At 61.3% G+C, this 459,278-nt stretch carries 397 protein-coding genes, 1 tRNA gene, 4 rRNA genes, 2 pseudogenes and 1 riboswitch (2 of these 405 only partly in view); of the genes and pseudogenes, 184 read left to right on the forward strand and 220 right to left on the reverse strand.

Going from position 1 to position 459,278, the window contains the following annotated elements; translation table 11 throughout:
- The 10 genes from PSCI_RS09450 to PSCI_RS09495 form a co-directional block, all read right to left on the reverse strand.
- Nucleotides 1-586, reverse strand: partial view of a DUF7844 domain-containing protein gene (locus PSCI_RS09450; protein WP_045485592.1) — the 5' portion only. 1,376 nt of this gene lie to the left of the window's left edge; only the first 586 of its 1,962 coding nucleotides appear in the window; its start codon is at nt 584-586; the stop codon falls past the left edge of the window.
- Nucleotides 583-903, reverse strand: a complete 321-nt coding sequence (locus tag PSCI_RS09455) for a DUF2388 domain-containing protein (RefSeq protein WP_045485593.1) — start codon at nt 901-903, stop codon at nt 583-585. Before PSCI_RS09455 ends, PSCI_RS09450 begins: the two co-directional genes overlap by 4 nt.
- A gap of 33 nt (nt 904-936) precedes the next feature.
- Entirely contained in the window at nt 937-1,242 is a 306-nt protein-coding gene (locus tag PSCI_RS09460) for a DUF2388 domain-containing protein (protein ID WP_045485595.1), read from the reverse strand.
- A 134-nt stretch (nt 1,243-1,376) separates the two neighbouring features.
- Nucleotides 1,377-1,694, reverse strand: coding sequence for a DUF2388 domain-containing protein (locus PSCI_RS09465; RefSeq protein ID WP_045485597.1), 318 nt, complete (start codon nt 1,692-1,694; stop codon nt 1,377-1,379).
- A gap of 281 nt (nt 1,695-1,975) precedes the next feature.
- Nucleotides 1,976-2,191 carry a DUF1127 domain-containing protein gene (locus tag PSCI_RS09470; protein ID WP_045485600.1) on the reverse strand — a complete coding sequence of 72 codons (216 nt, stop codon included), beginning with the start codon at nt 2,189-2,191 and terminating at the stop codon, nt 1,976-1,978.
- A gap of 319 nt (nt 2,192-2,510) precedes the next feature.
- Nucleotides 2,511-4,004, reverse strand: a complete 1,494-nt coding sequence (locus PSCI_RS09475; protein ID WP_045485603.1) for an acetyl-CoA hydrolase/transferase family protein — start codon at nt 4,002-4,004, stop codon at nt 2,511-2,513.
- A 178-nt stretch (nt 4,005-4,182) separates the two neighbouring features.
- The gene (locus PSCI_RS09480; protein WP_045485606.1) at nt 4,183-5,637 is read right to left on the reverse strand and encodes an NAD(P)(+) transhydrogenase (Re/Si-specific) subunit beta; all 1,455 of its coding nucleotides are present in this window, start codon (nt 5,635-5,637) and stop codon (nt 4,183-4,185) included.
- Nucleotides 5,634-5,951: an NAD(P) transhydrogenase subunit alpha gene (locus PSCI_RS09485; RefSeq protein WP_045485609.1), complete on the reverse strand. Its 318-nt coding sequence runs from the start codon at nt 5,949-5,951 to the stop codon at nt 5,634-5,636. Before PSCI_RS09485 ends, PSCI_RS09480 begins: the two co-directional genes overlap by 4 nt.
- A gap of 11 nt (nt 5,952-5,962) precedes the next feature.
- The gene (locus PSCI_RS09490; protein ID WP_045485611.1) at nt 5,963-7,084 is read right to left on the reverse strand and encodes a Re/Si-specific NAD(P)(+) transhydrogenase subunit alpha; all 1,122 of its coding nucleotides are present in this window, start codon (nt 7,082-7,084) and stop codon (nt 5,963-5,965) included.
- Between the two features lie 433 nt (nt 7,085-7,517).
- Nucleotides 7,518-8,426: a LysR family transcriptional regulator gene (locus PSCI_RS09495; RefSeq protein WP_045485613.1), complete on the reverse strand. Its 909-nt coding sequence runs from the start codon at nt 8,424-8,426 to the stop codon at nt 7,518-7,520.
- 156 nt (nt 8,427-8,582) lie between these two features.
- Between PSCI_RS09495 and PSCI_RS09500 the strand changes: the two genes are divergently transcribed.
- The 6 genes from PSCI_RS09500 (at nt 8,583) to rrf (PSCI_RS09525) (ending at nt 16,755) form a co-directional block, all read left to right on the forward strand.
- On the forward strand, nt 8,583-9,764 hold the full coding sequence (locus PSCI_RS09500) for an acyl-CoA dehydrogenase (protein WP_045485616.1): 1,182 nt from the start codon (nt 8,583-8,585) through the stop codon (nt 9,762-9,764).
- 19 nt (nt 9,765-9,783) lie between these two features.
- Nucleotides 9,784-11,004 carry a CaiB/BaiF CoA transferase family protein gene (locus PSCI_RS09505; RefSeq protein ID WP_045485618.1) on the forward strand — a complete coding sequence of 407 codons (1,221 nt, stop codon included), beginning with the start codon at nt 9,784-9,786 and terminating at the stop codon, nt 11,002-11,004.
- A gap of 571 nt (nt 11,005-11,575) precedes the next feature.
- Nucleotides 11,576-13,112 (forward strand): 16S ribosomal RNA (locus PSCI_RS09510).
- Between the two features lie 282 nt (nt 13,113-13,394).
- A 23S ribosomal RNA gene (locus PSCI_RS09515) occupies nt 13,395-16,286 on the forward strand.
- A 133-nt stretch (nt 16,287-16,419) separates the two neighbouring features.
- Nucleotides 16,420-16,535: ribosomal RNA gene (gene rrf, locus PSCI_RS09520) — 5S ribosomal RNA — on the forward strand.
- Nucleotides 16,536-16,639: 104 nt separating this feature from the next.
- Nucleotides 16,640-16,755, forward strand: a 5S ribosomal RNA gene (gene rrf / locus PSCI_RS09525).
- Together the 16S, 23S and 5S rRNA genes form the textbook arrangement of a ribosomal RNA operon.
- Nucleotides 16,756-16,820: 65 nt before the next feature.
- Here rrf (PSCI_RS09525) and PSCI_RS09530 read toward each other — a convergent pair.
- From PSCI_RS09530 to PSCI_RS09555, 6 genes are all read right to left on the reverse strand, one after another.
- Nucleotides 16,821-19,319, reverse strand: a complete 2,499-nt coding sequence (locus PSCI_RS09530) for a TonB-dependent siderophore receptor (RefSeq protein ID WP_045485621.1) — start codon at nt 19,317-19,319, stop codon at nt 16,821-16,823.
- 82 nt (nt 19,320-19,401) lie between these two features.
- Entirely contained in the window at nt 19,402-20,343 is a 942-nt protein-coding gene (locus tag PSCI_RS09535; protein ID WP_173426682.1) for a DUF4880 domain-containing protein, read from the reverse strand.
- Complete coding sequence (locus PSCI_RS09540; protein WP_045485630.1) at nt 20,340-20,840, reverse strand: sigma-70 family RNA polymerase sigma factor; 501 nt, start codon at nt 20,838-20,840, stop codon at nt 20,340-20,342. The genes PSCI_RS09535 and PSCI_RS09540 overlap by 4 nt, the downstream gene beginning before the upstream one ends.
- Nucleotides 20,841-20,951: 111 nt before the next feature.
- On the reverse strand, nt 20,952-21,692 hold the full coding sequence (locus tag PSCI_RS09545) for a GntR family transcriptional regulator (protein ID WP_045485635.1): 741 nt from the start codon (nt 21,690-21,692) through the stop codon (nt 20,952-20,954).
- A 298-nt stretch (nt 21,693-21,990) separates the two neighbouring features.
- Nucleotides 21,991-22,998: an aldo/keto reductase gene (locus PSCI_RS09550; RefSeq protein ID WP_045485637.1), complete on the reverse strand. Its 1,008-nt coding sequence runs from the start codon at nt 22,996-22,998 to the stop codon at nt 21,991-21,993.
- A gap of 31 nt (nt 22,999-23,029) precedes the next feature.
- Complete coding sequence (locus tag PSCI_RS09555) at nt 23,030-23,722, reverse strand: HAD-IA family hydrolase (protein ID WP_045485638.1); 693 nt, start codon at nt 23,720-23,722, stop codon at nt 23,030-23,032.
- A 252-nt stretch (nt 23,723-23,974) separates the two neighbouring features.
- Here PSCI_RS09555 and PSCI_RS09560 point away from each other — a divergent pair, with 252 nt between their 5' ends.
- Nucleotides 23,975-25,459: a YdgA family protein gene (locus PSCI_RS09560; RefSeq protein ID WP_045485641.1), complete on the forward strand. Its 1,485-nt coding sequence runs from the start codon at nt 23,975-23,977 to the stop codon at nt 25,457-25,459.
- 159 nt (nt 25,460-25,618) lie between these two features.
- On the opposite strand, the gene PSCI_RS09565 is transcribed toward PSCI_RS09560, so the two are convergent.
- The 20 genes from PSCI_RS09565 to tssA form a co-directional block, all read right to left on the reverse strand.
- Nucleotides 25,619-26,446, reverse strand: coding sequence for a mechanosensitive ion channel family protein (locus tag PSCI_RS09565; protein ID WP_045485643.1), 828 nt, complete (start codon nt 26,444-26,446; stop codon nt 25,619-25,621).
- Between the two features lie 147 nt (nt 26,447-26,593).
- Entirely contained in the window at nt 26,594-27,166 is a 573-nt protein-coding gene (locus tag PSCI_RS09570; RefSeq protein WP_045485646.1) for an imm11 family protein, read from the reverse strand.
- A gap of 109 nt (nt 27,167-27,275) precedes the next feature.
- Nucleotides 27,276-27,404: a hypothetical protein gene (locus PSCI_RS30130; RefSeq protein ID WP_442965445.1), complete on the reverse strand. Its 129-nt coding sequence runs from the start codon at nt 27,402-27,404 to the stop codon at nt 27,276-27,278.
- A gap of 8 nt (nt 27,405-27,412) precedes the next feature.
- Nucleotides 27,413-27,715 (reverse strand): hypothetical protein, encoded by a 303-nt coding sequence (locus PSCI_RS09575; protein WP_045485649.1) that lies wholly within the window; start codon nt 27,713-27,715, stop codon nt 27,413-27,415.
- The gene (locus PSCI_RS09580; RefSeq protein WP_084709915.1) at nt 27,706-32,073 is read right to left on the reverse strand and encodes an RHS repeat-associated core domain-containing protein; all 4,368 of its coding nucleotides are present in this window, start codon (nt 32,071-32,073) and stop codon (nt 27,706-27,708) included. The genes PSCI_RS09575 and PSCI_RS09580 overlap by 10 nt, the downstream gene beginning before the upstream one ends.
- Before the next feature lie 31 nt (nt 32,074-32,104).
- Entirely contained in the window at nt 32,105-32,539 is a 435-nt protein-coding gene (locus PSCI_RS09585; protein WP_045485651.1) for a DcrB-related protein, read from the reverse strand.
- Between the two features lie 21 nt (nt 32,540-32,560).
- Nucleotides 32,561-34,501, reverse strand: coding sequence for a type VI secretion system Vgr family protein (locus PSCI_RS09590; protein WP_045485653.1), 1,941 nt, complete (start codon nt 34,499-34,501; stop codon nt 32,561-32,563).
- Between the two features lie 39 nt (nt 34,502-34,540).
- A complete protein-coding gene (locus tag PSCI_RS09595) occupies nt 34,541-34,732 on the reverse strand; it encodes a hypothetical protein (RefSeq protein ID WP_045485655.1) in 192 nt (63 codons plus the stop codon).
- Nucleotides 34,733-34,734: 2 nt separating this feature from the next.
- A complete protein-coding gene (locus PSCI_RS09600) occupies nt 34,735-38,673 on the reverse strand; it encodes an RHS repeat-associated core domain-containing protein (RefSeq protein WP_045485656.1) in 3,939 nt (1,312 codons plus the stop codon).
- Nucleotides 38,674-38,703: 30 nt separating this feature from the next.
- Nucleotides 38,704-40,770, reverse strand: a complete 2,067-nt coding sequence (gene tssI / locus PSCI_RS09605) for a type VI secretion system Vgr family protein (protein ID WP_045485659.1) — start codon at nt 40,768-40,770, stop codon at nt 38,704-38,706.
- Between the two features lie 90 nt (nt 40,771-40,860).
- On the reverse strand, nt 40,861-43,536 hold the full coding sequence (tssH, locus tag PSCI_RS09610) for a type VI secretion system ATPase TssH (protein ID WP_045485661.1): 2,676 nt from the start codon (nt 43,534-43,536) through the stop codon (nt 40,861-40,863).
- Nucleotide 43,537: 1 nt separating this feature from the next.
- On the reverse strand, nt 43,538-44,581 hold the full coding sequence (gene tssG, locus PSCI_RS09615) for a type VI secretion system baseplate subunit TssG (protein WP_084709917.1): 1,044 nt from the start codon (nt 44,579-44,581) through the stop codon (nt 43,538-43,540).
- The gene (tssF, locus tag PSCI_RS09620; protein ID WP_045485672.1) at nt 44,545-46,401 is read right to left on the reverse strand and encodes a type VI secretion system baseplate subunit TssF; all 1,857 of its coding nucleotides are present in this window, start codon (nt 46,399-46,401) and stop codon (nt 44,545-44,547) included. Before tssF ends, tssG begins: the two co-directional genes overlap by 37 nt.
- Complete coding sequence (tssE, locus tag PSCI_RS09625) at nt 46,398-46,901, reverse strand: type VI secretion system baseplate subunit TssE (RefSeq protein WP_144403224.1); 504 nt, start codon at nt 46,899-46,901, stop codon at nt 46,398-46,400. The genes tssF and tssE overlap by 4 nt, the downstream gene beginning before the upstream one ends.
- A 73-nt stretch (nt 46,902-46,974) precedes the next feature.
- The gene (locus PSCI_RS09630) at nt 46,975-47,418 is read right to left on the reverse strand and encodes a hypothetical protein (protein ID WP_045485675.1); all 444 of its coding nucleotides are present in this window, start codon (nt 47,416-47,418) and stop codon (nt 46,975-46,977) included.
- A complete protein-coding gene (locus PSCI_RS09635) occupies nt 47,415-47,870 on the reverse strand; it encodes a type VI secretion system amidase effector protein Tae4 (protein ID WP_045485677.1) in 456 nt (151 codons plus the stop codon). The genes PSCI_RS09630 and PSCI_RS09635 overlap by 4 nt, the downstream gene beginning before the upstream one ends.
- Nucleotides 47,871-47,950: 80 nt before the next feature.
- Nucleotides 47,951-48,439, reverse strand: a complete 489-nt coding sequence (locus PSCI_RS09640) for an Hcp family type VI secretion system effector (RefSeq protein ID WP_045485680.1) — start codon at nt 48,437-48,439, stop codon at nt 47,951-47,953.
- 107 nt (nt 48,440-48,546) lie between these two features.
- Nucleotides 48,547-50,040: a type VI secretion system contractile sheath large subunit gene (gene tssC / locus PSCI_RS09645; protein WP_045485683.1), complete on the reverse strand. Its 1,494-nt coding sequence runs from the start codon at nt 50,038-50,040 to the stop codon at nt 48,547-48,549.
- Nucleotides 50,041-50,054: 14 nt separating this feature from the next.
- Nucleotides 50,055-50,585, reverse strand: coding sequence for a type VI secretion system contractile sheath small subunit (gene tssB, locus PSCI_RS09650; protein WP_045485686.1), 531 nt, complete (start codon nt 50,583-50,585; stop codon nt 50,055-50,057).
- Nucleotides 50,586-50,671: 86 nt separating this feature from the next.
- Nucleotides 50,672-51,694 carry a type VI secretion system protein TssA gene (gene tssA, locus PSCI_RS09655; RefSeq protein WP_045494087.1) on the reverse strand — a complete coding sequence of 341 codons (1,023 nt, stop codon included), beginning with the start codon at nt 51,692-51,694 and terminating at the stop codon, nt 50,672-50,674.
- 424 nt (nt 51,695-52,118) lie between these two features.
- Between tssA and tagH the strand changes: the two genes are divergently transcribed.
- The 15 genes from tagH to PSCI_RS09730 all read left to right on the forward strand — a co-directional run bounded on the left by tagH (nt 52,119) and on the right by PSCI_RS09730 (nt 71,301).
- Nucleotides 52,119-53,621 (forward strand): type VI secretion system-associated FHA domain protein TagH, encoded by a 1,503-nt coding sequence (gene tagH, locus PSCI_RS09660; RefSeq protein ID WP_045485688.1) that lies wholly within the window; start codon nt 52,119-52,121, stop codon nt 53,619-53,621.
- Between the two features lie 29 nt (nt 53,622-53,650).
- The gene (gene tssJ / locus PSCI_RS09665) at nt 53,651-54,166 is read left to right on the forward strand and encodes a type VI secretion system lipoprotein TssJ (protein ID WP_045485689.1); all 516 of its coding nucleotides are present in this window, start codon (nt 53,651-53,653) and stop codon (nt 54,164-54,166) included.
- Between the two features lie 15 nt (nt 54,167-54,181).
- Entirely contained in the window at nt 54,182-55,516 is a 1,335-nt protein-coding gene (gene tssK / locus PSCI_RS09670; protein ID WP_045485691.1) for a type VI secretion system baseplate subunit TssK, read from the forward strand.
- Nucleotides 55,517-55,523: 7 nt separating this feature from the next.
- A complete protein-coding gene (locus PSCI_RS09675; protein ID WP_045485693.1) occupies nt 55,524-56,813 on the forward strand; it encodes a DotU family type VI secretion system protein in 1,290 nt (429 codons plus the stop codon).
- Nucleotides 56,810-60,313, forward strand: coding sequence for a type VI secretion system membrane subunit TssM (gene tssM / locus PSCI_RS09680; protein WP_045485695.1), 3,504 nt, complete (start codon nt 56,810-56,812; stop codon nt 60,311-60,313). Before PSCI_RS09675 ends, tssM begins: the two co-directional genes overlap by 4 nt.
- A complete protein-coding gene (gene tagF / locus PSCI_RS09685) occupies nt 60,310-60,981 on the forward strand; it encodes a type VI secretion system-associated protein TagF (RefSeq protein ID WP_045485698.1) in 672 nt (223 codons plus the stop codon). The genes tssM and tagF overlap by 4 nt, the downstream gene beginning before the upstream one ends.
- Nucleotides 60,981-61,697: a PP2C family protein-serine/threonine phosphatase gene (locus PSCI_RS09690; protein ID WP_045485701.1), complete on the forward strand. Its 717-nt coding sequence runs from the start codon at nt 60,981-60,983 to the stop codon at nt 61,695-61,697. Before tagF ends, PSCI_RS09690 begins: the two co-directional genes overlap by 1 nt.
- Nucleotides 61,698-61,705: 8 nt before the next feature.
- Complete coding sequence (locus tag PSCI_RS09695; protein WP_045485704.1) at nt 61,706-64,798, forward strand: serine/threonine-protein kinase; 3,093 nt, start codon at nt 61,706-61,708, stop codon at nt 64,796-64,798.
- The gene (locus PSCI_RS09700) at nt 64,798-65,517 is read left to right on the forward strand and encodes an ABC transporter ATP-binding protein (RefSeq protein ID WP_045485707.1); all 720 of its coding nucleotides are present in this window, start codon (nt 64,798-64,800) and stop codon (nt 65,515-65,517) included. Before PSCI_RS09695 ends, PSCI_RS09700 begins: the two co-directional genes overlap by 1 nt.
- A complete protein-coding gene (locus tag PSCI_RS09705) occupies nt 65,514-66,716 on the forward strand; it encodes an ABC transporter permease (protein ID WP_045485710.1) in 1,203 nt (400 codons plus the stop codon). The genes PSCI_RS09700 and PSCI_RS09705 overlap by 4 nt, the downstream gene beginning before the upstream one ends.
- Nucleotides 66,717-66,744: 28 nt before the next feature.
- Nucleotides 66,745-68,466, forward strand: coding sequence for a formylglycine-generating enzyme family protein (locus PSCI_RS09710; RefSeq protein ID WP_373568519.1), 1,722 nt, complete (start codon nt 66,745-66,747; stop codon nt 68,464-68,466).
- 80 nt (nt 68,467-68,546) lie between these two features.
- Nucleotides 68,547-69,557 (forward strand): type VI secretion system-associated lipoprotein TagQ, encoded by a 1,011-nt coding sequence (gene tagQ / locus PSCI_RS09715; protein WP_045494090.1) that lies wholly within the window; start codon nt 68,547-68,549, stop codon nt 69,555-69,557.
- 86 nt (nt 69,558-69,643) lie between these two features.
- Complete coding sequence (locus tag PSCI_RS09720) at nt 69,644-70,552, forward strand: hypothetical protein (protein WP_045485714.1); 909 nt, start codon at nt 69,644-69,646, stop codon at nt 70,550-70,552.
- On the forward strand, nt 70,549-70,992 hold the full coding sequence (locus PSCI_RS09725) for a hypothetical protein (protein WP_045485716.1): 444 nt from the start codon (nt 70,549-70,551) through the stop codon (nt 70,990-70,992). Before PSCI_RS09720 ends, PSCI_RS09725 begins: the two co-directional genes overlap by 4 nt.
- Nucleotides 70,993-71,301 (forward strand): hypothetical protein, encoded by a 309-nt coding sequence (locus PSCI_RS09730; protein WP_231906398.1) that lies wholly within the window; start codon nt 70,993-70,995, stop codon nt 71,299-71,301. It begins immediately after the preceding gene.
- Between the two features lie 541 nt (nt 71,302-71,842).
- Here the strand turns inward: PSCI_RS09730 and PSCI_RS09735 are convergent.
- Entirely contained in the window at nt 71,843-72,163 is a 321-nt protein-coding gene (locus PSCI_RS09735) for a hypothetical protein (protein WP_045485718.1), read from the reverse strand.
- Between the two features lie 109 nt (nt 72,164-72,272).
- Here PSCI_RS09735 and PSCI_RS09740 point away from each other — a divergent pair, with 109 nt between their 5' ends.
- Nucleotides 72,273-72,710 (forward strand): acyl-CoA thioesterase, encoded by a 438-nt coding sequence (locus tag PSCI_RS09740; protein WP_045485720.1) that lies wholly within the window; start codon nt 72,273-72,275, stop codon nt 72,708-72,710.
- Between the two features lie 185 nt (nt 72,711-72,895).
- Nucleotides 72,896-73,957 (forward strand): RNA-guided endonuclease InsQ/TnpB family protein, encoded by a 1,062-nt coding sequence (locus PSCI_RS09745; protein WP_045485722.1) that lies wholly within the window; start codon nt 72,896-72,898, stop codon nt 73,955-73,957.
- Between the two features lie 40 nt (nt 73,958-73,997).
- Here the strand turns inward: PSCI_RS09745 and PSCI_RS09750 are convergent, their stop codons facing one another.
- From PSCI_RS09750 to PSCI_RS09765, 4 genes are all read right to left on the reverse strand, one after another.
- The gene (locus PSCI_RS09750; RefSeq protein ID WP_045485724.1) at nt 73,998-74,474 is read right to left on the reverse strand and encodes a YMGG-like glycine zipper-containing protein; all 477 of its coding nucleotides are present in this window, start codon (nt 74,472-74,474) and stop codon (nt 73,998-74,000) included.
- Nucleotides 74,475-74,819: 345 nt separating this feature from the next.
- A complete protein-coding gene (locus tag PSCI_RS09755; RefSeq protein ID WP_045485726.1) occupies nt 74,820-77,153 on the reverse strand; it encodes an FdhF/YdeP family oxidoreductase in 2,334 nt (777 codons plus the stop codon).
- Nucleotides 77,150-77,989, reverse strand: coding sequence for a formate dehydrogenase accessory sulfurtransferase FdhD (gene fdhD, locus PSCI_RS09760; RefSeq protein WP_045485728.1), 840 nt, complete (start codon nt 77,987-77,989; stop codon nt 77,150-77,152). Before fdhD ends, PSCI_RS09755 begins: the two co-directional genes overlap by 4 nt.
- A 164-nt stretch (nt 77,990-78,153) precedes the next feature.
- Complete coding sequence (locus tag PSCI_RS09765; RefSeq protein ID WP_045485731.1) at nt 78,154-79,047, reverse strand: LysR family transcriptional regulator; 894 nt, start codon at nt 79,045-79,047, stop codon at nt 78,154-78,156.
- Between the two features lie 157 nt (nt 79,048-79,204).
- Between PSCI_RS09765 and lysM the strand changes: the two genes are divergently transcribed.
- Nucleotides 79,205-79,663: a peptidoglycan-binding protein LysM gene (lysM, locus tag PSCI_RS09770; RefSeq protein ID WP_045485734.1), complete on the forward strand. Its 459-nt coding sequence runs from the start codon at nt 79,205-79,207 to the stop codon at nt 79,661-79,663.
- 110 nt (nt 79,664-79,773) lie between these two features.
- Here lysM and yrfG read toward each other — a convergent pair whose 3' ends face one another.
- The gene (yrfG, locus tag PSCI_RS09775) at nt 79,774-80,445 is read right to left on the reverse strand and encodes a GMP/IMP nucleotidase (protein WP_045485738.1); all 672 of its coding nucleotides are present in this window, start codon (nt 80,443-80,445) and stop codon (nt 79,774-79,776) included.
- 91 nt (nt 80,446-80,536) lie between these two features.
- On the opposite strand from yrfG, the gene nudE reads away from it, so the two are divergent.
- Together nudE and cysQ are read left to right on the forward strand one after the other, a co-directional pair.
- Nucleotides 80,537-81,103 carry an ADP compounds hydrolase NudE gene (nudE, locus tag PSCI_RS09780; protein ID WP_045485741.1) on the forward strand — a complete coding sequence of 189 codons (567 nt, stop codon included), beginning with the start codon at nt 80,537-80,539 and terminating at the stop codon, nt 81,101-81,103.
- Entirely contained in the window at nt 81,100-81,942 is an 843-nt protein-coding gene (gene cysQ / locus PSCI_RS09785; protein WP_045485744.1) for a 3'(2'),5'-bisphosphate nucleotidase CysQ, read from the forward strand. Before nudE ends, cysQ begins: the two co-directional genes overlap by 4 nt.
- Before the next feature lie 101 nt (nt 81,943-82,043).
- Here cysQ and PSCI_RS09790 read toward each other — a convergent pair whose 3' ends face one another.
- The 7 genes from PSCI_RS09790 to rfbB all read right to left on the reverse strand — a co-directional run bounded on the left by PSCI_RS09790 (nt 82,044) and on the right by rfbB (nt 89,131).
- Complete coding sequence (locus tag PSCI_RS09790; protein ID WP_045485747.1) at nt 82,044-82,502, reverse strand: YiiD C-terminal domain-containing protein; 459 nt, start codon at nt 82,500-82,502, stop codon at nt 82,044-82,046.
- A complete protein-coding gene (locus PSCI_RS09795; protein ID WP_045485750.1) occupies nt 82,499-83,884 on the reverse strand; it encodes a sigma-54-dependent transcriptional regulator in 1,386 nt (461 codons plus the stop codon). The genes PSCI_RS09790 and PSCI_RS09795 overlap by 4 nt, the downstream gene beginning before the upstream one ends.
- On the reverse strand, nt 83,881-85,695 hold the full coding sequence (locus tag PSCI_RS09800) for a sensor histidine kinase (protein WP_045485753.1): 1,815 nt from the start codon (nt 85,693-85,695) through the stop codon (nt 83,881-83,883). The genes PSCI_RS09795 and PSCI_RS09800 overlap by 4 nt, the downstream gene beginning before the upstream one ends.
- A 64-nt stretch (nt 85,696-85,759) precedes the next feature.
- A complete protein-coding gene (gene rfbD / locus PSCI_RS09805) occupies nt 85,760-86,635 on the reverse strand; it encodes a dTDP-4-dehydrorhamnose reductase (RefSeq protein ID WP_045485756.1) in 876 nt (291 codons plus the stop codon).
- Nucleotides 86,632-87,180, reverse strand: coding sequence for a dTDP-4-dehydrorhamnose 3,5-epimerase (rfbC, locus tag PSCI_RS09810; RefSeq protein ID WP_045485760.1), 549 nt, complete (start codon nt 87,178-87,180; stop codon nt 86,632-86,634). Before rfbC ends, rfbD begins: the two co-directional genes overlap by 4 nt.
- Nucleotides 87,177-88,052 carry a glucose-1-phosphate thymidylyltransferase RfbA gene (gene rfbA, locus PSCI_RS09815; protein WP_045485762.1) on the reverse strand — a complete coding sequence of 292 codons (876 nt, stop codon included), beginning with the start codon at nt 88,050-88,052 and terminating at the stop codon, nt 87,177-87,179. The genes rfbC and rfbA overlap by 4 nt, the downstream gene beginning before the upstream one ends.
- Nucleotides 88,049-89,131, reverse strand: coding sequence for a dTDP-glucose 4,6-dehydratase (gene rfbB, locus PSCI_RS09820; protein ID WP_045485765.1), 1,083 nt, complete (start codon nt 89,129-89,131; stop codon nt 88,049-88,051). Before rfbB ends, rfbA begins: the two co-directional genes overlap by 4 nt.
- A gap of 259 nt (nt 89,132-89,390) precedes the next feature.
- Between rfbB and PSCI_RS09825 the strand changes: the two genes are divergently transcribed.
- The 5 genes from PSCI_RS09825 (at nt 89,391) to PSCI_RS09845 (ending at nt 97,601) form a co-directional block, all read left to right on the forward strand.
- Complete coding sequence (locus PSCI_RS09825) at nt 89,391-92,303, forward strand: aminotransferase (protein WP_045485767.1); 2,913 nt, start codon at nt 89,391-89,393, stop codon at nt 92,301-92,303.
- A gap of 512 nt (nt 92,304-92,815) precedes the next feature.
- Nucleotides 92,816-93,928: an agmatine deiminase gene (aguA, locus tag PSCI_RS09830; RefSeq protein ID WP_045485770.1), complete on the forward strand. Its 1,113-nt coding sequence runs from the start codon at nt 92,816-92,818 to the stop codon at nt 93,926-93,928.
- Between the two features lie 202 nt (nt 93,929-94,130).
- Nucleotides 94,131-94,334 carry a hypothetical protein gene (locus PSCI_RS09835; protein WP_045485773.1) on the forward strand — a complete coding sequence of 68 codons (204 nt, stop codon included), beginning with the start codon at nt 94,131-94,133 and terminating at the stop codon, nt 94,332-94,334.
- A 241-nt stretch (nt 94,335-94,575) separates the two neighbouring features.
- Nucleotides 94,576-95,859, forward strand: coding sequence for an OprD family porin (locus PSCI_RS09840; protein WP_045485776.1), 1,284 nt, complete (start codon nt 94,576-94,578; stop codon nt 95,857-95,859).
- Between the two features lie 245 nt (nt 95,860-96,104).
- A complete protein-coding gene (locus PSCI_RS09845; RefSeq protein ID WP_045485778.1) occupies nt 96,105-97,601 on the forward strand; it encodes a methyl-accepting chemotaxis protein in 1,497 nt (498 codons plus the stop codon).
- On the opposite strand, the gene PSCI_RS09850 is transcribed toward PSCI_RS09845, so the two are convergent.
- Complete coding sequence (locus tag PSCI_RS09850) at nt 97,592-98,005, reverse strand: DoxX family protein (RefSeq protein WP_045485781.1); 414 nt, start codon at nt 98,003-98,005, stop codon at nt 97,592-97,594. The two genes, PSCI_RS09845 and PSCI_RS09850, sit on opposite strands and share 10 nt — an antisense overlap.
- 183 nt (nt 98,006-98,188) lie before the next feature.
- Between PSCI_RS09850 and PSCI_RS09855 the strand changes: the two genes are divergently transcribed.
- A complete protein-coding gene (locus PSCI_RS09855; RefSeq protein WP_045485784.1) occupies nt 98,189-99,781 on the forward strand; it encodes an MFS transporter in 1,593 nt (530 codons plus the stop codon).
- A gap of 28 nt (nt 99,782-99,809) precedes the next feature.
- Here the strand turns inward: PSCI_RS09855 and PSCI_RS09860 are convergent, their stop codons facing one another.
- The gene (locus PSCI_RS09860) at nt 99,810-101,771 is read right to left on the reverse strand and encodes a methyl-accepting chemotaxis protein (protein ID WP_045485787.1); all 1,962 of its coding nucleotides are present in this window, start codon (nt 101,769-101,771) and stop codon (nt 99,810-99,812) included.
- 393 nt (nt 101,772-102,164) lie between these two features.
- On the opposite strand from PSCI_RS09860, the gene PSCI_RS09865 reads away from it, so the two are divergent.
- On the forward strand, nt 102,165-103,163 hold the full coding sequence (locus PSCI_RS09865; RefSeq protein WP_045485790.1) for a 2-hydroxyacid dehydrogenase: 999 nt from the start codon (nt 102,165-102,167) through the stop codon (nt 103,161-103,163).
- Nucleotides 103,164-103,256: 93 nt separating this feature from the next.
- Here the strand turns inward: PSCI_RS09865 and PSCI_RS09870 are convergent, their stop codons facing one another.
- Nucleotides 103,257-104,180, reverse strand: coding sequence for a LysR family transcriptional regulator (locus tag PSCI_RS09870; protein WP_045485793.1), 924 nt, complete (start codon nt 104,178-104,180; stop codon nt 103,257-103,259).
- Between the two features lie 63 nt (nt 104,181-104,243).
- Between PSCI_RS09870 and PSCI_RS09875 the strand changes: the two genes are divergently transcribed.
- Nucleotides 104,244-104,858 (forward strand): LysE family translocator, encoded by a 615-nt coding sequence (locus PSCI_RS09875; protein WP_045485796.1) that lies wholly within the window; start codon nt 104,244-104,246, stop codon nt 104,856-104,858.
- A 176-nt stretch (nt 104,859-105,034) separates the two neighbouring features.
- Here PSCI_RS09875 and PSCI_RS09880 read toward each other — a convergent pair.
- Nucleotides 105,035-105,111: transfer RNA gene (locus tag PSCI_RS09880), tRNA-Arg, on the reverse strand.
- Nucleotides 105,112-105,451: 340 nt separating this feature from the next.
- On the opposite strand from PSCI_RS09880, the gene gabD reads away from it, so the two are divergent.
- The 3 genes from gabD to PSCI_RS09895 all read left to right on the forward strand — a co-directional run bounded on the left by gabD (nt 105,452) and on the right by PSCI_RS09895 (nt 109,862).
- The gene (gabD, locus tag PSCI_RS09885; RefSeq protein WP_045485798.1) at nt 105,452-106,894 is read left to right on the forward strand and encodes an NADP-dependent succinate-semialdehyde dehydrogenase; all 1,443 of its coding nucleotides are present in this window, start codon (nt 105,452-105,454) and stop codon (nt 106,892-106,894) included.
- A 178-nt stretch (nt 106,895-107,072) separates the two neighbouring features.
- Nucleotides 107,073-108,353, forward strand: a complete 1,281-nt coding sequence (gene gabT / locus PSCI_RS09890) for a 4-aminobutyrate--2-oxoglutarate transaminase (protein ID WP_045485800.1) — start codon at nt 107,073-107,075, stop codon at nt 108,351-108,353.
- Nucleotides 108,354-108,476: 123 nt separating this feature from the next.
- Nucleotides 108,477-109,862 carry an HDOD domain-containing protein gene (locus tag PSCI_RS09895; protein WP_045485802.1) on the forward strand — a complete coding sequence of 462 codons (1,386 nt, stop codon included), beginning with the start codon at nt 108,477-108,479 and terminating at the stop codon, nt 109,860-109,862.
- 175 nt (nt 109,863-110,037) lie between these two features.
- Here the strand turns inward: PSCI_RS09895 and PSCI_RS09900 are convergent, their stop codons facing one another.
- Together PSCI_RS09900 and desA are read right to left on the reverse strand one after the other, a co-directional pair.
- Entirely contained in the window at nt 110,038-111,030 is a 993-nt protein-coding gene (locus PSCI_RS09900) for a GGDEF domain-containing protein (RefSeq protein WP_045494096.1), read from the reverse strand.
- Nucleotides 111,031-111,166: 136 nt separating this feature from the next.
- Nucleotides 111,167-112,351 carry a delta-9 fatty acid desaturase DesA gene (gene desA, locus PSCI_RS09905; RefSeq protein WP_045485804.1) on the reverse strand — a complete coding sequence of 395 codons (1,185 nt, stop codon included), beginning with the start codon at nt 112,349-112,351 and terminating at the stop codon, nt 111,167-111,169.
- 155 nt (nt 112,352-112,506) lie between these two features.
- Here desA and dibA point away from each other — a divergent pair, with 155 nt between their 5' ends.
- The 6 genes from dibA to PSCI_RS09935 all read left to right on the forward strand — a co-directional run bounded on the left by dibA (nt 112,507) and on the right by PSCI_RS09935 (nt 118,769).
- Entirely contained in the window at nt 112,507-114,438 is a 1,932-nt protein-coding gene (dibA, locus tag PSCI_RS09910) for a phosphodiesterase DibA (RefSeq protein ID WP_045485805.1), read from the forward strand.
- A 189-nt stretch (nt 114,439-114,627) separates the two neighbouring features.
- Nucleotides 114,628-114,810: a sulfur starvation response protein OscA gene (gene oscA / locus PSCI_RS09915; protein ID WP_045485807.1), complete on the forward strand. Its 183-nt coding sequence runs from the start codon at nt 114,628-114,630 to the stop codon at nt 114,808-114,810.
- Between the two features lie 156 nt (nt 114,811-114,966).
- The gene (locus PSCI_RS09920; protein WP_045485810.1) at nt 114,967-115,971 is read left to right on the forward strand and encodes a sulfate ABC transporter substrate-binding protein; all 1,005 of its coding nucleotides are present in this window, start codon (nt 114,967-114,969) and stop codon (nt 115,969-115,971) included.
- Nucleotides 115,972-116,068: 97 nt separating this feature from the next.
- Nucleotides 116,069-116,890, forward strand: a complete 822-nt coding sequence (cysT, locus tag PSCI_RS09925) for a sulfate ABC transporter permease subunit CysT (RefSeq protein ID WP_045485814.1) — start codon at nt 116,069-116,071, stop codon at nt 116,888-116,890.
- 13 nt (nt 116,891-116,903) lie between these two features.
- Nucleotides 116,904-117,776, forward strand: a complete 873-nt coding sequence (gene cysW / locus PSCI_RS09930) for a sulfate ABC transporter permease subunit CysW (RefSeq protein ID WP_045485817.1) — start codon at nt 116,904-116,906, stop codon at nt 117,774-117,776.
- Nucleotides 117,777-117,779: 3 nt separating this feature from the next.
- Nucleotides 117,780-118,769: a sulfate/molybdate ABC transporter ATP-binding protein gene (locus tag PSCI_RS09935; RefSeq protein ID WP_045485820.1), complete on the forward strand. Its 990-nt coding sequence runs from the start codon at nt 117,780-117,782 to the stop codon at nt 118,767-118,769.
- A gap of 108 nt (nt 118,770-118,877) precedes the next feature.
- Here the strand turns inward: PSCI_RS09935 and PSCI_RS09940 are convergent, their stop codons facing one another.
- Both PSCI_RS09940 and serA read right to left on the reverse strand, forming a co-directional pair.
- Nucleotides 118,878-119,387: a GNAT family N-acetyltransferase gene (locus PSCI_RS09940; protein ID WP_052483378.1), complete on the reverse strand. Its 510-nt coding sequence runs from the start codon at nt 119,385-119,387 to the stop codon at nt 118,878-118,880.
- Between the two features lie 135 nt (nt 119,388-119,522).
- The gene (gene serA / locus PSCI_RS09945; protein WP_045485823.1) at nt 119,523-120,752 is read right to left on the reverse strand and encodes a phosphoglycerate dehydrogenase; all 1,230 of its coding nucleotides are present in this window, start codon (nt 120,750-120,752) and stop codon (nt 119,523-119,525) included.
- A gap of 198 nt (nt 120,753-120,950) precedes the next feature.
- On the opposite strand from serA, the gene PSCI_RS09950 reads away from it, so the two are divergent.
- The 4 genes from PSCI_RS09950 (at nt 120,951) to PSCI_RS09965 (ending at nt 125,303) form a co-directional block, all read left to right on the forward strand.
- A complete protein-coding gene (locus PSCI_RS09950) occupies nt 120,951-122,345 on the forward strand; it encodes an FAD-binding oxidoreductase (protein ID WP_045485827.1) in 1,395 nt (464 codons plus the stop codon).
- A gap of 20 nt (nt 122,346-122,365) precedes the next feature.
- Entirely contained in the window at nt 122,366-123,031 is a 666-nt protein-coding gene (locus tag PSCI_RS09955) for a fumarylacetoacetate hydrolase family protein (RefSeq protein WP_045485830.1), read from the forward strand.
- Nucleotides 123,032-123,367: 336 nt separating this feature from the next.
- Nucleotides 123,368-124,300 (forward strand): SdiA-regulated domain-containing protein, encoded by a 933-nt coding sequence (locus PSCI_RS09960; RefSeq protein ID WP_045485833.1) that lies wholly within the window; start codon nt 123,368-123,370, stop codon nt 124,298-124,300.
- A 97-nt stretch (nt 124,301-124,397) separates the two neighbouring features.
- Nucleotides 124,398-125,303 carry an SdiA-regulated domain-containing protein gene (locus PSCI_RS09965; protein ID WP_045485835.1) on the forward strand — a complete coding sequence of 302 codons (906 nt, stop codon included), beginning with the start codon at nt 124,398-124,400 and terminating at the stop codon, nt 125,301-125,303.
- A 78-nt stretch (nt 125,304-125,381) separates the two neighbouring features.
- Here the strand turns inward: PSCI_RS09965 and rpiA are convergent, their stop codons facing one another.
- A complete protein-coding gene (gene rpiA / locus PSCI_RS09970) occupies nt 125,382-126,053 on the reverse strand; it encodes a ribose-5-phosphate isomerase RpiA (protein WP_045485837.1) in 672 nt (223 codons plus the stop codon).
- 154 nt (nt 126,054-126,207) lie between these two features.
- On the opposite strand from rpiA, the gene ilvA reads away from it, so the two are divergent.
- From ilvA to ptsP, 4 genes are all read left to right on the forward strand, one after another.
- Nucleotides 126,208-127,722 (forward strand): threonine ammonia-lyase, biosynthetic, encoded by a 1,515-nt coding sequence (ilvA, locus tag PSCI_RS09975; RefSeq protein WP_045485840.1) that lies wholly within the window; start codon nt 126,208-126,210, stop codon nt 127,720-127,722.
- Between the two features lie 109 nt (nt 127,723-127,831).
- Complete coding sequence (locus tag PSCI_RS09980; protein ID WP_045485844.1) at nt 127,832-128,245, forward strand: DUF2269 family protein; 414 nt, start codon at nt 127,832-127,834, stop codon at nt 128,243-128,245.
- Nucleotides 128,246-128,415: 170 nt separating this feature from the next.
- Nucleotides 128,416-128,895, forward strand: coding sequence for an RNA pyrophosphohydrolase (locus PSCI_RS09985; RefSeq protein ID WP_045485847.1), 480 nt, complete (start codon nt 128,416-128,418; stop codon nt 128,893-128,895).
- A gap of 21 nt (nt 128,896-128,916) precedes the next feature.
- A complete protein-coding gene (gene ptsP, locus PSCI_RS09990) occupies nt 128,917-131,196 on the forward strand; it encodes a phosphoenolpyruvate--protein phosphotransferase (protein WP_045485850.1) in 2,280 nt (759 codons plus the stop codon).
- Between the two features lie 13 nt (nt 131,197-131,209).
- Here the strand turns inward: ptsP and PSCI_RS09995 are convergent, their stop codons facing one another.
- Nucleotides 131,210-131,956: an NRDE family protein gene (locus PSCI_RS09995; protein ID WP_045485853.1), complete on the reverse strand. Its 747-nt coding sequence runs from the start codon at nt 131,954-131,956 to the stop codon at nt 131,210-131,212.
- 127 nt (nt 131,957-132,083) lie between these two features.
- Between PSCI_RS09995 and lgt the strand changes: the two genes are divergently transcribed.
- The gene (gene lgt / locus PSCI_RS10000; protein WP_045485856.1) at nt 132,084-132,896 is read left to right on the forward strand and encodes a prolipoprotein diacylglyceryl transferase; all 813 of its coding nucleotides are present in this window, start codon (nt 132,084-132,086) and stop codon (nt 132,894-132,896) included.
- A gap of 52 nt (nt 132,897-132,948) precedes the next feature.
- Complete coding sequence (locus PSCI_RS10005) at nt 132,949-133,920, forward strand: thymidylate synthase (protein WP_045485859.1); 972 nt, start codon at nt 132,949-132,951, stop codon at nt 133,918-133,920.
- Here PSCI_RS10005 and pdxR read toward each other — a convergent pair.
- Entirely contained in the window at nt 133,865-135,316 is a 1,452-nt protein-coding gene (gene pdxR / locus PSCI_RS10010) for a MocR-like pyridoxine biosynthesis transcription factor PdxR (protein ID WP_045485862.1), read from the reverse strand. The two genes, PSCI_RS10005 and pdxR, sit on opposite strands and share 56 nt — an antisense overlap.
- Nucleotides 135,317-135,406: 90 nt before the next feature.
- On the opposite strand from pdxR, the gene PSCI_RS10015 reads away from it, so the two are divergent.
- Genes PSCI_RS10015 through PSCI_RS10025 form a run of 3 tightly spaced genes read left to right on the forward strand, consistent with a single transcriptional unit; the run spans nt 135,407 to nt 136,918 of the window.
- The gene (locus PSCI_RS10015; RefSeq protein WP_045485865.1) at nt 135,407-135,853 is read left to right on the forward strand and encodes a GNAT family N-acetyltransferase; all 447 of its coding nucleotides are present in this window, start codon (nt 135,407-135,409) and stop codon (nt 135,851-135,853) included.
- The gene (locus PSCI_RS10020; protein WP_045485868.1) at nt 135,850-136,461 is read left to right on the forward strand and encodes an FMN-dependent NADH-azoreductase; all 612 of its coding nucleotides are present in this window, start codon (nt 135,850-135,852) and stop codon (nt 136,459-136,461) included. The genes PSCI_RS10015 and PSCI_RS10020 overlap by 4 nt, the downstream gene beginning before the upstream one ends.
- A 25-nt stretch (nt 136,462-136,486) precedes the next feature.
- On the forward strand, nt 136,487-136,918 hold the full coding sequence (locus PSCI_RS10025) for a carboxymuconolactone decarboxylase family protein (RefSeq protein ID WP_045485871.1): 432 nt from the start codon (nt 136,487-136,489) through the stop codon (nt 136,916-136,918).
- Nucleotides 136,919-136,997: 79 nt separating this feature from the next.
- Here the strand turns inward: PSCI_RS10025 and PSCI_RS10030 are convergent, their stop codons facing one another.
- The 4 genes from PSCI_RS10030 to cadR all read right to left on the reverse strand — a co-directional run bounded on the left by PSCI_RS10030 (nt 136,998) and on the right by cadR (nt 141,263).
- A complete protein-coding gene (locus PSCI_RS10030) occupies nt 136,998-138,158 on the reverse strand; it encodes an L-talarate/galactarate dehydratase (protein WP_045485873.1) in 1,161 nt (386 codons plus the stop codon).
- A gap of 29 nt (nt 138,159-138,187) precedes the next feature.
- On the reverse strand, nt 138,188-139,489 hold the full coding sequence (locus PSCI_RS10035; protein WP_045494102.1) for an MFS transporter: 1,302 nt from the start codon (nt 139,487-139,489) through the stop codon (nt 138,188-138,190).
- Between the two features lie 263 nt (nt 139,490-139,752).
- Nucleotides 139,753-140,769: a LacI family DNA-binding transcriptional regulator gene (locus tag PSCI_RS10040; RefSeq protein WP_045485876.1), complete on the reverse strand. Its 1,017-nt coding sequence runs from the start codon at nt 140,767-140,769 to the stop codon at nt 139,753-139,755.
- A 47-nt stretch (nt 140,770-140,816) separates the two neighbouring features.
- Complete coding sequence (gene cadR / locus PSCI_RS10045; RefSeq protein ID WP_045485879.1) at nt 140,817-141,263, reverse strand: Cd(II)/Pb(II)-responsive transcriptional regulator; 447 nt, start codon at nt 141,261-141,263, stop codon at nt 140,817-140,819.
- An 83-nt stretch (nt 141,264-141,346) separates the two neighbouring features.
- Between cadR and PSCI_RS10050 the strand changes: the two genes are divergently transcribed.
- On the forward strand, nt 141,347-143,569 hold the full coding sequence (locus PSCI_RS10050) for a heavy metal translocating P-type ATPase (RefSeq protein ID WP_045485882.1): 2,223 nt from the start codon (nt 141,347-141,349) through the stop codon (nt 143,567-143,569).
- A gap of 183 nt (nt 143,570-143,752) precedes the next feature.
- Here PSCI_RS10050 and PSCI_RS10055 read toward each other — a convergent pair whose 3' ends face one another.
- From PSCI_RS10055 to PSCI_RS10140, 18 genes are all read right to left on the reverse strand, one after another.
- Nucleotides 143,753-145,141, reverse strand: a complete 1,389-nt coding sequence (locus PSCI_RS10055; RefSeq protein ID WP_045485885.1) for an amino acid permease — start codon at nt 145,139-145,141, stop codon at nt 143,753-143,755.
- A 120-nt stretch (nt 145,142-145,261) separates the two neighbouring features.
- Nucleotides 145,262-145,960, reverse strand: coding sequence for an anti-sigma factor (locus PSCI_RS10060; protein WP_045485888.1), 699 nt, complete (start codon nt 145,958-145,960; stop codon nt 145,262-145,264).
- Nucleotides 145,957-146,499, reverse strand: a complete 543-nt coding sequence (locus PSCI_RS10065; protein ID WP_045485891.1) for a sigma-70 family RNA polymerase sigma factor — start codon at nt 146,497-146,499, stop codon at nt 145,957-145,959. Before PSCI_RS10065 ends, PSCI_RS10060 begins: the two co-directional genes overlap by 4 nt.
- A 79-nt stretch (nt 146,500-146,578) precedes the next feature.
- A complete protein-coding gene (locus tag PSCI_RS10070) occupies nt 146,579-147,112 on the reverse strand; it encodes a DUF3455 domain-containing protein (RefSeq protein WP_045485894.1) in 534 nt (177 codons plus the stop codon).
- A 111-nt stretch (nt 147,113-147,223) separates the two neighbouring features.
- Entirely contained in the window at nt 147,224-148,021 is a 798-nt protein-coding gene (locus PSCI_RS10075; protein ID WP_045485897.1) for a phosphatase PAP2 family protein, read from the reverse strand.
- A gap of 3 nt (nt 148,022-148,024) precedes the next feature.
- Nucleotides 148,025-148,705, reverse strand: a complete 681-nt coding sequence (locus tag PSCI_RS10080) for a histidine phosphatase family protein (protein WP_231906400.1) — start codon at nt 148,703-148,705, stop codon at nt 148,025-148,027.
- 110 nt (nt 148,706-148,815) lie between these two features.
- Nucleotides 148,816-149,487, reverse strand: a complete 672-nt coding sequence (locus PSCI_RS10085) for a class I SAM-dependent methyltransferase (RefSeq protein ID WP_052483379.1) — start codon at nt 149,485-149,487, stop codon at nt 148,816-148,818.
- Nucleotides 149,488-149,565: 78 nt separating this feature from the next.
- The gene (gene nhaA / locus PSCI_RS10090; protein ID WP_045485900.1) at nt 149,566-150,741 is read right to left on the reverse strand and encodes a Na+/H+ antiporter NhaA; all 1,176 of its coding nucleotides are present in this window, start codon (nt 150,739-150,741) and stop codon (nt 149,566-149,568) included.
- A 29-nt stretch (nt 150,742-150,770) separates the two neighbouring features.
- On the reverse strand, nt 150,771-151,370 hold the full coding sequence (locus PSCI_RS10095) for a HutD/Ves family protein (protein ID WP_045485903.1): 600 nt from the start codon (nt 151,368-151,370) through the stop codon (nt 150,771-150,773).
- Between the two features lie 68 nt (nt 151,371-151,438).
- Complete coding sequence (locus PSCI_RS10100; protein ID WP_045485905.1) at nt 151,439-151,762, reverse strand: DUF3392 domain-containing protein; 324 nt, start codon at nt 151,760-151,762, stop codon at nt 151,439-151,441.
- 9 nt (nt 151,763-151,771) lie between these two features.
- Nucleotides 151,772-152,983, reverse strand: a complete 1,212-nt coding sequence (gene hemW / locus PSCI_RS10105; RefSeq protein WP_045485908.1) for a radical SAM family heme chaperone HemW — start codon at nt 152,981-152,983, stop codon at nt 151,772-151,774.
- Complete coding sequence (gene rdgB, locus PSCI_RS10110; protein WP_045485911.1) at nt 152,983-153,576, reverse strand: RdgB/HAM1 family non-canonical purine NTP pyrophosphatase; 594 nt, start codon at nt 153,574-153,576, stop codon at nt 152,983-152,985. The genes hemW and rdgB overlap by 1 nt, the downstream gene beginning before the upstream one ends.
- A complete protein-coding gene (locus PSCI_RS10115) occupies nt 153,573-154,016 on the reverse strand; it encodes a DUF4426 domain-containing protein (RefSeq protein WP_045485914.1) in 444 nt (147 codons plus the stop codon). Before PSCI_RS10115 ends, rdgB begins: the two co-directional genes overlap by 4 nt.
- A 19-nt stretch (nt 154,017-154,035) precedes the next feature.
- Entirely contained in the window at nt 154,036-154,656 is a 621-nt protein-coding gene (gene metW, locus PSCI_RS10120; RefSeq protein WP_045485917.1) for a methionine biosynthesis protein MetW, read from the reverse strand.
- 7 nt (nt 154,657-154,663) lie between these two features.
- Nucleotides 154,664-155,803, reverse strand: coding sequence for a homoserine O-succinyltransferase MetX (gene metX / locus PSCI_RS10125; protein ID WP_045485920.1), 1,140 nt, complete (start codon nt 155,801-155,803; stop codon nt 154,664-154,666).
- Between the two features lie 183 nt (nt 155,804-155,986).
- Entirely contained in the window at nt 155,987-156,577 is a 591-nt protein-coding gene (locus PSCI_RS10130) for a YggT family protein (protein WP_045485923.1), read from the reverse strand.
- 28 nt (nt 156,578-156,605) lie between these two features.
- On the reverse strand, nt 156,606-157,427 hold the full coding sequence (gene proC, locus PSCI_RS10135) for a pyrroline-5-carboxylate reductase (protein ID WP_045485926.1): 822 nt from the start codon (nt 157,425-157,427) through the stop codon (nt 156,606-156,608).
- Nucleotides 157,428-157,451: 24 nt separating this feature from the next.
- Nucleotides 157,452-158,150, reverse strand: coding sequence for a YggS family pyridoxal phosphate-dependent enzyme (locus tag PSCI_RS10140; protein ID WP_045485929.1), 699 nt, complete (start codon nt 158,148-158,150; stop codon nt 157,452-157,454).
- Nucleotides 158,151-158,205: 55 nt separating this feature from the next.
- Between PSCI_RS10140 and PSCI_RS10145 the strand changes: the two genes are divergently transcribed.
- Nucleotides 158,206-159,240 (forward strand): type IV pilus twitching motility protein PilT, encoded by a 1,035-nt coding sequence (locus PSCI_RS10145; RefSeq protein ID WP_045485932.1) that lies wholly within the window; start codon nt 158,206-158,208, stop codon nt 159,238-159,240.
- Between the two features lie 113 nt (nt 159,241-159,353).
- Here PSCI_RS10145 and PSCI_RS10150 read toward each other — a convergent pair whose 3' ends face one another.
- A complete protein-coding gene (locus tag PSCI_RS10150; protein ID WP_045485935.1) occupies nt 159,354-160,034 on the reverse strand; it encodes a C40 family peptidase in 681 nt (226 codons plus the stop codon).
- Between the two features lie 248 nt (nt 160,035-160,282).
- On the opposite strand from PSCI_RS10150, the gene PSCI_RS10155 reads away from it, so the two are divergent.
- The gene (locus PSCI_RS10155) at nt 160,283-160,690 is read left to right on the forward strand and encodes an NINE protein (protein ID WP_045485937.1); all 408 of its coding nucleotides are present in this window, start codon (nt 160,283-160,285) and stop codon (nt 160,688-160,690) included.
- Nucleotides 160,691-160,914: 224 nt separating this feature from the next.
- On the opposite strand, the gene PSCI_RS10160 is transcribed toward PSCI_RS10155, so the two are convergent.
- From PSCI_RS10160 to gshB, 7 genes are all read right to left on the reverse strand, one after another.
- On the reverse strand, nt 160,915-162,186 hold the full coding sequence (locus PSCI_RS10160; protein ID WP_045485939.1) for a dihydroorotase: 1,272 nt from the start codon (nt 162,184-162,186) through the stop codon (nt 160,915-160,917).
- Nucleotides 162,183-163,187, reverse strand: coding sequence for an aspartate carbamoyltransferase catalytic subunit (locus PSCI_RS10165; RefSeq protein ID WP_045485942.1), 1,005 nt, complete (start codon nt 163,185-163,187; stop codon nt 162,183-162,185). The genes PSCI_RS10160 and PSCI_RS10165 overlap by 4 nt, the downstream gene beginning before the upstream one ends.
- A gap of 12 nt (nt 163,188-163,199) precedes the next feature.
- Nucleotides 163,200-163,718 carry a bifunctional pyr operon transcriptional regulator/uracil phosphoribosyltransferase PyrR gene (gene pyrR, locus PSCI_RS10170; protein ID WP_045485945.1) on the reverse strand — a complete coding sequence of 173 codons (519 nt, stop codon included), beginning with the start codon at nt 163,716-163,718 and terminating at the stop codon, nt 163,200-163,202.
- 111 nt (nt 163,719-163,829) lie between these two features.
- Nucleotides 163,830-164,270 carry a Holliday junction resolvase RuvX gene (ruvX, locus tag PSCI_RS10175; protein WP_045485948.1) on the reverse strand — a complete coding sequence of 147 codons (441 nt, stop codon included), beginning with the start codon at nt 164,268-164,270 and terminating at the stop codon, nt 163,830-163,832.
- Complete coding sequence (locus tag PSCI_RS10180) at nt 164,270-164,839, reverse strand: YqgE/AlgH family protein (protein WP_045485950.1); 570 nt, start codon at nt 164,837-164,839, stop codon at nt 164,270-164,272. The genes ruvX and PSCI_RS10180 overlap by 1 nt, the downstream gene beginning before the upstream one ends.
- Nucleotides 164,840-164,947: 108 nt before the next feature.
- On the reverse strand, nt 164,948-165,850 hold the full coding sequence (locus PSCI_RS10185) for an energy transducer TonB (RefSeq protein ID WP_045485952.1): 903 nt from the start codon (nt 165,848-165,850) through the stop codon (nt 164,948-164,950).
- Between the two features lie 123 nt (nt 165,851-165,973).
- Complete coding sequence (gene gshB, locus PSCI_RS10190; RefSeq protein ID WP_045485954.1) at nt 165,974-166,927, reverse strand: glutathione synthase; 954 nt, start codon at nt 166,925-166,927, stop codon at nt 165,974-165,976.
- A 214-nt stretch (nt 166,928-167,141) separates the two neighbouring features.
- Here gshB and pilG point away from each other — a divergent pair, with 214 nt between their 5' ends.
- The 15 genes from pilG to madM all read left to right on the forward strand — a co-directional run bounded on the left by pilG (nt 167,142) and on the right by madM (nt 184,506).
- Nucleotides 167,142-167,552, forward strand: a complete 411-nt coding sequence (gene pilG / locus PSCI_RS10195; RefSeq protein WP_045485956.1) for a twitching motility response regulator PilG — start codon at nt 167,142-167,144, stop codon at nt 167,550-167,552.
- Nucleotides 167,553-167,595: 43 nt separating this feature from the next.
- The gene (gene pilH, locus PSCI_RS10200) at nt 167,596-167,961 is read left to right on the forward strand and encodes a twitching motility response regulator PilH (protein WP_045494110.1); all 366 of its coding nucleotides are present in this window, start codon (nt 167,596-167,598) and stop codon (nt 167,959-167,961) included.
- A 15-nt stretch (nt 167,962-167,976) separates the two neighbouring features.
- Nucleotides 167,977-168,516 carry a chemotaxis protein CheW gene (locus PSCI_RS10205; RefSeq protein ID WP_045485959.1) on the forward strand — a complete coding sequence of 180 codons (540 nt, stop codon included), beginning with the start codon at nt 167,977-167,979 and terminating at the stop codon, nt 168,514-168,516.
- 32 nt (nt 168,517-168,548) lie between these two features.
- On the forward strand, nt 168,549-170,591 hold the full coding sequence (locus PSCI_RS10210; protein WP_045485963.1) for a methyl-accepting chemotaxis protein: 2,043 nt from the start codon (nt 168,549-168,551) through the stop codon (nt 170,589-170,591).
- Nucleotides 170,592-170,633: 42 nt separating this feature from the next.
- Nucleotides 170,634-176,468 carry an Hpt domain-containing protein gene (locus PSCI_RS10215; protein WP_045485966.1) on the forward strand — a complete coding sequence of 1,945 codons (5,835 nt, stop codon included), beginning with the start codon at nt 170,634-170,636 and terminating at the stop codon, nt 176,466-176,468.
- Nucleotides 176,461-176,949, forward strand: a complete 489-nt coding sequence (locus PSCI_RS10220; protein ID WP_045485969.1) for a chemotaxis protein CheW — start codon at nt 176,461-176,463, stop codon at nt 176,947-176,949. Before PSCI_RS10215 ends, PSCI_RS10220 begins: the two co-directional genes overlap by 8 nt.
- A 278-nt stretch (nt 176,950-177,227) precedes the next feature.
- Nucleotides 177,228-178,904 carry a malonate decarboxylase subunit alpha gene (mdcA, locus tag PSCI_RS10225; protein ID WP_045485972.1) on the forward strand — a complete coding sequence of 559 codons (1,677 nt, stop codon included), beginning with the start codon at nt 177,228-177,230 and terminating at the stop codon, nt 178,902-178,904.
- Entirely contained in the window at nt 178,904-179,779 is an 876-nt protein-coding gene (locus PSCI_RS10230) for a triphosphoribosyl-dephospho-CoA synthase (RefSeq protein WP_045485974.1), read from the forward strand. Before mdcA ends, PSCI_RS10230 begins: the two co-directional genes overlap by 1 nt.
- A 2-nt stretch (nt 179,780-179,781) precedes the next feature.
- Nucleotides 179,782-180,096, forward strand: coding sequence for a malonate decarboxylase subunit delta (locus PSCI_RS10235; protein ID WP_045485977.1), 315 nt, complete (start codon nt 179,782-179,784; stop codon nt 180,094-180,096).
- On the forward strand, nt 180,089-180,940 hold the full coding sequence (locus tag PSCI_RS10240; protein WP_045485980.1) for a biotin-independent malonate decarboxylase subunit beta: 852 nt from the start codon (nt 180,089-180,091) through the stop codon (nt 180,938-180,940). The genes PSCI_RS10235 and PSCI_RS10240 overlap by 8 nt, the downstream gene beginning before the upstream one ends.
- On the forward strand, nt 180,937-181,737 hold the full coding sequence (gene mdcE / locus PSCI_RS10245; protein WP_045485983.1) for a biotin-independent malonate decarboxylase subunit gamma: 801 nt from the start codon (nt 180,937-180,939) through the stop codon (nt 181,735-181,737). The genes PSCI_RS10240 and mdcE overlap by 4 nt, the downstream gene beginning before the upstream one ends.
- A complete protein-coding gene (locus PSCI_RS10250) occupies nt 181,731-182,342 on the forward strand; it encodes a malonate decarboxylase holo-ACP synthase (RefSeq protein ID WP_045485986.1) in 612 nt (203 codons plus the stop codon). Before mdcE ends, PSCI_RS10250 begins: the two co-directional genes overlap by 7 nt.
- Nucleotides 182,339-183,259: a malonate decarboxylase subunit epsilon gene (mdcH, locus tag PSCI_RS10255; RefSeq protein WP_045485988.1), complete on the forward strand. Its 921-nt coding sequence runs from the start codon at nt 182,339-182,341 to the stop codon at nt 183,257-183,259. The genes PSCI_RS10250 and mdcH overlap by 4 nt, the downstream gene beginning before the upstream one ends.
- A gap of 64 nt (nt 183,260-183,323) precedes the next feature.
- Nucleotides 183,324-183,740, forward strand: coding sequence for a malonate transporter subunit MadL (madL, locus tag PSCI_RS10260; RefSeq protein WP_045485991.1), 417 nt, complete (start codon nt 183,324-183,326; stop codon nt 183,738-183,740).
- A 1-nt stretch (nt 183,741) separates the two neighbouring features.
- The gene (gene madM, locus PSCI_RS10265; RefSeq protein ID WP_045486003.1) at nt 183,742-184,506 is read left to right on the forward strand and encodes a malonate transporter subunit MadM; all 765 of its coding nucleotides are present in this window, start codon (nt 183,742-183,744) and stop codon (nt 184,504-184,506) included.
- A gap of 39 nt (nt 184,507-184,545) precedes the next feature.
- Here madM and PSCI_RS10270 read toward each other — a convergent pair whose 3' ends face one another.
- Entirely contained in the window at nt 184,546-185,469 is a 924-nt protein-coding gene (locus tag PSCI_RS10270; RefSeq protein WP_045486005.1) for a LysR family transcriptional regulator, read from the reverse strand.
- A gap of 127 nt (nt 185,470-185,596) precedes the next feature.
- Between PSCI_RS10270 and trhA the strand changes: the two genes are divergently transcribed.
- The gene (gene trhA, locus PSCI_RS10275; protein ID WP_045486007.1) at nt 185,597-186,211 is read left to right on the forward strand and encodes a PAQR family membrane homeostasis protein TrhA; all 615 of its coding nucleotides are present in this window, start codon (nt 185,597-185,599) and stop codon (nt 186,209-186,211) included.
- A gap of 218 nt (nt 186,212-186,429) precedes the next feature.
- Here the strand turns inward: trhA and PSCI_RS10280 are convergent, their stop codons facing one another.
- Nucleotides 186,430-187,401: an aliphatic sulfonate ABC transporter substrate-binding protein gene (locus PSCI_RS10280; RefSeq protein ID WP_045486010.1), complete on the reverse strand. Its 972-nt coding sequence runs from the start codon at nt 187,399-187,401 to the stop codon at nt 186,430-186,432.
- A 383-nt stretch (nt 187,402-187,784) separates the two neighbouring features.
- Between PSCI_RS10280 and PSCI_RS10285 the strand changes: the two genes are divergently transcribed.
- From PSCI_RS10285 to PSCI_RS10310, 6 genes are all read left to right on the forward strand, one after another.
- Entirely contained in the window at nt 187,785-189,134 is a 1,350-nt protein-coding gene (locus tag PSCI_RS10285) for an OprD family porin (RefSeq protein ID WP_045486014.1), read from the forward strand.
- Nucleotides 189,135-189,317: 183 nt separating this feature from the next.
- Nucleotides 189,318-189,956 carry a peroxiredoxin gene (locus PSCI_RS10290; RefSeq protein ID WP_045486017.1) on the forward strand — a complete coding sequence of 213 codons (639 nt, stop codon included), beginning with the start codon at nt 189,318-189,320 and terminating at the stop codon, nt 189,954-189,956.
- A 263-nt stretch (nt 189,957-190,219) separates the two neighbouring features.
- Nucleotides 190,220-191,185: a sulfonate ABC transporter substrate-binding protein gene (locus PSCI_RS10295; RefSeq protein WP_045486020.1), complete on the forward strand. Its 966-nt coding sequence runs from the start codon at nt 190,220-190,222 to the stop codon at nt 191,183-191,185.
- A gap of 28 nt (nt 191,186-191,213) precedes the next feature.
- The gene (ssuC, locus tag PSCI_RS10300) at nt 191,214-192,011 is read left to right on the forward strand and encodes an aliphatic sulfonate ABC transporter permease SsuC (protein ID WP_045486023.1); all 798 of its coding nucleotides are present in this window, start codon (nt 191,214-191,216) and stop codon (nt 192,009-192,011) included.
- On the forward strand, nt 192,008-192,823 hold the full coding sequence (gene ssuB / locus PSCI_RS10305) for an aliphatic sulfonates ABC transporter ATP-binding protein (RefSeq protein ID WP_045486026.1): 816 nt from the start codon (nt 192,008-192,010) through the stop codon (nt 192,821-192,823). The genes ssuC and ssuB overlap by 4 nt, the downstream gene beginning before the upstream one ends.
- 32 nt (nt 192,824-192,855) lie before the next feature.
- A complete protein-coding gene (locus tag PSCI_RS10310; RefSeq protein WP_025262382.1) occupies nt 192,856-193,071 on the forward strand; it encodes a TOBE domain-containing protein in 216 nt (71 codons plus the stop codon).
- A gap of 103 nt (nt 193,072-193,174) precedes the next feature.
- Here the strand turns inward: PSCI_RS10310 and PSCI_RS28200 are convergent, their stop codons facing one another.
- The 3 genes from PSCI_RS28200 to PSCI_RS10325 form a co-directional block, all read right to left on the reverse strand.
- Nucleotides 193,175-194,422 (reverse strand): Bd3614 family nucleic acid deaminase, encoded by a 1,248-nt coding sequence (locus PSCI_RS28200; RefSeq protein WP_144403226.1) that lies wholly within the window; start codon nt 194,420-194,422, stop codon nt 193,175-193,177.
- Nucleotides 194,423-194,522: 100 nt separating this feature from the next.
- Nucleotides 194,523-195,161, reverse strand: a complete 639-nt coding sequence (locus PSCI_RS10320; protein ID WP_045486031.1) for a TetR/AcrR family transcriptional regulator — start codon at nt 195,159-195,161, stop codon at nt 194,523-194,525.
- A gap of 102 nt (nt 195,162-195,263) precedes the next feature.
- Nucleotides 195,264-195,473 carry a DUF6124 family protein gene (locus PSCI_RS10325; protein WP_045486034.1) on the reverse strand — a complete coding sequence of 70 codons (210 nt, stop codon included), beginning with the start codon at nt 195,471-195,473 and terminating at the stop codon, nt 195,264-195,266.
- A 501-nt stretch (nt 195,474-195,974) separates the two neighbouring features.
- On the opposite strand from PSCI_RS10325, the pseudogene PSCI_RS29045 reads away from it, so the two are divergent.
- Nucleotides 195,975-196,188 (forward strand): annotated as a pseudogene (locus PSCI_RS29045) (RHS repeat-associated core domain-containing protein); the annotation flags it as partial.
- Nucleotides 196,189-196,638: 450 nt separating this feature from the next.
- Here the strand turns inward: PSCI_RS29045 and PSCI_RS10335 are convergent.
- On the reverse strand, nt 196,639-198,015 hold the full coding sequence (locus tag PSCI_RS10335) for a glutamine synthetase family protein (protein ID WP_045486036.1): 1,377 nt from the start codon (nt 198,013-198,015) through the stop codon (nt 196,639-196,641).
- Nucleotides 198,016-198,625: 610 nt separating this feature from the next.
- Between PSCI_RS10335 and PSCI_RS10340 the strand changes: the two genes are divergently transcribed.
- The 7 genes from PSCI_RS10340 to PSCI_RS10370 all read left to right on the forward strand — a co-directional run bounded on the left by PSCI_RS10340 (nt 198,626) and on the right by PSCI_RS10370 (nt 206,945).
- Entirely contained in the window at nt 198,626-199,984 is a 1,359-nt protein-coding gene (locus PSCI_RS10340) for a glutamine synthetase family protein (protein WP_045486039.1), read from the forward strand.
- 59 nt (nt 199,985-200,043) lie between these two features.
- Nucleotides 200,044-201,408: an aspartate aminotransferase family protein gene (locus PSCI_RS10345; protein ID WP_045486043.1), complete on the forward strand. Its 1,365-nt coding sequence runs from the start codon at nt 200,044-200,046 to the stop codon at nt 201,406-201,408.
- A gap of 92 nt (nt 201,409-201,500) precedes the next feature.
- A complete protein-coding gene (locus tag PSCI_RS10350) occupies nt 201,501-202,598 on the forward strand; it encodes a polyamine ABC transporter substrate-binding protein (protein WP_045486046.1) in 1,098 nt (365 codons plus the stop codon).
- Nucleotides 202,599-202,872: 274 nt separating this feature from the next.
- Nucleotides 202,873-203,967, forward strand: a complete 1,095-nt coding sequence (locus tag PSCI_RS10355) for a polyamine ABC transporter substrate-binding protein (RefSeq protein WP_045486049.1) — start codon at nt 202,873-202,875, stop codon at nt 203,965-203,967.
- Between the two features lie 55 nt (nt 203,968-204,022).
- Nucleotides 204,023-205,165, forward strand: coding sequence for a polyamine ABC transporter ATP-binding protein (gene potA / locus PSCI_RS10360; protein WP_045486052.1), 1,143 nt, complete (start codon nt 204,023-204,025; stop codon nt 205,163-205,165).
- Between the two features lie 35 nt (nt 205,166-205,200).
- Nucleotides 205,201-206,082, forward strand: coding sequence for an ABC transporter permease subunit (locus PSCI_RS10365; protein WP_173426712.1), 882 nt, complete (start codon nt 205,201-205,203; stop codon nt 206,080-206,082).
- The gene (locus PSCI_RS10370; RefSeq protein ID WP_045486058.1) at nt 206,079-206,945 is read left to right on the forward strand and encodes an ABC transporter permease subunit; all 867 of its coding nucleotides are present in this window, start codon (nt 206,079-206,081) and stop codon (nt 206,943-206,945) included. Before PSCI_RS10365 ends, PSCI_RS10370 begins: the two co-directional genes overlap by 4 nt.
- Here the strand turns inward: PSCI_RS10370 and PSCI_RS10375 are convergent, their stop codons facing one another.
- Nucleotides 206,946-207,884 (reverse strand): LysR family transcriptional regulator, encoded by a 939-nt coding sequence (locus PSCI_RS10375; RefSeq protein WP_045486061.1) that lies wholly within the window; start codon nt 207,882-207,884, stop codon nt 206,946-206,948.
- Between the two features lie 105 nt (nt 207,885-207,989).
- Between PSCI_RS10375 and araD1 the strand changes: the two genes are divergently transcribed.
- Together araD1 and PSCI_RS10385 are read left to right on the forward strand one after the other, a co-directional pair.
- The gene (gene araD1, locus PSCI_RS10380) at nt 207,990-208,985 is read left to right on the forward strand and encodes an AraD1 family protein (RefSeq protein ID WP_045486064.1); all 996 of its coding nucleotides are present in this window, start codon (nt 207,990-207,992) and stop codon (nt 208,983-208,985) included.
- Between the two features lie 17 nt (nt 208,986-209,002).
- Nucleotides 209,003-210,583 (forward strand): aldehyde dehydrogenase (NADP(+)), encoded by a 1,581-nt coding sequence (locus tag PSCI_RS10385; protein ID WP_045486067.1) that lies wholly within the window; start codon nt 209,003-209,005, stop codon nt 210,581-210,583.
- Between the two features lie 35 nt (nt 210,584-210,618).
- Here the strand turns inward: PSCI_RS10385 and PSCI_RS10390 are convergent, their stop codons facing one another.
- The 3 genes from PSCI_RS10390 to PSCI_RS10400 all read right to left on the reverse strand — a co-directional run bounded on the left by PSCI_RS10390 (nt 210,619) and on the right by PSCI_RS10400 (nt 214,604).
- Nucleotides 210,619-212,010, reverse strand: coding sequence for an FAD-binding oxidoreductase (locus tag PSCI_RS10390; RefSeq protein WP_231906402.1), 1,392 nt, complete (start codon nt 212,008-212,010; stop codon nt 210,619-210,621).
- A 60-nt stretch (nt 212,011-212,070) separates the two neighbouring features.
- On the reverse strand, nt 212,071-212,793 hold the full coding sequence (locus PSCI_RS10395) for a FadR/GntR family transcriptional regulator (RefSeq protein ID WP_045486073.1): 723 nt from the start codon (nt 212,791-212,793) through the stop codon (nt 212,071-212,073).
- Nucleotides 212,794-212,864: 71 nt separating this feature from the next.
- A complete protein-coding gene (locus PSCI_RS10400) occupies nt 212,865-214,604 on the reverse strand; it encodes an IlvD/Edd family dehydratase (RefSeq protein WP_045486076.1) in 1,740 nt (579 codons plus the stop codon).
- A gap of 208 nt (nt 214,605-214,812) precedes the next feature.
- On the opposite strand from PSCI_RS10400, the gene PSCI_RS10405 reads away from it, so the two are divergent.
- The 7 genes from PSCI_RS10405 (at nt 214,813) to PSCI_RS10435 (ending at nt 221,252) form a co-directional block, all read left to right on the forward strand.
- Nucleotides 214,813-216,117 (forward strand): MFS transporter, encoded by a 1,305-nt coding sequence (locus PSCI_RS10405; protein ID WP_045486079.1) that lies wholly within the window; start codon nt 214,813-214,815, stop codon nt 216,115-216,117.
- Between the two features lie 60 nt (nt 216,118-216,177).
- Nucleotides 216,178-217,131: an acetaldehyde dehydrogenase (acetylating) gene (locus tag PSCI_RS10410; protein ID WP_045486082.1), complete on the forward strand. Its 954-nt coding sequence runs from the start codon at nt 216,178-216,180 to the stop codon at nt 217,129-217,131.
- Nucleotides 217,128-218,147 carry a 4-hydroxy-2-oxovalerate aldolase gene (gene dmpG / locus PSCI_RS10415; protein WP_045486085.1) on the forward strand — a complete coding sequence of 340 codons (1,020 nt, stop codon included), beginning with the start codon at nt 217,128-217,130 and terminating at the stop codon, nt 218,145-218,147. Before PSCI_RS10410 ends, dmpG begins: the two co-directional genes overlap by 4 nt.
- A 149-nt stretch (nt 218,148-218,296) precedes the next feature.
- Nucleotides 218,297-218,551: a hypothetical protein gene (locus PSCI_RS10420; protein WP_045486087.1), complete on the forward strand. Its 255-nt coding sequence runs from the start codon at nt 218,297-218,299 to the stop codon at nt 218,549-218,551.
- 47 nt (nt 218,552-218,598) lie between these two features.
- The gene (locus PSCI_RS10425; RefSeq protein WP_045486090.1) at nt 218,599-219,660 is read left to right on the forward strand and encodes an RNA-guided endonuclease InsQ/TnpB family protein; all 1,062 of its coding nucleotides are present in this window, start codon (nt 218,599-218,601) and stop codon (nt 219,658-219,660) included.
- Between the two features lie 69 nt (nt 219,661-219,729).
- The gene (locus PSCI_RS10430) at nt 219,730-220,380 is read left to right on the forward strand and encodes a hypothetical protein (protein WP_052483382.1); all 651 of its coding nucleotides are present in this window, start codon (nt 219,730-219,732) and stop codon (nt 220,378-220,380) included.
- Nucleotides 220,381-220,487: 107 nt separating this feature from the next.
- Complete coding sequence (locus tag PSCI_RS10435; RefSeq protein WP_144403227.1) at nt 220,488-221,252, forward strand: hypothetical protein; 765 nt, start codon at nt 220,488-220,490, stop codon at nt 221,250-221,252.
- 12 nt (nt 221,253-221,264) lie between these two features.
- Here the strand turns inward: PSCI_RS10435 and PSCI_RS10440 are convergent, their stop codons facing one another.
- Complete coding sequence (locus PSCI_RS10440) at nt 221,265-223,649, reverse strand: penicillin acylase family protein (protein ID WP_045486094.1); 2,385 nt, start codon at nt 223,647-223,649, stop codon at nt 221,265-221,267.
- A 151-nt stretch (nt 223,650-223,800) separates the two neighbouring features.
- On the opposite strand from PSCI_RS10440, the gene PSCI_RS10445 reads away from it, so the two are divergent.
- A complete protein-coding gene (locus tag PSCI_RS10445; RefSeq protein WP_045486097.1) occupies nt 223,801-224,745 on the forward strand; it encodes an alpha/beta hydrolase in 945 nt (314 codons plus the stop codon).
- A gap of 6 nt (nt 224,746-224,751) precedes the next feature.
- Here the strand turns inward: PSCI_RS10445 and PSCI_RS10450 are convergent, their stop codons facing one another.
- Nucleotides 224,752-225,498 carry a DUF2059 domain-containing protein gene (locus PSCI_RS10450; protein WP_045486100.1) on the reverse strand — a complete coding sequence of 249 codons (747 nt, stop codon included), beginning with the start codon at nt 225,496-225,498 and terminating at the stop codon, nt 224,752-224,754.
- Nucleotides 225,499-225,686: 188 nt separating this feature from the next.
- On the opposite strand from PSCI_RS10450, the gene PSCI_RS10455 reads away from it, so the two are divergent.
- Nucleotides 225,687-226,322: a 2OG-Fe(II) oxygenase gene (locus tag PSCI_RS10455; RefSeq protein WP_045486103.1), complete on the forward strand. Its 636-nt coding sequence runs from the start codon at nt 225,687-225,689 to the stop codon at nt 226,320-226,322.
- 9 nt (nt 226,323-226,331) lie between these two features.
- Here PSCI_RS10455 and PSCI_RS10460 read toward each other — a convergent pair whose 3' ends face one another.
- Nucleotides 226,332-226,853, reverse strand: a complete 522-nt coding sequence (locus tag PSCI_RS10460; RefSeq protein ID WP_045486106.1) for an Mpo1 family 2-hydroxy fatty acid dioxygenase — start codon at nt 226,851-226,853, stop codon at nt 226,332-226,334.
- A gap of 84 nt (nt 226,854-226,937) precedes the next feature.
- On the opposite strand from PSCI_RS10460, the gene PSCI_RS10465 reads away from it, so the two are divergent.
- Entirely contained in the window at nt 226,938-227,648 is a 711-nt protein-coding gene (locus tag PSCI_RS10465; RefSeq protein ID WP_045486109.1) for a Crp/Fnr family transcriptional regulator, read from the forward strand.
- On the opposite strand, the gene PSCI_RS10470 is transcribed toward PSCI_RS10465, so the two are convergent.
- Nucleotides 227,645-228,610 (reverse strand): AraC family transcriptional regulator, encoded by a 966-nt coding sequence (locus PSCI_RS10470; protein ID WP_045486112.1) that lies wholly within the window; start codon nt 228,608-228,610, stop codon nt 227,645-227,647. The genes PSCI_RS10465 and PSCI_RS10470 overlap by 4 nt on opposite strands.
- A 143-nt stretch (nt 228,611-228,753) precedes the next feature.
- Here PSCI_RS10470 and PSCI_RS10475 point away from each other — a divergent pair, with 143 nt between their 5' ends.
- The 12 genes from PSCI_RS10475 (at nt 228,754) to PSCI_RS10530 (ending at nt 243,219) form a co-directional block, all read left to right on the forward strand.
- Nucleotides 228,754-229,335 carry an alpha/beta hydrolase gene (locus tag PSCI_RS10475; protein ID WP_045486115.1) on the forward strand — a complete coding sequence of 194 codons (582 nt, stop codon included), beginning with the start codon at nt 228,754-228,756 and terminating at the stop codon, nt 229,333-229,335.
- 81 nt (nt 229,336-229,416) lie between these two features.
- Complete coding sequence (locus PSCI_RS10480) at nt 229,417-230,367, forward strand: sigma 54-interacting transcriptional regulator (RefSeq protein ID WP_045486118.1); 951 nt, start codon at nt 229,417-229,419, stop codon at nt 230,365-230,367.
- Nucleotides 230,368-230,599: 232 nt separating this feature from the next.
- On the forward strand, nt 230,600-231,382 hold the full coding sequence (locus tag PSCI_RS10485) for a MetQ/NlpA family ABC transporter substrate-binding protein (RefSeq protein ID WP_045486121.1): 783 nt from the start codon (nt 230,600-230,602) through the stop codon (nt 231,380-231,382).
- A gap of 191 nt (nt 231,383-231,573) precedes the next feature.
- Nucleotides 231,574-232,470, forward strand: a complete 897-nt coding sequence (locus PSCI_RS10490; RefSeq protein ID WP_045486123.1) for a TauD/TfdA dioxygenase family protein — start codon at nt 231,574-231,576, stop codon at nt 232,468-232,470.
- Nucleotides 232,471-232,500: 30 nt separating this feature from the next.
- Nucleotides 232,501-233,385 carry an ABC transporter ATP-binding protein gene (locus PSCI_RS10495; RefSeq protein ID WP_045486126.1) on the forward strand — a complete coding sequence of 295 codons (885 nt, stop codon included), beginning with the start codon at nt 232,501-232,503 and terminating at the stop codon, nt 233,383-233,385.
- Nucleotides 233,386-233,427: 42 nt separating this feature from the next.
- A complete protein-coding gene (locus tag PSCI_RS10500) occupies nt 233,428-234,306 on the forward strand; it encodes an ABC transporter permease (protein ID WP_045486128.1) in 879 nt (292 codons plus the stop codon).
- A 29-nt stretch (nt 234,307-234,335) separates the two neighbouring features.
- Nucleotides 234,336-235,352 carry an ABC transporter substrate-binding protein gene (locus tag PSCI_RS10505; protein ID WP_045486130.1) on the forward strand — a complete coding sequence of 339 codons (1,017 nt, stop codon included), beginning with the start codon at nt 234,336-234,338 and terminating at the stop codon, nt 235,350-235,352.
- Between the two features lie 423 nt (nt 235,353-235,775).
- On the forward strand, nt 235,776-236,576 hold the full coding sequence (locus PSCI_RS29765; protein ID WP_052483383.1) for an RHS repeat-associated core domain-containing protein: 801 nt from the start codon (nt 235,776-235,778) through the stop codon (nt 236,574-236,576).
- Between the two features lie 179 nt (nt 236,577-236,755).
- Entirely contained in the window at nt 236,756-237,868 is a 1,113-nt protein-coding gene (locus PSCI_RS10515; protein ID WP_045486132.1) for an efflux RND transporter periplasmic adaptor subunit, read from the forward strand.
- Nucleotides 237,865-238,935, forward strand: a complete 1,071-nt coding sequence (locus tag PSCI_RS10520; protein WP_045486134.1) for an efflux RND transporter periplasmic adaptor subunit — start codon at nt 237,865-237,867, stop codon at nt 238,933-238,935. Before PSCI_RS10515 ends, PSCI_RS10520 begins: the two co-directional genes overlap by 4 nt.
- Nucleotides 238,932-242,009, forward strand: coding sequence for an efflux RND transporter permease subunit (locus tag PSCI_RS10525; RefSeq protein ID WP_045486137.1), 3,078 nt, complete (start codon nt 238,932-238,934; stop codon nt 242,007-242,009). Before PSCI_RS10520 ends, PSCI_RS10525 begins: the two co-directional genes overlap by 4 nt.
- A gap of 148 nt (nt 242,010-242,157) precedes the next feature.
- Nucleotides 242,158-243,219: an RNA-guided endonuclease InsQ/TnpB family protein gene (locus PSCI_RS10530; RefSeq protein WP_045486140.1), complete on the forward strand. Its 1,062-nt coding sequence runs from the start codon at nt 242,158-242,160 to the stop codon at nt 243,217-243,219.
- A gap of 13 nt (nt 243,220-243,232) precedes the next feature.
- Here the strand turns inward: PSCI_RS10530 and PSCI_RS10535 are convergent, their stop codons facing one another.
- The 8 genes from PSCI_RS10535 to PSCI_RS10570 all read right to left on the reverse strand — a co-directional run bounded on the left by PSCI_RS10535 (nt 243,233) and on the right by PSCI_RS10570 (nt 249,698).
- Nucleotides 243,233-243,718, reverse strand: a complete 486-nt coding sequence (locus PSCI_RS10535; RefSeq protein WP_045486143.1) for a hypothetical protein — start codon at nt 243,716-243,718, stop codon at nt 243,233-243,235.
- A gap of 52 nt (nt 243,719-243,770) precedes the next feature.
- Nucleotides 243,771-244,259 carry a hypothetical protein gene (locus tag PSCI_RS10540; protein WP_045486145.1) on the reverse strand — a complete coding sequence of 163 codons (489 nt, stop codon included), beginning with the start codon at nt 244,257-244,259 and terminating at the stop codon, nt 243,771-243,773.
- 118 nt (nt 244,260-244,377) lie between these two features.
- The gene (locus tag PSCI_RS10545; RefSeq protein ID WP_045486147.1) at nt 244,378-245,004 is read right to left on the reverse strand and encodes a class I SAM-dependent DNA methyltransferase; all 627 of its coding nucleotides are present in this window, start codon (nt 245,002-245,004) and stop codon (nt 244,378-244,380) included.
- Nucleotides 245,005-245,050: 46 nt separating this feature from the next.
- Nucleotides 245,051-245,779, reverse strand: a complete 729-nt coding sequence (locus PSCI_RS10550; protein ID WP_045486149.1) for a hypothetical protein — start codon at nt 245,777-245,779, stop codon at nt 245,051-245,053.
- Nucleotides 245,780-246,271: 492 nt separating this feature from the next.
- On the reverse strand, nt 246,272-247,015 hold the full coding sequence (gene tcyN, locus PSCI_RS10555; RefSeq protein ID WP_045486151.1) for an L-cystine ABC transporter ATP-binding protein TcyN: 744 nt from the start codon (nt 247,013-247,015) through the stop codon (nt 246,272-246,274).
- Between the two features lie 3 nt (nt 247,016-247,018).
- The gene (gene tcyL, locus PSCI_RS10560) at nt 247,019-247,687 is read right to left on the reverse strand and encodes a cystine ABC transporter permease (protein WP_045486154.1); all 669 of its coding nucleotides are present in this window, start codon (nt 247,685-247,687) and stop codon (nt 247,019-247,021) included.
- A complete protein-coding gene (gene tcyJ, locus PSCI_RS10565) occupies nt 247,684-248,481 on the reverse strand; it encodes a cystine ABC transporter substrate-binding protein (protein ID WP_045486157.1) in 798 nt (265 codons plus the stop codon). Before tcyJ ends, tcyL begins: the two co-directional genes overlap by 4 nt.
- Before the next feature lie 218 nt (nt 248,482-248,699).
- The gene (locus PSCI_RS10570; RefSeq protein ID WP_045486160.1) at nt 248,700-249,698 is read right to left on the reverse strand and encodes a D-cysteine desulfhydrase; all 999 of its coding nucleotides are present in this window, start codon (nt 249,696-249,698) and stop codon (nt 248,700-248,702) included.
- A gap of 234 nt (nt 249,699-249,932) precedes the next feature.
- Between PSCI_RS10570 and epsC the strand changes: the two genes are divergently transcribed.
- The 4 genes from epsC (at nt 249,933) to PSCI_RS10590 (ending at nt 254,104) form a co-directional block, all read left to right on the forward strand.
- Nucleotides 249,933-250,886, forward strand: a complete 954-nt coding sequence (epsC, locus tag PSCI_RS10575; protein ID WP_045486163.1) for a serine O-acetyltransferase EpsC — start codon at nt 249,933-249,935, stop codon at nt 250,884-250,886.
- Between the two features lie 315 nt (nt 250,887-251,201).
- Complete coding sequence (gene betT / locus PSCI_RS10580; RefSeq protein WP_045486166.1) at nt 251,202-253,196, forward strand: choline transporter BetT; 1,995 nt, start codon at nt 251,202-251,204, stop codon at nt 253,194-253,196.
- A 378-nt stretch (nt 253,197-253,574) separates the two neighbouring features.
- On the forward strand, nt 253,575-253,808 hold the full coding sequence (locus PSCI_RS10585; protein WP_045486169.1) for a hypothetical protein: 234 nt from the start codon (nt 253,575-253,577) through the stop codon (nt 253,806-253,808).
- Nucleotides 253,805-254,104 carry a cell division protein ZapA gene (locus PSCI_RS10590; protein ID WP_045486171.1) on the forward strand — a complete coding sequence of 100 codons (300 nt, stop codon included), beginning with the start codon at nt 253,805-253,807 and terminating at the stop codon, nt 254,102-254,104. Before PSCI_RS10585 ends, PSCI_RS10590 begins: the two co-directional genes overlap by 4 nt.
- A 21-nt stretch (nt 254,105-254,125) precedes the next feature.
- Here PSCI_RS10590 and PSCI_RS10595 read toward each other — a convergent pair whose 3' ends face one another.
- Nucleotides 254,126-255,169 (reverse strand): threonine aldolase family protein, encoded by a 1,044-nt coding sequence (locus PSCI_RS10595; RefSeq protein WP_045486173.1) that lies wholly within the window; start codon nt 255,167-255,169, stop codon nt 254,126-254,128.
- A 94-nt stretch (nt 255,170-255,263) separates the two neighbouring features.
- On the opposite strand from PSCI_RS10595, the gene PSCI_RS10600 reads away from it, so the two are divergent.
- The gene (locus tag PSCI_RS10600; protein ID WP_045486175.1) at nt 255,264-256,004 is read left to right on the forward strand and encodes a TraX family protein; all 741 of its coding nucleotides are present in this window, start codon (nt 255,264-255,266) and stop codon (nt 256,002-256,004) included.
- Nucleotides 256,005-256,176: 172 nt separating this feature from the next.
- Here PSCI_RS10600 and eutC read toward each other — a convergent pair whose 3' ends face one another.
- The 4 genes from eutC to exaC all read right to left on the reverse strand — a co-directional run bounded on the left by eutC (nt 256,177) and on the right by exaC (nt 261,485).
- Nucleotides 256,177-256,998, reverse strand: coding sequence for an ethanolamine ammonia-lyase subunit EutC (gene eutC / locus PSCI_RS10605; RefSeq protein WP_045486177.1), 822 nt, complete (start codon nt 256,996-256,998; stop codon nt 256,177-256,179).
- Nucleotides 256,999-257,007: 9 nt separating this feature from the next.
- Nucleotides 257,008-258,402 carry an ethanolamine ammonia-lyase subunit EutB gene (locus PSCI_RS10610; RefSeq protein WP_045486179.1) on the reverse strand — a complete coding sequence of 465 codons (1,395 nt, stop codon included), beginning with the start codon at nt 258,400-258,402 and terminating at the stop codon, nt 257,008-257,010.
- A gap of 48 nt (nt 258,403-258,450) precedes the next feature.
- Nucleotides 258,451-259,899, reverse strand: coding sequence for an ethanolamine permease (gene eat / locus PSCI_RS10615; protein WP_045486181.1), 1,449 nt, complete (start codon nt 259,897-259,899; stop codon nt 258,451-258,453).
- A gap of 65 nt (nt 259,900-259,964) precedes the next feature.
- Entirely contained in the window at nt 259,965-261,485 is a 1,521-nt protein-coding gene (gene exaC / locus PSCI_RS10620; RefSeq protein ID WP_045486183.1) for an acetaldehyde dehydrogenase ExaC, read from the reverse strand.
- A 338-nt stretch (nt 261,486-261,823) separates the two neighbouring features.
- Between exaC and qhpR the strand changes: the two genes are divergently transcribed.
- The 3 genes from qhpR (at nt 261,824) to PSCI_RS10635 (ending at nt 264,418) form a co-directional block, all read left to right on the forward strand.
- Nucleotides 261,824-262,894, forward strand: coding sequence for an AraC-like transcriptional regulator QhpR (gene qhpR / locus PSCI_RS10625; RefSeq protein WP_045486185.1), 1,071 nt, complete (start codon nt 261,824-261,826; stop codon nt 262,892-262,894).
- 370 nt (nt 262,895-263,264) lie between these two features.
- A complete protein-coding gene (locus PSCI_RS10630) occupies nt 263,265-263,813 on the forward strand; it encodes a cytochrome b (RefSeq protein ID WP_045486187.1) in 549 nt (182 codons plus the stop codon).
- A gap of 26 nt (nt 263,814-263,839) precedes the next feature.
- Complete coding sequence (locus PSCI_RS10635; protein WP_045486189.1) at nt 263,840-264,418, forward strand: YceI family protein; 579 nt, start codon at nt 263,840-263,842, stop codon at nt 264,416-264,418.
- Nucleotides 264,419-264,513: 95 nt separating this feature from the next.
- Here the strand turns inward: PSCI_RS10635 and PSCI_RS10640 are convergent, their stop codons facing one another.
- The 3 genes from PSCI_RS10640 to ahcY form a co-directional block, all read right to left on the reverse strand.
- Nucleotides 264,514-266,409: a DEAD/DEAH box helicase gene (locus PSCI_RS10640; protein WP_045486191.1), complete on the reverse strand. Its 1,896-nt coding sequence runs from the start codon at nt 266,407-266,409 to the stop codon at nt 264,514-264,516.
- A 365-nt stretch (nt 266,410-266,774) separates the two neighbouring features.
- Nucleotides 266,775-267,620, reverse strand: coding sequence for a methylenetetrahydrofolate reductase [NAD(P)H] (gene metF / locus PSCI_RS10645; protein WP_045486193.1), 846 nt, complete (start codon nt 267,618-267,620; stop codon nt 266,775-266,777).
- Between the two features lie 183 nt (nt 267,621-267,803).
- A complete protein-coding gene (ahcY, locus tag PSCI_RS10650) occupies nt 267,804-269,213 on the reverse strand; it encodes an adenosylhomocysteinase (RefSeq protein WP_045486196.1) in 1,410 nt (469 codons plus the stop codon).
- 23 nt (nt 269,214-269,236) lie between these two features.
- A riboswitch (S-adenosyl-L-homocysteine riboswitch) is annotated at nt 269,237-269,355 on the reverse strand.
- 129 nt (nt 269,356-269,484) lie between these two features.
- Here ahcY and PSCI_RS10655 point away from each other — a divergent pair.
- Nucleotides 269,485-269,886, forward strand: coding sequence for an acyl-CoA thioesterase (locus tag PSCI_RS10655; RefSeq protein WP_045486199.1), 402 nt, complete (start codon nt 269,485-269,487; stop codon nt 269,884-269,886).
- Between the two features lie 147 nt (nt 269,887-270,033).
- Here PSCI_RS10655 and otnI read toward each other — a convergent pair whose 3' ends face one another.
- From otnI to PSCI_RS10690, 7 genes are all read right to left on the reverse strand, one after another.
- The gene (gene otnI, locus PSCI_RS10660; protein ID WP_045486202.1) at nt 270,034-270,807 is read right to left on the reverse strand and encodes a 2-oxo-tetronate isomerase; all 774 of its coding nucleotides are present in this window, start codon (nt 270,805-270,807) and stop codon (nt 270,034-270,036) included.
- A 22-nt stretch (nt 270,808-270,829) separates the two neighbouring features.
- Nucleotides 270,830-272,287 carry a GntT/GntP/DsdX family permease gene (locus PSCI_RS10665; RefSeq protein ID WP_045486204.1) on the reverse strand — a complete coding sequence of 486 codons (1,458 nt, stop codon included), beginning with the start codon at nt 272,285-272,287 and terminating at the stop codon, nt 270,830-270,832.
- Between the two features lie 83 nt (nt 272,288-272,370).
- A complete protein-coding gene (gene otnC / locus PSCI_RS10670) occupies nt 272,371-273,009 on the reverse strand; it encodes a 3-oxo-tetronate 4-phosphate decarboxylase (protein WP_045486206.1) in 639 nt (212 codons plus the stop codon).
- Nucleotides 273,009-274,295: a 3-oxo-tetronate kinase gene (gene otnK, locus PSCI_RS10675; protein ID WP_045494120.1), complete on the reverse strand. Its 1,287-nt coding sequence runs from the start codon at nt 274,293-274,295 to the stop codon at nt 273,009-273,011. The genes otnC and otnK overlap by 1 nt, the downstream gene beginning before the upstream one ends.
- 2 nt (nt 274,296-274,297) lie before the next feature.
- Entirely contained in the window at nt 274,298-275,266 is a 969-nt protein-coding gene (ltnD, locus tag PSCI_RS10680) for an L-threonate dehydrogenase (protein WP_269451204.1), read from the reverse strand.
- Nucleotides 275,267-275,611: 345 nt separating this feature from the next.
- Nucleotides 275,612-276,427 (reverse strand): DeoR/GlpR family DNA-binding transcription regulator, encoded by an 816-nt coding sequence (locus tag PSCI_RS10685; protein ID WP_045486211.1) that lies wholly within the window; start codon nt 276,425-276,427, stop codon nt 275,612-275,614.
- Nucleotides 276,428-276,534: 107 nt separating this feature from the next.
- Complete coding sequence (locus tag PSCI_RS10690; protein WP_045486215.1) at nt 276,535-277,812, reverse strand: cation:proton antiporter; 1,278 nt, start codon at nt 277,810-277,812, stop codon at nt 276,535-276,537.
- Between the two features lie 196 nt (nt 277,813-278,008).
- On the opposite strand from PSCI_RS10690, the gene PSCI_RS10695 reads away from it, so the two are divergent.
- Nucleotides 278,009-278,845, forward strand: coding sequence for a DMT family transporter (locus PSCI_RS10695; RefSeq protein ID WP_045486218.1), 837 nt, complete (start codon nt 278,009-278,011; stop codon nt 278,843-278,845).
- Between the two features lie 11 nt (nt 278,846-278,856).
- A complete protein-coding gene (locus PSCI_RS10700; RefSeq protein ID WP_045486221.1) occupies nt 278,857-279,255 on the forward strand; it encodes an MAPEG family protein in 399 nt (132 codons plus the stop codon).
- Nucleotides 279,256-279,631: 376 nt separating this feature from the next.
- On the opposite strand, the gene PSCI_RS10705 is transcribed toward PSCI_RS10700, so the two are convergent.
- On the reverse strand, nt 279,632-280,042 hold the full coding sequence (locus tag PSCI_RS10705) for a DUF1090 domain-containing protein (RefSeq protein ID WP_045486223.1): 411 nt from the start codon (nt 280,040-280,042) through the stop codon (nt 279,632-279,634).
- Between the two features lie 42 nt (nt 280,043-280,084).
- Nucleotides 280,085-281,770 carry an NAD-dependent DNA ligase LigB gene (gene ligB / locus PSCI_RS10710; protein WP_045486225.1) on the reverse strand — a complete coding sequence of 562 codons (1,686 nt, stop codon included), beginning with the start codon at nt 281,768-281,770 and terminating at the stop codon, nt 280,085-280,087.
- A gap of 210 nt (nt 281,771-281,980) precedes the next feature.
- On the opposite strand from ligB, the gene PSCI_RS10715 reads away from it, so the two are divergent.
- Nucleotides 281,981-282,601 carry a LysE family translocator gene (locus tag PSCI_RS10715; RefSeq protein ID WP_045486228.1) on the forward strand — a complete coding sequence of 207 codons (621 nt, stop codon included), beginning with the start codon at nt 281,981-281,983 and terminating at the stop codon, nt 282,599-282,601.
- A gap of 506 nt (nt 282,602-283,107) precedes the next feature.
- Here the strand turns inward: PSCI_RS10715 and PSCI_RS28545 are convergent.
- The 9 genes from PSCI_RS28545 to PSCI_RS10755 form a co-directional block, all read right to left on the reverse strand.
- The gene (locus PSCI_RS28545) at nt 283,108-283,515 is read right to left on the reverse strand and encodes a hypothetical protein (protein WP_084709931.1); all 408 of its coding nucleotides are present in this window, start codon (nt 283,513-283,515) and stop codon (nt 283,108-283,110) included.
- Nucleotides 283,516-284,168: 653 nt separating this feature from the next.
- Nucleotides 284,169-284,477, reverse strand: coding sequence for a hypothetical protein (locus PSCI_RS29050; protein WP_144403228.1), 309 nt, complete (start codon nt 284,475-284,477; stop codon nt 284,169-284,171).
- Nucleotides 284,478-284,631: 154 nt separating this feature from the next.
- The gene (locus tag PSCI_RS10730) at nt 284,632-285,204 is read right to left on the reverse strand and encodes a hypothetical protein (RefSeq protein ID WP_045486236.1); all 573 of its coding nucleotides are present in this window, start codon (nt 285,202-285,204) and stop codon (nt 284,632-284,634) included.
- A 44-nt stretch (nt 285,205-285,248) separates the two neighbouring features.
- Nucleotides 285,249-286,055: a DUF4951 domain-containing protein gene (locus PSCI_RS29055; RefSeq protein ID WP_144403229.1), complete on the reverse strand. Its 807-nt coding sequence runs from the start codon at nt 286,053-286,055 to the stop codon at nt 285,249-285,251.
- A gap of 307 nt (nt 286,056-286,362) precedes the next feature.
- Nucleotides 286,363-286,896 carry a DUF2247 family protein gene (locus PSCI_RS10735; RefSeq protein WP_045486241.1) on the reverse strand — a complete coding sequence of 178 codons (534 nt, stop codon included), beginning with the start codon at nt 286,894-286,896 and terminating at the stop codon, nt 286,363-286,365.
- Entirely contained in the window at nt 286,893-296,207 is a 9,315-nt protein-coding gene (locus tag PSCI_RS29060; protein WP_052483384.1) for a hemagglutinin repeat-containing protein, read from the reverse strand. The genes PSCI_RS10735 and PSCI_RS29060 overlap by 4 nt, the downstream gene beginning before the upstream one ends.
- A 27-nt stretch (nt 296,208-296,234) precedes the next feature.
- Nucleotides 296,235-297,938: a ShlB/FhaC/HecB family hemolysin secretion/activation protein gene (locus PSCI_RS10745; RefSeq protein ID WP_144403374.1), complete on the reverse strand. Its 1,704-nt coding sequence runs from the start codon at nt 297,936-297,938 to the stop codon at nt 296,235-296,237.
- Nucleotides 297,939-298,226: 288 nt separating this feature from the next.
- Nucleotides 298,227-299,417, reverse strand: a complete 1,191-nt coding sequence (metK, locus tag PSCI_RS10750; RefSeq protein WP_045486244.1) for a methionine adenosyltransferase — start codon at nt 299,415-299,417, stop codon at nt 298,227-298,229.
- Between the two features lie 2 nt (nt 299,418-299,419).
- Entirely contained in the window at nt 299,420-300,433 is a 1,014-nt protein-coding gene (locus PSCI_RS10755) for an ArsR/SmtB family transcription factor (RefSeq protein WP_045486247.1), read from the reverse strand.
- Nucleotides 300,434-300,689: 256 nt separating this feature from the next.
- On the opposite strand from PSCI_RS10755, the gene tkt reads away from it, so the two are divergent.
- From tkt to fba, 7 genes are all read left to right on the forward strand, one after another.
- Entirely contained in the window at nt 300,690-302,687 is a 1,998-nt protein-coding gene (gene tkt / locus PSCI_RS10760; protein ID WP_045486250.1) for a transketolase, read from the forward strand.
- A 133-nt stretch (nt 302,688-302,820) separates the two neighbouring features.
- Entirely contained in the window at nt 302,821-303,870 is a 1,050-nt protein-coding gene (epd, locus tag PSCI_RS10765; RefSeq protein WP_045486253.1) for an erythrose-4-phosphate dehydrogenase, read from the forward strand.
- Nucleotides 303,871-303,885: 15 nt separating this feature from the next.
- On the forward strand, nt 303,886-305,052 hold the full coding sequence (locus tag PSCI_RS10770) for a phosphoglycerate kinase (RefSeq protein WP_045486255.1): 1,167 nt from the start codon (nt 303,886-303,888) through the stop codon (nt 305,050-305,052).
- Between the two features lie 25 nt (nt 305,053-305,077).
- A complete protein-coding gene (locus tag PSCI_RS10775; protein WP_045486257.1) occupies nt 305,078-305,305 on the forward strand; it encodes a lipoprotein in 228 nt (75 codons plus the stop codon).
- 81 nt (nt 305,306-305,386) lie between these two features.
- Nucleotides 305,387-305,584 (forward strand): hypothetical protein, encoded by a 198-nt coding sequence (locus PSCI_RS10780; protein WP_045486259.1) that lies wholly within the window; start codon nt 305,387-305,389, stop codon nt 305,582-305,584.
- A 33-nt stretch (nt 305,585-305,617) separates the two neighbouring features.
- Nucleotides 305,618-305,941: an MliC family protein gene (locus tag PSCI_RS10785; protein WP_045486262.1), complete on the forward strand. Its 324-nt coding sequence runs from the start codon at nt 305,618-305,620 to the stop codon at nt 305,939-305,941.
- Nucleotides 305,942-306,199: 258 nt separating this feature from the next.
- Nucleotides 306,200-307,264 (forward strand): class II fructose-bisphosphate aldolase, encoded by a 1,065-nt coding sequence (gene fba / locus PSCI_RS10790; protein WP_045486265.1) that lies wholly within the window; start codon nt 306,200-306,202, stop codon nt 307,262-307,264.
- Nucleotides 307,265-307,534: 270 nt separating this feature from the next.
- On the opposite strand, the gene PSCI_RS10795 is transcribed toward fba, so the two are convergent.
- Together PSCI_RS10795 and PSCI_RS10800 are read right to left on the reverse strand one after the other, a co-directional pair.
- Nucleotides 307,535-307,954 (reverse strand): DUF3010 family protein, encoded by a 420-nt coding sequence (locus tag PSCI_RS10795; RefSeq protein ID WP_045486268.1) that lies wholly within the window; start codon nt 307,952-307,954, stop codon nt 307,535-307,537.
- Between the two features lie 109 nt (nt 307,955-308,063).
- Nucleotides 308,064-308,474, reverse strand: a complete 411-nt coding sequence (locus tag PSCI_RS10800; RefSeq protein WP_045486271.1) for a lysozyme inhibitor LprI family protein — start codon at nt 308,472-308,474, stop codon at nt 308,064-308,066.
- A 230-nt stretch (nt 308,475-308,704) separates the two neighbouring features.
- Here PSCI_RS10800 and PSCI_RS10805 point away from each other — a divergent pair, with 230 nt between their 5' ends.
- The 6 genes from PSCI_RS10805 to etfB all read left to right on the forward strand — a co-directional run bounded on the left by PSCI_RS10805 (nt 308,705) and on the right by etfB (nt 316,559).
- A complete protein-coding gene (locus PSCI_RS10805) occupies nt 308,705-309,682 on the forward strand; it encodes a dipeptidase (RefSeq protein WP_045486274.1) in 978 nt (325 codons plus the stop codon).
- Between the two features lie 81 nt (nt 309,683-309,763).
- The gene (locus tag PSCI_RS10810) at nt 309,764-310,294 is read left to right on the forward strand and encodes a 4-vinyl reductase (RefSeq protein WP_045486277.1); all 531 of its coding nucleotides are present in this window, start codon (nt 309,764-309,766) and stop codon (nt 310,292-310,294) included.
- Nucleotides 310,295-310,410: 116 nt separating this feature from the next.
- The gene (gene dgcA / locus PSCI_RS10815; RefSeq protein WP_045486280.1) at nt 310,411-312,471 is read left to right on the forward strand and encodes a dimethylglycine demethylation protein DgcA; all 2,061 of its coding nucleotides are present in this window, start codon (nt 310,411-310,413) and stop codon (nt 312,469-312,471) included.
- A 128-nt stretch (nt 312,472-312,599) separates the two neighbouring features.
- Complete coding sequence (gene dgcB / locus PSCI_RS10820; RefSeq protein WP_045486283.1) at nt 312,600-314,555, forward strand: dimethylglycine demethylation protein DgcB; 1,956 nt, start codon at nt 312,600-312,602, stop codon at nt 314,553-314,555.
- Nucleotides 314,555-315,775: an electron transfer flavoprotein subunit alpha gene (gene etfA, locus PSCI_RS10825; RefSeq protein ID WP_045486285.1), complete on the forward strand. Its 1,221-nt coding sequence runs from the start codon at nt 314,555-314,557 to the stop codon at nt 315,773-315,775. Before dgcB ends, etfA begins: the two co-directional genes overlap by 1 nt.
- Nucleotides 315,765-316,559 carry an electron transfer flavoprotein subunit beta gene (gene etfB / locus PSCI_RS10830; protein WP_045486288.1) on the forward strand — a complete coding sequence of 265 codons (795 nt, stop codon included), beginning with the start codon at nt 315,765-315,767 and terminating at the stop codon, nt 316,557-316,559. The genes etfA and etfB overlap by 11 nt, the downstream gene beginning before the upstream one ends.
- A 943-nt stretch (nt 316,560-317,502) precedes the next feature.
- Here etfB and gbcA read toward each other — a convergent pair.
- Nucleotides 317,503-318,801 carry a glycine-betaine demethylase subunit GbcA gene (gbcA, locus tag PSCI_RS10835; protein ID WP_045486291.1) on the reverse strand — a complete coding sequence of 433 codons (1,299 nt, stop codon included), beginning with the start codon at nt 318,799-318,801 and terminating at the stop codon, nt 317,503-317,505.
- Between the two features lie 334 nt (nt 318,802-319,135).
- On the opposite strand from gbcA, the gene gbcB reads away from it, so the two are divergent.
- A complete protein-coding gene (gene gbcB / locus PSCI_RS10840; RefSeq protein WP_045486294.1) occupies nt 319,136-320,236 on the forward strand; it encodes a glycine-betaine demethylase subunit GbcB in 1,101 nt (366 codons plus the stop codon).
- Nucleotides 320,237-320,487: 251 nt separating this feature from the next.
- Here the strand turns inward: gbcB and PSCI_RS10845 are convergent, their stop codons facing one another.
- A complete protein-coding gene (locus PSCI_RS10845; RefSeq protein ID WP_045486297.1) occupies nt 320,488-321,225 on the reverse strand; it encodes an SDR family oxidoreductase in 738 nt (245 codons plus the stop codon).
- A 51-nt stretch (nt 321,226-321,276) separates the two neighbouring features.
- On the reverse strand, nt 321,277-322,323 hold the full coding sequence (locus PSCI_RS10850) for a LacI family DNA-binding transcriptional regulator (protein WP_045486300.1): 1,047 nt from the start codon (nt 322,321-322,323) through the stop codon (nt 321,277-321,279).
- Between the two features lie 163 nt (nt 322,324-322,486).
- Here PSCI_RS10850 and PSCI_RS10855 point away from each other — a divergent pair, with 163 nt between their 5' ends.
- The 4 genes from PSCI_RS10855 to mgrA all read left to right on the forward strand — a co-directional run bounded on the left by PSCI_RS10855 (nt 322,487) and on the right by mgrA (nt 328,396).
- Complete coding sequence (locus PSCI_RS10855; RefSeq protein ID WP_144403230.1) at nt 322,487-324,817, forward strand: TonB-dependent receptor; 2,331 nt, start codon at nt 322,487-322,489, stop codon at nt 324,815-324,817.
- Between the two features lie 160 nt (nt 324,818-324,977).
- Nucleotides 324,978-326,306 carry an LLM class flavin-dependent oxidoreductase gene (locus tag PSCI_RS10860; protein ID WP_045486306.1) on the forward strand — a complete coding sequence of 443 codons (1,329 nt, stop codon included), beginning with the start codon at nt 324,978-324,980 and terminating at the stop codon, nt 326,304-326,306.
- 12 nt (nt 326,307-326,318) lie between these two features.
- Nucleotides 326,319-327,254: a sulfonate ABC transporter substrate-binding protein gene (locus tag PSCI_RS10865; protein ID WP_045486308.1), complete on the forward strand. Its 936-nt coding sequence runs from the start codon at nt 326,319-326,321 to the stop codon at nt 327,252-327,254.
- 104 nt (nt 327,255-327,358) lie between these two features.
- Nucleotides 327,359-328,396, forward strand: a complete 1,038-nt coding sequence (mgrA, locus tag PSCI_RS10870; protein WP_045486311.1) for an L-glyceraldehyde 3-phosphate reductase — start codon at nt 327,359-327,361, stop codon at nt 328,394-328,396.
- Here mgrA and PSCI_RS28205 read toward each other — a convergent pair.
- From PSCI_RS28205 to glnA, 6 genes are all read right to left on the reverse strand, one after another.
- A complete protein-coding gene (locus PSCI_RS28205; protein ID WP_052483385.1) occupies nt 328,362-329,570 on the reverse strand; it encodes a hypothetical protein in 1,209 nt (402 codons plus the stop codon). The two genes, mgrA and PSCI_RS28205, sit on opposite strands and share 35 nt — an antisense overlap.
- 129 nt (nt 329,571-329,699) lie before the next feature.
- A complete protein-coding gene (gene ntrC / locus PSCI_RS10880) occupies nt 329,700-331,136 on the reverse strand; it encodes a nitrogen regulation protein NR(I) (protein WP_045486313.1) in 1,437 nt (478 codons plus the stop codon).
- Nucleotides 331,133-332,215, reverse strand: a complete 1,083-nt coding sequence (gene glnL / locus PSCI_RS10885) for a nitrogen regulation protein NR(II) (protein WP_045486316.1) — start codon at nt 332,213-332,215, stop codon at nt 331,133-331,135. Before glnL ends, ntrC begins: the two co-directional genes overlap by 4 nt.
- 288 nt (nt 332,216-332,503) lie before the next feature.
- The gene (locus PSCI_RS10890) at nt 332,504-333,130 is read right to left on the reverse strand and encodes a DUF4124 domain-containing protein (protein ID WP_045486319.1); all 627 of its coding nucleotides are present in this window, start codon (nt 333,128-333,130) and stop codon (nt 332,504-332,506) included.
- Nucleotide 333,131: 1 nt separating this feature from the next.
- Nucleotides 333,132-333,653, reverse strand: a complete 522-nt coding sequence (locus PSCI_RS10895) for a DUF4124 domain-containing protein (protein WP_045486322.1) — start codon at nt 333,651-333,653, stop codon at nt 333,132-333,134.
- A 169-nt stretch (nt 333,654-333,822) separates the two neighbouring features.
- The gene (glnA, locus tag PSCI_RS10900; RefSeq protein WP_045486325.1) at nt 333,823-335,229 is read right to left on the reverse strand and encodes a glutamate--ammonia ligase; all 1,407 of its coding nucleotides are present in this window, start codon (nt 335,227-335,229) and stop codon (nt 333,823-333,825) included.
- A gap of 335 nt (nt 335,230-335,564) precedes the next feature.
- Between glnA and thiI the strand changes: the two genes are divergently transcribed.
- Nucleotides 335,565-337,019: a tRNA uracil 4-sulfurtransferase ThiI gene (gene thiI / locus PSCI_RS10905; protein WP_045486328.1), complete on the forward strand. Its 1,455-nt coding sequence runs from the start codon at nt 335,565-335,567 to the stop codon at nt 337,017-337,019.
- Between the two features lie 136 nt (nt 337,020-337,155).
- Complete coding sequence (gene typA / locus PSCI_RS10910; protein ID WP_045486331.1) at nt 337,156-338,976, forward strand: translational GTPase TypA; 1,821 nt, start codon at nt 337,156-337,158, stop codon at nt 338,974-338,976.
- 318 nt (nt 338,977-339,294) lie between these two features.
- Here typA and PSCI_RS10915 read toward each other — a convergent pair whose 3' ends face one another.
- From PSCI_RS10915 to PSCI_RS10925, 3 genes are all read right to left on the reverse strand, one after another.
- A complete protein-coding gene (locus tag PSCI_RS10915) occupies nt 339,295-339,750 on the reverse strand; it encodes a YkgJ family cysteine cluster protein (RefSeq protein WP_045486333.1) in 456 nt (151 codons plus the stop codon).
- A gap of 126 nt (nt 339,751-339,876) precedes the next feature.
- Nucleotides 339,877-341,256 carry a GTPase/DUF3482 domain-containing protein gene (locus PSCI_RS10920; protein ID WP_045486336.1) on the reverse strand — a complete coding sequence of 460 codons (1,380 nt, stop codon included), beginning with the start codon at nt 341,254-341,256 and terminating at the stop codon, nt 339,877-339,879.
- Nucleotides 341,249-342,628 (reverse strand): DUF2868 domain-containing protein, encoded by a 1,380-nt coding sequence (locus PSCI_RS10925; protein WP_045486339.1) that lies wholly within the window; start codon nt 342,626-342,628, stop codon nt 341,249-341,251. The genes PSCI_RS10920 and PSCI_RS10925 overlap by 8 nt, the downstream gene beginning before the upstream one ends.
- 86 nt (nt 342,629-342,714) lie before the next feature.
- On the opposite strand from PSCI_RS10925, the gene PSCI_RS10930 reads away from it, so the two are divergent.
- Nucleotides 342,715-343,233, forward strand: a complete 519-nt coding sequence (locus tag PSCI_RS10930) for a dihydrofolate reductase (RefSeq protein WP_045486342.1) — start codon at nt 342,715-342,717, stop codon at nt 343,231-343,233.
- Nucleotides 343,234-343,387: 154 nt separating this feature from the next.
- The gene (locus PSCI_RS10935) at nt 343,388-344,455 is read left to right on the forward strand and encodes a phosphorylcholine phosphatase (RefSeq protein ID WP_045486345.1); all 1,068 of its coding nucleotides are present in this window, start codon (nt 343,388-343,390) and stop codon (nt 344,453-344,455) included.
- 159 nt (nt 344,456-344,614) lie between these two features.
- Here the strand turns inward: PSCI_RS10935 and ilvD are convergent, their stop codons facing one another.
- Entirely contained in the window at nt 344,615-346,456 is a 1,842-nt protein-coding gene (gene ilvD, locus PSCI_RS10940) for a dihydroxy-acid dehydratase (protein ID WP_045486348.1), read from the reverse strand.
- A gap of 509 nt (nt 346,457-346,965) precedes the next feature.
- Here ilvD and PSCI_RS10945 point away from each other — a divergent pair.
- Complete coding sequence (locus PSCI_RS10945; protein ID WP_045486350.1) at nt 346,966-347,421, forward strand: hypothetical protein; 456 nt, start codon at nt 346,966-346,968, stop codon at nt 347,419-347,421.
- 14 nt (nt 347,422-347,435) lie between these two features.
- On the opposite strand, the gene PSCI_RS10950 is transcribed toward PSCI_RS10945, so the two are convergent.
- The gene (locus PSCI_RS10950) at nt 347,436-348,632 is read right to left on the reverse strand and encodes a class I SAM-dependent rRNA methyltransferase (RefSeq protein WP_045486352.1); all 1,197 of its coding nucleotides are present in this window, start codon (nt 348,630-348,632) and stop codon (nt 347,436-347,438) included.
- A 79-nt stretch (nt 348,633-348,711) separates the two neighbouring features.
- Nucleotides 348,712-349,248, reverse strand: a complete 537-nt coding sequence (locus tag PSCI_RS10955) for a type 1 glutamine amidotransferase domain-containing protein (protein WP_045486355.1) — start codon at nt 349,246-349,248, stop codon at nt 348,712-348,714.
- A gap of 260 nt (nt 349,249-349,508) precedes the next feature.
- On the opposite strand from PSCI_RS10955, the gene PSCI_RS10960 reads away from it, so the two are divergent.
- From PSCI_RS10960 to PSCI_RS10970, 3 genes are all read left to right on the forward strand, one after another.
- A complete protein-coding gene (locus PSCI_RS10960; RefSeq protein ID WP_162484349.1) occupies nt 349,509-350,321 on the forward strand; it encodes an HDOD domain-containing protein in 813 nt (270 codons plus the stop codon).
- Nucleotides 350,321-351,133, forward strand: a complete 813-nt coding sequence (gene mutM / locus PSCI_RS10965; RefSeq protein ID WP_045486357.1) for a bifunctional DNA-formamidopyrimidine glycosylase/DNA-(apurinic or apyrimidinic site) lyase — start codon at nt 350,321-350,323, stop codon at nt 351,131-351,133. Before PSCI_RS10960 ends, mutM begins: the two co-directional genes overlap by 1 nt.
- 109 nt (nt 351,134-351,242) lie before the next feature.
- Entirely contained in the window at nt 351,243-351,584 is a 342-nt protein-coding gene (locus PSCI_RS10970; protein ID WP_045486360.1) for a hypothetical protein, read from the forward strand.
- An 87-nt stretch (nt 351,585-351,671) separates the two neighbouring features.
- Here the strand turns inward: PSCI_RS10970 and ggt are convergent, their stop codons facing one another.
- From ggt to PSCI_RS10990, 4 genes are all read right to left on the reverse strand, one after another.
- A complete protein-coding gene (gene ggt / locus PSCI_RS10975; protein ID WP_045494133.1) occupies nt 351,672-353,324 on the reverse strand; it encodes a gamma-glutamyltransferase in 1,653 nt (550 codons plus the stop codon).
- A gap of 69 nt (nt 353,325-353,393) precedes the next feature.
- A complete protein-coding gene (locus PSCI_RS10980) occupies nt 353,394-353,645 on the reverse strand; it encodes a YfhL family 4Fe-4S dicluster ferredoxin (protein WP_045486363.1) in 252 nt (83 codons plus the stop codon).
- A gap of 132 nt (nt 353,646-353,777) precedes the next feature.
- A complete protein-coding gene (gene coaD / locus PSCI_RS10985; protein WP_045486366.1) occupies nt 353,778-354,260 on the reverse strand; it encodes a pantetheine-phosphate adenylyltransferase in 483 nt (160 codons plus the stop codon).
- 139 nt (nt 354,261-354,399) lie between these two features.
- A complete protein-coding gene (locus tag PSCI_RS10990; RefSeq protein ID WP_045486369.1) occupies nt 354,400-355,800 on the reverse strand; it encodes a coniferyl aldehyde dehydrogenase in 1,401 nt (466 codons plus the stop codon).
- A 167-nt stretch (nt 355,801-355,967) separates the two neighbouring features.
- Between PSCI_RS10990 and PSCI_RS10995 the strand changes: the two genes are divergently transcribed.
- The gene (locus tag PSCI_RS10995) at nt 355,968-356,822 is read left to right on the forward strand and encodes a sulfurtransferase (protein ID WP_045486372.1); all 855 of its coding nucleotides are present in this window, start codon (nt 355,968-355,970) and stop codon (nt 356,820-356,822) included.
- Nucleotides 356,823-356,839: 17 nt separating this feature from the next.
- Here PSCI_RS10995 and PSCI_RS11000 read toward each other — a convergent pair whose 3' ends face one another.
- The 4 genes from PSCI_RS11000 to PSCI_RS11015 all read right to left on the reverse strand — a co-directional run bounded on the left by PSCI_RS11000 (nt 356,840) and on the right by PSCI_RS11015 (nt 361,414).
- On the reverse strand, nt 356,840-357,877 hold the full coding sequence (locus PSCI_RS11000; protein WP_045486375.1) for a hydrolase: 1,038 nt from the start codon (nt 357,875-357,877) through the stop codon (nt 356,840-356,842).
- Between the two features lie 113 nt (nt 357,878-357,990).
- Complete coding sequence (gene rsmD, locus PSCI_RS11005) at nt 357,991-358,575, reverse strand: 16S rRNA (guanine(966)-N(2))-methyltransferase RsmD (protein WP_045486378.1); 585 nt, start codon at nt 358,573-358,575, stop codon at nt 357,991-357,993.
- The gene (locus PSCI_RS11010; RefSeq protein ID WP_045486381.1) at nt 358,575-360,062 is read right to left on the reverse strand and encodes a M16 family metallopeptidase; all 1,488 of its coding nucleotides are present in this window, start codon (nt 360,060-360,062) and stop codon (nt 358,575-358,577) included. Before PSCI_RS11010 ends, rsmD begins: the two co-directional genes overlap by 1 nt.
- Nucleotides 360,059-361,414, reverse strand: coding sequence for a M16 family metallopeptidase (locus PSCI_RS11015; RefSeq protein WP_045486384.1), 1,356 nt, complete (start codon nt 361,412-361,414; stop codon nt 360,059-360,061). The genes PSCI_RS11010 and PSCI_RS11015 overlap by 4 nt, the downstream gene beginning before the upstream one ends.
- 389 nt (nt 361,415-361,803) lie before the next feature.
- Between PSCI_RS11015 and ftsY the strand changes: the two genes are divergently transcribed.
- The 4 genes from ftsY to rpoH all read left to right on the forward strand — a co-directional run bounded on the left by ftsY (nt 361,804) and on the right by rpoH (nt 365,919).
- Nucleotides 361,804-363,240 carry a signal recognition particle-docking protein FtsY gene (ftsY, locus tag PSCI_RS11025; RefSeq protein ID WP_045486390.1) on the forward strand — a complete coding sequence of 479 codons (1,437 nt, stop codon included), beginning with the start codon at nt 361,804-361,806 and terminating at the stop codon, nt 363,238-363,240.
- The gene (gene ftsE, locus PSCI_RS11030; RefSeq protein ID WP_045486392.1) at nt 363,237-363,908 is read left to right on the forward strand and encodes a cell division ATP-binding protein FtsE; all 672 of its coding nucleotides are present in this window, start codon (nt 363,237-363,239) and stop codon (nt 363,906-363,908) included. The genes ftsY and ftsE overlap by 4 nt, the downstream gene beginning before the upstream one ends.
- The gene (gene ftsX, locus PSCI_RS11035; protein ID WP_045486396.1) at nt 363,905-364,939 is read left to right on the forward strand and encodes a permease-like cell division protein FtsX; all 1,035 of its coding nucleotides are present in this window, start codon (nt 363,905-363,907) and stop codon (nt 364,937-364,939) included. The genes ftsE and ftsX overlap by 4 nt, the downstream gene beginning before the upstream one ends.
- Nucleotides 364,940-365,064: 125 nt before the next feature.
- Nucleotides 365,065-365,919, forward strand: coding sequence for an RNA polymerase sigma factor RpoH (gene rpoH, locus PSCI_RS11040; protein WP_045486399.1), 855 nt, complete (start codon nt 365,065-365,067; stop codon nt 365,917-365,919).
- A 289-nt stretch (nt 365,920-366,208) separates the two neighbouring features.
- Here the strand turns inward: rpoH and mtgA are convergent, their stop codons facing one another.
- Complete coding sequence (gene mtgA / locus PSCI_RS11045; protein WP_045486402.1) at nt 366,209-366,913, reverse strand: monofunctional biosynthetic peptidoglycan transglycosylase; 705 nt, start codon at nt 366,911-366,913, stop codon at nt 366,209-366,211.
- An 80-nt stretch (nt 366,914-366,993) separates the two neighbouring features.
- Between mtgA and PSCI_RS11050 the strand changes: the two genes are divergently transcribed.
- The 4 genes from PSCI_RS11050 to trmB all read left to right on the forward strand — a co-directional run bounded on the left by PSCI_RS11050 (nt 366,994) and on the right by trmB (nt 369,262).
- Nucleotides 366,994-367,371, forward strand: coding sequence for a DUF423 domain-containing protein (locus PSCI_RS11050; RefSeq protein ID WP_045486404.1), 378 nt, complete (start codon nt 366,994-366,996; stop codon nt 367,369-367,371).
- An 84-nt stretch (nt 367,372-367,455) separates the two neighbouring features.
- Nucleotides 367,456-367,656, forward strand: coding sequence for a sulfur carrier protein ThiS (gene thiS / locus PSCI_RS11055; RefSeq protein WP_045486405.1), 201 nt, complete (start codon nt 367,456-367,458; stop codon nt 367,654-367,656).
- Between the two features lie 66 nt (nt 367,657-367,722).
- A complete protein-coding gene (locus PSCI_RS11060; RefSeq protein ID WP_045486407.1) occupies nt 367,723-368,517 on the forward strand; it encodes a thiazole synthase in 795 nt (264 codons plus the stop codon).
- 97 nt (nt 368,518-368,614) lie between these two features.
- Nucleotides 368,615-369,262: a tRNA (guanosine(46)-N7)-methyltransferase TrmB gene (trmB, locus tag PSCI_RS11065; protein ID WP_231906578.1), complete on the forward strand. Its 648-nt coding sequence runs from the start codon at nt 368,615-368,617 to the stop codon at nt 369,260-369,262.
- Between the two features lie 16 nt (nt 369,263-369,278).
- Here the strand turns inward: trmB and PSCI_RS11070 are convergent, their stop codons facing one another.
- From PSCI_RS11070 to PSCI_RS11100, 7 genes are all read right to left on the reverse strand, one after another.
- Complete coding sequence (locus tag PSCI_RS11070; protein WP_045486413.1) at nt 369,279-369,854, reverse strand: lipocalin family protein; 576 nt, start codon at nt 369,852-369,854, stop codon at nt 369,279-369,281.
- 3 nt (nt 369,855-369,857) lie between these two features.
- The gene (gene bamE, locus PSCI_RS11075; RefSeq protein WP_045486415.1) at nt 369,858-370,112 is read right to left on the reverse strand and encodes an outer membrane protein assembly factor BamE domain-containing protein; all 255 of its coding nucleotides are present in this window, start codon (nt 370,110-370,112) and stop codon (nt 369,858-369,860) included.
- Nucleotides 370,113-370,231: 119 nt separating this feature from the next.
- On the reverse strand, nt 370,232-370,834 hold the full coding sequence (locus PSCI_RS11080; RefSeq protein ID WP_045486416.1) for a DUF924 family protein: 603 nt from the start codon (nt 370,832-370,834) through the stop codon (nt 370,232-370,234).
- Nucleotides 370,835-370,837: 3 nt separating this feature from the next.
- The gene (locus PSCI_RS11085) at nt 370,838-371,848 is read right to left on the reverse strand and encodes a class 1 fructose-bisphosphatase (RefSeq protein WP_045486418.1); all 1,011 of its coding nucleotides are present in this window, start codon (nt 371,846-371,848) and stop codon (nt 370,838-370,840) included.
- Between the two features lie 149 nt (nt 371,849-371,997).
- Nucleotides 371,998-373,353 (reverse strand): DUF3999 domain-containing protein, encoded by a 1,356-nt coding sequence (locus PSCI_RS11090; RefSeq protein ID WP_045494135.1) that lies wholly within the window; start codon nt 373,351-373,353, stop codon nt 371,998-372,000.
- A gap of 28 nt (nt 373,354-373,381) precedes the next feature.
- Nucleotides 373,382-376,198: a DUF2339 domain-containing protein gene (locus tag PSCI_RS11095; protein ID WP_045486420.1), complete on the reverse strand. Its 2,817-nt coding sequence runs from the start codon at nt 376,196-376,198 to the stop codon at nt 373,382-373,384.
- A gap of 132 nt (nt 376,199-376,330) precedes the next feature.
- The gene (locus PSCI_RS11100; RefSeq protein WP_045486423.1) at nt 376,331-378,781 is read right to left on the reverse strand and encodes a glycogen/starch/alpha-glucan phosphorylase; all 2,451 of its coding nucleotides are present in this window, start codon (nt 378,779-378,781) and stop codon (nt 376,331-376,333) included.
- A gap of 400 nt (nt 378,782-379,181) precedes the next feature.
- Here PSCI_RS11100 and pip point away from each other — a divergent pair, with 400 nt between their 5' ends.
- From pip to mdoH, 4 genes are all read left to right on the forward strand, one after another.
- On the forward strand, nt 379,182-380,153 hold the full coding sequence (pip, locus tag PSCI_RS11110) for a prolyl aminopeptidase (RefSeq protein WP_045486429.1): 972 nt from the start codon (nt 379,182-379,184) through the stop codon (nt 380,151-380,153).
- 61 nt (nt 380,154-380,214) lie between these two features.
- Nucleotides 380,215-380,652, forward strand: a complete 438-nt coding sequence (gene dtd / locus PSCI_RS11115) for a D-aminoacyl-tRNA deacylase (RefSeq protein ID WP_045486432.1) — start codon at nt 380,215-380,217, stop codon at nt 380,650-380,652.
- Nucleotides 380,653-380,911: 259 nt separating this feature from the next.
- Nucleotides 380,912-382,828: a glucan biosynthesis protein G gene (locus tag PSCI_RS11120; protein WP_269451205.1), complete on the forward strand. Its 1,917-nt coding sequence runs from the start codon at nt 380,912-380,914 to the stop codon at nt 382,826-382,828.
- Nucleotides 382,821-385,403 carry a glucans biosynthesis glucosyltransferase MdoH gene (gene mdoH / locus PSCI_RS11125; RefSeq protein ID WP_045486435.1) on the forward strand — a complete coding sequence of 861 codons (2,583 nt, stop codon included), beginning with the start codon at nt 382,821-382,823 and terminating at the stop codon, nt 385,401-385,403. The genes PSCI_RS11120 and mdoH overlap by 8 nt, the downstream gene beginning before the upstream one ends.
- 317 nt (nt 385,404-385,720) lie before the next feature.
- Here mdoH and PSCI_RS30135 read toward each other — a convergent pair whose 3' ends face one another.
- The 12 genes and pseudogenes from PSCI_RS30135 to ubiE form a co-directional block, all read right to left on the reverse strand.
- Entirely contained in the window at nt 385,721-386,593 is an 873-nt protein-coding gene (locus PSCI_RS30135; protein WP_373568464.1) for a methyl-accepting chemotaxis protein, read from the reverse strand.
- Nucleotides 386,579-387,661 (reverse strand): annotated as a pseudogene (locus tag PSCI_RS30140) (methyl-accepting chemotaxis protein); the annotation flags it as partial. The gene PSCI_RS30135 and the pseudogene PSCI_RS30140, both read right to left, overlap by 15 nt.
- 153 nt (nt 387,662-387,814) lie before the next feature.
- Nucleotides 387,815-389,650 (reverse strand): methyl-accepting chemotaxis protein, encoded by a 1,836-nt coding sequence (locus PSCI_RS11135; protein WP_442965468.1) that lies wholly within the window; start codon nt 389,648-389,650, stop codon nt 387,815-387,817.
- Nucleotides 389,651-389,833: 183 nt separating this feature from the next.
- Nucleotides 389,834-390,541, reverse strand: coding sequence for a 16S rRNA (uracil(1498)-N(3))-methyltransferase (locus PSCI_RS11140; RefSeq protein ID WP_045486442.1), 708 nt, complete (start codon nt 390,539-390,541; stop codon nt 389,834-389,836).
- Nucleotides 390,538-391,323 (reverse strand): twin-arginine translocase subunit TatC, encoded by a 786-nt coding sequence (gene tatC, locus PSCI_RS11145; protein ID WP_045486444.1) that lies wholly within the window; start codon nt 391,321-391,323, stop codon nt 390,538-390,540. The genes PSCI_RS11140 and tatC overlap by 4 nt, the downstream gene beginning before the upstream one ends.
- Nucleotides 391,320-391,781 (reverse strand): Sec-independent protein translocase protein TatB, encoded by a 462-nt coding sequence (gene tatB, locus PSCI_RS11150; RefSeq protein WP_045486447.1) that lies wholly within the window; start codon nt 391,779-391,781, stop codon nt 391,320-391,322. The genes tatC and tatB overlap by 4 nt, the downstream gene beginning before the upstream one ends.
- Nucleotides 391,782-391,784: 3 nt before the next feature.
- Nucleotides 391,785-392,063, reverse strand: coding sequence for a twin-arginine translocase TatA/TatE family subunit (locus PSCI_RS11155; protein WP_045486450.1), 279 nt, complete (start codon nt 392,061-392,063; stop codon nt 391,785-391,787).
- 40 nt (nt 392,064-392,103) lie between these two features.
- Nucleotides 392,104-392,436, reverse strand: a complete 333-nt coding sequence (locus PSCI_RS11160; RefSeq protein WP_045486453.1) for a phosphoribosyl-ATP diphosphatase — start codon at nt 392,434-392,436, stop codon at nt 392,104-392,106.
- 2 nt (nt 392,437-392,438) lie between these two features.
- Nucleotides 392,439-392,831 (reverse strand): phosphoribosyl-AMP cyclohydrolase, encoded by a 393-nt coding sequence (gene hisI / locus PSCI_RS11165; RefSeq protein WP_045486456.1) that lies wholly within the window; start codon nt 392,829-392,831, stop codon nt 392,439-392,441.
- Nucleotides 392,832-392,898: 67 nt separating this feature from the next.
- A complete protein-coding gene (gene ubiB / locus PSCI_RS11170; RefSeq protein WP_045486459.1) occupies nt 392,899-394,518 on the reverse strand; it encodes a ubiquinone biosynthesis regulatory protein kinase UbiB in 1,620 nt (539 codons plus the stop codon).
- Complete coding sequence (locus tag PSCI_RS11175) at nt 394,515-395,144, reverse strand: ubiquinone biosynthesis accessory factor UbiJ (protein WP_045486462.1); 630 nt, start codon at nt 395,142-395,144, stop codon at nt 394,515-394,517. The genes ubiB and PSCI_RS11175 overlap by 4 nt, the downstream gene beginning before the upstream one ends.
- The gene (gene ubiE, locus PSCI_RS11180) at nt 395,144-395,914 is read right to left on the reverse strand and encodes a bifunctional demethylmenaquinone methyltransferase/2-methoxy-6-polyprenyl-1,4-benzoquinol methylase UbiE (protein ID WP_045486465.1); all 771 of its coding nucleotides are present in this window, start codon (nt 395,912-395,914) and stop codon (nt 395,144-395,146) included. The genes PSCI_RS11175 and ubiE overlap by 1 nt, the downstream gene beginning before the upstream one ends.
- Before the next feature lie 132 nt (nt 395,915-396,046).
- Between ubiE and PSCI_RS11185 the strand changes: the two genes are divergently transcribed.
- The 3 genes from PSCI_RS11185 (at nt 396,047) to PSCI_RS11195 (ending at nt 397,825) form a co-directional block, all read left to right on the forward strand.
- The gene (locus PSCI_RS11185) at nt 396,047-396,325 is read left to right on the forward strand and encodes a polyhydroxyalkanoic acid system family protein (RefSeq protein ID WP_045486468.1); all 279 of its coding nucleotides are present in this window, start codon (nt 396,047-396,049) and stop codon (nt 396,323-396,325) included.
- 163 nt (nt 396,326-396,488) lie between these two features.
- Nucleotides 396,489-396,968, forward strand: a complete 480-nt coding sequence (locus PSCI_RS11190) for a phasin family protein (protein ID WP_045486471.1) — start codon at nt 396,489-396,491, stop codon at nt 396,966-396,968.
- 11 nt (nt 396,969-396,979) lie between these two features.
- Nucleotides 396,980-397,825 carry a phasin family protein gene (locus PSCI_RS11195; protein WP_045486473.1) on the forward strand — a complete coding sequence of 282 codons (846 nt, stop codon included), beginning with the start codon at nt 396,980-396,982 and terminating at the stop codon, nt 397,823-397,825.
- Between the two features lie 175 nt (nt 397,826-398,000).
- On the opposite strand, the gene PSCI_RS11200 is transcribed toward PSCI_RS11195, so the two are convergent.
- The 10 genes from PSCI_RS11200 to PSCI_RS11245 form a co-directional block, all read right to left on the reverse strand.
- The gene (locus tag PSCI_RS11200; protein ID WP_045486475.1) at nt 398,001-398,615 is read right to left on the reverse strand and encodes a TetR/AcrR family transcriptional regulator; all 615 of its coding nucleotides are present in this window, start codon (nt 398,613-398,615) and stop codon (nt 398,001-398,003) included.
- Nucleotides 398,616-398,648: 33 nt separating this feature from the next.
- Nucleotides 398,649-400,331, reverse strand: a complete 1,683-nt coding sequence (gene phaC, locus PSCI_RS11205) for a class II poly(R)-hydroxyalkanoic acid synthase (RefSeq protein WP_045486477.1) — start codon at nt 400,329-400,331, stop codon at nt 398,649-398,651.
- Nucleotides 400,332-400,551: 220 nt separating this feature from the next.
- Nucleotides 400,552-401,406, reverse strand: a complete 855-nt coding sequence (gene phaZ, locus PSCI_RS11210; protein WP_045486479.1) for a poly(3-hydroxyalkanoate) depolymerase — start codon at nt 401,404-401,406, stop codon at nt 400,552-400,554.
- 154 nt (nt 401,407-401,560) lie between these two features.
- Entirely contained in the window at nt 401,561-403,240 is a 1,680-nt protein-coding gene (gene phaC, locus PSCI_RS11215; RefSeq protein ID WP_045486482.1) for a class II poly(R)-hydroxyalkanoic acid synthase, read from the reverse strand.
- 568 nt (nt 403,241-403,808) lie between these two features.
- Nucleotides 403,809-404,186, reverse strand: a complete 378-nt coding sequence (locus PSCI_RS11220) for a gamma-butyrobetaine hydroxylase-like domain-containing protein (RefSeq protein WP_045486485.1) — start codon at nt 404,184-404,186, stop codon at nt 403,809-403,811.
- A gap of 123 nt (nt 404,187-404,309) precedes the next feature.
- Nucleotides 404,310-405,647 (reverse strand): HslU--HslV peptidase ATPase subunit, encoded by a 1,338-nt coding sequence (gene hslU, locus PSCI_RS11225; protein ID WP_045486488.1) that lies wholly within the window; start codon nt 405,645-405,647, stop codon nt 404,310-404,312.
- A 32-nt stretch (nt 405,648-405,679) separates the two neighbouring features.
- A complete protein-coding gene (hslV, locus tag PSCI_RS11230; RefSeq protein WP_045486491.1) occupies nt 405,680-406,216 on the reverse strand; it encodes an ATP-dependent protease subunit HslV in 537 nt (178 codons plus the stop codon).
- A 177-nt stretch (nt 406,217-406,393) separates the two neighbouring features.
- The gene (locus PSCI_RS11235) at nt 406,394-407,101 is read right to left on the reverse strand and encodes an SPOR domain-containing protein (RefSeq protein ID WP_045486494.1); all 708 of its coding nucleotides are present in this window, start codon (nt 407,099-407,101) and stop codon (nt 406,394-406,396) included.
- A gap of 1 nt (nt 407,102) precedes the next feature.
- On the reverse strand, nt 407,103-408,839 hold the full coding sequence (gene argS, locus PSCI_RS11240; RefSeq protein ID WP_045486497.1) for an arginine--tRNA ligase: 1,737 nt from the start codon (nt 408,837-408,839) through the stop codon (nt 407,103-407,105).
- A 120-nt stretch (nt 408,840-408,959) separates the two neighbouring features.
- A complete protein-coding gene (locus PSCI_RS11245; RefSeq protein ID WP_045486501.1) occupies nt 408,960-411,179 on the reverse strand; it encodes a primosomal protein N' in 2,220 nt (739 codons plus the stop codon).
- Nucleotides 411,180-411,349: 170 nt separating this feature from the next.
- Here PSCI_RS11245 and rpmE point away from each other — a divergent pair, with 170 nt between their 5' ends.
- Together rpmE and PSCI_RS11255 are read left to right on the forward strand one after the other, a co-directional pair.
- Nucleotides 411,350-411,571, forward strand: coding sequence for a 50S ribosomal protein L31 (gene rpmE, locus PSCI_RS11250; RefSeq protein WP_045486504.1), 222 nt, complete (start codon nt 411,350-411,352; stop codon nt 411,569-411,571).
- 417 nt (nt 411,572-411,988) lie between these two features.
- A complete protein-coding gene (locus tag PSCI_RS11255; RefSeq protein ID WP_045486508.1) occupies nt 411,989-413,257 on the forward strand; it encodes a malic enzyme-like NAD(P)-binding protein in 1,269 nt (422 codons plus the stop codon).
- Between the two features lie 105 nt (nt 413,258-413,362).
- On the opposite strand, the gene PSCI_RS11260 is transcribed toward PSCI_RS11255, so the two are convergent.
- A complete protein-coding gene (locus tag PSCI_RS11260) occupies nt 413,363-415,801 on the reverse strand; it encodes a penicillin-binding protein 1A (RefSeq protein ID WP_442965469.1) in 2,439 nt (812 codons plus the stop codon).
- Nucleotides 415,802-416,010: 209 nt separating this feature from the next.
- Here PSCI_RS11260 and PSCI_RS11265 point away from each other — a divergent pair, with 209 nt between their 5' ends.
- The 11 genes from PSCI_RS11265 to hemE all read left to right on the forward strand — a co-directional run bounded on the left by PSCI_RS11265 (nt 416,011) and on the right by hemE (nt 431,941).
- Complete coding sequence (locus PSCI_RS11265; protein WP_045486514.1) at nt 416,011-417,075, forward strand: pilus assembly protein PilM; 1,065 nt, start codon at nt 416,011-416,013, stop codon at nt 417,073-417,075.
- Complete coding sequence (locus PSCI_RS11270; protein ID WP_045486517.1) at nt 417,075-417,635, forward strand: PilN domain-containing protein; 561 nt, start codon at nt 417,075-417,077, stop codon at nt 417,633-417,635. The genes PSCI_RS11265 and PSCI_RS11270 overlap by 1 nt, the downstream gene beginning before the upstream one ends.
- The gene (gene pilO / locus PSCI_RS11275) at nt 417,632-418,255 is read left to right on the forward strand and encodes a type 4a pilus biogenesis protein PilO (RefSeq protein ID WP_045486520.1); all 624 of its coding nucleotides are present in this window, start codon (nt 417,632-417,634) and stop codon (nt 418,253-418,255) included. The genes PSCI_RS11270 and pilO overlap by 4 nt, the downstream gene beginning before the upstream one ends.
- A complete protein-coding gene (locus tag PSCI_RS11280; RefSeq protein WP_045486523.1) occupies nt 418,252-418,779 on the forward strand; it encodes a pilus assembly protein PilP in 528 nt (175 codons plus the stop codon). The genes pilO and PSCI_RS11280 overlap by 4 nt, the downstream gene beginning before the upstream one ends.
- A gap of 47 nt (nt 418,780-418,826) precedes the next feature.
- On the forward strand, nt 418,827-420,992 hold the full coding sequence (gene pilQ, locus PSCI_RS11285) for a type IV pilus secretin PilQ (protein ID WP_045486527.1): 2,166 nt from the start codon (nt 418,827-418,829) through the stop codon (nt 420,990-420,992).
- A 4-nt stretch (nt 420,993-420,996) separates the two neighbouring features.
- A complete protein-coding gene (gene aroK, locus PSCI_RS11290; RefSeq protein ID WP_045494141.1) occupies nt 420,997-421,515 on the forward strand; it encodes a shikimate kinase AroK in 519 nt (172 codons plus the stop codon).
- A 118-nt stretch (nt 421,516-421,633) separates the two neighbouring features.
- Nucleotides 421,634-422,737 (forward strand): 3-dehydroquinate synthase, encoded by a 1,104-nt coding sequence (gene aroB / locus PSCI_RS11295; protein WP_045486530.1) that lies wholly within the window; start codon nt 421,634-421,636, stop codon nt 422,735-422,737.
- Nucleotides 422,738-422,748: 11 nt separating this feature from the next.
- The gene (locus tag PSCI_RS11300) at nt 422,749-424,407 is read left to right on the forward strand and encodes an AAA family ATPase (protein ID WP_045486532.1); all 1,659 of its coding nucleotides are present in this window, start codon (nt 422,749-422,751) and stop codon (nt 424,405-424,407) included.
- 358 nt (nt 424,408-424,765) lie between these two features.
- The gene (gene gltB, locus PSCI_RS11305) at nt 424,766-429,211 is read left to right on the forward strand and encodes a glutamate synthase large subunit (protein ID WP_045486534.1); all 4,446 of its coding nucleotides are present in this window, start codon (nt 424,766-424,768) and stop codon (nt 429,209-429,211) included.
- A gap of 116 nt (nt 429,212-429,327) precedes the next feature.
- Entirely contained in the window at nt 429,328-430,746 is a 1,419-nt protein-coding gene (locus PSCI_RS11310) for an FAD-dependent oxidoreductase (protein WP_045486536.1), read from the forward strand.
- Nucleotides 430,747-430,876: 130 nt separating this feature from the next.
- Complete coding sequence (gene hemE, locus PSCI_RS11315; RefSeq protein ID WP_045486538.1) at nt 430,877-431,941, forward strand: uroporphyrinogen decarboxylase; 1,065 nt, start codon at nt 430,877-430,879, stop codon at nt 431,939-431,941.
- Nucleotides 431,942-432,013: 72 nt separating this feature from the next.
- On the opposite strand, the gene PSCI_RS11320 is transcribed toward hemE, so the two are convergent.
- Nucleotides 432,014-432,967 (reverse strand): alpha/beta fold hydrolase, encoded by a 954-nt coding sequence (locus tag PSCI_RS11320; protein ID WP_045486540.1) that lies wholly within the window; start codon nt 432,965-432,967, stop codon nt 432,014-432,016.
- A gap of 229 nt (nt 432,968-433,196) precedes the next feature.
- Complete coding sequence (locus PSCI_RS11325; RefSeq protein WP_045486543.1) at nt 433,197-434,465, reverse strand: MFS transporter; 1,269 nt, start codon at nt 434,463-434,465, stop codon at nt 433,197-433,199.
- 119 nt (nt 434,466-434,584) lie between these two features.
- On the opposite strand from PSCI_RS11325, the gene PSCI_RS11330 reads away from it, so the two are divergent.
- A complete protein-coding gene (locus tag PSCI_RS11330; RefSeq protein ID WP_045486545.1) occupies nt 434,585-435,472 on the forward strand; it encodes a LysR family transcriptional regulator in 888 nt (295 codons plus the stop codon).
- Nucleotides 435,473-435,534: 62 nt separating this feature from the next.
- Here the strand turns inward: PSCI_RS11330 and PSCI_RS11335 are convergent, their stop codons facing one another.
- The 21 genes from PSCI_RS11335 to PSCI_RS11435 are packed head-to-tail and all read right to left on the reverse strand — an operon-like array spanning nt 435,535 to nt 454,017.
- Nucleotides 435,535-435,981, reverse strand: a complete 447-nt coding sequence (locus PSCI_RS11335; RefSeq protein ID WP_045486548.1) for a hypothetical protein — start codon at nt 435,979-435,981, stop codon at nt 435,535-435,537.
- Between the two features lie 26 nt (nt 435,982-436,007).
- Nucleotides 436,008-437,234 carry a beta-ketoacyl-ACP synthase gene (locus tag PSCI_RS11340; protein ID WP_045486551.1) on the reverse strand — a complete coding sequence of 409 codons (1,227 nt, stop codon included), beginning with the start codon at nt 437,232-437,234 and terminating at the stop codon, nt 436,008-436,010.
- Complete coding sequence (gene fabG, locus PSCI_RS11345; protein WP_045486554.1) at nt 437,234-437,962, reverse strand: 3-oxoacyl-ACP reductase FabG; 729 nt, start codon at nt 437,960-437,962, stop codon at nt 437,234-437,236. The genes PSCI_RS11340 and fabG overlap by 1 nt, the downstream gene beginning before the upstream one ends.
- Nucleotides 437,955-438,413 carry an ApeP family dehydratase gene (locus tag PSCI_RS11350; RefSeq protein ID WP_045486557.1) on the reverse strand — a complete coding sequence of 153 codons (459 nt, stop codon included), beginning with the start codon at nt 438,411-438,413 and terminating at the stop codon, nt 437,955-437,957. The genes fabG and PSCI_RS11350 overlap by 8 nt, the downstream gene beginning before the upstream one ends.
- Nucleotides 438,410-439,603, reverse strand: coding sequence for a beta-ketoacyl-[acyl-carrier-protein] synthase family protein (locus PSCI_RS11355; RefSeq protein ID WP_045486560.1), 1,194 nt, complete (start codon nt 439,601-439,603; stop codon nt 438,410-438,412). The genes PSCI_RS11350 and PSCI_RS11355 overlap by 4 nt, the downstream gene beginning before the upstream one ends.
- Nucleotides 439,600-440,094 (reverse strand): hypothetical protein, encoded by a 495-nt coding sequence (locus PSCI_RS11360; protein WP_045486563.1) that lies wholly within the window; start codon nt 440,092-440,094, stop codon nt 439,600-439,602. The genes PSCI_RS11355 and PSCI_RS11360 overlap by 4 nt, the downstream gene beginning before the upstream one ends.
- Entirely contained in the window at nt 440,091-440,825 is a 735-nt protein-coding gene (locus tag PSCI_RS11365) for a class I SAM-dependent methyltransferase (RefSeq protein ID WP_045486566.1), read from the reverse strand. Before PSCI_RS11365 ends, PSCI_RS11360 begins: the two co-directional genes overlap by 4 nt.
- Nucleotides 440,822-442,069 (reverse strand): NAD(P)/FAD-dependent oxidoreductase, encoded by a 1,248-nt coding sequence (locus tag PSCI_RS11370; protein ID WP_045486569.1) that lies wholly within the window; start codon nt 442,067-442,069, stop codon nt 440,822-440,824. Before PSCI_RS11370 ends, PSCI_RS11365 begins: the two co-directional genes overlap by 4 nt.
- Complete coding sequence (locus PSCI_RS11375) at nt 442,056-443,228, reverse strand: hypothetical protein (protein WP_045486571.1); 1,173 nt, start codon at nt 443,226-443,228, stop codon at nt 442,056-442,058. Before PSCI_RS11375 ends, PSCI_RS11370 begins: the two co-directional genes overlap by 14 nt.
- Nucleotides 443,222-445,561, reverse strand: coding sequence for an MMPL family transporter (locus tag PSCI_RS11380; RefSeq protein WP_045494143.1), 2,340 nt, complete (start codon nt 445,559-445,561; stop codon nt 443,222-443,224). The genes PSCI_RS11375 and PSCI_RS11380 overlap by 7 nt, the downstream gene beginning before the upstream one ends.
- The gene (locus PSCI_RS11385) at nt 445,545-446,138 is read right to left on the reverse strand and encodes a LolA family protein (RefSeq protein WP_045486575.1); all 594 of its coding nucleotides are present in this window, start codon (nt 446,136-446,138) and stop codon (nt 445,545-445,547) included. Before PSCI_RS11385 ends, PSCI_RS11380 begins: the two co-directional genes overlap by 17 nt.
- Nucleotides 446,135-446,575, reverse strand: coding sequence for an acyl-CoA thioesterase (locus PSCI_RS11390; protein ID WP_045486578.1), 441 nt, complete (start codon nt 446,573-446,575; stop codon nt 446,135-446,137). Before PSCI_RS11390 ends, PSCI_RS11385 begins: the two co-directional genes overlap by 4 nt.
- Nucleotides 446,565-448,112: an HAL/PAL/TAL family ammonia-lyase gene (locus PSCI_RS11395; protein ID WP_045486581.1), complete on the reverse strand. Its 1,548-nt coding sequence runs from the start codon at nt 448,110-448,112 to the stop codon at nt 446,565-446,567. Before PSCI_RS11395 ends, PSCI_RS11390 begins: the two co-directional genes overlap by 11 nt.
- Nucleotides 448,093-449,034: an LpxL/LpxP family acyltransferase gene (locus PSCI_RS11400; RefSeq protein ID WP_045486583.1), complete on the reverse strand. Its 942-nt coding sequence runs from the start codon at nt 449,032-449,034 to the stop codon at nt 448,093-448,095. The genes PSCI_RS11395 and PSCI_RS11400 overlap by 20 nt, the downstream gene beginning before the upstream one ends.
- Complete coding sequence (locus PSCI_RS11405) at nt 449,031-449,765, reverse strand: glycosyltransferase family 2 protein (protein ID WP_045486586.1); 735 nt, start codon at nt 449,763-449,765, stop codon at nt 449,031-449,033. The genes PSCI_RS11400 and PSCI_RS11405 overlap by 4 nt, the downstream gene beginning before the upstream one ends.
- Entirely contained in the window at nt 449,758-451,458 is a 1,701-nt protein-coding gene (locus PSCI_RS11410) for an AMP-binding protein (protein WP_045494145.1), read from the reverse strand. The genes PSCI_RS11405 and PSCI_RS11410 overlap by 8 nt, the downstream gene beginning before the upstream one ends.
- A gap of 10 nt (nt 451,459-451,468) precedes the next feature.
- A complete protein-coding gene (locus tag PSCI_RS11415; protein WP_045486590.1) occupies nt 451,469-452,014 on the reverse strand; it encodes a membrane protein in 546 nt (181 codons plus the stop codon).
- Entirely contained in the window at nt 452,011-452,265 is a 255-nt protein-coding gene (locus PSCI_RS11420) for an acyl carrier protein (protein ID WP_045486593.1), read from the reverse strand. The genes PSCI_RS11415 and PSCI_RS11420 overlap by 4 nt, the downstream gene beginning before the upstream one ends.
- A gap of 9 nt (nt 452,266-452,274) precedes the next feature.
- Nucleotides 452,275-452,535, reverse strand: a complete 261-nt coding sequence (locus PSCI_RS11425) for a phosphopantetheine-binding protein (protein WP_045486595.1) — start codon at nt 452,533-452,535, stop codon at nt 452,275-452,277.
- Nucleotides 452,516-453,322, reverse strand: a complete 807-nt coding sequence (locus PSCI_RS11430) for a lysophospholipid acyltransferase family protein (protein ID WP_045486597.1) — start codon at nt 453,320-453,322, stop codon at nt 452,516-452,518. The genes PSCI_RS11425 and PSCI_RS11430 overlap by 20 nt, the downstream gene beginning before the upstream one ends.
- Nucleotides 453,298-454,017, reverse strand: a complete 720-nt coding sequence (locus PSCI_RS11435) for a beta-ketoacyl synthase chain length factor (protein WP_045486601.1) — start codon at nt 454,015-454,017, stop codon at nt 453,298-453,300. The genes PSCI_RS11430 and PSCI_RS11435 overlap by 25 nt, the downstream gene beginning before the upstream one ends.
- Nucleotides 454,018-454,518: 501 nt before the next feature.
- On the opposite strand from PSCI_RS11435, the gene PSCI_RS11440 reads away from it, so the two are divergent.
- Nucleotides 454,519-455,298, forward strand: a complete 780-nt coding sequence (locus tag PSCI_RS11440) for a ParA family protein (RefSeq protein ID WP_045486604.1) — start codon at nt 454,519-454,521, stop codon at nt 455,296-455,298.
- Between the two features lie 14 nt (nt 455,299-455,312).
- Here the strand turns inward: PSCI_RS11440 and PSCI_RS11445 are convergent, their stop codons facing one another.
- The 3 genes from PSCI_RS11445 to PSCI_RS11455 all read right to left on the reverse strand — a co-directional run bounded on the left by PSCI_RS11445 (nt 455,313) and on the right by PSCI_RS11455 (nt 458,226).
- Entirely contained in the window at nt 455,313-455,714 is a 402-nt protein-coding gene (locus PSCI_RS11445; RefSeq protein WP_045486607.1) for a PAAR domain-containing protein, read from the reverse strand.
- Between the two features lie 340 nt (nt 455,715-456,054).
- A complete protein-coding gene (gene selO, locus PSCI_RS11450; protein WP_045486609.1) occupies nt 456,055-457,518 on the reverse strand; it encodes a protein adenylyltransferase SelO in 1,464 nt (487 codons plus the stop codon).
- A 42-nt stretch (nt 457,519-457,560) separates the two neighbouring features.
- The gene (locus tag PSCI_RS11455) at nt 457,561-458,226 is read right to left on the reverse strand and encodes a GntR family transcriptional regulator (RefSeq protein ID WP_084709937.1); all 666 of its coding nucleotides are present in this window, start codon (nt 458,224-458,226) and stop codon (nt 457,561-457,563) included.
- A 254-nt stretch (nt 458,227-458,480) separates the two neighbouring features.
- On the opposite strand from PSCI_RS11455, the gene PSCI_RS11460 reads away from it, so the two are divergent.
- A protein-coding gene (locus PSCI_RS11460) for an NRAMP family divalent metal transporter (protein ID WP_045486615.1) crosses the window boundary here: on the forward strand, nt 458,481-459,278 show its 5' portion. It continues 435 nt past the right edge of the window; the window shows 798 of its 1,233 coding nt (coding positions 1-798); it begins with the start codon at nt 458,481-458,483; its stop codon lies beyond the right edge, outside the window.

The following is a 459,278-nucleotide window of genomic DNA, read 5'->3' on the forward strand; positions in this document are numbered from 1 at the left end:
GTTCGCGCTCGCCACGACGGCCGACATATTGCTGCCAGCCGGCCAGATCCAGCAGCCGTGGGTCGTCACTGAGGGTGAAGCGGCGCTCGGTCTGGCCCCGACATTCATCGGCCAGGCCGACCTTGCCCAAGGCGCTGTGCTGCCGGCTACAGCGCACGATCAGGCTGCGCTGGGCGGCTGGCCACAAGCGGGCGCGGTCATAGATGTGGGTCAGCTCATGGAGCACGGTGGCAAGCAGTTCGCGGCGCACGGTGCCATGCGGGCGTTGAGTTTGGGCGGTGGCCGCCGAGCCGTCGCTCAGGGAGGACAGCAAGCGGGTATTGAGATAGAGCTGATAAGGCCCGGCGGCCTGGCCATAGGCGTTAGCCGGCATGTCACTGGACCAACTGACCTGGACCTTGCGATCCAGGTTGTGGATGAAGGCCGGCGGCAAAGCCTGCACAGCTTCGTCCAGCAACGCCTGGGTGGCCTGGCGCTCGGTCGGACTCAAGTGCTCATCGCGCAAGATCAGTTGCAGATCGGCGAGAGCCGGCAGGGCTGTCAGTGCCAGAGCTGCGGCCAGCAGCCAGGCGCCAAGGCGTCTCACAATGCGAGGATAGCTTCAGCCAGGGTCTGGTCGCTGGCAGTACGCGCTTCAGGCACGCGGCTGCGCAGGGTGTCGAAGGCGGCGTCGAGCCGTGCGCCGTGGATATCGCCATTACTGGCGACATAGCTGGCAGCGTCGTCTCGGGCTTGCTGGACAACCTTTGAGTCACGGATCGAGGTGGTGGTGTCGGACGTGAAATCAATGGAGCGGCCGAAAGCACGAACGATGATGTTGCTGGTGGCCACCACTGTCTGGGCCTGAGCCAGATCGGCCATCAACAGCATGCCTAAGGTCGCGGCAATCAACGGGGTGCGCATGTAACGTCTCCGGAAACAAAAGCTGAAAAGTGCCTATTGGACGAGAATTGCTTCTGCCAGTTCAAGGTCGCTGGCATGAAGTTTTGCCTGGCTTTTACGCAACTGATGCAACGCCGACTCAAGTTGTGCACCGCGTAGCTGCCCGTCGGTAGCGACAAAGGCGGCTGCATCGTCGTGAGCTGCGAGAATCAGCTTGTTGTCGAACGGTGCACTGGTGACTTTGCTGGTTACGTAGCCACTGACAACGACGCCTTGGGTCGTGACATCGAAGGCTTGTGCTGAAGTGCTGTAGGTCAGGCTGGCCAGCAGGGGCAGGGATAACAGTTTCAATAAACGCATGGCAGTTCAGGGCAATTGCAGAACGAGGCTCAAGGCTAGCGCAAATGCTTGCAGCAGAGCTACCCGTGAGGGCAGCCAGGGTCTTTGTTCAACAAACGGTGTTACACAAAACCCTGGCCAGACCTGATGGTGTCTCAGATGGCCAGAATGGCTTGGGCCAACTGCGCGTCGCTCGCCTGCAGTTGCGGCTGGACCTGGCGAATATGGCTCAGTGCGGCCTCCAGGCGTGCACCGCGGATCTCGCCGGCGCTGCCCACGAAGCTGGCAGCATCATCGCGTGCGGCGCGTACAACCTTGTCATCGCGCAGTGAGGAACTGATGTCGGACGTGGCATCGGTAGTCGCCGCAACCGCACCGACGAGCGCATCGGTGGTGACCACGAAGCTGGTTGCATTCGCGTTGAGGGCGGCGGTCAGCAGAGCTGTAGTAGCGAGAACACGAAGCATGGACATGGACGATTTCCGTAAGAAGGTTAATCAACAGCCGTCAGGCTGAATCGTGGCGGCTAGCCTAGCGCAGCCACTCACTCTACGGCTATTGCGGCTGTTTGCCAGCGATTACAGACTGTACTGGTGTTATTTTGGTTAAATTGAAACTGTTATGTTTTTGCGCTGACGGCTGTTTTCCTGCCAGAAACGACAAGGCCCGTCAGCAGTTTCCTGCGACGGGCCTTGTGGGGATTCAGTGCTCTGGTCGGGGCAGACCTTAGGGTCTCAGACCAGATTGCGCCGTATCAACGCCAGAATGGCTTGCTCAGCTCTTCGTAACGCTGCGACTCGCTGATACCGGCGTCGGCCAGCAGGCGGGCGTCCAGGCGAGCCAGTTGACGGCGGCTCGACAGGCGACGCTGCCACAGCATCAGGGCGGCGAAGGCACGCAGAGGCAGCGAGGCCTGGGCGTTGGTAACGGTGCTTTCTACAAACTGCTCGGAACTGAGGGTGCGTTCCATGATGTGACTTCCTTCCGCTTGTGGCGGGATTAGAGAGTGGCTTGACTGGTGCCTATCTTCCTCTCGTTCGGTCCACATCCATAGACACAGTTCACCTGTATTGTGTGTGTTCAGTTAACTGTTTATGGGCGCTGTTTTGTTCGTAAATAGGGCAACTGTACTGGTGCGCACTTATTTGGTGCGTTTTTGCTGTTTGGTTACGCATTGAGAGTGGAAAGTGGCGTATTTTGACCAGTACAGAAGTACAGTTTTTGCCATGTCGGCGTGAAGTGCCAAGACTGTATGGCAAAAAACTGTTTGCCTTTGATTGCGGCACTAATCAGGCCGGCAGCATGCGCCCGGTTTCTTCCAGATTAATGTGCCAATTCAGTGCGTCGCGCAGCCGGTGCGGGGTATGCCCGCCCAAGGCGCAGGCCTTGTTGAAGTAGTCATTGAGTGCTTGGCGGTAGCTCGGGTGCACACAGTTGTCGATGATCACCCTTGCCCGCTCGCGCGGCGCCAGGCCGCGCAGGTCCGCCAGGCCCTGTTCGGTGACCAGGATGTCGACATCATGTTCGGTGTGATCCACGTGGCTGACCATGGGCACCACACTGGAGATGGCGCCGGCCTTGGCAATCGACTTGGTGACAAAGATTGCCAGGTGCGCATTGCGCGAGAAGTCTCCCGAGCCGCCTATGCCGTTCATCATCCGCGTGCCGCACACGTGGGTGGAGTTGACGTTACCGTACAGATCGAACTCCAGCGCGGTATTGATCCCGATAATGCCCAGGCGGCGAATCACTTCCGGGTGGTTGGATATCTCCTGCGGGCGCAGCACCAGCTTTGACTTGTAGCGGTTGAAGTCGGCGAACACCTGAGCATGTTTGGCTGCCGAGAGGGTCATCGAACTGCCCGAGGCAAACGCCAGCTTGCCGGCATCGAACAGGTCGAAGGTTGAGTCCTGCAGCACCTCGGAGTACATGGTCAGGTTCTCGAACGGCGACTCCAGCAAACCATGCATCACCGCGTTGGCGATGGTGCCGATCCCGGCTTGCAGCGGCATCAGACGTTCGGTCAGGCGTTGCTCGCGCACTTCATTTTTGAAGAACTCCACCAGGTGGTTGGCGATCGCTTGGGTTTCGATATCCGGCGGCAGCACTGTCGAGGGGGAGTCGGCCTGTTCGCTGATCACGATGCCGACGATCTTGGCCGGGTCGATTTTCACTGCTGCGCTGCCGATCCGCGAGTCGGCTTCGAGTACCGGGATGGGCAGCCGGGTCGGACGGTAGCTGGGAATATAGATGTCGTGCAGGCCTTCGAGCTCCAGTGGCTGTGACAGATTGATCTCGACGATCACCTGTTTGGCCAGAATCGCGAAGCTGGCCGAGTTGCCCACGGAAGTGCTCAGCACCAGATGGCCCTCTTCGGTAATGGCCACGCACTCGATCACCGCCAGGTCCACCGCCTTGATCTGCCGGTTACGCAGTTGCTCGACGGTGTCGGACAGGTGCTGGTCGATGAACATCACTTCACCGGCATTGATTGCCTTGCGCAACGTGCTGTCGACCTGGAAAGGCATGCGCCGTGACAGCACACCCGCTTCGGTCAGCTGTTTGTCCAGATCGTTACCCAGGCTGGCGCCGGTCATCAGGCTGATCTTCAAAGGCGTCTGGCGCGCACGCTCGGCCAGCGCATGGGGGACGGCCTTGGCCTCGCCGGCACGGGTAAAGCCGCTCATGCCGACGGTCATGCCGTCTTCAATCAGGCCGGCGGCATCTGATGCGTTCATTACCTTGCTCATCAGGCCAGGCATGCGGATACGATCACGGTACATGGTTTATTGTCTCGGGTAGGAGCGAGCGCCAAGTCTAGTGGCTGGTGAGCGTCGCGTCCCCCGACCAAGGTCGTATTCGAAGGCTCTAATTGGCGGCTTTCAGAGAAAAACACTTTTACCGTGGGTGTAAAAAAGCCCCGGTTCGCGCGCGGCCGGGGCTTGGTTCGGTGCGGTCTGATCAGAGGTTGTCGACGGCCTTGACCATGTCCTCAATGACCTTCTTCGCGTCACCAAAAACCATCATGCTTTTGTCCAGATAGAACAGTTCGTTGTCCAGACCGGCATAGCCGCTGGCCATCGAGCGCTTGTTGACGATGATGGTCTTGGCTTTATAAGCCTCCAGGATCGGCATGCCGGCGATAGGCGACTTGGGATCGTTTTTCGCCGCCGGGTTGACCACGTCGTTGGCGCCCAGCACCAGCACCACGTCGGCCTGACCGAACTCGGAGTTGATGTCTTCCATCTCGAACACCTGGTCATAAGGCACTTCGGCCTCGGCGAGCAGCACGTTCATGTGCCCCGGCATGCGCCCGGCCACCGGGTGGATCGCGTATTTCACGGTCACCCCGTGGTGGACCAGTTTTTCGGTCAGTTCCTTGAGCGCGTGCTGGGCCCGAGCCACCGCCAGGCCGTAGCCGGGAACGATGATCACGGTGTCGGCGTTGGTCAGCAGGAAAGTCGCATCGTCGGCCGAGCCGGATTTGACCGAGCGTTGCTGCTGGCCTGCTTGCGCCGGGCCTGCCTCTGCCGCCCCACCAAAGCCGCCACCGATCACGTTGAAGAACGAACGGTTCATCGCCTTGCACATGATGTACGACAGGATCGCACCGCTGGAGCCCACCAGAGAGCCGGCGATGATCAGCATCGAGTTGTTCAGCGAGAAGCCGATACCGGCCGCCGCCCAGCCTGAATAGCTGTTGAGCATCGACACCACCACCGGCATATCGGCGCCGCCAATCGGGATGATCAGCAGTACGCCGATCACGAAGGCCAGCACCAGCATGATGGCGAATGCAGTGAGGTTGCCGTTGATCATGTAGGTGAGGCCGCAGAACAGCGTGGCCAGGCCCAGAACCAGGTTCAGCTTGTGCTGGCCGGCGAACTGTACCGGTGCGCCCTGAAACAGGCGGAACTTGTACTTGCCCGACAGCTTGCCGAAGGCGATGACCGAACCGGAGAAGGTGATGGCACCGATGGCTGCGCCGAGGAACAGCTCCAGGCGGTTGCCTACCGGGATTGCATCGCCCAGATTGGCCACGATACCCAGCGACTGTGGCTCAACGACTGCGGCGATAGCGATGAACACGGCGGCCAGGCCGATCATGCTGTGCATGAACGCCACCAGCTCAGGCATCTTGGTCATCTCGACGCGCTTGGCCATGATTGAGCCGGCGCTGCCGCCGACCAGCAGGCCGACGATGATGTAGCCGATGCCGGCGCTGGTCCCTTCAACGGACGACAGGGCCGCCAGTTTGTAGACCAGACCGACCGTGGTCAGCACCGCAAGGCCCATGCCCAGCATGCCGAACAGGTTGCCGCGCCGCGAGGTGGTGGGGTGCGACAGGCCCTTGAGTGCCTGAATAAAGCAGACCGCCGAAACCAGGTAGAGCAGGGTGACGAGGTTCATGCTCATTTCTGCACCTCATCCTTGGCCTTGGCTTTCTTTTTGAACATTTCCAGCATCCGCCGGGTGACCAGGAAACCGCCAAACACGTTGACCGCAGCGAGGGCCACCGCCAGGGTGCCCATAATCTTGCCCAGCGGGGTCACTGTGAGGGCGGCGGCGAGCATGGCGCCGACGATCACGATGGCCGAGATGGCGTTGGTCACGGCCATCAGCGGGGTGTGCAGGGCAGGGGTGACGTTCCAGACCACGTGGTAGCCGACATAGATCGCCAGCACGAAAATGATCAGGTTGTAGATACCGGGGGAGATCAGCTCTTGCATTGTGGTTGTTCTCAGCCGTTCTTGCGGATGACCTGGCCGTCGCGGCACATCAGGCACGCGGCGACGATGTCGTCTTCGAGGTTGATCGAGAAAGTGCCGTCCTTGTCAAACAGCAGCTTCATGAAGTCCAGCAGGTTGCGTGCGTACAGCGCCGAGGCGTCTGCAGCGACCTGTGCCGGCAGGTTGGTCGGCCCGACAATGGTCACACCATTGTTGATCACTACCTGGTCAGCCACGGTCAGCGGGCAGTTGCCACCCTGAGCGGCAGCCAGGTCGATGACCACTGAACCGGGCTTCATCTGCGCCACGGTGTCGGCACTGAGCAGCACTGGCGCTTTGCGGCCGGGAATCAGTGCGGTGGTGATGACGATGTCCGACTGTCTGGCGCGTTCGTGCACGGCAGCGGCCTGGCGCTGCATCCAGCTGGCCGGCATGGGCCGGGCATAACCGCCGACGCCTTCGGCGCACTCGCGTTCTTCATCGGTCTCGTAGGGCACATCGATAAACTTGGCGCCCAGCGATTCGATCTGCTCACGCACGGCTGGACGCACATCCGAGGCTTCCACCACGGCGCCCAGGCGCTTGGCCGTCGCAATGGCCTGCAAACCGGCCACGCCGGCGCCGAGAATCAGCACCCGGGCGGCTTTTACGGTCCCGGCGGCGGTCATCAGCATCGGCATGAAGCGCGGATAGTGATGGGCGGCCAGCAATACAGACTTGTAGCCGGCAATGTTGGCCTGAGACGACAGCACATCGAGGCTTTGGGCGCGGGAGGTACGCGGTGCGGCCTCCAGGGCAAAGGCGCTGATGCCGCGCTCTGCCATGCGGGCAATGCTCTCGTTGTTGAACGGGTTGAGCATGCCGATCAGCACGGTGCCGCTGTTGATCAGGCTCAGTTCTTCAGCATTGGGCGCTGTCACCTTGAGAATGAGTTGGGCGCCGAAGGCGTCGCTGGCCTGGCCAAGCGTGGCGCCAGCGGCAACAAAGGCGCTGTCCGGGACCCCGGCATGGATGCCCGCGCCGCTTTGCACGGTAATCGTGTGACCCTGGCTGACCAGTTTTTTGATGGTTTCCGGGGTGGCGGCTACCCGTGTTTCGCCCGCGTGGGTTTCGAGAGGAACACCAATGTGCACGTCAAGTCTCCTGCATGATCTTTCTTGTCTTGATGAGTTGGCCGTTGTGCTGCGGCAGTGCCTTGGCGGTGTTCAACCAGCATGTCCTATGCCCTGCAGGCCAGGCGCGACGCATTGTGCAGGCGAGCGTGGGCGGCCTTCAATAGATTCTGTAATAAGACTGGAAAACAACTACAAGTCATCCTGTGACCTATTGTCGCAATATTTTAGTGAGGGCCTTTATTTATAAGGCTTATAGAGAATTCCACTGATTTTATGTGGGTAAGAATATATTTTTGCTGCGGTCGTGGATTGACTCAAGAAAGTCGCTCAAAGCCACGTAAATAGAAGCTTCAACAGATTTTTGAAAGGATTGTTGAACAGTTCCACAATGGCGACAAAAGCTTACATCTGTAGCGCAATGTAAGTCGTAACTACCTATTTATGAGTCGCCTCAGGCCTTGTCATGCGGCAATTTGAAGCGCTGTGCCTGCTCCACCAGCCAGTTGCCAAACGTTTGCAGCGATACAGTTGCGGTTTTTCGTTCGGGAATCATCAAGTGATAGGCCTTCAGGCTAGTCAATGCATGAGAATTGGCAATGACCAGGCGTCCCTCTTCCAATTCGCGCTGAATCAGAAACGGCGGGATCAGGGCTACGCCCATTTCGTGGATGGCGGCCTGGGCCAGCATCGAAAACAGCTCGTAGCGTGGGCCGGTCATGTCGCGAGGTACTTGGACCTGGCAGTCATTGAACCACTGGCGCCAGGCGTAGGGGCGGGTGGTCTGCTGGAGCAGGGGCAGCAGGGCGATTTGTTCGGCGTCCAGCCGATCTTGGCCGTTCAGGAACGCCGGTGCGCAGACCGGCATGGGGTTTTCACTCATCAGACGATACGCCCGGGTGCCCGGCCAGTCGGCATCGCCAAAGTAGATGGCGGCATCGAAATCGGTGTCGGCGAACAGAAAGGGGCGGGTACGGTTGGTCAGGTTCAGGGTGACCTCAGGATGGCGCATCTGAAAGTCTTTCAGACGAGGTAACAGCCATTGGGTGCCGAAGGTCGGCACAACGGCCAGTTCGATGACGCTGCTGCCCTGCTGGCCCATGATCGACAGCGTGTCGCGCTCTACGGCATCGAGTTGCAGGGCGACCCGGCGACTATAGGACAGGCCGGCATCGGTAATCTTTACCCCACGTCTTGAGCGCTTGAACAGCTCGACCCCGAGAAAGTCTTCAAGGCTGGCGATCTGTCGGCAGATCGCACTTTGGGTGAGCGACAGCTCCTGAGCGGCTTTGGTGAAGCTCTCGTGGCGAGCGGCCGATTCGAAGCTGACCAGAGCGGAAGTGCTGGGGATCTTGCGTCGCATGTACGGAGTCCTCACCTGTGGCTACGAAATACCAAGGTTCTGATGGTTTCGGAGTGAGAAATTAGCACAACACCGTGCATAAACGTCGTTTGTCCCTTGGGCGGTGCGCGGCTAGGCTTGATGCATTACCAATGGCATTTCTGTGAGGCATGGACCATGGGCGGCAAGGCAAGCTTCAACTGGATTGATCCGCTGTTGCTGGATCAGCAACTGACTGAAGAAGAGCGCATGGTTCGTGACAGCGCTGAACAATTTGCCCAGGACAAACTGGCGCCCCGGGTGCTGGAGGCTTTCCGTCACGAGCGCACCGATCCTGCGATTTTCCGTGAAATGGGCGAGGTGGGGCTGCTGGGTGCGACGATCCCTGAAGCGTATGGCGGCAGTGGGCTCAATTATGTGTGCTACGGGCTGATTGCCCGCGAGGTGGAACGTATCGACTCCGGCTACCGCTCGATGATGAGCGTGCAGTCGTCGCTGGTGATGGTGCCGATCAACGAGTTCGGTTCCGAGGCGCAGAAGCAGAAGTACCTGCCCAGACTCGCCACTGGCGAGTGGATTGGCTGCTTTGGCCTGACCGAGCCCAATCATGGCTCCGATCCGGGCGCCATGATCAGCCGGGCACGCAAGGTGGAGGGTGGCTATAGCCTGAGCGGGGCGAAGATGTGGATCACCAACAGTCCGATTGCCGATGTGTTTGTGGTTTGGGCCAAGGATGATGCCGGCGATATTCGCGGCTTCATCCTGGAGAAGGGCTGGGCGGGGCTGAGCGCGCCGGCCATTCACGGCAAGGTCGGGCTGCGGGCATCGATCACCGGTGAGATCGTAATGGATAACGTGTTTGTGCCCGAAGAGAACATCTTCCCTGACGTGCGCGGTCTGAAAGGTCCGTTTACCTGCCTCAACTCAGCGCGCTACGGGATCGCCTGGGGCGCACTGGGGGCTGCGGAATACTGCTGGCATACCTCGCGGCAATACACCCTGGACCGCCAGCAGTTCGGCCGCCCGCTTGCAGCCAACCAGTTGATCCAGAAAAAGCTGGCCGACATGCAGACCGAGATTACCCTGGCGTTGCAAGGCTGCCTGCGACTTGGGCGCATGAAGGATGAAGGGACGGCAGCGGTGGAAATCACCTCGATCATGAAGCGCAACTCCTGCGGCAAGGCGCTGGATATTGCGCGTCTGGCGCGGGACATGCTGGGTGGCAATGGCATCAGCGACGAGTTCGGTGTGGCACGCCATCTGGTCAACCTTGAGGTGGTTAATACCTATGAGGGGACGCACGATGTACACGCCCTGATTCTTGGGCGTGCACAGACCGGCATCCAGGCCTTCTATTAATAGAGATGGGGGGCAGGCCATGGGCGCGCTGTCGCATGTTCGAGTGCTTGATCTGTCGCGGGTGCTGGCCGGGCCCTGGTCCGGGCAGATCCTGGCTGACCTGGGCGCTGAGGTCATAAAGGTCGAGCGTCCGGGCAGTGGTGACGACACCCGTGCCTGGGGGCCGCCGTTCCTGAAAGATGCCGCCGGCGAGAATACCGCAGAGGCTGCTTACTATCTGGCGGCCAATCGCAACAAGCAGTCGGTGACCATCGACTTCACGCGCCCTGAAGGGCAGGCACTGCTGCGTGAGCTGGCGGCGCGCTCCGATATCCTGATCGAGAACTTCAAGGTTGGCGGCCTGGCGGCCTACGGGCTCGATTATGAGTCACTGAAGCTGAGCAACCCACGGCTTATCTATTGCTCCATTACCGGCTTCGGGCAAACCGGGCCTTATGCCAAGCGCGCCGGGTATGACTTCATGATCCAGGGGTTGGGTGGGCTGATGAGCCTGACCGGGCGTACTGATGCTGAGGACGGTGCCGGGCCGGTCAAGGTGGGTGTGGCGCTGACGGATATCCTGACCGGGTTGTACGCCAGCACTGCAATGCTTGCCGCGCTGGCGCATCGTGACCAGACCGGGGTGGGGCAATACATCGATATGGCATTGCTCGACGTGCAGGTCGCTTGCCTGGCGAACCAGGCGATGAACTACCTGACCACCGGAACGGCGCCGCGTCGGTTGGGTAATGCACATCCCAATATCGTGCCATATCAGGATTTCCCGACTGCCGATGGGGATTTCATTCTTACCGTTGGCAATGACAGCCAGTTCAGAAAGTTTGCTGAAGTGGCGGGGCAGCCGCAGTGGGCCGACGATCCGCGCTTCCAGACCAATAAGCTGCGGGTGACCAACCGGGCTGAACTGGTGATGCTGATCCGCCAGGCAACGGTGTTCAAGACCACCGCGCAGTGGGTGGCCGAGCTGGAGGCGGTTGGCGTACCGTGCGGGCCAATCAACGACCTGGCCCAAGTGTTTGCCGATCCGCAGGTGCTGGCGCGGGAACTGGCTATCAGCTTGCCGCATGCGCTGGGTGGGCAGGTGCCGCTGGTGGCCAGCCCGATTCGCTTGTCTGAGACGCCGGTTACCTATCGTCATGCGCCACCTTTGTTGGGTGAGCATACGCAGGGGGTGCTGCAGGCTTTGCTGGGGATGAGCGAGGAGCAGATTGCAGGGTTGCGTCAGGCGAGGGTTATTTAATCTCTTCTCTTCTATATAGAAGAAAGATCAGTTTTGAAGCGGCTGAGCGTTTATTTCAGAATTATTGAAATTAACGGTTGACGGGGTTTCAGATGTCCTTATAATGCGCACCACTTCCAACGCGGAATGAACGAGAAACTCCTTGGTAATCAACGAGTTAGCAGTTCAGAAAGGGTTGGAGGCGGTGCGAGCCTCCTGGCTCCGGCGGTGAAAAAAGGCAGTTGACAGCAACTTAGGATGCTGTAAGATTCGCCTCCCGCTGACGAGTTAATCGAAAGATGCTCGGCACGCTGTTCGGTTCTAGCGTTTCGAAGTTTTGAATGAGTTTGAAACTTCTGAAAATAAACGCTTGACAGAACAAGAGGTTAGCGTAGAATGCGCGCCTCGGTTGAAGCGAAAGGCTCAACCAACCGCTCTTTAACAATTGAATCAAGCAATTCGTGTGGGTGCTTGCGCTGTCAGACTGAGAGTCAACAGATTATCAGCAACGTAAGTGACCATGCGAGAAATCACATAGTCATTTGAGATTGCTGAGCCAAGTTTAGGGTTTTCTCAAAACCCAAGCAGTATTGAACTGAAGAGTTTGATCATGGCTCAGATTGAACGCTGGCGGCAGGCCTAACACATGCAAGTCGAGCGGTAGAGAGAAGCTTGCTTCTCTTGAGAGCGGCGGACGGGTGAGTAATGCCTAGGAATCTGCCTGATAGTGGGGGATAACGTCCGGAAACGGACGCTAATACCGCATACGTCCTACGGGAGAAAGTGGGGGCTCTTCGGACCTCACGCTATCAGATGAGCCTAGGTCGGATTAGCTAGTTGGTGGGGTAAAGGCTCACCAAGGCGACGATCCGTAACTGGTCTGAGAGGATGATCAGTCACACTGGAACTGAGACACGGTCCAGACTCCTACGGGAGGCAGCAGTGGGGAATATTGGACAATGGGCGAAAGCCTGATCCAGCCATGCCGCGTGTGTGAAGAAGGTCTTCGGATTGTAAAGCACTTTAAGTTGGGAGGAAGGGTCGTTACCTAATACGTGGCGATTTTGACGTTACCGACAGAATAAGCACCGGCTAACTCTGTGCCAGCAGCCGCGGTAATACAGAGGGTGCAAGCGTTAATCGGAATTACTGGGCGTAAAGCGCGCGTAGGTGGTTTGTTAAGTTGGATGTGAAATCCCCGGGCTCAACCTGGGAACTGCATCCAAAACTGGCAAGCTAGAGTAGGGCAGAGGGTGGTGGAATTTCCTGTGTAGCGGTGAAATGCGTAGATATAGGAAGGAACACCAGTGGCGAAGGCGACCACCTGGGCTCATACTGACACTGAGGTGCGAAAGCGTGGGGAGCAAACAGGATTAGATACCCTGGTAGTCCACGCCGTAAACGATGTCAACTAGCCGTTGGAATCCTTGAGATTTTAGTGGCGCAGCTAACGCATTAAGTTGACCGCCTGGGGAGTACGGCCGCAAGGTTAAAACTCAAATGAATTGACGGGGGCCCGCACAAGCGGTGGAGCATGTGGTTTAATTCGAAGCAACGCGAAGAACCTTACCAGGCCTTGACATCCAATGAACTTTCCAGAGATGGATTGGTGCCTTCGGGAACATTGAGACAGGTGCTGCATGGCTGTCGTCAGCTCGTGTCGTGAGATGTTGGGTTAAGTCCCGTAACGAGCGCAACCCTTGTCCTTAGTTACCAGCACGTTATGGTGGGCACTCTAAGGAGACTGCCGGTGACAAACCGGAGGAAGGTGGGGATGACGTCAAGTCATCATGGCCCTTACGGCCTGGGCTACACACGTGCTACAATGGTCGGTACAGAGGGTTGCCAAGCCGCGAGGTGGAGCTAATCTCACAAAACCGATCGTAGTCCGGATCGCAGTCTGCAACTCGACTGCGTGAAGTCGGAATCGCTAGTAATCGCGAATCAGAATGTCGCGGTGAATACGTTCCCGGGCCTTGTACACACCGCCCGTCACACCATGGGAGTGGGTTGCACCAGAAGTAGCTAGTCTAACCTTCGGGAGGACGGTTACCACGGTGTGATTCATGACTGGGGTGAAGTCGTAACAAGGTAGCCGTAGGGGAACCTGCGGCTGGATCACCTCCTTAATCGACGACCCAGCTGCGTCGTAAGTTCCCACACGAATTGCTTGATTCATTGAAGAAGACGATAGCAGCCTGTGCTTAGAACTGAGCATTCCATGGTTGCCATGGTGAATGCTGATTTCTGACCTTTGTCAGATCGTTCTTTAAAAATTCGGATATGTGAAACATTTTAGACTGTGCGCCACTTTCACTGGTGGGGTGCAGGCTAAGGCAAAGAAAGTTTGTTGAATCAAGCTTTCGGCGAATGTCGTCTTCACAGTATAACCAGATAGCTTGGGGTTATATGGTCAAGTGAAGAAGCGCATACGGTGGATGCCTTGGCAGTCAGAGGCGATGAAAGACGTGGTAGCCTGCGATAAGCTTCGGGGAGTCGGCAAACAGACTTTGATCCGGAGATCTCTGAATGGGGGAACCCACTCAGCACAAGCTGAGTATCTTGCACTGAATACATAGGTGCAAGAGGCGAACCAGGGGAACTGAAACATCTAAGTACCCTGAGGAATAGAAATCAACCGAGATTCCCTTAGTAGTGGCGAGCGAACGGGGACCAGCCCTTAAGTGGCTTGGAGATTAGCGGAACGCTCTGGAAAGTGCGGCCATAGTGGGTGATAGCCCTGTACGCGAAAATCTCCTTGTCATGAAATCGAGTAGGACGGGGCACGAGAAACCTTGTCTGAATATGGGGGGACCATCCTCCAAGGCTAAATACTACTGACTGACCGATAGTGAACCAGTACCGTGAGGGAAAGGCGAAAAGAACCGCGGAGAGCGGAGTGAAATAGAACCTGAAACCGTATGCGTACAAGCAGTGGGAGCCTACTTGTTAGGTGACTGCGTACCTTTTGTATAATGGGTCAGCGACTTATATTCAGTGGCAAGCTTAACCGTATAGGGGAGGCGTAGCGAAAGCGAGTCTTAATAGGGCGTTTAGTCGCTGGGTATAGACCCGAAACCGGGCGATCTATCCATGGGCAGGTTGAAGGTTAGGTAACACTGACTGGAGGACCGAACCGACTACCGTTGAAAAGTTAGCGGATGACCTGTGGATCGGAGTGAAAGGCTAATCAAGCTCGGAGATAGCTGGTTCTCCTCGAAAGCTATTTAGGTAGCGCCTCATGTATCACTGTAGGGGGTAGAGCACTGTTTCGGCTAGGGGGTCATCCCGACTTACCAAACCGATGCAAACTCCGAATACCTACAAGTGCCGAGCATGGGAGACACACGGCGGGTGCTAACGTCCGTCGTGAAAAGGGAAACAACCCAGACCGTCAGCTAAGGTCCCAAAGTCATGGTTAAGTGGGAAACGATGTGGGAAGGCTTAGACAGCTAGGAGGTTGGCTTAGAAGCAGCCACCCTTTAAAGAAAGCGTAATAGCTCACTAGTCGAGTCGGCCTGCGCGGAAGATGTAACGGGGCTCAAACCATGCACCGAAGCTACGGGTATCACCTTTTGGTGATGCGGTAGAGGAGCGTTCTGTAAGCCTGTGAAGGTGAGTTGAGAAGCTTGCTGGAGGTATCAGAAGTGCGAATGCTGACATGAGTAACGACAATGGGAGTGAAAAACTCCCACGCCGAAAGACCAAGGTTTCCTGCGCAACGTTAATCGACGCAGGGTTAGTCGGTCCCTAAGGCGAGGCTGAAAAGCGTAGTCGATGGAAAACAGGTTAATATTCCTGTACTTCCGGTTATTGCGATGGAGGGACGGAGAAGGCTAGGCCAGCCTGGCGTTGGTTGTCCAGGTTTAAGGTGGTAGGCTGGGATCTTAGGCAAATCCGGGATCCCAAGGCCGAGAGCTGATGACGAGTGTTCTTTAGAACATGAAGTGGTTGATGCCATGCTTCCAGGAAAAGCTCCTAAGCTTCAGATAATCGGGAACCGTACCCCAAACCGACACAGGTGGTTAGGTAGAGAATACCAAGGCGCTTGAGAGAACTCGGGTGAAGGAACTAGGCAAAATGGCACCGTAACTTCGGGAGAAGGTGCGCCGGTGAGGGTGAAGGACTTGCTCCGTAAGCCCATGCCGGTCGAAGATACCAGGCCGCTGCGACTGTTTATTAAAAACACAGCACTCTGCAAACACGAAAGTGGACGTATAGGGTGTGACGCCTGCCCGGTGCCGGAAGGTTAATTGATGGGGTTAGCGCAAGCGAAGCTCTTGATCGAAGCCCCGGTAAACGGCGGCCGTAACTATAACGGTCCTAAGGTAGCGAAATTCCTTGTCGGGTAAGTTCCGACCTGCACGAATGGCGTAACGATGGCGGCGCTGTCTCCACCCGAGACTCAGTGAAATTGAAATCGCTGTGAAGATGCAGTGTATCCGCGGCTAGACGGAAAGACCCCGTGAACCTTTACTATAGCTTTGCACTGGACTTTGAATTTGCTTGTGTAGGATAGGTGGGAGGCTATGAAGCGTGGACGCCAGTCTGCGTGGAGCCATCCTTGAAATACCACCCTGGCAACTTTGAGGTTCTAACTCAGGTCCGTTATCCGGATCGAGGACAGTGTATGGTGGGTAGTTTGACTGGGGCGGTCTCCTCCCAAAGAGTAACGGAGGAGTACGAAGGTGCGCTCAGACCGGTCGGAAATCGGTCGTAGAGTATAAAGGCAAAAGCGCGCTTGACTGCGAGACCCACACGTCGAGCAGGTACGAAAGTAGGTCTTAGTGATCCGGTGGTTCTGTATGGAAGGGCCATCGCTCAACGGATAAAAGGTACTCCGGGGATAACAGGCTGATACCGCCCAAGAGTTCATATCGACGGCGGTGTTTGGCACCTCGATGTCGGCTCATCACATCCTGGGGCTGAAGCCGGTCCCAAGGGTATGGCTGTTCGCCATTTAAAGTGGTACGCGAGCTGGGTTTAGAACGTCGTGAGACAGTTCGGTCCCTATCTGCCGTGGACGTTTGAGATTTGAGAGGGGCTGCTCCTAGTACGAGAGGACCGGAGTGGACGAACCTCTGGTGTTCCGGTTGTCACGCCAGTGGCATTGCCGGGTAGCTATGTTCGGAAAAGATAACCGCTGAAAGCATCTAAGCGGGAAACTTGCCTCAAGATGAGATCTCACTGGGATCTTGAATCCCCTAAAGGGCCGTCGAAGACTACGACGTTGATAGGTGGGGTGTGTAAGCGCTGTGAGGCGTTGAGCTAACCCATACTAATTGCCCGTGAGGCTTGACCATATAACACCCAAGCCATCTGCACAGCAGTGGCGGTGTGTGAAGACGATACAGCCGAAAGCTGATCAACAAACGCCGAAAAATGTTCACATAACCGAATTTGCCAGCGTGTGAAAACGCACTGGCTACCGAATTTCTTGACGACCATAGAGTGTTGGAACCACCTGATCCCATCCCGAACTCAGTAGTGAAACGATACATCGCCGATGGTAGTGTGGGGCTTCCCCATGTGAGAGTAGGTCATCGTCAAGATTCAAACACAGAACCCCTGATCGCTCTGCGATCGGGGGTTTTGCTTTTAGTAGAAGACATTCAAATTCGCTGGCACGTCGTTGACGGGTCGAGCTACAGAATTTCTTGACGACCATAGAGCGCTGGAACCACCTGATCCCATCCCGAACTCAGCAGTGAAACGGTGCATCGCCGATGGTAGTGTGGGGCTTCCCCATGTGAGAGTAGGTCATCGTCAAGATTCAATTCCGAAACCCCTGATCGCCATGCGGTCAGGGGTTTTGTCGTTTCTGCGCCCTGCTTTTATCAGAACTCGTAGCTGACAGTCGCGACCACATTGCGCTCTTCGCCCATGTAGCAGTAACTCAGGCTGGCACAGGATGCGACGTACGACTCATTGCTCAGGTTATTGGCGTTGAGCCGTACATCCACACCTTTGAGTCCGACCTTGCCCAGGTCATAACCCACCGAAGCATCGAACAGGGTATAGGCTGGAACCTTCAGGGTGTTCTCTGCATCTGCCCAGCTATAGCCGACATAGCGTACCCCGGCACCGAGGCGCAGCCCGTCCAGCGCCCCCTGGTTAAAGCGATAGTCGCCCCACAGCGAAGCCATCTGCCTCGGCGCCTGGGTTGGAGAGTTGCCTTTGTTCTCGATTACATTGCTCGCCGTGCTCAAGGTGCTGAGCATCGACTTGGAGTATTCGATGTCGGTAAAGGTGTAGCTGCCCAGCAACTTGAATTGCTCGGTGAGCTGCACATGGGCTTCCAGCTCCAGACCTTGCGAGCGTACTGCTCCTATCGGCCGGTAGAAGTTCTCCTGTGGCAGCTTGGACGCCAGGTTCTCCTGATCGATGCGGAATACCGAGGCGGTGAACAGGTTATCGGTGCCCGGTGGCTGATATTTGATCCCCGCTTCCCATTGCGTTCCGTCAGTCGGTGCCAACGGGTTGCCGTTGCTGTCGGCAAACGAGTTGGGGTTGAACGACTCGGAGTAGCTCAGGTACGGCGCCACGCCGTTGTCGAACAGATACAGCACCCCGGCGCGGCCGGTGAATTTGCTACGGCGATCTTCGACCTCGGTACCCAGCGGCCGAGCAAACTCGGCCAAACGGTTTTCTTCCGAGGTCTTGACCCAGTCCTGGCGCAAGCCGAGCGAGACGCGCCAGCGGTCCAGTTCAATCAGATCCTGAGCGTACAGCCCGGTCTGCTCCAAACGACGCAAGTAGCGGGTCGGGCTGTAGTAACTGATGGTCGTGTCGCCATACACAGGCGTAAACGCATTGAGCGGTGACGCCGCGCCGCTGGTCCAGTCGACCACGGTCTTGCGCCGTTGATAGTCCGCGCCCAGTAATACGGTGTGCTTGATCGCGCCGGTGAAGAATTCGGCCTGCACCATATTGTCGACAATGAACGAATGCAGCCTTTCGCGACCGCCCGAGTAATACCGGTTCAACTCGTTGCCGGTGGCACTGGTCCAGCCATAGCCGTAGACCTGATCCACGTCGACGTCCGAATCCAGATAGCGGAAGTTCTGCCGTGCGGTGAAGGTGTCATTGAAACGGTGCTCGAACTGATAACCGAAAGACTGCTGATCGCGGCTGTAGCCATCGACGCCCGGCTCGCCGTCGAAGAAGTGTTCAGAGATCCGTTGGCCATTGCGCTGACGCAGCGAACCATCGGCGGGCACGCCGCTGTGATAACCGCCCTCAGGATCATGCTGCAAGTAGGCCTGCAAGGTCAGCGAGGTGTCTTCGCTGAAGTCGATACTCAAGGTTGGCGCCAAGGCATAACGCTTTTCTTCGACATGATCGAACTGGGTATCGGAGCGTTCGCTGAGGCCGATCAGCCGATAGGCGATGCGCTTGTCATCGTCCAGTGGTCCGCTGAAATCGAAGCCCAGCCCGCGCTGCCCTTGAGTGCCTATGGTCGCCTGAATCTGATGGTAATCCTCATACAGCGGCTTCTTGCTGGTCAGTGCCACCAGGCCCCCGGGTGAACTGCGGCCATACAGCACCGATGACGGCCCCTTCAGCACGTCCACCCGCTCCAGAAAGTACGGGTCGACCTGCATGGTGCTGTAGGTGCCGCTGTCGCCCATCGACTTGAGGCCATCGAGGTAGATGTTATCCACCGAGCCATCGTTGAAGCCACGCATCGCCACATAGTCATAACGATGCGTTGCACCATAGGGATTGGTCAGCACGCCGGGGGAGTAGCGCATGGCCTGGGCGACGCTCTGGGCGCCCTGGTCATCCATCTGCTGGCGGGTCACCACCGACACCGACTGTGAAGTCTCCAGCAGCGCGGTACTGGTTTTGGTCGCCACTTGGCTGTGGGTCGCGTTGTAGCCTTCGGCACTGCCCAGTGCGTTGCCCAGCGAGAAACCGCGAATGTCCGTCGAGGGCAGCGACAAGGTCTGCTCGACGCTGCTGCTCAGGATGTAGTTGCTGCCATCGGCCGAGCTGGCCTGCAGGCCGGTGCCCTGTAACAGCAGCTGCAGAGCCTGGTCAGTGGCGTAACGGCCTTGCAGGCTCCGGGAGCGCAGGCCGGCAGTTTGCTCTGGGGTGGTGGCCAGGCTGATGCCGGCCTGGCGGGCGAATTGATTCAAGGCTTCGCCCAGCGGCGCTGGCGCAATTGAGTAGTTGCGTAGCGCCTGGGTCACGCTCTCTTGCGCTTGTGCCTGGAATGACCAAGTGACGGCTCCTAGCGAAGAACAGATGATGGCTGTGCGTACGGCCAGCCCCAGGGCTGAGCGGATGATTGGTCTGGCAGCGGATAGCGAGGCAGAGTGAGGCTGGTTCATGGGCCGTTCCATTCGGGTCAGTAAGACAATGAGGGTTACTGACTGCTATGCCGAAGCAGCGGCACAAACCCGCCAGAAAATTTCACACCTGACGCTGCAGGGTGATCCACCAGCGTGTGCGGTAGTTGAGTTGGACCGGCAGGGTCTTGGGCAGCATGGCCAGCAACTGGTCGGTATCGGCAAGGCGGTACACACCCGACAAACGCAAGCCGGCGATGTCGTCAGTGCAACCCAGATAACCACGGCGATAGCGGCCAAGCTCCGCCAGAAAATCCGCCAGACGCATATTGCGGGTGACGATCAGCCCTTGCGCCCAGGCGCCAGCCTCCATGTCCAGTTCGGCCAGGCGCTGCACGCCCTTGGTGTCGACCCAATAGTGTTGCCCGGCCGCTACCTGAGTGACGGGGCCACCGACACCGTGAATACTCAGTTGGCCTTGCAGCACACTGACCCGGCTACGTGACGCTTCCTGGCGGATCACAAAACGCCCGGCCTGGGCTTCGAAGTGTCCATGGCGGCCCGCGACGCTGACCGGGGTGGTGCAGTCCAGCAATAGTTCGCCACGTTCCAGCTGCAACTGACCAGGCCCGGCCAGGCTGGCGACGCTGTCAGTATTGAGCTGCAACTGGCTGCCGTCGGCCAGTCGATAACTCTGGCACTGGCCGATTCCGGTACTGAAGTCGGCATTCCACGCCGGGTAATCCCTGGCCAGCCAGCTTCCCGCGCTACCGAGCAGCACAGTGCCCGACAACAGCTTCAGGGTCCGTCTGCGGCTCAACTGGCGTGCGCTGTTTTCCAGTGTCTCGAAGGTCTGGCCTGCACCAGGCAGCGCGTCGAAGGTGCTGTTCAGGTCACTGCTCAATGTCTGGACCCGCTGCCAGGCCTGCTCATGATCGGCATGTGCGCTGCGCCACTGGGTGCACTGTTCATACAGGCGTGGATCGACTTCGGGCTGTCTCAGGCGCAGTGACCAGTCGATAGCCTGGCGCACGACCTGCGCTGAAGGGGAGTGCAGGGTGCTCACGTCTCGTACCGCAACAGGTAGCAGTGATACAGCGCGTCGGCGACGTAGCGTTCCACAGAACGTATCGAAACGCCCAGGCGTTCAGCGATCTGCTTGTGGGTCAGCCCTTCGCATTGTGCCAGCAGAAAGGCCTGACGCACTTTGGGCTTCATGCCATCGAGCATGCGTGCCACGGCATTGAGCAATTCGAGGATCAATTCACGGGTTTCCGGGGACGGTGCTTCGCCAGGCGGCAAATGGGCGATAGTGTGCAGCCAGGCCCGATGCAATTCTTCACGACGCCAGTGATCAATCACCAGCCCGCGTGCCACGGTGCGCAGAAACGCGCGTGGGGTTTTCAGCTCCAGAGGCTCATGCCGGTTGCACAGGCGCACAAAGGTGTCCTGGGCCAGGTCGGCGGCATCTGCAGCGTTGCCCAGCTTGCTGCGCAGCCAAGCGTTGAGCCAGCTGTGATGATTGCTGTAGAGGTTATGCAGGGCCAAATGATGGGCAGACATCGTGACACGCCATCTCGATGTGTAAATGATAATAAGTCGCATTGTGTTGAGGCCGACAACAATTTGCAACTATTGCAGCGCGCAAGGCGCCCGTCGGAGTGCTCCGGGGGCTCAAGCGTCGACGGTGCCTTGCTTACGTTGGCGTCTGGGCCGGGTTTCAGCTGCCTTGCTCGCCAGATAACGGGTAATGGCGTTGACCGCACGATTGAGGTGGTTATGCAGGGCCTCGACAGTGGCGTCGATCTCCCGGGCTTCGGCAAGGCGCAGCAGTTCCCAATGGTCGTCCTGAACAAGTTTGCCCAGGCCCATGGCGGAAAGATTAAACCGCAGGAAGCGCTCTTCTTCGTTCAACCCGGCCTCGACCAGACGCATCAAACGCTTGTTGGGCGTCTTGGCGTACAGCGCCATATGGAACATGCGGTTGAGCGTACCGATACGGCTGTAGTCGGTTTCTATTTCCAGCTCTTCGATGCATTGGCGCGCCAGAGCGTAGTCCTCGGCATCAAGCAGCGGGATCGACAGGCGCAGCGCCTCGGACTCGAACAGGATGCGCAGCGCGTAGGCGTCTACGGCGTCTTCCGTGATCAAGGGAGCTACTACGGCGCCTTTATGCAATTGGACACGTACCAGCGACTGAGCCTCAAGCTGGCGCAGGGCTTCGCGTACCGGCATGCGGCTGACGCCGAACAGGGTCGCCAGCTCTTGCTGGCGCAATGCCGTGCCGCTGGGCAGGCGGCCGTCGAGGATGGCGCTGCGTAGTTTTTCTTCGATCACGGTTCGGGCAAGGTGCGCCGGCAGCTGCTCGTTGCCCAGCACTTCGTATAAAAAGGCTTCTCTATCGATCTTGCGCATCGCCATATTTCTTTATCAACCTGGCCTAATGGGATCCAATAAATGCACAGCCTGCCAACAGACTAGTCAAAATTCTTCCAGTGGCCATGGAAAACAACGGCCTGAGCCGTCTCAAGTACGTTGATTCGCATACAGGCGTAAAAAACGAGACGCATTCTTCTCATTCAAGGCGCGTTCATCAATATCTCTGGCAGATATTTTAATGTCGCTCGTCGGTCTGATGGATATGAGTATCTACCGACACAGGCGTTATGAAGTGTGGCATCGTGCGGGAGCGAGCCCGCACGGCCACTGTTCGTCAGCGCAGTGGACGCCCTGATACGAAGTGCTGCACATCATTGAAACCCGGCGTCGAGGCATGGCCAGGGGTAACCAGCGAGTCGACGAACGCTTCGTCTTCGGCGCTGATGCGCACCTCAAGTGCCTTGAGGTAGCTGTCCCATTGTTGCTCGGTACGCGGCCCGACAATGGCCGAGGACACCGCCTGGTTGTTCAGTACCCAGGCAATCGCAAACTCGACGATGCCCACGCCCTTCTCGCGGGTGTAGTCCTGAATGCGCCGGGCGATCTGCAGCGATTCGGCGCGCCATTCGGTTTCCAGCAGACGCTTGTCCTGGCGCCCGGCCCGGCTGTCACTGGCCGGGGCTGCATCCACGGCATATTTGCCACTGAGCACGCCACGCGCCAGCGGGCTGTAAGGCACCACGCCCAGGCCATGAAACGCTGCGGCAGGAATCTGTTCCAGTTCGGCCTGACGGTTGACGATGTTGTACAACGGCTGGCTGATGACCGGTTTGTCCACCCCCAGACGCTGAGCGACATTGGCGATCTCGGCGATCCGCCAGCCGCGAAAGTTCGACACCCCCCAGTAACGGATCTTGCCCTGACGAATCAGATCGCCAATCGCCGATACCGTCACCTCCAGCGGCGTGTCGTGGTCTTCCTTGTGCAGGTAATAGATATCGATGTAATCGGTGTCGAGGCGGCGCAGGCTGTTGTCGATGGCGTTGAAGATATGCTTGCGGTTAAGGCCGGCCCGATTGGGCACGCCGTCGCTCGGCCCCACCGCGACCTTGGTTGCCAGCACCCATTCGCTGCGCCGCGCGGCGATGGCTTCGCCGACGATTTCTTCCGAACGCCCGCCGTTGTATACGTCGGCGGTGTCGATGAAATTCACCCCCTGGTCCCAGGCTTTATCAATGATGCGCAGTGACTCCTCGGTGCCGGTTTGTTCGCCGAACATCATGCTGCCCAGGGTCAGGGTGGAAACTTTAAGGCCCGATTGGCCCAGTGTGCGGTAGCTCATGCTCAACAATTTTCCATATGACTGAAGGGGATCAGGTTGGCAGCGCAGGCAAGCCCCATTGCGCCAGCGGCGCCTCACTCAGCGAGCCGAGCACCAGGTCGGCGTGGTGATAGCGATCAGTCGGCATGTTCGGGTCCGGGATGGCCACGGCGAGCATGCCGGCGGCCTTGGCTGCGGTCACGCCAAAGGGTGAGTCCTCGAACACCAGGCAATCGCCCGGCGCTACGCCCAGGCGCTCGGCGGCACGCAGAAAAATGTCCGGGGCGGGTTTGGCGGCTGTCACCTCAGGGTCGTCAGCTGTCACCACGGTATCGAACAGTTCGAACCAGGCTTGGTGCCGGGTGATCTTGGCGTGGTAATAGCGCACCGATGAGCTGGTGCCTACCGCGATGGGAATACGGTGCGCTGCCAGATGCCGGACCAGCGCCTCGGCACCGGGCATTGCCGGGCACTGCGGGAAGCGCTCATCGAGCAGCGGCTGGCGGATCTCCAGGAACTCGTCCACCGAGATCGGCAGCTCCAGGGTGTCGATGATGTAGCCGGAAAAGTCGCGGGCCCCGCGACCGATAGTGTTCTGCTTGATGCTCCAGTCGAAATGCTTGCCATAGCGTCCGGCAATCAGCTCGGTGACTTCGGTGTAGATCCCTTCGGTGTCCAGTAACAGACCATCCATATCGAAAATCACGGCCTTGATCGGCCCGCGCTCGCCCTGCTGTGCACTCATGTGATCGGCCTCTTGTCAGTCCGCAACCAGACTAACGCGTCCATTGCGGCACTGGCTACCCTGGGCCAATTGCAACGAAACACCCGCTAATGTGTCGAACCGCGCATTCAGGCCATGTTCTCGGGCCTGTGGGCGCTGCCGATGTTAATCTTCTCCGGTTTTTCGGCAGGGCATTGCCCGGCCTGGCTCTGCATCCGATAGCGGACAGGGAAGGCCTTTTCCAACCATCAGAACGGACATCTTCAGGTCGATATGAATAAATCAGGTATTGCAGCAGGCGTGATCGTGGCTGTCGGCGCACTGGCCATCGGCGGCGCCTGGTGCACCGGTCAGCAACTGCCGGGCGTGCTCAACGAGACCCTGGCCAAGGGCAATCAGGAACTGACCAAGGCTTTTGCCGGCAGCCAGTACAAGGTCGATCTCCAGCTTGAGTCACTGGACAGCGGCCTGTTCAGCAGCACCGCGCGTTATCGTTCGACCGTCCAGGCGCTGGACGAGAATGGCCAGACCCAGACCCTGGAATTCAAATTCGTCGATCATATCCAGCACGGTCCGTTGCCGCTGTCGCGCCTGGCGTCCCTGAAACTGCTGCCGGTCATGGCGGTGAGCAAGGCCGAACTGGAAAAGACCCCCGATGTAGAAAAGTGGTTCGCCATGAGCCAGGGCAAGACGCCATTTCATACCGATGCCAGCATCGGCTATGACTGCTCGGTCAACGGCACCGTGACCTTCGCCCCGCTGCAATACAAGGACACCGACGGCGAATTCAGTTTCTCCGGCCTGACCCTGCTGACCGACGCTTCGGCCGACGCCGACAAGCTCAAGATGACCGGCACCATGGACAGCCTGCAACTCAATGTGCAGTCGCCGGACGGTCCGGTCGCCATGCAGGTCAAAGGCATGAGTTTCGATACCGGCGGCACCAAGGGCAAGGCAGGCTTCTACCTGGGCCACAGCAACGTCAAGGTCGACCAGTTGGTGTTCCAGCCGGTTGGCCGGCCTGCAGTGCAACTGGATAACTTCACCAACACCAACCTGATGCAGGAAGAGGGCGACAAGCTCGCTGCCCAGATCAACTACGATGTGGCAAAGATTTCCTACAGCGGCAAGGACATTGGTGCCGCGCATCTGGGGCTGCGGTTCAGTAATTTCGACGTGGCTTCCACCCGCTCGCTGTATCAGCTGTTCCAGGAAAAGGTCGTGCCTCAGCAACAGGCTGCCGCCGCCGCCGAACAGCCGCTGGAGCTGAACCTCAGCCCTGCCGACCAGGCACTGCTGGACGCCGAAATGCGCAAGCTGCTGGCCGGCAAGCCACACATCGAACTGGAGAAGTTCTCGCTCAAGACTGCCAACGGTGAAAGCCATGCGCACCTGAGCGTCGACCTGACCGACCCGGGTGCATTCGATCAGCCGCAGGACGAACTGCTCAGCAAGAGCCTCGGCCAGGTCACCGCCCGTGTGGTGCTGTCCAAGCCGATGATCCGCGACATCGTTGGCCTGCAAGCCAACCTGCAGGGCGTCACCGACCCGAAAGAAGTGGCCGACCAGGCCAACGCGGTCAGCGACATGGCGGCGGTCATGGCTCAGGGTATGCAACTGGCTAAGGTCGAGGGCGAAAACATCGTCACCAGCCTGCAATACGCCAACAACAGCGTCGACTTCAATGGCCAGAAGATGACCCCGGAGCAATTCGTGGCCTTCATCATGGCCAACTCCGGCGCGCTGGGCGCCCAGTAAGCTTAATGCCAGTATTGTTCGTTTGTGGGAGCGAGCTTGCTCGCGAAGAGGCCAGTAAAACCGGCACATCTGCTGTCGATGTACGCCTGTATTCGCCAGCAGAGCTGCCTCCCACCGGACTGCGCGGGCGTTCACTGATCGGCATTACCCAGTAAGCCGTCACACCGCGCCAGGGCTCTCATGCTCTGGCGCTTTCTCCTGCAACAACCCGCGCAACACCTCCATGGCCTGGTAATACACCGGCCAGTAATGATCGTTATGGCAGAACGAGCGCAGCGTCAGGGTGATGTTGTCGGCGCTGGCGGCTGACAGACGCACTTCGGCCGGCGGCCTGGCCATCACGTTGGGAATGGCCTGCAACTGATCACTCAGCCGGGCCATGGTCTGCTGAGCATCCACGTCTGCCGGCAAGGTGGCGGTCAGCTCGACGCGCCGATAATCGTTGGTCGAGTAATTGATGATGTTGCTCGACAGGATCTTGTTGTTGCTCACCAGCACCCGCACGTTGTCAGCGGTATCAATCTCGGTGACGAACAGGCCGATTTCCTCAACCCGGCCACTGACATCGGCGATGGCAATCACATCGCCGACCTTGAATGGTCGTAACACGATGATGAACCCGCCGGCCGCCAGATTGGCCAGCAACCCCGACCACGCCATCCCGATAGCCAGCCCCACCGCTGCCAGCAGTGCCGCAAAACTGGTGGTCTCGATACCGAAGTAGCCAAGAATGGCCACTACCAGGATGATATTCAGGGTCACGGTCACGAACGAGACAAGATAGCGCAGCACTGTCGGGTCGAACTTCTGCCGGGTCAGCGAGCGTTGCAGCATCCTGACCAGCATCCCGATCGACCAGCGCCCGCCAACCCACAACAGCGTAGCGATCAGCAGCTTCAAGGCGATGGTGGCGCCGTATTGCAACACCAGATTGAGCAGCGCATTGACCTTATCGGTCCCGATATTGATGACGTTCAATGCATCCATGGGTCGCACCTCCGCAGGTAAGGCCACACAGGTACGCGAATGATCGTCACGGCGCTCCGGTGCGACGGAACCCTACATTGTGCAAAGTGCGCCGCGAATATCTACTGACAGAATTGACAGGTGGCGAAGTGCTTTGGCTGCCCCTTGTCACTCCGAGGTGTTTATGTGTTTCGACTGAGCCCAGTCAATGCCGGTCAGGCCATGCCTCTCACAATCTTCAAAAAAAGTGCTGGAGACATAGATACGCGTCTGGCTTTCCTGAAGCATGAACACGTAGTTTCCTTCGACACTCGATTGCTTGAGGGTGGGCGTGTAGAGAATTTTTTTTGCGTCTTGTTCTCGATAGTCGGACGCTGCCCAGATAACAGCATCTTGCAGAACACGTGTTACATGAAAGCCTATGAAACATTCATCAGCACTGGCCAACGGAGCGAATTGACCGCAAGGCTGTAGTTTGTCCTTCAGGCAGGCGTGAGCTTTGGCACTCAGCACCAGCAATGAGTTACTGCCCAATAGAGAAATATCGGCCGTCTTCTTTTTCTTCTCATCGGGATTCAGCACGATTGCCAAGGGCGTCAGTTCAGTGGCCAGACTATGTCCAAAGCTGGCCAGCAAATGAGGAGCATAGCTATCCTGCCATTCGAGGTCCTCATCAAGATCGTCTTCAAACAAGAACGAGCGATATTGGTCGCTGGCTGAAGGCTCGTAGAGCTTGGTCATTACGTTCTCCTTAATTGATGACATTGGCCCACTGGGCATTTCTGGGAGCGCCCAGTAACTCTCCTGATTACAATCGGATGGGTTTGTAGCCCTGTATCTTGTCCGCGATTTACATGCGGGCAATGGTAGAGCGACTGAATTGCTTAGAAAGATGTGAGTCGTTGGCGACCTCCTTCCACATGCTCTCTCTGAAATCATCAAATGATTTGAATCGTCGGCCTCGTAATTTATTAGCCACCGAAGATTTCAATCGCCTGCAAATAAAACAGAAGCGAGGTTTACATTGTTGAGTATGTCGATAATGAGGCTCAGCTCTTCTCTGTGTGATGCTTCAAGGCGTGGCTTTTCTAACGCTAAGGCACCCGCCAGACGAGCAATCTCTTGACCTTCAAACGAATGGTCGGTCAGGTAGTAATCTTTGACAGGGTAGAGTGCGTTGTTTTTCTTTATTTTCAGGCCTTTTTTGAATATTGCCTGGTGCAGGCCTTCCGGGAATTCATACCTTGATACTGTGCCATTTTTTTCATGCGTGATAATATCTAAGGCCATTCTATTGTTTCTCCTCGCTCAAGAATTTTGAAGTCTTTCTGTGGAAAGCTGGTGACGATATCACCATTTTTTTCAACGACCACCCGCACTTTACTTAATGACGCCCCATCAGGATCTATGCCCATCCCTTTGTTTTTGTAGTCTTTTTCGTAAATATATCGATCGCCAGACTTTACTACCCTGTCAGGTTTGCGAAACACATCGCGCGCCGTCTTCTTCCAGTCTGCATTGGAAACAGTCCATTTACTCTTGTGTGTCTTGCCAGGCCGGTTTCCGACATGGCCTTCCTTGATATGAGCGACTCCCTTTCTGCTCAATTTCAGCTTGGTTGGACGACAACTCCAGCCCCACGGATCCACCCACCCAATCGGATTCGGCGCGTACTGATACAGATTGATCCCACCCGCCAACCCAATGGGGTCTGGCGTGGTGAACCTTCCGATATCCGGATCATAGAACCTGAAGGTGTTGTAGTGCAGGCCGCTTTCGCGGTCCAGGTACTGGCCTTGAAATCTGAGGTTCTGCTCCTCCACATAGTAGGGCTCACGCACTTCGCGCAGGGTATTGCCCCACACCTGGTACTGCGCCTGCCAGACGCTCTGGCCGTCGCTGTCGGTGAGTTGTTCGGGCAGGCCGTTGAGGTCGTTGTGGTAGTAGCGGATGCGCTGCTGGTCGCCGCTGCCGTCAATTCGCGCCAAAGGCTCGTAGCTGTCTTCCAGGTACACATACAGGCTGGCCAGGCTGTTCTTCTGTTCTTGCAACAGGCGCAGGCCGTCCCAGATGAAGCGCGTCTCGCCCAGCAGATGGCCGTGGCGGTCGTGCTCGGTCTTGGCGATGCGTCGGCCCAGCGGGTCGTAGTGCATGCGCAGCACATGGCCGTTGTCATTGCGGACTTCGATCAGCCGGTGCTCGGCGTCGTAGGCGAAGCACTGCACGCCGTGGCGGACGCTGCGCTTTTCCACGGTACGGCCGAAGGCATCGTAGCGATAGCGTTTGTCCTGGTAGGTCAGTACCTGATTGTTGCGCACATAACCCGCGCCGCTGAGCGGGCGGTCGAGCAGGTTGGCAGCAGCGTCCCAGGTGAAGGTTTCGCTGTGCCCGGTCAGGTTGTCCTGGCGGGCGACAATGCGTCCGTTGGCGTCGTACTGCAGCAGGTCGCGGCGGTCTTGTTGCGGCTGACGATCGCGTTGCAAGCGGCCCACCAGATTGTCGGCCGGGTCGAAGTCGTATTGTTGCTCGGTCGGGGCCGGTAACTGTGGCGGCTGCCCGGCGGGGCGGCGCAAGCGGGCGCGTAGCCGGCCGGCGCGGTCGTACTGGCTGCGGGTGCTGATCCGGCCCTGAGTGCGCAGCACTTCGCGGTGCAGACGGTCACGTTCGAAGTCGCTGATCAGCTGGCCATCGAGGTTGATCTGATGCAGATGGCCGCTACCGTAGTACAGCTGGTTAAGCCAGCGGCCATCCGGCAGGCCGGTCCGGATCAGGTTGCCCAGTTCGTCGTATTCATGTTGGAGAGTGCCGGCACTGCTGTGCTGTTCGCGCAATTGCCCGAGGGCGTCGTAGGCAAAGCCCAGCGTTTGCGTGTGCCCGTCACGGCTTGTCGAACTCACCTCGGTCAGCAGGTCCAGCGGCGTGTAGCGGTAGGCTGTCATGCCATCGGCGGTGATCTTGGCCTCCAGCCGGCCCAGCGCGTCGCGCTCGAAGGTTTGCACCAGCGGCGGCAGCGGTTGTTCGGGCACCAGGCTCAAGCCGCTGCCGTGCGGTGCTGGCAGGTGGGTGAGGCCGATCAGGTTGTCGCGGTTGTCGTAGGCATAGCGTTGGGCGCTGCCGTCGAGGTCTTGCTGCTCGATCAGTCGGTCAGCGGCATCCCAGGCAAAGCGGTAGCGCTCGTCGTTTTCGTTACTCAGGGTTTGCAGACGGCCATACGCGTCGTAATCGAACTGCACGCGATGGCCCAGCGGGTCGACGCGCTGGCGCACCTGGCCGCGACGGTTGTAGCCATAACGGGTGGTGTGCCCGGTCGGGTCGATGTAGCCGGTCAACTGGCCGCTGCTGTCACGCTGGAACTGCTCGGTCCGGCCGTCCGGCAGCTCGCTGCGCAGCAGACGGCCCTGGGCATCGTGTTCGAACGTGGTCTGTTCGCCAAGGGCATCGGTGATGCTCAGCAGGTAGCCACGGCGGTCGTAAGCGTAGTGGGTGGCGTAGCCGGAACAGTCGGTGTAGGTCAGCAACTGGCCGGTCTCGCTCCAGCGCAGGTACTTGCTGCGCCCGGCCGCGTCGGTGATCTCCAGCACCTGGCCCTGATCGTCGTAGCGGTAGCCGGTGCTGTGCCCCAGCGGATCGGTTTCACGGGTGCAGTTGCCACGCTGATCGTAGCGATACTGCCAGTGGCCGCCAGCCTTGTCGGTTTCACTTAGCGGCAGTGACCAGTGCTCCAGCCACAGGGTCGATTCGGTCTGGCCCAGTGGGTCACAGGTCTCGGTCAGGTTACCGGTTTCGTCATAGCTCAGGCGCCATTGGCCGCCATCGGGGTCGGTCGCGCCCAGCCACTGACGTTCATCGTTCCATTCGAACTGCCAGGTGTGGCCGAGGTTGTCGGTAGCCGCGATGATCTGATGCTGCGGGTTCCAGCGCCGGCTACTGAGCCGGTTCAGGCCGTCACGAATGGTGGTGGTGCCCGCCGCCAGATCGTACTCGAAGGCGTATTCGTCACCCTCGTCGGTCCAGTGCCGCACCACCCGCCATTCGCGCTCCTCGATCAGTGCCCATTCATAGAAACAGCGCAGCCCGGTGGGCAATTGATGCTCGACCATGCGCAGCCCGTCGTCATAGCTGAAGCGCCGCTGCAGCTGGCCGCTGGCGTCGCGCACCTCGGCCAGTTGGCCTTGGGCGTCGAGGGTGTAGCTGGCCAGTACCTCGCGCTGTTCATCCGCGAATACCCGTTCGATATGGCTGAGGCGTCGTGGCCATTGCGCTGAGTAATGCAGTGCCACGCGCACCTGATCGAGGCTGTCGCGCAGGCCGCTCAAGCGGCCTTGTTCGTCGTAGTCGATGACGATGCGGTTGTCGTTGCGGTCGCTGAGCAGGGTCAGGCGTAGCCGGTTGCTGTCCAGCGGTGATGGCTCGAACAGCCGGTACAGGCCGTCGTCGCTTTCGATCAACAGCTGACCGCGAGCGTGACGCTTCACGCTCAGCCCTTCGCCTGCGCTGAACACTGCGCCCCCCAAGGGGATGACGCCCATGTCGATGCGCCGGCCCTGTTCGTCGGTGTACACCAGCCGTTCGCCGCCCTGCGGATGAGGCGCGATCTCGACGCCGATTTCATAGGCCACGCTCCAGCCCGCGCCAAACAGGCCGTCACGGCGCAGGTCATGGCTGTTGTAGAAGCGTTGCCAGTCGATCGACAATAGACCGGGCAGGGCAAAGTCCAGCTCGTCATCGCCAGCCAGAACCTTGGCGCCAGTGGCGGCATGCACCGGATTGGGTGAGGCGCTGGTGGCGTTGACGATGGCATTGGTTGCGGTGCTCATCACGTAGCTGTTGGCCATGCCCAGCGCCATGCACGGCAGGTTGCTGAGAAACTTGCCCTTGCTGCCCTTGAGCATCATCAGCACCGTGACCGCCAGGCCGATGCCCGGCGTCTTGCCGCTGCGGATCTCGCGTACCGTCAGCTTCTTGCCGCCAATGCGCACATCCGGCGAGATGGGGCCGGCCGACACCACCACGGCTTCACAGGTACTGCGGTCACCACTGCGTACTGCCGGCTGGCTGTTGATGGTGACCTTGTCCGAGCCCTCGGCCAGATACTGTTCGGGCATCGGCGGGTGCTTGCTGCACAGCACTTTGTCTTCGGGCAGCGGCTCGGCACCGGGAGCGGGGCTGGCCACCGTGGGCCGCCACATCTGGGAAAAGATGCTCTTGGCCATGTCCCAATAACTGGTCTCGGGCGGTTCGCCTTGCTGCTCGGCAATCTGCACACCTGGTGGCACCCAGCCGGCAGCGCGGGCGGCAGGCAGGTTATTGGTTTTGGTGTTGTGCGAGCCCGTGGCGATGGTCGCCTGGATACTGGGCGGGAACAGCCCGTTGCCGATGCTTTCGCATAATCGCGACAGCCCCGTGTCCGCTCCGGTCTTGGCCATTACCACGCCGACCACCAAACCCACCACCGCGCCGAGCACACAGGCCCCGATACCGCCGGTGGCGACGGTAATCCCGGTAGCGGCAACCACTGCGGCGGTGGCCAATGCGCCAATCGCCACGTGGGCGGCCACTTCGAGCACGCCGCCGACGATGTCGGCCATCATCGAGCTGTGTTCCAGACCGTCGCCCAGCCGGGCGGCCCAGATGGCGACGTCAGACATGATCAATCATCCCTGTACGGTCCGGGGCCGATCAGCCGAGGGCGGCGAAATCAAGCGACTGCTTGATACCCGTCCACTGCGCCACTTCGGCCGCGCCCAGCGGCTGTGCCTTGACGTAGCTCAGGGCGAGCATGCGCCGGGTGCCGGGCAGTACCACCGCCAGCTGAAACTGATAGACCCGCTCGTTGCCCTTGCTGAACTCGCTGCGCAGCTCGATGGCTTCGACTTCCTGCTGCTGGCCGACCTGCACGGTTTGCACCGGGTCGTGGCGCAGTTCCTGAACCTGCTGGCCGAGGCGCTCCAGCTGGGTGGCGAAGTTGCTGTGCAGGGTCTCGCCCTCGGCCAGCAGGCTGCGGCTGACGATCAGCGAAGTGCCCAGCTCGCCGAACTTGAGGATATTGATGGTCGCGTCCTGCAGTTGCTGATCAGGCAGGGCGAAGCTCAATTCATTGATGCGATAGGTCATGAAGCCGGGTTCCTGTTCTGGTTACTGACTGCCTTCAGGCTTGGGAAACATCTGCTCGACTGCGGCGTCGATCTGACCCTTGACGCCCTGGCCGTCGGCCTCGGTGCCCGAGCCGCTGCCGTTGTTCAGGTGCAGGATTTTTCCTGTGTTGAACAGCGCGGTGTCGCTGGCGTAGAAGTTGATGTTCACCCCGGTCAGGTTGATCTGGCCGCTGGCATTGAGTTCCAGCACGCTCTTGCCGCACACCAGGCGCAGGTTTTCACCAACCTCGATCAGGTAGCTGCGGCTGATGCTGTCGGTCTTGGTCGAGCCGACCAGCAGAATGTCGTCGTTTTTGACCGCGCGCAGGCGATCAATACCGATGGTCACGGTCTCGTTCTTGTCCACGGTCTTGGTGCGGTTGGCGCCCACCCAGTGGCTCTCGTCGTTCTCGACCTCAATGTCCTGATTGCGCTCGGCATGGATAAACAACTGCTCCTGACCCTTCTTGTCCTCCATGCGGATTTCATTGAAGTTGGCCGGCGTGCCGCCCTTGCTGGAGCGGCTTTTCATGCCGCTTTGGGTGGCGTTGGCGGGCAGGTCGTAGGGCACCGTCTGTTCGGCGTTGTACACCCGACCGGTGATGATCGGCCGGTCCGGGTCACCTTCCAGAAAGCTGACGATCACTTCCTGACCGATGCGCGGGATCTGCATCGAACCCCAGTTCTTGCCGGCCCACGATTGCGAAACCCGAATCCAGCACGAGCTGTTCTCGTTGGACTGATCGTGCCGGTCCCAGTAGAAATGCACCTTCACCCGGCCATATTGGTCGGTCCAGATCTCCTCACCGGCCGGCCCGACGACACGGGCGGTCTGCGGCCCCTGCACCAGCGGTTTGATGGTACTCGCCAGCGGCTTGAAGCTCTGCTGGGCGTCGATGCAGGTCAGCCCGACCTCGAACTGCAAGCCACCGCCGTTACCGCTCTCCAGGCTTTCCTGGGCGATGTAATAACGCCCGGCGACCACCAGGTATTCACGGTTCTGATCCTGGCGGCCAAAGCCGGTCAGGCTGAACAGGTTCCCGGCACCGGGGCCGCGGGCATTGCCGCTCAGCTCGACCCGTTCATGCAGGCTTTGCAGGGCTTCGAGGCGGGTGCGGGCATAGTGCTCGCCGTCCTGGCTCTGCACGTAGGCGCCGGGATAGTCGTACAGCGGGTAATCGCCGGCGCTGTGCGGGCGCGGCATGGCCGAGCGCACTTCCATGCGGGCGCTGGGCCGTTCGAAGTCGTAGTCATTAAGCTCCAGCGAACCGGGCTGCACTTCCTGAGCCAGCCGCCAGTCATTGAAGTGGTCACGTTCACGGTGCTGGCCATCGGGTGGAAAGTACGGCACCGAGGCGTAGCCGGGCGCCGACTGATGCGCGCCGTAAGCGTCGGCCAGCACCAGCACATGACGGTCCTGCTCGTGGCGGAAAAAGTAATAGATGCCCTCGTGTTCCATCAGCCGGCTGACAAAATCCAGGCTGGTCTCGCGGTACTGCACGCAGTATTCCCACTCGCGATAGGGACGGCTCAGCGCGTCTTCAAAATCAGAAAAACCCAGATCACGAAACACCTGCTTGATGATCTGCGGCACGCTCAGGTGCTGGAAGATCCGGCAGTCGGAGGTGCGGCTGAGCAGCCACAGCCAGGGCCGCAGGGTCACCTGATAACTGGCGAACTGGCCACGATCAACGTTCTGGCTGCAGCGGGCGACGATGCCATGAAAGTAACGCTGGCCACCGCCGCCCAGCTGCACCGACAGGCTCATGGGCTTGCCGAGCAACTGGTTGAGGTCCAGCGCACCGTCCTTGGAGGTCAGTTGCAGCTCATAATTGAACAACCGGCCCAACTCATCGCCACCGCTCATGTCCTTGAGCAACAGCACATCCGGCCCGAGCGGGCTGGTGACTTGGGTCATGCGGGTCAGTTGCTGAAAGCTCATGGCGGTGATCTCGTTGGTTATCTTCGGTTCAGGGCTGGGTCACGGATCCAGCCACGTATCCCGAATACCTTTGGAGCGTCGGTACAGGTACAACCCGATTCGTGCAGCCAGCATCAACGTGATGACGATTCCGGCTGGCCACCAGCTATTGGGCAGGTACCTGTCCAGAACGCTGTAGAGAATTGCGAACGGCAGGCCAACCACGAACACGATCAAGAACTGCTTAAGCATGGTTATTCACACTCATCTTTTTCTCCTTCCCCGAACAGGCACTTGCCTACGGCTTTGGCTGACTGCCAGCCTGCCTGGGTCGCTACGGTTTCTTTGATGGTCTTGGCATGGGCGGCTTTGCGTGCTGCCAGCTTGGCCGCACGGTTGGCGGTATTGGCAGCCTGACCTGACAGGGACTTGATAGCTTTACCGGATTTCCACACGACCTTGGCTGAGTCTTTAAGGCCGGGCGCGACGGTGCTCACGGCCGCTGAGACGGCCACTTCTCCCCAATCGATATCAATGCACCGCAGCTTGATGTCCATCAAGCTGCGGTCGTTGTCCCAATTGTCTTTGACCTGGCCCAAGACCTGTTTGCCGGCCTGTATTCCGGCATCAGCGGCGCCCCCCATCGCGGCCTTTAGCAAGAGCCCGCCAATGATCACCAGCGGCACGAACAACCCGCTCGGGTCATACGCTACCGAAGGCGCATTCAGGGCATAGGTGTAGGCATTCGGCCCGCCGCGAAAACCGATCGGGTCCTGGCTGGCATAGCGGCCGGCTTCGGGCAGGTAGTAGCGATGGCGGTTGTAATACAGGCCGCTTTCTTCGTCGTGGTACTGGCCCTGAAAACGAATCGGCTGGTCGGTTGCGCCGTTTTGTTGCGCTACCGCCCGCCAGTCATCATTAAGGGCCTGCCAGACCACTTGACCCTGTTCGTTACTCAGTTGCAGCGGCGTGCCAATATGGTCGGTGTGAAAAAACTGCAGCGCCGGTGCCCCCAGGGCAGGCTGACACTGTGCGGGCAGCGGCTGGTCGGCTGCGGCCATTTCGCGCCGCAGGGCCAGCAGGTCCGGGCTGTCCGGCTCGCGGCTTTGCTCGATGCGCATGAGCGGGATGAAGCTGTCGGGCTCATGCACGGTGGTGCGCAGCAGGTTGTCGAACACCTCGGCGCACTGACGCTCGCCATCCCAGCCAAAGCGGATCACCTGCTGCTCATCGCCTTGCAGCAGGTGCTTGGCAATGCGCCTGGAAAAAGCGTCATAGCGGTAACGGGCCTGGGTGATGGCGCCGTCAGGACCCTGGCGGGTGACACCCACCAGCCGGTTGGCGCCGTCGTATTGCAGGTGCAGGCGTTCACCGTCAGGCGCGGTACGGGCGATCAGATTGCCCTGGCTGTCGAAGTGGTATTCGTAGCCTTCAAGGCGGCCGACGCGATTGCCTGTCCATAAGCCGGCTGGCGCACTCTCGGCTTGGCTGAGTTGCGAGCCGACATAGCCTGAGCGGTACAACTCGTTGTGGGCGTAGTGCTGTTGCCGGTCACCCGTGCTGTCTGGTCCAGTGTCTAGGCGGTTGCCTGCCGGGTCGTAGCGGTAAGGGCGGGGCAGTTCGCTGCCGTGCTGGCTGGAACTCAATCTGCCGCTCAGGTCGTAGCGGTAGTGCAGGTCGGGCCTCAAGTTGTCGTTGACCCGCAACAACTGGCCCAGCGAGTCATAGCGATATTGGCGCTGCCAGTTATCGGCGCCGGCCAGCGTCGAGCGGCTGGCAGTCAGGCGGCCCACGGCGTCGAGTTCACGGTGCTGTTCGAGCAGCGCCTGGGGCTTGCCCTGCAGGCGCACTTCGCGGTGCAGCTCGCGGTGCAGGCTGTCGCGTTCGAACGCCATCTCGACATGGGCGGCGAGCACACCATGCAAATGCCCCGAGCCGTAACTCAGCCAGGTCACTGGCGGGGCATCGCCGTACTGGCTGGTCTCGCGCACGCCCAGCGGATCATGCTGATGGGCCACACTGTAAACCCAGCCATCGCTATGAATCTGGCTTTCCAGGCACAGGTTGCCAGCCTCGTCATAGGCCAGCCGCACTTCGCAATCCGGTCCCTTGACCATCGCCAGGCGGTCGTCAGGCAGCCAGTTGTAGTGTTCCGTGAAGGCCTCGCTGCTGGCGGTCGCTGGCAGGTGGCGACAGATCAACTGGCTGTCGCGGTTGTACTCAAAATGCGTCTCGCGGCCTTCGGCATCGATCCGGGTGAGCAGCTCATCGGCCTGGTTGTAGCGGTACTGCTGGCGGCGGCCATCGAAGCCGGTTTCTTCGATCAGGCGGTCCAGCACGTCGAAGCCGAAGCTGGCCTGTGCGCCGTTCTGGTTGGTCAGCATGCACAGCCGGCCGGCAGCGTCGTAGCTGTAGTGCAGGCTGTCACCGGCCGCATCGCTGGCTTGCAGCAGGCGCCCGGCGCGGTCCCAGACGAAACGTGTGGCGTGCCCATGGCTGTCGGCGATCAGCGTCTGCCGGCCTTGCGGGTCGTAGTCGTAGACCAGACGGGTGCCGTCCGCCAGGTTGACCTCGATGACCTGCCCGAGCCGGTTGTAGCCGTAGCGGGTGCTGTGGCCTGCCGGGTCAGTTTCAGTCAGCAGGCGGCCTTCGCCGTCGTATTCATAGTGATGGGTCTGCCCCGAGCAGTCAGTGACACAGGCCGGCAACCCCAGACGGTTCCATTGCACCCGTTTCACGCCACCCTTGCTGTCGGTGATCCGGGTCGCGCGGTCTGGCAGGGCGGGATCATCGTAGCTGTAGTGGATCGTGCCGTTGGGGCTGGTCACGCAGGTCAGGTTGCCGGCCGCATTGCGTTCGAAGCTCCAGCGCCGGCCCACCGCGTTGACCAGTTCCTTGAGCAGCCCGGTCTCTTCATCAATCGTCTGGCGATAGTGCTTCTTGCCCGGTGATTGCTCGGCCAGCACCCGGCCCTGACCGTCGAGGCGCCGCCGTGACTCGCGGCCCAGCGGATCACGCATGGCCACCTGACGGCCATAGATGTCATGTTCGAATTGCGTGCGGCTGCCATCGGCGCGCACCAGCGCGGTCCAGCGGCGCTCGCCGCCCTGACCGCTGAACTCATAGCGCTCGACCCGGCCCAGGCTGTCGATCACGTCGGTGGCGTCGGGGTAATAGCGAAACTCGCGGGTCAGGCCGTCGGTTTCGATCTGTTTCAGCACCCGGCCATGGGGCTGCGTCACGTCCCACTCATAGCGCACCTCCAGGCCGCCCGGTTCGCCGTGGGCGACCATGATGTGGTTGCTCCAGGCGAACACCCGGACCACTTCGCCAATGCGGTCGCGCACGGCAATCAGGTCGCCGCTGGCATTGAACTGATAGCGCACCAGCCAATCGTTGCCGCTGGCCTGCGGGTCGAAAAACTCCGGCACCGGGCCGTTGGGGTTGGCGAGGATCACGCCGCACAAACGTATGCCGTCATCCTCGGGACTGGCTTGGCAGGCCTGCTGATAGACCAGCACATAACTGCGCCCGGCGCTGTCACGGATGTTGCTCAGAAAGCCCCGTGGGCTCCAGTTGAACAGGGTCTGGTAGCCACTGCGGCCAAAGGTCGAATGCAGGCGCCAAAGGTCGTCGGCCTGGCGCATGAAGCACAAATGGCTGTTGCCATTGAGCACCACGACCACGTTGGGGTTGTGCTGCAAGGTGGCAGGCACTCTCGCCCAGCGGCCTGACCAGGGGGCTTGCGGGGTTTGCGGGTCAAAAGCCGCGCCGCGGCGCAGCCAGAGTTGCTCACTGCCTGAATACCACTGCTTGCCCGGCTCCAGCGCCGCAAAGCGAATCCGCCGGCCCTGGGCGTCGGTCAGGGTGCAGCTTTCGCTGTCCAGCTCCAGCAGCATGCTTTCGCCGGGCAGCGACCAGCCCTGGCCGAGCCGACTGATGCGCGGATTACTCGACAGGTAGCCACGGCTGAAGGTCAGGGTGTCCGGTGCCGCCAGGGCAAAGTCGACTTCTTCGGGCAACAGTTTGCAACCCAGCATCGGGTTGACCGGCTGGCCGACGAAGGGCACACAGGCCGAGGCGCGATCGGCCATACCTGAAGCGACACTGCCGACGTGTACGGTCGGCGAGCCGGTGGCAATCACGTTGCCGGAGACTTTTTCACCGACATGCGAAACGGGAAGGCCGCTCATGACGCTATTCCTGGTTGTCCATGCTGTAGATCAGCAGTTGATGTCGACATTGGGCGAAAGAATCTCGATTTCGTTAGCCGTGATACGAATGGTGCTCTGCCCGCAAGCCAGGCGAATTTCCTGGTCGGCAGTCAGCTCGATGACCTTGCTGCCCAGCTTGATGGTCTTGCCGTCCATGTTGATCGTCGAGCCGTCGTCAGTGCCGCCGACACTGAGGGTGTAGGCCTCGCCTACCGAGGTGGATTTCTTTTTCAGCACCTGGGTGGTCTGGCTCATGCCGACCAGGGTGTTCATCATCATCCCGACGTTGAGGCTGTAGCCGAAGCCGACGTTTTCCATCCGGCCCATGCCGACGTTCTGCAAGGAGGCCATGAGGATGGTTTCCGATTTGTTCATGCCGATCTTCACGGTCTCGTTGCGATCAACCGTCTTGCTGCGGTTGGCATGCACGGTGATGGTTTCGTTGTTATCCACGGTCTCGGTACGGTCGTGCTTCACATGCACGGTTTCGTCATGGTCGATGGTCTTGCGCCGGTCATGCCCGACCCAGTGGGTTTCGTCGTTCTCGACCTCGATGTCCTGATTACGCTCGGCATGGATAAACAACTGCTCCTGACCTTTCTTGTCCTCCATGCGGATTTCATTGAAGTTGGCCGGCGTGCCGCCCTTGCTGGAGCGGCTTTTCATGCCGCTTTGGGTGGCGTTGGCGGGCAGGTCGTAGGGCACCGTCTGTTCGGCGTTGTAGACCCGGCCGGTGATGATCGGCCGGTCGGGGTCACCTTCCAGAAAGCTGACGATCACTTCCTGGCCGATGCGCGGAATCTGCATCGAGCCCCAGTTCTTGCCGGCCCAGGACTGCGACACCCGAATCCAGCACGAGCTGTTCTCGTTGGACTGATCGTGCCGGTCCCAGTAGAAATGCACCTTCACCCGGCCATATTGGTCGGTCCAGATCTCCTCACCGGCCGGCCCGACGACACGGGCGGTCTGCGGCCCCTGCACCAGCGGTTTGATGGTGCTCGCCAGCGGCTTGAAGCTCTGCTGGGCGTCGATGCAGGTCAGCCCGACCTCGAACTGCAAGCCGCCGCCGTTGCCGCTCTCCAGGCTTTCCTGGGCGATGTAATAACGCCCGGCGACCACCAGGTATTCACGGTTCTGATCCTGGCGGCCAAAGCCGGTCAGGCTGAACAGGTTCCCGGCACCGGGGCCGCGGGCATTGCCGCTCAGCTCGACCCGTTCATGCAGGCTTTGCAGGGCTTCCAGGCGGGTGCGGGCATAGTGCTCGCCGTCCTGGCTCTGCACGTAGGCGCCGGGATAGTCGTACAGCGGGTAATCGCCGGCGCTGTGCGGGCGCGGCATGGCCGAGCGCACTTCCATGCGGGCGCTGGGCCGTTCGAAGTCGTAGTCATTAAGCTCCAGTGAACCGGGCTGCACCTCCTGAGCCAGCCGCCAGTCATTGAAGTGGTCGCGTTCACGGTGTTGGCCGTCAGGTGGAAAGTACGGCACCGAGGCGTAGCCGGGCGCCGACTGATGCGCGCCGTAGGCGTCGGCCAGCACCAGCACATGACGGTCCTGCTCATGGCGGAAAAAGTAATAGATGCCCTCGTGTTCCATCAGCCGGCTGACAAAATCCAGGCTGGTCTCGCGGTACTGCACGCAGTATTCCCACTCGCGATAGGGACGGCTCAGCGCGTCTTCAAAATCAGAAAAACCCAGATCACGAAACACCTGCTTGATGATCTGCGGCACGCTCAGGTGCTGGAAGATCCGGCAGTCCGAGGTGCGACTGAGCAGCCACAGCCAGGGCCGCAGGGTCACCTGATAACTGGCGAACTGGCCACGATCAACGTTCTGGCTGCAGCGCGCGACGATGCCATGAAAGTAACGCTGGCCACCGCCGCCCAGCTGCACCGACAGGCTCATGGGCTTGCCGAGCAACTGATTGAGGTCCAGCGCACCGTCCTTGGAAGTCAGTTGCAGCTCATAGTTGAACAACCTGCCCAACTCATCGCCACCGCTCATGTCCTTGAGCAACAGCACATCCGGCCCGAGCGGGCTGGTGACTTGGGTCATACGCGTGAGTTGCTGGAAATTCATGGATCTCTCGTTATGTAAAAACCTGTAGGAGCAGCTTTAGCTGCGAAGTCATGCAGCCTTCGCGGCTGAAGCCGCTCCTACAGCGGCAGGTCATGGCGTCTCGGCGAATTCATAATGCAACTGCCCGTCGCGCTGGCTGATCCGCACGCCGGCCAGCGGCTGGCCTTCGAGCATGCGGGTCAGGAACTCGCGGCTCATGTCCGGCAGCAGGGTGTTGGTCAGAATGGCGTCGATCATCCGTCCGCCGCTTTCGGTCTCGGTGCAGCGCGAGACAATCAGGTCGATCACGCCGTCGTCATACTCGAACGGCACCTTGTGGGTGCTCTCCACGCGCTTCTTGATGCGCCCCAGCTGCAGGTCGGTAATCGCCTTGAGCATGCTGTCGCTGAGCGGGTAATACGGGATGGTCACCAGCCGACCGAGCAGTGCCGGCGGGAAAATCTCCAGCAACGGCTGGCGCAGGGCCTTGGCGATGTCTTCCGGGTCCGGGACGTTTCGGGCGTCCTGGCACAGGTCGGCGATCAACTCGGTGCCGGCGTTGGTGGTCAGCAGAATCAGGGTGTTCTTGAAGTCAATCAGCCGGCCTTCGCCATCTTCCATCACGCCTTTGTCGAACACCTGGAAGAACATCTCGTGCACGTCAGGGTGGGCTTTTTCCACCTCATCGAGCAGCACCACGCTGTACGGCTTGCGGCGCACGGCTTCGGTGAGCACGCCGCCTTCGCCATAGCCGACGTAGCCCGGCGGGGCGCCCTTGAGGGTCGAGACGGTGTGGGCTTCCTGGAACTCACTCATGTTGATGGTGATGACGTTCTGCTCGCCGCCGTACAGTGCTTCGGCCAGCGCCAGGGCGGTTTCGGTCTTGCCCACCCCGGAGGTGCCGGCCAGCATGAACACGCCAATCGGCTTGCTCGGGTTATCGAGCCCGGCGCGCGAGGTCTGGATGCGCTTGGCGATCATCTGCAAGGCATGGTCCTGGCCGATGATGCGTTTTTTCAGGTGCTGGTCGAGCTTGAGCACGGTTTCCAGTTCATTGCGGGCCATGCGTCCAACCGGAATACCGGTCCAGTCGGCGACCACCGAAGCCACTGCCTGATAATCCACGGTCGGCAGGATCAATGGGGTTTCGCCTTGCAGTTCGCTCAAGCGCTGTTGCAGAGCGACCAGTTGCCCGCGCAGCTCATGGCTCTGCGCGCTATCGATTTCACTGTCCACCACGCCAACGCTTTCGCGCAGCTGTGCACGCAAGGCCAGCAGTTCATCGACCAGCGCCTTCTCGTCGGCCCAGCGTACTTCGAGGCCGGTCAGGCGCTCGCGCTCGCTGTCCAGCAGCCCCTGAACGGTACTTTGCCGGGTGCCGGTATCCACCCCGATGGCATGTTCGCGGGCGATGATCTGCAGTTCGGTCTGCAGCGCCTCGATCCGCCGACGGCTGTCGTCGACCTGGGCCGGCACCGCGTGCAGGCTGATCGCGACCCGTGCGCAGGCGGTGTCCAGCAGGCTGACCGATTTGTCTGGCAACTGGCGCGCCGGGATGTAGCGGTGCGAGAGTTTGACCGAGGCCTCCAAAGCCTCATCGAGGATCTGCACCTGATGGTGTTGCTCCATGGTCGACGCTACGCCACGCATCATCAGCAGCGCCTTGTCTTCGGACGGCTCGTCGACCTGTACCACCTGAAAGCGCCGGGTCAGGGCCGGGTCTTTCTCGATGTGCTTCTTGTATTCAGCCCAGGTGGTGGCGGCCACAGTGCGCAGGCTGCCACGGGCCAGGGCCGGCTTGAGCAGGTTGGCGGCGTCGCCGGTGCCGGCGGCGCCACCGGCACCGACCAGGGTGTGGGCTTCATCGATGAACAGGATGATCGGCTTGGGCGATGCCTGTACGTCTTCAATGACCTGACGCAGACGCTGTTCGAATTCGCCCTTCATGCTGGCGCCGGCCTGCAACAGGCCGACGTCGAGGCTGCGCAGCTCGACGTCCTTGAGTGCCGGCGGCACATCACCGGCGACGATGCGCAGGGCAAAGCCTTCCACCACGGCGGTCTTGCCGACCCCGGCCTCGCCGGTCAGGATCGGGTTGTTCTGCCGGCGGCGCATGAGGATATCCACCAGTTGGCGGATCTCTTCGTCACGCCCGACGATCGGGTCCAGCTCGCCATTGCGTGCCTGCTCGGTGAGGTCGATGGTGAATTTCTTCAGCGCCTCCTGCTTGCCCAGAGCACTGGGCGCCATCGCGCCGCTGGCTTCGCCCGGTGCGCCGGCATTGAAGCCGTCGGTGGCGGCCAGGGCATTTTCCGGCGAGTCGCCGACGTATTCGTCGAAGCGTTCGGTGAGGCTTTCGATTTTGAGCTTGTTGAATTCAGTCGACAGTCCCAGCAGCGCGTTGCGCAGGCTTGGGGTCTTGAGAATGCCGATCACCAGATAACCGGTGCGCACCTGGCTTTCACCGAACATCAGGCTGCCGTACACCCAGCCGCGCTCGACGGCTTCTTCGACATGCGACGACAAGTCAGTGATTGAGGTTGAGCCGCGTGGCAGGCGGTCCAGCGCGTCAGTCAGGTCACGGGCCAGGCGTGCCGGTTCGACATTGAACTGTCGAATGATGCGGTGCAGGTCCGAGTCCTGCAATTGCAGCAACTGATGCAGCCAGTGCGCCAGCTCCACATAAGGGTTGCCGCGCAGCTTGCAGAACACCGTGGCGGCTTCGATGGCCTTGTAGGCGACGCTGTTGAGTTTGCCGAACAGCGCGGCACGACTGATTTCACTCATATCAATTGCTCCTTGAGGTCGTTACCGAGCTGGCCTGGTCGGCGTAGTGCCGGGCCAGGATCAGGTCGTCGGCGTCTTGTGCCGGTGTGCCCAGCCAGGTGTTGAACCCCAGCCGTTGACGGTTGTTGAGTTGCAGGCGCGGAACCTCGGGCTGCTCCAGCACCAGGTTCAGGTCCCAGTCCAGTTCGTGGCCCAGGTACTCGGCGACCCAGGCCACCAGTTCGCGAAACGGCTGGCCATCGGGCAGCATGCCCATGTAGTCGTCGAGCTTGAGCGGCCCCAGCCGAATTCTGAATTTGTGCTGGCGATCCCACACATGACTGCCCAGGCACAGGTCCATGCCGAGCCGGTTGGCGGTCACCCCGACCCGGCTGCGCTCGGGCAGCTCCAGCCATTGACCGACGTATTCCTCGATGTTCACCGGCACGCCGAAGTATTCGCTGAGGATCGCCCGTAATCCGTCGGGGTAGCGGGTCTGGGCGGCGAGGTGGCCGCTGTAGTGGAGCATCGCGGTGCCGGGCAATTCGCCCTGCTCCAGTTGCCCTGGCAAGCCACGGCCACACAGCGCGGCCAGCCGCCCGGACCAGTAATCATCGTCAGGCCGGTCGTGGCTGACGGTCGGTCGGGCTTCGGCCCAGGCGCGGTAGAACAGGCTCAACAGGCGGTGGTGGAACACATCCAGAAAGCGCTTGCTGGTCGGGTCGGCGTGATGGCGCTGGCGCTCGCGCACGTACTCGGTCAGGTGCAGCGGCAGCGGACCATTGGGGCCGCCGAGGCCGAAGAAAAACTGTTCCAGGCGCGCCGGCAGCTCGTCATCGCCCGGCTGTACGCTGGCCAGGGTCGAGGGTGCGAAGCCGCTGTCCTGACGCTGGCTCAGGCGCACCGGATCATCGGCCAGGCGCAGCGAATGGCCGAACCTTGGCAGGTCGGGATTTTCATTCTCGATGCGCCGCAGCGCCTGGAAGAAGTCGTACTCCCAGGGTTTTTCCTGCATCTGCTCCAGGCTGCTCACAGCGTCGGCCGCCGGCCGGGCGTGGCTTTCCAGCGCATGATCTCGCCGCGCTCGGTGCTGCGCAGCACGGTTTCGGTAAAGCTGTTGATCGAGACGTAACGGGCCAGGAAACGCTCGAATACCGCGCCGAGCAGGAACACGCCGCTGCCGCGAAAGGCGTTCTCATCGAAGCTCAGGGTGATTTCCAGGCCGCGGCCGAACACGATCGGGCCAGGCATCGGCAAGCGTCGGGTCACCGGCTTGCTGCTGACTTCGTGCAGGCCCTCGATCTGCAATTGCAGCGCGGCATCCTGATCGTCACCGTACAGGCGCAGCAACTCGCGCAACGCCGCCGCGCCCTGACCCTGTTCACTGAGTGACAGGTAGTTCAGCGACAACTGGCTGATCAGCCGCCAGGCTTTATTGTCATGCGCATGGCTGGCGCGCGGACGACTGGGGCCGGCCAGGCAACGGATGGCGGACACCGGCGCGCTGTCGGCCAGGGTGAAGTCGCTGTCACCGCCCAAGCGCATGAACAATGGCAAATCCCGGTTGGTGCACAGCGCGCTCAGGCCCAACTGGCGCAGGTCGTGGCGCCACGGCGATTGCTGGCTATCGACCAGGCTGATGAAGGTTTCACTGCCCACGTAGCTGGAACGGGTGCCGGTGCGGCGTTGCTCGCTGGACAGCACGCGGGGCTCGCGGCGCAGGATGTAATAGGCCTTGTCGCGGCCATAGCGCGACGGCTCACGCACGGCATAGAACGGCAGGAACGACTGATCGGGACCGGTGCCATGGCCGGTGACGCCGGTCAAGGAGTGAATCTCGAAATCCATTGGCCGGGTGCGGTCGGCAATCGCGTGGTACTCATGCACCCGGTCGGTCAGGTGGATACGGTCCAGGCGGCGCGCAAACAGGTTGATCGCCGGTGTGCAGTACGGCACCAGGTGCTCGCGGCCAATGCTGTTTTCCAGCTGCGGGTCCAGGCGCTCGAACAACACAATCAGTTCCAGCTCCTGACCATGGCAACGCTGCACGGCGGGTTGCAGGCCGCTGAAATCGACGAACAGAAAACGCTGCGGCAGGGCGAAATATTCCTGCAGCAAGCGATAGCCCTGGAACGCCTGGGGCACGACTGGCAAGGCGGCTTCGCGATCATCGAAGCCGCAGGGGCGCAGGCTCTCTACCGGTATGCGCTCGACCCAGTCGCGGCCCGGCTGACGGGCGAACACCGCGCAGGCGTTGCCCAGCAATTGTTCGTAGAGTCGATAGGGCAGTTCGTCGGTACCGTTGAGGTACAACGGCAGGTTGTCCAGCTTCAGGCTGTTGAACGGCAGTTCGGCGCCGCTGCGCAAGGTGATCCGCAGCGCCGCCTTGGCCTTGGGCTCAGCGGCGGCCAGCCGACCCAGCACGGTGCCCGGGTTGCCGAAGTATTCGGCCCGGCTGACCTGCACCGGCCACAGGTTGACGTCCTGGGTGCTGCGGTATTCGCAGGACGTCTGCGAGTCGCGGCCCAGCGCGGCGCGCAGCACACTGCCGCGTGGCAGGGTAAAACCGTCAGCCAGCGAACCTTCGTCCGGGTCGGCCTGCATCTGCACCACGGTCATCGACGGCGTGGGCGCCAGGTAATGCGGGTAGGCGACTTCCAGCAGGTTATGAGTAAAGGTCGGGTACTCGGCGTCGAGCTTCAACTGCACCCGGGCGGTCAGGTAGGCAAAGCCTTCGAGCAGGCGTTCGACATACGGGTCGGCGCACTCCATCCCTGACAGGGTCAGGCGCCCGGCGATCTTCGGATACTCGCGGGCGAACTCGGCAGCACTTTCACGAATGTGCTGCAGCTCCTGGTTATACAGCCCGAGCAGGCGCGGATTCATGAGCGTCTCCGTTGATCGGCAGGCAGCACCTGCACATGGCCGGACTCCAGGTCCAGTTCGGTGCGCAGCAGCAAGGGCAGCGCCACCGGCTGGGCCCACAGGTCGCCCTGAATCTCGAAACTCAAGGCGTTATGGTTCATCTGTTCTGAACCGACATGCGCCCGGACCCGCACGGTATGCGCCAGCAGGCGCGGTTCATACGTGGTAATCGCCCGGTGGATCAGGGTTTCCAACACTGCGATATCGACCCCGGAGACGCTGGTGCCAGCCAGTGCCGGCAAGCCGTAATTGACCACCGAGGTGCCGGCCGGGCTGTGCAGCGTGGCATCGGCATCGAGCAAGGAGGTGGTGTTGAGCAGCCAGCTCAAGTCGCGCAGCACCGAGGCCTTGAGCTGGCTCAGCGACAACACACGCTTGTCGGCGCTTTCCTGCGGGTTGCCGGGGTCGTCGTCGGTCAGACGGTCGAGCAGGGAAGGTTGCAGGCGCTCGCGCGGGGTCATACGGTTCACCAAAAAGTAGCTGGCCAAATCGACAATGAAGTGACCAGCAGGGGGAGGCTCGGTCTTGCAATGTTCACCAGTCGAATAACCCGACGAAGTTTTTCTGGTCTACCGGGCCGCGCATGCACAGGCCATTACGCGAAACCACCGAGGCTTCCAGCTGCCCTTTTAGCAGGCGCACTGCTTGAAACTGGCTTGTGCAGCGCTTGCTGGGCGCCGGTTCAGGTCTGGAGTGATACACGATGACAATTTCGGCGCTGTCGAATTTTTCTACACGAGGCAACCCTTCACGGTCTTCGCTGAACGCGCAGGGCCAAGGAATATCCAGCTGCACCAAGCTGCCATCGGACTTGCGCAGTACGCAGCGCTGCTGCTGTTCTTGCAGGGTCAGAATCTGTCCGCTCAGCGATACCTGGGGCACGGCGCTTGCCGGTTTTTCGGCAGGTTGTTGCGCGCAGGCATAAAGGCTCAATAGCAGACCGCCGAGCAGCACGGGGGAGAAAATCAAACGGTTCATGACAGCTCCCAGAACCAGACTTGCTTGGAGCGATGGGCAGGGTCGTCATAGGTCTGTGTCGAGCCACGGCTCCACACGTCGATATGGTCGCCGCTCCTTTGCTCGAAGGACTCGCCGCCCCGGGCGAAGCAGTCTTTGAAGAAAATGATCCCGGTCTTTTGGGCCAGTTTCTTGCGGTCCGCTACGCTGCCAGTGAGGATGGTTGGACGACCCAGATGATGCTTCCATAGCCAGTTTGCCAGGGACTCCGCGCCTCGCGCGTGGTCATGGGCGCATTTGGGTTCGCTGTAGGTGGATTTGTTGATCCTGATACTGCGTTCACCGTTCAGTGCAATGCTCATGCGAATGGCGCACTGGTTGTCCCAACCGCCGTCACAAGGGTCGCCGGCCGGGTGTGCTTCCAGGATGTCTTGATACGCTTTCCACAAATTGATAAACGAAGGCTTTGCCACAACTCAGTCTCCTTGCCACATCAATCGGAGTCTTCCTGAAGCCGATCGCTCCCGATGCATGCACCGGGAGCGAATCCGGATCAGATCTTGACGTTGGAGCGAATGTTCCAGCCGTACTTGATCGGGCCGCCTTCCTTGGTGCCGTCGGCCTTCTGCGGCTGATAGTCGACGGTGACTTTGGCGAAGTTCAGCGTGACGTTCTCGATCAGGCGATCATCGCTGCCCGAACCGCCGGTGCTCAGCGAGGAGATCAGTACTTCTTCGAGGTTGATGATCAGGTACTCGACCTGATTGTCGCCGCCGGCCTTGCGCACGGTCAGGGTGACCTTGGCGACGTGCTTGCCGCTGGAGCAATGCATCATCAGGTTGGGGGTCGCTTTATCGACGTATTTGGTCAGCGACAGGTCCTGGATACTGACCTTGCCAGCGCCGCCGCCGGTGCCGGTGTGCATGTTGCCGGACTGGGACATGCCCCAGCTCCAGTTCAGCACTTCGATTTCGTCCTTGTGAGTCTTGTCGACCGACTCGCCTTTGATGTCACCGATCTTGATGAAAATATCGACAGCCATGTTTTTCTCCTGAGGTGGCATGGGCCACGGATATGATCTTGGGTTGACCGGCAGGAGCGAGCTCGCTCCCACCGTGATACGACGCCAATGTGGCGGTTAACCCCGGGTTATGCGCCTTTGGCCGACGGCAGCTTGGAAACCAGACGCAGCGACACGGTCAGGCCTTCGAGCTGGTAGTGCGGACGCAGGAAGAACTTGGAGGTGTAGTAGCCGGGGTTGCCCTCGACGTCCTCGACCACCACTTCGGCCGCCGCCAACGGGTGTTGGGCCTTGGTGGTTTCGGTGGAGTGGGTCGGGTCGCCGTCGACATAGTTGAGGATCCAGTCCTGCAACCAGCGCTGCATCTCGTCACGCTCTTTGAACGAGCCGATCTTGTCGCGCACGATGCACTTGAGGTAATGCGCGAAGCGGCAGGTGGCGAACAGGTACGGCAGGCGCGCGGCCAGGTTGGCGTTGGCAGTGGCGTCCGGATCGTCATACTCGACCGGCTTTTGCAACGATTGGGCGCCGATGAAGGCGGCAAAGTCCGTGTTCTTTTTGTGCAGCAGCGGCATGAAGCCGTTCTTGGCCAGCTCTGCCTCGCGGCGGTCGGAAATGGCGATCTCGGTCGGGCACTTCATGTCCACGCCACCGTCGTCGGTGGGGAAGGTGTGCGCCGGCAGGTTCTCGACCTCACCACCGGATTCCACACCGCGAATCCGCGAGCACCAGCCGAAGTGCTTGAACGAGCGGTTGATGTTCACGCCCATAGCGTAGGCAGCGTTGGCCCAGGTGTACTTGGCGCTGTCGGCACCGTCGGTGTCTTCTTCGAAGGCGAAGGCTTCCACCGGGTCGGTCTTGGCGCCGTAAGGCAGGCGCGCCAGGAAGCGCGGCATGGTCAGGCCGATGTAGCGCGAGTCTTCAGACTCACGCAGCGAGCGCCAGCCGGCGTACTCCGGGGTGGTGAAGATTTTGCTCAGGTCGCGAGGGTTGGACAGCTCCTGCCAGGAGCCCATGCCCATCACGGTTGGCGAGGCCGCCGAGATGAACGGCGCGTGCATCGCGGCGCAGACTTTTGACAGTTCGCCCAGCAATTCGACATCCGGCGGCGACTGATCGAAATAGTAGTCGCCGATCAGGCAGCCGTAGGGCTCGCCGCCGAACTGGCCGTATTCCTCTTCGTACATTTTCTTGAAGATCGGGCTCTGGTCCCAGGCGGTGCCCTTGAACTTCTTCAGGGTCTTGTGCAACTCCGGCTTGGAGATGTTCAGCACCCGAATCTTCAGTTGCTCGTCGCTTTCGGTGTTATTGACCAGGTAATGCAGGCCGCGCCACGCGCTTTCCACCTTCTGGAACTCGTCGTGGTGGATGATCTGGTTGACTTGGGCGGTGAGCTTGGCGTCAATGGCCGCGATGATCGACTCGATCGACTTGATCGCGTCATTGGACACCAGGCTGGTTTGCGCCAGGGCCTGTTCGGCCAGGGTTTTTACCGCCGTCTCTACCGCTTCGCGGGCGCGCTCGGTCTTGGGTTTGAATTCCTGCAACAGCAACGAGGCGAATTCGCTGGTCTGTTCCTGAGAAGCCGGCTGGCTCTGGGTGTCGCGCAACAGTTCGCTCATGATCAAAGGTCCTCTCAGGCGTTGGGCTCGGCGTCATTGGAAGTGGCATCGCCAGGCTTGGGTGCGCTGGCAAGGGCCTGGAGCAACGCCGGGTCCTTGATCGCCTTGAGGATGATTTCCTCGGCGCCGGTCTTGCCGTCCATGTAGGTCAACAGGTTGGCCAGTTGGGTGCGGGCTTCGAGCAACTGGTTCAGCGAGTCGACCTTGCGGGCCACGGCGGCAGGGCTGAAGTCGTCCATGCTTTCGAAGGTGATATCCAGGCTCAGGTTGCCTTCACCGGTCAGCTCGTTGGGCACATGGAAGGCCACACGTGGTTGCAGGGCCTTGAGCCGCGAGTCGAAGTTGTCGACGTCGATCTCCAGAAACTTGCGCTCGGCCACCGGGGCCAGGGGCTCGGCAGGCTTGCCGGTCAGGTCGGCCATGACGCCCATCACGAACGGCAACTGGACCTTTTTTTCGGCGCCGTACAGTTCCACGTCGTATTCGATCTGCACACGGGGCGCACGATTGCGCGCAATGAATTTCTGCGAACTGGTTTTCGCCACGTTGCTTCTCCTGGTCGCTGTTGCGACGGTGTTGGCATCAATGCCGGTAACGGGCTGCACGATTGGGGCGTGATCCGGGTGGCGGATCAGTCAGCCTCGGGGCCGCGCAGGGTTTCAAACTGGGACATGCCGTCGGGAATCAGATTGCGCACGATGCTGGCGAAGTCGGCGTGGACCAGCCCTCTGGCCCTGTTCAACAGCACCGGCAACGGGCTGGAAGGCTCATGGCGGGCGTAGTACGCCAGCAGGCGGTCAAGGTTACGCACGACATCATCACGATCAGTAATCTCGCCGCTCGCGCGGGGTGCGGCGGCGGCGACCGGAGCTGGCGCTGCGGCATGCGGCTGGTCGCTGGCGGCGGGCTCATCGTGCGCTGGCGGGGCGTTTGTCGGGGCCGGCTCACCGAGTACCTGCAAGGCCTGCCGCAAGGGCTGTTTGAGCGGCGTCAGATCGACGCCCTGGGCCGAGCCCACCTGCTCGTTGACGAAGGTCTCGATGCCTGTCGCTCGTTGCAGTGCCAGGCTGAGTGCATCCCGGGTGTCCTGCAGGCTCTGCGGATCGCTGTCGCGCAGGGCGGCGTTGAAGGTGTCGAGGCTCAGCGACTCATCGCTGGCAATCGACACGCCACTGGCATGCAATGCGGCGCGCAGGCTCAGCGTACCGAAGGCTCTTGAGCGCACCAGCGGGCTGTCACGCAGCAAGCGCAGATTGGTGTCGCCGCTCAGACCTGCCAGGGCATTGATGCGCAGGGTCGGATCGTTGTCGTCATCGGCGTCGAGCAACGGATACAGCCCGTCCCAGTACTGGCGCAGCAGTTGCTCGATCAGATCCAGGGTATTGGCCAGGCCTGCGATGCCATCGAGCGCCAGCGCACTCTGGGCCAGGAAATGGGTAATGCGCAGGTCTTTGCTGCGCTGTAACAGGGCACTGCTGGACTGCTCTATCTGGCGCCACTGTGGTGGTTCGGCCGGTTGCACGGCGTCGCCCATGATGCGCTCGGGTTTACCCAGGGCATCACGCTCCAGTTGCAAAAAATCCGCGTCATATTCCAGGTCTTCGCCACACGGCAACTGGGCTGAAACAGCGCTAAGCAACATTGCGACATCCACCACGTCCGATCTCCTTATCTGTCAGATGATGTCTTGCAGTCGTTTGGGAAAATTTTTTTGAACCATTTATTAGTGTGGATGTCGCACTTGGTTAGTTAGTGGCAACGTGATATCACACAATATCAGGAGTTGTGCATTCTTGAAGTAGCGCGCAGGGCTTGTCAAGGTGCTTATATGCAGCCGAAAGAGCGGTTGTGACGCAGGTAACAGCTTGCATGTTATTTTGACATCGCCTGCGTCGGCATGATTATCATGGCGCCGCAACCGACCGTCAGTCGGGGCTTAGTGCAAATAGGAAATTATTGAACTTTAGCGAAAGATGCCTGTCAGGGGCTGATTCGCGGCCTTTTCAGCGTAGCGAGAGCAGCGCGGGCAGTTTGCAGGGCACTCAGAAGTTAGTGTGCAAGATAAGCAGGGAATCGCAATGTCACTGAGCTTGACGATCACTAGTTACCATAAAATCACGCCCGGTCAGTGCGCTGAAAAGACACTGGATACCGGAGTGATGGCAATTGGCCGTAGTCAGGATAATGACTGGGTACTTCCTGATCCCGAGCGCCTGGTATCTTCGCGGCATTGCGTCATCCAGTATAAGGATGGCCGCTACTACTTGACCGATAACAGCACCAACGGGGTAGAGCTGGTGCAGGCCGGGGTGCGTCTACGGCGGGGCAACAGTGAAGTACTGCAAGACGGTGAAGTTATCCGTATTGGTGAGTACGAGATTCGCGCGCGTATCGACTTTGATATGCAACTGACGGATCAGGCCGCCCCGCTCAGTGAATCCCCCAACAGTTTTGAAGCACTGATGAGCCGTCAGGAAAGCAACTGGCAGACGCCGCAAAGTGCGCCGGCGGTCGCATCCGGCATGGCTCATTTGCAGGGCGGCTCGGCCCAGGACACCTTCCCGGACCTGTTCGACTTTCTGGGCAGCTCCAATGTCGCGCCGGCCACCCAGCCCGACCATGTACCGGCCCGCCAGCATGATTTCCGCCCACCAACTGCGGTGTTACTCGACAAGCCGGTAGCGCCGCCAGCGCCAGCCGCCGAGGCGGGTGCCGGTCTGATTCCGGATGACTGGGACCCGTTTGCCGATCTCGGCGCCGTTGCCGCCCAGCCATTCGTGGCCACGGTCGAGCCGGTGCCGTCAGCACAAGACATGATTGTCGAGGCAAAACCTGCCGCGCCAATCCCGCCAATCCCGCTTGTCGAGCCTGAGACCGAGCCGTCCATACCCGTGCCGCCTGTACCCGTGCCGCCTGTACCAGCACCGTCGGCACCTGCTCAGCCGTCGCGGCCAGCCGCTGCGGTGACTGCTGCAGCCGCCCCGGCACCGAGTGGCGAACTGCTCCAGGCCTTTCTGCGCGGCGCCGGTCTGGACCATTTGCGTATCGACCCTCAGCAGGCCGAGGCGCAGATGGAGGCTATCGGCCGTAGCTACCGGCTGATGGTCGAAGGACTGATCGACGTGCTGCGCGCCCGCACCAGCCTCAAGGGCGAGTTTCGCATGCAGCAGACGATGATCCGCCCGGTCGAAAACAACCCGCTGAAGTTCGCGCCCAACGCCGATGAAGCGTTGTTGCTGCTGCTGCGCCATGGCAATCAGGCCTTCATGGACCCCGAGCAGGCGGTCAACGACAGCTTCGACGACCTGCGCGCGCACCAGTTGGCGGTGATGGCCGGTGTCGAGGCGGCCATCAAGCACCTGCTCAAGCGCTTCGAACCGGCCGAGCTGGAAGCACGCATGGGGAAGCCTGGCGGGCTGTCGAACCTGTTCAGCGGTTCGCGTCAGGCGCAGTACTGGCAGCAGTTCACCGCGCTGTACCAGCGTATTTCCCAGGAAGCCGAAGACGATTTCCAGGACCTGTTCGGTCGCGAGTTCAGCCGTGCCTATGAAGCGCACAGCGAACGCCTGCGCCGCTCTTGAGAACCCTCTGTGAGAATGCCCCTGTGAAAATGCCGCTGCTCGCCACCGTTGCCCGAATTGCTGTCCTGGCCAGCCTGCTCAGTGCCTGTTCCAGCGCTTCGTCGCCTGCGTCCGGTCCTGCCTCGCAAGCGCCTGGCGACGACGCCAGCGTGACCCTCGACATCCATGCCAGTGCCACGCTCAACCCCGGCGCCACCGGGCAACCGGCGCCAGTGCGGGTGCGGATCTTTGAACTCAAAAACAGCGCAGCTTTCAGCCGCGCCGATTACTTCGCGCTGGCCGAGCGTGGCAGTCAGACCCTGGGGGCTGACCTGGTCGATCAGGACGAAGTGCTGATCAGGCCCGGCGAAACCCGCAGCGTGGTACGCCCGCTCAACCCGGCGACCCGGCATATCGGCCTGGTGGTCGGCTACCGCGAGATCGACCGTGCCCGCTGGCGCACGGTCCTGAACCTGACGCCGCAGCACGGCTCGCACTACCGGATCGACCTCGATGCGCTGGCGATCAGCAGTGCTGCCGCCGCCGCAACCCGCCCCGCTCAATAGGCAATCGGAGAACCCATGTCCTGGAACAATCGTGTGGTCTGGTCGGAAGGCATGTTCATCGGAACACAGCATTTCCAGCAGCATGACCGTTACCTGGAAAACCTGATCGACGCCCGCAGCCGCCCGCTGTCGGCGGCGGCCTGGGGGTTTTCCGAACTGCTCATCGATCAGGGCCTGCTGGCCCAGGGCAAGCTGGCCATCGTCGCGGCCCGTGGCCTGTTGCCTGACGGCACGCCGTTCAACATCCCTCACGATGATCCGGCACCGAGCCCGTTGAGTATCGATGACAGCCTGCGCGATGGCCTGGTGTATCTGGGCCTGCCGCTGCGCCGGGCCGGGGTGCGTGACACGGTCGAGCAAGGCGAGGCTGCGGGGGCGGCACGTTATCAGAGCCAGGTGCGTGAAGTGCGCGACGACAATGCGCAGTTCGAAAGTCGTGCGCCGGTGGCGGTCGGCTCACGGGCGCTGCGCCTGCTGACCGACAAGGACGGCCTGAGCGACTACGCCGTGCTGGGCGTGGTGCGGGTCATCGAAAAACGCGCCGACAACGTGTTGTTGCTCGACGAGCAGTACATCCCGCCACTGCTGGATGTGGCGGTGAGCCGCCCGTTGAGTGCGTTTCGCAGTGAGCTGCAAGGCTTGCTGCGCCAGCGTGGCGAGGCGCTGGCCGGGCGGGTGGTGGCTTCAGGTGCCGGCGGCGCCTCGGAAATCGCCGACTTCATGCTGCTGCAACTGGTCAATCGCGCCGAACCGCTGATCCAGCATCTGGGCCAACTCAGCCCGCTGCACCCGGAGCGCTTCTACAGCGAACTGGTCAGCCTGGCAGGAGAATTCGCGACCTTCTCGACCCGTGAGCACCGCCCGCAGGAGTTCCCGCGTTATCAGCACGACGACCTGCAAGTCAGCTATGCGCCGGTCATGCAGGCCCTGCGCGAGGCACTGTCGATGCTGATCGACAGCAAGGCAGTACCGATTCCGATCGTCGAAAAAGCCTACGGCGTGCACGTGGCAATGCTGGCCGACAAGAGCCTGCTGGACAACGCCAGTTTCATTCTGGTGGTGCGCGCCGATATTCCGGGCGAAACCTTGCGGGCGCGGTTCGGCCAGCAGAGCAAGATCGGCTCGGTGGAACACATCCGCGACCTGGTCAACCTGCAACTGCCGGGCATCGGTCTGCTGCCATTGGCGGTGGCGCCACGGCAACTGCCGTTCCATGTCGGTTCGACCTACTACGAACTGGACCGGGGCAGCGAGCACTGGCAGCAACTGAGCCGCTCCGGTGGTTTTGCCTTTCACATTGCCGGTGAATTTCCCGGCCTGAACCTGGCTTTCTGGGCGATTCGAGGATAACGCGGCGATGCATTCGAACGACGATCGCACCCAGTTCATGCCGCGCCCGGGCGGCCGCCCGGCGCCCTCCAGTGCGCCGGCACCACAGCCGCCGAGCGAAGCCTCAGGTCCTGCCCTGGCGGCGGGTCAGGGCGACGGCCTCAACCCGCTGGAGGCAGCCGCCGGTCCTTTGCTGGCGTTGCTGACCCGGCTGCGCAATACCATCGCCCATCCGGCACCGGCCAGTTTGCGCGCCCAACTGCTGGCCCAGTTGCGCCAGTTCGAAGAGCGCGCCGATGCCGCCGGTGTCGCGCGTAACGACGTGCTGCTGGCGCGTTATGTGCTGTGCACGGCCCTTGATGAAGCGGTGATGAGTACTCCGTGGGGCAGCGCCAGTGAGTGGGGCAAGCAGAGCCTGCTGGTCACCGTGCATAACGAAAACTGGGGCGGCGAAAAGTCCTTTCAGTTGCTTGAGCACTGCCTGCAAACGCCGCGTGAACGTTTGTACCTGCTGGAACTGCTGTACCTGTGCATGAGCCTGGGTTTTGAAGGCAAGTATCGGGTCATGAACAACGGCCGCAGCCAGCTTGAAGCCCTCCGCGAGCGCACCAGTGCGGCGATTCGCAGTGCCCGTGGCGAGCGTGAGCAAGAGCTGTCGCCGCGCTGGCGTGGTTTGGTGCTGGCCCGTGACCGGCTGGCTCAGTTCATGCCGCCTTGGGTCGGTGTGGCGATTGGCGTGGCGCTGCTGTTGCTGCTGCTGTTGGGCTTGCGGATGAAGCTGGCCAATGACGCGGAGCCGGTGTTCAAGCGCATTCATGCGCTGGGCGAAATCCCGGTGCAGGCCATCGACCGGCCAGTGATTCAGCCAAAGGTGGTCGAGCGTCCACGCCTGGCCGGCTTTCTGGCTGACGAGATTCGCGCCGGCAAGGTTGCTGTGCAAGACGCCGTAGACCGTTCGGTGGTGACCATTCGCGGTGACGAACTGTTCGCCTCCGGCAGCGCAACCATTGTCGATGCCTATCAGCCGCTGATGCTGCGTATCGCCGAGGCGGTGAGCAAGGTCAAGGGCGAGGTGCGCATCACCGGGCATAGCGACAACCGACCCATCGCCACCCTGCGTTTTCCGTCCAACTGGGCGCTGTCCCAGGCCCGTGCCGAGCAAGTGCTGCAAATCCTCGCCGCACGCACCGGCCAGCCGCAGCGCTTCACGGCCGAAGGCCGCAGTGACACCGAGCCGGTGGCCTCCAATGCCACCACCGAAGGACGGGCGAAGAATCGCCGGGTTGAAATCACCGTACTGGCGGAGGGCGTCGAGTGAAGGCGTTTCTGGGGTTTGTCATTCGCTGGGTGGTGCCGGTACTGGGGCTGATTGCCCTGAGCCTGATCATCTGGTTTGTGGGGCCGCTGCTCGATGCGCTGGTCCCGGAGGGCCGGCGCTGGGTGCTGATCGGCCTGCTCTGGGCGGTGTGGGTCGGCTGGCGGGTGTATCGCATTATCCAGGCGCGCCGCCAGGCCGCCAAAGTCATCGAAAGCCTGGCCGCCGAAACCGCGCCCGACCCGACCAGTGTCGCCACCGCCGAAGAGCTGGCGACCCTGCGCCAGCGCATGGACGAAGCGCTGGCGCTGCTTAAAAAGGCTCGCCTGGGCGGTGACCAGCGGCGCAACCTTTATGAGCTGCCGTGGTACGTGATCATCGGCCCGCCGGGGTCGGGCAAAACCACCGCGCTGGTCAACTCCGGCCTGGACTTTCCGCTGGCTGCGCAGATGGGCAGCGGCGCGATCCGTGGGGTCGGCGGGACGCGTAACTGCGACTGGTGGTTCACCGACCGCGCCGTGCTGCTCGACACCGCTGGCCGCTACACCACACAGGACAGCCACGCCCAGGTGGACAAAGCCGCCTGGCTGGGCTTTCTCGACCTGCTCAAGACTCAGCGCCCGCGCCGGCCGATCGACGGTGCGTTCATCGCCATCAGCCTGTCGGACCTGTTGCAGTGCAGCGAACAAGAGCGCGCTGCCCATGCGGTGGCGATCCGCAGCCGGGTTCAGGAGTTGCACGATCAACTGGGTGTGCGCTTCCCGATCTACCTGATGCTCACCAAGCTGGACCTGCTGCCGGGCTTCATGGAGTTCTTTGATGCGCTGAGCAAGGATGAACGGGCCCAGGTGTGGGGCACCACCTTCGCCCTGGACGACGGCAAGAGCGCCTCCGGCCCGTTGCAGGATTTCCCGGCGGAACTGGCCGCCCTGGAACAACGCCTCAACGAGCGGCTGGTCGAGCGCCTGCAACAGGAGCGCGACCCGGCGCGGCGCGACCTGATCTATGGCTTCCCGCAGCAGTTCGCTGCTTTGCGCCAGGCGTTGCAGGGCTTTCTGGAGGGCGTGTTCAAACCTAACCCTTATGAAACCCGGCCGTTACTGCGTGGGGTGTATTTCACCAGCGGCACTCAGGAGGGCAGCCCGATCGACCGCCTGATTGGCGTGATGGCGCAGAGCATGAGCCTGGACCGTCAACACCTGGCGCGGCAAAACGGCACCGGGCGCAGTTACTTCATCGAAAAGCTGTTCACCGCCGTGGCTTTTGCCGAGCAAGGCTTGATGAGCGCCGACCCGAAAGTCGAGCAGCGCCGCAAGTGGATCGCCCGTGGTGTGCTGGCGGCCACCGCGCTGGTGGTGGTCACCGTCGCCTCGTTGTGGTGGGTCAGCTACCGTGCCAATCAGGATTACATTGCCCAGGTCGATGGCAAGCTCGCCCCGCTGGGCCAGCAGGTGCAGAACCTGAGCCCCGCGCAGCGCGATGTGCTGGCCGTGCTGCCGCTGCTCGATGCTGTGCGGCAACTGGCCGGTGATCCGCCGGGCTGGTCCGAAGGACTTGGGCTGTACCAGGGTGACATGCTCGAAGCTGAATCCGGCAGCGTGTACCGCAAGCTGTTGATCGCGGTATTCGCGCCGCGGCTGGTCAGCCGCATCGAAGAGCAGCTGCGTTCCGGCGGTTCTACGGACTATCTGTACGAAGGCTTGAAGGCGTACCTGATGCTGGCCGACCAGGAACACTTCGATGCCGACTTCATCAAGGCCTGGATCAGCCTCGACTGGGAGCGCAACCTGCCCCGTGACCTGCCGCCCCAGCAGCGTCAGGCGCTGGCCGGGCACTTGCAGGCGCTGTTTGAACGGCATCCGCCCAAGGCGCGTCTGGATCAGCCGTTGATCGACGACCTGCGTCGCCAGTTGCAACAGTTGCCGGTGGCGCAGCGGGTCTATGACCGGGTCAAGCGTCAGAAGCTGCCTGACGGGGTGCCGGACTTCCGCCTCAATGAAGCGGCCGGGCGTGATGCGGCACTGGTGTTCAGCCGCAAGAGCGGCAAGCCGCTGGGCGAGCCGCTCAGTGGCCTGTTCACAGCCAAGGGCTACCGCGAGGGTTTCTTGCGCAACAGCCTGAGCCAGGCCGGCGTGCTGGCCGAAGAGCAGTGGGTGCTGGGCAGTGCCCAAGGTGGCGTGCTGGATGTCGCCAGCCTGGCCGGTGAAGTGCGGCGCCTGTATTTCCAGGATTTCCTGCGCGAGTGGGATGCGTTGCTCGCCGATATCGACTTTGTGCCGATCACCAGTGTGGCCCAGGCGGCTGACGTGCTACGGGTGATTTCCGGGCCTGACTCACCGCTCAAGAGGCTCCTGCAAGCGGTGGCGCAACAGACCGATCTGCAAGCCGAACAGCGCCTGCTCGCGGCGCAGGGCAAGCCGGTCGAAGATGGCGTGGATCAACTCAAGCAGCGCCTGGGTTCGTTGCTCGGGCAGGAACAACAGGCGGCCACGCCTTCAGCACAAACAACCAATGACGACCCGGTCAGCGCGCATTTTGCCGAGTTGCGTCGGTTGGTGGGCAGCGCTGAGCAGCCGGGCAGCATTGATGCCCTGCTGGCAGACATGAATGCCCTGTACGTGCAGGTCAGTGCCATGGTCGGGGCCAGTGGTGATGCCTTGCTCGGCGAAGCCAAGAACCAGGCCAGTGCTGCCGCCACGCGCGTCAACCTGAGCGCCGAACGTCAGCCGCCGGTGGTGCGCGGGCTGGTCAAATCGGTGGTCAACTCCACCACCAACACCATGATGGGCGGCGTGCGCAACCAGCTCAACGCGGCCTGGAGCAGCGAAGTGGTGAACGTCTATCGCCAATCGCTCAGTGGCCGCTACCCGCTGTCGGCGGGCAGCGCCCGCGATGCGACGCTGGATGACTTCGGCATGTTCTTCGGGGTTGGCGGGGTGATGGATAACTACTTCCGCAAGTACCTGCAACCGTACGTGGACACCTCGGCCAACCCGTGGCGCTGGCAGCCCGGTGCGGCGCAGAAACTGGGTATCAATGCCGGCGTGCTGCAGACCTTCCAGCGTGCCAGCGCCATTCGTGATGCGTTCTTCCGCGCCGGCGGCACCCAGCCGGTGGTGCGCTTCGAACTCAAACCGGTGGCCATGGATGCTTCGATCACTCAATTTCTGCTGGACCTCGACGGCCAGCAGATCAGCTACGACCACGGCCCGAGTCGCCCGGTGGCCATGCAGTGGCCCAACCCCGGCAGCATTGGTGTGGTACGCCTGTCGATCAGCCCGCCGTCGGCCAGTGGCCGCTCGGCCGTAACCCTGGACGGCCCATGGGCCTGGTTCCGCCTGTTGGAGCAATCGGACCTGGTCGCGGGCAGTGCGCCGGACCGTTTCAACCTGCGCCTGCGCGTGGACGGTGCCAGCATCGCCTACGAGTTGCGCGCCAACAGCGCTTTCAACCCTTTCAAAAGCCGTGTCCTGAGCGGTTTCAGTCTGCCGGAGCGGTTATGACCCCAGAGCAACAACACCCTGGTGCGCCGGGTTTTTACGGCAAGCTGGCTTGCCGTGGCGACTTCGTCAGCCGTGGCCTGCCGCAGTCGTTCATCCAGCCTTGGGACCAGTGGCTGGCCGCCGGCCTGCTGGCCAGCCAGGAACAACTGGGCAGCGCCTGGCTGGAGACTTATCTGGTCAGCCCGCTGTGGCGCTTTGCACTGGCGCCAGGGGTCTGCGGAGCGCAAGCGGTGGCCGGGGTGCTGATGCCAAGCATCGACCGGGTCGGGCGCTACTTTCCATTGACCGTGGCAGTGACCCTGGCGCCGCATGAGTCGCTGAGCGCCTGGCTGCAGGCTGACGGCTGGTTCGAGCAGGCCGAAGCGCTGATGCTCGACAGCTTGCAGGCCGAGGCCAGTTTTGCCGACTTTGAAGCGCGTCTGCAGGGTCTGCCTGCGCCGCAGGGGGCACCGTGGATTGCTTCGCAGGTCGATGCCAGCCTGCAACGCTTCGCCGCCACCGATCCCCAGGCGCGCATGGCGGCCCTGGCCGAGCACACCTGTATCGGTTCCAGCCTGTGGTGGGGGCGTGGTGGTGAGCATATCCAGCCCGGCCTGTGGCGTTGCCCAGGGCTGCCGGCCGCCAGCGATTTCGCCCGCGCCTTGCTTGGCAAGGAGGGCCGTGCTTGATGACGTTGACTTACCAGGCGGCCAGTTACAGCCATACCGGCATGGTGCGTTCGCTCAACGAAGATGCCTGCCTGGCTTTGACCGAACGTGGTCTGTGGGTGGTGGCCGACGGTATGGGCGGCCATGCAGCGGGCGACTACGTGAGCAACCTGATCGTCGATTCGCTGCGCGGTGTCCCGCCGTTGGCCACGTTGCAGGTGTATTGCGATGCACTGCGCCAGCAACTGGACGATATCAACCGCGAAGTGCGCGCAGAGACGGTACGCCGCAAGGCGACCATGATGGGCAGCACCGTGGTGCTGCTGGCCGCACGTGATAACCAGGGCATCTGCCTGTGGTCCGGTGACAGCCGCCTGTACCGGCTGCGCGACGGCGTGCTGCAAAGCCTGTCCCACGATCACAGCTATGTGCAGGACCTGGTCGACAGCGGCCTGCTCAGCGAAGCCCAGGCGCGGGTTCATCCGCGCGCCAATATCGTCACCCGCGCCGTGGGCGTTGCCGACCCGCTGGAATTGTCACAGGTGACCTTGGACATTCAGGCCGGCGACACCTACCTGCTATGCAGTGATGGCCTGAACAAGACCGCCGAAGACCATGAAATCCGTGACGTACTCGGCCACCCGAACCCTTATGAAGTCGTGCGCAGCCTGGTCCATCTGGGGCTGACCCGCGGCGCGCCCGACAACATCACCGCCATTGTCGTCAAGGCCAGTTGAGAGCCGCTATGGACATGCAAATTCCTGGATTCGACATTGAAGGCGAAATTGGCGAAGGCGCGATGGCTACGGTGTATCTGGCCATCCAGCGTTCGCTGGAGCGCAAGGTAGCGCTCAAGGTCATGGCCGCCAGCCTGGCTGCCGACCCGAGCTTCTGCGAGCGCTTCCTGCGCGAAGGCCGCACCCTGGCGCGGCTGGCGCATCCGCACATTGCGACCATTCACGACATTGGCAACGTCGGCCCGCTGTACTACATGGCCATGGAGTATCTGCCCGCCGGCACGCTTAAAGAACGGATCGCGGCCGGGCTTTCAGATGAGCAGGGGCTGCTGTACATCCGCCAGATCGCCGCCGCGTTGGGCTACGCCCATGCCCAGGGTCTGGTCCACCGCGACGTAAAACCGGCCAACATCCTGTTCCGCGCCGATGGCACCGCGGTATTGTCGGACTTCGGCATCGCTAAATCACTGGACGACCGCACCCAGTTCACCCAGGCCGGATTTGCCGTGGGCACGCCGAGTTACATGAGCCCGGAACAGGCTCGCGGCCAAGAAATCGACGGCCGCGCCGACCTTTATGCGCTGGGCGTAGTGTTCTACGAGATTCTGGCCGGGCGCCTGCCGTATAGCGGCCCGGATGCGTTATCCACAGCACTGGCGCACCTGACCGAACCGCTGCCGGAACTGCCGGTGCAGCATGGCCGCTACCAGCACGTACTGACCCGCCTGCTGGCCAAAGACCCGGCCGAGCGGTTTGCCAATGCCCAGGTGCTGGTCGCGGCGCTGGACGAACTGATTCAGAGCGACAGTGAACGCACCCTGCTGCGTCCTTTACCAGTGGTCGATACCCTGCCGGGTAATGAGCCGGTCAGCGAAGCCGCGACCGATGAGCTGGCCGGGCTGACGCCAGTGTCCATCGTGATTCCTGACAGCCCGCCACCGGCAGCGGCAGAGCCGGTCAACCGCCCCGCGCCGAATCTGAGCAAATCCCGGGCGCGCCCGGCGTTGCAGGATCAACCGCCCCGTCGCGGCCCCGCCATGGCCTTGCTGGCGGTGGCGATTGCCGCCGCACTGGGTATCGGTGCTGGTGGTTATCTCTGGCTGAGCGCTGACAAGCCCGCCGCTGCCCAAGGCGGCGCCGCGTCGGCCACGCCCCAGGCTGCAGCCACCGCAGCGCCGACGCCTGCAAGCACGCCAGCCACCGCAACGCCGGCCCTCAATGCCGCGCAACAACCGGCAACCGATACCGGCAAGCCGTTGCTGATGGCAGGCAAGCAGACCCTCTATCAACGGGTGCTGAGCAAGCCCGGTGCGCGGTTTGCCAGTGAGCCTGGTGGCAATGTCGATAAACCGCTGCCGGCCTTCTCGGTGCTGTATGTCTACGAGCGCCGCCAGGCAAACGGTGAGCCGTGGCTGCGGGTCGGTGCGGGCAGTGACGGGCGCAGTGAAGGCTGGCTGCCGGCCAGCCAGGTCAGCGACTGGAAGCAGAGTCTGGTGCTCAAGTTCACTGAACGCTCCGGGCGCTCGCCGGTGATGTTCCTGCGTGATCCCGGCAAACTGGAAAGCCTGATTGCCGATCCGGTAGCGGCGCGCAAGCTGTTGATGCAGGCGCAGAACGACACTCAGGACAACAGCCAGGTACTGGCCCTGGAACCGGCTGCCAGCGCTGTGCCGCAGGACCAGTTCTACCTGCTGCCGATTTTTGATTCGCGGGAAAGCTTCGACGAAGACGGTCAGCCGGTACAGATGCTCAACATTGCCTCGATCGACCCCGGCAACCTGCCGCAAAAGACCGCTGGCGATCAGCCCAGATCCGCAGGGGCCAGCAATGCATTTCGTACGGCGGTGGTACTGGTAGTCGATACCTCGGTGTCGATGCAGCCGTACATCGATCAGGTCCGTGAAGTCGTCCATCAATTGCAGGACAAGATCGCCCAGCGCGGTGAGCTGGACAGCGTCAGCTTTGGCCTGGTGGGCTTTCGCAACAACACCAGTAAGACTCCCGGCTTGCAATACCTGAGCAAGACCCTGATCACCCTGGAGCAGGGCCGCGACCCGCAGCGCTTCCTGGAACTGGCCCGGCAGGTCAAGGCCACGCCAGTGTCCAGCCATTCATTCAATGAAGACGCCTTCGCCGGGATCATGCAGGCGGTCGATGGCATGGACTGGTCCGGCTACGGCGGGCGGCTGATCCTGCTGGTCAGCGATGCCGGTGCGTTGCGCAAGAGCGACCCGCTCAGCAGCACCCGGATGAACGAAGCCGAAGTGCGTCAGGCCGCACTGGGCAAGCAGATCAAAATCTACGCGCTGCATCTGCGCACCGAGGCTGGCAAGAAAAATCACGATTCGGCCGAACAGCAGTATCGGGTCCTGACCGCCGACCCGAACCCGCGCATTGGCGACCTCTATGTGCCGGTGGCCGGTGGTGATGTGCAGCAGTTCGGCGAGCGGGTTGGCGAGATCGGCTCGGTGTTCGCCGATTTGGTGCACCAGGTGCGCAGCAACCAGCCGCAAGCGGTACCGCTGCTGGCCAAGGCGCCCAGCCTGAGTGAGAAATCCGCCGCCGTCGGTTACGCCATGCACATGGATTTTCTCGGTCGCAAAGCGGCGATCCAGGCGCCGCAGTTGGTCAGTGCCTGGGCCGCTGACCGAGACCTGACCAACCCGGCGCTGCCGGCCTTTCAGGTCTGCGTGATGCTCACCAAACTGCAACTCAACGACCTGCAGCAATCGCTGAAGCTGATCGTCGATGCGGCGCGCAAGACCCAGACTTCACCCAAGGATTTCTTCCAGGAAATCGCCAGTGCCAGCGCTTACATGAGCCGCGACCCGCAAGCCTTGCGCAACGGCGCCAACCTGGCCGCTGGCGGGGTGTTGGGCGAATACCTTGAAGGGCTGCCGTACCGCAGCAAGTCGCTGAACATGACCCAGGATTTGTGGTTGTCGTTGAGCGTGGCCGAGCAGGAGGACTTTATCGACGAGCTGGAATCGAAGATCCGCCTCTACGAGACCTTCCACAACGATCTGGCCAACTGGGTCCGCTTCGGCGATGCCGAGCCGGGTGATGCGCTGTACCGCGTACCGTTGTCGACGCTGCCGTGATGCTCAGTTTGCGAGAGGTGCGCAAAACGCGCGGCAGCGCCAGCCAGCGTTACAGCCTGGTGATTCCGCGTCTGGAACTCGAGCGTGGCCAGTGTTGCGCGCTGGTCGGGCCGAGCGGTTGTGGCAAGAGCACCCTGCTTGATCTGTTGGCGCTGGTGCTGGCCCCGGATCATGCCCAGCGCTTTGACTTTTCCACCGCCCAGGGCGAGTTCGATATCGGCGGTCTGTGGCGTGAAGCACGTCAGGAACAACTGGCGGCGCTGCGCAGCCGGCATCTGGGTTATGTGCTGCAAACCGGCGGGCTGCTGGGGTTTCTGGACGTACGCAGCAATATCGAGCTGTCGCGGCGCCTGCTGGGCATGAACAACGACGGTACGGTCGAGCACCTGGCCGAGCAACTGGAAATCAGCGACCAATTGCGCAAGAAGCCTGCCGCGCTGTCGGTGGGCCAACGCCAGCGGGTCAGTTGTGCCCGCGCCCTGGCGCATTCCCCGCAACTGTTGCTGGCCGATGAACCTACCGCCGCGCTGGACCCGCTCAATGCCGGGCGAGTCATGCAGTTGCTGCTCAAGCAGGCCCGCAAACAGCAAGCCTGTTGCGTGATCGCCACCCACGACGAAGGGCTGGCCCGGCAATCGGGGTTGAGCCTGCTGCGCATCGACTGCCAGCGCGATGCCGATGGCGGCGTGACGGCCACGCTGGGGCAGGCCAGCTTATGAACCTGACCCTGATCGCCAGCATGGCCTGGCAGGACTACCGTGCCGACAGCCGTCTGTCGGCCTGCAGTGTGCTGGCGCTGGTGGCGGTGATCGCGCCGCTGCTGGTGCTGTTCGGCCTCAAGTTCGGCCTGATCGGCAGCCTCACCGAGCGCCTGGAACAGGACCCGGCGGTGCGCGAGATCATCCCGTTAGGCGGTGCACGCTTCAGCGCCAGCCAGATCGCTGACCTGAGCAAGCGCCCGGAGGTCCTGTTCGCCCTGCCGCGGACCCGGCAGATCTCCGCCGCCGCCGACCTGAGCCTGCCAGGCCAGTTGCAGGCCGTGAACGTCGAGATGATTCCCACCGCGCACGGCGACCCGCTGCTGGGTTCGCTACCGGTGCCGGTCGGCCTGGACAGCATGCTGCTGAGCAAGACCGCCGCCGAGAAGTTGCAGGTCAAGATGGGCGACTGGCTGGACGCGGCAATCACCCGGCAGGTCGCCGGTCGTGTTGAAGTGCGGCGGGTGCGCCTGAAGGTCGAGGCGGTATTGCCGCTTGAGGCGTTCCAGCGCGATGGCTTGTTTGCCAGCCTGGAACTGTTGCAGGCCGCAGAAGATTATCGCGACGGTCGTGCGGTGCCGGCACTGGACTGGCCGGGCGAAGCCAGACCGGCTGATGCACCGCGTATCTATCCGGCGTTTCGCTTGTATGCGCGGCATCTGGACGATGTCGAGCCGCTGCGTCGGCACTTTGCCGACAGCGGCATTCTGGTCGCCACCCAGGCCCAGGCCATCGCCCAGGTGCAGTCGTTGAGCCGCAACCTGACCATCGTGTTCTGGGTGATCGCCGCTCTGGCAATGGCCGGTGCCTGTGCGGCGATTTTCGCCGGCACCCTGGCGGCCATCGCACGCAAGCGCCGTGAACTGTCGGTGTTGCGCCTGCTGGGGTTCGGCAGCGGCGCGCTGCTGGGGTTCGTCATGCTGCAGGCGCTGTACAGCGGGGTACTGGCCGCCGCCCTCGCCGCGTTGCTCTACGGCCTGGCCGAGTGGGGCCTGAATCGGCTGTTCGTGCAGGTGGCCGGTGAATACGCCAGCCACCTGCTGGCGCGTCATTACCTCGTGGCCCTGTTGGCCGTGCTGGGGGCCAGCGCCGTCGCCGCCGCCCTGGGCGGCTTGCGGGTGTCACGTATCCAGGCTTCGGAAGGAATCAGAGATGTTTGAGTTGCGCAGGGCTTGTCTGGCGCGAGCAATGGCCGCGCTGTGTCTGACCACACTGGGCCTGACCTCGCTGGTCGCGTGTGCCGAGAGCGACAGCGAGGCACCGGCCAGCAACAAGCTGGATAACCCCAAACCGTTGCCCGATGACGTCAGCCTGCCATTGCCGTGTGGCGGCGAAATGGTCATGCGCTACGTATACATCCTCGCTGAAGGCGCGCTGGATGACCGTGAAATCAGCCTGGGTTATCCGTTCAGTGAAGGTGAGGCGGGCTACAAGCAGTCGTTCATTTCCGGCTACCGACGCGACTTCATCAATGGCCAGTTCACCGCTGAAGACCTGGCGCCGGCCTGGCGCAAGACCATCGCGCCACTGTTGCCCAAGGCTGAAAAAGGCACGCCGCTCAAGCCGATGATGTACTTCATCGGCAAGTACGAAGTCACCCAGCGCCAGTACGCCCAAGTCATGGCCCAGGCGCAATCGCTGGCCAGTGGCGAACCCGCCCCGGCTTGCGAGGCCCAGGACGGTATGGCCGGGCGCTTGCCCAAGGTCAAGCTGTCGCGCTTCGAAGCCGAGCGTTTCGCTGCGGTGTACAGCGCTTGGCTGATGAAAAACCACCGCGACCTGTTGCCGGTCAGCGGTCGTGGCAAGGACGCCGAAGACGGCGGGATCGGCTTCGTGCGCCTGCCCACGGAAGTGGAATGGGAATTCGCCGCCCGTGGCGGCCAGGCGGTCAGCCGTCAGGATCTGGAAGGCCGGCTGTTCCCGCGCCGTCAGGACGGCCAGGAAGGCGACGGCCCGTTGGCTGACTGGGCGGTGTACAGCCAGGTGGCTGGCGGTACGGGGCAGGGCGCGCGGCTGATGCCGATTGGCACCAAGCTGCCCAACCCGATCGGTATGTTCGATGTGATCGGCAACGCCGCCGAGATGGTGCAGGAATCCTTCCAGTTGGTGCATGCCGGGCGCCGCCAAGGCACCTATGGCGGCTTTGTGGCCAAGGGCGGCAATTACCTCGAAGGCGAAGGCACGCTGTTCACCGGCATGCGTCGCGAGTATCCGTTGTTCGCCGCCGACGGCACCGAGCAGCGCAACGAAACCACAGGGTTTCGGGTCGCGCTCGGCGCGCTGTCGGCGCCGCGCTCACGTTACAAGGAGCTGTTCGAGCAATGGCAGAAGGACGGCCGGCTGGCGTCGCTGACCGATGACATCGATGCGGTCAATGACCCGACCAAGCGCCTGGACAGCATCATTGGCACCACTGCCGACCCGCGTCTACAAGCCGAGTTGGGTCTGGTCAACGAAGAGCTCAAGCGCAACGTGGCGCTGATTGCCCTGCAACGTGAAGAGGCTGCCGGCAACCTGATCCAGTCCGCTGCCCTGGTGGCCGAGACCATCAATAACTACAACATCCGCCTGACCAACCTGCAAAAAACCCAGAAGCAGGCCGCCGATGCCGGTGACCAGGCCAGCGCCGCGATGTTCGCCTCGGCGATGGCCAACGGGCGCAGCGCGCTGGAGGGTGCCGTGGCGATCTACATCGACAACCTGGCCACCGGCACGCGCTACACCGACGCGGTGATTCAGGCGCAGTTCCAGCGGGTCAAGGAAGAGCTGGCGCGCAAGCCGGTCATCGGCAAAAGCCTGATGAACCGCGCCACGCTGTTCGTGCGTCACGTCGGTGAGTACCGCAAGAACAAGCGCGCCGACCCGGCCGACATCCTCAAACAGTTACTCGTATCGGCCAGCACGCAATGAGTGTGCCGGCCAACACCGCAAGACCCCGCACTGCATTGGGCCGTGCGGGCCTGTCCAAACCTGAAGAAGAGAACGCAGCCATGTTTTTGTCTCGCAAACCATTCGAAGCTCTCGCCAAAAGCCGCAGCCTGTTGCTGGCTACCGCCGGGTTCGGCGCTGTCCTGCTGACCGGTTGCGCCAGCTCACCGGTGTCCAGGGTCGGTGCGACCACCAAGGTCGAGTTCTACCCGACCTGCTACCAGCCTGTGCAGCACTTGCGCCAGACCGACTCAGACATGACCAAGTCAGTTGTCACCGGTGCCGCCATCGGCGCAGTGGGTGGGGCACTGGCCGGCGCGCTGACCGGCAACTCGGAAAAACGCGGCCGTAATGCCGCCATCGGCGCCGCCGGTGGTGCCTTGGTCGGTGGTGCGGCCGGTTACTACACCGAGCGTCAGAAGCAGATCGCCGACGACAACCAGCGTATTGCGTCGTACGCCGCCGACTTCAACAAGAGCTCGGCCGATATCGACCGCAGCACCGCTTACGCCAAGGCTTCACAGTCGTGCTACCAGCGCGAGTTCGCCAGCCTGGTTACTGCCCGCAAGGCCGGCAGTATCAACGACACCGAAGGTCGCAAGCGCCTGGCAGAAATCGTCGCCGGCCTGAAAGAATCCAACGACCTGATCGTGGCCGTGAACGGCCGTGCCAGCGAAGACCTGAACAACTACACCCAGGCTTACGAGAAAGACCTGCAGCAGGTCGGCGTGAAGCGTAACGACGTGGTGGTTGTCGCCCAGGCTGAGAACCCGCAACTGGTCACCACCAGCAGCAACAAGCAGGGTGCCAAGGCCGCGGACAAGAACACCGGCAAGGCTACTGGCAATAAGACCGGTAACACCGCCAAAGCTGGCAACAGCGGCAAGGCCAACCGAGACAAGCTGCCGGACGTGCCGCGTGAAGCAGTAGGCACCGAGAAGTCTCTGCAGGACGCCAAGAACAAACAGGCAGAGAGCCAACAAGTGGCTGCTGCCGGTCAGAGCGAAGTCGGCCGTATGTGCAAGAACCCTGACGTCGGCGATTGGGCTCCGGTGCCTTGCCCGAATGTGTAACCCGCTGTCTTGAGCGGCCTACCGGTCGCACTTCTGCCTGAGGGCAGAAGTGCCCGGCAGTCGTTCATTGTTTCAAGGAAGAGTCCATGTCCCAGGTTTTAATCGGGTTGAACAATACCCACTCACAAATGATGGCCCGGCAGCGTATCGAGGCCTCCATCAATCTCAAGAAACTCTATGCCGATATTGATGCCGACCCTGCTATCGTCGGTGCGGGTGTGGTCTACATCGATGCCGATTTCAATGTTGTCACCCTGCGCGAGTTCACCCCTCTGTGCAGTCTCAGACCCAAGCGAATCATCCTGCGTGAGGCCAAGCCCTATATTGCGCCAGCGCAGTTCGTCCAGCAGGTGCAGAACAACCCTCGCGAGTCCCGACTGCTGTATGAAGCGGTCAGTACCACCCTGGCGTGCAGCGGAGCGGTGCTGGGGTGGATTGCGGTAATTGGCGGTAGTGTGACAGTGCCGTTTACCGGTGGTGCGAGTCTGGCCATTACTGCCATCGGGGCCGCCTCGCTCGGCGCCGGCACCCTGCAATGCGCGAACGGTCTGTACCGGGTGAAGAACGAACTGCTCAGCCCCGAAATTAACGATCAACTGGACAGCAAAGAGTGGTACACCACCACGTTGGACGTCCTGGATGTGGCTGCATTACTGGGTGTTGCGGCCACGGGGGCAACGGCGGCTCGGTTGCTGCATATGCGCAAAACCATGACCGGTCGCAGCTTTAATCAGTCCCTGCAGAATCTGAACAGACAGGAGCGCAAGCGTCTGACTGAAGAACTGCTGGCTTTACGTCACCCTGACCTGACGCCCAGGCTGATCAAGTTGCAACAACGCAGCGGTGTACTGCCCAAGCGTTACCCAGCGACGGAAATTTCAGCAGCATTCAGAATTAAACTGTCTGAAACCCTCGGTATGGGCGTGGGGCTTGCTGGCAGTTCCCGAGTGCAAAAGAGCATCGCAGTCGGCTTGTACGAGGAACTACCGGAATGAATCATGAAACGGGGTTCTTCACCATTTTGCGGGTGCATCTGCCTATTTTTGCCGCTGCGTTTTTCATGGCGCTGTTTGCCATGTCACTGGCGACCATGATTGTGCTGCAACAGCATGTCTCGGACCCCGAGCAAAATATTCAGTATTACTTTCAGGCCATCGTCGTTCTGTCTGTCTATCTCTGTTCGGCCAACCTTCTGGTGGTTCGCGGACGGCCATGGGGCGTCTGGCTCGTCGTTGCGCTGATGCTGGCCTGCATCCTGACGGTCGTGCTGGGTAGCGGTTATCGCGTCCCTCGCATCATGTATTTTCTCGGGCTGTTCTTTCCTCTGGTTGCACTCTTGCTGCTCAATACCCGGCGTCACCGGGCCATGCGCGAGATCATGGTCAAGGTGCGGGCGGAGCGGGCTGCCATACGCAACAAACGGAAGAAAAGATGATTGTTTGCTCCACTGAGCCAGCATCTACAAGGCGTTGTAGTGAGAGCAGACCTCGATTTCCTATCGATCATGCGTTGGCATTTCCCTGTTTTCATCGTCACGTTTTTTCTGGCGCTGTTTGCCTGCATCCTGATGGTGTTGTTGCACTGGGGAGAGCGACGTGTACCGGGCTCGTGGTCTGTTATCGGCCTGTTGCTGCCGTTATTGGCCCTGTTGATGCTCAACAGCAAGCGCCATCGAGAGTTTCGCACGGTGATGGTTGAGGTTCGCTGGCAGCGTGCTGCGTGGCGCAAGAAGCACAAACAATGATTTCTGTGCAGACGATGGCTGTGGTGCGAGGCTCATTCACCTGATCCGCAAGATCGGTGCGGTCTATCAACCCGGCCTGGTATCTGTTCAAGGCCTAGCAGGTTTGTTTACAGCCTTTTTCGCAGGCAATAAAAAACCCGCCGAAGCGGGTTTGTGTCCAAAACCATTCCAACTCCCTGTCAGTAGCATCCGGGCAATGGCTGATCGTCCTTGATCCTGACCAGCGTCCTGCTCGTCAGTGGATTGGATCCCATAGTAGAGAGTTACCATCCGGGTTCAAATAGCCAAATGCCTCGTCAACGTGTAAGACATTGGCTATTTATGCAATTAATTCTTATTTGGTTTTGCGCAGGCACTAAAAAACCCGCCGAAGCGGGTTTTTTGTCCAGAACCATTCCAACTCCCTGTCGGCAGCATCCAAGCATGGTCGATCGTCCTTGATCCTGGCGAGCTTCCTGTTCACCAGTGGTTGGATCCGATAGTAGGCCTGCTGTCCGAGCATTCAAATGGCAATTGTTCGCTAGCGCGTGTAAGCCTTTGGCTATTGTTGCGCTTCAGATTCCGGTGAGACCGGTGCTGCGCTGGCTTCGTCGGCTAATTGTGGTGCGGCAACAGGCGGCAAGCTGGCGGCAGGCGGGGCGATGTCGGCGGTATGGCGGCGCAACTGCGACAGCATCAGGCACAGGCTGAGGATCGCCAAGAGCGCACAGAGCAGGATCAACCCATAGGGGCGGGGTGTGCGCAGCGGGCGGGGCAGGCTTTTGCCTGGGTGGCTGCCGAGTACCACGTCAATGTGGCCAGGTTCAGTGCGATTGATGCGGATGATGCCGTCATCCTTGTCCGGTGTTCCGGGGGCTTGCATTGCTGCTCCTTGCAGATCCATTGCGTATCCAGCTGTATCGGCGCTGACGGATTTTTCTGTAACGTATCGGGTCTGCCGGCACACCACGCCATTCAACGAGCGAGCGACCATGCCCGACACCCTGCTGCAACGCCACGACTATCGCCACTTCCAGCCGATCACCACGCGCTGGCAGGACAACGATATCTATGGGCATATCAATAACGTGGCCTATTACAGCTTTTTCGACAGCGCCGTGAATGCCTGGCTGATCGAGCGTGGCGGGCTGGATATCCATGACGGTAAGGTGGCGGGGCTGGTGGTCAGTTCGGCGTGCGACTACTTTGCGTCAGTCGCTTATCCGGAGCTGATCGAAGTCGGGCTAAGGGTGGCCCGACTTGGTGGCAGTACCGTGGAGTACGAGCTGGCAGTGTTCCGGGTCGGGGAAGACGAACCCTGTGCGGCGGGGCGGTTTGTCCAGGTGTTCATCGACCGGCAGTCAAGCCAGCCGGTGGCGATTCCAGATGCCTTGCGTGAGGCGTTGCAAGCGCTGCTTATCGCCTCGTAGGAGCAGCTTTAGCTGCGAAGGCTCGCAGCTAAAGCTTCGCTGCTAAAGCAGCTCCTACGAAAGCCCGGTTACCGAGCTGGCGCGAAAAGCCCCTTCCTTCAGGTGGGGGATGAAAGCGCCACCGCGAAGCGGTCATAGGGGTTAACATCCATAAAACCGCCCCTATTCTGTGTTTCATGACTGAAATGAAAGCGACCAAAACCCTCAAGATTCGAGTGCGAGACAAGCACGCAGCGCAGCTGCGTGAAGCTTCTCGTGCTGTGAATTTTGTGTGGAACTATGTAAACGAGTTGAGCAGTCGCTCGATTCGTGAGCATGGTCGTTTTCTGTCGGCGTTCGACATTCACAAGCACACCAACGGGGCCGGCAAAGACCTGGGGCTGCACAGCCAATCGGTGCAGGCTGTTGCCGACGAATATGTCACACGGCGCAAGCAGTTCAAAAAGCGCCAGCTACGCTGGCGCTGCTCGGGCGGCGCCCGGCGCAGCCTGGGCTGGGTGCCCTTGAAGGTCGGCGCTGCTGTCTGGAAAAACGGCCAGGTCGTCTTCAACAAACAGCACTTCAAGGTCTGGGACAGCTACGGCCTGGCGGGCTTTAAATTCAGATCCGGTAGCTTCAACGAGGACAGCCGTGGACGCTGGTATTTCAACGTCGTGGTCGAGGTCGACCGGCAGTTATCGCCAGGCCAGGACGCGGTGGGTATCGACCTCGGACTGAAAACCACGGCCACCTGCAGCGACGGTGATCGCCTTGAAAGCGGCAGGTTCTACCGGGATCTGGAGAGCGCCCTGGGCACGGCCCAGCGCGCCGGCAAGAAGGCCCGTGTGCGGGCGATTCACGCCAAAATTGCGAACCGCCGCAAGGACTCCCTGCATAAGTTCAGCAACGCGCTGGTCGCGCGTTGTGGCGTCATTGTGGTGGGCGATGTGAACTCACTGAAACTCGCGAAAACCAGGATGGCCAAGTCGGTGCTGGACGCCGGCTGGGGTCAATTGAAAACCATGCTGGAATACAAATGCGATCACGCAGGCACGGTTTTCAAGGTTGTTAGCGAGAGAAACACCACCCAAACCTGTTCGAGCTGCAAGCAATTGCCGGACTCGAGGCCGAGAGGTATCGCAGGGCTTGGAATAAGGGAATGGACTTGTTGTGGGTGTGGTGCCACCCACGACCGCGACGTCAACGCCGCCAAGAACATTCTCGCGCTCGGGCATGAGCGTCCAGTTGTGGGAATCCCCGCCCTTTAGGGCGGGGAGGATGTCAACAAAGCACGGTGCTCTTGCCGGATCAACGATGACGCCAGTGGCGGTCGTGTTTGCGATGACCGTAGTGCTTGCGCGGGCCATGACCATGGCGATACTCACGGCGATCATTGCCGCCACGGTAGCGACGGTCGTCATCGCGGCTTTCATTGCCCATGTAGTTGCCCAGCGCACCACCGGCGCCGCCGCCGGCTGCGGCACCGATCAGGCTGCCGGTGTTGCCGCCAACGCTGCGGCCGATCACGTTACCGCCGGCAGCGCCCAGGCCACCGCCGATGGCGGCTTCAGTCCGGTTGCGGCGGTCTGCGCCGACCGCGCCGCCTGCGGCACCACCCAGGCCGGCGCCAATCGCCGCACCGGTGCTACCGCCAATCTGCTGGCCGACCACTGAGCCAAGAACCCCGCCCAATGCACCGCCAACGCCCGCTTCCAGGTTGCCACCGGCAAGGGCGGAACCGGTCACGAGAGAAAGTGACAACAACAGAACCGAGGAGAATTTCATGTGGGCTATCTCATAGGGATGACGGCGCGATCGTGCAATTAACAATTACTTCAGGCAACGCAAATCCGACGAATAGCACGACCTGCGCACAAATAACTAAGCTGTTGTTTTGTATAGGGAACTTAGTTGTTTTTTAACGGTCATAGACCGCTTGTAGCCACTCTTTTTACCCGCTAATACAGGCGTTGCGCGCTGTTGGGTCAGATAATTGCAAACGATGTGGCAGGCAGTAAAATCACTTGAGAAATAATTTTTAACATATATTTCCCAACTAGTGAATGAACTTTTTAAAGGCGTTTATACGTCTTCAAAAAAGGGCCGCTGATGACAGCGGCCCTGATCACCTCAGATAATCCGCGCCGTTTCTCTGGCCCGTTCGATCCGGATTGCAATGAACTTCGAGGTCGGCGTGTGGCTGCCGGCGCCGACGCTTTCCAGGGGTACCAGCGGGTTGACCTCTGGATAGTAAGCCGCAGCCTGACCGGCTGGAATGTCGAATGCCAGCAGGGTAAAGCCCTGCACACGACGTTCGTGGTCGTCACCCCAGATCGAGATCAGGTCCACTTTCTGGCCGGGCTGGAAGCCCAGCCGAATGATGTCCGCCTCGTTGGCAAACACCACGTCACGCTGGCCCTTCACGCCCCGGTAACGGTCATCCAGGCCGTAGATGGTGGTGTTGTACTGGTCATGGGAGCGCATCGATTGCAGGATCAGGTCCGGCTGCTGGCCGGTGCTGCTCACGCGCTCGTCGATCAGGCTGCCTGGCAAGGCGTTGGACTTGAAGTTGGCGCGGCCCGAGGCGGTGTTCCAGCGGCGTGAGCCGGCCGAGTTGCCCAGGTAGAAACCGCCCGGATTATCGACCCGGGTATTGAAGTCCTTGAAGCCTGGAATGGTATCGGCGATCAGCTCGCGGATGCGGCTGTAGTCTTCGATCAGCCACAGCCAGTCGACCGGCTTTTTGCCCAGAGTAGCGTTGGCGATCCCGGCAATGATGGCGGGCTCCGAACGCATGTGTCTGGACAGCGGCTGCAACTGGCCGAACGAGGCGTGGACCATGCTGAACGAGTCTTCCACGGTAACCGCTTGCGCGCCGTTAGCCTGCTGGTCGATATCGGTGCGGCCGTAGCACGGCAGAATCAGCGCCTCCTTGCCGTGGAACAAATGGCTGCGGTTGAGCTTGGTACTGATCTGTACGGTCAGGTCGCAGTTCTGCAGGGCCGCCGCGGTACGCGGGGTGTCCGGGGTGGCCTGGGCGAAGTTGCCGCCCAGGGCAATGAACACCTTGGCGCGACCTTCGGCCATGGCGTGGATGGCCTCGACCACGTTATGGCCGTTGTCACGCGGCACCTTGAACTGGAAGCGCTGCTCCAGCGCGTCGAGCAGGAACTTCGGCGGACGCTCGTTGATGCCCATGGTGCGGTCGCCCTGCACGTTACTGTGCCCGCGTACCGGGCACAGGCCGGCGCCTGGCTTGCCGATGTTGCCGCGCAGCAGCATCAGGTTGGAAATTTCCTGAATGGTCGCCACCGAGTGGCGATGCTGGGTGATGCCCATCGCCCAGCACATGATCACGTTCTTGCCTTTGACGTACATGCGCGCGGCGCGCTCGATGTCGTCCAGCGCCAGGCCCGATTGCTCCAGGATCGACTCCCACGACGTGGCATCGATGGCCGCCAGGTAGTCGAGCACGCCGTCGGTGTGCTCATTGAGGAAGGTGTGGTCGAAAACCGGCTCAGCGTTGTTGTCCTGAGCCTCGCGCTCCCACTGGCGCAGGAACTTGGCCATGCCGCGCAGCACGGCCATGTCGCCGCCCAGTGCCGGGCGGAAGAACGCGGTGTTGGTCGGCTTGTCGCTGTTGGTCAGCATCTCCACCGGGTGCTGCGGGTGCTGGAAACGCTCCAGGCCACGCTCTTTGAGCGGGTTGACCACCACCACCTGGGCGCCACGTTTTACTGCATCACGCAGCGGGTCAAGCATCCGTGGGTGGTTGGTGCCGGGGTTCTGGCCCCAGACGAAAATTGCGTCGGCGTGTTCGAAGTCGTCGAACGTCACCGTGCCTTTGCCCACGCCGACGGCCTGCGACAAGGCTACGCCACTGGCCTCGTGGCACATGTTCGAGCAATCGGGGAAGTTGTTGGTGCCATAGGCGCGCACGAACAATTGATAGAGATAAGCCGCTTCGTTGCTGGCCCGGCCGGAGGTGTAGAACTCGGCCATGTTCTGGTCGGGCAGGTTGTTCAGGTGTTTGGCGATCAGCGCAAAGGCGTCGTCCCAGGCGATAGGCTTGTAGCGGTCGGTTTCCCGGTCGTAGACCATCGGCTCGGTCAGGCGGCCTTGATACTCCAGCCAGTAGTCGCTCTGTTCCAGCAGTTGCGTGACGCTGTGGCGGGCGAAGAACGCCGGGTCGACGCGGCGCTTGGTGGCTTCCCAGTTGACCGCCTTGGCGCCGTTTTCGCAGAACTTGACCATGCCGCTTTCCGGCGAGTCGCCCCAGGCGCAGCCCGGGCAGTCAAAGCCGCCGTTCTGGTTGGTCTTGAGCATGGCGCGCAGGTTCTTCAGCGCGTTGTCGCTGCCCAGCCAGGCCTGGGTCACGCTGATCAGTGCGCCCCAGCCACCGGCCGGACCCTTGTACGGCTTGTAGGCAGGTTTCGGTGTCTTGTCGGCTTGATGATGAGTCACGGTCGGTTCTCCATCGCAGGGCTGTAGACCCGCGGCGCACTGTGATGCGGCAGGTGAATCAGGTTGAGGTTATGGCTGCGCGCCCATTGCAGGGCAAGGCCGGTGGGCGACGACAGGCTGACCAGGGTCTGGATGCCCGCGCGCAATGCCTTCTGGATCAGTTCCAGGCTGCAGCGGCTGGTGACGACGGCCACGCCACCGGCCAGGGGAATGTCCTGGCGGATCAGTGCACCGATAAGTTTGTCCAGAGCGTTATGCCGGCCGATGTCTTCGCGGCTGAGCAGCAATTGGCCCTGGTTGTTCATGAACAGCGCGGCATGCACCGCGCCGCTGGACTTGCCCAGCGGCTGGAAGTCGCTGATGCGCTGGCGCAAGCCGTCCAGCCAGTGAATCGGTGGCAGCGGTGCCGGGGCCAAGGCATCGAGTTGCGGCAATGCCTGCTCAACCGCTTCGACACCGCACAGCCCGCAGCCAGTGGTGCCGGCCATCTGGCGGCGATTCTCTTTGAGCGCCCAGAATGCCCGGCTGGCGATTTCGACCTCGGCCTGCATGGCCGAGCCGCAGCCACTGAGGCTGAAGTCATAGATTTCGTCGCTTGACGCAATGATGCCGCTGCCCAGGCTGAAGCCGACAATGAAGTCTTCCAGGTCGGTCGGGCTGACCAGCATCACTGCCTGGCTGATGCCGTTGTAGGCAATGGCCAGCGCAACTTCTTCGGCCAGCGCGGTTTCGGCCGCCTGCAAGCCATCGAGGTGGGTGTATTGATAGGACTTACTGGCGCTGAGCGCAGGCGCATCCTGTGCCGACGCCGTGCTGACCGTGCGTTTGGCGTGCATGGGCTGGTATACCGGCAGATTGATAGCTCTAAGACTAGGCCGGTTGTCGGACTGCGTCTAATCGCTAGTTCTGATGCCGTGATAGATGACGTCGATCAATGCGCCTGCGCCGGATTTCTGCTCAGCGCCAGGCTGTGCACTGGCGCACAAGCCTGGCCAGCCGGTTATTTTTCGCTCAAGTCGAGACCGGTGCTCATCAGTTGGAAACACACCTGCGCCAAGGGCGAATGCGGTGCGGTGTTACGCATGATCAGGCCCAGCCGGGCCAGGGTGCGAGCGTCTTCGATGGGGTGCAGGCGCAAGGTGTCGCCCAGATCTTCCAGGCCCCCGGCCAGCGGCATGATTGCGCAGCACAGCCCGCCCTGGACGGCCTGCATCAACTGATGAACGGCGTCGGTTTGCAACAGCGGCTGCGGTTGCAGGCCACGGCTCTGGAAGTTGTGATCGATGGATTGACGAAAATGCATGCTGCCGGTCAGCAGGCCCAGTGGCAGATCCATCAGGTCGGCCCAGCTCAGGGGGTGTTCGCCGAACTGGAAATGGCGCTGATCATACAGCAGGCCCATATGGGTTTCGTTGAGCGGCAGGGCCTGGAAGCGGGTGGCGTCCAGCCGCTCGAAATACGACACGCCCAGGTCGATCTGGTTGCTCGACAACTGCTCAAGGATCTGTTCGGAACTGAGCGACGACAGGACGAACTGCAAGTTGGGGTGCAATTGGTGCATGCGTTGCAGCAAGGGCAGCGGGTCGAAGCTCGACAGCGGCACTACGCCCAGGCGCAGCGTGCCGACCAGATGCCCACGGCAGGCGGCAGCTTCTGCCTGCAAGCCGTCATAGGCGGCCAGCACCGTGCGCGCCCAGGCCAGCACCCGTTCGCCCGGCGCGGTAAAGCCTTCGAAGCGCTGGCCGCGCTTGACCAGTTCCAGCTCCAGTTCCTGCTCAAGATTGCGCAGGCGCATCGACAGGGTGGGCTGGGTGATATTGCAGCGGGCAGCCGCCTGTCCGAAGTGCTGGGTCTCGTCGAGGGCAATCAGGAATTTCAGTTGCTTGATGTCCATCTTCACTCCGGGCGGTGGGCAGGCAGGCGACCGATTCTACGCATCCGTAACAGCTTTGAGACAGCCGGTTGCGTTGGTCGGCGCAACGGTTGCCGGCACCTGTGGCAACTATCGTTGTTGTGGCAGATGTCAATCAAGCCGTTAGGGAGGATGACCCGTGGGACTTATTGATTTCGTAAAAAGTGCAGGCGAGAAACTCGTCGACCTTATCACGCCGGGCCAGGCCGCTGCCCAGCAGCCTACTGCCGAGCAGTTGGCACAACGCCTCGATGAACTGGGTCTGGATAAGTCGAACGTTAATATCGCTGTACAAGATGGCAAGGTCGTTTTGACCGGCAATGTGGCGAATCAGGAACAGAAAGAAAAGATCGCGCTGGCGGCGGGCAATTGCGCAGGTATCGAGCAGGTTGATGACCAGCTCACCGTCAGCGGCAGTCCCTCGCCAGGGGCTCAAGCGAACTTCGTGACGGTCGTATCGGGCGACACCCTGAGCAAGATTGCCAAGCGCGTCTATGGTGACCCGAACCAGTACCAGAAGATCTTCGAAGCCAACCAACCCATGCTCAGCCACCCGGATAAAATCTATCCGGGGCAGGTTCTGCGGATCCCCAACTGAGCGGCATCAACCAGTAGAACTGTTTTGAATGTCCTGCTGCCTTCACGACCAGGGTCGTTCCCGTTGTATTTCAAGGCAGGATCGGGTCGGGACCGACCGGGCAGCGGCTCCTACGCCGTTGTGAGCCCTTCGAGCAGTGCCAGGTAATCACCGACGGCGGCGAACTCTTCAGTGTTTTTCGGCCCCTGCTGGCTGTCGGGTTCACTGACTGCCAGCAAGTGGGCTACGCCGTAGGCCCGGGCGCTGCGCAGTATTGGTAAGGTGTCGTCGATGAACAGGCTGCGCGCCGGGTCGAACGCTGTGTCGGCGTGCAGGGCGTCCCAGAATTGCGGGTTTTCCTTGGGAAAGCCGTAGTCGTGAGAGCTGATCAGGCGCTCGAAGTAGGGCGCCAGCTCAATGCGCTCCAGCTTCAACGACAGCGAGTCGCGGTGGGCGTTGGTGATCATGATCACCCGTTTGCCGGCGCGCTGGATAGCGGCCAGAAAGGTCTGCGCATCCGGGCGCAGCGCGATCAGGTGGGCGACCTCCAGCTTGAGTTCACGGATCGGCAGTTTCAGCTCGCGGCTCCAGAAATCCAGGCAATACCAGTTCAGGGTGCCGGCGTTATCCACAAACAGCGGCTTGATCTCAAGCCAGGCCATGGCTTCGCTGATGCCATGCAGCTCGGCGTAGCGCCGCGGCAGGTGGTGCATCCAGAAGTGCTGGTCGAAGTGCAGGTCCAGCAGCGTGCCGTCCATGTCCAGCAGGACGGTGTCGATCTCGTTCCAGGGCAAGTCAGGCATACCGGTTTCTCTGTTGGCGACTGAAGGAAGATCTGGCACAGATCATGGGCAAAGCCACGTATAGTACTGCGCTCTTGCCAAGGAGTCTGTCATGCGCCAGAAACCCGATGTGCTTGCCCGAGAAATCGTCGCCAGCAGCCGTCTGTTCCGTGTCGAAGCCGTGCAGTTGCGTTTTGCCAACGGTGCCGAGCGAACTTATGAGCGACTGGTAGGGCGCGGCACCGGCCATGGCGCGGTGATGATTGTCGCGATGTACGACGCCGATCACGCGCTGCTGATCGAGGAATACTGCGGCGGCACTGAAGAGTATGAACTGTCGCTGCCCAAAGGGCTGGTCGAACCCGGCGAAGATGTATTGGCCGCTGCCAACCGAGAGCTCAAGGAAGAAGCCGGTTTTGGTGCCCGGCAACTGGAGCATCTGACCGAACTGTCGCTGTCGCCAGGCTACATGACCCAGAAAATTCAGGTGGTACTGGCCAGCGATCTGTATGAAGAGCGTCTGGAGGGCGATGAGCCCGAGCCGATCCGCGTCGACAAAATCAACCTGCGTGACCTGGCCAGCCTGGCGCAAAATCCCCGGTTCAGTGAAGGCCGTGCCCTGGCCGCGCTGTACCTGGCCCGTGATCTGTTGACCCAACGTGGACTCTACCTGCCATGAGCGAATTGCCTGACAACCTCCCCCATCCCCTGTTGGCCCCGGTCGTGGAGCTGGCGCGGCGCGCCGGTGAGGCGATCCTGCCACACTGGCGCAGCGGCGTAGAGGTCACCGCCAAGGCTGATGATTCGCCGGTCACGGTGGCCGATCTGGCGGCGCACAAGGTGCTGGTCGAAGGTTTGCAGGCTCTGGACCCGAGCATTCATGTGTTGTCCGAAGAAGATGCCGATATTCCCCAGGCTGAACGTGCCAACTGGCAGCGCTGGTGGCTGGTCGATCCGCTGGACGGCACCAAGGAGTTCATTGCCGGCAGTGAAGAGTTCACCGTCAACGTCGCCTTGATCGAACGCGGCCGGGTGGTGTTCGGGGTGGTGTCGATGCCGACCAACGGTCGTTGCTGGTTCGGCGGTGCGGGTCTTGGCGCGTGGCGCAGCGAAGTGGCCGGGCCGTGTGAGGCCATTGGGGTCCGTGACAGCGCTGGCGCCGGCCAGCCGTTCACCGTGGTCGCCAGCCGCCGCCACACCAGTGCGCAGCAGGAGCAACTGCTCAATGGTCTGGCCGAAGGGCTGGGTGAGCTGCAACTGACCAATATCGGCAGCTCGCTGAAATTCTGCCTGCTGGCCGAAGGCAGCGCTGACTGCTACCCGCGTCTGGCCCCGACCTCGCAATGGGACACCGCTGCGGCACAAGGCGTGCTGGAAGGTGCCGGCGGCGTGGTGCTGCAGCTTGATGGCGAGCCGTTCAGCTACCCGCCACGCGAGTCGCTGCTCAACCCGTTCTTCGTCGCCCTGCCAGCCAACGCCCCATGGCGCGCCCGCCTGCTGGAGCTGGCCCGCAGCTAAAGCCACGCCCGTAGGACCGGCTTCAGCCGGGAAGCCTTCGCGGCTAAAACGGATCGCCGCCCGGCTGCTCCTACAAGGCTCCGTGCTTGCTGAGCGGCCGTTCAGCGATGCACCACAAATTGCCCGATAAAACGCACCGCCTGTGCATCGCTCCCCTGTTCGCTGATGTACGTATGCAGCTCTAGCCGGGCGCGGCCGCGGCGTTGGTAGGTCGTCAGAAACCGCGCCCAGGCAGCCTGTTCGGGGGCGGTGCAGCAGGCCACGGCGTCGCTGCGCACCGGTAGCGGATAACTGATCTGGCCGTCCTGAATCACGATATGCCCATCCTCGATACCGGCTTCGCGCAGGCGCAGGTGCAGCCAGCCCCAGCCGGCCAGCACCGCGCCGCAATACAGGCTGCCGCCAAACAGCGTGCTCTTGTGGTTGACGTTGGGAGCCAGCGGCAAATGCAGGCGCAGACGATGCGCCTGCCAGTCGATGACCTTGACGCCCATGTCGCGGGTCAGCGGGATGTCGTGGTGCAGAAGCTGTTCCAGGGCCAGGGCCGCTGCCGGGTTCATTCGTGGTCATCCTGTGAGGTCTGGCTGTCGCCAAAGGTCAGGCCATGCTTGCGCAGTTTGTCATGCAGGGTCTTGCGCGGCAGGCCCAGCGCTTCGGCCAGGCTGCGCACCGAGCTGTGCGGGCGGGTCAGTTCGGCAGCGATCAGGGTGCGCTCGAAATGCTCGACCTGCTCGCTCAGGCCACCGCTGTTGACCGGCTCCTGCTGGCGGGTCATGCCTTCAAGTTCCAGCTCCAGGCCCAACGCAAAGCGCTCGGCAGCATTTTGCAGCTCGCGCACATTGCCCGGCCAGTTGTGGCGCAGCAGCAAGGCGCGTTGCCCCGGCCCCAGTTCGCGCTTGGCAATGCCATGACGCTGGCTGGCGCCGTCGGCGAAGTGTTCGAACAGCATCAGCACGTCTTCACCGCGCTCACGCAGCGGTGGAATGCGCAATGAGGCCACGTTGAGCCGGTAATACAGGTCAGCGCGAAACCGCCCCTGATCGGCGGACTGGCGCAGGTCTTCTTTGGTCGCAGCGATGACCCGGATATCCAGCGGGATCAACTGGTTGCTGCCCATGCGCTCGACGGCGCGTTCTTGTAGCAGGCGCAGCAGCTTGACTTGCACGTCCATGCTCATGCTTTCGATTTCATCGAGAAACACCGTGCCGCCATTGGCGAACTCGAACTTGCCGATGCGGCGCTTCTGCGCCCCGGTAAAGGCACCGGCTTCATGGCCGAACAGTTCGCTTTCGACCACCGACTCGGCCAGCGCCCCGGCGTTGATCGCCACGAAAGGCCCGCTGCGTCGGCTCGACAAATCATGCAGGGCGCGCGCCACGACCTCCTTGCCCGCACCGGTCTCGCCAAGAATCAAGACGTCGGCACGGGTCGCGGCGAGGGCGCCGATCTGCTCGCGCAGGCGCAACATCGAGGCCGACTGGCCGACCAGACGGGTGCTCAGTTGCTGGCGGTCGCTCAAGGCCACGCGCAGGCTGCGGTTGTCCAGCACCAGTTGGCGCAGGGCCAGGGCGCGGCGCACGCTGTCGAGCATGGCATCGCTGGGGAAGGGCTTTTCGAGAAAGTCATAGGCCCCGGCGCGCATGGCCTTGACCGCCAGCGGCACGTCGCCGTGACCGGTGATCAACAGCACCGGCAATTCGGGGTCCTGTTCATGCAACTGGGCCAGCAGTTCCATGCCGTCCATGCCACTCATGCGGATATCACTGATGACTACGCCGGGCCAGTCACGGCTGATGCGGCTGGCCAGGCCGGTGGCCTCGGACAGGCTCAGCACCTTCAGGCCGGCCAGGTCCAGGGTCTGCTTCAGGGCCTGGCGCAGAAACGAGTCGTCGTCGATCAGCACCACTTGTACCTGGCTGTCGATGGCGGTGTCCGGACTCATGCAGAAAGATCCTCGGGGGGTTGAAGGTTGGCGCCGGAGACGCCGCAGCGCAGGCGCAGGGTAATCAGCGCGCCGCCAGTGGTGTGGTTGGCCATCAGCAGTTCACCGCCCAGGGCACGCATCAGGGTATCGCAGATCGCCAGGCCCAGGCCCAGCCCCTGGGTGCTGGTCTTGGTGGTGAAGAACGGCTCACGGGCACGGGCCAGTGCTTCCTGGGAAAAACCGGGGCCATTGTCGCGAATGTACAGGTTGACGCCCTCGGCGGTGGACTCGGCACTGATCCACAGCTTGCGCGGCGGGCCTTTCTCGGTCAGGGCGTCCAGCGCATTGGCCAGCAGGTTACCGAGCACCTGGCGCAACCGGGTTTCACCGGCCTGGACCCACAGCGTGGCGGCCGGCAGGTCACGAATCAGTTCCACGTCCATGGCCCGCCTGCGCTTGGCCAGCAGGGCCAGGGCATCTTCCAGCGCCGGTTGCAGGGCAACGCTTTCCGGGGCGTGGGCATCGCGCCGGGCGAACGCGCGCAGGTGGGCGATGATCGAGGCCATGCGCCCGGTCAGCTCGCCGATCAGCTTGAGGTTGCTGCGCGCGTCATCGGTGCGCTGATGGTCAAGGAGGATTTCGGCGTTGTCGGCATAGGTGCGGATTGCCGCCAGCGGCTGATTGAGCTCATGGCTGATACTCGCTGACATGGTGCCCAACGCTGACAGTTTGCCGGCCTGGACCAGTTCGTCCTGGGCGCGAACCAGTTCCTGCTGGGCCTGTTCGCGCTCCAGCACTTCCTGACGCAAGCGGCTGTTGAGGCCTTCCAGATCACTGGTACGCTCCATTACCCGCTGTTCCAGCTCACGGCGCGCCTTGCTCTCGAAGGCCAGGCGATCCAGGTAGTGGCGGCGGCGCTGCATCATCAGGCTGAGCAGCAGCATCAGCACCAGCAGCGTCGCGCCGCCCACCGCGACAAAGGTCCGCACCGGACGGTCGATCAGCACCTTTGGGGCCAGTACATTGGCGGTCCAGCCGGTTTCTTCGATCTCTTGAGTCTGGGTCAGCCAAGCCCGTTCATCGAGCTTGAGTGGGCGTGGTTCGCGGGTCGGGTAGGGCTGGATGGCGCCGATCGCGGTTTTTTCCTGCTCGCTCAGCGGCCGGGTGGCATGGAAGCGCCACTCGGGGTTGGAGGTCAGAATCACCACGCCGTTCTGGTCAGTGAGCAGCAGTTGCACCGGGGTTTTGCCCCACAGCGACTCGGTGTAGTCGAGGTCTACCTTGATCACCAGGACGCCCACCACTTCGCTGCCTTCACGCACTGGCGCGGCAAAGAAGTAACCGCGCTTGGCCGACGTGGTGCCCAGCCCGAAAAACCGCCCCAGCTTGCCCGCCAGGGCTTCATTGAAATACGGCCGGAACGAGAAGTTGCGCCCGACGAAGCTGTCGCGCTGGTCGAAGTTCGACGAAGCGAGGGTACGGCCGTCCTTGTTCATCAGATAGATGACGTCAGCACCGGTCTGCTGGGTGACCTCGCGCAGCGCATGGTTGGCACCGTCGATGGCGTTGAGGTCGGCCGGGGTGCTCAGGGCCGCGCGCAACGCTGGTAGATCGCCGAGGATTGGCGGCAGGGATTCGTAGCGGTGCAGGGTGGCAAGCAGGTTGGCCACATATAGGGCCAGGGTCTGACGGTTCTGGCTGGTCAGCTCATTGTGGTAGTAGCGCTCGGCCAGATGCTCCAGCGGCCAGAGCAGCGGCGCCAGGCATATCGCCACAAGAGCGAGGCTGCGCCAGCGGGGGCGACGTGCGGGAGCGGGAGTGTGGGTCATCGTCTACTGGCGTCTTCTAAGGCTGGTTTTGCACCCTGCGCATGGCCGGGTGCATCAGCCCGTATTATGCCTGCCGTGGCTGACTCAGGCACTCCAGTAATGCCTGCTGCCAGTCCGGCTGGCTGACGCCCCATTCACGCTGCAGCTTGCTGCAGTCGAGCCTTGAGTTCAGTGGCCGGGTGGCGGGGGTCGGGTAAGCGCTGGTGGGGATCGGCTCCAGGCGGGCGCAGGGCTTGCCCTGAGCGGCCAGTTGCGCGCCAATCGCCTGGGCAAAGCCGAACCATGAGGTTTCGCCACTGGCGGTCAGATGGTACACACCCCATGCGCCGGGCTGACCGTCGCGCCAGCGTTTGATCAGTTGCCGGGTGCTGTGGGCGATGGTCCCGGCCCAGGTGGGCGCGCCTACCTGGTCGGCCACCACCCGCAGTTCTTCACGTTCTTGCAGCAGCTTCTGCATGGTCAGCAGGAAGTTGCGACCGTACTGCGAATACACCCAACTGGTGCGCAAAATCAGATGCTGGCCGCCAACCGCCAGGATCGCCTGCTCGCCAGCCAGTTTACTGGCACCGTAAACACTGAGCGGATTGGGCGCATCCTGCTCGGTGTACGGCGCGGTGTGGCTGCCGTCGAATACATAGTCGGTGGAATAGTGGATCAGCGGCACGCCCAGTTGCGTGGCCGCTTCGGCGAGCAGGCCGGGGGCGGTGGCGTTGATGGTGTGGGCCAGATCGGTTTCGCTTTCAGCCTGATCGACGGCGGTATGCGCTGCGGCATTGATGATCAGGTCGGGCTGCCGGGCGAGTACCTTGGCCACAAGATCATCCGGCTGGCTCAGGTCCAGCGCGTCGCGGCCCAGCACTTGCAGTGTGCCGACATCGGCCAGACTGGTCTGCAAGTGCCGGGAAACCTGACCATGCTGGCCAATGATGAGAATTTTCATACGAACAGTTCTGCCTCGCTCAGGCGCTTGCCCTGCTGATCCTTGGCAGAAAGCAGCGGGCTGAGACCCTCCAGTTGCCAGTCGATGGCCAGCTCCGGATCGTCCCAACGAATGCAGCGCTCGGCCGCCGGGGTATAAAAATCAGTGGTTTTATACAGAAACTCGGCCGACTCGCTCAGCACCACGAAGCCGTGGGCAAAGCCTTCAGGGATCCACAACTGGCGAAAATTGCTGGCCGACAGGCGTACTGCAACCCACTGGCCAAAGGTCGGTGAACTGCGGCGGATATCCACCGCCACATCGAGCACCTCGCCTGCGGTGACGCGCACCAGTTTGCCCTGGGCGTGCTCGATCTGATAATGCAGACCGCGCAGCACGCCCTTTTGCGAGCGTGAATGATTGTCCTGAACGAACTGCGGATTCAGGCCAGTGGCTTCGCTAAAGGCTCTGGCATTGAAACTCTCGTAGAAGAAGCCCCGATCATCGCCGAACACCTTGGGTTCGAGAATGAACACTTCGGGCAACTGGGTGGCAATCACATTCACTGGTTTTCCCCTGCAAGCTTGAACAGATATTGACCGTAACCAGTCTTGCCGAAGTACTGCGCACGCTCAAGCAACTGCGTCCGGTCGATCCAGCCGTTCTGGTAAGCGATCTCTTCAAGGCATGCGACCTTCAGGCCCTGACGGTGTTCGATCGTCTGTACGTAGGACGAGGCGTCGAGCAGGCTGTCATGGGTGCCGGTGTCGAGCCAGGCGAAACCCCGGCCGAAACGCTCGACCCGCAGATCGCCGCGTTGCAGGTAGGCATTGTTGACGTCGGTGATCTCCAGCTCGCCGCGTGGCGACGGCTTGACGGCCTTGGCGATGCGGATCACGTCGTTGTCGTAGAAGTACAGGCCGGTTACGGCATAGCTGGATTTCGGTGACTTGGGTTTTTCCTCGATGGACAAGGCCCGGCCGCTTTCGTCGAAGTCGATCACGCCGAAGCGCTCCGGGTCATTGACCCAGTAGCCAAACACCGTGGCGCCTTGTGTGTGTGCGGCGGCCTTGAGCAGTTGCTCACCGAAATGCTGGCCGTGGAAAATGTTGTCGCCCAGGATCAGGCACACCGGGTCGTTGCCGATAAATTGCTCACCAATCAGGAAGGCCTGGGCCAGCCCGTCGGGCCTGGCTTGTTCGGCGTACTGGAAATTGACCCCGAACTGGCTGCCGTCACCCAGCAGGTTACGGTACTGCGGCAGGTCGTGAGGCGTGGAGATGATCAGAATGTCTTGAATACCGGCCAGCATCAGCACCGACAGCGGGTAGTAGATCATCGGTTTGTCGTAGATCGGCAGCAACTGCTTGGATACGCCGAGGGTGATCGGGTGAAGACGGGTTCCGGAGCCTCCGGCAAGTACGATTCCCTTGGTCATGCAATAAGATCCTTGTGGTCAGTAAAGCCGAGTCGCTGGCCCTGATAGCTGCCGTCCTGCACCCGGCGGCACCATTCGAGGTTGTCCAGGTACCAAGTGACGGTCTTGCGCAGGCCGGATTCGAACGTTTCTTCCGGGGTCCAGCCCAGTTGTTTATCGATCTTGCTGGCGTCGATGGCGTAGCGCAGGTCATGGCCTGGGCGGTCCACCACATGGGTGATCAGGTCGCTATAGCGGGTCACGCCTGCGGGGTGCTGCGGCGCCAGCTCTTCGAGCAGGGCACAGATGCCCTGTACCACATCGATGTTCTTCTGCTCGTTGTGGCCGCCGATATTGTAGGTCTCGCCGACCACGCCCTCGGTCACCACCTTGTACAGCGCCCTGGCGTGGTCCTCGACGTACAGCCAGTCGCGCACTTGCTGGCCGTTGCCATACACCGGCAGCGGCTTGCCTGCCAGCGCGTTGAGAATCATCAGCGGGATGAGCTTTTCCGGGAAGTGAAACGGCCCGTAGTTGTTCGAACAGTTGGTGACGATCACCGGCAGGCCGTAAGTGCGTTGCCAGGCGCGGACCAGGTGGTCCGAGGCGGCCTTGCTCGCCGAATAGGGCGAGCTGGGCGCGTACGGTGTGGTTTCAGTGAACAGGTCATCGGCGCCATGCAGGTCGCCGTACACCTCGTCGGTGGAGATGTGATGAAAGCGAAACGCCTGACGCTCGGCCGTCGACAGCTTGAGCCAGTAGTTGCGGGTCGCTTCAAGCAGGCTGTAGGTGCCGACGATGTTGGTCTGGATGAACTCGGCCGGGCCATCGATGGAGCGGTCGACATGCGACTCGGCGGCCAGGTGCATGATGGCGTGGGGCGCGAAGCGTTCCAGTACGGCGCTGACGGTCGCCTGATCGCCGATATCGGCCTGGACGAACTCGTAGCGGGTGTTGTTGGCAATCGAGGTCAGGGATTCGAGGTTGCCGGCGTAGGTCAGCTTGTCGAGGTTCAGGACTTCATGTCCGGTGTTGTCGATCAGATGCCGGATCAGGGCTGACCCGATAAAACCTGCGCCGCCGGTGACGAGTATTCGCATGTGCTGGCCTTTCTTCCTTAATGAAGGGGCGATTGAACGTTTATGCAGCATAGCTTGTGGGTGTGTGCCCATGTGCGCAAGCAGGATCAGGCAAGATGGCAGCCAGGGGTGATGAAAATATTCGATGATCCGGGTCAGACATGCCATAAATCTGCCGTCGCCAAACCGCAGGGTGCTGGGCGGTATCCTGCGCTCACTCTATAGTGGTGCGATTGCTGCGTTGTCGTTTGTCCCGGAATCTGTCTGCCGAGGTTGTTGCATGCCGCTTGCCACCCTGATCCGCCGCTCAAGCCTGCCCTGCCCGCAAGTGGGTGTCGACCAGGCCCTGTCATTGCTGCAGACGCATTACGGCCTCAGTGGCTCGCTCAAGGCGTTGGGCAGCCAGCAGGACTGCAACCTGCTGCTCGACACCGGCACCCGGCGCTATGTGCTGAAGATCTGCCACGGCGACTACAGCACCCTGGAGCTGGCTGCCCAGCACGCCGCCCTGGAGCATCTGAGCGGCCGTCCAGGCATGCGCGTGCCAGCGGTGATCAGCGCCCTCAATGGCGAGCAGTTGCTGTCGCTGGAACTGGCCGGGCAGGCGGTGCATGTCCGGCTGCTGGAATTCATCGACGGCCAGTCGCTGGGCAACGCCGGTTATTTGGGGCTTGAGGTGGTCACCGCGCTGGGCGAGCTGTGTGCCAGGGTCGATCTGGCTTTGCAAGACTTCAGCCATCCGGGCCTGGAGCGCATCCTGCAGTGGGACCCGCGGCATGCCAACGCGCTGGCCCGCCACCTGCTACCGGTGATCGAGGACGGCGACGAACGGGTCTGCCTGCGCGAGGCGGTTGAGCAGGCCCGGCAGCGCCTGACGCCGCTGATCCCGGCCCTGGCGCTGCAAGCGGTGCATCTGGATATCACCGAGCACAATGTGGTCTGGGCGCGTGACGGGCAACGCCACTGGCAGATGCAGGGGTTGATCGACTTCGGCGACCTGCTCACGACCTGGCGGGTGGCCGACCTGTCAGTGACCTGTGCGGCACTGCTGCACCATGCCGAAGGCGACCCGCTGTATATCCTGCCGGCAATCCGCGCCTATCACGCGCTCAACCCGTTGCGGGTCGAGGAGCTCAAAGCGCTGTGGCCATTGATCGTTGCCCGCGCCACGGTGCTGGTGCTCAGCAGCGAACAGCAGGCCAGCGTCGAGCCGGGCAACCACTACATCCAGGCCAACCTGGAAGGCGAGTGGGCGATTTTCGATGTCGCCACCTCGGTGCCCATGGCGTTGATGGAAGCGGCGATTCTCGCTGCGGTTGGCGTTGCGATCGAGCGGTTGCCGCAACCCGCCTGGCGGCCGTTGCTGCCGAGCCTGGCCGGGCAGGGCTTCTGCAGCGTGGACCTGGGCGTGCTCAGCGAGCACTTCGAGGCCGGCAACTGGGAGCAGGACGGCATCGATGAGCGATTACTGGCCCTGACCGCGCGCCAGGTCGGGCTGGCCGCCAGCCGTTATGGGGAATACCGCCTGTCGCGGACCCTGCCCGACAGCGCCCGTGAACCCGATACCTTTGCTCTGCATGTTGAACTGCACATGCCCGCCGGTACGCCGCTGCACGCGCCGCTCGATGCCACCCTGCGCCAGACTGCCGATGCGGCGCTGGTGCTGGTCGGCGAAAGCTTCAGCCTGCGGCTGTGGGGGGTGAACAGTACCCTGCCGTGCGCCACCTCACTGAGTGCCGGGCAGTTGCTGGGCACCTGTGATGGCATCCTGTTGCTGCAACTGTGCAGCGAGCCCGGCATCAATGCGCCATTGTTTGCCACCCCCGGCTGGGCTGCGGCCTGGCGCCACCTGTGCCCGTCGCCGGCGGGGCTGCTGGGCTTTGCCTGTGATGCCGCGCCGTTGCCGGACCCAGCGGCATTGCTGGCGCGCCGCGATGCCAGCTTTGCCCGCTCACAAAAACACTACTATCAGGCCCCGCCGCAGATCGAGCGTGGCTGGCGCAACCACCTGATCGACATGCAGGGCCGCTCGTATCTGGACATGCTCAACAACGTGGCGGTGCTGGGCCATGGTCACCCGCGCATGGCCCGTGAGGCGGCGCGCCAGTGGTCAATGCTCAATACCAACTCGCGCTTTCACTATGCCGCGATTGCCGAATTCTCCGAGCGCCTGCTCAAACTGGCGCCGCCGGGTATGGACCGGGTATTTCTGGTCAATAGCGGCACTGAAGCCAACGACCTGGCGATCCGCCTGGCCTGGGCCTTTAGCGGCGGGCGCGACATGCTTAGCGTGCTGGAGGCCTACCACGGCTGGTCAGTGGCCACCGACGCGATCTCCACCTCGATTGCTGACAACCCGCAAGCGCTGACCACCCGCCCGGACTGGGTGCACCCGGTGACGGCGCCCAATACCTATCGTGGTCCGTTTCGTGGCCCTGCCAGTACCGCCGACTACGTACGCGATGTCGAACAGACCCTGGCCAGGCTGGACGAGCAGGGCCGCCAGGTGGCCGGTTTCATCTGCGAACCGGTGTATGGCAACGCCGGCGGCATCCCCCTGCCACCGGGTTACTTGCAGCAGGTCTACCAGCAAGTGCGCGAGCGTGGCGGGGTGACCATTGCCGACGAAGTCCAGGTCGGCTATGGCCGCCTGGGTGAGTACTTCTGGGGATTCGAAGAGCAGGGTGTGGTGCCGGACATCATTACCCTGGCCAAGGGCATGGGTAACGGCCATCCGCTGGGCGCCGTGATCACCCGCCGCGAAATCGCCGAGGCGCTGGAAGCCGAAGGCTATTTCTTCTCATCGGCCGGTGGCAGCCCGGTCAGTTGCCGGATCGGCATGGCCGTACTCGACGTACTGGAACAGGAAAAACTCTGGGACAACGCCCGCACCACAGGCGCCCACTTCAAGGCCCGGCTGCAAGCGCTGACCGATAAACATCCGCTGGTCGGCGCCGTGCATGGCATGGGCTTCTACCTGGGTGTGGAACTGGTTCGCGACCCACAGACCCTGGAACCCGCCAGCGAAGAAACCGCCTACCTGTGCGATCGCCTGCGCGAGCTGGGCATCTTCATGCAACCGACCGGCGACTACCTCAACATCCTCAAAATCAAACCCCCTATGTGCACCACCCGGCAAAGCGTCGACTTCTTCGTCGACAGCGTTTCCAGAGTCCTGCGCGAACTGGAATGATTGTTGCTGCCGCTGCCGCTGCCGCTGCCGCTGCCGCTGCCGCTGCCGCTGCCGCTGCCGCTGTTTGAGCTTTTGCTCTTTGAGCCGGGTTATCACAGACACCGCCAAACGCGACGATTGGCGCAGGCCGAATGGAGGTGTTGCGTAGGGGGAGAACCGGCATGGATGCCGGTTCAGGCGCCCGCCCCGTGGATGGGGCATTGGGCGCCGGCCCCCTGTCCATACACCATAACCAAAGTAACCCGCCCGTCGGGGCGGAACCGGCAGCGCAGGCAACCGCGGCAATGATCCTTACCCAGAGCGAAAGATCTTCGCGGCTAAAGCCACTCCTCCAACGTACGTTTGTTTTATCGATTTATATCGGTAAAAATTCGCAGTAGATATATAAATTGTTACTTGATTCATTTTAAATCCGATTTTTATCGGCTATAAAGACGCTCAGATTGTCATGGCGCTCTTGCTATGGTGATAAAACCCTCGAACTTCGACGGTTCTCTGGAGTCCTGATAACCATGACCACACTCAACAGCACCCCCCGCGCCGACGGCTTCCACATGCCCGCCGAATGGGCCGCGCAAACCCAGGTCTGGATGATCTGGCCCGAGCGCCCCGATAACTGGCGCCTGGGCGGCAAACCGGTGCAGGCCGCGCATGTCGAACTGGCCAAAGCCATCGCCCGCTTCGAACCCGTCTCCGTCGGCGTTTCAGCCGCGCAATACGACAACGCCGTGGCCTCTCTGGATGTACCCAACATCCGGGTTGTAGAGATCAGTAACGACGACGCCTGGGTACGTGACACCGGCCCGACCTTCGTCATCAACCAGCACGGCGAAGTGCGTGGCGTCGATTGGGACTTTAACGCCTGGGGCGGCTTCGACGGTGGCCTTTACTGGCCATGGAACCGCGACTCGCAAGTGGCCGGCAAGATCCTCGGTATCGAGCGCAGTGCACGCTACGTCACGCCGGGCTTCGTGCTCGAAGGCGGCTCGATTCATGTCGACGGCGAAGGCACGGTACTGACCACCGAAGAGTGCCTGCTCAACCGCAACCGTAACCCGCACCTGAACCGCGAGCAGATCGAGGCGGTACTGAGCGACAACCTCGGGGTCGACAAAGTCATCTGGCTGCCCGACGGGTTGTTCAACGATGAAACCGACGGCCATGTGGATAACTTCTGCTGCTACGTCCGTCCGGGCGAAGTGCTGCTGGCCTGGACCGACGATCCGCAAGACCCCAACTACCCCCGTTGCCAGGCTGCCTTGCAGGTCTTGGAGAACAGCCGTGATGCTCGTGGCAGAGCGTTCGTCGTGCACAAGATGCCGATTCCTGGGCCGCTTTTTGCCACTGCCGAAGAGTGCGCGGGTGTCGATAAGGTGCACGGTAGCCAGGAGCGCGATCCTTCGGTGCGGCTGGCCGGCTCCTACGTGAACTTCCTGATCGTCAATGGCGGCATCATTGCCCCCGCGTTCGACGACCCGCTGGACGCCACCGCGCTGGAAATTCTCCAGCGTGTATTTCCGGAACACGAAGTGGTCATGGTGCCGGGCCGTGAACTGCTGCTTGGCGGGGGCAATATTCACTGCCTGACCCAGCAGCAGCCGGCTCCACGCTACCAGGACGCCTGAGTCGCACGCGAGTTGGTCCTGTTTTTGCTGTGCTTTTGGTGAGAGAAGCCCATCCTCGGATGGGCTTTTTTGTGAGTAATACGCGGTCACATTTGGCTCCAAACCAAATGGCCATTATTCGGATGGGCGGCTGGGCGATTCGCTTGGCTGTAACAAAGCCCCCGTAAATTTGCCCGCTCATGAACCAAGAGGTTGTCCCACTATGAACGCAGGTATCAACCCGTACTCGACGCGGGGTCTTTCTGCCAGTAGCGAGGCTCGACAGATCATGGCTGACTGGTTGCGCCTGACCCGGGTTGCCAAACCCGAGCCCGATGCCCGGATGACAATGCTGTTACAGCGTTATCCACATGGCTTGTTCAGCGAAGCAGAGCTGCAAGAGTTGCTCGCCATTTTTAAAGACTGATTCTCATTTACGCTTTAATGGCTCTGGAACAAGCCTTTGCGCGTTTGACACCCCGGCGGAGCAGGACTAGCATCCTGCCCCCAGCGGCTGTGGTCAGTCGTCATGTAAATGCATCAGTAGTCCACTGCGATGATTTCGTGCGGTTTTCAGCAGGTCGATATCGATCCCTGAAAAGCCCAGAGCAACCCGAGGGGGGGTTGCGGCCACAGCGCGTTATTCAATCGCACATAGGGAAAACAAGATGCTTAACAAACGTATTGGCGTACTCGCACTGGGCGTTCTCAGCGCCACTCAGGTCATGGCGCAAAGCCAGGCCGATTCCAAGGGGTTCGTCGAAGACAGCCATCTGACCCTGAACCTGCGTAACGCTTATATCAATCGCGATTACAAAGACACGCCGAGCAGCGCTCAAGACCCGGCCGAGTGGGGCCAGGCGTTCATGGGCACCTTTAGCTCCGGCTTCACCCAGGGCACCGTGGGTGTCGGTGTCGATGCATTCGGCTACTACGCTGTGCGTCTGGACGGCGGCAAAGGCCGTAGCGGCGCAGGTGGTATCGACTTCTTCAAGCAAGGCGACAGCGGTCAGGCCGCTGATGACCTGGCCCGCTTTGGTGCTGCAGTCAAGGCACGGATCTCCAATACCGTGATCAAGTACGGCGACCAACAGCCAGCGCTGCCGGTCCTGAGCTATGACAACGGTCGTTTGCTGCCAGAGAGCTTCACCGGTACTTACATCACTTCCCAGGAAATCGAAAACCTGGAAGTGGTTGCCGGTCGCTTCACCAGCGAAGTGCGCAAGAGCGCCACTGGCCATGACAGCGGCGGCCTGAAAAGCATCAATGTCTGGGGTGCCAAGTACAAGTTCAACGACGCCTTCAGCGCGGCTTACTACGCTGCCGACAACGAAGACTCGGGCAAGAAGCAATACGTGAACCTGAACTACGTGTTCGCGCTGCCGCAAGACCAGTCGCTGACTCTGGACTTCAACGGCTACAAGACCAAACTGGATCGTGACTACGCGGCGGCCGATGACGCGCGTGACAACAAGATCTGGAGCCTGGCGGCTACCTGGGCTGTCGGTATCCACAGCTTCACCCTGGCGCACCAGCGCAGCAGCGGTGAAACCGGCTACGACTACGGCGGCTACAAGAGTGCCGGTTCTTATGGCGATGGCGGCAACTCCATCTACCTGGCCAACTCCTACTGGTCGGACTTCAACGGCAAGGACGAGCGTTCCTGGCAAGTGGCCTACGGCGTCGACCTGTCCGGTCTGGTGCTGCCTGGCCTGAGCTACAAGACCGCCTACGTGCGTGGCACCAACATCGACGACGGCGTGCACGATGGTCGTGGCGAAGAGCGTGAAATCTTCAGCCAGCTGACCTACGTGGTGCAGAGCGGTCCAGCCAAGGACCTGTCGCTTCGTCTGCGTAACTCGTTCCTGCGCGTGTCCGAAGATGCCAAAGGCTACAACCGCGAAGGTAACGAAACGCGGATCTTCGTTGATTACCCGATCAACGTCTTCTAAGAAGAGCGTTTAGTCGCGTAACTACATCGCGTAACAATAAGGCCCGCTTTTTGCGGGCCTTATTGTTGGTGCCCTGAATATGAAAACGACCTTATCGGCGAAAAACGACGGCTGATGGCGCGCTGACATATCCAAGGGGCCGGCCTGCGCTATTCTCACAGGCTGGCATGCCGATGGAATGGTCAGGCGTTTGCGGCCGTTTTTGGCCGCATCTGATCTTAGGTGATGAAGTCGGGAGAGTAGGCATGACGGGTGCTCCACGTTTTCACGATTACTACTGTAAGGCTGACCGCATCATGCTCAGCCTGGTCTGGCTGTTGTTTGCCACCTCACTGGGCCTGGCGTTCTGGTATGACACCTTTGGCCAGGCGATTGTCGTGGGGGGCGGGGTCGCGCTGCTGCTGAGCGTCATGCACAGAAGCCTGAGCGGCACCCGCTTGCTCCGCTGCTGCTTTGCGGTGGGCTTCATGGTCCTGGCGGCCCTGCATATCAACCAGGCCCGCGGCATGATCGAAGTCCATTTCGGCATCTTCGTGCTGTTGGCGGTGTTGACGGTTTACCGCGACTGGCTGCCGATTCTGGCAGCGGCACTGATTATTGCGGTGCACCATGTGCTGTTTCATGCCCTGCATCACGCCGGTTTCCCGGTGTACGTCATGCACCACAATGGTGGCTGGGGCGCGGTTATGGTGCATGCCCTGTATGTGGTGGTCGAAACCGTGATCCTGATGTACTTGGCCCGTCACATCCATGCCGAAGCCACAGAAAGCCAGGACATGCTCGACAAGATGCTGGTTACCGCATCAAAACTGACCTCCGGCGACGCCGGTGTGTCGCGCAACCGTCTGCATGTACCGCTGGTTCAGCGTTTCGAGAGCTTCCTGCAACAACTGAGCGGGATGGTCGAGGGTGTGGTGCGTGACACCCAAGGGCTGGGCAAGCTGGGTAACGACCTGGCCCAGGCCAGCACTTCGCTGGAGAGCGGTGCCAAACAACAACTGACCGAGATTGCCCGCATGACCGATGCCATGCAGCGCATGGGCGAGGGCATCAGCGATATCTCTGTGCATGTGGGGCAGGCTGTGCAACAGGCCGGCGATGCCCGTGAACAAGTGGCCGAATGTCGCGCCAGCGTAGACCGGGCGCAGCGCGAGATTCTCGAACTGGCCACCTCGATCAGTCAGACCGACCAGACCGTTCAGGCCCTGGCCAGCCAGTCTCAACAGATCGGCACGGTGCTGGATGTGATCAGCAGCATTGCCGAGCAGACCAACCTGCTGGCGCTTAACGCGGCCATCGAGGCGGCGCGGGCCGGTGAGCAGGGCCGGGGCTTTGCCGTGGTGGCCGATGAGGTGCGCAGCCTGGCCCAGCGCACGGCGGTTTCGACCCAGGAAATTCAGGGCATCATCAGTGGCCTGCAGCAGGACAGCCGTCAAGCGGCCACGGCCATGCAGGGCAGCCGCCAGGGTGTGGACCGCTGTGTGCAGGACAGCCGGCGTGCGGCTGAATCACTCAAGGCCGTGGGCGTCGGCATTGGCTCGATCAGCGAACTCAACGGTCTGATCGCCGCCACCACCGACGAGCACTCTTGCCTGGGCCAGACCATTGCCAAACAGCTGATCGCCGTGCAGGACATTGCCGAACACACCGCCGACAATATCAGCGTCCTGGCCCAGAGCAGCCAGCGCCTGCCGCCGCTGGCGATGCGTCTTGAAAGCCTGGGCCAGACCTTTCAGCGCTGACCGGGTAACCTCACCACCAGCGCACCCGGCCCGGTCAGTGCCAGCCCGGCAAACAGAGTCACGAACAGCCAGCCGAACTGGCCTTGTTCCAGGCTCCAGTCCGGGTGCACCACCAGCAAGGCCACCAGCAGCAGGAACAGGATCGGCAGGCAGGCCAGGCGGGTGGCGATGCCCAGAGCGATCAACAGCGGGCACAGCAGCTGGGCGAACAGCGCTGCCAGCAGGGTTATGTGCGGGCCGAGGCCCAGCGGGTCGTCGATGTGTTGCAGCTCGCTACTCCAGTTGAGCAGCTTGGGCAGGCCATGGAGCTTGAGCATCAACAATGCGGCGCACACCCGCATCAACAGCAAACCAAGGTCCAGCAACCGGGCCGCAGCCTGGCTGGAGAGTCGGGGCAGGGGCATGGCAGGCACTCGTTGGGAAACCGGGCCTGACTATGGCGATATTGGCCGGCGAATGATTGCGTGGATGTGCGCTCTTGCATGTGGGGCAATTGGGCACATGCGTGCAAGCTGGCGGGCTGACCTACAGCGATAGTGGAAGCTTTTCCGGCTGCTCAGCCGGCCTACTGAACTGTCGAGTGAACCATGACCGCCACCCGCCCGCCAACCGCCTCACCCTGGAAGCCCTTGCAGGTAAAAGTCTTTCTCTGGCTGTGGCTGGCCAGCATTGCCTCCAATATCGGCACCTGGATGCACGAGGTCGGTTCCGGCTGGTTGATGACCAGCCTGTCGGCCAGCCCCCAGGCCGTGGCGTTGGTGCAGGTTGCCGGGGCCTTGCCGGTGTTTTTGCTGGCGCTGCCGGCCGGGGCGCTGGCCGATATCGTCAACAAGCGGCGTTATCTGTTGATCGTGCAGTTGTGGATGGCCGCTGTGGCGCTGGTGCTGACCTTGCTGACCCTGAGCGGGCAGATGACGGTGACGTTGTTACTGCTGCTGACCTTTGCCATGGGCATTGGCAGTGCGCTGATGATGCCGGCCTGGTCGGCGCTGGCGCCGGAAATCGTTGATCGGCAAGACGTCCCGGCGGCGGTGGCGTTGTCGAGCCTGGCGATGAACGTCGCCCGCGCCATCGGCCCGGCCATCGCCGGGGTGCTGGTCAGCCTCAGTGGTCCGTGGCTGACCTTTGCGCTGAACAGCGTCTCGTTTCTGGCGGTGATCATTGCCCTGTTGGCCTGGCGCCATCGGCCGGAGCCTTCCGTTCTGCCTGCCGAGCGCTGGCTGGGCGCGATGCGTGCCGGGGTGCGTTATGCGCGTGGCTCACAGCCGTTGCGTGCGGTACTGGTGCGCACCGCGGCGTTCTTCAGTGGTGCGGTGGTGGGCATGGCCTTGCTGCCTTTGCTGGTCCGTCGCGAGATCGGCGGCAGTGCGCTGGATTACGGGATCCTGCTGGGCTGCGTAGGTGCGGGGGCGATCTTTGGCGCCATGCAGTTGCCGCGTCTGCGGGCCCGGTTCAGCCCCGACACCATCGTGCTCGGTGCCAGTCTGGTGTATGCCGCTGTGTTATTGGGGCTGGCCTGGATTCGTTCGATTATCGGCCTGGCACCGGTCATGCTGATCAGCGGCATGGCCTGGATCGCGGTGCTCAGCAACCTGCAGGTGGCGGTGCAGACCAGCGTCGCGCCCTGGGTGCGGGCGCGTGCGGTGTCGTTGTACATTCTGGTGTTCTTCGGCTGTTCTGCCGCTGGCGCGGCGGCCTGGGGAGCGCTGGCCAGTCATGTATCAATGAGCGCGGCGTTTATCGGCGGTGCTGCGGTGCTGACCCTCGGGCTGGCGTTGCGCGGGCGCTTCCCGTTGCCGACCAGCCAGATTGAAGACCAGCAGCCTTCGCAGCACTGGCCGGCACCGATTCTGGATGAACAGATGAGCGCTGAACGCGGGCCGGTGATGATCACTGTGGAATACTGCATCGCGGCTGAACATGCCGCGCAATTCCACCAGGCCATGCAGGCGGTCAGCCGCATGCGCAAGCGCAACGGGGCATTTTCCTGGGGGCTGATGCAGGACAGTGAGAATCCGCGTCGCTGGAAAGAGTACTTCTTTGAAGAGTCGTGGCTGGAGCACCTGCGCCACCATAACCGGGTGACCCGTGCCGACCAGAAGCTGGAAGCGGCTGCCCGGCGCTTTCAGGACAAGGCTGTAGATGTGAAGATCAGCCACCTGTTGGCGGCCAGAGGGTAAGCCTCCGGCCACCAGATAGCAGGCGTAATCAGGCGACCTTGAAGCGGTTCACCAGGTGCTGCTGATGCTCGGCCAGGCGTGCCAGTTCCTGACTGGTCACCGCGGTCTGCTGGGCACCGGCGCTGACCTGGATGACCAGGTCGTTGATCTCGTTGACGTTGCGGCTGATGTCATCGGCCACAGCGCTCTGCTCTTCGGCCGCCGAAGCGATCTGGATCGTACGGTCGCTGATGCGGCCCACGCCTTCGGCGATTTCGTCGAGCAGGTCACCGGCACGTACGATGTTGCTGGCGCCGGCCTGGGCTTTGCCGAGGGTCTGCTGCATGGACTGGGTGGCACGGTCCGAGCCGTTCTGCAGGTTGGCGATCATCTGCTGGATGCTGCCGGTCGACTGCTGGGTTTTCTGCGCCAGGCTGCGTACCTCGTCTGCGACCACGGCAAAGCCGCGACCGGCCTCACCGGCGCGTGCTGCTTCAATGGCGGCGTTAAGGGCCAGCAGGTTGGTCTGCTCGGCGATGCCGCGAATGACATCAAGCACCGAAGAAATCGAATCGCTTTCCTGTTTCAGCTCGCCAATGATTTTCGCGGTTTCCTCAGCCTGGCCGGACAACTGGTGAATCAGCTCGATGGTGTTCGCGACTTCGCTGCGACCATCGATGGTGCTCTGGTTGATCTGCTGCGACATCTGCGCGGCATCGCTGGTGCTTTGCGCCACATCGCGCACCGTGGTGCTCATCTCGGTAATGGCCGCCGCCACCAGTTCAGTGCTCTGGCGTTGCTGCTCGACACTGCGGCTGGTCTGCACGGTGACCGCCGACGACTCTTCGGCCGCGGTGGCGACCTGCGCCGTGGCGTTGCTGATTTCCTGGATGATGTTGGTGATTTCCACCGCCATGCTGTTGAGGTTGGCCGAAATCTGGCCGAATTCATCACGGCTCTGGTAGTCGGAGCGAGCGGTGAGGTCACGCTGCGATAGCTTGAGCAGTACGCCGTTCACATCACGCACTGCCAGGTCGATGTTATGGATGATCAGGTAGGCCAGGGCCGACACTGCGAGCAGTGAGATCAGCACGGCAGTGATGGTCAGCCACAGGACCTGGCTGGCACTGTCGCGTGCCTCTTGGGCGAGTATGGCGACCTTTTGACTGAGGTTATTCTCCACCTCACCCATCAGGTCGATGCGCTTGGTGGCGGTTTCAAACCAGGATTCGGGTTTTACCCCCAGCGCGGTGCCCAAGGGCAATTCGAATGCCTGACGTTGCAGGCGGCCGACTTCCACGGCGCTGGCATCTTTCATCCGCTCGTCGAGTTGCTGCAGTAGTTCACCTGGCGCCTTGCGGCGGAAGTTTTCCGAATAGGCGGTAAATTCGCCCAGGTTGCGGCTGAAACGCGACAGCAGGTTGGCGTCGAAGCTGTTCTGGCTGAACACCAGGCCCAGCACGACCCGCTCGCGCCCGGCGCGCTCTTTCATTTCGATGAACTGATTCAGTGCACTGAGGGCGTGAATGATCTCTGGGTCGTTGATCCGCGCTTCCAGAGAATGGGTAAAGCCGATCAGCTTCTGGATGGTCTCGGTATAACGGGCGCCAGACTCGGTGCTGGGGATGCCCAGTGCGTCGACCTGGCTGCGCAAGGCCTGCAGGCCATCGAGCGCACCCAGTGCATTGTTCAATTCGCCGACGCCTTCGGTCGACATTGCCCTGACGGCCGCCAGTGACTGGTTGACGCTCTGGCGCATGGTTGCCAGCTCGTTACGCATCGAATTGCCCTTGCTGCCCAGATAAACGCCGCTGGCGCCCCGCTCGCGCTGCAAGGTGGTAATCAGTTGGCTGATTTTCTGCGCGATGGCCGTGGCTCGTACGGTGCTGTCCATGCTTTGCAGAATTCGGGTGTTCTCCACCACGCTGCTGGTGGCGAACCACAAAAAACCGAGCGAGGGGAGTAACAGTATCAGCAGCAGCTTTAAGCGCAGGGGGGCATTCTTGAGCATAGTCCTTCGAGCCTCAGATTATTTTATCCACTGCGTTCATGCAGTGGTTGCCAAGCGGTTGATAGACCTTATCGTCGCAGCCGACGAAAAGTTGATGGCGCAAAACAGCGTTAGTTGAACGAGTGGTCAATACTGATCCGTCAATAATCGCCTTCCCTTGGCTTGAAACTCTCTATGGCGCGGGTTGTGGCCTGTGGAACAGTTTTCGGCCAATTGGGGTTTCCCGGCTCATTTTTTGAAGCAAAAGACGTACCCGGCTACTGATACGCAGGACTCTATCGACAGGTGGCAGGGCGTTATTGATCTGCATCAGTAAGGCGTTGCGTCGGCTGGTTTAGCCTGCCCTCAGGGCCATTCAGGGCTGAGCTGCGTGGCCTACAGAAGGAACTGCCCATGAAACTCGCTCTATTGAGTGCTCAACCCTACGATCAACGGTTTTTTGATGAGGCCCTGCAACGCGATTGCCTGGCCGGTGACCTTGCCCTGAGCTACCTGACACCGACCTTGAACCGTGACACGGTCAGGCTCGCGCAGGGGTACGATGCCATTTGCGTATTCGTCAACGACCAACTGGATGCCGCCGTGCTGGAGGCGCTGGCGGGCTACGGCGTCAAGGCGATCCTGTTGCGGTGCGCAGGCTTCAACAACATTGATCTGGAAAGCGCGGGGCGCCTCGGGCTGTTCGTGGCGAGGGTGCCCGGTTATTCGCCCGAAGCGGTCGCCGAGCACACCCTGGCACTGGTCATGACCCTCAACCGGCATACCCATCGCGCCTACAATCGGGTGCGTGAGGGCAACTTCATGCTCGAAGGCCTGCTGGGCTTCAACCTGCACGGCAAGACCGTGGGCATTATCGGCACCGGGCAGATCGGCCTGGCCACGGCGCGGATCTTCAAGGGTTTTGGCTGCCGTGTGCTGGGTTATGACCCGTTTGAAACCGCCGCCTTCAGCGGCGTGGGTGAGTACGTGACGCTGGGTCAACTGCTGGCCGAAGCGGACATCGTCAGCCTGCATTGCCCGCTCAGCGACACCACTCGCCATCTGATCCGCGCCGAAACCCTGGCCCAAATGAAGCCCGGCGCCATGCTGGTCAACACCTCGCGCGGCGCACTGGTCGACACCCTGGCGGTGATCGAAGCCCTCAAATCGCGGCAGCTCGGGTCATTGGCCATCGACGTCTATGAACAAGAGAGCCAGCTGTTTTTCCATGACCGCTCCAGCGATCGTATCGACGACGAAGTGTTCCTGCGCCTGACCACATTTCCCAATGTGCTGATCACCGGCCATCAAGGCTTTTTCACCCGTGAGGCACTGGATCAGATTGCCGAAGTGACGCTGGATAACCTGAGATGTTTTGTACAGGGCGAGCGTTGCGCCAACAGCCTGGTTTGAGTCCTGTACGCTGCGGCTCGGTGGGCGCTCGCAGCAACATCTGATCCTGTAGGAGCAGCTTCAGCTGCGAAGAAGGGGTTCCAGAGCTATCCCTTAGGCCAACCCCCGTAGCCACTCCAGCAAATCAGCCTGCAAACTGCCGGCTTGCAGTGGCTGCGGCGACAGCAGGCAATAGCGCGAGCCGTCTTCGACAAAGCCCAGTGGCGCGATGAGTACGCCGCTGGCCAGGTCGTCGCGCACCAGATGCCAAGGACCGATCGCCACGCCAAGGCCGGCTACCGCAGCTTGCAGGCTGAAATAGAAATGCTCGAACACTTGCCCCGGCGGCTCGGGGTACGGTTGATCGGCAGCCGTGGCCCATTCGGCCCAGGCTTGCGGCCGGGTGCGAGTGTGCAGGCAGGTCGCATCGCTGCGCAGTGCAGCAGCGGGTTTGTCCGTGTTGAACCAGGCCGCCAGTTTGTCCGGGCGGCAGACCGGTCCGACTTTTTCCACAAACAACGGCTCGGCACAGTAATTGTCTGGCCAGCAGAAGTCATCGCGGCGGATTGCCAGATCAATACCGCTACTGAACGAAAACGGCCCGCCGCCAGCGACCAGGTGCATATCGATGCCCGGATGCCGTGCTTGAAAGGCCGGCCAGCGCGGAATCAGCCAGCGCATCAGCAAAGTTGGCCCGCACGACAAGACCCAGCGCCGCTGCTGGCGGGCACTGGCCTGTAACTCGGCCACTGACTGGCGGATCACGCCCAGGCCATCGCCCACCGCCCGCGCCAGCTTGCGCCCGGCTTGGGTCAGAAATACCCGGCGGCTACGGCGTTCGAACAGCGCCAGGCCCAGTTCGTCTTCGAGCAAGCGCACGGCGCGGCTGACCGCGCCGTGGGTCAGATGCAACTCGGTGGCCGCCTTGGTGAAGTTCTCATGCCGGGCATCGGCCTCGAAACAACGCAGAGCCAACAGCGAGGGCAGGCGAGTGTCGCAAAATGGTGAGTCTGACTCACCATTACGGTCAGAAAACATCGTTAATCATCCGCCATAACCCCGGTTAGCATCGTGCTTTTATGGATAACGACAGGATAAGCCATGACCGAATGGATAGCTGTAATCACGATTACCCTGCTGGCGGTGATCAGCCCCGGCCCGGACTTTGCGATGGTGACCCGCAACAGCCTGATGCTGTCGCGCCGCGCGGGGGTATTTACCGCGTTGGGTATTGGCTTGGGCGTATTGGTGCATGTCAGCTACACCTTGGTCGGCGTGGGGCTGCTGATTCAGCAGTCACTCTGGCTGTTCAATGCCATCAAACTGGCTGGCGCCGCTTACCTGATCTACCTCGGCGTAAAGATGTTACTCGCCAAGCCCGGCGCAGTGGCGACCGCAGCAGCCGTCTCGATGTCCGACGCAATGGCATTGCGAACCGGTTTGCTCACCAACGCACTGAACCCGAAAACCACGATCTTTATTGTCAGCCTGTTCATGCAGGTGGTGCGGCCTGATACGTCAGTGGCGACGCAGATCGGCTATGGCGCGTTCATCTCGCTGGCGCATATGGCCTGGTTTGCACTGGTTGCGATGTGCTTTTCGGCCGGCGCCTTGCGTGAGTGGCTGCTGGGGGTAAGGCACTGGGTCGACCGGGCATTTGGCGGGTTGCTGGTGGGGTTTGGGGCGTTGCTGGTGGGGCAGAACAGCGGGCGTTGAGTGAGCTGGATCATGCCAACGGACCTGCTACCCCCGAAGTCACCCCCGAAGTCGTGAGTGATGATTTGCTGAGCGTTGCAGGGAGCATCGTCATGCCGGGGGAGTCGGACCAAGGTCCATGCAGGACCAGGCATAACGAAAAAAGGCCCAGGTTTTCACCTGAGCCTTTTCATATATGGCGCACCTGGCGGGATTCGAACCCACGACCCCTGCCTTCGGAGGGCAGTACTCTATCCAGCTGAGCTACAGGTGCAACGCGGGCGCCATAATACTCATCTGAACGCCGTGCGTCCATGCTGGCGAGCATGTGTTGTTGATTTCGCACGATTTATTGCCTGAAAGTGACATTTCGGCCAACGAGACTTGCACTGGCTGGACGTTGCGTTCTTTTTTTCGAACGGGCTCTTGTCCTTTTTTCTGCCTGTGCCTAGGATGCGTTTGAGATTTCAAACGCTCCTGTTCGGCCTTTCGGCCTGCTAAGCTTTGCGCGCCGCAGGAAAAGGCGAATTCATTTGTTAATGGTGCCCTGTGGCGGCGCCGTTTCTTTCTATCAGCTTCGCTGCGCCCGCGCGCGGTGTTTATCGGAGGCCGACATGCAGCTCAAGGATTCCAAACTGTTCCGCCAGCAAGCCTATATCAATGGTCAGTGGCTGGATGCAGACAGCGGTCAGACCATCAAGGTCAACAACCCGGCTACCAACGAGATTCTGGGCTCTGTGCCGAAAATGGGCGCTGCCGAGACCCGTCGTGCCATTGAAGCCGCCGACAAGGCGCTGCCGGCCTGGCGTGCACTGACCGCCAAAGAGCGTGGCGCCAAGCTGCGTCGCTGGTTCGAGCTGATGATCGAGAACCAGGACGACCTGGCTCGCCTGATGACCCTGGAGCAAGGCAAGCCGCTGGCCGAGGCCAAGGGCGAGATCGGTTACGCCGCATCGTTCATCGAGTGGTTCGCTGAAGAAGCCAAGCGCGTTTACGGTGACGTGATTCCTGGCCACCAGCCAGACAAACGCCTGATCGTGCTCAAGCAGCCGATCGGTGTGACCGCGGCCATTACCCCGTGGAACTTCCCGGCGGCGATGATCACCCGTAAAGCCGGCCCTGCCCTGGCGGCCGGTTGCACCATGGTGCTCAAGCCTGCTTCGCAGACTCCTTACTCCGCTCTGGCTCTGGCCGAGCTGGCTGAACGTGCCGGCATTCCGGCTGGCGTGTTCAGTGTGATCACCGGCAGCGCCGGCGAAGTTGGCAGCGAACTGACCGGCAACCCGATCGTGCGCAAGCTGTCGTTCACCGGCTCGACCGAAATCGGTCGTCAGCTGATGGCCGAATGCGCCAACGACATCAAGAAAGTCTCCCTGGAACTGGGCGGTAACGCACCGTTCATCGTGTTCGACGACGCTGACCTGGATAAGGCCGTTGAAGGCGCGATCATCTCCAAGTACCGCAACAACGGTCAGACTTGCGTGTGCGCCAACCGTATCTACGTGCAGGAAGGCGTCTATGACGCGTTCGCCGAGAAGCTCAAAGTGGCTGTCGCCAAGCTCAAGATCGGCAACGGTCTGGAAGAAGGCACCACCACCGGCCCGCTGATCGACAGCAAGGCCGTGGCCAAGGTTAAAGAGCACATCGACGACGCCGTGAGCAAAGGTGCCAAGGTGCTGTTCGGTGGCAATAGCCTGGAAGGTACGTTCTTCGAGCCGACCATTCTGGTCGACGTGCCGAAGACTGCCGCCGTGGCCAAGGAAGAGACCTTCGGTCCTCTGGCGCCGCTGTTCCGTTTCAAGGACGAAGACGATGTCATCGCCATGGCCAACGATACCGAGTTCGGTCTGGCCTCTTACTTCTATGCTCAGAACATGAGCCGCGTGTTCCGCGTTGCTGAAGCGCTGGAGTACGGCATGGTGGGTATCAACACCGGTCTGATCTCCAACGAAGTGGCACCGTTCGGCGGTATCAAGTCCTCGGGCCTGGGCCGTGAAGGCTCCAAGTACGGCATCGAAGACTATCTGGAAGTCAAATACCTGTGCCTGTCGATCTGATTCGATAGCGGGTTTTGCAGCCGGTGGGGCGCGAGAGCGACGCTTCACCGGTTTTGTTGTACCGCAACCTGTAATGGTGGCCGAGAGGCCGCGCCAGTCGATCATCGTATGCTGGCCCGGTTCTTCCTGCTGCTGAATCCTTGCAACACGCCGACGATGAGCGGCGAATGAGGACCCCATGAGCAAGACCAACGAATCCCTGCTGCAACGCCGTGCCGCCGCTGTTCCACGTGGTGTCGGCCAGATCCACCCGATTGTCGCCGAGCGCGCCGAGAACGCCACTGTGTGGGACGTCGAAGGCCGTGAGTACATCGACTTTGCGGGCGGCATTGCAGTACTGAACACCGGCCACCTGCACCCCAAGGTCGTGGCTGCCGTTCAGGAACAGCTGACCAAACTGTCGCACACCTGCTTCCAGGTACTGGCCTACGAGCCGTACATCGAACTGTGTGAAGAAATCGCCAAGCGCGTGCCGGGTGATTTCGCCAAGAAAACCCTGCTGGTGACTTCTGGCTCCGAAGCCGTCGAGAACGCCGTGAAGATCGCCCGTGCCGCCACTGGCCGTGCCGGCGTGATCGCCTTCACCGGCGCTTACCACGGCCGCACCATGATGACGCTGTCGCTGACCGGCAAGGTCGCGCCGTATTCGGCCGGCATGGGCCTGATGCCGGCCGGTGTGTACCGCGCCCTGGCGCCGTGCGAGCTGCACGGTGTGAGCGAAGACGAGTCCATCGCCAGCATCGAGCGGATCTTCAAGAACGATGCCCAGCCACAGGATATCGCCGCGATCATCATCGAGCCGGTGCAGGGCGAGGGTGGTTTCTACATCAACTCGCCAGCTTTCATGAAGCGCCTGCGCGCGCTGTGCGATCAGCACGGCATCCTGCTGGTGGCTGACGAAGTGCAGACCGGTGCGGGCCGTACCGGCACCTTCTTCGCTACCGAGCAACTGGGCGTGGTACCGGACCTGACCACCTTCGCCAAATCGGTCGGCGGCGGCTTCCCGATCTCCGGCGTCAGCGGCAAGGCCGAGATCATGGACAAGATCGCGCCGGGCGGTCTGGGCGGCACTTATGCCGGCAGCCCGATCGCTTGTGCTGCGGCTCTGGCCGTGCTCAAGGTGTTCGACGAAGAGAACCTGCTGGAGCGCTCCAAGGCTGTCGGCGAGACGCTCAAGGCCGGTCTGAACAAGATTGCCGAGAAACACAAGGTGATCGGTGACGTGCGCGGTCTGGGTTCGATGATCGCCATTGAGCTGTTCGAAGGCGGTGACCACAGCAAGCCAGCCGCCGAGCTGGTCGGCAAGATCGTCGCTCGCGCTCGCGAGAAAGGCGTGATCCTGCTGTCGTGCGGCACCTATTACAACGTGATCCGCTTCCTGATGCCTGTCACCATCCCAGACGCGCAACTGGAAAAAGGCATTGCCTTGGTCGCCGAGTGCTTCGACGAACTGGCGTAAGCCTGAGTTGATGAAAAAACCCGCTTCGGCGGGTTTTTTTATTTGGCGCCGGGTATTTTTCGGTCTATGGCTATATCCGGACGACAGCTTTGGCTAAGGTGAACGCATCGATGTCGGAGAGTCATGATGACGGCTGTGGATTTACTTGGGGTGCCAAGGGTGTTGATTGCTGAGTCCGATCCCTGGATTCGCGAAACACTCAGCGATCTGGTCCTGAGCGTACGTGACGATGTCGAACTGGAAGTCTGTAGCGATGGCAGGCAAGCCGTTGAATGGATGAAAAAACAGGTACCTGACCTGATCATTGCTGCCCGTGAATTACCTGCTATCGACGGCCTTAGCCTGTTGCGTGGCGTACGCAAGACGGGTCGGCAACCTCCGGTTCCGTTCATCCTGCTCAGTAGTCGCAGTGATAGCGCGAGCGTGCGCGAAGTACTGCCGCTGGCGCCTACGGCTTACCTGACCAAACCGCTGAACAATGAGCTGTTGCTCCAGCGCCTGCGCGGCTTGCTGGTGGAGTGTTCAACGGCTGGGCCGAGCATGCAGCCGGGCATGACCCTGGCCCTGTTTCTCGACAAGCGCCGTGAAACGGCTGACAGCGCGCCGTTGTGTGTAAATGTCGAGGCTGTCTTGCAGTTGTGCCGCACCAGCAAGGGGCTGGACATCCATCTGCTTGAGCAGGAATTGCGCAACGATCCGCACATCACTGCGGTGCTGATTGCCGCCGCCAACACCGCCGCCCAGCATCTGGGCAAGCCGGTGCAGACGCTCGGTGGTTCGCTGGCGGTGCTCGGGGCGACGCAGAGTGCGCAGATTGTCGCCGGGCTGGGCAAGAAACGGGTCGCCACCCTGAGTCATGACGGGCTGTTGGCGCGGGCCAACGACCTGTGGCTGATGTCCCAGCGTACTGCCGACTACGCACGGATTCTGGGGCGTATGCTGGAGCTCAATACCGAGCGCTGCTTCAGCGCCGGATTGTTACAGTCGCTCGGTGAGCTGGCGGTGATTGGTTGTTTGCAGGAGTGGCTGCTGCATGGCGGCAAGCTCGATGACAACACCATCAACCAGATGCTGGAGCAGTATTCGGCAGCCTTCGGTTCTGCGCTGCGCCGGCGCTGGCGTCTGCCGCTTGAGCTGCGTGAGCTGATTGCAGCGGTGTATCAGTACAACACCGGGATCTTCACCCGTGAAGTGCTGGCCATGAACCTGGCCGGTGAAATGGCCCGGCTGACCGATCAGCAAAGCGTCAACCCGCTGGTCAAGTCCAAGTCGGCGCGGCTGCTCAAACTCAGCGTCGCTGACTTGCAGCGCTTGCGTAAAAAGCTCACTGGCGTAGTCGACCCGAGCCTGCTGGCGATTGTTCAGGCGGCGCAAAGCCAGGCAGAACAGCCTCCGGTGGAAGACGATCTGCCCGACCTGCTGGATCTGGCTCCGGAGCCAGAGCCAGAGCCGCCGGCCGAAGAGGATCCACCGGCGGTAGAGCCGACCGACGTCCCGGAAAAACCGTAGCTGGGAATTGCCGGCTAGGTGTTTCGCTGCTAAAGCAGCTCCTACTTAGGCAATATATACCCCGGTGGGAGCTAGCTTGCTAGCGAAGACGGCGGCACATTCGCAGCAGATGCTGTGGCTTTAATGGCCTCTTCACGAGCAAGCCCGTTTCCACAGAGATTTCTAGTATTGGGCCTCAGCCCAGCACGATCTGGTTCTTGCCCTGGCGTTTGGCCTGGTACATCGCTTCATCGGCCCGTCCATACAGAGCTTCCAGGCTTTGGTCGCTGTCGGTGAGGCTGGTCAGGCCCTGGCTGGCGGTGATGCCGAAGCTCTGGGTGTCGTACTGGAAACTCAGGCGCTGGATCTCACGCTGCAGGCGCTCGGCAATCTGCAAGGCCGTGTCTGCCGCGCAGCCGGGGAAAATCGCCGCGAACTCCTCGCCACCGATTCGGCCGAACAGGTCGCCACGGCGCAGCGTGGTGCGGCCGCTCTCGGCGATACGCTGCAACACCAGGTCGCCGGTCTGATGGCCATAGGTGTCGTTGATTTTCTTGAAATCATCGATATCCAGCAGCAGGAACGACAACGGCGTGCCTTGCAGGCGGGCCAGTTCGAATTCGCGTTGGGCGCATTCGAAAAAGTGCCGACGATTGCTGCTCTGGGTCAGCACATCAGTGGTTGCCAGGCGTTGCAGTTCATCTTCCAGGCGTTTCTTTTCGGTGATGTCTTCGGCAATACCCACCACGATCAGGCGTTGGCTGGCGTCGGCCTGCTGGCTGACAAAACATTTATCGCTGAGCCAGCGCACCTCACCATCGGCGCGAATGATGCGGTATTCACGATCTTCGATGGCGCCCTTGTCGATCACTTCGCTGAGGCTGCGCTCTGCGTAATTGAGGTCGTCCGGGTAGATGCTGTCGCGCCACTGCGCATAGTCGGCCAGCAGCAGGCCGGCTGAGCGGCCAAAGATCCGCTCGTAGGCAGGGCTGACATAGATCATCCGCTGGGTTTCCCAGTCGAAGGCCCAGAGCACGGCGTTGACGCTGACCAGCAGGGAACTGAACAACTGCTCGCGTTCACTCAACCGGGCGACCTCGGCCTGGGCATGCATCAGCGCCAGCAGGGTTTCGGCAGCAACCGGCATGTGGGCTGACTGCATGGGTGCAGTAAGGGGCGATTTTTCCATGGGCACGTCGTCGCGAACCACGCAAAACAGTTCGCGTCGTTGGGTCTCTTGTAAGGCAATGGATAGTCGATTTGAGCGATTTTTCGCCAGAAAGTTCCATCAAGGGTGCGCCCTTTCGGGCGCACCGATCAACGGCTCACTGGGTGGCGGGACGCAGCGAATAGGTTTTGAGCTGGTTGGCGAACTCGCGCAGCGACTGGATACCGCTGGTTTCGGCCTCGTGAATCCAGACCTTCATGGCCGCCAGCATGTCCTGGCTGTTGCTGCTGGTCTTGAGCCAGATCTGTTGCAGGGCCAGGCGTTTTTCATAGATCACCTTGAGTGCCTGACTGTGCTCAAGCATGGCCTGGATACGCTGGCGATGGTGCTCGTCGAGCAGGCTGGTTTCGCGCGACAGCAGGCGTCTGGCGCGATGGAACTGGTGGCGTACCGAGGCGTCGACATTGGCCAGTTCCTGGGTGACCAGCGGACCAATGACCTGCTTGCGGTACAGTGCCATGACCTGAAAGCGGTTGTTGAGAATCGCCGTGGCGGTGTCGCGGTCCAGCAGTTGTTTGCCGGGCACCCGGTGGGCAACCGGTGCGACGCGCTGCACCTTGGCCAGGCGCAAGGCGCTGAACACCTTGATCCATGCCCAGCCCATGTCGAACTCCCAAGGTTTGACCGACAACTTCGCCGAATTGGGGTAAGTGTGGTGGTTGTTGTGCAGTTCTTCACCACCGATGACGATGCCCCACGGGACCAGGTTGGTCGCCGCATCACGGCATTCGAAGTTGCGGTAGCCCAGCGCATGGCCCAGGCCGTTGACCACTCCGGCCGCCCAGAAGGGAATCCACATCATCTGCACTGCCCAGACGGTGATGCCCAGGACGCCGAACAGCGCCAGATCGATCACCGCCATCATCGCGATACCCAGCAGTTTGTAACGCGAGTAGAGGTTACGCTCGATCCAGTCGTCGGGGCAGTTTTTGCCATACAGGCGCAGGGTGTCCTGGTTGCTGGCCTCGGCCCGGTACAGCTCGGCGCCCTTGAGCAGCACGGTAGACAGCCCTTTGATCACCGGGCTGTGCGGGTCGTCGACGGTTTCGCATTTGGCGTGGTGCTTGCGATGGACGGCGGTCCACTCGCGAGTGTTCTGGCCAGTGGTGAGCCACAGCCAGAAACGGAAGAAGTGTTTGAGACCTGCGTTCAGCTCCAGCGAGCGGTGCGCTGAATAGCGATGCAGATAGACGGTCACACTGATGATAGTCACGTGGGTCATGACCAGCGTGACGGCAATCAACTGCCAGACGGACAGGTCGAGTAAACCGTTGTACCCCATAGGCTGTAGTGCCCTCGCGAGTGGTGGGTGAGTAAAAAATGAACAGTGCCCATTATCTCTGAGCGGCAGCGGAAAACCAGATGTCGCAGCATGGAAGCGTCGCAGGATGTTTCTTGTTTTATAATCCTGGCGCCTGTAAGGAAATGTGTTTTTTTATGACGGATTTAACGCGAAAAGCGCTGGGAGCCTCCATTTTCTATGGCTGGCTGACCTTTTTGTGGTGGCTGATTTTCGGTTATGCGGTGCCTGTATGGCTCACTGACCCGGTGTTGCTCCACCAATGGCAGCAGACGAGCGGTTACCTGTGGGTGGCGCTGACCGTCCTGGTGTTGTTCAGCTACCGTGGCTGCCTGCTCCGATGGCTGGGCACCGACGAACTGCTGCGCCGCCAGCATGAAGACTACGATCGGCTGCGCATTGCTGCGGCGGTCTTCGACAGCACCCGTGAAGGTGTTCTGGTCACGAATGAAAAGGGCCAGATCATTCACGTCAACCGGGCGTTTGTCGACATTACCGGGTATCAGCCGGAGGAGGTGTTGGGCTTTAATCCCAGCAAGTTCAAATCCGGTCGCCACGACACAGCGTTCTACACCCGGATGTACCAGGCCATCTCCCAGGACGGGCACTGGGCTGGCGAGATCTGGAACCGGCGCAAGAGCGGCGAGGTGTACCCGCAATGGCAGAGCATCCGCGGCCTTACTGGGCGTAGCGGGCAGGTGAAGCATTTTGTCGCGGTGTTCTCCGACCTTTCAGCCATCAAGCGCTCTGAGCAGGAGCGCCTGCAACTGGCGCACTTTGATGCGCTGACCGGTTTGCCGAACCGTCTGTTGTTCACTGAGCGCACCACCGAAGCGGTTGCCGCGGCGCAGGCGGTCAAGCGTGGCTGCGCAGTGCTGCTGATCGACCTGGACCATTTCAAGAATATCAATGACAGCCTCGGACACAGTCTCGGTGATCTGGTCTTGAGGTCGGTGGCTGAGCGGTTGTCCGGGCTGTTCGCCAGCAAGCTGACCCTGGCGCGCATGGGCGGCGACGAGTTTGCCCTGTTGCTCAAGGATTGCCCGCAGATGATCCAGGCGGCCGGCCTTGCCCAACAGGTGCTTGATGCCTTCAATGCGCCGTTCCTGATTGAGGGCCAGCAATTGTTCCTGACCACCAGTATCGGGATCAGCCTGTTTCCTAATGATGCGCTGTCGGCCGAACAACTGCTGCGCAATGCCGATGCCGCGTTGTTCAAGGCCAAGCGCCGCGGCCGCGAATGTTATGCGCTGTACACCGAAGAACTGACGCTGCATGCCCAGCAACGGGTCGAACTGGCCAGTGAGTTGCGCCGCGCCATCGAGCAGCAGGAACTGCGGGTTTATTACCAGCCCGTGCATGACCTGACCACGCGGCGGATCAGCGGCGTTGAGGCACTGGTGCGCTGGGAGCACCCTGAGCGCGGCATGGTCTCGCCGGGGGAGTTCATTCCGGTGGCCGAGCAGAGCGGGCTGATTGCCGATATCGATGACTGGGTGTTGCGCGCGGCTTGCACCCAGATGCGTCAGTGGCAGGCTGACGGAGTGCCGGTGTCGTTCGTGGCCGTGAACATCTCCAGTCGGCAGTTCAGCAGCGGCGATCTGGACCTGCAGGTGGCCAAGGTGCTGCAACAGACCGGGCTGGCCCCGGCGTATCTGGAGCTGGAAGTCACCGAAAGCGCGGTGATGAGCGACCCGGAACAAGCTATCGAGCAGTTGCATCGTTTGCGTGAACTGGGCCTGAGCCTGGCCATTGATGATTTTGGCACCGGCTACTCTTCGCTGTTGCGCCTCAAACGCATGCCGGTGCAAAAGCTCAAGATCGACCAGGGGTTCGTGGCCGGGCTGCCGGCTGACGACGACGATATCGCTATCGTGCAGGCAATCATTGCGCTGGCCAGAAGCATGAGCATGCAGGTGCTGGCCGAGGGCATCGAGAGCGCCGAGCAAGCGGCATTTCTATACGACAGTGGTTGTCAGCTGGGCCAGGGCTACTGGTTTGCCAGACCGATGCCGGCGGCACAGATCGACTGGTACAAGGCGCCGGACTTCGGCCTCACACCGGTCTGAGGCAGTGACATCGGGGTGTGCAATGCGCCCCGTGATGCAGGCGGATTGGTAAATTCATTTTGGTTATATCTGCATTCTTAAATAGTCTTTTTAAGAATAACTCTGCGTATCTAATATAGCCTCAACGCCACAAGCCGTTGCTCCCCAGTCGCAACGGCGGACCCGCCACTTTTCCAAGGAGTTATGAATATGAGCGCCACTCTGCGTAGCGTTGACGGTCAGGACGAGGCAGCCATTCTGCGTGAAATCCAGAGTGCCCTGCGTGATCTGCGTTTTGGTGCCGTCGAAATCACCGTGCACAACGCCCAGGTTGTGCAGATCGAGCGCAAAGAGAAATTCCGCCTGCAGAACTCCGGTAACAAACCCAGCTGATTTTCCCCGCTTTTGCTAACCCGACTGGTCAACCGGAGGGTGTCATGTTGACTCCTGTTCACCTTCCCCAAGCAACGTGCGGTATCGCTCGCGGTATCGACGCGCCAAGTACAAACCAAGAACGCCAATACTCAGTTTTTCCAGGAGCTTGATCTTATGTCTATTCGTCGTTTTGCCCTGGCCGCTCTCGCGAGCGCCGTATTCGCAGGTTCCGCCGTTGCCAAGGATTATGAGCTGCTCAACGTGTCCTACGACCCGACCCGTGAGCTGTATCAGGAATACAACGCTGAATTCATCAAGCACTGGACCTCGACCCACGCCGGTGACAAAGTCGAGATCAAGCAGTCCCACGGTGGCTCCGGCAAACAGGGCCGTGCGGTGATCGACGGTCTGCGTGCTGACGTGGTGACTCTGGCACTGGCCGGTGACATCGACGAAATCGCCAAACTGGGCAAGACCCTGCCAGAGAACTGGCAGACCAAGCTGCCTGATGCCAGCACGCCATACACCTCGACCATCGTGTTCCTGGTGCGCAAGGGCAACCCCAAGGGCATCAAAGACTGGGGTGACCTGGTCAAGGGTGATGTTTCGGTGATTACCCCGAACCCGAAAACCAGCGGCGGCGCACGCTGGAACTTGCTGGCGGCGTGGGCCTACGGCCTGAAGCAGGGCGGCGAAGAGAAGGCCAAGCAATACGTCACTGAGCTGTTCAAGCGCGTGCCAGTACTGGACACCGGTGCCCGTGGCTCGACCATCACCTTCGTCAACAACGGTCAGGGTGACGTGCTGCTGGCTTGGGAAAACGAAGCCTTCCTGGCTCTGAAAGAAGACGGCGGTGCCGACAAGTTCGAAATCGTCGTGCCTTCGCTGTCGATCCTTGCTGAGCCACCGGTGGCTGTGGTCGAAAAAAACGCCGAAAGAAAGGGCAACACCGAGATTGCCACTGAATATCTCAAGCACTTGTACAGCCCGGCAGGTCAGGAAATTGCGGCAAAGAATTTCTACCGCCCGCGTAATGCCGAAGTCGCTGCGAAATTCGAGAAGCAATTCCCTAAACTTGAACTGGTAACCATCGACAAAGACTTTGGCGGCTGGAAAACTGCGCAGCCGAAATTCTTCAACGATGGCGGTGTGTTCGACCAGATCTATCAGGCGCATTGAGTCGCCACAAGGACACCGCCTCAGGGCGGTGTTCATGGTTTGGTCAAGGGGCCCGGGCTAATGCCCGGGTTTGCTGTCAGTAAAACCAGGGATTCTTATGTCGCGTCGTATATCTCCCGTCATACCCGGCTTCGGGCTGACGCTGGGCTACACCTTGGTGTACCTCAGTCTGATTGTTCTAATACCGCTGGCGGCGATGTTCATTCATGCTGCGCAGCTGACCTGGGATCAGTTCTGGACCATCATCACCGCACCACGGGTGATCGCGGCCCTGAAACTGAGTTTCGGTACGGCGTTCTACGCCGCCGTCATCAATGGTGTGATCGGCACCCTATTGGCCTGGGTGCTGGTGCGTTACACCTTCCCGGGGCGCAAGATCATCGATGCGATGATCGACTTGCCGTTCGCCCTGCCCACGGCTGTTGCCGGTATCGCGCTGACCGCACTTTATGCACCCAATGGCTGGGTCGGGCAGTTCGCCACTGACCTGGGATTCAAGATCGCCTATACGCCGCTGGGTATTACCCTGGCGTTGACCTTCGTGACCCTGCCGTTCGTGGTGCGTACCGTACAGCCGGTGCTGGCCGACATCCCGCGTGAAGTCGAAGAAGCCGCCGCCTGTCTGGGTGCCCGCCCTTGGCAAGTGGCACGCCATGTACTGCTGCCGGCGTTACTGCCGGCCTGGCTGACCGGTTTCGCCCTGGCGTTTGCCCGTGGTGTGGGCGAGTACGGTTCGGTGATCTTCATCGCCGGCAACATGCCAATGAAGACCGAGATCCTGCCCTTGCTGATCATGGTCAAGCTCGACCAGTACGACTACACCGGCGCCACCGCCATCGGCGTGATGATGCTGGTGGTTTCCTTCATCCTGCTGCTGCTGATCAACCTGCTGCAGCGGCGTATCGAAACCCCGAACTGAGGAGCGAACCATCATGTCTCATTCGTCGGTTTCCGCCGCCAGTGCAGCCAACGATGCCCGTCGTGGCAGCCCGGTGGCCCGCCGCATCCTGATCGGCCTCGGCTGGCTGGTCTTTCTGTTGTTTCTGGCTCTGCCGCTGGTCATCGTGGTATCCCAAGGCCTCAAGCATGGCCTGGGGACGTTCTTTGCGGCGATCTTCGAGCCTGATGCCCTGTCGGCGCTCAAGCTTACGCTGATCGCGGTACTGATCTCGGTGCCACTGAACCTGGTATTCGGGGTGGCGGCGGCCTGGTGCGTCAGCAAGTACTCGTTCCGCGGCAAAAGTATCCTGGTCACCCTGATCGACCTGCCGTTCTCGGTGTCGCCGGTCATCGCCGGTCTGGTCTATGTGCTGATGTTCGGCGCCCAGGGCTTTTTCGGCCCCTGGCTGCAGGATCACGATATCCAGATCGTGTTTGCCCTGCCGGGTATCGTGCTGGCGACCATCTTCGTCACCGTGCCTTTCGTCGCCCGTGAACTGATCCCGCTGATGCAGGAGCAGGGCACTCAAGAGGAGGAGGCTGCGCGCCTGCTGGGTGCCAACGGCTGGCAGATGTTCTGGCATGTGACCCTGCCGAACATCAAGTGGGGGCTGATCTATGGCGTGGTGCTGTGTAGCGCGCGGGCCATGGGCGAGTTCGGTGCGGTGTCGGTGGTGTCCGGACACATCCGTGGCGTGACCAACACCTTGCCGCTGCACGTCGAGATCCTCTACAACGAATACAACCACGTCGCGGCCTTCGCGGTTGCGAGTCTGTTGCTGGTCCTGGCGCTGTTCATCCTGCTGCTCAAGCAGTGGAGCGAATCACGCATTAACCGTCTGCGCCAAAGCGCGGCGGAGGAATAAGTCATGTCGATCGAAGTCCGTAACGTCAGCAAGAACTTCAATGCCTTCAAGGCGCTGGATAGCATCAATCTGGACATCAACAGCGGCGAACTGGTGGCCTTGCTCGGCCCTTCCGGCTGCGGCAAGACCACTTTGCTGCGGATCATCGCCGGTCTGGAAACCCCGGATCAGGGCAGTATCGTGTTCCATGGCGAGGACGTGTCCAGCCATGATGTTCGTGATCGCAACGTCGGTTTTGTTTTTCAGCACTATGCGCTGTTTCGCCATATGACAGTGTTCGATAACGTCGCTTTCGGCTTGCGCATGAAGCCGCGTAACGAACGGCCCAACGAAACCCAGATCAAGGCCAAGGTTCACGAACTGCTGAACATGGTGCAACTGGACTGGCTGGCCGACCGCTACCCGGAGCAACTCTCCGGTGGTCAGCGTCAGCGAATCGCCCTGGCCCGCGCTCTGGCAGTGGAGCCCAAGGTACTGCTGCTCGACGAACCGTTCGGTGCCCTGGATGCCAAGGTGCGCAAGGAACTGCGTCGCTGGCTGGCCCGCTTGCACGAAGACATCAACCTGACTTCGGTGTTCGTGACCCACGACCAGGAAGAAGCCATGGAAGTGGCTGACCGGATCGTGGTGATGAACAAGGGCGTGATCGAACAGATCGGCTCGCCCGGTGAAGTCTACGAGTTCCCGGCCAACGACTTCGTCTATCACTTCCTGGGCGATTCAAACCGCATGAGCGTGGGTGACAGCGAACACCTGCTGTTCCGTCCCCATGAAGTGTCGTTGTCGCGCCAGGAGCTGGAAGACCACCATGCGGCCGAAGTCCGGGATATCCGCCCATTGGGCGCCACGACCCGGGTAACCCTGAAGGTGGAAGGGCAGAGCGACCTGATCGAAGCCGAAGTGGTCAAGGACCACGACAGCCTGGTGGGCCTGGCGCGTGGCGAAGTGCTGTTCTTCAAGCCCAAGGTCTGGCAGAAAGTGCCTTCGATCTGACGGCCCTGCCGAGGCTGTTCGTGAGCGAGCAGAGCGGGGGAGTACAAGGCATATCTACTACAGATGGCTTGGCTTCACTGGTTGTTTCGCGAGCTCTGCCCGTTCACGTTAGGCGGCTCGGTAGGCAAATACGTGGAACAGTCCGCCCTTGAAGTGGAACTGTGCCACGCTTGCCATGCCCATCTTGCGATGGGCGCTCAGGGAGGCCGGGTTGTCATCGCGGATGAACAACACGCCCTGCCGACCTGGCTCCAGTTCTAGCAATCGTTGGAACAGGCGTTGTGCCAACCCTTGGCCGCGCTCGCTTGCGCTGACGCAGACCGGGCCGTAGATATAGGTGTCCGGTTCGATGGCTCCAAAGGCTTCAATGGTCTTTTCCAGCACTGGAACCGGGTATCGGCGATTGATGGCCTGCGAAGTGGTCAGCAGGAAACCGACCACCTGCTCACCACGGCAGGCCACGATCTGCGTTGTGTCGCTCAGCATTTCTGCAAGGCGCTCAGCCGGCAACTCGGCCGACAACTTACCGCCTTGGGACTGCTGATTGGCTTTTTGCAGGCTGAGGATTCCAGGGATGTCGGCCGGCAGGGCTTTGCGGATGATCGGTGGCAGGTGCATGCAAGTACCTCTTCACTGAGCTGGCAGACAGCCCATGCTGCTGCGCCAAGGCACCATTGTACGTCGGGTCAAGCACGTCCCACCGAAAACGAAAAAGGAGACCCGAGGGTCTCCTTTTTTATTGCGCCAGGCGGCTTAGAACAGGACGCGGCAACGAATGGTGCCTTTGATCTGTTGCAGTTTTTCCTGGGCAAGGTCCGAATATTCGGCGTCGACGTCGATGACCACGTAGCCGACCTTTTCGTTGGTCTGCAGGAACTGGCCGGAGATGTTGATGCCGTTTTCGGCGAAGACCTTGTTGATCTCGCTCAGCACGCCAGGCACGTTTTCGTGGATGTGCAGCAGGCGGTGCTTGCCAGGGTGGGCCGGCAGGGCGACTTCAGGGAAGTTGACCGACGATACCGACGTACCGTTATCGCTGTACTTGACCAGCTTCTCGGCGACTTCCAGGCCGATGTTGGCCTGGGCTTCGGCAGTCGAGCCACCGATGTGCGGGGTCAGGATCACGTTGTCCAGGCCGCGCAGCGGGCTTTCGAAGATGTCGTCGTTCGAGCGTGGCTCGACCGGGAACACGTCGATGGCCGCGCCGATCAGGTGCTGGTCTTTGATCGCAGCAGCCAGGGCTTCCAGCTCAACCACAGTACCGCGCGCGGCGTTGATCAGGATCGCGCCCTTTTTCATGGCGCGAATTTCTTTCTCGCCGATCATCCACTGGGTGGAGGGCAGCTCGGGAACGTGCAGGGAAACGATGTCTGCCAGGCCCAGCAATTCGTTCAGGCTGGTGACCTGGGTGGCGTTGCCCAGTGGCAGTTTGGTCAGCGGGTCGAAGAAAAACACCTGCATGCCCAGGCTTTCTGCCAGAACCGACAACTGGGTGCCGATCGAGCCGTAGCCGATGATGCCCAGTTTCTTGCCACGGATTTCGAACGAGTTCGCCGCGCTCTTGATCCAGCCGCCACGGTGGCAGGAGGCGTTCTTTTCCGGGATGCCGCGCAGCAGCAGAATGGCCTCGGCCAGCACCAGCTCGGCCACCGAACGGGTGTTGGAGTACGGAGCGTTGAACACGGCGATACCGCGCTCGCGGGCCGCGTCCAGGTCAACCTGGTTGGTACCGATGCAGAAGCAGCCGACAGCGACCAGTTTCTTCGCGTGATCGAAGATTTCTTCGGTCAGTTGGGTGCGCGAGCGAATACCGATGAAGTGGGCATCGGCGATCTTTTCCTTGAGCTCGGCATCGGGCAGTGACTTGGTGTGATACTCGATACTGGTATAACCAGCGGCCTTGAGCACATCGACAGCCGATTGATGGACACCTTCGAGAAGAAGGAACTTGATCTTGCTCTTGTCGAGGGAAACCTTGCTCATCTGCGTTAACCTGTATCCCGAAAAATAAATGGCACTTGAAAAAGCTTCAGCCATGCATGCAAACCGCTGTCAGAGCCTTGGCAGGCGCGTCGCATACTGGCAAGTTGGCGTCGTATGCTAGCATAACCAGCCCCTGAAACCTCATGCTTGCGCATGAATGGTTCTCAGGTTGCCCATGAATTCACCAAGAGTTGAGTCATGACCCAGACGGCCCTGATCCCTGAACTCGCGGCCTTGGTCGCGCCTGCCAAAGTCCTTACCGATACCGCCTCCCTGAACACCTACGGCAAGGACTGGACCAAGCAGTTCGTGCCGGCACCGTTGGCCATTGTCCTGCCCAAGAGCATCGAGCAGGTCCAGGCCATCGTGGGCTGGGCCAACCGGCATCGTATCGGCCTGGTGCCGTCGGGCGGGCGCACCGGGCTTTCAGCGGCGGCGGTGGCGGCCAATGGCGAGGTGGTGGTGTCCTTCGATGCCATGAATCAGGTGCTGGAGGTCAACAGCACGGATCGCACCGTGGTTTGCCAGCCGGGGGTGATCACCCGCCAGTTGCAGGATCTGGCCACCGAGCACGGCCTGTATTATCCAGTGGACTTCGCTTCGTCAGGCTCCAGCCAGATCGGCGGCAACATCGGCACCAATGCCGGTGGCATCAAAGTCATTCGCTATGGCATGACCCGCAACTGGGTGGCGGGCCTGAAGGTCGTTACCGGCAAGGGCGAACTGCTGGAACTGAACAAGGACCTGCTCAAGAACGCCACCGGCTACGACCTGCGTCATCTGTTCATCGGCGCCGAAGGTACGCTGGGCTTTGTGGTCGAAGCCACCATGCGTCTGGAGCGTGCGCCGAAGAACCTCACCGCCATGGTGCTTGGCGCAGCGGATTTCGACTCGATCATGCCGGTGCTGCATGCCTTTCACGGCAAGCTGGACCTCACCGCGTTCGAGTTCTTTTCCCACGCCTCGATGAGCAAAGTGTTGGCCCGTGGCGATGTGCCTGCGCCGTTTGCCACTCGGTGCCCGTTCTACGCCCTGCTGGAGTTCGAAGCCACCACCGAAGACCTGGCCAATGAGGCCCTGGCAACCTTCGAGCATTGTGTCGAGCAAGGCTGGGTCTTGGACGGGGTCATGAGCCAGAGCGAACAGCAACTGCGTAATCTGTGGAAGCTACGCGAGTACATCTCCGAAACCATCTCGCATTTCACCCCATACAAGAACGACATCTCGGTCACTGTCTCGAAAGTCCCGGCTTTCCTGGCCGAGATCGATGCCATCGTCGCCGAACACTACCCCGACTTTGAAGTGCTGTGGTACGGCCACATTGGCGATGGCAATCTGCACCTGAATATCCTCAAGCCCGAACAGATGGACAATCAGGTGTTTTTCGACACCTGCGCCAAGGTCAATACCTGGGTGTTCGAAACCGTGCAGAAGTACAACGGCTCGATTTCTGCCGAGCACGGCGTGGGGATGACCAAACGCGACTATCTGGCGTACAGTCGTTCGCCTGCCGAAATCGAATACATGAAAGCTGTAAAGGCGGTGTTTGACCCCAACGGCATCATGAACCCCGGAAAAATTTTCGCCCTGTAACCGCGTCCCCAGGAGACCCCATGAGCTACCAGCACAAATACGTCGATGGAACGAATATCCACTTTCCGTTGGGCAAAGTGGTCTGCATCGGCCGCAACTACGCCGAGCACGCCAAGGAGCTGGGCAACCCGGTCCCCACCGAGCCCCTGATTTTCATGAAGCCTGGCAGCAGTGTGGTACCGCTGGAAGACAGTTTCAGCATCCCGGCTGACCGTGGCAGCGTCCATTACGAGGCTGAGATCGTCGTGCTGCTGGGCAAGCCGCTGAGCAAGAACCCATCGACCGAAGAAGTGCTCGACGCCATCAGTGGCTTCGCCCCCGGCCTGGACCTGACCCTGCGTGACGTGCAGTCGCGGCTGCGCGAGAAAGGCCTGCCGTGGGAACTGGCCAAATGCTTCGACGGCGCAGCAGTGATCGCGCCGTTCGTGCCTGCCGAGACCTTCCCGGACCTCACGGACATCGGCATTCGCCTGACCCTCAACGGCAAGGTCGTCCAGGACGGCAACAGCAGCCTGATGCTCAACCCTATCGTGCCGATGATCCAGCACATGGCGGCCAACTTCTCGCTGCAGGCCGGTGACATCATCATGACCGGCACCCCGGCGGGTGTGGGTCCATTCCAGGCCGGCGACCAGATCGTACTGGAGCTGGACGGCCAGGCTCGTTATGAGAGTACCGTGCGTTAAATCGGCTGCGACATAAAATGAAACCGCCTTTGGGCGGTTTTTTTGTGTCATGACAACGCTGCGTGGTTATTGTTCGCGTTTTTTTCACAACTGATCTGGATAATCCTTCCGACCCCAAGGGGTGCCTCCTAAAAACGTAGGCGAGGCAGTCAGCGCAAGGCAGAAACAGGCGGGGCGGCGGCGTTTACGAGTTGTAAATGAGCATGCCGAGCCTGTTTTTAACGCAGCGATGGCGCGCGTAGCGCCGCAGGCGTCCAGCCAGCAGGCAGTTTTTAGAGGTGCCCAAGGATCGGGGTGTCGAGTCAAGCGCTGTTCCGTCCCGATCAGGAGCCATCAATGGCCATTCCGTCGTCTTCGTTGTCTAGAGTACCTGCCGCCGCGCCGCGTTGTTTCTGGTCGCGGTGGTATAGCGGCGTGCTGCTGGCATTGGCCATTGCTTACGGTGTTGCCTACGCCATGCATTGGGATGACCGCGCCGTGCTGCTGGTGCAGGAAGCGCTGCAGAGCAAGGACGAGCGCAATGCCAGCGTCTGGTTGCCGGACTACAAGGTCACCATCGATGCCAAGGTGCTGCCAGGCATGGCTGATGATGAGGCCAGCGACCTGGCCTATAACCCGGTCACGCGAACGTTGTTCGCGGTGATGGGCAAGAATCCGTTTCTGGTCGAACTGAGCCTCAAGGGCGACGTGCTGCGCAAAATCCCCATGGAAGGCTGGAGCAACCCGGAAGGGCTGACAGTCCTGAGCAATGGTCTGGTGGCCATTACCGACGAGCGCCAACAGTTGCTGAGCATCATCAAGGTCGATGCGGATACCACGCGCCTGCGTCTGGTCGATGCGGTCAAATATGACCTTGGCCATACCGAGAAGAAGAACAAGGGCTTCGAGGGCGTGATCTGGGACGCGAAGCGTCAGCAATTGCTGCTCGGCCAAGAGCGCCCGGCGGCGATGTTCAGCTGGAAAAGCGATGGCAGTACGCTGCTGGCCGGTGAAAAACAGCGTCTTGAGCCGTACGACCTCGACGTGCGCAACCTCTCGGCACTGAGCGTCGACCCACGCACCGGTCACGTTCTGGTGCTGTCTGCCGACTCGCACCTGCTGCTGGAGCTGGACGAGCAGGGGCGGCAGGTCAGCTTCATGAGCCTGCTGGGTGGCGTGAACGGTCTGAAAGACACCATTCCTCGTGCCGAAGGCGTCGCGATCGACGAACAGGGCACGGTGTATATGGTCAGTGAGCCGAACCTGTTCTATTCCTTCAGCAACAAGTAACTTTCCTCTCGAGGTCTGTATGGCAATCTGCTGTCATTAAGGATGGCTTCAGATTGCCGTGTTCTAATGCCCTCCCTCCTGTTCAAGAGTCATCGCAATGCGTCGTTTCATCCGTCTGCAACTGTTGATTGTCGTTGTATTGCTGTTGGCTGCCCTGGCATTTCTGGCCAATCGTGAGTTTCGTCTGGTCGAGCGTGCGACCTTCAACTGGAATCTGTTCTGGCAATCGGAATCGACCGCTGCCATTGGCCTGAGCGAGTATCGGGTGGTGATTGAAGGCAAGGTCATCGAGGGCCTGGAAGATGATGTCTCGGCACTGAGCTACGATCCTGACCGTAAGACCCTGTTTACCGTGACCAACCAGAACAGCGAGCTGGTCGAGTTGAGCCTCGATGGCCGGATTGTTCGGCGCATTCATCTGGATGGGTTTGGTGATGCCGAAGCCGTCGAATATATCCGTCCGGGGGTCTATGTCATCAGTGACGAGCGCCGCCAGCGGCTGATCCAGGTGCAGGTCAATGACGACACCCGCAGCCTTGACGCGACTCAGGCCGAAACCCTGACCCTGGACTTCAATGCCGGTAATAACAAAGGCTTTGAGGGGCTGGCTTACGACACCAAGGGCCAGCGCCTGTTTGTCGCCAAAGAGCGCGACCCGGTGCAGATCATCGAAGTACGCGGCTTTCCCAAGCTGCAGCCCGACACGCCGACGTCCCTGGAAGTGATCTCCAATCGCCAGCGCGATGCCGGAATCTTCGTCCGTGATCTGTCCAGCCTGCAGTTCGATGAGCGCAGCGGCCACCTGCTGGCGCTGTCAGATGAGTCGCGACAGATCCTGGAACTGGACATCGAAGGCCGCCCGGTGGGCAGCAGCTCGCTGAAAAAAGGCCAGATGGGCCTGAGCAAGACCGTGCCACAGGCTGAGGGCATTGCCATGGATGATGCGGGCACGCTGTACCTGGTCAGTGAGCCGAATCTGTTTTATGTGTTTCGTAAACCTTAAACGAGCGCGTTGTGCGGCCTATGAAACTGCCAAAACGCGTTGAGGCTCGCAGGCGCTTTAACCCCTGCGAGCATCCTGTCAGCGGCTCAGGCTTTTGACACCTTCGGCAGTCCCGAGCAGCAACAGGTCGGCCGGGCGGGCGGCGAACAGGCCGTTGGTGACCACGCCGACAATGGCGTTGATCTGGCTTTCGAGTTCTACCGGGTTGGTGATGCTCAGGTTATGCACGTCGAGGATGATGTTGCCGTTGTCGGTCAGCACGCCTTCACGGTACACCGGGTCGCCGCCCAGCTTGACCAGTTCACGGGCCACGTGGCTGCGGGCCATGGGGATGACTTCGACTGGCAGTGGGAACGCGCCCAGCACAGGGACCAGCTTGCTGCCATCGGCAATACAGATGAAGGTCTTGGCCACGGCGGCAACGATCTTCTCGCGGGTCAGGGCGGCGCCGCCACCTTTGATCAGGTTCAGGTGCTCGTCGCTTTCATCGGCGCCGTCGATGTAAAACTCAAGGTCGCTGACGGTATTGAGTTCATAGACCGGAATGCCGTGGCCTTTCAAGCGTGCAGCGGTGGCCTCGGAGCTGGCGACAGCGCCGTCGAAGGCGACTTTGTGTTTGGCCAGGGCATCGATAAAGCAGTTGGCGGTGGAGCCGGTGCCGACACCGATGATGCTCTTCTTGTCGATTTTGGGAAGGATGAAATCGACGGCGGCCTGGGCGACGGCCTGTTTGAGTTGATCCTGGGTCATGCGGGCTCCACGGTGCCGAATTTGGAAAAAGTGTCAAAAGGGCTGCCATTATAACGATGGCCGCATGGTAAAGCCCTGTCATTCGTATGGTCGTGCGTCGGGAGCAGGGGTTAAACTCCACGACCTTGCCACTTTGGTCTGTGATGTCGCCGCGATGCTTGAACACTACGTCAAGAAGATCCTCACCTCCCGCGTCTACGACGTGGCCATCGAAACCCCGCTGCAGGGGGCTCGCCAGCTGTCTGAGCGGCTCGGCAACCAGATCCTGCTCAAGCGCGAAGACCTGCAGCCGGTTTTCTCCTTCAAGATTCGCGGCGCCTACAACAAGCTGGCGCAACTGAACGCGGCAGAGACCGCCCGTGGCGTGGTCACTGCCTCAGCCGGCAACCATGCTCAGGGCCTGGCCCTGGCGGCGCGGGAGCTGGGCATCAAGGCGGTGATCGTGATGCCCAAGACCACCCCGGAAATCAAGGTCGAGGGCGTGCGCTCGCGCGGTGGCCAAGTGGTGCTGCATGGCGACTCGTTCCCGGAGGCGCTGGCCCATTCACTGCGGCTGGTCGAGGAACAGGGGCTGGTCTATGTCCACCCCTATGACGACCCCGACACCATCGCCGGGCAAGGCACCGTGGCCATGGAGATCCTGCGCCAGCACCCTGGCCAACTGGACGCGATCTTTGTCCCGGTCGGTGGCGGCGGGCTGATCGCCGGCATTGCCGCGTACGTGAAATACCTGCGCCCGGAAATCAAAATCATCGGCGTCGAACCGGACGACTCCAACTGCCTGCAAGCCGCCCTGGCTGCTGGCGAGCGGGTGGTGCTCAACCAGGTCGGGCTGTTTGCCGATGGCGTGGCGGTGGCGCAGATCGGTCAGCATACCTTTGAGGTCTGCCGGCACTACGTCGACGAAGTGATCACCGTCAGCAGCGACGAAATCTGCGCGGCGATCAAGGACATCTACGACGACACCCGCTCGATCACCGAACCTGCCGGTGCGCTGGGCGTGGCGGGCATCAAAAAGTACGTCGAACAGCGCGGCGTCAGCGGCCAGACTCTGGTGGCCATCGACTCCGGGGCCAATATCAACTTCGACCGCCTGCGCCATGTCGCCGAGCGCGCCGAGCTGGGTGAAGGCCGCGAAGCCATCATTGCGGTGACCATCCCGGAGCGGCCCGGCAGCTTCAAGGCGTTCTGTGAAGCGATCGGCAAGCGCCAGATCACCGAATTCAACTACCGCTACCACACCGACCGCGAGGCGCACATTTTCGTTGGCGTGCAGACCCACCCGGAGCGCGACCCGCGCAGCGCGCTGATCGCCAGCCTGAGCGAACAAGGCTTTCCGGTGGTCGACCTGACCGACAACGAACTGGCCAAGCTGCACATCCGCCACATGGTCGGCGGGCACTCGGAGCGGGTCAGCGACGAAGTGGTGCTGCGCTTCGAATTTCCCGAGCGGCCGGGCGCGCTGTTCAACTTTTTGAATAAACTGGGCGGACGCTGGACCATTTCGATGTTCCACTACCGCAACCATGGCGCAGCCGATGGCCGGGTAGTGGCCGGGCTGGTGGTGCCTGCCGAAGAGCGGCATCTGGTTGGCCAGGCGCTGAACGAAATCGGCTATCCACATTGGGATGAGACCGATAACCCGGCTTACCGGCTATTTCTAGGCTAAAGGTATTCTCGTAGCTGCTCTTGTAGGAGATGCTCGTAGGAGCTGCTTTAGCAGCGAACAAAACTGCACAGATAACTCCGCTCCTGCATCGCTCAAAGGAGGTCGCTTCATGGACACCCTGATCGCTCTGAAAACCCTGCACATTACCGCGCTGCTGGCTGCGCTGGCTTGCGCCGCCGGGCTGGCCGTCTGGCTGATTCGGGGGCGGCGGGCCGGCAATCTGCTGATTCATGAACGTCTGCTGCAACGCCCGTCATTATGGGCCTGGCTGGGCATGGCGGTAAGCCTGGCCATTTTGCCGTTCAGCGGCTGGTGGCTGGTCCATGGTCTGGGCCTTTCACTGGGGCAGGGCTGGATTCTGTCCAGCAGCCTGCTTTATAGCGGCGGCATCATTGCCTGGGCATGGCTGGTGCTACGCCTGACGAGAGCAGCGGCTAAACAGCGCTTCACCTTGGTGCTGGCTGCCGTTGCCGCCCTGTGTTTTATCGTCATGGCGCTGCTGTTGATCGTCCGTCCGGGCTGAGTCGCAGGTTCGCGGGCAGCGTTGAGAGCCGGTTAGCCCCTGAAAATACTGAAAAAAGCATCAATCAATACGCGCTTTTCACAAGACTTCAGATAAGGTGTCAAGGCTCGTTGCTGGTTTGAGGGGCTTTGTGGAACAATGCGGCGACATGCGTTTGCGAGGTTGTTGCCGTGATCGACCCCGATGGTTTCCGTCCTAATGTCGGGATTATTCTGACAAACGATGCTGGTCAGGTCCTATGGGCTCGGCGTATTAACCAAGATGCCTGGCAGTTTCCCCAGGGTGGTATCAACCCCCAGGAAACGCCAGAAGACGCGCTGTATCGCGAGTTGAACGAAGAAGTGGGTCTGGAGCGCGATGACGTTGAAATTCTCGCCTGTACCCGTGGCTGGTTGCGTTATCGCCTGCCGCAGCGCTTGGTGCGTACCCATAGCCAGCCGCTGTGCATCGGCCAGAAGCAAAAATGGTTTCTCCTGCGCCTGATCTCCAACGAGCAACGGGTGCGGATGGATTTGACCGGTAAACCGGAGTTCGATGGCTGGCGCTGGGTCAGTTATTGGTACCCGCTGGGCCAGGTGGTGACATTCAAGCGCGAGGTGTATCGGCGCGCACTCAAAGAGCTTGCCCCGCGCCTGCTGGCGCGTGACTGACACGGAGTTCGACCCCGAGCCATGCTCAATACGCTGCGCAAGATCGTCCAGGAAGTTAACTCCGCCAAGGATCTCAAGGCGGCGTTGGGCATTATTGTGTTGCGTGTCAAGGAGGCCATGGGCAGCCAGGTCTGTTCGGTCTACCTGCTTGATCCGGAGACCAACCGCTTTGTACTGATGGCCTCCGAAGGCCTCAACAAGCGCTCCATCGGCAAGGTCAGCATGGCCCCCAACGAAGGTCTGGTCGGCTTGGTCGGTACCCGGGAAGAGCCGCTGAACCTCGAAGACGCCGCTGCTCACCCCCGTTACCGCTACTTTGCCGAGACCGGCGAAGAGCGTTACGCCTCATTCCTCGGCGCACCGATCATCCACCACCGGCGTGTGGTCGGGGTGCTGGTGATCCAGCAAAAGGAGCGTCGCCAGTTCGACGAAGGCGAAGAAGCCTTCCTGGTCACCATGAGCGCGCAGCTGGCCGGGGTTATCGCCCATGCTGAAGCCACCGGCTCGATTCGTGGTCTGGGCCGTCAGGGCAAAGGTATTCAGGAAGCCAAGTTCGTCGGTGTCGCCGGTTCGCCCGGCGCTGCCGTCGGCGTGGCGCTGGTCAGGCTGCCGCCGGCAGACCTTGATGTCGTGCCGGACAAGACCGTCACCGACATCGATGCCGAGCTGGCACTGTTCCAGAACGCCCTCGAAGGCGTGCGTAACGACATGCGCACCCTGTCGGCCAAGCTGGCCACCCAGCTGCGCCCTGAAGAGCGGGCGCTGTTCGACGTCTACCTGATGATGCTCGACGACGCTGCGCTGGGCAGTGAAGTGACCAATATCATCAAGACCGGCCAGTGGGCACAAGGCGCCTTGCGTGCGGTGGTCACCGAGCACGTCAACCGCTTCGAGCTGATGGACGACGCCTATCTGCGCGAGCGCGCCTCGGACGTCAAGGATCTGGGCCGGCGTCTGCTGGCCTACCTGCAAGAAGCGCGGCAACAGGCGCTGGTCTACCCCGACAACACCATTCTGGTCAGTGAAGAACTGACCCCGGCCATGCTCGGTGAAGTGCCCGAGGGCAAACTGGTCGGTCTGGTCTCGGTCATGGGCTCGGGTAACTCCCATGTGGCGATTCTGGCGCGGGCCATGGGCATTCCCACGGTCATGGGCCTAGTCGACTTCCCGTATTCGAAAGTCGACGGTATCGACCTGATCGTCGATGGCCACCATGGTGAGGTTTACACCAACCCCAGCGATATCCTGCGCAAACAGTTCAGCGTGGTGGTCGAAGAAGAGCGCCAGCTGTCCCAGGACCTCGACGGCCTGCGCGAGCTGCCTTGCGTGACCCTCGATGGCCACCGCATGCCGCTGTGGGTCAACACCGGTCTGCTGGCCGATGTGGCCCGTGCCCAGCAGCGTGGCGCCGAAGGCGTCGGGCTGTACCGCACCGAAGTGCCCTTCATGATCAACCAGCGCTTCCCCAGCGAGAAAGAACAGCTGGCGATCTACCGCGAACAGCTATCAGCCTTCCACCCGTTGCCGGTGACCATGCGCAGCCTGGATATCGGCGGTGACAAGGCGCTGTCCTACTTCCCGATCAAGGAAGAGAACCCGTTCCTGGGCTGGCGCGGCATCCGCGTCACGCTCGACCATCCGGAAATCTTCCTGGTCCAGACCCGCGCCATGCTCAAGGCCAGCGAGGGCCTGAACAACCTGCGCATCCTGCTGCCGATGATTTCCAGCACCCACGAAGTGGAAGAGGCGTTGCACCTGATCCACCGCGCCTGGGGCGAGGTGCGCGACGAAGGCGCTGACGTGCCGATGCCGCCGGTCGGGGTGATGATTGAAGTGCCGGCAGCGGTTTATCAAGCCCGTGATCTGGCGCGCCAGGTGGACTTCCTTTCGGTGGGCTCCAACGACCTGACTCAATACCTGCTGGCGGTAGACCGTAACAACCCGCGGGTGGCTGACCTCTATGACTACCTGCACCCGGCGGTCCTGCAAGCCCTGCAAAGCGTCGTGCGTGACGCTCATGCCGAAGGCAAGACCGTGAGTATCTGCGGTGAAATGGCTGGCGACCCGGCAGCGGCGGTGCTGTTGATGGCGATGGGCTTTGACAGCTTGTCGATGAACGCCACCAACCTGCCCAAGGTCAAGTGGATGCTGCGCCAGGTGCAACAGAGCAAAGCCCAGGAGCTGCTGGCGCAACTGATGCAGAACGACAACCCGCAGGTCATCAGCAGCTCGTTGCAGCTGGCTCTGCGCAATCAGGGACTGGGTCGCATGCTCAATCCGGGCTCGGTCAAAGGTCATTGACCCTGCGCAGCGCCTACACGCTGATATCCACATCGCCCAACCTCGCACCAAACGGCCCGAAACTGCGCTCGATTATCCGTTGTTGCCCATCCGCGCTAACGATCAGTACGGTACTCGCCCGTGTCCCATAGTTACCGCTGGTGATAAACACGCTCGACAGCAAGATTTCCGTCTGCAAGCCAACCCCGGTGTCCGGCAATTGAGCCTGCGGCGCGGGTTCGGCATCGGCCAGTAATTTCAGCAGTCGTTCTGGCTGGGGGTCATGCAGATTGCCCTCCAGCGCCGCCCGAGCCTTGCGCAGCTTGGGCCAGGGTGTATCCAGCCGGGCATTGGATAACCCGTAGACCCCCGCTTGCAGACATACAGGCTGCGCCTCTTGCGAGTTCAGGTAGTGCAACTCGTCGAGCGTGCCAGCCAGCAGATTGAAGCCACTGTATTGCCCGGCACGCGCCGCGACATCAGCCAGATACTGCGCAGGCGACTGGCTGCCGGCCAGATAATCTGCAACCAGTTCGCCCCGCGAGCGATGGCCCAATGGCTGGTCGGGGTCGCGGATATTGGTCAGCGCGGCAAACCGCCCGTTTGCCGTTATGCCTAGCCAGGTCCCGCCGGCCTCCAGGTCGCGGCCGGCATGAATCCCGTCGGTAGCTTCCCATACCGCCAGTGGCCGGGCAGGGCGGGCATAAAATTCGTCACGGTTGGCGGCTACAATCAATGGCTGCGCGTGGCCGGGGCGCCAGGCGAACACAATCAGACACATACGTCGCTCCTTTGGAAGATGAAACTGTAGCCATCTTCAGACGGTCGCGGCTAGAGCGTCACGCCATGCTCCGGTAACATGCCCGGCTTATTAAGTTGCCAGAACGGCATCTCACCAAGGAGTCGCAATGCTGCCTTACCCGCAGATTGACCCGGTAGCGGTATCCCTCGGACCGCTGCAAATTCACTGGTACGGTTTGATGTATCTGGTTGGTATCGGCGGCGCCTGGTGGCTGCTGTTGCGTCGGGTCAATGCGTTCGACCCGAGCTGGACCAAAGAAAAAGTCTCCGACCTGATTTTCTGGCTGGCCATGGGCGTGATTGTCGGTGGGCGGCTGGGTTACGTGCTGTTCTACGATCTGTCGACCTACCTGGCCAACCCGCTGCTGATTTTCGAAGTGTGGAAAGGCGGCATGGCCTTTCATGGCGGCTTCATCGGCGTGATGATCGCGGCCTGGTGGTTTGGCAAGCGCAACGGCAAGACCTTTTTCCAGTTGATGGACTTCGTCGCACCGGTGGTGCCGATCGGCCTGGGGGCCGGGCGTATCGGTAACTTCATCAACGCCGAACTGTGGGGCAAGGCGACCGACGTACCGTGGGCCATGGTCTTCCCGCCGTTCAGCGACCCGGCCCAACTGGCACGCCACCCGTCGCAGTTGTACCAGTTCGCACTGGAGGGTGTGGCGCTGTTCATCATCCTCAACCTGTATATCCGCAAGCCGCGTCCGACCATGGCGGTATCCGGGATGTTCGCCATGTTCTATGGCATCTTCCGCTTTATTGTCGAATTCGTACGCATGCCCGACGCGCAGCTGGGTTATCTGGCCTGGGGCTGGGTCACCATGGGGCAGATCCTCAGCCTGCCGATGATCATCGCGGGTGCGGTCATGATCTGGCTGGCCTACAAGCGCGACCCGGCGGCCCACAAGGCAGCCGTCTAATACTGAAACGCCGGGCCTGATTGCCCGGCGTGTTCATTCAAGCAGGTGATTTATGAAGCAATATCTGGAACTCGTCGCCCACGTGATCAAACACGGGACCTTGCAGGCCAACCGTACCGGGGTGAATACCATCAGCTTCCCCGGCGCGATGCTGCGTTTTGACCTGCAGGAAGGTTTCCCGGCGATTACCACCCGGCGCCTGGCATTCAAGGCCGCCATCGGCGAGATGGTCGGTTTCCTGCGCGGGGTGAATAACGCCGCCGAGTTCCGCGCGCTGGGCTGCAAGGTCTGGGATCAGAATGCCAACGAAAACGCCCAGTGGCTGAACAACCCGTTCCGCCAGGGCGAAGACGACCTGGGCGAGATTTACGGCGTGCAGTGGCGTAAATGGCCGGCCTACAAGCGCATTGCCGCCAGCAACAGCGCCGCCATCGAGCAGACCCTGGCCCAGGGCTACCGGCAGATCGCCGAGTCCGAAGAGGACGGCCAACCGTTCGTGGTGTTGTACAAGGCCATCGACCAGATCCGTCAGTGTGTCGACACCATCATCAACGACCCAGGCAGCCGCCGCATTCTGTTCCATGGCTGGAACTGCGCCCAGCTGGACGAAATGGCCCTGCCGCCGTGCCATCTGCTGTACCAGTTGCACCCCAACCCGCAGACCCGGGAAATCTCCCTGACCCTTTACATCCGCTCCAATGACCTGGGTCTGGGCACGCCCTTCAACCTGGCCGAGGGCGCTGCGCTGCTGAGCCTGATTGGCCGCCTGACCGGCTACACACCGCGCTGGTTCACCTACTTCATCGGCGACGCCCATGTGTACGAGAACCACCTGGACATGCTCAACGAGCAGCTCAGCCGCGAGCCGTACGCGCTGCCGAAACTGGTGATCTCCGACCGTGTGCCGGACTTTGCCAAGACCGGCGTGTACCAGCCCGAGTGGCTGGAACTGATCGAGCCGTCTGACTTTACTCTTGAAGGCTACCAGCACCATGCGCCGTTGACGGCGCCGATGGCGGTGTAAGCAACGCTGCCAACTGACTGGCCAGTGCCGCCGCCTGCTCGGCACTGGCCACGTTGGTAAAGCCCAGCATCAGTCCTTGCCGGCCTTCATCCTCCAGATACCACTGCGACAGTGGCTGGACGGCAATCCCGGCCTGCTGCGCCTGCTCAGCAATCGCCACGTCGTTACCTTCGCGCAGTCGCGCCAGCACGTGCATGCCGCCAGCCTGGGTGTCGATCTGCAGTTTTTCGCCGCACGCGGTCTGCAATGCCTCGACCAGCCACTGCCGCCGACGTGCATACAGCCGGCGCATTTTGTTCAGGTGCCGGGCGAAATGGCCTTCAACAAGAAACTCACAAACCGTGGCCTGTTGCAGCAGCGGGCAGTGGTTGTGCAGGCGGTCGGCCTGGCAGGCGAAGGTGGCGGCCTGTTCTGCGGGCACCACCAGGTAGGCCAGGCGCAGTCCGGGAAACAGCACTTTGCTGAAGGTGCCGGTGTACAGCACCCGGCCTTGCTGGTCGAGGCTCTTGAGGGCGGGTAGCGGTTTGCCTTGATAGCGGTATTCGCTGTCGTAGTCGTCCTCGATGATCCAGCTGCCATTGCGGTTGGCCCAGTCCAACAGCGCCAGGCGGCGCGGCAGGCTGAGGGACACGCCCAGCGGGCTTTGGTGGGTCGGGGTGACCACCGCGAAACGGGCGTCGGGGGCCCGGGCGATGCCTTGGGCGACATCCAGACCGTGCTCATCCACCGGCACGGGTATCAGTTGCGCGCCAGCTTCCAGCAACGCATGACGGGCCATGAAGTAGCCCGGCTCTTCCAGCCAGCAACGGTCACCGGCGCGCATCAGGGTATGGCTGATCAGGTCCAGGCAAGCGCGATACCCGGCGCAGACGAACACCTGTTCCGGCCGGCAGGCGATGCCGCGGGATATCCCCAGATAAGTGGCAATGGCCGCGCGTAGCGGCCCGTGGCCCTGCGGGTCGGGGTAGACCAGGCCTTCCAGACCGCTGCGGCGCAGTTGCCGGCCGGCCAGCCGGGTCCAGAGCTTGCGCGGGAAGGCATCCAGGGCCGGCACGCCCATCTGCAAGGGCATTGGCAGGCCGCCACTGTGGTTCGACAGGTAAGTGCTGGGGCTGGTTGGCGTGGCCAGATTTGGCATCGTCAGCGCTGGCAGTTGCGGGCTGACGATGGTCCCGGCGGCGCCTCTGGCCAGCAGGTAGCCTTCGCCAATCAGCAACTGATAAGCCGTCTCGACCGTGCCTCTGGCCAGGTTCAGCTCTGCCGCCAGGGCGCGTACCGCCGGCACCCGCTCGCCGGGGCGCAGGCGGCCATCGGCGATGGATTGGCGAAAACGCTGATACAGCTGGCGATAGATCGGCTCAGGCTGATTGCGGTCCGGTTCGAAGGCGTGTGACATGGCCTAGTCGTTTAATCATTTTTCGGCCCTGTAGCTTAAGCCATTCGCGGCCTAGAGTAAGCCATCTTCTGAACATCACGAGTGACCGCGATGAACTGCACCTTCTTGCACCTTGAAGACCCTCAGGCCCTGGCGGCCAGTTTCGGGCTGATGCGTGTGCTACGCCCGCACCTGGACAACGCTGACGCCTATGTCGCGCAACTGCAACGGCAGGCCGGCCAGGGCTATCGGTTGCTGGCCGCGATGCAGGATGCACAGATTGTCGGGCTGGCCGGTTACCGTGAGCTGGAAAACCTGCTGTATGGCCGCTTCGTGTATGTCGATGATCTGCTGATCAGCCCGGCGTTACAGCGCAGCGGGCTGGGAGGGCAACTGCTCGATCAGGTTCGCCAGCAGGCCCGGCAGCTGGGCTGCGATCATTTTGTGCTGGATACCGGCCTGCACATGGCCTTGGCTCAGCGCTTCTACTTCCGCCAGGGGCTGCTGGCGAGCGGTATGCACTTTACCCAGCGCCTGCGGGCCGGGGGTACGCTATGAAGCGGGTTCTGCTCATCAACGCCAGCCCCATGGGCCAGGATTCCCACGCCCATCGTCTGGCTGAAGAACTGCTGGCCAGTTTGGGTCACCAGCAGGTGGATATCGAACGGCTTGAGCGCGATCTGGGACGCGACCCATTGCCGCCGCTGTCCGCCGGCTACGCCCAGGCGCTGACCACGGTCACGCCGTTCGACGCGCCATTGTTCGAACTGTCCGAAGCATTGATTGGTGAACTGGAAAACAGCGATGTGCTGCTGATCGCCACCCCGATGCACAACTTCACCGTGCCGGCGGCGCTCAAGCTGTGGATCGATTACGTGCTGCGCATTCACCGCACCTTCAGCGCAGGTCCCGATGGCAAGACCGGGCTGCTCAAGGACCGCCCGGTGTATGTGCTGGTCGGCTCCGGCGGCTTTCATCAGGGCGAGCGCGCCAGGCAGCCGGACTTTCTGACGTCCTACTTGCGCCATGTGCTCAACACCCTGGGGTTGTTCGATGTGCATTTCAGCTATTTGCAAGGCCTGGTGTTTGGCGCTGAAGCCGTCGAGCAGGCCCTGCATGAGGCGCGTACCCGGCTACGGCTGGAACCGCTGTTCAGGCAACTTTGATCATTTCTTGTACAGGAGCTAAACCATGAGCCAACTCAGACTGCCGTTTTCCACCCTCTCACCAGCGGCCTATCAGGGCCTGTTGGCCACTAACAAGGCGCTGGTCGAAGGGCCGCTGGGCCTGCCGCTGGTAGAGCTGGTGTTCCTGCGGGTTTCGCAGATCAACGGCTGCGCGTTCTGCCTGGGCAAGCACTCGCAGACCCTGCGCGACAGTGGTGTGGCGCAGAACAAGCTCGATTGCCTGGCCGGCTGGCGCATCAGTGAGCTATTCGATGCGCGTGAACGTGCGGCCCTGGCCTGGGCGGAAACCCTCACCTACGTCAGTGACAAGGGCGCCCCCGATGAGCTGTACGAGCCTCTGCAAGCGCACTTTTCAAGTGCCGAGATTTCCGACCTGACCTTCGCCGTGTCGCTGATGAATGCGTTCAACCGGCTGGCGGTGGGGATGAAACTGTAGGGACTGGCTTGCCAGCAAAGACAGCGGCACATTCGCAGTCGATGCTGCGAGTGTGCCAGCCCCTTTGCTTTTGCAAGCATTACGGCCGTTGGCCGATTTCCACGCTTTGCGCCGTCCAGCCGGCAACCCGTTCACTCAACGACAGGCCCAGGCCGGGGCGGGTCGGTACCCGCATGCGTCCGTCGCGGGTTTCCAGGCGTTCGTTGAACAGCGGCTCCAGCCATTCGAAGTGCTCGACCCACGGTTCGGTCGGGTAAGTGGCTGCCAGGTGCACATGCAACTCCATGGCAAAGTGCGGGGCCAGCATCACCCCGGCCTGTTCGGCCATGGCCGCGACCTTGAGGAACGGTGTGATACCGCCGACCCGCGGCGCGTCAGGCATCAGATAGTCAGCGCCGCGCAGTTTGATGAATTCGGCGTGCTCGGCCACGCTGGTGAGCATTTCGCCGGTCGCGATCGGCGTATCGAACTGCTGGGCAAGGGCGGCGTGGCCTTCGGCGTCGTAGCAATCGAGCGGCTCCTCGATCCATACCAGGTTGTAGGCCTCGAACTGCCTACACATGCGCTGGGCGGTCGGGCGGTCCCACTGCTGGTTGGCGTCGACCATCAACGGGAAGTTATCCCCAAGCTGTTTGCGCACCGTGCTGACCCGCTGGATATCCACCGCGCAATCAGGCTGGCCGACCTTGAGCTTGATGCCGCCGATGCCCTTTTCCCGCGACAGCTCAGTGTTTTTCAGCAGTTGCTCCAGCGGCGTGTGCAAAAAGCCGCCGGAGGTGTTGTAGCAGCGCACCGAATCACGCTGGGCGCCGAGCAGGCGGGCCAGCGACAGGTTGGCGCGCTTGGCTTTGAGGTCCCACAACGCGACATCGAAGGCGCCGATGGCTTGGGTCGACAGGCCGCTGCGGCCCACCGAAGCACCGGCCCAGCAGAGTTTTGTCCACAGCTTGGCGATATCGCTGGGGTTCTCGCCGATCAGCGCCGGGGCGATTTCCTGGGCGTGGGCAAACTGGCCGGGGCCGCCGGAACGCTTGGAATAGCTGAACCCCAGGCCGCTGTGGCCATCTTTGGTCTGGATCTCGACAAACAGCATGGCGATCTCAGTCATCGGCTTCTGCCGACCGGTGAGTACCTTGGCATCGCTGATCGGGTTGGCCAGCGGCAGGAAGACCGACGACACCTTGATCCAGGCAATCTGGTCGTGGTCGGCGGATGGGCGGTCTGGTTGTTGTACGGTCATGTCGCTCTCCTTGAGGGTGTGGATAACTTTTATGGCTTGAGCGCGGCGGACTCGGCCGGCTTGTGGCTGGGTTCAGCTGGCTGGGCGGATTCGTCGAGCTCCATGCGCTTGAGCGGGCCGACGATAAACAGATAGGCAAAGGCGCCAAGCAGGCCCATGGCGGCGACATAGACCAGGGCCATGTCGAACGAGCCCTTGCTGACCAGCAGGCCGATGGCGATGGGAGTCACGATGCTGGCGATGTTGCCGCAGAAGTTGAACATCGCGCCGCTGATACCCATGGCTTGTTTGGGCGAGACATCGCCGACGATGCACCAGCCCAGATTGCCGACCCCTTTGGCGAAAAAGGCGATCGACATCACCAGAATGACCACCGTCACCGACTGGGTGTAGTTGGCGACCACGATGCTGCTCGACAGCAGCAAGCCGCAGATGATCGGGGTCTTGCGTGCGGCGGTGAGGCTAAAGCCTTTCTTGAGCATCCAGTCTGACCAGACGCCGCCGACCATGCCGCCGATAAAGCCCGCCAGCGGCGGGATGGCCGCCACCAGACCGACCTTGAGCATGGTCATGCCCTTGGCTTCGACCAGATAAGTCGGAAACCAGGTGAGGAAGAACCAGGTGATCGAGGTTAGGCAGAACTGTCCCAGATACACGCCGAGCATCATCCGATTGGCGCCGATGGCCTTGGCGCGTTGCCAACTGAACGCCGTTTTGGTGTCGCCGATATTGGGCATGCCGCCACCGGCTTCGATGTAGTCGATTTCGGCGCTGTTGACCCGTTTGTCCTTGCGCGGCTCATGAACCATCTTGAACCACAGCAGGCCGATCAGGATGCCGGCCCCACCGGTCCAGAAAAACACGTGTTGCCAGCCAAAGCTGCTGAGCAGCAGCACCATCAGCGGGGTGAAGGCGGCCAGGGCGAAATACTGCGCCGACTGGAAAATCGCCGTGGCCAGGCCGCGCTCGTTGCGCGGGAACCACATCACCGTGAGGCGGTTGTTGGCGGGGAAGGCCGGCGACTCAGCCATGCCCATCAGAAAGCGCAGCACGAACAGCGCGACGAAAGCCGAGCTGAACAGGTCGACGTAACCCTGCAAAAAGGTCAGGGTCGACCACAGGATCAGGCTGACGCCCAGCACCAGACGCGAACCGTAACGGTCGAGGATGATCCCGCCGGGAATCTGCATGCTGGTGTAGGCCCAGCCAAACGCCGAAAACGCGATGCCCATGGTCAGCGCGTCGAAGCCCAGCTCATTGCGCATGGCGGGGGCGGCGATGGACAGCGTGGCGCGGTCTACGTAGTTGAACACGGTGACGATGAAGATCATCGCCAGGATCAGGTAGCGGACGTTGGTCCTGGCTACCGGGGAGGCTGATTGGCTCACTTTTATTGTCTTCCTTATTGTGATGAGGCGTTGAATGTGGGGTGCCGCCTGGCTCCACTGCACCGTGATTGCTGAATATGATTGCGCAATCATTTGTTAATCAAAAAAACAGGCACCCGGACATGCGGAACACCTGATGAGCGAAGCATACAATGATTGCGCAATCATTCAAGGGTGCATTCGTCGCTTTTGCAAAAAACCAAGGTTCAGGTGGTCTGGCGTTCGATCAACTTGAAACCTGTATCAATACGCACCGGATCGCCGACGTTATCAGCGTTATTGAAGCGTTCGAGCAGGGCTTGCGCGACTTTCTGGCCGATCAATTGGCCGTCGACGCTGACCGTCGACAGCGCCGGATAGACCTGGGCGGCGGCGCTCAGGTCACCAAACCCCATCACTGCCAGATCCTCCGGCACCCGCAGGCCACGGCTGGCGGCTTCGGCCAGCACACCTTGGGCGATGGTGTCGGAACTGCACACCACCACTTCCGGCAGTGGCCCTTGCTCCAGCAACTGTTGCAGGCCGTCGCGGCCGGTTTTCAGGGTCGCCGGCGGGGTCATGACTTGCAGCGGCACAGCGTCGATGCCGTGCCGACCAAGCTCGTCGATCACGCTCTGGCAACGCCGCACACCCCGTGGATCGCCCAGGCTGATGACGGAAAAGCGCCGGTAGCCCTTGCCGAGCAGGTGTTGGGCAATGGCCTCGCCGACCCGCTCATGGGAGAAGCCCACCAGCATATCCAGCGGATCGTCCGCCAGGTCCCAGGCTTCCACCACCGGGATGCCCGACTGAGCCAGGCGCAGGCGGCTGGATTCGGTGTGCAGGGTGCCGGTGAGGACGATGCCATCCGGGCGGCGGCCGAGAATCGCTTCCAGGAGTTTCTCTTCCTGCTCGGCAGAGTAGCCGGTCAAACCCAGCAAAGTCTGGTAGCCGGCCTGGGCCAGACGTTCCATCAGCGCCTGCACCGTATCGGCAAAGATCGAGTTGGCCATGGTCGGCAGGAAGATGGCGACCAGCCGGCTCTTGTTGCTGGCCAGGCTGCCAGCCAGCATGTTCGACACATAGCCGGTCTGGCGCACCGCTGCCATGACCTTCTGCCGGGTCTGCTCGCTGACCACCTCCGGACGGCTCAAGGCCCGCGACACGGTGATCGGCGATACGCCGGCCACCTTGGCGACGTCGATCAGGGTCAGGTTGGTGGAGGGGGCAGCTTTCTTCGGCATGAACGGTCCTGGCTGTGTCGCGGGGCGCTAATGTATCACCTAGTGACCTAGTGACCGTGGCTTCTGCCGACATGTGACGGCTCGCCCTCGGGCGCAGCCACTGCGCCGGTGACCTCCAGCCGGTCAAGAATCGCGCAGTGGTCCGGGTCGTTGTCGTTGCAGCGCTGGCGCAGGTTACGCAACTGCTGTTGCAGCGCCTGCAGGCTGGCGACCCGCGCGTCGACGTGGGCGATGTGCTCGTCGATCAGGGCATTGACGCTCTCGCACTGATCCTGCGGGCTGTCGCGCAGGTTCAGCAGGCGCCGGATTTCATCCAGGGTCATGTCCAGGCTGCGGCAATTGCGGATGAAGCTCAGGCGCTCGACGTGGGCCTGGGTGTACAGCCGGTAATTGCCTTCGGTACGCGACGGCACAGGCAGCAGGCCTTCGCGTTCGTAATAGCGGACGGTTTCGACCTGGGTGTCGGTCAGTTTGGCCAGTTCACCGATTTTCATGAGCAGGATTCCGCGCAGGTGCTTGACCCTATAGTGGCTACAGGGTGTTCACTTGGCAATATCTTGATTTGGAGGATGGACCCATGGGGCAGATCACCCGGCTTACACCTGTGCATAAACATGACGATCACCAACCTGAGCAACCCGCCCACACCCATGGCTGCTGTGGTGGCGCTGCGGCACCGGCGCAGGTGACCTTTGTCGCGGCGGCGGATGGTGAGGCGCGGTTGAGCCAGTTCAGCATCGAGCAGATGGACTGCCCCACCGAACAGACCCTGATTCAGGATCGTCTGGGCAAAATGGAGGGGATTCACAGGTTGGAGTTCAATCTGCTGCAGCGTCGTCTCGGGGTCTGGCATGTGTTGCCCGACACCGCCGCGATTCGTGACGCGATTGGCTCGCTGGGCATGCAGGCTCAGCCGCTCGAAGAGGGCGCAGAGGCTGCCCCGGTAGCGAAAAAAAGTGCCTGGAAGCTGCTGACCGTGTCGGGCCTGACTGCTCTGGGCGCAGAGCTTGTGCATTTCAGCGCAGGGCCGGAGTGGCTGGTGATCGTGCTGGCGCTGGTGTCGATCCTCAGTTGTGGCCTGGGCACCTATAAAAAGGGCTGGATTGCCCTGAAAAACCTCAATCTGAACATCAATGCGCTGATGAGCATCGCGGTTACCGGCGCGGTGCTGATCGGCCAGTGGCCGGAAGCAGCCATGGTGATGTTCCTGTTTACCGTGGCCGAACTGATCGAAGCGCGCTCGCTGGACCGGGCGCGCAACGCCATCAGCAGTCTGATGCAACTGACTCCGGAAACCGCCACCGTGCAGCAGGCCGATGGCAGTTGGCTGGAGCTTGAAGCCAAGGCTATCGGGCCTGGAGCGTTATTGCGGGTGCGGCCCGGCGAGCGCATCGCCCTGGACGGCGAAGTGGTCAGCGGGCAATCGAGCATTGATCAGGCGCCGATTACCGGCGAAAGCCTGCCTGTGGAAAAGACTGTGGGCGACAAACTGTTCGCTGGCACCATCAACCAAGCAGGTTCTTTGGAGTACCGGGTGACGGCTGCGGCCAGTCAGTCGACCCTGGCGCGGATCATCCATGCCGTGGAACAAGCGCAAGGCGCCCGTGCGCCGACCCAGCGTTTCGTTGACCAGTTCTCGCGGATCTACACCCCGGCCGTGTTCCTCACCGCGCTGGCGGTGGCTTTGATCGCACCGCTGTTGTTTGCCGGCGCATGGTTCGACTGGGTCTATCGGGCGCTGGTCCTGCTGGTGGTGGCCTGCCCTTGCGCACTGGTGATTTCCACCCCGGTGAGTATTGTCAGCGGTCTGGCGGCGGCGGCGCGTAAAGGCATCCTGATCAAGGGCGGGGTGTATCTGGAGATGGGTCGGCAGATCGACTACCTGGCCCTGGACAAGACCGGCACCCTGACCCATGGCAAGCCGGTGCAGACCGACTGTGTGGTACTCGACAGCCGGGTCAGCAACGCACCAACCATTGCCGCCAGCCTGGCGGCACGCTCTGACCATCCGGTGTCGCTGGCCATCGCTCAGGCCGCCGATAGCAGTCTGGCGCTGGCGCCAGTCAGCAACTTCGAAGCGCTGGGCGGTCGTGGCGTGGCCGGGGATATCGACGGTCGTCGTTATCACCTGGGCAACCACCGCCTGGTGGAGGAGTTGGGGCTGGGCTCAACAGCGCTGCAAGCACGGCTCGATGCACTGGAGTCGCAGGGCAAGACGGTCGTGCTGCTGCTCGACGAAAACGGCCCGCTGGCGTTGTTCGCGGTGGCCGACACGGTCAAGGACAGTAGCCGCGAAGCCATCGCGCAACTGCATGAGCTGGGCATCAAGACCCTGATGCTCACCGGTGATAACCCGTACACCGCCCGTGCGATTGCCGATCAGGTTGGCATCGACCAGGCCCGCGGCAACCTGCTGCCGGCCGACAAACTGCAAGCCATTGAAGCGCTGTACGCCAACCAGCACCGGGTTGGCATGGTCGGCGACGGCATTAACGACGCCCCGGCCCTGGCGCGTGCCGAAATCGGTTTCGCCATGGCCGCCGCCGGCACTGACACCGCCATCGAAACCGCCGATGTCGCGCTGATGGACGACGACCTGCGCAAAATCCCGGCCTTCATCCGCCTGTCCCGCGACACCTCAGCCATCCTGCGCCAGAACATCGCCCTGGCACTGGTGACCAAACTGATCTTCCTGGCTATCACCTTCACCGGCATGGCCACCATGTGGATGGCCGTGTTCGCCGACATGGGGGTCAGCTTGCTGGTGGTATTCAATGGATTGCGCTTGCTCAAAAAATGAGCAGGCTCTAATGACACGCTATGCAATCGCAGACTTACAGCTACAACGTATCCGTAACTGCATACCCCGGTGGGAGCCAGCTTGCTGGCGAAGGCGGCGGCACATTCGCAGCAGATGCTGTGAATGTGCCGGTCTCGCTGGGCAAGGTCTTTGCGGCTGAAGCGGATTAAAGCCCGGCCGCTCCTACAGGGTTTTGCCTTTCCCGGCATCCGTGTTCGGCTGTACCCAGATGTAATAAGCCAGCACCAGCAACACCACCCATACCGCACCTACCATCAATGCCGCGCGGCTGTTCGGGAACCAGCCCAATACACCAAAGATGAACACCATGAACACAATCGCCGCCGCCGGACCCCAAGGCCAGAACGGCACCGGGAACTGCAGCTTGCTGACCTCATCGGCATTCATTGAACGACGCATGGCCACCTGAGTGAGCAGAATCATCAGCCATACCCAGACCGTGGCGAACGTAGCCAGCGACGCGATAAGCAGGAACACATCCTTGGGAATCAGGTAATTGAGCACCACACCCCCCAGCAAGGTGATCCCCATCACCAGCACCGTCATCCACGGCACGCCCTGTTTCGACAGCTTGGCAAAGCTCTCTGGCGCCTGACCTTCTTTGGCCATGCCGTACATCATCCGTCCGGCACCGAAAATATCGCTGTTGATCGCCGACACTGCCGCCGAAATCACCACGATATTCAACACCGTGGCTGCCGCAGGCATACCCAGATTATTGAAAATCTGCACGAACGGGCTGCCCTGGGTACCGATCTGCGGCCATGGGAACAGGCACATCACCACAAACAAGGTCAGTACATAGAACAGCAGGATCCGCAGCGGCACCGCGTTGATCGCCTGCGGCAGGCTGCGTTTCGGGTCCTTGGCTTCACCGGCGGTGATGCCGATGATCTCGATGCCGCCGAAGGCGAACATCACCACTGCCAGCGAGGCGATCAGCCCGGCCACGCCATTGGGCATGAAGCCGCCGTGTTCCCACAGGTTGCTGATCCCGGTGGACACCTCGCCGCCGGTCGCACTGCCGATACCGAACAGCATGATCCCTGCGCCGCCGACGATCATGCCGATGATGGCGCTGACCTTGAGCAATGACAGCCAGAACTCGGCCTCACCGAACACCTTGACGTTGCACAGGTTCAGCGCGCCGATGAAGAACACAATCGACAACACCCAGATCCAGCGCGGCACCTCCGGGAACCAGAAGCCCATGTAGATACCGAATGCGGTCACGTCGGCAAGGCAGACGATGATCATCTCGAAGGCATAAGTCCAACCCAGCACAAAGCCTGGCAACGGGCCCAGATAGCGGCTGGCGTAGTGGCTGAACGAGCCGGATACCGGGTCATGAACAGCCATTTCACCCAGTGCGCGCATGACCATGAACACCGCCGCACCACCGATCAGGTAGGCCAGCAGCACCGCCGGGCCGGCTTGCTGGATGGCGGCCGCCGAGCCATAGAACAGCCCTGTGCCGATGGCAGAGCCCAGGGCCATGAAGCGGATATGGCGGGCGGATAACCCACGTTTCAAACCATCTGTTGACGTCATTTCTGGTCCAATTCATTACTGGTGTGGCAAGTGACTGCACAGCTGTGCGCAAAAAACTGCCCCTGACAGGCAAGCCCGCCATTCTACGGCAAGAATGCCGTAAGCGTTTTGCGCGATTGCTCAGATCACTTTTACTGCCCGCCCAATGAACTGGATCGGCCCGGTCGGTTTGCCGGTCGATGAGCCGTTGGCGCTTTCCAGGGTCAGCTCGAACAACTGGTTGGGTTGCAGTGGCGGCAGTTTGTCGAGCGGTACATGCAGCGTCTGGCCAGGTTTGACCAGGCCCAGCGAGACCGGGCCTTGCCAGTCATCGCCCTTGGTCCAGAACTCCAGCGCCTTGTCGCTGGGGACTTCACTGACGCTCAGCGGAATCAACTGGATCTGGCGGCTGTCGCGGGTCTGCACCACCCAGCCCGGCGCCTTGTCTTGCGGTGCGACCAGCACCACCACATACGAGGGCTGGCTGAGCGGTGGCTGCATCAGCAGCAGGCTGCCCAGCACCAGCGAGGCCGCCAGCCCGGCACCGGCCAGGCCGCGCCACAGCCCCAGGCTGTCCCACCAGCGCCGGGCGCACTCGGCACTGCGCAGCGGTTCGGCCAGCGACTGTTCGATGCGCGACCACAGTCCGGCAGATGGCTGGACCGGCTCGCACAGTTCGGTCAATGGCAGCAGCCGGGCTTCCCAGGCATCGACCGCGGCTTGCAAATCCGGCTCGACCGCCAGGCGCTGTTCGACCTCGGCCCGTTCGCTGGCAGACAGGGTGCCGAGCACATATTCGCCAGCCAGCTCATGAAGATCGCGATCAGCAGTTGAAGTCATCCCAGGCACTCCCGCAAGGCCGCCAGGCTGCGCTTGATCCAGGCCTTGACGGTGCCCAGCGGCGCGCCGACCTGCCGGGCGATCTGTTGGTGGGTGTAGCCGTCGACATAGGCGTGACAGATACAGTTGCGCCGCACCGGGTCGAGCTGTTCCAGACAATGCTGGAGGCGTCCCGGATTGACCTGCCAGTCGAACGCTTCAGCCTCCTGTGCCGCCAGGCCATGCACTTGATCTTCCTCCAGCGCCACTTCACGCGCGCTGTTGCGGATATGGTTAAGCGCCAGACGGCGGGTCAGGGTAAAGATCCAGCCACGGGCCGAACCACGCTGCGGATCGAACCGGCTGGCCTGCGCCCAGATTCTGATGAACGCGTCATGCACGATATCTTCTGCCTGCGCGCGGTCACGCACGATGCGCAGGACAACGCCCAGCAAGCGGGCGCTTTCCTGATGATAAAGGCGCTGCAAGGCCCCACGCTCGCCACGCGCGCAGGCCTGCAGGGCGGCTTGATAATCAAACTGCGATTCGTACGAGGTCAAAGTCGATCCACCATCTGAGGATTACTGCGACCTCGAACGAGGCTGCCAGTGCAGCAGCATAGACCACACCGGCTGGCGGTTAGTTGGCAGCCCAGAAAACATAATCGGCCTGGTACTTGACCACTTCCTTGGCGCCCTTGTTGCTCTCGTTGCAGGCTTTGGCCGGGGCCACGCCGCCCTTGAGCGCCACGCGCTGGATATAGGTGGTGCCGGTCAGGGTGCCTTTGCCTTCAGCCGGGTTAGCCTTGACCAGTTGATAAGGCAGGTTGCCCGCGCTCGATGGCGCGACCGCGACTTGGGTGCCGGTCAGTTTCGAGCCGTCTTTGGCTTCCCAGGTGGCGGGCGGGCCGTAGTAGCTGCCGACCGCCTTGCCGCTCTTGTCATTGAGTACCGCCTTGGGACCGACGAAGGTCCATTCCAGCTCGTTGGCGGCATTGGCTTTGGCCTTGCATTCGTAGGTAATTTCACCGACGCCGGTGGTGTGCAGGCTGACCTTGTTGCCGGCCGGCACCCGCACGCTTTCGGGCAGATCGGACTGGGCGAAGGCGCCCGGTGCCAGGCAAGTCAGCGCCAGAGTGGTTCCGGCCAGGCAGAGCAAGCGTTTTGCGTTCATGCAGAAATCTCCAGAAAGTTGAACCGCGCTCAGCAACTCAAGGGCTGCTATGAAGTACTACCCGCGGGGAGACGATCTGGATGCAGTGGCGAAAAAATATTTTTCGGCTGGCTAATGCTGTTGGGTTGGCAGTGATTCAAGCGCTGGCGGGCGCTGCTCATCCGGAATTTGACGATAAACGCTGCGGGCCATGAGTGCGCAACACCACCACACCACCAGCCCGGCCCAGAAGGTGTGTGACAGGTAGTGCCAGCCCTGCAGCAGCCGGGTGGTACCGAATACCAGGCCCAGCGCCAGGGTTGTGATCAGGACCTTGCGTGCGTGTTGCCACTGATACCGCCGGGCAATGAAGTACAACGCCATCAGGCTGAACGCCCCGCTGGCATGGCCACCCGGCCAGCAGCGACCGGGGCCGGCCTTATCGAATAGGCTGAAGTTGGCAAACCACAGGTAGTGCTGCTGCTTGCCGCCATACAGGGTGGTTTCCACCGGGCAGTACACGCTGGTGTGGCTTTTGAGGTAATGGACGGCCGTTGCACTCAGAGCGAAAGCGAACAGGAAATACAGACTCTCGCGAGCATGACGGTGAGACCATTCCAGCACTGCGGCCAGGCGTGTTTTACGGGTCAGACGCAGCACGCGGTTATCGGGGCGGCGGTTTAGCAGCCGCCAGGCTCCCGCCAGCAGCAGCGCAACGATTGCCGCACTGGTGAACAAGCCTGGAATCGCCCGCGCCCATTGATGGGTAATGCGTTCGAACAGCAGGTTGTGTTCGAACACGAAGGTCTGGGTGGCCGGGTCGTAAAACAGATTACTGATAGCCTGGTCCAGGTCGGTAAGGTCGAAGGCCAGGAACGTCAATACGGCCAGTAGCATCGAGATGCTTAGCGAAGGGTGGCGGGTGGGCATGGCTCACTCCTGGAATACGGACAGCTTTTGCCACTGGTCAGCTTTCATCGAACCCAGCAGGTGTGGTTTGCCCTGACCATTGACTGACACCAGCAGCGCTTCGGTGTAATCGCTATCGCGCTCGCCTGGCTGCACGTGGAGTTTGCGCAGCAGGTGGTCGATACAGCCGCTGTGGGTCACCAGCACCATATTGCGATGGCGGGTTTTTTGGGTCATCAGGCTGCCAGCAAACCCGGCGTCGCAGTTGCCGACCCAGTTGGCGGTGGGAATTTCCCGGCCAAAGATGAACGAGGCGGTCTGGCGGGTGCGGGTCAATGGGCTGGCCAGCACCTGGGCATCGGCCAGGCCCAGCTTCTCAAGGCCAATGCCCACACCCTGAGCCACCTGGGTGCCGGCCAGGGTGATACCGTCGGGCGGACCCAGGCAAGCGTTGCTGGACTGGTCGCAACGCTCGGCATGGCGAATCAGCACGATTACATTGCCTTGCTGCCATTGGGCAAGGGCCCCGGAGCTGACCAGTTGATTGTCTTCGCCCAGGTCGGTGACCCGGTTAAGGCTCAGGTACCAGCCAGCCGCTGCAGTAATGAGCAGCAGTACGGCAAAAGCGAAGCTGCGGGCAAGTTTGCGCCACAGGCTGCGGGGCGCGAGTGATGGGGTCAGGATGGTGCCGAGGGTCAGGGCCACGGGGTGCTCCCACAGATGATTGTAAGCTGGCGCTGTTGCGCGTCAGCGAGGCTGGCGGCACTTTAAGAGCGCACAGGTACCGGGTCGGTGAAGTGCTTGTGAAAAAAACATCACACGCTGCGGGCGTACTCTTTTTGCAGGACATAGAGGCTGCGCATCGACAGCAGCGGGGCGAAATCCAGGCGTTGCAGGATGTGAAAACCTGCTGCGCGAAACTCTTTTTCGATCCGGGCGCCGGGCATGGCAACGTAATCGTCGGCTTCTGCCTCGCGGTCAGGGAAAAAGCGTTGCTGCCAGGCCGACAGGTTGCCGTCGATGCAGACCGAGACAATCACGGTCTCGCGGGTGACGCGATGGAATTCCTGCAGCAGCTCCATTCGCAGCATCGAGTCGCGCACCTGCGCGAACAGATCCATGCAGAAGATGCAGTCAACACAGTTGTCCGGCAGGTCGATGTCCAGCACGGTGGTCTGCAAGGGCATGATGCGCTGTACCAACGCTGGCTCGTGGCTGCTACAGGCCGCGTGGATGGTGTCGGCACTCTGGTCGGCGGCGACGATGATGCGTGAGGTTTTTTCTGCCAGTACCTGCCAGAAACGCCCGGCATCACAGGGTAAATCGAGCACCAGTCCTGGATCGTCAGCCCAGTGCAGAGCCTTGCGCGCAAGCTGCTCTTCACGCCAGCGCACCAGGCGTGTGGACAGGCTGGTATGCGCAACAGTCAGATGATGGCCGACCGCATGATGGTCAAGGCCTGGTTCAATGCTTGATGGCGTGCTCATGACACTCTCCAGTGGTTCATGAGCACTACATTAATGAGCCTGACGTAGCACGATGGTCAGGCGCAGGTGAAAAGCGTGTCAGCTTCGCTGCGGTGCGGCCCGCAACAGCAGCATGCCCAGCACGGCCGACAGCCCCGAGCCGATCAGCACGCCGACTTTCACCTCGTCGACCAGATGTGGCGCACCGGGGAAGGCCAGGTTGCCGATGAACAGGCTCATGGTGAAACCGATGCCGCACAGCACCGCCACACCATACACCTGCAGCCAATTGCTACCCTGCGGCAAGACTGCCAGCCCGGCGCGGATCGCCAGCACGGCCGCGAGGAACACGCCGACCTGCTTGCCGACGAATAACCCCAGCGCCACCCCCAGCGGCACCGGGTCGACCAGATTGTCGGCGCTGATCCCTGCCAGCGATACACCGGCATTGGCAAAGCCGAAGATCGGCACGATGGCGAACGCCACCCAGCCGTGCAGCTTCTCTTCGAGCAGCAATAACGGCGACTGGCTTTCGTCCTTCTCGCTGCCCAGCGGGATGCACAGTGCCAGCGCCACACCCGCCAGCGTGGCATGCACGCCGGATTTGAGCACGAACACCCACAGCAATACGCCCAGCAGCAGGTAGGGCAGCAGGCGTTTGACCTGCAGGCGGTTCATGATCACCAGCACCGCCAGCGTGGCGAATGCCGCGAGCAGCATGGGGATGTTCAGGCCCGAGCTGTAGAACAGGGCGATGATGGTCACCGCACCCAGGTCGTCGAGGATCGCCAGGGCGGCCAGAAAAACTTTCAGCGAGGTCGGCACCCGTTTACCCAGCAGCGACAGCACGCCCAGCGCGAAGGCGATGTCGGTCGCCGCCGGGATCGCCCAGCCGCTGAGGGTTTGCGGGTTGCCCCAGTTCACTGCCAGATAAAGCAGTGCCGGCACCAGCATGCCCCCGGCAGCGGCAAAGCCGGGCAGGGCGCGTTGCTCCCAGGTCGACAGGCCACCGGCCAGCACTTCACGCTTGATCTCCAGGCCGACCATCAGGAAGAACACCGCCATCAAGCCATCGTTGATCCACAGCTCCAGCGACAAGCCCAGCCAGACCGTATGCAAGGCTGCGAAGTAACGCTCGGCCAGCGGACTGTTAGCGACGATCAGCGCCGCCAGTGCAGCGAGCATCAGGACGATGCCGCCAGCGGCTTCGGAGTGCAGAAAATTACGCAGCAGGGCGAGGGCGCGGGGTGATTCCGGGCGCGGGAAGTGAGTCATGGGATTTCCTGTAAAGCGTTAAAGCGCGCTTATTGCGCGCCGATAGCAGACAGCTCGATCAGGCAGCAGCGGCTTGGGCCGGGCGCCTGCAGTTCGATTTCCAGCAAGCCGCCGCGGTTGTCGGCGCGCAGGCAGTCATGCTGGCCGAGAATTTCCCAGAGCCCGTCATTGATGCTGATGGCGACTTGTTGCGCGGCACTGAACAGCAACACCACGCTGGCTGAGCTGAACAGCCGTTGCGGCTGGATGACGTCCAGCCAGTGCAGGCGGGCGTTGTAGCGTTGCGGGTGGTAGATCAGGTTGAAGTCGCGAATCGGACCGTCCAGCAAGGTGCTGCTGACCTGGCTGTCACCGCTGAAGGCCAGCGGGTCGGAGACTTTCAGCGGGCGGCTGGGTTGGCCGTCGATGGTCAGGCTCATGCCGGCGCCTTGCAGCACGGTGATGATCCGTTGATAGCCAGCAAAAACAGAAAAATCGCCACTGCCTTGCACATCGGCCAGCGACAGGCGCCAGCCAAAGTCATCGAGTGCCTGCCCGGCGTCGCGGGCGATTTCCATCGTTGTACCGCCGCCATTCTTCCAGGCGGCGCTGGGGTAATCCTTGGCGTGGAGCAGGGTGGTACAGGGCATGGGGCGGAGGTCCTTGAGGCGTGCAGGGCGATGGCCATGATAGCAGTTGTCTATACAATCGGGCCGCGTCACTTGCGATCGGCAATCACCCCGATCAGCACCAGCACCACCAGCAGCACCGGCGCCAGGCTGTAGTTATTGAACTGGCTGAGTCCCTTGACCACCCAGGGGGTGGCGTAGATCAGCGCCGCACCGCTGCCGATGGTGCAGGCCAGGGCGATCAATGGCACACGAATGGCGCTGCTCATGCTGCCGACCCGTTGCTCGACCCAGCCTTTGATATCTGCACCGAACAGCACCAGCAGGCAGCCCACCAAGGCCAGGGCGATTTCCGAAAGATTGCTGCGGCTCCAGCGCGAAACAGTGGCGAGCAGATCGAGTACGAGGTCCATGCAGGTTCCTTAGATCAGAAAGTATTGCAACAGGTCGTTGAGGAACAACTGGCCCTTGGGCGTGGCCGCCAGACGCTGCGGGTCGGCCTGCAACAGGCCGCGTTGTTCGGCCTGCTCACGGCCAAGGGCCAGTGAATCGGGGCTTAGACCGGTTCTTTCGCGAAATAATGCAGCGTCCACGCCATTTGTCAGGCGCAAGGCGTTCATCAGGAATTCAAAGGGCAGCTCATCGAGCGGCAGCAGCTTGCTGCCGGCCTGAAACGGCTTGGCCGGGTTGAGGTAATCCTTGGGCAGGCGGGTCTTCCAGGTGCGCTCAATGCGTCCGTCCGGGTGGCTGAGCTTGCCGTGGGCGCCGGCGCCGATGCCGATGAAGTCACCGAAGCTCCAGTAGTTGAGGTTGTGGCGCGCCTCTTTGCCGGGCTGGGCATAGGCCGAGACTTCGTACTGTGCGTAGCCATGTTCAGCCAGCAATTGCTGGCCAGCTTCCTGAATATCCCAGAGGATATCGTCTTCGGGCAGCAACGGCGGCTGGTTCCAGAACACCGTGTTGGGCTCCAGGGTCAGCTGATACCACGACAGGTGGGTGGGCTGCAGGGCGATGGCCTGACGCAGATCGGCCAGCGCTTCGTCCAGGCTCTGGTCCGGCAAGCCGTGCATCAGGTCGAGATTGAAGTTGTCGAAGCCGGCCTGGCGCGCCATGTCGGCGGCGCGAATCGCCTCATCACCGTTATGAATGCGCCCCAGCGCTTCGAGCTTGTCGGGCTGGAAGCTCTGAATGCCGATCGACAGGCGGTTGATGCCCAGCTTGCGGTAGGCACTGAATTTGGCTTGCTCGAAAGTCCCGGGGTTGGCCTCCAGGGTGATTTCGATGTCGCTGGCGAAGCGGATGCGTTGCTCGACACCCACCAGCAGGCGGCCCAATGCTTCAGCGCTGAACAGGCTGGGGGTGCCCCCGCCAAAGAAGATCGAGCGCAATTCGCGGCCATGCACGTTGGGTAATTCCAGGTCCAGGTCGGCCAGCAAGGCGTCGACGTATTCCTGCTCCGGCAGCACCGGGGTTGAGGCGTGGGAGTTGAAGTCGCAGTACGGGCATTTACGCACGCACCACGGGATATGGATGTACAGCGACAGCGGCGGCAGTTCGGGCAAGGCGTTGCGCGGGGCTGCCGAAGAGAAACCGCCGGCACCGGGGTGCAGCGGTTGTACGTCTGAATCAGTCATTACAGGCCCAGACGCTCGCGCAGCAACACCATGGCACGGGCCCGGTGGCTGAGCTGGTTCTTGTCGGCCGGTGCCAGGTCAGCGCTGGAGCAGTTGCGCTCCGGCACCCAGAACAGCGGGTCATAGCCGAAGCCGTGTTCGCCGCTGGCGGCATGCAGGATGCGCCCGTGCCACAAGCCTTCGCAGAGAATCGGCAGCGGGTCGTCGGCGTGCCGTACCAGCGCCAGAACGCAGACAAACTGCGCGCCGCGTTGCTCATCGGGGACGTCTTTCAGGGCGTCGAGCAATTTGGCGTTGTTTGCCGCATCACCCTGGCCGTCGGCATAGCGCGCCGAGTAGATGCCCGGTGCGCCACCGAGAAAATCCACCGCCAGGCCGGAATCGTCAGCCAAGGCTGGCAGGCCGGAAATCCGCGCCGCGTTACGCGCCTTGAGGATCGCGTTCTCGACGAACGACAAGCCGGTTTCATCCGGCTCGACCGTGCTGAATTCGCCGATCGAGCGCAGTTGCACGCTGCCGCCAAGCATGGCTTGCAGCTCTTTGAGTTTGCCGCCGTTGTGGCTGGCCAGTACCAGTTGGGTGAAATTCATCATGGGTCCGGAAAGAGTTCCTGGTTGAAACTGAAGCGGTGGGTCACGCCGCCGGTTTCCACCTTGAGGTCGAAGATTCGGGTTTGCTGTTGCGGCACAGGATACTGCGCCACGTAGTAGATCGCGCCGGTTTCACGGATCACCCGGAAGTTGAGCGGTAGGCTGTCGCCGGTCAGTGACTTGAGGCTGCCGCTGACCTGGGCCGCCTGCGGCTGGCCCTGTTTGAGCACCGTCAGGTTGATCACGCCCTGCTGCTTGCTGCGGATCAGTTGCAGTTGCCGGGCGAGCTGCGGTTGCAGGAAGGTCGAGCTGAACGTCGAGTAGTGCACCGTCACATCGCCAAAACGTTGCTGGCGGTCAGCGTCGATACGCTCTGCCGCCAGGGCCGGCAGGGCCATGGCGCTGAACAACAGGCAGGTCAGATGTTTCAACAACCTGTTCATGGGCATGTCCTCGGGGTGCTCAGACCGCGAGCTGATGCTCGCTCAGGCCCGGGCTGCGGACCCGGTAGATTCCAACCTCACCCAACAGATTAGGCCACAGTTTGCTCGCCCACCCGTGGCGGTGCTGGTTATCCACCGCCATGCGATCGAGCACCCGTGCGTCACGCTCACGGCACAGCGCCTCGAAGTCCTTGAAGGTACAGAAGTGGATGTTCGGCGTGTTGTACCAGGTGTAGGGCATGAAGTCCGACACCGGCATGCGGCCGTTGCGGGCCAGGTACCAACGACAGCGCCAGTGGCCGAAGTTGGGGAAGGTGATGATGCACTGGCGGCCCACGCGCAGCATTTCGTCGAGGATCTTGTCCGGGTAATGCACGGCCTGCAACGCCTGGGTCATGACCACCACGTCGAAACTGTTACTGGCGAAGTTGCCCAGCCCCTTGTCCAGATCCTGCTCGATGACATTGATGCCGTTGAGCATGCACTGGGCAATGTTGTCGGGGTCTTTTTCCAGGCCGTAGCCGGTGACCTGCTTATGGTCGCGCAGCCAGGCCAGCAACTCGCCGTCGCCGCAGCCCAGGTCGAGCACGCGGCTGCCAGCGGGAATCCACTCCTGGATGATCTCCAGATCGGCTCTCATGAGGTCCTCACAGCGCAATACGATTCATGTAGTTGCCGAAAGCCTGCACATAGCGCGGGTTCGGGATCAGGAAGGCGTCGTGGCCCTGCGGCGCGTCGATTTCCAGGTAGCTGACGTCCTTGCGCGCCGCCATCAGCGCATCCACCAGTTCCCGCGAGCGGGCCGGCGAGAAGCGCCAGTCGGTGGTGAAGGACATCACGCAGAATTTCGCGGTGGCCGTGGCGAAAGTTTTTGCCAGGTCATCGTTGTGCTGCGCGGCCGGATCGAAATAGTCCAGCGCCTTGGTCATCAGCAGGTAAGTATTGGCGTCGAAGCGCCCGGAAAACTCCTCACCCTGATAACGCAGGTAGCTCTCGACCTGAAACTCCACGTTGTGGAAGTCGTAGTTGAGCTTTTCGTTTTTCAGGCCGCGGCCGAATTTCTCGCCCATCGAATCGTCGGACAGGTAGGTGATATGGCCGACCATCCGCGCCAGCATCAGGCCGCGCTTGGGAATCACGCCATGGCTCTGGAAAGCGCCTTCGTGGAATTCCGGGTCAGTGAGAATCGCCTGGCGCGCCACTTCGTTGAAGGCGATGTTCTGTGCTGACAGTTTGGGCGCCGAGGCAATTGCCAGGCAGTGGCGTACGCGCTCGGGGTAGCTGATGGTCCATTGCAGCGCCTGCATGCCACCCAGACTGCCACCGACTACCGCAGCCCATTGGCTGATGCCCAGGCGGTCTGCCAGACGTGCCTGGCTGTTGACCCAGTCCTCGACGGTGACCACCGGGAAGTTGGCGCCGAACGGGCTGCCGGTCTCCGGGTCGAGGCTGCTCGGCCCGGTGGAGCCGTTGCAGCCACCGAGGTTATTGAGGCTGACCACGAAGAAGCGGTTGGTATCAATCGGCTTGCCGGGGCCGATGCAGCTGTCCCACCAGCCCGGTTTGCGGTCTTCGCTGCTGTGGTAACCGGCGGCGTGGTGATGGCCCGACAGGGCGTGACAGATCAGCACCGCGTTGCTGCCCGCAGCGTTCAACTGACCGTAGGTTTCGTAAATCAGGTCATAGGCTGGCAGGGTACGACCGCAGGCCAGGGCCAGCGGTTCATCAAAGTGCGCCAGTTGCGGTGTGACCAGACCAACAGAATCGGGGGGAAAGACCGTGGGCATCGACCCTGCTCTCGCTGTAAAGAGGCGTAAGTCTAAAGACCCGAGGGGTTGGCAGCAACACAGAACCCTGTAGGAGCGGTCGGGCGGCGATCCGCTTTAGCCGCGAAAATCCATCAGGCGACGCAGTTGCATCGTTTGATCGGGGGCTTTCGCGGCTAAAGCCGCTCCTACGGGGGGGCGCGGTTACATCAGCATGCGCAGTACTTGCGGCATGCCGGTCATCGCCGCCAGGTTGTTGATCACCAGCATGTCCAGCAGCTTGATGACCATGAACGCCAGGATCGGCGAGATATCCAGGCCGCCCAGGTTTGGCAGCAGGCGACGAAACGGCGCCAGCACCGGCTCGCAGATCTGGTTGACCAGTTCGGCGCCAGGGTTGTGGCTGCCCGGCGCGACCCAGGACAGGATCACGCTGATGATCAGCGCATAGAAGAAAATGTTCAGGAACAATCCGGTGACACCGATGATTGCCCACACCAGCAGCGACAGGAACGGGCCGGTGGTGCCTTCGGCGAGCAGCAGGGTCAGGGCCATGAGCACCATCTGCACGATGATCGCCAGCACCAGCGACGACATGTCCAGGCCGAACAGGCTCGGGATGATCCGGCGCAGCGGGCGCAGCAGCGGCTGGGTGGCCTTGACCGCAAACTGGCTCAGCGGGTTGTAGAAGTCGGCACGCACCAGTTGCAGCACGAAGCGCAACAGGATCACCAGCAGGTAAAGGCTGCCAAGGGTTTGCAGGATGAAAATTGCAGCGGTGTTCAATCCGATCATTGATCAGCTCCGGTAAGCGCCTGAAAAATTATTGGCCCAGTTGTTCGGCCAGTTCTGCCGAGCGTTTGGCTGCGGCATTGAGGGCCGTCTCGACCAGCGCTTCGAAGCCGCCAGCCTGGAAGGATTTGATTGCAGCTTCGGTGGTGCCGGCCGGCGACGTGACGCGGCGACGCAGTTCGGCGGCATCCACGTCGCTGCCGGTGCTCATCAGCGCAGCGCCCAGGGCGGTCTGCTGGGTGAGCTGGCGGGCGATGTCTTCGGGTAACCCCAGTTTGACGCCAGCGGCGGTCATGGCTTCGATCAGCAGGAAGAAATACGCAGGGCCACTGCCAGACACGGCAGTCACCGCATCGAGTTGCTGCTCTTGTTCAAGCCACAGGGCGACACCGACGGCCGACAGCAGTTGCTCGGCCTGCTGGCGCTGGACATCACTGACCTTGTCGGTGGCATACAGGCCGCTGACGCCCTGGCGCAGCAGGGCCGGGGTGTTGGGCATGCAGCGCACCACCGGTTGCTGTTCGCCCAGCCACTGGTTGAGGCTGGCGCAGGTGATGCCGGCGGCCACCGAAACGATGAGTTGCTCAGGCTTCAGGCTCGGCGCCAAATCCTGGCAGACCGCTTTCATCATTTGCGGCTTGACCGCCAGCAGCACCACATCGGCGCCCGTGACGGCGTCGGCGTTGTCGGCCACCACTGCAATGCCGTGCTCGGCAGCAATCCGGCCACGGGTCTCGGCCCCCGGATCGGCGGCGCGGATGTCGTCGGCTTCAACGCCCTGGGCACGCAGGCCGCCGATCAGGCTGGCGGCCATGTTGCCGGCGCCGATGAAGGCGATACGAGTCTTGCTCATGACAGGTTTCCTTGAGTTCAGAGGTTATGGCTGGCCGTGTGTCTGGCTGTAGTCGCGGGCGCCAAAGAGCGCGGTGCCGATACGCACCCAGGTGGCGCCTTCACTGATGGCGGCCTCCAGGTCATGGCTCATGCCCATTGAAAGGGTGTCCAGTGCTTGCGGCAGTTGTTCTTGCAGGATACGGACTCTGGCAAAGGCTGCATGCTGCGCTGCGACATCGTCGGTCGGTTCCGGAATCGCCATCAGGCCGCGCAACTTCAGTCGTGGCAGGCTGGCAATGGCCGCCGCCAGTTGCGGCAGCTCTTCAGGCGTGCAGCCAGACTTGCTGGCTTCACCGCTGACATTGACCTGGATACAGATATTCAACGGTGCCAGGTGTTCAGGGCGTTGCTCGCTCAGGCGTTGGGCTATTTTCAGGCGGTCCACAGAGTGTACCCAGTCAAAGTGCTCGGCAAGCGAGCGGGTCTTGTTCGACTGAATGGGGCCGATGAAATGCCAGTGCAAGGGCAGGTCGGCCAATTGCTGCTGTTTGCCCAGTGCTTCTTGCAGGTAATTTTCGCCAAAGTGCCGCAGGCCGGCGGCGAAGGCTTCGCGCAAGGCCTCGGCGGGCTTGGTCTTGCTCACTGCCAGCAGGCCGATGCTGTCCGGGTCGCGCCGGGCTGCCTGGGCCGCGACGCGGATTCGTTGTTCGAGCGTTGATATATTCGCTGCTATCGTGGACATTGATTCGGGCCGGCAGAACTGAGGTCTGCGGCATTCTATGTGATTGAGGAGCTGTATGGATATTACCGAACTGCTGGCCTTCAGTGCCAAACAGGGCGCCTCCGATCTGCACCTTTCCGCAGGCTTGCCACCGATGATTCGTGTCGACGGTGACGTGCGGCGGATCAACCTGCCGGCGCTGGATGCCAAGCAGGTCAAGGCGCTGATTTACGACATCATGAACGACAAGCAGCGCCAGGATTATGAAGAACGCCTGGAAACCGACTTTTCTTTCGAAGTCCCCGGCGTGGCGCGCTTTCGGGTCAACGCTTTCAACCAGAACCGTGGCAGTGGCGCGGTGTTTCGCACCATTCCGTCGAAGATCCTCACCCTTGATGACCTCGGCATGGGCGAGAACTTTCGGCGCATCACTGACGTGCCACGCGGGCTGATTCTGGTCACCGGGCCTACCGGGTCAGGCAAGTCGACCACCCTGGCGGCAATGATCGATTACCTCAACAGCAACAAGCATCACCATATCCTGACCATCGAAGACCCGATCGAATTCGTCCACGAGTCCAAGAAGTGCCTGGTCAACCAGCGTGAAGTGCACCGCGACACGCTGGGCTTTTCCGAAGCCTTGCGCTCGGCGCTGCGTGAAGACCCGGACGTGATTCTGGTCGGCGAGATGCGCGACCTTGAAACCATCCGCCTGGCGCTGACGGCGGCTGAAACCGGCCACCTGGTGTTCGGCACCCTGCACACCACCTCGGCGGCCAAGACCATCGACCGGATTGTCGATGTGTTTCCGGCTGCGGAAAAGTCGATGATCCGCTCGATGCTCTCAGAGTCGCTGCACGCGGTGATTTCGCAGGCGTTGTTGAAGAAGGTGGGCGGTGGCCGGGTGGCGGCCCATGAAATCATGATGGGCACGCCGGCAATCCGTAACCTGATTCGTGAAGACAAGGTCGCGCAGATGTATTCCGCGATCCAGACCGGTGGCGCGCTGGGCATGCAGACCCTGGATATGTGCCTGGCCGAGCTGGTCAAGCGTGGCCTGATTACCCGCGACAACGCGCGGGAGAAGGCCAAGGTGCCGGATAACTTCTAATCGGGCACCTGTACCTCTGCAGACGATCACCCGCCGCCCTGCCGCGCCGCCATTGCAGGACCTCGCAGGAGCCGCTTTAGCGGCGAATGGCGCGGGCGCTTCTAGTGACTCTGTCAGCCCTTGGCGATATTCAGCGGGGCTTTCTGCTTGGGCAGGACGCGCTTGGCGACCTTGTAGTTCTTGTCCCAGTAAGGCTTCTTCAGTGTGTCAACGGTTACCGCCTTGCCACGGCGTGGCGCGTGGACAAAGCGATCGTTGCCCAGATAAATGGCAACATGGTTGATGCGTCGGCTCTTGATGTTGAAGAACAGCAAGTCGCCCGGCTTGAGGTCTTTGCGGTCTACCGCCTGGCCATGACCCGAGGCCATGTCCTTGGAGCTGCGCGGCAGGTCGACATTGGTCACGTCGGAGAAGGCGTATTTGACCAGCCCGCTGCAATCGAGACCCTTGCCCGGCGTCGTGCCACCCCAGCGATAAGGCGTGCCGACGGTTTCCAGCGCGCGCTTGATTACCGCATTGCCCTGTTTGTTGCTGCCTGCGACAGCGACGGTGTCTGCGGATTTTCTGGAGTTTCTGGCCGGCAGCGGGTTCTGAACCGTCGCCTTGCGGTCGTGCACAGCGTTGATGGCTTGCGCACGCGCCTGGGCCTGCGAGGCATCATGAGGCTGGGAAGCATGGCTCTTGGCGGTAAAACCGCTGAAGCCGGCGGGTAAGCGTTGTTCACGATTGGTGGCGTGAACGGCCAGTGGCATAAGGAGACAAATGGTCAGCCATGTCTTGAAAAAAGGACGCATTTGGCAGGGCTCTTAAAGATCAGCGCGCAACTCTATAACAGCTTGAAGACAAAGCCGACCCCATTGGTCGAGCCAATACCCCCTGAACTCTTGCGGATTTATTCAAGGTCTCTCTTGTAGCCAGCAGCAATCCCTTGAGTTACAAGGGGTTGAAGGCATTCTGATGACGCAGGACCATACGTCGGAAGGCACATGAAAAGTCACAAACTTTACACCTATTTTTTTGTATCGATGCGAAGAGGTCGTTCATGAACAACTATCGGGCTAACACGCACAGCAAGGTACTGGGCTATCTGCTGTGGATTTTCGGCTTTCTGGGTGCGCACCGTTTTTACTACGGCAAGCCGGTGACCGGGACCATCTGGTTCTTCACCCTGGGGTTGTTGGGGATCGGCTGGCTGATCGACCTGTTCCTGATTCCGTCCATGGACCGCGAAGCCGACCTGCGTTTCACACCGGGGCCGACCGACTACAGCCTGGCGTGGATCCTGCTGACCTTCCTGGGCATCTTCGGCGTACACCGCCTGTATCAGGGCAAATGGATCACCGGGATCATCTACCTGTTTACTGGCGGGCTGTTTCTGGTGGGCGTGCTGTATGACTTCTGGACCATGAACAACCAGATTTCCATCAGGAATGCACAGTTGCAGCGTTGAAAATGCCTCGGTGCTACGTTATCGCGCAGCAAACACCGAATCCCGACCGGCCGGGCGGCGATCCGCTTTAGCCGCAATACCGTTCAGATAGCGCCGCATACCCGGAGGCTTGCCGGAGTGCCGGACCACAACGAAGACGGCGGCACGTTCGCAGCAGATGCTGTGAATGTGCCGGCCTCTTCGCGAGCAAGCTCGCTCCCACAGGGGGCATCTACGGGGTTACATCAAGCGCTGTAGGTAATCCGTCCGTCCACCAGGGTGTAACGCACTGCGCCCGGCAGGCAATGGTCGAAGAACGGGCAGTTTTCGCCTTTGGACAGCCAGGCCTGGCCAGCCAGGGTGCTGGCGGCCGGGTCGAACAGCACCAGGTCTGCGGCGCTCCCGGCCTGCAACTGACCGGCCGGCAGGCGCAGTGCCGAGGCCGGGCCGCTGCTGAGGCGAGCGATCAGGGTCGGCAGGTCAAGCAGGCCGTCCTCTACCAGGGTCATGGCCAGCGGCAAGAGCAGTTCGACGCTGCTGATGCCAGGTTCGGTCGCGCCGAACGGTGCCAGCTTGGCATCGCGCTCGTGGGGCTGGTGATGGCTGGAAATCGCCTGGATCACTCCCGACTTCACGGCGGCACGCAGGCCGTCACGGTCAGCGCGGGTGCGCAGTGGCGGTTGCACGTGGTACAGGCTGGAGAAGTCGATCAGCGCCTCGTCAGTCAGGATCAACTGATACAGCGCTACATCAGCCGTCACCGGCAGACCGCGAGCCTGGGCGTCAGCGATCATTGCGGCGCCACGGGCGCTGGTCAACTGGCTGAAGTGCGCGCGTACGCCGCTTTGCTCGACCAGCAGTAGGTCGCGGGCCAGGGCCACGGTTTCAGCAGTTTCCGGAATGCCCACCAAGCCAAGGAAGCTGGCAGTCGGGCCTTCGTGGGCCAGGCCGCCGGCGGCCAGGTCGTGATCCTGAGAATTGAAAATCACCGTCAGGTCGAAGGTTGCCGCGTATTCCAGCGCCCGGCACAGGGTGCGGGTGTTGCCGAAGGTCTTCAGGCCATTGGTAAAGGCCACGCAACCGGCGTCGCGCAGGGCGACCAGTTCGGCCAGTTGCTCGCCTTCCAGGCCCTTGCTCAGGGCGCCGATCGGGTACACCTTGCTGAAGCCGGCCTCGCGGGCACGGTCGAGAATCAGCTCGGCCACTGCCGAGGTGTCCAGGACCGGTTTGGTCCGTGGCGGGCAGCACAGGCTGGTCACGCCGCCAGCGGTGGCCGCACGGGTTTCGCTGGCGATGGTGCCTTTACGGCTGTAGCCGGGCTCGCGCAACGAGACGTTGAGGTCGACCAGTCCGGGCGCGGCGACCAGGCCTTGGGCGTCGATGCGCTGGGCCGGCTCGAAACCTGCCGGTGCAGCGCCAATGGCTAACAGTTTGCCTGCTTCGATGTGCAGGTCGGTGACCTGATCCAGCCCGCTGACCGGGTCGATGACGCGAGCGCCGAGAATGCTGAGCTTCACAGGGCGTGCTCCTGCTCGAATTGACGTTGGGCGTTTTGCCCGCTCATGGCCATGGACAGGACCGCCATGCGCACCGCAATGCCATAGGTGACCTGGTTGAGAATCACCGAGTGCGCGCCGTCAGCCACGGCTGATTCGATCTCTACGCCGCGGTTGATCGGGCCGGGGTGCATGACGATGGCGTCAGGCTTGGCACCGGCCAGACGTGCGGTGGTCAGGCCGAACAGGCGGTAGAACTCACCCTCGCTGGGCAGCAGGCCGCCCTGCATGCGTTCACGTTGCAGGCGCAGCATGATCACCACGTCGACATCCTTCAGGCCGGCCGCCAGGTCGGTGTAAACCTTGACCCCGTACTGTTCGATGCCGACCGGCAGCAGGGTCTTGGGCGCGATCACGCGGATATCCGGGCAGCCCAGCGCCTTGAGCGCCAGCATGTTCGAGCGTGCCACTCGCGAGTGCAGGATGTCGCCGACGATGGCCACCGAAAGGTTTTCGAAGCCGCCTTTGTGGCGGCGGATGGTCAGCATGTCGAGCATGCCCTGGGTCGGGTGCGCGTGGCGCCCGTCGCCGCCGTTGATGATCGCCACCTCAGGGCAGACGTGTTCGGCAATGAAGTGCGCCGCGCCGGAGTCGGCATGGCGTACCACGAACATGTCGGCAGCCATCGCTTCAAGGTTGCGCAGGGTGTCGAACAGCGTCTCGCCCTTGCTGGTCGATGAGGTCGAGACGTTGAGGCTGATCACGTCGGCCGACAGGCGCTGGGCTGCCAGTTCGAAGGTGGTGCGGGTGCGGGTCGAGTTCTCGAAGAACACGTTGCAGACGGTCTTGCCGCGCAGCAGCGGCACCTTCTTGACCGCTCGGGCGCCCACTTCCAGAAAGGAGTCGGCAGTGTCGAGAATTTCCGTGAGCAGTTCGCGGGGCAGGCCATCCAGGGACAGGAAGTGGCGCAGCTGGCCCTGGTGATTGAGCTGCAGCGGGCGCTTGGCGTCGAGAGGCGTCATCGCAATGGACTCTTAAAGGGCTGAGGCAGGGGAGAGGTCTTGGAGTTCGAGCGCCAGCGGCTCAGGGCCGCTCAGCTTGACCCGTTCGTCAGGCGCCAGCGACAGCGTCGCACCGACCACATCGGGGCTGATCGGCAGCTCGCCGGCATCCAGGTCCAGCAGGCAGACCAGCGTAACGCTGGCCGGGCGGCCGTAATCGAACAGTTCATTAAGGGCGGCGCGCACCGTACGGCCACTCATGAGCACATCGTCGATCAGCACCAGATGCTGGCCTTCGATTTCGAACGGCAGCTCTGAAGGCTGTACTTGGGGGTGCAGGCCGTTCTGGCTGAAATCGTCGCGATAGAAAGACACATCCAGGGTGCCGAGCGGCGCCGGGTTATCGAGCGCCTTGAGCAGCGCCTGAGCCACCCAGATACCGCCGGTGCGGATGCCGATAAAGCGTGGTTCGGTGATTGCGCGCTTGTTCAGGTGGGTCGTCAGGTCGGTGGCCATCTGACGGATCAGTTCGGCGGGGTTGGGCAAACTCATGCTGGCTCCTTCAGACGCTCGGCAGTGCCATCGGTGGCACCGCTCAAGCGCAAATTTGAAATCCTCGGGGCATCTGACTGAGGGTTATCGAAGTGTTGCAACGGCCTGGGGTCACCCATTGAGCAACTCGGGATTGTCGTCCAGCCAGCCTTGCAGCAGCAGGGCGGCAGCAATGGCATCCACCGGGTTGTCGCGATAACTGCCGCGCTGACCGCCGCGGGCCATACGCTCGCCCTTGGCCTCGAAGGTGGTCAGGCGTTCGTCATGGGTAAAGGCCGGTACATTGAAGCGACCGTTGAGCTGGCGGGAAAACTTTTCGGCGCGGGCGCTCATGTCGCTGGGGGTGCCGTCCATATTCAAGGGCAGGCCGACCACCACGGCATCGGGCTTCCATTCATTGAACAGGGCCTGGACCTTGTTCCAGTCCGGCACGCCATTCTGGGCCTTGAGGGTGCAGAGTTCACGCGCCTGGCCGGTCACTGCCTGGCCAACCGCCACGCCAATCTGCCGGGTGCCGTAGTCAAAGCCCAGGATCAGGCGTATCGCAGCCATCAGGCGTGACCTGCCTGAGTGGAAAGCAGACTCAGATTGACCCCCAGACGCGCGGCAGCGGCATGCAGGCGCTGATCACTGTCGACCTCGAACAGGATGGCCGGGTCGAACGGGCAGGTCAGCCAGGCGTTGGCGGCTAGTTCCGCGTCCAGTTGGCCGGCGTCCCAGCCGGCGTAACCGAGGGCGATCAGGCTGTGCTCGGGGCCGCTGCCGTCCGCAATGGCAAACAGTACGTCCTGAGAGGTCGACAGCGACAGGCCTTCAAGTTCGACCGTGGCCTGGAAAACCGGACCGGTGGGGTGCAGGACAAAGCCGCGGTCAGTCTGCACCGGGCCGCCGGAGTGAATCTGGATATGCTGGCAGCGTGCCGGGGCGAGCTGCTCCGGGCGCAATTGCTCAAGCACATCGGCCAGGGTCAGTGCCTGCGGGCGATTGATCACCAGGCCCATGGCGCCATTGGCGTTGTGCTCGACGATATAGGTCAAGGTCTGGGCGAAATTCGGATCGTCCATATGCGGCATGGCGATCAGGAATTGGTGCTTGAGGTAGCTCGGAGCGACGTTTTTCATAAGTTGTAGTTTGGCTCTGCCGGGGGAGCCTGACAACCGTGCGTGGGGCTTTGCCCAGCAAAATGTTGTCAGGCTATGGCTTTTGTGGTGCGGGTCTCAGAGCGCAGCTTAGTTGCTGGACAGACGGTCGCCCTTGGCAAATTTCCAGGTGCGGATGATCTCAAGCCGGTCGATGTCGGCAAGATCGCCGGTGAACGGCGCAAAAGGCGCCGCCAGACGCACGATACGCTGCGCGGCCTGATCCAGCAGTGGTTGCCCGGACGATTCCAGCACCAGCACTTCATACAGCGAACCATCGCGGTTGATTGACACAAGCAGGCGCAGGCTGCCGTAGATCTGCTGACGGCGCGCCTCGTCGGGGTAGTTCAGATTGCCGACCCGCTCGACCTTCTTGCGCCAGTCGTCCTTGTACCAGGCACCCTTGTCGCGCATGGTCGAGGCCGCGTTGAGGCGGTGAATCTTAGGCCGCTTGGCGTAACGCTGTTGTTCGGCAGACAGTTCGGCTTCCAGGCTGGCGATTTCATTGCTCAGTTGCGCGCTGTCGAAGGTCGGGGCGGCTTTGAGCTGCGGGTCTGGTTTGACTTCTTCGCGTTTGGCGACGGTTTTTTCCTGGACCTGGGCGCGGGTGGCCACGGCCGCCTTGGGCGCGTCCTGTTTTTCCACCGGTTTGCTTGCCGGAGGCGGCGTTACCCGGTTGATCTCGGTGTCCTGAAACGGCGCCAGTTCGGTGGTCTTGAGCGTTTCGGCATGATCCAGCGTGCCGCTGCCTTCCTGGTTGTCCTGGGCCAGAAAGTCCGCGTTGGCGGGCTTTTTCTCACTCTTGAAGGTCGCCAGGGTGATCTCCAGGGTCTGGGAGATCTGCTCGGGCTTCACATAGGTAAAACCCACCCCGAGAATCAGCGCCAGGTGCACCAGTGCAGCGATCAGCAGGGTAAAGCCCAGGCGGTCACGGGCACGCACGCCAGTGGTGGCATGGTCGAGTACCAGCGGGTTGTAGGCCATTGCTGTCATTGAAGATTGGGCTGCCATGGGGTCCGGACGGGTTTCGCAAGACGCGCATCATACCAAGTCAGCAGCGCCAGGCGACAGGCTACAGACGGCAAGACAATGGTTTGCCGCCTGTGCCTGGCAGACTCAGCGCGCCTTGAGCTTGCTCTCGATGGCATCCATCAGCAGGCTGCCGATATTGGTGCCGAAGGCATTGTCGATTTCGCGGATGCAGGTCGGGCTGGTGACGTTGATTTCGGTCAGGTGCTCGCCGATCACGTCCAGGCCGACGAACAGCAGGCCTTTTTCCCGCAGGGTCGGGCCGACCTGGGCGGCGATCCAGCGGTCGCGTTCGGTCAGCGGCCGGGCTTCGCCGCGTCCGCCGGCAGCCAGGTTGCCACGGGTTTCACCGGCGGCCGGGATGCGCGCCAGGCAGTACGGCACCGGCTCGCCGTCAACCATCAGGATGCGTTTGTCGCCATCCTTGATTGCCGGCAGGTAACCCTGGGCCATGATCTGCTGGGTGCCGTTGGCGGTCAGGGTTTCGAGAATCACCGACAGGTTGGGGTCGCCTGCCCGGTGACGGAAGATCGAGGTGCCACCCATGCCGTCCAGCGGCTTGAGGATGGTGTCGCCCTGTTGCTCGGTGAAGGCGCGCAGGATGTCCGGGCGGCGGCTGACCAGGGTCGGCGGCGTGCACTGCGGGAACAGCGTGGCGAACAGTTTCTCGTTGCAGTCACGCAGGCTTTGCGGTTTGTTGACCACCAGCACGCCAGCGCGCTCGGCTTGTTCGAGCAGGTAGGTGGAGTAGACAAACTCCATGTCGAACGGCGGATCCTTGCGCATCAGGATCACGTCCAGGTCGTCCAGGCCGCTGTCCTGTTCGGCGCCGAATTCGAACCATTTTTCCGGGTTGGCGAATACCGTCAGTGGTTTCATCCGCGCGCGGGCCTGGCCCGAGTTCTGGTAGAGGTCCTGCTGCTCCATGTAGAACAGCGACCAGCCGCGTTCCTGGGCGGCAAGCAGCATGGCCAGCGAGCTGTCCTTCTTGTAGGAGATGCCCTCAATAGGGTCCATGACAATCCCCAAGCGAACGCTCATGGGCAAAATCCTCTGATCGGTGATGGCGCTGGGCCGGAACAGGCGTCAGGTTGGCGCTCGCCGTGCTCCGGGTCAAGGGGCAACTGGCTGGCGTTTATGGATTGCAGCGGGAGAGTGTGCTAAAAAGTCTCGGCATCCGGCCAGGCTGTTATACGCCAGACTCCGGTGCCGTGCAGACCACGCAAACATTCGCCGCGGCGACGGAACAGCACACATGGAACAGCACGCCCCAGCCTTGAAGGTCATGGTCATCGATGACTCGCGGACCATTCGCCGCACCGCTGAAACCATCCTGAAAAACGCCGGTTGTGAGGTCATCACGGCCGTCGACGGGTTCGATGCCCTGGCCCGGATCGTCGATCATCACCCGCGAATCATCTTCGTCGATATCATGATGCCGCGTCTGGATGGCTATCAGACCTGCGCGCTGGTCAAGAACAACCGGGCGTTCAAGTCCACGCCGGTGATCATGCTGTCGTCGCGTGACGGGCTGTTCGACAAGGCCAAGGGCCGCATCGTCGGCTCAGATCAGTTTCTGACCAAGCCTTTCAGCCCGGAAGAACTGCTCAGCGCAATCAAGGCCCATGTGCCTGGCTTCGTTGCCGTTGAACAACATGTACCGTGAGGCCGGCAGGCACCATGCCGGCTACCACCATTTGGGGAATACCATGGCTCGAATATTGATCGTCGATGATTCGCCGACTGAAATGTACAAATTCACCAGCATCCTGGAAAAACACGGCCATCAAGTGTTCAAGGCCGAGAACGGCGCCGATGGCGTGGCCCTGGCGCGCCAGGAAAAACCCGACGCGGTGTTGATGGACATCGTCATGCCCGGCCTCAATGGCTTTCAGGCCACGCGCCAGTTGAGCAAGGACGACAGCACCCGGCATATTCCGGTGATCATGATCACCACCAAGGATCAGGAGACTGACAAGGTCTGGGGCACCCGCCAGGGGGCGCGCGATTACCTGACCAAGCCGGTGACCGAAGAAACCCTGATCAACACCCTTAACGCGGTACTGGCCGGCTAAGCCGCCGGAGCGCCGATGCCCGGGTCGCGTACCGCTTTCGAACTGTTGTTCGACATCGACCAGCGTTGTCGCTCTCTGGCGGCGGGCCTGCCGTCGCAGGAGACCCGTGGCCAGGACTGGAGCGGTATCGGTTTTCGCCTGGGCGAGCAGTTGTTTGTCGCGCCGATGGGCGAGATCAGCGAAATTCTCAACGAGCCCCGCGTGGCAGCGATGCCGGGGGTCAAGCCTTGGGTGCTGGGGCTGGCCAACCTGCGCGGGCGACTGTTGCCGGTGATGGACCTGAGCCGCTATTTCGGCCAGGGCCATGCGCCGTTGCGGCGTCAGCGCCGGGTGCTGGTGGTCGAACATCAGGAGGTGTTTGCCGGGTTGCTGGTCGATGAAGTGCTGGGTATGCAGCATTTTGAACCCGAAGACTTGCGCGCTGACGCGGCGCAGCCATTTGGGCCACGCATGGCGCCGTTCGTTCGTGGCCAGTTCCAGAGCACAGCGGTATGGCGAGTGTTCAGCACCCTGGCGCTGGCGCAGTCGGCGGATTTCATGGATGTTGCGATATAGACGTTCTCAACAGCCGGGCGGGAGCCTGATTAATGACTGATACAGGCAAGTCCGAAGAAGGGTTGCGCAGCCGTCGGCAGATCGTGGTGTTGTTCATCGTGCTGATCGTGCTGATCGTGGTGCTGTTCGCCAACTTCGCCTATCTCAACACCCAGTCGAACTATGACAAGCAGTACATCGGTCATGCCGGTGAGCTGCGTGTGCTGTCCCAGCGGATTGCCAAGAACGCCACTGAGTCGGCGGCCGGCAAGGCGCAGGCGTTCAAGCTGCTCACCGATGCGCGTAACGATTTCGACCAGCGCTGGAGCTTCCTGAAAAACGGCGACCCGGCCACCGGCCTGCCTGCGGCGCCATCCGGGGTGCATAAAGAGTTGCGTGCGGTGCAGAGCGACTGGGAAGCGCTGCGCAAAAGCACAGACGTGATCCTGGCCAACGAGCAGACCGTGCTGTCGCTGCATCAAGTGGCGGCGACCCTGGCCGAGACCATTCCGCAATTGCAGACCGAGTACGAAAAGGTCGTCGAGATTCTGCTGCAGAGCAAGGCGCCGTCCAGCCAAGTGGTGTTGGCCCAGCGCCAGGCGTTGCTTGCCGAGCGGATCCTCGGCTCGGTCAATACGGTGCTGGCCGGCGACGAAACCACGGTGCAGGCCGCCGATGCCTTTGGCCGTGATGCCAGCCAGTTTGGCCGGGTGCTCAATGGCATGCTCGAAGGCAATACCGGGATGAGCATCAGCCGCGTCCAGGACCCGGATGCGCGGGCGCGGCTGGCCGAAATTGCCGAGTTGTTCGAGTTCGTTTCCGGTTCGGTGGATGAAATCCTCGAAACCTCGCCGGAGCTGTTTCAGGTGCGCGAAGCCGCCGGCAAAATCTTCATCACCTCCCAGACCCTGCTCGATCAGGCTTCGGCGCTGACCACCAGCCTGGAGCGGCTGACCGGTCAGCGCACGATGAATTCGGTGGGCGGTTATCTACTTGGCCTGCTGGCGGTGATGTCGGTGTTGCTGATCGGCCTGGTCATGGTCCGCGAGACCAACCGCCAGTTGCACGAAACGGCGCAGAAGAGCGAGCGCAACCAGGCAGCGATCATGCGCCTGCTCGATGAAATCGAAGACCTTGCCGATGGTGACCTGACCGTCGCGGCATCGGTGACTGAAGACTTCACCGGGGCCATCGCTGACTCGATCAATTTCTCCATCGACCAGTTGCGTGAACTGGTGGCGACCATCAACTTCACCGCCCAGCAGGTCGCTGCCGCCGTGCAGGAAACCCAGACCACCGCCATGCAACTGGCCGGCGCCTCGCAGCATCAGGCCTTGCAGATCAGCGCGGCCTCGGCGGCGATCAACGACATGGCGCAGTCGATCGACCAGGTGTCGACCAACGCCTCCGAGTCTTCGACGGTCGCCGCCCGCTCGGTGGCTATCGCCAACAAGGGCAATGAGGTGGTACACAACACCATCCATGGCATGGACAACATTCGCGAGCAGATTCAGGACACCTCCAAGCGCATCAAGCGTCTGGGTGAGTCATCTCAGGAAATTGGCGATATTGTCAGTCTGATCGACGACATTTCTGACCAGACCAACGTACTGGCCCTCAACGCGGCGATCCAGGCGTCGATGGCCGGTGATGCCGGGCGCGGCTTTGCCGTGGTGGCCGACGAAGTACAACGGCTGGCCGAGCGCTCGTCATCCGCGACCAAACAGATCGAAAGTCTGGTGCGGGCGATCCAGAACGACACCAACGAAGCGGTCATCTCGATGGAGCAGACCACCAGTGAGGTGGTGCGCGGTGCGCGTCTGGCGCAGGACGCCGGGGTGGCCCTGGAAGAAATCGAAGGCGTATCGCGGGTGCTGGCCGAGCTGATCGAAAGTATCACCGACGCCGCCCAGCAACAGGCGGTTTCCGCCGGGCAGATCTCCCAGACCATGACCGTGATCCAGCAAATCACCTCGCAGACCACCTCCGGGACGGCAGCCACTGCCGAAAGCATCGGCAACCTGGCGAAGCTGGCCAGTGCCATGCGGCGTTCGGTGTCCGGGTTTACCTTGCCTGCCTCCAGAGATCACGGATGACGCGGTTCACCTTCATGCCCGACAGCCAGAGCCACGCGCGCCATGCCTGACCGCCACGACTATGTCGCCCTTGAGTGGGTCAAAGGCAGCATCGCCGAAACCCTCGCGCAGGCCCGTCAGGCGCTGGACGGCTATATCGCCAGCCCTGATAAAGGCGCTGCCCTGGATGAGTGCCTGAACGGCGTGCATCAGGTCTATGGCTGCCTGCAGATGATCGAGTTCTACGGCGCGGCGCTGCTCGCCGAAGAAATCGAAAAGCTGGCGCTGGCCCTGCGTGGGCAACGGCTGGCCAATCAGCCTGAAGCCTTGCAACTGCTCAGTCAGGCAATGAACCAGTTGCCGATCTATCTGGAGCGTATTCACACCGCGCGGCGCGATCTGCCGCTGGTGATCCTGCCGTTGCTCAACGACCTGCGCAGTGTTCGCGGCGAGAGCCTGCTGTCGGAAACCAGCCTGTTTGCGCCCTTGCTCGATGATACCGGCCCGCTCGACGCCCAGACCCTGGCCCAGCGCGATTTTCCTGGCCTGGCGCAACTGCTGCGCACCTGGCGGCAAAGCCTGCAGGATGCTCTGAGCGGGTTGATCCGCGAACAGGATGTGCCGTCGCAGTTGCAACACCTGACTGAAGTGTTCGCCCATCTCGAACGGCTGTGCGAAGGCGCCCCGCTCGAAGCGTTATGGCGCATCACCTCGGCGCTGGTCGACAGCATGGCGGCTGGCAGTTTTACCAACAGCCCTGCGCTGCGCAGCCTGTTCCGGGATGCCGACCATGAGCTTGAACGGCTGATCGAACAGGGCGTATCAGCGATCAACCAGCCCGCGCCGGACGAATTGCTCAAGAGCCTGCTGTTCTATATCGCCAAATCCGACAGCCAGTCAGCGAAAGTGCTGGCGCTCAGAGAACAGTACGCGCTGGACGATGCATTGCCTGCCAGCCACATCGTGTTCGAAGAGCGGGCGCGGATGACGGCGCCGGATCGCGACGCCATGCGCAGCATAATCCTGGCGGTGTGCGAAGGCCTGGTGCGGGCCAAGGAACGGCTGGACGTGTTCGTGCGCGGTGACCGCCAGCGGGTCAGCGAACTCAACGCACTGTTGCCGTCGTTGCGGCAGATTGCCGATACCCTGGCGGTATTGGGCTTCGGCCAGCCGCGCAAGGTCATCATCGACCAGACCAGTGTGGTGCAGGGCATGGCCCAAGGGCAGCGTGAGCCCAGCGACGCGACCCTGATGGATGTGGCCGGCGCGCTGCTTTACGTCGAGTCGACCCTGGCCGGCATGGTGGGCGGCAGCGCTGAAACCCGCCGTGAAGAGAGCCATCTGCCGACCACTGATCTGACCCGCATTCATCAACTGGTGATTCGCGAAGCTCTGGTGGTCTTGCAGCAGGCCAGAGACGTCTTGCTCGACGCGCTGGATGGCCAGTGGTCGCCAGCGCGCCTGCTGCCTCTGCATGAGTATCTCTGGCAGGTGCGCGGGGCCCTGGCGATGATCCCGCTGGCCACCGCCGCCGGCCTGCTGACGGCCTGCAGCGACTATGTTCGCGAGCAGTTGTCGGCTGCCGACAGCGCGCCGCCCGCCGCGCAGCTTGACGACCTGGCCGATGCGCTCAGTGCCATCGAGTATTACCTTGAGCGCATGGTCGAAGACCACCATGCTCCCGGTGACCGCTTGCTGGCGATGGCTGAGGCCAGCCTGGCACGGTTGGGTTACGTGGCTACGCCGCTGGTGGAGGCGCTCGAAGAGCCGGTCCTGGCAGCGGGCGCAGCAAGCCCGGAGCTTGCCCGGGTGCTGGCGCGACCATTGGCGGCGGTCAACCCGCCCGGTCGCGACATGCCGGCCAGCCTGTTGCCACCGCCGCTCAATGAACAGGCGGTAGACGATGAACTGCGCGAGGTCTTCATCGAGGAAGCCGAAGAAGTCCTGGCCGCTCTGCAAGAGCAGTTGCCGCGCTGGCTGGTTGCCCTGGCCACGCCGGGGGTGGCCAGCAACCAGACGCTGGCCGACATTCGCCGTGCGTTCCACACCCTCAAGGGCAGTGGCCGCATGGTCCGTGCGCTGGTGATCAGTGAGCTGGCCTGGTCGGTGGAAAACCTGCTCAACCGCATCCTCGAAGACAGCGTGGTCGCTGACCAGCAGGTGCGTCAGTTGCTGGCCGGGGTGCAGGCGTTACTGCCTGAGCTGCTCCGCGATTTCGCCAGTAATGCCCAGCGTCAGCGCGAAGACGCCGACCGCCTTGCCGCTCAGGCCAAGGTACTGGCTGACGGCAAGCCGGATGATGAGCCCGACACCCAATTGCTGGAGATCTTCCGTCAGGAAGCCCAGGGGCATTTGCAGACCATCGACCGTTTTCTCGATAGCGCCTCACGCAATGACTCATCCGCGATTGGTGATGACCTGCACCGCGCCCTGCACACCCTCAAAGGCAGTGCCTACATGGCCGGTGTGCTGCCGATTGCCGAACTGGCCAAGGCACTGGACGAGTTGATACGCGAGTTCAAGGCCAACCTGATCGCCATTGAAACACCGGAATTGAAGCTGCTACGCGCCGCCGAGCCGCTGTTTTATAAAGGCCTTGAGCAATTGGGCAGCCAGCCGCTGGCGCCCATTGAAGGGGCCGCTGAGGTGATCGAGGCGGCGCACTCGCTGCTGCAGCAACGCCTTGCTGCGGCCCTGCAAGACACCGATGAGGGCAGTGCTGAGCGCCTCAACCCCAAGGCGATCACCACCTTTCTGCATCAGGGCATGGATATTGTGCTCGACGCCGAGGGCCTGTTGCAGCGCTGGCGCGAGCATCCGGGCCAGCGTCAGGAACTGACCACCCTGCTTGATGAGTTGACCAGCCTGGGGCACAGCGCGCACCTGGCCGAATTGCCGCAGGTCGATGAACTGTGCGAGGCCTTGCTGGACCTGTACGGCGCGGTTGAAGAAAGCAGCCTGGCAGTCAGTGAGCGGTTTTTCCATGAGGCTGAACAGGCCCATGAAGCACTGATCGACATGCTCGACCAACTGGCTGCCGGTCAGGACGTGCAGCCGCGCGCCGATCGCATCGAGGCCTTGCATGCGCTGCTCGACGAAGCACTGGAGCCCGGCGCCGCCGGACTGGTCTCCAGCGCTGGCCAGCGGGTCATCGAGCTGGGCGCCGCCACCGACCAGCTTGCCGAAGAGGGCGGCCAGGACGATGAAATTGTCGCGATATTTCTTGAGGAAGCCGCCGATATCCTCGACAGCGCTGGCGAGGCATTGCAGCGCTGGCTGACGGCTCCGGACAATTCGGCGCCCCTGCCGTCGCTGCAACGTGATCTGCATACCCTCAAGGGCGGCGCGCGAATGGCCGCTATCAGCCCGGTGAGCAATCTGGGGCATGAGCTGGAGGCGTTGTACGCCGGGCTGATCGAGCGTCGTTACGGCTATTCACCGGAACTGGCCGAGTTGCTGCTGGCCAGCCACGACCATCTGGCCCTGATGCTGGAGCAACTGCGCCACCGCGAAGCCCTGGACGACCCGGCAGCGCTGATCGAGGCCATCGAGGCACTGCGCTGCGCCAGTGGCCGCGACCCCGATGCCGGGCTGGCGCTTGCCACTGAGCCGGCCGCCGACGGCCCCGAGCGTGATCCTGAACTGCGCGCCGTGTTTCTCCAGGAAGGCCTGGATATTCTCGACAGCGCTGGCGCTGCCCTGGCGCGCTGGCAGGCTGACCCGCATAACCTGCTGGAAGTCGAGACGCTGCTGCGCGACCTGCACACCCTCAAGGGCGGTGCACGGATGGTCGAGATCAAGCCGATCAGCGATCTGGCCCATGAGATCGAATCGCTCTACGAAGCGGTGTCTGCCGGGCTCCGCCAGCCCGGCCCGGTGTTGCTGGAGCTGTTGCAGCGCGGCCATGACCTGTTGGCCGACATGCTCGATGCGGTGCGCGCCGAACAACCGCTGCCCGATGCCGTTCGACTGATCGATAACATTCGCCAGCTCGATGTGCTGGAGCCGGTCGTCGTGGCGCCGCCGGTGCCAGCCGCTGGCGCCGAGAGCGAAGTCGAGCGAGCCGGGCCGGAAATGGTCAAGGTGGCCGCAGAAGACCTGGAACAACTGGTCAACCTGGCCGGCGAGACGTCGATTTTTCGCGGCCGTATCGAACAACAGATTCTCGATACCAGGGCCACCCTGGTAGAGGTTGAAACCACTCTGGAGCGTATGCGCGACCAGCTGCGCCGCCTGGAAACCGAAACCCAGGGGAGTATTCTCAGCCGCGAGCAGAGCCACGCCGAATGGCGTGGCTACGAAGATTTCGACCCGCTTGAAATGGACCGCCATTCGCAGCTCCAGCAGTTGTCCCGGGCACTGACCGAGTCGGCCTCTGACTTGCTGGACCTCAAAGAGACCCTCGACCAGCGCAACCGCTATGCCGAGACGTTGCTGGCCAAGCAGGCGCGAGTCAACACCGAGTTGCAGGAGGGCCTGATGCGCACCCGCATGGTGCCGTTCGAGCGCCTGGTGCCGCGCTTGCGCCGGGTGGTGCGCCAAGTGGCGGGCGAACTGAACAAGCAGGTGCAATTCGACGTCGGCAATGCTGAGGGTGATATGGACCGCAGCGTGCTGGAGCGCATGGTCGCGCCGCTGGAGCACATGCTGCGCAATGCGGTGGACCATGGCCTGGAAAGCACCGAGCGACGCATCGCGGCGGGCAAACCGGAGCAGGGCCATATTCGTCTCGACCTGCGGCATGAGGGCGGCGATATCGTTATCGAGCTGAGCGACGATGGTCTGGGTGTCGACCTGGCTGCGGTACGGCGCAAGGCGATCAAGCGTGGGCTGATCCAGCCCGATGCGGTGCTGGCTGACCATGAAGTGCTGTCGTTCATTCTTGAGGCCGGGTTCTCGACTGCCGAAGTCATCACCCAGATTTCCGGGCGCGGCGTGGGCATGGACGTGGTGCATGCCGAGGTCAAGCAACTGGGCGGTTCGATGAGCATCGACTCGGTGCCGGGCCAGGGCACACACTTCCGGATTCGTCTGCCATTCTCGGTGTCGGTCAACCGGGCCTTGATGGTGCAGTGCGGTGATGAGCTGTACGCCTTGCCGCTCAATACCGTTGAGGGCCTGGTCAGGGTGATGCCCGGCGAGTTGCTTGAGCATTACCAGAGCCAGCCGCCGCGTTACCGTTATGGCGGGCATACCTACGACCTGCGCTATCTGGGCGAACTGCTGGGCATTGGCCGGCCGCGCCTGCACGAGCAAATGCAGCCGGTGCCGGTGCTGCTGGTGCATCAGCAGGACCAATGGGTCGCGGTGCAGGTCGATGCGCTGGCGGGTTCACGGGAAATCGTGGTCAAGAGCCTCGGCCCGCAGTTTTCCAGGGTCCAGGGTGTTACCGGGGCGACCATTCTGGGCGATGGCCGGGTGGTGTTGATCCTTGACCTGCTCGCCTGGTTGCGTGGCCAGCAGGGCCGCGCATCGATGCAGCAACCGGCCTGGCGCCTGCTGCCGGTTGGCGCCACCGGGCAACGGACCCTGCGCGTCATGGTGGTGGATGACTCGGTGACGGTGCGCAAAGTCACCAGCCGCCTGCTGGAGCGCCACGGCATGCAGGTGCTGACCGCCAAGGATGGGGTCGATGCCATGAGCCTGCTGGAACAACACACACCGGACATCCTGCTGCTGGACATCGAAATGCCGCGCATGGATGGTTTCGAAGTGGCCAGCCTGATCCGTCGGCATGAACGGCTGCGCGACTTGCCGATCATCATGATTACCTCGCGTTCTGGGCAAAAACACCGTGATCGGGCGATGGCCTTGGGCGTCAACGATTATCTGAGCAAGCCCTACCAGGAGTCGGTCCTGCTCGAAAGCATCGCCCGCTGGAGTTCGCCGCATGCCTGATGTCGCCTACGAGTCCAGCCGCCGCTCGACCCTGACCTGCCTGCTGTTGCCGCTCAGTGACCGCTACCTGCTGTTGCCCAACGTTGCGGTCGCGGAACTGATCGATTACCAGGATTGCCATGCCGACCCGAATGCCCCGGCCTGGTATTTGGGCAATATCCGCTGGCGCGAGCTTGATCTGCCGTTGCTGAGCTTCGAAGCCGCCTGCGGCGGACGCACCAAGGTCGGCGGCCGGGCCCGCATCGTGGTGCTCAATGCGCTGGGCGGTAACGCCGAACGCCGGTATCTGGCGCTGCTGATCCAGAACATCCCGCGCTCGTGCAAGGTCGACAATCAGTTGAGCTACGTCGATGTACCGCTGGCATCGCTGGAGCTGGCTGCGGTGCAGGTCGGCGACACGCTGGCCCGGGTGCCGGACCTGGTGGGGCTGGAGCAGTGGCTGGTGGACGCGGGCGTGGTCGATAACGATACACGGCCGTAGGAGCGGCTTTAGCCGCGAAGGGCTTGCGGCCAAAGCAAAAGCTTCCCGGCTAAAGCCGGTCCTACAGGCTAATGCCGATCAGTTAAGGACAACGCGGTCATTGTGGGAGGAGCCGGCCGGACCCTCCCACGGAGACCGAGCAAGGTTCGATAATCGCTTAACTGATCGGCATTAGTCCTACCATTAACCTGAGCGTAACGATTCCACGCTGAGCTTGATTGATGCCGCGCCCGGCGGCTTCTAAGGTGACCCACGACAGCGATCATCGTGGAGTGACCATGACAACGATAATAAACCCCGACGCGCGCTGGTCGCGACGTCGCAGTGAAAAGCAGCGGCGTCTTGACCAGGTCAGGCCGTTGGCCGACGGTGTGGTCATTCCCACCGAGAATATTGTCGCCGCGTTGCAGGCGTTGCTGGTGCCTGGCGACCGGGTGGTGCTGGAGGGCAACAACCAGAAGCAGGCGGATTTTCTGTCTCGCTCGCTGGTCAAGGTTGACCCCGGCAAGATTCACGATCTGCACATGATCATGCCCAGCGTTGGCCGCGCCGAGCATCTGGACCTCTTCGAACGTGGCATCGCCCGCAAGCTGGACTTCTCCTTCGCCGGCACCCAGAGCCTGCGCATCAGCCAGTTGCTTGAAGACGGGCTGCTGGAAATCGGCGCCATCCATACGTACATCGAACTCTACGCCCGGCTGGTGGTGGACCTGATCCCCAACGTGGTGCTCTCGGCCGGCTTCAAGGCTGACCGTGCCGGCAATATCTACACCGGCCCCAGCACCGAAGACAGCCCGGCGCTGATCGAGCCGGCGGCGTTCAGTGACGGCATCGTCATCGTCCAGGTCAACGAGCTGGTGGATGATGTCAGCGACTTGCCACGGGTGGACATTCCGGCGTCCTGGGTTGATTTCGTGGTGGTGGCCGACAAGCCGTTTTACATCGAGCCGCTGTTCACCCGCGACCCGCGCCATATCAAGCCGGTCCATGTGCTGATGGCGATGATGGCCATCCGCGGCATCTACGAAAAGCACAACGTGCAGTCGCTCAACCACGGCATCGGTTTCAACACCGCCGCCATCGAGCTGATTCTGCCCACCTACGGCGAGTCGTTGGGTCTGAAGGGCAAGATCTGCCGCAACTGGACCCTCAATCCGCACCCGACCCTGATTCCAGCCATCGAGAGCGGCTGGGTCGAGAGCGTGCATTGCTTCGGCACCGAGCTGGGTATGGAAAACTACATTGCGGCGCGCCCGGACGTGTTCTTCACCGGTCGTGACGGCTCGTTGCGTTCCAACCGGCAGATCTGCCAACTGGCCGGGCAGTACGCCGTAGACCTGTTCATCGGCGCGACCCTGCAGGTCGATGGCGACGGCCATTCGTCGACCGTGACCCGTGGCCGGCTGGCCGGTTTCGGTGGCGCGCCAAACATGGGTCACGACCCGCGTGGCCGTCGCCACGGCACCCCGGCCTGGCTGGATATGCGCACCGAACCCGGCGATGGCCCGGCGGCCTATCTGGAGCGCGGCAAGAAGCTGGTGGTGCAGATGGTCGAGACCTTCCAGGAAGGCGGCAAACCGACCTTCGTCGACACCCTCGATGCTGTGGAAGTGGCGAAAAAGAGCGGCATGCCGTTGGCGCCGATCATGATCTACGGCGATGACGTCACCCACCTGCTGACCGAGGAAGGCATCGCTTACCTGTACAAGGCCCGCAGCCTCGAAGAGCGCCGGGCGATGATCGCTGCGGTGGCCGGGGTAACCGCCATCGGCCTGCGTCATGACCCCAAGGAAACTGCACGCCTGCGCCGTGAAGGGCTGATCGCATTGCCGGAAGACCTGGGCATTCGCCGCACCGACGCCAGCCGCGAACTGCTCGCTGCCAAGAGCATCGCTGAGCTGGTCGAGTGGTCCGGTGGCCTGTACAACCCGCCTGCCAAATTCAGGAGCTGGTGATGAGCGCACTGCACTTACAACAGCCCTCGATTGGTCTGGCCGAGCAGCTTGCCGACCTGGCCGTCGCAGCGTTGATCGACGAAGCCGAACTGTCACCCAAACCCGCGCTGGTCGACCGGCGCAGCAGTGGCGCGCACCACGACATGCACCTGGGGCTGATGCAGGCCTCGGCGCTGGCGCTGTGGCCGACCTTCGAGCAAATGGCCCAGGCCGCCATCGAACTGGGCGAAGTCGGCCAGCTATTGCGTGAAACCCTTGGCCAGCTGGGCCGCGAAGGCGAAACCGCGATGTTGCGTACCACCGGCGGGGTCAACACCCATCGCGGGGCAATCTGGGCGCTGGGCTTGCTGGTGGCCGCGGTGGCGCTGGCACCTGATGAGCTGTCACCGGCGGGGATCTGCCTGCGTGCGGCGCGGCTGGCGCTGATCGATGATCGGCGGGCCACCCCCCAGGCCAGCAATGGCCGCGAAGTTGCCCGGCGCTATGGCGTGCTCGGTGCGCGGGAGCAAGCCCAGCAAGGTTTCCCGGCAGTCACTCAATATGGCCTGCCACAACTGCAGCGCAGCCGCGCCCAAGGCAGCGGCGAGCAGAACGCCCGGCTCGACGCGCTGCTGGCGATCATGACCACGCTGGGTGACACCTGTGTGCTGCACCGCGCCGGCCTTGAAGGTCTGCAAACCATGCAGCACGGCGCACAGCGGGTACTGGACGCCGGCGGTGGTGCCAGCCTGGCCGGGCGTCGAGCGCTGCAGGTGCTGGACCGCGAGCTGGTTGGCTTGAACGCCTCGCCAGGCGGCGCCGCCGACCTGCTGGCCGCCTGTCTGTTTATCGATGGCCTGGAGCCTGCGCTCGGCCACGCATCGAGGAGTCTCTGAACATGGAAACCCTGTCTTTTGAATTTCCTGCCGGGCAACCGCCGCGCGGGCGGGCGCTGGTCGGCTGTGTCGGCTCTGGCGATCTTGAAGTGCTGATCGAGCCTGGCCAGCCGGGCAAGCTGACCATCCAGGTGGTGACTTCGGTCAATGGTGCCCAACAGCGCTGGCAGCACCTGTTCCAGCGCATGTTCGAGGGCCAGACCCCGGCGGCGCTGAACATTGATATTCATGACTTTGGTGCCACCCCCGGTGTGGTGCGCCTGCGTCTGGAGCAAGGCTTCGAGGAGATGGGTGTTGAGGAGGTCGGCCATGACTGATACCGCGCGCTTGCTCAACCAGCACAGCTTCATCGAACTCGGTGCCCGGCAACGTGCCAGGGCACTGCTCGACGAGGGCAGCTTTCGTGAATTGATCGATCCGTTCCAGCGGGTGATCTCGCCGTGGCTCGCCCAGCAGGGCGTGGTGCCGCAGGCCGATGACGGGGTGGTGGTTGGCAAAGGCACCCTTGATGGTCGCTCGGTGGTGATTGCCGCCATCGAGGGCGCGTTTCAGGGCGGCAGCATGGGCGAGGTCGGCGGCGCGAAGATGGCCGGCGTGCTGGAGCTGGCGGCTGAAGACAACCGCAAGGGCATTCCGACCGCCGCTATCGTGCTGCTGGAAACCGGTGGCGTGCGCTTGCAGGAAGCCAACCTCGGGCTGGCGGCGATTGCCGAGATTCATGCGGCGATTGTCGACCTGCGTCAGTACCAGCCGGTCATCGGCGTGATCGCTGGCAGCGTTGGCTGTTTCGGCGGCATGTCGATCGCTGCCGGGCTGTGCAGTTACCTGCTGGTGACCCGCGAAGCACGGCTGGGCCTCAATGGCCCGCAGGTCATCGAACAGGAAGCCGGCATTGAGGAATACGATTCGCGCGACCGGCCCTTCATCTGGAGCCTGACCGGCGGCGAGCAACGCTTTGCCAGCAATCAGGTCGATGGCTTTGCCGCTGACGATACCGGCGCGATTCGCCAGCAGGTCGCCGGCTGGCTGGCGCAAGGTGTGCCTGCGCAGCATCGCAGCGGCCAGTACGCCGATTACCTGCAACGCCTGGCCGCGCTCGACAGCGAGCCGCAGATCGACCCGCAGACCGTGCGTAACCTCTATAAAGGAGCCCGCTCATGAGCGCTTCGCAACGTGGTGTTAACTGGTTCGCGGCCCTGAGTGGCGGTGCCCGACCGGTCGAGGGTCTACCTGCTTCGGTGCTGGCGGCCGACGGTCATTTGGGTGAGCAACCGGCCCGCTTTGTGGCAGTGGTGGCGGATGCCGACAACCGCTTTGTGCGCGCCCGTCAGGGCGAGGTCGGATTGCTGGAAGGCTGGGGGTTGGCCAAGGCAATCGATCAGGTCATCGAACTGGACCGAGAGCATGACACCAAGCGTGCGCTGATCGCGATCATCGACGTGCCCAGCCAGGCCTATGGCCGCCGTGAAGAAGCGCTGGGCATCCATCAGGCACTGGCCGGCGCCGTAGACAGCTACGCCCGTGCCCGGCTGGCCGGCCATCCGGTGATCGGCTTGCTGGTCGGCAAGGCAATGTCCGGCGCATTTCTGGCCCACGGCTACCAGGCCAATCGGTTGATTGCCCTGCGCGACCCCGGCGTGATGGTACATGCGATGGGCAAGGCCTCGGCGGCGCGGGTCACCCTGCGCAGTGTCGAAGAGCTGGAAAAACTCGCCGCCAGCATCCCGCCGATGGCCTACGACATCGACAACTACGCCAGCCTCGGCCTGCTCTGGGAAACCCTCAGCGTGGAGCAAATCGAGCAGCCGCAAGAACAGGATCTGGCGGCGGTGCGGCAGGTGCTTAACGCTGCGGTTGAGGACGTGCGGCGCAGCGGACATGACCTGAGCGGCCGTTTGGGTGCCCGGCATCGTGCCGCGTCGGCCAAGGTCCGTCAGTTGCTGCGCGAGCAATGGTAATGAAGCTGTTGGCGCACGACCTGCTGTGGGGCATGCCGCTGCCTGCCGAGGCACCCGACTGGGTGTTTGAGGTGCTGGGCGATAACCACCCGGTGGTGGTGCGCCGTGGGATTGTGGCGGCCGGTCAGGTGGCGGTGGGCATTCGTGGCCAGCGTCGTGAACAGCGCTATGCGGCAAGCATGCCGCAGGCCGCGATTACCCGGCGGCTCAGCCCGGAGCAATTGATCGATGTACAAGGCACGCATGACTGGCCGGCGTTGCAGGCGCTGGCGCAGCTGCGGCCGCTGTTGCAGGCCCGCGGGCTGGTCTGGGGCGTGGCGGGCAGTGCCGGTCATGAACTGGCCAGCGGCATGGCTGCGCTGCATGCAGGCAGCGATCTGGACCTGATTATCCGCACACCGGTGCCGGTCAGTCGGCAATGGGCGGCAGACCTTGTCGCGGCACTGGACAACGCCGTGTGCCGGGTCGATGTGCAGTTGCAATTGCCGGCCGGTGGCCTGGCGTTGCGCGAATGGGCCGGCAGTGCAAGGCAGGTGTTGCTCAAGACCGATCAGGGCGCGCAGTTGCTCAGCGATCCCTGGCAACCCTTGCAGGCGTGTGCATGAGCAGCCTGTGGGTGTTTCCCGGTCAGGGTGCGCAGCAGCCCGGCATGCTCCATCGCCTGCCCGATGAGGGCGTGGTGCGCGAGACCTTGCAGCAGGCCAGTGGCGTACTCGGCGAGGACATCCTGGCTCTGGACAGCGAAGCGATGTTGCGCGGCACTCGTGCCGTGCAGTTGTGCCTGTTGATTGCCGGGGTGGCCGCAGCGCGTTTGCTGCAACAGCGGGGCGCCATGCCGACGTTCGTCGCCGGGCTGTCGATCGGTGCTTACCCGGCGGCGGTGATGGCCGGTGCGCTGGATTTTGATGACGCGCTGCGGCTGGTCGCGCTGCGTGGCGAGCTGATGAACAACGCTTATCCGCAGGGCTACGGCATGACCGTGATCCTGGGCCTTGCCCAGCATCAGGTCGAAGCATTGTTGAGCCAGGCCGACGGCCCGGTGTACCTGGCCAATATCAACGCCGAACGGCAGATGGTGATCGCTGGCAGCGATGCCGCGATGCAACAGGTCGCGGCACTGGCCAAGGCTGCGGGGGCCAGTGGCATACGGCGTCTGGCGGTCAGCGTGCCGTCGCACTGCGCACTGCTCGACGCGCCGGCCCGCGAACTGGCCGAGGCGTTCAGCCGCGTCGACCTGCGCCCGCCGCAGGTTCGCTACCTGAGCGCTACCACTGCGCGGCCGGTGGTTCAGCCCGAACGGCTGCGTGACGACCTGGCGTTCAACATGTGCCGGGTCATCGACTGGCACAGCACGGTCGAAACCGCCCACGAGCGTGGTGTGACGCTGCAGATTGAAATGCCTCCCGGCGCGGTACTGACCGGCCTGGGCCGCAAGGTTCTGCAACACGCAACGGTGGTCGCCTTCGATGGCGCACGCCTGGACAGCCTGGTCGCACTTTCACAGGAGGTGAATCGCTCATAAGAACGAGTGCAGCTGCTTCGAAGGACAAAAACAACAACTTCAGCAATGCAAGTGAGGAACGACAATGATTATTTACGGTGTGGCATTACTGGCTGGCTGTACCCTCGCAGGGGTGGTGATCGGTGACATGCTCGGCGCGCTGCTGGGCGTCAAATCCAATGTAGGCGGGGTGGGGATCGCCATGATCCTGTTGATCTGCGCCCGGCTGTGGATGGACAAGAACGGCGGCATGAGCAAAGGCTGTGAGATGGGCGTCGGCTTCTGGGGCGCGATGTACATTCCGGTGGTGGTCGCCATGGCGGCGCAACAGAACGTTGTCACCGCCCTCAAGGGCGGCCCGGTCGCGGTGCTGGCGGCCATCGGTTCGGTGCTGTTGTGCGGCCTCACCATTGCCTTGATCAGCCGTACCAACCGCGGCGAGCCACTGCCTGCCGAAGAGCCGCCAGTGGTCGTCGCTGCCACACCGGCAGGAGGACGCTGACATGGAAGCGCTTATTGAAAAAGCCCTGGAACACAATGGCCTGATCACCGCCTTCGCGTTTGTCGGGATCATCATGTGGGTGTCGGTGATCATCTCCAATCGGCTGACCTTTGGCCGCGTACATGGGTCGGCGATTGCGATTGTCATTGGCCTGGTCCTGGCCTGGGTCGGCGGCACCCTGACCGGCGGCCAGAAAGGCCTGGCGGATCTGGCGCTGTTCTCCGGTATCGGCTTGATGGGCGGCGCCATGCTGCGCGATTTCGCCATCGTTGCCACCGCCTTCGAGGTGCAGGCCACCGAGGCGCGCAAGGCCGGCATGATTGGCGCGGTGGCGCTGCTGTTGGGCACTATTCTGCCGTTCATTGTCGGTGCCTGTGTGGCCTGGCTGTTCGGTTATCGCGATGCGGTGAGCATGACCACCATTGGTGCGGGCGCGGTGACCTACATCGTTGGCCCGGTGACTGGCGCTGCGCTGGGCGCAAGCTCGGATGTGATGGCGCTGTCCATCGCCACCGGGTTGATCAAGGCCATTGTGGTGATGGTCAGCACGCCCATGGCGGCGCGCTGGATGGGCCTGGATAACCCACGCTCGGCAATGGTGTTCGGTGGCCTGGCCGGCACCGTCAGCGGCGTGACCGCAGGGCTGGCCGCCACTGACCGGCGCCTGGTGCCCTATGGCGCGCTGACCGCAACCTTCCACACCGGGCTGGGCTGCCTGCTCGGGCCATCGCTGTTGTACTTTGCGGTGCGTGGGTTGGTGGGTTAACCGCAGGTCTGCTGGCAGCGCGATGCGCTGTCAGGTTCTTCAGGATGATGCCGATGCCCGGCTCGCATACATCCGGCACTCGGCAACCAGGGCCAGCAGGTTCGGGTCGCGTTCGCGGGATTTCAGGAACACCACGCCGATGTCCTGCTGCATGCGGTAACGCGCCTGCAGCGGGATCAGCTTCACCCGGTTTTCATACACGGCGGCGATCCGCCCTGGCAGCAGGGCGTAGCCGACGCCGGAGCTGACCATGCTCAGCAGGGTGAAGATATCGTTGACCTGCATTGCCACCTTGGGCTCGAAGCCGGCCTGCTGGAACACCCGCACGCCGTCGCGGTGGGTGGCAAAACCCTGGGTCAGGGTGATGAAGGTTTCTTCGCGCAGGTCGCTCAGGTCCACTTCGGGGTAATGCGCAAAAGCCGAGTCGATGGGCACGGCGAGAAAGATATCGTCGGAAAACAGCGCCAGGTGATCGCAGTCCGGGTCGTTGATATTGTTATCCAGCGACACCAGCATCGCGTCGACTTCCATGTTCTTGAGCTTGTACAGCAGGTCCATGTTCGAGCCCAGCACCAGGTCGATGTTCAGCTCGCTGCGGCGCAGCTTCAGGCCCATGATCAATTGCGGCACCGTACGCACGGTCAGCGAGTACAGCGCCCCCAAGCGAAAACGCGCGGCCGAAAAGCCGGCGGCCTGGCGGGTCAGTTCCACCGCACTGACCACATCCTGAATCAGCTTCTGGGCGTGTTCTTCCAGCACGTAGGCGCTTTCCAGGGGGGTCAGGTTGCGGCCTTCATGCTTGAACAGCGGGCAGCGCAGGGCACTTTCCAGTGAGTGAATGGCGCGGTGCACACTGACATTGCTGGTCTGCAGCTCGGCGGCGGCGCGGCTGAGGTTGCCGGTGCGCATGAACGCCAGAAAGGTTTCCAGTTTCTTGAGGGTCAGTTCGTCATCGATCTGCATGGCGGGCGCTCGGGGTGGGCGTGGTGACGATTGTGCCCGAGGCGCTGTGCAAAATCCGTAAGTCGATGGTCTGAGCTTTGGCTCTTGCAGCCAGAATTCTCATCACCGGATAAAGGTCGGAGTGCCGATGTACTACGGAGAAAAATTCAACGCCTGGTCTCATCTGGTCGGTGCCGTGCTGGCCTGCGTGGGTGCCATCTGGCTGCTGGTACTGGCCAGCCTGCAGCACGATGTATGGAAAATCGTCAGCGTCGCGGTTTACGGCGTATGCCTGGTCGGGTTGTACAGCGCCTCGACCGTGTACCACAGCGTGCGCGGGCGGGCGAAGCAGATCATGCGCAAGGTCGATCACTTCTCGATCTACCTGATGATCGCTGGCAGCTACACGCCATTCTGCCTGGTGAGCCTGCGCGGCCCGTGGGGCTGGAGCCTGTTTGGCGTGGTCTGGGGGCTGGCGCTGATCGGTATCCTGCAGGAAATCAAACCGCGCTCCGAAGCGCGGATTCTCTCGGTGGTGATCTACGCGCTGATGGGCTGGATCGTGCTGGTGGCGGCCAAACCATTACTGGCGGCGCTGGGCAGTGCCGGGTTCTTCTGGCTGGCCGGCGGCGGCGTGCTGTACACCGTCGGCATTCTGTTCTTCGCCTTTGACCACATTCGCCACTGGCACGGTATCTGGCACCTGTTCGTGATTGGCGGCAGCCTGATGCACTTTGTGGCGATCTGGTTTTATGTGCTTTAGCGCTGATGTCGATCCGTTTTGCTGGTGAAGACGGAGGTACATCCACAGCAGATGTAGAGCTTATCCCGGCCTCTTCACGACCAAGGTCGTTCCCACCCGGATTCTGATCTGAAATGAGGTGGGAACGAGCTTGCTCGTGAAGGCGGCGGTGCATTCATAACAGATGTAGGGGCCGGTCAGGCAAAACACATCCAGCGGTGAAAAGGCCAAGCCTGCCTTCAGGGCTTCCACACTTGCACATCACTGGCATCGACCTTGGCGGGCAACAAGCCGGCCTCGAAGAAGGTGTCAGCGATGCGCTGCTGCTCATCGAGCTTGTCGGCTTCTACCGGCAGGATTTGATAGGTGCGGCGCTGGTTGGCGGCCTCCACGGTGGCTACGTCCAGGTTGCCCCACAGCGGGCCAAGCAGTTTTGCGGCCTCACCGGGGTGCGCCTTGACCCATTGACCGGTCTTTTGCAATTCGTTGAACACGGTCTTGAGCACCGGCTGATGTTTGCTGGCATAGGCCTGGGTGGTCAGGTAATAGCGCTGGTACTGGGCCAGGCCCTTGCCATCGGCCAGGGTGCGAGTCGGCAACTGGCGCTGCACGCCGCTGAGGAAGGGTTCCCAGGTGACCCAGGCGTCGACCTTGCGGTTCTCGAACGCTGCACGCCCGTCAGCGGGCGTCAGGTAAGCCGGTTCGATATCACTGAATTTCAGGCCAGCGCTTTGCAGCGCGGCGATCAGCAGGTAATGGCTGCCAGCCGCCTTGGTCACCGCCACCTTGCGGCCTTTGAGGTCGGCCAGGCTGCTGAGCTTCGAATCCTTGTGCACCACGATGGCCTGGGCCGAAGGCGAGGGCGCCTCACGGGCAAAGTAGGTCAGGCGGGCACCGGCGGCCTGGGCGAACACCGGTACGGTGTCGGCCACGTCAGCGCTCAGGTCGATATTGCCGACGTTCAGCGATTCGAGCAGGGGCAGGCCGCTGGGGAACTCATGCCACGACACGCTGATGCCCTGTTTGTTCAGTTCCCGCTCCAGGGTGCCTTGGGTTTTGAGCACCGCAATCAGCGTGGATGACTTCTGAAAACCGATGCGCAATTTTTCTTCGGCGTGTGCGGTGCTGGTGCAGGCCAGTGCGGTGGCAACTGTCACAATTGCTGCTAAGTGTCGGGCAAGTGCCCGTTTTACAAGGGGTTTTAGTTGCATGGCGAAAAGCTTCCGGAAAAAGTTTCGTGGCGGGAGGTACGATTTCCGGTTGTCCGGTGACGGCAAACTAAAGGATCTGACGAACGGTAATAAAATATTTTTTAGTCATTAGCTTATTTGCTGGATACACTCCGTGTCGGTCTGTTTGACATGGGAAGTCACATATAGCAAAAAGGTATAACAGGTTGCCAAATTGTTCCTTTTTGTTTCGATGTGATTTCACTACCGTGCAGCGACCGAAACACGCGGTCTAGTCAATTAGTCGTGAGGCACCCGTAAGAGATTGACCTGAAGGTCAACATCGGCGTGAATCCCGCGACCGTGGTTGCAGCATCTGTTGCTGGCCATGGAATACAAAAATTAGATTCACGAGGAGCGAAGTAATGAAGAAGTCCACCCTGGCCCTGGCCGTCACCCTGGGCGTTCTGGCCCAACAGGCCGGCGCTGCCGGTTTCATCGAAGACAGCAAGGCGTCCGTGAGTTCCCGGACCCTGTACTTCAAGAACGACTGGCGTGAAAGCACTGCCCACGACCATCAGGAAACTGCAACCGGTCTGAAGTTTGACTACAGCTCGGGCTTCACTCAGGGCACCGTAGGTTTCGGTCTCGACGCTCAGGCGTTGGTCGGTGTTCACCTGGACGGCGGTCGTGGCTACCGCTCGGCAGCAACCAACGGCGCTATCACGCCTAGCGACCGCGACGGTTCGGCTGTCAGCGAGTGGACTCGTGCCGGCGCTAACGTCAAGGCTCGCTTCTCCAAGACCGAGCTGAAACTCGGTAACGCCCTGGCTCCAAACCTGCCAATCCTGGTTACCAACGACGGTCGTCTGCTGCCACAAGCCTTTGAAGGCGGCATCCTGACCTCCAAGGACCTGGACGGCGTGACCTTCACTGCCGGTCAACTGACCAAGAGCATTGGCCGTGCCTCGTCGAACTGGACTGACCTGTCGGTCGGTGGCGCTACCAAAGGTAGCGACGAGTTCCGTTTCGCCGGTGCTGACTGGAAAGTCACCAAAGACCTGACCCTGCAGTACTACTTCGCCAACCTGGAAGACTTCTACAAGCAGCACTTCCTGGGTCTGGTACACGTTTACCCGATCTCCGAAGGCCAGTCGTTCAAAACCGACCTGCGTTACTTCGACAGCAGCTCTGACGGCAACAACAGCAGCCGTACCGCTGGTTACACCTTCAACAACAACGGCGGTTACGCCAAGAATGCAGGCGAGGTCGACAACAAGACCTGGTCGGCGATGTTCACCTACTCGCTGGGTGGCCACGCATTCATGGTCGGCCACCAGCAGGTGGGCGATGACGGTGGCTTCGTCTCGCTGAACCAAGGCTCGATCACTGACGGCCGTGGTCGCGCCGAAGGCAACGGTGGCGGCAGCTTCTACCTGTTCACCGACTCGATGGCTAACGGTTTCATCCGTGCTGGCGAGAACACCACTTTCGGTCAGTACTCCTATGACTTCGCCAAGGCTGGTATCCCGGGCCTGAAGGCTTCGATTGCCTACCTGCATGGCGATGACATCAAAGGTACTGGTGCCAATGCCGGTCGTGAGTTCTCCGAGTGGGAACGCGACATGCGTGTTGACTACGTGATCCAGAGCGGTCCGTTGAAAGGCTTCGGCACTACCGTACGTCACGCTTCGTTCCGTAGCGAAACCGGCCTGAACACCACTGACACTGATCAGACTCGTGTGATCTTCAACTACACCTACAACTTCATGTAAGTGTGTTGAACGCCGTTTAAAAGAACCCCGCCTTGTGCGGGGTTCTTTTTGCCTGCTTTTTAATATTTCTTTTTGATCTATTTAAATCAATATCTATTCTTTTTAATTTTCAACAGAACAGTGCACAGTGGACTCATAACTCACTAGCACCCAACGCCCACCTGCTTAACAAGGAGCTACACCATGACACTGCGACTTGGCGATATCGCCCCTGACTTCGAACAGGACTCCAGTGAAGGCCGTATTCGTTTCCATGAATGGCTGGGCAATAGCTGGGGCATTCTGTTCTCTCACCCGGCGGACTTCACCCCGGTGTGCACCACCGAGCTGGGCCTTACCGCCAAGCTTAAAGACGAATTCACCAAGCGCGGGGTCAAGGCCATTGCCCTGTCGGTGGACCCGGTGGACTCCCACGTGAAGTGGATCGATGACATCAACACCACCCAGAACACCCTGGTCAATTTCCCGATCCTGGCGGACGCCGATCGCAAGGTCTCGGACCTGTACGACCTGATTCACCCCAATGCCAGTGACACCCTGACCGTACGTTCGCTGTTCATTATCGACCCGAACAAAAAGGTGCGTCTGATCATCACCTATCCGGCCAGTACCGGGCGTAACTTCAATGAAATCCTGCGGGTGGTCGACTCTCTGCAACTGACCGACAACCACAAGGTGGCCACCCCGGCCAACTGGGTGGACGGTGATGACGTGGTCATCGTGCCGTCGCTCAAGGACGAGGAAGAAATCAAGCAACGTTTCCCCAAAGGCTACAAGGCCGTCACGCCCTACCTGCGTCTGACGCCACAACCGAATCGCTGATGGTTGCCGTTCGCGGCGATCCGTTTCGGCCGCGAAACAGAATTCATATCCTCTCGTAGGAGCGGCTTCAGCCGCGATACAGAATCCATATCCTCCCTGAGTGGGGTTTTTTCGGGCCGACATTGTCGGCCCTTTTTTATGGGTGAAAGAAAACATTCTGCATATTCAATTAAGAAATAACCAAATGAAAAAATGAGATTTATAGATATAAAAAACAACTGGTAATGTCACTCCACTTAACCCGCACAACAACGGAGAGCGCCATGCGCACCACCTTCTTGCGTCAAAGCCTGGCCGCTCTTGTTGCTGCCGCCCTGAGCCTCGGTGTTCTCTCCCAGGCGCAAGCCGAAGACTTGCGTATCGGTTATCAGAAGTACGGCACTCTGGTGCTGCTCAAGGCCAAGGGCTCGCTGGAGAAGCGGCTGGCCGAGCAGGGCGTCAAAGTGCAGTGGACCGAGTTCCCCGGTGGCCCGCAGTTGCTCGAAGGCCTCAACGTGGGTTCCATCGACTTCGGCGTGACCGGTGAGACGCCACCGGTGTTCGCCCAGGCGGCCGGTGCCGACCTGCTGTACGTGGCCTACGAACCGCCGGCGCCGACCAGCGAAGCGATCCTGGTGCCCAAAGGCTCACCGATCACTTCAGTCAAGGAGCTCAAGGGCAAGAAGGTCGCCCTCAACAAAGGCTCCAACGTGCATTACCTGCTGGTTCGGGCGCTTGAAGAAGCTGGCCTGAAATACAGCGACATCCAGACCGTGTTCCTGCCGCCCGCCGATGCCCGCGCCGCTTTTGAGCGTGGCAGCGTCGATGCCTGGGTGATCTGGGACCCGTACCAGGCCGCTGCCGAACAGCAGTTGCAGGCACGCACCCTGAAGGACGGCACCGGCATCGTCGATAACCACCAGTTCTACCTGGCGACCAAGCCTTACGCGCAGAAGAACCCGAAGATCATCCAGGCGCTGGTCGAGGAAGTGCGGGCGGTCGGTGAGTGGTCCCAGGCCAACCCTGAAGAGGTGACCAAACAGGTCGCACCGCTGCTCGGCCTGCCGGCTGATATCACCCTGACTTCCGTGAAGCGCCAAGGCTACGGCGCGCATTTCATCACCCCGCAGGTGGTCGAGGCGCAACAGAAAATCGCTGACAGCTTCCACCAGCTCAAGCTGATCCCCAAACCATTGAGCATCAAAGATGTGATCTGGACACCTCCTGCCGCTGTTGCCAAAGCACAGTGATTTTCAGGCCTTTCGAGGAGACAACTCCATGAGCCTCAGTGCTTCACAACGAGTCTTGCACAGGCTGGCACCCTGGGCGCTGCCGGTGCTTTTGCTGGCCGTCTGGCAGCTCTCGGTCAGCGCCGGCTGGCTGTCTACCCGCATCCTGCCGGCGCCCAGCGCCGTGATCGAGGCGGGCGTCAGCTTGGTGTCCAGCGGCGAGATCTGGACCCACCTGGCAATCAGCGGCTGGCGTGCCGGGGTGGGCTTCGCCATCGGCGGCGGCATCGGCCTGGCGCTGGGTTTTATCACCGGTCTGACCCGCTGGGGCGAGCGCCTGCTCGACAGCTCGGTGCAGATGATCCGTAACGTGCCGCACCTGGCGCTGATTCCGCTGGTGATCCTGTGGTTCGGCATCGACGAGACCGCCAAGGTGTTTCTGGTGGCCTTGGGCACCCTGTTTCCGATTTACCTCAACACCTATCACGGGATCCGCAACATCGACCCGGCGCTGGTCGAGATGTCGCGCAGTTACGGGTTGTCAGGCTTTGGTCTGTTCCGCCACGTGATCCTGCCGGGCGCCATGCCGTCGATCCTGGTCGGGGTGCGCTTCGCGCTGGGGTTCATGTGGCTGACCCTGATCGTGGCTGAAACCATTTCTGCCAGTTCCGGTATCGGTTACCTGGCCATGAATGCCCGCGAATTCCTGCAAACCGATGTCGTGGTGCTGGCGATTGTGCTGTACGCAGTGCTTGGCAAGCTCGCCGATGTGGCTGCACGCGGCCTGGAGCGCGTGTGCCTGCGTTGGCACCCGGCTTATCAAGTGACTAAAGGCGGTGCGGCATGACCAGTCTGAAACAGCAACAACCGGCGCATCTGTTGCGCGGCATCCCGCTGGCCTCGCACAAGCTCAAGAAGGCCTTTGGCAACCGCGAAGTGCTCAAAGACATCGACCTGCACATTCCGGCCGGGCAGTTCGTCGCCGTGGTCGGGCGCAGCGGTTGCGGCAAAAGCACCTTGCTGCGCCTGCTGGCCGGGCTGGACAAACCGACTGAAGGCGAGCTGCTGGCCGGCTCTGCGCCGCTGAGCCAGGCCCGCGATGACACCCGTCTGATGTTCCAGGAAGCACGTTTGCTGCCGTGGAAGAAAATCATCGACAACGTTGGCCTCGGGTTGACTGGCGACTGGCGCCCGCAAGCGCTGGAGGCGCTGGAAGCGGTCGGCCTGGCCGAGCGTGCCAACGAGTGGCCGGCGGCGTTGTCCGGTGGCCAGAAGCAGCGTGTGGCGCTGGCACGTGCATTGATTCACAAGCCACGCCTGTTATTGCTCGATGAGCCGCTGGGCGCGCTGGATGCCCTGACCCGCATCGAGATGCAGCAGTTGATCGAAAACCTGTGGCGCAAGCACGGCTTTACCGTACTGCTGGTCACCCACGATGTCAGCGAAGCCGTTGCGGTGGCTGACCGGGTGATCCTGATTGAAGAGGGCCGCATCGGCCTGGACCTGATCGTCGACCTGCCACGGCCGCGTGCCCGTGGCTCGCACCGCCTGGCGGCACTGGAAGCCGAAGTGCTCAACCGGGTGCTGGCAATTCCCGGCACACCACCGGACCCGGAACCCGTTTCACCCCTGCCTACGCAACTGCGTTGGGCCAATTAATCAGTATCAATACCTGACGAGAGGAAGATCTCATGACTATCAAGGCCATCAACGTTCGTAACCAGTTCAAAGGCACCATCAAGGAAATCGTCCAGGGCGACGTGCTGTCGGAAATCGACGTGCAGACCGCTTCGGGCATCGTGACCTCGGTCATCACCACCCGCTCGGTCAAGGAACTGGAACTGGCAGTGGGCAGCGAAGTGATCGCATTCGTGAAATCGACTGAGGTGTCGATCGCCAAGCTGTAATTGACGATCCGGCGCCACGTCGATGCTGCGTGTCATTGCGAACAGGGAGGTTCGCAATGACGGCTTTTTCCGGCTGGTTAGAGCAAGACGGCGGTTACACTCTCTACACCATGCCTTTGAGCATATAGCCGCGCAAGGTTTCGACATGTGGGCTGATGCTTTTGAGCAACTCCAGGCCCTCCATCCACAAGTCCAGTTCCCAGCCGCGGATATTCGCCCCGATGGTGAAGAACTCATAGAGTGCATCCTCCATCAGGCCCCGGGCTCTGTCTGTTGCCAGGCTGCTGGTGGTGGATCTGCTGCCCTGAATTCTAAGCAACTCTATCCCGGTCGTTTCATGCGTGCGCACTTCTGTCGAGCAGCCACTCACGGCCCGGTCCAGGGCGCTGCCGACGATGTTTGTATCATCTTGCCCACTGATCACTGTACAGCCAGGGGCTGCGGTCACCAGCAGGCCGGCACACATATAACAGGGCTTTAATGTGCTGTAGATTCTGCTGCCGTGAGGAATTGCGGTGCCATTGAGGCGCTGGTAGTTGAGCACGGCCATCACTTCGCCGTGCAATGACGCCCCCACAGCATTATGGTTACGGCCCCAGCCGATGATCTTGCCGGTGTTGTCTACGATGACGCACGCAATGTTGTGCCCTCCGTTCTCGGAAAAGGGCGTCTGCCGGGTAGCGCCGCTGGCATCACTGGTGGTAATCGAACCCTCTGACCAACTCAGCCGGGCGATGCTGTAAGCGAGTGTCATCAGGATTGCATCGCTCAATGGCGTTACCCGGTAGCCCGGTACGGCAATCAGATTCGGGAGTTTCAATACGGGCGGGTTGTAGGCGCGAACCAGCCTGCCACGTACCTCGCTCAGTTCCGTGGACGCCTGCGGTGGTGTAACGGGGCGTTTATCAAGCCGGTTGCGGGCACACCACAGTTTCGCCTCGAAAATGCGTTTGGCGCGATCCGCGCTCAGCCATTTGCCCAGAGTCGGGGTGGCAATGGCGGTTGCGGTCCAGGCAAAGTTGTTCACGCTGCCCTTATGCAGTTGCGCTGCACTGGCCCAGACCAGACCGCCGCTGCAGGAGCTCATCTGGAACATGCCCTGGTCCATCTCTGTCAGCTCATAGCTGAGGCAGACCATGGCGGAGCGCTTCGGATTGCCGTTGCGCATCAGGTTCACCAGGGCTGACTGCCCTTGATGAGGGGCCGTTGCGGTGTTGATTGCCGCCGCTGTCACCCCGCTGGGTTCGATGCATATTGCAACGTCTTGTCCCACAAGATCAGCCAATGCCCACGCAAACAGAATGCCTTCTTCCGGTCTTGTCATGCTCATTCGAAGTCCCTTTGCGTACACATGTGGTTACTGGCTGGAACGCCTGTATATCACTTGGTCGCTGCAAGCGGAAGTTGCACTGCACAGGCACCAGCACCGGAGTTTCATCGCTGCGCACGCTTCAGAGTTCAGAGGGTCGTTTGGCAAGGCAGGGCGGCAGATACAAGCCCAGATAGGCATCGAACACCCGCAGGGCTTCTTGCGCCAGGCGCGGGGTGATCTGCTCATGCAGTTGCATTGAGCGGGCATAGACCCGGTCGCTCAGTTCCATGGCCAGCGCAAATACATCGACATCATCGGGCAGCACCGGCAGATGAAAGTGCCGGGCGAACACCGCCTGCAGCAACTGGCCCAGCTCGATATCGTGCCGGTGGTCGGCCTGATTGACCTCGGCCAGGCCATGCTGGGCAAGAATCAACTGGCGGGCCGCTGCATCGTTGTTGTAGATGGTGAGCATGCGCACTTCCAGCACCCGCGACAGGTCACGCCAGTCGCGTAGTGAGTCGTGCGCCACTGGCTCCAGCAAGGTGGCCCGAAAAGCCGCATGCACGTCGGCGGTCAGCGCTTCGAGCAGGGCCGGTACGCTGGCGAAGAAGTGGTACACCGATGACGGCGGGATCTGTGCGCGCTCGGCCACGCTGTAGATCGACAGGTTGTCCATGCCCTCGCTGACCAGCAATTCCCGCGCGGCAGTAAGGATCGAGCCGATCCGCGCCTGGCTGGCAGCACGGGGTTTGCGGGGTGTGGCGGGGCGGGTCATGGTCAGCTAACTCTGCGGCGGGCAAGGCGCCATTGTACAGGGCGCCTGCGGGTAACGCTCCCACCGATACCGGGCTGTTACGGGGCCGGCGGGAGCGCTTGCCTATCGCACTTCGATAGCCTGCAGCGACTGGTTGACCAGCGATTGGGCCATTTCTGCCAGATGCATCACCGAGAAGGCCAGGTCACGTTGCTGGCCGCTCAACTGCTCGCCGGCTTCATAGGCGGTGGCGACGGCGCAGCGCAGTATCTGGTCGACACGCAGCAGGGTGTCTTCGAGGTGCATGGGTGGAGCTGGAATAACGATACTCATATGATGTTCCTACGTTGGAGCCATCACTTACCGCTCTCACACGATGAGGGGTGGCAGCTATGGACAGGGTGAGAGAGCCGGTCAGGAACCACCCGGCCAGACCAAAGTCTGCCTGGACATAGCCGCCATAACGCATTCGACACAAGGAAATCGAAGACGGAGGACGAGCTTACGCGTTGGTTCTTGAATCCGGGCTCTCACACCCACCACTGCATTACAGCGGCGAAGCGCAGACTAGAGGCCCGATCAGGCAGGCGCAAGCGGTCGGGATTCTCTCGGAAACTTCACTCAAGAGATACAGAAAGGTCTGTAAGAAGGGTCACAATTCTTGTCGTCCATCGCCTGTTTTGGCGTGGTTCGGGGCCGTTGAATCCAGCCTGTCATTTCCGCTAGCTGAATCTGGTGGCAGTCGGAACGATAATCGGTTTTCAATTTCTTCTCGGGGTCAGACCAATGGCTGAGCAGCGAGCGCTACTTCCCGTCCCTCCGAATTGTGGGGCAGCAATTGGATCTGGACAGCGTCAATCCGTGCACCTGGGCTTCAATGGCGATCTCTGCGAGCCAATCACTGGCCATTATCTGTTGGGCAATGGCTATCGGGCGTACAACCCAGTATTGATGCGCTTTAACAGTCCGGACAGTTTGAGTCCGTTTAGTGACGGAGGGTTGAATGCCTATGCGTATTGCTTGGGTGATCCGGTCAATCATGTCGATCGTGACGGGCACATTCCGGCATTCCTGAATGTGCATAATTTTCTGAAAGTCGTCTCTGGTACGGCATTGGTTGCTTCTGGAGGGGCTGTCATTGCGGGAATAGCCGTAAAAGAAAAGAATCTGAAAACAGGCCTGATGGCTGTAGCGGGGGTGTTGTTGACGGCAGGCACTGTGGGCGCACTCAAAACCTGGCACAGGACTGCACGCTTGGCTGATACGGCGCCATCATCTTTGTCGCCGCCGTCATATGAAATGGCTTTGCGCCACCCTCCGTCGTATGAAACGGCCTTGCTCTCTCCTCCTTCATATAGCGTAGCAATTAGTAGGCAAACGCAGTCGGCCAGGCAAGTTGCAGATATCAGGCGCAGTTCGGGCATGGCCGAGACGGCTTTATGAATATGGGTTAGAAAGCATGCCGGCTCCTTATGAGCCAGCGATGCTTTTGACCCCGTTAAACCGTATGCAAGTACCAGTTGTACTCCAAATCCGAAATCGAGTGCTCGAACTCTTCCAGCTCGCTCTCCTTGCAGGCCACGAAGATATCGATGTATTTCGGATCGATGTATTTGGCCATGACTTCGCTGTCGTCCAGCGTGCGCAGGGCGTCGCGCAGGTTGTTGGGCAGGCTCTGCTCGAATTGCTCGTAGGAGTTGCCTTCGACCGGTGCGCCCGGCTCGATCTTGTTGGTCAGGCCGTGGTGCACGCCTGCCAGTACCGAAGCCATCAGCAGATACGGGTTGGCATCGGCGCCCGCCACGCGGTGCTCGATGCGCACGGCATCGGCGGTGCCGGTTGGTACGCGCACCGCCACGGTGCGGTTGTCCAGGCCCCAGGTTGGCGAGTTGGGCACGTAGAACTGCGCGCCGAAGCGGCGGTAGGAGTTGACGTTCGGGCACAGGAACGCCATCTGCGCCGGCAGGGTCTCGAGCACACCGCCGACCGCATGACGCAATGCGGCGTTCTGCTCGGGATCCTCACTGGTGAAAATGTTCTTGCCGTCGCGATCAAGGATCGAGATGTGCACATGCAGGCCGTTGCCGGCCTGGCCCGGATAGGGCTTGGCCATGAAGGTGGTGTCCATCTCATGGTCGTAGGCGATGTTCTTGATCAGGCGCTTGAGCAGTACCGCGTAGTCGCAGGCCTTGAGCGGGTCGGCCACGTGGTGCAGGTTGACCTCGAACTGCGCAGGGGCGCTTTCCTTGACGATGGCGTCAGCCGGAATGCCTTGCTCCTTGGCGCCTTCAAGGATGTCTTGCAGGCAATCGACGTACTCGTCGAGGTCGTCGATCAGGTACACCTGAGTGGAATGCGGGCGTTTGCCGGAAATCGGTGAGCGCGGTGGCTGTGGGCGGCCGTTCACGTTTTCCTGGTCGATCAGGTAGAACTCCAGCTCAAATGCGGCGCAGATGGTCAGGCCCATCTCGTCGAACCGGCTGACGACCTGGCGCAGTACCTCGCGCGGGTCGGCAAAGAAGGGTTCGCCTTCGAGTTCGTGCATGGTCATCAGCAATTGCGCGGTGGGGCGCTTTTGCCACGGTTCATTGCACAGCGTATTGGGGATCGGGTAGCAGATGCGATCGGCATCGCCGATATCCAGGCCAAGGCCGGTGCTTTCTACTGTGGAGCCATTGATGTCCAGGGCAAACAGCGAGGCCGGGAGGTTGATGCCTTTTTCGTAAACCTTGTGCAGGCTGGTGCGTTCGATTCGCTTGCCACGCACTACACCATTCATATCTGCAATCAGAAGGTCAACGTACAGAACCTCAGGGTGTTCCTTAAGGAACGCGTTCGCTTCGTTGAGCTGAACGGCACGCGGGGGTACCGACATGATGCAACACCTTTGTTGTTAAAAATATCAATCATCGAGTCTTGCCGGATTCAGTCAATCCGAAAGCCATGATGAAGTCAATAGAGCTTTCCTTTGCCCCGAAATGGCGCCATCGTGCCGATTATGCTGCTTGTCAGGGCATTCGCAACACGCTGCAGCCGGGCAATACCCGAAGCCATGAATTGGCGTGTTCAACGTATTTCTAATTATTGTGAAAAAAAATGAACGGCGCTAAGCTCCATCGCAACCCATAACAGCAAAAATACCGGGGGCGTCGATGTCTGCATTGCCATTCATGGACAACAACGCACACTGCGCAATGGCCTCGCCAGGCAGTGGTGTCGCCCATCACCGATGCACAGCGTCTACTGAACCCTATCACTATAGTGGCGCGGCTGACAGCGTGCCGCTTACCCCTTCGCGCTTGCGTATGACCGCGCATTTGACTCGGCATCCGCCTCCAGGTTGCGTTAGCCTTGCGCTGCGTTCATCAAACATGCATTTGCGAGGTGCATCCTGCACCGCACGGCGCCTGGGCACTGCACTGTGACGCCGAACAAGTCGCATCCAGGCCTGACTCCGGTCAGGACACGTCAAACCTGAGGTATTTATGAGTACCAATCTCGACCAGCTCACCGATTGGTTGAAAGAACACAAGATCACTGAAGTCGAATGCATGATGTCGGACCTGACCGGCATCACTCGGGGCAAGATCTCCCCCACCAACAAATTCATCGCTGAAAAAGGCATGCGCCTGCCGGAAAGCGTTCTGTTACAGACTGTGACCGGTGACTATGTAGAAGACGAGATCTACTACGAACTGCTCGACCCGGCCGACATCGACATGATCTGCCGCCCCGATGCCAATGCCGTGTATCTGGTGCCATGGGCTATCGAGCCGACGGCCCAGGTGATCCACGACACCTACGACAAACAGGGCAACCCCATCGAGCTGTCGCCGCGCAACGTGCTCAAGAAAGTCCTCAAGCTGTATGCCGACCAGGGCTGGCAGCCGATTGTCGCGCCGGAGATGGAGTTCTACCTGACCAAGCGCAGCGATGACCCCGACTACCCGTTGCAGCCGCCGGTAGGCCGCTCCGGGCGTCCCGAAACGGGCCGGCAGTCGTTCTCCATCGAGGCCGCCAACGAGTTCGATCCGCTGTTCGAAGACGTTTACGACTGGTGCGAACTGCAGAACCTCGACCTCGACACGCTGATTCATGAAGATGGCACGGCGCAGATGGAAATCAACTTCCGTCACGGTGATGCGCTGTCGCTGGCTGACCAGATCGTGGTGTTCAAACGCACCATGCGCGAGGCCGCGCTCAAGCACAACGTGGCTGCGACCTTCATGGCCAAGCCCATGACCGGCGAGCCGGGCAGCGCCATGCACCTGCACCAGAGTGTGATCGACATTCAGACCGGCAAGAGCATCTTTTCCAACGAAGACGGCACCATGAGCACGCTGTTTCTGCAGCATGTCGGTGGCTTGCAGAAATACATCCCCGAGCTGTTGCCGCTGTTCGCGCCCAACGTCAACTCGTTCCGCCGCTTCCTGCCTGACACCTCGGCGCCGGTCAATGTCGAGTGGGGCGAAGAAAACCGCACCGTCGGCCTGCGCGTACCGGATGCCGGCCCGCAGAACCGCCGCGTCGAAAACCGCCTGCCGGGCGCCGATGCCAACCCGTATCTGGCGATTGCCGCGAGTCTGCTGTGCGGTTTCATCGGCATGGTCGAAGGCATCAACCCCAGCGCGCCGGTGGTGGGGCGTGGCTACGAGCGCCGCAACCTGCGCCTGCCACTGACCATCGAAGACGCGCTGGAGCGCCTGGAAAACAGCAAGACCATCGAGAAGTACCTGGGCAAGAAATTCATCGTTGGCTACGTCGCGGTCAAGCGTGCCGAGCATGAAAACTTCAAGCGCGTGATCAGTTCCTGGGAGCGTGAGTTCCTGCTGTTTGCCGTCTGACCGCTGATAGCCCCGTAGGAGGGGCTATCCACCCTGCAATCTGGCAATGGAGTGATGCAATGACCGTCAAGAATCCACAAACCCTCGAATGGCAAAGCCTCAGCCACCAGCATCATCTGGCGCCTTTCAGTGACTACAAACAACTGAAGGAAAAAGGGCCGCGCATCATTACCCGCGCCGAAGGGGTGTACCTGTGGGACAGCGAAGGGCAGCAGATTCTCGACGGCATGGCCGGCTTGTGGTGCGTGGCGGTGGGCTACGGTCGTGAAGAGCTGGTCGCGGCCGCCAGTCGCCAGATGCGTGAGCTGCCGTATTACAACCTGTTCTTCCAGACCGCTCACCCGCCTGCTCTGGAGCTGGCGCAGGCGATCGGCCAGATTGCCCCGCAGGGCATGAACCATGTGTTCTTCACCGGCTCCGGCTCCGAAGGCAACGACACGATGTTGCGCATGGTGCGTCATTACTGGGCAATCAAAGGCCAGCCGAACAAGAAAACCATCATCAGCCGGGTTAATGGTTATCACGGCTCCACCGTCGCCGGTGCCAGTTTGGGTGGCATGACTTACATGCATGAGCAGGGCGATTTGCCGATTCCCGGGATTGTCCATATTCCCCAGCCGTACTGGTTCGGCGAGGGTGGCGACATGAGACCGGATGAGTTCGGTGTCTGGGCTGCCGATCAACTGGAGAAAAAGATCCTCGAACTCGGCGTGGACACGGTCGGCGCCTTTATCGCCGAGCCGATTCAGGGCGCTGGCGGGGTCATCGTGCCGCCTGACAGCTACTGGCCGCGCATCAAGGAAATTCTGGCCCGCTACGACATCCTGTTCGTGGCAGACGAGGTGATCTGCGGCTTCGGGCGTACCGGCGAGTGGTTCGGCAGTGACTACTATGGTCTTGAACCGGACATGATGACCATCGCCAAGGGGCTGACCTCCGGTTACGTGCCCATGGGCGGCCTGGTGGTGCGTGACGAAGTCGTCGCGGTGCTCAACGAGGGGGGCGATTTCAACCACGGCTTCACCTATTCCGGGCATCCGGTGGCCGCCGCCGTGGGCCTGGAAAACATACGTATCCTGCGCGAGGAACGCGTCGTCGAACGGGTCAAGGCAGAAACGGCACCTTACTTGCAGAAACGTCTGCGTGAGCTGAGCGACCACCCGTTGGTGGGCGAGGTGCGCGGCGTGGGTCTGTTGGGGGCAATCGAGCTGGTGCGCGACAAGGTCAGCCGGGAACGTTACACCGGGCAATCGGCGGGCATGATCTGCCGAACCTTCTGTTTTGAAAATGGCCTGATCATGCGAGCGGTCGGCGACACCATGATCATTGCGCCGCCACTGGTCATCAGCCTGGCGCAGATCGACGAACTGGTGAGCAAGGCGCGCCAGTGCCTGGATCTGACCTGGCAGGCGCTGCAAGGTTAATGCTGTTCTACAAGGCCATCCGCTAATCTGCCAGACTAACGGCGCTGCCAGTCAGCCGTTCTGTTTAATAACGACAACTTGGAGCTGTATCCATGAAAACATTCGGCAAGACCCTTCTCGCCTTGTCCATGGCGGGCCTGATGACCGCGACCGTGCACGCTGACGATAAAGTGCTGCACGTTTATAACTGGTCCGATTACATTGCCCCGGACACCGTGGCCAAGTTCGAGAAAGAGTCGGGTATCAAAGTTGTCTACGATGTGTTCGACAGCAATGAAACCCTGGAGGCCAAACTGCTGGCAGGCAAGTCTGGCTACGATGTGGTCGTGCCAAGCAACAACTTCCTGGCCAAGCAGATCAAAGCCGGGGTCTATCAGGAACTGGACCGCTCCAAACTGCCGAACTGGAAAAACCTCGACCCGGCGCTGCTCAAGGCGGTGGGCGATGCCAGTGACCCGGGCAACAAGTTCGCCTTCCCGTACATGTGGGGCACCATCGGCATCGGCTATAACCCCGAGAAGGTCAAGGCGGCACTGGGCGTCGACAAGATCGACTCCTGGGACGTACTGCTCAAGCCCGAGAACATCGCCAAGCTCAAGAGCTGCGGTGTGAGTTTCCTCGACTCGCCTACCGAAATGATCCCGGTGGCCCTGCATTACCTGGGTTACCCGACCAACAGCGAAGACAAGAAACAGCTGGCCGAAGCTGAAGCACTGTGGCTGAAGATCCGTCCTTCTGTGGCTTACTTCCATTCGTCCAAGTACATCTCTGACCTGGCCAATGGCAACATCTGTGTGGCCGTCGGTTACTCCGGTGACCTGGAGCAGGCCAAGTCGCGCGCTCATGAAGCCGGTGACAAGGTCAAGCTGTCCTACGCCATTCCCAAAGAAGGCGCCGGTAGTTTCTATGACATGGTCGCCATCCCTAAAGATGCCGAAAATGTCGACGCGGCCTACAAATTCCTGAATTTCCTGCTGCAGCCGGAAGTCATGGCCGAGATCACCAACGAGGTACGCTTCCCGAACGGCAACAAAGCCGCGACGGCGCTGGTCGACAAGGAAATCTCCGGTGATCCGAGCATCTATCCGACCCCGGAAGTGACTGCCAAGCTGTATGCAATTGCTGATTTGCCAGCCGCGACCCAGCGGATCCTGACCCGCAGCTGGACCAAAATCAAATCGGGGAAATAAATCTGTAACAATTAGTGGGGATGCTGCGTGGCCGTCTGCTGGCGCAGCATCTGCACTGCATGGACGTGGCTTCGGCCGCGAACCATCGATTGATCGCAGGTGATGCACCTGCTGACCAGATTCTTTGCCGGGGCGCACAGGTTGCAGGGTGCGTACCGTTTTTTCTGGAGAGATCCGCCCCCTTCAAGGGGACCTCTAAAAACGCATGCGCCCAGCCAGCAGATTGCTTTAGAGGTATCCAAAGGGCAGGCCCACTGTAAAAAGGACTGATGCTTTGTCTATTTCCATTCTGTTCAAGGCCGTACTGGCCGGAGCCGGGCTGACCCTGGCGCTGAGTGCCCATGCCGATTCTTCCGTTCGCGTCTACAACTGGTCGGATTACGTCGGTGAAACCACTCTGGCGGATTTCGAAAAGGCCACTGGCATCAAGCCGGTTTACGACGTGTTCGACTCCAACGAAACCCTTGAAGGCAAGTTGCTTGCAGGGCGCACCGGCTACGACGTCGTGGTGCCCAGCAACCATTTCCTGGGGAAACAGATCAAGGCCGGTGCCTTCCAGAAACTCGACAAGGCGTTGCTGCCCAATTACCAGAACCTCGACCCGGCACTGCTCAAGCGCCTGGAGAAAAACGATCCGGGCAACCAGTACGCCGTGCCTTACCTGTGGGGCACCAATGGCATCGGTTACAACGTCGAGAAGGTCAAAGAGGTGCTGGGTGTCGACAAAATCGACTCCTGGGCTGTGCTCTTTGAACCGGAGAACATCAAGAAGCTATCAAGCTGTGGTGTCGCCTTCCTTGATTCGGCCGACGAGATGATCCCGGCGGTGCTTAACTATCTGGGGCTGGACCCCAACAGCACCAAGGATGCCGATTACAAAAAGGCCGAGGCCAAGCTGCTGGAAGTGCGTCCTTATGTGACCTATTTCCATTCTTCCAAGTACATATCCGACCTGGCCAATGGCAATGTCTGCGTGGCGGCCGGTTTCTCCGGCGACGTATTCCAGGCCCGCGACCGTGCCGAAGAGGCCGGCAAGGGCGTCAAGATTGCCTATAGCATCCCCAAAGAGGGTGCCAACCTGTGGTTCGACATGCTGGCCATACCGGCGGACTCGAAAAACCTCAAAGAGGCCAGTGCATTCATCAACTACATGCTCGACCCGCAAGTGATTGCCAAGGTCAGTGACCAGGTCGGTTACGCCAACCCCAATACCAAGGCTGGCGAGTTCATGGATCAGGACATCCGCAACAACCCGGCGGTCTATCCGCCGCAAACCGTGCTGGACCGTTTGTTCGTAAATAGCGAGCTGCCCCCCAAGGTGCAGCGTCTGATGACCCGCAGCTGGACCAAGGTCAAGTCGGGCAAATAAAGAACCTGCCTCTGGCTCACAGCGCCAGAGGCATTATTTCCGGGAGTTTTTACCCATGGCAGTTGCCTCCGGCGCCCTAAACAATCCCCTTGAGACCGGTAAGCAGCCCAAAGAAGTATTGCTCAGGGTCGACAGGGTCACCAAAAAGTTCGACGAGACCGTGGCGGTGGACGATGTGTCCCTGCAGATCAACAAGGGCGAAATCTTTGCCCTGTTGGGCGGTTCCGGTTCGGGTAAATCCACCCTGTTACGCATGCTGGCCGGTTTCGAGCGCCCTACCGACGGGCGTATCTACCTTGATGGCGTCGACATCACCGACCTGCCGCCCTACGAGCGGCCGATCAACATGATGTTCCAGTCCTATGCGCTGTTCCCGCATATGACGGTGGCCGACAACATCGCCTTCGGCCTCAAGCAGGACAAACTGCCCAAAAACGAGATCGACCAGCGCGTCACCGAGATGCTCAAGCTGGTGCACATGACCCAGTACGCCAAGCGCAAGCCGCACCAACTGTCCGGCGGCCAGCGTCAGCGCGTGGCGCTGGCCCGCTCGCTGGCCAAGAAGCCCAAGCTGCTGTTGCTCGACGAGCCGATGGGCGCCCTGGATAAAAAACTGCGGTCGCAGATGCAGCTTGAGCTGGTGGAAATCATCGAACGAGTGGGCGTGACCTGTGTGATGGTGACCCATGACCAGGAAGAAGCCATGACCATGGCTGCGCGCATCGCGATCATGCACCAAGGCTGGATTGCCCAGATCGGCAGCCCGATCGACGTCTATGAAACCCCTGTCAGCCGTCTGGTGTGTGAGTTCATCGGCAGCGTCAACCTGTTCGAAGGCGAAGCCGTCGAGGACATGGAAGGCTACGCGCTGGTGCGTACCCCTGATCTTGAGCGGCCTATCTATATCGGCCACGGGGTTAGCACCTCTGTGGAGGACAAGAGCCTCACCTACGCACTGCGTCCGGAAAAAGTGCTGATCGCCACCCAGCAGCCGACCACTGAGTACAACTGGTCGAGCGGCAAGGTTCACGATATCGCCTACCTGGGCGGGCATTCGGTGTTCCATATCGAGCTGCCCGGCGGCAAGCGTGTGCAGGCCTTCGTGGCCAATGCCGAGCGCCAGAACGACCGGCCGACCTGGGGTGATCAGGTTTACATTTGGTGGGAAGACGACAGCGGCGTGGTACTGCGCTCATGAAAGCACGCAAGGTCAAGCGCCTGCTGCGGCGCATCATCCCCGACGGGCGGCAACTGGTCATTGGCGCGCCCTTTCTGTGGCTGTTCCTGTTTTTCGCCCTGCCGTTTCTGATCGTCCTGAAGATCAGTTTCGCCGAAGCCGACGTAGCGATCCCGCCGTATACCGAGATCTTCACCTACGCCGAAGAAAAGCTACAGATCGTGCTCAGTTTCACCAGCTACACGATGCTGGCGGGCGACGATTTGTACCTGGCGGCTTATCTGGGCTCGCTGAAGACCGCGTTTTTCAGCACCTTGCTGTGCCTGCTGATTGGCTACCCCATGGCCTACGCCATCGCCAATGCCCGCAAGGACATCCAGACGGTGCTGTTGCTGTTGATCATGATGCCGACCTGGACTGCGATTCTGATCCGGGTCTATGCCTGGATGGGCATCCTCGGTAACAACGGCCTGCTCAACGGCTTCTTGATGTGGCTGGGCCTGATCGACGAGCCGTTGCAGATCCTCAATACCAACCTGGCGGTGTATATCGGCATCGTTTACTCCTACCTGCCGTTCATGATCCTGCCGCTCTACGCCAACCTGGTGAAGCACGATCACAGCCTGCTGGAGGCCGCCTCGGACCTCGGTTCGAGCACCTTCAACAGCTTTTGGAAAATCACCGTGCCGCTGTCGAAGAACGGCATCATTGCCGGCTGCATGCTGGTGTTCATCCCGGTGGTCGGTGAGTTTGTGATTCCTGAGCTGCTCGGTGGCCCGGAAACCCTGATGATCGGCAAGGTGCTGTGGCAGGAGTTCTTCAACAACCGTGACTGGCCGGTGGCTTCGGCGTTGGCGGTGATCATGCTGCTGGTGCTGATCGTGCCGATCATTCTGTTCAACCGCAGTCAGGCCAAGGAACTGGAGGGCAAGGCATGAGAGGCTTCAAGTTCTCCAATCTGATGCTGGTGGTGGGGTTGCTGTTCATTTACCTGCCGATGCTGATCCTGGTGATCTACTCGTTCAACGAGTCGCGGCTGGTGACGGTGTGGGGCGGCTGGTCGGTCAAGTGGTACGTGGGGTTGCTGGACAATACCCAGTTGATGGGCTCGGTGATGCGCTCGCTGGAAGTGGCCTTCTACACCGCCATCGCGGCGGTGGCGCTGGGCACCATGGCCGCCTTTGTGCTGACCCGTATCTCGCGGTTTCGCGGCCGCACGGCGTTCGGTGGTCTGGTCACCGCGCCGCTGGTCATGCCTGAGGTGATTACCGGTCTGTCGCTGTTGCTGCTGTTCGTGGCCATGGCGCAACTGATCGGCTGGCCTGCCGAACGTGGCCTGCTGACCATCTGGATCGCCCACACCACGTTCTGTACTGCCTACGTGGCGGTGGTGGTGTCGGCGCGCCTGCGTGAGCTGGACCTGTCCATCGAGGAGGCTGCGATGGATCTTGGCGCGCGGCCGTGGAAGGTGTTCTTTCTGATCACCATCCCGATGATCGCCCCATCGCTGGCGGCCGGCGGCATGATGTCCTTCGCCCTGTCGCTGGACGACCTGGTACTGGCCAGCTTCGTTTCCGGGCCTGGCTCGACCACCCTGCCGATGGAGGTTTTCTCTGCCGTGCGTCTGGGCGTGAAGCCGGAAATCAACGCCGTGGCCAGTCTGATTCTGTTGGCCGTGTCGCTGGCGACGTTCATGGTCTGGTACTTCACTCGTCAGGCCGAAGAGCGTCGCCGCAAGGCGATTCAACAGGCCATCGACGAGAGTCTGGATGCCTCGGTCAGCGAGCGGCGTCTGGCCTAGCTACGCATCGTCGACGCTGCCAACACCCGCCTGCAATGCCTCGGTCAGTAATCTGGCCGGGGCTGAGAGCGGTGTGTTGTGGCGGCTGACCAGCCAGAACGGTTCGCTGCGTGAACGCAGGGTCAGCGCCAAGGGCACCACGCCCATACCGCTGGCACTTTCAGCCACGGCCTTGGGCATCATCGCAACCAGTTGCCGGTCCTGTTGTAGCAGCATCAGGGTGGTGAAGGTGGACGCGGTTTCGATCGCAAACCGCGGAAACTCCAGCCCGGCCTCACTGAACTCCCGCTCCAGCACCAGCCGCATCGGCATGTTTGCCGGATAGACCACCCAGTTGTAATGCTGCAGCTCGTCGAGTGTCAGGCTGGCGGCAGCGGCCAGCGGGTGCAGTGGGTTGGCAACCAGTTGCAACGCCTCCGGGGCCAGCGGCAGGCAGTCATAGGCTTGCGGGCGCTGACTGACGCTGGTTCGGCAGAGCGCCAGATCCAGGCGCCCCTGGTCAATCAGGCCCAGCAGCCGGGCGCTGGTGTCCTCGACCACTTCCACCGCCAGTTCCGGCTGCGCTTCACGCAGGCGCGCCAGGCTGCTGACCAGCAACGGTACTGCGCCCATCACCGCGCCCACGGCAATCCGCCCCCCCTGGCCCTGCAGAATGCCGATCAGTTCTTCACGCAGGTGGGCCATGTCGCTGTGGATCAGCCGGGCATAGCGGATCACACAGCGTCCCAAATCGTTGGCTTCCAGACCCTGGCTGGTGCGGGTGAACAGCCGGGTGCCGAATGCCGACTCGATTTCGTTCAGCGCCGAGGTCGCACCGGGCTGGGTAATGGCCACGTACTCGGCAGCCTTGTGCAGCGAGCCGTGATCGTCCAGAGCGATCAGCAGACGCAGCTGCTTCAGGCGCAGCCGTGAGATCAGTGAGGTGAGCGGGGCGATCATGGGGATAAGTAAAGGTTATCGCTTAATCAGAGGCTCTCATTAGGCAGCCTGCTGGCAGATTCGTAAAGTGCGGCTTATCCACAGCAGAACAAGAAGGCCCATGCCATGCGACTGATCCAGTATGAAACCTCTGCCGGCCAACGCCATGTCGGCATCGTCGAGGGCGACCAGGTACACACCGTGCTGGCGACCCTCAGCACCCGGGAACTGGCGCTGGCGGCCATCAGCGCCGGTCATGGTCTGGAGGACGAAGTGCTCAAGCGCGGCAGCCAGCCCGGCCCGTTGTATCGGGATCTGCAGGAAGCCGGCCAGATACTGCCGCCGCTGGATCACGAAGACCCGGCCCATTGCCTGGTCAGTGGCACTGGCCTGACCCATCTGGGCAGCGCTGATACCCGTGACAAGATGCACCAGAAAAAAGACCAGGACGAAGCGACGCTCACCGATACCGCGCGCATGTTCCGTTGGGGCGTAGAGGGCGGCAAGCCAGGTGCCGGCAAGGTCGGCGCGCAGCCGGAGTGGTTCTACAAAGGTGATGGTTCGATCGTGCTGCGCCCCGGTGCAAGCTTTCCACTGCCGACCTTCGCCGAAGACGTCGGTGAAGAGCCCGAGCTGGTTGGCCTGTACGTGATCGGCCCGGACAGCAAGCCTTATCGCCTTGGCTATGCGCTGGGCAACGAGCTGTCCGACCACGTACTGGAGCGTCGTAGCTACCTGTACCTGGCACACTCCAAGCTGCGCTTCTGCGCCTATGGTCCTGAGCTGCGCATCGGTGCCTTGCCAGCGCATCTGGCCGGTATCAGCCGCATCCACCGCGACGGCCAGGTGTTATGGGAAAAGGAATTTCTCAGTGGCGAAGAAAACATGTGCCACAGCCTGGAGAACCTTGAGTATCACCACTTCAAATACCGCCAGTTCCTGCGGCCGGGCGATGTGCATGTGCATTTCTTCGGCACCGCAACCCTGTCGTTTGCCGACGCGGTGAGTGCCCGTCCCGGAGACATTTTCGAGATCGAAATCGCCGAGTTCGGCGCGCCGCTACGCACCGGTGTGGTTGTTGATGACGAGCCACTGGCTCCCGGCGCCGTCCAGGCGCTCTGAACACAAAGGAATCACGTATGACCAGCATCACGGGTTGGAACTACATCGGCGGTCAGCGCAGCGCGGAAGGCCAGACCACCTTGCAAAGCTTTGACGCCAGCACCGGGCAGGCCCTGCCTTATGCCTTTCATCAGGCCACCGAGGCCGAGGTCGATGCTGCGGCGCGGGCGGCGCAGGACGCCTATCCGGCGTTTCGCAGTTTGCCGGCCGCACGGCGGGCAGAGTTTCTTGAGGCGATCGCCGATGAGCTCGATGCCCTAGGTGAGCATTTCGTCGCGCTGGTGTGTCAGGAGACGGCATTGCCAGCGGCACGCATCCAGGCAGAGCGGGGCCGAACCAGCGGGCAGATGCGGCTGTTTGCCAAGGTGTTGCGCCGGGGTGACTTTTACGGCGCGCGTATTGATCGTGCCTTGCCTGAACGCCAGCCTCTGCCGCGGCCGGACCTGCGCCAGTGGCGGATCGGTCTGGGACCGGTGGCGGTGTTTGGGGCCAGCAATTTTCCGCTGGCCTTCTCCACGGCCGGTGGCGATACCGCAGCGGCATTGGCCGCTGGCTGCCCGGTGGTATTCAAGGCCCACAGCGGGCACATGGGCACCGCAGAACTGGTGGCTGATGCGATCTTGCGGGCTGCGCGCCGCACTGACATGCCGACCGGTGTGTTCAATATGATCTTCGGCGGTGGCGTGGGGGCCTGGCTGGTGCAGCATCCGGCCATCCAGGCGGTCGGCTTTACCGGCTCGCTGGCCGGTGGCCGGGCCTTGTGCGACATCGCCGCCGCGCGCCCCCAGCCGATTCCGGTCTTCGCAGAGATGTCGAGTATCAATCCGGTGCTGCTGTTGCCTGAAGCCCTGCAGGTGCGGGGTGAGCGCATCGCCTCGGAGTTGAGCGCAGCGGTGGTCTTGGGCGCCGGGCAGTTCTGTACCAATCCCGGTCTGGTGATCGGCATACGTTCGGCGGCCTTCGATGCCTGGCTGCAGCACTTTGTCCGATTGATGGGTGATCAGCCGGCACAGACCCTGCTCAATACCGCAACCCTCAAGAGCTACTGTCATGGCCTTGAGCGGCTGCATGCGCATCCAGCTGTCAGCCATCTGGCCGGTGCCGCGCAGCAGGGCCAGCAGGCCCACGCCCAAGTGTTCAAGGCCGACGTCGCGCTGTTGATCGATGGCGATGAACTGCTGCAGGAAGAGGTGTTTGGCCCGACCACGGTGGTGGTCGAAGTCGCCGACCAGGCCGAACTGCTGCGTGCCTTGCACGGCTTGCGCGGCCAACTGACCGCGACCCTGATCGCCGAGCCGGGTGATCTGCGCAACCACACCGAACTCACCGGCCTGCTGGAGCACAAAGCCGGGCGGCTGCTGATTAATGGCTATCCGACCGGGGTCGAGGTGTGTGACGCCATGGTGCATGGCGGTCCGTACCCGGCCACCTCCGACGCGCGTGGCAGCTCGGTGGGCAGCCTGGCCATCGATCGCTTCCTGCGTCCGGTGTGCTACCAGAACTACCCTGACGAATGGCTGCCCGATGCGCTCAAAAATGCCAACCCGCTGGGTATCGAGCGGCTGGTAGATGGGCTGCACAGCCGCGAGGTGCTGTAGCGGTAGGAGGGGCTTTAGCCCCAAAGGCTTCGCCGCTAAAGCGGCTCCTGCAGTGCCCGGAATATCTTGCCCGGATTCATCAGGCCCTGCGGGTCCAGGGCCTGTTTGATGGCGCGCATGCTGTCGATGGCCACCTCACCATGTTCCTGGAGGAGAAAGTCGATCTTGTGCAACCCCACACCATGTTCACCGGTGCAGGTGCCTCCGGCCTGCAACGCGCGGTGGACGATGGCGTGGTTGAGGCGTTCGGCCTCGATCAGTTCGGCCGGGTTATCCGGCGCCAGCAACATGCAGACGTGGAAATTGCCATCCCCCACATGGCCGAAGATCGGCGCCGGCAGGTAAGACTGGTTCAGGTCCTGTTCGGTGGCGACCACGCATTCGGCCAGTTTCGACAACGGTACACAGACATCCGTCGACAGCGCTCGGCAGCCCGGCTTGAGTTGCAGGAAGGCGAACAATGCATCGTGGCGGGCGCTCCATAGCCGGTTGCGGTCCTCCTGACGGGTCGCCCACTCGAAGTTCTGCCCGCCATTGCCCTGGGCCAGCCCCTGCACGGTTTCAGCCTGTTCAGCCACGCTGACCTGATTGCCGTGGAACTCCAGAAACAGCGTCGGCGCTGCGCGCAGGTCGAGTTTCGCGTAGCGGTTAAGCGCCTCGATGGCCAGGCGATCGACCAGTTCGGCACGGGCCACCGGCACGCCCATCTGGATGGTTTCGATCACGGTCTGCACCGCCCCGGCGACACTGTCGAAGCTGCATACCGCGGCGCTGATCGCCTCGGGTTGTGGGTGCAGTTTGAGGGTGATTTCGCTGATCACCCCCAGGGTGCCTTCGCTGCCGATCAGCAGCCGGGTGAGGTCGTAGCCGGCCGATGACTTCTTGGCCTGTGAGCCGGTGTGCATGACTCGACCGTCAGCCAGTACGGCCTTCAGGCCCAGTACGTTCTCGCGCATGGTGCCGTAGCGCACGGCGTTGGTGCCTGAGGCGCGGGTGGCGCACATACCGCCGATGCTGGCGTCGGCTCCCGGGTCGATAGGAAAGAACAGCCCGCTGGCGCGTAGATACTCGTTGAGGGTCTTGCGGGTAATCCCCGGTTGCACCGTGATGCTCATGTCTTCGGGGGTGAACGCCAGCACCTGGTTCATGGCCGACACATCCAGGCTCAGGCCGCCCTGCACGGCCAGCAGATGGCCTTCCAGGGATGAGCCGCTGCCATAAGGGATCACCGGCACCCGGTGGGCGTGGCACAGGCCGAGAATGGCGCTGATTTCTTCAACCGTATGGGCAAACGCCACGGCATCGGGGGGGATCGGGTCGTACAGGGATTCGTCGCGGCCGTGGTGTTCGCGAACGGCCGTGGCGGTGCTGAAGCGCTCGCCGAGCAAATCGCTCAGCGCATCAATGAACGAGGCAGGCAAAGGCATGGCAGGCTCCGTGGGCATGGTGTCCGGTCGCCTGCCCGACCGTGACACAGCTGCCTGACGCTATAGCGGCGTCAGGACGTTCATCACGGTATCGAGGGCGGCACGGGTGTCGTCGAGCTGGACCAGCGAGGCATAGCGGGCAGCCAGGGCATCGCGGTTCTTGATGGCGGTGAGGATGGCCTGGTGGCGGGGCAGGCTGAGTTCCTGAATGTTGGGACGCATGTTGGTCAGGTTGATCGACTCGCGCAGTGGTAACGACAGCATGTTGCACATGTAGGCCAGCAGGTCGTTGTGGGTGGCGTCGGCAATCGCCCGGTGAAAGTCCAGGTCTGGCTGGAGCATTTCTTCGCGGGTCTGTGCCGCCGCCATACGCTGGTAGGCGTCCTCGATCACGGCGATATCGGCATCGGTCGCCGTGGTGGCCGCCATGGCGGCAATCTCCGGTTCGAGAATCCGTCGTACCCCGGCCAGCGTGTTGAAGAACTCGCTGTGCGGGGTCGAGCGCATCAGCCAGAACAGTACGTCCGGGTCGAGCAGGTGCCACTCTGCACGCGGTCGTACCACGGTGCCGACACGAGGCCTGGAGAACACCAGGCCTTTGGCGGTCAGTACCCGGGTGGCCTCGCGCAGCACTGGCCGACTGACCTTGTATTCCTCGCACAGAGTAGCTTCCGGGGGCAGTTTTTCTTCGGGCTTGAAGCGGCCGGAAACGATATGCACACCCAGTTCCTGAACGATCTGCGCGTGCATGCTTTTGCGTGGCTTGGGGGTCTGGTAATCCATAAAGACGCAAGGACTCTGGCGAAATGCGCTGCATCATAACATCCCTCCAGAGCCCTTTCGGCTTCGTGCGGTCAGTGTGAGTGCCGCGGCACTTGCGAGCCACGGCAGCCGACCAGAAAGTCGAAGTCGCAACCCTGATCAGCCTGCATGACGTGATCGACATACAGCCGCGCATAGCCACTGGAGAAAATGTTCGCCGAGGTGTCGGGCTGCAGGTCGGCCAGGCGTCCTTGCAGTTGCTCGTCGCTGATGTCCAGATGCAGCCGACCGCTGTGGCAGTCCAGCTCGATGAAATCACCATTGCGCACGGCCGCCAGCGGGCCACCGGCCGCCGCTTCCGGGGCGACGTGCAGAACCACAGTGCCGTAGGCGGTGCCGCTCATCCTGGCGTCGGAAATGCGCACCATGTCGGTCACGCCCTTGGCCAGGACCTTGGGCGGCAGGCCCATGTTGCCGACCTCGGCCATGCCCGGATAACCCCGTGGGCCGGCGTTTTTCAGCACCAGTACGCAGGTTTCGTCGACATCCAGGTCCGGGTCGGCGATGCGTGCCTTGTAGTCATCGAAGTTTTCGAACACCACAGCACGACCGCGATGTTGCATCAACGCCGGGGTGGCCGCTGACGGCTTGAGCACCGCACCGCGTGGCGCCAGATTGCCGCGCAGGATACACAGCCCGCCATCGGCCACCAGCGGGTTGTCGATGGGCCGAATCACTTCGTCGTTGTACTGCGGCGAAGCCTGGCAGTTGTTCCAGATGCTCTTGCCGTTGGCGGTCAGGGCGTGCGGGTTGGGTAGCAGGCCGTTTTCACCCAGACGGCGGATCACCGCCGGCAGGCCGCCGGCATAGTAGAACTCTTCCATCAGGAAGCGCCCGGAAGGCTGCAGGTCGACCAGCGTCGGTGTACCACGACCGACCCGTGTCCAGTCGTCCAGCTCCAGCTCAACACCAATGCGTCCGGCGATGGCCTTGAGGTGAATCACCGCGTTGGTCGAACCGCCGATGGCGGCGTTGATGCGGATGGCGTTTTCAAAGGCCTCGCGGGTGAGGATTTTCGACAGACGCAGGTCTTCGTGAACCATGTCGACGATGCGCATGCCCGACAGGTGCGCCAGCACGTAGCGGCGCGAGTCCACGGCCGGAATCGCCGCGTTGTGCGGCAGCGAAGTGCCGAGGGCTTCGGCCATGCAGGCCATGGTCGAGGCGGTGCCCATGGTGTTGCAGGTACCGGCCGAGCGCGACATGCCCGCTTCGGCCGAGAGGAACTCGTCGAGGCTGATCTGGCCGCCCTTGTAAGCCTCGTGCATCTGCCAGACCACTGTGCCCGAGCCGATGTCCTTGCCCTTGTGCTTGCCATTAAGCATTGGCCCGCCAGTGACGACGATGGCCGGCACATCGCAGCTGGCGGCTCCCATCAGGAGGGCCGGGGTGGTCTTGTCGCAGCCGGTGAGCAGCACCACCGCATCGACCGGGTTACCGCGGATGGCTTCTTCGACATCCATGCTGGCCAGGTTGCGGGTCAGCATGGCCGTGGGGCGCAGGTTGGACTCACCGCTGGAAAACACCGGGAACTCCACTGGAAACCCACCGGCCTCCAGCACGCCTTTTTTCACGTGCTCGGCGATCTTGCGAAAGTGTGCGTTGCAGGGGGTCAGCTCTGACCAGGTGTTGCAGATACCGATGATCGGCTTGCCCTGGAACTCGTGGTCCGGAATGCCCTGATTCTTCATCCAGCTGCGGTACATGAAGCCGTTCTTGTCGGCAGTGCCGAACCATTGGGCGGAGCGCAGGGAGGGCTTTTTGTCGGTCATGATCGGCGAACTCTTATTGTATGACTATTTGGGTTTTGTGCTGAAAACATACACCATAAAAATCGCATTTCAAGTGGTTGTCAGCTAAATAGTCTTACTATATTGTTCGATTCATGAGGTTGATACGTCCTTGTCGATCGCTGGGCGGTTAATTAGTCAGATCAATCGCAGCCAACCTATCCATAACAAAAACAAGTGGAGAACAGCTATGAATCCGGAATCTCGGATCATTCGCAGGCTTACGCTCAGGTTGATTCCCTTCCTGATCCTGTTGTACCTGGTCGCCTTCATCGATCGCTCGGCGGTCGGCTTCGCCAAATTGCACATGAACGCCGATCTGGGCCTGAGCGACATGGCCTACGGGTTTGGCGCAGGTCTGTTTTTCATCGGTTATTTCATCTTTGAAGTGCCCAGCAACCTGCTGCTGGAGCGATTCGGCGCGCGGCGCTGGTTTGCCCGTATCCTGATCACTTGGGGGGCGATCACTGTGGGCATGGCGTTCGTCCAGGGGCCTTACAGTTTCTACCTGATGCGTTTTTTGCTGGGCGCGGCTGAAGCCGGGTTCTTTCCGGGCGTGCTGTACTACATCACCCGCTGGTTCCCGGTACGCAACCGCGGCAAGGTGCTGGGCTTTTTCATCCTGTCGCAGCCCATCGCGCTGATGGTCACCGGACCGTTATCGGGCTGGATCCTGGGCATGAACGGTATTCAGGGCCTTGCTGGCTGGCAGTGGCTGTTCATTATCATCGGTCTGCCGGCGATTGCCCTGGCCTGGCCGACCCTGAAAATCCTCCCGGATACTCCCAAGGATGCCCGCTGGCTGGCTGAAGCCGATCGGCAGTGGTTGCAGGGTGAGCTGGAAAAAGACCGCATCGAGTACGGCCAGACCGAACACACCAACCCGCTACGTGCCCTGACCGACCGCCGGGTGCTGATCCTGGCCCTGCTGTACCTGCCCAGCACCCTGAGCACCTATGGCCTGGGCCTGTGGCTGCCAACCCTGGTGCATCAGTTCGGTGGCAGCGACCTGACCACCGGTTTCATCTCGGCGATTCCGTACATCTTCGGGGTCATCGGCCTGTTGCTGGTGCCGCGCAGTTCCGATCGGCTCAATGACCGCTACGGGCACCTCACCGTGCTGTACATCCTCGGTGCCACGGGCCTGTTCCTGAGTGCCTGGCTGAGCATGCCGGGCTGGCAACTGGCTGCCCTGTGCCTGACCGCATTCAGCCTGTTTTCGGTCACCGCCATCTTCTGGGTTCTGCCGGGCCGCTTCCTGTCCGGTGCCACCGCTGCGGCGGGCATCGCCCTGATCAACTCGTTCGGCAACCTGGGCGGCTACATCGGCCCATTCGGCATCGGTGCGCTCAAGGAGTACACCGGCACGCTGTCATCGGGGCTGTACTTCCTGGCAGCGGTGATGCTGACCGGTGTAGTCCTGACCTGGCTGGTTTACGCCCAGCTTGAAAAGAAAGCCGAGAAGCCTGCCGACGCGCTTGGCCAGACCACCTGACTTTCCCTCTTTACCTCTGCGGCGGGCCGCCATGCCCGCTGCCCTGGAGCAACCAATCCAATGACCAGAAAGCTTAAAGTCGCGATCGTCGGCTCGGGCAATATCGGCACCGACCTGATGATCAAGGTGCTGCGTAATGCCCGTTACCTGGAAATGGGCGCGATGGTCGGCATCGATCCGGCCTCCGATGGCCTGGCCCGTGCCGCACGTCTGGGGGTGGCGGTGACCCACGAAGGGGTCGAAGGCCTGACCCGTCTGCCGTTGTTCGACGAGATCGATTTTGTCTTCGATGCCACCTCGGCCGCGGCCCATGTGCGCAATGACGCCTTGTTGCGTGCGGTGAAACCCGGTATCCGCCTGATTGACCTGACCCCGGCGGCAATCGGCCCTTACTGCGTGCCGGTGGCCAACCTGGAACAGAACCTGGAGCAGTTGAACGTCAACATGGTGACCTGCGGTGGCCAGGCGACCATCCCCATGGTGGCGGCGGTGTCACGGGTTGCCAGGGTCCATTACGCCGAGATCGTTGCCTCTATTGCCAGTAAGTCAGCTGGCCCTGGAACTCGCGCCAACATTGATGAGTTCACCGAGACCACCTCGCGAGCCATTGAGGTCATCGGCGGGGCCGGCAAAGGCAAAGCGATCATCGTCATGAACCCGGCCGAGCCGCCGCCGATGATGCGCGACACGGTGTTCGTGTTGTCCGAGCGTGTCGATCAGGCGCTGATTGAAGCCTCGGTAACCGAGATGGTCGCTGCCGTGCAGGCGTATGTGCCCGGTTACCGCCTCAAGCAGCAGGTGCAGTTCGAGGTCATCCCGGTCGATGCGCCGTTGAACATTCCGGGGCTGGGCCGGTTTTCCGGGATCAAGACCTCGATCTTTCTGGAAGTCGAGGGCGCCGCCCATTACCTGCCGGCCTATGCGGGCAACCTCGACATCATGACGTCTGCCGCACTGGCGACCGCCGAGCGCATGGCGCAATCGATGCTGAACGCCGGAGGATCCTTGCAATGACTTTCAACCCCGAGAAAAAGCTGTATATCTCCGATGTGACGCTGCGTGATGGCAGTCATGCGGTGCGTCACCAGTACTCGATCCAGAACGTTCAGGACATTGCCCGGGCGCTCGACAAGGCCAGGGTCGACAGCATTGAAGTGGCCCATGGCGACGGCCTGCAGGGATCGAGCTTCAACTACGGCTTTGCCGCGCATTCCGATCTGGAGTGGATCGAAGCGGTGGCCGATGTGATCAGCCATGCGCGCATCACCACCTTGCTGCTGCCAGGCATCGGCACGGTGCACGACCTCAAGGCCGCTTATGATGCCGGTGCCCGCTCGGTGCGTATCGCGACCCATTGCACCGAGGCCGATGTCTCGAAGCAGCACATTGAGTTCGCCCGCTCGCTGGGCATGGACACTGTGGGCTTTTTGATGATGAGCCACATGATTGCGCCCGAGCGGCTGGCCGAGCAGGCGCGGCTGATGGAAAGCTACGGTGCGACGTGCGTGTACATGGCCGATTCTGGTGGTGCGATGAGCATGCAGGATGTGCGTGAGCGGTTGCGCGCGTTCAAGGCGGTGCTCAAGCCTGAAACCCAGACCGGCATGCATGCCCACCACAACCTCTCGCTGGGCGTGGCCAACTCCATCGTGGCGGTGGAAGAGGGCTGTGACCGCATTGATGCCAGCCTGGCCGGCATGGGCGCCGGGGCCGGCAATGCACCGCTGGAAGTGTTCATTGCCGCCGCCGACCGGCTCGGCTGGAACCATGGCACCGACCTCTACACCCTGATGGACGCTGCCGACGATATTGTCCGGCCGCTGCAGGACCGGCCCGTGCGGGTCGACCGCGAATCTCTGGCGTTGGGCTATGCAGGGGTGTACTCCAGCTTCCTGCGCCACAGTGAGGCCGCTGCCGCCCGCTATGGCCTCAAAACTGTGGATATTCTGGTCGAGTTGGGCAAACGCGGCATGGTCGGCGGTCAGGAAGACATGATCGTCGATGTGGCACTGGATCTGTTGAATCGCTAGATATCGGTTGGCAACAGCCGCGAAGGTTTCGCGGCTGGGCTACGAAGCAAGCGCTATCAGACATGTAGGACACGTCCAATTTTGCTGTAGGCCCGTAAATCCCCGTCGAGCGCTTGCTAGGCTGCGATCCCACGATCAGGGACCGCGCGATGAGCGAGCCAAAAACCACCCCGCAATACACCAAAGCGCCCGACACCGGCCTGCGGGTCATGCCGCGGCCGATCACGCCGCAGAGTGCCGAAAGCCTCCCGCCGCCACCGGTCTACAGCTTCGAAAACCCGCCACCCAGAGAGCTTCTGCGGCCTGAACCTGCTGTCGGCGCCGAACCCGGCTTTTACCAAGCTGGCGCGAAAAGCCCCTTCCTTCAGGTGGGGGATGAAAGCGCCACCGCGAAGCGGTCATAGAGGTTAAAACCCCAAAAACCGCCCCTATTCTGTGTTTCATGACTGAAATGAAAGCGACCAAAACCCTCAAGATTCGAGTGCGAGACAAGCACGCAGCGCAGCTGCGTGAAGCTTCTCGTGCTGTGAATTTTGTGTGGAACTACGTAAACGAGTTGAGCAGTCGCTCGATTCGTGAGCGTGGTCGTTTTCTGTCGGCGTTCGACATTCACAAGTACACCAACGGGGCCGGCAAAGACCTGGGACTGCACAGCCAATCGGTGCAGGCTGTTGCCGACGAATATGTCACACGGCGCAAGCAGTTCAAAAAGCGCCAGCTACGCTGGCGCTGCTCGGGCGGCGCCCGGCGCAGTCTGGGCTGGGTGCCCTTCAAGGTCGGCGCTGCTGTCTGGAAAAACGGCCAGGTCGTCTTCAACAGACAGCACTTCAAGGTCTGGGACAGCTACGGCCTGGCGGGCTTTAAATTCAGATCCGGTAGCTTCAACGAAGACAGCCGTGGACGCTGGTATTTCAACGTCGTGGTCGAGGTCGACCGCCAGCTGTCGCCGGGCCAGGATGCCGTGGGTATCGACCTTGGGTTGAAAACCACCGCCACTTGCAGCGACGGTGACAGGCTCGAAAGCGGACGCTTCTACCGAGACCTTGAAAAGTCGCTGGGCACGGCCCAGCGCGCCGGCAAGAAGGCCCGTGTGCGGGTGATTCACGCCAAAATTGCGAACCGCCGCAAGGATGCCCTGCACAAGTTCAGCAACGCGCTGGTCGCGCGTTGTGGCGTCATTGTGGTGGGCGATGTGAACTCACTGAAACTCGCGAAAACCAGGATGGCCAAGTCAGTGCTGGACGCCGGCTGGGGTCAATTGAAAACCATGCTGGAATACAAATGCGATCACGCAGGCACGGTTTTCAAGGTTGTTAGCGAGAGAAACACCACCCAAACCTGTTCGAGCTGCAAGCAATTGCCGGACTCGAGGCCGAGAGGTATCGCAGGGCTTGGAATAAGGGAATGGACTTGTTGTGGGTGTGGTGTCACCCACGACCGCGACGTCAACGCCGCAAAGAACATTCTCGCGCTCGGGCATGAGCGTCCAATTGTGGGAATCCCCGCCCTTTAGGGCGGGGAGGATGTCAAAGGCGAGACATCGACTTGGCTGGGGGTGAGTGCGGCGGTGATGGAGGCGCATTTGAAGAAACTGGGCGACACGTTGGTGAAGATTGAGAAATTGCATCAGGACAGTTTTGGAAAATACGGCCACTTGAGGGCGCCGGAGTTTTTGGCTCAGCGAAAAGAATTGCTTAAAGAGCTCGATAGTCATCTGTTCGGCTCTAGAAATCTCAAGGGGCTTGCGACCTTCGATGGCCATCCCAAGTTGAAAAACGCGCTGGGGATTTCAAGTCGTAGCCTCGTTCATCATTGGCGCAAGGCCGGAGGAGCGGGGGCTATTCCTGGTTATTCCGAGCATGTTAAGGCGATTGCCAAAGCTACCGGATGGATGAAGACAGGCGGCTATATCGGCATTGGGATTGGCGGCGTTTCGGGTGTGATGGCGATCAAGGAGGTATGCGCTAATGGCGATGACCAACAGTGCAGAAAAGCAATGATTACCGAGGGTGGAAAGTTCCTGGGGGCAAGCTATGGAGGCTATAAGTTTGGAGGACTGGCGGCTGGCTATGCCGCATCCATTTGTGTGTTCGTGGGGGTACCTACGGCTGGAGTCGGAGCTGTGGTTTGTGCCGGTACCGTTGTTGGACTGGCTGCCCTAGCAGGAACGGTAGGGGGGGCAGCGCTTGGGGAGTGGGCTGGTGAAGTCATATATGAGCACGTCGTAGATTGATCAACGGCGGATCTAGCTCTGCTTCAGAGTTTTCTCAGCTCTTTCGAAAATTAGTATTCAGGGACGCCTCTGGACGTTCAGGTTGTGCTTGATAGGTGGTAATTCTGTTGATCTTGAATCTTGGGGTTGCGATTTTTTTCTGTGTTTTTATAAGTATTACTGTTGAGTTATATGTCAGGTGGCGCTGTCTATCCGGTATGTTGAAAGCACTGGGAAGAAGCTCGCTTTTTTCTTCGGTTCGTGAGGGGGATCTTGAGCATCAAGGTCGGCTCTTTAAAACAATGCTGTTAACGGACATTGGTACTGCGCTGATTTTTTCCCGCAGCAATGTGCGTACTGGCGTGCTTGATCCTGCCGATGTCGCTGAATTTCCTCGTCGCTTGAGGCTCATGGCAGTGACTTTTGTTCTTTCGTCTTACGCCAGTGTGTTATCGATTCTCGTTTGTGTAGTTCTTATGGGGCTGGATGACTTTGCCGAGCCTTATGCCTATATACCCTGGCAGGAGCTTGCGTTGTTTTATTCTTATAGTATTGCAGCTTTAATGCTCGCAGTGAGTGTCTGTCTAAGTGTCTATGCGATTCAGTGCCATTTGCCGGCTATGCTTGCTGCGATCAAGAAAGATCATCCTTATAGAGCCAAACTGGAGCAAGACCTGCGTTGGCACGGAACCTCGTGGCGCTCGATTCTGTTTGTGCTGATTTGCAGGACGGTGGCTGCCAATGGTCGCAAACTGAGAAATTTTGATGGCGATGTTTTTGATTTAAACACTTTGCCTACCCGCCTCAAGTGGGTGGCACGAGCCAACATAATCTGTGCGTGGACCGGCATTGCGTCTGCACTGATCGCTCTGGCGTTATACATTTTGTGGTGACCACCATCCCGGCTACTTTGGCACCAACCGCAATTCCCCCTGCCGATGTGCCTGCACATCCGCCTCACTGAACCACTGCGGTACGTACTCGCCACGAATGTAGCTTTCAGCCTGGTCGGCATAGTGGCGGTCAAACGGTACGCCGCTCTGGCCCACCGGGTTGATGCCCAGGCTGTTGGCCGGGTCGGCGAGGTCGATCAGGCGGCGGGTCGAGGGGCCGTAGTTGACCGGCCATGGCGCGGGGCCGGTGCGTGATGACAGGTTATTGGGGACCTCGTGGCTGCCGGGGGCCGGCAAGGGGCCGACGTTAAGCAGCCAGTCCAGAGGCTTCTGGGCACCCAGCGGATGGGCGTGGGTCAGTTGATGAACCTTGCCCCATTGCCACTGCTGCGAGTCATTGCCGTACAGGCTGCGCAGGTGATCGAGGCTGGCGCGCCAGGCGGCCTGGACGATCTCGCTGCGGCTTTCGCGGGCCAGCGTCTGACGGTCGTCCCACCACGGCGAATCGGCGTCGGCGGCCAGGCGCGGCATGGCCGAGTCGAACACCCGGGTTGAGAGCAGGGTGTCGAACAGGGCATCGCCCAGGTCGTCCTTGAAGGCTTTGTCTGCCAGGTTGAACAGCAACTGATTGAACAGCGTGGCAGCCACTGAGTCCAGCGGGTAGTCGCCTTGCCAGGTTGCAAGCTGGCCGAGCAGCGCCCGTTCGGCCGGGTCTTGAGTGGCTCGCAACAGCTCTGGCAACAGGGGCTTGAGGATGCTCGGCGCATAGTCAGTGGTGGTGCCCAGTTGCAGGGCCTTGCTCGACTTCAGGTCCCATTTCACTGAGGCATCACGCAGTTGCCGATCAAGCTGTTGGCCGCGTTGCGGTGGGTTGTAGTAGCCGGGAATCTCGAGGCCGGCCGGCGATAGCGGCTGGAAATTGGCCGAGATGATGTAGCCGCGGGCCGGGTTCTCTTCCTGGGGGTTGGCGCTGAACGGGTGAAAACCCGGTTTCTCGGCCTGGCCGCTGCTGCCGTCGAGGATGAAGGCCGGGTTGACGCCCTGTGGGCGGATTGGCAGTTGCCCGGCGGCCCACCAGCCAATGTCGCCTCTGGCGTTGGCCCAGACGATGTTCAGCCCCGGCGCCTGAATCTTCGCTGCGGCGCTGCGCATCTTGTCCAGCGTATCGGCGCGGTTGGCCTGATAGAAACCGTCGAGCACCGGGTTATCGGCCTCCAGAAATGACCACCACATGGCAATCGGCGTGCTGCCGGCCTGTTTGCCCAGTGCGTCGTTGATGATCGGCCCATGCGGCGAGCGGCGCAGGGTCAGGGTCACCGGTGGCTGGCCCTTGACCGCGATCTGCTGTTCGCTGCGGGTCATCTCCACCCAGCGGCCCTGATACCAGACCTGCTCGGGGTTGTCTGGGTTGGTTTTCTCGGCGATCAGGTCCAGGTCATCGTTCTGGAACATGGTCAGGCTCCAGCCGAAATCCATGTTGTGGCCGAGAAAGGCGAAGGGGTTAAGCGCCTGGTAGTGACCGTACAGCTCGAAATCCGGGGCCGACAACTGCGCCTCGTACCAGACCGCCGGCACCGAGAAGCGGATATGCGGGTCTCCGGCCAGCAGCGGCTTGCCACTGCGGGTGCGGCTACCGGCGATGGCCCAGGCATTGCTGCCTTCGAACTGTGGCAGGCCGGCGTCCTGCAAGGCCTGTTGGCTCAATTGCGCCAAGGCACCGAGGTCGTGCCAGTCGTTGTGGCTCAGCCCCGGCTGGCCAGCCAGCATGCCGTCGGGATGCCATTGCAGATCGAATACTTTCAGGTAATTGGCGCCCAACTCGTCACGCACGTAGGTCAGCAATGGTTCGGTACGAAACGCCGCAGCGAAGCTGTAGGCCAGGTAACCGCCGATGCTCAGGGTGTCTTCGGCGCTGAACGGCCGTTTCGCAATGCCCAGCAGGTCGAACTCCAGCGGCCTGGCGCGGCTGTCCTGGTACTGGTTGATGCCGTCCAGATAGGCCTCCAGTGCCTGCCAGGCCGGGGTTGTACGGTCCTGACGGGCGACATAGGCGTCGGCGTGTTCGCGGATGCGCAAGGTGCGGAACAGCCGGTCTGTGTCGATCAGTTTGGGGCCCAGTACCTCTGCCAGTTCACCGCGTGCCAGACGGCGCAGCATTTCCATCTGGAACAGCCGGTCCTGGGCTTGCACATAGCCCAGCGCCCGGTACATGTCGGCCTGGTTTTCGGCGCGGATATGCGGCACACCACGTTCGTCATAACGCACGCTGACCGGCGCGCGCAGACCGTTGAGGGCCAGTTCGCCGGCACGCACGGGTTGTTTGCTGTGGACGTACCAGGTCGCACCTGCGACAAGCAGGCCAAGGGCGATGGCGAGGACGGTAAGGCTGCGTTTCATCCGGTGTCTCTGCAAGTGGCTGGCTGACTGAAGCAGAGCCGCACCCTACAGTCTGTGACGGCGCCTGGGTAGTGCCAGCTTGTGGCTTGCCAGCCAGCGACAGACAGATGAAGATCAGTGCAACACCTTGCCCAGCGCCTGTGGATTTGCCATGACCGACACCTTCGACCCCGATCAGTTACGTGCCAGCCTGCAGCCGCTGAGCGCCGATGATGTTCTGTCGCCAGCCGGGCAGGCTTACCAGCGTTTCTACAGCCTGGGTGCATTGGGCGGTGAAAAGGTCATTCGCAGCTGGCTGGGCCGTCTGGATGTGGATCAGTACCAAATCGTCGGCCAGGTCTGGTTGCCGGAGCGACCGCTGGCGACACTGATCCTGATGCACGGTTTCTACGATCATATGGGTTTGTATCGGCATGTGATCGAGTGGGCGCTGGCGCAGAACTTTGCGGTGCTGTCTTGCGACCTGCCGGGGCATGGACTGTCCAGCGGCAGCCGGGCGAGCATTGGTGACTTCGCCGAGTACCAGAGCGTGCTGCAGCGTCTGCTGGCCGAGGCGCAAGCCTTGCAGTTGCCGCAGCCCTGGCACTTGTGCGGGCAGAGCACCGGCGGCGCCATCGTGGTCGACCATGTACTGCATCGCGGCAGCGACAGCCCGGCCCAAGGCCAGGTGATTCTGTTATCTCCGCTGGTACGGCCAAGGGCGTGGGGCTGGTCCAAGGCCAGTTACTACTTGCTGCGACCGTTTGTCAGCGGCATTGCCCGGCGCTTTACCGAAAACTCCAATGCCCCGGCGTTTCTGCCGTTTCTGATGGCCGACCCCTTGCAGCCGCGGCGCCTGCCCACTGCCTGGGTCGGGGCGCTGGCGCGCTGGATCGTGCATATCGAGAAGGCGCCACGCAGCGAACGGCAGCCGTGGATCGTGCAGGGCGAGTCGGACATGACCGTGGACTGGAGCTACAACCTGAGTGTGCTCAACGAAAAATTCAGCGACCCGCAGATTCTGATGCTGCGTGAGGCCAGGCACCACCTGGCCAATGAGATTCCCGAATTGCGCGCTCAGTATTTCGAGTTTCTCAATGGGCGCTTTCGGAGCTGAACCCACTTACAGGTTTGAGTTGCTCTGCCCGACTGCCAGGCCTGCCTTGATCGCCGCCAGCGCCGCCTGATAATAGGCCCGACCTTCGGGTGATTCGGCAAAGCTTGAGAACTGCTCCAGTTCCGGGTCCGAAAGGTCGCGGTAGACGTACAGCAGGGTGTTGTTGAGGTCTGCGGCAATCTGCGCCATCAGGCGTTCGCGCTGGCCTTCGAGCATGCCTTGGGCCTGACCACCGCCCAGCAGCCCCGGAATCATCTGGCTGAGGCTGTCGGCGGCGACGCCGGCCAGCGCCAGGCTGACCTCGGCACCGGCCTGCTTGGCCGGCAGCGCCTGGGCCAGATGGCCGATCAGCAATTGGCGGGTCGAGTCGGCCTGGATCACCGGCAGGCCCTGGGCGTGTTTGGCCAGTTGATCGGCGCGGGTGGCGGTCAGCTCGGCATTGACGATTTTGCGCCCCAGCGGCGACTGAAAAAAACGCAAGGCCGGAGCCGGATCCTTGAGGGTTTCGCGCAGCCGCTGCGCTGCGCGCTGGTCGACGGCCTGCGCCGCAAAACGCTGGTTGCTGTTGTTGACCAGGGCCTGGAACACCGCCGGTGGCAGGTTGGCCTGATAGCGCTGCTGCGCAGCCTTGAGCGCGTCATTGAAATGCGCCCGTTGTTGCGGCCAGCCAGCGGCCTTGTACAACTGATCGAAGTTGTCTGCCCAGGCAGGCAGTGCGCACAACAGCAACAACACAACACACAAACGACGCATTCGGGACTCCTGTCGGCAGGCCACTATTCTCGGTGCGTTAGCGGGGGTTTGTCGAGGCATGCCTGCGCCGGATCAATTAAAACTGCAACAGCCCGGTAACCCACTATTGGATAGCCGGGGTTACGGCTACTATAGGCAGCCTCTGAAAACGTTTGCGAGGCACTCGCAGTCAGTTTCTGAGGTGCTCCATGCACGCCACGCCCATCCCCACCGATCACCCCTTGTTACAGCGCATCGTTGACGACCTGGCCACCCGCGGCTGGTCGCAGCAGGACGTGTTCCTGCCTGATGAACTGACCCGCGAACTGGCCGCCGAGTGCCGTCGGCGTGCCGCTGCCGGTGACTTGGAGCCGGCCGGGGTTGGTCGTGGGCTGGCGCAGGAGGTGCGCGAGGGGATTCGCGGCGACCATATCCAGTGGCTGGAGCCTGGGCAGTCTGGTGTCTGTGACCAGTACCTGCAGGTGATGGACAGCTTGCGGACGGCCCTGAACCGCGATTTGTTCATGGGCCTTGAAGATTTCGAGAGCCACTTCGCCTTCTACCCGCCGGGGGCGTTCTACAAGCGGCATCTGGATCGCTTTCGCGATGACGACCGGCGCATGGTCTCGGCGGTGTTGTACCTCAATCCTGACTGGCAGCCCCAAGAGGGCGGTCAGTTGCGGATGTACCTGGAAAACGACGCGCCGCATGACGTGCAGCCGATCAGCGGTTGCCTGGCCATCTTTCTGTCTGGTGAGGTGGCGCATGAGGTATTGCCGGCCAGCCGCGACCGGCTGTCGCTGACTGGCTGGTTCAGGCGCCGGGGTAACGACGTCCTGGCCTGAGCCGGTTTCTCAACCTGTGACAGGCTTACGCTTGCGTACCGGCCCCACCCGTTTCTCGATCGCCTGCTGCAACTCCTTGCGCATCCCCAGCAGGAAGGCCAGTTCTGCCACCACGAACAGCGGGCCGATGATCAGCCCGGTCACGTCGTCGATGAACGCCGGTTTGCGGCCTTCGTAATAGTGGCCGATGAACTGGATGATCCAGCCAGTCACGAACAGGCCCACGCCCCATGCCAGCCATACGCTGGTGGATTGCTGTGCCAGGCTGGCACCGCTCCATAGGCATAACAGCAGCAACACCGACATCAATACGCCCAGTGGCCGGTCCAGACGCAGATAGAAACGCACCGACGCCACGGCGACCAGCAAGGCCGGTGACAGCCATAGGCCGTAGGCAAGTACCCCAGGGCGTGACAGAAGAATCGTCACGGCCAGTACGATCAGTGGAATACCCAGGAAGTGGGTCACGATATTGCGCCAATCACGGTGATAAGCCGCATATTGGCTGAGATGATCGACCAGGTTTTTCATTATTATTCCTGTCCGCAGCGTTGATGGGTTGGCTACACAGTAGCTGCTCCAGCAAACACCTGCCTACGAAAAAAGGGAGCAGAAATGACAAATGGAACGCTGTGGCGGTCGCGCTTGATGAGCGACTACTGGTTTGGGCAATTGCCGGCCGCCTTGCAAGACGCTTTATTGGGCGCTGCGCGACAACGGCGTATTACCCCAGGCAAGCTGCTGTTTGCTCAGGGTGACCCGCCCTGTGGCCTGTACGTGCTGCTTGAGGGCGCGGTGCGCATGGGCAGTGCCGGGCAACAGCGTCTGACGCCACGGCTTGAAGAGCTGGTGGCGCCGTTCTGGTTTGGCGAGGTGTCGCTGTTCGATGGCCAGCCACGCACGCTGGATGCCTATTCTCTGGTGCAGAGCATCTTTTTGCAGGTGCCCCAGCCGTTTATTGATCAATGGCTGCTTGAGCACCCTGAAGATTTACGCTTTTTTGCCCAGTTGCTCAGTAACAAGCTCGGCCTGCCATTGCTGCGCCCGGAAAAACTGCACAGCCTGCCGGATCGCGCCCGCGTCGCCTGGCGGTTGTTACTGCTCTGCGAAGGCTACGGGCAACTGAGCCATGCCCGGCGGCTGGTCGGTTTCGAGGCGATTGAAGCCTGCCCTACCGTAGCGTTGTCGCGCGCCGCCTTGCTGGAAGTCCTGCAAGACTTGCAGCAGCGCAGGATCATCCGGCTGGGCCAGGAGCAACTGGAAGTCTTCGATATCGATAAGCTGCGCAAGGCGGCCAATGTGCTGCGCGCCCGCGCACCCTGCTAACGTGCCAGCCCCTGGCGATACTGCGTCGGGGTCAGGCCGGTCCAACGCTTGAAGGCGCGGCTGAAACTGTCGACATCGGCAAACCCCAGCAGCGACGCAATCTCGCTGAGTGAGGCGTCCGGGTCGTTGATGTGCAGCAACGCAAGGTTTTCCCGGCACTGGTTGACCAGCAGATCATAGCGGCAGCCTTCGTCGGCCAAGTGCCGTTGCAGGCTGCGCAGGCTCAAGCCTAAAACCTGGGCAACGGTCTCGGCGCTCGGTTCGCCTTCGGGTAACTGCGCTTCGATCGCGCTGCGCACCCGTGGCTCCCAGATCAGCGCCTGGGCCTGTGCTGCCGGCTCGCCCGGCTGGGTGGCGCCGTCATCCAGGTGGCTGTCGAAGTCGCGGCTGGCGAACACCAACAGGTTGTGCGCCGCGCCGAAAAACAACGGCGCGCGAAACAGCTCCTGCCACGGCAGCGGGTTTTCCGGCTGGGGGCGTTGCAGGTGCACCTCCAGCGGTGCATAGCTACGCCCCAGGCGGTTACGGCAGGTGCGGACGTAGATGGCAGCAAAGGCATCGAGCATCTCGGGCACGGGAGCCGCGCAGTCTGGCGGTGGGCTGAAGCTGAATTCGTAGCGCTCGCCGGTTTTCTGGAAGCTCAGTTGCAGGGCGTCGCGAGTGGGGGAGTGATAGCGCACGATCCGCTCGAACACCTCGCGCAACGATTCGCTGGCCACCAGGGTGTAGCCCAGCGCATGAAAACTGGTCGGGCTGACAAAGCGTGACACCCGCAGGCCCAAGGCCGGGTCGGCGCTGGCCTGCACTGCCAGTTGCCACAAGCGTAGCGTCGCCCCCGGCGCCTCGCGCGTGTGCGGGTCAAACCCGGCTGCCAGGCACAGCCCGGCGCTGTCCAGGCCCAGGACGTCGAGTTGCTTGCGCAGAGCGCGGGTCCAACTGGCGAGGCTGCTTGGCTCGGGCATGCGCGATACACCCTGTGTTGGCTAGGGGAGAAGAAATGCTGTTATTTCTTTAAGGAATTAATAAATATCTTCTTATTCCTTAACGAATATATATTGCCTCCCTATACTCGCTGCATGGATACAGGCCTTCAGGAGGCGACCCCATGCATAACGAATCCATCCGTTATCTGATCGTGCCAGGTTGGCAAGGGTCGCCGGACGATCACTGGCAGACTCATTGGCAGAATAGCTTGCCCAACAGCGCCCGTGTACAACAGGCTGACTGGGACAAACCACGTCGGGAAGATTGGGTGGGTGAGTTGCAGCGTTCGATTGCCGCGCACAGCTCGCCGGTGATCCTGATCGCCCATAGTCTGGGCTGCATCACGGTGGCGCACTGGGCGCAACTGGCGCCGGTCGAGTCGCTGCGTCAGGTGCATGGGGCATTGCTGGTTGCGCCTGCCGACGTCGAGCGGCCCAATTGCCCGCCGGCGCTGCGAAATTTTGCGCCGATTCCCGATCACCTGCTGCCGTTCCCGACCCAGATTGTCAGTTCTGACAACGATCCGGCGGTCAGCACCCAGCGCGCCATGGAAATGGCCCGCCACTGGGGCGCCGAGGTGGGCTTTCTGAGCCAGGCCGGGCACATCAACGTCAAGTCCGGTCACCAACGCTGGGAGCAGGGCTTCGCCTACCTTTACCGCCTGCAAAGCCGCCTGGAGCAACAGTCGCGTCGGCGCGCTTGAGTCTGCGTTTTATTTATCAGCTCCGATCCGGGGCCATTTTTTGTAACGCCGGGGCCAGGATGGCGCTGGCGGGAGTTATTCATGAGTGTTCAAGAGATTCCTGGTCAGTCGTTTCTGACCTTCCCTGATGCTGACAAGAGCCCGCTGAGCATCCGTGCCAAGGCGCTGGTGTTCATTGACCCCCGTTCGCGGCAGTTGCGTACCGAAATGGAGCAACTGGCGGCGGGGCCGTTGCCGATCCTGATTCGCGGCGAACCGGGCACCGGTAAAGAGCTGCTGGCCCGCCACATTCATCGTGGCAGTGATCGCGGTGGTCTGTTCGTTTCGGTCAATTGCGGGGCGCTGAGTCCGACCTACGCCGAAGCTGAGCTGTTCGGCCACGCGCCTGGCGCCCACAACGGTTCACCGAGCAGCCGCGCCGGCTGGTTCGGTTCGGCCAACGGCGGCACGCTGTATCTGGATGAAATCGGCGACCTGCCGCTGCCGATTCAGAGCAAGCTGTTGGCCGCGCTGGAAAATCATGAAGTCACCCGGGTCGGCTCACAGCAGCCCAGCCCGGTGGATGTGCGCCTGGTCGCGGCGACCAGTATCGACCTGGCCAAGGCCGTGGCGGCGGGCAAGTTTCACGAGCGCTTGTACCATTACCTCAGCGAAGGCCGTCTCGACCTGCCTGCCTTGCGCGAGCAGCCGGGCAATATCCTGCCGTTGGCCGAATACTTCGTCGGTATCTACAGCCAGCGCCTGAACCTGCCGGTGCAGTTGATCAGCGATGCCGCCCATGAGGTGTTGCAGGCCCACGACTGGCCGGGCAATACCCGCGAGCTGGAAAATGTCATCCACTTCGCCTTGCTGGTCAGCAGCGGTGAAGAAATTCTGCCAGAACACCTCAACCTGCCGGGCAGCAACGATCCGCTGGCTGAAATTGAACGCCAGACGCGTCGTTTGCTGGGCAATGCCGAGCCTGCGCAACTGGCGCAGCTGAAAAGCCTGTTGCAAACACTGACCGGGCGCCTTGAGCAACTGCCGGGCTGAGCCCTTTGAGTCACTGATTTCAACGCCGTAGTCCGTGATGGGCTGCGGCGTTTTTTTGCCAACTGGTCAGGAAATAGCGCACCAGAGGCTTATCTGTAAAAGTAATAAGAAGATTGATAAAAAGTATTTTGTGGTAATAAAAAAGCCCGCTAATGTCTGCTCCACGTCCCAATGGCCACCATCGGGACCCTCAAATACTCATAAGCAACACAGATCCTCCAAGGGGCAACGCATGAAAAAGACATTCCTGATGGCCGCACTGGCAGTGGCGTTCTCGACAGGCCTGGCACATGCCGGCGAGAAACTGGTGGTTGGCGCGACCCCGGTTCCGCATGCCGAAATCCTTGAGCTGATCAAGCCGACCCTGGCCAAGGAAGGTGTGGACCTGGAAATCAAGGTTTTCACCGACTACGTGCAGCCCAATGTACAGCTCAACGAGAAGCGTCTGGACGCCAACTACTTCCAGACCAAGCCTTACCTGGACGGGTTCAACAAAGGTAAAGGCGCGACCCTGACCACCGGTGTCGGTGTACACGTCGAACCCTTCGGCGGCTATTCGTCGAAATACAAGAGCCTGAACGAGCTGCCTGAAGGCGCCACCGTGGCGATCCCCAACGAGGGCAGCAATGCCGGCCGTGCCCTGTTGCTGTTGCAAAAAGGCGGCCTGATCACCCTGAAAGACCCGACCAACGCCCTGTCGACCCCGAAAGACATCGCAACCAACCCCAAGAAGCTGAAATTCCGTGAGCTGGAATCGGCGGTACTGCCGCGTACCCTGAGCCAGGTCGATCTGGCGCTGATCAACACCAACTACGCGCTGGAAGCCAAGCTCAACCCGAAAAAGGATGCACTGATCATTGAAGGCGCCGATTCGCCGTACGTGAATTATCTGGTAACCCGTGCCGACAACGCCAACACCGACGCGATCCAGAAGCTGTCCAAGGCGCTGACCAGCCCTGAAGTCAAAGCTTTCATCGAGAAGAAATACGACGGCGCGGTATTGCCGGCGTTCTAAGCAGTAACAGTTTCATTAGCAGCATTTTCGCGGCTGAAGCCGCTCCTGCAGGCGTACGCCCGTAGGAGTGGCTTCAGCCGCGAAGCATTTGAAACCAGTCATATGCATATTCAATAACGGTATTTAAATTTAATTTCTTATATCGATACAGTTACTCCATTCAGTTCCTGGTCCTTTGAATCGGAGTACTCATGCCAGCAGCCTCCCTCGCTTCTTCAGCCGCACAATCGGCCAGCCAATCCTTCGAAGTACGCCCTTTGTCCGGCAATGTCGGTGCAGAGATTGTCGGCCTGGATTTGTCTCGCAGCCTCAACGACAGCGACTTTGCCCGGGTCCATAAAGCCCATCTGGACCACCATTTGGTGGTGTTCCGTGACCAGCGGATCACCCCGCAGCAGCAGATCGATTTCAGCCGCCGTTTCGGTGTATTGCAGATCCACGTGCTCAAGCAGTTCCTGTTGGCCAACCACCCGGAAATCCTCATCGTTTCCAATATCGTTGAAGACGGCCAGCCCATCGGCCTTGGCGATGCCGGCAAGTTCTGGCATTCGGACCTGTCCTACAAAGAGCTGCCAAGCCTGGGTTCGATGCTCTATGCCCAGGAGCTGCCCAGCGAAGGCGGCGACACATTGTTCGCCGACATGCACAAGGCTTGGGAAACCCTGCCTGAGCATCTGCGCAAGGCCGTGGAAGGCCGCAAAGCAGTGCACAGCTATACCGCGCGCTACCGTGACGGTCACAACGCCGAAAACTGGCGGCCGACCCTGACCCCCGAGCAACTGGCTCAGGTGGTTGAAGTGGCGCATCCGGTGGTGCGTACCCACCCGGAGAATGGCCGCAAGGCGCTATTTGTCAGTGAAAACTTCACCACCCATATCGTTGGTGTGCCTGAAGACGAAAGCCGCCAGATCCTCGCCGAGGTGTATGCCCACAGCACCCGCCCCGAGAACGTCTACCGCCATCAATGGCAGGACAACGACATGGTGTTCTGGGACAACCGTTCATTGATCCACCTGGCGACCGGCTGCCCGGCCCATCTGCGCCGCCGCTTGCACCGCACGACCATTCAGGGCACTGCGCCTTACTGATCAGCCGTACCGATTTAGAGGAGCGCCGACATGAATGCTGTCGTGCAAAGCCATACGGCTAGCCATAACAATCCCGCGCAACAGGCCAATCAGCCCGCCGCTGAGGCCTTGTTGCAAGTACAGAATGTGAGCCTGGAATACCGTACCCCGGAGCGGGTTGTGCGGGCGACCCATCAGGTCAGTTTCGAGGTCGATCCGTCTGACCGCTTCGTCCTGCTCGGCCCTTCGGGCTGCGGCAAGTCCACCCTGCTCAAGGCGGTGGCCGGTTTCATCAGGCCTAGCGAGGGGCAGATTCGCCTGGCCGGTCATCAGGTCAGCGAACCGGGACCGGACCGCATCGTGGTGTTCCAGGAGTTCGACCAGTTACCGCCCTGGAAGACGGTGATCGAGAACGTCATGTTCCCGCTGCTGGCCTCGCGCACCCTCAAGCGTCCCGAGGCGTTGGAGCGTGCCAAATACTATCTGGACAAGGTCGGCCTGAGCGCTTTCGCCCAGGCGTACCCGCACACTTTGTCTGGCGGCATGAAAGCGAGGGTAGCGATTGCCCGCGCGCTGGCCATGCAGCCGAAGATCCTGCTGATGGATGAGCCTTTCGCCGCGCTCGACGCGCTGACCCGGCGCAAGATGCAGGAAGAGTTGCTGGAGCTATGGGACGAGGTGCGTTTCACCCTGTTGTTCGTCACCCACTCCATTGAAGAGGCGTTGGTGGTCGGCAACCGCATCCTGTTGCTGTCGCCGCATCCGGGTCGGGTTCGCGCCGAGATCAACAGCCACCAGTACGACTTGCAGAGCCTGGGCGGGGTGGGGTTTCAGCAGACCGCGCAGCGCATCCACCGCTTGCTGTTCGACGAGCAGCCTGGTGGCAGCCAGACCGAGCGTGAACTGGGCTTTCAGGACATACGCATCGCGTATTGAGCATTCACCGGCAGGCCTGGCCTGCCCGCAGAGATTCAAACCATGAGTATTTCCACCAATCCGTCTTCGCCGCGCCGCGAAGAATATGAAGTCGCGCTTGAGCCATTCGTGCAGAGTGAGCTGGCCCGTGACATTCCCCTGCTGCAGCGCATCTGGCAACTGGGCTGGGTGCGCAAGACCCTGATCATGATCGTCCTGGCCGTGCTCTGGGAAGTGGTCGCCCGCATCCAGGCCAACGACCTGCTGCTGCCGAGCTTCTTGCAGACTGCCAAGGCGTTCTATGACGGCCTGCTCAGCGGCGAACTGCTGGGCAAGGTATGGATCTCACTCACCGTGCTTATTCAGGGGTATCTGATCGGCATCGTCCTGGCCTTTGGTCTGACCACCCTGGCGGTGTCGACCCAACTGGGCCGTGACCTGCTCAGTACCCTGACCGCCATGTTCAACCCGCTGCCGGCCATCGCCCTGTTGCCGCTGGCGTTGCTGTGGTTTGGCCTGGGCCAGAACAGCCTGATCTTCGTCCTGGTGCACTCGGTGCTCTGGGCACTGGCGTTGAACACCTATGCCGGTTTTCTGGGGGTGTCCGAGACGCAGCGCATGGCCGGTCGCAACTATGGCCTCAAGGGGCTGCGCTTTGTCTGGCACATCCTGATTCCGGCGGCGCTGCCGTCGATCCTGGCTGGCCTGAAGATTGGCTGGGCCTTCGCCTGGCGCACCCTGATCGCCGCCGAACTGGTGTTCGGCGCCTCGTCGGGCAAGGGCGGCCTGGGCTGGTACATCTTCCAGAACCGCAACGAGCTGTACACCGATAAGGTGTTTGCCGGCCTGGCTGCGGTGATCCTTATCGGCCTGCTGGTCGAGAACCTGTTGTTCGCCAATATCGAGCGTCTGACCGTTAAACGCTGGGGCATGCAGCGCTAAGCATCATTGAATTCCAAGAGAGCATTTTCATGAGCAAGACTTTCAAACGCGCTGGCCTGACCGGTCTGGCGGCGACTTTCCTGCTGGGCGGCCTGCTCAGTGGTACGGCCCAGGCCGAAGGCAAGATCAGCATCGCCCAACAGTTCGGTATCGGTTACCTGATTCTGGACGTGGTGCGCGACCAGAAACTGATCGAGAAACACGGCAAGCAACAAGGTCTGGATATCGAGGTGAACTGGAACAGCGTTTCCGGCGCCACGGCGATGAACGAAGGCCTGCTGGCCGGCGCACTGGATGTGGTGTCGGCCGGCGTACCGCCGATGCTGACGGTATGGGACCGGACAAAGGGCAAGCAGAACGTCAAGGCCATTGCCTCGTTGGGTTCGATGCCCAACTACCTGCTGACCAACAATCCGAACGTGAAGACCCTCAAGGACTTCTCGGAAAAGGACCGTATCGCCGTACCGGCAGCGGGAGTGGGTTTCCAGTCGCGGACCTTGCAGATCGAAACTGCCAAGCAGTTCGGTAACGACAACTACAAGAAATTCGACAATATCTCGGTGAGCCTGGCCCACCCGGATGCCACGGCTGCGCTGCTTGCCGGTGGCTCGGAGATCAATTCGCACTTCTCCAGCCCGCCGTTCCAGTACCAGGCGCTGGAAAACCCTAACGTACATAAAGTGCTCAGCTCGTATGATGTGCTCGGTGGCCAGGCTACGTTCAACGTCCTGTACACCACCCAGAAGTTCCACGACGAGAACCCCAAGACCTACAAGGCGTTCTACGACGCACTGGCCGAAGCCGAGAAGATCATCAAAGCCGACAAACCGGCCGCCGCGCAGACCTACATCCGTGTCGAACAGTCCAAACTGCCATTGGCGCTGGTCGAGAAGATCGTCGCCGATCCGGAAATCGACTTCACCATCACCCCGCAGCGCACCTTCATCTATGCCGAGAAGCTGCATGAACTGGGCGTGTTGAAAAACAAGGCAGCGAGCTGGAAGGACTACTTCTTCGAAGAAGCCCACGGTACGCCGGGGAGCTGAATAACCAGTGTCGGCCATATAGCGCAATAAACACCGAAGCTTGCAGGAGCAGCTTTAGCTGCGAAGCCTTCACACAGCGTCTTCGCGGCTAAAGCCAATACTGTTCAATCAGGTACTGTATACCCCCGGTGGGAGCGAGCTCTGCTCGCGAAGAGCCGGTAAAGTCACAGCATCTGCTGCGAATGTGCTGCCGCCTTCGTTGTGGTTCGGCACTCCGACAAGCGGAGCGCCGGCCGGCCACTCCCGCCGAGATTTGTGTACTTAAGCGAACAGCGTCGCGGCTAATGCTGAGGTACATCCACAGCCGATGTGCTGGTTTCTCTGGCCTTTTCGCGAGCAAGCTCGCTCCTACTTCTGCCAGTACCCGACTCCTTTGCGACAGAGCATTGTTGACGCCTCTCTCGATACTTTGAGCAGGCCGTTATGGCGATGCGTATCTACCGCTACGATCCGCTGGACCGTCTGGCCAGGACCAGAACCCTGGCTGCTGGCGAACATTCGTCGCCCGGCTTCAATGGCGAGTTGCCCGACCCGCTGACCGGGCACTACCTGCTGGGCCATGGCTATCGGGCGTACAACCCGGTGCTGATGCGTTTCAACAGCCCCGACAGCTTGAGCCCGTTTGCCGAAGGCGGGATCAATGCCTATGCCTATTGTGCGGGTGATCCGGCCAACCGCTCGGATCGCTCGGGGCATGCAGTGGATGATCATATGAGGTCGTTCCTGTGGATCGGCCTGGGGCTGTTCGGCGCAGCATGGGGCGTCAAACTGGCTGTACCTTCAATCCGGAAAGTGCTCGCGGGTGGAACTGCGGCCTCAGCCAAACTGGCGGCAGCTGGCGCGGTCGGTCAATTGGCGGCCAGCACGGCATTTACGGTCAGCCGGGTTATCGCTGCGGTGGACCCGCGATCGCCAGTGGCTGATCCGCTGATGTGGGCCGCCATCGGGCTTGGATTACCCTCGGTCGGCTCGCGGGTTTCCTCGTTTTTTTGGGGCAAGCGTGAAGGGCGTTTACAGGCTGCAGCCATGGTTCGCGCCAAGCAAGCCCAAGCCATGGTGCAGGAACAGTGGCACCTGCGGCTGGATCTGCGGGTAACACGTCAGGCCGCTCAGTTGCCGGCCGCAGAACGACTGGCACTGGTGCTGCAGCCCTGGTTGCAAGCCATGAGCAGGAATTCTCGTGCGCCGGTGCAGAGCATCGCAGCGTCCGTACGCGGACGTTAGCTGCCAACGCGACTGTCTGCGGTAAACAGCCGGCCTTCACGGCGCAGATTGGCGAGGGTGATGCACTTCGTGTTTCGCCAATGCTTGAGCGCAAGGAACCCTTGCCCGTTCCCCGCAGTCGCATATTCACATCACTCAATGACTCTCCATTTCAGATCTGCATCCACCAAGGAGCCTGCATGCCTGTTGTCCCTGCAAGACTGCTTTGGGTGCCTCTGGCTGCGGCCTTGCTGTTGGCCGGTTGCGGCGAAAAGCCGCCCGAGCAGCCCAAGCTGCCGCGGGTCTATGTTCAGCAAGTGCAGGCCGAGAATTTCGCCGCCAGCGTGGCGCTGACCGGCGATATTCAGGCACGCATTCAGACACCGCTGTCGTTCCGGGTAGGCGGCAAGATCATCGAACGTTACGTCGATGTGGGCGCGCGGGTCAGCGCCCGTCAGGTGTTGGCCCGTCTCGACCCCAAGGATTTGCAGGTCAATGTCGATTCAGCCCAGGCCGCGGTGGTGGCCGAGCAGGCGCGGGTGACCCAGGCCAAGGCTGCGTTCTGGCGTCAGCAGCAGTTGCTGCCCAAGGGCTATACCAGCCAGAGCGAGTTCGATGCTGCCCAGGCGCAATTGCGTGGCAGTGAAAGCGCGCTCAAGGCCGCCCAGGCGCAACTGGCCAACGCCCGTGAGCAATTGAGCTACACGGCATTGGTGGCTGATGCACCAGGGGTGATCACTGCGCGGCAGGCCGAAGTGGGCCAGGTGGTGTCGGCCACCCAGCCAATTTTCGAGCTGGCCGGCGATGGTGAGCGCGACGCGGTGTTCAACGTTTATGAGTCGCTGTTCGTCGAGCCACCGGGCGATCAGCCGGTGCAGGTCAGCCTGCTCGATAACCCGCAGCTCAACGTCATGGGCAAGGTGCGCGAGGTGACGCCAGCGGTCTCGGCGCAGACTGGCACGTTGCAGGTGAAAATCGCGCTGCAGCCGCTGCCTGAGGGCATGAGCCTCGGTTCGGTAGTCAGTGTTGCGCTCAGCCCGCCGGCCCGGCCGCGGGTCGAGTTGCCCTGGGCGGCATTGACCAAGAATATCGGCCAGGACATTGGCCAGCCGGCGGTGTGGGTGGTCGATGAACAGGGCAAGGCGCAGCTGCGTACGGTCAAGGTGGCGCGCTACCTGACCGGCAAGGTCATGATCGATGACGGTTTGCAGCCCGGTGAAAAGGTCGTGACCGCCGGCGGGCAATTGCTGCACCCGGATATCGAGGTGGAAATCGCCGAGCACAAAACCTCAGCCGCCGGAGCACAGCCATGAAGCGCAGTGTCTTGATCCTGACCAGCGCCGTGCTGCTGGCCGCCTGTGGCAACGATGACCCGCCGCCAGAGCCGGTGCGGCCGGTGGTTTGGGTAAAGGCCCAGGCCGAGTCGCAGCAGGACTTCGGGCGCTTTGCCGGCAACATCCAGGCGCGTTATCAGAGTGTGCTGGGCTTCCGGGTGCCGGGGCGCATCGCCCAGCGCGCGGTGGATGTCGGCGCCGAGGTCCGCAAGGGCCAGTTGCTGGCACGCCTGGACCCCACCGATCAACAGAACACTTTGCGTAACCGCGAGAGCGATCAGGCCAGGGTCGAGGCGCAGTTCATCAATGCCCAGGCCAATGCCCGCCGTCAGCAGACGCTGTTTGACCGTGGGGTCGGCGCCCAGGCGCAACTGGATATCGCCCTGACTGACCTCAAGACCAGCCGCTCGTCGCTGGACCAGGCCCGTGCGGCGGCGCAGCAGGCCCGCGATCAATTGAGCTACAGCGAACTGCGCAGTGATCACGAGGCGGTGGTGACTGAGTGGAAAGTCGAAGCCGGGCAGGTGGTCAGCGCCGGTCAGGAGGTGGTCACCCTGGCCCGGCCGGATATCAAGGAAGCGGTGATCGACCTGCCGGCCGAACTGCTCGACCAGTTGCCAGCGGGCGTGCAGTTCAATGTCGCCAGCCAGCTTGATCCGAGTGTCAGCACCACGGCCAGCTTGCGTGAAGTCGAACCACAGCCGGACGCCTCGACCCGCACCCGGCGGGCGCGTCTGACCCTGGCCGAACAGCCGGCGGCGCTGCGCCTGGGCACGGCGATCAGCGTCACCCTGAGCTCGGTGGTGGTCCCGCGCGTACGCCTGCCGCTCAATGCCTTGCAAGAACAGGCAGGCCAGAGCCGGGTATGGGTGGTCGATGCCGCCAGCCAGACCGTCAACCCCAGGCCGGTCACCGTCATCAGCCGCACCGCTGAGAGCTTTTTGCTGAGCGAGGGCGTCAAGCCCGGCGAACAGGTGGTAACCGCAGGTATCAACAGCCTCAAGCCGGGGCAGAACGTCAAAATCGATAAGGACAGCCCGCGATGAAAGGCGGTTTCAATCTCTCCGAGTGGGCCATCAAGCATCAGTCGTTCGTCTGGTATCTGATGTTCGTCGGCCTGCTGATGGGCGTGTTCTCCTACATGAACCTGGGCCGCGAAGAAGACCCATCGTTCACCATCAAGACCATGGTCATCCAGACCCGCTGGCCCGGCGCAACGGTGGATGAAACGCTCAATCAGGTGACCGATCGGATCGAGAAAAAGCTCGAAGAGCTGGACTCGCTGGATTATGTGAAGAGCTACACCCGGCCGGGTGAGTCCACGATCATGGTGTTCCTGCGCGACACCACCAGTGCCGCAGCGATTCCAGAGATCTGGTATCAGGTGCGCAAAAAGGTCGATGACATTCGCGGCGAGTTTCCGCAGGGCTTGCAAGGGCCGGTGTTCAATGACGAGTTCGGTGATGTCTACGGCTCGATCTACGCCTTTACCGCCGACGGGTTCAGCATGCGTCAGCTACGCGATTACGTGGAGCAAGTGCGCGCCGAGATTCGTGAGGTCGACGGGCTGGGCAAGGTCGAGATGATCGGCCAGCAGGACGAAGTGATTTATCTGAATTTCTCGACCCGCAAGCTGGCCGCGCTGGGGCTGGATCAGCGCCAGGTGATGCAGAGCCTGCAGTCACAGAACGCGGTCACCCCGGCCGGGGTGATCGAAGCCGGTCCCGAGCGGATCTCGGTGCGCACCTCCGGCCAGTTTGCCTCGGAGAAAGACCTGGCGGCGGTCAATCTGCGCCTTAACGATCGTTTCTACCGGCTTAGCGATATTGCTGATATCGAGCGCGGGTTTACCGACCCGCCTGCGCCGCTGTTTCGTTACAACGGCCAGCCGGCCATTGGCCTGGCGATTGCGATGAAAGATGGCGGCAATATCCAGCAATTTGGTCAGGCCCTGCATGCGCGGATGGATCAGGCCACCGCCAACCTGCCGGTGGGGGTCGGGGTGCATAAGGTCTCCGATCAGGCCGAGGTGGTGGACAAGGCGGTGGGCGGCTTTACCAGTGCGCTGTTCGAGGCGGTGATCATCGTCATGGTAGTCAGCTTCGTCAGCCTCGGCATTCGTGCAGGTCTGGTGGTGGCCTGCTCGATCCCGCTGGTGCTGGCCATGGTCTTCGTGTTCATGGAGTACAGCGGAATCACCATGCAGCGCATTTCGCTCGGTGCCCTGATCATCGCCCTGGGCCTGTTGGTGGACGATGCGATGATCACCGTGGAGATGATGGTCACCCGCCTGGAGCAAGGCAAAAGCAAGGAGGAGGCAGCGACCTATGCCTATACCTCGACAGCCTTTCCGATGCTCACCGGCACGCTGGTCACTGTGGCCGGATTCGTGCCGATTGGCCTGAACAACAGTTCCGCCGGCGAGTACACCTTTACCCTGTTTGCAGTCATTGCCGTGGCCATGCTGGTGTCCTGGATCGTCGCGGTGCTGTTCGCGCCGGTGATCGGTGTGCACATTCTCAGCAGCAAGGTGAAGAAGGGCAGTGAAGAGCCTGGGCGGATCGGCCGGGCGTTGAACGCCAGCATGCTGTGGTCGATGCGCCATCGCTGGCTGGCGATCGGCTTTACCATCCTGCTGTTCGCCCTGGCGCTGTTTTCCATGCGCTTTGTCCAGAACCAGTTTTTCCCGGCCTCGGACCGGCCGGAAATCCTCGTTGATCTGAACCTGCCGCAAAGTGCCTCGATCAATGAGACGCGCCAGGTGGTTGATCGCCTGGAAGCAACCTTCAAAGACGACCCGGACATCACCCGCTGGAGCACTTACATCGGCCAGGGCGCGCTGCGCTTCTATCTGCCGCTGGACCAGCAATTGCAAAACCCTTTCTATGCCCAGTTGGTGATTGTCAGCAAGGATCTGGAGGCTCGTGGTGCATTGACCGAGCGCCTGCGTCAGCGCTTGCGTGAAGACTTCGTCGGCATCGGCTCGTTCGTCCAGCCGCTGGAAATGGGCCCGCCGGTGGGGCGGCCGTTGCAGTACCGGATCAGCGGCCCGGATATCGACAAGGTGCGCCAGCATGCCATCGAGCTGGCGGCGTTGCTGGATAACAACAGTCATGTGGGCGAGGTGGTGTTCGACTGGAACGAACCGGGCAAGGTGCTGCGCATTGATATCAACCAGGACAAGGCGCGGCAACTGGGCTTGTCGTCCGAGGACGTGGCGTCGGTGATGAACAGCGTGGTCAGCGGTTCGACCATCACGCAGGTGCGGGACGATATTTATCTGCTCAATGTGGTGGGGCGCGCCGAAGATGCCGAGCGCGGTAGCCCTGAAACTTTGCAGAACCTGCAGATCGTCACCCCGCAGGGCACCTCGATCCCGCTACTGGCCTTCGCCACGGTGGGCTATGAACTGGAGCAACCCTTGGTGTGGCGCCGCGACCGCAAACCGACCATCACGGTCAAAGGTGCCGTGCGTGACGAAATCCAGCCCACCGACCTGGTGGCCCAGTTGAAGCCCGAGATAGACAAATTCACCCAAGGCTTGCCCAGTGGCTATAAGGTCGCCACCGGCGGCACGGTTGAAGAGAGCAGCAAGGCGCAAGGGCCGATTGCTCAGGTGTTGCCGCTGATGCTGTTCCTGATGGCGACCTTCCTGATGATCCAGTTGCATAGCGTGCAGAAGATGTTTCTGGTCGCCAGCGTGGCGCCGCTGGGGCTGATTGGCGTGGTACTGGCGCTGGTCCCCACCGGCACGCCGTTGGGCTTTGTCGCGATCCTCGGGGTGCTGGCGCTAGTGGGTATCATCATCCGCAACTCGGTGATTCTGGTGACCCAGATCGATGCTTACGAACGCGCCGGCTACCTGCCGTGGGATGCTGTGGTCGAAGCGACCGAGCACCGCCGTCGTCCGATTCTACTGACGGCGGCGGCGGCTAGCCTGGGCATGATCCCGATTGCCCGTGAGGTGTTCTGGGGCCCGATGGCCTACGCCATGATCGGCGGGATCGTGGTGGCGACCCTGCTGACCCTGCTATTTCTGCCGGCACTGTATGTAGCCTGGTACCGGATCAAGGAGCCGACTGAGGAGCAACGGCATCAGGCACCGGTGAGGGCGACTTGAGCGATGCCGTCGGCTCAGGCCGCCATGGTCGTTACCAAGCTGGCGCGAAAAGCCCCTTCCTTCAGGCGGGGGATGAAAGCGCCACCGCGAAGCGGTCATAGGGGTTAAGATCCATAAAACCGCCCCTATTCTGTGTTTCATGACTGAAATGAAAGCGACCAAAACCCTCAAGATTCGAGTGCGAGACAAGCATGCAGCGCAGTTGCGTGAAGCGTCTCGTGCTGTGAATTTTGTGTGGAACTACGTAAACGAGTTGAGCCGTCGCTCGATTCGTGAGCGTGGTCGTTTTCTGTCGGCGTTCGACATTCACAAGTACACCAACGGGGCCGGCAAAGACTTGGGACTGCACAGCCAATCGGTGCAGGCTGTTGCCGACGAATATGTCACACGGCGCAAGCAGTTCAAAAAGCGTCAGCTACGCTGGCGCTGCTCGGGCGGCGCTCGGCGCAGCCTGGGCTGGGTGCCCTTGAAGGCCGGCGCTGCTGTCTGGAAAAACGGCCAGGTCGTCTTCAACAAACAGCACTTCAAGGTCTGGGACAGCTACGGCCTGGCGGGTTTTAAATTCAGATCCGGCAGCTTCAACGAGGACAGCCGTGGACGCTGGTATTTCAACGTCGTGGTCGAGGTCGACCGGCAGTTATCGCCAGGCCAGGACGCGGTGGGTATCGACCTCGGACTGAAAACCACGGCCACCTGCAGCGACGGTGATCGCCTTGAAAGCGGCAGGTTCTACCGGGATCTGGAGAGCGCCCTGGGCACGGCCCAGCGCGCCGGCAAGAAAGCCCGTGTGCGGGCGATCCACGCCAAAATTGCGAACCGCCGCAAGGATTGCCTGCATAAGTTCAGCAACGCGCTGGTAGCGCGTTGTGGCGTCATTGTGGTGGGCGATGTGAACTCACTGAAACTCGCAAAAACCAGAATGGCCAAGTCGGTGCTGGACGCCGGCTGGGGTCAATTGAAAACCATGCTGGAATACAAATGCGATCACGCAGGCACGGTTTTCAAGGTTGTTAGCGAGAGAAACACCACCCAAACCTGTTCGAGCTGCAAGCAATTGCCGGACTCGAGGCCGAGAGGTATCGCAGGGCTTGGAATAAGGGAATGGACTTGTTGTGGGTGTGGTGCCACCCACGACCGCGACGTCAACGCCGCAAAGAACATTCTCGCGCTCGGGCATGAGCGTCCAGTTGTGGGAATCCCCGCCCTTTAGGACGGGGAGGATGTCAAACAGGCTCGATCCACAGTTCAATCGCCGTAAGGTTCAGGGCCCTGCCGGGATTGAGAGCTTCGTTGGAAAAGGTGATGGTCAGGTCGCCGTCCGCAGGTGAAAAACGCAGGGTGGAATCATGCTGCAGCGGGAACAGGACTTTGTTGTTGATGACGATGTCGACTTCTTCCTGGGTGCGGGCGTTTTCCACTTTCACCCTGAGGTAGGTACTCGGGGTCGGGTGGCTGGCCGAGGCCCAGAGTGCATAGTGGATGGTGAAGGGTTGGGCGGTGCCGATGGTGATTGTCTGGCTGAGTGCTTCGCGGTTGTACAGTGGCAGAGAGTATTTACCGCCCTGCCAGTAAACCGGCAGCGATTGCGCATTGGTTTGCCAATACTCGGTTGAGGCCAGCCCGTCATCGTCAGCGAAGTGGCTGTTCTTGATCAGGTTTACTTTATCGTTGGCGCACGGCGTCACCGCCTGGATGGTGGATACGGTCATTGTTTTTATCCTTGAATGATTCGGTGATGTGGCGAGTCGCAGCGGGCTTGACTCAAGCGCTCAGGTACGTCGCCCAGAGTTTGAAGCCGGTGATATGTACCGCCGTCCTTTTGCCTTGGTCAGGTAGCGGGATCAGGTCGGAGAAAGTGATGCCCAGGTAACCGTCGTTCGAAACGATCGGCTGGACATCTTCATGGCTGTACGTTTGCCACTCGGTATCGCGAACCATGGTGATATGGCTCTGGTGGTCAGACGCCGCATAGAAACCGGTGCTGATCGCCGCGCCGTCGTTACCTGAGTCGGCAATGAGTTTTGCAGTGAACGCCCACGTTACGGTGAAGGGCGCGTCTCGTCTTACCGGGATATTCTGTTGCAAGTGGTCGCCGGTTTTCAGCAGTACGCTATATAAGCGGCCTTTGTAATTTGGCAGTTCAGGTGTTTCCGGGTAATAGGTGCTAAACCAGTGTTCGAAGTTCTGGTCGATGAAATAGCCATTCTGGATAAGGTCGTTCACGATCGTTCCCTTGATCGAAGTGTGCATAGGTAAAGAGAGGGTCCTTCCTCTCTCGGTGTGCCTTGTCTTCAGGCATGAATGGACGTAATAGAACCTGAGCGCTTTTGTCAAAAGGTTTGACGATCAATGACCCAAGCTACTTGATTCAACCACGCCGCCACACGCTGGCCAGCCAGGGCTGTTGGTCCCTGGGTAGCCCGGCTGGGCGGTAGTAGTGTTCGAGTTCGACAAAACCTGCGTCAATCAGCAGTGCCTGCCAGGCCGGCAAGTCGTGATAAGACCCGTAGCGCGGACCGTTCCAGCCTTCCTGGTTCTGGCCACGGGGGTTGGAACTGAACAGCACGCCGCCGGGCTTGAGTGTGGCGTGCAGTTGGCGCAGTACGCGGGGCAGTTCCTGACGTGGCACGTGGAAGAGCGAGGCGTTGGCGAAGATGCCGTCGAACCGGTTGGCGGGCAGGTCCAGCGCCAGGAAGTCCTGATGCCATACCTCGCAGCCTGTATCGGTGCGGGCCATTTCAGCAAAGCGCTGGCTGCCATCGAGCCCGGTCGGATGATGACCCAGAGCGCTAAACACCTTCAGGTCCCTGCCCGGGCCGCAACCGAAGTCGAGAATATGCAAGGGCGCTGATGCATCGAGGTGGCGCAGCAGGGCCTCGATGTTCTGGCTGACGTCATGGTCACGGGTGCCCTCGCGAAAGCTCTCGGCTGATTGGTCATAGTGAGCCAGCGTGTTGCGGGTGATCTGTTGCAGGGTGCCGGAGTCGAGCTTCATCGATGGTATCCAGTGCGGGTATTCAAATTAATACGCTGGCGAGCCGTCACTCAAGCGTCCGGCCAGCATAGGGCACCCAGATTTCCCGTACGGGTGCCCACGACGAATTGTTGCCTACCCGGTCGATGATGCAATAAGTCGCTGGAAGTGTCTGCCCGCCACCGGCCTCGGAAATCAGCGCCGACGGCACCACGAACTCTACGGCGTCGCCGACTTCGTCAGGCTGCAACGGCGGCAGGTCCATGCGCAGGTCACCCCAGCTCAAGGTGATCTCGTCGTGCGGTGCCATGTTCGGATAAGGCTCGATGATCAACGGCAGGCCGTCGTGCAGGTGGCGGCTGTTGAGGCCGCGGCGCTCCACCGAGGCCGGCAGTGCCAGTGGCGCCAGCCCCTGGTTTTCCTCCTGGTCGATGTCCATCAGCGTGCCGCCCGGTGCGTCGAGCTTGACCCACACTTTGCGGCATACCGATGACATGGGTGAACCGCCGACTTTCATGACCCGATAACTGGCCCTGGCCTTGCCGTTGTGCAGGAAGCTTTCCGGTACACGCAGCGCCACAGGCTGGTCGAGATCCTGGCAGGTGAGAATCTTCGACGCGACGTAGCAGTCATTCCAGTACAGCTCGATCAGATCACCGGTGTCCATATCTGGATAAACCGGCACCTCGATCATCAGACTCGAGGCCTGGCGAATGCCAATGCCATGGCGGCAGGTATGGGGAATGTCCGGAGCGGGGAGTTTAGGCGCAGCCTTCGTGCAGTAGGTATGGCTCATATCCAGATACTCGTGTGTTCAAGTCATAAAGCCAGACAGTGGGTAATGAACGGCAAAGGCGAAGTGCGTTATTCGCCCGCGCTGGCTAATCGATATTCATTGGTTAAGTTGTCTTGAATAAAGGATGAATCCCGGCCGTTGATCATTGGCAGCTGGGTGAAAATTAGTGATTTCAGCTAATTGGCTTTATGGCTTGCTGTCAACAGTGGCTAACTTGCTAAATGCTGTTTTTTAAAGAATCAGAAAGATCCTACAGGAGGCGCGCAGGATTATTACTGGCAGGTTAAGTGGGGTCTGACCTGTTCAGGTAATACTAGGAAGCTGGCACTTTAGTCTGTAGGAGCCGCTTTAGCGGCGAAATCTTCGCGGCTAAAACCATTGCTGCTCGATCAAGCACTTCATTTCTTGTGGGAGCTACCAAGGTAGCTCCCACCGGGGACATGAAGCACTTAACTGAATAGTGTGGCGGTTAAAACGCAGGTGGGGGCAGGATCAAAAACGGCTGCGTTCAAGAAACTGCCGTGTCCGCTCCTGCTGCGGGTTGGCAAACAGTGCCTTGGCTTCGCCCTGTTCGACGATCACGCCCTTGTCGATGAAGATCACCCGGTTGGCAACATCCCGGGCAAAGCTCATCTCGTGGGTGACGATGACCATGGTGCGGTTTTCTTCGGCCAGGGCGCGAATGGTGCTGAGCACCTCGCCGACCAGCTCCGGATCCAGCGCCGAGGTCGGTTCATCGAACAGGATCACCTGCGGCTCCATGGCCAACGCCCGGGCAATCGCTACCCGTTGCTGCTGACCGCCGGACAGCCGCTTGGGGTAGGCGTCTTCCTTGCCGCTCAGGCCAACCTTGGCCAGCAACTGACGGGCCAGGGCAATGGCTTTTTCTTTCGCCACTTTCTTGACCACCACCGGCCCTTCAATGATGTTCTCCAGCGCCGTGCGGTGCGGGAACAGGTTGAAGTTCTGGAACACGAAACCGACCTGTTGCCGCAACTGGCGGATCAGGCCTTGCTGCTGGCTCAACGGCCGGTTGCCATCGATACGGATATCGCCGATCTGCAAGGAGCCGCCCGAAGGTTCTTCGAGCAGATTCAGGCAGCGCAGCAAGGTGGTTTTGCCCGAGCCGCTGGGGCCGATGATCGCCACCACCTCACCGGCCTCGATACGCAGATCAATGCCTTTGAGTACCTCATTGCCCTTGAACTGCTTGGTGAGCCCTTTTATTTCAATCATGGCTCAAGACTCCAGATCATGGCGGTTGACCCGGGCTTCCAGGCGGTTCTGCAGGTGTGAAAGCACAGTGGCCAGCACCCAGTAGATCAGCGCGGCGGCCAGGTACATGGTGAAGATCTCAAAGGTGCGGGCGGTAATCAGTTGCGCCTGGCGGAACAGCTCCGGCACCTGGATGGTGGCGGCCAGCGCGGTGTCCTTGACCAGTGAGATGAAACTGTTGCCCAGGGGCGGCAGAGCGGTACGCGCAGCCTGGGGCAGGATCGCCCGGCGCATGGTCTGCCAGCGGGTCATGCCGATACTGGCTGCCGCTTCCCATTGCCCGCGGTCCACGGCGCCGATCGCTGCACGCAGGATCTCACAGGCGTAGGCCGCCATGTTCAGCGAGAAACCGATCAGCGCGGCCGGCAACGGGTCCAGTTCCACACCCAGTTGCGGCAGGCCGTAATAGATCATGAACAGCTGCACCAGCAGCGGCGTGCCGCGAAAGAACGACACGTAGATGCGGGCGATCCAGCTCACCGGCTTGATGCGCGACAGACGCATCAAGGCCAGTGCAAAGCCCAGTATCAGTCCGAAGAACATACCACCCAGGCTGAGCACGATCGTGTAATACGCGCCTTTGAGCAGAAAAGGCGCGGATTCGAGCGCGAGATTCAGGCTCTCTTCAATCATTTAGTCACGTCAGCCCCGAAGTACTTCTCGGACAGCTTGGCCAGGGTGCCGTCAGCGCGCAGTTTATCCAGCGCCTTGTCGATGGCTTCATGCAGCTCGGGCTCGCCTTTGCGCAGCGCGACACCGGCTTCCTGGCGCGAGAAAGGCTCACCGGCGACTGCCAGGGTGTCTTTGGTCTTGGCGATCAGCTCCAGGGCTGCCAGGCGGTCGACCAGAATGGCGTCGATGCGGCCGACACGCAGGTCCTGGTATTTGGTCGGGTCATCGTCGTAGGTCTTGACCACGGCGCCCGGTACATTGCTCTTGAGCCATTGCTCGTAGTTGGTACCCAGGCCGACGCCGATTTTCTTGCCGACCAGATCCTGGGCGGTCTTGATGCTGCCTTCGTCCTTCTTCTGGGTCAGCGCCTGGATACCGGATACGGTGTAGGGCTTGGAGAAATCGTATTTTTTCTTGCGCTCTTCCGAGATGGTCACCTGATTGACGACTACGTCCAGACGCTTGGATTCCAGTGCGGCGAGGATGCCATCCCACTTGGTTGGCTGGATCTTGGCCTTGACGCCCAACTCTTTGGCCAGCGCCTCGGAGAGCTCGACCTCGAAGCCGCTGAGCTTGCCGTTGTTATCCACAAAACTGAACGGTGGATAAGTGCCTTCCAGGCCCACGTTCAGGGTGCCGCTGTCCTTGATTTTCTGCAGTTGTTCGCCGGCCATGGCCTGGCTGGCCAGACCTGTGCCAAGCGCCAGGCTCAGGGCCGAGAGGAGGAGGGTACGGCGGATAGCGGAAATGTTCATGCAAGCCCCTTGTTTGAATGCGATACAAGACAGGAATCAGACGCTGCCCTGGCTGCCGAAGTGCCGGAAAACACCAGGGTTTTACGGCAGCTTGGCAGTGGAGCATGTCTGTTGGAGCGCGACTATAAGAGGTGTGCCTTATAGTTAAAAATAATTAATTATTGGCTTTATATTCTTTTTTGTTTTTTCACTGCCTGTGCCGCTCTGGCACACGGCATTCAGCTTGCGAACTGGTCAGCATAGGCAAACAGTGCCGGTGCGCCACCGGTATGCAGGAAGATGATCGGGCCATCGTCGAAGCGCTGACGACCGATACCGTCAAGCAGGCCGGCCATAGCCTTGCCAGTGTAAACCGGATCCAGCAGCAGGCCTTCCTGGCTGGCGACCAGTTTGATCGCTGCCAGCGTGCCGGCATTGGGTTCGCCGTAACGAGGAGCGTAGTACTCATCCCACAAGTTGACCTTGAAACGCTCCGGCAAGGCCACGCCAAGCAGTTCGGCGGTGCGTTCAGCCAGCCCCTGAACCTTGGGTAATTGCGCCTCTTCGCTGCGTGACACCGTGACGCCAATCACCGGCAGGTCAGGATGGCTGTCAGCCAAAGCCAGGGCCAGGCCGCTGTGGGTGCCGGCACTGCCAGAGGCGGTGACGACCGCAGCGAAGGTCTCGCCGGTCTGTTCGATTTGCTCGGCCAATTCGAACCCGGCGCGCACATAACCCAGTGCACCGACCGGGCTGGAGCCACCGATAGGCACCAGATAGGGCTTTTTGCCGCTGGCATGCAGGCGCACCGCCAACGCTTGCAGCAGCTCATCGGCGTTGTCGAGGCTCTCTACCAGTTCGACCTTGGCATCGAACAGCTCCAGCAGCAGGCGATTGCCGTTCTTCAGGTAATTGGGGTCTTCGCTGCCGATAGGGTTTTCCAGCAGTGCGACGCAGCCCAGGCCCAGGCGGGCGGCGAGGGCAGCGGTCTGGCGGACATGGTTGGACTGGATGGCGCCGGCGGTGATCAGCGTGTCAGCACCCTTGGCCAGTGCATCGGCGGCCAGGTACTCAAGCTTGCGCACCTTGTTGCCGCCCAGAGCAAGGGTGGTGGTGTCGTCGCGCTTGATATAAAGGTCGCGGCCGACCCAGGCTGACAGGCGTTCGAGCTTTTCCAGAGGTGTCGGGGCGCCGATCAGGTCCAGGCGCTTGAAACGGTCGAGCTGTTTTTTGAGCATGGGGCTATGGGTATCCCTTTGGACATTCTTGAGGGCGTTCATGGCCCGGCGGTATGGCAAGATCAGTGACTATATGCAGACGATTCCTGCACGGCAACAGGCGTGCTCTTATGCCTTGGACGCTTATTTCCTACAGAAATTGATATTTTTTCAACTCTGGCATTTGCCGTAGAGTGGAAGGCGAGGCCGCTACCCAAGGGTGGCTGTCACCCGTGATCAGCAGGAGAGTTCAGCGTGAGCGAGATTCCAAAAGGGACTGCCGAGGGCCGCGTCAGTCACTGGCAGTTGCAGCACATCGTCGGTCAGTTGCGTGAGGCGCGGGATGACTGGCGCACCCGTAACCGGCGGGTCAGCGGTGAACATGGCGGTCGTGAACTGCCGTCGCGGGCGGCCATGGGTGAAATCCTCGAAGCCTTGGCCGGTGCACTGTTCCCGATGCGCCTGGGCCCGGTGGACCTGCGTGAAGAGAGCGAAGACTTCTACGTCGGTCATACCCTGGATGTGGCGTTGAATGCCTTGCTGGCGCAAACCCGCCTTGAGCTGCGTTATGTGGCCCATCAGCAGGGGCAGAGCATCGAGGGGATCGACCAGAGGGCGCTGGAACTGATTCAGGACCTGGCCCTGGCCCTGCCGGGCATTCGCCGCCTGCTGGACACCGATGTGCTGGCCGCCTATCAGGGTGACCCGGCGGCGCGCAGCGTCGATGAAGTCTTGCTGTGCTACCCCGGCATTCTGGCGATCATCCACCACCGCCTGGCGCACCATCTGTACCGCGCCGGCTTGCCGTTGCTGGCGCGTATCAGTGCTGAAATCGCCCACTCGGCGACCGGCATCGATATCCACCCCGGTGCGCAAATTGGCCCGAGTTTCTTCATCGACCACGGCACCGGTGTGGTGATCGGCGAAACCGCGATCATCGGTGAGCGGGTGCGTATTTATCAGGCGGTGACCCTCGGCGCCAAACGCTTCCCGGCCGACGAGAACGGTAACCTGCACAAAGGCGAATGCCGCCACCCGATTGTCGAGGACGACGTGGTGATCTACGCCGGCGCGACCATTCTGGGGCGCATCACCATCGGCAAGGGCTCGACCATCGGCGGCAACGTCTGGCTGACCCGCAGCGTCCCGGCCGGCAGCAACCTGACCCAGGCCAACCTGCTGCACAACGACGACGGCACCCAGAAGTAACGGTTTTATGGGGGCACGTAGGAGCTGCCGGGCGGCGATCCGCTTTAGCAGCGAAAAGCTTCGCGGATAAATCCGCTCCTACAAGATTTTTTGTTCTGCCCCGTCGTCACGGAACGATTGGTTTATTCCTCACGTCCTACCCCTGATCCGAGCGAAGTCCTACGGCAGCGATTGGTCATTTACTGGCCAATCGTGTTTAAATTGAACGTTCAGTCAATTTAGAACGGTGGTTCGCTGCCCGCTCACATCAGGAGGCCAACCCTTGCATTACCCTCGTCTTGTCCCTGTTTTACGGACTCTGGAGGCGCATCCAGTATGAATGTCTCCCACCCCGCCGCCAGCAGCCAAGTGCGCATGAATGCGCCGGTTTTCTATTTCGCGGCAAGCTTCATTCTGGTGTTCGGCATTGTCGTCATCAGCTTTCCCGAAGCCGCCGGCCAATGGCTGCTTGCAGCGCAGAACTGGGCGGCCAATACGGTCGGCTGGTACTACATGCTGGTCATGACGCTGTATCTGGTCTTCGTGGTGGTCACCGCCTTATCCGGCTACGGCCGGATCAAACTCGGTGCCGACCACGACGAACCCGAATTCAGCTACCTGTCCTGGGCCGGCATGCTGTTCGCCGCCGGGATCAGCATCACGCTGTTTTTCTTTTGCGTTTCCGAACCGCTTACCCACATGTTGCAGCCGCCGCAAGGCGAAGCCGGTACCGCTGACGCGGCGCGCCAGGGCATGCAGTTGCTGTTTTTGCACTGGGGCTTGCATGGCTGGGGCGTGTTCGCCTTTGTCGGCATGGCACTGGCGTACTTCGCTTATCGGCACAACCTGCCGCTGGCCTTGCGCTCGGCGTTGTATCCGCTGATCGGCAAGCGCATCAACGGCCCGATCGGCTACGCCGTCGACGGCTTCGGCATCATCGCCACCATCTTCGGTCTGGGCGCCGACATGGGCTTTGGCGTGCTGCATCTGAACTCCGGTCTGGATTATCTGTTTGGTGTGGCCCATACCCATTGGGTTCAGGTCATGCTGATTAGCGCAATGATGGGCGCGGCCATTCTGGTCGCGGTATCCGGGGTAGAGAAGGGCGTGCGGGTCATGTCCGACATCAACATGCTGCTGGCCTGCGCGCTGTTGCTGTTCGTGCTGTTCGCAGGTCCCACCCAGCACTTGCTCAATACCTTGGTGCAGAACGTCGGTGATTATCTGGGCGCCTTGCCGGTCAAGAGTTTCGACGTCTATGCCTACCAGCAGGCTGATGGCTGGCTGGGTGGCTGGACCGTGTTCTACTGGGCCTGGTGGATTGCCTGGGCGCCGTTCGTGGGTCTGTTCATTGCACGGATTTCCCGCGGCCGCACCATTCGTGAATTCGTCTTCGGCGTACTGTTCATCCCGTTGGGTTTCACCCTGGCGTGGATGTCGATCTTCGGTAACAGCGCCATCCATCAGGTGCTGGAATACGGCATGACTGCGCTCGGCCAGTCGGCCATCGACGACCCGTCGATGACCCTGTACCTGCTGCTGGAAACCTACCCCTGGAGCAAAACGGTGATCGCCGTGACGGTGTTCATCAGCTTCGTGTTCTTTGTCACCTCGGCAGACTCCGGCACTGTGGTGCTCTCTACCCTGTCGGCCAAAGGCGGCAGCGCCGACGAAGACGGCCCGAAGTGGCTGCGGGTGTTCTGGGGGGCGGCTACTGCGCTGATCACCAGCGGCCTGCTGTTTTCCGGCAGCATCGATGCGCTGAAATCGGCGGTGGTGCTCACCTCGTTGCCGTTCTCGCTGATTCTGTTGCTGATGATGTGGGGGCTGCATAAGGCCTTCTACCTGGAGTCGCAGCGTCAGTTGGCCCAGCTCTACTCGCTGGCACCGGCTTCGGGCGCGCGCCGTGGCGGCTGGCGCCAGCGCTTGAGCCAAGCGGTGCATTACCCGTCACGCGATGAGGTATACCGTTTTCTCGATCAGGTGGTACGACCGGCGATTGACGAGGTTACCGCTGTTTTCGTCGAAAAAGGCCTGAGCGTGACTCAGGTGCCCGACCCGGCCAATGACCTGGTGACGCTGGAAATCGGCCATGGTGAAGAGCGGCCGTTTATCTATCAGGTACAGATGAAGGGTTTCTTCACCCCATCGTTCGCCCGTGGCGGGATGGGCTCCAAGCAACTCAATAACCGCCGCTACTACCGCGCCGAGGTGCATCTGAGCGAGGGCAGTCAGGATTACGATCTGGTGGGCTACACCAAAGAGCAGGTCATCAATGACGTGCTCGACCAGTACGAGCGGCATATGCAGTTCCTGCATCTGGTGCGCTAGCTCTTGAGCGTCTGGCCATGCCTTTGCCCTGGGGCATGGCCAGACTCAGCCCTATGGACCTGATTGCAGGCGCCAGCAAAATATTGCTTGTGAGTTTTGTCCGCTGGTGGCAAATTCCCATCGCCAAAACCTTGGCGTCATCAAGGTGGCGCTTGTACCGTTGCCTGGTAACGGCTACCAGCCGCTTTGCAGGCAGTCAGGCTGCCGATCCGACGAGCCGCAGGAACCGGATGGACAGAACCCGGTCCTATTTACCCTGCAAATGAAAGTTTCATCTTCGATTTGTGGAAGAGGGCCGATTTGCGGGCCTCAACGCTGGCATGCGCAGGGACTTTTCTTTATCGTGTGCGCCCCGTAAAACTTGTTCGAGTATTCAGAATGTTGGAAGCGTCTCTCAGTCAGTTGGAACAACTTGTCAGTGATCTGGTTCAGCAGAACCAGCAACTGCAAGACACCAATACCCAACTGCGTACCGAACTGGCGCAGGCCAGGGAAGAAAACGACAGCCTGCAACTGAGCCTGCTGGAGCATGAGGAGAAGCAGGGCAGCACCGCTGCGCGCATCCAGGCTCTGGTTGACCGCGCTACCAGCGCCAGTGCCGTGAACGCATGAGCCAAGACAACGGCGTGACCGTGCTCTCGATCCTGGGCAATGACTACTCGGTCAAGGCCCCGGCGGGAGAGGAGCAGACTCTGCTGCAGGCCGCCGCGATGCTCAATACCTCGCTGGCCGAGACCAAGCGTTCCTATCCGACGCTGATCGGCGACCGCTTGCTGGTATTGGCAGCCCTTAACCTGTGCTCCCGGCACATCCAGCTCGAAAAGCAGCACAAGGCCGAGCTTGCGCGCTATCAGGAACAGGTCGAGGCCACTGTGCACACGATTTCCCGGACGCTCGCGCAGAGCTGATCCGGGAGCGTGGCAGCAGGCTCAAGCAGCCTGCATCACCCGGCGGATGTCCGCCGCCAGTTGGCGAACGCGATCCTGCTCGGTGTCCCACGAGCACATGAAGCGTGCGCCGCCTTTGCCGATGAAGGTATAGAAGCGCCAGCCCAGACCGGTCAGTGCGGCAATCGCCGGCTCAGAGAGCTGCAGGAATACGCCGTTGGCCTGCACCGGAAACATCAGTTCGACCCCAGGTACATCCTTGACCAGTTCCGCCAGTAACTGCGCGCACTGGTTCGCGTGCGCGGCGTGGCGCAACCAGGCGTCGTTTTCCAGCAGCCCGACCCACGGCGCCGACAGATAGCGCATTTTCGACGCCAGTTGCCCCGCCTGCTTGCAACGGTAGTCAAAGTCTTCTGCCAGCTCGCGGTTGAAAAACAGAATCGCCTCACCGACCGCCATGCCGTTTTTGGTGCCGCCAAAACACAGCACATCCACGCCTGCTTTCCAGGTCAGCTCCGCCGGCGTGCAGCCCAGATGCGCGCAGGCGTTGGAGAAGCGTGCGCCATCCATATGCAGGTGCAGGTTGAGTTCTTTGCAGGTGGCGCTGATCGCCTTGAGCTCTTCGGGTTGATAGACCGTGCCGATTTCCGTGGCCTGGGTAATGGTCACCACGCGCGGCTTGGGGTAGTGGATATCCTGGCGCTTGAGGGCGATCTCGCGGATGGCCTCAGGGGTCAGCTTGCCCGCGGTAGTCGGGGCGACCAGCAATTTCGAGCCATTGGAGAAAAACTCCGGTGCGCCGCATTCGTCTGTTTCAACGTGGGCGGTTTCCGAACAGATCACGCTGTGGTAACTCTGGCACAGTGCCGAGAGCGCCAGGGAGTTGGCTGCGGTGCCGTTGAAGGCGAAGAACACTTCGCAGTCGGTTTCGAACAGACGGCGGAAACCATCGGCGGCGCGTGCCGTCCATTGATCGTCGCCATAAGCGCGTTGATGTCCCTGGTTCGCCTGTTCCATGGCTGCCCAGGCTTCAGGGCAGATACCGGAATAGTTGTCACTGGCGAACTGTTGGCTCTGGTCGGTCATGGCGGTTCCTTATTATGCGAAGGGGCCGTGTTGGCCTGCCTTTTGAGCGGGCCGGGCACCTGTTTTCATGGATGGTCATACATTAGAGAGACTCATGGATCTTTCCAACCCGCCATTTCTGCCCAAACGAGACCGCGCGCTGGATTTGCTCAAATGGCTGGCGATGTTGAGCATGTTGCTCGACCATTTGCGCTACGTGGGGCTGGCGCTGGATGTGCTTTACGTACCGGGGCGGCTGGCGTTTGCCTGGTTCTGCCTGGCCATTGCGGCCAATCTGGCGCGGCGCAGCGCCGCCGAAATCGGTCCGCGAGTGCGCTGGCGTTATTTGGGCTGGATGGTTGCCTTCAGCGCACTGTCCGAACTGCCGTACCGGCTGTTCATGCCCGACGCCCAGACCTTTAACGTCATGCCGACCCTGTTGCTGGGACTGTTGGTTGCCCAGGGCTGGCGCCAGCGTATGGTTGCGACCCGCTCGATGGCTTTCGCTGCTGTACTGCTGGGGGCGTTGTTGCAGCAACACCTGATGTTCGGCTTCGCCGGAGTGATGCTGCCGCTGGTGATGCTGATGGTCTTGCAGCGGCCCAAATGGCTGGCGCTGTTTCCGGCCGTACTGTGTGTGATCGCCAACGCCTGGCAAGACATGCTTGCCGGGATCGGCTGGGGTGATCCGGTATCGATCGGTGCCTTGCTGGTGTGCCTGTTGGCGCCATTGGCGGGGCTGGCCGTGCTGGGCAGCAAGCCCGGCTTCAAGGTCTGGCCGATGCGTCGTTGGGCCTATGCCATCTACCCTGCGCACTTTGTGCTGTTGTGGGGGATACGCCAGATACTTGAGTAAGGATCACGGTTAAAGACAATACTGCTCAGATAAGCACTGCATGCCTTTGTAGGAGCGACCTTGGTCGCGAAGAGGCCGGTAAAGTCACAGCAGATGTAGTGTTTTCACTGGCCTCTTCGCGAGCAGAGCTCGCTCCACCGGGGCATACAGTACCTAAGTGGGCAGTACTGCTTTAAAAAGTCTCCGGGCTGCCATCGCTCAGCAGAAAATTCCCCGGCCCGCTGTTATCCAGCGTCGGGACTTGGGCTTCGTCTTTGAGGTCCACCCCCGACAACTGCCGCCGGCACGCCTCGCGCATCAGGTACATCAGGCGGAAGGCGGCCATGCCGTAGCTCAGGCCTTCGAGCCGGACATTGGAGATGCAGTTGCGGTAAGCGTCGTTCAGGCCGACCTTAGGCCCCCAGGTGAAGTAAAGCCCCAGGCTGTCCGGTGAGCTGAGCCCCGGTCGTTCGCCGATCAGAATCACGCTCATCTTCGCGCCCAGGCGCTGGCCCACTTCGTCGGCCACTGCGACCCGGCCCTGTTGCACCAGCGTGATGGGCGCCAGCGACCAGCCTTCCTCCCGCACTGTCTCCAACAGGCGTTCAAGAAATGGCAGGCTATGGCGTTGCACAGCCAGGGACGACAAACCATCGGCGATCACGATCGCCAGGTCATAGCCTGTGCCTTGTTGCGCGGCATATTCGTCCAGCGCGGCAGCCGACTCTTCGTTCAGGCGCCGCCCCAGGTCCGGGCGCTGCAGGTAGGTGTGGCGGTCGGCGGCGGCGCTGTGCACCAGCAGAGTTTCGAGCTGGCGTTGTTGCAGTTCGGCGCTCAGCCCGGCGTGATCGAAAGGCAGATGCACCGCGTCACGGGCCTGGGCGTGGGCGAACTGGAAGTCCAGTTGCGCGGCAGTGGGCAGGCTGGTGCCGGCCCGGCCCAGGGCAATGCGCGCCGGGGTCAACTGGCGCAGTTGCTGCCAGGGATTGGCAGTGGCGGGGGATTTATCAGACATGGCGACCTCTCAAGCCAGTTGTGCCAGGGCCTGGCGAAACGCTGGCGGCAGTTCGTCGCCCATGCGCAATTGTCCGCCCTGTTGCTGGAAGATGCCCATGCGCGCCAGCCACGCCTCGAACTCCGGCGCGGCGTGCAGGCCCAGCACTTTGCGTGCATACAACGCATCGTGGAACGAGGTGGTCTGGTAGTTGAGCATCACGTCATCAGAGCCTGGAATCCCCATGATGAAGTTGATCCCCGCTGCGCCCAGCAGGGTCAGCAGCACGTCCATATCGTCCTGATCGGCCTCGGCATGGTTGGTGTAGCAGATGTCACAGCCCATGGGCACGCCCAGCAGCTTGCCGCAGAAGTGGTCTTCCAGCCCGGCGCGGATGATCTGCTTGCCGTTGTACAGGTACTCCGGGCCGATGAAGCCGACCACGGTGTTGACCAGAAACGGATTGAAATGCCGCGCCACACCATAGGCGCGGGTCTCGCAGGTCTGCTGGTCGACGCCGTGGTGGGCGTTGGCCGACAACGCACTGCCCTGGCCGGTTTCGAAGTACATCAGGTTGTTGCCCAGAGTGCCGCGCTTGAGGCTCAAGCCGGCCTCGTAGCCTTCCTGGAGAATCTTCAGGCTGACCCCGAAGCTGGCGTTGGCCGCTTCGGTGCCGGCGATGGACTGGAACACCAGGTCCAGCGGCGCGCCGCGCTCGATGGCGGCGATCGAGCTGGTGACGTGGGTCAGCACGCAAGACTGGGTGGGAATCTGGTAGCGCTGGATGATTGCGTCGAGCATCTCCAGCAAGGTGCAGATCGAGCTCATGCTGTCGGTGGCCGGGTTGATGCCAATCATGGCGTCGCCGTTGCCGTACAGCAGGCCGTCGACGATGCTCGCGGCAATGCCGGCCGGATCGTCGGTGGGGTGGTTGGGCTGCAGGCGGGTAGACATCCGGCCGCGCAGGCCCTGGGTGTTGCGAAAGCGGGTTTCGACACGGGTTTTTTGCGCGACCAGCACCAGGTCCTGGATGCGCATGATCTTCGACACCGCAGCGGCCATTTCCGGAGTCAGGCCCGGCGCCAGGGCTTTGAGGCTGGTTTCGTTAGCCTGTTCGCTGAGCAGCCAGTCGCGCAGCCCGCCAACGGTCAGATGGCTGACCGGGGCAAAGGCCAACGCGTCGTGGCTGTCGATGATCAGCCGGGTCACTTCGTCGCGCTCGTAAGGGATCACCACTTCCTGCAAGAAGTGCTTGAGTGGCACATCGGCCAGGGCCATCTGCGCTGCGGCGCGTTCGGCGTCATTCTGCGCCGCGACTTCAGCCAGATAGTCTCCGGAACGGGCCGGGCTGGCCTTGGCCAGCAGCTCGCGCAGGCTGTCGAAGTGCCAGGTCATGTGGGCGATGGTGTGGGTAAATCCGGCCATGAATCATTTCTCCTGTGGCGGCCGCTTTTCAGCGGCCGCTGCAAGGGGTTAACGCAGTGACTGTTCGGCCGCCTGAATCGCCGCGAACTCTTCTTCCGGGGTGCCTGACACCAGATGGTGGCGGCTGTACAGGGCGAAGTAGGCAATCAACAGAGCGTAGATGACGGCCGCGCCGATCACGACCCGTGGATCAACCAGGAAGCCCGCCACCAGCGCCACTGCTGCCAGCACCAGAGCCACGCCCGAAGTCAGTATGCCGCCAGGGGTACGGTACGGCCGCGGCATGTCAGGACGGCGAACGCGCAAGGTGATGTGGGCGGCCATCATCAGTACATACGACAGCGTGGCGCCGAAAACCGCGACCAGAATCAGCAGGTCGCCCTGGCCGCTCAGCGACAGGCCAAAACCGATGATGCCCGGTACGATCAGGGCCATGACCGGCGCTTTGTTGCGGTTGGTCAGCGACAGCCCGCGTGGCAGGTAGCCTGCACGAGACAAGGCAAAGATCTGCCGCGAGTAGGCATAGATGATCGAGAAGAAGCTGGCGATCAGACCGGCCAGGCCGACCAGGTTGACGAACTGGCTCATCCAGGTCGAGCCGCCATAGACCTTGACCAGCGATTCGACCAGCGGGTTGCCGGAGGCCACCAGCGCCTGGGCGCCGGCTGCGCCAGGGCCGACCAGCAGGATCAACCCGGCGAAGGCCAGCAGCACCAGCATGGCGCCGATCAGTCCGCGCGGCAGATCACGCTTGGGATCCTTGGTTTCTTCGGCGGCCAGTGGCACCCCTTCTACCGCCAGGAAGAACCAGATGGCATAGGGCAGGGCGGCCCAGATACCGATATAGCCGAACGGCAGGAAGCTGCTCGCGCCCTTGGCCTCGGTGGCCGGAATGTCGAACAGGTTGGCGAGCTGGAAGTGCGGGACCATTGCGATGATGTACACCGCCAGGGCGATGGCCGCCACGGCGGTGATGGCGAACATCAGCTTCAGGGCTTCACCGGCACCGAGAATGTGAATGCCGATGAACACCACATAGAACACCAGGTAGATCACCCAGCCGCCGATGCCGAACAGCGACTCGCAATAAGCGCCGATAAAGCAAGCAATGGCGGCCGGGGCGATGGCGTACTCGATGAGGATTGCAGTGCCGGTCAGAAACCCGCCCCAAGGGCCGAATGCCGTGCGGGTAAAACCGTAGCCGCCACCGGCGGTGGGGATCATCGAGGACAACTCGGCCAGCGAGAAGCACATGCACAGGTACATGGTTGCCATCAGCAAGGTGGCGATGAACATACCGCCCCAGCCCCCTTGGGCCAGGCCGAAGTTCCAGCCGGCATAGTCGCCGGAAATCACATAGGCAACGCCCAGGCCGATCAGCAGCACCCAGCCGGCCGCACCTTGCTTGAGCTGGCGGTTGGCGAAATAGTCGGCACTGACGGCTTCGGTTTCCACACCGCCGTGCGAGGGCGGTGTGGAGAGGGTTTCTTTGGACATGTCAGAACTCCTTCACGCACCCGCCGTCCGGCGGCGGGGCGTTGTCGTGTTGGGCTTGTGGCAGATCAAAAGAACCCCAGCGGGTTGATGTCGTAGCTGATCAGCAGGTTTTTGGTCTGCTGGTAGTGGTCGAGCATCATCTTGTGGGTTTCACGCCCGACCCCGGACTTTTTATAGCCGCCAAATGCAGCATGCGCCGGGTACAGGTGATAGCAGTTGGTCCACACGCGGCCGGCCTTGATGCCCCGGCCCATGCGGTAGGCGCGATTGATATCGCGGGTCCAGACCCCGGCGCCGAGACCGAACTCGGTGTCGTTGGCAATCGCCAGGGCTTCGGCTTCGTCCTTGAAGGTGGTCACGCCGACCACCGGGCCGAAAATCTCTTCCTGGAACACGCGCATGCTGTTGCTGCCCTTGAGCAGGGTCGGCTGGATGTAATAACCGCTGGCCAGGTCACCCTCCAGCTTCTCGACCGCGCCGCCTGCGAGCAGCTCGGCACCTTCCTGTTGGGCGATGTCCAGATAGCCAAGGATCTTGTCGTACTGTTGCTGCGAGGCCTGGGCGCCGACCATGGTGTCGGTGTCCAGCGGGTTGCCGCGCTTGATGGCTTTGATCTTCTTCAGCACCTGTTCCATGAACGGTTCGAAGATCGACTCCTGCACCAGGGCGCGGGAAGGGCAGGTACAGACTTCACCCTGATTGAAGAACGCCAGCACCAGGCCTTCGGCGGCTTTTTCGATGAACGCAGGTTCTGCATTCATGATGTCTTCGAAGAAGATGTTCGGCGACTTGCCGCCCAGCTCCACGGTGCTCGGGATGATATTGGTGGCCGCGCATTTCATGATGTGCGAGCCCACCGGAGTCGAACCGGTGAAGGCGATCTTGGCGATGCGGGTGCTGGTGGCCAGGGCTTCGCCGGCTTCCCGGCCATAGCCCTGAACGATGTTCAGCACACCGGGTGGCAGCAGGTCACCGACCAGTTCGGCGAACACGGTGATCGACAACGGGGTTTGTTCGGCCGGTTTGAGCACCACGCAATTGCCTGCGGCCAACGCCGGGGCGAGTTTCCAGGCGGCCATCAGCAGCGGGAAGTTCCACGGGATGATCTGGCCGACCACGCCCAGCGGTTCATGGAAATGGTAGGCGGCGGTGTGCTCGTTGATTTCGGCGCTGCTGCCTTCCTGGGCGCGGATGCAGCCGGCGAAGTAGCGAAAGTGGTCAGCGGCCAGCGGCACATCGGCATTGAGGGTTTCGCGCACCGCCTTGCCGTTGTCCCAGGTCTCGGCCACGGCCAGTTGTTCAAGGTTGGCCTCGATGCGGTCGGCGATCTTGAGCAGGATCAGCGAGCGGTCCTGTACCGAGGTCTTGCCCCAGGCTTGGGCTGCGGCGTGGGCGGCATCCAGCGCCTTGTTGATATCGGCGCTGTCGGAGCGTGGAAACTCACCAATCAGCGAGCCGTCTACCGGGCTGGTGTTGCTGAAGTACTGGCCGCCCAATGGCGCGGTGAATTCACCACCAATGTAATTGGCATAGCGCGGCTTGAGCGTGATAACGGCGCTTGGTGTACCGGGTTTGGCGTAGATCATGCGAATTCTCCGATGCGGCTTTTTGTTGTTGTACGAACGGGCAGTTCAGACAGGTCTGGGCCAATCATGAGTCGCTTTCATGTTCTCGACTTGACCTTGAGCTTGGCTGGCTGTCGTCCAGGGTCAAGTTTTCAGGGTATGCGTCGGCGGTGTCGTGCAGAGTCAAATCGGCTGCGCGGTTCGGGTGCGGTTGTTTCCTGATGACCCGTTTTGGGGCGTTCGTTTCTGCAAGTAACCCGAGCAGATGTTGAAAACGCCGGTTTAGAGCGGTTTTAGCCGCGAACAGATGGCGGCGTGGTTCTTGCTTTCTGAAATGAATTGTCACGAAGGAGGCGATGATGGGATCTATCCTCAGCCAGCCCGATCATCCGGCAGCAATGACATTGCTCAGCGGCGGGCAGGGCAACGCTGGCGTGCTGGCTGCGGCCGCCAGCGGCTTGTGCAGCTTTATCGAAAAGCACGGCGGTGACCCGGATCGGATCCTCGGTATGTCGGGTATCGACCCTGAAGCACTGAGCCATCCAACCCTGAGCCTGGCGCTGCCCAATTATTGCCAGGTGCTGGAAGAGGCATCACGCCAGTCTGGCTGCGATAACTTCGGCCTGTACTACGGCCAGCAATTCAAACCCCAGGCGCTTGGGCTGCTGGGGTATATCGGGCTGTGCTCGGCTACGGTCGAGCAGGCGCTGATCAACTTTGCCCGGGCCTTTCCGCTGCACCAGCGCAACAGCCTGATTCGTCTGGTGGACGAGGGCGAGTGCTACCGCTTCGATTATCAAGTGCGCCACGGCGCGATTCTGTGCCGCCGCCAGGACGCCGAATTGACCTTGGGCATGGCGCTGAATCTGGTTCGCCATGTAATGGGCAATCAGTGGGCGCCGCGTGCCGTGCATTTCGAGCACCCGCGCCCTGAGCACTGGCACGAGCACTGTAAGGTGTTCGATGCGCCGGTGTACTTCGAGCAGCCTTGCAACTCGCTGGTAATCCCCAAGCGCGGCCTGCAGCGGGCCATGCCTCAGGGTGATCCGGTGTTGCTGCTGGTCATGCAGGACTCGCTTAACCAGCTCAGCCGCCTGAGCCTGCGCGGCGAGCTGGAGGTTGCCGACGACGTACGCGAGCGCGTTCGCCAGCAGTTGCTGATTGGTGAGCCGGTGCTCGATGATGTCGCCGAGCAGATGGGCATGACCAGTTGGTCGCTGCAAAGGCGGCTGCGCGAACAGAATCTGAGTTTCTCGAGCGTGGTCGACACACTGCGCCGTGAACTGGCCACCCATTACCTGAGCCAGCATCAGTTGCCGATCTCCGACCTGGCGCCGCTGCTCGGTTATTCAGAAACCAGCGCCTTCTCCCGCGCTTTCCGTCGCTGGTTCGGCGTCAGCCCGCGCCAATGGCGCCGCGATGGCCTGTAGGAGCGGCTTCAGCCGCGAAGGCTTCCCGGCTAAAGCGGATCGCCGCCCGGCCGCGCCTGCGGGCAATAACATCAGCCATCCCGACTTGCGCTGAACCGATCCATCGGCCAGATAGCCATCGGCTACCGTTCATCGCCAGCAGATGGCCAGTTGTCATTGCTTAATATCGTCCTAATCTCTTATCGCTGATGCTCTGTTATGCCCGGTTTGCAGGCCCTCTGCGAACCGGCGGGTTATCCCATGGTCTGAATCGCACGATGAAAAGACCGGTGGATTGATCGTGTTTATCGATTCATCAGAGCAATTTTTTGCGCTTTTTTTCGATAGATAAATCGCTAGTCTGATCACACGTCTTACAGGGTATTAGGCAATGCAGCTACGTAACTCATCTTCTCGATACGGTCTGGTCAGCCGGGTGCTGCACTGGGGTGTGGCGCTGACGGTGTTCGGCCTGTTTGGCCTGGGGCTGTGGATGATGGGGCTGGATTACTACGACAGCTGGCGCAAGGCCGGGCCTGACCTGCACAAGAGCATCGGTCTGGTCCTGTTCGCCGCCATGCTGGTTCGGGTGATCTGGCGCTTTGTCAGCCCGCCGCCGCCACCACTGACCAGCTACAGTAGGTTGACCCGCATTGGCGCGGCGTTCGGCCATCTGTTTTTGTATGTCGCGTTGTTTGCGGTAATGACCGCCGGCTACCTGATCTCCACCGCCGACGGTGTGGGCATTCCGGTATTCGGCCTGTTTGAAGTACCAGCACTGATCAGCGGACTGCCGCAGCAGGCTGAAACGGCAGGACAGATCCACTTTTACCTGGCCTGGGCCATCGTGATCTTCGCGGTGCTTCATGGCCTGGCTGCTTTGAAACACCACTTCATTGATCGTGATGTGACCCTCAAGCGTATGCTGGGTCGTAATTGATAGTTCAACCAAAAAGGGAATACAGCATGTTGAAGAAGTCTCTCGCCGCTCTGGCCCTGGGTACCGCACTGTTCACCGCTGGCCAGGCCATGGCCGCTGATTACAAGATCGACAAGGAAGGCCAGCACGCCTTCGTCAACTTCAAGATCAGCCACCTGGGCTACAGCTACATCTACGGTACGTTCAAGGACTTCGATGGCGAGTTCAGTTTTGATGCTGCCAAGCCGGAAGCGAGCAAGATCTCGGTCGATCTGAAAACCGCCAGCCTGTTCACCAACCATGCCGAGCGTGACAAGCACATCCTCAGCAAGGATTTCCTGGATGCCGGCAAATACCCGGAAGCCAAGTTCGTTTCGACCAGCGTTAAATCCACTGGCGAGAAGACTGCTGACGTGACGGGCGACCTGACTCTGCACGGCGTCACCAAGCCGATCGTGATCAAGGCAACCTTCAACGGCGAAGGCAAGGATCCATGGGGCGGCTACCGCGCAGGCTTCAACGGCACCTCGACGCTGAACCTGAACGACTTCGGCATCAAAGGCCCAGGCCCGAGCTCTCAGACTCTGGATCTGGACATCACTGTTGAAGGTGTACAGAAGAAGTAATTCGTCGCGCCGCCAACACCATGGCTGCATCACGCAGCCATGGAGCGCAGACAAAAAAACGCCGACCCTGGGGTCGGCGTTTTTGCATCCGGCGCTCAGTCTTCGCGGTTGCGAGTCAGCAGCGCGGGTTTTTCACCGCGTGGGCGGCTTGGCAACTGATCGAGCATTTCTGGCGTCGGGAAGCGATCAATCTTCGACTCCTTGTGCATGATCTTGGGTTGCGGGGGCTGACGCTCCTGGGGACGCACGGCAGGCTCTTCGCGCAGTGGGCGACGATCACGGGACTGGCCGCGTGGCGCACCACTGCGTGCTGCACCGCCGCCAGTGCGCTTGCCCTGGCCTGAACCGCCATTGGCGTTGCGTGCACCGCCATTACTGCGCGGCTGAGCCGGGCCTTGACCATGCGGGCGAGCAGCACCGTTGCTGGCACCCTGACCGGCCGGGCGACGGCCACGACCCTGGCCAGGCTTACCCTGGTAAGGGCTGACGTAGTCGGCGCGGTTGCCAAAGTTGTCTACATCGTCATCGAGAAACTCTTCCGGATCACGGTTGGCCGGCGGACGTGGCGGTGTGCTGGCGCGTTGTGGCTGTTGCTCACGGCCACCACCGTCACGGCCAGTGCCTTCGCGAGGCTTTTTCTCGCGTGGCTTGCGGGCCGGACGCTCACCGGCCGGCGCCGCTGCGCTGTCTTTGGCCTTGTCTTTCTCGCGGCCTTTGTCCTTGCCTTTGTCACGACGGCCGCCGCTGCCCTTCTCGGACTTCTCGCCGCCTTCGCCGCGAGCATTGCGCGGGTTACGTGGCTGGCGCGGCTCGCGCACTTCCGGCTTCTCGGCCTCTACGGCGTTGATGTCGAAACCTTGCAGGTCACCGTCAGGGATCTTCTGCCGGGTCATGCGCTCGATGCTCTTGAGCAGCTTCTCTTCGTCTGGCGCCACCAGCGAGATCGCCTCACCGGTGCGGCCCGCACGGCCGGTGCGGCCGATACGGTGCACGTAGTCTTCGTCGACGTTGGGCAGTTCGAAGTTGACCACATGTGGCAACTGGTCGATGTCCAGGCCGCGGGCGGCGATATCGGTGGCAACCATGATCCGTACTTCGCCGGCCTTGAAGTCGGCCAGGGCTTTGGTACGGGCGTTCTGGCTCTTGTTGCCGTGAATTGGCACAGCGCTCAGACCGTGTTTGGTCAGGTACTCGGCCAGACGGTTGGCGCCGTGCTTGGTGCGGGTGAACACCAGCACCTGCTCCCAGGCACCCTGAGTGATCAGGTGGGCCAGCAGCGCACGCTTGTGGCTCGATGGCAGGCGGAAGACGCGCTGCTCGATGCGCTCGACCGTGGTGTTCGGCGGAGTGACTTCGATGCGCTCCGGGTCGTGCAGCAACTTGCCGGCCAGCGACACGATGTCATTGGAGAAGGTTGCCGAGAACAGCAGGTTCTGGCGCTTGGCCGGCAGACGGGCCAAGACCTTCTTGACGTCATGGACGAAGCCCATGTCGAGCATGCGGTCGGCTTCGTCGAGGACCAGGATTTCAACGTGGGACAGGTCGACGCTGCCTTGGCCGGCCAGGTCGAGCAGGCGGCCCGGGCAGGCGACCAGCACGTCAACGCCCTTGGCCAGGGCCTGGACCTGCGGGTTCATGCCTACGCCGCCGAAAATGCAGGCGCTGACGAACTTCAGGTCGCGGGCATACAGCTTGAAGCTGTCATGCACCTGGGCGGCCAGTTCGCGGGTCGGGGTCAGGACCAGTACGCGCGGCTGGCGCGGGCCATGACGCTGGGATTTGTCCGGATGACCGTTGGGGAACAGCCGCTCCAGGATCGGGAGGGCGAAACCACCGGTCTTACCAGTACCTGTCTGGGCGGCGACCATCAGATCGCGGCCTTGCAACACGGCGGGAATCGCCCGCTGTTGCACGGGAGTAGGCTGGGTGTAGCCCGCCGCTTCGACAGCGCGGACTAGAGCCTCGGAGAGACCGAGGGAAGCAAAGGACATGAGAAATCCTGTTCTGGTTTGGAGCTTGTGCTCTGGAATGATCATGCCTGGCGGAATGGCGTTCAGGCTGCCTGAACCTGCAGCGTATGTGTGCTGTAGATTTTCAGGAGCTTGTCGGGACGCGATCCCGTCCGGTGCTGCGGGGTCAGAAATCCATCTCGTGACTGCATCGGCGCGATCGAGATGCCTATTGCAAGACCCAGCGTCCGGGCGTAAGCCTGGCGGGAAGGCCGGAGTATATCAGAATCGGTGTTCTGCACGGCTGTCCGGCTGTATGACGGTTTTTATCAGGAGAACGGCCCCGAAGCAATGCCTCAGGGCCATCAAAGGCTGTCGACGTTCCGAACGGTCGTCGCGCAGCGCTTTCAGCGAGGCAGCTTCAGATTGTTCCAGATCGCCAGACTCGGTTCTGCCTGATTCAGCGTGTAGAAGTGCAACCCAGGTGCGCCGCCCTGCAGCAGGCGTTCGCTCATCTCGGTCACGACCTGCTCGCCAAACGCCTGGATGCTCGCCGTATCGTCACTGTAGGCTTCCAGTTGCTTGCGGACCCAGCGCGGGATTTCCGCACCGCAGGCGTCCGAGAAGCGCGCCAGCTTGCTGTAGTTGGTGATCGGCATGATGCCGGGCACTACGGGAATATCCACACCCAGCTTCTGCACGCGCTCCATGAAGTAGAAGTAGCAGTCGGCACTGAAGAAATACTGAGTGATCGCGCTGTCGGCACCGGCCTTGACCTTGGTCACGAAGTGCGCGATGTCGTCGTCGAAGTTACGCGCTTGCGGGTGCATCTCCGGGTAGGCGGCGACTTCGATATGGAAGTGGTCGCCGGTTTCTTCACGAATGAAGCTCACCAGGTCGCTGGCGTAGCGCAGCTCACCGCTGGCCATGCCCATGCCCGAAGGCAGGTCACCGCGCAGGGCAACGATGCGTTTGACGCCGGCGTTCTTGTACTGCGTCAACAGCTCACGCAGTTCGGTCTTGGTGTCGCCGACGCACGACAGGTGCGGTGCGGCAGGAACTTTGACTTCGTTTTCGAGCTGCAGCACGGTATTGAGCGTGCGGTCACGGGTCGAACCGCCCGCACCGTAGGTGCAGGAGAAAAAGTCGGGATTGTAGGCTGCCAGTTGGTGGGCAACATTCAGCAGCTTTTCATGGCCAGCATCGGTCTTGGTCGGAAAGAACTCGAAGCTGTAGCGGCGTTCTTGGCTCATCTGGCCGGTCTCATATTGATGCGGACATATCCGCGATAACGCGCAGAAACTTGATCGCTGCCCCGGTAGGAGCGACCTTGGTCGCGAAGAGGCCATGCCAGGCACAACATATGTTGCGCCTGGTCGATTGCTTTCGCGAGCAAGCTCGCTCCTACAGGATTTTCACCACAGGGCAGACGTTGATCAGTAGCGGTAAGTGTCTGGCTTGAACGGGCCTTCGACGGTCACGCCGATGTAGTCGGCCTGAGTCTTGGTCAGTTTGGTCACTACGCCGCCGAAGCCACGGACCATTTCCAGGGCAACTTCTTCGTCGAGTTTTTTCGGCAGTACTTCAACGGTCAGACGCTGGGCTTTCTGCTCGGCCGACAGGTCGGCGTACTTCTGTTCGAACAGGAAGATCTGCGCCAGCACCTGGTTGGCGAACGAACCGTCCATGATGCGGCTCGGGTGACCGGTGGCGTTGCCCAGGTTCACCAGACGGCCTTCGGCCAGCAGGATCAGATAGTCGTCGTTATGCGGGTCAAAGCTGCCCGGGCCGGTACGGTGGATCTTGTGTACCTGTGGCTTGACCTCTTCCCACGCCCAGTTCTTGCGGGTGAAAGCCGTGTCGATTTCGTTATCGAAGTGACCGATGTTGCACACCACGGCGCGCTTTTTCAGGGCCTTGAGCATGCCGGCGTCGCAGACGTTGACGTTGCCGGTGGTGGTCACGATCAGGTCGATCTTGCCCAGCAGGGCTTTGTCGACGCTGGCTTCGGTGCCGTCGTTTTCACCGTTGATGTACGGCGAAACCACTTCGAAACCGTCCATGCATGCCTGCATGGCGCAGATCGGGTCAACTTCGGTGACCTTGACGATCATGCCTTCCTGACGCAGCGACTGGGCCGAGCCCTTGCCCACGTCACCGTAGCCGATGACCAGCGCTTGCTTGCCCGACAGCAGGTGGTCGGTGCCGCGCTTGATGGCGTCGTTGAGGCTGTGACGGCAACCGTACTTGTTGTCGTTCTTGCTCTTGGTCACCGAGTCGTTGACGTTGATGGCCGGGATCTTCAGCTCGCCTTTGGCCAGCATCTCTTGCAGGCGGTGAACGCCGGTGGTGGTTTCTTCGGTAACGCCGTGGATGCGTTCGAGCATCTGCGGGTACTTCTTGTGCAGGATTTCGGTCAGGTCGCCGCCGTCGTCCAGAATCATGTTGGCGTCCCAAGGCTGACCGTCCTTGAGGATGGTCTGCTCGATGCACCACTCGTACTCTTCTTCGGTCTCGCCTTTCCAGGCGAACACAGGAATACCGGCAGCAGCGATGGCGGCAGCGGCCTGGTCCTGGGTCGAGAAGATGTTGCACGACGACCAGCGTACTTCGGCACCCAGGGCAACCAGGGTTTCGATCAGCACGGCAGTCTGAATGGTCATGTGGATACAGCCGATGATTTTCGCGCCCTTGAGCGGTTGCTCACCGGCGTATTTGCGGCGCAGGCCCATCAGGGCAGGCATTTCCGATTCGGCAATGATGGTTTCGCGACGGCCCCAGGCGGCCAGGGAGAAGTCGGCAACCTTGTAGTCGTTGAAATCTGCGGGCGTGTTTGCAGCGCTCATTGAAGAGACTCCATTCCATAAAGTATGAATGGGCGCCGTTGTGCGTTCAGGTTTACACCTATAAAGCCCGCAGCCGGAGGCTGGCGAGCAACGCCCCATCCGAGCCTGACAGGGTAAACCTGCTGCAGCGCCCCTCGGACAGGTGGCGGGAACGGTATCAAGCGTTGATGACCGTTTGAAAACGGGTGGCAGTATAGCCGTGCTTGCGATGGTTCCCAAGGTTTTATATGCCATGATGGGGCCATCCATCGGCAGTCACTCAGGAGAGACCATGAACTTCCATACCCGCAAGTGGGTGAAACCCGAAGACCTCAACCCTAACGGCACGCTGTTTGGCGGCAGCCTGCTGCGCTGGATCGACGAAGAGGCCGCGATCTACGCCATCGTGCAACTGGGTAACCAGCGGGTGGTGACCAAGTACATCTCGGAGATCAACTTCGTCAGCGCCTCGCGCCAGGGCGACATCATCGAGCTGGGGATTACCGCTACCGAGTTTGGCCGCACCTCGATCACCCTGCGTTGCCAGGTGCGTAACAAGATCACCCGCAAGAGCATCCTGACCGTCGAGAAGATGGTCTTCGTCAACCTCGGCGAAGACGGCCAGCCCGCGCCGCATGGCCGGACTGAAATCCGCTACATCAAGGACCAGTTCGACCAGCCGGAAGACGAATAAACCAGACCATACATCGGTTATGCAGCCAATCCAGTCGGCATAGTCATTTGGTCGATCATCGGTGGGAGCGACCTTGGTCGCGAAGGCTACCTGCCAGGCGCTGGATATGTTGCGCCTGGACAGGCTCTTTCGCGAGCGGGCTCGCTCCTACAGGCGGCGCAGCCACTCCAGGCCTTCGCTGGTATCGCCTTTGGGGCGGTACTCGCAGCCGATCCAGCCGGTATAGCCCAACTGGTCGATCACCTCGAACAGGTGCGCGTAGTTCAGCTCGCCCAGGTCCGGTTCGTGACGGTCCGGCACGCCAGCGATCTGGATATGGCCGATCCCGGCAAAGTCGCGGCGCAGTTTGGCGGTCAGGTCGCCTTCGACGATCTGGCAGTGGTAGCAATCGAACTGCACCTTGAGATTGTCGGCACCGACCTGCTGCACGATGGCTTGCGCCTGGTCCTGACGATTGAGAAAGAAACCCGGCATGTCACGGGTGTTGATCGGTTCAATCAGCACCGTGATACCCAAGGGCTTTGCCTGGGCAGCGGCATAGGCCAGATTCTCCAGATACACCGCCTGATGCCTGGCGCGCAGCTCTTCGCTGGGCAGCAGACCGGCCATCACGTGGATGCGGTCATTGCCCAGCACTTGTGCATATTCCAGCGCCTTGGCGATACCGCCCCGGAATTCTTGTTCACGGCCCGGCAGGCTGGCGATGCCACGCTCGCCCGCCGCCCAGTCGCCCGGTGGGGCGTTGAACAGCGCCTGTACCAGAGCGTTGTCATCAAGACGCTGCTTCAACTCCTGAGGGCTGTAGTCATACGGGAACAGATACTCGACCGCCGCAAAGCCGTCGGCGGCAGCGGCAGCGAAGCGGTCCAGGAAGTCATGCTGCGGGTACAGCATGCTGAGGTTGGCGGCGAAACGAGGCATATTAACTCCGGTCTTCAAAGCGTCAGACAAAAGGCCACAGCAGCAGGGTGAATACAAACCCCAAGGTGCCCAGCAGGGTGACCAGCACAGTCCAGGTACGCAAGCCGTCGGCCACGTTCAGGCCGGCCAGTTTGGTGAACATCCAGTAACCGGCGTCGTTGATGTGCGACATCGCCAGGCCGCCACCGCCCATGGCCAGGCACAGCAGCGCGAGCTGGTTGGCCGACAGGTCCAGGGTGGCAATCAGCGGGCTGAGAATACCGGCGGTGGTGACCAGCGCCACGGTGGTCGAGCCCTGTACTGCACGCAGCAGCATGGTCAGGATAAAGCCCAGCGCCAGAACCGGCAGGCCGGTGTGACGCAGCGCTTCGGAAACGACCGCACCGATACCGGTGTCGACCAGCACCTTGCCGAACACGCCGCCAGCACCGGCGATCAGGATCACCATGGCCACGCCCGGCAGCGCCGAGCCGATCACATCAGAGACCTGCGAGCGGCTCCAGCCACGGCGCGAGCCGAGCAGCCAGGCACACAGCAGGGTGTCGATCAGCAGCGCCACCAGCGGCGCGCCGAGTACGGTCAGGATGTCGCGCAGGGTCGAACCGACCGGCAGCATGGTGGTGGCCAGGGTGCCGAGCAGAATCAGCACGATCGGCAGCAGGATCAGCGCGATGATCATCCCGAAACCCGGTGCCGGTGCGGCTGGCAGGCTCTTGGCCAGGCTGCTGGCGCTGGCTTCGGCGCCGAACTCTTTGTCCTGCACCACTTCACGTACCGTGGAGTAGTCGTTGCGCGCCCAGGCTTGCAGATCGGCGTTGGTCACGTGCGGGCCGTAGACCTCGGCCCGGATGTCATCGGTCATCGGGTAGGTCTTGCGGGTCATGCGCCCGGCAATGAAGTAACCCACCGCGCAAACCACCGCCACCAGCGGAATACCCAGCAGCAATACCCGACCCAGATCGGCGCCCAGTTGGCTGGCAGCGGCAACAGCACCCGGATGCGGCGGCAGGAAGGCGTGCACCGCGAGCAATGCTGCGCACATCGGCAGGGCGAAGATCAGCAGCGGTTTGCGTGCGGTACGCGCCACGCCATAGGCCAGCGGCATGAGGATGATCACCCCGACCTCAAAGAACACCGGAATGCCGACGATGAAGCCCGCGACGGTCAGGGCCAGCGGTGTGCGCCGGTTGCCGAAGCGTTCGATCAGCGTTTTGGCCAGCGCCTCGGCACCGCCTGACAACTCAATGATGCGCCCGATCATTGCGCCCAGGGCGATGATGATCGCGATATGCCCCAGGGTCTTGCCCATACCGCCCTCAATGGTGGCAACCAGATCGGCGGGCTTAACCCCGGCTACCAGCGCGACGATGATGCTGACCAGCATCAGGGCTACGAAGGGCTGGAGTTTGTACTTGAGGACCAGAAACAGCAGCAGTGCGATACCGGCACCGGCGATTAGCATCAGCATTAATGGAGTCATGCTTTCATCCTGTTTTTATTGTTGTCCGGCAGTGCCGGGGCTGGCAGGGCGCCGCAAGGCGGCGCCGGGATGTGGAACGGGGGTTACCACTTGGCGCCGAAGACCTGATGCAGCTCTTCGAGCGCCTGCTCCGGCAGTGGAGCGGGTTTGGGATTGCTCATCAGCCACAAACGGGCGGTCTCTTCGAGTTCTTCCAGGGCGTAGCAGGCCTTGGCTACCGAGCTTTCCCAGATCACCGGGCCGAGCCGTTCGAGCATCACGCCGCGCACGCTGTTGGCCAGTTGCGCGACGCGCTCGGCGACGATCGGCGAGCCGGGGCGTTGGTAGCCGATCAGCGGAATATGGCCGACCTTCATCACCTGGTAGGGCGTCAGCGGCGGCAGAATGTCGTCTTCGTGCCACACCCCGGCCAGGGTCAACGCCACCAGATGGGTGGAGTGGGTATGCACCACGCCGCCGACCTCTGGATTGCGGTCATACACCTGGCGGTGCAGGGCCAGGGTCTTGGAAGGCTTGCTGCCGGAGACCCATTCACCGGCCAGGTTGACCTTGGCGATGTCGTCCGGCTGCATGCGGCCCAGGCAGGCATCAGTCGGGGTGATCAGCCAGCCGTCGTCGAGCCGGGCGCTGATATTGCCGGCGCTGCCGACGGTGTAGCCACGGCCATACAGCAGGCGGCCCACGTCGCAGATTTCTTCGCGCAGGGCTTTTTCATTGCTCATCAGACCGCTCCTGCCAATTGCTTGAGGGCTTTGGCGAAGAAGTCGCGGGCGCCGAAGTTGCCCGACTTGAGGGCCAGGGCCAGCGGCTGTTCACCGTCGCTGACTGTCGCCGGTACACCGGGGTCGATCTGGGCGCCGATTTTCAGCAGTTGCACGCCCAGCGCCTGAACCACCGAGCCGGAGGTCTCGCCGCCAGCGACCACAAAGCGTCGCACGCCCGCGTCGAACAGACCCTTGGCGATCTGCCCCAGCGCCTCTTCAACCATGGCACCGGCACGCTCGGCACCGAGTTTTTCCTGCACCGCTTTGACTTCGTCCGGGGTGCTGGTGGCGTAGATCAGTACGGTCTGGCCGGCGTCACGGGCAAAGGCCAGCGCCTGCCCGACCACCGGTTGACCGGCGGCCAGCGCCAGCGGGTCGATGCGCAGCGCCGGGCGACCGGCTTCCAGCCAGGCCAGCACCTGACCATTGGTGGCCAGCGAAGCACTGCCGGCCAGTACCACTTCACCGCCTTCGATGGCAATGCTCTGGGCCGCGTCGATGTCGCGCAGCTTGCCGGCCTTGCGGAAGTTGCCCGGCAGGCCCAGCGCCAGGCCGGAACCGCCGGTCAGCAGCGGCAGGTCGGCACAGGCTGCACCCAGGGTGTAGAGGTCGGCATCGGACACGGCATCGGCAATCGCCATGCTCACGCCCTCGGCGCGCAGCTCGGCAATGCGCGCACGCACCGCGTCGCTGCCCTTGGCCACGGTGTCATAGCGCAGCAGACCGACTTTGCCCTTGGTTTGTGCTTGCAGCACGCGCACCAGGTTGGCGTCGCCCATCGGTGTCAGCGGGTGATTCTGCATCCCCGACTCGCTGAGCAACTGGTCCTGGACAAACAGGTGGCCACGGAAAATGGTCCGGCCGTTTTCCGGAAACGCCGGGCAGGCGATGCTGAAGTCACCGCCCAGTCTGGCCAGCAGTGCTTCGCTGACCTGGCCGATGTTACCGGCGGCAGTGGAGTCGAAGGTCGAGCAGTATTTGAAGAAGATCTGCTCGCAGCCACGCTCGCGCAGCCACTCCAGCGCGGCGAGGGATTCATCCACCGCCTCGGCGGCCGGGGTGGTGCGCGACTTCAGCGCGATGACAATGGCGTCGGCATCAAGGCCGGCAGCCACTTCGGCGCTGGGGATGCCGATGCTCTGTACGGTGCGCATGCCGCCGCGTACCAGCATGTTGGCCAGGTCCGTGGCGCCGGTGAAGTCATCAGCGATGCAACCGAGCAGCGGGCGGGAAGTAACCGTCATGATCATTGCTCCCCTTTGGCTTTTGGCAGTTCGATGCCAGGGAAAATTTTGATCACTGCCGAGTCGTCTTCACGGCCAAAGCCGGCACTGGAGGCCTGCATGAACATCTGGTGCGCGGTGGCCGACAGCGGCAGCGGGAACTTGCTGGTGCGGGCGGTATCCAGCACCAGGCCCAGGTCCTTGACGAAAATGTCCACCGCCGACAGCGGCGTGTAGTCAGCGTTGAGGATGTGCGGCACGCGGTTTTCGAACATCCACGAGTTACCGGCGCTGTTGGTGATCACTTCGTACAGGGCATCGGCATCCACGCCTTCGCGCAGGCCCAGGGCCATGGCTTCGGCGCTGGCGGCGATATGCACACCGGCCAGCAACTGGTTGATGATCTTGACCTTCGAGCCCAGGCCATGGACGTCACCGAGGCGGTAAACCTTGCCAGCCATGCCGGCCAGCACGGCTTCGGCCTTGGCGTAGGCGTCGGCCGGGGCGGAGGTCATCATGGTCATTTGCCCGGCAGCGGCCTTGGCGGCGCCACCGGAGATGGGCGCGTCGAGGTACAGCAGGCCCTGATCGGCCAAGCGCTGGCCCAGCTCGACGGCGAAGGTCGGGGCGACCGTGGCGCAACCGATCACCAGACTGCCGGGGCGCAGAGCAGCGACGGCACCGTTGTCACCGAACAGCACGGTTTCGGTCTGCTCGGCGTTGACCACCACGGTGATGATGATGTCGCAGGCGCCAGCCAGTGCAGCAGGCGAGGCGGCAGCGACACCACCTTCGTTGGCAAAAGCCTGAACCACTTCACTGCGCACGTCACAGGCATGCACCTTGAAGCCATTGCGCAGCAGCGAGCGGGCAATGCCCAGACCCATGGCGCCCAGGCCGATCACACCGACATTCGATTGAGTCATTGCTGTCATCCTCGGTCGTCGCCGCTGCACATCACGAGCGCCTCTAAAAACTACCTGCGTTGCCATCGCTGCGTTGAAAACCGGCTCAAAATGCTCATTTACAATCCGTAAACTGCGCTTTCTCGCCGGTTTTCGCCTTGCGCTGGCTGCCTCGCCTACGTTTTTAGAGATGCCCTCATGCCAACAGACGGCTTAATTGTTCTGAAATGTGAATCTGATAGTGGATCAGTGAGCTGATAATGTGAAGTATTTTTTCTATTTAACAAATGTTCACATTGTTGATCTGCGTCACACAGACAGCAAAAAGCCCCTGGGCAGGGGCTTTGGTGTGTGACTGTAGGAGCGGCTTCAGCCGCGAACATGCAGCGTTCGTTCTTCGCCGCTAAAGCGGCTCCTACGCGGCGGGTAGGGTTACGCCGGGGTAGAGGCCAGCAGCAGTTCGATGCGCTGGTTGCGGATGCTTTCAGCGGCAGCCGGGGTCAGGGCGTCGTCTGTTATCACGCTGTCGAACTGTTCCAGCGCCGCGACTTTGTACATGCCGAAGGTGCCGTACTTGGAGCTGCTGGCGATCAGCACACTGCGCGAGGCCGACTGCATGGCGGCCTGTTTGACCTCGACCTTGAGCGCCGAAGGCGTGGTACTGCCACGCTGCAAATCCCAGGAACTGGTGGACATGAACGCGATGTCGGTCGCCAGCTGGCGCAGGGTCGCGGCGGCCAGGCCGCCGACGCTGGAGCGGTTGGGGTGGTCGAGCAGGCCACCGGTGTGAATCACATCCACATGGTTGGCATCGGCCAGCGCATTGACGATGCCGAAGTCGTTGGTGACCACCGTCATCCCCGACAGCGCGGCAATGTGCGGGACGATTTCCAGCGTCGTGGTGCCGGCATCCAGATAAACCGTCATGTCCGGGTGCAGCAGCGCGGCGGCCAGGCGTGCCATCGCTTGCTTGTTCGGCAGTTCCACCACGGCCTTGGACTGGTGGCTGGGCTCGCTGTGCAACTGGCTGGCGATCCGCACGCCACCGGTGACCGAGTAGGCGCGGCCTTCCTGCTCCAGCAGGGCGATGTCACGGCGGATGGTCATGTGCGAGCAATCGAACATGTCCATCAGTTGGTGCACGCTCAGCACCTGATGCTTGCGCAACTGACGCAGCATCTGCTCGCGGCGTTGATCGGGAATCATCGGTGCGCCGCCGGTCATGGCGGGTTTCTCTGGGGTGGACATCTCTGCTCCTGCAAGGCGACTTCCAGACATGCCGTCAAGTTTACGTGCAGCGCCGGGATGGGCAGAAAATTTTTTAACACAATCTGCTCATCCCGGACGCCGCCCGATCAATGGCCGGGGTGCGGCGCTGCGGCGTTTGAGTCAGCTACCTGCGGCTGGCCGGTCACCGAGCGCACCAGCCTGCCAATGGTCAGGCCCTGCAACAGGATCGACAGCAGCACCACGATGTAGGTGATGCTCAGCACGATGTCGCGTTCCGGCCCGAGCGGTAGCGCCAGTGCCAAGGCCACCGACACACCGCCACGCAGCCCGCCCCAGGTCAGGATGCGGATCGTGCCTTGCGGCACCTTGCGCCAGCGGCGCAGCAGCAAAATCGCCGGTGCCACGGTGATGAAGCGCGACAGCACAATGGCCACGGCCAACAGGCCGGCGGCCGCCAGGTGCAGCCAGGAGAACGGTAACAGCAACAGCTCCATGCCGATCAGCGCGAACAGCAGGGCATTGAGCATGTCGTCGAGCAACTCCCAGAAACCGTCCATATAGCGGCGGGTCATGTCGTTCATCGCCAGATTACGGCCCAGATTGCCGATGATCAGGCCGGCCACCACCATGGCAATCGGCGCCGATACGTGCAGCTCTGAAGCCAATGCCGAACCGCCGATGACCAGTGCCAGGGTCAGCATCACCTCGATCTGGTACTGCTCGATGCTCTTGATCATCAGATACACCGCATAGCCAATCAAGCCGCCGTACAGCACCCCACCGATGGCCTCGTGGGCAAACAGGATGGCGGTCTCGGTCACGCTCGGGGTCTCGCCCAGTTGCGCGATGCCCAACAGCACGGTGAACACCACCACAGCGGTGCCGTCGTTGAACAGGCTTTCACCGACGATGGTGGTTTTCAGGGGTTTGGAGGCATTGGCGGTCCGTAGCACGCCGAGCACCGCGATCGGGTCGGTGGGCGAGATCAGCGCGCCGAACAACAGGCAATACAGGAAGCTGACGTGCCAGCCGAACATCGCGAAAATCCACCACGCCAGGCTGCCAATCACAAAGGTGGCGATCAGCACGCCGAAGGTCGCCAGCAGGCCGATGGGCCAGCGATAACTCTTCAGGTCTGCGAGGTTGACGTGCAAAGCGCCGGCGAACAGCAGAAACGACAGCATCCAGTTCATCAGTAGATCGCCAAAGTCGATCTGGCCGATCAACTGTTCCACGCGCTCTTCAAGGCCGGGAAAGCCCAACAGGCTCAGGCCTTGTAGCAGCAGGGAAAAGATCAGTGCCGTGACCATCACACCAATGGTGGGTGGCAGGCCGATGAAGCGGTAATTCACGTAAGTGAGCAGGGTGGTCAGGCAGATAAACGCAGCAGCAAGTTCAAGCATCCGTAGTTCCGTATTGGCAGATCCATATTCATTTCGTATCGAGGGTCTAGCGGCCCCGGCAAGTGTCGGCGCGAAGGCGATTGACCACCGGGAAGGGGTAATAGTGCACGGTTTGAGAAATTTTTTGCCACATTAGCTGCCTTGACTGTTGGCCTGTCTGTCATGCTGGGGGCTCTCTGAGCAAGGAGTAAAGCGCGTGTTGGCGACAGCTCTGGTACTGGTGGCGGCCGTGCTGCACGCGGTGTGGAACACCCTCGTCAAGTTCAGTGCCGAGCGCTTGCTGGTGATCGCCAGCATGGACGGCGTGGCACTGCTGTGTGCATTACTGGCGGTCAGCTTCGTCAGCCCGCCGCCGGTGCAGGTCTGGCCCTGGCTGGTGGCTTCGGCGCTGTTCGAACTGCTGTATCGCGCGTTGCTGATCAAGGCTTACCGGGTGGGTGACCTGGGATTGGTGTATCCGCTGATGCGCGGACTCTCACCTCTGGTGGTGCTGGCCCTGACGCTGATCTCTGGTGGTGAGCAACTGAGTGTCCAGCAGATCATTGGCATTTTGCTGATTCCGTGCGGGATGGTCTGCCTGCTCTGGCAAGGTGGCGGCGGGGAGCGCTTGCCCTGGAGCCTGCTGCCGGTGGTCGGGCTGATTGGCCTGTGCATCGGCAGCTACACCTGGATCGACGGCCAGGCCCTCAAGCTGGGCGTGCCGGCGCTGGATTATCTGGTGTGGCTGACGCTGGTCAGTGCCTGGCCGTTTCCGGTGCTGGCAGCCTGTTACAAATATCAGGGGCTAATGACGTTCTGGCGCGAACAGTGGACACTCGGGCTGAGTGTCGGGCTTTGCGTGCTGCTGAGCTACGCCCTGGTGTTGTGGGCCATGCAACTGGGGTCGGTGGCGGAGGCGGCGGCCTTGCGCGAGGTCAGCGTACTGCTGGTGGTGTTGATGGGCATGCGTTACCTGAAAGAACCTTTTGGCCGGCCCCGGCTCTTAGCATGTGGTCTGGTGTTGCTCGGCATGCTGGTAATGAAGTTCAAATAAGGAATCAACTTATGACAGTCGCTTTTTGGTGTGTGTTGATCGCGATTCTCCTGCCGCTGATCTGCTCGGTTATTGCCAAGGCCAGCAGCGGCAAGTTTCGATCGGGTCATAACCGTGACCCCAGGGATTTTCTGGATCGGCTGGAAGGCTTGCCACGGCGTGCCCATGCCGCGCAATTGAACGGCTTCGAAGTGCTGCCGGGCTTTGCCGCCGCAGTGATCATTGCCCACATCGCCGGCAATGCACAGCTGGTGACCATCGATGTGCTGGCGGTGCTGTTCATCACCAGCCGCTTGCTGTTCATCATTTTCTATCTGGCCGACCTGGCGGTGCTGCGCTCGATCTCTTTCCTGGTTGGCCTGGGGCTGATCATCGGCCTGTTCGTCGCCTCGGCGGTGCCAGCGGCCTGACCGGCGGAGGCGGTGATCTGGCCCCTCTCGCGAAGAGGCCAGTAAGCTCACAGCATCTGCTGCGACTGTGCCTCCGTCTTCGTCGGCAAGCCAACTCTCATCAAACAAAGTACAAATCGCTGATTTACAAGGCCCTCCCGTAGGAGCAGCTTTAGCTGCGAAGCCTTTCGCAGCTAAAGCTACTCCTACGGGGTTGCGTGTTGGCTACGCGACAGCGCGGCGCCGAGGCGGCGGGCGATCTCCCACCGAATTTGTGTCGTGCCTAAGAAGCAGGTACGGCGCCGACTCGGTGGGAGTCGGCTCAGCCGACGAATGCGGTGGTTCATTAAGTAAACAGTGTCGGCTTCAGCCGCGAATGGACTGATATCGCCGTCTCTCAGTTCTGAGTCTGGACCTTGTCCAGTTCAGCCTGGGCATCGACCAGTTCTTTGCGTGACTCGGCCAGTTTGTCTTTGCGTTTGTTGATGCGCTCCGGGTCGCCCTTGGCCATGGCTTTGTTCAGGTCGGTCTGGCGGCGGCTGACTTCACGCTTGGCATCCAGCACCTTTTGTTCATGCTGCTTGAGCAAAGCGGTTTCGCTGCAGTTGGCGTTGACTTCGCTCAGCGCCTTTTCCAGCCCGGCCTGCTCACGTTTGTTGCCGTCAGCCTTGGCTTGCTGAATCTTGCCGTTGATTTCCTGGCTCTTGAGCAGACAGCCCGAAGCCGGTGGTGCCTGTTCCGCGGCCAGTACCGCTGGCGACCCCAGCGCGCACGCCAGCGCCAGGATCAATGGGGAAAACAGCTTCATGTGAACTCCTTGTGCAAGCCGGGCGCAGATAACAACCCGGCATCAAAATCCCGCAACACCCAAGGCGCTCAACTGACTGCGCAGCGCCTTAACCTGCGGGTCGAGAAAAAATGCCTGTAACTGTGCAGCACGTCCCGGTCCGATCCCGGCTTCGGCCTGCCATTGCTCCAGGCTACGCGCCGCCAGGGTCTGCCAGTCATCGGCCAGGCGGGCGTTACCGGTGGGCGGCAGGCCCAGTGCCTTGAGCCAGAGGCGGAACGGTTTGTCCCGGGCGCTCTGCAGATTGGCAAACAGTGTAGCGCCGCTACGCTCACCCAGGCCGGGCATCTTAACAAGCTCGGCGGCGTCAAGGGTCATCCAGTCGAGCAAACCGTCGAGCCGCCCGGCATTGAGCAGTTTGTCCCAGGTGCCAGGCCCGACCCCCGGCAAGTCCAGCCCCTGCTTGCCAGACAGCCACACCAGCCGCGCCTTGAACTGGCTTTCGCAGCCGGGCGTGAGTTGCCAGCAACTGAGCGAGTGATAAGCCTGTGGGTCTGGTACATGCAGCGGCACGCGTTCGCTGTTGCGCAGCAGTACACCGTCGAAGCGCGGGATGGTCAGCCCGGCCAGGCTTAACGCCACCTGATCACCGGGGCGGACATCCAGCTTCTGCCAGCGTTGCAGCGAACCGACACTGACCGAACTTATGGTGCGGTCATCAAGGCGAATCGGCACCAGCTCCAGCATCGGCGTGATCCGCCCGCTGCGGCCGATGTTGAAGGTCACCTTGCGCACCTCGGCCAGCGCTTGCGCGTAGGGGTATTTCCACGCTGTTATCCAGTACGGCGCCCTGGCCTGCCAGCGCTCGGCCGGCGGGCGACTGCCCTGGCGCAGTACCACGCCGTCGGTGGCGAAGGGCAGCGGGTTGCGATACCAGAATTCGCGCCAGGCGCGGGCTTGTTCAATGCCTGCCAGCGGCTGGCTGTAACGGGCCATGTCGCTGAAGCCCAAGGCGGCCAGCTCATCCATGCGCGGCTGCAGTTGTTGCGGGCCGGTGGGCCAGTCCCAGACGAACAGGCCGATTTGCGCTGCCTGCTCGTCACTCAGATCATGCCGGGCCAAGGCACCGGCCACCTGGCTGCGGGCATTGAGGCTGCCGTCGGTGGCCTGCACATGGCCGTTCAGACGCCAGTACAACTCGCCTTGCAGCAGCAGGTCGCGTGGTTCGGGCAACTGACCGGGAATGGCTGCGATACGCCGCGCCTGGGTGGTCCAGTCCTGGCCTTGCTGGCCGTCGCCACGACTGATGGCCTGCACCAGACGTCCTTGCTCATAAACCAGCGTGACCGCCACGCCATCGACCTTGGGTTGAATCCACACGTCCTCGCGCCCGGCCAGCCAGCGGGCCACAGCCTTGTCATCAGCCAGCTTGCCCAGCCCGGTATGCGGCACCGGATGCAGCACCCGGCCGCGTGCGGTGAGTAACGGGTCGTCGGCGGCGCCGGCAGGCAGGTTGAAGCAACTGCGCAGTGTGGACAGACGTTGCCGGGCCTGGTCGTACAGCTCATCGGCAATCAGTGATACGCCTTGGCGATGGTAGCTGTCGTCCCACTGCAAGATCTGCTCCTGCAAGGCATGTACTTGCTGACGGGCCTTGGCCGGCTCCCAGTCCGGGCATTGCGCGGCCTGCAAGGTCGCACTGCCTGACAACAGCACAGCGGCAACCAGTAAACGAATTGTCGGCAACATCGAAGCCTCCTTGCTTGATAACGGTGCCCGACAGGCTAGCCAGACATCGCCATAGTCAGTGGCGCAGAGGGTCACAGGGTTTTGCCAGGCTTGAGCGGATGTATCGCGGCGGTACAGTCAACCCGGATAAAAGCCCTTGGCTGTGCCTTGAGCGGGCAGGGTGTGCATGCCAGATTGCAACTCGCTGCCCTGTCTTGCGGAGAATCCCCCATGGAGCTTTCCACCCTTGCCCTGTTCATCCCGGCCTGTTTCGCCCTGAACATGGCGCCCGGCCCCAACAACCTGTTGTCGGTCAGCAACGCCAGCCGCTACGGCTTCGCCCGCGCCTGCAGCGGCGGAGCAGGGCGCCTGCTGGCCTTCGCCATCATGATTGCCCTGGCGGCCGTCGGCCTGGCCGCTGTGCTGCACACCTCCGAATGGCTGTTCCACGCCATCAAAATCATCGGCGCAGGCTATCTGTTCTGGCTGGCCTTCCAGCTCTGGCGCGCCACCCCGCAAGCCGAAGGCATGGCCGCCGCCGACTCACCGGGCCTCGCCCGGCTGGCGCGTCAGGAGTTTCTGGTCGCCATCGGCAACCCCAAAGCGATCTTGCTGTTTACCGCATTCCTGCCGCAGTTCGTTGACCAGTCCCGCGACGTGACCGCGCAATTTGCCGTGCTGGGCGCGTTGTTTCTGCTGCTGGAGTGCGTGGCGATTGCCCTGTACGCCTGGATGGGCGTGCATGCGCGTCGGCTGTTTGCCAGGCCGTCGAGCAAGCAGATGTTCAATCGGGTGTGTTCGGGGTTGTTGGCCAGTGCGGCGACGGCGTTATTGGTGGCGCGGCGGGGGTGAGGTTTTCTTGGGGGAGAACAGGCCAGATCCCGTTCATCGTTTTTGGCGCTACACAATGCTTAACCCTGTCGGTACGCCTGAGGGGCACCTCTAAAAACTACCTGCGTTGCCATCGCAGCGTTAAAAAACGGCTCAGAATGCTCATTTACAACCCGCAGACTCCGCTTCCTCGCCGTTTTTTGCCTTGCGCTGGCTGCCTCGCTTACGTTTTTAGAGGCACCCAACAGTATCACCCGGCGCGAATTTCGTTGTTTACACACGCAACGCCAGACGTGGCGCGGCCTGCGCGCCGGTCGGTCCAGCTGATTCGCGCTCGCTGAATAAAACCACCCCGACGTGGGTTTTCAGCCCGTCAAAATGCGACCTGGACGACCTAACCCAACCAACGACAAAAGCCCCTAGCGGTTCGGTGGCGAAGCCGTCGGACAGCGGCAACAGACGGGAGGTTTTGCAGTAAGCAGATACAACAACACCGGCGCAGGGCCGGTGTTGAGGGTAAGCAGTGGTCAAGAGAACTCTATTTTGCAATCTGACAGAGGGATCGAGCGGCCATCGGAAATAACCAATTGATCACCTTTGATTTTGGCGAGTAACAGACCAAGGCCAATTGCCCCTGCCTCAATATCTTTTCTCCAACCTTCAAGATCACCATGATAGGAAATCGCGTAAAAAAGAGGCCCCGCGGGCGGGGTGACTTTGCACCCGCGATCATTTACCCCTCCACGAACAGCATTCGGAGGTTCAGAAAAGCACGTAATGTTATTAAATTGTTTTCGGAATTTGTTTTTCCCATCGTCCGAAAAATAAACAACTTGCTGCCCATCAACAGCCGTAACACCAGGTACATTTCGAGAGTTCGACTGCTCGATTTTTCCACCCAGAACTTTTTCTAACGTCTCCCGATCACTACTCATTTTACACCTCACTTTGTTATCGGGGTAATTACGAACTTAAAGTTTTTGACGCCCGGATCGGTAAACACCTTCGAATAGTAACTAGCTAGTTCTAGGCTGTTCGTATGGGTTGAGAAGTCTTGACTCACATTTAGCCTGGCAACCCGAATACTCCCGTCTGGCGTTTTTACAAAATCATATGAGCCGGATGGAGTTATTCTGTTTTCGGTTTGAGTTTGTAACCAGTAGCGCCAAAAATCATCCTGTGCAAGTGTTCTTGCTGGTCGCTGTGCGATAGCAATGTCATTAGGGTGTAGGTTAACTGACGTGCCCCGCTCAGTAAGATTCGGAACACTCCCAGTTCCTTCTGCATCAACTGACTATCGACTACGGCCAATACTCAATCATATAGCCGCCCTTTAGTTCTTGTTGTAACGACTTCGCCAGTTGCATGCCTTCGGCTTTATGCCGAAGCTCTGCCTCAAGAGTGGGAAAAACAGAGTCGGGAGGGTAGTCGCTGTTGAAAGTCGCTTGGTACTCCTCGTCCCAACTCCTGATTTTCGCCATCAACTCTTGAGAGATTGGTAAATCCTCGATGTCAACGTGCCCCATTCTATCCGGATCTGGGCAAAATATTGGCCCGGCCAAATATTCACTTGTTAGTCTTAACCTAATCATAGCAATGGCTTCCAAAAACTTACCGGATTAGCTCGAACCACGAAACCGTTTGAGCCAACACCGACTGCAATATTTTGCTCAACACCATTGTGCGTAACACGATAAACATTAGCCGAACCATTGGTCCCGATAATGTCACCACGCTCAAGAGCGTTCATTACTATCGTTGGAATATCATTGCGCGAGATTCCCGTGTTGACAAAGTCGACTTCGTGTTGTTTATAGATATGTTGCAATCCAGCAGCATCAGTACCCTTTTCCAACCAGACTGTTCGGCCATCTGGCAATCTACGGATATCAACCACATTTTCCGGCGTGATCTTAGATTGGTTTTCGACTTGCCGCTGATATGCGGAAAGTTTATCGAGGCACCCTCTAGGAATTGAATTTGCCTCTTTAATTTGAGGGGGGGCTCGACTGAAGAATGCTGGGTTTTGTACTTTTTATTTTAATATGATTTTAGTTGGACACTAAAAGAGCCTCCTCAGTAAGAGCGCACCTCCCCCCTGTCCGCCAAAATCTAAAATATGGTCCTAGATCAACTTCAAATGTAAATAAGGGGCGCCCAATATACCATGCAAGATAATAGTCGGCAGCTAAGCCATACAGAGCTTCAAACAATGCATAGATCTCGTCTGAGTCAGAAATCATACTTGTTCTGATTGCATCCCCGGCCTCGTCAAACAACCAATAATGGGGGATGTCTTGTTGAAGTGAATGCTCCAGATCTTGCTTGGTAACGAATAGGACTTTAGCCTCGTTGCAGATATCAAGTACTTCAGAGTTGCCAAGAGTTTTGCATATGTTTTTTTGTTCTTTGAGCCAGTCGTCACCTAGCTTGATAAGCTCATCATTAGTAGTTGTGCGTTTGGGTAGAAGATATAGAGATTCCTCTGTTGTAGCATAAGAAATAACATTCGCAGCCCTGTCGGCCAATTCCTCTGCATGTGGGAAGTAACTAAATATTTTTCGAAGCTCTTCGTTGCTGTGGTGCGCTTTTAATAGTCCTAAAAAATGGGATTTATCAAACATTGCGACACCTTCACAGAAAGCACTCCAATCCGATAATAAGTTTTTCACTCTTGTAGTCCTCTTGATTTTGGCAGAGTCGGCAATAGGTTAGGATCTATCTTCCATCTATCTCGAAGTGAAATGATATTTGTGTTGAAGTCGCTAAGTGATTTGCTCTTGTCAATAATTGATTTTAGTTCGTTGTGGAAAGTTCTGGAAGCATGGCTACCATGGCCTCCAGGCTTACCGTCGAGAGGACTGGTCCACTTCAATTCAGACGTCTTGGTTCTAAAACTCTCAATTTCGTCCATAGGCACTCCCCATTTTTTGAAGTCAGGAGCCCTGCATACCATGCACCACTCATGCAATCCACCGGGTTGCCGTATCCGTGCTTCAATTGTGTTACGAGCAGCCTTGTTTTGCCACAAAACATCCAACTCTGAAGAAGTTAATTGATCAAACCAGCGATTGAACTCCCCCTCGAACACTCTGAACCTTGCCGTTAGGCAATAACTGATCCAAAGGTTGATGGTCTCAAGGCGCTGTAATGCTCCTTCTGGTCTAGCTCCCCACCCAATTACGTTCTTCCCAAATTGACTTTGTGTCATACCTTCAGGAATTGATGGCCGATTGAGTTTAGAAATTTCTGGGTTGGTTACTCCCTTGGGAGTATCACTTGAGGTCTCGGATCCTCTTGCACCACCACTCCCTGCCTCACCCCGCGCAGCCGGATCACAAGGCCCAGTGTTATGCACCCAAGTCTTGAGATCACCAATATAGAACGTATGCCCCACATCGACCGTCAGGTTATACGTCGTCCCCTCCGGTGCGTAAAGCTCCAGAGACTCGACCTCGGACGCGGCATCAGCCATTGACTGCAGCCAGTCTTGAGATCGCTGACCGGGATGAAATCTCGCCGAGCTGGTAAGTAGATCGGATGGCTCGGGGTAACCAGCAGGGTATCGCGCTTCTCGTTGCTGTGTTCATCCGCCTCTTTGAGGGGCAGGCGATAGATCGTCTGATCGTTACGAACGTGAGTGATGGTAATGGCGTCGGTGAACGGTTTGCCGCCTTATATATTTGGCTGTACGCAGCCGAAGATTAGGGTAAGCGCGCCCCAACCCCCCCCATTCTGTAAAAGGTGAGGTTTGGGACGCGCTTAAGATTTTCAAATTAAGTTCAAGGTTTGCTACAGATCAACGCTGCCAGCTCCTCTTTCAACCACTGCGCATGCTCATGAATAACATGCTCATAGTTCGAGTCAGAATGGTATTTATGCTCTGGCAAAGTCATCTTACCAGGAATCATCGACAGTGGAGCATCAGCAGGCCACTCCCAGATTGACCAAAACTCAGAAAGGTTTATTAATCCATACAGCGGTTCCGTGTCTAGGTTTGCTAGCAGTTTTTCCAATGCAGCCGCTCGCCATATTCTGCTGGCCCGCTGCATATCCACATTTTGAAAATCACATATTTTCTGCAACTGCGGGCACAGCTCAGATAAAGATAGATCACTATCGTTAGCCAAGCTAACAATCACGTCGAGCAAGGGGCTATCCCCAGCTACCTGTTCAAGTTCAGCGTTCGCATAATTTTCTACATAAGAAGTTGGCAGTTTTCCTAAAAGGCCAGGAATACCATAGACGCCCTGAAGCAAAACACCCCAGTCAGTCAAGGCATGTCTGGCAATTCGTTCAAAGACTTCTTGAATCATGGTTTCACCGGTATGCCGTTAACAGTTCCATTTGGTACAAACATTCTGTGCGTTACACCGCCCAACTTCGGGTCTACAATCCATTCAAATCTGCCCGCTACACCATTGTAGCTTCCTGATGCTTGGTAAAGCGATGCGCCGTTTTTGAGAGGGAATTTAGTCGCGCTGTTTGCATAGTTATCAACAATGTCCGGAAAACCGTGTGCTACCGGAGTCGATGGGAACTCCTGAGTGGCATAAGGACCCTTATAAGGTCCGTCGTACCCCTCTGGCTTCGAGTGAACAGGTATTGGCTCTCCATCAGTCCCAACAACTTGTTTATTTGGAAGTTGATCTACTTTATGTCCGCTACCTTCACCTTTCGTACCATTTCCAATACGCGCTTCGTCTAGAACATCATTGAATAGCGGCGCTCCTCCTTCTGCACCTTCGCCCCGGGCTTCACCCCGCGCAGCCGGATCACAAGGCCCTGTGTTATGCACCCAAGTCTTCAGATCACCAACATAGAACGTATGCCCCACATCGACCGTCAGGTTATACGTCGTCCCCACCGGCGCGTAAAGCTCCAGCGACTCGACCTCGGACGAGGTGTTTTCGGTCGCGCCATCAGCCAATGATTGCAGGCGATCGCCAAGCTTGAGGTCGATGACCGGTACAAAGTCTTTCTGTGCCGGGACGTAGAACGGGTGGCCCGGTGTGACCAGCAATGTTTCCCGTGTTGTTTTACCGTTCAGGTCTGACCCTTTGAGTGTCAGGCGGTAGATCGGCTGGTCGTTACGAACATGAGTGGCGGTGATTGTGGCAGCGAAGGGTTTGCCGCCTTTTTCCGGTTTGCTCCAGACGATATCGCCGATCTTGAGGGTTTCGATGGCTCGGTCGCCGTCAGGTGTCGAGACTTTGGTGCCTGCGGCGAAGCAGCAGGGACCTATCTCAGGGGCTGCGTTTGCAAGCCTCTCCGGTTGTTTTGGCGGAGGGCTGTTTTCCACAAACGGCACATCCGGATCCCTGCCTGGCTTCCCGGCCTGAGCGAAGTTCTCGGTGACCTTCTCCAGCTTCACCGTGGCGGCAAGCTGTTCAAGCTTTTTGCCAGAGATGAGAATTCCCATTTCCGAAAGTGTTGCGGACTTGGTGGCTGCGCCGCCACCGCCGGTGGACACGGTACTGATGACGACGGCAGTGACCTCGCCCATCATCTTGCCCAGCATCTCGGCATTTTCGTCGCCACCGTGCTCAAGGGCCTGGTCGATTTTTTCGAGTTTCTCCCTAAGTTGGGCGTGGATGTGTTGTTTCAGCCGATCCCTGACTTCCGGGGAATCGACAAACGCGATCACGGCGTCGATATGCGCTTGCGGATCGCGCAGCATGCTCACGGCACTGTTGAGGGTGTCGACCCCTATACCGGCCATGCCATCCTTGAAGCCCTTGGCAATTCCTACCCCGGTCAGTACATCCTGATCGAGTGAGGTTTTCTCCCACTTCAGGAATACAGCTACTTTCTCCTGGGGCGTTTTAGCCTCGTTGTATTCCTTCTTGTATTGGATGATCTGTTGGGTCGCCAGCCAGTTGTTGTCCACGTTGGCGATGGCAGCGTTGGTGCTGGTAGCCGCTGCGGACGGATCAGTCATGGCCGCGATACCGGTCACCAGACTGGCGATCACATTGCGTTTGGCTTCGCGTGAGGCGTTGGACTCATCGGCACTGGTTTCGGAGAAGAAGGTCGTCAGGAAGCTGGAAGCCGCACCGCCCATCGCGCCTGCCGAGCAGCTTTGCCGGCTGGCGGCAGCGCCTGCACAGCCCAGCATGGCGTGCCAGGCGGCGTGTTCGGGACTGCCTTCTTTCAACCCCTTTTCGACCATCTTGCCGATGGCAGAAGAGCCTTCCTGCTGCACGTAGTTGACCAGCATGTTCTGCGCGAACTGGCTGGTGCCGCCCGTTACGTTCGCGGAGGCCCCAGCAGTGAGCGCAACAGTGATCTGCCGATAAGTGCCGCCAGAGCCCCAGTCATTGTCGATTTGCCGAGCCTGTTCTTTCAGGCTGTTGTAATTGGCGATGTGGGTCTCTCGCTCCTTGTCGGAGAGGGTTGGGTTTTTCAGTGCCTCCAGTTCCTCGTCGGCCTGCTTGTTCTTGGCGTCGACTTCCCTGGCCCGCTCCTCCAGATAGATGCCGGTGTTTTGTATGAAGGTGCTGGTGATCGCGAAGTTGTTCTGAATTTCTTCAGCATCGAAGATCGGCTTGAGCTTGTTGCTGCCATCGCGTTCGCTGGACACATCGGTATTGATATCCGCGATGGTTGCGGCGGCGGTTTGCCCGGTTAGCGCTTGTTGGCCCGCCTCATTGGTGATGGTGACGTTGGCCCCGCTGATGCCACTGCGGGTGGTGCTGCGGGCATCACCGCTGGCAACCAGCGCTATCGGTGCGTTGGCGCTGACTCCCTCAATGTCCGCCGCTTTTTGACCGGGGGCACCGGCTTGCAAGGTGTTATCTGAGCCGCGGGCAATGACAGCGCCGGCGCCCCCGCTTAAACCGATACTGTTCGCGTCGTATTCAGCCTTGTTCTTGATATCGGTCCATGTAAGGGTTCCGGTGCTCAAACTATTGAGGTTTTGCTCCACCGCTTTATCGTTACTTGCTATAACGCCGCCCGTAAGCCCGGTATTGCCCTTGACCTCGATCTGGAAGCCACCATCGCCGGCTTTGATACCTGATTGCTCGGTAACACTGGCGTAGTCGCTCTGCATTTTCTGATGGTTGAAACCAGCACTGCCGCTGGCGGTAATGGCGTCACTGCCGGGGATGCCATAACAAAACGGTGGAATACAAATGCTGATCCCGACGCTGGCATCGGTCTGTTTGGATTTGTATTTACTGGTGTCCTGCAGGCTCTCGATATTCAGGTCACGGCCTACGTTGGCCTGAACCTGATTGGCCGTTACGACCGCGCCTTTGAGGTTGGTGTCGCGGCCACTGACCAGCGTCGCCTGGTTGCCGGCCTTGATGGAGGTGTTGGTCTGGGTGACGTCGTCGCCCTCGGATTTACCCTGGCCTTTGTTAGCGGCCAGATCCAGTGTGAAGCCGTTCTGTGTGCCGCCAACGGTAAAGCCGATGCCTACGCTCCAGCCGCTGTTGCCGTTGGAGCCATCCTGCCTGGCGGTATTCTGCGCGGAGAGCAGATTGATATCGCCATCGGCCTTCAGGTTGACGTTATTGCCGGCCTCAATGGAGCTGCCCACGACATTGATGTTGCTGTCCTGGCCTGCGCCTGTGGCACGAATATTTACGTCGCGCCCAGCGGCCAGACCGCTGGAAACGACATTCTGTCCAGACTGGCTGCTTTCGCTATGACTTTGTGTATTACCCAGGCTGAGGCTGACCTTGAAACCGATGCCGTTTTGCGCAACATCCTGCACGGTGTCGTAAGCGCGCTTGGCGCTCATGGCGGTGTTCAGCGCTGCCAGACCCTGCATGCGAGGGTCATTGGTTGTGGTGTTGGATTCAGCGGCTTGTTGAAGATTTTTGGCAGCGTCCAGCAATGGCACGCGGATGCTGCCGCCAATCGCGGTTTTATCGGAACTCTTGGCGTTTTGTGCCTTGAGCAGATCAAAACCGGCTACCACGTCCACTTGCCTGGCCGTGATGGAGATATCACCCTTCGGTGCGATGACCTGGCTGGCCAACTGGCTGTAGCGTTCGCCTGCCGTCATGGAGACGTTGCCGCTCAGCGAGGCGATCTGGTTGGGGACCTGAGTGGTGGTGTCGCTGCTTTCGTTTTGCTTGAGCTTGACGACGCCCAGAGAGGACTGCCACCAACTGCCGATCTCACCCGCTTTTTTACTGCTTGAACTGCTGTCGCTGGCGTTGGTGTTTTCCGCGCTGGCAATGGCCAGGTTACGGTCCGCTTCGATACGGATATCACCATCAGTGACCAGCTTGCTGCCACGGATCGCGACGTCCCGCTCGCTCTTGATGTCCAGTGTATCGGCGCTGATGCTGCTGCCCTTGGCCGCAGATGCCTGCTGAGCGTTCTTCGCGGCTTTTTGCTGCAAAGACATTTCTCCTGCCCAGCTGAACGAAAGCTTGCTGGACTGGCTGGCGCTGCTGGATGTGCTGTTTTGCTGCACCGCATCGATGTCTACGTCGCGACCGGCTACCAGGCGCGCTTTCTGGTCGGCATGGAGCGTGGCGGCCCTGAGGCGTATATCGTTGTCTGCCTCCAGATTAAGGCTCTGGCCATGAAGCTCGGTACCTGTGACCGTCGACTGGCTGGTGCTGCTGACGGCGCTTTTTGAAGAGAACAGGCCTTTCTTCGAGGAGGAATGTGCTTCACTGGCGTAGTTGTCGGCGGTGCCCAGGTCGATGTCGCGGCCGGCTAGCAGATTAACGGCCCCCTCGCTGGTCACGAACGCGCCTTGGCTGCGGATATCCTTAGTGGCGGACAGCACCACATCGTTAGTCGCCTGGATGATTGAGCCGACTGCCACCTGGCTATCGCTTTCGTCCATCGTGTGGCTTTTCTTGCCCCACGATCCCTTCTTGGTTTTTTCGTAATACGAGTAGTCGCGGTTCTTTTCCGCCAGCAGATTCAGGTTATTCCCGGCATACAGATACGCCGCATCCCCGGCCTTGACCTGGCTGGCACTCACGGTCAGGTCTTGTTTGGCACTCAGCGCGACGTTGTCCTTGGCGGTCAGTGTGCTGGCGACCTGTTGGGTGTGCTCCTGCTGGTCGGTGACCTTTTTGGTTTTGCTGTAGTACTGGCTTTCGTTAGCGGCTGAAGTGATGTTGAGGTTGTTGCCAGCATTCATCACCAGGTTGCCCTGGGCTTCGACCTGGCTGGCGATGACGTTGATGTCGTTGCTGGCCTGTACGCCGATGTTCTGCCCGGCGCTGACGCTGGCGGGCAGTTGGGTGACGCTGGAGCGGGTGTGGTTGGCGCCGTTGATGCGGCCTTCCTGGGTTTGCGCTGCGACGATGTTCACATCCTGCCCGGCCTCCAGGCGCACGCCGCCCTGTGCCTGCATCACCCCGCCGATGTTGTTGACGTTCTTGCCGGCCTTGGCCTGCAGGTCGCCGGCCGATTCGATGCGGGCCGGGTTGTCGGCGAAGTCTTCGCGCCATACAGAGGCGCCCATGGCGCTCTGATGACGGGTGACGCTGCGTTCGTTGCTGACGCTGCCGTCTTTGGCCAGCAGGCTGACGTCGTGGCCGCTGATCACGCCGCCGGCGTGGTTGATCAGGTTGTTATCGGCCTCCAGAGCCAGGCGTTGTTCGGTCTGGATCAGGCCGCTGTTGAGCAGGGTGTTGCCTGCCTTGGCGCTGAGGTTGTTGCGGCTGAGCAGGGTGCCGACGTTGTTGAGGTTGTTGCCGGCGATCAGTTGCAGGTCGTTGCCCTGGATCAGCGCGCCGTTGGCGGCCAGGCGGTTGTCGGCCTGGGCCAGGTACAGCACGGGCACCAGCACGCGCTGGCCTTGTACCTGCTGTTCTTCCATCCAGACGATGTCGTGGGTGAGGGCGGCGACCTGTTCGCCGGTCAGCGACACGCCAACGCTGAGCTTGAGCGCGTCGCGGCTGGCCAGGGCGTTGTCCATCAGGTATTTGAAGGTGGCTTCGTCGCTGGTCAGGCCGGCCAGGTAACGCTGGCCGGTGCGCGAGACCACGGCCTGCTGGACCAGCCGCTGCTCGTAGTAGCCGTCGCCAAGGCGTTTCCATTGGGTGTCGGGGTTGTAGCCGAGGTTGTCGAGCAGGTAGCTGGAGCTGAGGAACTGACGCATGTCGGTCAGTGCCGGGTTGGTCTCGATCAGGTACGGGTGGCTACCGGCGCCGGTGGTGTTGAGCAGGGCGCCGCCGCTGGCCTCGTCAGCCAGCTGGAACAGGCCGTTCTGGCCGCTCGGCAGGCTGAAGCCGGGCAGGGTGGTGGGGTTGATCTGCTGCTGGGCCAGGTCCGGCGACAGCTGGCTGTCGAGGCGGATGGCGGTGGCGTGGGCGGTGCCCGGCGCCTCGGTGTTGGTCCGTTCGCCGCCACTGACGTAGGTGAAGCCGCGCTGCACGGCGCGGTTGTCGAAGTTGTTGCCAGTCTCGATGGACACGTTGCCGCCGGCCTGGATCAGCGCCGCAAAGCTCTGCTGGTCAGGTGTCTGGCGGTTGATGGTGCGCAGCTCGGTGACTTCCCGTTCAGTGCTGGCGATGAAGTTGCTCATCGCCGCTTCAAGGCCGCCCAGATCGTTGGCGTTGTAACGCGCACCGCCCTGTGAATAGCGCTGGGTAAAGTCGTCAGCCAGGGCATACCAGCCGCCCGGGCTGCGGGTGCGCTCGGAGATGAAGGTGCGGCTGGTGTGGGTGGTGCTGGGCACTACGCCGATGTTGCTGAAGTTGTTGCTGAAGTTGGCGGTCAGCGCACCGCTGCTGGCCAGGGTGCTGCTGCTGTTGAGGAAATCCGTACCGCGCAGGGTGATATCGCCGCCGGCAGTGATGCTGGAGGCCTCGCTGAAGGCTGTGACTTCAAGCTTTTCCAGTTGCTGGATATTCCAGACGTGGTGTTCCTTGCCGCCGCTGCAGTCCAGGTTGCCGGTGCCGGCGGTGGTGCAGGCGATTTCGTTGATTTGCGCGCTGTAGATCCCGGCGTCGTTGACGGTCAGTAGGTCGCGGATGTTCTGGATCGAGCGGGCGGCCAGCAGCATGTCGCCGTCGCTGGTCAGGGTGCCGGAGCGGTTGATGATGCTGTTGGCGTTGGCGCCTGCGGCATCGGCGCTGATCTGCAGGTCGCCCAGGCTGTAGAGGTGGCCGCGCTGGTTGGTGAAATCGTTGACCAGCAGGCGCATGTCGCCAGCGCTGGTGATGATGCCCCGGTTGAGCACGCTCGGCGCGCTGAGCTCCAGCGTGCCGAGGCTGGTCAGCCGGCCGGCCCCCGTGTAGCTGCCGCTCAGGGAGAGGGTCAGGTCGCCGTCGGCACCGATCAGGCCGTTGTTGGTCCAGTTCTGGCCCCGCCCGGTAAAGCGCTTGGCAGCAATCAGCCGGCCGCCTTCAGTCTGGGTCAGGGTGGCGATGTCCAGGTCCAGATTGGCGGCCTGCACGTTGCTGCTGTTGGTCCAGCGCTCGCCGCTCAGGCTCAGGGTGCCGTTGCTCGACACGCGACCACCGGCGTCTTGCAACAGAGGCAGCCCCAGGCCCAGGCGGCCGCTACCGGCGTGGGCGATGACGCCCTCGTTATTGGTCAGCCGGCCGAGGCTGAAGTCCATGTGCTGATTGGCGCTTTGCAAGCGACCGCGGCTGTTGTCCAGCGTGCCGCTGATGTTCAGTTCGGTGGTGCCGGTGCTGCCCAGTGCGCCGATCTGGCCTTGGCTGTTGTCCAGGCGGGCGGCGCCCAGCGTCAGGCTGGCGCTGCTTTCGATCACGCCGTAGCTGTTGAGCAGGGCGCCGGTCAGGCCGAAGTCCAACTGGTTGCCAGCGATTTCGCCGTTGCGGTTGTCCAGACCGCTGCCGCGCAGTTGCAGCCGTCCTTTGCTGAACAGGGTGCCGTTCTGGTTATCGATGTTTTTCGCGTCGATCGACAGGCTGTTGGCGGTGATCACGCCCTTGTTGCGGTTATCCACCTGGGCGGCCATCAGGCTCAGCAAGCCCTGGCTGCTGAGCCGGCCATTGCGGTTGTCGATCTGCGCGTTGCCGCTGATCAGCAGGTCGCCGCCGCTGACCACCTTGGCGTTGCTGTTGGTCAGTTGCTGGAGCAGTTCCAGATTCACACCGCCGCTACCGACCAGGGTGCCGTTGCTGTTGTCGAAACGGCCGGTCTTGACGGTCAGGGTTTCGCGGGCAGACACCATGCCGCCGAGGTTGTCGAGGTTCTGCACGTGCAGGTTCAGTGCGCCGCCGCTGGTGACCTGGCCGTCGCTGCGGTTGGTCAGCCGGTCGTTCTGCACCGTCACCGACTTGATGGCGCTCAGGGTGCCATTGCCGTTGTCCAGGGCGCCGCCCTTGACGGTCAGGCTGTTGTCGCTGAGCAGCTTGCCGTCCTGGTTATCCAGTTGCCCGGCGCTGACGTTCAGGCTGTCCTGGCTAAGCAGCTGACCTTTGCGGTTGTCGAGGCGCGCATCGACGTTGGCGGTCAGGTCGCGGCTGGCGGTGACGCTGCCCTGGTTGGTCATGTTGCGTGCGGCCACCCGCACATCGCCGGTCTTGTTGCGGCTGTTGTCGGCGTTGACCCCGGCTTCGACCCGGCCACTGTTGTTCAACTGGTCAGCCTGCAGGCTCACGACCTGCCCGGCGGCGATGCTCTTGCGGTTGGTCAGGGTCTTGTCGGCATTGAGCTGTACTTGCCCCTCGGCATACATCGGCGCGCTGACGTCGATGTCGCGAGCCTTGGCGACGATGTTGCCGCTGGCGGCAGACTGGGCCATGGTCAACTGGCCGTTGGCGTCGATCTGGATATCGCCACCACTGGCGGCCAGGTCCCCGGCCAGCTTCACGCCTACCCCGGCTTCGGTGCCGACCAGTTTTACGGCACCGGCATACATGCCGCCCAGCGCCGAGCTGTCGATGGCCAGTTCCGGTTTGCTGCTGCCGTCATCGGCCAATGGCGTGGCCGCCAGCGTTTGTGCGTCGACGTCGTTGCGCCCGGTGATCACGTTGAGTTTGTTGGCGTGCAGTTGGGCGTTGATTCTGGCGCTGCGGGTGATGATGTCGAACTGCTCGACATTGCTGGCATTCAGGCCCGCACCTTCGATCGCCACGCTGCCGCCCTGCACATTGAAGCGCTGTAACTGGCCGTTGGCGTCGAGTACGGGTTTGCCGGTGCTCAGCGTGGCTTGCGGGGTGTTGATGAAGCCGCAGCCATTGCAGGTGATGCCGTGCGGGTTGGCGACGATGACCTTGGCTGCCTGCCCGGCGACTTCGGTGTAGCCCTTGAGCTGGCTGGGGTTGGCGCCGGTTACTTCGTTGAGAATGACCCCGGCGGCCTGGCCCTGCAGGTTTGGGTTGCCCTGGATGATGCCGCCCAGTTGGGTGGCCTGGGCGGTGTCGGTGGCGTTGTTGAGAATCAGCCCCTGGGCATCGACGTTGTACTGCTGGTACTGGTTGTGCGACAGGCCGCTGGCGTTGGGCGCGGCAATGTTGACCACCGGCACGCCGTTGCCGGCCTGGCCGACCTGGGTGTTGGGGTTGCTGGCGACCACGCCTTGGGCCTGGACCAGGATCGGTTGCCAGAACAGCGCATTGGCCAGCACCAGCGCCAGGGCGCGTTGCAGGGCGCTGTGACGACGCTCGGTGTTTTGCTGGGCAATAGAAGGCTTGTCCGCCAGGCGGGCCGGAGCATTGACATCCATGTGGATACCTCGTTGAAGCGTCGTCGTTTAAAGGAAAAAATCGATCCGGAAATACACCGGGCTTTCGCGCTCAATCACCGAGGGGCGTTCCAGCGAGTGGGCGAAAGTCACCGAGGTCGCCACGTTGCGGCCGCGGGCAAAGAGCTCGAACGAGTGGCCGGACAACCGCCCGTGCTGCGCGCCGTTGTAGCGGTCATTGCTGATCACGCCCTGGTCGTAGCCGATGGCCGCGCCATATTCACTGAACGCCGGGCGCAGCCAGTCGAGGCCGACCGGGCGGGTTAGGCGCAGCTCGTTGCGCCAGTAGCCGCCGCTGTCGCCTGACAGGTATTGGTCCTTGAAACCGCGCACCGAAGACACCCCGCCCAGGCTCAAACGCTGCGGGCTGTAAAGTGCATCCTCGCTGTGTTGGCCGGTGGCCAGGCTGCTGAAGGTCAGCCGCTCGCCCCACAGCTGGAAGGGGTACAGGTAACTGACGGTGCCGGTGTACTTGCGGTAGCGGGCGGTGGGGATGCCGGGGCCTGGACGATTGCCGTTCGGGTCATGGTTACCTTGTGCATCCAGAGCGCCGATGCCCTGTTGCATGCCCAGGTCGATGTTGACGAACGAGCCGCCGACCCGCCGGCCATGGGTGATGCCGAACTGGGCCTCGGTGATGCGGTTGCTGCTGGTGCCGAGCTTTTCATCGTTGATGTAGTTGTTGGTGCGCAGGTGCGACAGGCCGGTATTGATCGAGGTCTTGCTCAGCGCATCGCGGTGGATCACCCGCTCGGCGCGCAACTGGTGGCTCTGGCTGTCGCCGCTTTGCTTGAAGTCGAAGGTGCTGGCTTGCCCCAGCGCCCGGTAGTCACTCTCGCTGTAGTAGTAACTGAAGTTCCACCAGCCCCATGGCACCTCGTAGCCCATCAGGAAGTTTTTCGAGGTCTTGCGATGGTCGCTCAGCGCGTCATGGCCGCCGCGCAGGCGCAACTGGTCGGCCAGCCCCAACGGGCTGTCCCATTCCAGGCCGGTGCTCCACTGTTGTTCGCCGGTGCTGCGCTGGCCGTCGTTATGCCGCGACAGGCTGGCGCGCCAGGGTTTGTCCGGCGTGTTGTCGACCAGCACGTTACTGCCGCCAATGGCCTGGCCGGGCGTCAGGCGGGTTTGCACCCGCCGCGACGGCAGGCGGTTGAACTGGTCGACCATCTGCTCGATGTCGCGCAGGTTAAGCACCTCGCCGGGCTTGCCGGGGAAAGCCATGGCCAGTTCACGTTCGGAGACTTTGCCCGGCCCCTCGCTGCCGAGTTTTTCAAGCTTGCCCTCGACCACCAGCACGTGCAGTACGCCCTGAGAGAGGTCCTGTTGCGGCAGGTAGGCGCGGGTGGTGACCATGCCCTTGTTCAGGTAGTGGTCGGTGATGGCCTTGAGCACTTCGTTGAGCTGCGGCACACCCAGGCATTTGCCGACCCAGGGGCTGACCAGTTTTTTGCGCTCGGCTTCGGACAGTGACTCTGCGCCCTTGAGCTCGATGCGCTTGATATCGAAGCAACGTTGTTCGGTCGCGGCCGATGGCGCGCTCGGCTCGGCCTGTTGGCCGGGCAGGGTCTTGAGTTCTTCGAGGCGACGGCGCTGTTCTTCCAGCAGGCGGTCCTGGCGGTCGCGAATCAGGTCCTGCTCGCCGGGTGTCGGCAGGCCCGCAGCGTGGGCGGATAATTGGGAGGCGAGGCCAAACACCAGGGTGCACGAGGCCATCCATGTCCGGGAGAAGACTGGCATAAGCGTTCCATCGTTGATGCCGGGGTCTGGTCTGGGCGACCCCGAGGGAAGGGCAGTACGCCCTGAGGATGTCGATCAGTGTTACGAATGTTTCATGGTGTGTATCGACGCCCATACAGACAGGCTACAACTCAGAAAATTCCCACAGGTGCGCCGATTTTGTGACGCAGATCACTCGATTTTTTTCAGGCGCCGGTTTTATGACGGGCACAAAAAAGCCCCGGACACCGAGGGTGCCGGGGCTTTGGCTAATACCGGTCGGTATTACAGGCCGGCAGCGGCGCGCAGGGCGGCGGCGCGGTCGGTTTTTTCCCAGGTGAAGGCGGTGAAGGTGTCTTCGCCGACCGTCATTTCGAACGGGTTGCGACCGAAGTGGCCGTAGGCTGCGGTCTGCTTGTACATCGGGTGCAGCAGGTCGAGCATGGTGGTGATCGCGTATGGACGCAGGTCGAAGTGCTCGCGCACCAGCTGGATGATCTTGTCGTCCGACAGCTTGCCGGTGCCGAAGGTGTTCAGCGAGATCGAGGTTGGCTGGGCCACGCCGATGGCGTAGGAAACCTGGATTTCGCAGCGGTCGGCCAGGCCCGCAGCCACGATGTTCTTGGCCACGTAACGACCGGCGTAGGCCGCCGAGCGGTCAACCTTCGATGGGTCCTTGCCGGAGAATGCGCCGCCGCCGTGACGGGCCATGCCGCCGTAGCTGTCGACGATGATCTTGCGGCCGGTCAGGCCGCAGTCGCCCACCGGGCCACCGATGATGAAGTTGCCGGTCGGGTTGATATGGAACTGGGTGTCTTTGTGCAGCAGGTGCGCCGGGATGGCGTGCTTGACGATCAGCTCCATCACGCCTTCACGCAGGTCTTTGTACGACACTTCCGGGTTGTGCTGGGTCGACAGTACGATAGCGTCGACGCCGACCACTTTGCCGTCTTCGTAGCGGCAGGTGACCTGCGATTTGGCGTCCGGACGCAGCCATGGCAGCAGGCCGGATTTACGCGCTTCGGCCTGGCGCTGGACCAGTTGGTGGGAGAAGGTGATCGGTGCTGGCATCAGCACGTCGGTTTCGTTGCTGGCGTAGCCGAACATCAGGCCCTGATCGCCCGCACCCTGGTCTTCAGGCTTGCTGCGGTCAACGCCCTGGGCGATGTCCACCGACTGCTTGCCGATGATGTTCATCACGCCGCAGGTGGCGCCGTCGAAGCCGACGTCGGAGCTGTTGTAGCCGATGTCCAGAATCACGTTACGGACGATGTCTTCCAGGTCGACCCAGGCCGAGGTGGTGACTTCGCCGGCGATGATTGCCACGCCGGTCTTGACCAGGGTTTCGACCGCGACACGGGCGAATTTGTCTTCCGCGATGATGGCATCCAGAACCGCATCGGAAATCTGGTCGGCGATCTTGTCCGGATGTCCTTCGGAGACGGACTCGGAGGTGAAAATTGAGTATTCGCTCATGTCTACGGGTTTCCTGAAGTAAATCGAGGGTAAGTGTCACCAGCCGGCCGCTGAAATTGGCGTACCTGGATCTGGAAACCATTGCGTAAGCCCACGTAGAGGCTCTGTTCGGGGACTAGCCCGGCAGCGACGGCCCAGCGGGCCAGGTCATCCTGTTCAAAGCCCAGCCAGAGATCGCCACAGGCCTCCCTGGCCCAGCTCTGGTCGTGGCTGCATAAATCCGTCACCAGCAGGCTACCGCCGGGTTGCAAGTGCTCTGCCAGTTGCCCAAGAGCATCGGCAGGCGCTGCGAAATGATGAAGCACCATGTTCAGAACGACGCAATCGACCTGTACTTTAGCGTCGTTCAGTGCATCGGCCAGGCGCAATTCCACGTTGTCCAGGCCCTGGCGCTCACACAGTTTGCGGGCCAGTTCGAGCATGGCCGGGCTGTTGTCCATGGCCGTGACATGGGCAAAACGCTGGGCCAGGTCGGGCAGAAAACTGCCATCACCGGGGCCGACCTCAAGCACCTTGGCCTGCGGCGCGAACACCAGTTTGTCGAGCAACGCCAGCAGGCTGTCGCGGTACTGCGCAAGGCCTGCGATCAGGTCTTGCTGGGCATTGAACTTGTCGGCAACCCGGGCAAAAAAGTCCTGGCTGGCTGCGGCGCGCTGCTGGTGCACCGCGTCGATTCGCGCCTTGACCTCGACCGGCAACGCCAGGGCATCGACTTCATCGAGCAGCGCCGCATGCAGGCGCCCGCCGGTCAGCCCGCTATGGGGCAGGGCGCGGCGGTAGAAAATGGCGTTGCCTTCGCGGCGCGTGGCAACCAGACCGGCCTGGGCCAGCACCTTGAGGTGGTGGCTCATGCCGGACTGACCGGTGGCGAAGATCTGCGCCAGTTCCAGCACCCCGAACGAGTCGTTGGCCAGGGCACGCAGCACATTAAGCCGCAACGGGTCGCCGCCAGCCTTGCACAAGGCAGACAGTTCGTCGCAATCATCATGGCGTACTGCTGGCGCGGGTAGATTCATAGGTTCGCAGTCTAGTCACGCTCTGAATAAGCTGCAAGATCAATATCAAAAAGTTTTGATATTGCCCGCGATGTCAGTAAACAGGCGTCGTCAACCCGCCGCTGCGGTCTATCCTTGAGCCGGTTAAAGGCCAACAAAGCCTGCATGGCAGGAAAAAAGCGCTCAGGTGACTATCTTTCATTGCCCCCAGCCAGAGGCTGAGGGAAAATGGACGCCTTTTTCTGCTCCCAATTCTTTACTTCCCAGGAGATCAGCGATGCCTAGCCGTCGTGAGCGTGCCAATGCCATTCGTGCCCTGAGCATGGATGCCGTGCAAAAAGCCAACAGCGGCCACCCAGGTGCCCCCATGGGTATGGCGGATATCGCCGAAGTCCTTTGGCGCGATTATCTGAAGCACAACCCGGCCAACCCGTCGTTCGCCGACCGCGACCGCTTCGTGCTGTCCAACGGCCATGGTTCGATGCTGATCTACTCGCTGCTGCACCTGACCGGCTACGACCTGTCCATCGACGACCTGAAGAACTTCCGCCAACTGCACAGCCGCACCCCGGGTCACCCCGAGTATGGCTACACCCCTGGCGTCGAAACCACCACTGGCCCGCTGGGTCAGGGTTTCGCCAACGCAGTGGGCTTCGCGATCGCGGAAAAAACCCTGGCGGCGCAGTTCAACCGTCCAGGTCATGAAATCGTCAACCACAACACCTATGTGTTCATGGGCGATGGCTGCATGATGGAAGGCATTTCCCACGAAGTCGCTTCCCTGGCCGGCACCCTGGGCCTGGGCAAGCTGATCGCCTTCTATGACGACAACGGCATCTCCATCGACGGTGAAGTCGAAGGCTGGTTCACCGATGACACGCCAAAGCGCTTCGAGTCCTACAACTGGCAGGTGATCCGCAATGTCGACGGCCATGACGCCGACGAGATCAAAACCGCCATCGACACCGCGCGCAAGAGCCCGCTGCCGACCCTGATCTGCTGCAAGACCACTATCGGCTTCGGTTCGCCGAACAAGGCCGGCAAGGAAGAATCCCACGGCGCGCCACTGGGCGCCGACGAGATCGCCCTGACCCGCGCTGCGCTGAAGTGGAACCACGGTCCGTTCGAAGTGCCGGCCGATATCTACAGTGAGTGGAACGCCAAGGAAAAAGGCCTGGCCGCCGAGGCCGAGTGGGACCAGCGCTTTGCTGCTTACTCCGCTGCCTTCCCTGAGCTGGCTAACGAGTTCGTACGCCGGGTCAGCGGTCAACTGCCAGCCGACTTCGCCGAGAAATCCGCAGCGTACGTGGCTGAAGTCAACGCCAAGGGCGAAACCATCGCCAGCCGTAAAGCCAGCCAGAACGCGCTGGGCGCTTTCGGTCCGCTGCTGCCTGAGTTCCTTGGCGGTTCGGCTGACCTGGCCGGTTCCAACCTGACCATCTGGAAAGGCTGCAAGAGCATCAGCGGTGAAGACGCCAACGGCAACTACCTGCACTACGGTGTGCGTGAGTTCGGCCAGGCGGCCATCATGAACGGTATCGCCCTGCATGGCGGCTTCGTGCCTTACGGCGCGACCTTCCTGATCTTCATGGAATACGCTCGTAACGCCGTGCGCATGGCGGCGCTGATGAAGAAGCGGGTCATTCATGTCTTCACCCACGACTCCATCGGCCTGGGCGAAGACGGCCCGACTCACCAGCCGGTCGAGCAACTGACCAGCCTGCGTACCACGCCAAACCTCGACACCTGGCGCCCGGCCGATGCCGTGGAATCGGCAGTGGCCTGGAAGTACGCCATCGAGCGCAACGACGGCCCATCGGCGCTGGTGTTCTCGCGCCAGAACCTGCCACACCAGAGCCGTGATGCCGAGCAACTGGCCAATATCGCCCGTGGCGGTTATGTGCTGCGCGACAGCGTTGGCGAACCCGAGCTGATCCTGATCGCCACCGGTTCCGAAGTCGGTCTGGCCGTGCAGGCGTTTGATGCGCTGAGCGCCAAAGGTCGCAAGGTGCGTGTGGTCTCGCTGCCAAGCACCAACGTGTTCGATGCCCAGGACGCGGCTTACAAGCAGTCGGTACTGCCGGTTCAGGTCGGCGCGCGAATCGCTATCGAAGCTGCCCATGCAGACTTCTGGTACAAGTACGTCGGCCTGGAAGGCCGTGTGATCGGTATGACCACCTTCGGTGAGTCGGCCCCGGCCGCAGCGTTGTTCGAAGAGTTCGGCTTCACCCTGGAGAACATCCTGGGCACCGCCGAAGAACTGCTCGAAGACTGATAGCCCTGCAATGTGGGAGCGAGCGGGCGGCGATCCGTCTTGCTCACGAATCCGGCTTGCCAGGCGATAAACATGTATCGCCTGGCCCGGCCCTTTCGCGACCAGGGTCGCTCCTACCGAAATGTGAGCCACCATGCCTCAACCCCGTGTGTACAAGGTTGCCCTGAACGGCTATGGCCGTATCGGTCGCTGCGTTTTGCGTGCGCTCTGCGAGCGTGGCGCCAGCGCCGGGTTCGAGGTGGTGGCGATCAACGATCTGGCCGACATGGCCAGTCTCGAATACCTGACCCGCTTCGACTCTACCCATGGCCGCTTTCCCGGCCATGTGCGGGTCGAGGGGGACTATCTGCATATCGATGATCACCGCATCCGCGTGTTGCGCAGCCCGACGCCGGAAGGCATCGACTGGGCCAGCCTGGGCGCGGACCTGGTGCTCGAATGCTCGGGTGTCTACAACACTCGCGAAGATGGCCAGCGCTTTCTGGCGGCCGGTGCGCCGTCGGTGCTGTTCTCGCAGCCGATGGCCAGTGAGGCCGACGTCGATGCCACGATTGTCTATGGCATCAATCAGCAGACGCTGACGGGCCGCGAGTTGCTGGTCTCGGCGGCATCGTGTACCACCAACTGCAGCGTGCCTTTGCTGCGCCTGCTCGATCAAGCGCTGGGGCTGGAATACATCACCATCACCACCATCCATTCGGCGATGAACGACCAGCCGGTGATCGACGCCTATCACCACGAGGATTTGCGTCGTACGCGCTCGGCATTTCAGTCGATCATTCCGGTGTCGACGGGCCTTGCGCGAGGCATTGAACGCCTGCTTCCGGAACTTGCGGGCCGAATTCAGGCCAAAGCAGTTCGCGTACCGACGGTCAATGTCTCGTGCCTGGACATCACCTTGCAGGTGGCACGCGACACCGATGCCGCCGAAATCAATCGCATCCTGCGCGAGGCTGCCAGCAGCGGCCCGCTCAAAGGCTTGCTGGCGTATACCGAATTGCCGCACGCCAGCTGCGATTTCAATCATGACCCCCATTCGGCGATTGTCGATGCGAGTCAGACCCGCGTGTCCGGCCCCCGGCTGGTCAACCTGCTGGCCTGGTTCGATAACGAATGGGGCTTTGCCAACCGTATGCTCGACGTCGCAGGTCATTTGCTGCGCGTTGCAGACCCACAACAGTAAAGACAGGAACGCCTCATGACCGTGCTGAAGATGACCGACCTTGACCTGCAAGGTAAGCGTGTACTGATTCGCGAAGACCTCAACGTGCCGATCAAGGACGGTGCCGTCAGCAGCGACGCACGCATTCTGGCGTCCCTGCCGACCATTCGTCTGGCGCTGGAAAAAGGCGCAGCGGTCATGGTTTGCTCGCACCTGGGCCGTCCGGTCGAAGGTGAGTTCTCGGCTGAAAACAGCCTCAAGCCGGTGGCCGACTACCTGAGCAAGGCGCTGGGCCGCGAAGTCGCGCTGGTGGCCGACTACCTCGACGGTGTTGAAGTCAAAGCCGGTGACGTGGTGCTGTTCGAAAACGTGCGCTTCAACAAGGGCGAGAAAAAGAACGCTGACGAGCTGGCGCAGAAATACGCCGCGCTGTGCGATGTGTTCGTAATGGACGCGTTCGGTACTGCGCACCGCGCCGAGGGCTCGACCCACGGCGTGGCCAAGTTCGCCAAGGTTGCGGCGGCGGGCCCGTTGCTGGCGGCCGAGCTGGAAGCACTGGGCAAGGCGCTGGGTGCGCCGGCCAAGCCGATGGCAGCCATTGTCGCTGGCTCTAAGGTGTCGACCAAGCTCGACGTGCTCAACAGCCTGAGCGGTATCTGCGACCAGTTGATCGTCGGTGGCGGCATCGCCAACACCTTCCTCGCGGCGGCCGGTCATAAGGTCGGCAAGTCGCTGTACGAGCCGGACCTGCTCGACACCGCCCGTGCCATCGCCGCCAAGGTCAGCGTCCCGCTGCCGGTCGACGTGGTCGTCGCCAAGGCCTTTGCCGAAGACGCAGAAGCCACTGTCAAGCTGATCGCTGACGTTGCCGATGACGACATGATTCTGGACATCGGCCCGCAAACAGCCGAGCAGTTCGCCCAATTGTTGAAATCTTCCCGGACTATCCTGTGGAACGGCCCGGTGGGCGTGTTCGAGTTCGACCAGTTCGGCAATGGCACCAAAGTGCTGGCCAAGGCGATTGCCGAGAGCCCGGCGTTTTCCATCGCAGGCGGCGGTGACACGCTGGCGGCGATCGACAAATACGCAGTGGGCGAGCAGATTTCCTATATTTCCACCGGCGGTGGCGCGTTCCTGGAGTTCGTCGAAGGCAAAGTCTTGCCTGCGGTCGAAGTGCTGGAGCAGCGCGCCAAGGCGCAATAAGCCGAGCGGCTTGAGGATGTGGCAAATGGTCAGGGCGATGCCGGTGTTGCTGATCGTGGGGGTGCTGGCCGGGTGTGCCGGCAGCCCTGCGGCTGAGGATGCCAGGGAAGAGCAGCAAGCGGCGTTGCAGTTGAGCTGCTATCAGACTGCCTGGCAGGCCGAGACCATCCAGGTCGTCTACAAACGTGGCGGCCAGGAGGTGTGGGACCGGTATGACCCCACGCCGCAGGTCGGCAACGTCGCCTGTCGCTGATTGAGCAAGGCGCTTTCTGGCAACATCCCTGCGATATGGCGGTCATTTACAGGGTGGATCTTTCCAGAAAGGAGTTTCGCCATGAAGATCGTCGCTGTGATGCTGCTCAGTTGCATGATGCTTGCCGGTTGTAGCGGTTCCGGTAGCCGTTCCAAGGCTTGTGAAGTCTTTAGCCCGGCCTCGGTGGTAGTGCCTACCACCGAAAACAGCCAGCGGGTCGAAGCCCAGGCTACGGGCGAACCGGCTGACGATGGTAAACACGAACAACACTGCCCTTGACCTTATACGCGCCAGGGCAGTCCAGGAGAATTGATGAAAGGCCTGATTGCCCTTGCGGCGCTGGCGGTATTGAGCGGTTGCTCCAGCTTCAAGTCTGCCGCACCGGCAGACCCTTGGACCCGTTGGGTCTGTGACAGCAAGGCCGAGGTCACCTGGCGCTACGCTGACGCTGCCCGCAAGGCGGTGGATGTGCGCCTGAACCAGAGCGAGCAGGTGTTTCATCTGCAGGCCGAGCCCGGTGCCGCCGGTGAACTGTTTGGCAACGGCGTACTGTCGTTTGCCAGAAACGGTGATGAAGGCCTGGTGTACTGGTCTGCCACCAACGATTTGATCGGTCGCGGCTGCAAGGCCCGATGAGCGGTAGATAGCCCGCAGCCGATGTACCACGCGCAGTTGGGCACCTCTAAAAACGTAGGCGAGGCAGCCAGCGCAAGGCGAAAACCGGCGAGAAAGCGCAGTTTACGAGTTGTAAATGAGCATTTTGAGCCGGTTTTCAACGCAGCGATGGCAACGCAGGTAGTTTTTAGAGCTGTCCAGATTGCGCATTACTTGAACAGCAGCCGCCACTGGGGCAGGCTTGCACGATTAACGACCCGACCGGGAGAGAAACAGACAATGGCACTTATCAGCATGCGCCAGATGTTGGACCACGCCGCCGAATTCGGCTATGGCGTCCCAGCTTTCAACGTAAACAACCTGGAACAGATGCGCGCCATTATGGAAGCGGCCGACAAGACCGACTCCCCAGTGATCGTTCAGGCCTCGGCCGGTGCCCGCAAATACGCCGGTGCCCCGTTCCTGCGTCACCTGATCCTCGCGGCGATCGAAGAATTCCCGCACATCCCGGTGGTCATGCACCAGGACCACGGCACCAGCCCTGACATCTGCCAGCGCTCGATCCAGCTGGGCTTCAGCTCAGTGATGATGGACGGCTCGCTGATGGAAGACGGCAAGACGCCGGCCAGCTATGACTACAACGTTGAAGTGACCCGTCGCGTCGTCGCCTTCGCCCACGCCTGCGGCGTGTCGGTAGAGGGTGAGCTGGGCGTGCTGGGCTCGCTGGAAACCGGCATGGCCGGCGAAGAAGACGGCGTTGGCGCTGAAGGCGTGCTGGACCACAGCCAGATGCTGACCGACCCGGAAGAAGCGGCTGACTTCGTCAAGCGCACCAACGTCGACGCCCTGGCCATTGCCATCGGCACCAGCCACGGCGCCTACAAGTTCACCAAGCCGCCTACCGGCGACATCCTGGCCATCGAGCAGATCAAGGCTATCCACAAGCGCATCCCCAACACCCACCTGGTGATGCACGGTTCGTCGTCTGTTCCGCAAGAATGGCTGAAAATCATCAACGAGTACGGCGGCGACATCAAAGAGACCTACGGCGTACCGGTTGAAGAAATCGTCGAAGGCATCAAGCACGGCGTACGCAAGGTCAACATCGACACCGACCTGCGTCTGGCCTCCACCGGTGCCATCCGCGAATTCATGGCCAAGAACCCGGCCGAGTTCGACCCACGCAAATACCTGGCCAAGACCGTTGTGGCCATGCGTGATGTCTGTATCGCCCGTTACGAAGCGTTCGGCACTGCCGGCAACGCCTCGAAGATCAAGCCGGTCTCCCTGGACCGCATGTTCGAGCGCTACGCCAAAGGCGAGCTGGACGCCCGGATCAACTGAGTGTTGATTCGCTGAACAAAAAACCCGCAGCAATGCGGGTTTTTTTGTGGTCGGTCAGTAGGAATAATACCTATCACTCAAGACCGGCTTAGTCCTGTGGGAGGCAGCTCTGCTGGCGAATACAGAGGTACATCTACAATAGATGTGCCGGTTTTACTGGCCCTTTCGAGGTGGTCCGGCATCCCGGCTAGCCCCCTCCCACCGGGACCGAGTTGAGCCGGATAATCGCTTGACTGATCGGCATTACCCCTACAGGTGGTGGGTGATCCGTCAGGCCTTCTTCAACAGCGCCGCACAGGCTGTTTTGTAAGCCTCGTGCTGGTATTTGTTGAGGCTGCCCGGCAGTTCAATGGCGTGTTTCTTGTGCTGAGCGGTGATGGTCTGCGGTGACAGCAGGGTCACCTCGCAGTCGGTCAGCAACTGCAATACCGTCTCGATCTTGAAGGTGGTCGGGCCACCGGCAAATTCGCCCTTTTTGCTGCGTTTCTTGATGGCGATATGGCTGATGCCGTTTTCCCGTACGAAAGCGGCAATCCGGGTAGCGAAGTCTTTGACGTTGAGCGACTCGTCGTCATCTTCCAGCGCCAGCTTGCGTGTCGCCAATGGCAGGTGGCTGAGGGTCGCGTTCTGACCGGTGGCCAGGGCGAAGATGGCTTCGCTGCCCTTGATTTCTACACCGCAAATGATCATGAAATTCCCTGTGCCCTGCATGACAAATACACAGGGTAGCGCATTGGTCACCTCTAACAACCACCCGGATTGCCAGCACTCACGTTTTCAGACGCAGCCGTTGGCCGGATTATTCCTGCACCAGTGACTCGATGTATTCCGAACGTTCGTCGCTCATCCGCGCAATACAGTCATTTTCGCTGATTTTGTACGCCTTGCTGCCCGCCGCCGACGGGAACACTTCCACGGCGCAATCGGCATCACGCAGTTTCTCCCAGGCCTGCTGGGCGCTTCTGAGCTTGTTGGTGAAGTCGTTGTACTGGGTTTTGTTGGCGACAAATTGCGACTGCACCCGGTTGAGCAGGTTCTGGAAGTTTTCCTTGAGCAGCTCCTCGGCAGTGGTGCGGCTGTAAATGGAGCATTCCAGGGTCTGGTTGTCGCTGTCGACCCCGTCGCACGGGGTCGAATCGGAATCTTGTGCAGCATAGGCGTTACCGGCTATGGCGGCTGTCAGGGCCAGCCCCAGGAAAAATGTTTTCATCGATTCACTCCGAGCCATTAATGCTCAGGATTCTGGCTCAAGCGCATGACAAAGAACAGGTTTGGCTGGCGCCTCTGCGCAGATGAGGGACGCTTTGTCGCAGCTTGACGCTTTCGGCAATTCCCCTGTCGTTTTTACATCCGGCTCCCCTGAGCCTCAGGCATATGCTGGCCCCATAACGCGCCGACAACCGATTCGGTGCGCAAGAGTCTTATAAAGGGGACCGCCTGATGAGCCCAGCAGAACTTCACGCCGACAGCATCGTTATCGACGGTCTGATCATCGCCAAGTGGAATCGCGAGCTGTTTGAAGACATGCGCAAAGGCGGTTTGACCATGGCCAACTGTACCGTGTCGGTGTGGGAAGGCTTCCAGGCGACTGTCAACAGCATCACCTCCAGCATGAAACTGATGCGCGAAAACAGCGATCTGGTCATGCCGGTCAACACCACCGCCGACATCTACAAGGCCAAAGAGCTGGGCAAAACCGGCATCCTGTTCGGCTTTCAGAACGCCCATGCCTATGAAGACCAGATCGGCTATGTCGAGATCTTCAAAAAGCTCGGGGTTGGCATCGTGCAGATGTGCTACAACACCCAGAACCTGGTGGGCACCGGTTGTTATGAGCGCGACGGCGGCCTGTCGGGCTTCGGTCGCGAGATCGTTGCCGAGATGAACCGTGTCGGCGTCATGTGCGACCTGTCCCACGTAGGCTCCAAGACCAGCGAGGAAGTCATCCTCGAATCCAAGAAGCCGGTCTGCTATTCCCACTGCCTGCCTTCAGGCCTGAAAGAGCACCCGCGCAACAAGTCCGATGAAGAACTCAAATTCATCGCCGATCACGGCGGTTTCGTGGGCGTCACCATGTTTGCGCCGTTCCTGGCCAAAGGCATCGACTCGACCATCGACGATTACGCCGAAGCCATCGAATACACCATGAACATCGTTGGCGAAGACGCCATCGGCATCGGCACCGACTTCACCCAGGGCCATGGCAAGGAATTCTTCGAATACCTGACCCATGACAAGGGCTACGCCCGTCGCCTGACCAACTTCGGCAAGATCATCAACCCGCTGGGCATCCGCACCGTGGGCGAGTTCCCGAACCTGACCGAGACGCTGCTCAAGCGCGGCCATTCCGAGCAGGTGGTACGCAAAATCATGGGCGAGAACTGGGTGCGCGTCCTCAAGGATGTCTGGGGCGAGTAACGCCGCTAGCCACACCCCGCTCAATTCCGGCAAGCCTGAAGCCTTGCCCAATCACAAGAATTTTTCTGGAGTTAAGTTTCCATGGCCAAAATCGCCCCGCAATTGCCAATCGAAGTCGACAGCGAAACCGGCGTCTGGACGTCCGACGCCCTGCCGATGCTGTACGTACCTCGTCATTTCTTCGTCAACAACCACATCGGCATCGAAGAAGTGCTGGGCGCCGAAGCTTATGCCGAAGTGCTCTACAAGGCCGGCTACAAGTCTGCCTGGCACTGGTGCGAGAAAGAAGCCGAGTGCCATGGTCTGGAAGGCGTTGCGGTCTACGAGCACTACATGAAGCGTCTGTCGCAGCGTGGCTGGGGCCTGTTCAAGATTCAGGACATCGACCTGGACAAAGGCACCGCCAGTATCACGCTTGAGCACTCGGCGTTCGTGTACGTGTACGGCAAGGTCGGTCGCAAGGTCGACTACATGTTCACCGGCTGGTTCGCTGGCGCCATGGATCAGATCCTGGCTGCCCGTGGCAGCTCGATCCGCACCGTGGCCGAGCAGGTCTACGGAGGCTCCGAAGAGGGCCACGATGACGGTCTGTTTGTCGTCAAACCACTTTAAATAGCGCCGTCAGAAAACAGCGCGAGTGAAGCTCTGGCAAGGCGTGGCCGGCAAGTCTGGCTACGCAACAAGCGACCGAGCGCAGCAGCCTGTTTTCGCCTTGAGGAGTTTCGGAAATGGCTTTTGAAGCGATGTTCCAGCCGATTCAGATCGGCAAACTGACCATCCGTAACCGTGTTCTGAGTACTGCACACGCAGAGGTGTATGCCACCGACGGCGGTATGACCACTGAGCGTTACGTGAAGTATTACGAAGAGAAAGCCAAGGGCGGTATCGGCCTGGCGATCTGTGGCGGTTCGTCTGTGGTGGCTATTGATAGCCCGCAGAGCTGGTGGAAGTCGGTCAACCTGGCGACTGACCGGATCATTCCGCATTTCCAGAACCTCGCTGACGCCATGCACAAGCATGGCGCCAAGATCATGATCCAGATTACCCACATGGGTCGTCGTTCCCGTTGGGACGGTGATCACTGGCCGACCCTGATGTCGCCGTCGGGTATCCGCGAGCCGGTGCACCGTGCGACCTGCAAGACCATCGAGCCGGAAGAAATCTGGCGGATCATCGGTAACTACGCCCAGGCTGCGCGCCGGGCCAAAGAAGGCGGCCTCGATGGCGTCGAACTGTCGGCGGTGCACCAGCACATGATCGACCAGTTCTGGAGCCCGCGGGTCAACAAGCGTACTGACGAGTGGGGCGGCAGCTTCGAAAACCGCATGCGCTTCGGCATGGAAGTGCTTAAAGCCGTACGTGCCGAAGTCGGCCGTGACTTCTGCGTGGGCATGCGTATCTGTGGTGATGAATTCCACCCCGATGGCCTGTCGCATGACGACATGAAGCAGATCGCCAAGTATTACGACGATACCGGCCTGCTGGACTTCTTCGGCGTGATCGGCTCGGGTTGTGACACTCACAACACCCTGGCCAACGTCATTCCGAACATGAGTTATCCACCGGAGCCGTTCCTGCACCTGGCCGCCGGCATCAAGGAAGTGGTCAAGGCGCCGGTGCTGCACGCGCAAAACATCAAGGACCCGAACCAGGCCACGCGCATTCTGGAAGGCGGTTACGTCGACATGGTCGGCATGACCCGTGCACACATCGCCGACCCGCACCTGATCGCCAAGATCAAGATGGGCCAGGTCGACCAGATCAAGCAGTGCGTTGGTGCCAACTACTGCATCGACCGTCAGTATCAGGGCCTGGATGTACTGTGCATCCAGAACGCCGCGACGTCCCGTGAGTACATGGGCGTGCCGCACATCATCGAGAAGTCCACCGGGCCGAAACGCAAGGTGGTCATCGTCGGCGCCGGCCCGGCCGGTATGGAAGCGGCGCGGGTGTCTGCCGAGCGCGGCCACGACGTGACCCTGTTCGAGAAAAAAGACGCGATTGGCGGCCAGATCACCACGGCCTCCAAGGCGCCGCAACGTGACCAGATCGCCGGTATCACCCGTTGGTATCAACTGGAGCTGGCGCGTCTGAAAGTTGACCTGCGGCTGGGCACTGCGGCCGATGCCGCGACCATCATGGACCTGCGCCCGGACATCGTGGTGCTGGCCGTCGGCGGCCATCCATTCATGGAGCAGAACGAACACTGGGGCGCGGCTGAGGGCCTGGTGGTCAGCAGCTGGGATGTGCTGGACGGCAAGGTTGCACCGGGCAAGAACGTGCTGGTCTACGACACCATCTGTGAATTCACCGGTATGTCGGTGGCCGACTTCCTGGCCGACAAGGGCTCGCAGGTCGAGATTGTCACCGACGATATCAAGCCGGGCGTCGCGATGGGCGGTACGACCTTCCCGACCTACTACCGCAGCATGTATCCGAAAGAAGTCATCATGACTGGCGACATGATGCTGGAGAAAGTCTACCGCGAAGGCGACAAGCTGATTGCCGTGCTGGAGAACGAGTACACCGGTGCCAAGGAAGAGCGGGTCGTCGACCAGGTGGTGGTGGAAAACGGCGTGCGTCCTGACGAAGAGATCTACTACGCGCTGAAGGAAGGATCGCGCAACAAGGGCCAGATCGACATCGAAGCCCTGTTCGCCATCGCTCCCCAGCCAGAGTTGAGCCAGCCGGGCGACGGTTACCTGCTGTACCGGATCGGCGACTGCGTGGCGCAGCGTAATACCCATGCGGCGATCTACGACGGTCTTCGACTCTGCAAAGACTTCTGACAGCCATGGTGTAGGAGCGGCTTCAGCCGCGAATGCGGGCGCTGCATTGGTGACGCCTGGCAAATTTTCGCGGCTCAAGCCGCTCCTACGCACTTCGCTGCGTTTCGATGAGTTCGCCAGGAGCCATCATGCTGAATACTATTCTCCCCATCCTGCTGTTTGCCGCCCTGGGCCTTGCGGTCCTGGGCGCCTTGCGGCGGGTCAAAATGTGGCGTAACGGCCGGGCCTCGAAAGTCGATCTGATCGGCGGCCTGTTCGCCATGCCCAAACGCTACATGGTCGACTTGCACCATGTGGTCGCCCGCGACAAATACATCGCCAACACTCACGTTGCGACTGCCGGTGGTGCGGTGGCCTCGATTGTGCTGGCGATTCTGGTGCATGGTTTCGGCCTGCATAACAAGATTCTCGGTTACGCGCTGCTGTTGATGACGGCGGTGATGTTTGTCGGTGCGATCTTCGTGTTTCGTCGTCGCCTGAACCCGCCTTCGCGCCTGTCCAAAGGCCCGTGGATGCGCCTGCCCAAGAGCCTGCTGGCGTTCTCGGCGAGCTTCTTCCTGCTCACCCTGCCGGTGGCAGGCATCCTGCCGGCCGACTTTGGTGGCTGGCTGCTGGCCGGGGTTCTGGCCCTGGGCGTGCTGTGGGGTGTGAGTGAGCTGTTCTTCGGCATGACCTGGGGCGGGCCGATGAAGCACGCCTTCGCCGGTGCCCTGCACCTGGCCTGGCACCGCCGCGCCGAACGTTTCGGTGGTGGTCGCTCCACAGGTTTGAAACCGCTGGATCTGGAAGACCCGCAAGTGCCACTGGGCGTCGAAAAGCCCAAAGACTTCACCTGGAATCAGCTGCTGGGTTTCGATGCCTGCGTGCAGTGCGGCAAGTGCGAGGCGATGTGCCCTGCATTTGCTGCCGGCCAGCCGCTGAACCCCAAGAAACTGATCCAGGACATGGTCGTCGGCCTGGCCGGCGGCAGCGATGCCAAATTTGCCGGTAGCCCTTACCCTGGCAAACCGGTCGGTGAGCACAGCGGTAATCCGCACCAGCCGATCGTCAATGGTCTGGTGGACGCCGAAACGCTGTGGTCGTGCACCACCTGCCGTGCGTGCGTCGAAGAATGCCCGATGATGATCGAGCACGTCGACGCCATCGTCGACATGCGTCGTCACCTGACGCTGGAAAAAGGCGCGACCCCGAACAAGGGCGCCGAGGTGCTCGACAACCTGATCGCGACCGATAACCCGGGTGGTTTCAACCCTGGTGGTCGTCTGAACTGGGCGGCGGACCTCAACCTCAACCTGCTCAGCGACAAGAAGTCGGCCGATGTGCTGTTCTGGGTCGGTGACGGTGCCTTCGACATGCGTAACCAGCGCACCCTGCGGGCCTTCGTCAAGGTCCTCAAGGCTGCTGGCGTGGACTTCGCGGTGCTGGGTCTGGAAGAGCGTGACAGCGGTGACGTGGCCCGTCGTCTGGGGGATGAGGCAACGTTCCAGAGCTTGGCTAAACGCAATATCCAGACCCTGTCGCGCTACAAGTTTGCCCGTATCGTGACCTGCGACCCGCACAGCTTCCATGTGTTGAAAAACGAATACGGCGCCTTTGGTGGCGAGTATCAGGTCCAGCATCACAGCACCTTCATTGCCGAACTGGTCCAGGCCGGCGCGCTGAACCTCGACCAGCACAAAGGTGGCAGCGTGACGTATCACGACCCTTGCTACCTGGGCCGCTACAACGGCGAGTACCAGGCACCGCGTGATGTACTGCGGGCGCTGGGCATCGAGGTCAAGGAAATGGAACGCTCGGGCTTCCGTTCACGTTGCTGCGGCGGTGGCGGCGGTGCGCCGATCACTGACATCCCGGGCAAGCAGCGGATTCCTGACATGCGCATGCAAGACATCCGCGAGACGGGCGCTGAAGTGGTGGCGGTGGGCTGCCCACAATGTACCGCGATGCTCGAAGGCGTGGTCGAGCCACGGCCGTTGATCAAGGACATTGCCGAGCTGGTGGCTGACGCGCTGCTCGAAAACGACGCTGCTGCCCCGGCCCGCCAGGCAGCCCCGGCCAAACGTGAACCTGCGGAGGTGCACTGATGAGCGACATTATCCGCCGCGACCCGCGCGCCGAGTGGATCGCCCGTAACCGCCTGCACCCGCTGCACGCGGCCATGCAGCCGGTCCAGGATCGCTGGATGGGCCCCAACGGGCTGATCCGCAAGAACGTGCACGGCATCGGTTTCATCGGCCCCAACGGCATTAAACGGATTGACCGCACCGGTGCCCAGCAGGGCGGTTCGGCCAAGCGCAGCGCTGCCGTTGAAGTCCAACTGCCGTTGCATGTCGTTGCCGCGCCAGCGTTCTACATCACCGTGGTGCCGGACATGGTCGGTGGCCGCCTGAGCAGCCACGACCGTGACCTGCTGGGGCTGGCTCGCCAGTTGGCCGGTCAGGACGGTGCGGTACTGGCCGTGGTGTTTGGTGAGCACAAGGAAAGCGCATTCGACACCGCTGGCGTGGACCGCCTGCTGGTCATTGACGGCGACGCTTTTGCAGGGTACTCGCCAGAGCAACGGGTCCAGGGCCTGCGGGCTGTGGATAACCAGTTCGACCCACGTCACTGGCTGCTGCCTGACAGCCGCACCGGTGGTGGTGAACTGGGCCGGCGCTTTGCTGCAAGCCTGGGCGAGCGCCCGGCCACGCGGGTCTGGCAGATCAAGGACGGGCAGTGCAGCGGGCGCGCCGGTGCTGGCCGCGAAGATCTGGTGCGGCCACTGGCGCGGCTGATTCTGGCTGCCGCCGAATGTGCCGACCCGGTCAGCGAAACCCGTCACGAAGCGACCCCGGTGCAGTTGTCCACAGAGGTGGTACGCAGCCTGGCACGTATCGAAGACCTGGGTTCGGTGGCGGTCGACCCCGGCGCCATTCCGATGGCCGAGTCGGAGTTCATCTTCTCCGGCGGCAACGGGGTACAGGACTGGGAGCTGTTCCACAAAACTGCCGCTGTGCTGGGCGCCACCGAAGGCGCGTCGCGGGTGGCTGTGGATAACGGCTTCATGGCCCGCGACCGTCAGGTCGGGGCGACCGGTACCTGGGTCACGGCACGGGTCTACGTGGCGGTGGGTATCTCCGGAGCGATCCAGCATTTGCAGGGTATTGGCGCTTGCGACAAGGTCGTGGCGATCAACATGGACCCTGGCTGCGACATGATCAAGCGTGCCGACCTGTCGGTGATTGGTGACAGCACCGAAGTGTTCAAAGCCCTCATCGAGGCCGTCGAAGCCTGGCGCAACGGAGGTAAACGCGATGCAGCCTAAGCCTGTGAATAACCCGGCGCTACAGGTGCTGAGCCTGGTCTCGGTGGGCTCTCACCCGACTTCCGGGCGCGCCCGGCGTGCCGAGCAGGACGCCCGGGCAGTCGAGCTGGGCCTCAAGCTGGTTGGGGATAACTTGCAGTTGCTGCACGCCGGTAATCCTGAAGAACCTGCGCTGCGTGCCTATCTGGGTATGGGCCTGGATGAAATACAGATTCTTGAACAACCGGCCGGCGCCGATGCGCTGCCGGCGCTGAGCGAGTACATCCGCGACTGCAATGTCCAGATCGTGCTGACCGGCACGCAGGCCGAAACCGGCGAAGGGTCGGGCATGCTGCCGTTCCTGTTGGCCGAACGGCTGGGCTGGCCGCTGGTGGTGGGCCTGGCTGAGGTCGAGTCGCTGGATAACGGCGTGGCCATCGTCCTGCAAGCCCTGCCACGCGGCCAGCGGCGGCGCCTGAAAGTGCGCCTGCCGTTTCTCGCCACTGTGGATAGCGCAGGCCCTACGCCACGCCAGACGGCTTTCGGACCGGCCCGACGCGGTGTGCTGGGTGTCGATCAGGTCGAGGTGGTCAGTGATGAGGTGCTCGGCAGCGACAGCCTGCAACCGGCCAAGCCGCGACCCAAGCGCTTGAAGGTCATCAAGGCCAAAAGCGGCGCTGACCGTATGAAAGCGGCGACCGCCAAGGCCAGCGGTGGCGGCGGTAAAGTACTCAAAGGCGTCAGCGCCCAGGAAGGCGCCGAGGCGATTCTCAAGCTTCTGGTGGAGGAGGGGGTGCTGCGTTAAGCCCCGTTTTATCCACCGCACAGGTTGTCCTCTTTCGCGGCTAAAGCTGTTCTTGCACAGGACCGGAGATCCAGGTGCAAGGAGGGTTTTAGCCGCGAATCTTTTTATCCCCAGGCAGTATAAATATCCTGACCTGAGCGGCCCTGTAGGAGCAGCTTTAGCTGCGACCACATTCCAGCTGCGAAGACCGCATTCCGGGCGCTGCCCCCCGCTTACGCACAATCTCTGTGCGCGGGACTGTGAATAAGTTGTTCGCTACTGCCTGAGATGCCCGGTTTTAAAGGTGTGTAGAGTTTTGTTCGATTTTTGAACAGTGGAGGCTTTGATTCTTCAGATGTCCCAGTGTGGATAAAACCCAAGGAGAGGCCAGCTTGCCTACAGTTGCCCACAATCTCTGTTAGCGCCTCTGTGGACAAGTTGTTTGCTCAACCTTGAAGGCCATGTAAATAAAGGGTTGCGGGCAGTTGTTCAGTAAATGATCAGGTGCTTTGGGGCAGGCTTGCGAAATACTGCCACCCCATGGATAGCGGGTGCCGGTGGGTTTTCCACAGCTGAGGCATATCAAAACCGATAGTTGCCCCCAAAGTCTGTTGGTCTCTCTGTGGATAAGATGTTCGAGAACCTTCAGGTGCCTTATGTGGCGGGCCTTGTGGCAAGTAGATCAAAAAATGATCACTTCGTTTCGGGAGCCTGCCCAATGGCTAAGCTACGGATTTCTGTCTGGTTTTGCCGCTCGATCTCAGGCTTGTCCACTTTTACTGTGGGTTGTGCTGTGGATAAGTTGTTTGTGGATAGTCAGGGCTGCCGTAGCCACGGGCTGCAGTAGAGGTTGGTCATTTTTTGAGCATGCGTGCCAAGCTTGCAATGGGGTGACGTTCTATCCACAACCCGCAAAAAAGCCCGCCTCCGGTTACAGAGGCGGGCTTGTCAGGCCAGGCGCTGGTCAGTTGCTCTGGATCTTCACTTCTTTCAGGTAAGGCGCAGGCTCGGCACCCAGGTTGGCCAGCATGCGGGCGCTGTACCAGTCGATGAAGTTGACCACGCCGAACTCGTAGGTTTTGGAGTACGGGCCTGGCTGGTAGGCGATAGAGTTGATGCCGCGCTGGTTCTCTTCGGCCAGGCGACGGTCCTGGTCGTTGGTGGCGTCCCAGACTTCGCGCAGGCGTGCCACGTCGTAGTCGACACCTTCCACAGCGTCCTTGTGCACCAGCCACTTGGTGGTGACCATGGTTTCCTGAGCGCTGATCGGCCACACGGTGAAGACGATGATGTGATCGCCCATGCAGTGGTTCCACGAGTGCGGCAGGTGCAGGATGCGCATCGAGCCCAGGTCAGGGTTCTGGATGCGGCCCATCAGCTTCTTGCTGCCTTGCTTGCCGTCCATGGTCATGGACACGGTGCCCTTGAGCAGCGGCATGCGCACGATACGGTTACGCAGGCCGAAACCGGCGTGCAGGTAAGGGATCTTCTCGGCTTCCCACTTGGCAGCGGACTCTGCCACGTGGTCCTTGAATTCCTGGCTGGCGCGCGGGTCGTTGGTGTCATCCCATTCCAGCAGGGTGTTGAGCAGTTCAGGGTGCGAGCCGCTGCAGTGGTAGCACTCGCGGTTATTTTCCAGAACCAGCTTCCAGTTGGCTTTTTCCATCAAGGTGGTCTGCACCGCCACCTTGGTGTTTTCCATGTCGTACGGTTCCATGTAGTGGTGCAGTGTGGCCAGGAACTCGTCGATGGCTGGCGGGTTTTCTGCCAGGCTGATGAAGATGTAGCCGCCGGCGGTTTTGACCTTGATCGGCTTGAGGCTGAATTTCTTCATGTCGAAGTCATCGCCCATCTCGCTGCCAGCGTACAGCAGGCGACCGTCCAGCTCGTAGGTCCACTGGTGGTAAGGGCAGACCAGCTTGGCGACCTTGCCTTTTTCACCGGTGCACAGGCGCGAGCCACGGTGACGGCAGACGTTGAAGAACGCATTGATGGTGTCGTCAGGACCGCGCACGACCAGCACCGGGTTTTTACCGACCTGCAGGGTCAGGTAGTTGCCCTTTTTCGGAATCTCGCAGGTCATGCCGGCGATCAGCCATTCCTTCTGGAAGATCTCCTGCATGTCGATTTCGAACAGGCGCTCATCGTTGTAGAACGGTTGCGGCAGAGAATAGGTGCGTTCGCGGGTCTGCAGCATCTCGGCAGTTGCCTTGCGTGCGGCTTCAAGCGGGTCGCCTAGGCTCAGGTTTGCAGTGACGTCCATCGTGTGGTTCCTCATGACCGCCTCGGGCGGCCGCGAAAATAATGTGGCTAATACGGTTCTTGTTGGCACGCAGGGCGGGTTTTTCAGGCGCCCGTTTTGGTTCGTTTTGGCTTACGAGCATCGCGTAACGATTTAGCGGCGAGTGTGGAGATACACGAGGCTTGATCCTTATCCATGCACGACATGGCCGAATCCGTTCCCGACTGGCAACCCCATGCCCTATGGGGCTGGTCGCGGTAAGTACGTCAATGTCGCTGATAGGTAAATGGCCGGACGGGGGCTTGCGCAGAATCCGTTCCATAAGAAGGCCGACAGTCGGCCGTGGAGATCGAGCATGTCCCAAAACTTCCTTAACCCGGTCAACACCCAGACATGGGCCAACGGTCGTCACCTTGTGCGCGTCGTCAAGGTCATTCAGGAAACCTGGGATGTCCGTACGTTCTGCTTCATGGCCGACCAGCCGATCATGTTCTTTTTCAAGCCGGGACAGTTCGTCACGCTTGAGCTGGAGATCGAAGGCCAGCCGGTGATGCGCTCGTACACCATCTCCAGTGCCCCCTCAGTGCCTTACAGCTTCTCGATTACCGTCAAGCGCGTGCCTGGCGGCAAGGTCTCCAACTTTCTGCATGACACACTGCACGAAGGTCAGGAACTGGCGGTGCATGGCCCGGTCGGGCTGTTCAACGCCATCGATTTCCCTAACCCCAAGATTCTTTACCTCAGCGGCGGTGTAGGGATCACCCCGGTCATGTCCATGGCGCGCTGGTACTACGACACCAACGCCAACGTCGACATGGTGTTCGTGCACAGCGCCCGCTCGCCGAAAGACATTATCTATCATCGTGAGCTGGAACACATGGCGGCGCGGATCGAGAACTTCGACCTGCACCTGATCTGTGAAAAATATGGCCTGGGCGAGCCATGGGCCGGCTATCGCGGCTACCTGAACATCAAAATGCTGGAAATGATGGCGCCGGACTTCCGCGACCGCGAGGTGTTCTGCTGCGGCCCGACGCCTTACATGAGTGCGGTCAAGCGCATGCTGCAGGACAATGGCTTCAACATGGCCCAGTACCATGAAGAGTCGTTTGGTGCGACGCCGCCCGAAGCCAAGGCTGACGCGGTCGAAAACGCCGAGCATGCGGCTGAAGCGGCTGATGTGGACACCGCTGACCTGCATCAGGTGGAGTTCACCGACACCGGCAAGAGCATCCGCATTGCCCCGGGCGAAACCGTACACGCGGCGGCTTCCAAGCTGGGTCTGATGATCCCCAAAGCCTGCGGTATGGGCATCTGCGGAACCTGCAAGGTCATGAAGCTGAGCGGCGAAGTGGAGATGGAGCACAACGGCGGCATCACCGAAGACGACGAGGCCGAAGGTTACATCCTGTCGTGCTGCAGCATTCCGAAAACCGACGTGCGCATCGAATACTGATTGCGCCTTGCGCGCAGGCCGACGTAGGAGCGGCTTCAGCCGCGAAAGCCGCGATGCTCTTCGCGGCTAAAGCCGCTCCTACGGGGTAATGCCGATCAGTTAAGGGCAACGCGGTCTGGTGGGAGTGGCCGGTCGGCGCTCCGGGCAGCCGACGAATGCTGCGGTACATTCACAGCAGATGTGCCGGTTTTACTGGCCCTTTCGGGGTGGTCCGGCATCCCGGCTAGCCCCCTCCCACCCGGCAGCACAACTCAGGCCAAGCCACCATTGGCGCGCAATACCTGCCCATTGACCCATCCCGAGTCCGGCCCGGCCAGAAAGGCCACCACACTGGCGATATCCTCTGGCTGGCCGAGCCGTTGCAGCGGCGGCAGGCTGGCGAAATGCTGAATCTGTTCCTCTGTCTTGCCGGCTAGAAACAGCTCGGTAGCCACCGGGCCGGGAGCGACGCTGTTGACCGTAATGTTGCGTCCGCGCAGCTCCTTGGCAAACACTGGCGTCATGGCTTCCACGGCAGCCTTGCTGGCGTTGTAGATGGCGTAACCCGGCAGGTTCAGGGCCAGGGCGGTGGTCGAAAAATTGATGATCCGTCCACCGTCGTTCAGGCGCTTGCTGGCTTCACGCAGGGTGTTGAACACGCCACGGGTATTGATGGCGAAGGTCTGTTCAAACAGTTCGTCACTGGTTTCGGCCAGCGCCATCGTCTTGAGGATACCGGCATTGTTGATCAGCACATCGACGTTGCCCAAATGGTGTTCAGTGGCGTCGAACAACCGCCGCACATCGCTGACGCTGGACACATCGGCCTTGATCGCGATGGCGTCACGGCCTTCGCCGATCAGTTGTTCCACCAGGGTATCGGCTTCATCGGCGCTGCTGGCGTAGTTGATCACCACGGCAAAGCCATCGGCCGCCAGGCGCCGGGCGATTTCGGCGCCGATGCCGCGTGATGCACCGGTGATGATCGCGACTTTTCGAGAGCGGGTCATGGGGCAGGTCTCCTTTGGCGAACTAAGAAACATCAACCCATCTTAGGCGGTTTAAGTGCTCTCTCGTTCTATCAGTTGGCAATCGAGCAGGTTCAACCGCTGGATATCCCCGCTCACCGGCAACACCCCCAGGCTTTGTAAAACCCGTTGCGCGGCCAGTACGCCGATCTCCAGCGCCGGGGGCTTGATGGTGCTCAGGCTGGGCAGCAGCATCTCGGCGAACGCATAGTCGCCAAAGCCCATCACCGCGCAGTCTTGTGGAATTCTCAGGCCGGCCCGTTGCCCGGCCAGCAGCCCGCCGGCGGCCAGGTTGTCGTTGGCAAACACGATCGCATCAGGGCGGGTGGGGCTGTTCATCAGAGCGTGCATGGCCTGTTTGCCGGCTTCGAACGGGGTCAGCCCCGCTTGCGGGGTGAACACCCAGGGCTCCAGGCCCAGGGCCTGTAACGTTGCGGCGTAACCGTCGCGGCGCTCCAGTGCGCTGAAGTCGCCGGCCATGCTGTTGAGCACGAAGGCGATGCGCCGGTAGCCCTTGGCGTGCAGATGGCGGGTAGCGCTGACGCCCACTTGGTAATGGGAAAATCCGATCTGCATCGGGCCGCGCTCCGGGCGGTAGTCCCAGGTCTCGATCACCGGCATGTCGGCCTGCTCGATCATCTTCTCGGTGGCCGGGGTATGGAAATGACTGGTCAATACCAATGCTGCCGGTGACCAGCCGAGAAACGCGCGCACGGCGCTTTCTTCCTGCTCGGCAGAGAAGTAACTGGACGCCAACAGCAGTTGAAAACCGTGCTGGCTCAGGGTGTCGCTGAAGCCCTGAATGGTATTGGCAAAGATCGGCCCGGAGATATTGGGGATAACCATCGCGACCACTTTACTGCGCGCCGAGGCCAGGCCGCCGGCGACCAGATTGGGTACATAGCCCAGCTCGTTGACCACGGCGGCGATGCGCTCGCGCAGGTCTGGCGAGACTTGCTCGGGCTGGTTGAAGTAGCGCGAGATGGTAATCGCTGAAACCCCGACCTGTTTGGCCACCGTACTCAGGGTCACCCGGCCGGCGTTACGGCGCTTGCGTGTTGCGCTGGATTTTTCCGTCATGCTCGAAGGCTTATAAAACTTAACGATATATAAAAGTAATTTTTCAGTATTTGACGCTCTATGTGCCAATTTCTGATACTTGCGATGTTAGCGCTAACGTCATGGTTTGTCTGCTACTCGCTGCCGCGAATGCCGAATCAAGTTAGCAGACAATCAGCGGTCGATGCGTGGGGCATTGGCGAGGTTCGGCACATTTAAAGCAGGCACACAGATGCAGACAACACTTGGGGGCGGTACGCAACACACTCTTCTGGCGCAGGCCATTCATCATGCTGGCGCTCAGCCGAATAGCCGACGTGCAGGCCGTTGCGCCTGGTTGCTGCTGGGCCTGGCGAGCCTGCCACTGGCGCCCGGCGCGGCCCTGGCCGAGACTGGCCAGAATGCCAGCGATGCACCGGTGCTCAACGCCGTGACGGTCACCGCCACGCGCCGTGAAGAGTCGCTACAGAAAGTCCCGGTGGCGGTCTCGGTGGTCGAGGGCGAGCAACTGGAGCGCGACAACCGCAATGGTGTGGCCAGCCTGGTGCAACAGGTGCCGACCCTGAATTTCCGCACCGGTGCTTCGAACAAGGACACCTCGTTGTTCATTCGTGGCGTGGGCACCATCTCCACCTCGCCGGGTGTCGAGCCGACCGTGGCCACGGTGATCGACGGTGTGGTGCTTGGCCGTCCGGGCCAGGCGACCCTGGACCTGCTCGACCTGGAGCGCATCGAAGTGCTGCGCGGCCCGCAGGGTACGCTGTTTGGCAAGAACGCTTCGGCCGGTGTACTGAACGTGGTGAGCAAGGCGCCGAGCGCCGAGACCCATGGCTACATCGACCAGTCGTGGTACACCGGCAATGAAAGCCGGACCCGCTTCGGGATTGGCGGCAGCCTGATTCCCGACACCCTCAAAGGCTCGCTGACCACCCTGTTCGGCAGCTATGACGGCAATGTGGATAACAAACTCAACGGCCAGGAAGTCAACGGCTATAACCGTAAAGGCATTCGCGGCAAGCTGGAGTTCACCCCTAACGACGACATCACGTTCACCCTGATCGGTGATTACCAGCAGGCCCATGACGACGCGCCCAACGGGGTGGTCAGCAAAGCGCTGACCCCGGCGTTTGGCGCGGCGCTGGCGCCGGTACGTGCCGACAGCGACAACCGTGATGTGCTCAGCGATTACCGCAGCCATGTCGATGATGTGAACAAGGGTTTGTCTGGCCAGCTGGACTGGCAACTGGGCGACTTCACCCTGACATCGATCACCGCCTGGCGCGGCTGGGATAACACCCAGTACCAGGACGGCGACCGCCTCGGGGCGATCACCAGCGCCTTTGCCGGCACTGAAGACAAAGGTCAGCTCGACTACAACCAGTACTCTCAGGAGCTGCGTCTTGCTTCGCCCAAAGGCGAGTTCGTCGAATACGTCGGCGGTCTGTTCTACATGTACGGCAAGAGTGACGAAACCTACCAGCGCACACTGATCACCCCGACCAGCCGCGACCGTGGTATCGCCGACTACAGCACCACCAACCAGAGTTATTCGGTGTTCGGTGAAAGCACCTTCAATCTGACCCCGGATCTGCGCGCCATTGCCGGTCTGCGCTGGACCCACGACAAGCTCGAATACGATCACCGGCGGGTTTCGACCTCGGCGGTCACGGTCAGCGGTATCCAGCCGGCCACCAGCAGTTCGGGTAGCGTGGACGAAGACGGCAAATCTGGCCGCCTGGGCCTGCAGTACGACCTGAGCGATACGGTGACCAGCTACGTGACCTACTCGCGTGGCTACAAAGGCCCGGCGTACAACGTGTTCTTCAACATGCAGCCACGTGACACTGACGCGCTCAAGCCGGAGACCTCCAACACCTGGGAAGTGGGCATCAAGGCCAGCGCCTGGAATAACCGCCTGACCACCAACCTGGCGGTGTTCCACAGCGACTACGACAACTATCAGGCGAACTTCTTCGACAGCGTCGCCGGCCAGGTGGTGACCCGGCTGATCAACGCCGGTAGCGTGAAGACCGAGGGCGTCGAACTCGACTATGCGCTGCAGGTGACCTCGCAGTTCAAACTCTCCGGTGCCCTGGCCTACACCAAGGCGCGCATCGACACCTTTGCCTGCCCGGCCGGCGCCGCCGCCTCGTGCAACGTCGATGGCAAGACCCTGCCGTACAGCCCGGACTGGAAAAGCTATGTCCGTGCCGACTACAGCATCCCGCTGGACAACGGCCTGGATATCGAGCTGAGCACCGATTACGCCTGGCAGAGCGAAGTGCAGTACGACATCAGCCAGAACGTCGACACCAAGCAGGGCGCCTACGGCATCTGGAACGCCAGCGTGGCCCTGGCCGACTACAACGCTGGCTGGCGCGTAGCGCTGCTGGGCAAGAACCTGGCCGACAAGTCGTATTCGCCGATGCTGGCCACCGGCGGCAACTACATCTACCGCGCCGTTCCGCGTGACGATGAGCGCTACTTTGGCGTGCAACTGCGTAAAGACTTCTGACAGTGCTGCACGGTTTTCTGTAGGAGCCGCTTTAGCGGCGAAGACTCGAGGCTAAAGCTTCGCGGCTGAAGCCGCTCCTACGGGCCTTGTGTTCGCAGCCTGTGTTTACCTCTACAACCCTATTGCGTGCGACAACCCTCAAAACCAAGGAGTCGTATAGATGAACAAGCCTGCCCGCCAACTGAAACTGGGCGCATTCCTGATGGCCACCGGGCACCACGTCGCGGCCTGGCGTCATCCAGAGGTCCCCGCCAACGCGGGGCTGGATATCAAGCACTACCGGCATCTGGCCCAGGTGGCCGAGGCGGCGCGTTTCGATGCGCTGTTCGTGGCCGACAGCGTGGCAGCAGCGACCGGTGATATCGCCAGCCGCATGGCACGCTCGGATCACTTCGAGCCGCTGACCCTGCTGTCGGCGCTCAGCGCGGTGACCGAGCGCATCGGCCTGATCGCCACGGCGACCACCACCTATAACGAGCCGTACCACGTGGCGCGCAAGTTTGCCTCGCTCGATCACCTGTCCGGCGGGCGTGCCGGCTGGAATCTGGTGACCTCCGACGCGGCGGCCGAAGCGCAGAACTTCGGTCTGGATGAGCATGTCGGTCACGCCGACCGCTACAGCCGGGCACAGGAGTTTCACCAGGTGGTGACCGGCTTGTGGGACAGCTGGGGCGATGATGCTTTTACTCGTGACAAGGCCAGCGGTGAGTACTACGACCCGGCCAGGCTGCATGTGCTGGATCACCAGGGCGAGCACTTTCGGGTCAAGGGGCCGCTGAACGTGGCGCGTTCGCCGCAGGGGCAGCCGGTGGTGGTACAGGCCGGCTCTTCGGAAGTGGGCCGTGACCTGGCGGCGCGCACCGCTGAAGTGGTGTTCACCGCGCAAACTTCGCTGGCCAGTGCTCAAGCCTTCTATGCCGACCTCAAGGGGCGGCTGGCAGCGTATGGGCGCAGTCAGGATTCGCTGAAGATCATGCCCGGTGTGCTGATCGTGGTGGCCGAGACTGAAGAGGCCGCCAAGGCGAAGTTCGAGTCGTTTCAGGAACTGGTCGAGCCGCAGGTGGGCGTGGCGTTGCTGGGGCGCATGCTGGGCAATTTCGATTTGTCTGGCTATCCGCTGGACGGGCCGCTGCCGGAGCTGCCGCTGACTGACAGCGGTCAGCGCAGCCGCCAGCAATTGCTGACTGAGCTGGCTGCCCGGGAGAACCTGAACCTGGCGCAACTGGGGCGACGGATTGCCGGTGGCCGTGGGCATTACAGCCTGATCGGCACCCCTGAACAGATTGCCGATGAGTTGCAGCACTGGTTTGAAAACGGTGCGGCCGATGGCTTCAACGTGCTGGTGCCGCACCTGCCTGGCGGGCTGGAGGATGTTGCCCGGCTGCTGGTGCCGGAGCTGCAACGCCGTGGCCTGTTCCGCACCGAATATGAAGGCACCACCCTGCGCGAAAATCTGGGGCTGCAACGGCCCGCCAACCGATTTGAATGAGGTCTATTACCGATGAAACCACTGGCATTGCTCAGCGCCGCTCTGGCCTTTTGCGGCTTGATCAATACGGCCGTTGCCGCTGACCCGGAGACGTTGCGGATTGGCTTTCAGAAAGGCTCGATTCCGCTGGTTCTGGCCAAAGAGCATCAATTGCTGGAGAAGCGCTTTGCCAAGACGCAGATCAAGTGGGTCGAGTTTCCGGCCGGGCCGCAGATGCTTGAAGCGTTGAATGTCGGCAGCCTGGACATCGCCTCGACGGGTGATATTCCGCCGATCTTCGCCCAGGTCGCCGGGGCGGATCTGGTGTATGTCGGCGCCGAGCCGGCCAAGCCACAAGCCGAGGTGATTCTGGTGCGCAAGGACAGCGCCTTGCAGAAAATCGAGGACCTCAAGGGCCGCAAGGTCGCCTTGCAGAAAGGCTCCAGCGCCAACAATCTGGTGCTGCGCGCCTTGCTCAAGGCCGGATTGACGTTCAAGGATATCCAGCCGATCTATCTGAGCCCGGCTGATGCCCGGGCGGCCTTTGAAAATGGCAGCGTCGATGCCTGGGCGATCTGGGACCCGTACTACTCCATCGCGCTGGTTGAAGGGCATAGCCGGCTATTGGCCGACGGTACGGGGCTGGGCTTGTCCGGTCCGGTCTACACTGCCCGACGTGGGTTCGCACAGCAGCATCCGGCGTTTGTCCAGCAGGTGCTGGATGAGCTGACGGCTGCCGATGACCTGACCCGCAGCCAGCGCGAGCAGAGCATCGAGATCCTGACCCGCAGCATGGGCCTGCCGGCCGAGGTGATCGCTCTGTACATCGACCACCGTCCGGTCTCGCCGAGCCTGCCGATTACCCCTGAGATCATCAAGGCGCAGCAGGTGACTGCGGACCTGTTCTACGATAACCGTCTGCTGCCCAGGAAAATCGATGTCAGCAAGGCGGTCTGGCACAGCCATTGATCCCGTAGGAGCTGCTTTAGCAGCGAAGGCTTCCCGGCTAAAGCGGGCCACCGCCCGGCCGGGCTTACGGCGACGAAAACACCGAATTATTCAAGGAAATCCGCATGACCTATATCGCTGCCGAAAACCGCTACAACGACATGCTCTATCGTCGCACCGGGCGCAGTGGCTTGTTGCTGCCGGCGCTGTCGCTGGGGCTGTGGCACAACTTCGGTGACGCCACGCCGATCGATACCCAGCGCGCCATGCTACGCACTGCCTTCGACCTGGGCATTACCCACTTCGACCTGGCCAATAATTACGGCCCGCCCTATGGTAGCGCCGAGGTCAATTTCGGCCGTTTGCTGCGTGAAGACTTCAAGGCTTATCGCGACGAGCTGATCATCTCCACCAAGGCCGGTTGGGACATGTGGCCAGGTCCTTATGGTCAGGGCGGCGGGTCGCGCAAGTACGTGCTGGCCAGCCTCGATCAAAGTCTGCAACGGCTGGGTGTCGATTATGTCGACATCTTCTATTCGCACCGCTTCGACCCCGACACGCCGCTGGAAGAAACCGCTGGCGCACTGGCCACCGCCGTGCAGCAAGGCAAGGCGCTGTACATCGGCATCTCGTCTTACTCGGGCAGTAAAACCCGGGAAATCGCCGCGCTGCTCAAACAGTGGAATGTGCCGCTGCTGATTCATCAGCCGGCTTATAACCTGCTCAATCGCTGGGTGGAGAAAGACCTGCTTGATGCCACCGATGAGCTGGGCGCGGGCGTGATTGTCTTTACTGCGCTGGCCCAGGGCCTGCTGTCGGACAAGTACCTCAATGGCGTGCCGCAAGATGCCCGGGTCAATCGTCCCGGCGGTGGTTCATTGAAGGCCGAGCATCTGTCGGAGCAGAACCTTGAGCATGTACGCAAACTCAACGCGATCGCCCGGCAGCGTGGTCAGAGCCTGGCACAGATGGCGCTGGCCTGGACCCTGCGTGACCCACGGGTGACCTCGGCGTTGATCGGCGCCAGCCGGCCCGAGCAGATCGTCGAAAACGTTGCCGCCTTGAACAACCTGGCGTTCAGTGCCGAGGAACTGGCCGAGATTGATCGCTTTGCCGTGGAGGGCGGTATCAATTTGTGGGCCAGGCCTTCTTTGGCGCAGTAACGTTGGCGAGCCTCAGTGAGCCGATCCGCAGCGGCGGGGCGCTGTCATGGTAGTGCGGATAGCACGCCTGAAAGTCCAGGGCCGCCTGGATAAGCCTGGCGTCCGACAGGTGCGGGCCGCAGAACGCTGCATTGATGCTGGCACCGCTGCTGCTCTGGCCGATGGGGAAAGTGACCATCGGCCAGCCCGGCACATGGGGTAGCCTGTCAGGCCCGGACGATGCTGAGGACATCACCAGCATGCAGTCCAGGCGTTGATCGCGCAGGTTGCTTTCCCAGCCTCGCGGCGGGCATGGCGGTGCATCGGGAAGTTCGATCAATCGCGCTCCCAGGCGCGCCAGTTGCTCGCGAAACCGCTCCAGGACCTGCCAGCTTTGCGGCGCGTCCGCTGCCCTCGGCGGCGTTACGCCAATGCGGGTACTGAGCAGCGGTCTGTAGCCTGACCGGGCTGTCACCGGCCATCGCACGGGCGCGGTTTGCGCTGCACCGGCTTCACTGAGCGCTGCCAGCACCAGCGCTGCATCGCGCACGCTGCGTGCGACAGTACCGGGCACGTCCCAGCCCATGGCCAGGCCCAGCGACGGTTTGATGCCGCTGGCCGCATGAGCGGCACTGGGCATCATGAAGGCGTCATCGGCGGTTTGCGCCAGCGCCGCAGCGCACAGCCTGGCGACCGGGGCGATGGCGCTCAACCCGCTCTGCGTGCCACCGGGGCATATCGAGCCGCGCAGCGGGCCGAGTAAAATCGCGCCCTGGTCATACAGCCGGGCAACCAGCGGCGAGTCTTCAAGTTTCCAGGGCCGGCCATTACGCGCCACGGCCACCAGTGACTCGCTGATGCCCAGCACGATGCCGCACAGCAGCGGCGCAGGGCCGCGAGGGTCATCGGCGTTGCTCAGCCATTGATCGGCCAGGCGCGCGCGGGTCAGCGCCTGCTGCGCATCGATATGCACCGAAAGGCTGTTGTCGCCATAGCCTTTGAGCGATTCTTCGAACCGGTAAAGGCGTGCCAGGCTGGCAATGGTCAACTGTTCGGCAGTCAGTTCGCCGCTGCGCAGCAGCACCGCCATTTCAGCGAGCTGATAGTCGACGATGCGGTTAGGGCAGCCAATGGATGACCGTGACGGCAGGCCGCACAGCGGCGGGCGGTTGCCAGTAAGAGGGCGTGGGTCCATCGCGATAAGCTCCTTCTGGCCTTGCCATGCAAGGCCGTTTTCCGGAGCTAATCAGCGAACGGCAGGGGCGTAAACTGATAGAAATGACAGCAGGCCGTGCAGCCCTTGGCGGGCGGGCCTGCCCTTTCGTCAGTTGTCTTCGGCCTCGTCTTCGTCGCCGCCATCAACCTTCATGCCCAGTTCCTTGATCTTGCGCGTCAGGGTATTGCGACCCCAACCGAGCAGCACGGCGGCGTCACGACGGCGACCAGCGGTGTGCTTGAGGGCGGTTTCGATCATGATCCGTTCAAAGGATGGCACCGCGCTGTCGAGCAGGCTCGACTGGCCACGTGACAACGCCTGATCGGCCCACTGGCGCAGCGCCTGTTCCCAGTTGGTGATCGGGCCTGCATCCTGCGGCACGCTAAGCAGTTCAGGCGGCAGGTCGCTGATGTGCACCTCACGGCCAGACGCCATGACGGTGATCCAGCGGCAGGTATTCTCCAGTTGCCGCACGTTACCCTGCCACGGCAGATGCTTGAGGTATTCCTCGGTCTCGGCCTTGAGCAGCTTGGGCTCGACGGCCAGTTCCTGGGCGGCGCGGCTGAGAAAGTGGCGGGCCAGGGTCGGGATGTCTTCGCGGCGGTCCGACAGCCGTGGAATATGAATGCGGATGACGTTCAGGCGGTGGAACAAGTCTTCGCGGAACTTGCCGGCATGCACCAGACCTTCAAGGTTCTGGTGGGTCGCGGCGATGATCCGTACATCGACCTTGACCGGGGTGTGGCCACCGACCCGGTAGAACTCGCCGTCGGCCAGTACGCGCAACAGGCGGGTCTGGGTGTCGGCCGGCATGTCGCCGATCTCGTCGAGAAACAAGGTACCGCCATCGGCTTGTTCGAAGCGTCCGCGGCGCAGGTTGGCGGCACCGGTGAAGGCGCCTTTTTCATGGCCGAACAGCTCCGATTCCATCAAGTCCTTGGGGATCGCCGCCATGTTCAGCGCAATGAACGGCGCGACGGCACGTGGGCTGTGACGATGCAGAGCATGCGCGACCAGCTCTTTACCGGTACCGGACTCACCGTTGATCAACACGGTAATATTGGAGTGGCTCAGACGACCGATGGCGCGAAACACCTCTTGCATCGCCGGCGCTTCGCCGATGATTTCCGGGGTGCGGGCCATGACCGGCGGAGCTTCCAGGCCTTGCTGTTCCTGGGCGTGCTGGTTGGCACGCTTGACCAGTGATACGGCTTCATCGACATCGAACGGCTTGGGCAGGTATTCGAACGCGCCGCCCTGATAGGACGCCACGGCACTGTCGAGGTCCGAATGCGCGGTCATGATGATGACCGGCAGGCGCGGGTTCTGTTCACGAATCCGCGCCAACAGGTCCAGGCCACTGGTACCGGGCATGCGAATATCGGAAATGATCACGTCCGGCTGCTGGCGCGCCAGACGGCTGATCACCCCATCGGCGCTGTCGAAGCTCTGCGTGGTCATGCCTTCCTGTTGCAGGGCTTTTTCCAGTACCCAGCGGATGGAACGATCGTCATCTACGATCCAGACAGTTTCGCTACGGCTCACGAGGCGGCTCCTTGTTCCAGCGGCAGAAAGATCGAGAAGGTGGTATGGCCGGGATGGCTTTCACACTCGATCAGGCCCTGGTGCTGGCTAATGATGGTCTGGGTAATGGCCAGGCCCAGCCCGGTACCGTCGGGGCGGCCACTGACCATTGGATAGAAAATGGTTTCCTGGAGTTCGGCCGGAATGCCCGGACCGTTGTCGGTGATCTCGACCTTGCTCACCAGGCGGTGACGCACATGGCCGATGGTGAACTGGCGGATGGTCCGGCTGCGCAAGGTGATACGCCCAAGGCGCAGCTCGTTCTGGCTGCCAATTGCCTGCATGGCGTTACGCACGATATTGAGCACTGCCTGGATCATCTGCTCGCGGTCGATCAGTACATCGGGAATGCTCGGGTCATAGTCACGCACCAAAGTGATGCGTCCCTGACTTTCGGCTTCGACCAGGCTGCAGACACGCTCCAGCACTTCATGGATATTGGTCGAGGCCAGCGCCGGCAACTTGTTGGAACCGAGCATGCGGTCGACCAGATTACGCAGCCGGTCGGCCTCTTCGATGATGACGTTGGTGTAGTCCTTGAGGCTTTCTTCAGGCAGTTCACGGGCCAGCAACTGCGCCGCACCGCGGATACCGCCCAGCGGATTCTTGATCTCGTGGGCCAGGCCGCGCACCAGCATTTTGGTGGTTTCCTGCTTGGACAACTGGGCTTCTTCCTTGGTGATGCGCAGTAGCCGGTCGCGAGGGTGAACCTCCAGCAGCAGCAGGGTCTGGCCGTTGTTGAGGATCGGCGTCACGGCGTAGTCGACGGTCAGGGTCTGGCCGGTCAGTGCGGTGAGCATGGCTTCGCGTTTGGTGAACGGGTGCGCCTGTTCCACCGCCTGGCGCAGCGAGCTCAGGGCCTCGGCCGATTCGGTGAACAGCTCGCTGATGAACTGTCCATGGTTGCGCTGGCCGCTGATCGCCAACAGCATTTCTGCGGCGGGGTTCATGTACTCAAGGCGCAGTTCGGCGTTGAGCAGGATGGTCGCAGTGGTCAGATTGTCCAGTAACAATCGGTGCAGCGCGTCGCTGATAGTCATGAATCCTGATGACCTCTTTTGCCACTTTGCATTCGCGGGCCATGGCGCCGGGATAATTGGCCAGTGCGTGCCCGACGATGGGACACGGCTGACCGTGTGCTATGCCGGCTAAGGTTGCAAGAACCAAACCAAGGCTCCGAAAAGAAGCGTCAGCCCCCTTAAAACCGGGCATTTATTGTGCTTTGGTTGTCGGGCAGCGACATGTCAGACGCAAAGTTGACCCGAATCGGGGCTTTAGGGCGCTGATGCAAGTCTTTACTGCACCAGTTTAGTGCATGGTGGGAGGTTTTAAAGGAAAGGAATCCAACTGGATTTTTGCTGAGGCTTGTCTTTGAGGGGGCACTCCGGGCGCACACCGTAATCGGCACTCTGGCAGGGCTTGGCCAGGCGTTTCTGGTTCAGGGAAATGCGCTGCACATGAAAGGGCTGGTTGGCGGTCTTTTCCACGAGCCGGCCCAATTCGTCATAGATTTCCACGGACAGCTGATGAGTGCCGCGATCGATATTGCTCAAGGCAAATACCGGGCTGCGCCCTGGTGCTGCGACGGGCTGGTTGTCGAGCAACAGTACGTAGCGATGCCCCTCTTGCAGCGCCGGCTCGTTAGTCACCGTAACGATCAGATTGCCTTCCATGCTGCGCAGCGCTGCGTCGGGTTCTGGGGCGAGGATGCGCAGCAACTGGTAGCGGAACATCGCCTTGGGCTTGGGCTGGACAGGGCTGGCTTTGACGTCGCGGGTACGGGGTGTGCTGCTCATATTGTTGGTGGGGGTGATATCGACCCGCTTGGCGTTCTTGTGCGGCTGATCGGTGAACACCCGATTGCCTTCGGCATCGACATAGGTATAGATCTGCGCCTGGGCAAGCGTTGCCAGCCCGCACAGAACAGCGCACCACAGGATGCGCAACGCGCCCATCTCAGGGCCTGCCCGCAGCGGCGCGCAATACGGTGAGGGTCACTGTCGGGCTCTGCTGGATAATGCGCCGTGCATCATGCACCAGCACGGCAAAGCGATGTTCGCCACGATCGATATTGACGACCTGCAGGCGCGGTACGTTGGTGGGTTGACCGTACGGTTTGCCATCGACCAGCAGTTGCAAGCGATGGTCCGGCTGCAGCCTGGGCTTGATCCGTACGCCAATGTAAAAGGTGCCGTCATTGGCACGCAGCGCGGCATCGTTGGGCAGGTCGGTCAGTTCCAGTTGCTCGTAGGCCACAGGGGCCGGCGCTGACTGAGTGCTGGCGGCGGGGCTGGCGGGCGCTGCCGCAGGACGCGGCTCGATGCTGTTGAGCGGCTTGAGCTCGACCGGCTCGGCGCGTGCACCGTCAGGCGGCTGATTGCTGTAGGCCGTATTGCCATTGGCGTCGGTGTACTTGTAGATCTGTGCCATGGCGGGCAGGCAGACCAACAACAGCAGGCAGACAAGACTGTGACGCATGGCATTCTCGACAGCAACGGGAGCGATGAGGGCTCAGCATAATGCAGATTCGTGCGATGTGCGTGGCTGGCCAGCATTAGTCTTGCAAGCATGGCCGAGGCCTGCATAAACAAAAAAGGCCACCCGAAGGTGGCCTCTCGATACGCCGGCGAGGCCGGCGTACAAGGAATCAGCAGCTGTAGTACAGCTCGTATTCCAGAGGGTGTACGAAGGTGCGGACTTTGACTTCTTCAGCCGATTTCAGCTCGATGTAGGCATCGATGAAGTCGTCGGAGAACACGCCGCCTTTGGTCAGGAACGCACGGCCTTTGTCCAGTTCTTCCAGGGCCTCTTTCAGGCTGCCGCACACTTGCGGGATTTCCTTGGCTTCTTCTGGTGGCAGGTCGTACAGGTTCTTGTCGGCTGCATCGCCTGGGTGGATCTTGTTCTGGATACCGTCCAGACCGGCCATCAGCAGGGCAGCGAAGGCCAGGTACGGGTTGGCAGCCGGATCCGGGAAGCGGGCTTCGATACGACGTGCGCGTGGGCTGGAAACGTAAGGAATACGGATCGAAGCCGAACGGTTACGCGCCGAGTAGGCCAGCATTACCGGCGCTTCAAAGCCTGGGACCAGACGCTTGTAGGAGTTGGTCGACGGGTTGGTGAAGCCGTTCAGGGCCTTACCGTGCTTGATGATACCGCCGATGAAGTACAGAGCGGTGTCGGACAGACCGGCATAGCCTTCGCCGGCGAAGGTGTTCTTGCCGTCTTTGGCGATGGACATGTGGACGTGCATGCCCGAGCCGTTGTCGCCGTACAGCGGCTTCGGCATGAAGGTCGCGGTGCGGCCGTAGGCGTCGGCAACGTTGTGCACAACGTACTTCAGGGTCTGAACTTCGTCAGCCTTCTTGACCAGGGTGTTGAACTGCACGCCGATTTCGTTCTGGCCGGCAGTTGCCACTTCGTGGTGGTGAACTTCAACGACCTGACCCATTTCTTCCAGTGCGTTGCACATGGCAGTACGGATTTCGTGGTCGTGGTCGACCGGTGGAACCGGGAAGTAGCCGCCTTTGATGCCTGGACGGTGGCCTTTGTTGCCGCCTTCGACGTCCTGGTCGGTCATCCACGAGCCTTGCTCGGAGAAGATCTTGAACATCGAGCCGGAGATGTCGGACTTGTATTTGACCGAGTCAAAGATGAAGAACTCAGGCTCTGGACCGACGAACACGGTGTCACCGATACCGGTGGATTTCAGGTATTCCTCGGCGCGGTGCGCGATGGCGCGCGGGTCGCGGTCGTAGCCTTGCATGGTCGACGGCTCGATGATGTCGCAGACCAGGATCAGGGTAGGCTCTTCGGTGAACGGGTCCAGCACGGCGGAGTCGTCGTCCGGCAGCAGGATCATGTCGGAGGCTTCGATACCTTTCCAGCCTTCGATGGAGGAACCGTCGAACATCTTGCCGACTTCGAAGAACTCTTCGTCCAGCGCGTCGCGTGCCGGCATGGTGACGTGTTGCTGCTTGCCTTTGGTGTCAGTGAAGCGCAGATCAATCCATTTAACGTCATGATCTTTGATGAGTTGAACCGACTTCGACATGGTGTCCTCCGGGTGGGTTGGGACCGTTGCTATTGTTTGGCCCCTGAATTTGGGTAGTGCCGGCGCAGAATACTCTGCCAAGGCAACCTGCCTCACAAGGGAGCAAATTGCATGCCAGTGCCCCGAGTTGGGCGCGATGCCCGATTCTGCGCATGTTGCTGAGGTCAATGTCGTTTTTTTGTACATTTCATGCACTGTTATGTTGCCGAACTGATCGATTGTGATCCTTTTTGGTGCGTCGACATTCGGGTGTACGATAGTTGGTTAAACCTTGAGCAATTTCCGCTATAATCCGCGCCCCTCTTTTTTCAGCCGGATCCTTACGTAGCGTTTTCATGAAGCTCATCGTCAAAGTTTTCCCAGAAATCACCATCAAAAGCCCACCGGTGCGCAAGAAGTTCATTCGCCAGCTGGGCAAGAACATCCGTACCGTGCTGCGCGAGCTGGACGAAAATATCGTCGTGGGTGGTGTATGGGACAACCTTGAGGTCGAGACCCGGCTGACCGATCCGAAGATCCTTCAGGGCATCACCGAGCGGCTGTGCTGCATGCCAGGTATCGCCAATTTCCTGCAGGTGGCTGAATACCCGCTGGGCGATATGGACGACATCGTCGCCAAGTGCAGAGAGCACTACGCCGATCTGTTGCCGGGCAAGGTCTTTGCGGTGCGTTGCAAGCGCGCCGGCAAGCATGCATTCAGCTCGATGGACGTCGAACGTTATGTCGGCAGCCAGTTGCGCCAGCAATGTGGCGCCGCCGGCATCGACCTGAAAAACCCCGAACTGCTGGTGCGCATGGAGATTCGCGACGAACGGTTGTTCGTCATCCACAGCCAGCACCAGGGCCTTGGCGGTTATCCGCTGGGCGCACTGGAGCAGACCCTGGTGTTGATGTCCGGTGGTTTCGACTCGACCGTAGCCGCCTATCAGATGATGCGCCGCGGCCTGGTCACCCATTTCTGCTTCTTCAACCTGGGCGGGCGTGCCCACGAACTGGGCGTGATGGAAGTTGCGCACTACATCTGGAAGAAATTCGGCAGCTCGCAACGCGTACTGTTCATCAGCGTACCGTTCGAGGAAGTGCTGGGCGAAATCCTGCAGAAAGTCGACGACGGTCATATGGGTGTAGTGTTGAAGCGTATGATGTTACGCGCAGCATCGGCCATGGCTGACCGCCTGGACATCGACGTGCTGGTAACCGGCGAGGCGATTTCCCAAGTGTCGAGCCAGACCTTGCCGAACCTGTCGATCATCGACTCGGCCACTGACAAGCTGGTGTTGCGCCCGCTGGTGGCGACCGACAAACAGGACATCGTCAACCTGGCGACCAAAATCGGCACCGCCGAGTTCGCCCGGCACATGCCTGAATATTGCGGGGTGATTTCGGTCAACCCGAAAACCAATGCCAAGCGTTATCGCGTCGAACACGAAGAAACCCGTTTCGACATGGCAGCCCTCGATCGCGCGCTTGAGCGTGCCCGGCTGGTGACCATCGATCAGGTGATCGATGACCTGGGCCAGGATGTCGAGGTAGAAGAAGTCAGCCAGGCCCTGGCCGGCCAGGTCATTATCGACATCCGTCATCCGGATGCCCAGGAAGACCAGCCGCTGGAAGTGCCTGGCGTGGAAGTACAAGCCGTGCCGTTCTATGCATTGAACAGCCGCTTCAAGGAACTGGATTACACCCGCCAGTACCTGCTGTATTGCGACAAAGGCGTCATGAGCCGCCTGCATGCTCATCACCTGCTCAGTGAGGGGCATGCCAATGTGCGCGTATATCGACCGAGCTAAACGCCCGGGGCTGTTTGCCTGTGGCTTGCGTCACCGGCCCCCCGACGCCTTTATGGCCTCGGCCGACGTCTAACGCTTCAAACGCTAATCGCTGCTCCAGTGGCAGCAAACCGAATCCTCTGATCGAGATACACAAGTGATCGAAAATCTACGTAACATCGCCATCATCGCGCACGTTGACCACGGTAAAACCACCCTGGTAGACAAACTGCTGCGTCAGTCCGGCACTCTGGAGCGCAATGAGCTCAACGACGAGCGCGTGATGGACTCCAACGACCAGGAAAAAGAGCGCGGCATTACCATCCTGGCGAAGAACACCGCCATTCGCTGGAACGACTACCGCATCAACATCGTCGACACCCCGGGCCACGCCGACTTCGGTGGCGAAGTAGAGCGCGTGATGTCGATGGTTGACTCGGTACTGCTGCTGGTCGACGCCCAGGACGGCCCTATGCCGCAAACCCGCTTCGTGACCAAGAAGGCATTCGAAGCCGGTCTGAAGCCAATCGTGGTGATCAACAAGGTTGACCGTCCGGGCGCGCGTCCTGACTGGGTTCTGGACCAGATCTTCGACCTGTTCGACAACCTGGGCGCCACCGAAGACCAGCTGGACTTCCAGGTCGTCTACGCCTCGGCCCTGAACGGCATCGCCGGTCTGGACCACACTGCCATGGGCGAAGACATGACCGCGCTGTACCAGGCCATCGTCGACCACGTCCCGGCGCCAAGCGTTGACGTTGACGGTCCGTTCCAGATGCAAATCTCGGCGCTGGACTACAACAGCTTCCTGGGCATCATCGGTGTGGGCCGTATCGCCCGTGGCCGCGTCAAGCCAAACACCCCGGTTGTCGCTATCGACACCGAAGGCAAGAAGCGTAACGGTCGTATCCTCAAGCTGATGGGTCACCACGGTCTGCACCGTGTAGACGTCGAAGAAGCCACCGCGGGCGACATCGTCTGCATCAGCGGCTTCGAAGAGCTGTTCATCTCCGACACCCTGTGCGACATGAACAACGTCGAGGCCATGAAGCCGCTGACCGTTGACGAGCCAACCGTTTCGATGACCTTCCAGGTCAACGACTCGCCGTTCTGCGGTAAAGAAGGCAAGTTCGTCACCAGCCGTAACATCAAAGAGCGTCTGGACAAAGAGCTGCTGTACAACGTTGCCCTGCGCGTTGAAGAAGGCGACTCGGCTGACAAGTTCAAGGTTTCCGGCCGTGGTGAGCTGCACCTGTCGGTGCTGATCGAAACCATGCGTCGCGAAGGCTTCGAAATGGCCGTAGGCCGTCCGGAAGTCATCATCCGTGAAGTCGACGGCGTGAAGCAGGAACCGTTCGAAAACGTCACCATCGACATCCCTGAAGAATCCCAGGGCAAGGTGATGGAAGAGATGGGTCTGCGTAAGGGCGACCTGACCAACATGGTGCCGGATGGTAAAGGCCGTGTGCGTCTGGAATACAACGTCCCGGCGCGTGGTCTGATCGGTTTCCGTAACCAGTTCCTGACCCTGACCAACGGTGCAGGCATCCTGACCTCGATCTTCGATCGTTACGACACCATGAAGCCAGGCCAGATGTCCGGCCGCCTGAACGGCGTACTGGTTTCGGTCGAAACCGGCAAGGCACTGACCTACTCGCTGGAAACCCTGCAGGCTCGCGGCAAGCTGTTCATCGAGCACGGCCAGGACATCTACAACGGTCAGATCATCGGTCTGAACAGCCGTGACAACGACCTGGGCGTTAACCCGACCAAAGGCAAGAAGCTCGACAACATGCGTGCTTCGGGCAAGGACGAAGTCATCGCCCTGGTTCCGCCGGTTCGCCACACGCTGGAACAGGCTCTGGAATTCATCCAGGACGACGAGCTGTGCGAAGTGACGCCGAAGTCGATCCGTCTGCGCAAGAAGATCCTCGACGAAGGCGAGCGTACCCGCGCTGCCAAGAAAGCCAAGAACTGAGTAATCGGTTAACCGGCTGAAAACAAAAAGCCCCCGGTCGCAAGACCGGGGGCTTTTTGTTTGCTTTGTGAAAGTTCGCCCGGCAAACCCTGAACTCTGGAGCCGCTTTAGCCACGAAGTATTGCGGCTAAAGCCAATACTGTTCACTCAAGCACTGTATGCCCCGGTGGGAGCAACCTTGGTCGCGAAGAGGCCAGTAAAAACACTACATCTGTTGTGGATGTGCCGCCGTCTTCGCGACCAAGGTCGCTCCTACAGTAGCTGGCGGCGCTTGAGTGAACGGGATTGCGGCTGACGCGGATTGCTGGGTCGGTTTGCTTAGAAGTCCAGCGAAAACCGTGTTGGCGGCTGAGGCGCCGTGCTGCGTGGCTGTTTCTCGGCAGGCTTGGGCTTGTAGGCGCAATAACCGGGGCGCGGGCCGACTTTCGGATGGTTGCGGCAGGTGTCCGGACGCTTGTCGTAGATCGTGCACAACCGGCTCTTGCGATCCAGATACAGGCAATCGTTATTGCTCATGCGCTGTATCGTGAAAATCCCCGATTTCTGGTTGAAGCGCTCGATGATGCCTTCCTTGAGCAGGCGCTTGGCAATGTTCTTCGGCGGCTCGCCCTGTTCGAAGGCATCCACCACACCGATGCGGATCAGGTCCTTGATCTTCACTTCCACCGGCAGCGTGCAGCAACTGGACATGCAGCCTCCGCACATGTGGCTCGAATATTTGGCCCAGGTCTCCAGTCGGTCGATTTCAGCGGCGGCAATCAGGGTGGGTTTCATTATATTTTCTGGTGGTGGTCATCACGGGCGCGCGATGATACCGGGCTGCCAGCCTTTGCGGTAGGAGCGCGTTTGCTCGCGAGCTGCTTGGCGACGAGAGGTGAGATAGCTTCGTCGCTGAAGCAGCTACACCGCCAGCAGCAGTTGCGCCAGTTCTTCGCGGGTATCCTGCCGCTCTGCCTGATTCAGCTTCGCGTGGGGGTTCAGTGCTGACCATTGCGGGTGTGCCCGCGCCTTGCGCAGCGGGGCGGGCAGTTTGCCTTCGCGCCATTGCGTGTCTTGCGGGGCGCTGAGTTCAATGCTTTGCATCGCTGCATGACCCCGGCTGCCGAGTGCTTGCAGCAGTTGCCGTTGTCGCAAGGCCAGCAGGCGCAGCACGGCATCGTCCACGGTCAGCTCGCGTTGGCCCTTGAGTTTGCCGAGCAGGCGATTGCCGTAACTGCGAGCAGTCAGCAGCGCGCCCCCGGCAATGGCGCCTGCCAGCGCCGCAGCACCCAGCGTGATGCCGCCGACCAGCAAATCTACACCGGCCCCGGCGGCGGCACCGGCCGCGACGCCGCCGCCGACTCGCACGCCCAGCAGGCGCAGGGTTTCCGGGTTGAACAGATCGTCACCCCAGCGGCCGTCGAGCAACGGCAGATCGGCGGCTGAAGCATCCTGAGGGCGGAACGCATAGAGCTTGAGCAAGGCTTCGACGCATTGCTGTTCGCGTTGCCGGATGGCCTGGTGCAAGGCTTCGATGGCCTCTCGCTCCGGATCGGCACTGGCCTGGACGCTGCGTCGGCAGGCAGCGCAGTCAATCAACAGCTCGGCAATCAGTAATGCGGCACTGTGACGGCGGGCAACGCGCTGCGCCTCGATATCGTCAATCAGCCGCTCAAGGCGCGGTCGCGCGGTTTCCAGCAATAACGCCAGACTCTCGTACAGGCGCCGCTCACCGTCTTCAGGAGGGGCAACGCTGTCGAAGCGTACCAGCGCATGCAGGCCCAGCCGCGATAACGCTTCGCGCCAGTCGCCTTCACGGGCTTGCGCGCTGCTGACGAAATTGAGCACCGGCAACAAGGGTTTGCCGCAACTGGCCAGTACCGCCAACTCGTCACGGTACTTGGCCAGTACCGGTTCGCGGGCATCAATCACGTACAAGCCGGCATCGCAGCTCAATAACTGGCGCAACACCTTGGCTTCCTGCTCGAAGCGCTGGCGGGCCTCGCTACCATCGAGAAACCGCGCCAGACGTGCCGGGCCATCCAGGCGTTCGCCGCTGGCCAGCCGCTCCAGATAGTCGAGCAGGTCGATGGCATCTTCCAGGCCGGGCGTGTCGTACAGCTCCAGCAGCGGCTTGCCGTCTACCGAAAGCCGGGCACCTTCCACGTGCCGAGTGGTGCTGGGCCGATGCGAGACTTCACCGAAGCTGACATCGCGGGTCAGGGTGCGTAACAGCGAGGTCTTGCCAACATTGGTGTGGCCGACCACGGCCAGTTTCAATACATGAGTGGTTTCAGTCATGGCCGGACTCCAGCCAGGTCATGGCGGGTTGCTCAGTGTAAGGCAGTTGCAGCGCATTCAGCGCCTCGTGCCAGTCGCCAAGTCGCTCGGGATCAAGGCTTTGCCCTGCGGGTGCCGGCAGCAGCCACAGGCGGGTCTGGCCGGCATTGCGCGCCAGCTCGGCGAGCAGCGCCAGGCTACCGCGATCCGGTGAGCGGCGTGGATCACAGGCAATCAGCAAGCGTGCCGGTGGCGTACCGGTCAGTTGCTCCAGCAGGCGATGGCGGGATTCGCGGCTGTCGAGAATGCCTGCGTCGAGTACGTGCGGTGCGTGCCGGGGCGGCCAGTCGTGCTGGTTGTCCAGTTCGAGGGCGACCAGCACCGCGCCGTCGCTACTGAGTGCAGCATCAGGTGTGCCCACCTCATGCAGCCGCTCGGGGGCTGCATCGTTGATGCCGAGCCGCTCGCTGCTTGGCATCAGTCGTTCGCGCAGCGGTTGCCAGGCCGGATCGTCGAGGTCCAGAGCCAGCGCGTCACGACCGCGCCGCCAGCGCCACAGGCACAGCAGGGTCAACAGCAGGCGTGGCAGGATGCCGTAGATCAGCAACACCCCGATCAGCCAGGCCGCCCAGGTTTGCCTGGCCTGTTCCAGCCCGTTGATGCTGTTGCCACTGGCGCGGATGGTCTCGGCATCCGGTACGCTGAAGCCGAGCAGGGCTGGCAGGCGGCCCAGCGCCTGGGTGAGGCTGACGAAGGTGTCGCTGCCCAGAATGGTGGTTTCCCAGACAAAACCGTAACGCCGGGTGGCGAGCATTGCCAGCAGAGTGATCAACGCACTCAACAGCGCCACCAGCCACAGCGCATTGCTTAACAAACCCAGCACCCAGCGCTCCAGGCGCTGGCGTTGCAGCATCACCAGCAAGGCGGGCGCCAGTTGCACGGCTTGCGCATCGCGGGCCAGCCGGTTGCTCAGCCACAGCCACAATTGGCCCAGGCCGGCGCCGGTGTGCCGGCTCAGCAGCATGCCCAGCGCCCAGCCCAGCAACAGTAGCAGGTTGAGCCCCAGCAAGCTGCCCAGTGCCCGGAACACGTTGATCGAGCCGGGTGTATCCCCGAGCGCGGCGAACGCCAGCCCGGCGCCGCTGATGACCGCGACCAGCAGCAACGCCAGTAATGCCAGGCGGGCGCCCTGCTTCCAGCGCCGCAATGCAGCCGTCATGCCGTCGCGTTCAGCCAGCCACAGGGCGCGCTGTTGAATACGGGCCTGCAGGTCGCCACCGACGCTGCGCGCCTGGCGGTTGGCCTGCTGGTCATCAAGCAGGCCGGCCTGGGCTTCGCGCAGGCGTACGGCTTCAGTCAGCCAGAGGGTGTCTAGAGGAGTCGGGGCAGTCACACAACATCTCTTGAAAGATTACAGATAGCGAGCATAACCGCTGGGAGAGCTATTGAGGGCTAACAGTTCCCTGTATTCTTGGGCGTATGAAAAAGCATCTTCCTCTCAGCCTGATCGCCGCCATGGCCGAAAACCGGGTGATCGGCATCGACAACTCCATGCCCTGGCATCTGCCGGGGGACTTTAAATACTTCAAGGCCACGACCCTGGGCAAGCCAGTCATCATGGGGCGCAAGACCTGGGATTCGCTGGGGCGACCCTTGCCTGGCCGGTTGAACCTGGTGGTCAGCCGCCAGCGCGACCTGCACCTCGATGGTGCCGAGGTGTTCAGCTCGCTGGAGGCCGCAATGGAGCGTGCCGAGCAATGGGCGCAAGAGCAGGGCGTGACCGAGGTGATGCTCATCGGCGGCCAGCAGTTATATGCGCAGGGCTTGCCCCACGCAGATCGTCTGTACCTGACCCGCATTGAACTCAGCGTTGAGGGCGATGCCTGGTTCCCGGAGTTCGACACCGCACAATGGCAACGGGTATCGACCCAGCCCAATGCGGCAGAGGGCGACAAGCCGGCTTACCACTTCGATGTCTGGGAACGCCAGGGCACTTAAGTCATCTTTGTGTCATAAAAGTGTCGCTTTCGTGGTCGGTTGTCGCGCATGGCAAAGAGTCTGGCGTGATCGGAATCGAAGCGGTCGCAGCGATGCGCTAGCTGCAATGCAATTTTGTTACGGTCGGCCTCATCTACCACGAAGGGGCACCACGATGAACTTTGCACCACGACTGTTAGCGGCCGCACTTTGCATGGGGTTGGGCCTGGGGCTAAGCCTGCAGGCATCGGCCACGGAACTCAAACACTGGCCAGAACCCGCCGCCAAGGCGCTGGACGCGATGATTGCGGCCAACGCCAACAAAGGCAATTACGCGGTGTTCGACATGGACAACACCAGCTATCGCTTCGACCTCGAAGAGTCACTGCTGCCGTACATGGAAAGCAAAGGCCTGATCACCCGTGACAAGCTCGACCCCTCGCTGAAACTCATCCCCTTCAAAGACACCGCCGAACATAAAGAAAGCCTGTTCAGTTACTACTACCGCCTGTGCGAACTGGACGATATGGTCTGCTACCCGTGGGTGGCCCAGGTGTTCTCAGGCTTTACCCTCAAGGAACTCAAAGGCTACGTCGATGAGCTGATGGCCCTCGACAAGCCGATCCCGGCCACTTATTACGATGGCGACACGGTCAAGACCCTTGAAGTCCAGCGGCCGAAGATCTTTACCGGGCAGACCGAGCTGTACAACAAGCTGATGGAGAACGGCATCGAGGTCTATGTGATGACCGCCGCTTCCGAAGAACTGGTGCGCATGGTCGCCTCCGATCCGAAGTACGGCTACAACGTCAAACCGGAAAACGTCATCGGCGTGACCATGATGCTCAAGGATCGCAAAACCCAGCAACTGACCACCGCGCGCAAACAGATCACCGACAAGCAATATGACCCCAAAGCCAACCTGGATCTGGAATTGACCCCCTACCTGTGGACCCCGGCCACCTGGATGGCGGGCAAACAGGCGGCGATCCTGACCTATATCGACCAGTGGAAAAAACCGGTACTGGTGGCTGGCGATACACCGACCAGCGACGGCTACATGCTGTTTCACGGGGTAGACGTCAACAAGGGCGGCGTACACCTGTGGATCAACCGCAAGGACAAGTACATGACCCAGCTTAACGGCATGATCAAGGCCAATGCCGAAGCTCAGGCCAAAGAAGGGCTGCCGGTAACGGCGGACAAGAACTGGGTGATCGTCAAGCCGGAGGAGATTCAGTAAAAGATTACCCGCTGCCTCGGCGCCGCGCTGCCGCACAGCAAACGCGGAGCCTCGTAGGAGCCGCTTTAGCGGCGAAGATTTCGCGGCTGAAGCCGCTCCTACCCTCGGCAGCATAAAAAAACCGGCGCAATGCACCGGTTTTTTATTTACCGCACCAACTCAGAGACCGTCGAGCAGCGCCTTGTTACGCACCGCACCCTTGTCGGCGCTGGTGGCCAGCAGGGCGTAGGCTTTCAGGGCGGTGGTCACCTTGCGTGGGCGGACTTCGACCGGCTTCCAGCCTTTCTTGTCTTGCTCGACGCGGCGGGCAGCCAGTTCTTCGTCGCTGACCAGCAGGTTGATCGAGCGGTTGGGGATGTCGATCAGGACCTTGTCGCCGTCACGCACCAGGCCGATGGCACCGCCGGATGCTGCTTCAGGCGAAGCGTGGCCGATCGACAGGCCCGAAGTACCGCCCGAGAAGCGGCCGTCGGTGAGCAGGGCGCAGGCTTTGCCCAGACCCTTGGATTTCAGGTAGGAGGTCGGGTAGAGCATTTCTTGCATGCCCGGGCCGCCTTTCGGACCTTCGTAGCGAATGATCACGATATCGCCGGCTTTCACTTCGTCAGCGAGGATGCCGCGCACCGCGCTGTCCTGGCTTTCGAAGATCTTGGCGTTGCCTTCGAAGACATGGATCGACTCGTCCACGCCGGCGGTTTTCACCACGCAGCCGTCCAGGGCGATGTTGCCGTACAGCACGGCCAGGCCGCCTTCTTTGGAGTAGGCGTGCTCGAAGCTGCGGATGCAGCCGTTCTCACGGTCGTCGTCCAGGCTTTCCCAGCGGGTCGACTGGCTGAACGCGGTCTGGGTCGGGATGCCGGCCGGGCCTGCCTTGAAGAAATGATGCACCGCTTCATCGGTGGTCTGGGTGATGTCCCACTTGGCGATGGCTTCTTCCATCGAGCGGCTGTGCACCGTCGGCAGGTCGGTGTGCAGCAGGCCGCCACGGGCCAGCGAACCGAGGATGCTGAAGATGCCGCCGGCGCGGTGCACGTCTTCCATGTGGTACTTCTGGATGTTCGGTGCCACCTTGCACAGCTGCGGCACCACGCGCGACAGGCGATCAATGTCGCGCAGGTCGAAGGCGATCTCGGCTTCCTGAGCCGCTGCCAGCAGGTGCAGGATGGTGTTGGTCGAACCGCCCATGGCGATGTCGAGCATCATCGCGTTCTCGAACGCCTTGAAGTTGGCGATGTTGCGCGGCAATACCGACTCGTCGTTCTCGCCGTAGTAGCGCTTGCACAGCTCGACGATGGTGCGCCCGGCCTGCAGGAACAGCTGCTCGCGGTCGCTGTGGGTCGCCAGGGTCGAACCGTTGCCCGGCAGGGCCAGGCCCAGGGCTTCGGTCAGGCAGTTCATCGAGTTGGCGGTGAACATGCCGGAGCACGAACCGCAGGTCGGACAGGCGCTGCGCTCGTACTCGGCGACTTTTTCGTCACTGGCGGTCGAGTCGGCGGCGATGACCATGGCATCGACCAGGTCCAGACCGTGGCTGGCCAGTTTGGTCTTGCCGGCTTCCATCGGACCGCCGGAAACGAAGATCACCGGGATGTTCAGGCGCAGGGCGGCCATCAGCATGCCGGGGGTGATCTTGTCGCAGTTGGAAATGCACACGATGGCATCGGCGCAGTGCGCGTTGACCATGTACTCGACGGCGTCGGCGATGATCTCGCGGCTCGGCAGCGAGTACAGCATGCCGTCGTGGCCCATGGCGATCCCGTCGTCCACGGCGATGGTGTTGAACTCTTTGGCCACGCCGCCGGCGCGTTCGATTTCACGGGCGACCAGTTGGCCCAGGTCCTTGAGGTGCACATGGCCCGGTACGAACTGGGTGAAGGAGTTGGCGATGGCGATGATCGGCTTTTTGAAGTCGTCATCTTTCATGCCGGTGGCACGCCACAGGGCACGGGCACCGGCCATGTTACGGCCATGGGTGGAAGTCTTGGAACGATAATCAGGCATTGGGGGACTCCGGCAAATCAGGCTAATCAGTCGGACACCTCTAAAAACGGCCTGCGTTGTCATTGCTGCGTTGAAACCGGACTCGGAATGCTCATGTGCTTCAGCACACTGCGCTTCCTTGCCTGTTTCGCCTTGCGCTGACTGCCTCGCCTGCGTTTTCAGAGGTGCCCATCAAGGGGAGTGAGCTTCTAGTGATCCACATGCAAGACGGCATTGATCGCATGCAGGGAAATAACCGAAAGCTACGGGATCACCGTGCACTCGGCCTGAGCTCATAAACCCGCCGGGGGATGACTGGCGATGAATAGCGCCGATTCTACACCGCTCGGGCGTGCTTGGCATGGCGTCTGATCGTCGTGCGGTAAATCATCCTGCGACAAAGCAGTTTTGTTTGTAGGGATTTTCTGAAGTTGCTGTCGAGGGTTTTTCCCTCGTTTATCGTCCCGATAGGATGCCCGCACTGAATGGATCTCGCTGGCGTCGGTCGGCTCAAGTGATGAGGTGAAGAGGTGGGCAGCAAGTTTGTCGCTGTGGTGGGGCTCAAGGTGACGTGTGGCGAATGTCAGAAGCAATTTGTACCTGGCTATAAACAGCAAATCAGGATTTTTGCTCTGGAGCCTATTGCGTGTCCTTCCTGCTGTGCTGAGCAGGTTGCCACTGAAGCGCAGTGCGATGCGATTCGTGCACTGGGAAATCCGATAAGTTCTTTCAGGCCTGTCTTGGCCATTATGGGTATTCTTGGTGGGGGCTTCTTCGCCATGGTGCTTTATCGCCTTTCTACGGACGATCCCATACCGGATGGCGTGGTGATGCTAGGGTTTGTCATTGCGTTGGGTGTTCAGCTGGCTGTCGGTGCGTCCTTCAGGAAAGCTACGGAGGGTTTGAGCATGGACCTGCAGGGCGTAGCGGCTATGGAGTCAAGCGGGGAGAATGCCCCGGATCCTGAAAAAGACCCGGGTAACTGAAGCTGCGTTGTGTATCAGCTGTTAGGCAGCAACCGGCAGGTGATGCTCTTAATGTAGCGCGTCTCGTGAATCGCCGGGTGCACCGGATGGTCCGGGCCCTGGCCGCCGCGCTCAAGGATTTGCATGTTGCGATCCAGATGGCGGGCGCTGGTCAGCAGGATGTTGTGCAGGTCATCTTCAGGCAGGTGCATCGAGCACGAGGCGCTGACCAGGATGCCGTCCTTGCTGAGCAGGCGCATGGCCTGTTCATTCAGGCGACGGTAGGCGCCTTCGCCGTTCTTCAGGTCTTTCTTGCGCTTGATGAAGGCTGGCGGGTCGGCGACGATCACGTCGAAACGCTCTTCGGCGGCCTTGAGTTCTTTCAAGGCTTCGAACACGTCACCTTCGATGCAGGTGACCTTTTCCGCGAAGCCGTTCAGCGCCGCGTTACGCTCTACGCCGTCCAGGGCAAAGGCCGAGGCGTCGACGCAGAATACTTCGCTGGCGCCGAACGCACCGGCCTGGATGCCCCAGCCACCGATGTAGCTGTACAGGTCCAGTACGCGCTTGCCTTTGACGTAGGGTGCCAGGCGCGCGCGGTTCATGCGGTGGTCGTAGAACCAGCCGGTCTTCTGGCCGTCAAGCACCGGTGCTTCGAACTTCACGCCGTTTTCTTCCAGCGCGACCCAGTCAGGTACGGCGCCGTAGACGGTTTCGACGTAGCGGTTCAGCCCTTCGGCGTCGCGGGCGCTGGAATCGTTCTTGAACAGAATGCCGCTGGGCTTGAGCACCTGGACCAGCGCGGCGATCACGTCGTCCTTGTGCTGTTCCATGGTGGCTGAGGCCAGTTGCACGACCAGAATGTGATCGAAGCGGTCTACCACCAGGCCTGGCAGCAAGTCTGAGTCGCCGTAGACCAGACGGTAGAAGGGTTTGTCGAACAGCCGTTCACGCAGCGACAGGGCAACGTTGAGGCGGTGCACCAGCAGCGACTTGTCCAGCGGCAGCTTGATGTCGCGCGACAACAGGCGGGCGCAGATCAGGTTGTTCGGGCTCATGGCCACGATGCCCAGCGGTTTGCCGCTGGCGGCTTCCAGGACGGCCTGGTCACCTGCCGAAAACCTGTTCAGGGGCGTGGCGGCAACGTCGATCTCGTTGCTGTAGACCCACAGGTGACCGGCCCGCAGGCGGCGGTCGGCGTTGGCTTTGAGGCGCAGGCTGGGCAGAGACATCACGTCGCTCCGGAAAAAAGAGCGGGATTATAGCGCGTCACCCCGGTTACCGGCCGGGATGACGTGAATTAATCGACGATCAGGACAAGGCTTTGAGCAACGCCTCGTTGAAGGCCGGGATGTCATTGGGGTCGCGGCTGCTGATCAGGTTGCCGTCGATGACCACCGGTTCATCGACCCAGTCGGCACCGGCATTGTCCAGGTCATCCTTGAGTGTCTTGTAGCTGGTCAGCTTCTTGCCGCGCACCAGGTCAGCGCTGATCAGCAGCCAGCTACCGTGGCAGATCACGGCCAATGGCCTGTTCTGGCCGTTGATCAGGCGTACGATGTGCTGAGCGTCGGGGTCAATGCGGATGGTATCGGAGTTCTGTACTCCGCCCGGCAACACGACGGCGTCGTAGTTTTGTTCGGCGGCCTGTTTGAAGGTGCGGTCGACCTTGAAATCATCGGCCGGCTGGTCATGGTTCCAGCCTTTGACCTGGCCTGACTGGCTGGACAGAATCTCGGTGGCCGCGCCAGCGGCTTCCAGAGCCTGTTGCGGGCCGGTCAGCTCGACCTGTTCGAAACCATCGGTTACCAAAAATGCGACGCGTTTACCCTGCAGGGATGTGGACATGAGGCTCTCCTGAATCGGTGTGCAGACTTGGGGCAGGCCTTGTCAGGCGGGCGGTCGAGACCGCTCGCTGGCTGCCGGTGTCTTTAGTTCCGAAGCATGGCTGGCGGCAAAGTTCAGAATAAATCACCCGTTTTGGTGATGGACCGTTATTGATTAAGGGGGCAAAATCCGATCATGGCCTCGAGTACGTACCTATGCCCCAAGAGCTGACCCCCGAACTGACCCCCGAGCAGATTCAGCAAGCCCTGCAAGGTATCAGCGTGCCTGCGCAGCCGCAGATCCTTGTCGATTTGCAGATGGAGCAGTACATGCCCGATCCTGATCTGGGCACCATCGCCAAACTGATTTCCCAAGACCCGGGGCTTTCCGGGGCTTTGCTTAAAATCGTCAATTCGGCGCATTTCGGGCTGACCAACAAAATTGCGTCCATCGACCGTGCGGTCAACCTGCTCGGCAGTCGTACGGTGATCAACCTCATCAACGCCCAGTCGATCAAGGGCGAGATGAGCGACGAGACCATCGTGACCCTCAACCGCTTCTGGGACACAGCCCAGGACGTGGCGATGACCAGCCTGACCCTGTCCAAGCGCATCGGCTCGCAGACGGTCGACGAGTCCTATGCCCTGGGGCTGTTTCACGATTGCGGCGTGCCGCTGATGCTCAAGCGTTTCCCCGACTACATGCAAGTGCTGGAAAACGCCTACGCCAACGCCAACGAGAGCCACCGGGTGGTGGACACCGAAAACGCCGCGTTCGATACCAACCATGCGGTGGTCGGTTACTACACGGCCAGATCATGGCGGTTGCCCGAACACCTGTGTGCGGCCATCGCCAACCACCACAATGCCCTGGCGATCTTCCAGGACGAATCGAGCCGCAATGCCCCGCTGAAAAACCTGCTGGGGCCGCTGAAGATGGCCGAGCACATCTGCCAGTCCTTCCAGGTGCTGGGCAATCAGGAGGCCGACCACGAGTGGGAAGTGGTCGGCCCGCTGGTCCTCGATTATGTCGGTTTGTCCGAATACGATTTCGAGTACCTCAAAGAAAGCATCCGCGAACTGAGCGGACACTGATGCCTGAATTGCCAGAGGTCGAAACCACCCGCCGCGGTATCGCGCCACATCTGCAAGGTCAGCGGGTCAGCCGGGTGATCGTGCGCGATCACCGCCTGCGCTGGCCGGTGCCGGAAGACCTGGATGTGCGCCTCTCGGGGCAACGCATTGTCGAGGTCGGGCGACGCGCCAAATACTTGTTGATCCAGGCCGAAGTCGGTACGCTGATCAGCCATCTGGGCATGTCCGGTAACCTGCGCCTGGTCGAGGCGGGTCTGCCGGCGCTCAAGCACGAACATGTGGATATCGAGCTGGAGTCGGGGCTGGCGCTGCGCTACACCGACCCAAGGCGCTTTGGCGCCATGCTCTGGAGTCAGGACCCGCACAATCACGAGTTACTGGTGCGCCTGGGGCCGGAGCCGCTGACCGATCTGTTCGATGGCCTGCGCCTGTACGAGAAGTCGCGGGGCAAGTCCATCGCGGTCAAGCCGTTCATCATGGACAACGCGGTGGTGGTCGGGGTCGGCAATATCTACGCCACCGAGGCTTTGTTCGCTGCCGGTATCGACCCGCGCCGTGAGGCGGGCAGCATTTCCAGAGCGCGTTATGTAAAGCTGGCCGTCGAAATCAAGCGTATCCTGGCCTATGCCATCGAGCGTGGCGGCACCACCTTGCGTGATTTCATCGGTGGTGATGGCAAGCCCGGCTATTTCCAGCAGGAGCTGTTCGCCTATGGCCGGGGTGGGCTACCGTGCAAGGTGTGCGGCAGTCTGTTGCGGGAAATCAAACTGGGTCAGCGCGCCACGGTCTTTTGTCCGAAGTGTCAGCGCTGAGCCTGATCTGTTACCGGCCGGAGATTTGTTGCATGACCTTGGGCCTTGCGTAACCGCAGTCGCTGTTTATAGTTAGGCGCATTGCACTTACCCAGCCCAAGGATCCAGCATGAGCCCGTTTCGCATTCTCGCTGCCACTCTGGCCTTGTCCATCGGCCTGCAGGCCATGCCGGCCATGGCCGCGTTTGATCGCCCGGATGCCAGTGGCGACCCGGTCTATGAAATCCAGAACCCGCCGGCTTTTGCCATGATCGGTGACCTGCTGATCGCCCGACCGCTACTGATTGCCGCCACCGTGGCCGGTGCCGGCCTGTTTGTCATCTCCCTGCCATTCACCGCCACCGGCGGCGGCATCGGTCGTGCAGGCAAGGCACTGGTGGTCGATCCGGGCAAGGCTGCCTTCGTGCGCTGTCTGGGCTGCACCGGAGATGGTTACAACAGGCAGGAATGACGGCTGTCGAAACCGGTAGGAGCGGCTTCAGCCGCGAAGGCGTCCCGGCTGCTCCACAAGGCCCGTCTTTGCAAGACAGCGTGAAGATCAATCAAAGACCCTCGCAGCCCCCACGCCACGTGGGTCACTGGCCGCCTCAACGCTGCGTTTTTGCTTGTCCCACAACAGCACCTGCTGGTTGCCGAAGGTGTCGGCGGTCTGCTTGAGGCTGTAGCCGCGGCTCTTTAGCTGTGCCTGGATCTGCGCGCTCAGCGCTCCCGGTTCGAATTCCACCACGTCCGGCAGATATTGGTGGTGATAGCGGGGCTGTGCTGGCCAGGCCGGGACTGGCTGGCCGTCCAGGTACTGCAGCATGGCCAGCAGTACCATGCTCGGAATACGGCTGCCACCCGGTGTGCCGAACGCAGTGAAGGCCTGGGGGCTTTCGATGAAGCTGGGGCTCATGCTCGACAATGGTCGCTTGCCCGCCGCAATCGAATTGGCCTGGCTGCCCGCCAGCCCGTAAGCATTACTGCCTTGCGGGTCGGCGGCAAAGTCATCCATCTCGTCGTTGAGCACCACACCGGTGCCGGGCACGCTAAAGGCTGCGCCGAATGGCAGATTGATCGACAGAGTCGCCGACACCGCATTGCCGGCGCGGTCGAGCACGGCGAAATGGGTGGTGTGATCGCCTTCGCGCCAGGCGGGCGAGGGCGGTAACTCGGCACTTGGGGTCGCATGCTGTGGATCGATGCTGGCGGCCAGGGTTTTCAGGTACTGACGGTCCAGCAACTGCGGGATCGGATTGCTGACGAAATCCGGGTCGCCCAACTGGCCATGGTCACGGTAGGCGCGGCGCAGCACCTCCAGCACGTAATGGATGCGCTGGCTGCCCTGGGCTTCACTCCATGGCAGGTGTTCAAGCATGGTCAGGCTCTGGGCCAGCGCCACGCCGCCGGCGGAGGGCGGCGGGGCGCTGATCAACTCGCGTTGTTGTGCCAGTGGCCAGCGCAGCGGCTGGCGAGTGGCGACCTGGTATTGCTGCAAGTCCTGATGGGTCCAGATACCGCCTGCAGCCTGGACACCGGCGATCAACTGGTGCGCGGTCTCACCGCCATAAAAACCTTCGCGGCCATCGCGGCCCAGGCGCTCCAGGGTCACGGCCAGTTCCGGTTGGCGGATCAGGGTGCCGATACTTGGGATATCACCGTTGTCGAGAAACAGCCGTGCGCTTTCCGGGTCGTCGCGCAAGGCTGACAGGCGCATGCGGGCGCGCTTCTGGTAGATGGGGTCTACTGCAAAACCGCTGTTGGCCAAGGCGATGGCCGGTGCCAATGAGGTCTTGAGCGGCAACTGGCCATAGTGCTCGGCCAGTTCCACCAGTGCAGCGGGCAAACCCGGAATCGCAGCGGCCAGTGCACCGTTGAGCGACAGCTGGGCCTGCACCTTGCCGTCGCGCTGATACAGATCGTAAGTGGCTTGGAGTGGCGCCTTTTCCCGTGCATCGATAAACCGATACTGCGGCTGATCACCCCCCTCGCGCAGCAGGAAGAAGCCGCCGCCGCCAAGACCGGAGCCATACGGCTCGACGACCGCCAGGGCGGCACTGACTGCCACGGCGGCATCGAAGGCATTGCCGCCTGCCGCCAGAATTCGCTGACCGGCCTCGGTCGCTTGGGCGTGAGGGCTGGCGATGGCCGCCTGGTCTGGCAGCGGCGCGGCCTGAGCCAGTGGCGCAAGCAGAACGCAGAACGCGAACAGAGCGCCGAACAGGCCGGAACGTCTTCGATCAGGATTCAACAACAGGCATTCCTTGCCAAGCAATGATGGTCAGGCTTTACCGGTGATGAGCCGGTATTTGGTCATCAGCTCGTCTTTACTTTCGACCCGGTTTTCATCCAGCGGGATGCAATCGACCGGGCAGACTTGCTGGCATTGCGGCTCGTCGTAGTGGCCCACGCACTCGGTGCACAGGTTGGGGTCGATCACGTAGATTTCTTCGCCCTGGGAAATCGCTTCGTTCGGGCACTCTGGTTCGCAGACGTCGCAGTTGATGCAATCGTCAGTGATGATAAGGGACATGAAACACTCCTGCCGCGGGTCGCATCCGGGCATATGAAAGCCAATGCGGCGAATTGTGCCGCATTAGGCTCCAGGATGCACCTTGAGGTTTCTAGGGTTATTACCTGAAAGTGCTGCAGCAGGCTGTCGCTTTCAATTGCTCTTGAACCGCTCGGTCAGCGCATTGGCCACGGCCGGGTGGACGAACTTGGTGATATCGCCACCCAAAGCGGCGATTTCCCGGACCAGGGTCGAAGAGATGAACGAGTAACGCTCCGACGGAGTCAGGAACAGGCTTTCCACGTCCGGGGCCAGTTGTCGGTTCATGTTGGCCAGCTGGAATTCGTACTCGAAGTCTGACACCGCACGCAGGCCGCGCAGCAGAATATTGGCATTCTGCTCCTTGGCCAGTTGCGCCAGCAGGGTCGAGAAGCCGATGACTTCGACATTGGGCAGATGGGCGGTTACTTCCCTGGCCAGCTCAACCCGTTGCTCGAGCGGGAACAACGGGTTCTTCTTGGGGCTGGCCGCCACGGCAATGATCACATGATCGAACAGGCGCGAGGCGCGTTCGACCAGATCGCCGTGGCCCTTGGTAATCGGGTCGAAGGTGCCTGGATACAACACTCGGTTCATCGCGTCGTCCTGTCAGGAGTCCGTTGAGGGACTGGGATGGTATCGCAGCCGCGCCCATCGGGCCAAGCGGCAGCCTTGCGACATCAGTCGTAAAGGGCCGATTATCGGACATTGGCGCCGATCGGCCAACGTTGCGCTGTCAGCGAATAAACAGCCACTGGATCAGCCGCTGCAGGGTTTTGCCGTACGGCGGGTAAATGAGCCGTGTGGTGTTCAGGCGCGGCTTGATCAGCACGCTCTTGGCTTTGCTGAAGGTCAGAAAACCTTCGCGGCCATGGTAATGGCCCATCCCCGAAGGGCCGATGCCGCCGAACGGCAGGTCGTCCACCGCGACATGTTGCAAGGTGTCGTTGATGCACACCCCGCCTGAGTGGGTGCGCTCCAGCACCTGTCGCTGCTCGTGTTTGTCGTAGCCAAAGAAATACAGGGCCAGTGGCCGTGGGCGCTGGTTGATCCAGCCCAGCGCCTGTTCCAGGGTGTCGTAAGGCAATACCGGCAACAGCGGCCCGAAGATCTCTTCCTGCATTACCTGCATGCTGTCGTCGACATCCAGCAGCAGTGTCAACGGCATTTGGCCGTCCTGACCCTGCGGTTGCAGGACGATTGCCTGGGCGCCTTTGCCGATGGCGTCATCCACATAATGCTGCAGGCGACGGCGCTGGCGTTGATTGATGATGTGCGTGCTGTCGCGGTTGCGGGTCGGCTCCGGGTAGAAGCCTTGGACTGTGTGGCGCAAGGCTTCGACCAGGCCGTCGAGGCGTTCCCGGGGCACCAGCACGTAATCCGGGGCCACACAGGTTTGCCCGGCGTTGAGGGTCTTGCCGAAGGCCAGCCGTTGCGCGGCATCCGCTAGCGGCACGTCACGAGACACAATGGCCGGCGACTTGCCGCCCAGTTCCAGGGTCACCGGGGTCAGGTGCTCGGCAGCGGCCCGCATCACCTGCTTGCCTATGCCGGTTGCGCCGGTGAATAGCAAGTGGTCGAACGGCAGTCGGGAAAACGCCATGCCGACCTCGACTTCACCCAGCACCACGCACACCAGGTCTTGCGGGAAAATCTGCGCCAGCATCTGCTTGAGCAACTGACCGGTGGCGGGGGTCGACTCGCTGAGTTTGAGCATCACCCGGTTGCCGGCTGCCAGGGCTCCGGTCAGCGGGCCGATAGCCAGAAACAACGGGTAGTTCCACGGCACGATGATGCCAACCACCCCCAGCGGCTGGTACATGACCTTCGCCGATGCCGGCTGGAAGGCCAGCCCGACGTGGCGTCGCGAGGGTTTCATCCAGCCCTTCAGGCGCCGCCTTGCATCGCGGATGCCCATCAGGCTGGGCAGCAGTTCGGCCAGCAGGGTTTCATCGGCACTGCGATGGCCGAAATCCGTACTGATTGCCGTCACCAGTGCCTGGCGCTGCGCCTTGAGCTGCTGCGCCAACTCACGCAACCACGCCTGGCGCTGCGCAACTGATGGCATCGGGTTGGCCGCAAAGGCCTGGCGCTGGAGAGAAAAGGCGGCGTCCAGCCGTTGCTGCGTGTCGCTCATGGCAGATCCTTGGGGTATGAACCGGGGCCACTCTACAATGCCTGCCGATCAACTGCATAAGCGGCATGTCTACCAAAGGCCAGTCGACGGCGTGCCTGCTCACGGCCTATGCTCGACAAATAGATGTCGCCTGATTATTCGATTGTCTGTCTGCAGGAGTTCGTTTTATGCCTCTCGCGCAACTGATCAGCCCCCGGGAACTGGCCGCCAGGCTGGAGGAGCCAGGGCTGGTGATTCTCGATTGCCGTTTTGCTCTGGAAGATGCCGACTACGGGCAGCGCAGCTATGCCCAGGGCCATATCGAGCGCTCTTGGTTCGCCGATCTGGAGCGCGACCTCAGTGGCCCGGTGAGCAAGGGCAAGACCGGCCGTCATCCACTGCCCGAGCCCCGCGCACTGGTCGAGCGGTTGCGCAGTTGGGGCATCAACAACGACAGCACGGTGGTGCTTTACGATGACGGCCCCGGCGCTTTTGCCGCCAGAGCCTGGTGGCTGCTGGCCTGGCTGGGCAAGCGCGACGGCGTGTATTTGCTCGATGGTGGCCTCAAGACCTGGCATGCGGCAGGCCTGCCACTGAGCCTTGATCCGGCCGGTAACGAGCCAGGTCATTTCAATGGCGAACCGGACAATTCACTGGTGTTGAGCGCCGAACGCCTGCAAAAGCGTCTCGGGCGGCCAACCCTGAGCCTGATCGATGCACGTGCTGAACCGCGCTTTCGTGGTGAAGTCGAGCCGATTGATCCGGTGGCAGGGCACATCCCCGGCGCGCAATGCCTGGCGTTTACCGAGAACCTTGGCGCCGATGGCTGCTTTTTGCCGGCCGAAAAGCTGCGCGAGCGCTTTGCCGCCGCCCTGCAGGACCGCCCTCCCAGCGAGCTGGTGGCCTACTGCGGCTCAGGCGTGACGGCCTGTCATAACCTGTTTGCCATGGCGCTGGCCGGTTACCCGTTGGGCGCCCTGTATGCCGGCTCGTGGAGTGAGTGGATTACCGACCCCAAGCGCGAAATCGCCACCGGCGGCTGAGGCCGGGTCAGGCGTTGTCAGGTCGCGGGATAGGGATTGTCCCGCTCGTGGGCAATGCCCAGCCACAGTGGGATACGCCGCTCCAGGTAGTATTCGGGGCGGCGCAACGAACCCTCGACAAAGCCCACATGGCCGCCCTTGGCCTGTAGCTCGAATTCGATGCACGAGGCCAGTTCATCCGGCGCAGGCAGGCTGTGGGCGAACACGAACGGGTCATCGATGGACTGGATGATCAGCGTCGGGGTGCGCACCTGGCCAAGAAAATAGCGGCTTGAAGCCCGTCGGTAATAGTCCTCGGCGTCGGTAAAACCGTGCAGCGGCGCGGTGACCCGGCCGTCGAAATCCCAGAAGGTGCGCATGTTTTCCAGCGAGCCGAGCGCGGCCAGTTCGGCCAGCCCTTCGCTGAGCCCCTCGTGTTGAAAGCGGCGCTGTTTGTCACGGATGTAGCCGAGCATTTCGCGCATGAAGTGGCGTTGATAGATACGCGAAAACCCCTGGCCGATACGGTTGGCGCATTGATCCAGACGAAACGGCACCGAGACGGCCACCGCACCGAGCAACTGGCTGTGTTCGCCGGACTCGCCCAGGTACTTGAGCAGTACATTACCGCCCAGCGAGTAACCCACCGCATACAACGGTGCCAGTGGTCGCAAGGCGCGCAAGTGGGCGACCACTGCGGCCAGGTCCTCACTGGCCCCGGAATGATAGCTGCGTGAGCGCAGGTTCGGCTCACCGGAGCAGCCGCGCCAGTTCAGCGCCACGCTGGCCCAGCCCTGCGCTTGCATGGCCCGTTGCAGGCCCACCACATAAGGCGAGTTCGACGAGCCGGTCAGGCCGTGCAGGACCAGCACCAGCGGTGCATCCGGGCAATGCGGGCCGTTCCAGTCCAGGTCGAGAAAATCACCGTCATCCAGCCACATGCGCTCGCGCCTTCGCTCAATCGGCAAGCCGCGCCGCAACAGCGGACCCCAGAGGGTTTGCAGATGCGGGTTACCCAGCCCGATGGCCGGGGCAAAGGGGCTGACATGGGCAGGATGAAACGAAGGTGCAGGCATGGCGGCAGTCATCGTTAAGCTGGCGGGTCAGCGCCTACGTTGCCACTAAGTGGTGCGCGATGTAAGGGGGGCAGGGCCAGCGGCCCGCCCCGCGATACCGTCGTAGCAGCCTGTTAACCGCGTTGCCAGAGCGCGTAATAGACCTGACCGGCCTTTTTCTCACGGTGCAGACGCCAGTTGCCTGGCAGCCCGGTGGTCGAAGGTGGTGTCTCGCTTTCGGTGTAGATCCACGCCCGTTCGCTCAGCCAGGCGTTGTTTTCCAGCAGGGTGCAGGCGTTGGCCAGCAGCTCCTGATGAAACGGCGGGTCGAGAAACACCACGTCGAAGGTTTCTGCGGGGCAGGTCTCCAGGTGGCGCAGGGCATCACTTTGCTGAACCTGGCCGTTCTCGCATTTGAGCAGCGCCAGGTTCTGCCGCAGGCTGGCGATGGCCGCCGGGTTGGTGTCCAGCGCCAGCCCTGCCTTGGCACCGCGCGATAGCGCCTCGAAGTACAGCGCGCCGCTGCCACTGAACAGGTCCAGCACCCGCGCGCCGATGATGTATGGCGCCAGCCAGTTGAACAGCGTTTCACGCACCCGGTCAGGGGTCGGGCGCAGGCCGGGACCGTCGGGGAAGCTCAGTTTGCGGCTGCCCCATTCGCCACCGATGATGCGCAGTTGACCCTGGCCGTTATGCGCTTTTGCTCGTGGATTGGCCATCAATGCTCCGGAACGCCGACAGGTTGCCGGGCAGGTTTGTCAGTGGGGGGTGGCAGCGGTTTTTGCTCCACGGTCGGGCCAACGGTAACGATGACCATCTGGTCGGCGCTGAGGTGTTTGTTCATCGCGGCCTTGACCTGCTCGACCGTCACCGCCTGGGCTTCGGTCAGGTAGTCTTCCAGGAAGGTCAGCGGCAAATCATAGAAGCCAATCGCGCCCAACTGCGCGGCAATCGATGAGTTGCTGGCCGCCGACAGCGGGAAGCTGCCCGACAGTTCGCGTTTCACGTCGTCGATTTCTTTCTGGGTCGGGCCTTTGTCGAGGAACTCGCGCACCTGATCCTGGACCAGCTTGAGCGTGTTTTCGCTCAGTTCGGCGCGGGTTTGCAGGCCGATGGTGAACGGACCGGGCACGCGCATGCCGGTGAAGCCGGACGACACACCGTAAGTCAGGCCGCGCTTTTCGCGCACTTCGGTCATCAGGCGGCTGCCGAAGCCACCGCCGCCCAGTACCGAGTTGCCGACCATCAGTGCGGCGTAGTCCGGGTCGTTGCGGCTGATGCCCAGTTGCGCCAGCAGCAGGTGGGTCTGGTTGGACGGGAACTCGATATGCGTCACGCCGGCCTTGGGTTCGGCAGGCTCCGGCATTTTCGCCAGGGCCGGGCCTTTGGGCAGCGAGGCAGAGACTTGCGCGGCGATGGTCTGAGCCTCGTCGCGCGACAGGTCGCCAACCAGCGCGATGACCGCATTGCCGGAGGCATAGGCCTTGGCGTGGAAAGCCTTGAGCTGGGCCTGGGTCAGGGCGCCGATGCTTTTCGGGTTGCCGTCGCTGGGGTGGGCGTACGGATGGTTGCCGTAGAGTTTCTCGAACAGCGCCTTGCTGCCGATCACTCCGGGGTTCTGCTTCTGGTACTCGAAGCTGGCCAGCATCTGGTTCTTGATCCGCGCCAGCGAGTCGGCCGGGAAGGTAGGCTTGCCAATCACCTCGTTGAACAGCTTCAAGGCAGGTTCGCGTTTGTCCTGGCCACTGAGGCTACGCAGCGAGACCATGGCCATGTCGCGGTAGGAGCCGTTGCCAAAATCGGCGCCCAGGCCCTCGAAGCCTTGCGCGATGGCGGTGACGTCCTTGCCTTTGACGCCTTCGTTGAGCATGGCGTTGGTCATCAGCGCCAGGCCTGGAGCGTTCTGCGGGTCCTGGCTGCTGCCGGCGGCAAAGATCAGGCGCAGGTCGAACATCGGCAGTTCGCGCGATTCGACGAACAGCACCTTGGCGCCTTCGGCGGTGGTCCAGCTCTGGATGTTCATTTCCCGGCGTGCCGGGGCTTTGCCGTCCAGCTCTTTGAGCGATTGCAGGTTTTGCCCCAGTGGCGCGTCGCCACGCGGCGCATCAGGGGCTACGGCATTATTGGCAGCAGCGGGCAGGGCGACCAGCGCACTGAGCGAGGCGGCCAGTAACAGGCCGGGCAGCGAATGTTTGCGCATGATCATTTGGCCTTCTTCTCCTCAGGCAGCACGTGCGCAACGCTGAGGCGCTCACGGGTGAAATAGGTCTTGGCGGCGTTCTGGATGTCGGCCGGGGTCACGCCTTGCAGCGCAGCCAGCTCTTCGTCGATCAACTTCCAGGACAGGCCGACGGTTTCCAGTTGGCCGATAGTTGTGGCCTGGCTGGTGATCGAGTCGCGCTCATAGACCAGGCCGGCGATGACCTGGGCCCGGACCCGCTCCAGTTCTTCGCTGGACGGCGCCTTGGTCTTGAGTTCGTCGAGCAGGCGCCAGATACCGGCTTCGGTGTCGGCCAGGGTTTTCTTCTTCTGCACGTTGGGCGTGGCGCTGATCAGGAACAGGCTGTCACCGCGGGCAAAGGCGTCGTATTGCGACGAAGCACCGGCTACCAGCTCTTCACCACGCTCCAGGCGGGTCGGAATACGCGCGCTGTAGCCGCCGTCGAGCAAGGCGGCGATCAGGCGCAGGGCATGCACCGAGCGCGGGTCTTCGGCGGTCGACAGGCTCGGCACATTGAAGCCGTAGATCAGGCTCGGCAACTGGGTCTTCACATGCAGGGTGATCTGCCGCTGGCCAGGCTCGGCCAGTTCCAGCGGTTTCTTGGCAGGCGGCACGTCGCGGCGCGGGATCGAGCCGAAGAAACGCTCGGCCAGGGCTTTCACTTCATCGGGCTTGACGTCGCCGACCACCACCAGCGTGGCGTTGTTAGGGGTGTACCACTGTTGATACCAGTGGCGCAGGTCCTCGACCGTCATGCGATTGAGGTCGGCCATCCAGCCGATGGTCGGGGTGTGATAGCCGCTGGCCGGATAGGCCATGGCCTTGAAACGCTCATAGGCCTTGCTGACCGGTTTGTCATCGGTACGCAGGCGGCGTTCTTCCTTGATGACCTCTATCTCGCGGCTGAACTCGTCGGCCGGAATTTTCAGCGTCGCCATGCGATCGGCTTCCAGCTCCAGCGCTACGCTCAGGCGGTCGCGGGCCAGCACCTGGTAATAAGCGGTGTAGTCGTCGCTGGTGAAGGCGTTCTCTTCGGCCCCCAGATCGCGCAGGATCAGCGAAGCTTCGCCGGGACCGGTCTTGCTGCTGCCCTTGAACATCATGTGTTCAAGAGCGTGAGACAGCCCGGTGTGGCCGGGGGTCTCGTAGCTGGAGCCGACCTTGTACCAGACCTGGGAGACCACCACCGGTGCGCGGTGGTCTTCACGCACAATGACTTTCAGGCCGTTGTCGAGGGTGAATTCATGAGTTGGTTGCGGATCGGCTGCCAAGGCAGCCAGCGGCAGGCAGAGAGTGCTGAGCAACAGGCCTGCGGCGCGGCGGGCTAAAGCGTTCATTGGTCATTTGAACCTGTAAGACGGGCCGCCAGGACTTAGCGTCTGCGGGCACGGGGGTGTTAGGATACTGATCCGTTTGCGGCGCGAACAACCCTCAAGGGCCCGCGGCCCATGAAACTTGTTTCAGGCAAGGGTGAATCGGGTGCCGCTTAACGAGGGGGTGTTTATAAAATAGGCGAGCGAAGGCAAGACAAGGCGAGATTGGCCGAAAAAGCGCAGTGTACATTTTGTACATGAGCTTTTTGAGGTCAATTTCAACGCAGTATTGCCGAGTGCAGCCATTTTGTAGACGCACTCTGAACAAGCGGCCCTGATCGCAGTCTGTTGGCATGTCGCCTTTTTTCCGGAACGCCTGTGGGCGTTTCGCTACTTTGAGATAGCCGTCCTCCATGTTTGGTTCCAACGACGACAAGAAGACCCCAGCCGAGGCTGGAGAAAAGAAAGGCCTGTTCGGATGGTTTCGCAAGAAAGCCCCGGAGCCTGCTCCGGCGCCCCAGGAAACACCCTCAGTCCAGCCTGACGCGCAACCCGAGCCTGCTCCGGCTGCTGAAGTGCAGCATGTGGCTGCGGCTGCCTTTGCCCCTGTTGAGCCTGTGGTTGTACCGCCAGCCGTCGAGCCTGCGGCCCCGGTTGTGCCGGTGCAAGCCGAGCCGACGCCTGCGCCTGTAGAGCCTGTGGTTGTCGCTCCTGTCAGTACGCCTGCGCCAGTTGTTGTCGCGCCTGAACCGGCTGCCTCTGCTCCTGCACCGGTCGTAGAGCCGGTTGTTGTGCCAGCCCCTGTTGTTGTCGCCCCGGAGCCAGTGATTCCTGCGCCTGCACCGGTGATTGAACCAGCACCGGTTGCCGAGACCGCCCTGGTGCCTGCTGCCCCCGCGCCTGCCGCAGAACCTGCGAAAACCGGCTTCTTTGCCCGTCTCAAGCAAGGCCTGTCAAAGACCAGCGCCAGCATTGGCGAAGGTATGGCCAGTCTGTTTCTGGGCCGCAAGGCGATTGACGATGACTTGCTCGAAGAGATCGAAACCCGTCTGCTGACCGCCGACGTGGGTGTCGAGGCAACCTCGGTGATCATCCAGAACCTGACCCAGAAGGTTGCCCGCAAACAACTGACCGACGCCGAAGCCCTGTACCAGTCGCTGCAGGCCGAGCTGGCTGCCATGCTCAAACCGGTCGAGCAGCCGCTGCTGATCGACACCATGCACAAGCCTTATGTGATTCTGGTGGTGGGCGTGAACGGTGCCGGCAAGACCACTACGATCGGCAAACTGGCCAAGAAGCTGCAGCTTGAAGGCAAGAAGGTCATGCTGGCCGCTGGCGACACTTTCCGTGCCGCTGCCGTGGAACAGCTGCAGGTCTGGGGCGAACGTAACCAGATCCCGGTGATCGCCCAGCACACTGGCGCCGACTCGGCGTCGGTGATCTTCGATGCCGTGCAGGCGGCCAAGGCCCGTGGTGTCGATGTGCTGATCGCCGATACGGCCGGGCGTCTGCACACCAAAGACAATCTGATGGAAGAACTCAAGAAGGTTCGCCGGGTGATCGGCAAGCTCGATGAGCACGCGCCTCATGAGGTCTTGCTGGTGCTCGACGCCGGTACTGGCCAGAACGCCATCAACCAGGCCAGGCAATTCAACCAGACCGTGTCGTTGACCGGCCTGGCCCTGACCAAACTCGACGGTACGGCCAAAGGCGGGGTGATTTTCGCCCTGGCCAAGCAGTTTGGCCTGCCGATTCGTTACATCGGCGTAGGCGAGGGCATCGACGACCTGCGCACTTTCGAGGCCGAACCTTTCGTTCAGGCCCTGTTCGCGGAGCGGGAGCGCACATGATTCGATTCGAGCAGGTCGGTAAGCGTTATCCGAACGGTCACGTCGGGTTGCATGAGCTGAGCTTTCGAGTGCGTCGCGGTGAGTTTCTGTTTGTCACCGGCCACTCCGGGGCCGGTAAAAGTACCCTGTTGCGCCTGTTGCTGGCCATGGAGCGCCCGACCTCGGGCAAGCTGCTGCTGGCCGGTCAGGACCTGGGGCAGATCAGTACGGCGCAGATTCCCTTCCTGCGCCGCCAGATCGGCGTAGTGTTCCAGAACCACCAGTTGCTGTTCGACCGTACGGTGTTCAACAACGTCGCCCTGCCATTGCAGATTCTCGGGCTGTCCAAGCCCGAGATCGCCAAGCGTGTCGACTCGGCGCTGGAGCGTGTTGCGCTGGCCGACAAGGCCACGCTGTATCCGGGCGACCTGTCCACCGGCCAGCAGCAGCGGGTCGGTATCGCACGCGCCATTGTCCATCGCCCGGCACTGTTGCTGGCCGATGAGCCGACCGGCAACCTCGATCCCCGGCTGGCGGCGGAAATCATGGGTGTATTTGAAGATATCAACCGGCTTGGCACCAGTGTGCTGATTGCCAGCCACGACCTGGCACTGATTGCGCGCATGCGCCATCGCATGTTGACCTTGCAGCGTGGGCGTCTGATCGGTGACGGGGAGGCCGGCGTATGAGCAACTCGTCACGCAGCAATGCAAAAATTTCCGACCGCGCCGCGGCCCGTGCGGCAGACCAGGAGCCGCCCAAGAAAAAACGTGGCGCGCACGATGATGACGGGCCGGATTTTTCCACCTTGCTGGCCGCCTGGGTCGAGAGCCATCGCAGCAGCCTGCTCGACAGCCTGCGGCGGCTGGGCAAGCAGCCGATCGGCAGTTTTTTTACCTGTCTGGTGATGGCAGTGGCCTTGAGCCTGCCGATGGGCTTGTCGCTGTTGTTGAGTAACGTCGAGCGTCTGGGCGGGTCCTGGCAGCGTGCGGCGCAGATCTCGGTGTATCTGAATATCGACGCCGGTCAGGCTGACGGCAATCGCCTGCGCGAACAGATCAAGGCCATGCCCGGTGTGGCTGAGGCCGAATATGTCAGCAGCGAACAGGCACTCAAGGAGTTCCAGAAGGACTCCGGTCTGGGCGAGGCGCTCAAGGAGCTGCCCAGCAACCCGTTGCCGGGCGTCGTGGTGGTAACTCCCGAAGAGGTCGACAAACCGGCGCTGGAAGCCTTGCGCACCCGTTTGTCTGAATTGCCCAAGGTGCAACAGGCGCAACTGGACCTGGTATGGGTTGAGCGGCTGGCGGCAATTCTCAAGCTCGGTGACCGCTTCGTCTTCGGCCTGACCGTGCTGCTGGTGGCGGCGCTGTTGCTGGTGATCGGCAACACCATTCGTCTGCATATCGAAAACCGGCGTACCGAGATTGAGGTCATCAAGCTGGTGGGCGGTACCGACAGCTATGTGCGCAGGCCGTTCCTGTACATGGGGGCGCTGTATGGCATTGGTGCCGGGCTGCTGTCATGGGGGGTGCTGGCATTTGGCCTGGACTGGCTGAACGAGTCGGTCATCGACCTTGCCGGGCTCTATGGCAGTGACTTTGCCTTGGCCGGTGTTCCTGTTGCAGATGGTTTCTCGCTCTTGCTTGGAGCAGTGTTCTTGGGTTATATCGGTGCATGGATCGCGGTGGCTCGTCATTTGAGTGAGCTCGCCCCCCGGTAAATCAGCATCGGGGTTGATCGTTTTTTAATCAATTGACTTCTTGTTCAGGGAACTTGTCTAGCGGTTCCCGGTCAATTTCGCAGTGCTGAACTGCACGAGTCATGTGAGTCGGAGGTTTCTTTCGTATGACCAATTCCTTGCAACCTGCCTATGCTCTGGTCCCGGGTGCCAACCTGGAGGCTTACGTGCATGCGGTCAACAGCATCCCGATGCTGACGCCCGAGCAGGAGCGCGAACTGGCAGACAGTCTCTACTACGAGCAAAATCTGGAATCCGCCCGCCAGATGGTTCTGGCGCACCTGCGCTTCGTGGTGCATATCGCGCGCAGCTATTCCGGTTATGGTCTGGCCCAGTCCGACCTGATCCAGGAAGGCAACGTCGGCTTGATGAAGGCAGTAAAACGCTTCAACCCGGAAATGGGCGTGCGTCTGGTGTCGTTCGCCGTGCACTGGATCAAGGCTGAAATTCACGAGTTCATCCTGCGCAACTGGCGGATCGTCAAAGTGGCGACCACCAAGGCGCAGCGCAAGCTGTTCTTCAACCTGCGCAGCCAGAAAAAGCGTCTGGCCTGGCTGAACAACGACGAAGTGCATCGTGTGGCCGAGAGCCTGGGTGTCGAGCCGCGTGAAGTGCGCGAGATGGAAAGCCGTCTTAGCGGCCAGGACATGGCCTTCGACCCGGCCTCCGAGGCTGATGACGACAGCGCGTTCCAGTCGCCGGCCAACTACCTCGAAGACCACCGCTACGACCCGGCTCGCCAGTTGGAAGACGCCGACTGGAGCGACAACTCAACCGCCAACCTGCATCAGGCGCTGGAAGTGCTCGACGAGCGCAGCCGGGACATCCTCTACCAGCGCTGGCTGGCCGAAGAAAAGGCCACGCTGCATGACCTGGCCGAGAAATACAACGTCTCTGCCGAGCGTATTCGCCAGCTTGAAAAGAACGCGATGAACAAGCTCAAGACGTCCATAGCGGCCTGATCTGAGCACTGTGCAAAACGCCCCGACTTGTCGGGGCGTTTTTGTTTATGGCCAATGCCCATACCATGTGTTTGAAGGCCCGAATCCCGTTGGGAGCTTGCTTGCTGGCGAAAGCGTCGGCACATTTGCAACAGATGCTGTGACTTTACTGGCCTCTTCGTCGGAATGCCGCCCAGACCAAGGTCGCTCCCACCGAGGGCATACAGTACCTAAGTGAATGTGGCTCTAGCCGCGAAAGGCTTCGCAGCTAAAGCCGCTCCTACGGCGCTCCGTGTTCGCCGCCCAGCCGTTATGGTTTTCCCTCCAGCGCTGTCAGGTAGCTGTCGCCGCCCAGCTGACGCATCTGCTGGCGGATCCAGCCGGCGCGGCGTGCAATGTAGCTGCCGGGGCTGCTGGCGCTCCAGCGGCGCGGGTTGGGCAGCACCGCGGCCAGGTAGCTGGCCTGCTGGGTGCTCAGGTTCGCGGCGCTGGTGTTGAAGTGATGCCGGGCAGCCGCTTGGGCGCCGAACACGCCATCGTCCCATTCCACGCTGTTGAGATACACCTCAAGAATGCGCTGTTTGGACCACAGCAACTCGATCAATGCGGTGAACCAGGCCTCCAGCCCTTTGCGCAGGTAGCTGCGACCCGACCACAGAAACAGGTTCTTGGCCACTTGCTGGGAGAGGGTACTGGCGCCGCGAAGCGAGCCGCCGCGTTCGTTATGGGCAATTGCCGCCTGGATGGCTGCCACGTCAAAGCCCCAGTGTTCAGCGAACTTCTGGTCTTCACCGGCGACCACCGCGACTTTCAGGGGCGAGGCGATTTGCTCCCAGGTCACCCAATCGCGCTGCAGATCAATGGGCTGACCATCAATCCATGATTCAATCTTGCGCTCGACCATCAATGCCGTAGCCGGTGGCGGCACCCAGCGCAATACGAGTACCAGCACAAAGCTGCCTGCAGCAAACCACAGCAGCGCTTTTGCTAGACGACGGAAAAGGATACGCAGCATAGAGATCGCTTGGCCGAACCGATTGAGCGGGCCATTATACAGACCACAGATGATTGAACGATTTTTGCCTGGAGCTGCAGATGTTTCGTGGTTTTTTAATGATGGCGGCGTTTTTCGGCTTCACCGGTGTAGCGCTTGGCGCTTTTGCCGCGCACGGCCTCAAGGGGCGTCTGAGTGCCGAGTATCTGGCGATTTTCCAGACTGGGGTGCTGTATCAGTTGGTCCATGCCCTGGCGCTGTTCGGGGTCGCTCTGCTGGCGATGCATATGCCTGGCCGTCTGGTGAACTGGGCCGGTTACGCCTTCGCCGCCGGCATCGTGCTGTTCTCCGGCAGCCTGTATTTGTTGACCCTGAGCAGTATCGGCAAGCTGGGTATCATCACCCCCTTCGGCGGGCTGTGCTTCTTGTTCGGCTGGTCGATCCTCGGGGTGCTGGCCTGGCGGGTGGGCAGCGCCTGAGACGAATGGTGCGGCTGCAGCTTGGTCAGACCGGCTGGCCGGGCTAGAATGCTGGCCCCCTAACAATGATGGCTGCTGTCGCGCATGCACATTCAGTTGAACGGTGAAACCTTTGAATTGCCTGACGGCGAGACCGTCGCCGCATTGCTGGCCCGTCTGGACCTTGCCGGGCGGCGCGTCGCTGTGGAATTGAACCTGGACATCGTGCCGCGTAGCCAGCATGACACCACTGCCCTGCGCGAAGGCGATCAGGTTGAAGTGGTTCATGCCATCGGCGGCGGCTGAGTCAGATGGCGTTACGTTCTCAACGCGTCTGAGTAAAGGTCAAAACGTATCTCTAGAGGAATCACGATGAGCAATGTTCGCAGCGACAAGCCGTTCGTCCTGGCGGGTCGCACTTTCGAGTCGCGCCTGCTGGTCGGCACCGGCAAGTACGTGGATATGAACCAGACCCGCGAGGCCATCGAGGCTTCGGGTGCCGAGATCGTCACGGTTGCCGTGCGCCGCACCAATCTGGGCCAGAACCCAGGTGAGCCAAACCTGCTCGACGTGCTGCCGCCGGATCGCTACACCATTTTGCCCAATACCGCTGGCTGCTTCGATGCCGCCGAAGCGGTGCGCACTTGCCGCCTGGCCCGTGAGCTGCTCGACGGGCGCAATCTGGTCAAGCTCGAAGTGCTGGCCGACCAGAAGACCTTGTTTCCCAATGTCATCGAGACCCTCAAGGCCGCCGAAGTGCTGGTCAAGGATGGTTTTGACGTCATGGTCTACACCAGCGATGACCCTATCGTCGCCCGTCAACTGGCGGAAATCGGCTGTATTGCGATCATGCCGCTGGCCGGGCTGATCGGCAGTGGCCTGGGGATCTGCAACCCGTACAACCTGCAGATCATCCTGGAAGAAACCAAAGTACCGGTGCTGGTCGATGCCGGTGTCGGTACGGCTTCGGATGCCACCATCGCCATGGAGCTGGGGTGCGAAGCGGTACTGATGAACTCGGCTATCGCCCATGCCCAGCATCCGGTACAGATGGCTGAAGCCATGAAACACGCGGTGATCGCTGGCCGCCTGGCCTATCTGGCCGGCCGCATGCCCCGCAAACTCTACGCCAGCGCGTCTTCGCCGCTGGATGGCCTGATCAAGTAAGAGCCCGTTGATGACTGATCCACACGTTCCACATCCAGAGTCACCTGCTGACGAAGCCGCTGATGCGCGTCCGCACCGCCGTATCAAAAGCTTCGTGATGCGCGCCGGGCGCATGACTGAAGGCCAGCAGCGCGGCCTGGACCAGGGCTTGCCTCAATTCGGTCTGCAACTGAGCGATGCGCCGGTGGACTTCGACCAGGTGTTCGGTCGCGCTGCGCCGCGCACGCTGGAGATCGGTTTTGGCATGGGTCATTCGCTGCTGGAGATGGCCGCTGCTGCGCCAGAGCATGACTTCATTGGTGTCGAGGTGCATTCACCGGGTGTGGGTGCGCTGCTCAACGGTGTGCTGACTCAGGGGTTGAGTAACGTGCGGGTCTACGATTGCGATGCGATCGAAGTGCTCAACCGCTGCGTGGCCGATAATAGCCTTGATCGGCTGATGCTGTTTTTCCCGGACCCCTGGCACAAGAGCCGCCATCACAAGCGGCGTATCGTGCAGCCCGAGTTTGCTGAACTGGTGCGCAGCAAGCTCAAGCCAGGTGGTGTGTTCCATATGGCCACCGACTGGGAACCGTATGCCGAGTACATGCTTGAGGTGATGAGTGTGGCGCCGGGTTATCGTAACCAGGCTGCCGATGGCCAGTATGTACCGCGCCCTGAAGAGCGCCCGATCACCAAGTTCGAGCGTCGCGGTGAGCGCCTTGGCCACGGTGTGTGGGATCTGAAGTTCGAAAAGATCGCCTGAAGCTGCTCGATCCGCCTTACTGGTTGCGGGCGGCCTTCAGGTCCGCCTCGCGCCAGATCAGTCGGCTGGTGTCGTAGCCTTGTTGGCGAGCCTTGCTGAGCATTTCCTGTTTGACCCATTCCGGTACGCTGGGCGTGCGAGACAGCAACCACAGGTACTTGCGATTGGGGTTACCGACCACTGCGGTCTTGTAGTGGTCGTCGACGTACAGGACCCAGTAATCGCCCTTGCCAACCCATGGCAGCAGGCGCGAGAACCAATTATCGAATACCACCCACAGCTTGTCGGTCTTGCCCTCAACCTGCGGCGAAGCCGTGCCTTTGGCTTCTTGCCATTCGCCGTCATGGTTCTGGCAGCGATTGGTGACCGCTACGTTGCCATCATCCTTGAGCAGATAGCGTGCCTCTGAGCGGGCGCAGTCGCGCTGGAAGTGCATGGGCAGGCGCGCCAGTTCATACCAGGTGCCCTGGTAGCGTTTAAGGTCGATATTGCCGGCCGTTTTAGGGTCCAGGTTCTCTGCCGAGTGGGCAAAGCCAATGGCCAGAAACCCGGCCAGAACGACGAGGGCAAAGCGCAGCAGTCGGATCGCCATAACTCAATTCAGGCCCTGGCCAGAGAACATCAGCACCTTGTCACCGGCGTACTGCACGCTGATAAAGGTTTTCTCGTTACCCCAGGTGCAACTGGACATGCCCAGTGCGCCAGAGCATTCGGTCGGCTTGCCAAGCAGGTCTTCGACCTGGGCTTTTTGCATGCCTGACGACAGTTTCGAGTAGTTTTCCTGATTGATCTTGTTGCACGCGCCAAGAAAGACCAGCGATGCCAGCAAGGCAATGTAACGCAGAGGCATGAACGAGAGCTCCTGAAAGATGTGGGCCGGTATTCGAGCGATACCGTGCCACGAACTTTGATGAGCGAAATGCTCTCAGGTTCCCGACCATTGAAACGATTTGTGACGCAGGTTTACATTTAGAAACTTGAACCCGATGTCTTCAGGAAGGCGATTTCCTCAGCGGTGCTGGTCCGGCCAAGCACGGCATTGCGATGCGGGAAGCGACCAAAGCGCTCAACGATCCGCTGATGGCGCTCGGCGTAGTCCAGGCTCTGGCGCAAATAGGCGCGGTCGGCATCGGATGCCGTCTGCAACAGGCTGGTAAAGCAAGCTACCGCCTGATTCTGGTCGTCAAGGTTTTCGCTGTGCTCCAACACCAGGTAGGCGAAGCTGCGGTGCACGGGGGACAGCTTAAGGTCATGGCCTTGCCTGAGACCTTCATGCAAAAGTGCCTGGGCGCGGGCATCGCCGCTCCAGGCACGAGGGGTGTCGCGGTAGATCATGCGCGGCAACTGGTCGAGCAGCAGGATCGTGCCCAGCCAACCCTGCGGGTCATTGAGCCAGTGTTCCTGGCCACCCTCGAGGGCCTGTTGCACCAGATCACCGAAGCGCTCGTGCGCCTCGGTGTCGTTAGCCTTGCGTTTACCGAACCACAGCGTGTTCCTGGCGCTGGCGGTCTCGCCGGCCGATTCGAAATCGCCGAACCACCAGTCCAGCAACGCCTGCCAAGGAGCTGGCATGGCTTATTGCTGGTGGTAACCGGTAACGCGCGCCACTTCCTCTTTGGAACCGAGGAATACCGCAACGCGCTCGTGCAGGCCTTCAGGCTGAATGTCGAGGATCCGTTGCTTGCCGTTGGTCGAAGCGCCGCCGGCCTGTTCGATGAGGAACGACATCGGGTTGGCTTCGTACATCAGGCGCAATTTGCCGGGCTTGGATGGCTCGCGCGAATCACGCGGGTACATGAACAGGCCGCCACGGGTCAGAATGCGGTGTACATCGGCGACCATCGCCGCGACCCAGCGCATGTTGTAGTTCTTTTGCAGCGGGCCTTCTTCGCCAGCCAGCAGCTCGTCCACGTAGCGTTTTACCGGGGCTTCCCAGTGGCGCTGGTTGGACATGTTGATGGCAAATTCCTGGGTGGACTCAGGAATGCTGATGTCTTCGTGGGTCAGCACGAAGCTGCCCATCTCGCGGTCCAGCGTGAAGCCCTTGACGCCGTCGCCCAAGGTCAGGACCAGCATGGTCTGTGGGCCGTAGATCGCGTAACCGGCGGCAACCTGCTGCGAACCTGGCTGCAGGAAAGCTTTTTCGTTCAGTGCTTCGTTCTGGCTCAGGTATTCGTTAGGGCAGCGCAGAACCGAGAAAATGGTGCCGACCGGGGCATTGATGTCAATGTTCGACGAGCCGTCCAGCGGGTCGAAAACCAGCAGGTAGGCGCCTTTGGGGTATTTGCCGGGGATCTGGTAGGCGTTGTCCATTTCTTCGGAGGCCATGCCGGCCAGGTGACCGCCCCATTCGTTGGCTTCAAGCAGGATCTCGTTGGAGATCACGTCGAGCTTCTTCTGGACCTCGCCTTGCACGTTTTCGGTGCCTTCACTGCCCAGCACGCCGCCCAGGGCGCCTTTGGACACCGCGTGGCTGATCTCTTTGCACGCACGCGCCACCACTTCGATCAGGAAACGCAGATCGGCAGGAGTGTTGTTGCTGCGGGTCTGCTCAATCAGATAGCGACTCAGGGTAACGCGGGACATGGATAGCTCCGAAACAGGGGGGAGTAAAAAACCCGCGCAGTTTAGCGCGAGTCGCAAGGTAATACTGCCCTGTCAGACCGGATCTGCAGGGGCTGGTTCATGTGTGGGCAAAGCGTAGCCGCAAAAACGGCTGCCAGAGGCGCCGCATATCAGGGTCTGGAGCGCATGGCGCGCAGCGTGCTCCAGGCCATCCAGGCGAGGATGAGTGCACCGAGCAGCAGAACGCCCCACAGGCCCAGACGTTTGTAGTCAGGGCCGGGCGCCGCTACAGGCAGTGGCGCGCTCAGGTCGGGCACCTTGGCGGCTACCGGCGCGGCCTTGCCCAGAGTGGCCAGGGTCTGCGGGTTGAGTTCAGGAATCAGTGTGGTCAGCGGCAGGTTGGCCGCGGTGGCGGTCGGGTTGCCGATGGCCAGGGTGAACGGGCCTTTGTCGCGGGCCAGAAACACCACTTGGGTCGCCTGCATTGCAAAGCGCAGTTTCGGCACCTGGTCGCCCAGGCCACCGCCGCGTTCGTCCACGTCCAGTTTCAATTGCCGCACCGTCTGGCCGTCGAGCTGGATTTCGTTTTGCACGACGTCCTGGCCGTTCTGGGTCAGGCGATACAGCAGGCTGCTGCCGAGCAGTTGCCAAGGCTGGCTGGCATCCAGGCGGCCATACAAGGTGCCCGGCGCCAGGCTGTTGGGCTGCTCGATGTCGATGCTGACCCGCTGCAACGGCAGGCTGACCGGTAATTGCCAGAGGTATTGGCCCGGCTGGGCCAGGCTGCCGCCAACCGGTGGCGACCAGCTCAGCGGCAGTGCCGGGCTTTCCGGGCGGGCGCTGACCACATGGGCGGCGGTCAGGGTCGGGGCGTTCTGGGCCGATGACCAGAGCAGGCGCAAATAGCGGGCGTTCAGGCCGGGCAAGCCGACCTCGCGTTGCTCGACCACCTCATCTGCGAACGACAGGCGCGCCACCCGGCCTTCGCCCCACGGCTGCCAGCTTTGCAGGTCGTCACTGGCCTCAATGCTGAATTGCTGAAAACCTTCGCGCTCGGTGCTCCAGTCAATGATCAACTGCTCCAGCGGTGCCTGGACGGTGCTGGTATCGAGCAACCAGCCACGCAGCACCTCTTCGCCCGCTTCAATGGCACCCAGCGGCTGGACTTCGATCAGGGCGCCGGTGCTGGAGCGTTCGATACGAATCCCCGGTGCGCTGTCGCTGGCTTCTGCGGTGCTGTACAGCGGAAACCATTTCACTGCAATCGGCTCTGCTTCAGTTTCGATCACCGCAGCGTCGCGAGTGAAGGCATAGGCCATGGCCTGACCTTGCGCATTGAATACCCGCAGATCGCCCAGATTGGCCTGGCGGGCATTGAGCTGTACGGCCAGTGGCAATTGCAGCTTGTACCACGGGCCTTCGCCGCTCACGGTCAGCGGCGTCTGGCTGGCGAAATCGGCCAGTTTGTCCTGGGCGTGGGCGTTGATCGCCGCGCACCAGACCATGCCCAGTGCGGCGATTTTCATCATCAGCGGACGGCTCAAGCAGTGTTCCTCACGGTTTTGCCGGGTCTTGCAGGGGGTGATGACCGGGCTCGTCGCCGATTTTTATGACAGAAGATTTCGGCGGTAGTGGTGCGAAATATCCCACTACCAATAGCAATATGCCAACACCTATGAACGAAACAATCCGCTCCAGCGAGCCGCGATCGCTCAGTTCGACAAAGAATAGCTTGATCACCACCAGGCCAATCAACGCTGCGCCGGCCAGCCATACCTCGCGGCGTGCCTTAAGGTGTCCGCCGATCATCAAGGCCAGGGCCATCAGGGTCCAGACGATCGACAGGCCTGCCTGCACACGCATGGAATCCAGCAAGGCAGCGGTATCCCAGGCCACATCGCTCCAGTGGTGGCCGGTGCGCATCACCATCGCCGTGAGCAGGGCGAATAACGAGCTGCCAGCGACCAGTGCTGCCAATTGGCTCGACCTGGCCGGGGCGATGCCAAACGCCGGCAGGTGTCTGTGCAGCCACAGCACGATGCCGCCGCAGGCCAGTAACAGACCGATCTCCAGCGGGTTGAGTAGCGGAATGTATGGCAGGGGCGCGGCGCTGCCATCACTGAGCGCATTGGCCAGCCAGAACCACAGCAGCATCAGCGCTGCCAATGGCGCGCCAGCCCATTGACGGTAGGCGCGCGGCCGCTCGGCCACAGGCCACGGCCAGTTGCGCTGCGCCGCCATGGCCCAGAGATACAGGCTCGGCAACAGCGCCCAGCCCAGCCAGCGCCAGGCATTGCGTTGCTCGGCCAGTTGCAGCAGCAGGTAGCGCAGTTCCATGGCCAATACGCCCAATATCACCCAACAGCCCAAGGCATGGGCGCCATCCTGTACCCAGTCGGGCAACTGATCGGCCAGACGACGCAGGCTCAGCAGGTGCACGGCAATGACCGCGAGCCAGGCGAACCAGCCACCATGGTCGGCCGGATGGTAGTCATTGGCCAACGCGCCGAGCAGCAGCAGGGCGCTGACCGGCATCAAGGCGCAGCACAGCAAGGCCAGCCCCGGCCAGCGCAGGCGGGCAGACACTAGCGTCCAGAGCAGCACGCTGACGGCTGCGGCCAGCAGCAGCCAGGTCAGTTGCCAGGTTTGGGGGGCAAAACGCAGCACCGCCGTGCCCAGTGAACACGCCCACCAAGCGCCGCTCCAGGTCAGCAATACAATGCCCAGGGTCAGCGGGTCGATCCGCAACGCAGTGCGCAGATGCCAGGCGCACCAGGCACTGCTCAAGCCGGCCAGGGCGAGCAGCATCGGGGTCCAGAAATCCAGGCTGGCCGCCGCTTGCAGCAGGTAGCTGTCACTGAGTTGGGCGCTGAACACCAGGCCGGCGGCCAGTTGCAGCAACAAACCAAAGCCGCGGGCCAGCAACCGCTGCTGGCGCAGGCCCAGCCAGAATACTGCCGCGCCTTCGATTGCCCAGGCGGCGGTCGTCCATTGCGCATCCAGGCCCAGCGGGATCGCCAGCGTGGCAAACACCACGCCCAGGGCCAGGCAGGCTTCCAGCAACAACCGGGTTTGCCCGGTGGCGCGACTGGCCAGCAGGCGGGCGATGCCCATGTACACCAGACCCAGCACCAGCGCGCTGAAGGCTGCGCCGAACTGCAGGTGTTCAACGATTGCGTATTGCAGGCCAAAGCCGACCAGCGGTGTGCCGAACAGCAGGCTGCCATCGACGTAGTCACTTTGCCGGGCAGCCCAGCGCAGCTGTGCTGCGGGGCTGTCATGCGCAGTTGGCTGCGGCGCTTGTAACGGTTTGCGTCGGGCAAATAGCAAGCCGATGGCCAGGTACATCAAGAAGAACAGCACCAGGAACGGCTCGGTGCTCCAGAACAGGGCAGGGGTGTATGTGTTGAGCCCCCAGGCAAATCCGATGCCGAAGGTGCCGATGAAGCCGATCAGGTTCAGCAGTCGCCAGGCCTTGAACCAGGCAATGGCAAAAATACCGGTATTGAGCAGGGCAAAGTAACTGAACAGCGCCACATGGCTGCCTTGCCCGGTTGATGCCAGCAAGGGCGCGGCAAAACCGCCGAGGGTTGCGGCGCAGGCCAGCGCCAGCGAGTCCTGGGCCACCGCCAGAATCGCCGAGCAGGCCATGATGATTACCAGCAGGGCGAACCCCAGGGTCGGGTCCAGCAGCGGATGCAGTTTCATTGCTGCGAACACCGTCAGGTACAACACGGCGACCCCGGTGCCTTGCAGCATCAGGGCAAATCCCGGATTACGGCCGCGCAGCCACCAGCCCAGGCCCAGCAAGGCCAGGGCGCTGGCCGCGACCCCGGCATAGCGCGCCTCGATCGGCACCACCATGCCTTCGGTGGCATAGCGCAACAGAAAGGCCAGGCCAAGAAACAACAGCACCACCCCGACCCGCAACACGGTATTGCCGCCAAGCAGCCAGTCGCGCGCTGCGCCCAAAGCCCGTTCGAACAGGTTTGGAGCATGCTGGCCAGGCTGCCAGGCATCGGCTTGCGGGGTGTTTTGCGCCGCCATGGGCGGCAGCTCCCAGACCAGTTCGGGTTCTGGATGGAGTTCGGCTTGTGGCGGCGGGCTCGGAACAGAGGCGGCAGCAGCCTGGCCGCTAAGGCCGGCAGGCGCGGTCTGCTCCAGCCGCTGCTGCAGCGTTTGCAGGTCCTTTTGCACCGTATTGAGCAGCTGGGCCTGGGCATCGGTCTGCCGGCCCAGTTCACGCAAGCGCAAACCTTGCCAGACCAGCCAGCCAAGCAGTGCACCGAAGGCCGTGCCGGCTTCAGAGTCTGGATAACTGAGGAAGTAGCCCAGCGCCGCTGCGCCGAAGACCAGAACGAACCATGGCACGTGATGACATCCTTTTCGGCCGGTTTAACAGCAACAAGGGTAAGTATATTGGCCGGTTGGACACATCAAGAAAGGAAAAATTTCGGGGGCGCTGCAAGTGGCCGTGGGGGCGGGCGCCCCCACGGCAAACGGTCAGTCCAGTGCCTTCCAGATCTCGGTGGCGTATTCACGAATGGTCCGGTCCGAAGAGAACCAGCCCATGCGTGCGGTGTTGAGCACCGCCGAGCGCCACCACTTCTTCGAGTCGTGCCAGGTTTCTTCGACCTTGAGCTGGGCATTCCAGTAAGAGTCGAAGTCGGCGCAGACCAGGAAGCGGTCATAGGCCAGCAGTTGATCGACCAGGCCGACGTAGCGGTTCGGGTCATCGGGTGAGAAGACTCCGCCGCGAATCGCTTGCAGCACATCACCCAGGCGTGGCGAGGCTGTCACGTCAGGATGGGCACTGAAGTCGCCGCTGCGCTTGCGTGATTCAACCTGCTGCGAACTCATGCCGAAAATGAACATGTGCTCCAGGCCGACCTGTTCGCTCATCTCCACGTTGGCGCCGTCCAGGGTGCCGATGGTCAGTGCGCCGTTGAGGCCGAATTTCATGTTGCTGGTGCCCGAAGCTTCCAGGCCGGCGGTGGAGATTTGCTCCGACAGGTCGGCCGCCGGGATGATGCTTTCGGCCAGGCTGACGTTGTAGTTGGGCAGGAACACCACCTTGAGCAGACCGCGCACGGTCGGGTCGTTGTTCACAGTACGGGCGATGTCGTTGGTCAGCTTGATGATCAGCTTGGCCGAGTGATAGCTGGCCGCTGCCTTGCCGGCGAAGATCTTTACCCGCGGTACCCAGTCAGTACCGGGTTCGGCACGGATTGCCTGGTACAGCGCCACGGTGTGGAACAGGTTGAGCAATTGGCGCTTGTACTCGTGGATCCGTTTGACCTGAACGTCGAACATCGCCGCCGGGTTGACGGCAATGCCCAGGCGATCCTGGATGATCGCCGCCAGGGCGCGTTTGTTATGCAGGCGCTGGTCAGCGAACTGCTTGCGCAGCGAGCTTTTCTCGGCAAACGGCTCAAGGTCGATCAGCCGGGTTTCAGCGTTGTCCAGCACGTCCTCGCCCAGGGTCTCGACCAGAATCCGGGTCAGGCGTGGGTTGGACTGGAACAGCCAGCGGCGGAAGGTGATGCCGTTGGTTTTGTTGTTGATGCGCTCGGGGTACAGCTTGTGCAAGTCGGCGAACACGGTTTTGCGCATCAATTGGGTGTGCAACGCCGAAACGCCGTTGATGCTGTGCGAGCCGAGGAACGCCAGGTTGCCCATGCGTACCCGGCGGCCATTGTCTTCTTCGATCAACGAGACGGCGCGCAGCACGTCGAAATCATGGATGCCCTTGGCGCGCAGGTCGTCGATGTGCTGGGCGTTGATCAGGTAGATGATCTGCATGTGGCGCGGCAGCATGCGCTCCATCAGGCCTACTGACCAGGTTTCCAGTGCTTCAGGCAGCAAGGTGTGGTTGGTGTAGGACAGGGTGTTGACGGTGATCTTCCAGGCCTGGTCCCAGGCGATGCCGTGGGTGTCGATCAACTGGCGCATCAGCTCGGCCACCGCGATGGACGGGTGGGTGTCGTTCATCTGGATCGACGCATGATCGGCCAGGTCGGTCAGCGTGGCGTGCATGTTCAGGTGGCGGCGCAGCAGGTCTTGCAGCGACGCCGAAACGAAGAAGTACTCCTGACGCAGGCGCAATTCCTGGCCCGCTTCAGTGGCATCGTTCGGGTACAGCACGCGGGAAATACTCTCGGCACGCACCACCTCGGCTACCGCGCCAAAGTGATCGCCGGCATTGAAACGCTCCAGGTGCAGGTCTTCCATGGCCCGGGCGCGCCACAGGCGCAAGGTGTTGACGCTGGCGCCGCGCCAGCCGACCACCGGGGTGTCGTAGGCAATCGCGCGCACGGTTTCGCCGGGCCGCCAGACCTGATGGGTTTCACCATCCTCGCCCGGTACGGTTTCGACGTAGCCGCCGAAGCCGACAGGGTAGACCACTTCAGGGCGCTCGAACTCCCAGGGGTTACCGAAGTCCAGCCAGTTTTCGGTCTGCTCCTGTTGCCAGCCATCGACCACGGCCTGACGGAACAGGCCGTGTTCGTAGCGGATGCCGTAGCCATGCCCGGCAATGCCGAGGGTCGACATGCTCTCCATGAAGCAGGCGGCCAGACGGCCCAGGCCGCCATTGCCCAGCGCGGCATCCGGTTCGAGCAGACGAATACGCTCGATGTCCACACCCAGTTCGGTCAGCGCCTCGCGGGCCACTTCCAGCAGACCCAGATTGCTCAGGCTGTCGTAAAGCAGGCGGCCGATCAGGAACTCCAGCGACAGGTAATACACCCGTTTCTGAACCTTGCGGTAGATCTGCCGGGTATGGTCCATCCAGTGTTCGACCATATGGTCGCGGGCAGCCAGGGCTACCGCTTCGAACCAGTCATGCTCAAACGCATGGTCAGGGTCCTTGCCCACTGCATAGGTGAGTTTGGCGAGAACAGCGGCGCGGAATGCGGCCACTTCAGCGTCGCGAACAAGTGGTTCCTGAGACATCTTTACGACCTCAAGCTATCAGACGAGTGAAGGTTCAACGGCCCCGCTAAGAACGGCCTGCGTTGCCATCGCTGCGTTAAAAACAGGCTCACACTGCTCATTTACACCCCGTAAACTCCGCTTGCTCGCCTGTTTTTGCCTTGCGCTGGCTGTCTCGCTCACGTTTTTAGAGGCGCCCTCAAGTTATTTGACTGTAGGCGTGTCGCCGGTTATTTCCTGAAAAAATCGCAATCAATAAAAAACCGCATGGGGTCTCTGACCGGAGCTGCGCGCTCTGGTTCGCACGCTTGGCGTTCAGAAACGGACGATCATCAACGTGCAGCATGCTGATGACTCGTTTCGGGTTTATGATGACCTCGGCAGTATTGATGACGCCCTCGAACCGGAACATGGAGCCGCTATGCAGACTTTGTACCCACAGATCAAACCTTACGCCCGGCATGATCTGGCCGTGGAAGATCCGCATGTGCTCTATGTCGATGAAAGTGGTTCGCCCGAGGGGCTGCCGGTGGTGTTCATTCATGGCGGGCCGGGGGCTGGCTGCGATGCGGCAAGCCGCTGTTATTTCGACCCGACCCTGTACCGCATTATCACCTTTGACCAGCGCGGCTGTGGCCGCTCGACGCCGCACGCGAGCCTGGAAAACAACACCACCGCGCATCTGATCGAAGACCTGGAGCGCATTCGCCTGCATTTGGGTATCGAAAAATGGGTGCTGTTCGGCGGCTCATGGGGCTCGACCCTGGCCCTGGCCTATGCCCAGGCGCACCCCGAAAGCGTGCACGCGTTGATCCTGCGTGGCATATTTTTGTGCCGCCCGCAGGAGATTCAGTGGTTTTACCAGTCCGGTGCCAGCCGGCTGTTCCCCGACTACTGGCAGGATTACCTGGCCCCGATCCCGGTCGAAGAGCGGCATGACCTGTTGGGCGCCTATTACAAACGCCTGACCGGCAGCGACCAGATCGCCCAGATGCACGCGGCCAAGGCCTGGTCTGGCTGGGAAGGACGCACCGCCACCTTGCGGCCCAATCCGCAGGTGGTCGAGCGCTTCAGCGAGCCGCAGCGGGCGCTGTCGATTGCCCGCATCGAGTCGCACTATTTCGTTAACAATGCGTTTCTGGAAGACAACCAGTTGCTGCGCGACATGCACAAGATTGCCCATCTGCCGGGGATCATCATTCATGGCCGCTACGATGTGATTTGTCCGCTGGACAACGCCTGGGACCTGCATCAGGCCTGGCCGGGCAGTGAACTGCAAATCATCCGCGAGGCCGGCCACGCCGCCGCCGAGCCGGGTATCACTGATGCACTGGTACGGGCCGCGGCGCAGATCGCCCGCCAGTTGCTGGATCTGGCGCCTGAAGAGGCCTGATCTGTCTGGCCGGCCCGGTGTCTGCGGCTCGGCCATCCTCTCTCTGTGTTAAGGATGCTTGATGAAAGGCTTGCTACAGCGCGTGCGTGGCGCGCGTGTTGAAGTAGAGGGTGAAGTGGTCGGGGCTATCGACCAGGGCCTGCTGGTTCTGGTGGGGGTAGAGCCGCAAGACACGCCGGCCAGTGCCGACAAGATGCTCCACAAGCTGCTGAACTACCGGGTATTCAGCGATGCCGACGGCAAGATGAACCTGTCTCTGCGCGACGTGCAGGGCGGTCTGTTGCTGGTTTCCCAGTTCACTCTGGCGGCTGATACCCGCAGCGGTTTGCGTCCGGGTTTCTCCAAAGCAGCGCCGCCGGCTCTCGGGGCCGAACTTTTCGACTATCTTCTGCAACAGGCAAAAACGGTTCATCCAAGAGTCGAGTCCGGGCGTTTCGGAGCTGACATGCAAGTTCACCTGACCAACGACGGTCCTGTGACTTTCCTGTTCGAGACCTGAAAAAAGCGCTCAAACGCTGCGTCCTGTATCGATTGGGTAACCAAGCAATAAAAACTTTGTCACACCTGATGCGTTGTGGCGCGCGCTACAGGATAATCGCGCGCTAAATGGCCATCATTGGTGGCCTGTCGGACGGTCGGGCAAATAAACCTTCGGCAGCGATTTGGGGAATCATTGGCCCCTTTCGCAGTCGGAACAATGCTCGCCAACCGGCACTGGATAGCTGGCCGTTGGTTTTTTCATCTGTTTTCGGCGAGGGTTGCTCGTGATCGTTAGTCCCTGTAATGCTCCAAAAAAACCTGTAACGCGGCTGCGTGGCGCGTTGATGGCTGGCACTGCCATGCTTTGCCTGCTTGGCTCAGGCCAGCTATGGGCATTCAATCTTGATGATGTGGCGGTAAAGGCCAAGGAATTGGCCGGGCAGAAGTTTGAAGCTCCGAAGAGCAACCTGCCGGGCGAGTTCCGTGAGATGAAATTCGCGGACTACCAGAAAATCCGTTTCCGCGAAGACAAGGCCGAGTGGGCGGGCGAAAAGATTCCGTTCAAGCTGTCGTTCTATCATCAGGGCATGCATTTCGACACGCCGGTGAAGATCAACGAAGTCACCGCTACCACGGTCGAGGAGATCAAGTACGATCCTTCGCGGTTCGATTTCGGCGAACTGAAGTTCGACCCCAAGGCGACCGAGAAACTCGGCTACGCCGGTTTTCGCGTGCTGTATCCGATCAACAAGGATGACAAGCTCGACGAAATCATGACCATGCTGGGCGCCAGCTACTTCCGCGTGATCGGCAAGGACCAGGTCTATGGCCTGTCGGCCCGTGGTCTGGCCATCGATACTGCCGTATCGTCCGGCGAAGAATTCCCTCGCTTCAAGGAATACTGGATCGAAAAGCCGGGTGCAGACGACAACCACCTGGTGATCTACGCGCTGCTCGACTCGCCGCGTGCCACCGGTGCCTATCAGTTCATCCTGCGTCCTGGCAGCGGCAGCCGCGTCGACGTCCGCTCGCGGGTGTTCCTGCGCGACAAGGTCACCAAGCTTGGTGTGGCGCCGTTGACCAGCATGTTCCTGTTCGGCACCCATCAGCCGCCGCGCATGTCCAACTACCGTCGAGAGCTGCACGACTCCAGCGGTCTGTCGATCCAGGCAGCCAATGGTGAGTGGGTATGGCGTCCGTTGAATAACCCCAAACACCTCGCTGTGAGCAGTTTCTCGGTGGAAAACCCGCGTGGTTTCGGCCTGCTGCAACGCGGTCGTGACTTCAGCCAGTACGAAGACCTCGACGATCGCTACGACAAGCGTCCAAGTGCCTGGATCGAACCGCGTGGCGACTGGGGCAAGGGCGTGGTCGAGCTGATCGAGATCCCGACTGCCGACGAGACCAACGACAACATTGTGGCGTTCTGGAAGCCTGACACTTTGCCGGCTCCGGGTGAGCCGATGGAGTTCAACTACCGGATCCACTGGACCAAGGATGAAAACGCCATCCACTCGCCAGATCTGGGCTGGGTCAAGCAGACCCTGCGTTCTCTGGGTGATGTGCGTCAGGCCAACCTGATTCGCCAGCCTGACGGCAGCATTGCCTTCCAGGTCGACTTTGTCGGTCCTGTATTGGCTGCGCAGCCAGAAGACAAGACCATTCGCAGCCAAGTGACCACCGATGAAAACACCGAGCTGGTCGAAAACACCCTGCGTTACAACCCGGTCACCAAAGGCTACCGCCTGAGCCTGAGGATCAAGGTCAAGGACGCCAGCCGTCCGGTCGAGATGCGTGCCTACCTGCTGCGTGAAGTTCCAGCAGAGCCAGGCAAGGAGCCAGCGGTGCTGGTGGCCAATGAAGAGAAGAAGGCTGCTGCCAAGTCGCCTGCCAAAGACGCGGTCAAAGACGACAAAGCGGTGGTCAAGGCTGAAGCGGTCAAAGCGGCCGAAGTCGCCAAGGCCGATGCAGGCAAACCTGAAGCGGCCAAGCCTGAAGCAGGCAAGGCCGAGGCCGCCAAGCCTGAGGCTGGCAAGCCTGAAGTGGCCAAGGCTGAAGCAGGTAAAGATGCCGATGCCACCAACAAAGACGCCCAGCAGCCTGCTGCCGAGGCTGCGCCCACCCTTCCAGAACCGGCCAAGACTCTGCAAGTCCTGACCGAGACCTGGAGCTACCAGTTGCCTAGCGATGAGTAATTCCGTTCCAGTGCCAGAGTCGCTCAACGAGTACCTGGCACACCTGCCAATGAGTGACGAGCAGCGCGCCGAACTGGCCGGCTGCACGTCTTTCTCCGAACTGCACCGGCGCCTGTCGGCGCAGCCTGGCAGTGCATCCGACGAGGCCGCCCAGGCCTCGGTGGGCACCCGCCTGGCGTTGTCGACTGCTGACGAACTGCGCGAAGCCGAACTGCTCGATGTCGATGCCAACGGCCGGATCCGCCTCAAGGTGGCGCCGCCGATCAAGCGTACCCGGGTCGTGCCGGAGCCATGGCGCACCAATATTCTGGTGCGTGGCTGGCGGCGGCTGACTGGCAAGACCAATCCGCCCAAGCCGGACTACAGCGATCTGCCGCGGGACTTGCCCAAGTCGCGCTGGCGTACCGTAGGCTCGATTCGTCGCTATATCCTGCTGCTGCTGATGCTCGGCCAGACCGCCGTGGCGGGCTGGTACATGAAGGGCATCCTGCCGTACCAGGGCTGGTCACTGGTGTCGCTGGACGAGATCACCCGCCAGACCTTCGTGCAGACCGCCATGCAGGTGCTGCCGTATGCCTTGCAGACCACCATCCTGCTGATGTTCGGCATTCTGTTCTGCTGGGTGTCGGCCGGTTTCTGGACCGCTCTGATGGGCTTTCTGGAACTGCTGACCGGGCGCGACAAGTACCGGATCTCCGGAGCCAGTGCGGGTAACGAGCCGATTGAACCCGGTGCCCGCACCGCGCTGGTGATGCCGATCTGTAACGAAGACGTACCACGGGTGTTTGCCGGCCTGCGTGCGACCTTCGAGTCGGTGGCTGCCACCGGCGACCTGGATCGCTTCGATTTCTTCGTCCTCAGCGATACCAACGACACCGACATCGCCGTGGCCGAGCAACAGGCCTGGCTTGACGTGTGCCGCGAAACCAATGGCTTCGGCAAGATCTTCTATCGCCGTCGCCGTCGCCGCGTGAAACGCAAGAGCGGTAACCTGGACGACTTCTGCCGCCGTTGGGGCAGCGACTACCGCTACATGGTAGTGCTCGACGCCGACAGCGTGATGAGTGGCGAGTGTCTGACCAGCCTGGTGCGCCTGATGGAAGCCACGCCGGACGCCGGGATTATCCAGACCGCGCCGAAGGCGTCGGGCATGGACACGCTGTACGCGCGTCTGCAACAGTTCGCCACCCGCGTCTACGGCCCGCTGTTCACCGCCGGCCTGCACTTCTGGCAACTGGGTGAATCCCATTACTGGGGACACAATGCGATCATTCGCATGAAGCCGTTCATCGAGCACTGCGCCCTGGCGCCATTGCCCGGTAAAGGTGCGTTCGCCGGTGCGATTCTGTCCCATGACTTCGTTGAAGCAGCGCTGATGCGCCGTGCCGGCTGGGGCGTGTGGATTGCCTATGACCTGCCGGGCAGCTACGAAGAATTGCCGCCCAACCTGCTCGACGAGCTCAAGCGTGATCGACGCTGGTGTCACGGCAACCTGATGAACTTCCGCCTGTTTCTGGTCAAGGGGATGCACCCGGTCCACCGTGCGGTGTTCCTCACCGGGGTGATGTCGTACCTGTCAGCGCCGTTGTGGTTTCTGTTTCTGGTGCTGTCCACCGCGCTGCTGGCGGTCAACACCCTGATGGAACCGACCTACTTCCTGGAGCCGCGCCAGCTGTACCCGTTGTGGCCACAGTGGCACCCGGAAAAAGCCATCGCCCTGTTCTCGACGACCATCGTGCTGCTGTTCCTGCCCAAGCTGCTCAGTGTGATCCTGATCTGGGCTCAGGGCGCCAAGTCGTTCGGTGGCAAGTTCAAGGTCACGGTGTCGATGTTCGTCGAGATGCTGTTCTCGATGCTGCTGGCACCGGTGCGCATGCTGTTTCATACCCGCTTCGTACTGGCCGCGTTCCTCGGCTGGGCAGCGACCTGGAACTCACCGCAGCGTGACGACGACTCCACACCATGGTCCGAGGCCATCAAGCGTCACGGTCCGCAGACCCTGTTGGGGGTGTTGTGGACCGCTCTGGTGGCCTGGCTGAACCCGAGCTTTCTGTGGTGGCTGGCGCCTATCGTGGTGTCGCTGATGCTGTCGATTCCCGTCTCGGTGATTTCCAGCCGTACCGGCCTGGGCCTGAAGGCGCGTGACGAGAAGCTGTTCCTGATTCCTGAGGAGTACGACACGCCACAGGAACTGATCTCCACTGATCAGTACACCCACGAGAACCGCTGGCATGCCCTTAATGACGGCTTCGTTCGGGCCGTGGTCGATCCGCAGCAGAACGCCCTGGCCTGTGCCATGGCCACCTCACGACACCGTGAGGCTGCGCCTATCGAGGCCTTGCGCGTCGAGCGGGTGGAGCAGGCGTTGCAGGCCGGGCCAGAGAAGCTTGGTAATCATGAGCGGTTGATGCTGCTCAGTGACCCGGTCGCTCTGTCGCGCCTGCACGAGCAAGTGTGGAGCCAGCGGCATCCTGAGTGGCTGGCGGCCTGGCACGCGTCCATCGACGCCGACCCGCATGCGCCGTTGTTGCCGTTGCAACCGGTCAGGCCTGAACCGGTACCGGTGCCGGCCTGATGCGCGAGGCAGCACATTTGCTGTGAATGTAATGCCGCCTTCACGAGCAAGCTCGTTCCCACTGTATTTCAGATCAGGATTGGGTGGGAGCGACCTTGGTCGCGAAGACGGCGGCAAAGTCGCAGCAGATACTGTGACTTTACCGGCTTCTTCGCGGGCAGAGTCCCCCTCCCACTGGGTCCGCAGTGCTTATCTGAACAGTAAGCGGCTAAAGCGGATCGTCGTTCGGCCGCTCCTACCGGGTATCCCTTCCCGATCAATGGTTTGTGATCTTGTTTGATAAGGACGTCAGTCGCCTGCCGGCCAGCCTCGCATAATCAAACCTTGAAACGGCTCACCAGTTCCTTGAGCCGGGTGCCCAGCCGCGCCAGTTCAATGCTCGAGGAGGCCGTCTGTTCGCTGGCCGTGGCGGTCTGCTCCGAGATCTCGCGCACATTAACCACGCTGCGGTTGATCTGTTCGGCCACTGCACTCTGCTGCTCACTGGCGGTGGCGATCTGGCGGTTCATGTCCTGGATGCCGGTGACGGTGCGGGTGATTTGCTCAAGCGCAGCGCCCGCCCGGCGGCTCAGTTCGACGCTTTGCTCGGTCAGGCTGCGGCTGTTGTCCAGGGTGCTGACCACCTGCTGCGTGCCGCTTTGCAGGGCGGCGATCAACTCTTCGATTTCTTCGGTGGACTGTTGGGTGCGTTGCGCCAGGCTTCGAACTTCGTCGGCCACCACAGCAAACCCGCGTCCTGCTTCGCCGGCACGAGCGGCCTCGATAGCGGCGTTGAGGGCGAGCAGGTTGGTCTGCTGTGACACCGACTTGATCACATCCAGAACGCCAGCAATCTTGTCACTCTCCTGGCGCAGGCGATTCATTGCCTGGGTGGAGTTGAGCATTTCCTGGGACAGCTGCTCTATCTGGCCGATGGCTTCGCCCACCACCCGATCGCCATCGCGGGCTTGCTGGTCAGCCTGAACCGCCGCGTTCGAGGCCTGTTGGGCGCTGCTGGCCACTTCCAGTACGGTGGCGGCCATCTGGTTGATGGCGGTGGCGACCTGGTCGGTTTCGGTCTTCTGGCTGTTGACCCCGGCGCTGGTCTGCTCAGTGACTGCCGACAGTTGCTCGGCGGCGCTGGACAGTTGGTTGACGCCATCGCCGATGCCGCTGAGCAGCCCGCGCAGGTTCTCGGTCATGTCTTGCATGCTGCGTTGCAACTGGCCCAGCTCATCATTGCGCTCAACGATCAGATTGCGGCTCAGGTCACCCTGGGCGATACGCCCGGCGGCCGCCAGGGTCTGGCGCAACGGCACGATGATCTGCCGGGTCATCACCCAGGCTGCCAGCAATCCCATACCCATTGCCAGCACGGCGACCCCGGTAAGCGCGGTGCGCGAGCGGCTGGCCTGATCATCGCGCTGTGCGCCTTGCTGGCTGATGAGCTCGGCCACCGATTCGAGCATCTGGTCGCCGAGGCTTTCCATGGCCTCCTGACTTTGCTCGACCCCCGCCTGCGCATCGCGAAAACGCCCCAGTTGTTCCTTGTACTGTTGCAGCGCTTCTGCAGCTGGCTTGAGCGCTTGCAGATTGTCTTCGGCTTGCTCGCGGGCAATCTCCTGAACCTCCTTGAGCGCTTCGTCGATCGCCGTTACGGCGGCGTGTTCATCTTCCTGTTTGGCGCTGAAGGTGTAGGCCTGGACCTGAAAGCGGGCCAGCTGGATCTGCTGCTTGAGCTGCGCCAGATTGGTGAACTCTTCCAGACGCTCGGCGTTGTCCTGTTCCTGGCTCAGTGACTTGAGCACCTCGGTTTCCACCTGGCCAACAGCGGCGACGGCCTGCGCCGACTGCTGCACCAGCTTCTGGCTGGTCTGGTCGCGCATCTGACGTTGCAGGCTCAGCTCGGCGAAGGTCTTCTCCAGGCTGGCGATGATCCGGCTTTGTGTCGTCAGCAGGTCAAGGCTCTGCGGGCTTTCGACCTCCTTGCGCAGCACACCCAGATGGCTTTCCAGTTCGTTGAGGCGTTTTTCAACGCGAGCAGCGCTCTGCGGGGTGCTTTCTTCACGGAAGATGATCCGCTCGGCACGCAGGTCCTTGGTCAGGTTGCTGAGCTGGCCGATGGACGAGATCGCCTCGGACCGTTCGATCATGTTGTCCAGGCCGTGCCAGCCGGTGAGGGTGATGGCCAGGGTCAAGGCCAGGACCAGGCCGAAACCCAGGGTGAGTTTGACTCTGACGCTCAGGTTGTCGAGCGTGCGGTTGATCAATGCAAACATCGGGAAGCTCCTGCGCTATTGAATGCGTCATGAGCGCATCGGCAGGAGTCGGGGAGAGTCGACCTGAACCGGTCGTAGGACATTTCTGAACGGTTGCAGAGGGTGATGCAGTTAACACAAGCGCGGCCTGCCGCGCTTGTGATACGGGGCACGTCAGACGATAAAGCGGCTGACCAGAGTCTGCAGATGGTTGCCCAGACGGGCCAGTTCGACGCTGGAAGCGGCGGTTTCTTCGCTGGCGGCCGAGGTCTGCTGGGAAATATCGCTGACGTTGATCACGCTGCGATTGATCTCATCGGCGGTGGCGCTCTGCTGTTCTGCGGCGGCGGCGATCTGCTGGTTCATCGACTGGATGGCCGAGACCGTACGGGTGATGCTTTCCAGCGAAACCCCTGCGCGGCGGGTCAGCTCCACGCTGCTGCCGGTCAGGCTCAGACCGCTGTCGATGATGCTCGACACCTGCGCAGTACCGTTTTGCAGGCTGGCAATCAGCGCTTCAATTTCTTCGGTGGACTTCTGGGTGCGTTGCGCCAGGCTGCGCACCTCATCGGCCACCACGGCAAAGCCGCGCCCGGCCTCGCCCGCCCGCGCCGCTTCAATGGCGGCGTTGAGGGCCAGCAGGTTGGTTTGTTCGGCCACCGACTTGATCACGTCCAGCACGCTGCCGATCTTGTCGCTTTCCTGCTTGAGGTCACTCATCGCCTGAGTCGAGTTGCCCATGGCCGAGGCCAGGCGTTCGATTTGTTGAATCGCCTCGTTGACCACCTTGTCGCCTTCGCGTGCCTGCAGGTCAGCCGCCTTGGCCGCTTCGGAGGCTTCTTCGGCGTTGCGCGCCACTTCTTGTACCGTCGCGGTCATCTCGTGCATGGCCGTCGCCACCTGGTCGGTTTCGACCTTCTGGCTGTTGACCCCGGCGCTGGTCTGCTCGGTCACCGCTGACAGCTCTTCGGCGGCGCTGGCAATCTGGGTCACACCGTCACGGATACCGCCGACCAGATCACGCAGGTTGAGGGTCATGCGCTGGATGCTGGCTTGCAGTTTGCCGAGTTCGTCGCCACGATCGATTTTCAGGTCATGGCTCAGATCGCCGGAGGCGACACGCTCGACCACCTTGAGAGTGTCCTCAAGTGGTTTGGTGATTTGCCGGGTGATGATCCAGGCGGCCAGAATGCTGAGCAGCACCGCCACCAGAGTTGCCAGGCTGATCGTCACCAGCGCCTTTTGACTTTCCGCATCGCGGCTGGCTTTCTGGTTCTGAATCAGTTCATCACTGGTTTTGACCAGCGTCTCGCCCAGTGGCGTCATCCGCTCAAGCGCTGCGTTGGCTGCGCCATGTGCATCGCGGTACTGACCGACAGCGGCGCGGTAGCCTTTGAGGCCTTCCTGTGCCGCTTGCAGGGTGGGCAGGAACGATGCAGGAATGTCGCCAGCCAGGCTGTTGATGCCGACCATGGCCTCATCAATGGCCGCGTTGGCGTTCTTTTCGAATTCGGCCCTGCCGCTATAGGTATAACCACGTACCTGAAAACGCGCCTGCTGCAGCAGCTTGCTGACCCCGACAATATTGTTGAAGGCCAGAATATCGTCGCCCTTGAGCAACTCAGCTTCGAGTTTGCCAATTTCGGCCACGGCTTTATCGGCACTGTCGCCCATCAAACTACGCGTACCTTCACGGGTCGTAATGGCACGGCTCATGTCTGTGAACGCCTGGCGATAATCACTGGCGGCCTTGATCTGGGTCTCCAGGCGGCGGTGATTTTCTGGCGTCCTGATCATGCTCTTGGCGACCAGCAATCCTGCATCGAGTCGGTCCAGGGCATCGCTGACATTTTTCGCCGCTTCAGGGCTGACCCTGGCTTCATATTGCTGACGCAGGATGCGCAGTTCGAGGGTCTGCTGGTTGACGTCATTGATTGCGGCAACCCGATCGCTGCGGGCGATCAGGGACTGGATGCTGCTCCAGCCGACGCTGCTGATTGCCAGTGCCATCAATACAACCAGACTAAACCCTATAGTCAGCTTCAGGCGAACACTGGCGTTAGCGAGACTTTCAGTAAACCAGCGAGGCATGGCGGCTCCTTGTAGGATGTATCAACGCGAAACGTCCTACTGCATCGGCCTGTGTTGTTAAAACTGAAGCGTTCAGTCAGCAAAATGACAGTTGGCAGCGTCTTAAAACAGGCGCGCCAGCAAAGCCGTCACGGCGGTCTCGACGCGCAGGATGCGCTCGCCCAGTTGCACCGGTTGCAGGCCGGCCTTGCCCAGCAGTTCGACTTCGTAGGGGATCCAGCCGCCTTCGGGGCCGATAGCCAGTGTGACCGGTCCGCTCACAGCCCGCGGGCAGGCGGGGAAGTCGCCGGGGTGACCGGTCAGGCCCAGGGTGTCTTGCGCAATCGCGGGCAGGCGGTCTTCGACAAACGGCTTGAAGCGCTTTTCGATCAACACCTCAGGCAGAACGCTGTCGCGGGCCTGTTCCAGACCGAGAATCAGATTCTCGCGGATGCTCGCCGGTTGCAGGAACGGTGTCTGCCAGAAACTCTTCTCTACCCGGTAGCTGTTGACCAGAATCAGCCGTGGCACACCCATGGTGGCCACGGTCTGGAACACCCGACGGAGCATTTTCGGTCGTGGCACGGCCAGTATCAGGGTCAGCGGCAGCTTGGCCGGTGGTGCGCTGTGCAGGCTCACCTGCAGCTCGGCTTCACGCGGCTCCAGGCGCAGCACCTCGGCCTGGCCCAGCAGGCCGTCAATGCGGCCGACCCGCAGGGTGTCGCCGACCTCGACGCGCTGCACCTCCTGCATATGCCGCAGGCGGCGATCACGCAGGATCACCCGGTCGGCCGCGATAAAGTCGGCCTCCTCAAGCAACAGCAGGTTCACGACAGCGGTGCTGGCGGCTGATCGGGCTTGGGATCCTCAGGGTGTTCGCCGCGCTTGCTGATCATGCCGCTGCACAGCACGCCGAGCTCGAACAGCAGCCACATCGGCACGGCCAGCAAGGTCTGGGAGAAGATGTCCGGTGGGGTCAGGATCATACCGACCACGAAGCAGCCGATGATCACGTACGGGCGAATCTTCTTCAGGTACGCCACATCGACCACGCCAATCCACACCAGCAGCACTACGGCCACCGGAATCTCGAAGGCCACGCCGAAGGCGAAGAACAGGGTCATGACAAAGTCCAGATAACTGGCGATGTCAGTCATCATCGACACGCCTTCAGGTGTCACGCTGGCGAAGAAGTGGAAAATCAGCGGGAACACCAGAAAGTAGGCGAACGCCATGCCGGCATAGAACAGGATGATGCTGGAAACCAGCAGCGGAACCGCAATGCGTTTTTCATGCTTGTACAGGCCCGGCGCAATGAAGCCCCACACCTGATGCAGGATGATCGGCATCGAGGCGAACAGGGCAACCATCATGGTCAGCTTGAACGGCGTCAGGAACGGCGAGGCCACATCAGTGGCGATCATCGTCGCGCCTTCGGGCAAGTAGGCGCGCAGCGGGGCCGAAACCAGGGTGTAGATCTTCTGGGCGAAATAGAACAGGCAGGCGAACACCAGAAAAACGGCCGCCACGCAACGCAGCAGGCGGGTCCGCAGTTCGGTCAGGTGCGAGACCAGCGGCATCGGCTGGTCGTTTTCCGGGATTTCAGCGCTCATGGGGCTCGCGGCGGCAATGACGAATCAGAAGGGCTGGCCGGTTGGGCGACGGGCACGGCAGTGACCAGCGGTTTTGGCTGTTTTTCCAGGCTCAGACGCGGCTTTTCCGGGGCGTTGGCCACGGCCGGCTGCGGTTGTGGTTCAGGTTGCAGCTCGATGGGCTGCGGGTCCGGTTCGGCGGCCGAGGCATCACGGTTCAGAACCTCTTCCTGCAATGGCGAGAAGATCTTGCGGGCCTCTTCTTCCAGCGACAGGATGTGCTCGTTATGCAGTTGTCGACGGATTTCGTCGGCACCGATCTCGCGCTCCACTTCCTGCTTGATGGCGTTGAAGCTGCGCCGCAGGCGCCCGATCCATAGGCCGGCGGTGCGTGCGGCACCTGGCAGACGCTCGGGGCCGAGCACCAGCAGGGCAACCAGGCCGACCAGCAGCAGTTCGGAAAAGCTGATACCGAACATGAATCAGACCTGGTCCTTGCGCTGCGGCTCTGGAACCCTTTGGGCCTGGGCATCAATGGTGTGCGGCTGGGTCGGCTGAGCCGGTTGTGGCGCGGCCTGAGACTGCTGCGGCTGAGCCGTTGCATCGGGTGCAGCCTGTTTTTCGTCGTCGTTCATGGCTTTGCGAAAGCCCTTGATCGATTCGCCGACGTCAGTGCCGAGGTTTTTCAGCTTCTTGGTGCCGAACACCAGGACGACGACGATCAGAATGACGAGCCAGTGTTTCCAGTCAAAAATACCCATTACAGCAATCCTCTTGAAGTTTCAGGCGTGCGCCCAGGCCTTAACCTTGCGTGCGCGCAGCTTTTTCCGCGTGGCCGGACAGCCCGAAACGGCGATCCAGTTCGTCGAGCACGGCCTGCGGATGCTGACCCAGGGCCGCCAGCATGACCATGCTGTGGAACCACAGATCGGCGGTTTCATAAATGACATCGCTGCAGTCACCGCTGACAGCGGCGTCCTTGGCAGCGATGATGGTTTCGACCGACTCTTCGCCGACTTTCTCCAGGATCTTGTTCAGACCCTTGTGATACAGGCTGGCGACATAGGAGCTGTCAGCAGCCGCGCCTTTGCGCGACTCCAGTACTTCGGCCAGACGGGCCAGGGTGTCGGTCATGTTCAGTGTCCTGAGTGGTAGATGGCGTCCGGGTCTTTGAGGACCGGATCGACGGTCTTCCAGTCGCCGTTTTCGAACACGCGGTAGAAGCAGCTTTGCCGGCCAGTGTGGCAGGCAATGCCGCCCAGTTGCTCGACCATCAGGATAATGACGTCGGCATCGCAGTCCAGACGCAGCTCGTGCAACTTCTGCACATGGCCCGATTCCTCGCCCTTGCGCCACAGTTTGCCACGCGAACGTGACCAGTATATGGCACGGTTTTCGGCGGCCGTCAGCGCCAGCGATTCGCGGTTCATCCAGGCCATCATCAATACCCGACCGGTCTTGTGGTCCTGAGCGATTGCAGGCACCAGACCGTCGCTGTTCCAGTGAATCTCGTCCAGCCAGTCTTTCATAACTTCTCCGCTGCCGGGGGTCGCTGCCCGGCGGATTGAACAGTGTGCCAGCGCCACGCGCTGCTGGCTATCGACGAACGATCAGATACAGTCCTGCGGCCAGCATGATGCCTGCCGGTATGCCGGTCAGCCCCGGCAGCGCAGTCCCCGCGGCGGTCAGCGCCCAACTCTGGATCGCACCGCCGGTCAGCAGTGCCGCGCCGAGCAGGCGCAGGGCACGGCTGTCGCCGCGCTCACGGCCCGGTGGCGGTGGATCGTTGGCATGCGGCCTGGACAGGCGCTCCAGCAGGTCGCGGGTCATGCCGGCGATGTGTGGCAACTGCTCGACCTGCGATTGCAGGTTGCCCAACAGGGTTTTGGGGCTGACCCGCTCGCGCATCCAGCGCTCAAGGAACGGCTGGGCAGTGCTCCACAGGTCCAGGTCCGGGTACAGCTGGCGACCCAGGCCTTCGATGTTCAACAGGGTTTTCTGCAGCAGCACCAGTTGCGGCTGCACTTCCATGTTGAAGCGCCGTGCGGTCTGGAACAGACGCATCAGCACCTGACCGAACGAGATGTCCTTGAGCGGTTTTTCGAAGATCGGTTCGCAAACGGTACGGATCGCGGCCTCGAATTCATTGAGTTTGGTCTCTGCCGGTACCCAGCCTGAATCGATGTGCAGTTGTGCGACGCGGCGATAGTCGCGCTTGAAGAAGGCGAACAGGTTGCGCGCCAGATAGTCCTGGTCTTCCGGGGTCAGGCTGCCGACGATGCCGCAGTCGATGGCGATGTATTGCGGGCTCCAGGGGGTGACGGTGCTGACGAAGATATTGCCGGGATGCATGTCGGCATGGAAGAAACTGTCGCGGAATACCTGAGTGAAGAAGATCTCCACGCCGCGTTCGGCGAGCATCTTCATGTCGGTGCGCTGATCGGCCAGGGTCGCCAGGTCGGTGACCTGAATGCCGTAGATGCGCTCCATCACCAGTACTTTCGGGCGGCACCAGTCCCAGTACACCTGCGGCACATAAAGCAGTTGCGAGCCTTCGAAGTTGCGCCGCAACTGACTGGCGTTGGCCGCTTCGCGTAGCAGGTCGAGTTCGTCGTAAATGGTTTTTTCGTAATCGTTGACCACTTGCACCGGGTGCAGCAGGCGCGCGTCGGCCGATACCCGTTCGGCAACACGGGCGAGCAGGAACAGCCAGGCCATGTCTTGGGTGATGACCGGCTTCAGGCCCGGGCGCACGACCTTGACCACCACTTCTTCGCCACTTTTCAGGCGTGCAGCATGCACCTGGGCGACCGAGGCCGAGGCCAGCGGTTCGACATCGAAGCGGCTGAACACTTCGCTGATCCGCGCGCCGAGTTGCTCTTCGATGAGCTGGACCGACAGCTTCGGGTCGAACGGCGGGACCCGGTCCTGAAGCAGCATCAGTTCGTCGGCAATGTCTTCGGGCAGCAGGTCGCGGCGGGTCGAGAGCAGCTGGCCGAACTTGATGAAAATCGGCCCGAGATCCTGCAGGGCAAGGCGCAGACGTTCGCCCCGGCTCAAGGGCGAGGGTTTGCGCGGCAACCAGCGCCATGGCAGGACGAAGCGTACTGCCAGCAGCCACCAAGGCAGCGGCAGGCCAAACAACAGGTCATCGAGGCGGTAGCGGATTACGACACGCTGGATGCGCAACAGGCGGCGGACGGCAAGCAACTTCATGCGTTATCGCTATCGCTGGGGGTCAATGATTGAGAGAGACGGGCTACCCGTACTTCAAGACGTTCCAGATCAAGCTTGATCCGGTCCAGTTCATTGAAGTGCGCTTCGGCTTCATGCTTGCCGACCAGGGTACGTGATTCTTCACTCAGGTAATCGGCCAGATTCTGGCCCAGGCTTGCCAGGCTACTGCGGGTCCAGCGGGCGCGGCTGCGCAGCTGGCTGCCCAGTACCTGGCTGGCGACCGGTCCGAGCCAGCGTGACAGCTCGTACTCCCAGTCCAGTTCCAGGTCCTGAAGAATGCCGGCCAGCTCCAGCAGGATGCCGCTGTCGCCATCAAGCTCGACATTCGGGCCATGCAGCACGGCGCTCTTGTCCTGGCTCAAGGCCAGGCGCAACAGGCTCGCGGCCGGGGCGCGCAAGGTGCAGTCGGCGGGCGCCGCCCATTGCGAGGCCAGCAGCAAACCTTGGTCGCTTGGCAGAATGAACAGTTGCAGCGCCGGGTCGCGGCAGTCCACGGCAATCACCGTGCCGCTCAGCGCACCCAGGCGTGGCAACGCGGTGCTGTCCATGCGCAGCACCCGGTTGATGCCGTGTTCGGCACTGGCCAGCAAGCCTCGCAGCAGCATCAGGGCTTGATGCCCCGGTGCAGGGCAACGACCCCGGAAGTCATGTTGTGATAGGTCACGCGGTCGAAACCGGCGTCGACCATCATCGACTTGAGGGTTTCCTGATCGGGGTGCATGCGGATCGACTCGGCCAGATAGCGGTAGCTTTCCGAATCATTGGTCACCAGCTTGCCCATCACCGGCATGAACGCGAAGGAATAGGCGTCGTAGGCCTTGGACATCAGCTTGTTGGTCGGTTTGGAGAACTCCAGGACCAACAGACGACCGCCAGGTTTGAGCACGCGCAGCATTGAACGCAGTGCATCTTCCTTGCGGGTCACGTTGCGCAGGCCGAAGGCAATGGTCACGCAATCGAAGTGATTATCCGGAAACGGCAGCTTCTCGGCGTCAGCCTGGACGAACTCGATATTGCCCGACACGCCTTTGTCCAGCAGGCGATCACGGCCTACCTTGAGCATCGAGGCATTGATGTCGGCCAGCACCACCTGACCGGTGGGGCCGACCAGCTGCGAGAACTTGCGCGCCAGATCGCCGGTGCCGCCGGCGATATCCAGCACCCGGTTGCCCGGACGCACACCGGACAGCTCGATGGTGAAGCGCTTCCACAGCCTGTGCATGCCACCGGACAGCAGGTCGTTCATCAGGTCGTACTTGGCGGCCACCGAGTGGAAAACCTCAGCGACTTTTTCAGCCTTCTGGCTTTGCGGCACGTTCTGGTAGCCGAAATGGGTGGTGGGTTCGGCATCGCTGTCTTTGCGCTGATCGGTCATATCGCTGTCACCGGAATAGAATGCGCTCCATTCTAATCATCACGACTGACTTTGTCTTGACGGGGCGCATGGCCGACATGCTGCGCTGCTATAGTGGCGCGACAACTGGCCCCGCAAACAAGGAACATTGGTATGTCGAAGATTCTTGTCGAACGCTCCCACGCCCTGGGCCTGGAACAGGCCCGCACCAAGGCCGAGCACCTGGTGCAAAAAATCAGCAGCAAGTACGGCCTGGAGCACAAATGGGACGGCGACAGCGTGGCCCTGCATGGCAAGGGTGCCAAAGGCCGCCTCGACGTCGGTGAAGAACTGGTGCGCATTGTCATCGAGCTGAGCTTTTTCCTGTCGCCGATGAGCGGCGCGATCCAGAGCGAGATCGAACGCATCCTCGACCGCGAACTCGCCGCTTGAGAACAGCCCGTAGGAGCAGCTTTAGCAGCGAAGGCTTCGCAGCTAAAGCTGCTCCTACCTGCTTGTGGCGGCTTCTAGGGTGTGCTTTCTAATTTTTCTGCCTACCTTGAACCTCATATTTGCGAAGGATGTTCTCTTCAACCATTCGAGCGTGAGGTGAACCATGGTCAAGGCCACTCTGAAAAAGAAAGTCGAAATCGAAACCGAGCAGGACAGCACGCTTGCCGAAGTGCGGCGCTACGCCCGCAAGATCTGGCTGGCGGGCCTGGGGGCCTATACCAAGGCCAACCAGGAAGGCTCCGAGTACGTCAAGGAGCTGATCCGCACCGGTGAGCGTGCCGAAAAGGACGCCAAGAAGGTGGTCGACGAGAAAATCGACGCCGCCAACAGCGAGATCGATTCGCTCAAAGGCGAGGTTTCTGGCGTCAAAGGCCGCGTCGAGGCGCAACTGGACAAGATCGAAACTGCGTTCGATCGTCGCGTCGCCAGAGGCCTGAATCGTATCGGCATCCCCTCCCGGCATGACGTCGAGACACTGTCTGCTAAGCTCGATGAACTGACGGCATTGCTGGAACGTGTCGGGCCCAAAAAGCTTGAGCGCCATGAGCCTAAACAGCTGGAGCGTATCGAGTCGGATCACTGAAGGAGAGCGGGATGGCTGGCAAGAAAAAAACCGAGAAACAAAGCAGCTCCTGGATCGGCGAGATCGAGAAGTACTCACGCCAGATCTGGCTGGCTGGTTTGGGGGCTTACTCCAAGGTCAGCAATGACGGCAGTAAGCTTTTCGAAACATTGGTCAAAGATGGCGAGAAGGCCGAGCAAGAGAGCAAGGTCGACGCCGACAAGAAGCTTGAAGAGGTTAAAAGCGGGGTCAGGGCCGGAAAATCCCGTGTCGGGGATGTGAAGGACCTGGCGCTGGGCAAGTGGAGTGAACTGGAGGGCGCATTCGACAAGCGCCTCAACAGTGCCATTTCACGCCTGGGCGTACCGAGCCGGTTGGAGGTGCAGACCTTGCACGACAAGGTCGATCAGCTGACCCGCCAGATTGAGCAACTGACCGGTGACAAGGTCAAGGCGATCTCTGCCGCCAAGCCTGCCCCGCGTAGCACGGCCAAGCCATTGGTCAAGGCGGCTGCCAGCACTGTAGCCAAGGCGGCAGACAAGGTCGCCAGCAAGGCCACTGCCGCTAAACCCGCGGTGAAAAAGGCCGCGGCCAAGCCGGTCGAGGCGGCCAGCAAAGCCGCTTCGAGCACCGCCAGCAAAGCCAGGTCGGTTGCCGAGTCAGCGGATAAGCCGGCTGACAAGAAACCGTCAGCTGCCAAGCCTGCGGCAGCCAAGAAGCCTGCGGCAGCGAAAAAACCGGCCGCACGCAAGCCGGCAGCCAAGGCCGCTGACAAACCTGCCGCGCAACCAGAGAGCGGCTCCGGTGGCGCAGCAGCGCCTCAGGCTTCGGGGGCTGCGGCGCCCAACGCCCCGGCACCGGCCAATCCGTCTTCCTGACGATCACGGCTTTGTGCTGATCAGTTAAGGCTGGCGAGATTTGTGGGAGCGAGCTTGCTCGCTCCCACAGGGTAGCGGCAAGGCAGTGAAACCTATCTGCCTTGCTTGTCCTGCCTTGACGGTGCGGCATTACGGCCATGGCCCGATTTGCCGTGACAGATCGGGCATGCCTGGCTCAGCGCTCCAGATAATGCAGTGCCAGTTGTTCGACGCTTTGCCGTGATACCGGTACCAGGTGCGGCGCGACCAGCATCATGATCTGGTAGACCACGACCCGGACTTCGCCGTCGCGTCCGAGAATGCGTTGGTAATCCAGTGAAAACAGCAGGGTCAGGGTGATCTGCTCCACCAGGTTACCCAGTGCCTGGGTTTCGCTGACCAACTGTCCCTCTGACTTTAGACGGGCCAGCAACGATGCCAGGGTGCGTTTGAGTGCGTTGAGCAGATGTCGGATACCACGCCCCAGCTTGGGCAGCCGGCCTGCCAGGTTGGACAGGTCCTGGAACAGAAAACGGTAATGCGCCAGACGCTCAACGATCAGGTGCAGAAACAGCCAGTAGTCTTCGGCGCCCAGCCTTGCCTCGGCGGGCGGATCGAGCAGCGGGGCAAGTTCGCCCTGGAATCGCTCGAACAGGCCAAGCACCAGCGGCTCCTTGCCATGAAAGTGGTAATACAGATTGCCAGGGCTGATCCCCAGCTCATTGGCGATTTCCAGCGTCGAGACATTGGGTTCGCCTTGTTGGTTGAACAGCTCCAGAGCACATTCGAGGATTCGGTCGCGGGTTTTCATCCGGTCTTCTTGAAGGTTTGGGCGAGGTAGTGTTCAGCGCACACGGACGTAGGTTCCCGGTGCAGCTTCCATCGGCGGGTAGTTCTCGTTGCCCAGCGTCATACGGGTTTCACGCTGGGTGCCTGCGCGTTCCTGGATCCAGGCCAGCCAGGTCGGCCACCAACTGCCATCCTGCTGTCTGGCGTCGTAATACCAGGCACGCGGGTCGCTGGTGAGTTCGCCACTTTCGACGAAGCTGGATTTCGGATTTCCCGGCGGGTTGAGAATGCTCTGCACATGACCGCTGCTGGACAGTACGAAGCGCCGCTCGCCGCCGAGCAGCATGGTCGAGCGATAGACCGAGTCCCAAGGCGTGATGTGATCGTTGATGCCTGCCACGCTGAAGCAGTCTACCGTGACCTTCTGCAGGTCGATGGGCGTGCCGCAGACCTCCAGCCCGCCGGGATGATTGAGCGGGTTGTGTTTGAAAAAATCCAGCAGGTCGCCGTGCAGGGCGGCGGGCAATCGGGTGGTGTCGTTGTTCCAGTAGAGGATGTCGAACGGTGGCGGAGCCTTGCCCAACAGGTAGTTATTGATCCAGTAATGCCAGATCAGGTCATTGGGGCGCATCCAGGCGAACACCCGGTTGATCTCGCTGCCCTCAAGCACGCCGCGCTGATAAGAGCGCCGCTTGGCCGCTTCGAGGGTTTCTTCGTCGATAAACAGGGTGGCCGGGCTTTCGATCTGGCTGTCGAGCAGGCTGACCATATAAGTGGCGCTGGCGACCCGCCGCATCTGGCGCTTGGCCTGCAAATGACCCTGTAGCGCGGCGATGGTCAGACCACCGGCGCAGGCACCGACCAGATTGACCTCACGGGCACCGGTGATGGCGCGGCAGACATTCATCGCCTGTTCGGCGGCCTCGACATAGCTGGACAGCCCCCATTCACGATGGCGCACATCAGGATTGCGCCAACTGATGACGAAGGTTTGCAGGCCGTTCTTGAGGGCGTACTGCACAAAGCTGTTGGTCGGGCTCAGGTCGAAGACATAGAACTTGTTGATTTGCGGCGGCACGATGAGCAGCGGCCGGGTGTATTGCTTTTCGCTCATCGGCTTGTACTGGATCAGCTCCAGCAGCTCATTACGATAGACCACCGAGCCTGCCGTGGTGGCCAGGGTGCGGCCGATTTCGAAGGCGTCCTTGGTGGTCTGGCTGGGCAGGCCGTTGTTGTGCAGCAGGTCGTTGGCCATATGGCTCAGGCCCTTGACCAGGCTGTTGCCACCGGAGTTGAACAGCTCTTTGATCGCCAAGGGGTTGAGCAGCGTATTGGACGGCGACAGCGCGTCGTTGATCAGGCTGAACATGAAATGCGCCCTGGCGCGGTCGTCGCCGGTCAGGTCGCTTTCGTCGATCCAGTGTCTGACCTGATGCTGCCAGCTCAGGTAAGCCTGCAAGCCGCGCCGGTACAGCGGGTTGAGGCTCCAGGTCGGATCAGCGAAGCGGCTGTCACGCGGGTTGAGCTGGTGCGGCGTTTCACCCAGCAAGACCCGGCCGAGCTGATTGCCCAGCGCCAAGGCATGCCGGGCGGTGCGAAATGGGTGGCGCCAGCCTTGGGCGGCGACACTGCGCAGGGTGGACATCAGGTCCCGGCCGCGCATGCCCATGATCGCGCTTTGTGCGTTGATGAAGGTCGCCGGGGTGGTCTCGGCGCTCTTCGCTGGTTTTTCTCGCATGAGGGCAACACTCCTTCGTCAAGCCATCAATGAATGTCAGGGCGCAGGCAGGGCTGCGCCGTTCTGCGCGGTTCGACGGTCCTGTCAGGTCGCGCGGGTACAACGGATCAGCAATGAGGGCAGTTCTAAAACCAACTGCTGGCCGGCGCCTGCTGCGCTGACGGCCTTGCTTGCGTTTTCAGGGCCGCCCTTGATCGTGCAGGGCGTCTGCAGGCCAGGTTCAATGCGCATTGGGTGTGGGATGCGGGTGCATGACCGCACGCTGACGTTCCTGCTGCAGAAAACTCATGATGATGGGCGCTACGGCTTCGGCCCGGGTGATCAGGAACAAATGACCGTCATCAATTATGTGTAGCTGGGCATTGGGTATCCGCCAGGCCAACAGGCGCATATTTATCAGTGGGATCAGCGGGTCATCATCGCCAGCGAGTACCAGGGTCGGCTGACGGATCTTGTGCAGCCAATGGATGCTGGTCCAGCCCATGCCGGCGAACAGTTGCCAGTAGTAACCCAACTTGCCTGACGAACGGACCTTGGCTGCATGATTGGCCGCCAGATGCGGGTCACGGCGAAACGCGCCGCCGTAGATTTCCGGGGCAATGCGGATCACGTGGGATGGCTGGATGTAGCGGCGTGGGCTGGCCATCAGCATCAGCACCCGCGGCTTGCCTGGCACCATCGCCATGCCGGCTGCTGTGGCTGCCAGCACCAGCTTTTTGCAGCGTTCGGGGTAGTCGTGGGCAAACTGCTGGGCCAGCGCGCCGCCCCAGGACACGCCGATGACGTTGACCTGGCCATAATCAAGGTAGTCGAGCATGCGCGCCGCCAGCTTCGCCAGGCCTGGAAAGCGGTACGGGCGGTTGGGCGTCGAAGAGCCGCCGACCCCCGGCACATCGAAGGCAATCACCTCCATGTCCGGGTCCAGCGCTTCGACAAACGGAAACACCAGTTCCAGGTTGGCCCCGATGCCATTGAAGATCAGCAGCGGAGCCATATGGCTCTTGCCGGATCTGACGGCCGTCCGGATGGTGTGGCCGTCCAGGTCGATGGAGCGAAATACAAACGGTTGCGGCATGCCGGAGCCCTGTTGGTTAATACATCTGGAAAGATGTCCTGCGCCTTTCCCAGACCGACCGAGGCGTGGCCTCTGGCGTGCGACTGATCATTTATTGCGCAATGGCAGCTACCGGCCAGGATCCCTGGCTCCGGTAGTCTTGCCTTTACCAAGTCTAGCGCTCGTGAACATAAGTGCCCGGCGAGGCTTCTGCGGCTGGATAAGCCTTGTTGCCCAGGCTGGCGGGTGACTTTTTCAGCTCGCCGGAGCGCTCGGTCAACCAGCTCTGCCAGTGCAGCCACCACGAATCGGTGTGCTTGGTGCCGTTTTCCTGCCAGGCGATCGGGTCGAGCGGCAGTTCTTCGTTGGTCATGTAGCGGGCCTTGGGGTTGCCCGGCGGGTTGAGAATGCTCTGGATATGGCCGCTGCTCGACAGCACGAACTCGGTCTTGCCGCCAAACAGCCGCGCCGAGCGGTAGCACGCCTGCCATGGGGTGATGTGGTCGTTGGTGCCTGCCAGGCAGAAGATGTCGTTGGTCACCTGCTTGAGGTCGATTGCCGTGCCGCACACTTCCAGTGCATTGGGGCGGGTGAACGGGTTGTTCTTGAACATCTCGATCAGGTCGCCATGGAACGCCGCAGGCAGCCGCGTGGTGTCGTTGTTCCAGAACAGGATGTCGAAGGCCGGTGGCTCGTTGCCCAGCAGGTAGTTGTTGACCCAGTAGTTCCAGATCAGGTCATTGGGGCGCATCCAGGCGAAGACCTTGGCCATGTCGCGGCCTTCCAGTACCCCGGACTGATACGAGTGGCGCTTGGCCGCTTCCAGGGTCTGCTCGTCGACGAACAGCGCCACTTCGTTCTCCAGGGTGGTGTCGAGCACGCTGACCATCAAGGTCATGGCGTTGATCTTGCGCTCGTTCAGCGCTGCATAGTGGCCCAGCAGCGCGGTGCAGGTGATGCCGCCCGAGCAGGCGCCAAGCACGTTGACGTCCGGGCTGCCGGTGATTGCCGAGACCACGTCGATGGCTTCTTTGAGCGCTTCGATATAGGTCGAAAGCCCCCACTCGCGCTGAGCCTTGGTCGGGTTGCGCCAGCTGATGATGAAGGTCTGCACCTTGCTGCCCAGGCAGAAGCGCGCCAGGCTTTTTTCCGGGCTCAGGTCGAAGACGTAGAACTTGTTGATCTGTGGCGGGATTACCAGCAGCGGGCGTTCATGGGTCTGCTCGGTGGCCGGCTTGTACTGGATCAGTTCCAGCACGTCATTGCGAAATACCACTGCGCCTTCGCTGGTGCCCAGGTTCTTGCCGACCTCAAAGGCGTCCATGTTGACCTGGCTGGGCATGCCGCCGTTATGCACCATGTCCTTGGCCAGATGCGACAGGCCATCAAGCAGGCTCTTGCCGCCGGTTTCGAAGAAACGCTTGACCGCTGCCGGGTTGGCCGCCGTATTGGTCGGCGCCATGGCTTCGGTCATCAGGTTGATGACGAAATGCCCGCGGCTGATGTCCTGCGGGGTCAGGCTGCTGCCGTCGAGCCAATCATGCAGCTCTTTGCGCCAGGCCAGATACACCTGCAAATAGCGGCGATACAGCGGGTTCTGACTCCAGGCCGGGTCCTGAAACCGACGATCGTCAGCGGCCGGTTGCAGGCCCGAGCGGCCAATGACGACGTTTTTAAGCTCCAGCCCCAGATGTGCGACATGTTTGAGGCTGTGGATCGGTTGCCTGAGCGCCAGGCGCATGACCATGCGCGCGGTGGTCAGTAAGTCCTTGCGGCGCAAGCCCACAACCGGGTTCAGGCCCAGTGTGTGTTCAGAAGCCTGGCGCGGCAGGTCATCGTTGTTCTTGCTACTCATCTACGACGCTCCGTTGTCCTGAGGCGAGTACCGGTTTTCCTTTGAGCAGTGGCTCTGGAAGAGTCGGTACTACTGCTCGTGTGACCGATGATGGCTGTTCGGGCACCGCTAAAAACGACCTGCGTTGTCATCGCTGCGTTAAAAACAGGCTCAGCATGCTCATTTACAACCCGTAAAGTCGTGCGCTTTGCCTGTTTTTACCTTGCGCTGACTGCCTCGCCTACGTTTTTAGAGGCGCCCTGGTATGCCGATTCCCGATGGGCATGCCGAATGACAGGCAGGGCGTCTGAACTGCGGCGCTGCGTGTCACTACGTCCTGGCTCCCCATTGGGCGCCTCTAAAAACTGCCCGCGTTTTTAGAAGCACCCATTTCCCGCTGCGTCGAAACGATGCAGTGAATGTGCCGTAATCATTGGTTACGCGAGATTGCACATAGTCGCAAGCAGCACCATGTATAGGCCGCTGCGCGGCACATTCAAGCAAAACAGATTAGAAACCGCTTACTAAAACGGCAAACGGTGCAGGGAGCATAGACGCTGATTGTGAAATTGCGCGGTCAGCGAAGCGATCAGAGCATCAGACGCACGACTTGTTCGTGCGGGTCGCGGCCTTTGCCGGCTTTTTTCAGCTCTTGCAGGTAGTCATCCCACAGCGCGTTCTGGCGCTGGCCCAGCTCGAAGAGATAATCCCAGGTGAACAGGCCGCTGTCGTGGCCATCGTCGAAGGTCAGCTTGAGGGCGTACTGGCCGGCCGGCTCGACCTTGGTCAGGCCCACGCCGAGTTTGCCGAACTGCAGGATCGGCTTGCCGTGCCCCTGAACCTCGGCAGAAGGGGAGTGCACACGCAGAAACTCGGCAGGCAGATCGTACTGCTCGCCGGACGCGTATTTGAGCGTCAGGGTTTTCGACGCCTTGTGCAATTGAATGGCAGTGGGGATTTTGTTCATGGCGTCAGCTTAAGCGTGGCCGGCGGCAAGCCACAAGCGTAGGAGCGGCTTCAGCCGCGAAAAATTCGCGGTTGAAGCTTTCGCGGTTGAATGCTTCGCAGCTAAAGCTGCTCCTACAGGCTTTTACAGGATGTAGCGCGACAGGTCTTCGTCGTTGGCCAGTTCGCCCAGGTGGCTGTTGACGTAGTCGGCGTTGATCTCGATCGGCTCGGCATCCGGGCTGCTGGCCAGGTCGCCGGCGCTGAACGACAGTTCTTCGAGCAGGCGTTCGAGCAGGGTGTGCAGGCGGCGCGCACCGATGTTCTCGGTCTTCTCGTTGACCTGCCAGGCGATTTCCGCCAGGCGCTTGATGCCGTCTGGCTTGAATTCGATGTTCAGGCCTTCGGTCTTGAGCAGTTCGCGATACTGTTCGGTCAGCGAGGCGTGCGGTTCGCTGAGGATACGTTCGAAGTCTTGAGGCGACAGCGCCTTGAGTTCGACACGAATCGGCAGACGGCCCTGCAGCTCGGGCACCAGGTCGCTTGGCTTGCTCAGGTGGAACGCGCCGGAGGCGATGAACAGGATATGGTCGGTTTTGACCATGCCCAGCTTGGTGTTGACCGTGCAGCCTTCGATCAATGGCAGCAGGTCGCGCTGCACGCCTTCACGAGACACGTCGGCGCCGCCGACATTGCCGCGTTTGGCAACCTTGTCGATCTCGTCGATGAACACGATGCCGTGTTGCTCGACGGCTTCAAGGGCCTTGGCCTTGAGTTCGTCGTCGTTGACCAGACGGCCGGCTTCTTCTTCGCGGACCATCTTCAGCGCTTCTTTGACCTTGAGCTTGCGGGTCTTGCGGCGGCCCTTGCCCATGTTGGCAAACAGGCTCTGCAATTGATTGGTCATCTCTTCCATGCCTGGCGGGGCAGAGATGTCCACACCCACCGACTCGCTGACCTCGATCTCGATTTCCTTGTCGTCCAGCTGGCCTTCACGCAGGCGCTTGCGGAACAACTGGCGGGTATTGGAATCGCTGGTCGAGACCGGCTCTTCGTTGAAACCGCTACGTGCCGGTGGCAGCAAGGCATCAAGGATGCGGTCTTCGGCAGCGTCTTCAGCACGATGCCGAACCTTGATGATCTCCTGCTCGCGCAGCAGCTTCATCGCGGCATCGGCCAGGTCGCGGATGATCGACTCGACGTCACGGCCGACGTAGCCGACTTCCGTGAACTTGGTAGCTTCGACCTTGATGAACGGTGCATTGGCCAGCTTGGCCAGGCGACGGGCGATTTCGGTCTTGCCGACGCCGGTCGGGCCGATCATCAGAATGTTCTTGGGGGTGACTTCGACACGCAGTTCTTCAGGCAATTGCATGCGCCGCCAACGGTTGCGCAGGGCAATGGCGACGGCGCGCTTGGCGTCATCCTGGCCAATGATGTGGCGGTTCAGTTCGTGGACAATTTCGCGGGGAGTCATGGACATGGTGGTAATGGTCCTCAAGCGCAGGCAGGCCGTCAGGCTTGCTCGGCGAGGTCCTGCTCCTCAATGGTGATGTTGTGGTTGGTGAATACGCAAATATCGCCAGCGATGTGCAATGCGGTTTCAGCGATCTCGCGGGCCGGCAGCTCGGTTTTCTGCAGCAGCGCACGGGCAGCGGCCTGGGCGAAGGCGCCACCGGAACCCATGGCGATCAGGCCATCTTCGGGTTCGACCACGTCACCGTTGCCGGTGATGATCAGCGAGGCATCTTTGTTGGCGACGGCCAGCATCGCTTCCAGGCGGCTGAGCGAGCGATCGGTACGCCAGTCCTTGGCCAGTTCTACGGCAGCACGGATCAGGTGGCCCTGATGCTTTTCGAGCTGGGCTTCAAAACGCTCGAACAGGGTAAAGGCGTCGGCGGTGGCACCGGCGAAACCGGCGATGACCTGGCCGTGGTACAGGCGGCGCACCTTCTTGGCGTTGCCTTTCATCACGGTGTTGCCCAAGGAAACCTGGCCGTCACCGGCCATGACGACTTTGCCGTGGCGGCGGACTGAAACGATGGTGGTCAAGGGGAGAGTCTCCACGCAGCGGGGCGAAAATGCCCTGATGGAAACTGATATGGGGATGGCGAAGCCTATTTCAACCTGTCAATGCGCGTAGGACCGGCTTTAGCCGGGAACCGGTATTGTTCCCGGCTAAAGCCGGTCCTACAGCCGGTCCGGCATTTGCAGTTATTAGCTGCCGGTTCAGCGGCTCTGGCGCTGTTGTAACAGCAGGTTGCTGAAGCCGCCGCCAGCCAGTTGCTTCTGGGCGGTGGTCAACTGGTCGCGGTTGCTGAACGGGCCGACCAGTACGCGGTACCAGGTTTCTTCCTTGACCGTACCGGACTCTACGGTCGCGGTCTGGCCCAGCAGGATGATCTGCGCACGGACTTTCTCGGCATCGGCCTGCTTGCGGAACGAGCCAGCCTGCAGGAAGAAGCGGGTGACCGGTGCCGGTTTGGTTTCGGTGGTCGCCACCGGTGGCGCGGGTGGCGGCGTCAGGCCGCTCAGGGCCGCCTGGGCGCGGGCGGTGTCGATCTTCGCGGCCTGCTCCGGGGTGACCGGCGCGACTGGCGTGACCGCAGGCGCGGGCGGGGTTTTCTCCGGCACCGCCTCTTTGGGCACGATGACTTCCGACTCGGGCAGCAGAGTATAGAAGTCGTACTTGGGCTTGACCGCTGCTGGGCTCGGCGGGGTCTTGTTGGCCTCGGCGATCTTGGCTGCCGCCTTGGCCTCGGCTTTTTCGCGCTTGACCTCACTGCCACCGGGCTCAAGCTTCATCAGAAAGACAATGAAGGCGCCGACCGTCAGGCCGACAGCCAACCATACCCATCCTGGGATCGGCTTCTTCGCGGGGGCCTCGTAACGGCTGGCTCCCCGCTTGGGAGCTGCTTTCTTCTTCGCAACGGCCAACTTACATGCGCTCCAGAGTTTCCAGGCCCAGCAGTTCCAGGCCTTGCTTGAGAGTGCGTCCGGTCAGGGCGGCCAGGCGCAGGCGGCTTTGTTGTTGTTCCGGGGTTTGTGCACCCAGGATCGGGCAGTTTTCATAGAAGCTTGAGAACAGGCCCGCGAGGTCATAAACATAGGCGCAAAGCACATGCGGGGTGCCTTTTTCTGCGACGTTGTTCAGTACTTCGCCGAACTGCGCCAGGCGCGCGGCCAGTTCCTGCTCCTGTTCGGCCTCCAGGACGATCTGCCCTTGGCTGGCATCGAACGGCGCGCCGAGCTTGCGGAACACCCCGGCGATACGGGTGTAGGCGTACAGCAGGTACGGTGCAGTGTTGCCCTCGAAGCTGATCATCAGATCGAAGTTGAAGCTGTAGTCGCTGGTGCGGTGCTTGGACAGGTCGGCGTACTTCACCGAGCTGATGCCCACGGCCTTGGCGATGCTGCGCAGTTCGGCCTCGTCCAGTTCCGGGTTCTTTTCCTTGACCAGGGCATAGGCGCGCACTTCGGCTTCGTCAAGCAGGTCGATCAGTTTTACCGTGCCGCCATCGCGGGTTTTGAACGGCCGGCCGTCGGCGCCATTCATGGTGCCGAAGCCCATGTGTTCCAGTTGCATGCCCGGATGGGTGAAGCCGGCGCGGCGCGCCACTTCAAAGACTTGCTGGAAGTGCAGGGCCTGGCGCTGGTCGACGAAATACAGCACGCGGTCGGCCTGCAAGACCTTGCTGCGGTAGCGCATGGCTGCCAGGTCGGTGGTGGCGTACAGGTAACCGCCACCGGCTTTCTGCACGATCACCGGCAGTGGCGTGTCGTCAGCGGTGCGGAATTCTTCGAGGAACACACACTGCGCGCCTTCACTTTCGACCAGCAGGCCGGCGCTTTTCAGGTCGCTGACCACATTGGCCAGGTCGTCGTTGTAAGCGCTTTCACCTTTGACGTCGGCCGGGGTGAGGTTGACGTTCAGGCGGTCGTAGGTCTTCTGGCAGTGCGACAGCGAGATGTCGTTGAAACGTTGCCACAGCGCCAGGCAGTCGGCGTCGCCGGCCTGCAGCTTGACCACTAGCGAGCGGGCGCGGTCGGCGAACTCTTCAGACTCGTCGAAGCGCTGCTTGGCGGCGCGGTAAAAGTTTTCCAGGTCCGACAGTTCGTCGCTGGTGGTGGGCTTTTCCTGCAGGTAGGCCAGCAACATGCCGAACTGGGTGCCCCAGTCGCCGACGTGGTTCTGGCGAATCACGGTGTCGCCCAGGTAGCCCAGTACATTGGCTACTGCATCGCCGATGATGGTCGAGCGCAGGTGGCCGACGTGCATCTCTTTGGCGAGGTTAGGGGCGGACATGTCGACCACCACACGTTGCGCTGCACCCGCCTTGCGCACCGACAACCGTTCGTCGGAGAGTGCGGCGTCGAGGCGGCTGGCCAGCGCCTGAGTGTTCTGGAAGAAGTTCAAAAAGCCGGGGCCGGCGATCTCGACCTTGCTGATCTGCTCGTCGGCAGGCAGGGCGGCAATCAGTTTTTCGGCCAGCTCACGCGGTTTCATGCCGGCCGGCTTGGCGAGCATCATGGCAATGTTGCTGGCAAAGTCGCCGTGGGTCTTGTCCCGGGCGTTTTCAACCTGGATCGCCGGCGTCAGCCCTTGTGGCAAGACGCCCTCGGTTTCGAGTCGGGTCAGGGCTTGTTGGATCAGCTGGCGAATGGTGTCTTTCATGAGGTTCTCTTCAACAACCGCAAGCGCGGTAGCGCCTGGATGCGCGGGTGGAAAAACTGCACATTATCCGTGGCCGGGGCGGGCTTGCCAACCTTGACGCATGCCCGTGTCGGTTTCGTTTCAATACAGGTCGACCGGGTCAACGTCCAACGACCAGCGCACCTGGCGGCCACTGGGCATCTGTTCGAGGATCAGCAGCCAGCTACTGAGCAGTCGATGCAACGGTGCGCGGGCATTGGCCTGGACCAACAGTTGTGCCCGATAGCGTCCGGCGCGGCGTTCCATCGGAGCCGGAACCGGGCCAAGAAGTTCGATGCCGCCGGGATCGATTTGCTCCAGCAGTTGCTCGGCCTCGGCGCAGGCTTGATCCAGAAACAGCTCGGCCTGTCCGGGTTTGTGGGCTTCGGCGCGCAGCAGTGCCAGGTGCGAGAAGGGCGGCAGACCAGCGCCGCGGCGCTCGCTCAGGGCCTGTTCGGCAAAGGCGAAGTAGCCTTGTTCGGTCAATTGGACGAGTAGCGGATGGTCGGCCAGATGGGTCTGGATAATCACCTTGCCTGGCTCTTCGGCACGCCCTGCGCGCCCGGCCACCTGGACGATCAATTGCGCCATGCGCTCGCTGGCGCGGAAATCGCCGGAGAACAGCCCGCCATCGGCATCCAGGATCGCCACCAGCGTGACCCGTGGAAAGTGATGACCCTTGGCAAGCATCTGGGTGCCGACCAGGATGCACGGCTGACCGCGCTGGATGGTGGCAAACAGCTGGTTCATCGCGTCTTTGCGCGAGGTGCTGTCGCGGTCGACCCGTAACACCGGGTAATCGGGGAACAGAATCGCCAGGCGCTCCTCGGCGCGTTCGGTGCCGGCGCCGATGGGGCGCAGATCGACCTTGCCGCACGACGGGCACTGGCGCGGTACCCGTTCGGAGTACCCACAGTGATGGCAGCGCAGTTCGCCAGAGCGCTGGTGGACGGTCATGCGCGCATCGCAGCGCGGGCAACCTGACAGCCAGCCGCAGTCATGGCACAGCAGGGTCGGGGCAAAGCCGCGGCGGTTGAGGAACACCAGCACTTGCTGACCTGCGCTCAAGGTCTGGCCGATGGCCTGTTGCATCGGCCCGGAAATACCGCTGTCCAGTGGCCGGCTCTTGACGTCCAGGCGCAGGAAGCGGGGCTGTTTGGCCCCTCCGGCGCGCTGGTTGAGGCGCAGCAGGCCATAGCGACCGGTGTAGGCGTTGTGCAGGCTTTCCAGTGACGGTGTGGCCGAGCCGAGCACGATGGGGATGTTTTCCTGGCGGGCGCGGACGATGGCCAGGTCGCGGGCGTGGTAGCGCAAGCCCTCCTGCTGTTTATAGGAACCGTCGTGTTCTTCATCGATGATGATCAGCCCCGGATTTTTCATCGGCGTGAACAGCGCCGAGCGGGTGCCGATAATGATGTCGGCGTCACCATCGCGGGCCGCCAGCCAGTGGTCGAGGCGCTCACGGTCATTGACCGCCGAATGCAGCAATGCGATGCGGGCATTGAAGCGTTGCTCGAAGCGCGCCAGGGTCTGGGGGCCGAGGTTGATCTCCGGGATCAGTACCAGCGCCTGCTTGCCAGCCATCAGGGTCTGGTGGATCAGTTGTAGATACACCTCGGTCTTGCCGCTGCCGGTGACGCCTGCCAGCAGGCAGGCATGAAAACTGCCAAAGCCAGCCTGAATCGCTTCGCAGGCGGCACGCTGTTCGTCGTTGAGGGGCAGTTCGGGCTGGGCCAGCCAGTGTTCGTGACGCGGCGCAGGCGCCTGGCTGCGTACCTGGACCTCGACCAGCCCTTTGGCCAGCAGCAGGTTGAGGCTGTTTTTGTTCAGCATCAGCTTGTCGAGTAGCTGATGAGCCACGCCATGCGGGTGCTGCGCCAGGGTGGCCAGGGCTTTACGTTGTGCCGGGGCGTTGCTGATGCGTGGATCCTGTGGGTCGGCACCGGCCGTCACCTGCCAGAACCGTTCCTGACGGCTCTCGGCCGGTTCGCCCTGGCGCAGCAGCACCGGCAGTGCCCAGCTCAGGGTGTCGCCCAGGCTGTGCTGATAATACTGCGCGGTCCACAGGCACAGCTTGAACAGCGCCGGCGGCAATGGTGAATGGCTGTCGAGCAGGGCAATGGCCGGTTTGAGCTTGTCGGCGGGCACTTCGCTGTGATCGCTGATTTCTACCAATACACCGATCATTTCCCGGCGCCCGAACGGTACGCGCAGGCGCATGCCCGGTTGCAGTGCGTTGCGCGGCGTACCGGCCGGGGCGCGGTAGTCGAACAGGCGGCGCAGCGGCGAAGGCAGGGCAAGGCGCAGGATGACGTCGGGCACGCGAGCAATTCCGTATGGCAATCGGGGGCGGATGGGCGATGGTAACAGACGACAGTCGGCTTTAAGGTTCGTTTGCGTAATGGCAATTGTCTGGTAATATTTGCCGCCTATTTTGCGTGCGGTATCCGACAATAGTGTCGGGTGGCGGCCCGCCATTCGAGGAAGTCCCCATGAAAGCCGATATCCATCCAGTTTACGAAGCGATCGACGCCACCTGCAGCTGCGGTAACGTCATCAAGACCCGTTCCACCCTGGCCAAGCCTCTGAGCCTGGACGTGTGCAACGAGTGCCACCCGTTCTACACCGGCAAGCAGAAGACTCTGGACATTGGTGGTCGTGTTGACCGCTTCAAGTCCCGCTTCGGTGCTTTCGGCGCTGCCAAAGCACAGTAATCGCGGTTCCCGGACGGCCCTTCGGGCCGGTCCTGGCAACTCGAAAAGGCGCCCCTTGCGGGCGCCTTTTTCATGTCTGTCGTTTGCTCGATTGGGTATTCAGGCGCTGCGTCACTTCGACGCAGTCCGGTTCGGACAGGGCAAATGCAACTCTGGCAAACGGCTGTGCCAGAGTGGTCTAGAGTCATGGCAAGCGTGTTGGCGGGTGACAATCCAGCCCCGCAGAGGCTTGAAACACCGAATTGATAGCAGGATTCGGTCAGATTTTGCATTAGTGCGACATTATCTATTCCAGAAATGCAATCCCGACATTCGCCCTCTTGACAGCAGTGACTGACCAGTCTTGTGAGGATTATGCATCTTGCGTATCCTCGACGGTTCGTCTGTCCCACCGTAATAAAGCGGAAATCCTATAACATGTCCGATCTGAAAACCGCTGCGCTTGAATATCACGCCAATCCCCGTCCGGGAAAACTGAGCGTGGAACTGACCAAGCCAACTGCAACTGCCCGTGACCTGTCGCTGGCTTACAGCCCTGGCGTTGCCGAACCTGTACGTGAAATTGCCCGTGATCCTGAACTGGCTTACAAGTACACCGGCAAGGGTAACCTGGTAGCAGTCATTTCCGACGGCACCGCCATTCTGGGCCTGGGCGATCTGGGGCCGCTGGCTTCCAAGCCGGTCATGGAAGGCAAAGGGGTTCTGTTCAAGCGTTTCGCTGGCATCGACGTGTTCGATATCGAAGTCGATTCTGAAAGCCCGCAAGCCTTCATCGATACCGTAAAGCGCATCTCCATCACATTCGGCGGCATCAACCTGGAAGACATCAAGGCACCTGAGTGCTTCGAGATCGAAAAGGCCCTGATCGAACAGTGCGACATCCCGGTATTCCACGACGACCAGCACGGTACTGCCATCGTGACGGCAGCCGGCATGATCAACGCGCTGGAAATCGTCGGCAAGAGCCTCGACACCGCCAAGATCGTCTGCCTGGGTGCCGGCGCTGCGGCCATCTCCTGCATGAAGTTGCTGGTGAGCATGGGCGCCAAGATTGAAAACATCTTCATGATCGACCGCTCCGGCGTCGTTCATTCCGGCCGTACCGACTTGAACCAGTACAAGGCAGCCTTTGCCCACGCAACCGAAAAGCGCACTCTGAGTGACGCTCTTGACGGTGCTGACGTGTTTGTTGGCCTGTCTGGTCCGAACCTGCTGAGCGCTGAAGACCTCAAGCGCATGGCTCGTGACCCGATCGTGTTCGCCTGCTCGAACCCGGACCCGGAAATCAAGCCGGAGCTGGCTCACGAAACCCGTAGCGACGTGATCATGGCCACCGGCCGCTCGGACTACCCGAACCAGGTCAACAACGTCCTGGGCTTCCCGTTCATTTTCCGTGGTGCCCTGGACGTACGCGCCAAGCGCATCAACGAAGAAATGAAAATCGCCGCAGCCAAGGCACTGAGCGAACTGGCCAAACTGCCGGTGCCTCAGGAAGTCAGCGATGCCTACGGCGGCGTGAAGCTGGAATACGGTCGTGAGTACATCATTCCCAAGCCGCTGGATGTGCGCCTGCTGAGTGTGATTTCCGACGCGGTGGCCAAAGCGGCCATCGAAAGCGGTGTAGCGACCCTGCCGTATCCGAAGCACTACCCGCTGACCAGCGTTGACGACGTGTTCAACGGCTGACAGCAACCCCCAAAAAAAACCGGTCTGATGGCCGGTTTTTTTATGGGCGTAGGAGCGGCTTTAGCCGCGAAGGCTTCCCGGCTAAAGCCGGTCCTACGAGGTCGATCAGAAGAGGTCTATGGGTGCCGCCTCATCCGCCGGCAGCGGGCTGCCCGGTACGCTGCCGCCCAGTTCGTTGACGCTCGGGGGCGTGTCTTCACTCTTGAACAGCTCGAAGAACGCATTGGGCGTGCTTGGTGTGGCGGCGCGGCCGCTGATCGGGTCGACCCGCAGGCTGAGGATGCCATCGGGCTCGGCTTGCTGGTGCGGCGGTTTGTCTTTGAGCGCAGCACTCATGTAGTCCATCCAGATCGGCAGCGAGACGGTCCCGCCAAACTCATGCCGGCCCAGGCTTTCCGGCTGGTCGAAGCCGGTCCAGACGGTGGTCACGTAGTCGGCGTTGTAGCCGGAGAACCAGGCGTCCTTTGACTCGTTGGTGGTGCCGGTTTTGCCGGCGATGTCCGGGCGGTTCATCGACAGTGCCCGACGTGCGGTGCCGCGTTTGATGACGTCCTGCAGGATGCTGTTGAGGATGTAGGTGGTCCGGCTGTCGACCACCCGCTCGGCGACCACCGGGGCCGGATTGTCAGTGGCTGATGCAGGGGTCAGGGTTTCGATCGGCGGCGTGTCGTGTACGGCGAAGGTCGAGGTGTCCGGTGCGGTCTTGACCTCGGTGGTCGGTACGGTCGCCGGGTTGGCGGCGAACAGAACCTGGCCGTCGCGGTTTTCGATGGTCTGGATCAGGTACGGGCTGACCTTGTAGCCGCCGTTGGCGAACACGCCCCAGCCTGTAGCGATCTCCATCGGCGTCAGGGTTGCGGTGCCCAGCGACAGCGAGAGGTTGGGCGGCAGGTCCTGCTTGGCGAAACCGAAACGGGTGATGTAGTCGATGGTCGGCTGCACGCCCAGTTGTTGCAGCAGGCGGATCGAGACCAGGTTGCGCGACTTGTACAGTGCTTCACGCAGGCGGATCGGGCCAAGGAAGGTGCCGTTGTCGTTCTTCGGGCGCCAGACCTTGTCGACAGCTTCATCGACGAACACGATCGGCGCGTCGTTGACCAGGCTGGAAGCGGTATAGCCATTGTCCAGCGCTGCGCTATAGATGAACGGTTTGAAGCTCGAACCCGGCTGCCGTTTGGCCTGCATGGCGCGGTTGTAGTTGCTTTGCTCGAACGAGAAGCCGCCTACCAAGGCACGGATCGCACCGTTGCGCGGGTCCAGCGATACCAGGGCGCTCTGTGCAGCCGGGATCTGGGTGAACTTGAGCGTGCCGTCTTGCTGGCGCAGGACCCGGATCAGGTCGCCCACCTGGGCCACGTCAGCCGCCTGGCGAGGGTTGGCGCCCATGCTGTTGGTGTTCAGGTAGGGGCGGGCCCATTTCATGCTGGCCCAATCGACGTGTTCTTCTTTCTCGCCGTTGCGGGTCAACACGCGCAGACCGGTCTTGTCGACCTGGGTGACGATGGCGGGCTCAAGCCCGTTGACCGGACGCTGTTTCTCCAGTTCCTGGACCCATGCCGCGCGAGTCAGGCCAGGGAAGCGGCTTTCCGGGCCACGATAGCCGTGACGCTGGTCATACTCGATCAGGCCCTGGCGCACAGCATTGTTGGCGTGTTCCTGCAGATCGCTGGGCACCGTAGTGGTAACGCGGAAGCCTTCGGTATAGGCCTCGCTGCCATAACGGCCGACCATTTCGGCGCGGGCCATTTCTGCAATATAAGGGGCGTACACTTCCGGCGTCGGAACGTGATAGCTGGCGTTCATCGGCTCGCTCAGTGCGGCCTGATAGGCGCTTTGCGAGATTTTGCCGAGGTGGTACATGCGCCCCAGAATCCAGTCGCGGCGCTCTTTGGCGCGGGCCGGGTTGGCCAGTGGGTTGAAGCGTGAAGGTGCCTTGGGCAGACCTGCGATGGTTGCCATTTGCGCCAGGCTGACGTCGCGGATCGATTTGCCGTAATAGACCTGTGCAGCCGCTTCAATACCGTAGGCGCGGTTGCCCAGGTAGATCTTGTTCACGTACAGCTCAAGGATCTCGTCCTTGGTCAGCTGGCGTTCGATTTGCAGGGCAAGCAGGATTTCAGTGGTTTTGCGCGAAAAACTGCGCTCACTGGTCAGGAAGAAGTTCTTCGCGACCTGCATGGTGATGGTACTGCCGCCCGACTGGATATGGCCGCTCTTGACCAGCTCACTGGCTGCACGTGCCAGGCTGGAAGGGTCCACGCCGTAGTGGTTGGCGAAGTTGTCATCTTCGGCCGCCAGCAGGGCATTGATGAAGTTCGGTGGAATGTCCGCGAAACGCACTGGGGCGCGGCGCATTTCGCCGAATTCGGAGATCAGCTTGCCATCGCTGCTGTAGACCCGTAGCGGGATCTGCAACTGGATGCTGCGCAGGGCTTCAACCGAGGGCAGGTTCGGGCTCAGGTAGAGAAAGGCTCCGCTCAGGCCCAGCAACAGTGAGCAGAACACTGCAACGAGGGACCACCAGAAAAACTTCAGCAGGCGTATCAAGGCTTTTGGATTTCCAGAAAAGAAGATGAGAGGGGCGCGGGCATCAACAAATCAATACAGTCGCAAGCGTTTGGTGAACAAAAAGCGCCCGGCATTATAAGCATTTTTCGTCTCCGGGCGTGATTTGCGCTAATGTCATGCCTGTCTATGGCGCTGTCGTGCCCAAAACGTTCCGTAAGTGACGGAAAACGCATAGGAATCAGGTCGTGTTCGAACTCTTCAGCAAGAAGGCCCACACCCTTCTAGGGATCGATATTAGCTCCACTGCGGTAAAACTCCTCGAACTGAGTCGTTCCGGCAGCCGTTACAAAGTCGAGTCCTATGCGGTCGAACCATTGCCGGCCAATGCTGTGGTTGAAAAGAACATTGCCGAGCTCGAAGGCGTCGGAAGCGCGTTGGGGCGCGTCGTGGTCAAGGCCCGTACCAACGTCAAGAATGCGGCGGTGGCGGTGGCGGGGTCTGCCGTGATCACCAAGGTGGTCGAGATGGATGCCGGGTTGTCGGATGATGACATGGAGAACCAGCTCAAGCTCGAAGCCGACCAGTACATCCCCTACCCGCTGGAAGAGGTCGCCATCGATTTCGAGGTGCAGGGGTATTCGGTGCGCAACCCCGAGCGCGTCGAGGTCCTGCTGGCCGCGTGTCGCAAGGAGAACGTCGAGGTCCGCGAAGCCGCCCTGGCGCTGGCCGGCCTGACCGCCCGGGTCGTCGACGTCGAGGCTTATGCGCTGGAGCGCTCGTTCAGCCTGTTGTCGGCCCAACTGGGCAAAGGCCATGAAATGCTCACCGTTGCGGTCGTCGATATCGGCGCGACCATGACCACGCTGAGTGTGCTCCACCAGGGACGCATCATCTACACCCGTGAGCAGTTGTTCGGTGGCAAGCAACTGACCGAGGAAATCCAGCGCCGTTATGGTCTGTCGATGGGCGAGGCAGGGCTGGCCAAGAAGCAGGGCGGGCTGCCGGATGACTACGGCAGCGAGGTGCTGGAGCCCTTCAAGGACGCCATGGTGCAGCAGGTTTCGCGCTCTTTGCAGTTCTTCTTTGCGGCCGGCCAGCACAACTCGGTGGACTACATCATGCTGGCCGGCGGTTCGGCTTCGATTGCCGGTCTTGAGCACCTGATCCAGAAGCGCCTCGGCGTGCCGACCATGGTCGCCAACCCTTTTGCCGATATGGCGCTGAGTTCCAAGGTCAATGCCGGGGCCCTGGCCAGCGATGCTCCAGCGTTGATGCTTGCCTGTGGTCTGGCCATGAGGAGTTTTGACTGATGGCACGGATCAACCTTCTTCCTTGGCGCGAGCAACAGCGCGAGGAGCGCAAGAAGCGTTTTGTCACCGCGCTGGTGGGGGCGTTGGTGGTCGCGGTGGCAATCGTGTTGTTCATCGACCAGGGCCTGAGCCACGCCATTGATCAGCAGGACGCACGCAACACCTTCCTGCAGGGTGAGCTGGCCCAGCTCGACGTGCGCATCAAGGAAATCAGCGAATTGAAAGCGCGCCGCAAGCAGTTGCTCGAACGGATGAAAATCATTCAGGACCTGCAAGGCAACCGGCCGGTGATTGGTCGCGTCTTCGATCAGTTGGTGCGGACCTTGCCTGACGATGTGTATTTTTCCGACGTCAAAATGACCGGCAACCTGATTGCCATCAACGGCGTTGCGCAATCGAACAACCGCGTTTCCGATCTGATGCGTAATCTTGATGCTTCTGACTGGTTCGAAAGCCCCGTACTTATCGAGGTCAAGGCCAACGCTACGGACCAGACCAATGTCTTCCAGTTGACGGTGCGCCAGACCCAGCCCGCCGAGGCAGAAGGAGCCACGCCGTGAATTTCTCCGAATGGATGGACGGCCTGCGCAAGATCGACCTCAACGACCTGGACATGAGCAATCTGGGGTCGTGGCCGGCGGCCGTGAAAGTGGCAGCCTGTGGGCTGCTAATGATGCTGGTGCTGGCGCTGGGCTATTTCTTTTATATTCAGGATCTGGAAAACCGCCTCGAAGGCGCGCGCACCAACGAAGGCGTACTCAGGGAGCAATACACTGCCAAGGCCTTCCAGGCGGCAAACCTGGAGCCTTACAAGAAGCAGATGGTCGAGATGGAAAATACCTTTGGTGCACTGCTGCGGCAGTTGCCCAGTGATACCGAGGTGCCGGGGCTGCTTGAAGACATCACCCGCACCGGGTTGGGGAGCGGCCTGGAGTTCGAAGAGATCAAGCTGTTGCCTGAGGCGGCCCAACAGTTTTATATCGAACTGCCGATCCAGATTACGGTGGTGGGCGGGTATCACGACCTGGCCACCTTTGTCAGCGGCGTGGCGAGTCTGCCGCGGATCGTCACCCTGCATGACTTCGAGATCAAGCCGGTCGACCCCAAGAGCAACAGCAAATTGCGTATGAATATCCTCGCCAAGACGTATCGTTACAACGATGAAGGGCTGAAAAAATGAAGGCGGCGCGTCTGTGGTGCGTCAGCCTGGCGGTGTTGGGGCTGGCAGGTTGTGGCGGTAGCGATGATCACTCTGACCTGACCGTATTCGTCGAGGATGCCAGGGCGCGGCCGACCGGCACCATCGAGGCACTGCCCAAATTCAGGCCCTATGAAGCCTTTACCTATAACGCTTCAAGCTTGCGCAGCCCCTTTCAGCCGCCAGTCAAAATTGATGCGCTGAACCGCCAGCGCGGCTCGCGCCTGGTCAAACCGGACGAGACGCGGGTCAAGCAGTTTCTTGAAGGCTTCAATATCGAGACCTTTGAAATGGTCGGAACGATAGGTAATGAATCGGGTACATTCGCGCTGCTGAGCGGGGCCGGCGGTGTGCATCGGGTCAAAGTGGGTGACTATCTGGGGCGTAGCAATGGCCGTATTGTGTCGGTCAGTGACGCGCAGGTCGAAGTCGTTGAAATCGTTCCTGACGGGGAAGGGGGCTGGCTGGAAAGGCCGCGCAGTATCCCTCTCAAAGAGCGCTCATGAAGTGGGCAAGGCCAAGCATGCATAACACCGCACAACGGAAATTGAACATGACCAGGATTCTCTCGATTATCGGCGTGTCGCTATGGATTGCGATGGTCGCTCCGATAGTCCAGGCTGCCACGCTCAAGACGCTCGATGTCGCCACGCTGCCCGGAGACCGTATCGAACTGAAACTGGCGTTCGACGCTCCGGTGGCTGCGCCTCGCGGTTACACCACCGAGCAGCCGGCGCGCATTGCACTCGACCTGCCCGGGGTCAACACCCAGCTGACCAACCGCAGCCGCGACCTGGGGACCGGTAATGCCCGTAGCGTTGTCGTGGTGCAGGCCAACGACCGTACCCGAATCATCATCAACCTGACCACCCTGTCGCCCTACAGCACCCGGGTTGAGGGCAATAACCTGTTCGTTGTCATCGGCCAGGGCGCCGCCGCGGCGCAAGCCTCCCAGCCGGGCACGGCGCAAGCTGCAGCACGCGGCGCTACGCCCGCTGCGAGTGGCGCCGCCAGGCCTGCCGCAGTCGCCTCGGGGGTGGCCATCGCGCCAGGGGCCAGGGCCGTACGCAATCTGGATTTTCAGCGTGGTGAGCTGGGTGAGGGCAATGTTCTCATCGACCTGAGCAGCGCTGGCATCGCTCCGGATATTCAGGAGCGCAACGGTAAAATCTTTGTCGACTTCGCCAAGACCCAGCTCCCTGACCCTTTGCGTGTACGGCTGGATGTCAAGGATTTCGCCACCCCTGTGCAGTTCGTCACGGCAACCACCTCGGGTGACAAGACCAGTATCAGCATCGAGCCGTCCGGGGCCTATGACTATTCCGCCTATCAGACCGAAAACCGCCTGACCATCAGCGTCCGCCCTCTGACCAATCAGGATCTGGAGCGCCGTGCGGCGGACAAACCTGTGTATACCGGCGAGAAGCTGTCACTCAACTTCCAGGACATTGATGTGCGGTCGGTGCTGCAATTGATTGCCGACTTCACCAACCTCAACCTGGTCGCCAGCGACACCGTACAGGGCGGCATTACCCTGCGTCTGCAGAATGTGCCCTGGGACCAGGCGCTGGATCTGGTGCTCAAGACCAAGGGCCTGGACAAGCGCAAGATCGGTAATGTGTTGCTGGTGGCGCCGGCCGACGAGATCGCCGCCCGTGAGCGCCAGGAACTGGAGTCGCAAAAGCAGATCGCCGAGCTGGCACCGCTGCGTCGTGAGTTGTTGCAGGTCAACTACGCCAAGGCTGCGGATATTGCCAAGCTGTTTCAGTCAGTGACCAGTGCCGAGGCTCAGGTCGAGGAACGTGGCTCGATCACCGTGGATGAGCGCACCAACAACATCATTGCCTATCAGACCCAAGAGCGTCTTGATGAGCTGCGGCGCATCGTTGCCCAACTGGACATTCCGGTGCGTCAGGTGATGATCGAAGCGCGCATCGTCGAGGCCAACGTCGATTACGACAAGGCGCTGGGCGTTCGCTGGGGCGGCAGCCGGACCAGTGGCAGTGGCAAATGGATCGGCTACGGTCTGGATGACAACCTCACCTCCGCCAGCACCTCGGGAGGCAGTAACGCCACTACCGATGTGGGTTCATCGGGTACGAGTACGGCTGCTTCGAACCGCAACATCCCGTTCGTCGATCTCGGCGCGCCGGATGCCACGGCGGGCTTCGGCATCGGCTTCATGACCAGCAACACCTTGATCGACCTCGAACTCAGTGCCATGGAAAAGAGCGGTAACGGCGAGATCGTCTCCCAGCCCAAGGTTGTCACCTCTGACAAGGAAACCGCCAAGATCCTCAAAGGCACCGAAATTCCCTATCAGGAGTCCAGCTCCAGTGGCGCGACCACGGTGAGCTTCAAGGAGGCTTCGCTGTCACTGGAGGTCACCCCGCAGATCACCCCGGACAACCGCATCATCATGGAGGTCAAGGTCACCAAGGACGAGCCGGATTACCTCAATGCCGTGCTGGGTGTGCCGCCGATCAGGAAAAACGAGGTCAACGCCAAGGTGCTGATTTCCGATGGCGAGACTATTGTTATTGGCGGCGTGTTTTCCAACACTCAAAGTAAAGTTGTAGAAAAAGTGCCATTCCTTGGCGATGTGCCGTATGTTGGCCGCCTTTTCCGGCGTGACGTGGTGTCTGATTCAAAATCCGAGCTTCTGGTATTTCTGACACCACGCATCATGAACAACCAGGCGATTGCTGTGGGTCGTTGATTCTGTGCGAAATCTAATACTTGTAGGGCCGATGGGGGCAGGCAAAAGCACCATCGGTCGTTTGCTGGCCAAAGAACTGCGACTTCCGTTCAAGGATTCGGACAAGGAAATCGAGCTGCGTACCGGTGCCAACATCCCGTGGATCTTTGATCGGGAGGGCGAGGCCGGCTTTCGTGAGCGTGAGCAGGCGGTGATTGGTGAACTCTGTGCTGCCGATGGGCTGGTACTGGCAACCGGCGGCGGGGCGGTGATGCGCGAAGCAAACCGCAAGGCACTGCATGCCGGCGGCCGGGTGGTCTATCTGCATGCTTCGGTCGAACAGCAGGTCAGTCGTACGGCCCGTGACCGCAATCGTCCGCTGTTGCGCACTGCCAATCCGGCTCAGGTGCTGGCTGATCTGCTGGCCCTGCGTGATCCGCTGTACCGGGAGATTGCCGATGTGGTGATCGAAACCGACGAGCGGCCGCCGCGAATGGTGGTGCTGGAGATCCTGGGCCGTCTGGCCGAGCTCGCTCCCCGTTAAAGCGCGGCCGAAAATGCGCTATTCTCGGCGACCATTAAAACGAAAGCAGCAGGCGGCAGGCGCCGCCTTTTGCTCTGGTGCGCGAAAAGCGCCCAATCGCTAATCAATGTGGGGAAACATGCAGACTTTGACGGTCGATCTTGGTGAGCGTAGCTACCCGATTCATATTGGCGAAGGTCTGCTGGACCAGCCTGAGCTTCTGACACCGCATATCGTTGGTCGTCAGGTGGCTATCGTGACCAACACCACGGTTGCGCCGCTGTATCTGGAACGTCTGACCAAGACTCTGGCCGGCTATACGGTTCTGCCGGTGGTGCTGCCTGACGGTGAGGCCTTCAAGAACTGGGAAACCCTGCAACTGATCTTCGACGGCCTGCTTGGCGCCCGGCATGATCGCCGTACCACCGTCATCGCCCTGGGCGGTGGTGTGATCGGTGACATGGCGGGTTTTGCCGCAGCCTGCTATCAGCGTGGGGTGAACTTCATTCAGATCCCCACCACCCTGTTGTCCCAGGTCGACTCTTCGGTCGGTGGCAAGACCGGCATCAATCACCCGCTGGGCAAGAACATGATCGGTGCGTTCTACCAGCCATCGGTGGTGCTGATCGATACCCGCTCGCTGAACACCCTGCCCGAGCGCGAACTGTCAGCGGGCCTGGCCGAAGTCATCAAGTATGGCCTGATCTGCGACGAACCGTTCCTGAGCTGGCTGGAAGACAATATCGATGCGTTGCGCGGCCTGGACCAGGTGGCGCTGACAGCGGCCATCGAGCGTTCATGTGCGGCCAAGGCACGGGTGGTAGGTGCCGATGAGCGTGAGTCGGGAATTCGCGCGACCCTGAACCTGGGTCACACCTTTGGCCACGCCATCGAAACCGAGATGGGGTATGGTGTGTGGCTGCATGGCGAGGCGGTTTCGGCTGGCACCGTCATGGCTCTGGAAATGTCCGCGCGGCTGGGCTGGATCACCACTCAGGAGCGCAATCGTGGTATTGCTCTGCTGTTGCGCGCCGGATTGCCGGTTGTGCCGCCGCAGGAAATGACTGAGGCGCAATTCATGGCGCACATGGCGGTCGACAAGAAAGTGATCGATGGCCGCATGCGCCTGGTATTGCTGCGACAGCTGGGTGAGGCGGTGGTCACTGACGACTACCCGCAAGACGTACTCAAGGCCACTCTGGTGACGGATTACCGCGCCCTGGTGGATCAGCTTAGAGGTTAATGGAAAGACCGATGACTAGTTTGCACGCCGACGAGGCCTTTCTCGGCCACTATCAGTTGAGTCACGACCCCTTTGCGGCGCGGGTGCCTGGCTTCAAGTTTTTCCCTGCCCAGCGTAAGCCGGTGCTGGGCCAGTTGCATCACCTGGCGCGTTACAGCCAGTTGCTGCTGGCTGTTACCGGCCCCCAGGGCAGCGGCAAGACCCTGCTGCGCCAGGCACTGGTCGCCAGCACCAACAAGCAGTCCGTGCAGAGTGTAGTGATATCGGCACGTGCGGCCGGTGATGCTGCCGGGGTATTGCAGCAGGTCGCCGAATCGCTGGGAATTTCCAGCGCCGAGATGAAGCCGATCCTTGCCCAGGTCGTGCAACTGGCCCTGACGGGACAGGAAGTCTACATTCTGCTCGACGATGCGGAACAACTCGGTGATTCGGCACTCGAAGCCCTGCTGGGGCTGGCTGAGGGCGCGCCGGAAGGGCGTCCGCATGTATTTCTGTTCGGTGAGGCATCGCTGATCGATCGTCTCGACCAGATATGTGCCGGCATGCACGGTGACACCGAAGGCGAGCGCTTTCACGTTATCGAGCTGCAGCCCTACAACGAAGAAGAAACTCGTGAGTATCTGGCACAACGCCTGGACGGTGCGGGACAGGGTATTGCCTTGCTGAGCGCCGATCAGATCGCCGATATCCACGAGCAGTCCGATGGCTGGCCCGGGATCATCAACCAGGTGGCCCGCGATTCAATGATCGAGGCGATGATCGCGAGTCGCTCCGCGGTCAAGCGCCCTAGCGTAGGGTTCAACATGCCGAAGAAACACATACTGGCCCTGGGGGCTGTGGTCGTGGCCGCCGTGGCCGCCGCAGTGCTGATCCCGGGCGGCGACAAGAGCAATACGGCCAATCCGCCGACCAATGCCCAGGCCCAATTGCCGTTGGGGCAAGGTACCCAGCCTGCTCAGCAGTCCAATAATGGTGGTCCGGCCATCGAGTTTGCAGGCAACTCGCAACCGATGCCATTGCCGCTGGCCGGCAATTCGCAACCGGTCATGCGCGGTCCATTGGCCGAGGCGACCGGTTCCGGTCCGAGTGACGAAGACGCGGTGCCGAGCACCTCGCCTGCCAGCCCGCCTACCGTGACCACCAGCGCCCCGCCAGCCGGCCACCAGGCTGCTGAAGTGCCGCGCTCGTCGATTCCTGCGCCAGCGGCACCTGCGCCGGCACCGGCGCCTGCTGCAAAGCCGGCTCCGGCTCCTGCTCCACAGACCCAGGTGGCGACCGCCAAGCCGGCACCTGCCCCGGCGCCAGCACCAGCACCAGCACCAGCACCAGCGGCCAAGCCGGCCGAGAAGCCTGTGGCAGCCGCACCCGCCAAACCGGCGACAGGCGGTAGCTGGTACAGCGGCCAGGCTCCTGGTCGCTATGTGGTGCAGATCCTGGGGACCAGTTCCGAGTCCACTGCCCAGGCTTACATCGCCGAGCAGGGCGGGGAGTACCGCTACTTCAAGAAAACCCTGCAGGGCAAACCCCTGTATGTGATCACCTACGGTAACTTTGCTGATCGCAATGCTGCCCTGGCTGCGATCAAAAACTTGCCAGCCAAGGTCCAGGCTGGTAAACCTTGGCCTCGTACTGTGGCCAGCATCCAGCAAGAACTCGGCGCTTCTCGCTAAGCGTGCGGATTGAAGCGGCCCGCCAAGGGCCGCTTACCTCGATATCCCGCTGTTTATCCCCAGGACGCACCCTTCTGCCAAGGGTGTGATTCTGGCGGTGTCCGCGCTACAAACTCCCCTGCCAACCCCCTTTGGTCGTCAAAAATAGATTTGACTAACACAGGGCGTCACTTTAAAACCTTCATAAATGCGACACGCTTTTTCAGTAAATAGTCATTAAATTTGTGGGCTCATGCCCTGCTGTGTACAATGCCCTCCGTTTTGCTTCTCCAAAGCCGGCGTACGTTCGGCGTGATGAAGCGGTTGATTGAGCCGAAGAATTTGCCTCTAACCCAGGCAGCCTGGTGAGAAAGTGTCTATGAAAACAGGTCTGTACCATCCGGATGTACACAAGGCTAACTGTGGATTTGGCCTGATCGCCCACATGCAGGGTGAAGCCAGCCATCACCTCTTGCAGACGGCTATGGCGGCCCTGACCTGCATGACCCACCGTGGCGGTATCAACGCTGACGGCAAGACCGGTGACGGTTGCGGTCTGTTGATCCAGAAGCCCGACCTGTTCCTGCGTGCCGTGGCCAAAGAGCAGTTCGGTGTCGAGCTGCCTCGCCAGTATGCGGTGGGCATGGTGTTCTTCAACCAGAATGACGAAAAGGCCGAGGCTGCCCGCGAGCACATGAATCGCGAGATCCTGGCCGCAGGTCTCAATCTGGTTGGCTGGCGCCAGGTGCCGATCGACACCAGCGTGCTCGGGCGTCTGGCCCTGGAGCGCCTGCCACGCATCGAGCAGGTGTTCATCGGCGGTGAAGGCCTGAGCGATCAGGAGTTCGCGGTCAAGCTGTTCAGCGCCCGCCGCCGTTCGTCGGTGGCCAACGCCGAGGATGCAGAGCACTACATCTGCAGCTTCTCGCACAAGACCATCATCTATAAGGGCCTGATGATGCCTGCCGACCTGGCAGCCTTCTATCCGGACCTGGGCGACGAGCGCCTGCAGACCGCGATCTGCGTATTCCACCAGCGCTTCTCGACCAACACCATGCCGAAGTGGCCGCTGGCCCAGCCGTTCCGCTTCCTGGCGCACAACGGTGAAATCAACACCATCACCGGTAACCGTAACTGGGCCCAGGCTCGCCGCACCAAGTTCACCAACGACCTGATGGAGCTTGAAGAGCTCGGTCCGCTGGTCAACCGTGTCGGTTCCGACTCCTCAAGCATGGACAACATGCTGGAGCTGATGGTCACTGGTGGTATCGACCTGTTCCGTGGCGTGCGAATGATCATTCCGCCAGCCTGGCAGAACGTCGAGACCATGGACTCGGACCTGCGCGCGTTCTACGAATACAACTCCATGCACATGGAGCCGTGGGACGGCCCGGCCGGCGTGGTGATGACCGAAGGTCGCCACGCGGTCTGCCTGCTCGACCGCAACGGCCTGCGCCCGGCGCGCTGGGTCATGACCAAGAACGGCTACATCACCCTGGCGTCGGAAATCGGCGTCTGGGACTACACCCCTGAAGACGTGATCGCCAAAGGCCGTGTGGGGCCGGGCCAGATCTTTGCCGTGGACACCGAGACCGGCCAGATCCTCGACACTGACGCCATCGACAACCGCCTCAAGTCGCGTCATCCGTACAAGCAGTGGCTGCGCAAGAACGCCTTGCGCATCCAGGCGACCATGGAAGACAACGACCACGGTTCGGCCTTCTACAACCAGGACCAGCTCAAGCAGTACATGAAGATGTACCAGGTCACCTTTGAAGAGCGTGACCAGGTGTTGCGCCCGCTGGGTGAGCAGGGCCAGGAAGCCGTGGGGTCGATGGGTGATGACACACCGATGGCCGTGCTGTCGCGTCGGGTCCGCTCGCCTTACGATTACTTCCGCCAGCAGTTCGCGCAGGTTACCAACCCGCCGATCGACCCGCTGCGCGAAGCCATCGTCATGTCCCTGGAAATCTGCCTGGGTGCCGAGCGCAACATCTTCCAGGAGTCGCCTGAGCACGCCTCGCGGGTGATCCTCAGCTCGCCGGTGATTTCCCCGGCCAAATGGCGCAGCCTGATGACCCTGGAGCGTCCAGGCTTCGAGCGCTGCATCATCGACCTGAACTACGACCAAAGCGTTGGTCTGGAAGCTGCCGTCCGCAATATTGCCGATCAGGCTGAAGAAGCCGTACGTTCAGGGCATACCCTGATCGTTCTCAGTGACCGGCATATCGCGCCGGGCAAGCTGCCGGTGCATGCTTCGCTGGCCACCGGTGCGGTACACCACCGCCTGACCGAGCAGGGCCTGCGCTGCGACAGTAACATCCTGGTCGAGACCGCGACCGCCCGTGACCCGCACCACTTCGCGGTGTTGCTCGGTTTCGGTGCTTCGGCGGTCTATCCGTTCCTGGCTTACGAAGTGCTGGGCGACCTGATCCGCACCGGTGAAGTGCTGGGCGACCTCTACGAAGTGTTCAAGAACTACCGTAAAGGCATTACCAAAGGCTTGCTCAAAATCCTGTCGAAGATGGGTATCTCGACCGTGGCCTCCTACCGTGGCGCCCAGCTGTTCGAAGCCATCGGTCTGTCCGAAGAGGTCTGCAACCTCAGCTTCCGTGGCGTGCCAAGCCGCCTGAAGGGTGCACGTTTCGTTGACCTGGAGTCCGACCAGAAGCTGCTGGCCGCTGAGGCCTGGAGTGCGCGCAAACCGATCCAGCAGGGTGGTCTGCTGAAGTTTGTCTACGGTGGGGAATACCACGCCTACAACCCGGACGTGGTCAACACCCTGCAAGCGGCCGTGCAGCAGGGCAACTACGAGAAATTCAAGGAATACACCGCGCTGGTGGACAACCGCCCGGTGTCGATGCTGCGTGACCTGTTCAAGGTCAAGACCCTTGAGCAGCCGCTGAGCCTCGATGAAATCGAGCCGCTGCCGGCGATCCTCAAGCGCTTCGACTCGGCCGGTATCTCGCTGGGCGCACTGTCGCCGGAAGCTCACGAAGCCCTGGCCGAGGCGATGAACCGCCTGGGCGCGCGCTCCAACTCCGGTGAGGGCGGTGAAGATCCGTCGCGCTACGGCACCATCCGCAGCTCCAAGATCAAGCAGATCGCCACCGGCCGTTTCGGCGTCACTCCTGAGTACCTGGTCAACGCCGAAGTGCTGCAGATCAAGGTCGCACAGGGTGCCAAGCCCGGTGAGGGCGGCCAGTTGCCCGGTGGCAAGGTCAACGGCCTGATCGCCAAACTGCGCTATGCGGTGCCTGGCGTGACTCTGATTTCACCACCGCCGCACCACGACATCTACTCGATCGAAGACCTGTCGCAGCTGATTTTCGACCTTAAGCAGGTCAACCCGCAGGCACTGGTTTCGGTCAAGCTGGTGGCAGAAGCCGGCGTGGGCACCATCGCGGCCGGTGTCGCCAAAGCTTATGCCGACCTGATTACCATCTCCGGTTACGACGGCGGCACCGGCGCTTCGCCACTGACCTCCATCAAGTACGCCGGCTCGCCGTGGGAGCTGGGCCTGGCCGAGACTCACCAGACCCTGCGCGGCAACGACTTGCGCGGCAAGGTCAAGGTGCAGACTGACGGCGGCCTGAAAACCGGCCTGGACGTGATCAAGGCGGCGATCCTGGGGGCCGAGAGCTTCGGTTTCGGTACTGCGCCGATGATCGCCCTGGGCTGCAAATACCTGCGTATCTGCCATCTGAACAACTGCGCGACCGGCGTGGCGACCCAGAACGACAAGCTGCGCAAGGATCACTACATCGGCACCGTCGACATGGTGATCAACTTCTTCACCTACATTGCCGAAGAAACCCGTGAGTGGCTGGCCAAGCTGGGCGTGCGCTCGCTGGAAGAGCTGATCGGCCGTACCGACCTGCTGGAAATCCTGCCGGGCGACACCGAGCGTCAACAGCATCTGGACATGACCCCGTTGCTGGGCAGCGATTACATCCCGGCCGACAAGCCGCAGTTCAGCCTGGTCGACCGTAACCCGCCGTTCGACAAAGGCCTGCTGGCCGAGAAAATGGTCGAAATGGCCAAATCGGCCATCGAGTCGATGAGCGGTGGCGAGTTCGAGCTGGACGTGTGCAACTGCGACCGTTCCATCGGTGCGCGCATCTCCGGCGAAATTGCCAAACTGCACGGCAACCAGGGCATGAACAAGGCGCCGATCACCTTCCGCCTCAAGGGCACTGCCGGGCAGAGCTTCGGTGTATGGAACGCCGGTGGCCTGAACATGTACCTCGAAGGCGACGCCAACGACTACGTGGGTAAAGGCATGACGGCCGGCAAGCTGGTCATCGTTCCGCCCAAAGGCAGCCCGTTCAAGACCCAGGAAAGTGCCATTGTCGGTAACACCTGCCTGTACGGCGCAACCGGCGGCAAGCTGTTCGCCGCAGGTACGGCCGGTGAGCGTTTCGCCGTGCGTAACTCCGGTGCCCACACCATCGTCGAAGGCACCGGCGATCACTGCTGCGAATACATGACCGGCGGCTTCGTCTGCGTGCTGGGCAAGACCGGCTACAACTTCGGTTCCGGTATGACCGGTGGTTTCGCCTACGTGCTGGACCTGGACAACACCTTCGTTGACCGGGTCAACCACGAGCTGGTCGAGATCCAGCGGATCAGCGGCGAAGCGATGGAAGCCTACCGTACCCATCTGCAGAGCGTGCTCGATGAGTACGTGGCCGAGACCGACAGCGAGTGGGGCCGTAACGTGGCAGAGAACCTGGACGACTTCCTGCGCCGCTTCTGGCTGGTCAAGCCGAAGGCTGCGAGCCTCAAGTCGCTGCTCTCCAGCACCCGTGCCAACCCACAATAAGGCAGCCGAGCGCTGCAAGCCTGACGTGACAGGCTTGCAGCCCCTGCGTCGATTAGAACGTGATTCCTGCAGCTTGAAGCTCGAAGCTTGAAGCTGCCCGTGATGAGGCAACAACCATGGCTGAACGTCTGAGTAACGACTTCCAGTTCCTTGATGTCGGACGTAAAGATCCGAAAAAGAAGCTGCTGCGCCAGCGCAAGAAAGAGTTCGTTGAAATCTACGAACCCTTCAAGCCCCAGCAGTCCGTCGACCAGGCCCACCGTTGCCTGGGTTGCGGCAACCCGTATTGCGAATGGAAGTGCCCGGTGCACAACTTCATTCCCAACTGGCTGAAACTGGTCGCCGAAGGCAACATCCTGGCGGCCGCCGAGCTGTCGCACCAGACCAACACCCTGCCGGAAGTCTGCGGCCGCGTTTGCCCGCAAGACCGCCTGTGTGAAGGGGCCTGTACCCTCAATGACGGGTTTGGCGCGGTCACCATCGGTTCGGTCGAGAAGTACATCACCGATACCGCCTTCGCCATGGGCTGGCGCCCGGACATGTCGCGCGTCGTGCCGACCGGCAAACGTGTGGCAATCATCGGTGCAGGCCCTGCGGGCCTGGGCTGTGCCGACGTCCTGGTGCGCAGCGGTGTGACGCCGGTGGTGTTCGACAAGAACCCGGAAATCGGCGGCTTGCTGACCTTTGGCATCCCTGAGTTCAAGCTGGAAAAGAGCGTGCTCAGCCATCGCCGTGAAGTGTTCACCGGCATGGGCATTGAGTTCCGCCTGAACGTCGAAGTGGGCAAGGACGTGACGCTGGAGCAGTTGCTCGCCGAATACGACGCGGTGTTCATGGGCATGGGCACCTACACCTACATGAAAGGCGGTTTCGCCGGTGAAGACCTGCCGGGCGTTTACGACGCGCTGGATTTCCTGATCGCCAACGTTAACCGCAACCTGGGCTTTGAAAAGGCCCCGGAAGACTTCATCGACATGAAGGGCAAGAAGGTTGTGGTGCTGGGCGGTGGCGACACCGCGATGGACTGCAACCGGACCTCGATTCGCCAGGGTGCCAAGGCTGTGACCTGCGCCTATCGCCGTGACGAAGAGAACATGCCGGGTTCACGCAAGGAAGTGAAGAACGCCAAGGAAGAGGGCGTGAAGTTCCTCTACAACCGCCAGCCAATCGCCATTGTCGGTGAAGACAAGGTCGAAGGCGTGAAAGTGGTCGAGACCCGCCTGGGCGAGCCTGATGCCCGTGGCCGCCGCAGCCCCGAGCCAATTCCTGGTTCCGAAGAAATCATCCCGGCTGACGCCGTGGTCATCGCGTTCGGCTTCCGCCCAAGCCCGGCGCCATGGTTCGAGCAGTTCGATATCCAGACCGACAGCCAGGGCCGGGTTATCGCCCCGGAACAAGGCAAGTTCAAGCACCAGACCAGCAACCCGAAAATCTTTGCCGGTGGCGACATGGTGCGTGGATCTGACCTGGTGGTAACCGCGATCTTCGAAGGCCGCAACGCCGCCGAAGGGATTCTCGATTACCTGGGCGTGTGAAGACACACTCCTGACTCAAATCAACAACAAAGGGCCTTCGGGCCCTTTCTTGTTGCAGCCTGACGCTTGTCGCTTGTAACTGCTCTTGTCGCTCTGAGAAAATGCCCGCCTATTTTTTGCGGAAGCTGACATGACTGTCCTGAAGAACGACCGTTTCCTTCGTGCCCTGCTCAAGCAACCCGTGGATGTGACACCTGTCTGGATGATGCGCCAGGCCGGTCGCTATCTGCCGGAGTATCGCGCCAGCCGCGCCAAGGCCGGAGACTTCATGAGCTTGTGCATGAACCCGGAGTTTGCCTGCGAAGTCACCTTGCAGCCGCTGGAGCGCTATGCGCTGGATGCCGCCATCCTGTTCTCTGACATCCTCACCATGCCCGATGCCATGGGCCTGGGTCTGTACTTCGAGACCGGCGAAGGTCCACGCTTCAAGAAAACCGTCAGCACCCTGGCCGATATCGAAGCCTTGCCCATTCCTGATCCGCAAAAGGATCTGGGTTATGTGATGGATGCGGTCAGCACCATCCGCCGCGAGCTCAATGGCCGCGTGCCGCTGATCGGTTTTTCGGGCAGCCCTTGGACTTTGGCCACCTATATGGTCGAGGGCGGCTCGTCCAAGGACTTTCGCAAGTCCAAGGCCATGCTCTACGAAAACCCGCAAGCCATGCACCTGCTGCTCGACAAGCTGGCGCAGTCGGTCACGGCCTACCTCAACGGCCAGATCCTGGCCGGAGCCCAGGCCGTGCAGATCTTCGATAGCTGGGGCGGCAGCCTTTCGGCGGCGGCTTATCAAGAATTTTCTCTGGCCTACATGCGCAAGATCGTCAGTGGCCTGATCCGTGAACACGACGGCCGCAAAGTGCCGGTGATCCTGTTCACCAAAGGCGGCGGCTTGTGGCTGGAAAGCATTGCCGACGCCGGTGCCGACGCACTGGGCCTGGACTGGACGTGCGACATCGGCCAGGCCCGCGCCCGTGTCGGCGACAAAGTGGCCCTGCAAGGCAACATGGACCCGACCGTGCTCTATGCCCGCCCTGAAGCCATCCGCCAGGAAGTGGCGCGCATCCTGGCCAGCTATGGCCACGGCACCGGCCATGTGTTCAACCTCGGCCACGGCATCACCCCGGAAGTCGACCCGGCCAATGCCGGTGCGTTTATCGAGGCAGTGCACGAGTTCTCGGCGCAGTATCACGGCTGATCAGTGATGCTTGCGACACCAACGCCCGGTTTTTGCCGGGCGTTGTTGCATGTTTCTGGCAGTGTTCGATGCTTACTTTGCGGTAAGAAACGCCAGCAAGGCTTCTAACATTTCCTCCGGTGCCTCTTCCTGAGGATAGTGCCCTGCGCCCGGGATGACACGAGCTGTCACATCGGTTGCGACCGGCGCCAACATATCCTTCAAACCGCCAGCACGTGCAAATTCGCCGCCCACTGCCAGTACCGGCATCTTCAGCGGTGTAAGCGCATGCTTTTTGTTCTGCTCGATGGTTTGGGGAATAGCCCGGTAGTAGGCAAAGCCTGCGCGCATCGCACCGGGTTTTGAATACGCACGAACATATTCCTCGGTCGCGAGGTCAGTCGGTCGATAGGCGAAGCTGTTAAACAGCCACTCCAGATAGACTCTTTCTTTGCCCTCAACCAGCGCTTCGGGCAAATCCGCTAGCTGGTTAAAAGCGAAATGCCAGGAACGCAGTGGATCAAGACCCGGAATACCGGCCTCGGACAACACAATGCGAGAAATTTCGTCAGGGTAGTTGGCGGCCATTGAATAGCCGATCCACATACCTACGTCATGGCCGACCACGCTATAGGTCGAATGCCCCAGCGAGCGCATCAACTCGTGTAGGTCCCGAGCCACGTTGTCAGTGTCATAGCCAGCCATGGGGCGATTCGAATCGCCCAGACCGCGCGGATCAACGGCAATGACAGTGAAGTGCCGGGCTAGCTCTGGCATGATTTTATGCCAGGTGTAAGCCGTTTGCGGCCAACCTGGAATCAGTAGCAATGCAGGCCCTTTGCCGCCTGTTACATAGTGCAGGCGAACGCTGTCCTGATTCACGACTGCGTAGCCATCTTGAAAACTGCAATTTTCACAGGAAGCGTTATTGAGCGCAGCCTGAGCCGCAGCGACATTGATCGGCAGCATGCCTGCCAGCAGATTCAGGCCCAGGGAAAACGATAATGTCGAAAGCAGACTGCTTCCTTTCAGGGGTAACGATTTCATGGCGTGTCCTCCATCCGGAGCAAGTTCATGAGAAGTGTCGACTGCAGGCCAAACTGCCTGGTACTTCAATCGAGCAACTCTGAACGAAAGCAGGCCGAAAGAATGCGCGAAACCACGTCAGCGTATGTAGGACACTTCTCCTTTTAACGCTAGCACGCCTCCAAGACTCACAGGGCCATGCCCAGAAACCCATGAAACAGGTAGCCTTGTGCGCTCGTCGTCTGATGGCTTAGCGGATTGACTCGCCCAACGGCTGTAACAGTGCCAGTCGCCACGCGACCCCCAGCGCCAGCAGTAACAGCAATCCGATAAACAGCACGATCCCGTTCCAGCCGGCGTAGTGCCAGAACACGCCGCCGCCGGTGCCGGCTACGCTGGAGCCTGCGTAGTAGCAGAACAGGTACAGCGACGAGGCCTGGCCGCGCGCGGTGGTGGCGCGGCGGCCGACCCAACTGCTGGCCACCGAGTGGGCGCCGAAGAACCCGAAGGTGAAGATCAGTACGCCGATGATCACCAGTGCCAGCGGGTTGAGCAGGGTCAGGCCCAGGCCGGCGAGCATCAGCACGATGACCGCCCAGAGCACCTTGCGACGGCCCAGACGGTCGGCCAGCGAGCCGATTTTTGCTGAACTGTAGATACCCGACAGGTAGACCACCGAGAATAGCCCGACCACGGCCTGGCTCAGGTTGTAGGGCGCTTCGAGAAAGCGGTAGGCAATGTAGTTGAACAGGGTGACGAACGCGCCCATCAGCAAAAAGCCGGTCAGGAACAATAACGGCAGGCCCTGATCGCGCAACTGCACGGCGAAGCCGTCCAGCAGGCTGCGCGGGTGTAATGAACGGGGGCGGAAGTTGCGCGAGTCGGGCAGGATGCGCCAGAACACCGCGGCGGCAATCAACGCCAGGCCGCCGATCACCAGCAGTGCAACGTGCCAGTTCACGTAGTCGATCAGTACCCCGCTGATCAGCCGTCCGCACATGCCGCCCACCGCGCTGCCGCCGATGTACAAACCCATGGCCAGGCCCAGATGGGTCGGGTGGATCTCTTCACTCAGATAGGTCATGGCCACCGCCGCCAGCCCGCTCAGCGACAAGCCGACCAGCGCACGGGTTACCAGCACGGTTTCCCAGTCGGGCATCAGCGCACTGGCCAGGGTGGCGATAGAGGCGCAGAACAGCGCCAGAACCATGACCGGCTTGCGGCCGATACGGTCGGAAATCGGCCCGGTAACCAGCAGGCCAATGGCGAGCATCGCGGTAGAGACTGACAGCACCAGGCTGCTCTGCGCGGCACTGATGGCGAATTCGCGTGACAACAGCGGCATCATCGGCTGCACGCAATACAACAGGGCGAAGGTGGCAAAGCCTGCCGCGAACAGCGCCAGTGCGGTGCGGGTGAACAGCGGTGTGTTCTTTTCGATGTAGGTGTCGGCCTGACTCGCGGTTTGGGCGGGCGATGGCGGAGTATCGTTATTGAGCGCAGGGCTGGCAGGCTTCACGGTGGACCTCGGTCTTGCAAGAACAGGCAGGCATTGAAAAAAGCATATAGCGGGCTAATGATTCAATCCAATATATTGTTAGACATGATTGATAGCTTGTACGACTTATTTGGTGGCCTATGGAACTGCGGCATCTGCGTTATTTCATTGCGGTGGCCGAAGAGCTGCACTTTGGTCGGGCGGCCCAGGCGCTGGGCATTTCTCAACCACCGCTGAGCCAGCAGATCCAGGCGCTGGAGCAGGAGCTGGGCGCGCGGCTGTTTGAGCGCACCAACCGGCGTGTGGAATTGAGCGAAGCCGGGCGTTTGTTTCTTGAACAGGCCCGCCTGGTATTGGCGCAGGTCGATAAAGCCGCTGATGTGGCCCGGCGTGCGCAGTTGGGCGAACTGGGTGAACTGAAGGTCGGCTTCACAGCCTCGGCGCCCTTTACCTCAAGCATTCCCAAAGCCATTTTTGCGTTTCGCCAGAGTTACCCGGCGGTGCACCTGGCCTTGCAGGAAATGACCAGCCAGGACGTGGTCGATCATCTGCAAGATGGCAGCATGCAGGTCGGTATCATGCGGCCCTTGCCGTTACCCGACTCGTTGATCGCCGTGGAGCTGTTGCGTGAGCCGCTGGTTGCGATCATGCGTTCCGACCACCCATTGGTGGCTGGCAGTGAGCAAGGGTTATTCATGGCGGCGTTGGCCGAAGAGCCGTTCGTGTTTTTTCCGCGCAGCTACGGCAGCGGCTTGTATGCGCAGATCATTGGGCTGGCCAGGGCAGCGGGCTTCAGCCCGTTGATTACTCAAGAGGCGGGCGAAGTGATGACGATCATCGGCCTGGTGGCGGCGGGGTTGGGTGTGACGGTGTTACCGGCGTCGTACCAGCGCTTGCGCATCGACGGGGTGGCGTACCGCACTCTGCTCGACGATGGCGCCAGCAGTGCGGTATGGCTGGTGCAACGCAAGGACGAGCAATCACCGATGGCCAAAGCTTTTTGTGAGCTGGCAAGCTTCAAGCCATAAGCTGCAAGCAAGAGCGCATGGTGCTCTCGCGTGCAGCTTGAAGCTTACAGCTTGCCGCCCGCTCAGTTGACCTTGGCCAGGTCGCCCTTCAGGGCGACACCGGCGATCACTGCGCCGGCATGGCACTCGTAGTTCACCGGGTCTTTGCGTTCGATCTTTTTGTAATAGCTGGTGATGTTGGTCACCGCGTTGGCGCCGGCACCCTTGGCCGCTTCGTTCAATTGCAGGATCGCCGATTGCAGGACCCATTCGCAGGCTTCGGTGTCGCTCTTGTTGAAGGCATTGGTCTTCTTGTTGGTGACCGCATTCGGGCTTACCACGGTGACCTTGCCGCGTGGCGGCACGCCCGCCAGGTAGAACTTGACGCTGCCGTCGAGCTTGCCTTGCTGGGTCATTTGCTGGATCACCTTGTCGAACGGCAGCAACAGCATCGTGTCACGTGCCTGACTGATACCGGGCAGGGCGCTGAGGGCAATCGCTGCACCCGCGATCCAGGACTTCATTTGCATGGCTCATCTCCTTGATAGAACGAGTTTCAAGCCCAGCGACGGAAAATCAACGAGGTGTTGACCCCGCCGAAGGCGAAATTGTTATTCATCACATACTCGTGGCTCATCACCCGGGGTTCACCTTTGAGGTAATCGAGTTCGCCACACTGCGGATCGACTGCATCCAGGTTCAGGGTATGGATGTAGCGGTCACGCTTGAGCATTTCGATGCTGAACCACGACTCAAGTGCCCCACAGGCGCCCAATGTGTGGCCGAGAAAGCTTTTCTGTGAACTGATGGGCATTCTGGCGCCGAACAGTTCGCTGGTGGCCAGGGTTTCGGCGATATCGCCCTGTTCGGTGGCGGTGCCGTGGCCATTGACGTAACCGATGGCCGCCGTTGGCAGGCCGGCATCTTCCAGCGCCAGTTCCATGGCCCGGCGCATGGTCACTTGTTCGGGGCGGGTGCTGTGGGCACCGTCGGCATTACTGCCGAAGCCGACGATCTCGGCATGAATCCGGGCCCCGCGCGCCAGGGCATGTTCCAGTTCTTCAAGCACCAGCATGCCAGCGCCTTCACCGATGACCAGGCCGTCGCGACCACTGTCGTAGGGCCGTGGGCTGGTGTGCGGTGCATCGTTCTTCAGGCTGGTGGCATACAGGGCGTCAAACACCATCGCCTCGGTCGGGCAGAGCTCTTCGCCACCGCCGGCCAGCATCATCGGCAAGCGGCCGAACTTGATCGCCTCATAGGCGTAGCCGATGCCCTGGCTGCCACTGGTGCAGGCGCTGGAGGTTGGAATCAGACGCCCGGTAAGGCCGAAGAAGATGCTGATATTCGCCGCTGTGGTGTGCGGCATCATGCGCACATAGGAATTGGCGTTCAGGCCATCGGCTACCGAGTTGAGCAGCATGTTGCCGAACGCTTTGATCTCTTCGGTACTGCCGGTGGAAGAGCCGCAGGCGGTGCCCATGCGCCCGTCACGAATGATCGGGTCGTTGAGCAACCCGGCATCGCTCAGGGCTTGCTCGGACGCGGCGACCACCAGCCGCGAGACCCGACCCATGCTGCGCAACTGCTTGCGCGTCCAGTGTGCAGGCACTTCGAAGTTATCCACAGGCCCGGCCAGCCGGGTATTCAGCTCGCTGAAACGGTCCCACTCGTCCATCCGCCGGATGCCGCTGCGGTTGGCGCTGAAGTTGGCTTCGATGCTGTCCCAGTCGCTGCCCAGAGAAGTGATGCCAGACATGCCGGTGACGACCACGCGTTTCATCAGCACAGGCCTCCGTTGACGGCCAGAACCTGGCGGGTGATGTAAGCCGCTTCGGCAGACATCAGGAAATTCACCGCGCCGGCGACTTCTTCCGGAGTGCCCATGCGCTGTGCGGGGATCATTTTCAGCAGTTCTTCGACGGGCACGTTGTCATCCAGCATTGCCGTGTCGATCAGGCCCGGGGCCACGCAGTTGACGGTGATCTTGCGCTTGGCCAGTTCGATGGCCAGCGCCTTGGCGGCGCCGATCAGTCCGGCTTTGGAGGCACTGTAGTTGACCTGGCCACGGTTGCCGATCAGCCCGGACACCGAGGTGATGCAGACAATCCGGCCGGCGGCGCGGCGGCGGATCATCGGCATGCTCAGCGGGTGCAGCACGTTGTAGAAGCCGTCCAGGTTGGTGCGCAGCACCTGGTCCCAGTCGTCATCGCCCAAGGCCGGGAAGGCGCCGTCGCGGGTCAGCCCGGCGTTGAGTACCACGCCGTAATAAGCGCCATGGGTTTCCACGTCCTGCTCAAGCAGGGTCTTGCAGGCGGCTCGGTCGGACACATCGAACTGCAGCACCCGCGCCTGACGGCCCAAGGCGTGAATTTCAGCCTGGACCGCGTCGGCCTCGGCCCGGCCGCTACGGCAATGCAGCACCAGGTCGTAACCAGACCTTGCCAGGCGCAGGGCGATGGCCCGGCCGATGCCGCGGCTTGAACCGGTGACCAGAATCGTGTCAGTCATTAACGGCTCCTTCGGCCAGATAGTCGGCAGCGTTGGGTGGGCAATAGACATTGAGGCGGGCAAACACTTCGATGTCCGGGCCGCTCAAGGTGCATTCGAACACACCCATGCCACTGTCGTCCTGCAATGAACGCCGGGCGTGGATGGTCAGTTCGCTACCATGGGGGAAGTGTTCGACGTTGCATTCGTACTTGCGGGTGCCGAGCAGAAAACCCAGTTGCACCGGCTCGCCGCGCAAGCGCGCCTGGCAGCCGGCAAACGCCGCCACGCTCTGGGCCATCAGTTCGATGCCGATCCATGCCGGCAGGCTGCCGTCAGGGCGGTTGAAGGGGCCATCGGGGCGAACCGTCAGGCGGGTCTGGATGGTTTCGTCGTCGAAGGCCAGCACCTGATCGATAAGAATCATGTCAGCAGCGTGCGGCACCAGTTCGGCGATCGGCCAGTCGATCATGGCGCGTCTCCGATAATCAGGCTGATGTTATTGCCCCCGAAGGCAAACGAGTTGCTCATCAGGTAGCGCGGTGTTGCACGACTCAGGCGCGAGTTGGCGGTGGTCCAGTGCAGCACTGGCAGTTGCGGGTCGGCCTGGCCGTCCCAGACATGCGGCGGTAGCGCGGAATCGGTATTGTCCTGGGCCAGGCTCAGCCAGCAGAACGCCGCTTCCAGGGCGCCGGCCGCACCGAGCGTGTGGCCGCTCAAGGGTTTGGTCGACGAGCAGGGTACGCCATCGGGAAACAGCGTCTGCACCGCCAGGCTCTCCATCGCGTCGTTGTGCTGGGTGGCGGTGCCATGCAGGTTCAGGTAGCTGATTTGCCCGGCCTGCAGGCCTGCCTTGTCCAGCGCGCGTTGCATCGACTCGCGGGCGCCGCGACCGCTTGGCTCGGGGGCCGAGATATGGTGGGCATCGCTGCTGGCGCCGGCACCGAGCAAGGCAATGCTGTGGCTCTGGCTGGCCTGGCGGGTCATTAGAAACAGCACCGCAGCTTCGCCTATGTTGATGCCGTCGCGGTTGCGCGAGAACGGATTGCAGCGCTGCGCAGAAACCGCTTCAAGGGCGTGGAAGCCGTTGAGGGTCAGCTTGCACAGGCTGTCGACCCCGCCGCACAGCACCGCGTCGCACAGCCCCATGTCCAGCGCGCGGCGAGCGCTGAGCAAGGCCCGGGCACTGGAGGTGCAGGCGGTGGAAATCACGTAGGCAGGACCGCTGAGGCCGAGCCACTCGGCGAGAAAACTGGCCGGTGCACCCAGTTCTTGCTGGCGGTAGTCGTAATGTTCAGGAAAGCTCTTGTCGCGCAGCCAACTGCCCATGCTGCGGCTGGCCTCGTCGATGCCTGAGGTGCTGGTGCCGAGGATCACCCCAACCCGGCCTGCCCCGTAGCGGGCGATGGCGGCGCGTATCGGGTCTTCGATCTGTTGGGCGGCCGCCAGCAGCAACTGATTGTTGCGGCTGTGGGCGCTGAGCTGCTCGGGAATCACCGGCAGGTCGAGGTCGACGCTGCCCACCGGCAGGCTGTGGCCGGGGATCCAGCCCGACTCGCAGACCATCCCGGCGCTGTCGCCGGCAAACAGCTTGCGTGCCACGTCCTGGCGGTTGTTGCCCAGTGCGCAGACCAGGCCCAGCTCGTTGAGGTAGGCGGTCATGGTGTGGTCCCGTTACTGAGTGGGCTGATATTGAAGTGCACGGGCTGGTCGCGCGCAGGCGCCAGCGTCAGGCTGAACACCTCAGGCGAGCGGAATTCGACCTGCCAGCGCGAATCCAGGCGGCGCAGTGTGCCTTGCTGCCGGGCACTTGGGTAGCGTGCCGGCAGCTCATGCTCCGGGGTCATGGCGAACAGTAAAGCGGCGAACAATTCGCGGGCTTCGGGATTGGGCGGCAACAGGCCGTCAGCCTGCCATTGACCGTCGATCAGGCGCTGGCGGGCCTGGGGAATACCCAGCGGGTCCATCATCGACCAGCGCAGGCCGCCGCTCTCTTGCTGGATGATCAGCAACCAGTCCTGGCTTTGCCCGGCCTGGACGCGCTGCACATGCAGTTGCCGGGGCAGTTGCAGGTCCGGGGTGCCGACCGGCAATGGTGCCTGACTGGCGCAGCCGCCGAGCAGCAACAGGGTCAGCAGCAAAATACGGATCATTGCGCGGCATCCGGCAGAGGCTTGCGTACCACGGCATTGACCAGGGTTTCTTCACGCTGGCCAAACGGCTTGGGTTTACACAGCTTCAAACGCTCCAGCAGGCCAAAGTCCTTGGCGCGACTCCACCACAAGTACGGGTAGGAGACATTGCCCGCGCTGAACTCGAAGCCCTGGTCACGCAGCATGTCGAGGTACTGGGCGGCGCTTTTCTGCACATGCATCGGGTGGCGGAACAGCCAGCGGATTACCCAGGTGTCGATATACGCCTCGGTGGACTCGGCAAACAGCAGATAGCCACCGGGCTTGAGCACCCGGTAGAACTCGGCCAGTGCTTGCTCCTGCTCGACCAGATGGTGAAAGGTCTGGTGGCAGAACAGCAAATCGACACTGGCATCGGGCAACTGCAACACCGCGCAGTCGCTGCCGATCAACTCGACCTCCAGACCCAGGCGGGCTGCTTCCTGGCGGCTCAGTTCCAGGCTGTGCGGGTCAGCGTCCAGGCCGATGATCCGCGCCGGCTGGAAGGTTTGCTGCAAATAACGGAATGACTTGCCCTGGCCGCAACCGGCGTCGAGCAACACAGCATCCGTGGGCAGCGGCGTGTCGAACAGCCCGCGCAGGTCATTGATTGCTACGCGCAACACATGGTGCTGCCAGGTGTGGCTGCGCAGAAACCAGAAGCCGAAACGGGTTTCTTCGACGTAACTGTCGCTCAGGAACCGGCTGTTCATGACGCCTCACCTGCGCAAATCTCGGTAAGCATGCGCAGCCGCCGTTTGGGTTCGCTGACAAACGGATTGCGCAGGTCCCAGGCGTAGCCGGCGAGAATCGAGCTGATCATCGCGCGGATTTCCGGTTGCGAGTCTTTGAAGAAAATCACGTCCTGGAAGCTGCCGTCGTACCAGCCTTCGACGTAGGCGCGGAAGGTATCCACCCCACGCTTGAGCGGTATGGCGAAGTCGTTTTCCCAGTCGACCTGCTCGCCACGCAACTGCTGATCGAGCAGGTTGGCGGCCATGCTCGCGGAACGCATGGCAATGGTTACGCCCGAAGAAAACACCGGGTCGAGGAACTCGGCGGCATTGCCCAGCAAGGCAAACCCCGGCCCGTGCAGGGTCTTGACGTTGGCTGCATAGCCGCCGATGGTCCGCGCCGGGGTATCCCATACAGCGTCTTTGAGGGTATTGCGCAGGCTCGGGGTTTCATCGATGAAGGCGCGCAGGCAGGCATCGAGGTCTTCGGGTTTGTCTTTGAAGCGCTCGGCGCTGGCCACCACGCCCTGGGAGCAGCGGCCGTTGCTGAACGGGATGGTCCAGAACCACACGTCGCGGTGCTCGGGGTGGACGCTGACCAGAATCTTGTTGCGGTCGAAGGGCGGGCTCTGGATATGGTCCTCGACATGGGTGAACACCGCACGGCGCAGGGGGAAGTCCGACGGCGCCTCCAGGTCCAGCAGGCGCGGCAGCACCCGCCCGTAACCGCTGGCATCGAGGACGAAACCGGCCTGCAGCGCGTACTGGCTGCCATCCTCGCGGCGCACTTGCAGCACCGGTTGGGCGGCGTTGAAGTCGGCGCTGACGATTTCTTGCAGATAGCGGATTTCCACACCCTGCAGAGCCGCCTGGTCGGCCAGCAACTGGTCGAAGTCGGCGCGTTGCACCTGGAAGGTGCTCGGTTTGCCCTGGCTGAAACCCTCGCCAAAATCGAACGCCGAGTACTGATCGCCACAGGCAAATGCGGCGCCGTTCTTGAACTGAAAACCTGCGGCCTGCACGGCGTCGAGCATGCCGGCTTCTTCGACGAAATCCAGGCAGTGCGACAGCAGGCTCTCGCCGATGGAGAACCGCGGAAATGCCTGGCGCTCGATGATCAGTACGTCGTGGCCCTTGCGTTTGAGCAGGGCGGCGGCAATCGCGCCGGCCGGGCCTGCACCGATGACCACGACCGTGCGGCTTTGCATATCAGTGATTGGCACAGCGATTCCTTACCGGTTTGTCGGTGGCAGTGGCGAATGAAAGGTTCTTGCGGCCCAGGCCCGCCAAGGCGGGCATCAGCGTGGCCAGCAGGCTCATCAGCATCAGCGCCAGGTACAACGCCTGACTGATCAGTTGCTGTTGCAGCAGCATGTTGAGAAACACGATCTCGCTCAGGCCACGAATATTCAGCAGCACGCATTCGCGCCAGCGGCTGGCGCCGGGGTACGAAGGCGGTGCCCAGCGCAGCCCCAGCCAGTTGCCGAGCAGCTTGGCGACAATCGGCACCCCAATCAGCGCCGTCAGTTGCAGGCCGTCCAGTTCGCCCATGGCGCTATGCACATTGATCTGTACCAGACCGAAGGTCAGCAGCAACGGCACGGCCAGGTAATTTTGCAGCAGGGCCAGCACAGCGGGTTTGATCGGCAGGACCCAGGCTTGCTTGAGGCGGCTCATGCACATCAGGTAACCGATGCCGAAAATCAGCGCGTTGAGTTTGTAGTGCTCGGCCAGTACCAGCAGAGCGAAAAAGCCCAGGCTGTAGACCAGCGGCTGGCGAATGCCCAGCAGGCGCAGCAGCAGGGGTGTGCAAGCCATCAGCAGCGGCAGCAACAGGCTGCTCAGGTGCAGGCTGCCTTGGGCCAGGGCGAACAGGCTCCAGCAGGCCAGGTCGATGAGAATCGCGGCCTGCACCAGCCGGCGGGTGGCAGCTGGCGGGTAGTTGATGTGGTTCAGGTACAGGTACAACACCGGAATGGCGGTAATGGCGAACACCAGCCCCACCGCAAGATCGCTGATCCAACGCTGCTCGGGCAGCAGCCACACTGCGCAGGCTACCCCACAGATGAACGGCACTACAAAGCTCGGCAGCGCCACCTTGAGGCTTTGCCGGTCCAGCGCGACGTCGACCACATCACTGAGGATATGCCCCAGCACCAGGGCGAAGGCCAGGCCATAGAGGGTCTTGAGCCATACCGGTTCGATCAGTTGGGCGCCGCTCAGTTGCCAGTGCGGCTCGACCCACAACAACATCAACAGCGGCAGGCCGAAGGTTGCCAGCAACAGCTGACTGACGATCGGTATCAGTCCCAGCCGCTTGCCCAGCCAGGTCGCGCCGGCAAACGCCAGCAGGGCCATGAGCCAGAACAGCAGAATCAGCATGATTGCAGCTCCTGATGATCGGGGGCATGGCGGGGGCTTGCCCACGGCGCGAGCAGAAAACTGAAGACCAGCCCAAGGCTCACCGACAGCCCGAAGTTGCTGATCGCCGGGGTCTGCGACAGCGCCAGCAGGCCGAACGACAACCAGGTGGTGATGGCCGCCAGCAAGGTGCCGAGCAGACTGACCGCCGCCCCACCGACCTGCTCACGCATGAGAATCGCGTAATCGACGCTGATCGCGGTGACCAGCAGCAGGCCGAACAGGCTAAACAGGGTCAGCGGCTGACCCAGCCAGCCGAGGCTTGCCAGGCTGCACAAGGCGGCCAGCAGTGGCAGGGTCACGATGCGTACTGCGCCGCCGAAACCGAAGGGGGCGATCAACAGGGCAATGATCAGGATGCACGACAGCAGTTTGAGTTCGGCGGCGCTGATCTGGGTCTGGGCGAACACCGCATTGAGTGCTCCCAGGCGGTCAACCAGGTGCACGCCTGGCAGCCCTTCGGCCTGAGCCTGCAACAGGGCCGGGTTGCCCAGCCCTTGCAGGCTGACGATAGCCGCCACGCCCTCGTTGTTACGGCCCAGCCAGAGTGGCCGCCAGGCTTCGCTCAGCGGCCCGGCCAGAGCCTGGTCGATGGGCTGGACGGGCAGTGCCTGGAGTTCAGCCAGTTCGGCCTGCAGGGTTTCGCTGGATACCCCGAGCGCCAGCAGCGCTTGCCAGTGCTGCGCCAGTTGCGGTAAGGCGGCATGCAGCGCCTTTTGGTCGTCTGGTGAGGCCAGCAATTGGTTGATCGCCATGTAACCGCGCAGTTTGCCGCTGCCGATCAACGCGTCGAGGCGTTGGGTCAGGGCGTTCTGGCGCTCCAGCAATTGCTGCTCGTCGCGGCCGCGAATCAGGAAGAACTGGCTGGTCGGCTGATAACCGGTAATCCGCGCAATGCTTTGCGCTTCGTCGGTCAGCGCCTGGGGGGCGGAAACCCATTGGCGAATGTCGTTGCGGGTGGTCAGTTGCCACAGGCCCGCGGCGCAGAACGCCAACAGCGCAACCAGCAACAGCGGTGTGTTGACCCGGCGCAGCAAGGCGCTGCGTATATCCAGCAGGCGTTGCGCCAGCGTCAGCGGCCACTGCGCCGGGCGCAGCTCAGTTTTGGCCAGCAGCGCCGGCAGCAGGCACACCGCCGCCAGGTAAGCGCCGATCAGGCCAGCGGCGGAAAACGCAGCGATCTGAGTCAAGGCAGGAAAGGGTGTCCAGGCCAGCGCCAGATAGCCGATACAGCTGGTGATCAGGCTCAGGGTCAGTCCCGGCAGGGTCAGGCGCAAGGCCGGCCAGGCACGCCAGGGCTTGAGGCTCCAGCTCTTGGACAGGTAGTGCAGCGGATAATCGACGGCGACGCCGATCAGGCTCGAACCCAGTACCAGGGTCATGACGTGCATCTTGCCGAACAGCAGTACGCAGGCGACGCTGCCGAACAGCATGCCGACCAGCACCGGGACGAACGCCAGCAGCACGCGCCAGCGGCGAAAAGCCAATAGCAGTAACAGCAGGATGCCTGCCGTGGCGCCACCGCCGACCCAGCTGATTTCCTGTTTGGCTTGTTGCTGACCCGCCGCGGCATACAGTAGCCCGCTGGCCGCCAGTAACTGCCCGCCGGCCTGGGCGGCCTGTTCACGGGCCAGGCTCAACAGGCCGGCGACCTGCCCCGGCAACTGCATGTCAAACGCATCGCCTGGGGTGCGTACCCGCAGCAACACCCATTGCTTGCCGTCGGCCTGGGCCAGCAGCGCACCGCTGGCCAGGTCCGGTTCGACGCTGCCGGTGCGCGGCAGGTTGCTCTGGATGCGTCCGGTCAGGCCCAGCCAGTCGTCCTGACTCGGTACCAGGCTGAAACCGGCAAAGGGGTCGAACAGGCTTTGCAGGCGTTGCTGGATGAACGCCTCGGGTTGTTCGATCAGCAGCGTGCGGTCCGCCGCCGGGAGCATGGCTAGCCGGCCGGCGAGCAATTGTTCGCGGATGGCCGGCAGGTCAGCCTGCAGGCTCCATTGGACCTTTTCGAACAGCCCGCTGGCCTGCCACTGCGCGGCCAGTTGCTTGGTCAGTTCAATGGCTTGCTGGCGCTCGGGGTGGCCGACCAGCACCAGCATTTCGCGATTCAGCGGCTCCTGCATGCGCTGCTCGGCGCGCAGCTCCAGCGGATCAGGACGTCCGCCCGGCACCAGTTCCATGAGGTTGGCCGATAGCGGCGCGCCATCACGCCACTGCCAGCCGGCCAGTGCCAGCACGCCGAGCAGGATCAGCAGGAACAGGCGCGGCAGGCGCCGCTCAGGATTTGAAATCAGCACGCTGGGTATCGCTCAGCGCCGGAACGCTATGGCTGTCGATCATTTTCAGCACCGTGCGGTCGCCCTGGGCTTCGAGCAGTTCGATCTGCCTGACCAGTTCGCCGCCGTCGATATTGATCTGGCGAAAGATCTGTTGCAGCAACAGTGAGCGTGGCAGCAGGGTCAGTTTCCAGTCCTGTGCATCACCGCTGAGTTGCAGTTCGAAATCACGCTGCAATCCGCTGCTGTCACCTTGCAGCACCGCCAGGAACAGACGGTTGTGCTCGGCGCCGGCACTCTTGTTCGGCAGCATCTGCCAGCCCTGCGCCTCGCGGCGGGCGATACCGTTGGCGGTGATGCGGTAATCCTGCTTGAGCGGTGTTTCGAGCAGCCACAGCAGGCCGAAGTCACGGGCCAGGACAAAACGCCCGGTGCTGGTCAGCGGCTGGGGCAGGGCGCGCAGGTGTTTTTCCTGGATAAACCGCCCCTCGATGGCCGCAGGCCGGGACAACTGCTCGCTCAGTTGTTGCAGGTCGAAGGCCCAGGTCTGTGCAGCCAGGCACATCAGCATCAGTGTGGCGAATAGACGTTTCATACCCGGCCCTCGTTTGCCAGCGCCTTTTGTACGGCGTCGGTGAAAGCCTTGGGCGAGGCCAACTGCATCTCGCGGCTGTCGACGGCTACCGCAACCTGTACGGTGCTGGCGCGGGTCATGCGCTCACCGGTGCTGGCATCGCTGATCAGGTAGTTGATCTTCAGGCGGTTTTCCCATTCCACCAGGCTGGCGCGCACGATCAGTTTCTGGCCGAACACCGCGCCGCGCATGTAGCGCAATTGCATATCAATGACCGGCCAGCCGTAGCCGGATTCGAGCATCCTGGTGTAGTTGTGGCCGATATGATCGAGCAACGCACAGCGCGCCACTTCGAGGTATTTGACGTAGTGGCCGTGCCAGACGATGTTCATCATGTCGACATCGAAAAACGGCACCACCACTTCAGTGTCGACGTCGATCAGTCCTTTACTGCGCATGCAGCCTCCAGTGGCGCTCGCTGATGCGTTGCAGGCACAGGCGCAATTCGCCTTCCAGACCCCGGTCGTCGATGACCGGCGGGAATTCTTCGCCAAGCTGCGCATGCATGCTGGCCAGCGCTGCCGGCAGCGGCCTGGCGTCGGCTTCGCGGCTGCGCAGCCACAGGCCCTGATTGGCCGCCAGCAGGGTCGCTGCTGCGACCTGCTCGGTGAGTTCCAATACCCGGATGGCATCACGTGCAGCAATGGTGCCCATGCTCACCTTGTCCTGGTTATGGCACTCGGTGGAGCGCGAGAACACGCTGGCCGGCAGGGTGTTTTTCAGCGCTTCGGCAGTCCAGGCACTGGCGCCGATCTGCACGGCCTTGAAGCCGTGGTTGATCATCGCCCGTTCGGCACTGGCGCCGGACAGGTTGCTCGGCAGGCCGTGGTTGTAACGCACGTCGACCAGCAGGGCCAGTTGCCGGTCGAGCAGGTCGGCGACGTTGGCCACCAGGTTTTTCAGGCTGTCCATGGCAAAGGCGATATGGCCACCGTAGAAGTGCCCGCCGTGCAGCACCCGCTCGTGGTCGCCGTCGATGATCGGGTTGTCGTTGGCGCTGTTGAGTTCGGTCTCGATGAACGAGCGCAACCAGCCCAGGCTGTCGGCCAACACGCCAAGCACATGCGGCGCGCAGCGCAGCGAGTAACGGTCTTGCAGGCGGTGCAGCGGCGCGGTGGGGGCGTCGATGGCCAGGTCCTGACGCAGCCAGGCCGCGACCTGGGTCTGGCCTGGGTGCGGCTTGGCTGCAAACAGGCGCTCGTCGAAGTGTTCCGGGTTGCCTTGCAGGGCGATGACGTTCATTGCGGTGATGCGCGTGGCCAGTTGCAGCAGGTAGTCAGCCCGGGCAAACGCCTGGCAGGCCAGGCCGGTCATCACCGCGGTGCCATTCATCAACGCCAGGGCTTCCTTGGGGCGCAGCACCAGCGGCTCCCAGCCCAGTTCGCGATGCACCTCAAGCGCCGGGCGACGCTGGCCGCGGAACATCACCTCGCGCTCGCCGGACAGCGTGGCGGCCACATAAGACAACGGGGTCAGGTCGCCGCTGGCGCCCACCGAGCCTTCTTCCGGGATCAGCGGCAGCACGTCATGTTCGATAAACGCCTGCAAGCGCTCCAGCAACTCGATACGCACCCCGGACATGCCGTGGCACAGCGACTGCAAGCGCGCAGCGAGCACGGCGCGGGTGGCGCGTTCGTCCAGCAGCTTGCCCAGCCCGCAGCCGTGGAAGGTATACAAATGCCGGGGCAGGGCTTCGACGTGCTGCAGGGGCACAGCCACCACGCAAGAGTCGCCATAACCGGTGGTCACGCCGTAGATCACGCCTTCCTTGTCCAGCAACGAGTCGAGGAACTGCGCCCCGCGAGTGATGCGCGCCCGGTACTGGGCATCGGCTTGCAGCACGGTCGGCGCCTGACGGTTGGCGACGGCCACTACCTGTTCGATGCTCAGCGCCAGGGCGCCGAAGGTCACGGGGTCATGAGCTGGATGATTCATCGGACTTCCAGAAAGGATAGAAATTGAACCACTGCTGCGGGGCTTGCAGGCAGTAGTGGGCCAGCCGTTCGGCGTAGCGGGCAGCCCAGTGGGCAATGACTTGAGCACGGTCGCTGCGCCGCCACTGGACCGATTCGGTGAACGGCTCCAGGACCACGCGATAGCCCTGGGCGTCCTTGAGGCAGAAAAACAGGTTCACCGGGCACTTGAGCAGCCCGGCCAGCAGCCAGGGGCCTTGCGGGAAGGCCGCCGGCTTGCCGAGAAAATCAGCCTGCACGGTGCGCCCGCCATGCAACGGCACGCGGTCGCCCGCAATGGCCAGCCATTCGCCGTCGTCCAGGCGCTGGCTCAGTTGCAGCATGATGGCCGGGTCCAGTTCACTGACCTGGACCAGTCGCAGATTGGTCGCCCCGGCTTCGCCCAACAGGCGATTGAAGCGTTCGGCGTGCTTGGTGTGCACCAGCACGTTCATGGTGACCTTTTCGCCCAGTTCGGCCAGGGCGCGGCACACTTCAAGGTTACCCAGGTGGGCACCGACCAGCATCTGGCCGCGCTGACCACGCAGTTGATTGCGCAGCAGGGCGGGGTCGTCGATGCGGATCTGTTCGATGCCCAGCTTGCCGTTCCACACATCGAGCTTGTCGAGCAAGGCTTCGGCAAAGGCCATGAACTGGCGGAACACCCGCCACTGGCTGGGGCGCAGTTCAGGCTTGGCGCTCCAGTCGGCAAGGTTTTGCTGGAACTCGGCGATGGCGTGCCGGGCGCTGCGGCCAAAAATGAAGAAGTACAGCACAATGCCGTACAGCACCGGGCTGAGCAGGCGCCGGCCAAGTATCCGTACCGCCCAGGCGGTGAGCTTCATCAGCGCGAAGCTGCCGCGCTCTTCGCGGTCGGCCCAGTGTCGTTTCGGTTGCTGGCTCATGGCCGCACCTTGCGCCATAGCAACACCGGCGCCCGCACTAACATGCCGAAGAACAGCTTGGTGTGCATCTTGGAAATCAGTGCGTTGTCGTGAAAAAGGCGAAAGTGCGACAAGCCATCCTCGGGATAATGCACCTTGGTCGGCAGCCAGTGCATCGGCTGGTGGCGCCATGCCAGACGGACCAGAATCTCGGTGTCGAAATCCATGCGCCGGCCCAGTCGCACCGTATCGATCAGGCGCAGCACCGGCCCCAGCGGGTAGACCCGAAAGCCGCACATCGAATCGCGGATCTGCAGCGACAGGGTGTTGATCCACACCCACACATGGGTCAGGTAGCGGGCATACAAGCGGCCTTTGGGCACGCTCTGGTCATATTGTGGATAACCGCAGATCAGCGCCTTGGGGTGTTGCCGGGACAGTTCCAGAAAACGTCCGATGTCGCTCAGGTCATGCTGGCCATCGGCGTCGACCTGCAAGGCGTGGCTGTAGCCACGTTGCGCCGCCTCCTGAAAGCCGGCCATCACGGCGCCGCCCTTGCCCTGGTTGGTCTGCAGACGAATCAGGTGCACGCCGTCTTCCCTGGCCAGTGCTTGCAGGACCTGAGCGCAGGCCTGACTGCTGGCGTCATCGACCAGCACGCATGGCAGGCCGGCAGCGCGCAGGGCCTTGACCACGTTGGGCACTGCCAGCTCGTGGTTGAACACTGGTATCACCGCACAGGGCTTATGCATGAGCGGTTTCCGTGGCGCTGTCTTGCAGCACGATCCGGCCGCTGGAGCAGGGCGCCTGATGCTGGTTGTGGTAGGCGAAATGCAGCTTGCTACGGGCTGCGTCGAAGCGCAGGGTCAGGGTCAAACGGTCGCCGGGGCGCACCAGTTGCTGGAACTTGAGCACTTCCATACCGGCAAAGCGCGGCGGCAGCTCAAGCAGGCGCTGGCCGAACTCCAGTGCCCAGTCGACCTGGGTCACGCCAGGCAGGACCGGCGTACGTGGGAAATGGCCGGTAAAGCAGGCCAGATCCGGTGGCACCTGCAACTCGATCTGCAGGCCGTCGTCCTGGACCTTGTGCTCCAGCACCTCGGGGGCCTTGCCCCGCGGTGCGGCCAGCAGGGTTTCGACCAGTGCCTGAGGCAGTTTGCCCTGGTCGCTCAGCGGCAACTGACGCAGCAGCCGCCAGCGCCGCGGCAAGGCCAGCGCCTCACAATGATTAGTCAGGTGGTTGCGCAAGGTCTCGGTCAGGGCGCGGCGGCCCAGATTACGCAAGGCATGCAAGCCACTTTCGCTGAGCACCACCAGGGCGCCCAGATAGGCACGGTTCTCACGGACTACGCCGAGCCGCGCTTCGCTGATCCAGGCATGATTGACCAGTGCCTGTTCCAGCGACGGCAGCGAGATGCGTTTCTCTTCCAGTTTGACGATGCGGTCCAGACGGCCCAGCAGTTCGAAGCGGCCATCGGCCTCAAAGCGAGCGGCATCGGCGGTCTGTTCGACATGACCCGGGGCGAGGTAAGGCGAGCAGACTTGCAACGCGCCCTCAGCGTCCTGGGTCAACTGCACACCGGCAAACGCCTGCCAGAGCGTTTCGCCCTGGCGCCAGGCAATACCGCCGGTTTCTGAGCTGCCGAAAATCTCGCACGGCCACTGGCCCAGACGCTGTTGCAGGCTGAGCGCGGCGTCTGCGGGCAGCGCGCCACCGGATGAGAACACCCGGCGTACCTTGCTCAGCGCTGGCCAGTCGAGGTTGTCCCCCATGCGCTTGAGCAGCGCCGGGCTGGCGACCCAGGCGAAGGCCGGATAGTCCAGGCTGGCGCGTTGCAGGTCTTCCGGGAACGGCAACTGCCGCCGAACCCATTGACGCCCGGCGCACAGCGGCCAAAGCACCCGGAACAGCAGACCATAGATGTGTTGCGCGGCGACACTGCCGATCATGCAGGCGTTACCCAGTTCAGCGCCCCACAGTTGCTCCAGGCCCCGGACTTCGTTGTCCAGTTGGCGCAGCCGTTTGTCGATGCGCTTGGGCTCGCCGCTGGAGCCGGAAGTGCACAGGCTCAGGCTGCACTGGTCCAGGTCGAGCCGTGCGGCAGGCAAGGGTTCGGCGTCGTACAGCTGGCCCAGGCGGGTATCGCCCGGCTGTTCGCTGAGCCACAGGTCGACTTGAGTGTTCCAGCGTTCGCGGGTCTCGGCCTGCAGGTCGGCGGGCAGCAGCACACTGACCCCGGCGCGCCAGGCGGCCAACAGGGCGATGGCCAGTTCGCCTGCGTCTTCCAGGTGGATGGCCAGATGGCGGATGCCACGGGCTTGCAGGCCGGCAGCGGCGCACAGGGCTTGGCGGCGTAGCTGGCCGAGGGTCAGGTCAGGGTCCTGGCACAGCAGGCGGTCCGGCGACTCATCGAGCAGCAGGTGTTCAAGATTTAACCAGTTCATGGCATTCATTTCAGGCGCCGCCTCTGACTCGGCGACGAACAATCCATTCGCCTGCGAACAGCAGGCCCATCAGTCCGTAAGAAAGCAGTCCGGTCCATAGCGCCCACCAGTGCAACGGTGCCCAAAGGGTCAGGACCGTGGCGGTCAGGCCGTTGAACAGAAAAAAACCGCACCATACCCACGTCACCTGCCGCGTATAGCGAATGGCGACCTCGGGTAAATCCGGGTCGCTCAACCGTGCCAGGCGTTCAACGACCGGCGGTCCCTGAATCAGGCTGGCGCCAAACAGGCAAAGCATGAAGCCGCTGATCAGCACCGGATACCAGCGCAGCAGCACCGGGCTGTCGAGCAGCGCGAGCAACGCACAGAAGCTCAGCGCGACCACGGCCATCGCCAGGCTGGCGGTGCGTCGCTCGCCGGTCAGTACCCTGGCCAGCCAAAGGCCACCGAGCAGCAACGCGAACTGCCAGGGCGCGAAGTGCTCTATGCCGAAGTACACGACAAACGGATAGAGCACACCGATCAGCACCAGCAGCAGGCCGATCAGCCGCTTCATGCGGCAGAGTTGACCAGCCGGTACACCGCGTCGACCACGTCATTGACCGTGCGTACCGACTTGAATTCCTCGGCGGCGATCTTTTTCCCGGTCTTGCGTTTGATGTGGTCGATCAGGTCCACGGCATCAATGCTGTCGATTTCCAGGTCCTGATACAGGTTGGCTTCCAGCGTCACGCGCTCGGGCTCGATTTCGAACAGCTCGACCATTGCGCTGCGCAGGGTCTCGAAAATATCGTCACGGGTTTGCATGCTCAGTCCTCAGGCCGATTGTCTGGCGCTGACGAAGGCCGCGAGGCTGTCTACGCTGGTGAAATGCGAGCGGGTGTCCTTGGCTTCGGCGTCGATCTTGATGCCGTAGCGCTTCTGGATGGCCAGACCCAGTTCCAGGGCATCGACCGAATCCAGGCCCAGGCCTTCGCCGAACAGGGTCTGGTCGTTGCCGATGTCGTGGGTGCTGATGTCTTCAAGGCCCAGGGCGTCGATGATCAGTTGCTTGATGTCACGGTGCAGATCGCTCATCTGAGGCGAGCTCCTTGATGAAATAGTCATGCAGGTAGTCGTTGAGCTTGCGCGACGCCAACGGCGGCGGGCCCATCTCGGTAAAACGCTGCGGATCGATATCGGTCCCCACCCGCAGGCTGAAGTGCACGCGGCGTTGCGGGATGCGGTACCAGGGTTCGGCTTTGGTCAGGGTCGTGGGGCTGACCTTGATGGTGACCGGGGTAATCAGCCGGGCGCCGCGCAAGGCAATGGCGGCGGCGCCCCGGTGAAACGCTGGCGGTTGGCCCGGCGTGGTGCGGGTGCCTTCAGGGAAGATGACCAGCGATTGCCCTGATTGCAGGCTGTTGACCGCCAGATCAAGCATGTCGATGCTGCCGTCGTTGCTGATGTAGCCCGCACGGCGCACCGGCCCACGGGTACAGGGGTTGTCCCAGAGGCCGCGCTTGACCACGCAGTTGGCATCACGCACCAGGCCGATCAGGAATACCACGTCGATCAACGAGGGGTGGTTGGCGATAATCATCTGGCCGGGGCGCCCCAGGTTTTCGGCACCCTGTACGTCGTAGGTCAGCACGCCCATGCGCGCCATGACGCGAATGAAGCGCCAGAACAGCAGACTAATGGTCTGTCTGGCGCGGCGCTGGTGGCTGGCCTTGTCGCCCGGCAGGCAGGCCAGCAACGGGAAAATCAGCACGCGCAGGCACAACCCGCCAATCCCGAACAGGGCGAAGCTGATAGCCGTGGCAGACAGCCGCCACCAGTAGGCGTCGCGGCCTTTGTTCAATGATTGTGTTGCCAGTTCCATAAGCGGTTTTTCCATGGATGGCGACAAGCGGGTTGGTTAGTGTGCAACATGCGCAACAGGTTCAATGCATGGGGCCAGTCAGGTTGCGGCGTACCTTGATCATTGCTGTGCAGGGACAACTGCCAGTCCTGGCCCGGGGTCAGCAGCAAGCCGACCGCGTAGGGAAAAGGCACGTCGTCGACCCACTGGGCATAGGCCTGCGGCGGTTGTTCTTCAGTGACCACCAGCAGCACCGCAGGCGCACCTTCGGCCAGCAGCGTCGCAGCTTCGAAAACGCCGTGCTCAAGGCCGTCGCCCGCCGCAGCCAGGGCGGTCATCTCGCAGGTAGAGCCACGCATGATCGACCACAGGCCGATCACCGCGTTATGCACTGACAGGCTGAACTGGGTAGGTGACAAGGGCTCGCCGGCCGCCAGGTCGCGCAGGATATCGAACGTGCGTGGGGTTTCTCCGTGGCGAGAAACAAACACCAGAGGCAGTTGCTCATGGCCCTCGGCCAGCGGCCAGGCGACGGAAAAGGCCATCCTTGCCATGCGGCCCAGGCGTCGGCGCTGCATGGCAGGCAGGAACGATACGTCCGGGACTTCGTCGTTATCGGGCAGCAGGACCGGCTCGCGGCTCCAGTGTTGCCAGTCTTCGACGCTGGTCAGGCCAGGTGCCCAGGCACGCCATTGTGCGATGTTGAAGGTGATCAAAGGTTTTTTCTTCCCGCCCCTGCGGGCTTACTGCTTACGTCTCGATGATTTCGGGGTACGGCTAAAAGCGTAAGTGAGGCCGTCAGTGCAAGGCCAAAACAGGCAAGAAGCGGTCGGAGTCGCGCTCGACTCTACAGGGTGTAAATGAGCGCTCCGCGGCTGTTTTGACGCAGCGCTGACAACGCCGGTCGTTTTTAGACGTGCCCTCCGGGACGACACCGGCCCTGGCATGGCAGCTGACCGAGTGCGCGCATTATCCAGATGGGGGTTCGTCGTAGCAAATTTGTTACACATTATCTGTGTACCCTTTCTCTGTTTCCGACTAACGACAGTGGTAATGGTGTTTTCTGTCATCTGGGCGTCATCTTGTCGTCATATGGTTGTCAGATTCAGTGGGTTCTGGCCGTCCCGACCGGGATTCACGGGGATTGCCTGGACTCATCCACAGTCACGGGCCACACTGGCCTGTTTCCAGCTTTTACCAATCAGGGAGGTCGAAACATGCGTCGCGTGGTGTTCAATCAGAAGGGGGGCGTGGGTAAATCCAGCATCGCCTGCAACCTGGCTGCGGTGAGCGCCCATCAGGGGTATCGGACGCTTCTGATCGATCTTGATGCTCAGGCGAACTCGACTCATTACCTCACTGGCCTGACCGGCGACGACATTCCCATGGGGATCGCCGAGTTCTTCAAGCAGACCCTGGCTTCCGGGCCCTTTGCCCGCAAGAACCAGGTCGATATCTATGAAACGCCCTACGACAATCTGCACGTGGTGACCGCCACCGCTGAACTGGCCGAGCTGCAACCCAAGCTTGAGGCCAAGCACAAGATCAACAAGCTGCGCAAATTGCTCGACAGCCTCGATGAAGACTACGAGCGGATCTACATCGATACCCCGCCGGCGCTGAACTTCTATGCGGTCTCGGCGCTGATCGCAGCTGACAAGGTGCTGATCCCGTTTGACTGCGACAGCTTCTCCCGCCAGGCGCTGTACGGGCTGATCAAGGAACTTGAAGAGCTCAAGGAAGACCATAACGAGGATCTGGAGTTTGAGGGGATCATCGTCAACCAGTTCCAGCCGCGGGCCAGCCTGCCGCAGCAGATGCTCGACGAACTGATTGGTGAGGGGTTGCCGGTATTGCCGGTGTACCTCAATGCCTCGGTGAAGATGCGCGAGTCGCATCAGGTCGCCCAGCCGCTGGTGCACATGGACCCGCGCCACAAGCTGACCCAGCAGTTTGTCGAACTGCATGACTACCTGGAGAACAATGCCCAGGCTTGAGCGACGGGCCGGCTTCATCGGGCGTTGAGGTTGCGCAGTACCTGGTGGGTGAAGGTGCCTTGCTTGATTTCCAGGGTCATCCGTTCGGCATTGGCCCGGGCGGTTTCGGCCATGTCATCGGGGATGGTGATGCTCGCCTCCATATCGGCCCGGTGCTGTTGCTGTGAGGCCTTGAGCCGGTTCTTGCCGGCCCGGCAACCGCAGCGCACCAATTGGCCGTGGGTCGCCACGGCGACCTGCCCGTCGACCCAGGTCGGGTTGCCCTCGGCGATGTAACCTACCGCTTTGCACGCCGGACACCACACCGGGTCACCCATGCGAGCGATACGGTATACATCAATGGCTTCGCTGGCCGAAGCGGCCAGCACGAAACCGCCGCTGGTGGTGAGATCACCTTCCCTGACTACAAATGACATGGCACTGCTTCCTTACGCTGGGAGTGGGAAGCAGATGCTAGGGGGAAATCACCTGCGGCGGAGCGTGGCCAAGCGTTTAGAGACGGTTCCTACAGCAAAATCAGCAAAAGCGCTTGGCGCTCTTCTCGCAGGCTTTAGCCGCGAAGGCTTACCGGCTGCCAATACTGTTCACCTAAGCACTGTATGCCCCCGGTAGGAGCAGCCGGCCGGCGTGCCGGTTGCTCGCGAAAACGGCGGCACATTCCCAGCAGATGCTGTGACTTTCCTGGCCCTTTCGCGACCAAGGTCGCTCCCACAGAGAGCTGTGGTGCTTAACAGAACAGTATTGCGGCTAACGCCGCTATGAAGAACAGCTGATCTCCAGATGCTTGCCCCAATCCGGTGGTCGCTTGGCATATTCGGCCATGCCGGGCTGTTCATTGAACGGGTCGCTCAACACCCGGTGTAAACGCCGCACTTCTTCGTAGTCGCCGTGCTCGGCGGCGCTGATCGCATTTTGCGCCAGGTAATTGCGCAACACGTACAGCGGGTTGACCGCGTGCATGCGTTCGCGGCGTTGTGCCTGGCTGGCGTCGTCCTGGCGGGCGATACGGGCCAGCAGGCGTTCGCCCCAGGCATCGAAACCCTTGAGGTCAATGAAGTCATCGCGCAGGGTACGCAGCGCGTCAGCGGCTGGCGCGTCGCCCAGGCGGCGGAAAAACAGGTGGTAGTCGACGCCGCCGGTTTGCATCAGTTGCAGCAGTTGGGCAATCAGTTCGGCGTCGTCGTCCTCGGCGCTGGTCAGGCCCAGGCGGCGGCGCATCAGGTCCAGGTAGTGCGCCTGGTACAACGGCAGGAACAGGCCGATGGTCTCGCGCAGCGCTTCAACGCTGATGAACGGCGTCAGCGCCTGGGCCAGCGCACTGAGGTTCCATTGGGCGATGGGCACCTGGTTGCTGAAGGAGTAGCGGCCTTCGTGGTCGGAATGGTTGCAGATGAAATTCTGGTCGAAGTCATCGAGAAAGGCGTATGGCCCGAAGTCGAAGGTGATGCCCAGGATTGACATGTTGTCGGTGTTCATCACCCCATGACAGAAGCCGTAGGCCTGCCACTTGGCGATCAGTTCGGCATTGCGCTCGACGATTTCGCGGAACATCGCCAGCCAGGGCTCGGGTTGGTGCAGGCAATGCGGGTAATGCTGGGCCAGCACGTATTCGCCGAGCTCTTTGAGCTGTTCAGGCTGCTTGGTGTAGTACAGGTATTCGAAGCTGCCAAAGCGCACATGGCTTTGCGCCAGGCGCAGGACCATGGCAGCGCTTTCCTTGCGCTCGCGCCATACCGGGGTGCTGGAGCCAATCACGCAGGCGGCACGGCTGCTGGGGATGCCCAGAGCGTGCAGTGCTTCGCTGGCCAGAAACTCGCGGATCGATGAGCGCAGCACCGCGCGGCCATCGCCCATCCGCGAGAACGGTGTCTGCCCGGCGCCCTTGAGGTGCAGGTCCCAATGCTCTCCAGCGTCATTACGCACTTCCCCCAGCAGCAGGCCGCGGCCATCGCCCAGGCGTGGGGTGTAACCGCCGAACTGATGCCCGGAGTAGACCATCGCCCGCGGGTCGGCCTCAGCCCATAGTTTGTGGCCGCTGAACACCTCGCAAAACAGCGGCGTATGGGCCTGGGCCGGGTCGAGGTCCAGCAGTGCCAGGGCCGCGTCGCTGGCGACGACCAAGCGCGGTTCATCAATCGGCTCGGGTAACACCGAAGTGGAAAACGCATCGCCCAGGCGGGCGAAGCGGTTGTCGAAGTCGAGTTCGTCGAGGGCTTTCACAGGCTGTCGCCTCCAGCGAAGGGTGGGGGAGTCAGCGCTACCCTAGCGGGTCATGCTGCGCTCGTAGGCTGCCAGTACGGTGCGTTCAGACTGCACCAGATAGGCTTCGAGCATCCGCGTGGCCTCTTCGGCCTGGCCTGCTTCGAGACGTTCGAGAATCGCGGCATTCATATCGACATACGGGAAGTGCAGAAATTCGGGGTTTTTCAACAGGCCGAAAGCCAGCCGCAGCTCGGCTGAAATCTGCCCGTAGAAGGTCACCAGACGCGGGCTGTCGGCCATTTCGACGATGGCCCGGTGAAACATCATGTTGGCCGTACCGACCGCCGTCCAGTCCTTGGCCTCACGGGCGCGCATGCCGGCTTCGACCGCCTCGCGCATGTGCCGGGCACCGGGGTGCTGTGGGTAACCCTGGGCGATGGCCTTGCATTCAATGAAACGACGCACCCGGTAGATGTCGATGATCGAGGCCATGTCGGGCACCGCGACGGTCACGCCACGATTGGGCTCGTGCTTGAGCAGGCCCTCTTGAGTCAGCACCCGGAACGCTTCGCGCAGGGTGTTGCGCGAAATCTGCAGGCTCTCGGCCAGCGCGGCTTCCGACAGGCGCTGGCCGGGGACCAGTTCGCCTTCGACCAGCATTCTGCGCATTTCCTGGGTGATGGATTCTCCAAGCGTCCGTGGCTGTGGAGGTGAGGCGTGGTTCATAAGGGATCCAGAATAGAAAAAGCTGCGCTGATATTCCCTGAGAGCTCAGGCACTGGCAAGGAGCAAGGCCACAACGTGCTTCATTAAGTAGCATTGCTGAGTTGAAGGGTAACAATCTGGTGCATTTGATATGGCTATCCACTAAGGATTGTTCAACAAAGAATCGCGTCTATATCTACATTGTTGGCCGTTTGTCTGGTCATTGGCATGCTCATTGCTCAGGGAAAAACAACTCCCACCGTAGGAATGCTGCCGTGACACAGACCGCTAGTGAGTTTTCCAAAGCGCGCCGCTCATCACTGATCGCCGCGATGTTCATGATGGCAACCTCTGCCATCGGCCCGGGTTTCCTGACCCAGACCGCCACCTTTACCGCGACCCTCGGGGCCGCATTCGCGTTCGGCATCCTGGCCTCGATCCTCATCGACTTCGTGGTCCAACTGAACGTCTGGCGGATCGTTACCCTGACCCGCATGCGCGCTTCTGACCTGGCCAACGCTGCGATTCCCGGCAGTGGCTATGTGCTGGCGGTGCTGGTGATTTTCGGCGGGCTGGTGTTCAGCCTGGGCAACATGGCCGGTGCCGGCCTGGGCCTGAACGCCATGACCGGCATTGACCCCATCTGGGGTGGTGCGGGCAGTGCGCTGCTGGCCATTGCGATCTTCTCGTCGCATCGCGCCGGGGTGGCGATGGACCGAATCATGATCGTGCTGGGCGTGCTGAAGATTTCCCTGATCCTGTTTGCGGCATTTGCTTCCCATCCGCCGCTGGGTGAGGCTTTGCGCCAGTCGGTATGGCCTGACTTCATCGACTTTGCCTCAATCACCACCATTGTGGGCGGCACTGTGGGTGGCTACATCACCTATGCCGGTGCGCACCGTCTGCTCGACCGTGGCACCGTGGGTGTGGAAAACATCGACGCGGTCTCCAAGGCTGCCCTGAGCGGCATCCTGGTGACCGGTATTGCCCGCTACGTGCTGTTCCTGGCGATTCTGGGTGTCGTGGCCAGTGGCGTGGTCATCGACGTGTCCGGCAAGGGCGCCAACCCGGCA

This window comes from Pseudomonas sp. StFLB209 (assembly GCF_000829415.1).
Lineage (GTDB): Bacteria > Pseudomonadota > Gammaproteobacteria > Pseudomonadales > Pseudomonadaceae > Aquipseudomonas.

Coding starts and splice junctions, on each gene's coding strand:
- PSCI_RS10290 (WP_045486017.1), top strand. CDS start 189,318: ATGACACTGCGACTTGGCGATATCGCCCCTGACTTCGAACAGGACTCC.
- PSCI_RS09860 (WP_045485787.1), bottom strand. CDS start 101,771: ATGCTCAAGAATGCCCCCCTGCGCTTAAAGCTGCTGCTGATACTGTTA.
- PSCI_RS11440 (WP_045486604.1), top strand. CDS start 454,519: ATGCGTCGCGTGGTGTTCAATCAGAAGGGGGGCGTGGGTAAATCCAGC.
- PSCI_RS10865 (WP_045486308.1), top strand. CDS start 326,319: ATGAAACCACTGGCATTGCTCAGCGCCGCTCTGGCCTTTTGCGGCTTG.
- madM (WP_045486003.1), top strand. CDS start 183,742: ATGGAAGCGCTTATTGAAAAAGCCCTGGAACACAATGGCCTGATCACC.
- PSCI_RS09545 (WP_045485635.1), bottom strand. CDS start 21,692: ATGCGCAAGATCGATAGAGAAGCCTTTTTATACGAAGTGCTGGGCAAC.
- PSCI_RS09500 (WP_045485616.1), top strand. CDS start 8,583: ATGGGCGGCAAGGCAAGCTTCAACTGGATTGATCCGCTGTTGCTGGAT.
- PSCI_RS10145 (WP_045485932.1), top strand. CDS start 158,206: ATGGATATTACCGAACTGCTGGCCTTCAGTGCCAAACAGGGCGCCTCC.
- PSCI_RS10665 (WP_045486204.1), bottom strand. CDS start 272,287: ATGACTCCATTAATGCTGATGCTAATCGCCGGTGCCGGTATCGCACTG.
- PSCI_RS09560 (WP_045485641.1), top strand. CDS start 23,975: ATGAATAAATCAGGTATTGCAGCAGGCGTGATCGTGGCTGTCGGCGCA.
- PSCI_RS10595 (WP_045486173.1), bottom strand. CDS start 255,169: ATGACCGACCAGAGCCAACAGTTCGCCAGTGACAACTATTCCGGTATC.
- dgcA (WP_045486280.1), top strand. CDS start 310,411: ATGGCTTTTGAAGCGATGTTCCAGCCGATTCAGATCGGCAAACTGACC.
- PSCI_RS11280 (WP_045486523.1), top strand. CDS start 418,252: ATGAAGGCGGCGCGTCTGTGGTGCGTCAGCCTGGCGGTGTTGGGGCTG.
- PSCI_RS10475 (WP_045486115.1), top strand. CDS start 228,754: ATGCATAACGAATCCATCCGTTATCTGATCGTGCCAGGTTGGCAAGGG.
- PSCI_RS10400 (WP_045486076.1), bottom strand. CDS start 214,604: ATGACCGACAAAAAGCCCTCCCTGCGCTCCGCCCAATGGTTCGGCACT.
- PSCI_RS10635 (WP_045486189.1), top strand. CDS start 263,840: ATGTTGAAGAAGTCTCTCGCCGCTCTGGCCCTGGGTACCGCACTGTTC.
- PSCI_RS11385 (WP_045486575.1), bottom strand. CDS start 446,138: ATGAAACGTCTATTCGCCACACTGATGCTGATGTGCCTGGCTGCACAG.
- PSCI_RS10890 (WP_045486319.1), bottom strand. CDS start 333,130: ATGGGCGCGTTGCGCATCCTGTGGTGCGCTGTTCTGTGCGGGCTGGCA.
- mgrA (WP_045486311.1), top strand. CDS start 327,359: ATGACCTATATCGCTGCCGAAAACCGCTACAACGACATGCTCTATCGT.
- tagF (WP_045485698.1), top strand. CDS start 60,310: ATGACCCCAGAGCAACAACACCCTGGTGCGCCGGGTTTTTACGGCAAG.
- PSCI_RS09720 (WP_045485714.1), top strand. CDS start 69,644: ATGTCCCAGGTTTTAATCGGGTTGAACAATACCCACTCACAAATGATG.
- tagH (WP_045485688.1), top strand. CDS start 52,119: ATGTCACTGAGCTTGACGATCACTAGTTACCATAAAATCACGCCCGGT.
- ptsP (WP_045485850.1), top strand. CDS start 128,917: ATGCTCAATACGCTGCGCAAGATCGTCCAGGAAGTTAACTCCGCCAAG.
- ubiE (WP_045486465.1), bottom strand. CDS start 395,914: ATGACCGATCAGCGCAAAGACAGCGATGCCGAACCCACCACCCATTTC.
- PSCI_RS11395 (WP_045486581.1), bottom strand. CDS start 448,112: ATGAATCATCCAGCTCATGACCCCGTGACCTTCGGCGCCCTGGCGCTG.
- PSCI_RS09485 (WP_045485609.1), bottom strand. CDS start 5,951: ATGCAAGAGCTGATCTCCCCCGGTATCTACAACCTGATCATTTTCGTG.
- PSCI_RS10545 (WP_045486147.1), bottom strand. CDS start 245,004: ATGAAGCTCGACTCCGGCACCCTGCAACAGATCACCCGCAACACGCTG.
- PSCI_RS11100 (WP_045486423.1), bottom strand. CDS start 378,781: ATGTCTCAGGAACCACTTGTTCGCGACGCTGAAGTGGCCGCATTCCGC.
- PSCI_RS11375 (WP_045486571.1), bottom strand. CDS start 443,228: ATGCTGATTCTGCTGTTCTGGCTCATGGCCCTGCTGGCGTTTGCCGGC.
- PSCI_RS10155 (WP_045485937.1), top strand. CDS start 160,283: ATGAACAACTATCGGGCTAACACGCACAGCAAGGTACTGGGCTATCTG.
- PSCI_RS10690 (WP_045486215.1), bottom strand. CDS start 277,812: ATGCTTGAACTTGCTGCTGCGTTTATCTGCCTGACCACCCTGCTCACT.
- proC (WP_045485926.1), bottom strand. CDS start 157,427: ATGAGCAAGACTCGTATCGCCTTCATCGGCGCCGGCAACATGGCCGCC.
- PSCI_RS09855 (WP_045485784.1), top strand. CDS start 98,189: ATGACCGCCACCCGCCCGCCAACCGCCTCACCCTGGAAGCCCTTGCAG.
- PSCI_RS10685 (WP_045486211.1), bottom strand. CDS start 276,427: ATGTCCACCCCAGAGAAACCCGCCATGACCGGCGGCGCACCGATGATT.
- ahcY (WP_045486196.1), bottom strand. CDS start 269,213: ATGAGCGCTGCAAACACGCCCGCAGATTTCAACGACTACAAGGTTGCC.
- nhaA (WP_045485900.1), bottom strand. CDS start 150,741: ATGACTCACTTCCCGCGCCCGGAATCACCCCGCGCCCTCGCCCTGCTG.
- PSCI_RS09870 (WP_045485793.1), bottom strand. CDS start 104,180: ATGTTTTCTGACCGTAATGGTGAGTCAGACTCACCATTTTGCGACACT.
- PSCI_RS10445 (WP_045486097.1), top strand. CDS start 223,801: ATGACCGACACCTTCGACCCCGATCAGTTACGTGCCAGCCTGCAGCCG.
- PSCI_RS11420 (WP_045486593.1), bottom strand. CDS start 452,265: ATGCAAACCCGTGACGATATTTTCGAGACCCTGCGCAGCGCAATGGTC.
- phaC (WP_045486477.1), bottom strand. CDS start 400,331: ATGCGAGAAAAACCAGCGAAGAGCGCCGAGACCACCCCGGCGACCTTC.
- PSCI_RS10085 (WP_052483379.1), bottom strand. CDS start 149,487: ATGAGCACGCCATCAAGCATTGAACCAGGCCTTGACCATCATGCGGTC.
- PSCI_RS11310 (WP_045486536.1), top strand. CDS start 429,328: ATGGCTGAACGTCTGAGTAACGACTTCCAGTTCCTTGATGTCGGACGT.
- PSCI_RS10390 (WP_231906402.1), bottom strand. CDS start 212,010: ATGCCTTTGCCTGCCTCGTTCATTGATGCGCTGAGCGATTTGCTCGGC.
- araD1 (WP_045486064.1), top strand. CDS start 207,990: ATGCGACTGATCCAGTATGAAACCTCTGCCGGCCAACGCCATGTCGGC.
- PSCI_RS10775 (WP_045486257.1), top strand. CDS start 305,078: ATGGTCAGGGCGATGCCGGTGTTGCTGATCGTGGGGGTGCTGGCCGGG.
- PSCI_RS11355 (WP_045486560.1), bottom strand. CDS start 439,603: ATGACCGCCTACCTCAACGAGCTGGGCCTGGTCTGCGCACTGGGCAAC.
- tagQ (WP_045494090.1), top strand. CDS start 68,547: ATGTTTTTGTCTCGCAAACCATTCGAAGCTCTCGCCAAAAGCCGCAGC.
- PSCI_RS10150 (WP_045485935.1), bottom strand. CDS start 160,034: ATGCGTCCTTTTTTCAAGACATGGCTGACCATTTGTCTCCTTATGCCA.
- PSCI_RS10385 (WP_045486067.1), top strand. CDS start 209,003: ATGACCAGCATCACGGGTTGGAACTACATCGGCGGTCAGCGCAGCGCG.
- gabD (WP_045485798.1), top strand. CDS start 105,452: ATGCAGCTCAAGGATTCCAAACTGTTCCGCCAGCAAGCCTATATCAAT.
- PSCI_RS10470 (WP_045486112.1), bottom strand. CDS start 228,610: ATGCCCGAGCCAAGCAGCCTCGCCAGTTGGACCCGCGCTCTGCGCAAG.
- PSCI_RS09740 (WP_045485720.1), top strand. CDS start 72,273: ATGCCCGACACCCTGCTGCAACGCCACGACTATCGCCACTTCCAGCCG.
- PSCI_RS10810 (WP_045486277.1), top strand. CDS start 309,764: ATGGCCAAAATCGCCCCGCAATTGCCAATCGAAGTCGACAGCGAAACC.
- PSCI_RS10270 (WP_045486005.1), bottom strand. CDS start 185,469: ATGCAGATCGATGACGAACTGACCCTCAAGAAACTGGAAACCTTTCTG.
- PSCI_RS10280 (WP_045486010.1), bottom strand. CDS start 187,401: ATGCAACTAAAACCCCTTGTAAAACGGGCACTTGCCCGACACTTAGCA.
- coaD (WP_045486366.1), bottom strand. CDS start 354,260: ATGAACCGAGTGTTGTATCCAGGCACCTTCGACCCGATTACCAAGGGC.
- PSCI_RS10205 (WP_045485959.1), top strand. CDS start 167,977: ATGCCCGGGTCGCGTACCGCTTTCGAACTGTTGTTCGACATCGACCAG.
- PSCI_RS09865 (WP_045485790.1), top strand. CDS start 102,165: ATGAAACTCGCTCTATTGAGTGCTCAACCCTACGATCAACGGTTTTTT.
- fdhD (WP_045485728.1), bottom strand. CDS start 77,989: ATGCACGCCAAACGCACGGTCAGCACGGCGTCGGCACAGGATGCGCCT.
- PSCI_RS10130 (WP_045485923.1), bottom strand. CDS start 156,577: ATGATCGGATTGAACACCGCTGCAATTTTCATCCTGCAAACCCTTGGC.
- gbcB (WP_045486294.1), top strand. CDS start 319,136: ATGTCCCAAAACTTCCTTAACCCGGTCAACACCCAGACATGGGCCAAC.
- PSCI_RS09965 (WP_045485835.1), top strand. CDS start 124,398: ATGCGTCGTTTCATCCGTCTGCAACTGTTGATTGTCGTTGTATTGCTG.
- PSCI_RS10035 (WP_045494102.1), bottom strand. CDS start 139,489: ATGATCTTCATCGTCACCGTGTTCAACTACGTAGACCGCGCCACGCTG.
- PSCI_RS10030 (WP_045485873.1), bottom strand. CDS start 138,158: ATGACCGTACAACAACCAGACCGCCCATCCGCCGACCACGACCAGATT.
- PSCI_RS09835 (WP_045485773.1), top strand. CDS start 94,131: ATGAACGCAGGTATCAACCCGTACTCGACGCGGGGTCTTTCTGCCAGT.
- pip (WP_045486429.1), top strand. CDS start 379,182: ATGCAGACTTTGTACCCACAGATCAAACCTTACGCCCGGCATGATCTG.
- PSCI_RS10325 (WP_045486034.1), bottom strand. CDS start 195,473: ATGAGTATCGTTATTCCAGCTCCACCCATGCACCTCGAAGACACCCTG.
- PSCI_RS10165 (WP_045485942.1), bottom strand. CDS start 163,187: ATGACGCCTCTCGACGCCAAGCGCCCGCTGCAGCTCAATCACCAGGGC.
- PSCI_RS09455 (WP_045485593.1), bottom strand. CDS start 903: ATGCGCACCCCGTTGATTGCCGCGACCTTAGGCATGCTGTTGATGGCC.
- PSCI_RS09585 (WP_045485651.1), bottom strand. CDS start 32,539: ATGACCTATCGCATCAATGAATTGAGCTTCGCCCTGCCTGATCAGCAA.
- PSCI_RS09940 (WP_052483378.1), bottom strand. CDS start 119,387: ATGCACCTGCCACCGATCATCCGCAAAGCCCTGCCGGCCGACATCCCT.
- bamE (WP_045486415.1), bottom strand. CDS start 370,112: ATGCCTCTGCGTTACATTGCCTTGCTGGCATCGCTGGTCTTTCTTGGC.
- mdcA (WP_045485972.1), top strand. CDS start 177,228: ATGACAACGATAATAAACCCCGACGCGCGCTGGTCGCGACGTCGCAGT.
- PSCI_RS11175 (WP_045486462.1), bottom strand. CDS start 395,144: ATGCTGCTGCGAGGCTTGCTGGCCAGTGCCGAACACGGCATCAACCGG.
- PSCI_RS11190 (WP_045486471.1), top strand. CDS start 396,489: ATGGTCAAGGCCACTCTGAAAAAGAAAGTCGAAATCGAAACCGAGCAG.
- PSCI_RS11405 (WP_045486586.1), bottom strand. CDS start 449,765: ATGCATAAGCCCTGTGCGGTGATACCAGTGTTCAACCACGAGCTGGCA.
- PSCI_RS09540 (WP_045485630.1), bottom strand. CDS start 20,840: ATGTCTGCCCATCATTTGGCCCTGCATAACCTCTACAGCAATCATCAC.
- PSCI_RS11080 (WP_045486416.1), bottom strand. CDS start 370,834: ATGCCAGCTCCTTGGCAGGCGTTGCTGGACTGGTGGTTCGGCGATTTC.
- PSCI_RS10935 (WP_045486345.1), top strand. CDS start 343,388: ATGAACTTTGCACCACGACTGTTAGCGGCCGCACTTTGCATGGGGTTG.
- pilH (WP_045494110.1), top strand. CDS start 167,596: ATGGCTCGAATATTGATCGTCGATGATTCGCCGACTGAAATGTACAAA.
- PSCI_RS10845 (WP_045486297.1), bottom strand. CDS start 321,225: ATGACCCGCTCTCGAAAAGTCGCGATCATCACCGGTGCATCACGCGGC.
- hisI (WP_045486456.1), bottom strand. CDS start 392,831: ATGAAAGACTGGCTGGACGAGATTCACTGGAACAGCGACGGTCTGGTG.
- oscA (WP_045485807.1), top strand. CDS start 114,628: ATGAGCGCCACTCTGCGTAGCGTTGACGGTCAGGACGAGGCAGCCATT.
- otnK (WP_045494120.1), bottom strand. CDS start 274,295: ATGACGGTTACTTCCCGCCCGCTGCTCGGTTGCATCGCTGATGACTTC.
- pilG (WP_045485956.1), top strand. CDS start 167,142: ATGGAACAGCACGCCCCAGCCTTGAAGGTCATGGTCATCGATGACTCG.
- PSCI_RS10915 (WP_045486333.1), bottom strand. CDS start 339,750: ATGAAACCCACCCTGATTGCCGCCGCTGAAATCGACCGACTGGAGACC.
- PSCI_RS10115 (WP_045485914.1), bottom strand. CDS start 154,016: ATGAACAGGTTGTTGAAACATCTGACCTGCCTGTTGTTCAGCGCCATG.
- PSCI_RS11300 (WP_045486532.1), top strand. CDS start 422,749: ATGACTAGTTTGCACGCCGACGAGGCCTTTCTCGGCCACTATCAGTTG.
- tatB (WP_045486447.1), bottom strand. CDS start 391,781: ATGTTCGGTATCAGCTTTTCCGAACTGCTGCTGGTCGGCCTGGTTGCC.
- PSCI_RS09895 (WP_045485802.1), top strand. CDS start 108,477: ATGATGACGGCTGTGGATTTACTTGGGGTGCCAAGGGTGTTGATTGCT.
- phaZ (WP_045486479.1), bottom strand. CDS start 401,406: ATGCCGCAACCGTTTGTATTTCGCTCCATCGACCTGGACGGCCACACC.
- PSCI_RS10215 (WP_045485966.1), top strand. CDS start 170,634: ATGCCTGACCGCCACGACTATGTCGCCCTTGAGTGGGTCAAAGGCAGC.
- ftsY (WP_045486390.1), top strand. CDS start 361,804: ATGTTTGGTTCCAACGACGACAAGAAGACCCCAGCCGAGGCTGGAGAA.
- PSCI_RS10345 (WP_045486043.1), top strand. CDS start 200,044: ATGACCGTCAAGAATCCACAAACCCTCGAATGGCAAAGCCTCAGCCAC.
- cadR (WP_045485879.1), bottom strand. CDS start 141,263: ATGAAAATCGGTGAACTGGCCAAACTGACCGACACCCAGGTCGAAACC.
- PSCI_RS11060 (WP_045486407.1), top strand. CDS start 367,723: ATGAGCAATGTTCGCAGCGACAAGCCGTTCGTCCTGGCGGGTCGCACT.
- rsmD (WP_045486378.1), bottom strand. CDS start 358,575: ATGGCCAATCCACGAGCAAAAGCGCATAACGGCCAGGGTCAACTGCGC.
- PSCI_RS10055 (WP_045485885.1), bottom strand. CDS start 145,141: ATGACGTCAACAGATGGTTTGAAACGTGGGTTATCCGCCCGCCATATC.
- PSCI_RS11415 (WP_045486590.1), bottom strand. CDS start 452,014: ATGAAGCGGCTGATCGGCCTGCTGCTGGTGCTGATCGGTGTGCTCTAT.
- PSCI_RS09900 (WP_045494096.1), bottom strand. CDS start 111,030: ATGGAAAAATCGCCCCTTACTGCACCCATGCAGTCAGCCCACATGCCG.
- fba (WP_045486265.1), top strand. CDS start 306,200: ATGGCACTTATCAGCATGCGCCAGATGTTGGACCACGCCGCCGAATTC.
- argS (WP_045486497.1), bottom strand. CDS start 408,839: ATGAAAGACACCATTCGCCAGCTGATCCAACAAGCCCTGACCCGACTC.
- ligB (WP_045486225.1), bottom strand. CDS start 281,770: ATGTTGCCGACAATTCGTTTACTGGTTGCCGCTGTGCTGTTGTCAGGC.
- PSCI_RS09570 (WP_045485646.1), bottom strand. CDS start 27,166: ATGACCAAGCTCTACGAGCCTTCAGCCAGCGACCAATATCGCTCGTTC.
- PSCI_RS11390 (WP_045486578.1), bottom strand. CDS start 446,575: ATGCGCAGTAAAGGACTGATCGACGTCGACACTGAAGTGGTGGTGCCG.
- PSCI_RS10540 (WP_045486145.1), bottom strand. CDS start 244,259: ATGCACACTTCGATCAAGGGAACGATCGTGAACGACCTTATCCAGAAT.
- otnI (WP_045486202.1), bottom strand. CDS start 270,807: ATGCCTCGTTTCGCCGCCAACCTCAGCATGCTGTACCCGCAGCATGAC.
- PSCI_RS09795 (WP_045485750.1), bottom strand. CDS start 83,884: ATGAGTCCGGACACCGCCATCGACAGCCAGGTACAAGTGGTGCTGATC.
- PSCI_RS09495 (WP_045485613.1), bottom strand. CDS start 8,426: ATGCGACGCAAGATCCCCAGCACTTCCGCTCTGGTCAGCTTCGAATCG.
- PSCI_RS11220 (WP_045486485.1), bottom strand. CDS start 404,186: ATGAACAAAATCCCCACTGCCATTCAATTGCACAAGGCGTCGAAAACC.
- hemE (WP_045486538.1), top strand. CDS start 430,877: ATGACTGTCCTGAAGAACGACCGTTTCCTTCGTGCCCTGCTCAAGCAA.
- PSCI_RS10715 (WP_045486228.1), top strand. CDS start 281,981: ATGGAGCTTTCCACCCTTGCCCTGTTCATCCCGGCCTGTTTCGCCCTG.
- PSCI_RS10070 (WP_045485894.1), bottom strand. CDS start 147,112: ATGAACGCAAAACGCTTGCTCTGCCTGGCCGGAACCACTCTGGCGCTG.
- PSCI_RS09710 (WP_373568519.1), top strand. CDS start 66,745: ATGGCCGCGCTGTGTCTGACCACACTGGGCCTGACCTCGCTGGTCGCG.
- rpmE (WP_045486504.1), top strand. CDS start 411,350: ATGAAAGCCGATATCCATCCAGTTTACGAAGCGATCGACGCCACCTGC.
- PSCI_RS10335 (WP_045486036.1), bottom strand. CDS start 198,015: ATGTCGGTACCCCCGCGTGCCGTTCAGCTCAACGAAGCGAACGCGTTC.
- PSCI_RS09590 (WP_045485653.1), bottom strand. CDS start 34,501: ATGAGCTTTCAGCAACTGACCCGCATGACCCAAGTCACCAGCCCGCTC.
- tssK (WP_045485691.1), top strand. CDS start 54,182: ATGTCCTGGAACAATCGTGTGGTCTGGTCGGAAGGCATGTTCATCGGA.
- PSCI_RS10495 (WP_045486126.1), top strand. CDS start 232,501: ATGAATGCTGTCGTGCAAAGCCATACGGCTAGCCATAACAATCCCGCG.
- tssH (WP_045485661.1), bottom strand. CDS start 43,536: ATGAGTGAAATCAGTCGTGCCGCGCTGTTCGGCAAACTCAACAGCGTC.
- PSCI_RS11160 (WP_045486453.1), bottom strand. CDS start 392,436: ATGACCGACACCCTGGCCCGTCTGGCCGAAGTACTGGAGTCGCGCAAA.
- desA (WP_045485804.1), bottom strand. CDS start 112,351: ATGGGGTACAACGGTTTACTCGACCTGTCCGTCTGGCAGTTGATTGCC.
- PSCI_RS10955 (WP_045486355.1), bottom strand. CDS start 349,248: ATGTCCACATCCCTGCAGGGTAAACGCGTCGCATTTTTGGTAACCGAT.
- PSCI_RS09725 (WP_045485716.1), top strand. CDS start 70,549: ATGAATCATGAAACGGGGTTCTTCACCATTTTGCGGGTGCATCTGCCT.
- gshB (WP_045485954.1), bottom strand. CDS start 166,927: ATGAGCGTTCGCTTGGGGATTGTCATGGACCCTATTGAGGGCATCTCC.
- PSCI_RS10525 (WP_045486137.1), top strand. CDS start 238,932: ATGAAAGGCGGTTTCAATCTCTCCGAGTGGGCCATCAAGCATCAGTCG.
- PSCI_RS09555 (WP_045485638.1), bottom strand. CDS start 23,722: ATGAGTGCACAGCAGGGCGAGCGCGGGCCGATCAAGGCCGTGATTTTC.
- eat (WP_045486181.1), bottom strand. CDS start 259,899: ATGTCCAAAGAAACCCTCTCCACACCGCCCTCGCACGGCGGTGTGGAA.
- PSCI_RS10700 (WP_045486221.1), top strand. CDS start 278,857: ATGACAGTCGCTTTTTGGTGTGTGTTGATCGCGATTCTCCTGCCGCTG.
- PSCI_RS11340 (WP_045486551.1), bottom strand. CDS start 437,234: ATGAAACGCGTGGTCGTCACCGGCATGTCTGGCATCACTTCTCTGGGC.
- ftsX (WP_045486396.1), top strand. CDS start 363,905: ATGAGCAACTCGTCACGCAGCAATGCAAAAATTTCCGACCGCGCCGCG.
- madL (WP_045485991.1), top strand. CDS start 183,324: ATGATTATTTACGGTGTGGCATTACTGGCTGGCTGTACCCTCGCAGGG.
- PSCI_RS10350 (WP_045486046.1), top strand. CDS start 201,501: ATGAAAACATTCGGCAAGACCCTTCTCGCCTTGTCCATGGCGGGCCTG.
- PSCI_RS10550 (WP_045486149.1), bottom strand. CDS start 245,779: ATGAGCCATACCTACTGCACGAAGGCTGCGCCTAAACTCCCCGCTCCG.
- tssI (WP_045485659.1), bottom strand. CDS start 40,770: ATGAATTTCCAGCAACTCACGCGTATGACCCAAGTCACCAGCCCGCTC.
- PSCI_RS11155 (WP_045486450.1), bottom strand. CDS start 392,063: ATGGGTATTTTTGACTGGAAACACTGGCTCGTCATTCTGATCGTCGTC.
- gltB (WP_045486534.1), top strand. CDS start 424,766: ATGAAAACAGGTCTGTACCATCCGGATGTACACAAGGCTAACTGTGGA.
- PSCI_RS11070 (WP_045486413.1), bottom strand. CDS start 369,854: ATGGCGATCCGACTGCTGCGCTTTGCCCTCGTCGTTCTGGCCGGGTTT.
- PSCI_RS09530 (WP_045485621.1), bottom strand. CDS start 19,319: ATGAACCAGCCTCACTCTGCCTCGCTATCCGCTGCCAGACCAATCATC.
- PSCI_RS10450 (WP_045486100.1), bottom strand. CDS start 225,498: ATGCGTCGTTTGTGTGTTGTGTTGTTGCTGTTGTGCGCACTGCCTGCC.
- PSCI_RS10995 (WP_045486372.1), top strand. CDS start 355,968: ATGCCTCTCGCGCAACTGATCAGCCCCCGGGAACTGGCCGCCAGGCTG.
- PSCI_RS10210 (WP_045485963.1), top strand. CDS start 168,549: ATGACTGATACAGGCAAGTCCGAAGAAGGGTTGCGCAGCCGTCGGCAG.
- PSCI_RS09580 (WP_084709915.1), bottom strand. CDS start 32,073: ATGTCTGACGTCGCCATCTGGGCCGCCCGGCTGGGCGACGGTCTGGAA.
- PSCI_RS10730 (WP_045486236.1), bottom strand. CDS start 285,204: ATGTTTGATAAATCCCATTTTTTAGGACTATTAAAAGCGCACCACAGC.
- PSCI_RS11090 (WP_045494135.1), bottom strand. CDS start 373,353: ATGAAAATCGCCGCACTGGGCATGGTCTGGTGCGCGGCGATCAACGCC.
- dgcB (WP_045486283.1), top strand. CDS start 312,600: ATGCTGAATACTATTCTCCCCATCCTGCTGTTTGCCGCCCTGGGCCTT.
- betT (WP_045486166.1), top strand. CDS start 251,202: ATGAATGTCTCCCACCCCGCCGCCAGCAGCCAAGTGCGCATGAATGCG.
- PSCI_RS11455 (WP_084709937.1), bottom strand. CDS start 458,226: ATGAACCACGCCTCACCTCCACAGCCACGGACGCTTGGAGAATCCATC.
- PSCI_RS11050 (WP_045486404.1), top strand. CDS start 366,994: ATGTTTCGTGGTTTTTTAATGATGGCGGCGTTTTTCGGCTTCACCGGT.
- dibA (WP_045485805.1), top strand. CDS start 112,507: ATGACGGATTTAACGCGAAAAGCGCTGGGAGCCTCCATTTTCTATGGC.
- hslU (WP_045486488.1), bottom strand. CDS start 405,647: ATGTCCATGACTCCCCGCGAAATTGTCCACGAACTGAACCGCCACATC.
- PSCI_RS09705 (WP_045485710.1), top strand. CDS start 65,514: ATGAACCTGACCCTGATCGCCAGCATGGCCTGGCAGGACTACCGTGCC.
- PSCI_RS10610 (WP_045486179.1), bottom strand. CDS start 258,402: ATGGCCGGATTTACCCACACCATCGCCCACATGACCTGGCACTTCGAC.
- PSCI_RS09600 (WP_045485656.1), bottom strand. CDS start 38,673: ATGAGCGGCCTTCCCGTTTCGCATGTCGGTGAAAAAGTCTCCGGCAAC.
- tssF (WP_045485672.1), bottom strand. CDS start 46,401: ATGAATCCGCGCCTGCTCGGGCTGTATAACCAGGAGCTGCAGCACATT.
- trhA (WP_045486007.1), top strand. CDS start 185,597: ATGTACTACGGAGAAAAATTCAACGCCTGGTCTCATCTGGTCGGTGCC.
- fabG (WP_045486554.1), bottom strand. CDS start 437,962: ATGACTGACACGATTCTGGTCACCGGTTCAAGCCGCGGCATCGGCCGG.
- PSCI_RS09550 (WP_045485637.1), bottom strand. CDS start 22,998: ATGAGCTACCGCACACTGGGCCAATCGGGCCTTAAAGTTTCCACCCTG.
- PSCI_RS09790 (WP_045485747.1), bottom strand. CDS start 82,502: ATGAACCCGGCAGCGGCCCTGGCCCTGGAACAGCTTCTGCACCACGAC.
- PSCI_RS10095 (WP_045485903.1), bottom strand. CDS start 151,370: ATGCCCTGTACCACCCTGCTCCACGCCAAGGATTACCCCAGCGCCGCC.
- PSCI_RS10705 (WP_045486223.1), bottom strand. CDS start 280,042: ATGAAGCTGTTTTCCCCATTGATCCTGGCGCTGGCGTGCGCGCTGGGG.
- gabT (WP_045485800.1), top strand. CDS start 107,073: ATGAGCAAGACCAACGAATCCCTGCTGCAACGCCGTGCCGCCGCTGTT.
- PSCI_RS10785 (WP_045486262.1), top strand. CDS start 305,618: ATGAAAGGCCTGATTGCCCTTGCGGCGCTGGCGGTATTGAGCGGTTGC.
- PSCI_RS11010 (WP_045486381.1), bottom strand. CDS start 360,062: ATGATCATGCGCAAACATTCGCTGCCCGGCCTGTTACTGGCCGCCTCG.
- PSCI_RS10850 (WP_045486300.1), bottom strand. CDS start 322,323: ATGACGGAAAAATCCAGCGCAACACGCAAGCGCCGTAACGCCGGCCGG.
- PSCI_RS10770 (WP_045486255.1), top strand. CDS start 303,886: ATGACCGTGCTGAAGATGACCGACCTTGACCTGCAAGGTAAGCGTGTA.
- PSCI_RS10410 (WP_045486082.1), top strand. CDS start 216,178: ATGACCAGAAAGCTTAAAGTCGCGATCGTCGGCTCGGGCAATATCGGC.
- PSCI_RS11085 (WP_045486418.1), bottom strand. CDS start 371,848: ATGTCCCGCGTTACCCTGAGTCGCTATCTGATTGAGCAGACCCGCAGC.
- PSCI_RS09690 (WP_045485701.1), top strand. CDS start 60,981: ATGACGTTGACTTACCAGGCGGCCAGTTACAGCCATACCGGCATGGTG.
- PSCI_RS10180 (WP_045485950.1), bottom strand. CDS start 164,839: ATGAAAAACGTCGCTCCGAGCTACCTCAAGCACCAATTCCTGATCGCC.
- PSCI_RS09480 (WP_045485606.1), bottom strand. CDS start 5,637: ATGAGCATGAACCTCGTCACCCTGCTCTACCTGGTTTCGGCGGTCTGC.
- PSCI_RS10020 (WP_045485868.1), top strand. CDS start 135,850: ATGAAGCGGGTTCTGCTCATCAACGCCAGCCCCATGGGCCAGGATTCC.
- PSCI_RS10515 (WP_045486132.1), top strand. CDS start 236,756: ATGCCTGTTGTCCCTGCAAGACTGCTTTGGGTGCCTCTGGCTGCGGCC.
- metF (WP_045486193.1), bottom strand. CDS start 267,620: ATGAGCCAAGAACGCCGCTACAGCTTCGAGTTCTTTCCGACCAAGACC.
- PSCI_RS10535 (WP_045486143.1), bottom strand. CDS start 243,718: ATGACCGTATCCACCATCCAGGCGGTGACGCCGTGCGCCAACGATAAA.
- otnC (WP_045486206.1), bottom strand. CDS start 273,009: ATGAGCAATGAAAAAGCCCTGCGCGAAGAAATCTGCGACGTGGGCCGC.
- exaC (WP_045486183.1), bottom strand. CDS start 261,485: ATGATCTACGCCAAACCCGGTACACCAAGCGCCGTTATCACGCTCAAG.
- PSCI_RS10075 (WP_045485897.1), bottom strand. CDS start 148,021: ATGCCCACCCGCCACCCTTCGCTAAGCATCTCGATGCTACTGGCCGTA.
- tssC (WP_045485683.1), bottom strand. CDS start 50,040: ATGAGCGAACTGTTGCGCGACACCCAGAGCCAGCCGGCTTCTCAGGAA.
- PSCI_RS10640 (WP_045486191.1), bottom strand. CDS start 266,409: ATGTCCTTTGCTTCCCTCGGTCTCTCCGAGGCTCTAGTCCGCGCTGTC.
- epd (WP_045486253.1), top strand. CDS start 302,821: ATGCCTCAACCCCGTGTGTACAAGGTTGCCCTGAACGGCTATGGCCGT.
- glnA (WP_045486325.1), bottom strand. CDS start 335,229: ATGTCGAAGTCGGTTCAACTCATCAAAGATCATGACGTTAAATGGATT.
- PSCI_RS09640 (WP_045485680.1), bottom strand. CDS start 48,439: ATGGCTGTCGATATTTTCATCAAGATCGGTGACATCAAAGGCGAGTCG.
- PSCI_RS10250 (WP_045485986.1), top strand. CDS start 181,731: ATGGTAATGAAGCTGTTGGCGCACGACCTGCTGTGGGGCATGCCGCTG.
- PSCI_RS10320 (WP_045486031.1), bottom strand. CDS start 195,161: ATGACCCGCCCCGCCACACCCCGCAAACCCCGTGCTGCCAGCCAGGCG.
- tcyJ (WP_045486157.1), bottom strand. CDS start 248,481: ATGAACATTTCCGCTATCCGCCGTACCCTCCTCCTCTCGGCCCTGAGC.
- PSCI_RS09995 (WP_045485853.1), bottom strand. CDS start 131,956: ATGTGTCTGATTGTGTTCGCCTGGCGCCCCGGCCACGCGCAGCCATTG.
- PSCI_RS11360 (WP_045486563.1), bottom strand. CDS start 440,094: ATGATCCGTATTTTGCTGCTGACCCTGTTGCTGCTCGGCGGCTGCGCC.
- etfB (WP_045486288.1), top strand. CDS start 315,765: ATGCAGCCTAAGCCTGTGAATAACCCGGCGCTACAGGTGCTGAGCCTG.
- PSCI_RS10295 (WP_045486020.1), top strand. CDS start 190,220: ATGCGCACCACCTTCTTGCGTCAAAGCCTGGCCGCTCTTGTTGCTGCC.
- eutC (WP_045486177.1), bottom strand. CDS start 256,998: ATGTCTGATAAATCCCCCGCCACTGCCAATCCCTGGCAGCAACTGCGC.
- pdxR (WP_045485862.1), bottom strand. CDS start 135,316: ATGTCACACGCCTTCGAACCGGACCGCAATCAGCCTGAGCCGATCTAT.
- PSCI_RS09630 (WP_045485675.1), bottom strand. CDS start 47,418: ATGAACCGTTTGATTTTCTCCCCCGTGCTGCTCGGCGGTCTGCTATTG.
- PSCI_RS09595 (WP_045485655.1), bottom strand. CDS start 34,732: ATGCTTAAGCAGTTCTTGATCGTGTTCGTGGTTGGCCTGCCGTTCGCA.
- PSCI_RS10235 (WP_045485977.1), top strand. CDS start 179,782: ATGGAAACCCTGTCTTTTGAATTTCCTGCCGGGCAACCGCCGCGCGGG.
- tssJ (WP_045485689.1), top strand. CDS start 53,651: ATGCCGCTGCTCGCCACCGTTGCCCGAATTGCTGTCCTGGCCAGCCTG.
- thiI (WP_045486328.1), top strand. CDS start 335,565: ATGAAGCTCATCGTCAAAGTTTTCCCAGAAATCACCATCAAAAGCCCA.
- metW (WP_045485917.1), bottom strand. CDS start 154,656: ATGAGAGCCGATCTGGAGATCATCCAGGAGTGGATTCCCGCTGGCAGC.
- PSCI_RS10800 (WP_045486271.1), bottom strand. CDS start 308,474: ATGAAAACATTTTTCCTGGGGCTGGCCCTGACAGCCGCCATAGCCGGT.
- PSCI_RS30135 (WP_373568464.1), bottom strand. CDS start 386,593: ATGCAAGACATGACCGAGAACCTGCGCGGGCTGCTCAGCGGCATCGGC.
- PSCI_RS29055 (WP_144403229.1), bottom strand. CDS start 286,055: ATGGCTGATGCCGCGTCCGAGGTCGAGTCTCTGGAGCTTTACGCACCG.
- PSCI_RS10375 (WP_045486061.1), bottom strand. CDS start 207,884: ATGATCGCCCCGCTCACCTCACTGATCTCACGGCTGCGCCTGAAGCAG.
- PSCI_RS09465 (WP_045485597.1), bottom strand. CDS start 1,694: ATGTCCATGCTTCGTGTTCTCGCTACTACAGCTCTGCTGACCGCCGCC.
- PSCI_RS29060 (WP_052483384.1), bottom strand. CDS start 296,207: ATGGATGTCAATGCTCCGGCCCGCCTGGCGGACAAGCCTTCTATTGCC.
- PSCI_RS09735 (WP_045485718.1), bottom strand. CDS start 72,163: ATGCAAGCCCCCGGAACACCGGACAAGGATGACGGCATCATCCGCATC.
- PSCI_RS10520 (WP_045486134.1), top strand. CDS start 237,865: ATGAAGCGCAGTGTCTTGATCCTGACCAGCGCCGTGCTGCTGGCCGCC.
- rpoH (WP_045486399.1), top strand. CDS start 365,065: ATGACCAATTCCTTGCAACCTGCCTATGCTCTGGTCCCGGGTGCCAAC.
- PSCI_RS10805 (WP_045486274.1), top strand. CDS start 308,705: ATGAGCCCAGCAGAACTTCACGCCGACAGCATCGTTATCGACGGTCTG.
- phaC (WP_045486482.1), bottom strand. CDS start 403,240: ATGAGTAGCAAGAACAACGATGACCTGCCGCGCCAGGCTTCTGAACAC.
- PSCI_RS29765 (WP_052483383.1), top strand. CDS start 235,776: ATGGCGATGCGTATCTACCGCTACGATCCGCTGGACCGTCTGGCCAGG.
- etfA (WP_045486285.1), top strand. CDS start 314,555: ATGAGCGACATTATCCGCCGCGACCCGCGCGCCGAGTGGATCGCCCGT.
- PSCI_RS09575 (WP_045485649.1), bottom strand. CDS start 27,715: ATGGCCTTAGATATTATCACGCATGAAAAAAATGGCACAGTATCAAGG.
- PSCI_RS10895 (WP_045486322.1), bottom strand. CDS start 333,653: ATGCGTCACAGTCTTGTCTGCCTGCTGTTGTTGGTCTGCCTGCCCGCC.
- PSCI_RS09700 (WP_045485707.1), top strand. CDS start 64,798: ATGCTCAGTTTGCGAGAGGTGCGCAAAACGCGCGGCAGCGCCAGCCAG.
- aguA (WP_045485770.1), top strand. CDS start 92,816: ATGACCACACTCAACAGCACCCCCCGCGCCGACGGCTTCCACATGCCC.
- PSCI_RS10230 (WP_045485974.1), top strand. CDS start 178,904: ATGAGCGCACTGCACTTACAACAGCCCTCGATTGGTCTGGCCGAGCAG.
- PSCI_RS11195 (WP_045486473.1), top strand. CDS start 396,980: ATGGCTGGCAAGAAAAAAACCGAGAAACAAAGCAGCTCCTGGATCGGC.
- PSCI_RS09565 (WP_045485643.1), bottom strand. CDS start 26,446: ATGGATGCATTGAACGTCATCAATATCGGGACCGATAAGGTCAATGCG.
- PSCI_RS28545 (WP_084709931.1), bottom strand. CDS start 283,515: ATGAGTAGTGATCGGGAGACGTTAGAAAAAGTTCTGGGTGGAAAAATC.
- PSCI_RS11430 (WP_045486597.1), bottom strand. CDS start 453,322: ATGGAACTGGCAACACAATCATTGAACAAAGGCCGCGACGCCTACTGG.
- PSCI_RS10920 (WP_045486336.1), bottom strand. CDS start 341,256: ATGACTGAAACCACTCATGTATTGAAACTGGCCGTGGTCGGCCACACC.
- glnL (WP_045486316.1), bottom strand. CDS start 332,215: ATGACTATCAGCGACGCGCTGCACCGATTGTTACTGGACAATCTGACC.
- rfbB (WP_045485765.1), bottom strand. CDS start 89,131: ATGCGAATACTCGTCACCGGCGGCGCAGGTTTTATCGGGTCAGCCCTG.
- PSCI_RS10745 (WP_144403374.1), bottom strand. CDS start 297,938: ATGGCCTCGTGCACCCTGGTGTTTGGCCTCGCCTCCCAATTATCCGCC.
- PSCI_RS10440 (WP_045486094.1), bottom strand. CDS start 223,649: ATGAAACGCAGCCTTACCGTCCTCGCCATCGCCCTTGGCCTGCTTGTC.
- PSCI_RS09980 (WP_045485844.1), top strand. CDS start 127,832: ATGGACACCCTGATCGCTCTGAAAACCCTGCACATTACCGCGCTGCTG.
- pilQ (WP_045486527.1), top strand. CDS start 418,827: ATGACCAGGATTCTCTCGATTATCGGCGTGTCGCTATGGATTGCGATG.
- PSCI_RS09825 (WP_045485767.1), top strand. CDS start 89,391: ATGCCGCTTGCCACCCTGATCCGCCGCTCAAGCCTGCCCTGCCCGCAA.
- PSCI_RS10050 (WP_045485882.1), top strand. CDS start 141,347: ATGGGGCAGATCACCCGGCTTACACCTGTGCATAAACATGACGATCAC.
- PSCI_RS09845 (WP_045485778.1), top strand. CDS start 96,105: ATGACGGGTGCTCCACGTTTTCACGATTACTACTGTAAGGCTGACCGC.
- PSCI_RS09475 (WP_045485603.1), bottom strand. CDS start 4,004: ATGTACCGTGATCGTATCCGCATGCCTGGCCTGATGAGCAAGGTAATG.
- PSCI_RS09960 (WP_045485833.1), top strand. CDS start 123,368: ATGGCCATTCCGTCGTCTTCGTTGTCTAGAGTACCTGCCGCCGCGCCG.
- ilvD (WP_045486348.1), bottom strand. CDS start 346,456: ATGCCTGATTATCGTTCCAAGACTTCCACCCATGGCCGTAACATGGCC.
- PSCI_RS10970 (WP_045486360.1), top strand. CDS start 351,243: ATGAGCCCGTTTCGCATTCTCGCTGCCACTCTGGCCTTGTCCATCGGC.
- gbcA (WP_045486291.1), bottom strand. CDS start 318,801: ATGGACGTCACTGCAAACCTGAGCCTAGGCGACCCGCTTGAAGCCGCA.
- qhpR (WP_045486185.1), top strand. CDS start 261,824: ATGGGATCTATCCTCAGCCAGCCCGATCATCCGGCAGCAATGACATTG.
- PSCI_RS11410 (WP_045494145.1), bottom strand. CDS start 451,458: ATGAACTGGTTAAATCTTGAACACCTGCTGCTCGATGAGTCGCCGGAC.
- PSCI_RS09850 (WP_045485781.1), bottom strand. CDS start 98,005: ATGCCCCTGCCCCGACTCTCCAGCCAGGCTGCGGCCCGGTTGCTGGAC.
- PSCI_RS09950 (WP_045485827.1), top strand. CDS start 120,951: ATGACCCAGACGGCCCTGATCCCTGAACTCGCGGCCTTGGTCGCGCCT.
- PSCI_RS10735 (WP_045486241.1), bottom strand. CDS start 286,896: ATGATTCAAGAAGTCTTTGAACGAATTGCCAGACATGCCTTGACTGAC.
- PSCI_RS10040 (WP_045485876.1), bottom strand. CDS start 140,769: ATGCCGAAGAAAGCTGCCCCCTCCACCAACCTGACCCTGATCGACGTC.
- mdoH (WP_045486435.1), top strand. CDS start 382,821: ATGAGTAATTCCGTTCCAGTGCCAGAGTCGCTCAACGAGTACCTGGCA.
- PSCI_RS10100 (WP_045485905.1), bottom strand. CDS start 151,762: ATGGACCTCGTACTCGATCTGCTCGCCACTGTTTCGCGCTGGAGCCGC.
- PSCI_RS10585 (WP_045486169.1), top strand. CDS start 253,575: ATGTTGGAAGCGTCTCTCAGTCAGTTGGAACAACTTGTCAGTGATCTG.
- potA (WP_045486052.1), top strand. CDS start 204,023: ATGGCAGTTGCCTCCGGCGCCCTAAACAATCCCCTTGAGACCGGTAAG.
- PSCI_RS10285 (WP_045486014.1), top strand. CDS start 187,785: ATGAAGAAGTCCACCCTGGCCCTGGCCGTCACCCTGGGCGTTCTGGCC.
- PSCI_RS11400 (WP_045486583.1), bottom strand. CDS start 449,034: ATGAGCCAGCAACCGAAACGACACTGGGCCGACCGCGAAGAGCGCGGC.
- PSCI_RS10930 (WP_045486342.1), top strand. CDS start 342,715: ATGAAAAAGCATCTTCCTCTCAGCCTGATCGCCGCCATGGCCGAAAAC.
- ruvX (WP_045485948.1), bottom strand. CDS start 164,270: ATGGCTGCGATACGCCTGATCCTGGGCTTTGACTACGGCACCCGGCAG.
- rpiA (WP_045485837.1), bottom strand. CDS start 126,053: ATGACCCAGGATCAACTCAAACAGGCCGTCGCCCAGGCCGCCGTCGAT.
- thiS (WP_045486405.1), top strand. CDS start 367,456: ATGCACATTCAGTTGAACGGTGAAACCTTTGAATTGCCTGACGGCGAG.
- metK (WP_045486244.1), bottom strand. CDS start 299,417: ATGAGCGAATACTCAATTTTCACCTCCGAGTCCGTCTCCGAAGGACAT.
- PSCI_RS10860 (WP_045486306.1), top strand. CDS start 324,978: ATGAACAAGCCTGCCCGCCAACTGAAACTGGGCGCATTCCTGATGGCC.
- tatC (WP_045486444.1), bottom strand. CDS start 391,323: ATGAGCGCTGAAATCCCGGAAAACGACCAGCCGATGCCGCTGGTCTCG.
- PSCI_RS10395 (WP_045486073.1), bottom strand. CDS start 212,793: ATGGATTACCAGACCCCCAAGCCACGCAAAAGCATGCACGCGCAGATC.
- PSCI_RS10370 (WP_045486058.1), top strand. CDS start 206,079: ATGAGAGGCTTCAAGTTCTCCAATCTGATGCTGGTGGTGGGGTTGCTG.
- PSCI_RS10310 (WP_025262382.1), top strand. CDS start 192,856: ATGACTATCAAGGCCATCAACGTTCGTAACCAGTTCAAAGGCACCATC.
- lgt (WP_045485856.1), top strand. CDS start 132,084: ATGCTGCCTTACCCGCAGATTGACCCGGTAGCGGTATCCCTCGGACCG.
- mdcE (WP_045485983.1), top strand. CDS start 180,937: ATGAGCGCTTCGCAACGTGGTGTTAACTGGTTCGCGGCCCTGAGTGGC.
- tcyL (WP_045486154.1), bottom strand. CDS start 247,687: ATGATTGAAGAGAGCCTGAATCTCGCGCTCGAATCCGCGCCTTTTCTG.
- ubiB (WP_045486459.1), bottom strand. CDS start 394,518: ATGAAGTTGCTTGCCGTCCGCCGCCTGTTGCGCATCCAGCGTGTCGTA.
- PSCI_RS10500 (WP_045486128.1), top strand. CDS start 233,428: ATGAGTATTTCCACCAATCCGTCTTCGCCGCGCCGCGAAGAATATGAA.
- pyrR (WP_045485945.1), bottom strand. CDS start 163,718: ATGAGTTTGCCCAACCCCGCCGAACTGATCCGTCAGATGGCCACCGAC.
- tcyN (WP_045486151.1), bottom strand. CDS start 247,015: ATGATTGAAATAAAAGGGCTCACCAAGCAGTTCAAGGGCAATGAGGTA.
- ltnD (WP_269451204.1), bottom strand. CDS start 275,266: ATGGCAACGCAGGTAGTTTTTAGAGGCGCTCGTGATGTGCAGCGGCGA.
- PSCI_RS09800 (WP_045485753.1), bottom strand. CDS start 85,695: ATGACCCACACTCCCGCTCCCGCACGTCGCCCCCGCTGGCGCAGCCTC.
- PSCI_RS09840 (WP_045485776.1), top strand. CDS start 94,576: ATGCTTAACAAACGTATTGGCGTACTCGCACTGGGCGTTCTCAGCGCC.
- PSCI_RS10465 (WP_045486109.1), top strand. CDS start 226,938: ATGACAAATGGAACGCTGTGGCGGTCGCGCTTGATGAGCGACTACTGG.
- PSCI_RS10855 (WP_144403230.1), top strand. CDS start 322,487: ATGCGTGGGGCATTGGCGAGGTTCGGCACATTTAAAGCAGGCACACAG.
- PSCI_RS10460 (WP_045486106.1), bottom strand. CDS start 226,853: ATGAAAAACCTGGTCGATCATCTCAGCCAATATGCGGCTTATCACCGT.
- rfbD (WP_045485756.1), bottom strand. CDS start 86,635: ATGAAAATTCTCATCATTGGCCAGCATGGTCAGGTTTCCCGGCACTTG.
- PSCI_RS11270 (WP_045486517.1), top strand. CDS start 417,075: ATGGCACGGATCAACCTTCTTCCTTGGCGCGAGCAACAGCGCGAGGAG.
- PSCI_RS11425 (WP_045486595.1), bottom strand. CDS start 452,535: ATGAGCGATCTGCACCGTGACATCAAGCAACTGATCATCGACGCCCTG.
- ssuC (WP_045486023.1), top strand. CDS start 191,214: ATGAGCCTCAGTGCTTCACAACGAGTCTTGCACAGGCTGGCACCCTGG.
- PSCI_RS09505 (WP_045485618.1), top strand. CDS start 9,784: ATGGGCGCGCTGTCGCATGTTCGAGTGCTTGATCTGTCGCGGGTGCTG.
- PSCI_RS10780 (WP_045486259.1), top strand. CDS start 305,387: ATGAAGATCGTCGCTGTGATGCTGCTCAGTTGCATGATGCTTGCCGGT.
- PSCI_RS09750 (WP_045485724.1), bottom strand. CDS start 74,474: ATGAAATTCTCCTCGGTTCTGTTGTTGTCACTTTCTCTCGTGACCGGT.
- metX (WP_045485920.1), bottom strand. CDS start 155,803: ATGCCCACGGTCTTTCCCCCCGATTCTGTTGGTCTGGTCACACCGCAA.
- PSCI_RS09875 (WP_045485796.1), top strand. CDS start 104,244: ATGACCGAATGGATAGCTGTAATCACGATTACCCTGCTGGCGGTGATC.
- PSCI_RS10015 (WP_045485865.1), top strand. CDS start 135,407: ATGAACTGCACCTTCTTGCACCTTGAAGACCCTCAGGCCCTGGCGGCC.
- ssuB (WP_045486026.1), top strand. CDS start 192,008: ATGACCAGTCTGAAACAGCAACAACCGGCGCATCTGTTGCGCGGCATC.
- PSCI_RS11000 (WP_045486375.1), bottom strand. CDS start 357,877: ATGCCTGCACCTTCGTTTCATCCTGCCCATGTCAGCCCCTTTGCCCCG.
- PSCI_RS09955 (WP_045485830.1), top strand. CDS start 122,366: ATGAGCTACCAGCACAAATACGTCGATGGAACGAATATCCACTTTCCG.
- PSCI_RS09920 (WP_045485810.1), top strand. CDS start 114,967: ATGTCTATTCGTCGTTTTGCCCTGGCCGCTCTCGCGAGCGCCGTATTC.
- cysT (WP_045485814.1), top strand. CDS start 116,069: ATGTCGCGTCGTATATCTCCCGTCATACCCGGCTTCGGGCTGACGCTG.
- PSCI_RS10980 (WP_045486363.1), bottom strand. CDS start 353,645: ATGTCCCTTATCATCACTGACGATTGCATCAACTGCGACGTCTGCGAA.
- PSCI_RS10455 (WP_045486103.1), top strand. CDS start 225,687: ATGCACGCCACGCCCATCCCCACCGATCACCCCTTGTTACAGCGCATC.
- rdgB (WP_045485911.1), bottom strand. CDS start 153,576: ATGATGAATTTCACCCAACTGGTACTGGCCAGCCACAACGGCGGCAAA.
- PSCI_RS09765 (WP_045485731.1), bottom strand. CDS start 79,047: ATGGACATCAAGCAACTGAAATTCCTGATTGCCCTCGACGAGACCCAG.
- PSCI_RS09470 (WP_045485600.1), bottom strand. CDS start 2,191: ATGGAACGCACCCTCAGTTCCGAGCAGTTTGTAGAAAGCACCGTTACC.
- PSCI_RS10530 (WP_045486140.1), top strand. CDS start 242,158: ATGAAAGCGACCAAAACCCTCAAGATTCGAGTGCGAGACAAGCATGCA.
- PSCI_RS10990 (WP_045486369.1), bottom strand. CDS start 355,800: ATGAGCGACACGCAGCAACGGCTGGACGCCGCCTTTTCTCTCCAGCGC.
- PSCI_RS10570 (WP_045486160.1), bottom strand. CDS start 249,698: ATGCTCAAAAAACAGCTCGACCGTTTCAAGCGCCTGGACCTGATCGGC.
- cysQ (WP_045485744.1), top strand. CDS start 81,100: ATGAGCGAATTGCCTGACAACCTCCCCCATCCCCTGTTGGCCCCGGTC.
- PSCI_RS10140 (WP_045485929.1), bottom strand. CDS start 158,150: ATGTCCACGATAGCAGCGAATATATCAACGCTCGAACAACGAATCCGC.
- PSCI_RS11135 (WP_442965468.1), bottom strand. CDS start 389,650: ATGGCACTGGCAATCAGCAGCGTCGGCTGGAGCAGCATCCAGTCCCTG.
- PSCI_RS09675 (WP_045485693.1), top strand. CDS start 55,524: ATGCATTCGAACGACGATCGCACCCAGTTCATGCCGCGCCCGGGCGGC.
- PSCI_RS10480 (WP_045486118.1), top strand. CDS start 229,417: ATGAGTGTTCAAGAGATTCCTGGTCAGTCGTTTCTGACCTTCCCTGAT.
- PSCI_RS10405 (WP_045486079.1), top strand. CDS start 214,813: ATGAATCCGGAATCTCGGATCATTCGCAGGCTTACGCTCAGGTTGATT.
- PSCI_RS11335 (WP_045486548.1), bottom strand. CDS start 435,981: ATGCAAATGAAGTCCTGGATCGCGGGTGCAGCGATTGCCCTCAGCGCC.
- PSCI_RS10060 (WP_045485888.1), bottom strand. CDS start 145,960: ATGACTTCAACTGCTGATCGCGATCTTCATGAGCTGGCTGGCGAATAT.
- PSCI_RS10420 (WP_045486087.1), top strand. CDS start 218,297: ATGAGCGAGCCAAAAACCACCCCGCAATACACCAAAGCGCCCGACACC.
- PSCI_RS10600 (WP_045486175.1), top strand. CDS start 255,264: ATGGATCTTTCCAACCCGCCATTTCTGCCCAAACGAGACCGCGCGCTG.
- PSCI_RS10950 (WP_045486352.1), bottom strand. CDS start 348,632: ATGTCTCTGCCCAGCCTGCGCCTCAAAGCCAACGCCGACCGCCGCCTG.
- tkt (WP_045486250.1), top strand. CDS start 300,690: ATGCCTAGCCGTCGTGAGCGTGCCAATGCCATTCGTGCCCTGAGCATG.
- PSCI_RS10485 (WP_045486121.1), top strand. CDS start 230,600: ATGAAAAAGACATTCCTGATGGCCGCACTGGCAGTGGCGTTCTCGACA.
- cysW (WP_045485817.1), top strand. CDS start 116,904: ATGTCTCATTCGTCGGTTTCCGCCGCCAGTGCAGCCAACGATGCCCGT.
- aroB (WP_045486530.1), top strand. CDS start 421,634: ATGCAGACTTTGACGGTCGATCTTGGTGAGCGTAGCTACCCGATTCAT.
- PSCI_RS11350 (WP_045486557.1), bottom strand. CDS start 438,413: ATGATCGACTGGCCGATCGCCGAACTGGTGCCGCACGCTGCTGACATG.
- nudE (WP_045485741.1), top strand. CDS start 80,537: ATGCGCCAGAAACCCGATGTGCTTGCCCGAGAAATCGTCGCCAGCAGC.
- PSCI_RS10655 (WP_045486199.1), top strand. CDS start 269,485: ATGAACTTCCATACCCGCAAGTGGGTGAAACCCGAAGACCTCAACCCT.
- yrfG (WP_045485738.1), bottom strand. CDS start 80,445: ATGCCTGACTTGCCCTGGAACGAGATCGACACCGTCCTGCTGGACATG.
- PSCI_RS11185 (WP_045486468.1), top strand. CDS start 396,047: ATGTCGAAGATTCTTGTCGAACGCTCCCACGCCCTGGGCCTGGAACAG.
- ftsE (WP_045486392.1), top strand. CDS start 363,237: ATGATTCGATTCGAGCAGGTCGGTAAGCGTTATCCGAACGGTCACGTC.
- PSCI_RS09695 (WP_045485704.1), top strand. CDS start 61,706: ATGGACATGCAAATTCCTGGATTCGACATTGAAGGCGAAATTGGCGAA.
- mtgA (WP_045486402.1), bottom strand. CDS start 366,913: ATGCTGCGTATCCTTTTCCGTCGTCTAGCAAAAGCGCTGCTGTGGTTT.
- PSCI_RS09460 (WP_045485595.1), bottom strand. CDS start 1,242: ATGCGTTTATTGAAACTGTTATCCCTGCCCCTGCTGGCCAGCCTGACC.
- rfbA (WP_045485762.1), bottom strand. CDS start 88,052: ATGACCAAGGGAATCGTACTTGCCGGAGGCTCCGGAACCCGTCTTCAC.
- PSCI_RS10490 (WP_045486123.1), top strand. CDS start 231,574: ATGCCAGCAGCCTCCCTCGCTTCTTCAGCCGCACAATCGGCCAGCCAA.
- PSCI_RS10025 (WP_045485871.1), top strand. CDS start 136,487: ATGAGCCAACTCAGACTGCCGTTTTCCACCCTCTCACCAGCGGCCTAT.
- PSCI_RS28205 (WP_052483385.1), bottom strand. CDS start 329,570: ATGGACCCACGCCCTCTTACTGGCAACCGCCCGCCGCTGTGCGGCCTG.
- PSCI_RS10795 (WP_045486268.1), bottom strand. CDS start 307,954: ATGATCATTTGCGGTGTAGAAATCAAGGGCAGCGAAGCCATCTTCGCC.
- PSCI_RS11445 (WP_045486607.1), bottom strand. CDS start 455,714: ATGTCATTTGTAGTCAGGGAAGGTGATCTCACCACCAGCGGCGGTTTC.
- PSCI_RS11330 (WP_045486545.1), top strand. CDS start 434,585: ATGGAACTGCGGCATCTGCGTTATTTCATTGCGGTGGCCGAAGAGCTG.
- PSCI_RS11320 (WP_045486540.1), bottom strand. CDS start 432,967: ATGAAATCGTTACCCCTGAAAGGAAGCAGTCTGCTTTCGACATTATCG.
- PSCI_RS11365 (WP_045486566.1), bottom strand. CDS start 440,825: ATGAACAGCCGGTTCCTGAGCGACAGTTACGTCGAAGAAACCCGTTTC.
- mutM (WP_045486357.1), top strand. CDS start 350,321: ATGCCTGAATTGCCAGAGGTCGAAACCACCCGCCGCGGTATCGCGCCA.
- trmB (WP_231906578.1), top strand. CDS start 368,615: ATGCGCGCCGGGCGCATGACTGAAGGCCAGCAGCGCGGCCTGGACCAG.
- serA (WP_045485823.1), bottom strand. CDS start 120,752: ATGAGCAAGGTTTCCCTCGACAAGAGCAAGATCAAGTTCCTTCTTCTC.
- PSCI_RS09745 (WP_045485722.1), top strand. CDS start 72,896: ATGAAAGCGACCAAAACCCTCAAGATTCGAGTGCGAGACAAGCACGCA.
- PSCI_RS11200 (WP_045486475.1), bottom strand. CDS start 398,615: ATGAAAACCCGCGACCGAATCCTCGAATGTGCTCTGGAGCTGTTCAAC.
- PSCI_RS11015 (WP_045486384.1), bottom strand. CDS start 361,414: ATGAACGCTTTAGCCCGCCGCGCCGCAGGCCTGTTGCTCAGCACTCTC.
- PSCI_RS11255 (WP_045486508.1), top strand. CDS start 411,989: ATGTCCGATCTGAAAACCGCTGCGCTTGAATATCACGCCAATCCCCGT.
- PSCI_RS10425 (WP_045486090.1), top strand. CDS start 218,599: ATGAAAGCGACCAAAACCCTCAAGATTCGAGTGCGAGACAAGCACGCA.
- PSCI_RS10240 (WP_045485980.1), top strand. CDS start 180,089: ATGACTGATACCGCGCGCTTGCTCAACCAGCACAGCTTCATCGAACTC.
- PSCI_RS10220 (WP_045485969.1), top strand. CDS start 176,461: ATGCCTGATGTCGCCTACGAGTCCAGCCGCCGCTCGACCCTGACCTGC.
- PSCI_RS10185 (WP_045485952.1), bottom strand. CDS start 165,850: ATGACAGCAATGGCCTACAACCCGCTGGTACTCGACCATGCCACCACT.
- tssE (WP_144403224.1), bottom strand. CDS start 46,901: ATGACCCCGCGCGAGCGCCTGCAACCTTCCCTGCTCGACCGTCTGACC.
- mdcH (WP_045485988.1), top strand. CDS start 182,339: ATGAGCAGCCTGTGGGTGTTTCCCGGTCAGGGTGCGCAGCAGCCCGGC.
- PSCI_RS10590 (WP_045486171.1), top strand. CDS start 253,805: ATGAGCCAAGACAACGGCGTGACCGTGCTCTCGATCCTGGGCAATGAC.
- dmpG (WP_045486085.1), top strand. CDS start 217,128: ATGACTTTCAACCCCGAGAAAAAGCTGTATATCTCCGATGTGACGCTG.
- dtd (WP_045486432.1), top strand. CDS start 380,215: ATGAAAGGCTTGCTACAGCGCGTGCGTGGCGCGCGTGTTGAAGTAGAG.
- PSCI_RS10005 (WP_045485859.1), top strand. CDS start 132,949: ATGAAGCAATATCTGGAACTCGTCGCCCACGTGATCAAACACGGGACC.
- ilvA (WP_045485840.1), top strand. CDS start 126,208: ATGCTTGAACACTACGTCAAGAAGATCCTCACCTCCCGCGTCTACGAC.
- PSCI_RS10505 (WP_045486130.1), top strand. CDS start 234,336: ATGAGCAAGACTTTCAAACGCGCTGGCCTGACCGGTCTGGCGGCGACT.
- PSCI_RS10755 (WP_045486247.1), bottom strand. CDS start 300,433: ATGAATCTACCCGCGCCAGCAGTACGCCATGATGATTGCGACGAACTG.
- PSCI_RS10340 (WP_045486039.1), top strand. CDS start 198,626: ATGAGTACCAATCTCGACCAGCTCACCGATTGGTTGAAAGAACACAAG.
- hemW (WP_045485908.1), bottom strand. CDS start 152,983: ATGACTGATTCAGACGTACAACCGCTGCACCCCGGTGCCGGCGGTTTC.
- PSCI_RS10630 (WP_045486187.1), top strand. CDS start 263,265: ATGCAGCTACGTAACTCATCTTCTCGATACGGTCTGGTCAGCCGGGTG.
- PSCI_RS09935 (WP_045485820.1), top strand. CDS start 117,780: ATGTCGATCGAAGTCCGTAACGTCAGCAAGAACTTCAATGCCTTCAAG.